Raw genomic sequence first — 426,936 nt, forward strand, 5'->3', positions numbered from 1 at the left:
CCACATTTTCGGCTCATCCCCGCGTGAGCGGGGATGAGCCGAAAATGTGGGATTCCCTGAACCGGGATAAGAAGTGCTCCCCGCGTGAGCGGGGATGAGCCTCAGCGACCCGATACCGTTAAAGACCGGCTTAAGTGCTCCCCGCGTGAGCGGGGATGAGCCCTAGACCATCTAGTCACAGTGACGAAAAAGGCCGTGCTCCCCGCGTGAGCGGGGATGAGCCGTCTAAGAATCTGTCCACCAAGAAGATGAAGTCGTGCTCCCCGCGTGAGCGGGGATGAGCCCGGATGGGGCGCGGGAACATCTTTCCCGCCTGAGTGCTCCCCGCGTGAGCGGGGATGAGCCCGTGCAAGTTGAGCTGAAGTCCATGGTGACGGGGTGCTCCCCGCGTGAGCGGGGATGAGCCTAGACACCCCAGAGCAAGGTCTTCAACGGCTCGGTGCTCCCCGCGTGAGCGGGGATGAGCCCCCGAACCAGGCGACACCACACCCTGGCGCGTCGTGCTCCCCGCGTGAGCGGGGATGAGCCCTGACGGAGCACGAGAAATATCCACCACCTCCGGTGCTCCCCGCGTGAGCGGGGATGAGCCCCCTCACCCTGGAGTGGTGAGGTGGGAGCGAACGTGCTCCCCGCGTGAGCGGGGATGAGCCCCGGTTTGTCTGTTACCGAGCTGTCGCAGTCTGGTGCTCCCCGCGTGAGCGGGGATGAGCCCTACATGGCTGTCACCACGCCGCCGCGGTTCACGTGCTCCCCGCGTGAGCGGGGATGAGCCCCCAAACCGGGGTACCGGCGTGTTCCAGGTCGAGTGCTCCCCGCGTGAGCGGGGATGAGCCCCTCCGGGTTGCCTTGCGGGGTGGCTTTGTCGCGTGCTCCCCGCGTGAGCGGGGATGAGCCCGCCCAAAGAAAGTGCATTCCGACCATGGTTCCGTGCTCCCCGCGTGAGCGGGGATGAGCCGTCCCCGTCGCGCTCATAGTCGACGTCAAGGTAGTGCTCCCCGCGTGAGCGGGGATGAGCCGCAAAACTCACGAAAGCAATCCGAACCGAAGCCGTGCTCCCCGCGTGAGCGGGGATGAGCCGCTGAAACGCGGTTGGCGGAGTTGAAGCGTGCGGTGCTCCCCGCGTGAGCGGGGATGAGCCCCACGCCGGGGCGTCAGCCAGATAGACGGGCAGGTGCTCCCCGCGTGAGCGGGGATGAGCCCAGTCATCGTCGGCGTGATTGGTGTCATCGGCAGTGCTCCCCGCGTGAGCGGGGATGAGCCGAAACACCTCGTGCTCAGTAACGGCACCGGCATGTGCTCCCCGCGTGAGCGGGGATGAGCCCTTGGTGGGGCCGTACTCTGTGCCGCCTGCTTTGTGCTCCCCGCGTGAGCGGGGATGAGCCCCTGCCACCGAAGTACCTCACCGTCCACCCCGAGTGCTCCCCGCGTGAGCGGGGATGAGCCCCCAGCAGGCTGACCCGTCAACTGGCCACCAACGTGCTCCCCGCGTGAGCGGGGATGAGCCCAGGGCGGCGGGCTGCTCCGTCAACTCGCCACCGTGCTCCCCGCGTGAGCGGGGATGAGCCCAACCTTACGACCCCCAATCCGACCCGAATACAGTGCTCCCCGCGTGAGCGGGGATGAGCCGGATGGGACGCGACGATTGAATAAAGGAGAAACGTGCTCCCCGCGTGAGCGGGGATGAGCCGACCACAATCAGCGCCCTAGACGAGGAAGACTTGTGCTCCCCGCGTGAGCGGGGATGAGCCCAAATGGCTTTGAAGCTTATACGTTCTGGCCCGGTGCTCCCCGCGTGAGCGGGGATGAGCCGGGCAAGGGCTGGCCGCAGCTCGGACAGAACGAGTGCTCCCCGCGTGAGCGGGGATGAGCCGTGGATTACCGTCGCCATCTCCGATGCCGTACCGTGCTCCCCGCGTGAGCGGGGATGAGCCCCAACCCTGCATGGTCTCCAGCACGCCCTTAAAGTGCTCCCCGCGTGAGCGGGGATGAGCCCTACCAACAGCCTTGTCGTACTCCAGCACCACCGTGCTCCCCGCGTGAGCGGGGATGAGCCCCACGTGGGCCTTCTGCTCACGCACCATCGAATGTGCTCCCCGCGTGAGCGGGGATGAGCCGGCTGTAATGCCGAAAACGCAGAAACCCCCAACGTGCTCCCCGCGTGAGCGGGGATGAGCCCGACAAGAGTTTCACACCGCCGACTAGGACAGGGTGCTCCCCGCGTGAGCGGGGATGAGCCGAACGCATTAACGGAGGGGCTAGCGGCCCTGCGGTGCTCCCCGCGTGAGCGGGGATGAGCCCCAGCGCTCTATCAGCATCGAGCACTCTAATAGGTGCTCCCCGCGTGAGCGGGGATGAGCCGGCACCCGCGCTCTTGCCGGAATGTGAGGAGTGGTGCTCCCCGCGTGAGCGGGGATGAGCCCTCTCCAAAGTCTCCCGAACATCGTTGATGAGGGTGCTCCCCGCGTGAGCGGGGATGAGCCGTTCCGCTGCTTCATCAACCCGTCATGCCGCACGTGCTCCCCGCGTGAGCGGGGATGAGCCCTGGATAACCCACCTGCTGTGGATGATTTGGGGGTGCTCCCCGCGTGAGCGGGGATGAGCCCTCGCCAATCGCGGGGATGGGCATGCCTGCCTCGTGCTCCCCGCGTGAGCGGGGATGAGCCGGCAGAGAGCCACAAAAGAAAAGGACACAGACCGTGCTCCCCGCGTGAGCGGGGATGAGCCCAAACAAGGAGGTTGCATGACTTTCCTTCATACGTGCTCCCCGCGTGAGCGGGGATGAGCCCACACCGGACGACCAGCGGCGAAGAGCTTTCTCGTGCTCCCCGCGTGAGCGGGGATGAGCCCCCGACCAGCTGGATGACCTGTACCACCATCGAGTGCTCCCCGCGTGAGCGGGGATGAGCCCGCGGGGCAGCAGGTATCGGGAGCACAGGACAGGTGCTCCCCGCGTGAGCGGGGATGAGCCGTCGTCGCATAAGAAAAGCCCCGTTGCAGCGGGGTGCTCCCCGCGTGAGCGGGGATGAGCCCAGAACCAGTGGGTGAAGACCCGCAGCATGTACGTGCTCCCCGCGTGAGCGGGGATGAGCCCTGGAACCACTCAAGCTCTATCCGAGACCCCGGGTGCTCCCCGCGTGAGCGGGGATGAGCCCTCACCAGACGCCTCAACCGTCTACACGCCGCCGTGCTCCCCGCGTGAGCGGGGATGAGCCGACGCAAGGACACCCTAGGCCCACTGGGGGGGATGTGCTCCCCGCGTGAGCGGGGATGAGCCCCCTCCACTACATGCTCGACATGGACACCGACGGTGCTCCCCGCGTGAGCGGGGATGAGCCGTGATGGTCTGCCAACCACTGGGGGTGGAACTAGTGCTCCCCGCGTGAGCGGGGATGAGCCGACACCCACATCCGGGACGGCAGTCACAAGTATGTGCTCCCCGCGTGAGCGGGGATGAGCCGGTACCCACGGCCCGAGGCCGGCTTTGCTGATGGTGCTCCCCGCGTGAGCGGGGATGAGCCCCGGCAGAACTAGACCCCGACCCCTGTGAAATCGTGCTCCCCGCGTGAGCGGGGATGAGCCCATGGTCGTCATGAGCATCCCCCTATGACTGTGGTGCTCCCCGCGTGAGCGGGGATGAGCCCAGTGGTTTTTCCATCACCCTCGCCTGTGCCGAGTGCTCCCCGCGTGAGCGGGGATGAGCCCCGGAGGGAGCATAGTGCAGATTGACGAAATACGTGCTCCCCGCGTGAGCGGGGATGAGCCCCGTCCGGGGTGCTGGTCAGCTCAAACACAACAGTGCTCCCCGCGTGAGCGGGGATGAGCCGACCTCCCCGTCTCTGACTGGCCCTAAGGGTGAGTGCTCCCCGCGTGAGCGGGGATGAGCCCTTACGCATGCGACGCCACAACGAATCATCCACGTGCTCCCCGCGTGAGCGGGGATGAGCCGTGGGATGTTTTCTCCTCCGCGATTCAGATAGCGTGCTCCCCGCGTGAGCGGGGATGAGCCCCCAGAAAACATTCAGCCGCTTGAGGATCTTCAGTGCTCCCCGCGTGAGCGGGGATGAGCCCGCACCAGTGGTGACCACCTGTTTGATGGCACGGTGCTCCCCGCGTGAGCGGGGATGAGCCCACCACCGGGCCCTGACGAATCTTCTTCAGCATGTGCTCCCCGCGTGAGCGGGGATGAGCCCCAGTCAAACGACAAACCACGGCCAGTCTTCTTGTGCTCCCCGCGTGAGCGGGGATGAGCCGGACATTCGCCAGCAGCTGACAGGCGGGCGTGAGTGCTCCCCGCGTGAGCGGGGATGAGCCCCTTAATATGTTCTGGATCACGGTCTTCATCCCGTGCTCCCCGCGTGAGCGGGGATGAGCCCACCTTGGACCGTAACGGTATGGGTGTGCCCGTGTGCTCCCCGCGTGAGCGGGGATGAGCCCCCGCGATGCGGAGTTTCCGAGGTCGCGGGTTGGTGCTCCCCGCGTGAGCGGGGATGAGCCCTGGGAATCACTCATGGGTGTTCTTAGGGCCGGGTGCTCCCCGCGTGAGCGGGGATGAGCCCTGCTCGTACAGAGCAATCTGCTTTTCGTTAGCGTGCTCCCCGCGTGAGCGGGGATGAGCCCACCACTTGGTAGCACTGGCGGGCACGCTCCCCGTGCTCCCCGCGTGAGCGGGGATGAGCCCCCCAATTAAGCGACAGGGAAATATCGTCAAGTGTGCTCCCCGCGTGAGCGGGGATGAGCCCTTCACCTCAGGCGGCGGCTGCAACCGTCGCAGGTGCTCCCCGCGTGAGCGGGGATGAGCCCCCTCCACTACATGCTCGACATGGACACCGACGGTGCTCCCCGCGTGAGCGGGGATGAGCCGTGATGGTCTGCCAACCACTGGGGGTGGAACTAGTGCTCCCCGCGTGAGCGGGGATGAGCCCCGGGGCTTCAGCGCATCAAACCTGGTCGTGGTGTGCTCCCCGCGTGAGCGGGGATGAGCCCTGACCGTCAACGCGGTGCACGTGCTCAACATGGTGCTCCCCGCGTGAGCGGGGATGAGCCCCCCAAGGCCGCCGCTTCCCGCAGTGGAGCATGGTGCTCCCCGCGTGAGCGGGGATGAGCCCGGTATTGAGGTGAAGCTAGATAAGTTTGGCGAGTGCTCCCCGCGTGAGCGGGGATGAGCCCAGGCGGGTTAGTCCTATTCCAACCACCCCACAGTGCTCCCCGCGTGAGCGGGGATGAGCCGCCGGGGTGGGTGGAGCGCACCAGCTTGCCCTGGTGCTCCCCGCGTGAGCGGGGATGAGCCGTTAGACACCCGTGGCGGGCGGTTCTCAGGACCGTGCTCCCCGCGTGAGCGGGGATGAGCCGTCATTTTCGTGGGGGCGAATTCAGCCGGGAATGTGCTCCCCGCGTGAGCGGGGATGAGCCGTTCGCAACAACCGTCGGGTCATTCTCATGCTCGTACTCCCCGCGTGAGCGGGGATGAGCCCCCCAGTGTGCTTGCAAGAATTCAGCCACCCGCGTGCTCCCCGCGTAAGCGGGGATGAGCCACGGCGCACGATGACCGGCACGCCACCACCGCCGTGCTCCCCGCATAAGTGGGGACTATTATTTTCGAAACGCAGTTCCTTGCACTCACACCCTTCAATTTCTGGAGATTCATTTCTCACGTTGCTTTTGTAGGTTTGCTTTCAGAGCAGCAATGTAGTCATCCAGTTCGCCCCAGTACGCTAGGGTCAGTATCTGTGATTCAGGAAGTCGACCCGCTTATCCATTCCCTGTACCAGGTCTTCGACCTCATTGGTGTGGTGCTCAACGGCATTATTGGTGGCACGATTGCGCGCCGCAGGGAATTCGACATTATTGGTTTCGTCTTTCTGGCGCTCTTTTCGGCGCTGGCGGGCGGAATGATCCGTGACATGCTTATTTCCAGTGGCCCGGCAGCGGCGATTTCTGATCCGTGGTACCTGTCGCTGGCGTGTGTGGGCGCGCTCATTGCATTTTTGATGGACCTCAAAGGCAAGGCCTGGGAGATTTTTCTTGAGCATGCGGATGCTGTCATCCTGGGCGTGTGGTGCACGACTGGCTGCGTGAAGGCGCTGGCCTACGATATGCCGTTTATTGCCTGCGTCTTCTTAGGTGTTCTGACCGCAGTGGGCGGCGGTATGGTACGCGATGTTGCTTCCGGGCAGATTCCCTCGGTCTTTGGAGGTAGTCCGCTTTACGCCGTGCCGGCTGTGCTCACCGGAATCGTGATGGCTTCCTTCGCGCAATTCGATAAGTTTGCCCTTGGCATGATCGTCTCGCCCTTTGTGGGCTTTGGCCTGGCAGTTATGGCGTATTGGCGCGGGTGGGTGCTTCCGCGAGCAGGTGTAGCGCCCCTGAATTACACCGCGGCGCAGGTGGCATCGATCGCGCGGAGAGCCGAAATCAGAGGCTTTCGGCGTGGCCGCAGAAAACGAAAATAGATTCTCGGCCGGACTTAAGCCTATTGACTGCTGTTTTCTTGGCTTTGGTTAGATCGGTCTATTTTTGTTGTCCTCGGGATTTACAGCAAGCTCATTAGCTGCAGGCTTTTGTTGGTCTCGATTGAGGAAAGTTCTCACGAGAGGAGTAAGGGACGCTAAGCCAAGGAACGCGGCGCCGACGAAGGACTCCGGTGAGTCAAGAAAGAGCAAACAGAAGAAAATGCCGACGATGGAGGCGAATGTAATGAACGCGGCGACACGAAAGCCAGCCTTGGCCTCCCAAATAGCGTGATCGAAGGCCTTCTGAGTGATCAGCCGATCCGCAATCGTGTCTTCGTGTGCATCGTCAAGAATCCGTTTGCCAAGTCCAGGCTGAATCCTCTCGTAACCATCGATGATGTGAGGCGGAGGAATGGGGCCGGCGTACGTATGGCCGATAATGTGGCCATATCCGATTAATTGCCCGTCGATCCCTGGGATTGCCGGTTGATTTGGCGGCTGATCCTGCCCCCAATTTGGTTGAATACGCGGGTCTGTCGGGTCTGAGTGCTGCGACGGGCGACCGATAGGGCCTTGTCCACCTGACTCGAGTGGCTGAAGGTGATCTTGTCCATCCCGCGCGCCGTGGAGTGGAACATCGTCATGACTCATACCGTACCTTCTCTATGGTTCGTCTGTCTGAGTTACACAATATATGAAAGGAATGGGCTGGATTGGAGCTGTAGTGGGCAGCCGGACTCAACTGCCGCTTTAGGCCCAATACTCTCCGTTGGATTATCTGGTATGTCTGGGCCTGCAGCGTTGGCTCCCTGTGCTGTTTTCTCCTTCGCCACCTTCGGTAACCCCCTGTGCGAGGAAGCACGCGGATAAATCGTAGGGGCCCAATTATTGCCGCCAAAGTAAAAACAAAACACCGCTCTCCTGAATCAAGACAGGTAGATTGGTGTTTTAACGTGCTTCCCCACCAGGACTCGAACCTAGAATGACGGTACCAAAAACCGTAGTGTTGCCGATTACACCATGGGGAAACTGCGCACACTGTAGTGAGCGCTGGGGGACATGTTACCTGACGGGTGCACACGAGACCTAAACAGGTGGCCGACCTTCACGTTGCTGCCGGCGCTCTTGGCTGGTGAGGGCGATGTCCGGTGGGGGAGATACAGTAGGAGTCATGGTTCGACAAAGGATGACCGGGCGTGAGCGCCGTGAGCAATTGATCTCCATTGGGCGCGCGGCCTTCGCAGAACGCGGCTTCGATGGTGCCAGCGTGGAAGACATCGCCGCGCGCGCCGGCGTGTCCAAGCCGGTGGTCTATGAGCACTTCGGCGGCAAGGAAGGCCTGTACGCCGTCGTCATCGACCGCGAGCTCGTCGCTTTGGAAAAGGTCGTCACGGAATCACTGCAGACGGGTTCGTGGCGCCAGCGCATCGAGCAGGGGGTCGTCGCTTTGCTGACCTACGTGGAGGAGGAGACCGATGGTTTCTTAATCCTCGTGCGCGACTCCAAGCCAGGGGAGGAGCGTAGCTTCTCCACGCTGTTGAACACAGCGGTAAATCAGATTGCGCATATCCTCGGTGAGGCCTTCGAACACCGCGGTCTCGACCCCGAGCTGTCGGTGCTCTACGGCCAAGCGCTCGTCGGCATGGTGGCCACCACGGCCCAGTGGTGGCTAGATGAACGCGAGCCTTCGCGTGAGACAGTCGCAGCGCACATCGTCAATTTGTGCTGGAATGGTCTTTCCGGCATGGAAGCAGCACCGAAGTTGAAGGGAGCCAAGTAGGTGGCAACGCCGATGCTGGGCGGGCTGCTCAAAGTAGCCGCCTCAGATCCGAAACTCAAAGGTCTCGCTACTCAAGTGGGCACACCGTCGCTGCACATCACGGGCATCGACCAGGCCCGCCCCTGGGCCATTGGAACGCTGGCGCACCACGCGCCGGTGCTGGTGGTGACTGCCTCCGGGCGTGAGGCGGAGGACCTCACCGCAGAGCTGGCAGCCATGCTGGGGGATAAGGTCGCCTACTTTCCCGCGTGGGAGACGTTGCCGCATGAGCGGCTGTCGCCGGCCCCGGATATCGTCGGCAAGCGCGCGCGTGTGCTCGACCTAGTGGGGGCGGGCAAAGCCCAAGTGGTGGTGACCTCTGCCCGCGGGTATTGCCAGCCTATCCTGAGCAAAGTGGAAGGCCGCGAGCCCATCTTCCTGAAGGAAGAAGCTGAGCACGAGCTCTCACATATCCTTTCGGAGTTGGAGTTTCGCGCCTACAAGCACGTGGATATGGTGGCCAAGCGCGGCGAGTACGCCACGCGCGGCGGCATCCTCGATGTTTTCCCCACCACCTCGGACTACCCGGTGCGTGTGGAGTTCTGGGGCGATGAGATTACCGATATCCGCCAGTTCTCCGTGGCGGATCAGCGCGCCATCCCGGAGATTGAGGTCGGCGAGGTCGCCATCTATCCCGCTCGCGAGCTGCCGATTACTAATGAGGTTGCCGCACGCGCCCGTGAGCTGGCTCAGAAGTTTGGCGGGAATGCGGCTCTGGCAGAACTGCTGACCAAGGTAGGCGAGCACATCCCTGCCGACGGTATGGAGGCGTTGCTTGCCGTGCTAGCCGACGACCCCTTTGTCACCCTCCCCGAACTCCTCACGGCGGGCACGCACGTGGTGCTCGTGGCACCGGAAAAGATCCGCACGCGCATTGCGGACCTGGAATCCACCGATGCGGAGTTCTTGGCTGCTGGCTGGGAGGCCGCCGCGATGGGCGCGGATGGTCCGCTGGCTGCCGAGGGCTTGGATACCTCGGCGTCGAGTTACCGCTCCTATGAGTCGCTTGAGGCGACGTGCCGGAATATCGAGGCCCCGCTGTGGACTTTTGCCCCGCCGGGGATGTTCGCCGCCGCTGAATCGGAGACTCTGCCGCTGGATTTTGAGCCCGGACCTACCCCACGCGGTGATATCTCAGAGATTGATGCGATGATGGCGCAGCTTCTAGCGCACACCACCGCTGGTGGGCGGGCTGCGTTTATTGCTCCTGCCCAGGGTGCGATCAAGCGCATGGTGGAGCGTTTCGCGGAGAAGGGGATTCCCACCAAGGTGGCCACGCCTGGGTGGGAGCCGAGCCCCGGCGAGGTCACCCTCTATCAGGCCTTGTCCCATGCGGGTCTGGTTTTCCCAAAGGTGCGCAAGCTGAAGGATGCTGAAGCGCTGCCGCTCGTGGTTATTACGGAAACTGATCTGACGGGTAACCGCGTCGGTGATATTGCGGGTGCGAAGCGTCGCCCAGCAAAGCGCCGCAACCGCGTGGATCCCCTCGCCCTGAAGCAGGGGGATTACGTGGTGCATGAGACCCATGGCATCGGCAAGTTCCTCAAGATGGCCGAGCGCACCGTACAGTCCGGTGATGAGACGTCGCGCCGCGAGTACATCGTGCTGGAGTATGCGGCGTCCAAGCGCGGTCAGCCGGCCGACCAGCTGTGGGTGCCCATGGATTCGTTGGATCTGTTGAGCAAATACACCGGCGGTGAGGCGCCGACGCTGTCCAAGATGGGCGGCTCGGATTGGAAGAACACCAAGAAGAAGGCGCGTGCCGCGGTGCGTGAGATCGCCGGTGAGCTGGTGGAGCTTTATGCCAAGCGCCAGGCAGCCCCTGGCCACCAGTTTGGGCCCGATACGCCGTGGCAGGCGGAGATGGAGGATAATTTCCCCTTCGTCGAGACTGAAGACCAAATGCTGGCCATCGATGCCGTCAAGCAGGATATGGAATCCACGGTGCCGATGGACCGCGTGGTCGTCGGCGATGTGGGCTATGGCAAGACCGAGGTTGCGGTGCGCGCGGCCTTCAAGGCCGTGCAGGACGGTAAGCAGGTGGCGGTCCTCGTGCCCACGACTCTGCTGGCGCAACAGCACGCCGATACCTTCCGCGAGCGCATGCAGGGCTTTCCGGTGGATATTGAGGTCCTCTCGCGCTTTACCTCGGCCAAGGAGTCCAAGGAGATTCTCGCCGGCTTGGCGGATGGTTCCGTGGACATCGTCATCGGCACCCACCGCCTGCTGCAAACGGGCGTGCAGTGGAAGAACTTGGGCCTCATCGTGGTGGATGAGGAGCAGCGCTTCGGCGTGGAGCACAAGGAGCACATCAAGGCGCTCAAAGCCAGCGTGGATGTGCTCACCATGTCCGCGACACCGATTCCACGCACCTTGGAGATGTCCATGGCGGGCATCCGTGAAATGTCTACGATTTTGACGCCTCCGGAGGACCGTCACCCGGTCCTGACCTATGTGGGCGCGTATGAGGATAAGCAGGTGGCAGCGGCCATCCGCCGCGAGCTGCTTCGCGACGGCCAAGTCTTCTTCATCCACAACAAAGTCGCCGACATCGAAAAGAAGGCCCGCGAACTGCGGGACCTGGTGCCGGAGGCGCGCATCGTCGTCGCACACGGCCAGATGAACGAGGACGTGCTTGAACGCACCGTCCAAGGTTTCTGGGACCGCGAGTTCGACGTGCTGGTATGTACCACCATCGTGGAGACCGGTCTGGATATCGCTAATGCGAATACCCTCATCGTGGAGAACGCCCACCACATGGGTCTATCCCAGCTCCACCAGCTGCGCGGGCGCGTGGGCCGCTCCCGCGAGCGCGGCTATGCCTACTTCCTCTACCCGAAGGGCGCCACGCTGACGGAGACCTCCTATGACCGTCTGGCCACCATCGCCCAGAACAACGATCTGGGCGCGGGCATGGCCGTGGCCATGAAGGACCTTGAGATGCGCGGTGCCGGCAACGTGCTGGGCGCGGAGCAGTCCGGCCACATCGCCGGCGTGGGCTTCGACCTCTACGTGCGCCTTGTCGGTGAGGCGGTGGAGACCTTCAAGGCGCTCGCGCGTGGGGAGACCCCCGTGGTCACGGACGAAGGGCCGAAGGAAATCCGCATCGACCTGCCGGTGGACGCCCACATCCCGGAGTCCTATATCAACTCCGAGCGCCTGCGCCTAGAGGTTTACCGCAAGCTCGCAGCCTCCAAAGACAACGCGGACCTGGCACACGTGGTGGAGGAAATGCAGGACCGCTACGGCCCCGTTCCGGAGCCGGTGGAACGCCTTCTCGCCGTGGCCCGCCTGCGCCACCAGGCCCGCCGGGCTGGGGTCAGCGACATCACGGTGCAGGGCACGCGCATCAAGGTCCACCCGGTGGAGCTGGCGGATTCGAAACAGGTACGCCTCAAGCGCCTCTACCCGGGCTCCAACTACCGTGCGGCGGCTAAAGCAATCCAGCTCAGCTTCCCCAAGGCAGGACGGAATGTCACAGACCCCAAGCTGCGTGACATTGAGCTGCTGCAATGGGTGGCGGATTTCCTAGCGTCGATGTTTGAACTCGAGCACGTTGACGTCAGTGGTGCTAAGACTAAGAAAAACGTCATTAGCGTAGGAGAGAAGTAATGGACGCCGCGAACAACCGCCTTGGCTATCCTCGGGCGAATCAACGGATCGTCATGGTGGCGGTGTGGATGTTCGCGGCGTTGATCAGCATCCCCGTCTCGCTGGTCATAAAGTTCAGCGGTGAGAACGGCGGCTGGCTCACCTTCATGTTGATGATGTTTGGGGTAATCCTGGTTGGTGTCTGGGTGTTGCTTGGGCTGCTGCCGCTCTTTATCCGCAGTGATTACGAGAGCAAGCTGGAGTGGGCGTGGGTGTCCATGGCCCTGGTGTTCATCGGCTTCATCCTGGGCAACGCCAACCTGCCGGATTTTGGAGACATCGGACCGGCCACCGTACCGACGTGGTGGTTTGGCAACGAGGAAGCGGCCACAATCACCGGCGGCATCCTCCTCGTTATCAGCGGCATCGGCCACGTGATGTGGCTCGCAAGCTGCATCACGTACGCGGTGCTCTCGCACCGCTCAGCACCTGAGGTGTTCTAGAGAACGAGGCGCCCGGTGCCCAAGCCCCACACTGCGGCGACAGCGCCGACAATCACCAGCGCCACAACGCACCATTCGAAGGTGTTAAACACGCGCTCCTTCTTGTACAAGCGCGTGGCCACATAAGGGATCATGCTCGGGACCACAGCCAGCGCGCCAAGCAGCACGTAGACCGGGTCGGCGGCGTAAATGAGCCAGACGGAATAAATGAAGGCGACGAGGCCGATGTAGAGGTGGCGGCGGTTCTCACGGCGGCTCACCTCCGGGCCAGACAAGTCGAAGCGCACCCCGGCATGCGGGTGGGTTAGCCCCTTGCCGCGCACCGCCAAGAGCACCAGGTACAGCGAGGAGAAGATGTAAGGCAGCAGGTACATGATGGTGGCCAGCTGCACCATCGCGTTATAGGACGTCTCGTTGAGGAAGAAGACGATGACGAAGAGCTGAATCGTCAGCGTGGAAATCAGCTGCGCAACCCAGGGCGCGCCGGCGATGTTCACGGTGCCGATCTTGCGGGGGAGAAGACCATCGACAGCCATCATGACGATCGGCTCCGCGCACAGCATCTGCCAGGACACATAGGCGCCGAGCACGGAAAGGCACAGGCCCAGGGAGATGAGCGCGCCGCCCCATTCGCCGACCGCGGCGGTGAGCACGGAGGCCATCGAGTTATCCGGAAGCGCTGCGAGCTCCTCCTGGGTAAGGACGCCGAAGCTCAGCGTGGACACGGACACCAGCAGCGCCAAGACGCTGATGAAGCCGATGACGGTGGCGCGGCCGACGTCGGCACGCGTGCGAGCCTGCTTGGAGTAGACCGAAGCGCCCTCCACGCCGATGAAGACCCACACGGTAAAGAGCATGATTCCCTGCACCTGCTCAAAGAGGGACTTATCAGAAGCCTTGCCCCAGATATCCAGGGTGAACTTGTCCCAGCTAAATCCCACGAAAGCGAGGATGACGATGAAGGCCAGGATGGGCACGATCTTGGCCACGGAGGTGACCATGTTCATGATGGCCGCCTGCTTAATACCGCGGGCCAGCACCGCAAAAATACCCCACGACAGCAAAGACACCGCAATGGCGGAAACCCAGCGGTGGTCGGCGTCAAAGAGGGGGACGTAGTGGCCGATGGTGTTGAAGAACAATGTGGCGTAGCCGACCTGGGCCATCACGGAGCCCAGCCAGTAGCCCCAACCGGAGGTGAAGCCGATGAAATCACCTAAGCCGGCGCGGACATAGGAGTACACACCGGAGTCGAGGTGCGGCTTGCGGTGCGCCAGGATTTGGAAGACGAAGGCGACGGAGAGCATGCCCACGCCGGCGATGAGCCAGCCGATGAGCATGGCGCCCGGGCCGGCGACGGAGGCGATGTTTTGCGGGAGAGAGAAGATACCCGCGCCCACCGTGGAACCGATGATGAGCGCGACAAGCGTCCACAGCGTCACGGAGTGCGTGCGCGGCGATTCGGTGAGATTGGAAGTGGTCATTGGTTAAAAATACCCCTTAAGGCGGGCTTTTGTGCAACTGCAGCGAAAGCTCATGGAACCCGGGACCTATACTCGTTGCTTATGACTGTCCTGTTGTTAGATCCGCGCTGGCCCACCCTAATCCCTCTGGAGGCCGTTGGAAAACTGCAGGGACCTGTTGTTTTTACCGATGAAGTACCGGTGAAGGTGCGGTGGAATTTCGACCAGCTCCTGTGCGGTGAGGATCCGGCAGGCCACGGTGTTGTGGTGAGCACAGATCCGTCCCACCCGCAGGTGCGCGCGCTTATCGACGCCCACGCGGAGCTCATCCTTGCCCCCTCCCTGGAGGAGCCGATGTGGCAGGCGCGCGAGGTGATGACGCGGGCCCGGCGCATCGGGGAGTGGGAGCGCGATCAAACCCATGAGAGCTTGCTGCCGTATCTGGAGGAAGAGTCCGCGGAGTTCGCCGAGGCGGTGCGGGAGCGCGCCTCTGAGGCCGAGCTGCTCAAGGAACTCGGTGATGTTTTCTTACAAGTCCTTTTCCATGCCGAGATAGCGGCGCGCCGCGGAGCTTTTAGCCTCGATGACGTCGCCATGTCCTTCGTCAACAAAATGCGCTCCCGCGCGCCCTACCTTTTTGACGGCACGGAGGACGTCGTGGAGGTAGAGGAGCAGGAGCGCCTGTGGGCCGAAGGTAAGGCCCGAGAAAAGGACTAGCCCTTCTGGATGATGGAGGACAGCAGAGGAGCGTAGTCGGTGAGCGTGGAGGACAGGCCAGTGCCGCCGGTGACGATGGTGTCTTCCTTAACGATCTTGCACTCGAGGGCACGGTCAGCGGTCTGGCCGGAGTACTTCACAGCGGCGAGGGCCAGCGGGCCGAGTTCCTCGGTGTTGCCCAGAGCCATGAGGTTCTTTGATAGCTGGTTGCGGGTGGTGTCCGGGCCGAGCAGCTCGCCCTCGGTCGTCTGATCGATCAGCGTCAGGGTGCTGCGGAGGGTGTTGCAGTCAGCATTCTGGATGCCCTGGGAAAGGAAGCCGCCCAACTCCTCGAGGGATGCGGCGGACGCGGTGGCGGGCACGACAGCACCCAGGGTGACAACAGCGGCAGCAGTGGCAGCGATACGACGGATGAACATGGAACTCCTTGAGATTGAAGAAAGGGCGTTGAAAGAACGTGCAGGACCGGCGTAGGCGCGGCGGACCGTTCATCGGTGCAGTGTAGCGCACAATGTTACGCATGGGAATACTTTGACATAATTACTCGAAATATTTTTGCTTAGCTAGGTTCCTTTCGTCGCCAAGCGGCGCCCTCTGTGTCGGTCTAACCCACACGTGAAACCGTCTGTAGTATTCACCTTTATGACACAGGGGCTACGGAGGATTGGGGGCTGTGGCCTCGGCATTGTCTTGGCCATCATTCTGATCATTTCCCTGGTGGCGTGGAGTCTTTCCTTCCTTGATAAGCCTTCCCCGTTCCGGCAGCTGTCCCCCGTTCCGGAGGATCTTCCACCCGTCGGTGGGGCAGAGGTGCCCAATATTGATGTCGAAGCGCCAGGGCGCACCGCGGACAAGTTGACGTGGTGGTCTGATCAGCTTGCCGACGCCACCAGCATCCCCGCCCAAGCTTTGCGGGCCTATGGCAACGCCGAATTGATCGCGCGGCAGTCGTGGCCGAACTGCAATCTGCGCTGGAATACCCTCGCCGGGATTGGCTGGGTGGAAACCCGTCACGGGACCTATAACGGCAATATATTCCACCGTTCTTCACTCGATGAGAACGGTCACCCCGAGCCGCCCATCGTGGGTATCCCTCTCGACGGTACGAACAACACCACCCACGTTCCGGACAGCGATGGCGGCGTGTTTGATGGCGATACTGAGTTTGATCGGGCGGTAGGCCCCATGCAATTCATCCCGTCTTCGTGGGAGCATTTTGGTCGCGACGCCAACGGTGATGGCGTAGCCGATCCAAATCAAATCGATGATGCCGCGCTGGGCGCTGCCGCCTTGTTGTGTTTCGGCGATAGAGACCTTTCGACGCCGGAAGGCTGGCGCTCAGCCATCCTCAATTACAACCAATCCGAGGATTACCTGCGTAAAGTGGCCGCTGCGGCGAATTCCTATGCCATCGAACAGCCTGCGACGTCCTAGCGCCTTTCTAGATCTTTATCACGTTGTCCGTTTCCGCCCGACACGTTCCGAAGTTTTCTGGAACAATTGGCTGCAGGTGGTTTGGGAGCCCCTCCCAGAACACGAACCCAAGATCAATTTGGCTCTATAGGAGTGAAAGCAGCATGGCTGACATCATCCACGTAATGGCACGCGAAATTCTTGATTCCCGCGGTAACCCCACCGTTGAGGCTGAAGTATTCCTCGACGATGGAGCACGCGGTGTGGCCGGCGTTCCGTCTGGCGCTTCCACCGGTGTTCACGAGGCTCACGAGTTGCGTGACGGTGGTGACCGCTACTTGGGCAAGGGTGTTCTCAAGGCAGTTGAGAACGTCAACGAAGAAATCGCTGATGAGCTTGCCGGCTTTGAGGCCGATGACCAGCGCCTGATCGACCAGGCCCTCATCAAGTTGGACGGCACTGATAACAAGTCCCGCCTCGGCGCCAACGCCATCCTGGGCGTCTCCATTGCCGCTGCCAAGGCTGCTGCCGAGTCTGCTGGCCTGCCGCTCTACCGCTACGTCGGTGGCCCGAACGCTCACGTCCTGCCCGTTCCGATGATGAACATTCTCAACGGTGGCTCCCACGCTGACTCCGGCGTGGATGTCCAGGAGTTCATGATTGCTCCGATCGGCGCGGAGTCCTTCTCCGAGGCGCTGCGCCAGGGTACTGAGGTCTACCACGCCCTCAAGAACGTCATCAAGGACAAGGGACTGTCCACCGGTCTGGGCGACGAGGGCGGCTTCGCTCCGTCCGTCGAGTCCACCAAGGCTGCACTCGACCTCATCGTTGACGCAATCAAGAAGGCCGGTCTGAAGCCGGGCGAGGACATTGCTCTGGCACTCGACGTTGCTTCCTCCGAGTTCTTTAAGGATGGCAAGTACCACTTCGAGGGCGGCGAGCACACCGCTGAGGAGATGGCCAAGGTCTACGAGGATCTCGTTGCCAACTACCCGATCGTCTCCATCGAGGACCCGCTGCAGGAAGATGACTGGGAGGGCTACACCAAGCTCACCGCAGCCATCGGTGACAAGGTCCAGATCGTGGGCGATGACTTCTTCGTCACCAACCCGGCCCGCCTCCAGGAGGGCATCGAGAAGAAGGCAGCCAACGCACTGCTGGTGAAGGTTAACCAGATCGGCACCCTGACCGAGACCTTCGACGCCGTCGAGCTGGCTCACCGCAACGGCTACCGCACCATGATGTCCCACCGTTCCGGCGAGACCGAGGACACCACCATTGCTGACCTCGCGGTTGCCCTCAACTGCGGCCAGATCAAGACCGGTGCCCCGGCACGTTCTGAGCGCGTGGCCAAGTACAACCAGCTGTTGCGCATCGAGCAGGAGCTCAGCGACGCAGCCGTCTACGCCGGCCGCTCCGCATTCCCGCGCTTCCAGGGCTAGTTTCTAGGAGTAGCCGGGAACCGGCCACTCGCTGAGATAGCGTCTAAGCGAAAGGTGTCACAGGAAACTGTGGCACCTTTTTTCGTCGGGGTGGCCTCCATAGCGCTGTGACGCATGTTATTTCTGAGACACGACGCGCGCCGCGCACCACCTGGGCTGTAGCGGGATACAATGACTTCCCGATGGCACGCACTACTTCTTCCCGCACGAAGCGCCGGAACACCGTTCCGGTCCACACGCGTGCCCGCGACGCGCAGCGCACCAAGCCGAAGAAGAGCCCGGCCCAGCCTAAGGGGCTCGACATTCTGGGTGTGGGCGTCATTATCGCCGTCGTGCTCGTAGTCCTCTTATCCATTGCCGTTCCGCTGCGCAATTACTACCACGGCCAGTCGGAGATAGCGCGCCTGGAAAGCTCCATCGCCGCCAAGCAGGAGCAGAAGGAAAACCTCCTCACCGAGATTGATAAATACCGTTCGGAGGAATACGTCAAACAAGAAGCGCGCCGCCGCTTCGGTGTGATGGATGAAGGAGAAACCGCGTTCCGCATCATGGATCCGCGGATGGACTCAGGCGATACGGTGACCTCGGAACGCCGCGAGGACGTCGACGAGCGCGCGTGGTACACGGTGCTGTGGGATTCGGTGTCACAGGATGCTGAGACCCCACCGGACACTGAAACCCCACCGGAAGCGGAGAACCCGCCGGAAGACTTAGTCGAAGCTCCTGCTGAATAGGACGCACCCGCGCCTCCGTGTCACAATGGTTCCTATGACCGTGACCGATGCTGATATTGAAGTCGTCCGCGAACAATTGGGCCGCACCCCGCGCGGCGTCGTGGACATTGCTTACCGCACCCCCGACGGAGCTCCTGCTGTGATTAAGACGGCGCCTAAGCTTCCCGACGGCACTCCGTTTCCTACCCTCTATTACCTCACCGATCCGCGCCTGACCGCTGAGGCATCGCGCCTTGAAGTTGCCCACGTCATGAAATGGATGGAGCAGCGTCTCGCGGCGGATGAGGACTTGCAGAAGGACTACCAGGCAGCGCACGAACACTACCTGGAAACCCGCAATGCCATGGAGGACTTGGGCACTGATTTTTCCGGTGGCGGCATGCCTGAGCGCGTTAAGTGCCTCCACGTGCTTATTGCTTATGCCTTGGCAGAAGGCCCGGGCCGGGTCCGCTTTGGCACCGAGGCCGTCGCGATGGCTGCAGAACACGGTAAACTCCGGGGAAGCGCCATCCCGGAGGATTGGCCCACCGTGGGGGACCTGGGCATTGATATGACCCAGTTTGATTTTTCTAACGCCGGTTAAGAGAAAGGCTAGCCTTATGACTCGCGTCGCTGCTGTCGACTGCGGAACCAACTCCATCCGCCTGCTCATCAGTGAGATCCAAGAGGATGGCAAGATTCGGGATATCTCCCGCACGATGGAGATCGTCCGCCTCGGACAAGGCGTCGACGCCACCGGTGAATTCGAGCCAGAGGCACTCGCGCGGACTCGTGCAGCCCTCGAAGAATACGTCAAGCAGATGAAATTTGAGAAGGTTGAGCGCGTGCGGATGGTGGCAACCTCGGCAACGCGTGATGCCAAAAACCACCGCGAGTTCTTCGATATGACCGAGGAGCTTCTTGGTCAGGTCCAGCCGGGTGCCCGCGCGGAGATCATTTCCGGGGAGGAGGAAGCACTGCTGTCCTTCACCGGTGCGGTGGGGGACCTGCGCTCTGAGAAGGGGCCCTACTGCGTCATCGACTTGGGCGGCGGTTCGACGGAGTTCGTCGTCGGGACAATCGACGGCGAGATTCTCGGCTCCCACTCTGCGCAGATGGGGTGCGTGCGACTCACTGAGCGCATGATGCGCAACGATCCGCCTACCGAAGCAGAGATTGAGATCGCTACTGATTACGTCGCTGAACGCATGGCTGAAGTGGAAAAGATCGTGCCCATCGACAAAGCCCAAACCTTTGTCGGCTGCGCCGGTACCTTCACGACGCTCTCGGCGCTGGCTCAGGGCATGGAACGCTACGATGCTGACTCCATCCACGGATCCGAGCTGCGCTTCGACGCTCTGCGGGTACTCACCCGGCAGATGATCGGTTTGTCCTCGGACGTGAGGGCCCTCAACCCCGTCATCCACCCGGGCCGCGCCGATGTCATCGGCGGCGGCTGCGTGGCCGTGGAGGGCATCATGACGATGATTGAGCGCAACAGTGATGCTCGTTCCTTCTTCATCAGTGAGAAGGACATCCTCGATGGCATCATTAGCGGCCTTGTCGCAAACTAAGCGAACTAGGCCGGTACCGTCCCGCGGACCGGCACAGTTCTACGGTTGCCGACCCTATTTTCGGCATGTGTCCACCCGTGCCCTAAGATAAGTGGGCACGGTTTGGCCCCCATAGCCCAATCGGCAGAGGCAGTCGACTTAAAATCGATTCAGTGTGGGTTCGAGTCCCACTGGGGGCACCATGACCAGCGGAAATGCTGGAAAAATTGGAGCAAAAAGCGAAAACCCTCTAAAAACCCTCTAAAAAATCGCTAGACAACACAGTTTTGCTGGAACTGTGTCTCTGACTCACAAGCCCCTAGCGGTACCGCCCCTGCATTCGGGCCGTGCTTTCAGCGTCGGGATCGGTTGTTGTGATGCGGGTTTTGTCTACTGATAGATGGAGCCGTCTGGGTCGGCAGCTCGGACTATATCTTCTACTGCGGAGCACAGGTCTGGGTCATCAATGTATCCGTCTTGGCAGCCGTGGTAAGTCTGGATTTCGCCCGAGGTTGGGTTACGGGCGCCATTATCTGCAGTGCCGTATCCACATGTTGCCGCCGGGCCGACGCATTCCTCAGTTTCTTCTAGTCCGGCCTGGCGCTCATTTTCGAGGTACTGCTCGCCGCCTCGGGTGTCGAAACACCATTGGGAGTAGGAGACTGTGCCATCTGACCAGCGGGCAGTGCCGGGGATCCCTTCGAGGCATTCCACGACAGTGGGTTCCGCGGGTACTTGTTCTACTGCCACAGGAGCGTCGGATGCGGGAAGTTCTGGGTCAGGTTGTGCCTCTTCCACGTGGGACTCTGGTTCCGTGGATTTGGAAGCGTCTGCGGGGGAGGTACTGGACGGGCTTGTGCTTGGTGGCGCCTCGTCGGCCCCAGTTTCGTTGCTGCTAGTACTCGTTGGACTTGGTTCAGGTGCAGGGGCGGTGCTGCAACTGCCGAGGGCAAAAGAAATAGCAGCAACCGCAAGGCTAAATTTCTTCATGCTGCTTGCCGCCTTCCATTGAAGTGATAGTGAATGAAAAGAACCCTAGCCTCTGCGCAGCGTACTTGGACGAGGAGCGGGGAGAAGACCTCACAATCCTTAGCCAAGGACACAGTGTGCTACCTCAGCGCAGCGGTGCTTCCCGACGTTTCGTTGACACGTGTGGACAATTTTGCGAATTTTGGGATTTTTGGGAACTTCCTAGCAATGGGGCACGTTGATCCCAGTGAAATGACAAACACGGCACCCCCTCCGGGGCTGCTTTTAGAGAAAGACTGTGAAAGGAATCGGGATTCGCGTGCGTTCTAGTAACCCCGTGATGAGTTCCCTCTCGTCCAGCCAAAGCCAGACCCAGGTTAACCCCTACGGTCAGAGCGACAATCCGTTTAACCAGGGAAACCGTAGCGCCGAGCGTCCGCTGACGGTTGATGATGTCGTGACCAAGACTGGCATCACCTTGGGCGTCATTATCGTTATGGCCGTGCTCAACTTCGCTATTGGTGAGTTGATCAACCCGGGCATCTCAATGATTCTTACCTTGGTTGGTGCGCTGGGCGGTTTCGTTACTGTTCTGGTCTCAACGTTTGGTAAGAAGTTCGGATCTGCTGCGGTGACGTTAATCTACGCAGTGTTTGAAGGCCTTTTCGTGGGCGGATTCTCGCTCATGTTTGCCGGCGTATCCTTCGGTAACTCCGATGGTATGGCGCTTATCGGCCAGGCCATCATGGGCACCGTTGGCGTATTTATCGGCATGCTGATGGTCTACAAGACCGGTGCAGTCAAGGTCACCCCGAAGTTCAACAAGATCATGTTCGGCCTCATCGCCGGCGTGGCTGTGATGGCGCTGGGCAACTTACTGGGAGCTATCTTCTTCGGCTTTAACCCGCTGCGTGATGGCGGCATGCTTGCCATCATCTTCTCCTTGGTCTGTATCGTTCTGGCCTCCCTGTCCTTCATGACGGACTTCGATCAGGCTGACCGTCTCATCCGCCAGGGCGCTCCGGCTCAGTATGCTTGGGGCATCGCTCTCGGCTTGGCCGTGACCCTGGTCTGGCTCTACACCGAGATTCTCCGTCTGCTGAGCTACTTCAGGGACTAGCCTCGGTACCGCCTTTAAGAACCGGCGGCCGGCACCACAATCACTTGTGGGTGCCGGCCGCCGGTTTTCTATGTCCAGTTCGCTTGCAACTACAACCCCCGTGGGGAAGCAAGGCGCTCAGTGCTGCGCGATAGGTGGCGATGTCCTAGGCATGAGAAGAGTGCCTTCCCCATTGTTAGTACACGTGTGCCAGGGGTCTTGCGATTATTTGTGTGCCTCAATTGGCAATTTCTCACCACATACGGCGAGGCGTGAAGAGGAAAGAAACGGGCCTTGCAAAAAGTGCAAATCGGCGAGAAGATACCGTTGTCTTGGGAGAAATGTTCGATCGCCCAAGTCAAAAAACGGATGAAGAATCCCGTCCACGGTGTTCCGGAGTGACCTTTGACAGCGGTATGGAGTGTGACCTGGAATCATTTTCTGCGACTGCTTGTCACCCTCCTCTGCGGAAGTTATGCAAGGTCATAGGTGGTTTTGTGAACTGCTGTGTGGATGAATCTGGTCCATACTTCCGAAACACGCGATGGGGTCGTGCCTGCAGGGTGAAAAACGACGAACGAATGTTAACAGTGTTGTAATTAGGGGGCACCTGCATGGTCATAATCGGCAGCGCAGGCGCAAGAGTCTCACGGCGCGCACCCACAATTCTTACAGGCGACGACCAGCACCTATTTATGAACCTTTTATCACTCGCATCTAATACATCATTATTTGCAACCCATTGAAAATGGACTATGTGGGGTTGGCGCGACATATTGCGCATTCTCGTGCATTCTGGTCGCAGAAGCCGCTCGCTGAGCTTGGCTCTGGCGAGGGGCTTCTGATAGTCAGAAAAGTTGGTTGAAGGGAAACCATGAAGCGAATCGGGGGCCTTGCGTTGGTGGCGGTTTGTATAGGGGTGCTTTCAAACTGCGCAGCTCCGCTGGGCCTCAGTGCTCGCGACAATGGTAATAGCTCGGGGGACTTTAGCAACTTTTCTGGCGACATGTCCGGCGGTGGCTCAGTGGACTCGGGGGTCGCTGAAGCCACCGCCACGAAGGTGCGAGAGTCTCAAGCTTCGGGCAGCGACTCTCGTACGGGCGGTGGGGTACTACCGCCACTTGGTGAATTTGATCGTACGGAGCCTGGCTTCCAGGTGTTTGATCCATGTACCGCGGAGGCTCAATCTGCTTTTAGAAATTTGGGACTACTTTTCACGGGTGAAATCAATCGGGAGACTGGTTTTCGATCTTGTCGTTTTGAGGCCCTGGAACGTGATGGAAGCAAAGCCAGTGTGAGCATAGAATCTAGGGATTACTCGGTTACTGAGATTCGATCCGCTTTTCCTAATGGAACCGAGGCTGAGCTAGGAGGCGGAGAAGTAATCTACTTGGTTGAAGAATCGCTTATCGCGAATGCAACGTGTACGGGGTATGTGGAGACAGTCGAAGGTTCAATCTCATTATCTTGGACTAATTTGTCTAGCGCTAATTCGATAAAGGGCAACTGTAAAAACGTTGAAAGGGTAATACGCGCCGTCATCTAATTAGATGGGGGCTCGGGGGTGAATGATGATTATTAATCAAGGAAATTTAAATCAACAAGTTGAAGCAATCCATAACTTTGATCGAAATCTGTCTCTTGCTAAGGAGCGGGCACATAGCCCCCTTGACGGAGGATTCTCTCCAGTTACTGGCTTAAGCGAAGTCGGCGCAATCCACCAACGCGTGCTGGCAACGGACCCGGGGTCGGCGCGTAATTCTTTGGAAGGGTTTAGAGGACAGGTTTCTTGGCTTGGGGAGGCGCTCCAGACCGAGCTCGCCGGCTTCGAATCACAGGATGAACTCAACAGCAGAGGGCTGGATGTCGCAGACGCCGGTGGCGGGGGCGCGGCGGAGGCGATGCCGATCGTGTCGCAACCAGATCCGGGATACAGCCCATTTGGGTTTACGGTTCCGATCGTTGACACCGGTGCATCAATCATGGGCCTGGCATCCAACTTGTTCAGCACCCGTTTCTGGGATGTCTCGGAAGCGAATGCGCGGTGGGGAGCCTTGAGCGGAGAAGTCGCCGATATCGTTGCGGGGCTGGAGAACTCGGCCGCGTCCTTGGAGGCGGAGAATGATAGCGAAGCCACCACGCGAGCGGCCCAGAAGATTCGTGAAGTTGCGAAGGCGGGCACACACTTCATTGCCAATGCGGACGTGATGCAACAAAAGCTGTTCGGCTTCCAAGCGCAGCTAATGAATGTGCAGCCAGAGGCAATCGCCTTGGCCTTCGAGGTAGCAGCAATTCCAGATCCCGTCGCACGCGAGGCCGCAGAACAGGCGGCGTTGGGATATATGCAGGGCGTGCTTCAACAGCAGGTTATTGCCGCCATGCCCTATCAGCACGCGCTCATGGATGCGGCACCACCCAGCGGTGGTGGGGATGTCAGTACCCAATTCGGCGCGGTCGCAGGTGATGGATCCCGCTACACCACGGAAGACGTTGCCTGGCCGCAGCAGATTGCTGAGGCGATGGAAAGCGGCGCCGTCGGCCCAGGTTCTTTTAGCGTTGCAGACGGGGAAATCCAGGGGCTTGAAAACGTTGGGATGGATGCTGGTGACATCGCGAAGTTTCATAGCGCATTGCATGATCGTGGACGCACGATCCTCAACGAGTTGGGTTTCGGAGATTCGCTGGCACCCGTTAGTGCGGCGGACGTGAACACGTCGGCCGCGAGCGCAGGCGTAGGAACACTGAACCCGTCTCATGCTGGTGTTCCGGGGACGTCGGCAACTCAGATTGGTGCGCCGAACATTGGCGCTGGTCTGAGTGGACTAGGAGGCCTAGGCAGCGGTGCCGGTGGGCAGGGACTTGGCGCCGTTGGCCTTGCGAATGCGCGCGGCAACGCGCTACCTGGGGGTGTTGCCGGACTCAGCGGCCGGGGGCTGGGCCGGTTACCGGAGATGTCGGCGAATCCGACGACTGCAGCGGCGGGGCTAGGCGGCTTCGGTACTGCGCCCAGCGGACCGCAGACGGGTACGCACCCGGTTATCGGTGGCCTTCCCGGGGCCGTAGCGGGGAGTGGACTGCAGAGGGACGGAAGGGCGTCGCTAAGCGCAGGCAGTATGGCCGGAGGAGGAGTGATCGGTGGCGCTGGTGGAGTTGGCGGCGTCGGTGGTATTGGTAACGCTGGCGGTACAAATAGTGTCGTAGGTGCCGCTGGGGGAGCAGGCGCCGCAAAGGCTGGCGGCGGACAAACCCGCGGCGCGGGTATGCGGATGATGCCCATGATGGGCGGAGCAGCCCGCGGCGGTGAAAGCGAAAAGAGGATCAAATCCGTCACCACGCAGGTTGAACGCGATCCGAACCGCCGAGATCTACTCGGTGAAGCGCCCGCGGTGCTGCCCGGAGTCATCGGCGAGTGGGCCCGGGAAGAAAACTAGGGGACGGTGGGTGAGGGATTCTCTCATAACCTCATAACGCGAAAAGCGGCGCCCGAATAACGGGACGCCGCTTTCGCTTTAAGCTGACGGTGAGCCTACTGCTGAACCGGAGCAGTGGTGTACTCGGCCGGAGCAACCTCAGTCTCAGCCGTGGCTTCAGTCTCAGCCGTTGCTGCGGTGGACTCGGATGCACCAGCACCCGGCGCCTCACCGGTGAAGGTGGCACCGGTGTCGACCTTCTCAGTGGAATCCTGCTCGCTCGGCGGGTGGCAAGCAGCCAGGGTGAGTCCAGCGGAGACAACCAGACCAGCGGCAGCGAAACGAGTGAACTTCTTCATGTGATAAAACTCTTTCTCAGAAAAACGATGACCTAAGAGCAGTATAAATTAGGACTTGCGCGGAGTTGCGGCCTTTGCGGAATCATAAGGTGCCGCGGAGACCACGGTCACCGACAAGGTCTTGCCGTTCGGCGCGGTGTACTCGCGGGTTTCGCCCTCAGCAGCACCCAGGAGGACAGCACCCAACGGGGACTGCTCGGAGTAGGTCTCCAGATCCTTGTTATCCGATGCCGCAGCGCGGGTACCGATAAGGAAGGTCTCGCGGTCTTCCTTGTCACCGTTGTAGTAGACATGGACGACAGAACCGATGTGGGCAACGCCTTCCTGGACGGCGGTGCGCTCGGTGGTGGAGTTAGCCAGAACCTCGGAGATCTGCTTGATGCGGGCCTCTTCCTGGTCCTGCATTTCGCGGGCGGCGTCGTAACCCGCGTTCTCCTTCAAGTCACCTTCCTCGCGGCGCTCATTAATCTCGGCGGCGACGACCGGGCGGTGGTCGATGAGGGCCTGCAGCTCGGCCTCGAGCTTGGCCTTGGTTTCCGGGGTGATGTACTGCTTCTGCTGCTCAGCCATAGTGCAACCTTCCGTTGACGGTTCCTGATGAACGGTTTTATTTCTTAAAAACTGGGCCTAAAAGCGCAGGTGGCGCGGCCCATTCAGAACGCTCAACATACTAGCATAGCTGGGCTTTTACTCGGCGTTTGCCTCACCCGCAGAATCCATGGTGCTGATATCGAGGTAGGAGGGGATATTTCCGGAGCAGCCGTAGACGCCACCGGCGACGGCAGGGTGATTGGTAGGGATGTCCACGGCGACGCGCTGGGCGGCTTCGCCGCCAGCCGGCACGGCAATTTCGCGGCGGCCCACCTCTGCCTTGGAATAGTCAAAAGCCTGCACGATGCAATAGGCAGGCTCCTCCACGCGGTTGCGGGTGATGTCTACCCACACGCGGGCGGTATCGTCGGAAAGAATCTCGTGGGTGACATAGGAGATGTCCGCGTTAATTTTCTGTTGGCTGCGCACGTACTGCACGCCAAAGACGACGGCCGCCACCAGCATGCCCAGGAAAATCAGGACTAGGGCCCGATTGGTCCAGGATTTCCCCGTGCGAGCAGAGGAGGACGAGGAACCGTAGCGAGACCGTGAGCGTGCGGAGCGAGAAGCAGGTTGGGCGTCAGACATGAGTCTGATTCTATCCAACGGTCGCTACGAAGTTACTATCCACTAGACTGGGCCTCTGTTTAAAGAAGCGATGTAGGGAGATGTATCACCCAGTGAGTACAAAGCGCCTTTTGGCTATTCACGCGCACCCCGACGATGAATCCTCGAAGGGTGCTGCAACGACCGCGAAGTATGCCGCGGAGGGAGCGGAAGTCCTCGTCGTGACCTGCACCGGCGGTGAGCGGGGCGACATCATCAACCCAGCCATGGACCGCCCCGGCGTCCTCGAGAACATGGGCAGTATTCGTCGTGAAGAAATGGCGAAGGCCGCCGCCGCCTTGGGAGTACAGCACCGGTGGCTCGGGCACGTGGACTCAGGCCTTCCGGGTGATCCGCTGGCCCCCAATATCAAGGACCTGCTGCCTGAGGGCTGCTTTGCTCTCAAAGAAGATGATGATGTGGCCCAAGAACTCGTGGAGATCATTCGGGAGTTCCGCCCCCAGGTCATCATTACTTATGACGAAAACGGCGGCTACCCGCACCCGGATCACCTCATGGTCTACCGTGCTTCTATGTTGGCGTGGGAGAAGGCGGGCGATGCCGCCTACCACCCAGAATTGGGAGAGCCGTGGGAGCCGCAGAAGCTCTACTACACGCACGGTTTCGTGTACCAGAGGATGAAGATCTTTCACGACCTCCTAGTAGAAGAGGGAAAGATTAGCCCCTATGAGCCGATGCTGGCGCGCTGGGACACCGCTTTTGGTGACATCATGGCGCGCGTGACCACGCAGGTAGAGTGCGCGGATTACTTCCAAAACCGGGAGGACGCCCTGCGCGCGCACGCCACCCAAATCGATCCGGCTGGTGCTTTCCTCGCTACGCCCGTCGCCGTGCAGCAGGAGCATTGGCCAACGGAGGAGTTCGAGTTGGCCAAGACCCGTGTCTCGTCCTCACTGCCAGAGGACGACCTATTTGCGGGAATCCCGGAAGTAGGGGAATCTTAAAGTATGAACGCTTTGTACTTCGCGGCGCATGACGTCGCCCTGCTCGCCCAAGGGAGCCAAAGCGGCCCGGTGGGACCGGAGTTCGGTAAGGCCTCGCCCATTGGTTTGCTGATCCTCGTTCTCATGGGAGTGGCCGTCCTTTTTGCAGGCTGGAACTTTCACCGCCGCTATTCGCGCTTCCGCCGCCGCACCATGTTCGCGCAGGATCATGGCATCGATCCTTTTGATGATGAGGCGGTCGATGCGGCAATGAAGGAAGCCGGCATCCTCGATAACAGCAAGAAGTCCATCTTTTAACGCAGAGGACGTTTCTCCACCGTGAAGTTCCTAAGCCAGCTCCTATACCCCCTGTATGAGGCGCGCCTAACGCGTGAGATTAAAAACAAACCGCAACCACGCCACGTGGCAATCATGGCGGATGGCAATCGCCGCTGGGCGCGCGAGGCGGGCTTTACGGATATCAGCCACGGCCACCGGCAAGGCGCGCGGAAGATCAGTGAGATGATTTCGTGGTGCCAAGGCACCGACATCGAAGTCGTCACTATCTACTTGCTGTCGACGGAAAACTTGAAGCGCAGCGAGCAAGAAGTGCAATTGCTCTTCGACATCATTTCGGATGTCGTCACGCACCTCTCCCAGGGTGACTTGGATTGTCAGATCCGCCTGGTCGGGCACTTAGATCTGCTCCCCGAACAGGTCACAGCCAAGATGCAGAGTGCGGCTGAGGCTACCGAGGATCACCAAGGTGTCATCGTCAATATTGCGGTGGGCTACGGCGGGCGCCAAGAAATTGTGGATGCCGTACAGAACTTGATCCGTAGTGAAGCACGCAAGGGGCTGAGCGCTGAGGAGATCGCGGAGAACGTGACTGCAGAGGCCATCACGGGCAACCTCTACACCAAAGGGTTGCCGGATCCCGACCTCGTCATCCGTACCTCCGGTGAGCAGCGGCTGTCCGGGTTCCTTCTGTGGCAGGCAGCCTATTCCGAGATTTGGTTCACGGATACCTACTGGCCAGCATTTCGCCGGGTGGATTTCCTGCGTGCCTTGCGCGACTATTCTCAGCGCTCGCGCCGCTTTGGGCGCTAACCGGGATACGCTGCCTAGAGCTTGCGCATCCTGACCTGTTCCACCAAATGGTGTGAGCCTTTGCGCAGGACCAGGGAAGCGCGCACCCGGGTGGGCAGAATATTCTCAATGAGGTTGGGCAGGTTGATGGACTGCCAGATTTCGCGTGCCTGTGCGTAGGCTTCCTCATCCGTCATGTCCGCGAAGGAAGCGAAGTGCGCGCCCGGCTCGCGGAAGGCAGTGTGCCGGAGCTTGAGGAAGCGGTCGATGTACCACTTCTCAATGTCGTCCACGCGGGCATCGACGTAGACAGAGAAGTCAAAGAGATCTGACACCATGAGGGTTGGCCCGGTCTGCAGGACGTTGAGGCCTTCCAGGATGAGGATGTCCGGTTGCCGGACCTCTTGGAATTCATCGGGGACGATGTCATAGGACACGTGTGAATACAGCGGTGCGGTAACCAGTGGTTTGCCGGATTTAACGTCGGTAACAAATCGCATGAGCGCGCGGCGGTCATAAGACTCCGGATAGCCCTTGCGCTGCATTAGCCCGTGCTCTTTGAGGTAGGCGGTGGGGTAGAGGAAACCATCGGTGGTGACGAGGTCGACCTTCGGGTGGGAATCCCAGCGTTCCAAGAGCACTTGGAGCAAGCGCGCCGTTGTCGATTTGCCCACGGCGACGGAGCCGGCGACGCCGATGACGAAAGGCACGTGCGTCGGTGGGTTACCCAAAAAGGCCTCGGTGGCGGCGGTGAGTTTCTGGCGGGCCTCCACCTGCATGTGAATAAGACGGGATAGCGGCAGATAGACTTCCGCCACCTCGGTGAGATCGATGCGGTCACCAATACCACGGAGTTTTTCCACCTCGGTGGCCGTCAACACCTGTGGCATGGATTTACGCAGGGCACGCCACGTATCGCGGTCAAAATCGAGGTACGGGCTCGCATCGGTCATTCGCGCCATGCCGACTATTGTCGCACTGCATCCGGCGCCTCGTGCAATTGCCCCGAATGAAAAGATTCTTAGAGGCCCCCGCGCGGGGGATAGGGGCGTTAGGATGTAGAACTAGCTTCGGCGATTTCTAAAGCCGGTGGTGTTGTGCTGCGAGCGGGCGCTGCTGGCTATCTTGACCATCTGTAGGAAGGGACACCACGCTTTCATGACGACTACGAACAATTCAGACGTGCGCTACCAGGAGATGCGCGATCTTGACCCCGAGGTCTTCGATGCTATTTCTGGTGAGATCGCTCGTCAGCGCGATACCCTCGAGATGATTGCTTCGGAGAACTTCGTCCCCCGCGCCGTTCTGCAGGCGCAGGGTTCTGTTCTCACCAACAAGTACGCAGAGGGCTACCCGGGGCGCCGCTACTACGGCGGCTGCGAGCACGTTGATGTCGTGGAGGACCTGGCTCGCGATCGTGCCAAGGCGCTTTTCGACGCCGAATTTGCCAACGTCCAGCCGCACTCCGGTGCTCAGGCCAACGCTGCGGTGCTGGCGTCGCTGATCCAGCCGGGTGACAAGATCATGGGCCTGTCCTTGGCTCATGGTGGTCACCTGACCCACGGTATGAAGCTGAACTTCTCCGGCAAGCTTTACGACGTTGCCGCGTATGAGGTTGACCCGGAGACCATGCGCCTCGACATGGACAAGGTCCGCGAGCAGGCTCTGGCTGAGAAGCCGCAGGTGATCATTGCTGGTTGGTCCGCCTACCCGCGCACCATCGACTTTGAGGCCTTCCGCTCCATCGCCGATGAGGTCGGCGCCTACCTGTGGACGGACATGGCTCACTTCGCGGGCCTCGTGGCCGCCGGTCTGCACCCCTCCCCGGTGCCGCACTCCGATGTTGTGTCCTCCACCGTGCACAAGACGCTTGGTGGCCCGCGCTCCGGAATTATCTTGGCCAAGCAGGACTTTGCCAAGAAGATCAATTCCAACGTCTTCCCGGGCCAGCAGGGTGGTCCGCTCATGCACGTCATCGCGGCGAAGGCTATTGCTCTCAAGATTGCGGCCACCGAGGAGTTCAAGGAGCGCCAGGAGCGCACCCTGGAGGGCGCTCGCATTCTGGCTGAGCGTCTGACCGCTGAGGATTGCACCAAGGCGGGCGTCGACGTCCTCACCGGCGGCACCGACGTGCACCTCGTCCTAGCGGACCTGCGCAACTCCGAGCTCGATGGCCAGCAGGCAGAGGACCTCCTCCACGAGGTGGGCATCACCGTGAACCGCAACGCGGTTCCGAACGATCCGCGCCCGCCGATGGTCACCTCCGGCCTGCGCATTGGCACCCCGGCCCTGGCCACCCGCGGTCTTGACACGGCGGCCTTCACCGAGGTGGCGGATGTCATCGGTACCGCGCTGGCAAATGGCAAGAACGCGGACGTCGCCAAGCTGCGCGCCCGCGTGGAGAAGGTCGCCGCGGACTTCCCGCTGTACGACGGCCTTGAGGACTGGAAGCTGGTCTAAGCTTCCGAACGCTCCTCGGCGTGAGCTTTCCGGGCGGCCTCGAGCCACTCGGGCATTGCGCTGAGGAGCTCTTTGATTTCTGCGGTGGTGAGAGGGCGATCCATGTCGTTCTTCTTCAGCGCGGTCACGGAAATGCCCAGCTTCTGTGCCACCACCGGGCGCGGGTGCGGGCCCTCGCGGCGCAGGGTGGCCAGCCACTCCGGCGGGTTCTCCTGCAAGTCGCGCAATTGCGCGTGCGTTACTGCAATGGCTTGAAACTCCTCCGGGGCGGCCGGCAGGTAGATGCCCAGCTTCTTAGCCGCGGTTTGCGCGCGCATGGCGGTACCGGAAGGCTGCTGGGTTTCGTTGGCTGGGGTTTCATTATTCGGGGTATCAGTCACGCTCACCACGCTAGCAGCACCGTAGTATGAGGTGCATGCTCCGCCTTGTCTTTTGCACTGGTACAGAACCCGGTAAATGGTTTCGCCGCTACCGTGACTCGCATTCTCTCGAGTCCCTGGTGACCGCCGACGCCGATGATGCGATGGCGGCTCTTCTTGCCCAGGAAGCTGACCTTGCTCTGACCCGCCTGCCAGATCTACGGGTCGATGACAGCTTCCATGTGGTTCGGCTGTACGAGGAAGCGCCTGGGATCGCAGTTCCGAAGGATTCCGTGTACGCCGAGGTAGGGGAGGACATTACACCGGAGGATGTCGCCGAAGAGATCGTGAATTACCGGATTGCGCAGGATGGCAGCGTCGACGTCCCTGCCCTGCGTACCGCTCTCCAAGTTGTGGCAGCCAACGTGGGCGTGGCCATCGCACCTCGACCGCTGCTGAAGGTGCTCAGCAAGAAGCAAGTCGTGGCACTGGGCTTGGAGGATCCCACTGTTGCGCGCACGGAGATCGCTTTGGTGTGGCGCCGAGCAGACGATGGTGACGAGATTCAGGATTTCGTCGGCGTGGCGAAGGGAAGGACGCGGAATTCTTCCCGCAATGTTGCTGAGAAGCGCAGTGCCCGTGACAAAGCAAAGGCTAAACAAGCACGCAGAAAGTCGCAAGGAAAGTCTCACAAGGGCTCGATTTCCAAACCGTTATCGAAAAGATATAGGGGGTCTCAGCAGCGGAAACGTAGATAAGGAAGGCTCTTTGTTGTCAAATCATAGGTGCATCGGTGGCGGGGCGGCCGCGGCCGAGCCTACGGTGGACTTTGTTCTCAACAAAAGTACTTAGAACAGTGCTCAACAAAAGAGAAAGGTTTAGATAATGAAGAAGATGACTCGTCGTTTCGCTGCTGGTATCGCCGCTGCGACCCTTTCCCTGGGTGTCGTTGCCTGCTCCGATGCTGAGGACGCCGCTAAGGATGCTGGCGACGCTGCACAGTCCGCCGCGTCCGATGCTACCGATGCTGCCGGTTCCGCTGCTAATGAGGCTAAGGACTCCATGAAGGACTCCGAGTCCGCTGAGGCTTCCGATTCCGAGGGCGCTGACTCCTCTGAGGCGGAGTCTTCCGATTCGGGTTCCGCTGATTCTGAGGGTGCCGAGGGTGATAAGGAGAGCGTCTCCACCGCTAACGGTGATGTAGAGGTCCCTGCCGACTTTGCGCAGGCCATCAAGGACAAGGCCGCCGAGTGGGGCGATCCGGAGTCCATCGAGTCCACCGATGCCGGTAGCGTTGCTACCTTCGCCAAGGACAAGCTGCTGGCATTCAGCGAGGGAGATGGCTCCCAGCCGATCATCGGCAAGATCGCTGAGACTTGGACCGAGGAAGGCGGCTTGGACAGCAAGGTTGGTCTGCCGACCGCCCCGGAGAAGGCTGAGGGCAACGGCTGGGTACAGGAATTCGCCAACGGCACCATTTCCTGGATGCAGGGTGAGTCCGGCGAGTACGAGGCCACCATTAACTAAGAGGGCTCACAATAGAGCCAGCTTTCTAAGAAATGCTCCGCACTGTAAAACCAGTGCGGAGCATTTCTTTGTGGTTTGTGAGGGAGCGAGCCGACTGGTGGGGATGGTGTGGCTCTGGGGATTGTCGTTTTAATACTGTTCATCTTGCACCCATGTAATTTCAACCTTTGCTCTCTAGCGTGGACGGTGTCCGGAGGTTCACAGGGACGTCCGGACAGTTCGAAAAACCACCAGCTTCACCATGCCCACCCAGGTCGTTGAGTTGGGGCGGGCATAACAAGGGAGAACCCTGCCGCTATGACCAATCCTTCCGTCCTGACCGAGCAGCCGCACGAGGCCGCTGTGGTTACCAAGACCTATGTCATCGATACCTCCGTCCTTCTCTCCGACCCTTGGGCGTTGCGTAAATTCGCAGAGCACGATGTGGTGCTGCCCATCGTCGTTATCTCTGAGTTGGAAGGAAAACGTCATCACCCGGAGCTTGGCTGGTTCGCCCGCCAAGCTCTTCGCTTTTTGGAGGACCTCCGCGCTACCTATGAGGCGCTGGATCAGCCTCTTCCCGTCAACGCCGCGGGCGGAACGCTGCGCGTGGAGCTGAATCACCAGGATCAGTCCTTGCTGCCAGCGGCCTTCCGTGGGCCGGAGGGAGACCACCGAATCCTGGCCTGCGCGCTCAACCTGCAGCACGAGGGCAAGGACACCGTCCTGGTGACCAAGGATGTTCCGCTGCGCGTTAAGGCGGGCGCCGTGGGCCTGCAGGCAGATGAGTACCACGCGCAGGACGTTGTGCTCACGGGATACACCGGTATGGCTACGGTGCAGACCACCGCGGAGGTCATCGATGAGCTCTATGGGGAAGGCGAGGTGCTTATCGACGGATCAGTGACCACCGCCGGCACCCGCGTCGAGGACCTTCCGGTGCACTGTGGCGTGACGCTGCAGGCAGGCGGGCAATCAGCGCTGGGCCGCATGACAGCCGAGGGCGCAGTGCGCTTGGTACGCGGTGATGCGAATGTCTTTGGTCTCCAGGGGCGCTCGGCTGAGCAGCGGGTAGCTTTGGATCTGCTGCTGGATCCTTCCGTGGGCATCATGTCCATTGGAGGCCGTGCAGGTACCGGTAAGTCTGCGTTGGCCTTGTGCGCCGGTCTAGAAGCTGTGCTGGAGCGTGGGGAACACCGCCGCATCGTGGTTTTCCGCCCGATGTATGCGGTGGGTGGGCAGTCCCTGGGATACCTGCCTGGCTCCGAGAGTGAGAAGATGAACCCGTGGGCGCAGGCGGTCTACGACACGTTGGAGGGTCTCGTATCGGAAAACGTCATGGATGAAGTCCAAGACCGAGGCCTCTTGGAAGTTCTCCCGCTGACCCATATTCGCGGCCGCAGCCTGCACGATTCCTTCGTCATCGTCGATGAGGCCCAGTCGTTGGAGCGCAACGTGTTGCTGACTGTCTTGTCCCGTTTGGGCCGCGGATCGCGCGTGGTGCTGACCCATGACGTGGCGCAGCGAGATAACCTGCGCGTGGGCCGGCATGACGGTGTGCAGGCAGTCATTGAAAAGCTCAAAGGGCATGAGCTCTTCGCTCACATCACGTTGCAGCGCTCTGAGCGCTCTGCCATTGCGGAACTTGTCACCGATTTGCTGGAAGGTGAGAACTAACTCGTTCGCGAATGGCGATCTTGTAGGGGTCTGCTTGGCATTGGTCGTGCGTGCTCAGTAATAATTGTCCTATGAGCGACAACGCGAAAGACAAGAAGAAGGATTTCCGCATCCGTCCATTCACTGCGGCGGACTACCCGCAAATGCGCGAAATCTACGAGCAGGGCCTCAACACCGGCCACGCTACCTACGAGACCCGGTCGCTGACCTTCGAGGAGTTTAAGAACGTCAAGATCATGTCGTCAGTCTTCGTTGCGGTGGAGGCGGACGATGACTCGAAGGTTCTCGGCTGGGTCTGCGCTGCGCAAGCGTCTACCCGCACCGTGTTCCACGGCGTGGTGGAGGATTCCATTTACCTGAGCAAAGAGGCCCAGGGCCGCGGTATTGGCGGCGCCTTGTTGGATCAGCTCATCGAGGTATGCCGTGACCTGCACAAGTGGGCCATCCACTCATGGATCTTCCCGGAGAACGAAGGTTCTGCCGGGCTGCACAAGTCCCGCGGCTTCGTCAAGGTGGGCACCTACTCCCACATGGCAAAGATGACCTACGGCGAGCTCGCCGGCCAGTGGCGCGATACCGATGTATACGAGTTGCTTCTGCCTAAGCCGGAGGAAAAGAAGGCAGCAGCCAACGAGAAGAGGAAGTAATTATCTCACTTTTCTAATATCAGGGCAGGAGTGGGGATAGAATAGAACCTGTTCTCATCCACTCTCTATCGAAGGCGAATCATGTCTTTCCGCACCTCTGTGCTTGCCCTTTCTACCGCCGTAGCCGTGTCGACCGGTGCTTTTGTAGCGCCCGTTGCCACGGCTGCTGAGTTTCCACCTGCTGGCTCCGTTCCTGTAGCAGAGCTCAACGTTAACTATCCCGATGGCGCTCTGGCATATGTCTTTGCCGAGCCGGTCATGCAATCCGACATTGACTTGGTTACCCGCCAAGTTCGTCAGCTGCGCGGCAAGGCTTGGGATGCGAATCTTCCCTTCGACGGTGCAACGCTGCAGCAGGCAGCTGCCGCTGCGGGCTTTCACACCCGTGAAGAGTATATGAATGCGATTTCTTGGGATCGTGGCCTTGAGCACGCGGTTTTGCAGCGCGCTGCGGAGGAGAATTTGGATTTCAACCACGAGCGGCTCCCTGGGGTAGGGGCCTTTGGGGTCATCGATAATCTGTTGGCCGGAGAAAATCTCACCACGGCAGACATGCCGGGCGCTATTGCATCGTGGTCGACGGATAGCAACCAAGGCTCCAGTGAGTGGGAACAGCTTGTTCGTGCAAACGGACAAAGGAATCCACAGAATGGCCACTTCTACTCGATCATTGATCCCGTTCACGTAACTTTTGCTCAGGCACAGGTAGGAAAGGTCACCGCAGGCTTCTTCTCCAATCGCGATATGCCGGGTGAACCCGCTCGCATCACCGGCCGCCACGCATTCCCCATCGCTGTGCCGGAAAGTGCAGTCAATGATGCCGAACTGATGACGACTGGAGGCACCTCGGTGGGAAGCCAAGGCAGCCTGGGCTTGAGCATCGATGGATTCTGGGGAGCGAAGCTAGGGGTGCCGGTGGCGTCGCCAAGCTCAAGCGATCCTGAGGTTCTTAAAGTCAACGAGGACGGTACCTACGAGGCTAAGTCGGAGGGAACCGTGACCGTCACCTTTAACACCTATGTGGTGCGCAATGGTCAGCCCCAGTTGTCGGACAACCAAGTCACCAAGATCGTGCAGGTGACCAAGAAGTCTCTTGCTGGAAACCTAAGCTCCGGTGGTGCGGATGCTGGAACCATCGTGGGCATCATTGCAGGCGTGCTTGCGCTCATTGGCGTAGCTGCCCAGGTGGCTCGCCAGTTGGGAATTCTGCGTTAAATACTCTGGTATGAAAAATCCTCGCTACGTCATTGTTCGTAGCGAGGATTTCTTGTTGTTGAGCGGGGACCGACGTCCTAGTCGATGGTCTCCTTGAGGTGCTCCTCCCGCACCGGCAGGATGAGCAGGAGAGCGATGATAGCCATCGGGACCATGAGCAGGATGACCGGGGTGAGGCCGTCGTTGTAGGCGTTGAGGATGACGTCGCGGATGGGGTCCGGAAGCTGTGCCACCATCGACGGGGTCAGGCTAGAGGAACCGCCGCCCTCAGCGCTGAACTTTTCTGCAAAGGGCGCGCCAGCCTTGCCCATGGAAGCAATGGCGGCAGGCATGTTGGCTGCCAACTCATCCTTCATGTTGTGGATGAACAGCGAACCCACCAAGGAGGCACCCATGGCGGAACCGATCTGGCGGAAGAAGTTGTTGGCCGCCGTTGCGGTGCCCACCAGTGCCACGGGGAAGGAGTTCTGAACGATGAGAACGAGCACCTGCATGACGAAGCCGAGGCCGATGCCGAAGACGAGGAACTCAGCGCCAAGTTGAGTCAGGGAGGTATCCACAGTCAGCTTCGACATCCAGAACAGCGCGCCTGCCGTAATGGCGAGACCGATGATGGGGTAGCGCTTGTAGTGGCCAGTTCGGGCGATGATGAATCCCACTGTGGTAGATGTGCCGATCATGCCGAGCATCATCGGGATCATCATGAGGCCCGCCTTGGTCGGCGTCAGTGTATGCACCATCTGCAGGTAGGTCGGCATGTAGCCCAGCACGCCGAACATAGCCAGCCCCAGCACCATGCCGGCGGCCGTCGTGAGCACCATGTTGCGGTTCTTAAACAGCAGAACTGGGATCAGAGGCTCCTTGGCCCGCTTCTCGACGAAGACCGTGATGACAGCACCGATCACAACGATGACGGCCAAGGTGAGAATGACGGGATCCGACCACTCATACTGGGTGCCGCCCCAGGTGGTCATGAGGATGAGCGAGGCGGTCGTGATGGCAATGAACGTGGCGCCCAAGGCATCAAACTTGCGCAAGTCAGTATCACCAACGCGCAGGTGCAGAACGAGCACACAAACGGTCATGGCGAGAAGACCGAGGGGGATATTCATCCACAGGCCCCAGCGCCAGCCGGGACCATCAGTGAACCAGCCACCGAGGACTGGGCCGAGGACGGAGGACAAGCCGAAAACGCCGCCCATGATGCCCATGAACTTGCCGCGCTCACGAGCCGTGGTGACCTCAGCAATGATGGACTGGGAGGAAATCATCATGAATCCAGCGCCGAAGCCCTGAATCGCGCGGCCGATGATGAGCAGGTTCATAGAGTTGGCGAAGCCGCCCACGGCGGAACCGATGACGAAGGTGGCAATGCCGCCGATGTAGAGCCACTTGCGGCCCATCATGTCACCGAGCTTGCCGGAGATGGGCATAGCGATGGTCATGGTGACCAGGAAGGCGGAGATAACCCAGCTCATGTGGTCGACGCCGCCGAGCTCGCCGACGATGGTGGGCAGGGCGGAAGCGAAGATCATCTGCCCCAGGGAGCTCATCAACATGGTGAGCACGAGGGCAGAGAAGACGAGGGCAAGGTTGTTTTCCGGCTTGCCGTTGTCAGCGTGGGACGCCGACGGTTTCGCGGTAGCTACCATGAAAGTCCTTTCGAATAGTTGTTGATGAGCATGAGTGCGGAATCAAAGCGCTGCTCAAAGGGGATGTCGCAGCTGAAGTCTGGGGAGGTGGTGGCCAACCAGAAAGCCTCACGGATGGTGACAGCAATGAGGAGTGCCTCCGTGTGCGGGGAGACATCCGGCATGGTCTTTAATGCTGGCTCCTTCTCCAGCCGCTGGGTGAGTAGCTCAAGGACTTCGTTGGACTTGGCACGCTTTCTGCTTAAGGACGCCGCCGCTGCGTCCGCATCGCGGGAGATACGGCGGCGTCGCTCAGCAATCTCCCTGTTGGCGTGCTGTCCAATGAGGTGTTCCTTGATGAGGTCTACGGCCAGCTTGAAGAGGTTCTCCGTGGGGGTTTCGAGCAAATAGCTCTTCTGCTCCTGGGAAAATTCTTGGCTGGGGTTGCCCAAGACAGCTGAGTCCTTGGAATCGAAATAATTAAAGAAAGTACGCCGGGAAATACCGGCCTTCTCACAAATCTCCTCCACCGTAACTGCAGCAAAGCCGTGCTCGTCTACCAAGAGGGTGGCAGCATCCTCTATACGTAGGCGAGTTTTTAGGCGTTTTTGCTCGCGTAATGACAATTCTTCTTGCACAGAGTGCAATCCTACACTCAGTGCAAGTTTGCACCAAGTGCAATGCTGGTGATTCTCATGATGGCGGGACGATTTTTATGGCGCAGCGCACAGGAAAGGAGATAAGAACAGCAACCCCATCCTTCGCGTCCACCGGCAGCGTGGGCTGTGGCTGGTTAAGGCTCGCCGTGAGCGCGAAGGGCGCGAAGTGATGGCTAGGAAAGAAACTCTCAAGCCTAAAACTGCCCTAGTTGACGAAGTTATTGCCAGATCTTGAGGCGGAGGCTATAACTTTGGCAGGACGGGCAGTTTGGCTACCCCGACCCTGCTGTTGGCCCAGCGGGGTGGATGGGAAAACGGCGAAGCCGCCCTCCCGAAGGAGAGCGGCGGCGTGGGCGAAAGCGAGCTTAGAAGTTGTCGCGGTCGCGGTTGGTCATGGTGAGAACGTTGAGGCGCTCATCGAGCTCTTCCTCGGTGAGGTTCTCGCCGTCAACGAAGCCGAGGTCGATGACTGCCTCGCGGACGGTGATCTTCTCGTTCAGCGCGTGCTTAGCTGCCTTGGCGGCGTTCTCGTAGCCGATCTTGGAGTTCAGCGGGGTGACGATGGAGGTGGAGGACTCCGCAAACTTCTTCATGCGCTCCTCGTTGGCCTCGATGCCGTCGATGCACTTCTCGGCGAAGACGCGGGAGACATTTGCCAGCAGGCGGGAGGACTCGAGGACGTTGCGGGCCATCATCGGGATGTAGACGTTGAGCTCGAAGTGGCCGTTGGAGCCGCCGAAAGCAACAGCGGCGTCGTTACCGATGACCTGGCTGACCACCATGGTGGCGGCCTCGCTCAGGACCGGGTTGACCTTGCCCGGCATGATGGAGGAACCCGGCTGCAGGTCCGGGAGGTGGATTTCTGCCAGACCGGTCAGCGGGCCGGAGCCCATCATACGAATGTCGTTGGCAATCTTGTTGAGGGAGATAGCCACGGTGCGCATGGCGCCGGAGAACTCGACGAGGGCATCGCGGGCAGCCTGGGCCTCGAAGTGGTTCTTGGCCTCGGAGAGCTGGTCAATGCCGGTGAGCTTCTTGAGCTCCTCGGTGACCTTGCCGCCAAACTCAGCGTCGGTGTTCAGGCCGGTACCGGTAGCGGTGCCGCCGATAGCCAGTTCACCCAAGCGTGGCAGGGTGGCCTCAACGCGCTCGATGCCGAGCTCGATCTGGCGAGCGTAGCCGCCGAACTCCTGGCCCAGGGTGATCGGGGTGGCGTCCATCAGGTGGGTACGGCCGGACTTGACCACGTCAGCGAATTCCTTGGCCTTGGCCAGAAGAGAGTCGTGGAGCACCTTGAGGCCCGGGATGAGGTCATTGACGGCAGCCTCAGTTGCCGCAACGTGGGTTGCGGTGGGGAAGGTGTCGTTGGAGGACTGGCCCATGTTCACGTGGTCATTCGGGTGGATCTCCACGCCATTGTTGTGGGCGATGGAGGCGATGACCTCGTTGGTGTTCATGTTGGAGGAGGTGCCGGAGCCGGTCTGGAAGACGTCAATCGGGAAAGCGTCATTGTGCTTACCCTCTGCGATCTCGGTGGCGGCGGCGATGATGGCGTCAGCCTTCTCCGCATCGAGCTTGCCGGAGTCCTTGTTTACCTGGGCGCAGGCAGCCTTGAGGAGGCCGAGTGCGCGGATCTGAGCATCTTCGAGGCCGCGGCCGGAGATCGGGAAGTTCTCCACGGCGCGCTGGGTCTGGGCACGCCACAGGGCGTCGACCGGAACCTTTACCTCGCCCATGGTGTCGTGTTCAATGCGGTATTCAGTCATGAATTCACCTTTTCTGTGAAATGAGTTTTGTTGGGTTCTTTATGTGTGCCGTGGCACGGCATTCATGGCCACCGTAGCACTCTTCCTGGGAAAGTGGACTAGCTTTCCTGATCGTGGGGGTTGGTGTAGTCCACCACGGAATATTCCTGCAGCTTAGCCAGCTTATGGATGGAGTCGACGTAGCGGATGGTGCCGGACTTGGAGCGCATGACCAGAGAGCGGGTGGTGGCGCCGTTCGGTCGGTAGGAGACACCACGGAGCATATCGCCGTTGGTCACGCCGGTAGCGGCGAAGTAGCAGTTCTCGGAAGAAACCAGATCGTTGGTGGTGAGGACGCGGTCGAGGTCGTGGCCAGCCTTGCGGGCCTTCTCTGCTTCCTCCTCATCCTTGGGCCACAGCTTGCCCTGGATTTCACCGCCCATGCACTTCATGGCGCAGGCGGTAATGATGCCCTCCGGGGTGCCGCCAATGCCCATCATGAGGTCGATGGAGTTGCTGTCCTGGCAGGTGGCGATGGCGCCGGCAACGTCACCGTCCATGATGAGGCGAACCTTGGCGCCGGCTTCACGGATCTCGCGGATGAGGTCATCGTGGCGGGGGCGGTCGAGCACGACGACGGTCAGGTCAGCCGGCTTGATGCCCTTGGCCTTGGCCACGGACTTCACGTTCCATGCCACCGACTCATTGAGGTCGATGGCGCCGACCGCCTCGGGGCCAACAGCAATCTTCTTCATGTAGAAAACAGCGGACGGATCGTACATGGTTCCGCGCTCGGCAGCAGCAATGACGGAAATAGCGTTCGGGCGGCCCTCAGCCATGAGGCGGGTGCCGTCAACCGGGTCGACGGCGATGTCCATCTCGGCGCCCTGGCCGGTGCCGACCTTCTCGCCGTTGAAGAGCATCGGGGCCTCATCCTTCTCGCCCTCGCCGATGACGACGACGCCGTTCATCTCGACGGAGTTGATGAGCTTGCGCATAGCATCCACCGCGGCGCCGTCACCTTCATTCTTCTGCCCACGGCCAACCCAGCGACCCGAGGCGAGCGCTGCTGCCTCGGTGACGCGCACCAGCTCCATGGCTAGGTTGCGGTCGGGGATATAAGACGTGTTATCAGACATGTGTGATTAGTCCCTTTCTTTTCAGGTGGCTCGGCCCGGGGTGGGGGACAACCCGGAATACAAATTCTATTCTTCCACTTTTCCTGCCCACTCAAGCCCGAATGCCTCCCCCAGAAGAGGGGCGGGGGTGCACCACCTACCGAAAAGGCAGGTGAGAGGGCGCTGTCGCGTGTGTCGGAGGCGTCGTGCCATACTGGGCGGGTGGCATCTGAAGATAAACCAAAGATTTTTGAGGACGCGCGTGATATCACCCTGACGGTGGGCATCATCCTCATCATGATGTTCCTGGCCGTCGGGGCAACGGGACTGTGCTCGATAAATCCGGAAAAGTCCGGGCCTGTGCAGAATGTGGATGCCGCTACCTTCCTGGAGATGGAAGCGCGCGGTAGCGGGGCGGTCATTCGCGAACCTGTCATGCCGGAGGGCTGGCAGCCGACGGCCGCGCGGCGCAAGCAAGTGGGCAGCGAGTCCGGTGCCGTTGTGAGCTGGCTGACCGCGAATGAAGGATACGTTGAGTCGGCACAGACCCAGCTAGCGCTTGAGGATGTCCCCACCGCTTACGATTCCAACTATCGAGCCAACTCCGAGCGGCGTGAGGTAGCGGGTCAGGACGTGGAAATCCTGAGCAGCGACGACAAGGACGTTCGCCCCCTGTGGATCACGGACTTGGGCGATGCCCGCCTTATCCTTACCGGCTCTGCCTCCGACGCGGATTATGAGGCGGCTCTGACCGCATTCGTCGAGGCCGAGCCGCTCCAGATCGCTGAGGACGGCAGCGTCGTCAGCGATTAACTAGTCAGCGAAACGTCACGCTCTGCAGCGCGCCGTCCCATTCCACCTCGACCGCGTCGCCAGCAGCACTGCGCAGGGTCTCGGGGTCGAGCCCGCTCAGGCGGGTCTTAGCAAGGTAGATATCCACCTTTTCGTGCTTGGACTTGCCTGGGAATAAAGAGACCTCGCTGAGTTTCCCTTCGGTGAAGCGCAAGACAATGGAGCCGGAAAAGTAGCTGATTTCTTCGCCGTTGTCGGTGTGCGGGGTGCCGAAGAATTCCTCGGCGAGCTGGCGCGGATCACCAAAGACCATGGCCCCTGCTCCGCCGGACTTGGAGACGAAGTCGACGCGATCTCCCGGGTAGCCGTAAATCTTCATTTAAACCTCTCCTGTTTCCGTTTGTGCTTCTGCGTTGTCCGGGCTGTCCGCATTCTTGCGGAGGGCCTCCTCTACGCGCTTGGAAGCGCCGTCGAGGTGTGCCTCGCAGGCCTTGGCCAGTGCCTCGCCGCGCTCCCAATATTTCAGAGACTCGTCCAAGCCCATCTGCCCGAGCTCGAGGATCTTCACGGTTTCGATAAGTTCATCGCGTGCCTGCTCATAGCTCAGCTCCTCGACGGGCGGGAAAGCGTCTTGGCCGGGCTGGCCGGCGCCAATCGTGTCAGTCATGAGGGATAATGCTTCTTTCTTACTGGTTCTGTATAAAGCGTTCTGTTTAATCCGCAGCCTGGGAGGCCATGGCGGCGGCGGTGATCGAGCCATCACCCACACGGATGCGCAGTTGCGAACCCGGGGGCGATTGCGTGTAGCTCGTAACGACCTCCGGCCCGCTGCCATCGCGCGGAAGGACCTGCACAATGGCATAACCGCGCTCGAGAGTGGCCGAGGGGCCTAGGGCGGAGACACGCGCACGCAACGAGGCTACCTGGTTACTTTCTCGGTCCAGCTGATGAGTAATGACTCGCCGGATCGACGCAACGTGGCGTTCGAGTTCCTCGCGGCGCGCGGTGATCGGCACCATAGGGTCCGCGAGGACTGGGCGGGAGCGAATGCTCTCGAGCCCGCGGCGCTCCCGTTCCACCCAGCCGCGCAGCGCAGCCGCCATGCGGGAACGCGCTTCGGAAATCACTGCGTATTCCTCAGCAGCAGAGGGCACAACGCGCTTGGCCGCGTCGGTGGGGGTGGCGGCGCGGAGATCGGCGACGTCGTCAAGCACCGGGTGGTCCGGCTCGTGGCCGATGGCGGAGACAACCGGGGTGCGGGCGGCGGCCACAGCGCGCTGGAGGGCCTCCTCGGAGAAGGGGAGCAGGTCTTCCACCGACCCGCCGCCGCGGGCGATGATGATGACATCGACCTCTGGGTTGGCATCGAGGGTCTGCAGCGCGTCAATGACCTGGGTAACTGCCGTGGCTCCCTGCACCGCTGTGTTGATGACCTCGAACTGGACTGCCGGCCAGCGGTCTTGTGCCACCGAGAGGACATCGCGCTCAGCGTGGGAGCCACGGCCGGTGATGAGTCCGATTTTCTTTGGCAGGTAGGGAAGCGGCAGTTTCCGAGATGGATCGCACAGGCCCTCCTGGCGTAGGTGCTGGCGCAGCATCTCTACTCGGGCGAGGAGATCGCCGATGCCAACGTGGCGAATCTCAGTAACCCAGAGGGAGAAGCTACCGCGCCCAGCGTAGAAGGCGGGCTTGCCGTAGACCACGACGCGGTCGCCGTCCTTGAGCGGCGAGGGAGCATTCCGGATGAGCGACGTGTTGCAGGTCAGCTGGACAGATTTCTCCTGTTCCACGTCACGCAGGGTGATGTAGGACAGTTTCCACGTCGGCTTCATGTTCAGCTGGGTGATCTGGCCCTCCACCCAGAGGAAGCCGAGGCGCTCGATCCAGCCTTTGACTTGGTCATTGACCTTGCCGACGGGCCACGGTGTCTCCGCGGAATTGGCCGGTTGGTTCACGCGCAGTCCTTTCTCTTGAGTGGTCTGTGCTTCGGGGCGTGCTCCGTCTAGTGTATGGGGCGCGCCGGACATCCGGGCTCACCGGTCACTTGCGGCGGGCGGGAATCGGCGGGAACTACAGTATGTGGGCAACTTTAGATACTCTGGTTGGCATGACTGAAACTGCAAAGAAGGTGCTCCTCGCGGCTCCCCGCGGCTACTGCGCCGGCGTGGACCGCGCTGTTGAGACAGTGGAAAAGGCGCTGGAAAAATACGGCGCTCCCATCTACGTGCGCAAGCAAATCGTGCACAACCGCTTCGTCGTTGAATCCCTGGCCAAGCGTGGCGTCATCTTTGTGGAGGAGGCCTCCGAGGCCCCCGAAGGTGCTCACCTGGTATTTTCTGCGCACGGCATCGCGCCGAGCGTGCGCAAAGAGGCCGAAGAGCGCAAGCAGCTAACGCTAGACGCCACGTGCCCGCTGGTGACCAAGGTGCACAAGGAGGCCCAGCGTTTTGAGCGCGACGGCTACCAGATTCTGCTGATCGGCCACGAAGGCCACGAAGAGGTCGAAGGTACTGCCGGCGAGGCCCCAGACGTCACCCACCTGGTGGATGGTTTGGAGGGCGTCGACAAGCTGCCGGACTTCCTACACGAGGAAAAGCTCATCTGGCTGTCCCAGACCACGTTGTCGGTGGATGAGACCATTCAGATCGTCAACAAGCTGCGCGAGCGCTTCCCGCACTTGGAAAACCCGCCGTCAGACGATATTTGCTACGCCACGCAGAACCGTCAGGAGTCGGTCAAGGCCATCGCCCCGAAGTGTGATCTCATGATCGTTGTCGGCTCCCAGAACTCCTCCAACTCCAAGCGCCTGGTCGAGGTTGCCCTGGAGGCAGGTTCGAAGACTTCTTATCTGGTGGATTTCGCCTCAGAGATCGATGAGGCCTGGCTTGAAGGCGTGAACACCGTTGGCGTCACGTGTGGTGCCTCCGTGCCTGAGCTGCTGGTGCGTGAAGTGCTCGAATACCTGGATGAGCGTGGCTACAGCGACGTTGAGCAGGTGACCACCTCCACGGAGACCATCACGTTCTCGCTGCCGCGCGATCTGCGCCCGGCACGTACTGCGAGCTAGTCCTCGTCGTAGAGGTTTTCCTCGAGCGGCTGGGGGGACCGCTGGGGGCGCCGCGCATTCTCCGCTGCTTCAGCGGCGGCGCGGCGGAAATCCTCCTGCACGTCGGTCTCGGGGGACGCGTGGCGGAGCTGGGCGCGCTCTTCGGCCTGCAGGCGGCGGCGTTCCTCACGGTTGCGCTCTCGGACCCGTCCAGAACTCGTGTTCTCCCGGGCAATGAGCTCTGCCACGGAGAGCCGCTCAGAGCGGTTGCGGCGGTCGGAGGCAGCGTCGGCGCGGCGCTTCTTTTGTGCTTCCGCTTCTCGGCTCTTCGCGTGGTTGTTGCTGCTCCATATACGCATGACCGCGAGCAGCGCACACGCCAAGACCGTGACGATGAGCACTGGGAAGTGCTGTATCAGTGGGAAGGCCGTGGTGAGAAGCGCGGTCTTGGAAAACGGAGAGGCGCCTTCCGGCAAGGCAGCCGTCGAGTTAATGAACCCGCCGCCTACGGTTCCTAGCGCGTAGAGCAGCGGCAGGGTGATCACCAACAAGTAGAGCCCGCGGATCTCCACCAACCAGGTGAGAGCGAGCGAGCCAAGTCCAAAGATCAGGGCGAACGGCAGGGCAACCTTGCCGAGCACACCTGAGACTGCCAAGGCCACAAGCGTCACGACGAGCGCGACGAGGAGCGCTCGGGTAAGCGGCATCCCACGGCGGGGAGGGCGGCGACGATTTTTGGCAACAGACACGACCAGAGAGCTTACCGGGATTGGTGACCAAAACGTTATTCATCGTGGGCGCGCCGCGGCCAAGAACCGACACTGCGCGGCTCCACCGGTAGGCGGTCAACGCGGGCGGGCACATCTAGTTCCTTGAGCCGCCGCGCGGTGACCCCGACGCGGGAGTCCAAGCTGGCCAAACTCGCGTTATAAGCCTCAACCGCGCGCTCGAGGCCGCGGCCGACCTTGTCATAGTGCTCGTTGAGGGTATTAAGGCGCGTGTAGAGCTCACGTCCCAAGCGCTGTACCTCGCGGGCTTTGTCGGAGATTTCTTCGTGCTGCCAGCTCACCGCCACGGTGCGCAGGAGGGCGAAGAGAGTGCTCGGCGTGGCGATGACGATGTTGCGCTCGAATGCGAACTCGAGCAGCTCGGCATCGATGGATAGCGCGGCGTCGACGAAGGTATCCGCGGGAACGAAGAGGATTACAAACTGCGGCGTGGGGGAGAAAGCCTCGATATAGTCCTTAGAAGCCAGTGCTTGGACATGTGAGCGCATCAGGTGCGCGTGGCGCCGGAGATACCCTGCCCTTTCTTCCGGATCCTCAGTCTCCATGGCGTCGAGGTAGGCGCTGAGTGGAACCTTGGCGTCGACCACAATGCTGCGCCCACCCGCCAAGTGGATGACGAGGTCAGGGCGGACCACCGAACCGTTGATGCGAGCGCTGACTTGGGAGTCGAAGTCCACGTGTTTGCGCATGCCGCCGAGCTCGACCACGCGTTCCAGCTGTACTTCGCCCCAGCGCCCGCGGACGTTCGGCGAGCGCAGCGCGCCGACCAACTTGTCAGTGCGATCGGAAAGCCGCGTCGAGGTGCGCGTTACCGCTTGAACTTGGCTGCTGAGTGCGGCGAGCGATGTCGCGCGATCCTCCTCAATTTCCTGCAGTTGCAGGCCCAAGCGGTCCATGGCCTTTTCCAGCGGGGCAAGCTCTGCTTGGCGGCGTTGGGATTCTTGCAGCGCGCGGTGTTCTTCGGAGGGCTGGGAAGACTGCGCGGAATAGGCGCGGGCCAGCCAACCGAGGGCGGCGCCAATGATGAGGCCGAGGAAGAGGAGCAACACGGGAAGGGTAGACGTCATGTCTGTCATCATGACATGCGCCCCGGACACGCCCCGCTAGTTCTTGTCCTTCGACTGCAACATCTGTTCGAGAGCGCCGATGGCGCGCTTGATTCCCGCGCGGGCGCCGCTATCGCGCTCGCTGAGTTCCGCGTCAACATCGACCTTGCGGTCCAGCGGGCTCGTGCCATCGCTGGCGACGTCTTCCGCCGCGCCTTCCGGGGCAGCGTGGTCTGGGACGGACAGCCATTGCTCGCGTTTGTGGTCACCTTGCTGTTGGGTATAGCGCCCGATGAGGAAGCCTGCCACGGTAGAAAACTCCAACTCCTCGGCGGTTCTCTCGCCGGATTGGAGCATCACCATGTCTTGGAAGTAGCGGTAGACCACCGCGATGGTGGCGGCAACCGGCACGGCGAGGAAACCGCCAATGAGGCCAAAGAGCGCGGAGCCGACGGTCACGGAAATCAGCACGATAACCGGGTGCAGGTTCATCGCCTTCGACTGCAGCCACGGGGAGAGCACGTTGCCCTCGAGCTGCTGGACCAGCAGGACCAAGCCAAGCACCAGAAGCGCCTTGGTGAAGCCCAAAGACACCAGCGCGATGGTCACGGACAGTGCGCCGGCCACAATTGCGCCGACAAAGGGGATGAAGCCGGCGATGAACGTGATGATGGCCAGGGCCATGGCCAAAGGCACACCGATGAGGGCGAGGCCGAGGCCGATAAAGACGGCGTCGACAAGCGAGACGACAGCCTGTGCCCGCACGAAACCACCCAGCGTGGTCCACACACGGGTTAGCAGCTCAGTCAAGTGCCAGCCGGTGCGGCGGCCCGTCGCTTGGCGCAGCCACGGCAGGAAGTTGTGTCCGTCCTTGAGGAAGAAGAAGGTCAGCACCACGATGATGAAGAGCGTGACCACGATGGAGGTGGCCGTGCCGATTCCGGTGAACACGGAGCCCGCAATGGAACCCGCCTGGCGCTGCAACCACAGGGCGATTTCATCGATGTAGCCGCCGATCTCATTCGCGTCGAGGTTGAGCGGCGGGCCCTGTGCCCATAGCTGCAAGCGTTGAATTCCCTCCACAGTCTGCAGATACAGTGTTTGGGACTGCCGTGCGAAGTCCGGCGCAATGAACATGAAGAGGGTGCCCACCGCAGTAAAAGACACCAGAATGGTCACTGCCGCAGCGAGGGCTGACGGCAATCCCTTTCGCCGCATGGCGCTCGCAATGGGGGCCAGCACGGTGCAAATAATCAGCGCGATGAGGACGGGCAGGATGCCGCGCCAGAAGTTGCCCAGCATGCGGAATGAGGCATAAAGAAAGACGCCAATGATGGTCAGTCGCAGTGCCCACAGTGATGCGGATTTGATGACCTCGCCGACCACCACGGAGCGATCCACTTGGTTGCCTGGCGGGTGTGCGGAGACAGCGTTCAGCGAGGCAGCATCGACGGAGTCATCGAAGCGCCCGCCAAGTGCTGCCTCTGCTGCGGCAAGCTCAGGCGAGGATGCATTGGGGGATGGCTGATCAGAACTCACCCCACCATCTTGCCTTAAAAGATCCGGGGTGCGTTAGGATTGGCCCCGTGAGTCTTACACTTGGAATCGTCGGCCTGCCCAACGTGGGCAAGTCCACTTTGTTTAATGCCCTGACCCGTTCCGACATCTTGGCGGCGAACTACCCGTTTGCCACCATTGAGCCGAATGTCGGCCTCGTTGAGCTCCCCGATTCCCGCCTGAACCGCCTAGCGGAAATCTTCAGCTCCGAGCGCATCCTCCCGGCCACCGTGTCCTTCGTGGACATCGCCGGCATTGTCGAAGGCGCTTCCAAGGGTGAAGGCATGGGCAACGCCTTCCTCGCCAACATCCGTGAAGCTGACGCCATCTGCCAGGTGGTGCGAGCCTTCGCCGATGAGAACGTGATCCACGTTGACGGTGAGGTCAACCCGGCGCACGACATCTCCGTTATTAATACCGAGCTCATCCTCGCGGACCTCCAAACCATTGAGAAGGCCCTGCCTCGTCTGGAAAAGGAAGCCCGCAAGAACAAGGACCTGGCAGAGACCGTGGAAGAGACCAAGAAGGCCCAGGCCATCTTGGAAGATGACCGCACCCTCTTCGCCGCTTCCAAGAGCAACGAGATCGACCTCTCCCTCCTGCGCGAGCTGCACCTCATGACCGCGAAGCCCTTCCTTTATGTCTTCAACTCGGACGAGGCCGTGCTTACCGATGACGCCAAGAAGGAGGAGCTGCGCCAGCTCGTCGCCCCTGCGGAATGCGTTTTCCTCGATGCCCAGACCGAAACCGACCTCCTTGAGCTCGATGAGGCGGAGGCACTCGAATTGCTCGAGTCGGTGGGCCAGGAAGAGCCCGGCTTGGCGACGTTGGCCAAGGCCGGCTTCGCCACCCTTGGCCTGCAGACCTACCTGACCGCAGGCCCGAAGGAAGCTCGCGCGTGGACCATCAAGCAGGGCTCCGCAGCACCGCAGGCTGCGGGTGTTATCCACACCGACTTTGAGAAGAAGTTCATCAAGGCCGAAATCGTCTCCTTCGATGACTTGGACGCCGCTGGCTCCATGGCGGAAGCCCGCAATGCTGGCAAGGTGCGCCAGGAGGGCAAGGAGTACATCATGCAGGATGGCGACGTCTGCGATTTCAAGATCGGCGGCTAACTCGTGCGCTCATAGCGCGTAGGCTGTGGGCATGAGTATCACCCACATCCTCGAACGCGCAGCAGAGGCCACGCAGTGGCAGGAGGCCCTTTACAAGGATCTGCACCAGCATCCTGAGCTCAGCATGGAGGAGGAGCGCACCCGCGGTGTTATCGCGGATAAGCTCCAGGAATTTCCAGGAGTTGAGGTGCTGGAATTCGGCGGGGGAGTCGTCGGCATCCTCCGCAACGGCGAAGGCTCGACCGTCTTGGAGCGCGCCGATTTCGACGGCCTGCCCATCACAGAGGACACCGGCCTGGACTACTCCGCTACGGGTGAGGCAATGCACGCCTGTGGGCACGATGCCCACGTGACCGCCTTGCTCGGCGCCACTGAGGCACTGGCCAAGGCAACCGATTCGTGGTCCGGTACCTTCATCGCCCTTTTCCAGCCGGGTGAGGAAACCGCCGAGGGCGCGCAGTCCATGGTGGACGCGGGACTCACCGAAAAAGTCCCCACGCCCGATGTGGCCTTTGGCCAGCACATCTTCATTGATAAGGACGCCCCAGCCGGCACCGTACTGATTGCGCCCGGCCCGGTCTTGTCGACAGCGACCTCACTCACCGTCACTGTCTATGGTCACGGTTCTCATGGCTCGATGCCGCACCTCAGCGTTGATCCGGTGGTGCTCGCCAGCTCCATCGTTCTGCGGCTGCAAACAGTTGTCTCCCGTGAGGTCGATCCGCACCAGTTCGCCGTATTGACCGTTGGCGCACTGCAGGCGGGTTCGAAGGCCAATATCATTCCGGATTCGGCGACCTTACGCATCAACATCCGTGCCTATGACGAAGACGTCCGGGCTCAGATCGTCGAGGCGATTCACCGCATTGTTAAGGCGGAGTGCCGGGCAGCGATGTCCCCGCGCGAGCCAGAGTTTGTGCAGAGTGATAATTACCCCCTCACCGTCAACGATGACGACGTGACCGACAAGGTGCGCGCGCAGCTTATCGACGTCCTCGGTAGCGACAACGTTCTCGACATGGAGCCGTGGACCGCCTCGGAGGATTTCTCTCGCATCCCCGATGCCTTCGGCGCTCCCTATTGTTTCTGGGGTTTCGGCGGGCGTGCCGATGGTGCGTCAATTCCCAACCACAACCCGCGCTTTGCTCCGGAGCTGCAGCCGACGCTGACCACTGCGACGCAGGCACTCATCGCCGCGGCCTACGCCTACGTGGGTAATTAATCCTCCATCGCCGATTGCACCACGGAGAGTACCGTGCGCCGCGCCGCGGAATTATCGAGGTGGGAATCCACCAGCGTGACGAGCGCCTCCAAAACCAGCAGGAAGGCCACTCGGGAGGCATCCTGCAGCTCCGCGCGAAACGTCCCATCAGGGGAGGGGATGACCAGCGTGTAGGAGGCGAGCTCCGCCAGGGGCGAGGAGGTAAACGAGGTCAGTGCGATGAGCTTTGCACCCGCTTCGAAGGCTGCAGTGGCGGCGTTGAGCGTGAGCGTGGTCGACCCGGATCCGGAGACCACGAGGCACACACTGTCTTTATCTAATTGCGTCGCGGCGATGTGCTGGCCCATGGCCTCCGCCACGAACTCGGCGGGGCGCCCGATACTTGTCAGTCGCAGCGCCATGGTTTGCGCTAGGGGAGCGGAGAGGCCGTTGCCCACGACGAGGACGCGCCTGGCCTGTGCCAATACCTCCACCGTTGCGGTCAGCTCATCCTCATTGAGCAGGGCAGTGAGCCCATGCACGTAGTTGCTAAAGGAGGCAATCTCGGCGGACATGCGGCCGACGTGGGTGGAGTCGGCGTCGGGAAGCGGCTTCGGGCGCTGCGCGATTTCCTGGGTGAGCGCTACGCGCAGTTGCTGGTATCCGTCATAGCCCAGCGCCTTCGCGGTGCGGATGACGGAGGTACGCGACGTTCCCACCTTAGCCGCCAGCTGGTCCGCAGTGGCGTGTAGGACAAAGTCCATGTCCTCGAGTATGGCCTGGGCCACGCGCTGTTCGATGGGCTGCAGGCTCGGCATGCGCGTGGTGATGTGTGCGGAAGGTGGGGCAGTATCAGTCATAGAGTCTGGGGATTTGTTTAGGTGTACTTAGCTGCCACGATCCGGCGGCGGATGGCGCCGGAGATGGCGTCGATGGACATGGTGATGACAATGACGACTATAAGCAGAACACCAACGACGTCCCACTGTCGGTACTGCGTATAACCGGTGAGCATGTCGCCGATGCCACCGACACCAATGAGGCCGAGGACCGCAGAGGTACGCACGTTGATCTCAAAGCGATAGAGCGCCAGGGATGCTAATTCAGGCTGGACGATGGGCCACGTTCCCCAACGCACCATTTCTGCGAGGGTGCCGCCAGAGGCTTTGACGGCCTCAGCCGGGCCGGTCGGCGCGGTTTCGATGGCCTCATAGGTCCACTTGGCGTGCGTGCCGATGCCGCCGATCGCCAAGGCGAGCGCACCTGTAAAAGGAGTGAGTCCAGTGACCGTCAGGATGATGATGGCGATGATGATCTCCGGGACCGCGCGGATGATGGCGAAGAGTGCGCGCAGCGGAAGGCATACCCAGCCCGGGGAGACAGTGTTCGCGGCGAGGACGCCGAGGATCGTAGAAAGCACTACGCCGAGAAGCGCGCCGATCCACGCCATGGCCACGGAGCGCCACGTCTGAAGGAGCGCTTCACCAAGCTTGGACCAGTCCGGGTTCGAAAACATGAGTACGAGGTAGTGCCAGATGTTGGCGGGGAGCTCTTTGAGCGCGGACAAGTTGACATCGATATAGCCGAAAGACAGCGCGAGGATGACCAGAATTCCGGCCCACGCAGCCCCGACACCCCAGCTGCGGGAACGTGAAGGTAGCGCGGATGGTGCAGTTGCTGGAAGTGTAATGCTCATCGCAACCTCTTTCGCAGGTTGACGGATACGACCTCGAGGGCGATGACGACGACGAGCAGCTCCAGCACGATGGCGGAAAGCGCATCGTAGCGGTAGAAGCCGCGGACCTCGTCGATGAGCAAGCCAATGCCACCCGCGCCAACGAGTCCCAATACCGCGGAGATGCGGACGTTGAGCTCGAGAGAGTAGATGACCTGGCTGGCAAAGGCGGGCCAGGTTTGTGGGAGAGCAGTCACGCGATTGATCTGATTCTGCGTGCCGCCGGCCGCGCGGCCAGCCTCCATGTAGGAATCATCGGCAGAGTCGATGGCCTCGGAGACGAGCTTGACCACGATGCCGACGTCGAAAAGCACCAGCGTGATGATGCCCGGGAGGGAACCCACACCGAGCATGGCGACGAGAATGGTGGCGTCCACGAGATCGGGCCCCGCGCGGATAACGTTGACGATACCGCGCACGAGCGTGCGCCACGGCGTCGACGGATTCGTCGGGCGCGCGGCCCACAACGACAGCGGAAGGGCAATCACCGCGGAGATGGCGGCACCCACCACGGCCATGGCTAGGGTCTCGAGTAGAGGCTCCCACGTGCGCGGAAGGATCGACCAATCCGGGGTGAACATCTGCGCGAGCCTGTCGGCACCGTTGCGCCAGTTGCGTGCGATGTGACCCAGGTTGATGTCAATTCCGCCCCAGGCGGGGATGCACGTGGCGATGGTCAACGCGATGAACGCGGCGATCCCACCGAGAATGCCGGGCCAGTTGCGCTGACGAGGAGGAAGCACGGCTGTCATACTGCGCTCCCTTGGCTCCCCAGCTGGTCCTCCTCGCGGATCCGACGGCCATAAATGGCCTCGAAATCCTCCACGGTGGACCCCTGGGCGGGGCCATCGAAGACGATCTTGCCGTGGCGAATGCCGATGATGCGGGTCGCGTAGTCCTGGGCCAAGTCCACAAGGTGCAGGTTCACCAGGGTGGTCAGATCCCGCTCGGTATTGATGCGGCGTAGATCCTTCATGACGGAGTGCGCGGTAGGCGGGTCGAGGGAGGCGACGGGTTCATCAGCCAGCATGATCGCTGGCTTCTGGGACAACGCGCGGGCAATGGCCACGCGCTGCTTTTGACCACCAGACAAGGCGCCGGCCTTGTTCCACGCCTTGTCGAGGATGCCCACGGATTCCAATGCCTCGGCGATAATCGCTTTGTCCTCCGACGTGGAGATGCCCAGCAACGTGCGCCAGCCAGGGTTGTGGGAGAAGCGGCCAACGAGCACGTTGGCGAACACACTCGCGCGATCTGCCAGGTTGAACTCCTGGAAAATCATGCCGATGCGGCCACGGAGCTTACGCAGCTGGGAGCCTTTCGCGGCGGAGATCTCGTGAGGACCAACGAAGGTCTTTCCCGACGTCGGCTTAACAAGCCCGTTAATGCTGCGGATGAACGTGGACTTACCGGAACCCGAGAGACCGACGATGGCGACGAATTCGCCGGGAGCTATGTCCACGGAGACGTCGTCAAGCGCCAGCGTTCCGTTGGGGTAGCGCACCGAGACATTCTCGAACCGAATGCCCCACGCCTTCTCCTCCGTCATAGGGAACCTTTCTGAGTGGGAAATGGGCAGTGGAGGAGCGCGAACCTACTGTGCGAAGCGCTCGTTGACCTTGCGCGCCATGTCAATGGATTCCTTCTTAGCCGGAACCCAGTCGGTGATATCGAAGATGGCGGACATCGTGTCTGGGTCGACCTCAGAGAAACCATCCATGAGTTCGGTGATTTCCTTGCGGCGCTCTTCTGGGACATCGTCCGAAATGACGACGCCGCCGTTGGGGTACATGTCGGTGTATCCGAAGACGACGAGCTTCTCAGCCAAGTCAGGAGCCTCGGACGGGTCGATGGTGGAGCGTGCGTCCCAGAAGCTAAAGCCCACCTCGGCATCGCCGTTATAAACCGCCATGATGGAAGCATCGTTGGAGGTCACCGGGACCTTCTTGAGGCTATCGACGTCGATACCCTGGGATTCCATGGCCATGACCGGCAGCTGGTAGCCGGCCGGGGAGGTGGCACCGAGCATAGCGACGGTGGTCTCACCATCGATCTTCTTCAGCGCCTCGAGGCCCTTCGGCCCCTGGCCCTTGTTCTCGTCTGCGGTGGCGGTGCCGTTGCAGTAGAGGTACTCGGCGCCGCTCGCAGCATAGGTGGACTTGACTGGCTCATCCTCGCAGTACTTGTCCGGGTTGTTGGTGACGAACTGGCCGGCGTAGGAATCCGCGCCGAAGCGCTCATCTTGCAGCACAGCGTGAGCACCGTACATGTCTTCAGCGGAGGCCAGCTGTGCAGCGGAGGCGATGGCGATGTCAGCCTGGCCGGAGCCGATGGCTTCGACGGCGGCCTGGTAATCCTTGGTCACGACACCCTCAACCTCCACGCCGAGCTCCTCAGAGAGGTAATCGGTCAGCGGCTTCGCGGTGGTCACCAGGTCATTGACCTTCTCGTTTGGGATGAGCGCGAGGGTGAGCTTCTCATCGGAGCCCTTGGCAGAATCGGAACCGTTATCGGAGTCGGAAGAGCAGGCGGTGAGGGAGAGGGACAGGGTAAGGGCGGTGGCGGCAAGAGCGGTGAAGCGGCGCATAATGAATGTCTTTCTGTGCGTGTGTTAAAAAGCGGAGGTCAGTTCGGGAAAGATGTCGGTGACGCGGGTGACGCGCCAAGTCGGGTCAGCCTCAGGGGAGGTTGCGAAGGGGGAGTCAACGAGCACGGTGCGTCCGCCTACGGCGGCCACGGGTGCGAGGTCGAACTCCCAAATATCGCCGAAGGAGATGAGGTGAGTCGGATCCGTGTCGGCGAGATCGGTGTCCAGGATGCGGGTCAGTCCTTCGGGTTTGCCCACCCTGGTGTAGACGGTGTCGAAGGACCTGTCGAGGCCCAGTGTGTGAAGGGCAGCGCTAAGACCAATCTCTGGAGAGTTCGTCGCCAGAATGGCGCTGCCGGGGTAGGAGGCAAGGAATTCGGCAAGCCCCTCAGGGGCGGTGATGCCGGTGTCGGCGAGGTTCTCCCGGGAAGCCATATATGCCTCCTGGCAGGTCTCTTCCGGCACGTCGAGTTCGGCGGCGAGAGTGCGGACGAGGTGGTAGCCGTCGCGTGCTGAGCCGACGTTATCGGAGTTCAGCAGCGCTTCGGCGTCTTGAGCAATGGATGGGTGCCCGGCTTTCTCTGCAATGAGGCGCGCATAGGCCAGAACGGGGCCGTGGCCAAGGCTGACGGTCCCGTCAAAATCGAAGAGAAGGACTGGGCGAGTTATGTCTGTGGACATAAAGTACAAACTAACGGCGGTTTATGTACTTCGCGACCGCACGCGGTAAACATTCAGTGAACAGTGCGTGCACATCCGGCTTTGGTAGTCTAAGGGGCTGTAGAAATCTCTTCTCGAAGGCCGACATTATGTCTCTTCCCACCGAGCAGTTGCTGCTCGAACGCTTTATGAAGCTCTCCATTGCTACTGCAGTGGCCACGATCGGGCTCAAGATTGTCGCTGCTGCGGTGACGGGATCGGTGGGCTTTCTTTCTGACGCCCTCGAATCTGGTGTGAACCTCGTCGCCGCCGTTGTAGGTTTTGCGGCTATTAAGATTGCGGCAAAGCCGGCAGACGCAAACCACCAGTTCGGCCACGGCAAGGCCGAATATGTTTCCGCGCTGGTGGAGGGTGCAATGATCTTCGTCGCTGCGGCGATGATTATCTACACGGCCATTCGCCGGCTTCTGGATCCGCAGCCACTGGAGCAGCCAGGGCTCGGACTCTTACTATCGCTCGTGGCCTCCCTGCTGAACCTGGGCGTCGGTCTTCTGCTTGTGCGCGCGGGTAAGCAATACCGTTCGGCCACCTTGCAGGCGGACGGGAGGCACTTGCTTACCGACGTCTGGACGTCCGTCGGCGTGATTGTCGGTATTGGAGCAGTGGCGTTGACAGGCTGGCTGTGGCTGGACCCCATCATCGCCTTTGCCGTGGGCCTCAACATTTTGTGGACTGGCTACAAGCTGCTCAAAGAATCGTTGAGCTCCCTGTTGTCGGAGTCCTTGCCCAAGAAAGAACACGCGCAGCTCGATGCCCTCCTCAACGAATTGGAGGAGTGTCATGACGTGGAGTTTACTTCACGCCGCACAGTGGCAGCAGGGCGCCAGCGCCTTGTGTACCTGACGATGGACGTGCCCGGCCAGTGGACGGTACTGCACTCGCACACCATCGCCGACCGCATCGAAGACGCCATTGACGAGCTTTTCCCTGGCGCCGAGGTATTCATCCACGTCGAGCCTGCAGGAACGGTTCATCGTCGGATTCTGCGCATGCCGTAATGCTTGCAGCTATCGCAGGCTGGCCACGCCGCGTCCGCCTTCCATTACCCACGGCCAACTCAGACCGTTCTTGGTGAGGACATTGACGCGGATCTCATCGGGGACAATCCAGTCCTTATTGGCGTAGCCCAGCAAGTATTCGTCGAACGCAGGCAGCTCGAGTCGTAGTTCTAGGGCAGTACGGATGTCCTCCGCAGAAACATCTTCCTGCCAAGTGGCCATCCAAAAGTCTTGGCCATCGTGGCGAGTGCGTCGAGCGTCTGCCGACTTCAAAGCTGTGGTGGCTTGAGTCTTGCTGAGCTTTGACCACGCTTGGAGGTCTTCTACCGAGACCGGACCATGACCTGAGATATACCGTTGACCAAGTTCGTGAAGGGGATGCGCGGGCTCGTGTTGGGCAACGGGAAGTGTATCAACGTGAAGAAAGGTTTCCTGGTTGCCGTCCTTGGGGCCTTGGACGAGGTCACCTGCACCACCGAAGGCACGCAGTAAGTGGGAGCCGCGACCTTCTGTGGGATCCACACCTGTCTCGGCGAAAAGTTCATAGACCTGCGCGCGGGTTAAAGGTGTGGTGGCTGCGCTGTGAAGCGCTTCCGAGGCGGCTGCCACCATGTCTTCGCTCAGCCCCAAACTCGGCCGCCGAGATTTCTGGCTGGAAGCCATTCGTGGATAGAGGAGGCGGGACATCCAGCGGACGTCGGCAGCCGGCATGAAGTGCAGCGTGCCGCGCTGCGGCCAACAGCGCACCACGCGAAAGCGTGCTACGTCTTCGAGTACCTTTTGCTCATCGCAGCCGGCGCGAAGAGCAAGTGCTCTGATACCGGCATCGTAGGTCTGGCCCTGGAGGGCGAGCAGATGCTCGGCAACATCGAGGGCCGACGCCAGAGTCGGCCGCGCCGCCGATGGTGCAAGGCCTTGAGCAATGAGCCGACGAGCGAGAAGCTCATCGCGGGTAAGTTCCTTCATTGCTGTTTAGGTTAGAGTCGGAAGGTCTTCATCAGCTGCATGCCGGTGGACACCAGCTGACGGAAGCGCTCCGGGGAGATGTACTCCGAGGGCGCAAGCGGGTGTAGGCGTTGCTCGGCCACGGTGCGCTCATTGGCCCACAGGCGCATGCCGGTAATGCCGTGGCGGTGATTGAGGCCAGACTCCTTGACGCCGCCACCGGGTGCGGCGATGGAACCATACGCGGCGGCGAAGCCTTCGTTGATGTTGACCATGCCGGCCTCCAACTGGGAGGCCACCTTCCATGCGCGGCGGGAATTCCCGGACCACACCGATGCGGATAGGCCGTAGGTGGTGTCGTTGGCGAGCTGAATGGCCTCGGCGTCGGAACTCACCGCATACACCGCGAGCACTGGGCCGAAGGTTTCGGTGGCATAGAGATCCATCTCTGGGGTCACACCAGTCAACACGGTGGGTTCATAGAAGTAGGGCCCAAGGTCCGGCCGGGCCTTTCCGCCGTAGACCACGGTGGCGCCCTTGGACACGGCATCCTCCACGTGGGCTTTAACGGCATCGAGCTGGCGTTGCGAGGTCAGCGAGCCGATGGTGGCGGCATCGGAGAAAGCCGCGCCCAAAACCTGCTGGTCTAGGGCGTTCGTGAGTTCTGCAAGGAACTCCGCAAAGACGCTCTCGTGCACATAGGCGCGCTCGGCGGACATGCACAGCTGGCCGGAGGAAGAAAATGCAGTGCGCACCGCACCTTGGGCGGTGGACTTAAGGGGGGCGTCGTCAAGCACCAGCATCGGGTTCTTTCCACCCAGCTCCAGCATGGTGGGGATGAGGCGTCCGGCTGCCTGGGTAGCGATGGACTTGCCGGCCTTGGTGGAACCGGTAAAGGAGAGGCCATCCACCAGCGGCACGAGGGCATCGCCCACCTCCGCACCGCGGCCGGGAACCAGCTGCCAGGCCGCCTCCGGCAGGCCCGCCTCGATGGCTAGGCGTCGCAGCAGAATCGCCGTCAGCGTGGTCTGAGAATCCGGTTTGTGGACCACGGCATTACCAGCCGAGAGGGCTGCCAGAACATCGCCAACACCGAGGGACAGGGGATAGTTCCACGGAGAGATAAGCCCCACCACGCCCAGCGGGTAATGCTGGGTGCGGGTCTTAGTCAGCACGGGAAGCGCGCCGGGGTGGCGGTCAGCGCCGAAAGCTTTGCGGATATTGACCGCGTAGAAGCGCGCGCAGTTATACAGATCCATCAGCTCGTCATAGGCATGGGAGCGGGACTTGCCGTTTTCTGCCTGGATGAGATCGAGGATGAGCTCCTCATTCTCGTGAACGAGGTCGTGCAGGCGCAGCAGGATGGCGGCGCGGTCACCTTGGCCAACGCCCGCGCGCGCATAGTTGACGGCTTTCTCGACGTCCCCGGCGGTGGCGACAGGGAAGCTAAAGAGATCCTCACCGCTAAAAGGCGCGTGAGCCTGGTGCTGCTCACCCGTGCCGCGAACATCGCGGGCGGGGTCCGTGTCTAAGAAATTGAGCACTCGCTGGGGCAGACGGGTCTGAGTGAAGGTCTTCATGCGGTCTATTGTCCCAAAAATATGCGAGGCCGCTATAGATTTTTCGAGATTTGTCTCACAAACTAAATTAATCGTGGTTAGGATGACGCTATGCCAATCCTCGCGACCACTCCACAGGCCCAGGTCCGCGCGGCCGTTGAGCCGCTCGTCAGATCTGGAGAAAGCCCAGCGCCCGTAGGCGTTATTGACCTCGCCGCGTTCGACTACAACGCTGCACAGATGCCGACTCGTGCCGGGGGACTACCCATCCGCGTGGCCTCGAAGTCGATCCGCAGCGTGGCAGCACTTCGTCGTGCCCTCGAGCACGGGGGCTACCGTGGCATCCTCGCCTATTCCGTTCCAGAAGCGCTCCATCTGGTGGGAGAGGGCTTCCGCGACATCGTGGTGGCCTACCCGAGCGTCAACCGTAAGGCCCTGCGTGAGCTCGCAGCGTCTGACACCGCGCGCGAGTCCATCACCGTCATGGTGGATAGTGTCGAACTCTTAGGCCTGCTTGAGGGCTCCCTGCGTGTGGCCATCGACATTGATTGCACCCTTCACTTGCCGGGCGCGGTTGTGGGCCCGCGGCGCTCACCCGTGCGTACGCCGGAACAGGTCTCGGTGCTTGCGCGCGAGATTCTTCGGCGCGGGCACCGGCTTGTCGGTCTCATGGCCTATGAGGGGCAAGTGGCATCCGTTGCGGATGGCCTGCCGGGTCCGGTGGGAGCGGTCAAGCGCTGGCTGCGCACCAAGTCCATGGCGGACTTGGCCCCGCGACGCCGAGCCTGCGTGGAGGCCGCGCGGGAGGTAGCGGACATCGAATTCGTCAACGGCGGGGGCACGGGCAGTCTCCAAGAATCCGCGGCCGAAGGAACCTTGACCGAGCTGGCCGCTGGCTCCGGTTTCTACACGCCCGCTATCTTCGATGACTTCACCGGCATCAACCATAAGGCAGCAGCGTTCTTCGTTTGCCAGGTCTCCCGCGTTCCCGCGCCGGGCTGGGCCACGGTCAACTCCGGAGGCTGGATTGCCTCCGGGCCACCCGCGAAGGATCGCGTCCCGGTTCCGGTGTGGCCGCAGGGACTTCACTACTCCAGCACCGAAGGCGCCGGGGAAGTGCAGACACCTCTCCGAGGCGTGGATATGAACGTCGAGGATCTGGTGTGGTTCCGCCATGCCAAGGCCGGCGAAATGACAGAAAACGTCGACCACCTTCTAGCTGTCGGACCTGACGGCGTTGATGTCTGGGACACCTATAGAGGACAAGGATGGACACTCCGATGACAACATTTAGTAATTGGGCAGGGTCGGTCACCACGAAACCACAGGAGTTTGTACAGCCCTCCCGCATAGACGAGATCCCTGGAATTATTAGCCGCTCCCGCAGCGTGCGTGCTGTGGGCGCTGGTCACTCTTTCACTCCCATTGCGGCGGGGGAGGAGACGATGCTCAATCTTGATCACATAAGTGGTCTGGTGAGCGTCGATAAGCAGCGCAAGCGCGTCCGTTTTCTGGCGGGTACTCGGTTACGTGATGTCCCAGCCCTTCTGCGCCCCTTCGGGCTTGCCCTGGCTAACCAGGGTGATGTGGACCCGCAATCGCTGGCGGGCGCGATTTCGACCTCGACCCACGGCACTGGTATTGATTACACGGGCTTTGCGGGCACGGTCACTGGGCTGACGCTTATCGACGCCGACGGCAACACCCGCAGCTATTCCATCGACGAAGACCCAGAACTCCTTCGTCTCGTGGTCGTCAGCGTCGGTGCGCTTGGTGTGGTTGTCGAAGTCGAAATGCAGTGCGTGGATGCCTTCGACCTGCTGGCGGAAGAATCTGGCATTGCCTTCGATGAGTTGATGGATAATTGGGAGGAGCTCTCTCGGGGCGTCGACCACTTCGAGTCCTACTGGTTCCCGCACACTGACCGCGCGATGGTCAAGGCCAACACGCGCCTCGAACCGAACGGGGAGCGCCGCTCACGCCTTAAGGCGCTTATCGACGATGAGCTCATCGGCAATGGCGCCTTCGCCGCAGCCCTGGCTCTAGGGCGTCTTATTCCGGGGACGATTCCGACGCTCAACAAGTTCGCCACCTCGGTTATCTCTCATAACCGCTACCGTTCAGCTGCTCACGACGTGTTCGTCAGCCCGCGGCGGGTTCGCTTCCACGAGATGGAGTACGCAGTGCCGCTTGCCGACGGCCCCGCCACCGTCCGCGAAATCCGCCGCTTCATCGACGAACAGGGTTGGCGCATCGGGTTTCCGATGGAACTGCGCACGACGGCCGCGGATGACGTTGCACTGTCAACGGCATCGGGCCGCGAATCGATGTACATTGCCTTCCACATTCCACGTGCGCTTAATCCGCGGGACTACATGCCCAAGCTGGAGCCCATTCTCCGCGCAGCAAGTGGGCGCCCGCACTGGGGCAAGATGAACTCCTTGTCCCGTAAGGATTTTGCTCAACTTTATACAAGATTTGATGAGTTCTGCGAGCTGCGCGAAAAGATGGACGCGAATTGGAAATTTGGTTCCCCATACCTGCGGAAACTGTTCGGATAGGGGCGTCGTTAAGCGTGTCGCAACTCTGATGGTGGATTCGAAAGTATCTCTGATCTTTGGTAGCGTGTGGAAGTCTTAATTCCATAACGCTATTGAAGAAGGTGTCTCAAACGTCCTCTGAATCCCGTTCCCTTATCACGCCGACATTCGTGTTCGCGTGGTTGGTAAATTTCGCCCAGTTTACGGTCTTCTATCTGCTCGTGACCATCATGGCGCTCTATGCCGTCGAGCAGTTTCAAGCTTCGGATACGGCGGGCGGGTTTGCCTCAAGCGCCTTCGTGGTGGGGGCGACGATTGCCCGCCTCTTTTCGGGCTACATCGTGGATGCTGCTGGGCGGAAGCGTTCGCTGGTCATCTCCCTCATCGTGGTGGCTGTGGCGATGGCGCTGTATTTCCCGGCTCAGTCTCTGCCACTGCTGTTTGCCGTCCGTATCGTGCACGGCTTCGGTTATGCGGTGGCGTCGACGGCTGTGATGGCCGTGGCGCAATCGGTTATCCCGGACCATCGCCGCGCAGAAGGGACCGGCTACTTTGCCCTGGGGACGACGCTGGCTACAGCTTTTGGTCCTGCGGCTGGCCTAGCGATTGTCCACAATGCTGGCTATAACTCCGTGTTTCTAGTGGCGCTGACGCTCACAGTGGTGGCCTTGGGGCTGGGGCTCGTCGTCAAGGCGCCCGTGCAGGAACAACGTAGCGTGACCTTCTCGCTGGGGAATATCGTGCACCCAGCGGTGGCACCCTTCGGTGTCTTTATCCTGTTTGTAGGTGTTGCCTACACCGGAATCATTACCTTCCTGAATGGTTACTCCTCCTCCGCTGGCCTAGAGAAGGGCGCGAGCTACTTCTTCTTGGCTTATGCGGTGGTGAGCCTCATCCTGCGATTTATTCTGGGCAAGCTGCAGGATCGTCGCGGTGACAACATCATCATCTACTCCTCGCTCGTCTTCTTTATTGCCGGCTTGGCTGTTCTGGCTTCGGCTGGTGCTGATTGGCAGATTGTTGCTGCGGGGGCCTTGGTAGGTATCGGATATGGCTCTATCCTGCCGGCGGGTCAGGCTATCGCTGTGCGCCTGGTGCCGATGCACGAGATGGGCGCGGGGATCTCAACCTTCTTCTTGTTGTTGGACATAGGCATCGGTTTCGGTCCGATTCTGCTGGGGCAGGTTATCTCCGCGACCGGGTACTCCGCCATGTACTGGGCGCTGGCGGCTTTGATGGTGGTGGCCGCGGTGGTGTACTTCTTCGTTCATGGGCGCAAGGATATTGCGCGCGGTGACGTGCGCTACGAATAGATTCCTCGTCGGTGACTTCTCCACTGGGTGAGGTCGAACGTGCAGTCTAAACCTGGGGTTGATACCCCCGTTTATAGTAACGACTTGACATGAATTTAGCGCTAACTATGGCTATGCGGGGTGTGTGGTACTAGAATCATGGTTAGAACATTTCTTCTAACTCATGTTGATCTCGGGGGAGATACCCATGACCACTGTCACACGTCCACCAACCTTCTTCTTTTCCACCACCAACCCTAATAATCCACATGCGATGGCCCGTGCTCAAGCACGAAGAGCCACCTATAAAACCTGGGTCGGGGCCATGCCCAGCCTGCACGCCGATATCAACACCACCGCACTATCCCTAGTGGCGGCCTGGTCGCTGCCGGAAGGCCATATTAAATCCGGCCTGCGTGCTATCCACCGGCTAGAGAGTCTGCCGAAAGTCAAAGCCATACAAGACACCCACTGCCTGCTGGATATTGAATCCTTGATCGCTATTGATCAGCCCATGTCAGCACTGACAGCCTTGACTGATGAAACCCTAGACTTCATCGACACCCTCCTGGCTGACTTCTTTACCCCGACCAAGCCGAACCAGGCTTTTCCTACACGTAGTCAAATCAGGCGCAAAGTCCGCGATATTTGTAAAACCCTGGATGATTCCATCGCCTACCAAGATACCCGGCCTAAAGATACGTACCGGTTTTCTTCTAACGGCACCTCAGCGTGGTTGGAACTGCAGGTTGGGGAAGACACCGGCATTAAACTCGATGCCTTCATCCACACAACCGCTGCTAAAGAAAACATCACTGTCCCTGAGGCAGTCATCAAACTGCTTTCCGGTGAGATTAAGCCACCAGCTGAGGTGGTGCTCCACACCTACCAGGCCTGCGATATTGAGGATGCACCCACCTTTATTGAAGGCTTCGGCTGGCGGGCTAAGCCCATGCCACATGATAAGACTCGGGATTTAACCGGTGAGGTCGCCGAAGCCGACGGCTACCAACCAGGAATCATCATGCGCAAGCATGTCGAAGGCCGCGACGGTACCTGCCGGGTCGGCGGCTGCGACGAGCCTGCTTTTCTCAGCCAGTTGGATCACCGACACAACTGGGCTGAAGGCGGGCCAACCCACCCGAAGAACCTGGCGTGTTTATGCCAAGGTCATCACAACATGAAAACCGATGGCACCCTTAAATACCTGCTGGACCCCTACAGCGGGGATGTCATCTGGCTATATGAAGACGGTACCTGGACAATTACCGAAGCCGAAGGGCCACTTGCACCCAAGCAGAAACGGTGGGCACAAACAGTCGCCCAACACATCACCGCCACCAGGAAACGCGTGCGCGAGGAAGCCCAACTATTGAAACAAGAACTCGACGACTACGCACAACAACAAGCCAAAACCAAAGCCGAAGCCGAGGACGCGGACAACACCGACACAGATGACGGCACCGACGACATCCCCTTCTAAACCCCGCCGTCGTCTCAAACGACGAAGAACTCGGACACACCCCTCAAAGCTGAACCCAGACTCGTCGTTTCAAACGACGAGACCACACCAAGGTAACTGAAAGGAAAAGAGAAAGAGCAAGACTACGAACAAACGTCGTCGAATTAAACGACGATCCTGCCTGGTGCTGAATGGGGCCTAGCCCTGCGCGTCGTCTGAAACGACGAATGCGGATTGCTAGCGGTCGGGAGACTTAAGCTGCCTCTGGAGCTCAAGTGTGGGTTGTTGGTGGTAGTTATTACCAGGTGTCGGTGAGGGGAATGGACTAGACCTCTTTTAGGCGATTCCGCTTGGAGGCGAAGAGAACGCCTCCCCCGGTGATGATTGCGGCGGCAACAAGGTAATACGCCGGGGCGAGTTGGTTGTCTGTTTTGTCAATAAGCCAGGTGGCGATCATTGGCGCGGTGCCGCCGAAGACAGCGTTAGCTGTGTTGAAGGTGAGTGCAAAGCCGGAAAGGCGAACATGGGTGGGGAACTGTTCGGAGAGGAAGGAGGGGAGGACGCCGTCGTTAAGCGCAAGCACGCCGCCGAGGCACACCTGGATGATGATGACCAGGAGAATCCCAGCGCCGTCCAGGAGCATGAAGGCAGGGACAATGAAGACTCCCATGAAAAGTGCAGCACACAGCATGGTCGTGCGGCGGCCCAGACGGTCTGATAGCAGGCCGGTGAGAAGCGCGAAGCCGACATAGAACGCGGAAGCGACGGAAGACGCTATGAAGGCAGGTGTTTCCGCCATGCCCAGCTCCTGGGAGAGGTAGGTCGGCAGGTAAGTCAGGATGACATAGAAACCAATGGCGTTGAGAACTGCGCCCGAGAAAGCAATTGCCAGGGCCTTGGGATATTTGATGACCTCGCGAAGAGGGGACTCCTCCGTGTTATCTTGATTCTCAAAGCGAGAAGACTCGTCGGCGTTGCGGCGAATCCACAGGCCGTAAAGGCCCAGAGGTAGTGCGATGAGGAAGGGGACGCGCCAACCCCAGGAGATGAGGGCATCGTCGTCAAGCACGCCCGTGAGTAGTGCTGCGATGAGGGAGCCCAGTAGCAGGCCGGATGCCGTGGCGGAAGGCACGATTGCGGCGTAGATTCCCCGCTTATGCGTCGGGGCGATTTCTGCGAGGTGCGTGGCTGCGCCGGCATACTCGCCAGCCGCGGAGAAACCTTGGACCATGCGCGAAAGTAGAAGCAGCAGGGTGGCGACGAATCCGATGGTTTCATAGCTGGGGAGGAAGCCGATCACGGCTGTCGCCAGCGACATCATCGTGATCGATACCGTCAGGGTTTGAATTCGTCCGTGTTTGTCACCAAAGTGTCCCCACACAATTCCGCCGAGCGGGCGGACGAGGAAGGAAAGCGCAAAGAGTGCGAATGTCATGATGAGCGCGCGGCGCCCCTCCATCTCCGGGAAGAAGACCCGGGAGATAATGGCCGACATATAAATGTAGGCCGCATAGTCGAACCATTCGATGAAGGTTCCTATGAAGGACGCCTTGATAGCGCTGCGGTGTTGTGTGGAATTGGGGTCTGGTGGTGCTTGGGTTGACGTGGACATAGCTTCCACCGTACAGAAACTATGTGTGTTTCACGTCACTTAATTCCTGAACGTTCACGCTTTCCCGCTCGTTCTCATCAGCGTTCATGATGTCATTGACGCCGCCCTCGGCAGCATCCCAGGTTGCTTGGTCTTGGATGCCGGCGCGCTTGGCGACGATCGTGGCACACAGTGCCTGACCGGTGACATTGACGGCGGTGCGGCCCATATCGATGATGGGCTCGATGGCGAGCAAGAGGCCGACGCCTGCCAGCGGGAGGCCCAGCGTGGAGAGTGTCAGTGTCAACATGACGGTGGCGCCTGTCGTGCCGGCAGTAGCTGCGGAACCAATGACGGAAACGAAGATGATGAGAAGGTATTGGGTCGGGGAAAGATCAATTCCGTAGAACTGAGCGATGAAGATGGCGGCGATAGCCGGGTAGACGGAAGCACAGCCGTCCATCTTCGTGGTAGCGCCGAGCGGGATGGCGAAGGAGGCGTATTCGCGAGGCACACCCATGGCCCTCTCCGTAAAGCGCTGGGTAACCGGCATGACTCCCATAGAAGAACGGGTGACGAAACCGAGGGAGAATACTGGCCATACGCGCTTGTAGAAGCCAATGATTGGAATGCGGTTGAACGCGAGGACGGCAGGGTAGACCACAACAATGACAAGGGCGAGTCCGACATACATCGCGAGGACGAACTTGCCCAAGGAGCTCAGCGCATCCCAGCCATAGGTGGACACGGCTTTACCGATGAGGGCGGCGGTGCCAATCGGGGCGAGACGGATGATCCACCAGAGGACCACCTGGATGACCTTCAGGAAGGATTCGGTAAAGCGCAGGAAGGGATCGGCGGCTTTACCAGCCTTGACGGCGGCGATGCCCAAGGCCAAGGAAATAACTAGAAGCTGAAGTGCTCCAAAGCTGAGGGAGATTTCACCGTCGCTCAGCGAAGCTTTGAGTCCAAAGAAGTTGGCGGGGACGAGTTGCTGGAGGAATGCGGTCCAGGAGCCAACGTTGGAAGGATCGGCGGCGGTGGAGGCGTCGACAGTCGTGCCTACGCCTGGCTTCATCACGAGGGCGACGAGAATGCCAGCCAAGACGGAGAAGAAGGCCGTGATAGCGAACCATACGAGGGTGGAGATTGCCAGCGAGGCGGCGTTAGCCACCTTGCGCAGGTTAGCAACCGAGGTGACGACGGCCGCGAAGATGAGCGGCGGGACCATCACCTTGAGCAATTGGACGTACGCGCCGCCGACGCCGGACAGGGTATCGGAGAGCCACGTGGACTCCATGCCGGAAGCGATGAATCCGAGAATCAGGCCAATAATAAGGCCGGCGATGACTTGGGCGCCAAAGCCGGTGGCCCAAGAGGGCAGCGTGCGCGAGGATGCGCGGGAGGAAGTGTCGGACACGAGATTTTCCTTCTAGACAGTGTTGTATAGAAATGGACCATTTAGTTCGGTACTCTCATACCGATCGGTTCACTAGAGCTTATAACACCGTACGCTGCCCAGAAATTCCCCTGCAAATTATGGGATGCGCTTGGTCCACTCGTCGTTGAGGAACTTGGTGTCGACGAGGTGGCGGGCGGTGGCGAGTGTGTCGTCGGAAAGCTCAGCGTCGACGGCGCTGTAGCGGGTAGCGAACTCGCGTGCCATGGTTTCGATGATTTCCTCGCGCGGCACGCCGGTTTGGCGGCGCAGCGGGTCCACGCGCTTCTTAGCGCTGGCTAGGCCCTTCGACGAGACTTTGACCTTGCCGATGCGCAAGACCTCCATCATCTTGTCCGCATCGATGTCATAGCTCATCGTGGTGTGGTGGAGAACCGCGCCCTTGCGGCGCTTTTGGGCGGCACCGCCAATCTTTCCGCCGTCCGAGGTGATGTCATTAATCGGCACGTACCAGGCATTGACGCCAAGCTGTCCGAGCGCCGAGAGAACCCATTGATCTAGATACTCGTAGCTAGCCTCGTAGGAATAACCGGCCACGAGCGACTCCGGGGCGTACAGGGAATAAGTCACACAGTTGCCGCCCTCCATGAACATTGCGCCACCACCGGAGATTCGGCGTACTGGAACGATGCTGTGCTTGTCGACGCCCTCCTGGTCCAACTCGTTGGAATAAGACTGGTAGGAACCGAAGACTACGGCGCGGTCTTCCCATTCCCAGAAGCGGAGCGTAGGACCGCGTTTTCCTTCCGCGACTTCGTTGAGGAGGACCTCATCGAGGGCGACGTTGACTGGGGTCGGGAGAACTCCTGGGCGCAGGATCTCCCAGTTGTGGTCGGTGAAATCGGTACCGCCCGACAGGGCACGCTTGGCTGTGACTGCCAGGTTGTGTGTGTTAAAGCCGTGAAGGGCCACGGGTGAATCGATTCGCGCAAGGGCAGCATCGAGGCGGGATTGGATTTCTTCTGTCGAGGTGGCTGTAGTGATGCCGACCAGCGCTGGGGCTAGCGCCTCGTAGGCTTCTTCGGGTTCGAGGAAGAAATCGCCGGAGACCTTGGCTGCGGTTACGGCATTGTCGCCGTCAATGTCGATATCGACGACGAGTAGTTTGCCGCCGGGGACTTTGAGTTCGAAGTGTTTCGTTTGGTTCATGATGTTCAGGCTACTCAATGATGGCTATGTGGCGATTGATGAAGTAGACCATTTAGCAAATGTGGAAATTGAGACGGGGGTAGCTAACGTTTATTGGTTGTGCCTGTGAATGGCGTAGTGGGTTGCGTAGAGGATGGTTGTTGGGTGCTGTTCTGTGGGTGCAAGTTAGTTTCTCTATGCCTTGGCCTGGATGTGGGGCAAGGGGCGGGTTGGCGCGCTTTTGAGATGTGTAAACGGGCTCGTAATCTAATCGTTATAGCTAATGTGACCTGCGGTTAAGTGCAATTTTAGCGGCGGAAAGGACTGCCGCGGTGGCGCATTGTTGTTTCATCCGTATGGTGGGTGACAGCGCAAACGAAATAGCAAATCGCTCCACATTTCCCTTGACTTGTGGGGGTGGTGGTGCTAGCTGTGGTTTGCCATCGCGATATAGACCAAATATAGAAAGGTTTAGAGAAACAATGGGTAAGAACATCAAGGATCTGTTTAACGCAACCGCATACGACAAGGCCGGCGAGAAGCTGGGCTCTGTCAAGGAGGTCTTCGTCGACGAGCAGTCCGGTCAGCCGACCTTCGTTGAGGTCAACCACGGTCTGTTCGGTATGAGCTCCAGCTTGGTTCCGCTCCGTGGTCACGATTTCACCGGTGATGAGCTCAAGCTGGCCTTCTCCAAGGACCGCATCGAGAACGCACCGGACTTTGACTCCGATAAGCCGCTGACTCCTGAGGCGCAGGCGGACATCTTCAAGCACTACGACCTCGAGAACGCACAGGACGTAACCACCTACCGTGACGAGCGTGATGAGCGCGCTGGCGTTGCCGGTGCTGGCGTAGCTGGCGCTGGTGTTGCCGGTGCTGGTGCAGGTGCACACGCTAAGGATGAGACCGAGCGCGCCGCTGTCTCCGACAATAGCGTCACCAACAACGAGGGCGAGGTTATCCGCTCCGAGGAGCGCTTGGACGTCAACAAGGAGCGCGTGGCCACCGGCGAGGCGCGCCTGCGCAAGTACGTCGTGACCGATACCGAGACCGTCGAGGTTCCGGTTGAGCGCGAAGAGGTTCGCGTCGAGCGCACCCCGATTTCCGAGGCTGACGCTGCCAACTACACCGGCACCATCGGTGATAACGGCGCGGAGGAAGCCTCCGTTACCCTGCACGAAGAGCGCGTGAATGTAGAGAAGAAGACCGTCCCGGTGGAGAAGGTTAACCTTTCCAAGGAGACCATCAAGGACACCGAGACCCACACCGAGGATCTGCGCAAGGAGCAAATCGATACCGACGGCATCACCGAGACCCGCAAGTAATCTCGGTTAAGGGCTAAGAGGCTGGAGCTGCAAAGCTCCAGCTTTTCGCGTTTTGGGTTTGTTCAGTATTTTCTGGTCTTGAACAGGGTGGAAAACGCAAGGCCAAGCCAGTAGGTTTGAATCATGTCACGTTTTAGCCCACTGAATTGGCCCGTTGTGCGCCAAATCCGGAACAAGGATGCCTTCGGCCGCGACGTGTCCACGCAGTCGGCTAAGAGTGAAGACCTGCGCGGACGCACCGTTGACGCGGACCGCGTCGTCCAGTCGGTCTGCCCCTACTGCGCAGTGGGTTGTTCTCAGCGCGTTTATGTCAAGGATGACCGCGTCATCCAAATCGAGGGCGACCCAGATTCCCCGATTTCCCGCGGCCGCCTGTGTCCCAAGGGCTCTGCTTCTGAGCAGCTTATTAATTCCTCGACACGCATCACCACGATCAAGTACCGAGCTCCCTATGCCACCGAGTGGCAGGAGCTCGACGAAGAAACCGCGATGGATATGATCGCGGACCGTTTCGTGGAGGCGCGCGCGAGGCACTGGGAGGACGTCGATAAGCATGGGCGTCGTCTCAACCGCACCATGGGCATTGCGGGCCTGGGTGGTGCGACGCTGGATAATGAGGAGAACTACCTTATCAAGAAGCTGTTTACCGCCACCGGCGCCATTCAGGTGGAAAACCAGGCGCGTATATGACACTCCGCCACTGTTCCTAGTCTAGGAACGTCGTTTGGCCGCGGCGGCGCAACCCAACCGCTGCAGGATATGGCGAATGCGGACTGCATCGTCATCGAGGGTTCTAATATGGCGGAATGCCACCCCGTGGGATTCCAATGGGTCGTGGAAGCCAAGAAGCGTGGTGCGCGCATTATCCACGTGGATCCGCGCTACACACGTACGTCTGCCTTTGCGAACCGTCACATCGGCATTCGCGGAGGCACGGACGTGGTGTTGCTCGGCGCGATTATCAAGTACGTGCTGGATAATGACCTGTATTTCCACGATTACGTGGTGAATTACACGAACGCGGCGTCGATCATCTCGCCGGATTTCCAGGACACCGAGGATTTGGAGGGCTTGTTCTCCGGGTACGACGCAGAGAAGGGCAAGTACGTCACGGACTCGTGGCAGTACGTGCGAAAGCCTGAGGGCTCCTCGTGGAACGTGGAGAAGGACATGACGCTGGAGGATCCGAATACGGTCTTCCAGATTCTCAAGCGCCACTACTCGCGCTACACCCCGGAGATGGTGGAAGAGACCTGTGGCATTTCGCCGGAGGACTTCTACTACTTGGCGGACTCGATTGCGCAGAACTCCACCCCGGAGCGCACTACGTGCTTCGCCTACGCGCTGGGCTTTACCCAGCACACCCTGGGTGCACAGTTCATCCGTACCGCGGCGATCCTGCAGCTGCTCATGGGCAACGTGGGCCGACCTGGCTCGGGCATCATGGCCCTGCGCGGGCATGCGTCGATTCAGGGATCGACCGATATTCCGACCCTGTTTAACTCGCTGCCGGGCTACCTGCCCATGCCGCACGCGGATCAGGAGACCTGGGAAGATTACCTGGATTCCTTCCGGCAGGAAGACCAGAAGGGTTTCTGGCAGCTGGGTGAGAACTACGCGGTCTCGCTCATGAAGTCCTACTGGGGCGACGCCGCAACCAAGGAAAATAACTGGGGTTTTGACCTTATGCCGCGCCTGTCTGGAGCGCACTCGACCTATGAGACCTTGCTGGCTATGCTGCGCAAGGAAGTGGAAGGCTACTTTGTCTTTGGCCAGAACCCGGCGGTGGCGCAGTCCAACGGCGGCATGCAGCGCCGCGGACTGGCTTCGCTGAAGTGGCTGGTCGTGCGCGATTTCCAAGAGATTGAAACGGCAAGTTTCTGGAAGGACTCGCCGGAAATCAAGAACGGCGAGCTCAAGACAGAGGACATTGCTACTGAGGTCTTCCTCATGCCGGCAGCTACCCACGTGGAGAAGTCCGGAACCTTTACCCAGACTCAGCGCATGGTGCAGTGGCGCTTCCAGGCGACTCCGCCGCCGGGCCAGGCCCGCAGTGAGGCGTGGTTCTTCTACCACCTAGGCAAGAAGATTAGGGAGCGCTTGGCGGATTCGACTGATCCGCGCGATCTGCCGATCAAGTCTGTCACCTGGGACTACACCGAGGATGAGCACGGCGATCCAAGCTCGGATGAGATTCTGCGTGAGATCAACGGCTACTACCTTGATGGGCCTAAGAAGGGCCAGCTTTTGCCGGCCTTTACGGAGATGCGGGCCGACGGTTCCACCTCCGGCGGCTGCTGGATCTACACCGGCGTGTATAAGGACGGCATCAACCACGCCGCGAAGAAGGTCCCGGGTTCGGAGCAGAACGAAGTAGCACTCGAGTGGGGCTGGGTCTGGCCGGCCAACCGTCGCATCCTGTACAACCGCGCCTCCGCCAAGCCGGATGGCACTCCGTGGTCGGAGCGCAAGAAGTACATCTGGTGGGATGAAGAGCAGGGCAAGTGGGTCGGTGACGACGTCCCGGACTTCCCAGTGACGAAACGCCCAGACTACGTCGCGCCTGTCGACGCCGTTGGCCCCGATGCCCTCGATGGCGACGATCCGTTTATCATGCAGGCCGACGGCCTGGGTTGGCTGTTCGCGCCGAAGGGGTTGTCCGACGGCCCGCTGCCGACGCATTACGAGCCGCAAGAATCACCGGTGCACAACGCGCTGTACAAGCAGCAGCAGTCACCGACGCGCCTGACCATCAAGCGTGCGGATAACCTTTCCCGCCCGGAGCCGGGGGAGCGCGGTGCTGATGTTTTCCCGTTTGTCTTCTCCACCTACCGCCTGACGGAGATGTACACCTCGGGTGCGATGTCGCGCCGCCTGCCTTACTTGGCGGAGTTGCAGCCGGGGCTCTTCTGCGAAGTGGATAAAGAGCTGGCCGCCAAGCGTGGATTGGTCAACGGCGAGTGGGCCACCATCGTGTCCCCGCGCGGCGTCATCGAGGCTCAGGTTTTGGTGACGGACCGCATGGAGATGCTCACCATCAATGGTGAGGACTTCCACCAGATCGGGCTGCCGTATCACTACGGCGAATCGGAGACCACCGAGGTGGCCGGCGATGGCGCCAACGACCTGTTGGGTCTGACCTTGGAGCCGAACGTGTTCATCCAGAACTCCAAGGTGGGTGCGTGCGATATCCAGCCGGGTCGCCGTCCGCGTGGAGAGGCCCGCGTCAAGCTCTTGCGTGAGTACCAGGAGCGGGCGCACCTGAACGTGGAATCCGGAAACAGGATCCTGGATGTCTCAGACGCCTTCACCACTGAGAGCACCGCCTCCGCAGAGAACACTGGTGACGACTCCACGGCGGGCAACGAGGCAGACTATGAAGGAAAAGAAAGCTAAGGAGGACGCGTGGCTAATATTTTGACCGAAAAGGCTGACCGGCACGGCTATGAGTCCTATCAGCGCATGGCGTTCTTTACCGATACCTCGGTGTGCATTGGCTGCAAAGCCTGCGAGGTGGCGTGCAAGGAATGGAACCGCAACCCAGTGGAAGGCTACGCGGTTACCGGAAACTCCTATGACAACACTGGCGGGCTGGGCGCGAATACGTGGCGCCACGTGGCCTTCATCGAGCAAAACAACGAGCGCATTGAGCAGGCGCGCGAGGAGGGGCGCAACCTTGTCTCGCTGGGCCTGCCCACGGTGTCCGCACCGAGCGTTACTCCGGACACCGATGATTTTCGCTGGCTCATGTCCTCCGACGTCTGCAAGCACTGCACCAACGCAGGCTGCTTGGACGTATGCCCGACGGGCGCGCTCTTTCGCTCCGAGTTCGGCACCGTCGTGGTGCAGGATGATGTGTGCAATGGCTGCGGGACCTGCGTTGCCGGTTGCCCGTTTGGCGTCATTGAGCGCCGCGATGACGGCGGCGTGACGCTGAAGGCGGACAAGACCGCCACCGTGGATTATGAGGTCCCTGACCACGCGGGTGTGAACGTGCTGGCAAAGCTGAAGCAGCTCAAACCCCAAGGCCCAGACCACGTGCCGGGCCAGACGATGCCGATCAAGAATTTAGGCGTGGCCCAGAAGTGCACCATGTGCTACGACCGCCTCAAGATCGGTGAGCAGCCCGCGTGCGCCAAGACGTGCCCGACGGATTCCATCCAATTTGGCCCCTACGAGGAGATGCTCGCTGCCGCGAAGGAGCGCGTCCGCGTCCTCCACGAGCAGGGCCTGACGGAGGCTCGTCTCTATGGCGCCAATTCCCAGGATGGGGTCGGTGGAACGGGTTCTATTTTCCTGTTGCTCGATTCCCCAGAGGTCTACGGGCTGCCGCCGGATCCGCGCGTTCCCACGGCGGATTTGCCGCAGATGTACAAGACCGCAGCGAAAGCTATCGGAGGAATGGCGCTGGCCGTGGCCGGGGCATTCATGTTGGGAGGCCGCAAGTGAGCGAGTTCGATGAGTACCGCCCGCCGCAGGAGCCTAGGCGCAGGCGAGGCGGCGGCAAGAAGCGCCGGCGTGGACGAGTCGGAGCCGGCGCACAGGATGGTTCCAAAGAAGAGCGCATGGCGGAGGACTTCGAGTTCTCCTCGTATTACGGCAAGCCCGTAGTCAAGGCCCCGCCGTGGGAGTGGCCCATCGGCGGCTATCTCTTCCTCGGCGGCGTGGCCGGCGGTTCTGCGATGTTGGCCGCCGGTGCCCAGGCCACGGGGAACGCACCGCTGAAACGCTCGACGCGGATGACGGCTTTCTCCGCGGCATCGGTAGGGTCGGTCTTTTTGGTGCTCGACCTCGGCCGCCCGGAGCGCCTGCTCAACATGTTCCGCGTCTTCAAGGTGACCTCGCCGATGTCCATCGGCTCGTGGATCCTGGGCAGCTTCGCTTCCGCCGCGGCCCTGCCGGCGGTCGTGGAAGCGGACGCATTGGTCGGCGGTGTGCTACCGAAGTCGCTTCGCCGCCTCCTCGATAAGGCGGCGGGTCCAGCAGGCGCTGTCGCCGGCGTGCTTGGTGGCCCGCTGGCGGGCTACACGGCGGTGCTGTTGGCCAACACGTCAAACCCGACGTGGAATGACGCGAAGAAGCATCTGCCTTATGTGTTCGTGTCCTCGGCTTCGGCTGCGGCGTCGGGTGCCGCCATGGTCTTTACCCCGGTGGAGAATGCTGGCGCGGCACGAGTACTCGGTATCACTGCCGCGGCGACCGATCTGGCCGCGACCCGTGTCATGGAAGCGAACATGGAGCCCGAGCCTCTGCGTCCGCTGCACGAAGGCACGCCCGGGAAACTCATGAAGGCCTCCGAGGCGCTCATTGCCGCGGGCGGGGTGGGAACCGCAATCGCGTCGGTCACAAAGTCGCGCGCGTGTCGTGTCGCCTGGCACCGGCGGTTCTGTCGCGCGTTTCGGCGTGACAATGCGGGCTGGAGGCGTGAGACCCGCGACAGCCGGCCCGCAAGCGCCGTGCTGAGGCCCGCCAGACAGATACGCACTCGACGGACTAGCGGATAGTAAGCGCGCCTCCGTCACGGCGCCAATGACGGATAGCAGACCTCGCCGATGACCAGCAGGCCACCCGAGGTTTGGGCATCGGCGAGGAAGACCAAGTCCTCTTCAGTCAGTCGAGTCGAGGGCGGACAACCAGGGCGAGCCGCCGGATAACTCCGCCAGGCGCCGTCCAGCCGCAGCGAAAGCGAACAGCCGCACATGCGAGGCGCGGCAATTTGGAGGTGGCTCAGAGCCGAAGCCGGTGACGTCCGTGCGCCAGCCGCGGCTACGCGCGGCATCGCGGTTGAGCGTGTCATGGATTCACCGCGGCACTCACCGGTGATTCGCTGCTTATTGAGATGCCCACAATGGTCGCGTGAGCGGGCCCGTCGGCGGCGTCGTTATAATCTTGTCGGGTGAATGCCGTGGACACCATACGTGGGCTCCGGGGCAGTGATGGAGTGTCCACCAGTAATGGAGATCCCTGCCTCGCTGGCCACATCCATGCCACCGCGCAGGACTTCGCGCAAAATGTCGAGGCCGAGCTTCTCGCGCGGCCAGCCCACGAGGTTGATGGCGGTGATGGGCGTGCCGCCCATGGCGTAGACGTCGGACAGCGCATTGGCGGCCGCCACTCGGCCCCAGTCATAGGGGTCGTTGAGCATCGGGGTGAAGAAATCCGCGGTGGAGATGACCGCGAGGCCGTCGTGGATGCGTACGGCGGCGGCATCGTCGCCGTCGTCAAGCCCTACCAGCACGTTGGGGTCCGCGGTACCCACGAGGCCCGCGACGGCGGACTCGAGTTCTCCTGGGGGAATCTTGCAGGCGCAGCCGCCACCGGCGGCAAAGGACGTAAGTGTGATGTCAGACATGGGGGCCATTCTAGCCGCGTGTATGGTGAGCAGACGGAGGCGTACGTGTCCTGGTGGGCGCCCCGGTCTTCAAAACCGGTGAGGCCGAGCATCTCGGTCTGGCAGGTTCGATTCCTGTCCGTCTCCGCCATCCGTGCTGCTAGGAGGACCCATGACGACAGACCCCCGCCGCTTTATCCCGAAGATGGATGAGATCCTCCAGTACCCGGCAGTGCGCACTGCGCGGGAGCGCAGTGCAGCTCACAAGGTCCGGGCAATCATCGACGCCGTGCTTGCCGACGCCCGCTCCGGCTCCCTCGCCCCCTCCGACATTCAGCAGGAGCTGGCCGACAGACTCGAAAGCGCACAGCCCTATTCCTTGCGCCGCGTCATCAATGCCACGGGTGTGATCATTCATACGAATCTGGGCCGTGCCCCTTTGCCACCAGCCGCGGTGGACGCGCTTGCGGCGGCGGCCGGCTATACGAACGTCGAGATGGACTTAGACAGCGGTCAGCGCTCACGGGATAGGGGACGCGGCGCGGTCGAGACTGTCCTGGCCGCCTGCCCCGGCGCGGAAGATGCGCTGGTGGTCAACAATGGCGCGTCTGCGCTGTTGCTGGCGACCGCCGCCTTGGCCCCCGGTAAAGAGGTCATCATTTCCCGGGGCGAACTCATTGAAATTGGCGCGGGCTTTCGCTTGCCCGAGCTTATCGAGTCCACGGCCACCCGCTTGCGTGAGGTTGGCGCGACGAACCGCACCCACGTGGCGGACTATGAGCGGGCTTTGGGGGAGAACACCGGGGCGATTCTCAAGGTGCATCCCTCCAACTTTGTGATCAGTGGCTTCACGTCTTCTGTGCCGGTTACTGAGTTGCGTGCGCTTACGGATGCGCCACTCATCGTGGATATCGGATCAGGGTTGCTCACTCCCGATGCGATGCTGCCTGAGGAACCCTCGGCCAGCGAGGCTCTTCGAGATGGCGCAGACGTGGTGCTTTTCTCGGGGGATAAGCTCCTTGGCGGACCACAAGCCGGGGTGCTTGTGGGGACGAAGGAAGCGATCGCCGCGTGTAAGAAACACCCGTTGGCGCGGGCGGTGCGCATCGATAAGCTGCGGCTCAACGCGCTTGAAGCCTCGCTTTCAACCCCCTCCAATGCCGTGCAGGACGCGCTGCACATTGATCCGCAACGCCACCTTGAGCGTACGGAGAAGGTCGCCGCGGCGGTAGGCGGCGAGGTTGTCGAGCATGCCGGGCGCGTAGGCGGCGGCGGGGCGCCCGAGGTACCGCTGCCGGGCTGGGCTGTGGCGTTGCCAGAAGAGCTGGCCCGTCCGCTGCGGTTGGGCGAGCCTCCTGTGGTGGCGCGCGTGAACCAGGGCCGCTGCCTGGTGGATCTGCGCTGCGTGCCGGAGTCGCAGGATGCGGAGCTTATTGCTGCAATTCAGGCGGTGATGTAGGTGTACGTTGTGGCTACGGCCGGGCATGTGGACCACGGCAAGTCGAGCCTGGTTAAGGCGCTGACGGGGATGGAGCCGGACCGCTGGGAGGAAGAGAAGCGGCGCGGCCTGACCATTGACTTGGGCTTCGTGTGGACGAAGCTCGACTCCGGCGCCGACGTGGCTTTTGTCGATGTGCCGGGGCATGAGAAGTTCCTAGGCAACATGCTGGCCGGGGTGGGGCCTGCACCGGTGGTGCTCTTTGTGGTGGCGGCCGATGAAGGCTGGCAAGCGCAGTCTACTGACCACCGGGATGCCCTACGCGCCGTGGGAATCGAACACGGAGTGGTCGCGCTGACCCGCGCGGATAGGGCTGACTCGGCCCGCCGCGCTGAGGTAGCCGCACAGGTCAAGGCAGAGCTGGCTGGAACAGCGCTTGCCGACGCTCCCGTGGTCGAAGTCTCCGCTAAGACCGGCGAGGGCGTGGACAAGCTGCGTTCTGAACTGGATAAGGTCCTTGCCGCTATGCCCGCGCCAGATCCCCAAGCACGTGTGCGGTTGTGGGTCGATCGTGCCTTCAGTGTGAAGGGTGCGGGCACCGTGGTGACGGGAACGCTGGCGGCGGGGACTGTCTCGGTGGGGGATGAGCTGGAGCTTGGCAGGCAACTCGTGACAGTGCGCGGCGTACACAGTGAAAACAAGTCGGTGGATAGCGCTGGTCCGGTTACGCGCGTGGCGCTCAACCTCCGCGGGGTGGCCGCCGACCAGGTTCATCGCGGATGCACTGTTGAGCCCCGAGCGGTGGCGGGTGCTTGATACCGTGGACATTCGCCGCACTTTTGGGACCGCGATGACCGAGCTTCCCCAGAACCTCGTGGTGCACATTGGCACGGCGGGGGTCGGTGCCCGTCTGCGGCCCTTAGGCGGTGAATCGCGGGTTGACACTGAAAGCCCGCTACCTCTCACGCTGCTCGATAGATTCGTGGTGCGCAGCCCCGGCGGGCGGCACGTGGCGGCGGGCTTCGAAGTCGTGGACATGCACCCGGCTGAGCTGCGCAGACGTGGTGATGCGAAGAAGCGCGCAGCTGAGCTAGAAGTTTTAGAACCGGCGAACCCGTCCGAGTGGCTCAAGCGCTGCGGCTACGCTGCACATGAAGACCTCGTGCGCGATGGCTTTTCGGTAGAGGAAAAGCCGGCAGGAGTCATCGAATTCACTCAGTGGTGGATTGCCGCCCGCCAGGTAACCGCGTGGAAGAATGCCCTCGTTGAGGCTGTGGAAGCACATGCTGCGGCGAACCCGCTGTCCCCGGGACTGACGAAGGCAGCGGCCATGGATACCCTGAACCTGTCGGAGCCGTCCCTGCTGGGACTGGCGGTAGCAGCCGCCAAGCTCGAATCGGTCGATGGCGTGCTGCGCGTGCCCGGACAGACCGTCGACCTTGGACCTGCGGAGAGGGCCGTGGCTGAGCTTGAGCAACGCCTGCGCGCTGAGCCTTTCGCCGCCCCGGAGGCTGCGGACCTCAAGGAATTGGGACTGGGCCCCAGGGAGCTCGCTGCGGCCGAGCGCGCCGGGCGCGTGCTCCGGCTGGACAAAGGCGTTGTGCTTTTGCCTTCCGCTCGGCGCGAGGCACTCAGCGTGGTTGCGCAGTTGGAACAGCCCTTCACCCTCTCGGAGGCGCGACAGGCTCTGGGAACGACGCGCCGGGTTGCTATTCCGCTCTTAGAGCACCTCGATGCCACCGGCGCGACCCGTTTGGTGGACGGAAAGCGCTTTGCATTCAGTGAAGAGGCAAAGGAACCACAATAAAGGCACCATTTGGGCGCGGTATTCGAAGAAATCCCAGGTCGTAACATTAGTTACGGCGCATAAGGTTCCAGTTAAAAGGTGCCTTTGGGGGCCATTGAGAAAACTGGAAGGGTGCAAGTGTCTTCAATGGCTTAACGGTGACCGTCATTGACGGTCACCGTTATGTTTTGTAGGGTGAACCCATGATTCAGTCTTTCGGTAACCGTGATACCGAGCTTGTCTGATTACGCGAAGCGTCGCCGCGGATTGATCCGAGAATCCACAAAACTGCTAATAGAAAACTCCATCAGCTCGATGCTGCTGTTTCACTGAACTCCTTACGAGTTCCACCGGGTAACCGCCTCGAAGCGTTGAAAGGTGACCGGAAAGGAACATTCAGTATCCGGGTCAATCAGCAGTGGAGGATTACCTTCCGCTGGACCGAGGCCGGCCCAGCGGACGTTGTTATCGAGGACTATCACTAAGGACAGTTATGAGTACCAAGCTTTATCCGCCGATTCACCCCGGCGAAGTGCTTAATGAAGATTTCATTGAAGCTTTTGGGATTTCCCAGCACAAACTGGCTGTAGAAATTGGCGTTCCGCCGCGGAGGATTAATGAGGTTGTCCACGGCAAGCGTGGAATCACTGCAGATACCGCTCTTCGGCTAGGAAAGTACTTCGGAATCGAACCGCAGTATTGGCTTAACCTGCAAAGCCGTTATGAATTGGAGGTGGCTGAGGATGCCGTCGCTGATGAAATCGATGGCATCCGGCCCCTCGGTGCGGCTTAAAACCAGGGGGGCAAAGGAACCACAGTAAAGGCACCGTTTGCGGGCGGTTTTCAGAGAAAGCCCAGGTCAATGAATTAGCGCAAGTGCATAAGGTGCCAGTTAAAAGGTGTCTTTAGGGGACGTGAAGGTACGTGAGCCGGTGGGTAGCGGTGAGGCAAGGGGATCCGCAGGCGTGGTGAACTCCCAGTCGGCGTCGGGGTCGAGTGCTGGCGGGATGGCGGGCTTCTCCGAGTCGAGCGGCAACGGCGGGGCCGCGGGTGCGAAGAGCTCGGCAGACTGAGCCGGGGCAGCAGGGGCTTCGGGGGCGAGGGGAAGGTCCACTGCGATGCGGCCCGCAGCAGCATAAGCGCGGGCAGCGAGGGGAGCCCCGGACTGGGGAGCAGCTGCGAACGCGGCGGCCAGCGCCGGGGCATCGGAGAGCTCCGCGCACGGTCCGAGGACGAGGTTGTCGTGGGTGGCGAGGACGGTGTCGTCGAGAAGCGCGAGCGTCACGAAGAACTGCTTGGTGCCCATCTCGCGCAGCTGATGCGCGGTGAGCTCTCCCTCCGCGACGCGAACGAGGGCGCCGTGGCCCCCGCTGAGCAGGGCGGTGCCCGCTGGCTGATTGTTTGCGGGAATCATCCACGGGTCGAGGCCCAGAGCAACGGCAACTTCTATCTCGCCGTCAACGATCTCGACGGTGGCATGTGTTGCTGGAGTCATCGCCGCCGTGCGCAGACGGTTGAGAGCGGGATACTCGGCGGACTCCTCGCCATCGAGCGCACCTAGAAAACCAAAATCCGAGCGCACACGCCAGCCTCCCGTTGTGGGCTCGGGGAGCAAGGACACGTCAATGAGCGCAGGCTGTTGCTCCAACCCCGGGATGCTCAGCGCAGTGCCGAGACTAAGATGCTCGAGAATCGCGACGTGCTCGACACCAAAGTAGGAGGGGGCCAGCGGATACAGCGCCATGGTTATGACAGTCACCTCGTGAGTCAGATGGGAAGCGATGGACTCCTTCCAAGCTTACGCAGGGGCCGGGTTAGACACGCTATAGTTTCCCACTATGGACTTAGCCACCATTGCCTTCGCTTTCAGTCTTGTGCTGCTGTCGGGCTTGTCGACGTCCATCGGTGGCGCCTTGGCCGTCGGCAAGCGCGAGCCTGGCCCGAAGTTCATGGCGTCTGCCCTGGGGTTGTCCGCAGGCGTGATGCTTTATGTCTCCTTCATGGAAATCCTGCCGGAGGCCGTGAAGAAGCTAGAGAGCACTCTCGGGGACGAAGCGCGCGCGACCTGGACGATGATGGCGGCATTCTTCGCGGGCATTGCGCTTATCGCCATCATTGACCGCCTCGTGCCGGAGGAGATTAACCCGCACGAGCCGGCCACCACCGAGGAGGACGCGCGGCGCAAACGGCTGATGAAAACCGGTATGTTCACCGCCTTCGCGCTGGCTATCCACAACTTCCCGGAAGGCTTCGCCACGTTCCTCTCGGGCCTGGAATCCCCAGAGATCGCCATCCCGGTGGCTGTGGCTATTGCCATTCACAACATCCCCGAGGGCATTGCGGTAGCGGTACCTTTGCGCAGCGCAACGGGCTCACGCAAGAAAGCCTTCTGGTGGGCCACGCTATCTGGCTTGGCCGAGCCCCTCGGCGCTCTCATTGGCTTCGCGCTGCTGATGCCTTTTATCGGCCCGATGACGTTTGGCATCAGCTTCGCCGTCATTGCCGGCATCATGGTGTTCATCTCTCTGGATGAACTTCTGCCCACGGCAGAGGAGACCGGCGAACACCACTGCGCCATCTACGGGCTGATAGCCGGTATGGCGGTGATGGCTGTTTCGCTCGCGCTGTTTATCTAAGGTTTATTTCACTCGCTCCGCGGTGGCCTTGACCGCCATGACAATGGAGACGATGACTGCGCCCAGAATAAAACCACACAGCATGGACAAGGCAGTATCTGCCGTCCAGGCGAGTGCGCCGTTGCTGATGCTTTCGGTGACGTGGTGGATGAAGCCATAGGGTTGCTCGGCGCCGAACTCGCTCAGACCCTTGACCACGATATGGCCGCCGACCCACAGCATGGCGGCGGTGCCGATAATGCCGATGATCTTGAGCACGATAGGCATTCCCTTGACCAATGCGGTACCCAGGGCAGAGTCACCATCGTGACGTTTGAGCAGGGCGACGCCGATGTCATCCATCTTGACTAGAAGCCCGACGGCGCCGTAGACGCCCAAAGTGAGAAGCACGCCGACGGTGACCAGGGCACCGAGGCGCAGCCAGAAGGGCTGATCAATGACCTCGTTGAGGGAGATCACCATGATTTCGGCCGACAGGATGAGGTCGGTGGTGATAGCGGCCTTGACCAGGGAGTCTTCGGCGTCGGGCCCCCTTTCTTCGGCTGGCATTTCCTCTTTTTCCCCGCGGTGGAAAACAGAGTGGAAGATCTTCTCAGCGCCCTCGAAACACAGGTAGGTGCCGCCGCACATGAGGATGGGCGTCAGGGCCCAAGGCGCGATCCAGGACAGGATGAGCGCGATGGGAAGGATGATGACGAGCTTGTTGATGAGCGAGCCCTTGGTGATGCGCCAAATCATGGGCAGCTCGCGCTGCGGCTTGACGCCCTGGACATATTGAGGCGTGACAGCGGCGTCATCGACGACGACTCCCGCTGCTTTCGCCGAGGTCTTTCCAGCCAATGCTGCTACGTCGTCGATGCTGGAGGCAGCGGAGCGGGCGATCAGGGCGACGTCATCAAGCAGGGCAAAGAGGCCACCGGCCATGACTCACATCCTTTAAGGTAGGGGAGAAGTACTCACCCTAGGTTACTCGGCAGGAACGAGCTCCACATTTTCTGCCCAAGTAAGGTCCATTCCCAGCGTGCGCAACCAATTCATGGCGTCATCGCCGTAGCGCGTGATGCCCTCGACGGCGGCCAGCGTGCGCTCCATGGCGCGCTCGGCTTCCTCCGCGCTGATAAGGCCGTTGGAGGTGGCGGCGGCTAGCTCGTCGATGTCGAGCACGTCAACCGGCTCGCCGGAGGTGGAGACCAAGTCGACGTAGAGATCGCGGGTGGTCCACACGTCCCCGTCAATGTCGATATCGGCAACGTCGATGTAGAAGTCTTGGTGCACGTCCACACCTTCACGGAAATGGAAGATATTGGCGCGCAGGCCGAGCTCTGGCAGCAGCCAAGACTCGAGGTAGCCGAAGCGCGGGTGGTTGGCGCCGCGGGCCATGTAGAGGCCAAAGTCGGTGACCCGGTAGGTGTCTACCTCGCGCTGGAAACCTTTCGGGTCGACATTGATGTTGTCGGCCGTATTGAAGGTCTCTTGCTTGACTGGGTGCAGGTCTGTGCTCATTAGTTCACCTCGAGGAAAGCCGCGGTAGGTGGGAAGGAACACGAGGATTCAGCAGTGTTGACCGCACCGGAGAGGACCGCCACGACGGTACCCTTGCCGGTCGTTGCGCGGCCCGAGACCGTGGTTGGCCCATCGGTGTTGATGCCGTTGTTGAAGAGGGGAGTGGTGCCGAACTGGAAGGTGTCCAGGTTGAACCACTGGACGCGCATGGCGCCCTGTTCTTCAGCGGCGGTCGGGGTACCCAGGGCGGTGAAGAGGAAGACGGCTTCGCCTTCACCGGCGCCTGGGGCCGGCATATCGGTTGGGCCCGGTACGGCGATGGCGGAACCCACCGAATCGCCCTGCCCGCCGATGCACTGCGCGGAGACCGTGGGCCAGTAGAACTGGCGGAAGCCGGGGTTATTTCCCTCCGGCATCGCGACGCCGCCCTCACCGCCGTCACCAGCGGTGAAGTTGAGTGCGGTGAGGATGGCGCTACGGGCCTCCTGCGGGATCCATGGCTGTGCCGCGAAAGCACGAACGCGCTCCTGCGTCTCCGGGGTGGGACGACCGAGGCTGTCCAGCGGGTTGCTGCTCTGGGGGACGTTCACCAGCGAGGAGAGGTCGGGGGCGCCGGCATGCGCGGGCGTGATGCTGAGCAGGCCCATCATCAGGGCAGCAGTGAGTCCGGCTACGCCGCGACGGGCGGAGCCGGTGGAGTGCTGTTCAGAAAAGGCCATGGAGAATCCTTGCGTGTGGGTGGGGAAGTGACGTCACAGAAACTGCACAGTGATCACATCAGTCACAATAGTATCTGCTGTCACAATATTCACTTTTTCGGCGTAGTCAACTCTTTTACGAGCTCTACTGTGGGGTATGTCGGCGCTTGATACCAATCTGTTACATCCCGCAGCGCTCTGCGGGATGATGCGCGCGATGCTGCACATCAAAGGGCTAGAGAGTATATTTAAGGGCCGTTCACATCGCTAACGCACCATGCTTTGAAGGAGCACCCCACACGTGAGTAATACTGAATTCCGTAACGTAGCCATCGTCGCGCACGTTGACCACGGTAAAACCACCCTTGTCAACGGCATGCTGGAGCAGTCCGGCGCTTTCGGCGACCATGGCGAACACTCGGATCGCGTCATGGACTCCAACGATCAGGAGCGCGAGCGCGGCATCACCATTCTGGCGAAGAACACCGCCATCCACCGCAAGGGCCTGGGCAAGGACGGCGGGGATCTCATCATCAACGTCATCGATACCCCAGGTCACGCTGACTTCGGCGGCGAGGTCGAGCGCGGTATCTCCATGGTGGACGGCGTTGTGCTGCTTGTCGACGCCTCCGAAGGTCCCCTCCCGCAAACCCGCTTCGTGCTCACCAAGGCGCTGGAGGCGAAGCTGCCGGTCATCATTTGCGTGAATAAGACCGACCGCCCGGACGCCCGCATCGACGAGGTCGTCACCGAGGCCCAGGACCTGCTGCTGGAAATCGCCGCTGGCCTCGAGGACGAGGAAGCAGCCGCTGCCGCCGAGGAGCTGCTGGGCCTGCCGGTCCTCTACACCTCCGGCCGCGAGGGCAAGGCTTCCACTGAGAACCCAGGCAATGGCAACGTTCCGAACGCCGATGATCTGCAGGCGCTTTTCGACGTTATTTATGACGTCCTCCCCGAGCCCTCCGCCAAGGTTGACGCCCCTCTGCAGGCACACGTGACCAACCTGGACTCCGATGACTTCCTTGGTCGTATCGCCCTGCTGCGTATCTACTCGGGCACCCTCAAGAAGGGCCAGCAGGTGGCCTGGATGCACTACGACGAGGAAGGGGAGATGCACACCAAGACCGTCAAGGTGGCGGAGCTCCTGCGCACCGTCGGCTTCCAGCGCCAGCCGGATACCGAGGCTATCGCCGGTGACATCGTGGCTATCTCCGGTATCTCCGACATCATGATCGGTGACACCATCGCGGACGTGGAGAACCCGCAGCCGCTGCCGCGCATCAAGGTCGACGAGCCGGCCATCTCCATGACCATTGGCGTGAACACCTCCCCGATGGCAGGCCAGGGCGGCGGCGATAAGCTCACCGCCCGCTTGGTCAAGGCCCGCCTGGACCAGGAGCTCATCGGTAACGTCTCCATCAAGGTGCTGCCGACCGAGCGTCCCGACGCTTGGGAAGTCCAGGGCCGCGGCGAGATGGCGCTTTCCGTGCTCATCGAGAACATGCGCCGCGAGGGCTTCGAGTTGACCGTCGGTAAGCCGCAGGTAGTCACCCAGGTCATCGACGGAAAGACGATGGAGCCCTATGAGATGCTCACCATCGATTCCCCCTCCGAGCACCAGGGCGCTATTACCCAGCTGCTGGCCACCCGCAAGGGGCAGATGCAGTCCATGGACGTGCGCGAGGGCGACTGGGTCCGCATGGTCTTCCGCGTCCCCGCCCGCGGTCTCATCGGTTTCCGCACCCAGTTCATGACGGAGACCCGCGGCGCTGGCATCGCCAACTCCATCTCCGATGGCCTTGACGTCTGGGCCGGCGACATCAAGGCCCGGCCGACCGGCTCGCTGGTGGCCGACCGTTCCGGACAGATCACCGCCTACGCCCTCCAGCAGTTGGCGGACCGCGGTGACTTCTTCGTGGAGCCGGGCATGGAGGCCTACGAGGGCATGGTTGTCGGCGCCAATAACCGTGATGAGGATATGGATATCAACATCACCAAGGAAAAGAAGCTGACCAACATGCGCTCCGCCACCGCGGATGCCACCGTCACCCTCGCCAAGGCCCGGACCCTGTCCCTGGAAGAGGCGCTGGAGTTCTGTGGCACCGACGAGTGCGTCGAGGTCGGCCCGAACGTTCTGCGCGTGCGCAAGGTCGAGCTGTCCGCCACCGACCGCAAGCGCGCGGCCGCCCGCGCCAAGCAGCTCAACAAGTAGTTCGCTCAGCGCCGCCCCGGGCAACTACAGTGGTAGGGAAAGTTTTCGGAATGTAAAGGTTGTGTGGAGTGGACCGTTTCCTGCCTCGGCTTGGCGTTATCCTCGCAGCCGCCCTGCTTACCGCCTGCCAGGCCAACCCCGGTCCGCCGCCGGTGGTAGATGAGAACGATCGCAGTACCACTCCAACGAATTCCAGCACCACGGCCCCGCCACCTGAGGCAGCACCCGAAGAGGACCTTCTGCCGGAGCGCAGCACCGTGGCGATTGGGGTGGACCCGCTGCGCGGCGGGCTCAACCCACACCTAGTGGCGAACAACTCCGAGCTGGTCAACCAGATTGCGGAGCTGGTCCTTCCTTCAGCTTTCCACGGCTCTGAGATGGATACGGATGTCCTGGAATCCGCAGAGGAGATCGAAGCCCCCGGCAGCATTGCCATGCGGGTACGCTATACCATCGCCGGGCCGGCGCAATGGTCGGATGGCACGCCGATCAGCGGCTCCGATTTTAACTACCTGTGGTCACAGATAACGCGCACGCCGGGCGCGAAGGACGTGGCTGGCTACCGGGCAATTACAGCCGTGCGGACCTCCGGGAATGGGCGCGTGGTCACCGTTGACTTTGCCCATCGCGTGGAGGATTGGCAGAAGCTCTTTGCCAACCTCGTGCCCTCCCACCTCCTGGAAGACCGCGATTTCGCCTCGGCCCTGGCTGACGGGATCCCCGCCTCGGCCGGGCGCTACCTCGTCGCCGGAATGGATCGCGGCCGGGGAATCATTACCCTCAACCGCAACGACCGGTTCTGGGGAGAAGATCCCGCGAATATCGACGTCATTCAGCTGCGCGCTGTGCGCGATACCGCGCAGGCGGTGAACATGTTGCGCTCGCACCAGATCGGTTTTGCTGATATCACCCCGCAGCAGACCACCCTGGAGAATTTGAGCCTGCTCAGCAACGTCAATACCGGTGTGGTGACCCGGCAACGCCAGCTGCGGCTGAACATGTCGGCCGTCGAGGGAGCGTTCGATGAACAGGCGCAACGCCGTGCGTTGGCCTCGCTTCTCGACACCGACCAACTAGCCCGCCTCGCCACCGGCCGCGCCTCGGAGCTCAAGCCTGGGAACAATCCCTTCGATAGCCACGCGGAGCTCGCCCCATTGCGCGAGCGTGCGGGCCGCAAGCCGGTGCGGATTGCCGTGGATCCCCAGTACCCCACCGCCTTGGCGGCGGCCACCACCATCGTGGACGTGCTCCAAGCCAAGGCCATCGACGCGGAGGTCGTCACCGAACGCCTGACCACGATTACCTCCGACCTGCTCCCGGCGGGCAAGGTGGATGCTGTGGTGGCGTGGGATGAGAACGGCGAGGACGCACTCAGCCTGGCCAACTATTTCGTGTGCGCGACACCCACGCGCCCGGCGGCAACGTTGTCTGGGTACTGCCCGGAAAACTCCGCCGACACTGCCCTGGGTATTCTCTCTGGCGACGTGGATTCCGCGACCGCCCAGGAGCGCGTAGAGCATCTCAACAGGGAGGAAGCGCTCTTCGTGCCGCTGCTCAACGAGGTGCGTATCCATGCTTTGGGCAAGGGTATTGTTGGCCCCGGACAAAGCATTGAGGACTGGAACTCCGGCCTCATCAGCGCACCGCAGTGGAGGAAAGATGATGACTAAGGATCTCACCGGCTACCGTGTCGTGGCCGTTCATGCCCACCCAGATGACGAGGTGCTTTTTACCGGCGGAACGTTGGCGGACCTGTCCGCGCGCGGCGCGCAGGTCACCGTGATTACCGCGACGCTGGGTGAGGAAGGCGAGATCATCGGCGAGCCCTACCAGGGCCTCGCGGAGACCGACCAGCTGGGAGGGTTCCGCGCTTGGGAGCTTAAGCACGCGCTCGACGCTTTAGGTGTCGACGGCATCCAACTGGGTGGTTTCGGGCACTTCCGCGATTCCGGCATGGAAGGCTCGCCCGCTCACGAGAATCCGCGGGCCCTGGTCAACCGCGTGGAAGAGGCCGCCGACCTGTTGCGGGGCCACCTTGTCGCGCTGCGTCCACATGCAGTGCTGACCTACGGCCCGGACGGCGGTTACGGGCACCCCGACCATATCGCTGTGCACAAGGCCGTGCATGCGGCTGCCTCGCCTGAGCAGCGCATCTGGTGGGCCGTCTTTGAGCGCGCCGCGCACTACCGCGGCCTCGATGCTGTTACCCCTCCGGAGGGCTGGAGCCTGCCCGATAAGGAGTACCTGGATAACTTCACCAATGCTGGCTGCGATGTGGCCTACGAGCTCACTGACGCGGCTCTCAGCGCCAAGCGCGCAGCGATGCTGGCCCACGCCACGCAGATCTGGCTTGCCGACGGCTCCCTCACTACCGTCAACCCTCACGCCGCCCAGGCGGGCTTGAAGGATCCCGCGGAGGTTCCCGCTGCCTATGCCTTGTCCAACCTGCTCACCATGCCGCTGCTGCGCCACGAGTTCTACCAGCTGGGCCAAGGTGAGCTGCAGGATTCATTGCTGGGGGAGAAATGAGCGAGCGCGCAATCCGCACCGACTTCTCCCGCGGCGAGCAAGTAGGGGGCCTAGTGTGGCTCGTCTTAGGCGCACTCTGCTCGCTGACCTTAGAGGTGGTCTATCTCACCGCCCGCGTGCCATGGTTCGACGGGGCCAGCGTGGCCTTTCCGATCACCATCCTCATCGCCTTTTGGTTCAACGGGGTGCTGACCCGCACAGCGCGGCTGTGGAGTGAGAATCCCTACATCGCGGGCTTGCCCGGTTTAGCTTGGGTGGCGGGTTTCCTCGCGTTCATGCTGGGTGCCGCTATCGGGGACGGTAGCTTGCTGGCCAATAATATTCTCAGCCTGCTGCTGTTCGCCGCGGGAATCGCGGGTAGCGTTTGGCCATTTTTCGCCTCGGAGTAGCATACTGTTAGTCGTAGAAAACCCGTGACACACAGGAGTTTAAACACCTTATGACTTACACCATCGCGCAGCCTTGCGTCGACGTGATGGACCGCGGCTGCGTTGAAGAGTGCCCGGTCGACTGCATCTACGAGGGCAAGCGCATGCTCTACATCCACCCGGACGAGTGCGTGGACTGCGGCGCCTGTGAGCCGGCTTGCCCGGTGGAGGCCATCTTCTACGAGGATGATGTCCCGGATGAGTGGCTGGACTACAACGATGCTAACGCCGCCTTCTTTGATGATCTCGGCTCCCCGGGCGGCGCAGCTGCGCTCGGCCCGCAGGACTTTGATGTCCCGATGATCGCTGCACTCCCGCCTCAGAACCAGGAGTAATAGATGAGCCGCACGCCGCTGGGAGACACGCTCCCGGATTTTCCGTGGAACTCGCTTGCTGACGCCAAGAAGAAAGCACAGGCGCACCCGGACGGGATCGTTGACCTATCGGTGGGCAATCCCGTCGATCCGGTGGCCCCAGGCGTGCAGTTAGCGCTGTCCGCAGCGGCCGAGGCCCCCGGCTACCCGCAGACACAGGGCACCCCGGAGCTGCGCGAGGCCATTGCGAAGGCGCTGCAGCGCCGCTACAACATGAACGTGGACGCGGTGCTGCCGGTCATCGGCACTAAGGAAGCTATCGCCTGGCTGCCTACCTTGCTGGGCATGCGCGGCGAGACCGTGGCTTTCCCGACGGTGGCTTATCCCACCTATGAAGTCGGTGCACTTCTGGCCGGTGCCAAGCCTCTGCGCGCCGATGAGGATTTCCAGGATGCGTCGCTCGTGTTCATCAACTCGCCGTCGAATCCGACGGGCCGGGTGTTGGGCGTCGAGAAGCTGCGTGAGATCGTTGCCTGGGCGCGCGCGAACAACGCCATCGTGGCCTCGGACGAGTGCTACATGGGCCTGGGCTGGGATGATGAGAACCCGCCGGTGTCCATCCTGGATCCGCGCGTGACCGATGGCGACAACACCGGGCTCATTGCGATGCATTCGCTGTCCAAGAGCGCGAACATGGCTTCTTACCGTGCCGGTTTCTTCGCGGGCGATGCCCAGCTCATCGCGGAGCTGCTGGAGCTGCGCAAGCACGCAGGGCTCATCGTTCCAGGCCCCATCCAGGCGGCCATGGTCGCCGCGCTTGACGACGACCCCTCCGAAGCCCTCCAGCGCCAACGCTACGCCGCGCGCCGTGTGGATCTCATGCGGGCACTGACCGGCGCGGGCTTTCGGATCGAGCACTCCGAGGCTGGGCTCTACCTGTGGGCAACGCGCGGTGAGAACTGCCGGGCGACCGTCGACTGGCTGGCCGAGCGCGGCATCCTCGTTGCACCGGGTGACTTCTATGGCCCAGCGGGCGAGCAATTCGTGCGCATTGGCCTCAACGGCACTGATGAGCGCATCGCCGCAGCCGTGGCCCGCTTGGCTGCGTAAATGGCCTTTCGCCCACCAGCGCGGGAGGGGATTAGCCCGCGTAAGGTGATGCTCACGGGCATCGTGCCCGCCACTCCTACCTATTGGGCAGGTGAGGCGGGCGATTCCGCGTTTTCGCCCGGTACTCGATTGGAGCCCGGCACTGTGCTTCCCGGCCCGACGCTGGCCTGGTATCACCCTTCGGTGTCTTCCGAAGAGCCTATTCCATTTGATTACCGCGTGGTGTTTGAGGACGGGGACCTGATAGTCGCGGACAAGCCGCACTTTCTGCCCACGACGTCGAACGGGCGCATCGTGCGCGAGACCCTCCAAACCCGCCTGCGCGTGGACTACGGGGAGGGCTCTATTGTGCCGCTGCACCGGCTGGACCGGTTGACGTCGGGGTTGGTGCTGTGCTCGCGTAATCCGCGCACGCGCGCTGCGTACCAGCAGCTTTTTCAGGAGCGTGCGGTGGTGAAGCGCTACCGTGCTCGGGTGGCCGCGCCCTTCTCCTTCGACGGCACGGTGCGGCTGGGCATGCGGCGAGTGCGGGGTGAGCGCCAGGTCCGCGTGGATCCTATCGGCACGCCTACGGTGACTCGGGTGCGCGCTCGGGGAGCGGTGGCCGATGTCTGGCCCCTGACCGGCCATACCCACCAGATTCGCGTGGTGCTTAACCACCTGGGGCATCCGATTGTGGGGGACGATACTTATCCGGTGGATCGCGGGTTGTCCCTCTACGATTTTTCCACGCCCCTGCGGCTTACTCACGTAGCTTTGAGCTTTAAGGATCCGCTTTCTGGTGAGAAGCGTGAGTTTCAGCTGTGAGATTCGGCGCTCTTGCGGCGCGCGTTTTAGTTTGCGCTTCGCGAGGGACTAAACTCGTACGAAGTTTTATTCATCATAATTGAGCATTTTGTACGAAGGGCGTGTCCATGGCGGATCTGAGCTTTGCTCGCTTTGCCTCGAATCTTGGCCAGTTCATTAAGTTCGGTCTGGTCGGTGGTTCGGGCACGTTGGTCAACATTGCGACCTCAATTGTGGCTGCAAAGTGCGGTTTGGCGTGGTTTGGTGCCACGCCGCATGACGCGCTGTTCAATCTGTTCGGCACACAGTTCCACGTGCGTTGGTTCATGCTCTTTTCCACCATTGCCTTCCTTGTGGCTAACACCTGGAACTACCAGCTCAACCGCATGTGGACGTTCAAGTCCGTCAACAAGGTGTCCTGGCTACGCGGCTTTTTCCCTTTCCTCATTACGGGTATCGGCGCCTACCTGGTGACCCTCGCGGTGCAGTACCTGCTGATGAATCCGACTTCGCCGCTGCAACTGCCTCCCCATATTTTCGATGATTCAACCGGATTCCGCACCATGTACTACTGGGCCAACGCGATTTCCATCGTGGTAGCCATGCCCATTAATTTCATCTTCAATAAGCTGTGGACCTTTCGCTCGACGCCCAAGGCGCCGGTTGTGGTCCACGAGACCGAGCCGGCTTAGCCCCCTTCGCTCTGCCTGCCCCGCGCATGCCCCGCGCCTGCCCTTCGCGCTCACCAGCGTTGGCCGGCGGGGCTTTTTACATGCTGCGGTGAGCGGGAAGGGGGCGTCGGCAAGCAATGCTCCCTTCGCGCGCACCGGGAACCTGGCGTGGAGGCGTGCCATCGCGCTGGTGAGCGCTTAGGGATGGAAGCTGGAGGCCCGCCCTTGGCGCTCACCATCTCAGATTCGTTGTCCGCTCACGGTGATCGCGAAGGGAGATGGCAGCGGGTTAGCGGCGGCCGTACGGGCTATCTAACCTGGCGCTCACCGGCGCCTGTAAAAAGCAAGACCCGCCATCCGCGGTGAGCGCGAAAGCGACGAAAAGAAGCTAGTCGTCGACGGCTCGAGCGGTCGGTGTGCGGCGGCGATGGTGGATGATGGCGGCGGTCACGCCGGCCCCAGCGCCAATCAAGTAGGAGGTGGAGTCCGGTGCGTAAGCGTTATGGGCAATTCCGACGAACATCACAATGAGCGGGATGAGGGAGACGGTCATCGCAGACCAATTACGGCCAACAGATGGGGTGGCGACTCGCTTGCGCAGCCACGCCGTGCCGAAGAGATTACCGATGATAGACGGCGCGATGGCAAGGAAGCACAGCATGCTCATCTTCCCAGGTAGAATCCAAGCGAGGATGGCTGCGGCGACGATCTCGAGGAACTGTGCAGGCGTCGCAGAGATGGCATACGCCTTGTAGAAAGTCTCGCGCTCGAATTCGTCGCGAGAGGCTCGGTCGATCTCGCGGAGCGTGTAGTTGGCCAGGGCGTTAATCATGTTGTTCATCTCCAAAGACTTCTTCGATGGTTTTTCCTAGTTCGCGACAGATGTCTAGCGCTAGGTAGACGGAGGGGGAGTAGTTGCCGCGTTCGATATTGGCGATTGTCTGGCGGGAAACGCCGGCCCGTTCAGCAAGGTCGGCTTGAGACATCTCGAGCCAGCGCCGCCATTTGCGAACCATGTTCTGATGCTCGGCCATCTGGCCTCCTTTACGGTGTGTAACTCTTACATGCCTAAGTGTAAAGAAAACTTGTCACGATGGCAATGTTTGCATGCATAAGTGCCAAGTCCAATAAGGCTGGGTCGCCGCAGAAGGGAGCTTGGGATTTCGTCCTTTGAGCAGCTCAAGAGTCGCTTTGATAAGCAAGAAGGCGTCGTTGAGGTGGTAGCGGATATCGTCGGCAGTAAAGCGCAAAACCGTATACCCATGGGCTACGGCCGCGTTCTGCTTCGAGCGGTCCGCTTGAAACGCCCGATCATTTTTGTGGTACTCCCAGCCGTCGACCTCGATGATGAGCTTGCCAATCTTCAGGTCAAAGCGGTACCCCGCAATGAGCGCGTTGTGCTCAGGAAAGATCCCGTCCGCGCTAAGCCTTCGGCTGAGCTGGCGCTCCGGTACGCTATCGGCCCCAATCGGCGTGCGTCGGATAGTCTCTTTCAAGCGCCGGGGAACCCGACGCATCCTTCGCCGGTCATCTTCGAGGCGGGCTGGTCCTGTTTTGCCGCGGTAGTGCGCTTCCAGCAGCTGCCCGCACGCCGCGGCTATACGACGGGCTGCCCACAGCACCTGAACAACAGGCAGGCCATTTACCTTGGCAGTAGCCGACAGGCGTGAATGAGTCACGCGAAAATTTTTGCCCTTAAGCGTGCGCGGGCCCTCGGCTTCCAGCGGAAACGTCAGCTTCCTCCCCAGGTGAATCTCCTGTGCGGTCTTGCCCGTGAAATGTATTCGACTGAGCCCGTGTGCCAGAGCCCGCGCCACGGCAAGCGGCGACCACTCGTCGCTATAAATCCCGCGGTGCACGCGAAAGAGCGTCCCCGCGCGAAGCTTCCGCCTGATTGCCTCCTTGCTCAAGCCCTGCTCGCGAAGCTCCGCGGTCGTCCATGCCTTCATGAAGCTCAAGGTATGCAGTGCTTCACGACGCGTCGAGGGTCAATTCCCCGCCTGTGGATAACTTGGCCCTGCGGCGTCGATTTTGCGCTAAAAAGCTGTCGCGTCCGCAATTTTTGCACCTCTTGCCCGCCCCGAAACTCCCTTCGCGCCCACGGGCAGCCTTGAAAAAGCGACACCCCGGTCGCCGGTGAGCGCGAAGGGTGGTCAGTGATAGGCGTGGCGGGAAAGCGGCCCCGTTTGGTTCCGCCTTCCCCTTTGCGCTCACGGGCCTGGCGCTCTTCAGCTCATCGATGGTGAGCGCGAAGGGAGTGATTGAGTGGGTAAGCTCCTGCGCCTGACCCTTGGCGGCCACCAAGAGCGGACAAACTGTACAACGCTGGTCGGCCGGTGAGCGCGAAAGGTGGGGCGGCGATGGAAACGAGGGGTTGGGCGGCGATGGAAACGAGGAGTGGGGCGGCGAGATGGCGAGGGCGCTAGCGGGCCTCGAGCTCCTCGGCCGTCGGTAGGGGCAGGCGCGAGGTCGGGGCAATGCCGCGGGCCTTCGCGTTGATGACGCCGGCGATGGCGAGTACCGCGAACATGGCGGCGGCGGAGAAGAGTTGGATGCGGGCGGAGGCGTCGGTAAGCATGAGCACCGCAATGGCCGCAAAGAGCGCCAGGGCGAACCACGTGAGGTAGGGGTAGGCCCACATGCGCACCGGCAGCGGGTGGATGGCCTCGAGCTGCGGGCGTAGGCGCAACTGGCTCACTGCGATGAAGACCCACACGATGAGCAGCGAGGCGCCAGCGGCGTTGAGCATGAAGGACAGCAGCCACCCGTTATCTGCATAGTTGAGAACAACCATCACCGCGGAAAGAATGACAGATAGAGCGATGGCCGCCGTCGGGACGCCGCGACGGTCGGTGGCGGCGAAGAGCTTGGGGGCTTCACTGCGGCTAGCCAGCGAGTGCATCATGCGGGAGGAAGCGTAGATCTGCGCGTTAAAAGCAGAGAGCAGTGCGAGAACGATGACCACTTCCATGATGGCAGCAGCACCTGGAATTCCCGCGCGGTCCAAGACCATGGTGAAGGGCGACTCGGCAGCAGACTTCGCGGAACCGAGCGAGGAATAGGGCAGGAGGAAGGTGATGACGAGGACAGAACCCAGGTAGAACACCGAAATGCGCGTAATGGTGGTGCGCACTGCGTTGACGAGGGACTTCTCGGGGTCCTCGGATTCCGCCGCGGCGATGGCGACGACCTCGATGCCGCCGAAGGCGAAAGCCACGGCGAGCAGACCGGCGGCTACACCGCCGAGGCCGTTGGGCATGAAGCCGTCTTCGAGGAAGACAGACGTGCCGATGAAGGTGTGGCCGGGGAGAAGGCCGAAGATGAGCAGCGCGCCGATAACGAGGAAAGCAATAATGACGGCAACCTTGATGAAGGCGAACCAGTACTCAAACTCACCAAACAAGCGCACCCGCAGCAGGTTGATGGTTCCGAAGAGAGCCACGCAGATGGCTGCGGGGATCCAGGGCGGGCAGTTAAACCACGCGCCGATGAATCCGGCCGCGCCGGTGATTTCCGCGCCCAGAACCGCGACGGTGGCGAGCCAATAAATCCAGCCCTGTGTAAATCCAGCCCAGCGGCCAATGCCGTGTTCCGCGTATTCGGAGAAGGAGCCGGATGCGGGGATGACCGTGCCCATTTCACCGAGCATCTGCATGACCAAGATGGCAAGGAAACCAGCGATGAGATAAGCCAAAAGGACCGCGGGGCCGGCAGCAGAAATGCCAACACCGGTGCCTAAGAAAAGGCCGGCACCAATGGTGGAACCCAGCCCCATCATGGTCAGGTGGCGGACCTTCAATCCGCTGCCGAGTGAGCGAGGAGAGGAATCGTTTTGAGCAGTCACCTTTAGCATTCTAGGCAGCCGCTCGCGGTAAGTGGGCATAAAGGGCCCGGGATCAAGAAAAGCCCCCGCAAGAACGGGGGCCTCAAGCAACAGCGTTTAGTTCTTGTGCAGGTCCTCGTTGAGGGCCACGGCCTCAGACTTCCACTCCACGGCCTCGACGGCGCCGGTCACGGAGTTGCGGCGCAGCAGCACGCCGGAAACACCAGAGAGCTTGGAACCCTTGATCGTCTCGCCCTCAGACAGGCCCAGAGCCTCGGCGATCTTGCCGAAGACCGCAATCTTGGTACCGGCGGTGACGTAGAGGCCGGCTTCGACGACGGCGTCGTCGCCAAGCGAAATGCCCACGCCGGAGTTCGCGCCGAGCAGGCAGCGCTCACCGATGGAGATGACCTCCTTGCCGCCGCCGGACAGGGTGCCCATGATGGAGGCGCCGCCGCCGATATCGGAGCCATCGCCCACGACAACACCCGCGGAGATGCGGCCCTCGACCATGGAGGCGCCCAGGGTGCCGGCGTTGAAGTTAACGAAGCCCTCGTGCATCACGGTCGTGCCCTCAGCGAGGTGGGCGCCCAGGCGAACGCGGTCGGCGTCACCAATGCGCACGCCGGACGGGACAACGTAGTCCACCATGCGCGGGAACTTATCGACGGAGTAGACCACGACCGGGCCGCGGGAGGCGAGGCGGCCGCGGACCATCTGGAAATCGGCAACCGCGCAGGGGCCGTAGTTGGTCCACACCACGTTGGCCAGCTTGCCGAAGATACCGTCTACGTTCAGGCCGTGAGGCTTGACTGCGCGGTGGGAGAGCAGGTGCAGGCGCAGGTAAGCGTCGTAGGTGTCGGCGGGAGCCTCGTCCAGATCCTTGATGGACGTCTCCACCGCGATGCGGGCGACGCCGCGCTCCTCGTCGGGGCCAACGAGGTCAGCGAACTGCTGCGGAACCTCCTCCAAGCGCTCGGTGCCGCTGGCTTCTACAGAGATATCGGTGTGAACTGCGGGGAACCAGACGTCCAGGACGGTGCCGTCGTGGGTAATGGTTGCCAGGCCGCGTGCGGATGCTGAAGTCATAGGGTCACACCCTAGCAGCTACGCGTTCGACGCGCGCCTTTTGTTACCCGGGAGTAGGTGGAAGATCACAACCAGGGAAACGGTCAGGATGAGGACGGCGAGGACTTGGTTGCGGGCGGAGGCGTCGAAAAGCATGAGAATCGTAAGACCCACCAGTGCTAGGGCAGTCAGCCACGGCAGCCAGGGGAAGCCCGGCACGCGCAGCGTCGTGAGCTCGCCGTTGGCCTTCATCTGAGGGTGCAGCTTGATGTAGGAGGCCACGATGAAACACCAGATGACCAGCAGGCAGCCGCCCACCGCGTTGAAGAGGAAGGCCAGAAGCCCCGGCGGGTTCCAGTACTGCAGCACCACCGACGCGAAGGCAAAGATGATGGAGAGCACGACCGCATAAATGGGGGAGCCGGAGACGTTGGTCTTCAAGAAGACGTGGTGCGCGCTGTGGTCCTTGGCCATGTCGTAGACCAAGCGGGAGGTGGCGTAAATCTGCGCATTGAAGGCAGACAGCAGCGCCAAGGCGATGATGGCTTCCATGAATCCCGCGGCGAAGGGGATTTTCGCGGCGGCGAGGACCAGGGTGAAGGGCGAGTCCGCGGCCACATCGGCGTCCTGGATGGAGCTGAAAGGCAAGGCCATGGTGATGACCAGGATGGAGCCGATGTAGAAGACCATGATGCGCACGATGATGGCGCGCACGGCAGTAGCGACGTTGTGGGCCGGGTCCTCAGATTCCGCCGCGGCAATGGTGACCAGTTCGATGCCACCGAAAGCGAAAGCCACGGCGAGCAAACCGGCGGCAAAACCGGGGCCGCCGTTGGGCAGGAAGTTCTCCGTGAAGTTATGTCCCGCCATGGACAGGTCCATACCCGGCAGGATACCCAGTGCCATGAGCACACCGACGCCCAGGAAGGCCACGATCGTGGCCACCTTGATGATGGCGAACCAGAACTCGAATTCGCCGAAGCCACCCACAGCGGCAAAGTTAACGATGGCGAAGAAGATCACGGCCACCAATGCCGGAATCCAGGGGTCCACCCCGAACCAGTTGGAGACAATCGCCGCGGCACCGGTAATCTCCGCGCCCATCACCATGACCAGCATGAACCAGTAAATCCAGCCCAACGTAAACCTGGCCCATGGCCCGAAGGCCTGGCCCGCATAGGTAGAGAAAGCGCCCAACGAAGGACGCGCGGCGGCCATCTCGCCGAGCATCCACATCACCAAAGCGATGAGCGCACCAGCCACCGCATAGGAAATAAGGACGGAGGTGCCGGATACCTGGATGCCTAGGCCGACGCCCAGGAAGAGGCCTGCGCCCACCGCGGAGCCGAGGCCCATCATGGTGAGGTGGCGGGTTTTGAGTTGAGTGGCCGCAGCCATAGGGAAATCACCTTCAACGCTGTTGATTGTTTGCAACGGGAAGTACTTTACGCAATGCACTAAGCAACCGGGGGCGCTAGCATGGCGGGTTGTGACTTTAAATCTCTTCTCCGATCCCATCGAGCTGACCAAGGCGCTGGTGGATATCCCTAGCCCTTCGCACCACGAGCAAGCGATCGCTGATGCCGTCGAGGAAGCCCTGCGCGGTCTGGACCAGAACACAGTAGAGGTGGAACGCTACGGCAACACCGTCTGCGCCCGGACGAATCGGGGCTTCGAAAGCCGCGTGGTCCTCGCCGGCCACATCGATACCGTGCCCTTGGCCGATAACGTCCCCCACACCATGTCGGAGGACGGCGCCACCATGTATGGCTGCGGCACCGTGGACATGAAGTCCGGCATGGCGGTCTACCTCAACGCCTTTGCACAGCTGTACGACTCCGATGAGCTCAAGCACGATCTCACGGTCATCGCCTATGAGGGCGAGGAGGTCGCCACCGAATTCAACGGCCTGGGCCACCTGCAAAAGGACCACCCGGAGTGGCTGCAGGGAGACCTGGCGCTGCTGGGCGAGCCTTCCGGCGCCATGATCGAGGCCGGCTGCCAGGGCACCATTCGAGTGCGCGTCACCGCCCACGGCACCCGCGCGCACTCGGCCCGCGCCTGGCTGGGCTCCAACGCGGCGCACACCTTGGCGCCGGTGATGCTCAACGTGGCCAACTACCAGCCGCGCGACGTGGAGATTGACGGCTGCACGTACAAGGAGGGCCTCAACATCGTCCACCTCGAATCCGGCGTGGCCACCAATACCATCCCGGATGAGGCCTGGATGTTCGTCAACTTCCGCTTTGCCCCTGACCGCAGCTCCGAGGAGGCGCTGGCGCACCTGATGGAGGTCCTCGGCGAGCACGAGAACATCACCGTGGACGTCGATGACATCGCGGGTGCGGCCTTGCCCGGTTTGGGCCAGCCAGCGGCACGCGCGCTTGTCGACGCCGTCGGCGGCAACGTCCGCGCCAAGTACGGGTGGACCGACGTGGCCCGTTTCTCCGAGATGGGAACCCCAGCCGTTAATTTCGGCCCCGGCGATCCGGGCTTTGCTCACAAGAAGGACGAGCAGGTGCCCATCGCCCAGATCGCCGAAGTCTCAACAGCACTCTTGAATTACCTGAAGGGATAAAACCACCATGACTCCTGAGCAACTGCGCACCTTGCGCGGACCTCTTCTCGTGCGCACCGCCGGGGAGCAGTCTTCTACCTTTGACCAGCGCCTGCTGCAGTCCGGCGCGGATCACGAGTGGCAGCACGCCGATCCCTGGCGCGTCCTGCGCATCCAGGGCGAGTTCGTGGACGGGTTCGACGCCCTGGCCAAGCTACCCAAGGCCGTGACCGTCTTTGGTTCCGCCCGCACCCCAGAGGATGATCCGAATTACCAGCTGGGCGTTGCCTTGGGCCGCCGCCTAGTAGAGGCAAAGTATGCCGTTATCACCGGCGGCGGCCCCGGCATCATGGAGGCGGCCAACCGCGGCGCGCATGAGGCCGGCGGGCTGTCTGTGGGCTTGGGCATCGAGCTGCCGCATGAGCAGGGCCTGAACCCATACGTCGATCTGGGCCTGAACTTCCGCTACTTCTTCGCGCGCAAGACCATGTTCCTCAAGTACTCCCAGGCCTTCATCTGCCTGCCGGGTGGCATGGGCACCATGGATGAGTTCTTCGAGGTCATGTGCATGGTCCAAACCGGCAAGGTGACTAACTATCCCATCGTGCTCATGGGCACCGACTACTGGGCCGGCTTGGTGGAGTGGATGAAGACGACCCTGGCTGAGGGCGGGTTCATTAACCCCGAAGACCTTGATCTCTTCCTCATCACGGATGATATCGATGAAGCCGTCGCCCACATCCTGGCCTCGCACAAGGTCATGTCGGACAAGCGCCTGCGGGAGCAGGAGAGCAAGTGACCTTTGCCCCCAACCTCGCGCGGGTCATGGCGATCGTGAACCGCACGCCCGACTCCTTCTACGACAAAGGCGCTACCTTCGAGCTCGACCCCGCCATCCAGCGCGCTGAGCAGGCGCTTGACGACGGCGCCTCCATCATCGACATCGGCGGAGTCAAGGCTGGCCCGGGTGAGCACGTGGATGCGGCCGAGGAAATCGAGCGCGTCGTGCCGACTATCGCGGAGCTGCATCGGCGCCGCCCGGACGCGCTGATTTCCGTGGACACGTGGCGCGCCGAGGTAGCAGAAGCAGCTATCGCCGCTGGTGCCAGCTTGGTCAACGACACGTGGGCCGGCTGGGATCCAGAGCTCATCGAGGTGGCCGGCGATAAGAAGGTGGGCTACGTGTGCTCGCACACCGGCGGCGTGACCCCGCGCACCCGCCCGCATCGTGTGCATTTCGACGACGTGGTCGCTGACGTCATCGCCGAGACTACGCGACTGGCGGAGCGCGCCGCCGACCTCGGCTGCCCGGAGGAGCTGACGTTCATCGACCCCACGCACGACTTTGGCAAAAACACCTTCCACGGTCTGGAACTGTTGCGGCGCATCGATGAGATCGTGGCAACGGGCTGGCCGGTGCTCATGGCGTTATCGAATAAGGACTTTGTGGGCGAGACCCTCGACCGAGCCGTCGACCAGCGCGTCGCGGGCACCCTGGCAGCGACGGCGTGGTCGGCAGCGCGCGGCGTGGCGGCGTTTCGGGTGCATGAGGTGGGCCCGACGCTCGATGTCATCCGCATGACCGCTGCCATTCAGGGACAAATGGCGCCGCTTGCGACGACGCGGGGGCTGGCCTAAGGCATGTTTCCGAGCATTTCTGTGGTCATCCCTGCGCTGAATGAGGAGCGCACCGTCGCGCATGTGGTGCGTGCGTGTTTGGCGGATGAGCCTTTAGAGGTCATCGTCATCGATGCCGATTCCACCGATGAGACCGCCGCCCGGGCCGCCGCGGCCGGGGCGCGGGTGTGCAACTGGCGCGAGGTGCTGGACGAGGAACCGCGTCCAGGAAAGGGCGAGTCCCTGTGGCGCGGGGTGGTCGCGGCCCGTGGTGAGGTGGTCGTGTTCATCGACGCGGATTTGGAATCTGCTGCGCCCGGCATGGTTACCGCGCTGACTGAGCCTTTCGTGGATCCCCACGTGCAGCTGGTCAAGGCGCGCTACGCGCGCAGCCTGAACGGCCAGCCCACCGGTGGCGGGCGAGTTACGGAGCTGAGCGCCAAGCCGCTGCTGCGCATGTTCTTCCCTGAGCTCGCGCACATCGATCAACCTCTGGGCGGGGAGTACGCGATTCGCCGCGACGCAGCCCTGGGTCTGCCTTTTGTGGCGGGCTATGGGGTGGAGGCGGGGTTGCTGATAGACGTCGCCAAGCGCTATGGCCCCCACGCTATCGCCGAGGTGGACCTGGGCACCCGCGCCCACCGCAACCGGCCGCTTGAGGAGCTGGCCCCGATGGCCGATGTTGTCGCGCGCACCATTCTTTCTCGCGCGGGGGTGGTTGGCCCCGTTGCCCAACGTCCGCCGCTGCTGGGTAAGATTTAGCGCATGATGTCCTGGATTCTTCTTATCGTCGTCCTTATCGCCCTCGTCATCATTGGCACATGGGCGTGGGGAACCATCGTGGGTCGGGGGACCGTGATGGAGGCTCCTGATACGGCCGTGGATACCAACGAGGAGAATCTGCGCGCCCTTGAGGAGGGGCGCTTCGACGACCTGCGTTTCGACGTCGTGACACGCGGCTACCGCCAGGACCAAGTGGATGCGCTGCTGGCCGCCGTGGAGCGTCGCCTGGGCGCTGAGCCGGTGGCTCCTGACGGTTCTGCAGATGATTCTGCGGAAGCTTCCGCCGTGGGTGAGGCAACGAGCCTGCCGCTGTCGGCCGAAAAGAGCTAGACTAGAAGGACGTTCTAAAAATAGTCGAAGGAGACTCAATATGGCAGCGATGAAGCCCCGTACCACTGGTGGAGAGATGGAAGCGGTAGAGGAGTCCCGCAAGATCGTGATGCGCATTCCTTCTGACGGGGGTGGGCGTATTGTCATTGAGCTCAGTAAAGAAGAAGCAGCGGAGCTGGGTTCACTCCTCGTAGCAGTTTCTAGCTAGTCTAGGAGCATGCTTTCACATATCGTCGATATTCTGGCCGATCCCGCCGATGGCAGCGCCCTGCAGGGCGCGGATGATTTTTCTCGCCTCGTGTCGGAGACCGGCCATTCTTATGACGTGGCCAAGCAGGGCTACGTCACGCTGGCGGCCGGCGCGGGCCTGAAACATCAGGGCGACGATGCCGCGATGGTTACCGCCCGCGAGACCTACCTGGCCATGGGGCACTTCGCGCCCTTCGTGGAGGCAGTGACCGGCGCGGTCCAGGACTCTTTGGAAACCCAGGATGCGGCTGAGCACGCGGCAGGCCTCGATGAGGACACCGCCCCCACGCTCCTTGAGGTGGGCGCGGGCACGGGTTACTACCTTGCCCACACGCTCGATTCGATTGAGGGCGCTCGTGGCGTGGGCCTGGATATCTCTACGCATGCGGCCAAGCACCTGGCCAAGTCGCACGAGCGCGTCGGTGCCGTGGTCGCGGATGTGTGGGAGCGTCTGCCCCTCAAGGATGATTCGATTCACGCCATCTCGGTCGTTTTTGCCCCGCGCAACCCGGCGGAATTCCAGCGCGTTCTCGCTCCCGGTGGGGAGGTCGTTGTGCTGACTCCGCAGGCTGGCCACCTCGATGAGCTGCGGGAGCCTTTGGGCATCCTCGGCGTCGAGGAAGGAAAGGTGGAGCGTCTCTACGCGCAGGCGGAAGGTTTCCTTGAACAGGCGGCCGATCCGGTCGATATTTCCTTCCCCATTGTCCTCGACAAGGCCTCCATCGCCGCGCAGGTGGGAATGAGCCCCTCGGCGCGCCACATCAGCCCGGAAGAGCTGGCTGAGCGTATGGCCTCTCTGCCGCAAACCCTGACCGTGACGGCGCATGCCCGTCTGGACCGCCTGCGCTCTGCTTAATAGGCGGCTTTAATCTCGGGCCGCGTGCTGATTGCATTTCTGGCCTAAACGCTTCATAGCTGCAGCTGTGGCCCATCCTCAGCATTTCATGGCTACATCCCCGGTCCAGCCTTGACGCCGCGCGGCTACCAAAACTTCCCTTCGCGCTCACCGGCAGTGCACGCGACGGTTGTCTGAAGCCCACGGTGAGCGCGAAGGGCGGAGTGAGGCCCGGCCTGGCTCTTTGTGGCTCTGAGGTTGCGTGGTCTTGTCGGCGTTCGAAGGCATCTGCATCGACCTCCGCCTCAAACTCCCTTCGCGCTCACCGGCCGCGCCCGCGGTGGTTGTTTGATGTCTATGGTGAGCGCGAAGGGCGGGGTGAGGCTCGGCCTGGCTCATTGTGGCTCTGAGGTTGCGTGGTCTTGTCGGCGTTCGAAGGCATCTGCATCGACCTCCGCCTCAATCTCCCTTCGCGCTCACTGGCAGCGCCCGCGATGGTTGTCTGAAGTCCACGGTGAGCGCGAAGGGCGGGGATGAGATTTGACTTGGCTGAGTGACGCGCGTCAGCTGCGTGGCTCCGCTGGAGCTCGAAGGCATCTGCATCGACCTCCGCCTCAATCTCCCTTCGCGCTCACCGGCAGCGCCCACGGCGGTTGTTTGGGATCCCCAGTGAGCGCGAAGGGTAGGGGAGCGCATTAAAAAGAGGACCGAGAAAACTCGGTCCTCCTCCTCTACGCCGTGTCGCAGTCGATGCGATTAAGAGCGCTTGGTGCCCTTTCGGCTCCACGACTGCTCAATGACAGCCTCGCCCTCCGTGCTGACCTCGATGGCAGAGCACCCGCCCTCGAAGTAGACGCGAGAGCTCATGGCCACCAAGCCGCCATCCACAAACACCTCAACGCTAGCGCCGTCCTGGATGACGGTGAGCGTGTCCGAATCGCCCTCAGCCAGCTGGGTCACCGCAGGAGCAGAGTCCTTGAAGTAGTGATCAAAGGCCTTCGACATGGAGCGATCCAGGCTGATCTCGGAGCCGGTGTGGCGGATGACCGCGGCGGCATCACCGTTACCGTCCTTCAGCGTGACGGTCACGGCGGAGCCTTCCGGAACCTCCAAAACACCAGTCCAGGATTGGGCATAATCGGAGAGCTTCACCGCATCCGGCAGACCCTCCGCCGGGGTCTGGTACAGCACACCGCCCTGCAGCGTGACCGCACGGGGCAGCGACAGGCTATTGGCCCAGCCCTCCGCCTCCCAGGATGGGTGCTTGGTGGCGTCGTCACCGCGACCGTTGCCGTTGAGCAGACCGAGGATGACCGCACGGTCGTAGCGGCGCTCTTGCGGAATCGTTCCGGTCGTGGTGTTGGTGTTGCGCGGGCGGGAGAAATCGTGGCCAAAGTCCACGCGCTGGAAACCCTTCGCCACGGTGAACACCGTGCCATCAAGGCGGCCCACGATATAGCCGGAAACATCGCGGCCCTCGCGCTCTAAGGTCACGAAGAGCACATCGTAGATTTCCCTATCGACCTCGTCGCGCAGGCGCACCAAGCGCGGCGAGACCACCGGCGGGATGGGGGAGGTAGCCGGAACCTCGCCCTCCTCAAAACCGGGGTCGCCGTCGAAGCTCAACGGCCCGAGGAGCGTCCAGGATTCGCCATCGGGGCTATCCAGGATCACCGGCACCGGCGCGTCCGAGTGCCCGGTCAGCGCAAGCATGAGCCAGCCATCGTGGCCTTCCTCGCGGTCCTCCTTAGCCCAATCTGGGACCACAGAGGGAGAGCGGAAGCGGTCGTGATTGGTGCTGGCACCGACAGCTTCGCCGAAGCGGACGACATCCGGGTCGAGCGCCGTAGGGTCATCGGAGACGACGCACTCATCGGCGTAGTCGGTGTAGCGCGCTAGGCGCACGCTCGTACCCACCGAGGTCACCGAGGTGAAATATAGGTTGAGGGCCTCCTTGCCCTCCGCGACGGAGCCAGCACGCAGCGACAGCTCTCCGCCCACGGGGGCGAGGACATCGTCGCAGTCGAGCCACTCAAAAGCTGTTTCTTCCGACGTGGAATGGCCCCAGCGTGCGGGCTGGTCAGCCGCGGGCCGGTACTGGTGGAACAGGTGCCACGTGTTACCGTCGCGGACGATTCCCGCGGGGGCTTCGAGGATCCCGGTGTCGGGAACGAAATGTAGTTCTGGGCGATGAGGCGGTTCGTTAAGAGTCACGGCAGTCCTTCCTACATCAACGAACGGTAAATGTCCACGGTCTGCTGCGCGATGGTAGCCCACGAGAAAGCATCAATGGCGCGCTGGCGACCGGCGCTGCCAAAGCGCTGCGTCAGTTCCTTGTCCGCTGCCACTCGATTCACGGCGGCGGCGAGATCAGCCTCAAAGGTGGCTTCATCAGCGGCATCGTAATTGACCAAAACGCCGGTCTCACCATCCACGACGACCTCTGGGATGCCACCCACATTGGAGGCTACGACCGCGGTGCCGCAAGCCATGGCTTCGAGGTTAACAATGCCCAGCGGCTCATAGATCGACGGGCAGACGAACACATCGGCACCGGAATAGACTTGCTTAATCTCCTCGCGGGACAGCATGTCCTTAACCCAGAACACACCATCGCGCTTGGAGCGCAGCTCCTCCACAAGGGCTTCGGTCTCCGCCGCAATTTCCGGCGTATCCGGCGCGCCCGCACACAGCACGAGCTGGATATCCTCGTCAAAGCTCTGGACCGCCTTGAGCAGGTGCTTCACGCCCTTCTGTCGGGTAATCCGGCCCACGAAGGCAACGATCGGACGCTGCTTGTCGGCGCCCAACTTATCCAGCACCGCCGACTCACCCGGCTGCCAGACCTGCGTATCGATGCCGTTGAGGACCACGTGGACCTTATCGGCGTCGATACGGGGGTAGGCATCCAAGATGGAATCTTTCATGCCGGCAGATACGGCGATGACGGCGTCGGCGTATTCCATCGCGTTCTTCTCCGACCAAGAGGAGACCTCATAACCACCGCCCAGCTGCTCGCGCTTCCACGGGCGGTGCGGCTCGAGGGAGTGCGCGGTAACCACGTGGGGGATGCCGTACAACTGGCTGGCGAGGTGCCCACCAAGGCCCGTGTACCAGGTGTGAGAGTGAGCCACATCGATATCGGAGGCGGCGTTGGCCATGCGCAGACCCGTAGACAATGTCTGCAGCGCGGCGTTCGCATCCTTTAATGCGGGGTCAACGCCATGGACAAAAACGTCTTTCTCGTCGCGCTCAGACCCCATGCAGTGGACGGAGACATCGATGATCTCGCGCATGAAACGGGTGAGCTCTGCAACATGGACGCCAGCTCCGCCGTAAATCTCCGGCGGATACTCCTTAGAAAAAATTCCGGCTCTCATACTCGCCAGAATACGGACATTCCGCAGCGCGCGCTAAACCTTCCTATCGCGCGCCACGAGCGCGGCGCGCAGCGGCGTTGGGACGCAAACACGAAGGAAGCATGCAAGCGGGGTGTGGGAGGTTAAAGGGGGTAAAATCACGCAAACTTCTACTGCACGATGCGGAAAATGTCTATAAGTTGGGTGGTGTGAGAAGCCTTCCTAATGTCCTTGCCATTGTCCTTGCCGGCGGCGAGGGAAAGCGCCTCTTTCCGCTGACGGAAGACCGCGCTAAGCCCGCCGTTCCTTTCGGTGGTTCCTACCGCCTGATCGACTTCGTGCTGTCCAACCTCGTTAACGCCGGATACCTCAAGATTGCGGTGCTGACCCAGTACAAGTCCCACTCCTTGGACCGCCACATTTCCCAGGCATGGAACCTGTCTGGGCCGACCCCGCAGTACATCGCTTCCGTGCCAGCCCAGCAGCGCCGCGGTAAGCGTTGGTACAACGGTTCGGCCGATGCCATCTTGCAGTCGCTGAACCTGATTTATGACGAGAAGCCGGATTACGTGATCGTCTTCGGCGCCGACCACGTCTACCGCATGGACCCGGCCCAGATGGTGGAGGAGCACATCGCGACTGGTCTGGACTGTTCAGTGGCAGGCATCCGCGTCCCGCGCTCGGAGGCTTCTGCCTTTGGCTGCATCCAGGCGGATGGGATGGGCACGATTACGGAGTTCGTCGAGAAGCCTGCGAATCCCCCGGCCACCCCGGATGATCCGAACATGACCTACGCCTCCATGGGCAACTACGTCTTCACCACGCAGGCGCTTATCGACGCTTTGCTGGAAGACGAAAAGAATGAGGACTCCGCGCATGACATGGGCGGCAACATCATTCCTTATTTCGTGAAGCGTGAGCAGGCACACGTCTACGACTTCATGGCCAATGAGGTGCCCGGTTCTACGGAGCGTGACCATGGCTATTGGCGCGATGTCGGTACCATCGACTCCTTCTATGAGGCACACATGGACATGATTTCGGTGCACCCCATTTTCAACCTGTACAACCGCTCGTGGCCTATTCACTCCACAGATGACTCGAACTTCCCGCCGGCGAAGTTCGTGCAGAACGGTATCGCCCAGTCCTCGATGGTGGCTCCGGGCTGCATTGTCTCCGGCGGTACGGTGCGTAACTCTGTGCTCTCTTCGGACGTGCACGTGGCCGATGGCGCGACGGTGGAAGGCTCCGTCATCCTGCCGGGCGTGCGCATTGGACGCGGCGCGGTGGTCCGCCACGCCATCCTGGACAAGAACGTGGTGGTCAGCGATGGTGCGATCATCGGCGTGGACCGCGAGCGCGATGAGGAGCGCTTCAAGGTTTCCGAAGGTGGCGTGGTCGTCGTGGGGAAGAACGTAAAGGTCTAAGCCGCGAGACAGCACAGTAGTTTAAGCGGGCGTGCGGGTGGATTGAAGACCACTCCACGCCCGCTTTTCGTGGCTTTGATGGCGCCGACGAGTTCCGGGCTGCTTCAGGAGCCTGCGTAACAACACTCCCAGCAACAGCACACTCTGCAACAACACGCGCGGCACAACCACACCCTGCAACATCACGCGCGGCACAACCACACCCTGCACCAACACACCCGTGCAACACCACAATCCTGCACCAACACACCCTTCGCGCTCACCGAAAGTGCGCGGCCCGCCTCGTGAAGCCCCATGGTGAGCGCGAAGGGCGGGGGTGGGAACGGAGAAGGAGTAAAAGTGGGCGCAAAGAAGGACACCGGCGCCACAGGGCGGGGTTTAGCTCGGAGACGTATCAGTGGCTAAACCAACGGTGTCCTAAATGACGAAAGTCTCCGAGCCGATCGAAAAACAGGCGATGGTTTTGGCAGATCGGGCAGTTTCAGAAGGCGGCTACAGCTTGGTAATGAGCGTCAGGCCCGCGCCGTAGGGCAGGCGCGTCACGGCCGCGCCCTCGAGGGAGCGGGCAACCTCGTCGGCCTCGCGGGCAGCGGCGGTGTCGCGGTCGGTGCGGGAGGGGTCGGCCACGGTGCCGTCGAGAAGCGCATTGGCCAGCACCAAAGTGCCGTGCTGGTGCAGCAGCGGCCAGGCGGCCTTGAGCAGTGCAGGCATATCGAGCGCTGGGACCTCGGCGTAGATCACCTGGTAGGTGTCATTAGCCAGACGGCCCATGATGTCGAGGGGGCGCGAGGGTAAGAAACGGCCGCGGCTGGGGGAGTAGCCGGCCTCGCGGAAGGTTCGCTTGGCGCTGGCCTGGTGCTCTGCCTCCGGATCGATGCAGGTGAGGATTCCGTTCTCCGGCATGCCGGCAAGCAGATAGAGGCCCACGACGGATGCTGCGGGAGTAATCGCCACCGCCTGTGGGCGCGAGGTGGTGCCGGATGAAACCGCCGCGAGCGTGGTGAGCAACTGGCCGGTTGCCTCATCCGGTGCTGGCAGGCCATACTCCTCCGCGTGGGCGCGGGCGCCGGCGAGAACCTCGGAGACCTCGCTGGTGGATTCGATGTAGGTTCGCATTGCGTCATAAGCCGTAGTAGTCACAAAAGAAAACCATAGTGAAATCACCGAGGTTGCGTGTTGAGAATCGCCCGTAACTCGCTGGCCCGTGTGACGCAAGAAGCGCATGTAAGCGTTGTGACGGATTCACAGGCTGCTCACAGGGCCGTGGCTGGAGTTTCGACGCGCACTATAGAAAGATATTCGGCATGACCACACAGCAGCGCGAGTTTGAGCACGCTCACCGTTCCACCGATTCCTCCGCCACTGGCAGCCATGATGCCAGCGCTGAAACTGAGAAGTTGACCGGAACCGCTGCGTTCGACGCCGGCCAAGCCGATATGCCTTCCTGGGGCGAACTCGTGGCTGAGCACGCCGATGATGTCTACCGCTTGGCTTACCGCCTTTCCGGCAACCAGCACGATGCCGAAGACCTCACCCAAGAGACCTTCATGCGCGTCTTCCGCTCCTTGGATAAGTACCAAGCGGGGACCTTTGGGGGCTGGCTGCACCGCATCACCACCAACCTCTTCTTGGATATGGTCCGCCACCGCTCCAAGATCCGCATGGAGGCCCTGCCGGAGGATTATGAACGCGTCCCCGGCACTGACATGACCCCGGAGCAGGCCTATTCGGTAGCTAACCTGGATCCGGCGCTGCAGTCCGCACTGGATAACCTCGCACCGGATTTCCGCGTGGCCGTGGTTCTCTGTGATGTCGTGGGCATGAGCTACGACGAAATCGCTGAAACCCTCGGCGTCAAGATGGGCACCGTGCGCTCCCGCATCCACCGCGGCCGCTCCCAGCTGCGTGCCGCTCTGGAGAAGGAAGCCGAGAGCAACGCAGACACCCGCAGCCTGCTGCGTACGCGCTAGACTAGGCAGCGTTTAAGTCTGAGACCGCGAGAATTCTGCCGCCTAGGCGGAAGAGAACGCACTGAGGTGAGGTGACGTTGAGGTGAAAGCAGAAGGACATAGCAGCGACGGCCAGTCCCTGAGTCTGTCCGGGTTCTTCACCGAGGCCCAAGCCAAAGTCCGCGATAAGGCGAAGGCCCGCGCCCAGCGGGCAGATACTATCGGCCATTTGGGGCCCGAGGCGGTCGTCGCTTTCGTCGACGGCGAGATGCCAGCCAAATATGCCCACCGCGTACGCATCCACCTTGTGCACTGCCCGGAATGCCGGGCAGAAATCCACCACCAGCGCAACGCCGCCGAGTGGGTTCGCGAATGCAGCGTGGAATCCCACGTTAAGGCGCCGGACTCGCTCATGGCAAAGCTCGCTGGCATCGCCCATCAGGGCGTAGGGCCCGGGCCGGATGCGGAAGCGCCTGCGCACCAGCCACGTCAGGATTTCCTGGACAAGGTGGAGATGGTTGTGCGCGCCATCCGGCACAACCAGCGGGGCTAACAAGAGACCGAAGCCTTCCGCGCGCCCGTCGCCCTGTCATCACTAGCGAAGTAGTTAAGATAGTTTCGTGTTTTCCTCAATTGGTTGGGTAGAGATCATTGTCATCGTGCTGCTGGGGCTGGTGATCATCGGCCCTGAGCGCTTGCCCGGCGTGATCATGGACGTCCGCGCGGCTATCTACGCGGCGCGCAAGGCCATTGCGAACGCCAAGGCGGAGCTCAACGGTGAGATGAGCGGTCTCGGCGCGGAGTTCGACGACCTCCGCGTGCCCCTGAGCCAGGCGGCGGAGTGGACGCGCATGGGGCCGCGCGGGGTTATCACCAAGGCGCTTTTCGACGGCGACGATTCCGCCTGGGACGACTTCAACCCGAAGAAGATGGCAGAGGACATCAAGAAGAGCACCAGCCCGTATGAGCATGACGCGGAAATAAACAACCAACCCGCGCATAACCAGCAGGGGCCGGCGCAGCCAGCGCCGGAGCAGAACACTGGCCGACCGACCTTCGATTATTCGCAGGTCTATCCGGACCTTGGCGCCCAGCAGCCAGCGGGGGAGAAGGCGGCTAAAACGACACAGCCCCCGCGCGGCGGAAATGCATCCACCGGCGAGGGCAGCTCCTCCTGGGAGGACGTCACCTAAGGGTTATTTAGCCCTTGCGGGTGACACCCAAGCCGAGCTTCTTGCCCACGAGGGAATCGGAGCGCACCGCGATCGAATCCGCCACCTTGTTGATGGCCTGGGTAGCGGGGGAGTCGGGCGCGGAGATGACGATGGGGGTTCCGGCATCGCCAGCCGCGCGCAGGCTCGGATCCAGCGGGATGCTGGCCATCAGGGGAACCTCGTGGCCCAGCAGCACGCTGAGGCGCTCGGCTACTACGCTGCCGCCGCCGGAGCCGAAGATATCCATGGTGGAGCCATCCGGCATGACCATCGCACCCATATTCTCAATCACGCCGGCCACGCGCTGGCGCGTTTGCTGGGAGATGGAACCGGCACGCTCAGCCACCTCGGCCGCGGCTGCCTGCGGGGTGGTCACAATCAGCAGCTCGGCATTTGGGATGAGCTGGGCTACCGACAGGGCCACGTCACCGGTACCCGGCGGCAGGTCCAGCAGGAGCACATCCAAGTCGCCCCAGAAGACGTCCGCGAGGAATTGCTGGAGGGCGCGGTGGAGCATTGGTCCGCGCCAGACCACCGGCGCGTTGCCCTCCACGAATTGGCCGATGGAAATGTGCTTGATGCCGTGGGAGATGGGGGGAAGCAGCATTTCGTCGTCAAGCACTGTGGGGCCCGCCGTGGAACCCAGCAGGCTGGGGACGGAGTGGCCGTAAATATCGGCGTCCACGATGCCCACCTTGAGTCCCTTGTTGACCAAGGCTGCGGCCAGGTTCACCGTGACGGAGGACTTGCCCACGCCGCCCTTGCCGGAGGCCACCGCGAACACGCGGGTGGTGGACTCGGGCTTGGCAAAGGGGATCTCCGGCTCGGCCTGCCCGCCGCGCAGCTTCTGCTTGAGCTCCTTACGTTGCTCGTCGCTCATCGGCGTCATCGAGATGTTGATGTTGCCGACACCGTCGAGTTCCGCCACGGCCGCGCGGGTATTGGACTCGATGGTGCCCTTCATCGGGCAGCCGGCGATGGTGAGATAAAGCTCGATGTCCACGTCCGAACCGTTAACAGTCACGGACTTCACCATGCCGAGTTCGGTAATGGGGCGACCGATTTCTGGGTCATCGACGCGGCTAAGCGCGTCGCGAACGGAAGATTCAGTAATAGCGCTAGTCATAACGCGCATTAGTCTAGTCACGTGCTACCGCGGAGAGCCACACCGCCGTCTGGCCAGCGAGGTGTGTAAGATTCAGCCAGATGCTGCGGCCCAGCGCTGCGGACTGAGGACCCTGAAGAACAGCGACATGTGTGCTGCATGTCCGGTTGAATAGAAAGAATGCGCCTGATTCTGATGCCCCGCCTTATTGCACATTCCCGCACCTTCGCCCGCGTTGTTGGGGTGGCCTTGGTGGGGGTTGCGGGGGCGTCGTTAAGCGCCTGCTCTGGGTATGAACCCAAGCCGGATCCGAACCCAGTGAACTCGGCGCCTATCACCATCATGATTGACCCGACATCCCATGAGCAGCGCGTGCTGGCGGAAATCTACCGCCAGACCCTGCGCGATGAAGGACGTGCAGCCACCGTGTCTCAGAAGCCAATGCTGGTGCGCCAAGGAGGGGAGCACATCAGCGGGGTCAGCACTAATGGCAACTTCTTCGTCGGCTGCACAGGTGAATTCCTAAGCGTCTACAACCCGGAGGAAGCCCGCGCGATTTCCAAGGACTACGTGGCTGCCAAGGAAGAAGGCGCCAAGGACGTGGACTTTTTGGAGCGCACCCATGTCGCGCTCATGGCCTCGCTGCCCCCGGAGGTCTCCGTGGTGGAGCCTGCCGGTGCCGAAGGCTGCCCTAATTCAAAGCCTGAGCTTCCACAGAATTACGTCGTGGTCTACCAAGACGGGCTATTCAACCGCGATGAGAAGCTCGAAGTTGCCTCCTTTACCAAGTTCCTCACCGCGCAGGACCTTGATGAAGTGGTGAAGGAAGTAGACGACTCCGAGGACTTTGAGGAGACCGTGCGCGCCTGGATGGAGGCCAACCTCATGCAGAACCTCAACGAGGAAGGCGACTCCAACTCTTCCGGCGGTTCCGATTTGGTTCACGAGGAATCCTAGGAGATACAAGCTAGGGGGCGCAGTCCTCGGCGCCTGGGGGTGGCGATACGGGACTGTATAAAACGGCGCTGGGCACGCTCTGCTTGGCGACGTCTCGCCGAACCGCCCCACTCCCTACGTACGGAAACCAATCAGTGTCTCGCAGAGTGGGCGGTTTCAGGAAATCTATAGCTCACACATAGTTGTGTACTTATTCTTAAAGATTCCAGGTAAAACCCTATTTTTCTTGCGGTTTTCTGTGTAGCCGGGTACTATCTTTAGCGTTCGCCTGCCTATTTCCTGTCAATTCCTAAATGATTTTGTGAGGAAATGTCTTGAGAAGCCGCCGCGGCTTTCGGGTTTCCGCACTGTGGGGTGGGGCAGGGTACTGCATTTGAAAGGACTTAAGGAATGAATGCACCACGAAGTGGCTCCGCCCGTAGGCGCTCTTCCCGTAAAGGGGTGGCAGCTCTTTCTGCTATCACACTCGCACTGAGCGGCCTCAGCATCACCTCTTACAACACGGTCGTTCCGGAGGCCACCGCCGCCACCCTCAGCGGCGGTATCCGCGACAAGTCCGGCGCGGTGGAGAAGGACGCTCAGAAGGCCTCCGACCTCCCGGCCGGTTCGTGTGTTGTCGAGGGAAGCACTGAGAGTGGCAGCCAGGCTGGTTTCAGCTGGAACACCTCTGAGCCGTCTGCGAGCAGCCCCAACAAGAAAGCCTGGGGCTTGAGTGTCTCCTTTGATAACTCGAAGGACCGCACGTTCGCCGATTGGAGTTTTACCAATTCAGGCCTTATGGGTGCGTACCTCGACACGGCTCAACTTCCCGCTACGGACGCGGGCCAGACCTTTGTTGATAAGGCCGTCACTCACAAGGCCGACGAATTCCTCAAGATTGATGGCTTTAGGCAACAGCGAAACCTGAACCTCAACGCGGAACTGACCGATGCGAAAGTCAAGCAGTTCGCTGAGGCCACTGCTGCTAACCCGGTGCGTTATGCTTGGCAGGGAAAATATAAGGCTGACCGTACCACCTCCCCGTTTGCCACCCAGGGAGACAGTGCAGCCTTTAGGGCCGTCGTGAACCCGTGGCCGAGCGAGAATATCGAATGTAACCCGATCACGGTTTCGTGGGAGAACTTCGAAAAGCACGTCATCGTCCCCGGTGAGGAAACCAAGGTCGGTAAGATCAACGTTCCTGCAGTTGCGAACGGCGGAGCGGACGATTCGATGTCCCGCATGGTCGTGGAAGCCTACGACGGCAACGGTGCGTTCATCGGCACCACGGACCCAGCAGAATCCGGCGGTACGCAAAACCTGCGTATCGACGAAACGACCGGCGAGATCTTCTTCACCTGGCCCGAGTACCGCGGTACCGACCTGGCAACTGACAAGAACGTAAACTTCTCCGTTCTGGCGAAGCCGCGTAGCGTGGACGAGCTCAAGGCTGCAGCTAAGGGCAACAATGAGTTTATCGAGCATGATGGAGCTTTCGACAGCTCCAACTCGCTGACGCGCTACAACAAGGCGAACGTCATCGACTCCAAGGCGTTCTCCTTGGACGACACCGAGTACCACTCCCCGAAGTACGACAAGACTGACGCTTCGATCATCTCCGGCGTCGATAGTGCTACCGGTCCGATTGCTACCGAGCCGCAGAAGGTCACCTTCACCCAGACCCCGGACCTGATCAAAGACCTAGCGAAGAAGAAGGGTGATAGCGGCTTCGAGGCCAAGGTTGAGCTGGATGAGAAGTACGTCTACGACGGCTGGACCGTCGAGATGGACGAGGACTACAACGTCACCGTCACCGCTCCGGAAAACCCGAAGCCGGGTAGCTTTGCGCGTCCGAAGATCACCGTCGAGTACTCCAACGGCTCCACCGATGAGCTTGAACTGCTCGTGGTTGTTGACCCGAACAACACCCAGGTCACTGACTTGGTGCGCCCTGGTCTGTCTAAGGGCAAGCTGAATGAGGACATCACCGCTCAGGTGGGTACCAAGTCCATCATGAAGGGCCATAAGCCGGTCCACCCGGCCAAGTTCGAGATCGACGAGTCTACTGTGCCGGATGGCTGGACCGTCACCGTCGATGACACCGGCAAGGTCACCGCGAAAGCAGACGACTCTGTTGCACCGGGAACCGTCATCACCCCGAAGGTGAAGGCAACCTACCCGGACCAGACCACGGATGAGATCGAGGTCCAGTTCCAGGCGATCGTGGACATCAAGATCCCGACCTACGACACAGTGACTGGTCAGCCGAACGCGAGCGTCAGCCTCACTCCCGAAATCCCGGAGCGCGGTCTGAGCGGCAACACGACCGATGAACCCCCGACGCGCTACACCTTCGAGGATGGCACCAACCAGACCACCCTTACTAGCAAGGATGGCAAGACGTGGACCGTCTACGTTGACGAGAAGACTGGTGAGATTACGACCACGATCCCGAAGGGTGCGCAGGAAGGCGACATCCTGAACGTTCCGGTCAAGGCTCACTACAGCGATGAAGGCAAGCAGAAGCCGCAGACGGTTGTCGGCACTGTCGTCGTTATCAAGGGCGACATCAAGGCGAACTACAACGTCCAGGTCACCGCTCCGGGGCAGGAAGTCAAGCACCAGGTAGAGGACACTCCTGACGGATCCACGTTCTCCTTCGGAAATAAGAATGGCAAGCCGGTTCTTTCTCAGGAAGTCAACGGCTGGAAGTACACCATTGACCCGAAGACCGGTGAAGTTTCTTCCACCCCGCCGGCAGATGCCAAGCCGGGTGACAAGAACACCGTCACGGTAACCGTTAACGCCCCAGGTGGTCTGACGACTCAGGCACCGGTTACCACCGTGGTCAAGCTGACCAACGCCTGGGAGTCTGAGCCGGTTGTTCCGTCCCAGACGGTCTACCCGGGTGGCACGGCGACCTCGCCGATTGGCGTCGAGAAGCCTGCAGAGATCAACCTTGATGCGGACAAGCCGTTCATGATCAACCCGAAGGGCCTCGAAGCCACCGGTGAGAACAACGAATTCGGCAACCCCACCTACAAGGTGAAGACGGCTAACGGCGACTGGATCGTCGGCCTGGATGACAAGGGCAACGTAATCTCCACCGCGCCGGAGACCGCGAAGCCGGGCGACAAGATCGACGTTCCGGTCATCGTGACCTACGAGGACGGCTCTAAGGACAACACCACCGCAACGGTCAACGTCATCGACGTTCCGAAGCGGGAGGTTCCGTTCAAGGTCGAGTACAAGTACGACGACACCATCCCTGCCGGTACCTACAAGGTTGAGACTACGGGTGTGCCTGGCGAAGAGAAGATGAACCAGGACGGCACCTGGGATCAAACCAAGGCACCGGTCAACGAGGTCGTCGTCGTCGGCACCAAGCCTGCCGAGAGCGCCAAGGAAGTCACGTGGACGGTTCCGATTCCTTACCCGACCGAGGTTCGCGAGAACCCGGACCTGAAGCCTGGTGAAACCCGGGTTGTTCAGGAAGGTGAGAACGGTGAGAAGACCTTCACCGCTAAGTTCACCGCTTCGGGCGATCAGGCTGAGGTCGTCGAGGAAGAGACCACCAAGGAGCCTGTCAAGCGGATCGTCGAGTACGGCCCTGGCATTGCTCCGAGCGAGCTGGTGACCAAGACTGAGAAGCCGATTCCGTTCGACACCAAGGTGATCTTCGACGACTCCCTCGAAGCCGGCAAGCAGGTTGTTGACCAAAAGGGTGAGGTTGGTACCGAAGTTGAGACCTCGACTCAGAAGCTCGTGGACGGAAAGCCTTCGGGCGACCCGGTCGTGACATCTGAGCGCACGAAGGAGCCGACCGAGCAGATCATCCGCGTTGGCACCAAGACCACCGGCACCAACACTGAGACCGTTAAGTCTGAGGTTCCGTTCGGTGTGAAGATCGAATTCGATCCGAACCTGCCTGCCGGTAAGTCTGAGGTTGTGACCGAGGGTGTTCCTGGTGAGAAGACGGTGACGATCACGCGCGAGATCGTCAACTCGAAGCCTGGCGACCCTCAGATCACCGAGGAGATTACCAAGCAGCCTGTTGATCAGGTCATCAAGGTTGGTACCAAGCCGTCTGAGGCTTCCTCGAAGGTCACCTGGACTGCTCAGGTTCCGTTCGAGGTTATTACCCGTCCGAACCCGGAGCTGAAGCCGGGTGAGATCAAGGTCGTCCAGAAGGGCGTGCCTGGCGAGAAGACCTACACCGCTGACTTCACTGCCAAGGGTGACCAGGCAACGGTCACCCCGGAGGAGAAGCAGACCAAGGCTCCTGTTAACGAGATCATCGAGTATGGTCCGGCACCCGAGGACACCTCTGTGGTGACCAAGGTAGAGAAGCCGGTTCCGTTCGAGACTGAGATCGTCTTCGACAACTCTCTCAAGGAGGGCGAACAGAAGGTTGACCAGCAGGGTGAACTTGGCACCGAGGTTGTGACCTCGACTCAGAAGATCGTCAACGGCAAGCCGGACGGCGATCCTACTGTGACGACTGAGCGCACCAAGGAGCCGGTCAAGCAGATCATCCGCGTGGGCACTAAGTCGGAAGGCACTCACACCAGTGAGTATGTCAAGGATGTGCCATTCGAAACCTCGGTCATCTTCGATGACACGATGGAAGCGGGTAAGCAGGAGACTGTCCAAGAAGGCAAGCTCGGTAAGGACAAGGTCACCACGACGCTGACCATCGAGAACTCGAAGGTCGTAGATTCCAAGACCGAAACCGAGCGTGTGACCGAGCCGGTCAATAAGATCATCAAGGTCGGTACTAAGGGCAAGCCTGCCTCCACGCAGATCGAGTGGAATGAGAAGACTCCATTCGAGACCGAGATCCGTGTCAACCCTGACCTGCAACCTGGAGAGACTAAGGTTGTCCAGGAGGGCAAGCAGGGCGAGATCAAGCACACCGTCAAGGTCAACGCCGAGAACGGTGAGATCACCAAGGAACACTCCTCCGATAAGATCAGCGACCCAGTCAAACAGATCATCGAGGTTGGTCCGGCCAAGAACCAGACCGAACTTACCGATAAGCACACCGAAAAGACCCCGTTCGACACCATCATCGAGTACGACCCGAACCTCGAGGTAGGCAAGGTTGTTGAGGACCAGGCTGGTGCCTTCGGTGAGAAGGAGATCACCAAGACCTGGAAGCTCGAAAACGGCAAGCCAGTCGGTGACCCGGAAACCTCTGAAGAGGTCATCAAGGACCCGCAGCCGCGCAAGCTACGCGTAGGCACCAAGTGCAAGTGCGAGAGCCCGAGCGAGGAACCGAGCGAAGAGCCGAGCGTGCCGAGTGAGGAACCGAGCGAAGAGCCGAGCGTGCCGAGTGAGGAACCGAGCGAAGAGCCGAGCGTGCCGAGTGAGGAACCGAGCGAAGAGCCGAGCGTGCCGAGTGAGGAACCGAGCGAAGAGCCGAGCGTGCCGAGTGAGGAACCGAGCGAAGAGCCGAGCGTGCCGAGTGAGGAACCGAGCGAAGAGCCGAGCGTGCCGAGTGAGGAACCGAGCGAAGAGCCGAGCGTGCCGAGTGAGGAACCGAGCGAAGAGCCGAGCGAAGAGCCGAGCGTGCCGAGCGAAGAGCCGAGCGAAGAGCCGACCACGCCGACCAGTCCAACGGAACCGGACGAGCCGGGTGAGCCGGGCAAGCCAGGTGAGCCGAACGAGCCTCGTATTCCTGAGCTCGGTGGCCTGTGGCCGCTGCTCATTCCGCTGGTACTCGTACCGCCGGTCTTGAGCCATTTCTTCAAGCCGCCGCATGATCCTGCACTGCCGCAGAAGCCTTTCGAGCCGCTGAAGCCGCTGGATCCGAAGGCCCCAGGCGAGGCTCCGCAGCAACCGCAGCCGGAACAGCCGCAGCCGCAGGCACCAGGTGAGGCAGCACAGCCGAGTGCTGTGGAGTCCAACAACAATGCTCAGCCGAGCCAGAGCGACAACACCACTCGCTCTACTGGCACGACCTCGAGCACCAAGGACTCCAAGAAGAGTTCCTCTTCTAGAGCCCTGGCGAATACCGGTGCAAATATCCTGTGGCTTCTTGCCGCAGCATGGGCACTGATTGCTGGAGCAGTACTGCTTCTGCGTCCTGGTCGCCGCAAAGAGTCCTAGTCCGCTAGGAAGCTTCAGGGCCGGGCTGGCCCTGAAGACACGGTTTACTAAGCCGTGAATGAAACGCCCGAGCATAAGCTCGGGCGTTTCTCTTTTGCCTAGTTCATTGCGGAGGTTCGATTTCGTTGTTGAGAGCCAATGCGGTGTATTAGGGCAGAGCCCAGACTGTGCGGCAGGGAAACGGCGGATACCGTCTTGATTGACCCGGTGACGTCGTTCGTTCACCTCGGCACTGGGGCTTAACTAGCGGCGCGCGTCGTTATGTGTGACTGCAATCGCGGTCTTCGTTGCTTCACCTGTGGCATCCCGTCCCGGTGTTCGTCGTCAAAGAAGCCACCAGTGGTGCCGGCATCTCATGCAAGCCTCCCTTCGCGCTCACTGGGGTGCGTCGGGAGGCTGATTGAGGTTCCACCGTGAGTGCGAAGGGGAGGGGCGCGGTCATGGTCGCGGGGGACTGGTTGGTCGATATGACACTGGAAACTGTGGCATTGCACTTACGCGCGAGATCGTTGCGGTGCCCGCCCGCGGCGGTTCGGCTGGCTTGTAGACCTCATCCCTGGTCGTCTTTCTAGCGAAATAAAAGGCCCCGGCCACCACGCTCGTAGTGAGTTCGTGGTGGCCGGGGCCTTGCTAGCGTCGCTGTGCTGTGTGCCAGCGCCTGGGGCTTAAGCGCCTTTAGACGTCGAAGGCTTCCTCCAGCAGGTTCTTCTGCTCAATCTGGTGAACCTTCGCGTTACCGGTAGCAGTCGAGGACTGCGAGCGGCGGGAGACGCGGACCATCTCCGGCATATCCGGGATGAGGTCGCGCAGGTGCTCGTTGTAGAACGGCCACGGGCCCTGGTTGGCCGGCTCGTCCTGTACGAAGCGAATCTGCGTTGCGTTCGGGTAGGCCTCGAAAGCCTCACGCAGGCGGTTGAACGGAATCGGGTGGAGCATCTCCACGCGCACGATGGCGATGTCGTCGCGGCCATCGGCTTCCTTCTTCTTGGCCAGCTCCCAGTAGAGCTTGCCGGAGACCAGCATGATGGTCTTGACTTTGTCGGTATCGCCGACCTTCTTGCCGTTGATGTCAACGTAGTTCGGGTCGTTGATGACGGACTGGAACTTCTTGACCTCAGTGAAGTCCTCCACAGAAGAGGTCGCGGCCTTGTTACGCAGCATGGACTTCGGCGTGAAGACGACCAGCGGGCGCTTCATCTCACCGAGTGCCTGGCGGCGCAGCAGGTGGAAGTGGTTAGCCGGGGTAGACGGCTGGGCCACGGTCATGGAGCCCTCAGCACACAGCTGCAGGAAGCGCTCAATGCGGGCGGAGGAGTGGTCCGGGCCCTGACCCTCGTAGCCGTGCGGCAGCAGAAGGATCAGGCTGGAGAGCTGGCCCCACTTGGCCTCACCGGAGGAGACGTACTCATCGATGATGGTCTGCGCACCGTTGGCGAAGTCACCGAACTGTGCCTCCCAAGCCACGACAGCATCCGGGTTACCCACGGTGTAGCCGTACTCGTAGCCCATGCCAGCGAACTCGGTCAGCGCGGAGTTGTAGACCATGAACTTGCCGCCATTGCCCTTGGACTCAGCCAGGCGGGCAACCGGGTTGTACTCGTTGCCCGTGCGCGGGTCGAAGGCCACAGCGTGGCGCTGGGTGAAGGTACCGCGGCGGGAATCCTCACCGGCCAGACGCACGACCTTGCCGGCGTTAGCCAGGGAGCCGAAGGCGATGAGCTCGCCCCAGCCCCAGTCGATGCCGCCCTCACGAGCAGACTTCTCGCGGTCCTTAGCCACCTTGGCCACGCGCTTGTGGTACTCGAAGCCCTCCGGAGGGGTGCCGTAGGCGTCACCAATCTCGGCGATTTCCTCGGCAGTGATGGAGGTGTCCAGACCACGGGTCAGCTCCTGGGAGGAGGTGATACCGGTCTGTTCCTTCGGACCAGCCTCTTCGGCCTTCTTGTGGTCGGCGAAGACGGACTCCATCTGGTCGTGGAAGTCGCGTGCAGCTGCCTCAGCCTCTTCATCGGAGAGGTCACCACGGCCGATGAGCTCCTCGGTGTAGCGCTCACGAACGGACTTGTGGTCATCGATGATGTCGTACAGCAGCGGCTGGGTCATGGACGGGTCATCGGCTTCGTTGTGGCCGCGCAGGCGGTAGCACACGAGGTCAATGAAGACGTCCTTGCCAAAGCGACGGCGGTACTCGGTAGCGAGCTTGCCCACCCAGACAACAGCCTCCGGGTTGTCGCCGTTGACGTGGAAGACCGGGCAGTCGAAGCCCTTAGCCAGGTCGGTGGCGTAGTGCGTGGAGCGGCCGGAGTCCGGGGTGGTGGTGAAGCCCACCTGGTTGTTGACCACAACGTGGACGGTGCCGCCGGTGGTGTAGCCGCGCAGCTGGGACAGGTTGATGGTCTCCTGGACCACGCCCAGGCCGGTGAAGGAAGCATCGCCGTGGAGCATGATCGGCACCACGGTGTGTGCGCCGGCGCCCTTGTCCAGGATGTCCTGCTTGGCGCGTGCGATACCTTCCATGACCGGGTCAACAGCCTCGAGGTGAGACGGGTTAGCGGCCAAGGTGACCTTGATTTCGCCGTCACCGAACATCTGCAGGTGCTCGCCCTCAGCGCCCAGGTGGTACTTCACGTCACCGGAGCCGCCCATCTGGCCGCCCTTGTAGTTGCCATCGAACTCGCCGAAGATATCCGCCAACGGCTTGCCCACGATGTTGAAGAGCACGTTGAGGCGGCCGCGGTGCGGCATGCCGATGACGACCTCGTCGAGGTCCTGGCCGGCAGCGGTGTCCACGATGGAATCCAGCAGGGCGATGAGGGACTCAGCACCCTCCAGGGAGAAGCGCTTCTGGCCCACGTACTTGGTCTGCAGGAAGTTCTCGAATGCCTCAGCGGCGTTGACCTTCTGCAGGATGTACTTCTGCTCGGAGTTGGTCGGCTTCGGCATTCCGGCCTCAATCTGCTCCTGCAGCCAGCCGCGCTCATCGCGGTCCAGGATGTGGGCGTACTCGGAGCCAACCTTGAGGGTGTAGGCGGCGCGCAGGCGGCTGACCACCTCACGCAGCGTCATGGTCTCCTTGCCGCCGAAACCGCCGACGTTGAAAGTGCGGTCCAGGTCCCAGATGGTCAGGCCGTGGGTAGCCAGGTCCAAGTCGCGGTGGTCCGGCCAGGGCAGACCCGGCTGCTTCCAACCCAGCGGGTTGATGTCCGCGAGCAGGTGGCCACGGGAGCGGTAGGCCTCGATGTACTGCATGACGCGCGTGTTCTTGTCGACGCCCGTGTTGGGGACGTCGGCAGCCCAGCGGAAGGGCTGGTAGGGAACGCCCATCGATTCGAAGAGCTCGTCCCAGAAGGCATCGTCCAGAATCAGCTGGCCCACGGTGCGCAGGAACTCACCAGACTCCGCGCCCTGAATGACGCGGTGGTCGTAGGTGGAGGTCAGGGTAACCAGGCGGCCGACGCCGAGGTCCGCCAAGCGGTCGGCAGAGGTACCGGCGAATTCTGCCGGGTAGTCCATGGAGCCCACACCGATGATGGAGCCGGAGCCCTTGGTCAGACGGGCGATGGAGTGGCGGGTGCCGATGCCGCCCGGGTTGGTCAGGTTGATGGTGACTCCGGAGAAGTCATCCATCGTCAGTTTGTTCTTGCGGGAGCGGTCAACGATGTCCTGGTAGGCGTCGATGAACTCGGAGAAGGTCTTGTTCTCTGCTTCCTTGATGGCGGCCACGACGAGGGCGCGGGAGCCATCCTTCTGCGGAAGGTCGATGGCCAGGCCCAGGTTGACGTGCTCAGGCTGAACCACGGTGGGCTTGCCGTCCTGGATCTCGTAGCGCACGTTCATATCCGGGTGGATCTGCACGGCCTTCACCAGCGCGTAGCCCAAGATGTGGGTGAAGGAAATCTTGCCGCCGCGGGTGCGCTTGAGGTGATCGTTGATCATCGCGCGGTTTTCCCACATGAGCTTGACCGGGATGTCACGCACGGTGGTAGCGGTGGGGATCTCTAGGGACTCGTCCATGTTCTTGGCAATGGCCTTAAACATGCCCTTGAGTACGCGGGAGCCCGGCTCCGGAGCGTCCTTGATGCGGTCCAGCGGGGATTCCTGCTTCTTCTCCGTCTTCTTCGCGTCCTTCTTGGATGCGGCGGAAGCCTTGGAATCGCTCGGTGCCTTAGCACCTGGAACAGTGGAAGACTTCTCCTCAGCCTGGGTCTTCTTCTGGGTGGGGGTGCTGGACTGAGCGTCCGCAGCCTTGGATTGTGCGGCCGACTTTGGTGCCCCGTTGGCTTCAAAGTACTCGCGCCACTCCTTGTCTACGGAGTTCGGGTCCTTTGAGTACTGCTGAAACTGTTCGTCAATCAGCCACGCATTCGGGCCATAGATGCTCGAGTTGCTCACGGCAGATGCTCGCCTCTTTCTGTGCTTCTAAGTTTGTCTTTGTTCGACTCTAGTAGGCCAATCCACGGGTGCGAAAGGCACCCCGAAAAGTGTCTCCCCTTATGATACGGCCCTTGTAAGTTTGCTCACTACCCTGGGCGGGTTTCGCCCCTTTTATTCCCCCTGCAGGGGGGAGAGCTGGGTGCCCGCATGGTTGATGACTTGGCGTCCCAATTTACGGTTGGCGGTCGTTCCCAGCACCGCGCCTACGCCCATCGGCAATAGTTTGGATACCCATGCCCACTTGAGCTTCTTGGTGGCCTGCTTCATAAACAGCTTGGTCAGACGGCCGTTGAGGCCGCTGAGGGTGGGGCCGGAGAATCGCGAAAGAGTAGCAGTGGAGGTGACTCCGGAGAGCGAGGTTGCATCACCCACAAAGGTATCGACCAATGCGCTGCCTTGAGAACCAGTGAGCACCACTAGGACCAGGGCGCGGCGGCGTTCCTTGTCCCGGATGTTGTCACCGCGCAGGTGCGCGGAAGCCAGGATGTACCAAGCAGCCGCCTCGAGGAAGACCAAGGATTCCGCGCCAATAGTGGCTGCACCAGTGACCAAGCCGATGCCGGGGATAGCCGCGGAGGCGCCCGCGGCAGCACCCGTACCGGTGATGATGTTCATGAAGTGCTTGTCGATGAGCTCTTGCAGCTCCGCCGGACTGGCGTCGGGGTTGCGCTTCTTCACGCCCTCGACGTAGTTGATGATGACAGACGACTGAACAGAAACGATCTTGTCGATGGCCCCCAGGAATCCTTTGGTAATGCGGTTGGCTTCATCGACCTCTAAGGTGCCCACGGCCTCTGCGGAGCCGGCTTGATCGACCGATGCTTCCCGGCGACTAACTGCCTTATCTTTGCTGTCCTTGCCAAAGACCTTGTCCAACATTGTCTCACCTAACTTTTAACTAAATCTGATTGTGAATCTGAACTGTATGTTTACCACCGTATCGAAAACGTTTTATTCAGCGCGCCTGCAGGTTAGGGCATTAGTGTATGAGTCATGAGCGAGTTTGAGCCTTCCCCTTCGCGCGAGGTCAGCGCGGCAGCGGCGCGCTTGCTTGCCGAATCCCTGCATGCCCGTGCCTGCGCCGCGCAGGAGGCGGCACGCACCGCGCTTGCCGACGACCTCACGGTGCTCACCACCAGCGGCTGGGTACGCGGCTGCATCGAAGAAGAGTTGCGCACGGACCGTCCGCTGAGCGCTCCGGTCCGCTCTTGGCGCGGCATTCCTTTCGGCGCGGATACGTCTGGCACCAACCGCTTCAGGGAGCCGCGCCCCGCCCCGTCCTGGGAAGGGATCCGGGATTGCCGTGAGTTCGGGCACGTGGCCCCGCAGCCGGTGTATTCCTGGACGGATCGCATCGAGGGCGCGGAGGATTGCTTGACCCTCGATATCGTCCGCCCACACCGCACCGGCCCCTCGGACACCCCGGCGAGCTCCCACGCTGCGGCGTCTTCCGCGGCAGGGGAGAAGCTGCCCGTCGTGGTGTATCTGCATGGCGGCAGTTTTATCGTCGGATCCTCCCACATGCTGATGCTGCGCGGCTTCGAGTTCGCAGCCCAGATGGGCGTGGTCTATGTTTCGGTGAATTTCCGCTTAGGCGCCTTGGGCTACCTTGATGTCCGCAGCTTGGGCGGAGAGGCCTGCGCCAACCCGGCTGTGGCAGATCAGGTCTTAGCGTTGGAGTGGGTGCGCGAGAATATCGCTGCCTTCGGTGGGGACCCGGACAACGTCACGCTCATGGGTGAATCCGCCGGCGGCGCGGCCGTCCTGACACTCATGGCGGTGCCGCGCGCCGAGGGGCTGTTCCACCGCGCGATTGCGCAGTCACCGCCCATAGGCATGATTCATTCGCGGGCGCAGTCGGTGTTTTGGGCCCGCGAGCTGGTTCACAAGATGGCTTTGCCGCGCGATACCACCGCGGATGATCTGCGCCAGGAGGATTTCGCGGACCTGGTGCGCTCCGGACAGTCCATGATGTGGCGCGCGGGCGAGTTGCTGTACCTGAACTCCTGCTACGCGCCGACTGTCGACGGTGACCTCATCCCGCAACATCCTATCGAAGCCTTTGAGGACGGCAACCAACACCCGGTGCCGCTGCTGGTGGGAACTAACTCCGGTGAGGCCAGCTTTGGTAAGTTCCTCTTCCAACGCCAGCGCGCCCGCGAGCGCGCGGCCCTGCGCCTGCTAGCCTCTTTTGATCCGGAGAGCGCACCGGATGTCATCGCGGCATACGGCGGTGCGGTCTCACGCCGCGACTTTGGGGACCTTCTGACCGACGCCCTCTTCTGGGCCCCCACCGTCCGCGTGGCCTCCGAACACGCACGGCGCTATCCGACATGGATGTACCGTTTCGACTTCGCGCCGGCAGCACTGCGCTGGTTGGGGTTGGGGGCGATGCACTCGATGGAGCTCTCCAATATCTTTGGTGACCCAGGAGCGTCGCGCGTCTCCTTCCTGAACACCATCGCCAAGCCTTCCGAAATGGAGAACGTAACCGGGGCCATGCAGACGCAATGGGGCGAATTCATTCGGGGCGGGGCCCCGCGAGAGGACTGGCCGCAATACCGTGCTCCACAGCGCTCGACCATGGTTTTCGATGTGGAGCCGCGCGTGGAGGAGGCGCCGATGGAGGGGCGTCGCCAAGCATGGGAGGCCTACGACATGTTGGAGTGGGGCACTGGGCGCCCGGAGATTCTGAAGGAACTGGGATTCCTGCTCAATGAGGAGAGCTATTGATGGGGATCGCAGGTAAGATGTGTGGGGCCTTGGCAGCAGCCCGGGTGAGACTCCCACATGGACGGATGTTAATCACATGAGCTTTTTTGAAGATATCGCCTCTGCGCTGGACGGGGAGGGCATTGAGTCCCGCGTCAACGACGATGTGATGTTCGTGCCCATCACCTCCGATTTGGAAATCCAGTTTGTGGAAATTGACCCCATCCTGCCGGCGGCCAACGTTTATATTGCCGCAGCCGATGTGGATGAAGACGATGAAGACTTCGAGGCCGTTTTAGTTTCCGTGGCGTTCTCCGTGGAGGATGCCGTCGAGGCTGTGTCGCGTCACATCGCCACCGACCAGGTGGTAACCGTGCTGCGTGACCTGCTGGAGGGCACCGATGAGCGCATTGCCGAGCTGGAGTTTCTTCAGGATGAGTTCAACCCGAACCTCGTCGTAGCGGAGGTGGCCAACGACTCGGAGCTGCGCGTGCTGGTGGAGACCATCGACGGCGTCCCGAGCGCGGTCGTGCGTTTCCTCTCCTTCGACTTTGATGAGGAAGAGCTCGACGAGCTGGAAGACGAAGCGATCAGCAAGCTTTGGGAAGCCGAGGCCTCCGAGGACATGAGCGAGGAAGAGCGCGTCGCCCTGTTCGGCTCCGCGGAAGACGAAGACGGCGGGCTAGCCCCCATCATTGAGGTCCCCGCCGAAGCCCTCGAGCTGGGAACCTACACCGACTTCGACCGCCTCTTTGACGTGTTGAGCCTCGTCTCCGATCAAGCCCTGGATTGGGAAGCTCAGCTGGTGAGCATCGATGACTCCGACTTCGACGAACCGGAGGTCTACGACATCTTCGGCGCCGACGATGAAGACGAGGACGACGTTCTCTTCGACGACGATGATGACGAGGACTACGACGAAGACTCCGAAGACGCCGAAGAAGACAACGAGTCTGACTAATCAGACGATACCGAGCTTCTACGGTAGGGTAAGCGGGTATTATTTCTCGACTCTCGAAGAGGAGCAGCCCCAGCCAATGCCGGATAACAAGGCATCGCACAGCCAGCGTCTGTGTGTTGGATCCGCTCTAGCATGCTTGTGCCTGGCTTGGGCTCTGACGCTGGCCCCGAGCTACGGCCACACAGGCTTTGTCTTCGATTCCGCCTTATCAACCGGTGCATGGTGCCTGAGTTTGCTGGGAGCACTGCTGTTCATCGCTGCGCAATGGCGATCCTTGGGAAACCACGCGCTTGTCAACCCGCTGCTGGCGGTGGCGGCGAACCTACTGTTGTCGTCGCTGATTTTCAACGTCAACATCCCCTTGTACCTCGACATGATGGGCACGGCGTTTATCGCAATCGTCTACGGCCCCGTCTTAGGAATCGGCACGTCAGTTTTAAGTGCGTGCCTGGCCAGCATCAACAACCCGCTGCTCTTGGTCTATCTGCCGACCGCGGTGGTGGTGGCTTACCTGTTTGGTTGGCTAGCGCGCCGCGGAGTGTTCAAGCGGATGGTGGCCATGATGCTCGCCGGAACCGGGGTAGGCGTGGTTGCCGGGCTACTATCCGCTATGTCGACCTTGCTCCTTCCAGCTGAGTACGAGCAGCAAGGGCCCCTCCAACTTCTGGCATTGCTGGAGCTGATCCTGCGCGACGAGCGCCTAGCAGTCCTAGTGCAAACCTTGAGCTCCGACATCATTGATAAGACTTTTACGGTGCTCGTGGTCTGCTTTTCCATTCGCTTGGCGCCGCGGGCGATCCGCCGCCTCTATGATTTCCCGGAGACACGCCCGGCTCTCGGCCGCGTGCTAACGGAGGATCGGTTCTCGCTTTCGCTTGAAGAAGAGCCACCCCGCAACTTTTTCGACCGCCTGCAGCGTTACTTCTAGCAGGCGTACAACGCTCGATACTGAGCCTCACATACTGCGGAAGATGCCGCATTACGCAGCCTGGCTGAAACCCTCGAAGAGGGAGAGCGGTGAATGCACCGGGGTATAAGCGCTATCCACCAGCCACACAAACGTGGCCGCGCTGCTGCTGGAAATCTCATGCACTGCGGAGACGAGCTCCTCTGGGACTAAGGCCCGCACCCATGCTTCCGCCAACGAAGGGGAAACCGGGCGGCCGGTGGGGTCGGTGATGCGCACCGTAATGAGATAGGACGGCACGCGCGTTTCGCCGTAGCCCAGTACGCGAGCCTTGGCGCGCTCACCCACGCGGTGGCGCGAGACAGTAAAGGTCAGTGGTAGTGATTCACCACCCTGTATATCTACTGGTGGCAACATCTTGGATGGTGGCCGCCACTGCGGTGTGGGTCGCGCGAGCGAGCGCGGGTGACGGATGACGCTCTCGATGGAGCGAAGAGTGTCATGGTGGTGGTAGAGGATCTCAGTGGTGAGTTCGCTCGTGCTCACGTCGGCCGGGAAAGGGGACTGAACGGACTGGTGAATGCTGCTGTAGTTCTTCATGGCCCACACATTAGGAGTCGGCACGGACATCACCACACACATATTCGAACGGATGTTCGGTCAAACGTTCAGCCATTTGACGTGATGGGCTACAGTGAGTGGCGATATGAAAAATACTGCAGCACCGCAGGTTAAAATCCCGCGGGAAATCTGGGTCATGGTCGCCGCCGGGTTCATCATTGCCTTAGGCTACGGTCTCATTGCGCCGCTGCTGCCGCAGTTCATCGTCAGCTTCGATGTCTCGATGGCCGCGGCTGGTCTGGTTGTCTCAGTCTTTTCTGCCAGCCGTCTCATCTTTGCCCCCGCTGCGGGCTTTCTCATCGACCGCGTAGGTACGCGCAGGGTGTACGTGACGGGATTGCTGACCGTGGCGGTCACCACCGGCCTCGTGGGCGTGGCGCAGGAGTACTGGCAGATCGTCGCGCTGCGCACAATCGCCGGTATTGGTTCGACGATGTTCACCGTCGCGGCGATGGGGCTCATCGTGCGCCTCGCCCCACCCAGCATCCGCGGGCGCTGTTCGGCCACCTATGCCACGTCCTTCCTCCTCGGTAACGTCATCGGCCCTCTCGTTGGCGCGAGCCTTTCCTTCCTGGGCTTCCGCTGGCCCTTCTTTATCTACGGTGCCGGCGTGGCGATTGCGGCGCTCGTCGTGTGGAGCCTCATGCCGCCTGTGTCCAAGGCTGATGAGAGTCGACGCAGTCTCCCGCCGATGCGCTTGGAGGAAGCCTGGGCGGATACTGCCTTCCGCGCTGTGCTGACGTCGAACTTCGCCCAAGGCTGGATCAACATGGGCGTGCGCGTAGCCGTTCTACCGCTGTTTGCTGCTGCGATTTTTGCCAACGGCGCATCCGCATCGGGTATAGCATTGGCGGTCTTTGCTGCGGGCAACGCCATCGTCTTGCAGTTCTCCGGCTCCTGGTCGGACCGCGTGGGGCGCCGTCCACTCATCGTGGCGGGTCTGGTGGGGTCTGCCTTGTTCGTTGGAACACTGGGCTTGGCGACGAACATCGTTTCCCTGCTCATCCTCTCCGCCCTGTCCGGCGCCGCCTCAGGCCTTATCGCCCCCTCGCAGCAGGCGGCCGTGGCAGACATAGTTGGTTCGCAGCGCTCGGGTGGCCAGGTGCTGTCGACTTTTCAGATGGCAGGCGATTTCGGGCAAATCCTAGGCCCCATCGTCATTGGACTGCTGGCGGATAGGTACGGATTTGAGACAGCTTTTGGCTTCTGCGCGGTTGTCGCCGTGGCTGGCGTTGTGGCGTGGATATTTGGTCGCGACACCCTGGGGGAGAGGAAAGGTATCCTGCGGGGTCTGCGCCGCCGCTACCGTCCGCGGCGTTAATAGGCGTGGCCCTATCTAGCGAGTAGGGCGCACTTTCTTGCTGCACGCGGCCCAGCGAGGGGTCGTGCCGGTTTTGAAGCTGCGCTCCCGAAAACGCGTAAAGCCATAGATGGAAGTTCCAGAACCGTTTTCTGGGCGGCTCCACCTCTTCCGGCTACGCTCGCTCGCGGCTCCCATGACTGTCCTCCACACTTCTGCACAAAGGCATCAGAGACTAATCTTTTCTTAATCTGCTAAGCAAATATTAATTTATGGTGATAACGACGTCAACTTCATAGCTTGACTTTAAGTGAGGCTTAAGCCACAGTGCGTCCGGCTGCGTACAACTGCTTGGGCATGTCGCGACGAAGACTCCATTCAAACTGGATGGGTTTCTCGCCTCTGTGTGTGACGTAATCGACATTGCCCAAGAAGGTATACGCCGACGTAGTGTCTACCTTGTTCCGCTTAGTAAAACGCGTAGCGATGATGATATTGCCGTTGAGCTCATGGTGACGGATGTAGCGGTCAGCCATCGCAGACTTAAGCGATGTGGTGGATTGGGACTCCCAGTGCAAACGATCGGGCGCCAATGGGTAATCGCGGTAGTTTGTGGATGCGCTGACGTTGTCGTCTTTTTGGAATGTGACGAGGAAGAGGTCAGTGTTGGAGGCGTCGAAGCGGCGTACGCCCTCACGTGGCAGGTTCGCGAGCTTGCGCAACGGGCCATCATCCAGCGCGCCGACCAGTTCGGCAAGGCTGTAATCCGCGTGAGTCTCCAAGACGCTATTCGTTGATTTCTCCGGGATGACGCGGGACCGGTCGAGTGTGAGCTGCATGACCTGAGTAACCTCAGCGACGAAGGAAGGACAGGCCCGGATGATACGCAGGGCCCCATCAAGGGATTCCGGAATCGCCGTATTTGAATTTGCCCACAGAGCCAATACGAGCATGGTGGCGTACCGAGTTTGCTCGGGAGTCATGTCTTTCTCGTTGGGCCCGTCCGGAGAAATGAGAAGACTGTAGGCCGCTACGCGGTTCGGGTCATTGATGTGCAGTAGCACGCGGATTCGGCTGAGAAGAAACTCTTCGTGCTCGTTCGTGGGACTGGAGGGCAGCAGCTTTTCATCGCGCAGCAACGTGGTCCACGTAATACCCTTGCGGCGGTAGATGTCTTCCACGGGGACGCCAGAGCTATTTATGAAGCTTGCGAGGTCGGTCGTGCCGTAATCAGAAATGAGTGCCCGTATCTTCTTAACGGAGTTACGGGTCAAGCGCTTGATGTTCTTGAGAACGCGCTCGGTCGTTACTCGGTCCAAGGTGATGTTAGAGCCAGGCGGGGCAGTGGGGAAACCTTGCTCTACCTCCTTGGCGAGGTTCTTTCCGCGAGCGGCGGTAAGCACCTTGAAGCGCTCTTCGAAATCGAATTCCTCGTGCTGGAGGCCCAAGAAATCAAAGACGGTGCAGGCATTCTTTCCTTCGTTGAGGCGCAGACCTCGGCCAAGCTGTTGGACGAAGAGCACCGGGCTTTGCGTCGGGCGCAGAAGCAACAGCGTGTTGACCGCTGGGATGTCGACGCCTTCGTTGAAAATATCGACCGCGAAGATAATCTTGATAGTGCCTTCGCGAAGCTGCTCGATGGCGCGGCGACGCTCATCAACGCTGAGCTTACTGCTGACCGCCAGGGAAGGGATGCCGAAAAGGTTGAATTGCTCCGCCATGTATTCGGCGTGGGCGATGGTCACGCAGAAGCCAAGGGCCTTCATCTCGGAGAGATCGAAAATGCGACGGTTGAGCTCATTGATGATGAACCTGGTGCGCTTTTCACCGGCCTTGATATAGAACTCGCTGAGCTCCGAAGCCTGGTAGTCCTTCTTCCCGCGGTTCCAAGTCAGACTCGTCAGGTCCGTGTCATCGTCCACCCCGTAGTAGTGCAAGGGTGCAAGGAGCTGTAGGCGCAACGCATCCCAGAGGCGGAGTTCATGGGCCACGCGGTAGTCGAAATACTTCTGCACGTTCTCGCCGTCACCGCGCTCCGGTGTGGCCGTTAGCCCCAAGAGCTCGCGCGGTTGCAGGTAGTCGAGCACTGCCCGGTAGGTCGAAGCCTCGGCGTGGTGGAACTCATCGATGACGACGACTTCAAAGTGATCCGGCGCAATCTGGGCCATGCGCTTCCCTTGCAGGGACTGGATGCTGGCGAAGACATGGTCCCACTCGGCTGGCTGCTCACCGCTGACGAGGAGCTCACCAAAACCAGAAGTGCGAAGAACCTCGCGGTAGGTTCGCTGGGCCTGGGTAAGAATCTCGCGCCGATGCGCAATGAATAGTAGCCGTGGCCTACGCCCCAGCTTCTCGCATAAGCGGCGGTAGTCCAGTGCTGCCACAACAGTCTTGCCTGTACCGGTGGCAGCAATGAGGAGGTTGCGGTGGCGATCGTGAACTTCCCGCTCGGACTCTAAGGCTTCGAGCATCTCCTCTTGGTAGGGGTAGGGCTCAACGCGAAGGCCTGACAGCTCGAGCTTCTCGCCGTGCTTTGATTCGAGAAATTTGGCGCTGCCGAGCGCGTTTACGAGGCGGTCGTAGTCTTCCTCGGGGTCGAAGGCTTTGAAGTGAGTGTCGTACCAGTAGCTATCGAAGGTCTTGATGAATTTTTCGATGATCTCCGGAGTGGAGGAGCGGGAGCCGCGGACGTTCCATTCCCAGCCGTCGACAAGCGCCGAGCGCGAAAGATTTGAGCTACCGATGAACGCGGTATCGAAGCCAGACTGGCGGCGGAAGAGCCAGGCCTTGGCATGCAGGCGAGTGGTCTTGTGCTCATAGCAAATCCGGACCTCAGCGCCATAGTCCTCCACGAGACGACGCACGGCGGCGGCTTCGGTCGCTCCGCAATACGTCGAAGTGATGACGCGCAGCGGGATCTGATGATCCCTGAGGTACTCTAGTTGATCGCTGATGACCGCAATACCCGAACTCTTGATGAAAGCGCACAGCAAATCGACGGAGTCCGCAGTGCGGATCTCGCGGGCGATCTCGACCGACATATTGGTGTCGTCCACGCTGTTGGTGAACAAAGCACTGGCGTTGAGTGAGACCTCGGGAAGCTCTGGAGCCTCTGCGAGCTCTGAGCTGTAGATGGCATAGAGCAGCTGTTCCGCAGAAATATACTCATCTTCTCCGAGGTGTTGTGCGAGTCCATTAATGAGGGCCACGCGCTCCTCGGGCTTATTTAGCTCTGTGAGCTTTTGCTCGAGGACCTTGGCAAAATGCTGGGACACTGCCGCGGCGAACCGAGGGTTCACGTCTTTCATGGTTTCATGGGCGATGCCCGTTGCGGCCGTGGGACGAGCCCGCTTAGTTTCCTCGATCCGCTCCTGGATACGAGCGGTGACCGGGGTTTCATAGATGCCGAAAGGCAGGAGAGAATCGGAACTCATAGGCGCGAAGAAAGCAGCTTGACGGCGGGGATGTCTGCAGGAGCCCAGTCGAGTTCCTGCGCCTCGGCAGGGGATACCCAGCGGATGGCATCGTGATCATTAAGAGTCAGGTCACCGGACTCGATGGTGCACAGAAACGTAGTGAGCTCGATGGTGGCGAAGTCATACTCGTACACGGTCGAGGTGACCTTGTCGCCAACGGTTGCGGTTACGGAAAGCTCTTCCTTAATTTCACGCGCGAGAGCCTGCTCGGGTGTTTCACCGAGTTCAATCTTGCCGCCCGGAAATTCCCACATGCCGGCTAGGGATTTTCCCGGGGCTTTGCGGCAGGCCAGGAATCTATTGCCCTTAGCGAAGACGGCTCCGACAACACGAATCGGTGAACTCATGGGGACCAGTATGCCGGCTGGCCCCGGTCTTATCTAGGAATTCGTGTCCGCGGCAGCAGAAAAATGCGCCGTCACAATGTCATCAATCAACCGCGCGGCCAGCTTGGCAGTGTGGGCGTCGGTGTCGAAGGTGGGGTTGAGCTCGACGACGTCGACAAGCGCCAGGCGTCCCGTGGCGGCGATGGTGAGTGCGAGTTCGCGGATGATGCTTAACGGCACGCCGAGGCCGGCGGGGGCGGAGACACCAGGTGCCTGGTCGGCAGGCAGCACGTCGAGGTCGATGGAGAGGTGGATGGGCTTGGTGCCGGCGCAGATGCGCTCGACGGTTTCGCGCAGCTGGGCGCGGTCCATGCTGAGCAGTTCCTCGTCGAGGACGACGGTGACGCCGAGGTCGGAGGCTTCGTCGAAAAGCACGGGCGTGTTGTTGGGGCGGGAGATTCCCAGGACGGAATAGTCGAAGTCCTCCCGGCCCACCAGTTCGGAAATCTGCTTGAACGGGGTGCCGGAGGTAGGCACGTCCGCGGTGCGGAGATCGAAGTGCGCGTCCAGGTTGATGATCTGCAGAGGGCCTAGAGCCCTAAAGGCGCCGCGGTGGGAACCGAAGGCGGTCTCGTGGCCGCCGCCGAGGATGATGGGCAGGTGCCCGGCGCGCGAGAGTGTCTCCACTGCGTCGGAGAGGCGCGCATGGGAGCCTTCCAAGTCGGTGCCTTGGGTGGTGATCGTGCCGGCGTCGTACAACGGATGCGTATGGTGCAGCGCTAGGGAACCCAGGACGCCGCGCAGTGCGGCCGGGCCCGCAGCCGCGCCGGGGCGGCCATGGTTGCGCTCCACGCCCTCGTCGGAGGCGAAGCCCAGGAGTGCGACGCCGGGTTCTGCCTGGGGCTTGGCGACGTCCAGCGGGCGAATCACGCTGTGCCACCGCGCATGCTCGGGGCCTGGGCCATCGGAGCGGCCGGACCACTCGGGGGCAGGGGAGTAGGCGGGGGCATCAACGGTGTTCATGGTTATCCTTTCGCGTCTGTTCCTTGCGGAGCTGTTCCCTGTGGGGAGCTCGCGGCGGCGCTGCGGCGGCCGGTGAGGTAGAAGATGGCGGTCATCAGGAGGATGAAGATAACGCCCGTGGCGAGTGCCGGGCGGTACTGCTCCTGCCACACCATGATGCCAAAAGTGAAGATGATGAAGGCGATGGAGAAGTACTGGCCCCATGGCCAGAAGGGGACGGTGTATTTCAGGCTGGCGCGTTCTTCAGGCGGCATTTGGCGGCGGGAGGCCACGTGGGCGAGCAGAATCATCAGCCACACGTAGATGGTGGCAAAGGTGGCGAGGGAGGCGATGACCTCGAAGACGTTGTCCGGGATGAGCGCGTTGAGTCCGGTGCCGATGATCATGACGATAATGAGGATAATCATGGTCATGACCGGCACACCGCGGGTCTTTTTGGCCATGACCTTCGGCGCGAGGTTCTGGCGGGCCAGGCCGGTGAGAACGTTGCCGGCGCCGAAGAGATCGGCGTTGATGGCAGAGACCGCCGCGGTGATAACCACGACGTTAAGGGCGGCCGCAGCCCAGGTGACGCCGAGGGTGGAGAAGATTTGGACGAAGGGGCTTTCCTCACCGGTGATGCTGCGCCAGGGGTTGATCATGAGGATGACCAGGATGGCCAAGACGTAGAACAGCAGGATACGCACCGGGATGGTGTTGACGGCCTTGGGCACGGACTTGGCGGGATCTTCTGCCTCCGCACTGGCGACGCCGACGATCTCCGTGCCGCCGAAGGCGAAGAGGACGAGGATGAAGGAGGCGACCATGCCGGAGACGCCGTTGGGGAAGAAGCCGCCATCGTTGACCAGGTTGGCCGGGCCGGTGGTCTCCGCGGTGGAGAGGCCGAAGACGAGCACGGCCACGCCGCCTAGGATCATGGCGATGACGGCGCCGACCTTGACGATGGTGAAGGCGAACTCCAGCTCGCCGAAGGCCTTGACGGTGGCGAGGTTGGCGCCGCCGACGAGGAGGAGCGTGGCGGCGACCCAGACCCACTTGGGAGAGCCGGGGAACCAGAATTGCATGTAGACGCCGATGGCGGTGAGATCCGCGAGGGCCACGATGACCATTTCGAAGGCGAACATCCAGCCGGTGATATAGCCGGCCCAGGGGCCTAAGAAGGTGCGGGCGTACTCGGCGAAGGAGCCGGTAACGGGGTGGTGCACGGACATCTCTCCGAGTGCGCGCAGGAGAAAGTAGACCACGGCGCCGCCGAGGAGGTAGACCAAGAGGACCGAGGGGCCGGCGGCTTGGATGGCGCCGGCGGAGCCGTAGAACAGGCCGGTGCCGATGGCCGAACCTAAGGCAATAAAGTGCAGGTGCCGGTGTTTCAAGCCGGGGCGCTTGGTGGTGGTTTCTGCCACGGGGATGCGTCCTCCTCTGTGCCCCTGTTGTGGCGCTAGCTAGTCCTAGCGCTGCGGATGAGGGGAGTGGTTGGTGCGAGTGATTCCGGGAGCTACTTTCCTCTAGTTCAGATGTGCGGTCAATTTTTTTGTGGTGGGGGTAGCTCACCTAGGCCTATCACGGCGAACTCATTCATTCTGTGGGGGTGAATTGGGTGACATTTACGTGTGGTTTCGCTAACATATGGAAGACCTGCGTGTGGCTGTCGCGTGGGCATGGCTTAAAAGCAACCGCCCCTTTCTTGGGTTTGTGCTTGCTTGGCGCGTTCGTGTAGTGGACGTGTTGTGGCCGTGCTAATGACGTGTCGTTTCCACCACCGTGAGGTAGAACATGAACTCTGAAGACGCAATCGTTGACGCCTTCTACGAGAGCGACGACGATGTCCCCTCCAAGAAGGGCATCTGGCGCCTCTTTGTCTACAGCGCTATTGGCGCTTTCGTATTTTTCTTTCCCATTAGCTACGACGGAAAGAAATCCATCCCGCTTGACCACATGGTCACCATCATCCGCACCTATGCGGAAGTCTTGGTGCCTTGGTTCATCCTGGCGCTGGCGCTCTATGGCACGGTGCGCAGCATCGTGAACAAGAACTGGCGGGAGGGGCCGCTGCAAGCGGTCTTTACAGTTCTCAACGTGGTGGGCCTGGTGGTTTCCTTCCTCATGGTCATCGGAAAGCTTCCCGGAGTGCTGGGCAACGAGGACATCGTGCCCTTCCTGTGGAACTCGATTGCCACGCCAGTCGGTCTCATCGTGCCCATCGGCGGCGCTTTCCTGGCCTTGCTCATCAGCTACGGCCTTCTGGAATTCGTCGGCGTATTCATGCAGCCCATCATGCGCCCGCTGTGGCGCACGCCGGGGCGCTCCGCCATTGACGCGGTGGCCTCCTTCGTGGGCTCCTACTCTTTGGGAATCCTCATTACTGACCGCGTGTACCAGCGCGGCGGCTACACCGCGCGTGAGGCTTCCATCATCGCGACGGGCTTCTCGACGGTCTCCGCTGCCTTCATGGTGATCGTCGCCAAGCAGCTCGACCTTATGGATATGTGGGGCATCTACTTCGCGGTATCCCTCGTGGTGACCTTCCTGGTTACGGCGATTACCGTGTGGATTCCGCCGCTGAGCAGGATTCCCGACGACTACGTAGACGGCGTGCAACCGGACCCGGAAAAGCCAGTGAAGGGCAATTTCTTTAAGGCCGCGTGGCGGGAAGCGCTGCTGGCGCTGGACCGCGCGCCGTCTTTGGGCGCTGCCATTTGGGAGAACCTGCGCGATGGCGTGCGCATGGCGTCGGCGATTGTGCCCTCCATCATGTCTGTGGGCCTGATTGGCCTGCTGCTGGCTAACTTCACGCCGCTCTTCGATTGGCTGGGCTACCTGTTCTACCCGTTCGCGTGGATTGTCCAGCTGCCGGAGCCGGAGCTGGCGGGCAAGGCCGCGGCCATGGGCATTGCGGAGATGTTCCTGCCGGCGACGGCCGTGGCGGGTTCTGAAAGCATGGTGCTCAAGTTCGTCATCGGCGTGGTGGCGATTTCCGCCATCATCTTCTTCTCCGCGCTGGTGCCCTGTATTCTGGCCACAAAGATTCCGATCAAGCTGTGGCAGATCGTGGTCATCTGGTTCGAGCGCGTGGTGCTCACCATCATCATTACGACGCCGATTGCTTTCCTGGTGACTTAGCTGGGACTTGTACGAGGGCTCACTAGAATGTGGGCCCATGAGTACCTCCCGAGTCCCGGCGGCGCGCAATGCGCTGGAGATCCTCCGGCTGCTGTCCACTATCGACGTGCCGATTTCCGCCGCGCGCATCCGCAGTGAGCTGGACCTGCCGCGCTCCACTACATATCACCTGCTCAAGGAGATGGTGGACGCGGGATTTGTGGTGCACCTGCCGGAGAACCAGACCTATGGGTTGGGGCTCGTTGCCTATTCGATGGCTGCTGCCTACGCCACGCAGCAGCCCCTGGTGCGGGTAACCCAGGGGCACCTCGAGCGGATTGCCAGCAGTGTCGGGGGATCGGGGCACCTGTCGCGTTTGGCGGGCTCGGAGATTCTCTACCTCAACGAGATTCGCGCGCCGGGGGCGCTGTCCTTGGTGACGGAGAGGGGAGTGCGGCTGCAGGCGCAGCGCACGGCCTCTGGGCGGGCGATGCTGGCCCTGCTCCCAGAGGCGGAGTGGCGTGCAGCATTCGTCCCCGGTTCTTTAGGTTTTGGGGAGTACAAGGAAATCTTGCGCCAGGTGCGCGAACGCGGATGGGCCGAAGAGGTTGAGGTGGTGGCGCGCGGGCAGGCGTCGGTAGGCGTGGCGGTGGTTGACCACGTGGGCAGGCCCGCGGCGGCGCTGGCGGTGACCTTCCCGGTGGGGACTGCCGACGCCGCCGACGTCGCCCAGCAACTGCACGCGGCAGCGCAGCAGGTGGCGGAGAGAATGTACGGGCGCCGCTAACTGGTCGTGCGCGGGGTATTGGCGCGCCGGGCAGCCTGTTGTACTATGAGCGCAACGCGTAAGGCTGTCGCGCGTATCACTATTTTTCTATTCTTGTGAAAGCAAGTACGTGTTTTCGCGTGTCTTCTTCCCTTCCACGCGGGTGGTGGGGCGGGGTACCGCAGCGACGTCAAAGGAGCCTTACATGTCTAATTCTTATCCCTCCACCGTGACCGTGGGTATCGGTGCGCTGAGCATCGAGGAGGTCGTGGCCGTTGCGCGCTATGGCGCGAAGGTGGAGATCTCTGAGGATGCCCTGGCGGAAATCGCCTCCACACGTGAGCGTGTCGAGGAGCTGGCCCAGGATCCGACTCCGGTCTATGGCATTTCCACCGGTTTCGGTGCCCTAGCGCGCCGCCAAATTCCAGAGGAGATGCGCGCGCAGCTGCAGCTTTCGCTCGTGCGCTCGCATGCGGCGGGCACGGGCCCGGAGGTTGAGCAAGAGGTCATTCGCGCGCTCATGCTGCTGCGCCTGTCCACCCTGTGCACTGGGCGTACTGGCGTGCGTCCGGTGGTGGCGGAAACCTATGCTGCGGTCCTCAACGCCAACATCCACCCGGTGGTCCGCGAATACGGTTCCTTGGGTTGCTCCGGTGACCTTGCACCGCTTGCGCACTGCGCACTGGCACTGCTCGGTGAAGGCGAGGTGCGCGTTGATGGCGGCGAGGTCACCCCGGCCGCGGAAGCCCTATCCGCTGCGGGTATCGAGCCGCTCAAGCTGCGGGAAAAGGAAGGCCTAGCACTGATTAACGGCACCGATGGCATGCTGGGCCAGCTCTGCCTGGCCATTACAGACTTGCGTGAGCTGGCCAAGACCGCCGATATCGCCACCGCGATGACGGTGGAGGGCCTGCTGGGTACCTTGGTGGTCTTCGCTGATGACCTGCAGCAGCTGCGACCGCACCCGGGCCAGGCAGATGCCGCCGCCAATATCCTTCAGGTTGCGGAGGGCTCGGAGATTCTCGCGGCCGCCCTCGAAGAATTCAAGAAGAAGCAAGTCCAGGACGCCTACTCGGTGCGCTGTGCCCCGCAGGTGGCCGGTGGTTTCCGCGACACGGTGACACACACAGCAACGGTTGCTGAGCGCGAGCTGGCCGCGGCCGTCGATAACCCGGTGGTGGCCAAGGATGGGCGCGTGGTCTCCAACGGCAACTTCCACGGCGCGCCGGTGGCCTATGCGCTGGACTTCTTGGCCATCGTGGTGGCTGACCTAGCCTCGATTTCCGAGCGCCGCACCGATCGCTTCCTCGATGTTGCTCGCAACCGCGGCCTCAACGCCTTCCTGGCGGATGACCCGGGCGTGGACTCCGGCCACATGATCGCGCAGTATGCGCAGGCGGGCATCGTCTCTGAGCTCAAGCGCTTGGCCAACCCGTCCTCGGCTGATTCCATTCCGTCTTCGGCCATGCAGGAGGATCACGTATCCATGGGCTGGTCGGGTGCCCGCAAGCTGCGCAAGGCCGTGGACGGTCTGCAGCGCGTCCTCGCCATTGAAATCCTCACTGCCGCCCGCGCCATCGATATGCGCGAGGGCCAGCCGGCCAAGGGCACCGGTGCGGTCATCGATGCTCTGCGCCAGACCGTCCAAGGTCCGGGCACCGACCGCTACCTCTCCCCGGAGATCGAGGAGACCGTGCGCCTGGTCAAGGAAGGTGCGCTGGTGGCTGCGGTAGAGGGGGTTGTCGGCACGTTGCGCTAAACACCTCCCGCCCCATGGCATGTGCCATGGGGCCTTCTCTTGCCGTCTTATTTCCAAAAATGCAGACCTGGAAGTGCAGACCTGCTGGTCGTCGCAAAGCACTGCCTTGCGCTGGACGACGCCCACCTGCATGAATGCACTTCCAGGTCTGCACTTTTAGGCTGGGCACCGGATTACAGGTAGTGCGGCGGAGGTGAAGAACGGAAGCCTATCTGTGGCGAGGCACACAAAGCTGGGTTATGAGTAGTGCATGAACAATGAACAACTCTTTAGCTTTTTAGACCAGCACCTTATCGACCTTCGGAAGCTGCCCAATGATGATCCCCGGTGGAAGAAGGTGCATGCTGGCAAGGTGGCCAAACTGGCGTGGTGCTTCGTACTGCCGATGATGCATTGGCACGAACTCAAGCCGTGGCAGAAGGAGACCACGAAGGCATATGTGCTCGGGTTGACCTTGCCCAAGGCAACATTAGTGGGAAAATCCGCCGCCCTTATTCACGGAATTCCGCTGGTTGTGCCGCCGACCGAATGGGAGGCAACGTTGCCTTCGAACTCGGTACCTCCACGATCTAAAGCCACTGTCCGTTATCGCCGCATGGACTTGCGCGGTAAAGAAACAGTTGTGCACGGGATTCGCGTGTCATCTCTGGACCGCACAGCAATAGATATTGCGCGCTTTTATGGATTTGAAGAGGGGCTCGTTGCCGTCGATGACGTGCGGGCGCGCAATGTTGGCCAGTTCTGGATCAGTGAGACGCTCGGCGCTATGGGGAGAGTTAAGGGTGTTGCCGCCGCGCGGCGGGCGGTTGCTGAAAGCGTCAATTGCGCGGAGTCACCGTGGGAATCCTATGCCCGTGCCTTGATTCTTGCGGCGGACTACCCGGAGCTGCGCTGGGTCAAGGCGCAGTATGTGATTGAGAACTATCGAGCGGATCTGGTCATTAATGGGTGGCTCGTGATTGAGATTGACGGAAACGTCAAGTACCGCTTCGAGGCCGAAGAGGTAATTCGCGCGGAGCATCGGCGCCAGCAAGCCATCCTCAACAAGGGCTACATCGTCTTGAGGTTTAGCCCAGAACAGTTGAGTTCGCGGCCTGACTATTTCCAGGAGACGGTGGGCAAACACCTGGCACGCGGCCCGCGCTTGTAAAAGTGCAGACCTGGAAGTGCAGACCTGCTGGTCGTCGCAAAGCACTGCCTTGGCGCTGGACGACGCCCACCTGCGTGAATGCACTTCCAGGTCTGCACTTTTGGGTTGGGCTCTGGGTTGCAGGCAGCGCGGCGCTGAAGTGCCTGTCAGGTGACAGTCTTGTATCTGAGACAGGCAGGCCAAAAGAGCCCTAGAAGATGGTGCTGCGTCACAGTAGCTTCTGATGTGTGACGCTGACCAAGCCCCACAAGGGACAGCCCCGGGAAACCGGCCTTGGGGGTTTGGAAGGGCGTCGAAAAGCACGAGCGAAAGGAAGTCATGTCTGAACCCCGCGAAGTACGCGCCCCGCGCGGAACCGAACTGAACGCCAAGTCTTGGCAGACCGAAGCCCCGCTGCGCATGCTCATGAATAACCTCGACCCCGAGGTTGCTGAGCGCCCTGAGGACCTCGTGGTCTACGGCGGCACCGGACGCGCTGCCCGCAGCTGGGAAGCCTTCGATGCCATCGTGGAGTCGCTGAAGGACCTCGAATCCGATGAGACCCTGCTGGTGCAGTCCGGCAAGCCGGTGGGTATTTGGAAGACCAACGAGTGGGCACCGCGCGTGCTCATCGCCAACTCCAACTTGGTCGGCGACTGGGCCAATTGGGAGCACTTCCGCAAGCTCGAGGACGAGGGCCTGATGATGTACGGCCAGATGACGGCCGGCTCCTGGATTTACATCGCCACCCAGGGCATCCTGCAGGGTACTTTTGAGACCTTCGCGGCCGTGGCCAAGAAGCGCTTCAACGGCACGCTCGCCGGCACCTTCACCCTGACCGGTGGCTGCGGCGGCATGGGTGGCGCGCAGCCGCTGTCCGTTACTTTGAATGGGGGCGCCTGCCTCATCGTTGATGTTGACGAAACCCGCCTGAAGCGCCGCCAGTCCAAGCGCTACCTCGATGAGGTCGTCACCGACCTGGACGAGGCCCTGAAGCTGGTGCTCGACGCCAAGGAGAACAAGAAGCCTCTATCGGTTGGCTTGGTAGCCAACGCCGCCGAGGTCTTCCCAGAGGTGCTGCGCCGCCAGCGTGCGGGCGAGTTCACCGTGGACATCGTTACGGACCAAACCTCCGCGCACGACCCGCTGAGCTACCTGCCCACCGAAATCACCGTCGAGGATTGGCACAACGAGGCCAAGGCGGACCCGACCACCTTCACCAAGAAGGCCCGCGAGGCCATGGCCGCCCAGGTCCAGGCCATGGTTGAATTCCAGGACGAGGGTGCCGAGGTCTTCGACTACGGCAACTCCATCCGCGACGAGGCCCGCAAGGCCGGCTACCAGCGCGCCTTCGAGTTCCCGGGCTTCGTCCCGGCCTACATCCGCCCGCTCTTCTGCGAGGGTCTCGGCCCCTTCCGCTGGGCAGCGCTCTCCGGCGACCCGGAGGACATCAAGGTCACCGACCAGGCGCTCAAGGAGCTCTTCCCGGACAACGAGCACCTGCACAACTGGCTCGATGCCGCCGAGGAGTACGTGGAGTTCGAGGGCCTGCCGGCACGTATTTGCTGGCTGGGCTACAACGAGCGCCACAAGGCTGGCCTGCTCTTCAATGACCTGGTCAAGGAAGGCAAGATCAAGGCCCCGATCGTTATCGGCCGCGACCACCTCGATTCCGGCTCCGTGGCCTCCCCGTACCGCGAGACCGAGGCCATGCTCGATGGCACCGACGCCGTGGCTGACTGGCCACTGCTCAACGCAATGACCGCTGTCTCCTCCGGTGCTACCTGGGTATCCATCCACCACGGCGGTGGCGTGGGCATGGGCCGCTCCATTCACGCGGGCCAGGTCACCGTCGCCGATGGCACCGAGTTGGCCGCCGCCAAGCTGCGCGCGGTGCTCACCAACGACCCGGGCATGGGCGTTATCCGCCACGTGGATTCCGGTTACACTCGCGCCAAGGAAGTCGCCGACGAGCGCGGCGTGCGTATCCCGATGGAATTCAAGGCCCGCGACTAGACACGAGAGGAAAAGAAGATCATGTCCACCCTGTTTACTGGAATCTCAGAGCTGCGCACGGTGTCGGAGGCAGGCACGCTTGCCGACGCCGCACTTATCGCCAACACCGACGGCACCATCGCCTGGATCGGCCCAGCCTCCGAGGCCCCGGCCGCGGACGAGAAGGTCGACCTTGGCGGGCGCGCGGTTCTGCCGGGCTGGGTGGATTCCCATACTCACATGATCTTCGATGGCGACCGCTCCGCCGAGTTTGAGGCCCGCATGGCGGGCGAATCCTACCAAGCTGGCGGCATCGCCGTGACGATGGACGCGACCCGCTCGGCGGGGGAGGAGCGCCTGGAAAAGCTTCTGGTGGAGCGCATCGCCGCTGCCCGCCGGGGTGGAACGACGACCTTGGAGACGAAGACCGGTTACGGTCTCAATACCGAATCCGAGGTGGAGGCCGCGCGTGTGGCCGCCCGCCACGTCGATGACGTGACCTTCCTAGGTGCGCACCTCGTGCCGCCGGGAGCAGAGGCCGAAACCTACCTCGATGAGGTTGTGGGCCCGATGCTCGATGGCGTGGCCGAGTATGTGCAGTGGATTGACGTCTTCTGTGAGCGTGGTGCCTTCGATGAGGAGCAGTCGCGCCGCGTGCTCGAGGCTGGCAAGGCCCGCGGATTGGGTGTGCGCGTGCACGGCAACCAGCTTGGCGAGGGGCCCGGCGTAGCACTCGCGGTGGAGTTGGGCGCGGCCTCCGTGGACCACGTCAACTACCTCAGCGATGCGGACGTCGAAGCGCTGGCCTCCTCCGATACGGTGGCCACCCTGCTGCCGGCGTGCGACCTGTCCACGCGGGAACCGCTGGCACCGGGCCGCAAGCTTATTGATGCCGGCGCGACCGTCGCCATCGCCTCCAACCTCAACCCGGGAACCTCGTACACCTCCGCAATGAACTTCTGCATCACGACGGCCGTGCTCCAGCAGCACCTCACCCTCGATGAGGCCATTGCTGCTGGCACTCTGGGCGGTGCCACCGCGCTGCGCCGCCAGGATGTCGGTGAGGGCAAAGACGCGAAGGGCCGCCCGGCTAAGGGCTCGCTGGTGGTCGGTGCAGCCGCGGACCTGCATGTCCTCGATGCTCCGAGCGCTATCCACCTTGCTTACCGCCCGGGCATGCCGATGACGTTCAAGACCTTCGTCGGCGGCCGCGAGGTCTAGAAAGCAAAGTCTCGCACTCTAGAGTGTAAAACTTTGCAGTCTGAGGTATTCTGCAGGCATGATGTGGACAGTAGAGCAGCTCGAGGACTACCTCGAGCACTGTCGCCTCTTGCAGTCGGATACGACGACCGTGGAGGTGAAATCGGGACGCGGCGGAATGCCGCAGTCCCTGGGGGCTACTCTGTGTGCCTTCGCCAACATGCCGCGTGGCGGCACCGTCATCATTGGAGTGGCGGAGCCCGGCTTTGCGGTGCACGGCGTGGACGATCCTGGCGCTATCGAAGGCGCCCTGGCGGATCAGGCACGCACCCTCGTGGAACCCGCGCCTTACATTGAGACCCAGACCCTCCAAATCGAAGGGCGTGCTGTGGTGCTCGGCCACATCGAAGGCGTGCTGCCGCACCAGCGGCCGGCGCTCTATCGGGGGCGGCCCTACCTGCGCATGGCGGACGGTGACTATGTCATGAGCTCCAATGACCTCCGCATGATCGAGGTGGATAAACTACACGCGCGCGAGGCCATTGCCTATGACTCAGAACCCGTTCCTGGGTCAAGCCTAGAAGTTTGTGATGATTCGGTGCTCAAGGAAGCAGTGGCGGAGCTGCGCAAAGCCACCGCTCGTTTGCGGGGTGCGAGTGATGCCGAGTTACTGGAGCTATTCCGCGTGGTCGATGCCCAAGGACAGCTGAGTGTGGCCGGTTTGTACGCTCTGGGGCGCTTTCCGCAGGGATTCTTTCCTGACCTGCATATTTCTGCGGCCGTGCAATACCCGGCGGGGGAGGAAGGACCACGCACCCGGAACCTGGAAGAGTTTTATGGGCCCGTCCCGGATCTGGTGGATGCGGCCGTGGCGTGGGTGCGCCGGAATGTCGATACCGACTTGGTCTATGGCACGGATGGACATCTGCGCGAGGTTCCCGAGCTTCCCCTCGAGGCGGTCCGAGAGGTCATAGCTAATGCCGTGGTCCACCGAGACCTCGGGCCGGAAAGCTTAGGTGCCGGGAAGTTCGTCACCATTCGGCTGAATCGCCAGGCACTGATCGTGACCAGCCCGGGTGGGCTACGCGGCATCTCCGTGGAAGAACTCAAGGGAAGGGTACTGTCACCCGTCGCTGTAAACCCGCGCCTGTATGCACTGAGCACGAAATTGCGTCTAGAGGATGGCGAGCGCGTCATCGAGGGCCAGGGCGGAGGCATGAAGGTCGTCTTTTCGTCCCTTCGCAAAGCCGGCTTGCGCCCGCCGACCCTCATCGACACTGGTGTTCGCTTTACCGTGATCCTCTGGAGAGCGGGGCGAGGCGATGACGAGCACGCCCCCGCGACTCGCAGCGACTCTGCTTCCTTTCAACCCGCGCTTGCCCCAGCGCAGACAGCGAAGGAGGGCAGTGTGGTGGAAGACGGGCTCGTCGCCAAGCTCGGCGGAAACCCAGCCCTTGTGCTTAGCGCGCTGCGCCGGAACGGCGAGCTCTCGCTCGTGGACATCGTGAACAGCACGCAGCTCACCCGCGGCCAGGTGCGTTACGCGTTGGGCAAGCTCATCGAGTCAGGGCACGTCACGATGCGCGGCAAACACGGTGACCGCGCCACGCGTTACGCTGCGAAGGAGTAGCCCGAGGCGGAAAAGGTCGGGTAATTCAGCGGTGAAATAGCTAATTGGGTGCCGGTGCCGTACTCTGGTCTGAGCAATGAGCATTACCGATAACGCCACCGGCGGCGTAAACGAGCCGGAAGAATTCAATAAGTCGGAATCTCAGGAAAACTCGCAAGGTGGCGAAGCTCTGGACGCTTCGCAGGTATCCAACCAGGACACCGGGGCTGCGAATAACCCTGAGGACACCGGCGCTGAGGAAACTTCAGCCAACGACAACTCCCAGGGTTTTGCGCACCTCGGCCTTCCCGATGACGTTCAGGAAGCCGTGTCCAAGGTGGGCTTTACCAAGCCATCCCCAATTCAGGAAGAAACCATCCCGATCCTCATGGAGGGCCGCGACGTCGTCGGTCTGGCCCAGACGGGTACGGGTAAGACCGCGGCCTTCGCGCTGCCGGTTCTCTCCCAGATTGATACCGAGGCCCGCTACCCGCAGGCTCTGGTCCTCGCGCCCACGCGCGAGCTGGCCCTCCAGGTAGCGGACTCCTTCCAGTCCTTCGCCGACCACTTGGGTCGCATCGAAGTTCTGCCTATCTACGGTGGCCAGGCTTATGGCATCCAGCTCTCCGGGCTGCGCCGTGGCGCCCAGATCATCGTGGGCACCCCGGGCCGCGTCATCGACCACCTGGAGAAGGGCTCCCTGGATATCTCGCAGTTGCGCTTCCTCGTCCTCGATGAGGCGGACGAGATGCTTAACATGGGCTTCCAGGAAGACGTCGAGCGCATTCTTGAGGACACCCCAGAGGACAAGCAGGTCGCACTCTTCTCGGCCACCATGCCGAACTCGATTCGCCGCCTGTCTAAGCAGTACCTCAACGATCCCGCTGAGGTCACTGTGAAGTCGGAGCGCCGTACGAATGACAACATCACGCAGCGCTTCCTGCTGACCCCGCACCGCCACAAGATGGATGCCTTTACCCGCATCCTCGAGGTCATTGACTACGACGCCATCATCGTTTTCTGCCGCACCAAGCACGCGACTGAGGACGTGGCCGATAGCCTCAAGGAGGCCGGCTACAACGCTGCCGCCATCAATGGCGATATTGCCCAGCAGCAGCGTGAGCGCACCGTCGATCAGCTTAAGGATGGCCGCCTCGACATCTTGGTGGCTACCGACGTTGCCGCCCGCGGTCTCGACGTGGACCGCATTACCCACGTGGTCAACTACGACATCCCGAATGACACCGAGTCCTACGTGCACCGTATTGGCCGTACCGGCCGTGCTGGCCGCACTGGTGAGGCCATCCTGTTTGTCACCCCGCGTGAGCGCCGCATGCTGCGCTCCATCGAGCGCGTGACCAACGCCCGCTTGGAGGAGATGGATCTTCCGACCGCGGATGAGGTCAATGCGAAGCGCAAGGAGAAGTTCTTCGCTTCCATCGGCGCTTCGCAGGAGGACAAGCAGTTCGAGTTCTTCCGCGACATGGTGCGTGAGTACTCTGCAGCGGAGAATGTGGCGATGGATGATATCGCCGCGGCCCTGGCCGTGCAGCTGCAGGGCGGGACGGACTTCCTGCTCAAGGAGCGCCCGGTGACTAAGAAGGACCGTCGCGAGCGCGATCGTTTCGAGCGCGACGGCCGCGGGCGTGACCGCGGTGACCGTGGTCGTGACCGCGGCGGCCGCGACCGCGACCGTGGCCCGCGCCGCCCGGATGGGGACTTTGAGACGTACCGTCTGGACGTCGGCAAGCGTCAGAACGTGCGCCCGGGTGCGATCGTGGGCGCGCTGGCTAATGAAGGTGGTCTGACCTCCAAGGACTTCGGTCGTATCACCATCGCGGTGGGCCACACCTTGGTGGACCTGCCGAAGAACCTGGACCCGGCAGTGCTGGACCGTCTGAAGGACACCCGCATTTCCGGACAGCTCATCAAGATTCAGAAGGACACCGGCCGCCCGCCGCGCCGGAACTTTGATGATGACCGTGGCCGCGGCGGCTACGGCGGACGCGGACGCGGTGAACGCGGCGGATACCGCGACCGTGACCGCGGTGGACGTGGCCGCGACCGTGGCGGGCGCCGCGGCGGTTGGCGTGACTAGCCCTCGCTCGGCGCCGCGATGGCGCTAGATCTGCACAAGAAAACCTCCCAAACTCATGAGAGAGCTTGGGAGGTTTTCGCTATTTCTGCTGACTAGAACTGGAACTTGTCTACGTACATGAGGAGTGCGCAGACAACCCACAGCAGGTTGAAGATACCGGAGAACATAGCCAGCTGCTTCTTCAACTTGGCCACGTCGGCGCTGCCCGGGGTAGCAATCGCGGCCATGGCCTTGTTCTGCTTCGGGATGACCACGACGAGCAGAATCACCCAGGCGATGACGGAGAGAAGGAGGGCGATGTGGTACTGAACAGCGGACTTGTAAGCGTCGAGATCGGTAAGGAAGACTGCCAGACCGATAACCGGAACAATGGCGGAAATGTAGCCATAGGTCGAGGTGATCTTGTTGAGGATGCCGGCGGCACCAGCGGCCGAAGCATCACCAGCGCCAGCCTTTGCCAGCTGTGCCGGGAAGGCGGAGGTGGAGATACACACGGTACCGACCAACAAGATAGCGGCGAAGGCATGGAGGAAAATAAGCAAGCTTGTCATGGGGAGTGCGCTTTACCTTTCTGTACGGGGCTTTTCCCAGCGAAAGTCTAACGGTGCTGGGAGATGAAATCGAATCGGCACTGGTGGCGCATAACCGCATAATCGCGGTCAGGCAACGGTAGTTGGTACTTGCGCGCCACCGCGGCAAGGCGCAGCGAGTAGTCGCAGCGGTCGGCGGGCGGGAGCCAGTCGGCCGGCAGGGAATCGGACTTGGTTTGGTTAAGGCTGCGGGCGGTGGCGACGAGGTTGAGCGGATCGTTGGCGAAGGCCATCTTCTTTTCCCGCGGCCACGTTGATGCGCCAAGGTCCCAGGCCGCTGAGAGCGGAAAGACGTGGTCGACTTCTACGCGCTCCGGCGCGGGTGCGTGCGCATAAGGATCGTAAAGGGCGCCGTCGATGGTCTGCGCTTCTTTGACGGTGTCACGCGTCCCGGGCGCCCAGCCGCCGAAGTCATCGCGGTCGTAGCCAGGGACCTCCACGCGCGCAGGCACGGTAGTCACACCCAGGTCCGGACCAGGAAGGAGATGGTAGCCGCCGTAGGCCACCGTGGCTATGGAGAGGAAACCGATATAGGCCGCGCGCAGGTTCATGCACTTTTAGACTGCACGTGGCGTGGAGGGGTTCCTGAAGGGCTCGGAGGGGCGTCGCCAAGCACGCAATTAGGTGGGTTGTGATGTCAACAAAACTTGACAAAATAAGAATAGTTTTAATAATTAGCTTGGTAATAGATTAAGAATGTCAAAATTACTGATCCCGCTATCACTGCTAAAAGAAAGGAAACGCAGTGAAATCTCCGCTCCCCATTCTTGCTGCGACATGTCTCGTTGTTGCAGCAAGCCCTCTTGCCTTTGCGCAGGACGTCGCGCCGGAACTGCCGGAATCTGCACTCGCCGAGGAAGCCCTCAAAGACCCCATAGCAACGGAGAGCCCCAACGAATCCGGTGACATTAAGGATGCCGCCGAAGAGTTAAAGAATTACTCCACAGCACCAGCACCTGGTGGTAACAGTCCGGTCGGTGATGAATACTCGGCCTTCTACCACGATGCTGTAGATCTGGAGTCATCCACCCCCGGCCAGCTTTTCCGTTCCGCGCCTGTTCGCAACCCGGCGAATACCCTCGGAATTACAAATATCGGCCCCTACAAGGCCCAGCGCATCCTGTATTCCTCCATCAACCGCACGGGAGAGAAAACGGCAGTCAGCGGCATTGTTATTGAGCCCAAAGCAGCATGGACGAAGCCTGGACCACGCCCGGTTGTAGCATTCGCCCCTGGTACCCAGGGTGTGGCAGACCGCTGTGCGCCGTCGCGCAAGATTGCTGAAGGCGTGGGAGACTATGAGCAGTTCTTCTTCGAGCAATACTTGAAGAAGGGATATGCGGTGGTGGTGACAGACTATGAAGGTCTTGGTACCCCAGGAATGCACACTTACATGGACAGAGTCTCCCAGGGGCACGCAGTCTTGGATAGTGCGCGTGCAGCACAGCAGCTGAGCGGTTGGGATATTAGTGGTGACAACCCCGTGTTCATTAACGGCTATTCGCAGGGAGGTGGGGCAGCGGCATCAGCAGCGGAGCTCTATGATGACTACGCGCCTGAGCTTAACGTCAAGCTAGCAACGATTGGTGCTGCACCCGCGGATCTGACGTTGCTGCCGCCGGCTCTCGACGGCACGCTGTACTTCCTTTTTGAGTCCTATGCGTTGTTGGGCTTGAGTAACTCCTATGGCGAAGACCTGTACGCTCATCTCAATGAGAAGGGGGCTGCAATTCTCAAGCGCGCCACCAACACCTGTACCCTGGGGCTGGCTGGCTTTTCAGGAACCACCATTGAACAGATCAGCAATGAGGGAAAGAGCGTTGACCAATTCGTTGCTACTGCGCCCTTTGACCGAATTCTGGCGGACCAGCACATTGGTTACGATGCGCCGTCGATTCCGGTGGTGGTTACGCACGGCCGCGGCGATGATGTGATTCCTTTCTCCACCGCTGAGCAGCTGGTTGAGCAGTGGACTTCGCGTGGCGCAAACGTGACCTTCATTCCGAATGATGCCCGCTCCCACGTGGCTGGTACCGTTCCGCATATTACGGAATCCGTCAAGGCTATTGAGGCAGCGCTGTCTTAAGAGGAAGGTGTCTCGGTCGCCTCAGTTCACAAGACAAACCCCTCGCCGGAGCTTAGTGATGAACTAGCTCGACGAGGGGTTTAAAAGAGGGAGGGGGAGGAGGGATCGAAGGCTACTTCTGAACCTTCTCCGCGGCCTCCTCGAAGTCCAAGTCATCGTTTTCTTCGACGAGCTTGGCCAAGCGGGTAGCCTCCTCGAATTCCTGGATGACCTTCTCATCCGGAGCCTTGGTGGCAAGGGACACGCCGACGGATACGAGCAGAGCGGAGATGAAGCCCGGAACCAGCTCGTAGAGGGTATCGCCCAGCGGGCTCATGCCCCAGCCAATGGCCACGACGGCACCGGTGATCATGCCGGCGATGGCGCCGGTGGAGTTGAGGCGCTTCCAATACAGCGACAGCAGGACGATTGGGCCGAAGGCGGAGCCGAAGCCAGCCCAGGCGAAGCCGACCAGACCCAGGATCGAATCCGACGGGTTGATAGCCAGCACGGCAGCGATGATGGCGATGGCCACGACGGCGGTACGGGAGAGGTTGATCAGAACCTCCTGGCGCGGCTTCTTCTTAGCGAAGATGAGGTAGAGGTCCTCGATGAGGGAGGTGGAGACAACCAGCATCTGGGAGGACATCGTGGACATGATGGCCGCGAGAACAGCGGTCAGAACCAGACCAGCAAAGAGCGGGTGGAACATGACCTGAGCCATGTCCAGGAAGATGGTCTCGTAGTTCTCCTGGTCAGTAATGGAGTGGTTGGTCTCAGTGAAGAAGACCGTGCCGGAGAGCGCCACAAAGATGGCTCCGATCAGGGAGATGCCCATCCAGCTGACACCGTAGAAGCGGCCCGCGCGGGCGTCGGAAGGCTTGCGCAGCGCCATGAAGCGCACGATGATGTGCGGCTGGCCAAAGTAACCCAGGCCCCAGGCCAGGTTGCCGATGATGACGGCAGCGGATACGCCGGAGAACAGGGAGAAGTAATTGGGGTTCTCAATCACGCCACCGGTGGCGTAGAGGTTCTCAGCGGCGAAGCTGAAGATCTCACCCGGGTTGTCCAAGGAGAAGAGCACCATGATCGGCACGATGATGAGCGAGGCGAACATCAGCAGGCCCTGGACGGTATCGGTGTAGGACACCGCCAGGAAGCCACCGACGAAGGTGTAGAAGACCGTCACGGCTGCCACGACGAGCATGCCGACCATGTAGTCGCCGCCGAAGCTGGACTCGAAGTAACGGCCGCCGGCCACCATGCCGGAGGAGACGTAGAAGGTGAAGAAGAAGATAATGATGGCCGCCGCGATGATGCGCAGCAGGCGCGACTTATCGTGCAGGCGGTTTTCAAAGAAGGAGGGCACGGTAATGGAGTTGCCGGCAATTTCGGAGTAGGAGCGCAGACGCGGCGCGACCCACTTCCAGTTGGCCCAAGCACCGATGAGGAGGCCGATCGCCATCCACAGCTCGGACATACCGGTCAGGAACAAAGCGCCAGGCAGGCCCATGAGCAGCCAACCCGACATATCGGAAGCGCCGGCGGATAGGGCGGCTACGAACGGGTGGAGGCCGCGGCCGGCGAGAACGTAGTCGTCGTACTCATCCGTCTGCTTGTAGCTCCAGAAGCCGATAGCGGCCATGGCAAGCAGGTAGATGATCATCGCAACGACATACCAAGTGGAGTCTTGCACTGATCTCTCCTTGAGATTGAGATTAAAAAATAGGACCTAACCACGCTAACGAGGCACAAGCTCCTACCCAACTGAAAATTGGCTGGTTGACCAGTATTTGGTTACCTTGGTCACAGCTTATTGTACGGTCTTACTGGTGTTACGTCGTTATGTAACGAGACTATAACGATTGTCTATTTAGGCAGGATTCGGGAACTTTCTGCGACCCCGTCCCCCAGAAGGCGTGCTGCTAGACTGGCCCCTATGGCTTCTTACCTGCTGCATGGCCTCTGGCTGCCCGTCTCCGGCCTGAGTCTATGGATCGAACAGGTCGAAGGGCACAAAATCATCATGCCCTCAGCAGTCCCAGAGGGAACCTTCCCGGATGTGGTCGATAGCATCCTGAGTAAGAAGACCTTCCGCAACCGAGCACGAGTGTCCCTGCGCACTCCAAAGGGCAAAGATGTCTCCCTCATGGTGCCCATGGCCATGTTCGCCCCGGATGAAGCGGTGGAGACCTTGGCCAAGCTGGAATACCTCGACACCGATAGCCAAGCGGCCACCCCGGAGCAGCGCGCGACCATCGCGCCAGATCTTTTGTGGCTCATCCGCGCCTACCGCGGCCTCTACCGTTTCGTCCGGGCCGGCCGCGTGACCATCCGCCTGTCCTACCAAGCCGGCGAGTGGTACCCGATGTGGCAACTGGCTTCGGGCTTGGGGGAGCGCAGCTGGCTGGCAGAGATGCTGGCCTCCGCGCCCGGCATCCTCTCCATTAATAACCGGGCTCTCTCTGATGATTTGGCGGATGAGCTCACACACTGGATTGCCTATACTCAGCTGCGCCCGCAGATCGATGCCCCACGCGCTGCACCCTGGCATGACTTCGCCCAGGCGCTGTTGAGAACTTCGCCCGTGAAGAAGGGGCGCGCGCAGTTGCTGCGCGGTCTCAACGAGTGGAAGGATTCCATTACCTCCGTCGATCTCCAGCTGGTGTTCCTCGTGGAGGAGCCACCAAATGAGAATGTCTCCGTCGAGGATGCAGCGTGGCCCATCCGCCTGCTGGTTCGTTCTGGGACTGATTCACCGATGCCGGTGCGGCAGGAGCAGTTGGATCGGGGGAGCGTCGAGAAGCTGCGCGAAGTCCGCCGCCATGCCTTCGACGTGGCACCGCGGCTGAAGTACAACTCCGCCCCGGCGAGCCGGAATGCGGGTGACTGGGATGTGTACCTGACCACGGAGCAGCTCGTGGATTTTGTCACCCACGACGCCGCCGCCCTGCGCAAAGCCGGCTTTACCGTGCTGCTGCCCAAGTCCTGGTCCCACATGGAGACCAAGGCCAAGCTGGAAACCACGGAGGTGCGCGATCCAGCCGATGCCGCCACCAAGGCGCACATCGGCATGGAAAAGCTGTTCAGCTATGACTGGAAGCTCTCGGTTGGGGATACGCAGCTTACCGACGCCGAAATGCACGAGCTCATCTCCTCCAAGTCTGGTCTCATTCGCCTGCGCGGCGAGTGGGTCATGGCGGATACCCAGGCTTTGAACAAGATCTCGCAGTACATGCGCGAGTTGGCGGACACAGCCCGCAAGCGCGCCCTGAAGGAGCTGGAGCAACTCGCCGCGACCGCGGAGATGGCCCGTCAGCTGGAACAACCCGGCTGGGAAGAACTTGTGGCCGAGGTGGAACGCCGCCGCAAGGAATTCAACGAGGGTGAACAAGAAGAAGCGGTCACGCTGGCGGACCTGCGCGAGATGGCCTTGAAGTCGATGGCGGAGGACCCCGTTGCCTTCACTGGCTCCGAGTGGCACACCTCGCTGCTTGGCGGGCTGGATAGTACTGCGCCCGACCGCGTGGAGATCCCCGATACGGTCCATGCCGAGCTGCGCGAGTACCAGCGCCGGGGCGTCGACTGGCTGTATTGGATGTCCCGCAACAACATCGGCGCGGTGCTGGCGGATGACATGGGTTTGGGCAAGACGCTGCAGCTGTTGTCCCTGCTGGCGGTAGAGAAGGCTGCCCATGAGACTGAGGGGGAAGCGGAGGCGTGGAAGCCCACCCTAGTGGTTGCCCCGACCTCCGTGGTGGGCAACTGGGCTAGGGAAGCCAAGCGCTTCGTGCCGGACTTTAAGGTCATGGTGCAACATGGCACCGGGCGCCTAAAGGGCGAGGAGCTGGTCACGGCGGCGCAGAACGCCGATATCGTCATCACCTCCTATGGCACGGTCAGCCGTGACTTCCTGACCTTGAGCAAGGTGGAGTGGGACCGCGTGGTCCTCGATGAGGCCCAAGCGATCAAGAACGCCTCCACGCGCTCCTCCAAGGCCGTGCGCGCCATCCCCTCGCGGCACCGCGTGGCGCTGACCGGCACGCCGATTGAGAACCGGCTGTCGGAAATGCGCTCCATCCTGGACTACTGCAACCCCGGGATCCTGGGCTCAGCTTCCTTCTTCCGCAACCACTTTGCCAAGGCCATCGAGCGCGAAGGAAGCGATGTCATGGCGGAGCGCCTGCGCCTGCTCACCGGCCCGTTCATCTTGCGCCGCCTCAAAACGGATCCGAATATCATCGATGACCTGCCGGAGAAGTCCGAGCAGATTATCACCGTGCGCATGACCGATGAGCAGGCAGCCCTCTATAAGGCTCTGGTCAATGACGTGGAGCAGGCCTTGGCAAAGAAGAAGGAGGGGATCTCGCGCCGCGGCCTCATCTTGGCATCGCTGACCCGCATCAAGCAGATTTGCAACCACCCAGCGCACTTCTTGGCCGATGGCAGCGCTGTCACCATCAAGGGCAAGCACCGCTCCGGCAAGGTGGAAGAACTCATGCGGATCATCGACCAAGCCATCGAATCCTCGGAGCGCGTGCTGGTCTTTACCCAGTACAAGGCTTTCGGTGACGTCCTCCAGCCCTACCTGTCTGAGCAGCTGGGCTGCGAGATTCCCTTCCTCCACGGCGGGGTGAGCAAGAACCGGCGCGACCAGATGGTGGAGGAATTCCAGGCCGATGATGGCGCACCCGTCATGCTGCTCTCGCTCAAGGCGGGTGGTACCGGGTTGAACCTCACGGCGGCGTCGATTGTCGTGCACATGGACCGCTGGTGGAATCCGGCGGTGGAAAACCAGGCCACGGACCGCGCCTTCCGCATCGGCCAGCAGCGCAACGTACAGGTCTACAAGATGATTACCGCCGGTACTTTGGAGGAATCCATCCAGGACATCCTCGACGGTAAGACGCAGCTGGCCGGTGCCGTCGTGGGCGAAGGCGAGGGCTGGCTCACCGAACTGAGCCCCGAGCAGCTGGCGGACCTCATGAGCTACAGGGAACAGGAGAAGTAAATGGCACCAAAGAGTCCTGAGGACAACAACGTCATCTACGCCAACTTCGGCACCCGCAAGCGCGTGAGCACTCCGGAGGAGGTCAACCGCGTCGACCGCGTGCGCACCATGCAGCCGGCGGCCACGCGCCTGCTCAACTTTGTCAACCAGCAAACGGATTCCGGCCGAATTCGCCGCGGGCGCCAGTACGCCACGGAGGGCCACGTCGTGGGCCTCGATGTGCGCAATGGTGCGGTGCACGGAAAGGTCGCGGGCTCTCAGAACGAACCTTTCGCGGTGCTTATCCAGGTGCCCTACCGCAATAACGAGGACATCGGGCGGCTGTCGGAGATGTTCGCGCGCACGCCCAACTCCGTGGCGAAGGCCAGGGAGGGCATGCTTGCCGACGCCTCCCTCGACATCCTCATCGCCGAGTACCCCGACGACCTCCGCTTTTCCTGTACCTGCCCCGACCCGGAGTACGTGTGCAAGCACGTCGTGGCGGTGGCAGACCGCCTCGCGGCCCGGATGGATGCCGATCCTTCCGTGATTTTTGCCCTGCGCGGACTCGACTTCGCGCGGCTCGAGCAAGCGGTCATGGAGCAGGCCAAGGCGGCCTCGGAGGACTCGTTTTCCGCTTCTGCGGCCGCTGAAATCTCGGCCGAGGAACGCAATGCTTTGTTCTGGGAGGGGCGCGAGCTGCCGCCGTTGCCGGAGCCCAAGACCGCTCCTGCGGTGGATGATTCCGACCCGGAACTGTTGCGCAAGGCCATGCGCTCCGTCAGCCATACGAACATAGATTTGCTTCGGGCGGTCTCCGATGTCGAGGACCTTTACTATCATCTGACGCACTAGACATTGCCACCTTAAGGGGAGGGGCTCACACGCCCAGCCCTGGACCACGTTGTAGGGAGTTTGCATGGCCGCGGTCACGTTCATCCACACCTCCGATTTTCAGCTGGGCATGACCCGCTGGTTTTTAAGTCCCGCGGCGCAATCGCGTTTTGATGATGACCGCGAGGCGGCGGTGTTGCGCCTGGGGGAGCTGGCCACCGAGACGGGTGCCGAGTTCATCGTCGTGGCCGGTGACGTGTTTGAACACAACTCCTTGAGCAAGTCCACGCTGCTGCGGGCGAAGGATATGTTCAAGCGCCTGCCGGTTCCGGTCTACCTGTTGCCCGGCAACCATGACCCTCTCGTGGCGGATTCCATCTTCTTCAACTCCTTTGCGGATAACGTGCACGTGATTGCTGATTCGGAGCCGATTGCGGTGCGCCCGGGCGTGGAGATCGTCGGTGCTCCTTACCTGTCCAAGCGGGCTAATTATGACCTCGTGCGCCGTGCGCTGGAGCCGCTGCCGCCTGCCGAGGAGGGCGCGGTTCGCATCGCGGTGGGCCACGGCCAGGTGGAATCCCGCGCGGGCGAGGGCGAGGATTCGGATGCCGATACGATCGACCTCGCCTTCGTGGAAGAGTGCCTGGATAAGGGTGTTATCGATTACCTGGCGCTGGGGGATACGCACTCCACCGAATCTTTGGGCCGCTCCGGCAAGGTATGGTTCTCCGGCAGCCCGGAGACCACGGCCTTCGACGATCGGGAGCGCGATTCGGGCAACGCCTTGGTGGTGACCGTTGAGGGGGAGCGGGTGGACGTCGTCAAGCACCGCGTTGGCCGCTGGGACTTCCGGGCGATTGATGCGGACGTTAACTCACTGGAGGAGGTCGAGGCTTTTCTTGCGGAGCTCGATGCCGTTCCGGAGAAGATTCGCACCGCGGTGAAGTACAGCCTGCGTGGCACCGTGGGCTTGAGCGCGCAGGCCCGTCTGGAGCAGGGCCTGGCGGAGATGGAGGAGGTCTTTGCCTCCCTCAAGCCGCGCAAGAGGACCATGGACCTGCATCTGGCGCCCTCAGAAGAAGAACTCGGCGAGCTGAGTTTGAGCGGGTACGCCGCCGATGCGCTAGCGGAGCTGCTCGAGGACCTAGATAATCCCACTGCCCGCGACGCCGCCAACCTGCTGTTCCGCCTCAGCGCGAAGGGAGCCTAAACCATGATGCAGCTGCATTCTGTTGAACTAAACAACGTCCGGGGCGTGGAGCACCTGGAGGTCAAGGACCTCCCGGAGACCGGGGTGGTGGTCATCGGTGGGCCGAACGAAGCTGGAAAGTCCACGCTGGTGGAGGCCATCGATTTCGTGCTCACGGAAAAGCACACGGCAAATTCCAAGCCGGTGAGGGCGCTGCAGCCTGCCGGCCGCGATGTGGGACCTGAGGTCACGCTGGAGGCAACCGTGGGGCCCTACCGTTTCCGCATTCGCAAGCGGTGGGTGAAAAAGCGCACCTCGGAGCTGCATGTTTTCTCCCCGCGCCCGGGCCAGTGGACCGGTGCTGAGGCCGATGGGGAGTTGGAGCGCATCCTCAGTGAGCACGTGGACCGCGCGCTTCTCGACGTCCTCTTCGTCCGCCAGGACGACCCCCACCAAGGCATCGCCGCGGTGGGCATTCCTTCCCTGACCGCAGCGCTGGAGGAGGAAACCGGGGCGAGTGCCGCGGCGGAAGACTCCGAGCTGCTCACACGCATCGAGGCGGAGTACAAGGAGTACTTCACCGCGAAGACAGACAAGCCGGCAGGAGACTATAAGTCCGCCATCGCCGCGCTAGCGGATGCTGAGGAGAAGCACGCTGCCACCGAGGCCTCGCTGCGGGAGCTCGACGGCGTGGTGGAGCGCTATGAAGCCGCCGAGCTGAAGAAGAAGGATGCTGAATCCGCTCTGCCGGTGGCCGCGGAAGAATGCGAGCGCCGTGACGGTGAGCTGCTCGCTGCTCGGGCCGCCCAGGAGAAGGTCACCGCGCAGGAGGCGGCGGTGGCTCGGGCAGCGGAGGCCGTGACGCGCGCGGAGGAGGAAGCGCAGCGCCGTAAAGCTGTGGTTGCTGAGCATGCCGCAGCTGTCGAGGCTGCTGAGCGTGCCGCCGCCGCGGTTATTCAAGCCCGCGAGCGCGCCGAGGAAGAAGCCGCCGTCCGCACGAAACTAGAGGAAGAGCGTGCCGAGGTCCACAAGCGCTATGAGGCCGTGCGCGAGGAACGCCAGCGCGCCCGCCGCGAGCAGCAGCGCGCTGAACGTGAGGCTCTGGGCACCCGACTCGAAACACTGAACAAGCTGGAAGAGACTTTGGCAGCCCGCCGCCGTGAGCTGGCGGCGACTCCCGACGTACCGAACCTTCAGGCCTTGGAGGACGCGGCTCGCGAGGTCACCGTCCAGGAGCGCCTGCGGGCGGCCGCGGCGTCCAAGCTCTACTTTTCCGGCAAGGGCTCCTTTGTCGTCGATGGCGAGGAACGTGCGCTGGAGAACGGTCAAGAACTGGCAGTCGAACTGCGCGAGGGCACCACGCTGAAGGTCGGTGATATCACCGCCCGCTATGCAGCCGGCGCAGGTGATAGCGGTGAGGAAGGCGTGGAGAAGGCCCGCGTGGAGCTCGCACGCCTGCTGGAGGATGCCGGGTGCGAAGACCTTGAGTCCGCCCGCGCCACCCACGAAAAGCACGCGGAGCTGGCCTCCGCCACGGATACTGCTGCCCGCGAGCTTCATGCTGCGCTGGGCGGGGAGGACCTCGGTGAGCTGCGTGCGCGCTTTGAGGCGGGCGCGGCCGATGCTGAGGACGCCGAGGAGGCCGGCGGGACTACTGAGGACGACGCGAAGCCGCGGGAGCTGACTGTGGTGGAGCGTGAGGAAGAGGAGTTGCGCAGGAAGCTGGATGAGCTTGATCGCGCCCTGGCGCCCTACCGCGAGAACAAGGCGGGCGCGGCACTGGAGGTGGCTATGGTCCGTGCGGAGGAGGCCACCGTGCAGCGCGATGCCAAGGCCGCGGCAGTGGAGTCGGCGCGTGCCCAGCTAACGGATGAAGGCGTGACCGCCGCTATCGAAGCAGCACGGACCGCGCACACTGCTGAGAAGAAAGCGCTGGAGGAGATGTCCGCCGTCGATGTCGACACCGCGGAGCAGTTGGCGCGGGGAGCGCACACGCACGTTGAATCCTTGAAGGCAGCGGTTAATGCAGCGGTGGGGGATATGCGTGAGTTCCGCGGGCTTATCGATATGCACTCGGGCGCGGCCGAAAACGAGGAGAAGGCCGCTGCCGAACTCGACGTTGCTCGTGAGCGCCACGCTGCCATCCAGCGCCGCGCGGAGGCCGCGCGCTACCTGCGTTCGCTCATTCTGCGCCATCGCGACGCCGCCCGTCAGCGGTATGCCGCGCCTTTCGTCACTGCGCTCAACGGACTAGCCCGCACCGTGTTCGGCGGTGACGTGGACTTCGAGCTTTCCGAAGAGCTCAAGGTGCAGGCGCGCAGCCGCAACGGCGAAACCGTGGCCTTCGATGCGCTCTCCGGCGGCGCCAAGGAGCAGTTGAGCATCCTGACGCGCTTTGCCATCGCCCAGCTGGTGTCCAGTGAACCGGTACCCGTCGTTATCGATGACGCGCTGGGCTCCACCGACTCGCAGCGTCTCCAGCTCATGGCTGCGCTGTTTACTAAGGCAGGGAAGACAACACAGGTCATCGTGCTCACCTGTATGCCGCAGCGCTATTCCTGGGTACCCGGTCGCATAGACCTTGACATGGTGAGGCTTAGGAATGCTTAAGAGCCGGAGTGTAGGGTAAGTGCCATGACAGCGGATATTCGATGGCTCACCGGCAGCGAGCAAGAGCTGTGGCGCCAACTCCTGGCCAGCATTCGCAAGATTAATCGCGGCATGGAGGAAACCCTCTTGGCCTGTAGTGATATCTCGGCGGCTGAATTCTCGGTGCTTGTTTCGCTTTCGGAGGCACCCGAGCACACCCTGCGCCTGCGCGAGCTGTGCACAGAATTGGAGTGGGACCGCTCGCGCGCTTCCCACCAGATCACCCGCATGGAAAAGCGCGGGCTCGTGCGCAAAGAAAAGTGCGCAGGCGATGCCCGCGGCGTGGAGGTCGTCATGACGCGGGCCGGCCGAGAGCGCCTTGAGGCGGCGGTGCCAGAGCATGTTGAGTCCGTGCGCCGCATGGTTTTTGACCATCTGGATCCCGCCGATGTTCCGGCGCTTCTGCGCTTTTGTGAAGGCGTGCTCTCGGAGAAAAACCTTCCGGGCTATGACGGCTTCGTGCCGGACGAGCGTCTGGGCACTCGTGACCACTAGCTGCGCCCACCGGGGTAGAGTAGGCCCCGTCCGTTTACGCACCAGGAGGTGACCTGTCCACATCATGATGGGACAAGAATTGTTCGAGCACCCAGAGCGCCAATACACCACGTACGGCATCACGGCGCTGAAGGACCTCAGCGCTCAGGTAGGCCCCGCCGAGGACCTGGAAGAGCTCAGCGAGGAGCAAACCGCCGCACTTGAGCACGCCCTCGAACAGCACTCGGACGAGGCCCTGACCTACGATGATGCCTCCCAGTTGTGGATTATCGGCGCGGAGTATGACATCGAGCGCATGTTTCAGGATCGTGAGGACTTCGTCGAAGCGCTCAACAACAATGAGGACCCTGGGGTCTAGCCCACAGTCGGTGTCATACTAAAGGCGGATAGCGGCCGAAATATCTGCGTTTAACTACGGTCAGCTCTGCATAAACTGCTAAGATACTCTGTGTTAATGGGCGAGCATCCCACACGCCACCACGAGACGGTTTCCGCGAAAACTTCTCAGGCACAGGGAGCTAAGTGAAAGGACTAAACATGATCGTCGAGCGCGATTTGGCTCAGGAGCAGCGCGAAGCAGCTGCCCGTGACAAGGCTGATGGCTGGGTTTCCGTCTTCGTTGAGTGGATTCCCTCCATGCTTCTTTCCGTGGTGATGCTGGGCGCTTTGATGCTCGGCATGTACTACGTCGAGCACGGCACCCTGGACATCACCCAGCCGATCGTCAACCAGTACATCACCCAGTAACTGGTTCGCTCCTCACGCTGCCGCCCAGCGGGGAGTAGCTTGACTTAAAGCCCCAGCAGTATTTCCTGCTGGGGCTTCACTCTTTCCCCCTTAACCCTCCTTACCCGCGTCTCGACGCTTCAGCCCTTGTCCTTCGCGCTCACGCATTCCTTGCCCTCGCCCTTCGTGCTCACCGTCGATCTCAATCAGCCGCCGTCCGCGGCTTCGGTGAGCGCGAAGGGAGTATTTATCCGATAGCCTGAACTCCATGGACTCTCGCATCTACGTTCGCTATCTCAACGGACCGCTCTTGTGGTCCGGAATCGTCGTTGGCCTTGCCGTCGTGGCCGCAGTGGTACCCACAATGATCGATTCCACGTGGGCAGCCATCCTTTTTGGCGCCTTGGTCATCGCTACAACCGTGGCCTGCATCATGATGCGGGTGAAGATCGTCGTGAATGACGATGACGTTGTGGTTTCCATCCTGGGTATCTTCACGAAGAGAATTGCACTCAGCGATATCACCGGTGCCAGCGTCGGGCCTGAGACTGGGCTCAAGGAAGGCGCGGGCCCGCGTGTTGTCGACGGCGCTCCGGCCTACATCGTCTCTGGGCCGACCGTGCGCATCGAGCAGGGCAGTAGCTCTCTTATCGCCTCTGCGAAGAATCCTGAGGAAGTGGTCGCGGATATTGAGGCGCGCTTGCGCTAGTTCCATATCCCCAGACCTCGATCCCGAAACCTCCAAGTGAGTGGCTTGGTGCCGCTGAGCGCTGGGCGACGCCCACCTGCAGGTTGTGGGTTTCAGGTCTGGGGGAATGCAGAATGGCAGAGTGCGAAAGGCTTTCCCGCACTCGTGGCATTATTGAAAATACGGGCCGGGGCGCAGCCTGAGTGGAGAGAGATTTAGGCATGAAAAAGTGCCCCTGACAGGGATCGAACCTGCGACCTTCGGTACCGGAAACCGATGCTCTAATCCGCTGAGCTACAAGGGCATTGCTGGCGAAATGCCAACGATGCGATTCTAGCCTATAAAGACTGAAGCGCAGTAATTGGCCTCACGCCGATGGGGGTGTGGTGGGAGGAGCGAGCGGTTAGGATCGCCGCTCGCTCGTCTCCCGCAGCCTGTGCGACTAAGCGGGCTGCTCCTGTGCCTGGGGCTGGTCAAAGAAGCCCGGCGCATCCGCGGTGTGGACCTCACCGGTGCGTAGGTAATCAACCACGATCTGGTCGACGGCCTTGTTGCCCATCGCGAAGTGGCCGTGACCCGGGCCGTGGACAGTCACCACGCGGGACTGCATCGGGTCCGAGAGACCGCGGTAGAAAGCGTACGGGGTCTGCGGATCACCGGTTGCCTGCAGCTGCAGCGGCTTGGTCTGCAGGTTCTGGCCGGAGACGGCAATTGGAGTGTTGACCGGTGCGCGGCCACCGCACCCTGCGCCGGAGGCGTACATCGAGTTGAACAGCGTGAAGGGGTCAATCGTGACGTAGTTCGACCAGAGGAACGCCGGAATGAGGGTGGGATCCGTCGGCGCGGTGTTCTCATTGCACATGATGATGTTTTGCATGCTCACGGCATTGAGAACGTCCTGCTGAGCCTGCTGCGGATCCTGCTGGGCCTGCTGCTGTGCAGCCTGCTCCTCAAAGTTGATTGGCTCGATGCCGCCAATGTGCTTAGCCAGCGTGTCCCAGGACTCTGGGCGGGGGAGAAGCTCACGGGTCGCGGACAGCGTCGGCGAGGAAGCTTGGACAGCCTGCGGGTTGCGTACCTTGCCGGCGAGGTGCTCCGCCTGCACACGCAGCTCACCGGTAGCAGTCATAATGTTGGCACCTGGCTGGCCGGCGAACTCCAGTCCTGGGGGCAGGTCACCAATCTGGGCGTTAGGTGGAAGCACGGTGGGGCGCACGCCTGCCTCGGCGGCAACAATCTGGGACCAGCGCTCGTAGGCCTTCAGCGGGGTCTTTCCGGCGTGGTAGGTGGCGTCATTCTTGGCCACGTACGCAAAGAAGTCATGCAGCGCATTCTCGTAGCCTGCCTGCTGGGAAGCGAAGATCTGGTTCCACGCCATCTTCGGATTCATACCGGAATCCAGCACGACCTTGTCGGTGTGCTGTGGGTAGAGCGTGGCGTAGGTGGAGCCCAGGAAGGTGCCGTAGGAGAGACCGGCGATGTTGATTTTCTCCTCGCCGAGTGCCTGGCGGACAACCTCCCAGTCCTTTGCGGTGTTTTCCGTCGTCAGGGAGTCCGTGTAGCCGGGGGTGTTCTTCTCGCAGTCATTGCGGGTAATCGCGCCGATCTGCGTGATCTCCGCAAGGGGATTGGCGCCCAGCTCACTGGCCGTGCAGTTCACCTCTCCCGACTCGCGCAGGCCACGCGGCTGCACACCGATGATGTCGTAGCTCTGTTTGACTTCCTCCGGCCACGCGGCGAAGCTCACCCAGCTATACGCGTCACCGCCCGGGCCACCCGGGTTGGTAAACAGGGTGCCCTGTCGGTTTCCGGTGGCCTTGAGGCGGATGAGGCCGACGTCGATGGTGCCTTTCTCCGGGGCATCGTGATAGGTCGGAACGGTCACGTGCCCGCATTCAGCGCGCTCTTCGGTGACCCCTTCCGGGCACGGGCCCCAGTTGATGGTGGGTTGATCGGCGTGAGCAACAGCGGGCGCGGCAACCAGGCCGGCAGCAACAGCTACGGGCCCCAGCACCGAGCCTAAAACGCGAGAAAGACGCATAGAATAAGGCTCCTAAAATCGTTAATAAGTACGTGCCTTATCCTATGCGCCGGGGGTGATGTGAGCCGAGTGTTCGGAAGGGGCGGGTGCCCCCGAACGTCACACTACTTAACAATCACCACAATAAGATCGCGCGGGCCGTGGACACCCTCCACGCGGGAGAGCTCGATATCCGAGGTAGCGGAAGGGCCAGAGATCCACGTTGCCGGGCGCTCCGGGTTCATACGGGAAACCATCTCCGGGACACCGTAGACGATCTGGTCCTTGCGCACGATACACACGTGACGGTCCGGCACCAGGGTCAGCGCGCGACGGCCACAGGTCTCATTGGACTCAAGCACAATGGTGCCGGTCTGCGCGGAGGTGACGTGGGATTCGGTCACCACGGCATCGACAGCGTCGAGCTCGCGCGGGTCCTTGGCGTTGTCGTCTGGGGTGGTGGTGCCTTCGAAGCCGTCGAGAAGCCCAGCGTCCATGCCGGGTGCGTAGACGACGTTCGAGCAACCGCGCTCTTTAAGGATGTCCACGAGGGTGGAGTTCAACCCAGACTCATCGGTGACGTGCACATCAGCCTTGTAGTCTTCGAGGCGGTCCACCAGCATCTCACGCAGCTCATCCTCGTTGAGCGTGCCTTCCTTCTGGTACTCGCGCGGAATGTCTACGTGGTCCGGCAGGCCGGCCTGCTTCTGGGCGGCGGAAATGCGGTTGAGGATTTCCTCTTTGGCGGTGGTCACTTGATGCCCTCCTTCTTGGCTTGGGCGAGGAGTTCTTGAGCTTCGTCAGTGTCGAACCATTGGCGGAAGGACTTCTTCGGCGGAACGGCGGTGTCGCGTACGTCGGACCACCCAGACATGAACAGCGGCAGCTTGTCGATGACTCCGTTGAAACCGCCGAGGACACGGCCGAGCGCCACCATGTGGGTGATCTGGTTCCAGATCTTCGGGTTCTTCCACACCAGCTCAACTACCTGGAAGAGTTTCTCTTCGACCGGCGGGGTGGCGTGGGTGACCTTCTGGTAGCGGTTTTCCAGAATGACCTGGGAGAGCGGGATGCGCACCGGGCATACCTCGTCGCAACGGCCGCACAGGGAGCAGGCATAGGGCAAGCTTGCCGACGGATCGTTGTGGTCCTTCATGCCAGTCAGCTGCGGCGTCAGGGAGATACCAATCGGGCCCGGGTAAACGGAGCCATAAGCGTGGCCGCCGGCGCGCTCGTAGACCGGGCAGACGTTCAGGCAGGCAGAACAGCGGATGCACTTGAGTGCCTCGTGGCCCTTGGGGGAGGACAGAGCAGCGGTGCGGCCGTTATCCAGCAGCACGATGTGGAAGTTCTGCGGGCCGTCACCTTCGGTCACACCAGACCACATGGAGGTGTACGGGTTCATGCGCTCTGCAGTGGAGGAGCGCGGCAGAAGCTGGAGGAAGACCTCGAGATCCTGGAAAGTCGGGACCAGCTTCTCAATACCCATCACGGTAATGAGCGTCTCTGGCAGAGTCAGGCACATGCGGCCATTGCCCTCAGACTCCACGATGTTGATGGTGCCGGTTTCTGCCACACCGAAGTTAGCGCCGGAGATGGCGACCTTGGCCTTCATGAACTGCTCGCGCAGAAACTGACGGGATGCCTCAGCCAGTTCCGCCGGCTCGGCCTTGAGCGAGTCATCGGTATTTGGCATCTTGTTGACGAAGATATCGCGAATCTCCGCGCGGTTGCGGTGGATAGCGGGGACCAGAATGTGGGAAGGCTTGTCCTCACCCAGCTGGACGATGAGCTCCGCCAGGTCAGTCTCTTGGGCGTGGATGCCGGCTTCTTCCAGGTGCTCGTTGAGCGCGATTTCCTGGGTGGCCATGGACTTGATCTTCACCACGTCGGTCTCGCCGGTTTCGCGGATAAGGCCCTCGATGATCTCGTTGGCCTCCTTGGCATCGCGTGCCCAGTGGACGATGCCTCCGCGCTTGGTCACCTGCTCTTCGAACTGGACCAGCAGTTCGCCCATGCGTACGGCGACGTCATCCTTGAGCGCGGAGCCGGCGTCGCGAAGCTGCTCCCAGTCCGGGGTCTCATCCACGGCGTGCTGGCGCTTGTCACGAATGGTGGTGGTGGCGTGGTGCAGGTTGCGGCGCTGGGTGGCGTTGTTGAGGCCCACGTGAGCCAGCGGCACGAAGGCCTTCGAGCCGCGCAGGTTGCCGTAGCCTTCAGGAGCGCGCGGAGGAGTGGTGTCGAGGAAGGAAGTCATTAGAGCATCTTCTCCTTGGAGTAGGCCGCAGAGGTAGGAGTCCACGGGTGTTCCTTGGTGGAGGCGAGGATTTCCGCCAAGTGGATAGCGCGAACACCGGAGCGCTGGCGAGCCAGAGCACCGCCGATGTTCATCAGGCAGGAGGAGTCACCGCCGGTGACGTACTCGGCCTCAGTTTCGCGGATGTGGCGGGTCTTATCACCGACCATTGCCGCGGAAACCTCGGCGTTCTTGAGCGCGAAGGTGCCACCGAAACCACAGCATTCTTCTGCATTTGGCAGCGGGGCGAGGTCGATTCCCTCGACCTCCTTCAGCAGCTGGTAGGGGCGGTCACCCAACTTGAGGAAGCGCAGGCCGTGGCAGGAGGGGTGGTAGGTCACGCGGTGGGGGAAGAAGGCGCCGACGTTGGTGACCCCGGCGACGTCGACAAGAAACTCCGGAAGGTCCAGCGTCTTGCCGGCTGCCTTCTTGGCGCCGTCCACATCGGCGGCGGTACCGAAGCGATTGGCAATCATCTCGTGCTGCTCGCGTACGGCACCCACGCAGGAGCCGGAGGCGGAGACGACGTAGTCGATGGAGGGATCCGCGAAGGCGTCCGCATAGGTGCGGATCATGCCCAAGGTCTGCTCCTGGTAGCCGGTGTTGATGTGCATCTGGCCGCAGCAGGTCTGCTCCTCTGGGAAGACGACGTCATAGCCTAGGCGGGAGAGGATGAGGGCTGTGGCCTTGTGGGCATCGGGGAAGAGTGAATCACCGATGCAGGTGGAAAACAATGCTATTCGCATTCGTGAGCGCTCCTTAATCTGCCTCCATGTGGCTTGTCCCGTGCTGGGCACAGCGGAGTTGTACTCGGATGCGCGCTACCAGGACAGCCGCACTGGGCATTTTTCGAGTTTGTATCTTTGAGCCTACCGCCCAAAACTCACATTATCGAGGCGGAATTAGCCCTCCTACCTGGCGTTTTATCGCAACATTAATGTTGTGAAATTCCTTACGTGCAGAGATGAAGCGGACACAAAACGCGGGCAAGCGAAAACCCCCAGACCGAGCGGGCGAAGCGCCCTATTCTGGGGGTAGTTGGTGCTGAGGACTGAGAACTTAAGGAACCAGGAAGCCCAGCACGTTGGTCATGAGGAAGACGATGATGCACACGACGGCAAGGAAGGCCACGGAGTAGCCCACAACGGCCTTGAAGATGCGGGATTCCTCGCCCTCCATTTGAACCGCAGTGGCTGCAATGGCCAGCGACTGCGGGGAGATCATCTTGCCCACAACGCCACCCGAGGTATTGGCAGCCAGCATGAGGTCCGGGTTAACGCCGATGCGCTCAGCAGCGGTGACCTGGAGGTTGGCAAAAAGGGCGTTAGCGGAGGTATCCGAACCGGTAACAGCGGTGCCGATCCAACCCAGAACGGGGGAGAAAAGCGCGAAGATGCCGCCGACGGAGGCCACGAACTGGCCGATGGAGATGGTCTGGCCGGAGTAGTTCATGGTGTAGGCCAGCGCCAGGACCAAGATGATGGTCAGCGCAGAGAACTTCATGCGGGAGATAACCTCGCCAAACTTAGCTAGCGGTGCCGATGCCTCCAGCGTGTAGCGGCCGTTCTCGTTGAAGGACATGTAGATAACAGCCACGATGATGCCGGAAATCAACAGCAGGGTGCCCGGGTTGCCCAACACGTTGAACTTAAACGCGGTATCCATGGCTTGGCCTTCGGCGTCGAAGACGGTGCCGTCGAGAAGCGGCCAGGCAACGTTGACCTGCAGGAAGCCGAAGATGGCCGGCCACGCGGTGGCGATGGCGAAGACAGCGGTCACCACGGCATAGGGCAGCAGGGCCATCCAGATGCGGCTGCCGTTGAGGTCCGTGACCCCTTCCTGGGCGGGCAGCTCCATGCGCTCACGCAGGCTGTCGACACCCTTGGGCTTCCATACACGCAGGAAGATAAAGCCCGCGCCGAGGGAGACAATGCAGGCCACGACGTTAGTGAGTTGGTAGGCGAAGAACGTGGCGGCTGCCCACTGGGCAATAGCGAAGGAGATGCCGATGACAGCGGCGGCAGGGCCGGCTTCCTTGACGCCACGCATGCCGTCGAGGATGAAGAGGATAAAGAACGGAACAACCGCAGCGATGAGCAGCACCTGCAGGGAGATGAGGCTCGCAATATCGGCGGTCTGCTCGGCGGTGCGCCCGCCCACGGAGCCGGCGGTGGTCACCGGGATGCCCACCGCACCGAAGGCCACGGGCGCGGTGTTGGCGATGAGTACCGTGGTGGCTGCCTTGAGGGGCTTAACACCCAGTGCCAGGATCATGGTTGCCGTAATCGCCACGGGGGCGCCGAAACCGGCGAGGGCCTCCAACAGGCCGCCGAAGCAGAAAGCGATGAGGATGGCCTGGATGCGAATATCGCCATCGCCCAAGAGATCAAAGGTCTTGCGCAGGTCATTGAAGCGGCCAGAGGCCACGGTGACCTCGTAGAACCAGATGGCGGTGATGATCACCCAGACGATGGGGAAGAGGCCGAAGAGTCCACCGCGCACCGCGGAGGACAAAGCCATGCCGGTTGGCATGCCCATGCCAAAAATGGCGATGAGAACCGCCACTACGAGCGCGACCGCACCCGAGGTGTGAGCGCGGGCCTTGAGCCCCAGGAGCATGATAAAGAACGCGATGAGCGGCAGCGTCGACACCAGCGCGGTGAGCCCGACGTTGCCAGCAATGGCGTCGGTGGTGATATTGAAGGTTGACATAAAGCTCAATTCCAGTTGGCTCCCGTCGGCGTCCCCGTGGAGGTCCCCAAGATGCGGCACCGCATGTTTCGGCCGAGCGAGAGGGCGAAAGGTTGGATCGATTCAGATAACGCCTTTTAGGGTAGAACTTGGTGCTTCGCTGTGCCGCATTGTTCACCTGATGGGGGTGGGTGACCTTGCTAACCTCTGCGACCTGATAGCGCCTCCCAGCGGCGGAGACGATAGACTTTGGCCCTATGAATCCTGAAGATCTTTCCGTCCTGATCAAGAACACCGCCGCCGCCGTGCTCACCGAGCATGAACTGGACGCCTCCGTCCTACCGGAGACCGTCACCGTGGAGCGCCCGCGCAACCCGGAGCACGGCGATTACGCCACCAACCTGGCACTCCAGGTAGCCAAGAAGGCTGGTGCCCAGCCCCGCGAGCTGGCGCAGTGGTTGGCGGATGCCCTCGCCGGCAACGACGCCATTGATGAGGCCTCCATCGCAGGCCCGGGATTCCTTAACATTCGCCTCGCTGCCGCTGCCCAGGGCGCCATCGTGGCCCAGGTGCTCAATGCCGGCACAGACTTCGGCAGCAACACCACCTACCAGGGCAAGAAGATTAACCTGGAGTTCGTCTCCGCGAACCCGACTGGCCCGATCCACCTGGGCGGAACCCGCTGGGCTGCCGTGGGCGATTCGCTGGGCCGCGTGCTCGAAGCCTCCGGCGCGGAGGTGACCCGCGAGTACTACTTCAACGATCACGGCGGACAGATCGACCGCTTCGCTCGCTCCCTCGTGGCTGCCGCCAAGGGCGAGCCCACCCCGGAGGACGGCTACGGCGGCGATTACATCAAGGAGATCGCGCAGGCGGTAGTGGAGAAGAACCCCAGCGCTCTCGACGGCAGCGACGCCGACGTGCAGGAAGCCTTCCGCTCTGCCGGCGTGGAGATGATGTTCGCCCAGATCAAGGAGTCCCTCCACGAGTTCGGCGTGGACTTTGACGTCTACTTCCACGAGAACTCCCTCTTCGAGTCGGGCGCGGTGGAGAAGTCCATCCAGAAGCTCAAGGACAACGGCAAGCTCTACGAAGCCGAGGGCGCATGGTGGCTGAAATCCACCGAATACGGTGACGATAAGGACCGCGTGGTCATCAAGTCCGATGGCAACGCCGCCTACATCGCCGGCGATATCGCCTACGTGGCCGATAAGTTCGACCGCGGCCACGACCTGGCCATCTACATGCTGGGCGCAGACCATCACGGCTACATCGCTCGCTTGCGCGCTTCCGCCCAGGCTTTGGGCTATGACCCGGAGGCCGTCGAGGTCCTCATCGGCCAGATGGTCAACCTGGTCCGCGATGGCCAGGCGGTCAAGATGTCCAAGCGTGCCGGCACCGTCATCACTCTTGATGACCTTGTCGAGGCCATCGGCGTCGACGGCGCGCGCTACTCCCTGGTGCGCTCTTCCGTGGATTCCAGCCTGGACATTGACTTGGGCCTGTGGGCTTCGCAGTCGGCGGATAACCCGGTCTACTACGTGCAGTACGGCCACGCCCGCATCTGCTCCATCCTGCGCAAGGCAGAAGAGCTGGGCTTCGATACTGCCGCGCTTGCCGACGCCCCCCTCGACCTCCTCACCCACGATAAGGAAGGCGACCTCATTCGCACCCTGGGCGAGTTCCCGGAGGTTGTGGCCACCGCCGCCACGCTGCGCGAACCGCACCGCATCGCGCGCTATGCCGAGGAGCTTGCCGCCGTGTTCCACCGCTTCTATGACCAGTGCCAGGTGTTGCCGAAGGCTGGTGAAGAGACCGAGTCGATTCACTCCGCACGCCTCGCCCTGGCTGCAGCTACCCGCCAGGTCATGGCCAATGCCTTGACCATGGTCGGAGTCAGCGCACCGGAGAAGATGTAACAAAAGGTATCGATGACTGATTTCAATTCTCTCCCGGCCCACGTGTGGCCGCGCAACGCTGCTCGCGGCTCCGACGGAGTGGTATCGATCGGCGGCGTTTCCCTGACCGAGCTGGCCGAAGAATACGGCACCCCGCTCTATGTCTTCGACGAGCAGGACTTCCGCTCGCGCTGCCGGGACATGGCCCAGGCCTTCGGCGGCCCCGACCACGTGCACTATGCCTCCAAGGCCTTCATTACCAAGCGCATCGTACGCTGGGTAGATGAGGAAGGGCTGTGCCTTGACGTGGCCTCCCTCAACGAAGCCAAGCTGGCGCTTGCCGCGGACTTCCCGTCGGAGCGCATGACCGCGCACGGCAACAACAAGGAAGACGAGTACCTCGAACTGTGCGTAAACGAGGGCATTGGCCATGTGGTGCTGGATAACGCGGAGGAGCTCTCGCGCCTCAACAGCATCGCTGCGGCCGCCGGCCATGTGCAGCCGGTGATGATCCGCGTGAAGCCTGGCGTGGATGCTCACACGCACGAATTCATCGCCACGGCCCACGAGGATCAGAAGTTCGGCATTTCCCTGTCCACCGGCGCCGCCTTCGAGGTCGCGCGCACGGTGCTGGAATCCGCGAACCTTAAGCTCGTGGGCTTGCACTGCCACGTGGGCTCCTCGGTGTTTAATGCCGATGGCTTCAAGTTGGCCGCCGAGCGCGTGCTGAGCCTGTACAAGCGCATTCACTCCGAGCTCGGCGTTGCCCTTGAGGAGCTGGACCTGGGTGGCGGCTTCGGCATTCCCTACATGGAATACGAGGAAGCCCTCGACGTCGCCACGCTGGCCAAGGATTTGCTTGACGCAGTGGAGAGCACCGCTACCGAGCTCGGTATCAAGCCGCCCTTCGTGCTGGTGGAGCCCGGCCGCTCTCTGGTGGGTGCCTCCGCGGTCACCGTCTACCGCGTGGGCACGGTCAAGGACGTGGAGACCGGCAAGGCGGATCTGCCGATGCGCCGCTACCTTTCCGTGGACGGCGGCATGTCCGATAACATCCGGCCGGCGCTCTATGGCTCGGAGTATGACGTGCGCGTGGTCAACCGCCGCACCCAGGGCGAGCCGGTGGATTCGCGCATCGTGGGCTTCCACTGCGAGTCCGGTGACATTCTGGTCAACGAGCGCCGTTTCCCCTCGGATATCACTACCAGGGATCTCCTCGCTTTCGCCACCACTGGTGCCTATCAGTACATGATGGCCTCGCGCTATAACGGTGCTTTGCGCCCGGCGGTCGTCTCTGTGTGTGACGGCAAAGCCTCGCTCATGCTGCGCCGGGAAACGGTGGAGGACTTGCTGGCGTTGGACGTCGACTAGCGCGGCGTTGCCACAGCTCACCGCATTTTATTCACAAAGACATGGCCGGTCGCACGTTGTGCCGGCCATTTTGTATAGAAATAGACAGCTCGTTCTGTATAGTGATGGGCTAGCACGTAAGAATTTTTCGCAATTTCAACAAGGGGACACCATGACGACGACGAACCGTAGCAAGAAGCCCGAAGGCGAACCCGTAGGAATCGCGCTGCTTGGATTTGGCACCGTGGGCGCTGAGGTTTTCCGCCTCGTGCAGGAGAACGCTGACGCTTTTGCGCACCGCATCGGCGGCCCCGTGGAGATCCGCGGCGTCGCCGTGCACAACAAGAACAAGCTGCGCCCAGGCGTGCCAGAGGAGCTGCTGACCGACGACGCCAAGGCGCTTGTCCTGCGCGATGATATCGACCTCGTCGTCGAGGTCATCGGCGGCATTGATTTCCCACGCGAGCTCGTTCTCGCAGCCCTCAATGCCGGCAAGTCCGTGGTCACCGCCAACAAGGCACTTGTTGCCGCACACGCGGATGAGCTCGCTGAGGCCGCCGACCGCGCCGACGTTGACCTGTACTTCGAGGCCGCCGTGGCTGCCGCCATCCCGGTCGTCGGCATGCTGCGCCGTTCCCTGGCCGGTGACAAGATCCAGCGCATCTCCGGAATCGTCAACGGCACCACGAACTTCATCCTGGACGCCATGGAATCCACCGGTGCCTCCTATGAGGACGCACTGGCTGAGGCCACGCGCCTGGGCTACGCCGAGGCCGATCCCACCGCTGACGTGGAGGGTCACGACGCCGCCTCCAAGGCCGCCATCCTGGCATCCCTGGGTTTCTACACCCGCCTGACCTTCGACGATGTTTACTGCGAGGGTATTTCCAAGATCACCGCGGATGACATCAAGGCTGCGAATCAGGCTGGCTACTCCATCAAGCTGCTGGCCATCTGTGAGCGCCTCGTCGATGAGGAGACCGGTGCTGAATCCGTCAACGCCCGCGTGCACCCGACCTTGGTTCCGAAGGAGCACCCGCTGGCTTCGGTCAGCCAGTCCTACAACGCCATCTTCGTTGAGGCAGAGGCCGCTGGCTCTCTGATGTTCTACGGCAACGGCGCCGGCGGTAACCCGACGGCATCTGCTGTGTTGGGTGATGTCATCGGTGCGGCACGCAACATTGTCCACGGCGGCCGTGCGCCAGGGGAGAACACCTACGCCAACCTACCTATTGCGGAGTTCGGAGAAGTGGAAACTCGTTATCACGTCGACATGGAAGTTGAAGACCGCACCGGCGTGCTTTCCGCCATCTCCGGTGTCTTTGCCCGCCACGGGGTCTCCCTGCGCACGGTGCGCCAGGAAGACGGCGATGCCACTGCTCGCCTCATCGTGGTCACCCACGCTGCGAAGGAAGCGGTGCTCGAGGATATCGTCGCGGCCCTCGGCGAGCTCGATGAGGTCAAGGCCGTCCACTCCGTCATCCGCCTGGGCGTCTAAGGGGCTTAAGTACAACAATGAGTATCGATATCGAAGTAGGCACCAAGGTCACCGTCCAGGTTCCGGCCTCCTCGGCCAACCTGGGCCCGGGCTATGACACCCTCGGCATCGCGCTGAGCCTCTACGACACCGTGGAGGTAGAGGTCACCCGCTCCGGCTTGGAGGTAGAGATCTTCGGCGAGGGCGCCGATGAGCTGCCTCGCGACGGCTCCCACTTGGTGGTCAAGGCCATCCGTTCCGCGCTCAAGGCTGCTGACGTCGAAGTCTCCGGCCTGCGCGTGGTGTGCACGAATAACATTCCGCAGTCCCGCGGCTTGGGTTCCTCGGCCTCTGCCGCGGTGGCAGGTGTTGCCGCGGGCAACGGCTTGGCTGGTTTCCCGCTCTCCGAAGAGCAGGTTGTGCAGCTGTCTTCGGCCTTCGAAGGCCACCCGGATAATGCTGCGGCCTCCGTGCTGGGCAACGCGGTGGTCTCTTGGACCACCGTGCCCGTCGACGGCCGCTCGCTTCCGGAGTACCGCGCTGCCACTTTGGAGGTGCACCCGTCCATCAAGGCCACGGCCTTGGTCCCGGACTTCCATGCATCAACGCAGGCAGTGCGCCGCGTGCTGCCTTCGCACGTCACGCATGCTGACGCCGCTTTCAACGTCTCCCGCACCGCCGTGAACGTGGCAGCACTAACCGCTTACCCGGACCTGCTGTGGGAGGGCACCCGCGACCGCCTGCACCAGCCTTATCGCGCTGATGTCCTGCCGGTGACCGCGGAGTGGGTCAACCGCCTGCGCAATCGCGGCTATGCCGCCTACCTGTCGGGCGCTGGCCCCACCGTCATGGTCCTGCACACCGAGCCCATAGAGGAAGCGATCCTCGACGATGCCCGCGAGCAGAACCTGCGCGTACTGGAGCTGGAGGTCGCCGGGCCGGTCTCCGTCGAGCGTGGTTAGGCTAGCTAGCTGGGCTTTTCCACGCTGATCCGGCACACACCGTTGCCGGACTTGGGGATAAGTTTCAGGCTCAGCCGCCCGCCGGAATCGGCCGCCGCCTGCTCCAAGTAGCCATCGTGGATGGCGCAGACGAAGGGGGAGGGCTCTACTCCGGCGGTCACAAACGGGCAGGCGTGCAGCTCCACATCGGTGCGGCCCTCCTGGTCGAATTGCTCGGCTGAGGTTACTGGGTCAAAGCCCATTTCGCGCATCATCCGATGAAGCGAACCGAGCGCCTCAGCACCATGGCTGCTGGCAGCGGTCTTCGCCCACTCGCGGCCAAGCTCCCGCGCCTGCTCTGAGGCATAATCATTGAGCTGCTCCTTAGCCGCCAGGGCTTTAATCAACACACTGATCAGCGTGACGTACTCCTCCGCGACCGAACGGTTGTCCGGCACCCGCACTTGGAAGATCAGGGAGGGGCGCCCGCGCCCCTGCGCTGGGGCGGTGACTACTCGCACCGCGCCAGCGTTGACGAGTTCATCCAGATGCCCGCGCGCGGTGTTAACGTGCATGCCCATTTTCTTAGCAACTTCTGCGGCCCGTGCTCCTTGCGGGAACTTCTGCAAAACCGAGAGGACTTCGCGCTGCTTGGGGGAGAGCTTCATCGTGTCGGGAAAGAGCTCGGTCGATGAGCGAGGACTTTGTGTAGAAAATGTGGACATGGACTGTAGCTCCTTGATTAACGCTACGAGGATCCTACATCCAGACCGCTGTTTTTCTACTATTGCGGTCAGTACATATACCGAGATCTCCCTCACGACATGGGTAAATACACTGGATTAAGTACGGGTGTAGACCGTGAGGGCGCTGGCGTCGAGGGCCACGGGCACCACCTGGCCGGGAGCGTTTCTACGCGCTGGCTGGCCCACCGTGACCCGTTGGCCGTCAATATCAACGAGGGTAGTGCTTCCCAAATCAGCCACAATGGTGGCACTCAAACTGGTGGCGCCCTGCGCGCCAATGGGGTCGAAGCACAGCGCGGTTTGGGGGAAGGCCGCCCAGTGTTCGCCGTTGCGGTCTGGAGCAAACGTGTCTCCTCTGAAGGAACCGCGCAGTACATTAACGCCCGCTAGTTCTGCCATGAAGCGGGTGGTAGGTTGCTCCAGTAGTCGGTCTGCAGGGCCCTGGGAGACAATGTCGCCAGCTTCCATTACAGCGATATCGTCTGCCAGAGTTTCGAGGTCCACACGGCTGTGGGTGACAATGACCGTGGTGCGATCAGCGGCTGAGATACGCAGAAGGTGGCGCCACCGGGCGGCGGATTCGACGTCCATAGCGGCAAAGGGCTCGTCCACAATCAATACCTCTGGACGAGCGGCAAGCGCGCGCAGGAGGGCGACCTGCGCGGCTTGCCCGCCGGAAAGCTCGGAGACATGCCCGAGCTTCTGCAATCCGGCTGCGCTCAGAAGCTCCTGGGTGCGTCGTGCGTCCTTGGTCACCATGGTCAACGCTTGAGCCACGGTGGCAGTGGGTGGTAGCCCGGGGTCTTGGGAGAGCATGACCACGCGCTCGGCGTTAGTCTGGGCTCCTTGCAAGCGCCCGCTAATAAAGCGCATCAGCGTGGTCTTGCCGGCGCCGTTGGGGCCAACCACCGCGGTTACGCGCCCGCCACGGAAAGTTGTGGTGGTGTTGTCGACCGTTACGGAAAGCTCGTGGGGTGGCGCCAGCGGGGCAGTCGCCGCGCGGAGTGCATCTGGGTCCATCGGTTTCAAAGCGCGTACAGCCTGCTCGCGGCGGCGCCGCAGTAGCAGAGGCATTCCGGCTGCGGTGAGGGTGAGGATGGCTATCCCGATTAACACGGCCGACAGAGCATAGGCATTGTCCGCGCTGACCTCACGCTCAAGATAGATACCGCTCGGCATGGTTCGGGTAGAACCGGGCAGGGAACCGGCGAAGGTGATCGTCGTTCCGAATTCGCCCAGTGAGCGTGCGAAAGCGAGCGCTCCGCCCGTGAACACGGCAGGAAGGATAGTCGGGAGGATGATGCGCCAAAGGATGGTCCCTGCGCTCAGGCCGATGCCCCGCGCGCTAGCCACGACCTCAGGATCGAGCTGCCGCAGTGCGGAGTCCACCGCCACAACTACGAAGGGGAGGGTGACAAATAGATGAGCGGCCACGACGCCGGGGAAGGCAAAAGATATGTGCAGCCCTGCTTGCTCCAATGCTGGGCCAAGCAGACCGCGGCGCCCGAGCAGCGCGGTAAGGGCCAAGCCGCCAACCACGGGAGGCATGGCCAAAGGGAGGTAGACCACCAGCCGCACAAGGTGAGACACGCGGCGTAGCTGCTGGAGCCACAGAGCCAGACAGGTGCCCAGCAACGTGGACAACAAGGTAGACAACGCCGCCGCGGAAAGGCTGACGCGGAGAAGGTCATGGGTCGCCGGAGCGCTCAGCGTGTCGGCGAGCTTCGGCCAGGGCACTCGTACCCCGAGGGCGAGCACCGGGGCAAGGATGTAGACCGCAGCGAGCACGCCGGCGGCGATGACCGGCCGCGTTGTCCGCGGGCGCTGTTCGCGCAATATCACTCGTGACACTTAGTCCACCGGGGTAAATCCGAATTTTTCCCAGGTGCTGTCAAAATCCGAATCGAGGAGGTTGAGGACATCCTGGGTTTCATCGTGTCGGGGCGAATCAGACACGACCGCGCCCATGATCTCGTTACGGAAGTCTTCCGCGCGGTCAAGCGGAATGGCCTCGACATCCTCGCTAGCGGCAGCATCGGTGGAATAGACCCACCCGGCGTCCGCCTCGCCGGAGGCGACCTTACCTAGGACGTCAGCTACCTGGCCTTCAAGGGAGGAGGCCTGCAGATCCCAGTTGTTGGCCTCCATGATGCGCGTGGAAATCGCACCGCAGGGCACGCTCGGATCGCAGAGGACCAAGCGCGCGGAGGAATCCAAGTCCGCCGCGGAGCGCAGTCCTAAGGGATTGCCTTTCGGCACGACCATGACCATAACGTTGCTAGCGAGGGCTACAGGAGTGTCCACGCTGCCTTGCGCAGTCGCATTCTCCATGGTCTCGCGAGAGGCAGTAAGGAGCAGATCTGCGGGCGCTCCTTCATTGATCTGCTGAACGAGCGCGGAAGAGCCGCCATTGTTGAAGGCCAGCGGAGTTTCAGAAGCACTGGAGAGGTCGTCGTTGAGCACGCGCGTGGAGGACGCTGCAAAGACCTGCAACGGCTCGTCGGAGCTCGAGGTGCAGCCGGCCACTGTCAGCGCGGCGGCGAGAACAGAGACAGCAATTTTCAAGCGGCGCATGGTCAGTTACGTTACGGCATCTTTACGCGGTCCGCGTGAATTTAATATGGACTTCCTTTGGTTCCTTCTTGAGGTATTCACGGTCGAAGGATTCTTCGCGCTGGTCCACTTCGTTGAGCAGCGGAAGCGGGTCGTGGGGAGCAATGAGAATCATGGATTCGCCCACGTTGAGGGTGCCCAGCGCTCCGTGGATGGCGCCGTGGCGCACCGCGTGGGGAATTTCGGAGGCGTTGAGGGTGGGGATGGAGGGGCCTTGGGAGGCGTCAATAAGCGGCAAGTTCATGGGATTTTCCCTTTCGAGTTCTAGGGCGGCGGGCGTTGCTGCCCGTGCAACTAATTTACTACGATTATATCCGTGCAAATAATAACGTCGGACATGCCTCTGCGTGATGTCTCCCTGGCTTCGCGCCGGCACTGGCACACCATTGCTTTCAGCCTCGTCGCGTTCTGGATCGCGGTGGGCGTGGGAATCGCAGTGGCGAATTTTTGGGGAGCACCCGTGGTGTGGTGGGACCTCATCCACCCATTCACCCTCGGCGCGCTGACCACCGCCATTCTGGTTTTCAGCACCCACTTCACGGAGGTGCTGACCCGCACTCCGGCCGTCGGTTTCCGCGGCGTGGCCGCGCGGGTGGGGCTGGTCCAGGTGGGACTGGTACTTCTCCTTGTTGATCGCGCGGGCTATGACTGGGGCGTGCTTGCGGATATCGGCTCCGCTCTCGTCATCGCTGCCGTTGCGTGGCACCTGTGGGCGCTGTGGGGCAAGCTCCGGGGGTCATTGTCTGGTTCCTTCGCCGTCACCGTGCCTTTTTATCTGGCGGCGGCCTGCTTCATGATCTTCTCAGTAGTCCTGGTGATTCTGGCTGCGCACGGGGTGGGAAACTACTCGTTATTGGTAGCAGCGCACTCACGCGGGATGGTGTGGGGGTTTGCCTTGCTGACCATCCTGGGCACGGTCATTACACTGCTGCCCACGTTGACCCGAACCCCCATTTCAGCGGTTGCCCGGGCGCGGTGCAGCCGGGCTTTGACCGTGCATTGCGTGGGCCTGGCGGTGGCCATGCTTGCCGACGCCTCCGGGCTCACCCGCGCCGCCGGCATGGCACAGCTGCTCACCGTGCTTGCTGCCGTGCTCATTATCCAGCCGCTGCTGGCCGGCGCGCTTGGCGGCGAGAAGACCACGGCAAGCGTGTCCGCGATGGCGGGCCTGGTATGGATGGTGGCTCTCTGCGCCGGTGACGCCGCGGCCACCATCACAGGGGCCTACCCACGTGCAGTCACGTTGCTACTCATGCCAGCGTTCGTCGGTGCCGGCCTGCTGCAGCTGGTGACCGGGGTGCTTCACCACATGCTGCCCATCCTGGCCGGGGCAGTCCGTCCCGCGCGTGGACACCTTCCGGGGTTGTTGCGCGTGGCGCTTATCAACCTCGGCGGTGCGCTCAGCCTCCTCGGCATTGTCAGTGCGTCCGTGGCCGGGCTTATCATGATGGGGCTTGGCCTCATCGCCAATATTGTGGCCCTAGTGTGGGCCCTCGCATCATCCCAAGGAGAAGTTCATGTCAAGCGCGCCCGTTAAACAGGAGCATTCTGAGAAGCAATGGGCATCCTGGCTCATTATCATCGTGGCGCTTCTCGCCGTCATTGGGCTGGCGGTGTTCAACTCGGCCACGGGCAGGCAAGACCCAGCTACGGTGGCATCCGCCGACGCCGTGACTGTTGACGTCTCCGTGGACGGCATGGCCTTTGTCCCGTCCTCCATTGACGTGGCCGCGGGCAGTCACCTCGCAGTGAACTTCACCAACACCGGCGACCAGGTACATGACCTGAAGATCGGACGCGAGGAGACCGGACGGGTAGAACCGGGCGAGACCGTGCAGCTGGATGCCGGGGTCATCGAGGAGTCCATCGAAGGATATTGCACGATCGCCGGCCACAAGATGCAGGGCATGACGTTCATGGTCAACGCCGATGACTCCGCTTCGAGTGGGCATGATCATGCGGGGGCGTCGGAAAGCACGGGCTCTGCTGGTGCCCCGGCGAAGGTGCCCTCGGCTGCCGAGCGCATGGCAGCTCGCGAAGGATTTGAGGCTTTTGATGCTTCCCTTGCCCCTGCCAAAGGTGACCTTCATGAGGAAACGTGGGTGATGACGGAGGAGGAGATGGAAGTTGCCCCGGGAGTGCGCCAAACCCGGTGGCTTTTCAACGGGCAGGCGCCCGGTCCAACCCTGCGCGGCAAGGTGGGGGATACGTTCCGCATCACCATCAAGAATGAGGGCTCGATGGGGCACTCGGTGGACTTTCACGCTGGGGAGGTCAACCCGGATGAGAACATGAAGACCATCCAGCCGGGCGAATCGCTGACCTATGAATTCGTGGCTCACAGGGCGGGTATCTGGATGTATCACTGCTCGACCATGCCGATGAGTCTGCACATTGCCAACGGCATGGCAGGAGCGGTGATCATCGATCCGCGCGGCGAGGATGCCCTCGCAGACGTCGATGCGGAGTACGTCATGACGGCATACGAGATTTTTCTGGCCTCCGCGGGCAAAGAAGCAGAGGGTGCGGATGCGCAGCGAGTCAGCGACGGCGATTATGACCTCACCGCCTTCAACTACTATCCCAACCAATATGACGAGGGCTTAGCCCCGCTGCGCGCCAAGGTGGGCGATACCGTGCGCATTTGGCTGGTCAACCTCGGCCCGGATCTGCCATTGAGCTTCCATGTCGTGGGCGAGCAATTCGACACCGTGTATAAGGAAGGCGCCTACCTAATTAAGGGCGCGAAGGACTCCGGCTCCCAGGCGCTGGACCTTTTACCGGCCCAGGGCGGATTCGTGGAGATGACCTTCAACGAGCCGGGCACTTATTCCTTTGTTAATCACCTGATGACGAATGCGGAGAAGGGCCAGCACGGCCAATTCATCGTTGAGTAGCAAGTCGCTCGCGCCGCGCTCGTAGCTCGTCCAAGGTGTCGATATCGCGCACTGCGGGCGTTGCCTCGACCTCGGCGATGGTGCCCGCGAGCCTCAGTAAGTGCATGGCCGGCTTGTTGCGTGGATCTCTGAGCTCCTCCAGCGCGCGGGTGAGGGCCTCGGTGCGCCACAGCGCGCACAGCGGCTGCGGGAGCCCATCGAGTGTGGCCACTGCGACATCAGCACCGGAGCTTTCTAATGCCTGTTCGAGGGCAGGCAGCATCTGTGGGGAATCTGGGGCATCGACGGCCAAGATGGCGGTCGTGGACTTTGCGGCACCAGCCAGCGCGGCGTGGCCCGCGGCGATTCCCGCGGCTGGCCCGCCGAAAAGGGGCTTTTCACATACTTGGGGCATGCCCAAGTGGTAGGGCGAGACAACCGCCACCGGCGCATCATAAGGCAATTGGCGCAGGAGGCGGTCGATGAGGCGCTCACCGGCGAGGATGATACTTGCCTTGTCCACACCACCCATGCGTGTGCCGCGCCCACCCGCCAAAATAATGACACCTGACATTGTTCACTATCCTTCCTCACCCGGCAGGTCGCGGGACCAATCACCCGAGCGGCCGCCGGACTTCGCTGTGATGCCGCAGCGCCGGATATAAGCGGAGCGGTCCACGCCTTTCACCATGTCGATGAGAGCTAGCGCCGCAACGTTCACCGCGGTCAGCGCCTCCATTTCCACGCCGGTGCGGTCGGCGGTGTGAACGGTGGCTTCGATGAAGACGTGGTCTTCGCGCAGCTCGATGTCGACCGCGCACCCGTGCACGCCGATGGTGTGGGCAAGCGGTAGGAGATCCGGGACCTTCTTGGCGGCCGCAATACCGGCCACTCGAGCAACCGCAAGCACGTCGCCCTTCGGCACGGTTCCTTCCTGCAGCGCGGTGAGGACCTCCGGCGAGCAGGCCACCTCGCCTTGGGCGGTGGCGGAACGCACGGTGGGCTTCTTATCGGTGACGTCCACCATGTAGGCGGAGCCGGCCTCATTAAGGTGAGTGAACTTCATGGCTACAGCGGGTCCTTTCCTTGGGTGGACCTAGCCTATCTGACGAAGAGTGGGCCGATCCGGCGTTTAGAGGCGCGATCTTTGGCAACAACGGAGGGGTGGGGGATGTGGTGAAGCACCGTGAAGCTAGTAGGGGTAGACGGTAAGTTGCTCCCCTGTGGTGACGGGGCTCGTCAGCAGCGCGAAACCTTGCGTGCCGGGCAGTGCTGCAACGTGGTGGCTGCGCATGCGTGGTCCAGGCGGCGGGAAGGCGGTGATGCTTCCGTCCAGAGCAATCGAGCACGGCTGAATAAGCGGGCGGTGCGGATGCGGGAAGTCAGCCCCAGCGACGGCCGTCAGGTGCGGCCGGTCTAAAACTCCGGTGGGGCGGGGCAGCCCACGCAAGGAACGCATCAGCGGGGTGAGGTAGAGATGCGCGGAGACGAACGCCGCCACCGGGTTGCCCGGCAAACACACCACGGGAACACCGTCCCACAGCGCGTGGCCTTGCGGCGCGCCGGGGCGCTGGTTGACGTGTCCGAACCAATATGAGCCGCGCTCCACGGCATCCTCAACGACCGCGCGAACCACGTCAAAGGCTCCTGCGGAAACCCCGCCGGTGGTGACGATGAGATCGGAGTCAGCGGCAGCCGCGTCGAAGCGGCGGCGCAGCTCAACGGGTGAATCGCCACATACCGTGCGGGCGATGTCAACGGGGCCGGTAGTGCTAAGGAGTGCGTCGAGCATCGGACCATTGGAATCCGGGAGCTGGCCGTTGAGCAGCTCCTCACCCGTGGCAATGACGGTCACCCGCGGGGTGCGGTGGAGCACGGCGGTGTCGACGCCGGCGGAGAGGGCGGCGGCGATAAGGGAGGCGTCCACCAGCGTGGCGGCACCGGCTAGTTGGTGCCCGGCCTCGATGTGGGAGCCGCGCCGCCGGATGTGGTTGCGCTCGGGAAGGCGGTGCACCGTGACGGTCTCAGGCAGTGGCCCGGGGCCTGGTGGAATATCGGTGTCTTCCACGGGGATGACCAGACCATCAAAGCCCGCGGGTACTGGACCACCGGTCATGATGCGCAGCGCAGTGCCGGGCGGCAGGGTTTGGGCCGGCGCGCCGGCAGGCACATCACCCACGACAGGCAAAGTGAAGGGAACGGTGAGACTGTCTGGTGAGGAAGGCTGAGGAATGAGGAAGCCATCCATGGCCGAATTATCCTGCGGCGGGAGGGGAAGGCGGGCGACGAGGGGCTCAGCCAGCACGCGACCCTGCGATAAGGCAGCGCGTTCCGAAGGCAAGGCGCGGACCAGCGCGTGGAGGCACTCGAAGTATTCCTCGATACTTAAGTCAGTCCCGGTACTCGTCATTGCACCCAATCTAGCCACCGATGGCGGACATCGGGCGATCCGGCTGGAGGAAACCTTCATCATCCACCCCGTGGCCCGGTAATTTCCTCCACATTTCACCCGCCCACGCGGTGGCGAGCTCTTCATCGCTGGCGCCAGCGCGCATGAGGTCGCGCAGGGAGGTTTCCGAGTTGCCGAAGAGGCAATTGCGCACCGCGCCGTCTGCGGTCAGGCGCGTGCGGTCGCAGTCCCCGCAGAAGGGCCGAGTTACGGAGGCGATCACCCCGATGTGTCCTATGGGGAGGGAGCCATCGCGCGAGACCGCAGACCACAGTGCCGCCGGCGCGGAGCCGCGGGGTTTCTTAGCCGGGGCGAGCTCGAAGTCTTCGGCCAAGCGCCCCAAGATATCCTCCGCGGTGACCATCTGGGAACGCGTCCACTCCTCCCGTGGGCCCAGCGGCATCTGCTCAATGAATCGCAGTTGCGCGCCGCGTTCGAGGCAAAAGCGAGCCAGGGGAAGGATCGCAGACTCGTTGACACCCGGCATGATGACGGCGTTGATCTTGACTGGGTCCATGTCGGCGGCCAGCGCGGCATCGATGGATGTGAGCACATCTGCCAGGCGGTCGCGCCGGGTGAGCCGGGCATAGAGCTCCGGATCGAGGGTGTCTAAGGAGATGTTGACGCGGTCGAGCCCGGCGCGCTGCAGCCCCGGCAGGCGCTTATCTAGGCCCAGCCCGTTGGTGGTGAGAGCAGTAGTGGGTGCCGTACCTTCGTCGGTCCGCAGAGCTTTGGTCGCGGCGATGATTTTCTCTAAGGAGCCGCGCAGGAGCGGCTCCCCGCCGGTGAAGCGCACCTGCTGGATGCCGAGCTTGTCTACCGCGAGGCGGATAAGACGGATGGTTTCTTCATCGCTGAGCGTGTGTTCGGTGGGCAGCCACTCATAACCTTCGGCGGGCAGGCGGTAGGGGCGGCGTGGGTTGCAGCGATCCGCCAGGGGGACGCGCAGGTCGCGGGCTTGGCGGCCGTAGCGATCCACGAGCGCGCGGCGGCCGTCGGGCCCTTGCGCCGGCAGGTCCGTGGGCGGAGTCCCCGCGCCCCGTACGCGCGGCAATGGCAGCGTCAGCGGGGCGGAGGTGTGTGGCGAAGGTTGGGATCGTTGGGCGGACATTGCTGGCAAGTCTAGATCGAAGCCTGCCGAATGAGTAGGCGGGGTGGGGCTAGTCCTCCCCGTCATCCTCTCCGGCATCGAGGCGCTGCGCCTCGCCCGGGCCCTTCAGCCGGATGATGTTGTACTCGCCTTCCGCCAAGTGGGCGCGCAGGTCCTTCTTGTCGAACTTGCCCACCGAAGTCTTATCGATGGATTTTACGAACGTCCAATACTCCGGCAGCATCCAGGAGGGAAGCTCAGAGCGCATCCCGTTGCGCAGGCGCTCGGCGGTCTCAATCGTGGGGCTGATGTCCGCGGCGAGCACGGTGACAGCCAGCGGGCGCTCGACCCATTGCTTGTCGGGGTAGCCAATGACGGCGCATTCCAGCACCACCGGGTTGGCCATGATGAGGTTCTCCAATTGCACGGAGTAGATCCACTCACCACCGGAACGGATGACATCGCGGGCGCGATCCTCCACGGTGAGGAAGCCATCCTCGGTGACGAAGCCGACGTCGCCGGTGCGCAGCCATCCGTCGGCCGTGAACTTGGAGTCCGCGTCCTCGACATCTTTGCCACGGAACTCGTGGGCAGCACCGCCGTCCTCCGAGGCAGGCGAGTGGTAGTAAGAACCGGTGACCAAGTTGCCGCGGACCTGAATCTCGCCAGCGTTGCGGTCGGTGGTGTTGACCACGTGGCCGTCATTGACCACGCGGTATTCCAAGGAGGCAGGGAAGCGCCCTTGGGAAATGCGGTAGGCCCAGCGCGCCTCACCCGAGGCGCCTGAGGGCGGGCGCGCCACGGTACCCACCGTGGTGGTTTCCGCCATACCCCACACGTGGACCACGTCCACACCGTAGCGCTCCTCCCAACTCTTGATGAGCTGCGGCGGCACAGGGGAGCCGCCAGCGAAGATCTCCGTCAGGGTCATGCGCTCCGGCGGGTTCTTGAGGTAGTGCACGAAGAGCTGAATCCAAATGGTGGGCACACCGTGCGCCACGCGCGGGGAGGTGGCGGCGATGATTTTGGCCAGGGTGGCGGGGGAGACGTCGGCGTCGGGAAGCACCAGCGGCGTGCCCGTCATCCACGCAGCAAAGGGAACACCCCAGCTCAGCACGTGATAGATGGGGATGCAGCACAGGAATGTCTCGCCGTGGGTCACACACAGGGAATCGGAGGAGCGCAGCTGCATTCCTTCCAAGTACAGAGCGCGGTGGGAGTAGAGCACGCCCTTTGGTGCACCAGTGGTGCCGGTGGAGTAACACAGTGCGGCGGCGGTGTGCTCTTCCAAAACCGGCCAGTCATAGACGGTGGAGCGCCCATCCAGCAGTTGCTCGTAGCTGTAGATTTCAACGTTGCCCGGCAGAGCGGTGCTGGGCTTGCCGACGCCCGTAAACACCACCGCACGCACGCAGTCCACGCCTTCCAGAACCTGGGCCAGTTGCTCGGCGAGGCGACAGTCCGCGACGATGACGCGGACCTCAGCGTGGTTGATGATGTGCCGGATCTGGTCATTCATCAGCTGCTTGTTGAGCGGCGTGAACACCGCGCCCTTGCAGGCGGTGCCAAAAAGCACTTCGAGGTGCTCGGCGCAATTCCACATCAGTGAGCCCACGCGCTCGTCACCGGTGATGCCGAGCGTGTCATGCAGGGCGTGGGCGAAGGCCGCGGCGCGGGCGCCGACATCGGCGAAAGTGGTTTCCTCGCGTTCATTGCCGGGATTGGCGCTGTGCCAGGTGATGACCTGGGTTTGGCCGTGGACGGAGGAACCGTACTCCAGGATGCGGGTGAGGGACAGCGGGATATCCTGCATTGTGGAGAGCATGCGCACTACTTTAGCCGTGTCAGTGTGAGCGCGGGGGAAGGATGCGGTATAGTTATCCGCGACTGGCGGGGAAGGCTTTCCCCGCATCTCCGAGCTCCCTCCACGACGCACACACCTGCGGTGAAAACTCATAGCAGTCCAACGGTGCGCGCGACGGTGAGAGGGGAGAGATACGCTCGCAGTCGCCTTCTTAAAATATCTCCTCGCGCTTGACCCGCGGCCGATTCCTTGAGTGCTTTCAGGAGTTCAACAAGGAGTCCTTCACGTTCCGTACCGCAGGGCCGGAGAGGGGGGAGAGCCAAGACAACCACCGCCCACGGGGATCGCGGTTGCGTGAACTCGTTGGTGGCGGAGGACCATCCCAATTACACACTGGCTTCCAACGCCCGACTGGAACAGCACCACGCACAGTGCAGGTGCGGCAGACAAGACGGCGCGCGTTGGTGAAGCGACGAAAGGATATCCGTGAGCGATACGGACAAGACCGCAGCACAGGATCTCGCCTCCCTGAAGCTGCCGGAATTGCGCAAGCTAGCTGCGGAGCGCGGACTTCGCGGCGTCTCCGGACTGCGCAAGGGGGATCTCATTACTGCCCTGACCACCGGCCAGGTGCCGGCGCGCGGCGCGAAGGCCGCTGCCCAGGGCGAGGCTAAGGACGCACCCGCCGCAGAGGACTCCGCACAGAAGGAGTCGAAGAAGGACGCGCAGCCGCGCCGCGCGACCCGCAAGGCTTCCCGCCCTGCCGGCGCTGCTGACCAGGCCTCCGAGAAGCAGGAGCCTGAGAACACTCACAAGAGCGAGGACGGCGCTCAGGAGTCCGAGCAGAAGGACGGTCACGACGAGCAACGCTACGAGTCCCGCTCCCAGGCCCGCCGCGCCCGCCGTAACCGCGCGCGCCGCCAGGAGCGCGAGGCCCGCGAAGAAGCCAAGGGCAATAACAACGGCAACGGAAATGGCAACGGCGCCGAGGACAAGCAGTCCAAGTCGGAGGGCAACCAGTCCCGTGGCGGCAACAACTCCGACAACTCCGATAACGGGGACCACGGCAACGGTGGCAACAACGGCGGTGGCAATAACGGGGGCGGCAACAACAACCGCCGCGATAACCACCGCAACGATGATGACAACAACGGCGGCGGTGGCCGCCGCAATCGCCGCAACCGTCGCAACCGCCGCGGGCGTGACCGCGATGGCGGCGGCAACGGTGGCAATGACCTGCAGATCCGCGAGGGCGATGAAGTGCAGGTAGTCGGCGGCATCCTCGAGGTCGTCGACAACAACGTGGCCTTCCTGCGCACTACCGGCTACCGCGCGGCCAGCTCCGATGTTTTTGTCAACAACAACCTCGTGCGCCGCCTGGGCCTGCGCTCTGGCGACGCCCTGACCGGCAAGGTCAAGGTCTCGGGCCCGACCCACACCCACGGCAACGGCCGCAACCGCCGCAAGTACAACCAGCTCGTGGAGGTCGACACCGTCAACGGCCTGGATCCGTCCACAGCGAAGGAGCGCCCGGACTTCGCCAAGCTCACCCCGCTGTACCCGAACCAGCGCCTGCGCTTGGAGACGGACCCGAAGATCCTCACCACCCGCGTCATCGACCTCATCATGCCGATTGGTAAGGGCCAGCGCGCGCTCATCGTCTCCCCACCGAAGGCCGGTAAGACGACGATCCTGCAGAACATCGCCAACGCCATCGCCACGAACAACCCGGAGTGCTACCTCATGGTCGTCCTCGTGGACGAGCGCCCCGAAGAGGTCACCGACATGCAGCGCAGCGTCAATGGTGAGGTCATCGCCTCCACCTTTGACCGCCCGCCGTCAGAGCACACCTCGGTGGCGGAGCTGGCGATCGAGCGCGCCAAGCGCCTGGTGGAGCAGGGCAAGGACGTCGTCGTCCTGCTCGACTCCATCACCCGCCTCGGCCGCGCTTACAACAACTCCTCCCCGGCATCCGGCCGCATCCTGTCCGGTGGTGTGGACTCCAACGCCCTGTACCCGCCGAAGCGCTTCCTGGGTGCTGCCCGCAACATCGAGAACGGCGGCTCGCTGACCATCATCGCCACCGCCATGGTGGAGACCGGCTCCACCGGTGACACCGTCATCTTCGAGGAGTTCAAGGGCACCGGCAACGCCGAGCTCAAGCTGGACCGCGCCATCTCCGAGCGCCGCATTTTCCCGGCCGTGGATGTCAACCCGTCCGGCACCCGCAAGGACGAGCTCCTGCTGGTTCCGGAGGAAGCACGCATCATGACCAAGCTGCGCCGCATCCTCTCCGGCCTGGACTCCTTCGCCGCTATTGACCTGCTGATTAAGCAGCTCAAGAAGACCCGCTCCAACGGCGAGTTCCTCATGCAGGTGGCCTCGTCCGCGCCCATGGCGGCTGACACGGATGAGGAGGACTACAAGTAATGTCTAACCAGGTTTCCCTCGTCGATGACATTGTCTCCGAGTTCCAAGGCATCGAAATGCAGATGGCTGACCCGGAGGTAGCCGGTGATCAGTCCCAGTTCCGCAAGCTGTCCAAGCGGTACGCCGAACTGCGGCCCATCGTCGCCGTGAACGACGAGCTGGTCCAGGCTCGCCAAGACCTGGCCGATGCCAAAGAAATGGCCTACGAGGACCACGAGTTCCAGCCTGAGGTCGACCGCCTCGAGCCGCTCGTCGTTCAGCTGGAGGAAAAGCTCGCGGACCTGCTGGCCCCGCGCGATGAGCATGACTCCGAGGACATCATCATGGAGATTAAGGCCGGTGCCGGCGGCGAAGAGGCAGCACTCTTTGCCGGCGACCTGGCCCGCATGTACGAGCGCTACGCCGATAAGATCGGCTTCCAGTGGGAGGTCCTGGGCCTCAACGAGTCCGACCTCGGTGGCGTGAAGGATATGTCCATCTCCTTCAAGTCCAAGACCCCGTCCCGTGATGGCGCGTGGAGCGTGTTCAAGTTTGAGGGCGGTGTCCACCGCGTGCAGCGCGTGCCGGTGACCGAGTCCCAGGGCCGCATCCAGACCTCCGCAGCCGGTGTGCTGGTCTACCCGGAACCGGAAGAAGTCGAAGCAGTCAACATCGATGACAAGGATATCCGCGTCGACGTCTACCGTTCCTCCGGTAAGGGTGGTCAGGGCGTGAACACCACTGACTCCGCGGTGCGTATTACCCACCTGCCGACCGGCCTGGTGGTGACCTGTCAGAAGGAGCGCTCCCAGATTCAGAACAAGGCGCGTGCCCTGCAGGTGCTGCAAGCCCGCCTGGACCAGATGGAGCGCGAGGCCCGCGAGGCCGAGGCCGGCGAGCAGCGCGCCTCCCAGGTGCGCACCATGGACCGCTCCGAGCGCATCCGCACCTATAACTGGCCGGAGAACCGCATCACCGACCACCGCATCGGCTACAAGGCCAATAACCTGGACTCCGTGCTCAACGGTGACATGCAGGACCTCATCGACGCTCTACAAGCCCAGGAGCGCGCGGAGCGCCTTGAAGCTGAGGACTAGAAGACTAAGGCACGGTTTAATTCGGTGACTTTTCACACCTATAAGGAGGCGCTTCGTGATGCCACGGAGCGCCTTCGCGCTGCCGGGGTTCCTTCCCCCGAGTGGGACGCGCGTTTGCTGGCTGCCCACCTCATCCTCTGCGGCCACCTGGATATCCCGCTTAACGAGGCTCCGATGCCCGGCTTTGACGTGGCCTATGGGGCGTTGGTGGGGCGTCGTGAAGCACGCGAGCCCCTGCAGCACATCCTGGGCGTGGCGTGGTTCGGCCCCCTCGAACTCGAGGTGGGCCCCGGCGTGTTCATCCCGCGCCCGGAGACGGAGGTGCTCGCCGACTGGGGAGTTAAGTTTCTGAGGAAACTTAACTCGTGGGAGATGAGGAAACTTAACTCGTTGGAGAAGTCGAAGAAATTTAACGCGGAGGTGACGAAGAAACTTAACTCGCACTCTCCCCGCGTCGTGGATTTGTGTACCGGGTCCGGGGCACTCGCGCTGTACGTCGCCCACTATGTGCCGCAGACCCAGGTGTGGGCAGTGGAGCTAGCCGACGCCGCCCTGGCCTACACCCGGCGCAATGCCGCAACCGCTGCGCGCGGCGGGGCGGGTTCTGTGAACGTGGTGCAGGGCGACGTCACCGACGCCCAGCTTTTGTCGAAGCTGCATGGCACCGTTGACCTCGTGCTCACCAACCCGCCCTACGTTCCGGAGACCCCAGACTTGGACCCGGAGGTCTACCAGGATCCGCACGATGCGGTGTTTGGCGGAGTAGACGGCATGGAGACCATCAACGCGATGATTCCGACCATCGCCGCGCTGCTGCGCCCCGGCGGGCATGTGGGCATTGAGCACGACGACGAGACCTCCCAACAGGTGCAGGAAGCCCTGCGCGCGCACGGCGGCTTCAGCGATATCGAGGTGCTCAAGGACCTCACTGGCACCGCACGATTTGTCACAGCGAAGCGAGGAGTACAGTAGATTGGTCGAAGATTGGTCGACAAGCCGATAGGAACGGGATTGAAGGAGAGACCAATGCAGGGACAGATTTATAACTGTGCGGACGCTAGTGAGCGCGAAGAAGGTATGGCACTTGCCGTCAAAGCGGCCAAGTCAGGTCGACTCGTCGTGATGCCCACCGACACGCTCTACGGGTTGGGCTGCGCTGCCTTCGATAATGACGCCGCTGCGAGCCTGTTGGCCACCAACACCGCGGCCGGACATGCGCCGGTGCTCGGGATCCTGGGACACCGTAAAAGGCCTTGTCGCCTCTTTGGATGACACCGCACAAACGCTTATCGAGGCCTTCTCGGTGGGTTTGTCCATCGACCGCAAGCGCCTCGCTTCCGAACTGGCGATACCCGGCACGGGATGCGCGCCCCGCACTCGTATTACGGCTTTCGCGAGGGCCATCTGTCTCCGCGAATATCTCCGGCCAAACCCCGCCGACCACCGCGATTGCCGCCAAGCAGCAGCTGGGCAAGGCCGTCACGGTCTATCTGGATGGGGGAGAGGCCGAGGTGGGCAAGCCCTCCACCATTATCGATCTGTCCGGTCCGCGCCCCTACCTCTTGCGCGAAGGCGCGCTGAGCGCCGAGCAGATCGGCGAGGTCATCGGAGTGTCTGCAGAGTCCTTGCGCACCCGACCGGGTAGCCAATCCTCTTAAGGAGACATCAGTGGCTGGAACCGGAGTGCCGCTGCGCGAACTGGCGTTGATCATCTTCGTCGCAGCGGCGTTTACCTACCTCACCACCGGACTGGTGCGCAGCGTCTTGGTGCGCAGCGGCCAGGTGGCGGAGATTCGTCTGCGTGATAGTCACTCGCAACCGACCCCGCAGTTGGGTGGCGTTGCCATGTTCACGGGGTTTGGGGCCGCTGTGTACCTAGCGGGCCAGCTTCCAGCCTTGACTCGCGGGTTTATGCCGGTCACGCCGGAGATGAATGCTGTGCTGTGGTCAGCCGCGGCCATTGTCATCGTCGGCGTGGTGGATGATCTGGTGGAGCTGAGTGCTCTGGTCAAGCTCATCGGGCAATTGGTGGCCGCGGCCATCATGAGCGGTCTAGGTCTGACGTGGACTCTTCTCTTCTTGCCCTTTGGTGATGGGACCACGGTTATCCTCGACCAGGTCCAGGGAACACTCTTGACTACCTTCTTTACGGTTCTGCTCATCAACGCAATCAACTTCGTGGACGGGCTCGATGGGCTGGCCGCCGGGCTGGGCATGATTGCTGGTGGCGCCATCTTGGTCTTCTCGCTGACCGTGCTGCATGACCAGGGTGGAGCGGTGTCGGCCTATCCGCCGGCGATCATCGCGGCGGCACTCGTGGGCGTGTGCGCCGGGTTCCTCCCGCATAACTTCGAGCCCTCCCGCATTTTCATGGGGGATAGCGGGGCGATGTTGATCGGTTTGTTGCTTGCCGCGGCGTCGACCTCAGCGTCGGGCAAGATCAACATGTCGCTGTATGGAACCGTGGACATCGTGGCGCTGATGTCACCTGTCATCGTCGTTGTTGCTGCGGTCTTTATTCCAGTCCTCGACCTTGTCTGGGCCGTGATCCGGCGCGTATCCCAGGGGCGCTCGCCCTTTGCCGCGGACAAGGCCCACATCCACCACCGGCTGCTCTCACTGGGGCATACTCACCGCCGCACCGTGTTGGTGCTGTACCTGTGGGTCTCTGCGGTGGCCTTTGGGGCCGTCTCCTTTTCCATCGTTCCCGCGCCCGTGGCCGTCGTACTAGCGGCTGTCGCGCTCGTTGTGGCCTTCGGCGTGACTCTGATTCCGCTGCGTCAGGGGAAGCTTGGGCGCCAGCCGCGTCCCACCAGCGTGGTGGTGGAAACGGATCCCTCCTGAGGTAGGGTATGGGGCTGTGACTGATTCAACGACCTCCGAAGAGCTTTCGCCGTACGACGATCATCGGCGTCCCCTCAAGCGTGCGCTCCGCCTCGGGGCCATCGGCCTTGTCGTCGTGACCATCGCGTCCCTGGCTATCTGGGGTGGTGTCCGCGGGTTGCCTGGCATCTGGGGAGTGCTCGTCGGCGCCGCTATCGGAGGCGGCTTCGTGCTCTTTACCGCAGCCTCGGTGCTCCTTACCGCGCGGACTACTCCCTCGACCACGATGGCTGTGGTGCTCGGCGGCTGGTTGCTCAAGGTGGTCATCCTGATTATGGTGCTGTTGCTGATTAAGGACTTGGAGTTCTATGACACGATGGCGCTGTTTGTGACTGTGCTGCTAGCCCTGGCGGTGACGCTGGGAACCGAGGTCTGGGGCGTGATTACATCCAACGTGACCTACGTGTCCTAGCCAGCCTCGACCTTTTAGACTGAGCCACTGCTTCCGGTGACCCCGGGAGGGTGGCTTTTTGTGTAGTAAAGCGGTGGCAGCAACAGTGCCCGTTACCCCCGTCAAGGTGGGAAAACGCGGGTATGTGACCAAATACACTTGGCAGGGTTTCGGCAGAATGTGGGCGTTTTATAGGGCCCGTTGGCACTAGGCTGTGCCTTTAGGGCCGCAACGGGGCCCCCACGTGCGAAAACTTGAGGGCGAACTGATAGCATTCTCTTCGGGTTACCGCGGGTTAGCGTCATGCTATCCCGAAAAAGTACGGTTTATCCTTGCCCTGTTTACGCTGATGTGCGACGGAGTCCGTGGACAGGGCAAAGAGCTTGAGACGTCCATCGCACCACATAGCCTTCGACAAGCTGTGTGGCCCGAACACGGGAGAGAACGCTGAGCGTTACGACATTGGCCATGAAGGGTGAGTTTCACGCACCCGAACTGGATCCAGAATTTTTCCCGGGGCACGTAACCGATGATGGTGAAGTCGTCGATCTTCTTTTCGCCGATTTCGCCAACGGTTGGTTCGCTTTGGATCGCATCATGCTGGTTCGCCTGTTCATGGCGGCCATCCTGGTGCTCCTTTTTGTTGTCGCCTTCAGGAACCCGAAGCTGGTTCCTAAAGGATTGCAAAACGTAGCGGAGCATGCGATTGACTTCGTACGAATTCACATCGCAGAAGACATCTTGGGCCGCAAGGAAGGGCGTCGATTCCTTCCGATCTTGGCCACGATCTTCTTCGGTGTTTTGTTCTGGAACGTAGCAACTATTGTTCCAGCTCTAAACATCTCTCCGAACGCTCGTATTGGTATGCCAATCGTGCTGGCTGTCGTCGCGTACATCGCCATGATTTACGCCGGCGCTAAGCGCTTTGGCTTCGGCAAGTTCATCAAGTCCTCGGTGGTTATTCCTAACCTGCCGCCGTTGCTGCACGTACTTGTCGTGCCGATTGAGGCATTCTCTACGTTTGTCATGCGCCCAGTCACGCTGGCTCTTCGTCTGATGGCGAACTTCCTGGCTGGCCACCTCATTTTGGTCCTGTTGTACTCGGCAACGAACTTCTTCTTCTTCCAGTTCAACGGTTGGACTGCACTGAGTGGCCTAACGCTGGTCGCGGCGGTTCTGTTCACGATTTACGAAATCATCGTCATCTTCCTGCAGGCATACATCTTCGCCCTGCTGACGGCGGTATACATCGAACTATCGCTGCATGCAGATTCGCACTAACAACAACGCGAACCTCGCGGTTAACTAAATACCCCAAAACCACCACATCCCCCGCGGAAGAGTCCGTGGGAAAACATTGAAAGGGAACGACTTTCATCATGAACGAAATCATTCTTGCTCAGGCCGCTGACGAGTCCACCCTCAAGGGTCTCGGTGCCATCGGCTACGGCATCGCAACCATCGGCCCGGGTCTGGGCATCGGTATCCTCGTCGGCAAGACCGTCGAGGGCATGGCACGTCAGCCGGAGATGGCTGGCCAGCTGCGTACCACCATGTTCCTGGGTATCGCCTTCGTTGAGGCCCTCGCCCTGATCGGCCTCGTTGCAGGCTTCCTGTTCTAAAGAGCGCTTTACACAAAGTAAATCGAACTTTAAGAACGGAGCCCCATGAACAACGTCATTTACTACCTTGCAGCGGAAGGAAGTGAGCTCCTGCCGCTGGAGAGCGGCAACTCCATCCTTCTGCCCAAGATGTACGACTTGGTCTGGTCTCTCATTCCGTTCGCCATCATCCTGATTGTGTTCTGGAAGTTCGTTCTTCCGGCATACAACAAGATGTTGCAGGAGCGTGAAGACCGGATCGAAGGTGGCCTTAAGCGTGCGGAGGCTCAGCAGGCCGAAGCAAAGGCCGCTCTGGAAAAGTACAATGCTCAGCTCGCTGACGCGCGAGCAGAGGCTGCGGAGATTCGTGAGCAAGCGCGTGAGCGCGGCAAGCTGATCGAGGCAGAGGCTAAGGAAGCTGCAGAAGAAGAATCTCGTCGCATTCTGACCGCTGGCGAGAAGCAGCTTCAGGCTTCCCGCGCACAGGTCGTGTCTGAGCTGCGTTCCGACATCGGGCAGAACTCCATCAACCTGGCAGAGAAGCTGCTCGGCGGCGAACTTTCGGACGCCACCAAGCAGTCCTCCACCATTGATAACTTCCTGTCCGAGCTCGACACTGTGGCACCGGCCGGAAAGTAGGCAACGATGAAGGCAGCTAGCCGCGAAGCACTCGCTACCGTTGAGTCCAAGCTGGATGAGTTCCTCTCCGGTGACCGCTCGGTAGCGACTGCTACCCAGGCAGGCCAGGACCTCTTCGAGGTGGTCCGCGTCCTCGACGGCGACCGCGAGCTGCGCGTCGCACTGACCGACGACGCCGCCACCTCCGAGGAGCGCAAGTCCCTGGTCCAGACCCTTTTCGGCGGCAAGGTTTCCCCGGTAGCACTGCAGGTGCTCCAGGAGGCAGCCGCCGCACAGTGGTCGACGCCGCGTGATATCGCCCGTGGCCTTATCATCCTTGGCCGCCGCGCACTGCTGCGTGGCGCTGAGTTTGAGGGCAAGCTGGGCCAGGTGGAAGACGAACTCTTCTCCCTGTCGCGCGTGCTTGACCGCGAAGGCGAACTGACCCAGCTGCTTTCAGACCGTACTGCGACGTCCGACCGCAAGGTTGGACTGCTGGCAAGCGTGCTCTACGGCAAGGTCACGATGGTTACTGAAGCCCTCGCGCTGCAGGCCATTGGCCGCCCGGAGCAGAACCCGATTGATGATCTCGCCGGTTTGGCGGACACTGCAGCTAAGCTGCAGGGCCGTACCATCGCGCGCGTGACCTCGGCGGGTGAGCTGAACGATAGCCAGCGGGCAGCACTCGCTGAAAAGCTGGGCAAAATTTATGGTCGTGCGATGTCCATCCACTCTGAGGTTGACACCAGCCTCCTCGGTGGTATGACCATCCGCGTCGGCGACGAAGTCATCGATGGCTCGACGGCAGGCAAGATTGCCCGCCTTCGCGCGCAGATGGCATAAGCCGAAACGACAGAAACGATTAAGTAATTGCTGGAAGATACTACCGAGAGCAGGAAGAACATGGCGGAGCTGACGATCTCCTCCGACGAGATCCGTAGCGCGATTGCGAACTACACCTCGAGCTACTCCGCGGAGGCCTCCCGTGAGGAGGTCGGCGTGGTCATTTCGGCAGCTGACGGTATTGCGCAGGTTTCGGGCCTGCCGTCCGTCATGGCGAATGAGCTGCTCGAGTTCCCCGGCGGCGTGATTGGCGTCGCACAGAACCTTGACACCAATTCCATCGGTGTCGTGGTCTTGGGCAACTTCGAGTCGCTTAAAGAAGGCGACGAGGTCAAGAGGACCGGCGAGGTTCTCTCCATCCCTGTGGGCGAGGAATTCCTCGGCCGCGTTATCAACCCCCTGGGCCAGCCGATTGACGGCATGGGCCCGATCACCGCTGAAGAGGACCGCGTCCTCGAGCTGCAGGCACCGTCCGTGCTGCAGCGTCAACCGGTGGAAGAGCCGATGCAGACCGGCATCAAGGCTATTGACGCAATGACCCCGATTGGTCGTGGTCAGCGTCAGCTGATCATTGGTGACCGCAAGACGGGTAAGACCGCCGTCTGTATCGACACCATCCTGAACCAGAAGGCTAACTGGGAATCTGGCGACAAGAACAAGCAGGTCCGCTGCATCTACGTCGCCATCGGCCAGAAGGGCTCCACCATCGCTGGTGTGCGCCACACCCTGGAGCAGCACGGCGCTCTGGAGTACACCACCATCGTGGCTGCTCCGGCATCCGACGCCGCCGGCTTCAAGTGGCTGGCACCGTTCTCCGGTGCAGCTCTGGGTCAGCACTGGATGTACCAGGGCAACCACGTCCTGATCATTTACGATGATCTGACCAAGCAGGCTGAGGCCTACCGTGCGATTTCCCTTCTGCTGCGCCGTCCGCCGGGCCGCGAGGCTTACCCGGGCGACGTCTTCTACCTCCACTCCCGTCTGCTGGAGCGTGCTGCAAAGCTCTCCGACGACATGGGTGCAGGTTCCATGACCGCACTGCCGATCATCGAGACCAAGGCGAACGACGTCTCCGCCTTCATTCCGACCAACGTTATTTCTATTACCGACGGCCAGGTCTTCCTGGAGTCCGACCTGTTCAACCAGGGCGTCCGTCCGGCAATTAACGTCGGTGTGTCCGTCTCCCGTGTTGGTGGTGCCGCACAGACCAAGGGCATGAAGAAGGTTGCCGGTAACCTCCGTCTCGAGCTGGCCGCCTACCGTGACCTGCAGGCCTTCGCGGCCTTCGCATCCGACCTGGATCCGGCTTCCAAGGCTCAGCTGGAGCGCGGTGAGCGCCTCGTCGAGCTGCTCAAGCAGTCCGAGTCCTCCCCGCAGCCTGTCGAGTACCAGATGGTGTCCATCTTCCTCGCAGACCAGGGCATCTTCGACGTCGTTCCCGTCGAGGACGTACGCCGCTTCGAGAAGGAGCTGCACGATCACCTCAACTCTGCAACCCCGCAGGTGTTCGAGCAGATCCAGGGCGGTACCGCTCTGACCGACGAGTCCAAGGATGCACTTGTTGCAGCAGCAAAGGACTTCACTCCGTCCTTCCGCACCACCGAGGGCAACAACCTCGGCACCGAGGCGCCGGTTGACCCGCTGGCCGCGGATGACGTGAACAAGACCGAGCTCAACGTCTCCCGCAAGACGGCCAAATAGAGTTTCGCACGCTCTAAGAATTAACCGTCTAGAAAGAGAAGGGAGGAGCGAACACCATGGCTAATCTTCGTGAACTGCGTGACCGTATCCGGTCCGTCAATTCCACCAAGAAGATCACCAAGGCACAGGAGCTCATTGCTACCTCGCGCATTACCAAGGCTCAGGCCAGGGTAGAAGCGGCGCAGCCTTATGCACGTGAATTGTCCAACGTGCTCAATAAGCTGGCGGCGCACACGTCCCTGGATCACCCGATGCTCCGGGAGCGTGAAGATGCCAAGGTTGCCGCCATTCTCGTGGTCTCTTCTGACCGCGGTATGTGCGGTGGCTACAACAACAACATCTTCAAGAAGGCGGCCGAGCTGGAGGCTCTGCTCAAGAGCGAGGGTTTCGAGACCGTCCGCTACGTCACCGGTAACAAGGGCGTTGGCTTCTACAAGTTCCGTGAGGCCGAGGTCGCAGGCAGCTGGACTGGATTCTCGCAGGATCCGACCTGGGAGAAGACGCACGATGTGCGCCGCCACATTATCGACGGCTTCGTTGCCGGTTCGAATGGCCAGGCTAAGACCCGCGAGGGTATCCACCTGGAGGGCGATACCGTTCGCGGTTTCGACCAGGTGCACGTTGTGTACACCGAGTTCGAGTCGATGCTGACCCAGACCGCGCGTGTGCAGCAGCTGCTGCCGGTGGTACCGGTTATTGAGGAAGAGGACTACAACATGGGTGAGTCCGCGCTTTCCGACGCCGAGCCGAACAATCAGATCACTCCTGATTACGACTTCGAGCCGGACGCGGACACCCTGATGGAAGCGCTGCTTCCGCAGTATGTGTCCCGCCTCCTGTTTGCGATGTTCTTGGAGTCCTCGGCCTCCGAGTCCGCCGCACGCCGTACCGCAATGAAGTCTGCAACTGATAACGCTACCGAGCTGGTCAAGGACCTCTCGCGCGTGGCCAACCAGGCTCGTCAGGCGCAGATTACCCAAGAAATCACAGAGATCGTCGGTGGCGCTGGGGCGCTCGCCGAAAGCGCAGAAAGTGACTAGATTATGACTACAGCTCTGCAAGAGCAGAACACACAGTCGTCGGCTACCGCCGGCCGTGTGGTGCGTGTCATCGGTCCGGTCGTCGACGTGGAGTTTCCGCGTGGCGGGCTGCCGGCACTGTACAACGCACTGACCGTCGAGGTGACCCTCGAGGCTGTTGCAAAGACCGTCACCCTTGAGGTCGCTCAGCACCTCGGTGACAACCTCGTTCGTGCCGTGTCCATGGCTCCGACCGACGGCCTCGTCCGCGGTGCCGCCGTGACCGACACCGGCAAGCCGATTTCCGTGCCGGTGGGCGATGTGGTCAAGGGCCACGTCTTCAACGCCCTCGGTGACTGCCTTGACCAGCCGGGTCTGGGCCGCGATGGCGAGCAGTGGGGCATTCACCGCGAGCCGCCGGCTTTCGACCAGCTCGAGGGTAAGACCGAGATTCTGGAGACCGGTATTAAGGTCATCGACCTGCTGACCCCGTACGTCAAGGGCGGCAAGATCGGCCTCTTCGGTGGTGCAGGTGTGGGTAAGACCGTTCTTATCCAGGAGATGATTACTCGTATCGCACGCGAGTTCTCCGGTACCTCTGTCTTCGCCGGCGTCGGCGAGCGTACCCGTGAGGGCACCGACCTCTTCCTCGAGATGGAAGAGATGGGCGTTCTCCAGGACACCGCACTTGTCTTCGGCCAGATGGATGAGCCGCCAGGAGTCCGTATGCGCGTGGCTCTGTCCGGCCTGACCATGGCGGAGTACTTCCGCGATGTGCAGAACCAGGACGTGCTGCTGTTCATCGACAACATCTTCCGTTTCACCCAGGCCGGTTCTGAGGTGTCGACCCTGCTGGGCCGTATGCCTTCCGCCGTGGGCTACCAGCCGACTCTGGCTGATGAGATGGGTGTGCTGCAGGAGCGTATTACCTCCACCAAGGGTAAGTCCATTACCTCCCTGCAGGCCGTCTACGTTCCGGCCGATGACTACACCGACCCGGCTCCGGCGACCACCTTCGCCCACCTCGACGCCACCACCGAGTTGGACCGTGGTATTGCTTCGAAGGGTATTTACCCGGCAGTGAACCCGCTGACCTCTACCTCTCGTATTCTGGAGCCGTCCATCGTGGGCGAGCGCCACTACGAGGTTGCACAGCGCGTCATCGGTATTCTGCAGAAGAACAAGGAGCTTCAGGACATCATCGCCATCCTTGGTATGGACGAGCTGTCTGAGGAAGACAAGATCACCGTTCAGCGTGCTCGCCGTATCGAGCGCTTCCTGGGCCAGAACTTCTTCGTCGCAGAGAAGTTCACCGGCCTGCCGGGCTCCTACGTGCCGCTGGCCGATACCATCGATGCTTTCGAGCGCATCTGCAACGGCGAATTCGACCACTACCCGGAGCAGGCCTTCAACGGCCTGGGTGGCTTGGACGACGTCGAGGCTGCGTACAAGAAGCTGACTGAGAAGAAGTAGGGAGAGGCACATGGCTGACATCACCGCCGAATTGGTTTCCGTCGAGCGCCTGCTGTGGACCGGAAAGGCCACCATGGTGACGGCTGAGACCACCGAGGGTGAGATCGGCGTGCTTCCTGGCCATGAGCCCATGGTCGGTCAGTTGATCGACAATGGTGTTGTGACCATCCACCCAGTCGACGGCGAGCGCCGCGTCGCTGCCGTCCAGGGTGGCTTCCTCTCCGTATCCGAGAATAAGATCACCGTCCTCGCCGATTGGGCTATCTGGGCTCGCGAGGTCGATGAGGCTCAGGCGCAGGAAGACCTGAAGTCTGAGCGCGAGCTCACGAGGTCCCGCGGCGAAGCTGCATTGCGCGCCGTCCGCCGCTTCAACAGCTAACGGATGAGCGGAGAGGGAAACGACGGGCAGCAATGACCGCCCTTCCCACTCTCACCTAGGAACCCCACAACCTCGATAAGAGGGGGTGGGGTTCCTTCGTCTTCTTCGCCCCAAGACGAGTAACTCTGAGCAATGAGTAGCATTGCTTAGTCCAACGGCGGTACAATCAACCCATGAATTCACAGGTGCTTCAGGGGCTAACGATTCTTTTAGGTCTGTGTGCACTGGTCCTTCTGGTTTTCCTCATCCTAGCGGCGGTGCGCTTTTTCACCGTGCGCTCCCGCGGCACGAGCATTCTTTTGCGCCACCTACCGTCGAAGGACTCTCATTCTTGGCGTCATGGTCTCGTGCGCTATGACGGCGAGTATATGGACTACTTCAAGCTTCGCTCCGTCATGCCGCGCGCCAACAAGCGCTTCAATCGCCTCGACATCGAACTGGGCAGCACCCGCCCAATGGACGATGACGAGGCTTCTTTTATGCCCTCCGGCCACGAGATCATCCAGATCAGCGTCGATGGGCAGGACTATGAGATCGCCTCCGATGCGCAGGGAATTATGGCCCTGAACGCGTGGGTGGAGTCGGCCCCATCGAAGCGCCAAGAAAAGCTGGACTATCACCAAATGCGTCAACGGGTTACCCGTTTGCCTAAGAAGTAGCGCTCAACGATAGGGTAGAGGGCATGCGTCTTGTCATCGCCCAATGCTCCGTAGACTACGTCGGCCGCCTCGACGCTCACCTTCCGATGGCGGATCGGCTCATCCTCATTAAGGCCGATGGTTCGGTATCTATTCATGCGGATGATCGCGCCTACAAGCCTCTGAACTGGATGACACCACCATGCACCTTTGAAGAGTCGGCGATTGAGGATATCGACGGCGAAGACACAGGAGAAAAGCTGTGGCTGGTGGAGAACCCGAAGGGTGAGCAGCTACGCATCACCATTGCTGAAATCCACCAGGACATCACTATGGAGCTGGGGGAAGATCCCGGCCTAGTCAAGGATGGCGTGGAAGCGCACCTGCAGGAGCTGCTGGCCGAGCACATCGAAACGTTGGGGGAGAAGTACTCGCTAGTGCGTCGCGAGTACCCCACGGCTATCGGGCCGGTGGACATCATGGCCAAGAATGCCAAGAACGAGTTCGTCGCCGTGGAGGTAAAACGCCGCGGGGGCATCGATGGCGTCGAGCAGCTCACGCGTTACCTCGAACTGCTGAACCGCGACGATTTGCTTGCGCCGGTCCACGGTGTCTTCGCAGCGCAGGAAATCAAGCCCCAAGCACGGACCTTGGCGGAAGACCGTGGCATCCGTTGCGTCGTCCTGGATTACCAGGAGCTGCGCGGCATCGAATCCAACGAGTTGCGGTTGTTCTAGTGCCACGCCGCAATCGCAGAATCCGCGAAGAGCCACGCTCGCTGCCGCGCGATGGAAGCGCTTTCCTCGGTTCCCAGACTGTAGCTGGGCCGCGCTGGACTAATGGGGAGCCCTTCGTCATGAGGCACGTTGGCAGTGCCGCCGCGCAGAAGTACTACGTATGCCCGGGATGCAATCAGAACATCCCACCCGGGGTGGCGCACATCGTGGCGTGGCCACGGGATACCGGTGGGCGCGCCGATGATCGCCGCCACTGGCACCGGCACTGCTGGGAGCGGCGGTAGGATAGCGGGCATGATTGTTGCCTTTTCCGTAGCACCCACCATCGTGGGTGATGAAAGCGCTGAAATGTCCGAGGCCGTGGCCGAAGCCGTGCGCGTTGTCCGGGCCTCCGGCCTCCCTAATGAGATCAACTCCATGTTCACCATCATCGAAGGTGAGTGGGACGAGGTCTTCGCGGTCATTAAGGAGGCCACCGATGCCGTGCGCGCCGTGTCGCCGCGCACGAGCTTGGTGATTAAGGCCGATATCCGCGAAGGCGTGACCGGGCAGATAACCCAAAAAGTAGATTCCGTTAACCGTTACCTGGAGGAGAATAAGTGACCGGACCGTACGTAGGAGGAGCCCTCGACCTGGGTGCTATCAAGCAGCAGGCGGAGGCGCGGGCACAAGCACAATCCCAGACCGCACACGCCGGAGCGGCCGGAGCTGCTAGATCCGGCGGAGGGATTGCGCCCTTCTTCGAGGTCACCGAGCAGAACTTTGAAAATGATCTGGTGCGCCGTTCTGCGGAGGTACCCGTTATCGCCTTGATCGGCTCGCCGCGCTCACCTGCCTCCGAGCAGCTCAAGAAAGATTTCGAGGAGATGGCCGCCGCCGGTGGGCTGAAGTTCATCGTCGGCTACATCAACGCCGATGTCGTGCCCCAGGTGGCGCAGGTCTTCGGCGTGCAGAATCTGCCGACCACTGTTGCGATTGCCGCCGGCCAGCCCGTCACCAACTTCGAGGGCGGACAGCCGCGAGAGAACCTGGAGCAGTGGGTAGCGGCGATCGTTGACAAGCTCGGCCCCCAGCTCAAGGGCCTACCCGAACAGGGCGAGGCGGGGGAGAGTCCCGCAGAGGAAGTAGCGGACCCACGCCTGAGCCTGGCGGAGGAAGCTCTCAACCGCGGTGATTTCGATTCTGCTATTGCTACCTACGAGGAGATCCTGGCCGCCGAGCCGGACAACGTGGAGATTAAGCAGGCTCGCGATACCACGCTGCTGCTCAAGCGTTTGGACCCGGCGAATCGCAGCGAGGATCCTATCGCTGCGGCGGATGCCGCTCCGGAGGACGTGTCCAAGCAGCTCGATGCCGCCGACGCCGAGGTTGTCGCCGGTGCTCCCGATCGCGCCTTTGAGCGCCTCATTGAGGCTATGAAGCGCACCGCCGGGGATGAGAAGGAACAGCTCAAGACCCGTCTGTTGGAGCTTTTCGGGCTCTTTGATTCGGGTGACCCGCGCGTGCTGGCCGCGCGTACGAAGCTGGCTAGTGCCTTGTATTAATTTCCCTTCCTTGTGGAGTTCCACGAGCAGCTGCAGCCTTCACGGGCGCTTGTTGCACCTCACACTCAACCCTCAGGATTGGCTGATTAAGTCCTCTCCTGAGGGTCTTTTTGTGTCGACGCTGGTATGTGAGGTGTCGCATGCTAAGTTCATTTTGGTGTCATAACGCACACTTTGTTTTTAGCTCTTTCAGGAGGACTCTCATGCGCAATCTCCTCGGCGTCATCGGCGCCACCTCTCTTGCTTTTACCCTCGCCGCCTGCGGAAGCGATAGCGCCGGTGGCTCCAACTATGTTCGCGTTCTCGGCACTGAGCCGCAGCAGGGGCTTATCCCCGCGATGACGAATGAGAACGGCGGCGGACGCATCGTCGACATGCTGTATTCCGGGTTGGTGTACTACGACGCCGAGGGCAACGTGCACAACGAGATGGCGGAGTCCATCGACAAGGAAGGGGAGAAGACCTACAAGGTCACGCTCAAGCCCGACCTGAAATTCTCCGACGGTTCCGCTGTGACCGCGGATACCTTTGTCGATACGTGGAATTACGCGGTGGCCAACGAACAGCTCAACGAGAGCTTCTTCTCCTCCATCAAGGGATACGGGGAAGGCGTCAAGGAAATGGAGGGCCTCAAGGTCATCGATGAGCGTACCTTCACCATCGAGCTCACCCAGCCGGAGAGTGATTTCCCGAGCCGCTTGGGCTACAACGCTTACTTCCCGGTTCCAGCGGCCGCGCTGGAGGACCCGCAGGCTTTCGGCGAGACTCCGGTGTCCAATGGCCCCTACAAGATTAAGGAATGGAACCACAACCAGAACCTGATCATCGAGCCCAACCCGGAATACAAGGGCGACCGTGCTGCACAAAACGACGGCATCGAGTTCGCCTTCTACGCTGATTCCAGTGCGGCCTACATGGACCTGTTGGCGAATAACCTCGATGTCCTGGAAGCTATCCCGTCCTCTGCTTTCGGCAGCTATGAGCATGACCTGGCCGGCCGCCAGGAAACCAAGCCGGCCGCCACCTACCTGGAAATGTCCATCCACATGGAGACCCCGCACTTTAGTGGGGAAGAGGGCACGCTGCGCCGCAAAGCAATCTCGATGGCCATCAACCGTGAGGAAATCGCGGAGACCATCTTCCATGGCACCCGCACACCGGCCCGCGAGTTCACCTCACCGGTCCTCAATGGCTACAACGACAGCTTGCCCGGATCGGAGAACCTGGATTACAACCCGGAGGAGGCAAAGAAGCTGTGGGCGGAGGCCGATAAGAAGTACGGTGCTTTTGAAGGCTCGTTCCCCATCAACTACAACACCGATGGTGACAACAAAGATTGGGCCGATGCCGTAGCCAACAACATCAGCAACACCTTGGGCATCCAGGCCGTGGGGAACCCCTACCCGGACTTCAAGTCCTTCCGCGATGCCTACCGCACCGAGCGAATGGACGGTGCCTACCGCACGGCGTGGTTCGCCGACTATCCTTCCATGGGCAACTTCCTCGGGCCAAACTTCACCACGGGTGTCGCCTCCAATGACTCGAAGTACTCCAACCCGGAGTTTGATGAGCTCATCGTCAAGGCCAACGGCGCCGCAAATGAGGAGGAAGCCGCGAAGCTCTACAACCAGGCACAGGAGCTGTTGCTGCGTGACCTTCCTTCGATCCCGCTGTTCTACCCGAACGTGGTCGGCGGCTGGTCCGAGAACGTCCAGGACGTGACCTTCAACTGGAAGTCCCTGCCGGTGTACTACGCGGTGAAGAAGAACTAGCGCTCTGGTCCTACTGGCACACCGCAACACGATTACAGTAGGGTGGCATGACCTCCGTACTTTTTCTTTGTAATACCAACCGCGGTAAGTCCCAGATGGCGGCTGCCTTAGCCAGGAAGCATGCGCCCGACTGGGAGATTCACTCCGCAGGAGTAAAGACCACTGAACAGCATCGTGAGCAGGGCGTTAATGCTGAGGCGCAGGCCTCCCTTGCAAAGGTCGGCGCCGACATGGCAGGTACGCCGACCTTGATTGATTCCGACCTCGCATCTTCGGTGGACCACGTCATCATCGTCGGTGATGCCGACTATGACGGAGTGGCTGAGCGTTGGGAGATTGAGGACCCGTCCGTACGCGGCCTAGAGGGAGATGAGCGAATGGATGCGCTGCGCGATGACATTGATGCTCGCGTACGAGCTTTCCTTGGTGCACACGCGCAGGACTGAAAACTAAAACTGCCCCAGTTGCCAAAGAACCCCGCCGAGATTCAAGATCTGGCCAGAACTTTGGCAACTGGGGCAGTTGTGTCTCTCAGGCCTTGCTTGCGACGAGCGTGAGCACGCGCCGAGCCAGGCTCGGCGCTAGGCCGCGCAGCTTAGCCGCGGAAGGCATACCACTGCACCGAGTTGGCCGGCAGGTGTAGCTGGACGTGGTTGCCTTCGGAGCGCACGCGGTGGGCAAGGTCGTTGCCAGCACCTTGGTAGACGGCGTCGTCGGTGTTGATGACCAGTTCCCACTCACCGTCGCGCGGCACCCAGAGGTCATAGTTGGGCACGGAACTTCCGGAGAAGTTGCACACTGCCAGCAGCGCGGAGCCATCCTTGCCGTAGCGCACGTAGCCGAGCATGTTGTTGTTAGCATCATCGGCCTTGACCCACTGGAAGCCGTCCTGGGTGAAGTCCTGCGTCCAGAGTGCCGGGTGCTGCTTGTACACCGCGTTGAGGTCGCGCACCAGGCGTTTAATGCCGTGGTGCCACTCGTTGCCCCAGCCCTCCAAGTTGGACCAGTCCACGGAGTGGCCTTCGGCCCATTCGGTGGTCTGGCCAAACTCTTGGCCCATGAACATCAGCTGCTTGCCCGGGTGGGAGAACATGTAGCCATACAGCGCGCGCAGGCCCGCGGCCTTGTTCCAGTCATCGCCCGGCATACGTTCCCACAGGGAGCCCTTGCCATGGACCACTTCGTCGTGGCTAAACGGCAGCACATAGCGCTCCGAGTAGGCGTAGACCATGGAGAAGGTGAGCTCACCGTGGTGGTACCGGCGGTGAATCGGCTCGTGCTTGAAGTACTCCAGGGTGTCGTTCATCCAGCCCATGTTCCACTTCAGGCTAAAGCCCAGGCCGCCCTCATGCGTCGGGGCGGTCACGCCTGGCCAGGAGGTGGATTCTTCGGCGATGGTCAGCACGCCCGGGTGGGTGCGGTTCAGGGTGGCGTTGGTCTCCTGAAGGAACTGGACGGCCTCGAGGTTCTCGCGGCCGCCGTAGATATTGGGCAGCCACTCTTCGCGGGAGTAGTCGAGGTAGAGCATGGATGCCACGGCGTCGACACGCAGGCCGTCGATGTGGAACTCCTCGGCCCAGTAGAGAGCATTGGCCACGAGGAAGTTGCGCACCTCGTTGCGACCGAAGTCGAAGACATAAGTTCCCCAGTCGGCCTGCTCGCCGCGGCGCGGATCCGGGTGCTCGTAGAGTGCCTGGCCATCGAAGCGGCCCAGCGCCCACTCATCCTTGGGGAAGTGTGCGGGAACCCAGTCGACGAAGACGCCGATGCCTGCCTTGTGCAGGTCGTTGATAAGCGCGCGCAGCTCATCCGGAGAGCCCCAGCGCGCCGAGGGAGCGTAGTAGCCGAGACCTGGTAGCCCCAAGAGCCGCCGAAGGTGCTCGGCCACGGCCAGCTCACGTGGTAATACCGTGGTCTAGAAGGGAGGGGATGAGCTCTTCGCGCAAGGTGTTGTAGTTGGCGCCCACCTTCCAGGAGCCGACGTGGAGCTCATAGACACTCATCGGGACGTCGAGGTCCCCGGTGCGCTTGCTCATCCACTCCTCATCGCTCCACTCGAAGTTGGAGCGGGCCACCACGGAGGCGGTCTCCGGCGGGGCAATGGTGCGCTTGGCCAGGGGATCAGCCTTATCGATGCGCGGAGAGTTCTTGCCGTGGACCGCAAACTTATAGCGCTCGCCTTCGCCCACACCGGGGATGAAGACCTCCCAAATGCCCGTGGAGCCAAGGCAACGCATGGGGTACTGGGTAGGGTTCCAGCCGCAGAAGTCACCGACGACGGCCACGCCCTCCGCGTTGGGCGCCCACACGGCAAACGCGGTGCCTTCGACTACGCCCATGTCGGTGGTGTAGCTCTTGAGGTTGGCACCGAGCACTTCCCACAAGCGCTCGTGGCGGCCCTCGCCGATGAGGTGCTGATCCAAGGTGCCCAGGGTAGGCAGGAAGTGGTAGCCATCCGCTACCTCGATGGCGGGCTGGCCCGGATAGGTGATGCGCAGGCGGTAGTCTGCTTCTTCGGCGAGCGGGGCCTCCCAGATATCATCCCCAACCGCGCGCATGGCGAGGGTTTCGGTGGCGGTGACGAGCTCGACGGCTTCGGCACCGGGGCGGCGAGTGCGGACGGTTCCATCGTGCCAACCATAGAAATCATGGGGCGCGTGGTGGCGGCAGTGGTTGAGGCGTTCGAGGTCTGAGGCCGGGATGTTCATACAGACCAAATTACCCAAGAACACGTGCTCGCGGGGCAGAAAAGAAACCCCGCGCTACCCATGAAGGGGGTATGGATTCAGCGCGGGGTTTCAGTCGCTTTAAAACTTAAGCGCGGTAGTCCTTCACACGACGCCACGCAATGCGTTCCTGCAGGTCATGGTGGGCTGGCGGGAGGATGAAGACGTGGGCGACGTCGCGAAGCGGCTCTAGGCGCACGAAGTTGCGGTCGGACCATTCGTAGGCGGCACCACTGATGGTGTCCTGCACCGTGAAGTGTTCACCCGGGTGGCGGCCCACGGCGGCCAAGTCCAAGAAGACCGTGGCCTCCTGTGCATTGCGCGGATCGAGGTTGACCACCACGAGCACCACATTGCCGGTAGCGGGATCGGCCTTGGAGTAGGCAATGATGGCCTCGTTATCCGTGTTGTGGAAGCGTAGCGTGCGCAGCTGCTGGAGGGCCGGGTTTTCGCGGCGGATGACGTTGAGTAGGCGAATATAGGATTCCAGGGAATCCCCGGACTTCAGCGCTGCCTGGAAGTCACGCGGGCGCAGCTCGTACTTCTCTGAGTCGAGATATTCCTCGCTGCCCGGCTTGACGGCCTGGTGCTCGTAGAGCTCGAAGCCCGAGTACACGCCCCACAGCGGGGAAAGCGTGGCCGCCAGGGTGGCGCGGATGGCGAACATGGCGCGCCCACCGGTCTGCAGGGACTCGTGGAGGATATCCGGGGTATTGACAAAGAGGTTGGGCCGGCAGATATCGGCCTGCTCTACGTGCATCTGCGCGAACTCGGTGAGCTCGTGCTTGGAGGTCTGCCACGTGAAGTAGGTATAAGACTGCGTAAATCCTGCCTTGGCCAGACCGAACAGACGCGGGGCGCGGGTGAAGGCCTCGGAGAGGAAGATGACCTCCGGGTGGGTGATGTGCACCTTGGAGATCAGCCAGTTCCAAAAGTTGGTCGGCTTGGTGTGCGGGTTATCCACGCGGAAGGTGGTGACACCAGCCTCCACCCAAATCATGACGATGCGGTAGATCTCCGCGTAAATGGCGTCTGGGTCGTTATCGAAATTGAGCGGATAGATGTCCTGGTACTTCTTCGGCGGGTTCTCCGCGTAGGCGATAGTGCCATCGGCCAACACCGTGAAAAATTCCGGGTTGGTCTTGGCCCACGGGTGGTCCGGGGAGGCCTGCAGCGCTAGGTCCAGTGCTACCTCCAGGCCCAAGTCGGCGGCCTTCTTGACCAGTTCCTTGAAGTCCTCCATGGTGCCCAGCTCCGGGTGCGTGGTGGAGTGGTCCTGAATGGCCCAGGGCGAGCCCACATCACCAGGCTCAGCCACCACCGAGTTGTTGCGGCCCTTGCGGTGCACTTCGCCAATGGGGTGGATGGGAGGGAAGTAGACGGTGTCGAACCCCATGGCAGCCACGCGCTCCAGAGCCCGCGCTGTGGTCTTAAACGTGCCGTGCACGGGGTTGCCCTCGTCATCCCACCCGCCGGTCGAGCGCGGGAAGAGCTCGTACCAGGAGTTGTAGAGGGCCTCGCGGCGCTCTACCAGGACCTCGTGGATGTCACCTTCGACCAGCAGGTGGCGCAGCGGGTGGTGGTGGAGGATCTCGGCGACCTCCTCGGAGAGCGCGGTGCGCACGCGCTTGTCGACGTCCACCGTGTCATCCTTGAGCTCCTTCGACGCTTTAAAGAGCAGCTCCGCCTTATCGCTCGGGCACTGGATGGCCGCCTCCTCGAAGAGCTCGGCGCCGTGCAACAGATCGTTGCTGAGCTCCCGCGCCGATTGCCCCGCCTCCATCTTCTTGACCACCGCGTTGCGCCACGTGGACATCGGATCCGACCAGGCATCGATGCGGAAGAACCAACGCCCGGGAGTCGCCGGAGTAAACACCCCGTGGACTCGGTCCTGGTCTTCCGGGTCCACCGTCATGGTCACGGCAGAGGTGGACGGGGATTCGGTGTTCCACACCGACAGCGTCGCGGCGACGGCATCGTGGCCCTCACGCCACACCAGCGCGGTGACAGGGACGACCTCTCCTACTACGGCCTTCGAGGCGGCATTACCGGAGAGGGAGGGGCGGACATCGTCGATACCAAGGCGTTGAGTCATGCCCATAGAATAATGCAGCTGTGTCAGTTTCACCGGGGAAGGAGGATATCAGCCACAATGGTGCGTGTGAACACTCCAGAGCAATTGAGCCAGCAAGACCCTGAATTGATGGAAACCGACGAGGATTGGTTGATTGACTTCCGCGGCGTCGAGCTACGACGCGGCGGGCGCACGCTGGTCGGGCCCGTCGACTGGCAGGTGGAGCTCGATGAGCGTTGGGTCATCATCGGCCCCAATGGCGCGGGCAAGACCTCCCTGGTGCGCATGGCCGCCGCCGAAGAATTCCCGTCCGCAGGCGTGGCTTTCCTCATGGGCGAGCGCCTGGGCAAAACGGATATGCGCGATCTGCGCGCCGCCATTGGCATCTCTTCCGCTGCCGTCCAGCACCGCATCCCGGACAACGAGCGCGTGGATGATCTCGTTGTGTCTGCTGGCTATGCGGTCCTCGGCCGCTGGCGTGAGGACTACCAAGACATGGACTTCTCCCGTGCCGACGAGATCTTGGAACAAGTCGGCGCCGCGCACCTCGCAGAGCGGACCTGGGGCACGCTCTCCGAAGGTGAGAAGAAGCGCGTCATCCTCGCCCGTGCCCTCATGGCCAACCCGGAGCTGCTCATCCTGGATGAGCCCTCCGCGGGCATGGACTTGGGCGGCCGTGAGGACCTCGTGGGCTACTTGGGGGACCTAGCACTCGATGCGGATGCCCCGGCGATTGTCATGATTACCCACCACGTGGAGGAAATCCCTTACGGATTTACCCATGCGATGCTCCTGGATGAGGGTAAGGTCGTGGCCAAAGGACTCATTAACTCTGTCCTGACGTCGGAAAACCTTTCCAAGGCCTTCCACCAACCTATCCAGGTGGATCGCATCGGGGAGAGGTACTTCGCCCGACGAGTCCGCTAACCCCTAGTACATATCTCTCAGTACAAAACCTCAGTACACACCCTCGACGTATACCTCTCGAATTCTGCCCCCCAGCCTGCAGACACGGAAAGTTGCATGAGTCAGTCCATCCACGACAGCCTTGACGCCATCGACCCCGGCGAAACAACGGGCTTTAACGGGGCACGTCTGGCCGCTACTGTCCTCTTGTTGCGCGATACGGCCGAGGGGCTGCGCGTGTGGATCCAAGAACGCGTGCGCACCATGCGCAACTACCCCGGCCACGTCGTCTTTCCCGGCGGCGGGGTAGACCCGCGTGACTTCCCGCCCCGAACCTGGGACTCTGGCGAACTGTGGGCAGGCCGCTCAGTGGTGTCCATGGCACGCCGCATGGGCGTAACCAAGTACAAGGCACACGCCCTTGTCTTCGCCGCCGCCCGGGAGCTTTTCGAGGAGGCCGGCACGCTGTTAGCCATCCGCGAGGACGGCTTGGTCTCCGACGCCTCTCGTTACCACCGCGAGCGCGAGCTGCTAGAAACCCACGAGATTTCCTTCACCGAGTTCCTTGAGCACAACGGCATGCGTGTCGACGCCGACATGCTATTGCCCTGGTCCCGCTGGGCCGGTGAAGATAACAACCACTGGTTCGATACCTTCTTCTTCATCGGTGTACTGCCCGAGGGCCAAGAACCCGATGGGGATACGGGCGAAGCCGATGACGCCGGCTGGTTCGACCCGCAATTGGTCCTCGACGGCTGGCGCGCCGGGCTGGTCCGCCTAGCCATCCCGACGTGGGCCCAGCTCAAGCGCCTCACGTCCTATTCCAGCGTTAAAGAGGTTTTAGATGATGCCTCTTTCTCCGACTTACGCCCAATTATCGGCGACCCGCGCGATGACGAGCGCTACCGCGAATACTTCACCACTTTTCCCGTCGACCGAATTTAATCCACCCCTGAAGAAACCTGCATGAGCTACACCCTGGACGAAGTCTCCTTCCTGCGTGAGAACGCTGCCGCCATCGATACCGCCGCAGCAGACCTGGAGGGGACCAAGAAGGCGCACCTGCGGGACGTCGCCAAGCTGCAGGCCCACTTTGGTGACTACGGGCGTGCCGTGGCCGAACTCATCCAAGCCCGCAGCTCCGGCAAGCTGCCGGGGCAGTGGCTCATGGACCATGACTCCGCCCAACAAGCCACTCCACCCGCAGTGGCGGCTTATCGCGCGCAGTTCCTTCAGGAACGCAACGTGGACATGGTCCACGACCTCACGTGTTCTATCGGCACCGAGGGGCAGGCTTATCGTCCCGGTGCTTATGTGGGCAGCGACCTGGACGCCTCACGCGTAGCCATGGCGCAGCACAACATTGAGCATCCCGTCTTTCGCGCAAATGCGCTGACAACAACGACGACCGCCGAAGTCTGCATCGCCGACCCTGCCCGGCGCCAAGGCGGCAACCGCATTACTCGCCTGGACCAACTTCTGCCCCCGCCAGCAGATCTGCTGGCCACCCACGGCGAGATGGCCATCAAATGCGCACCCGGCATCGACCACTCCGAATGGGAAGGCCTAGCCTGCGTGGTCAGCCTCGACGGAGGGGTGAAGGAAACCTGCCTGTACACCCCAGGCCTGGGAACAGGGAAGAGGGCAGTGGTCCTCAGTACCACGCCAGATGGAATCCACAAGGACGTCATCGACGACGGCGTCACAGAGCACGAGCTACCTGAGGCCGGCCCCATCGGCCGGTTCCTCATCGACCCCGACGGCGCCATCGTGCGCGCCGGGCTGGTGCGCCACTACGCCGCGCGGGAAGGCCTGCACCAACTGGACCCGCGCATTGCTTACCTCACCGGTGACCGCCTGCCGCAAGGCACGTCCGGATTTGAATTCATCGAGATGGTCCCCATGAAGAAGCTCAAGGCGGCCATGGTGGCCCACGATGTTGGTTCGCTGGAAATCCTGGTACGCGGGCAAGACGTGAACCCGGACCAACTGCGCAAGAAGCTCAAACTGAAAGGCTCCACGGCCAAGACTCTCGTGGTCACGCGCATTGGAACGAAGGGAGTCGCGGTGTTGTGCGGACCGCGAGTAGTATCGACCGAAGGTAATTACGCACCCTAATAGTTTCAAAATTTACGGAAGGGGAAGTGCCCACATGCCAGTCATTGTGGCTCTGGTCAAGCACGTACCGGATACGTGGTCAACCAAGACCCTCGAGGCGGACCACACGTTGGACCGCACCTCGGTGGATAACGTCATCGATGAGGTCAACGAGTACTCCGTCGAGCAGGCACTGCGCTTGCGCGACGATAACGCCGACGCCGGCTATTTGGTCGTGGCGCTTACCATGGGCCCGGCCGCTGCCGATGAGGCCCTGCGCAAGGCCCTGGCCATGGGCGCGGACCACGCCGTGCACGTGACGGACGACGCCCTCGCTGGCGCCGACGCCCTGGCCACCGCCTGGGTTCTTAACGCCGCCATCAACAAGGTGGCCGAGAAGTTCGGCGAGGTCCAGGTCATCACCCTGGGCAATAACTCCTCGGATGCCTCCACCGGGCTTATCGCCGGCCTGCTGGCCGAGTACCGCCAGCTGCCCGCGCTCACGGAACTCAAGGCAGCCTCCCTGGCCGGTGCCACTGCCACCGGTACCCGTGAGGATGTCCACGGCCACTGGGAACTCAGCGCCAACCTGCCGGCCATCCTGTCCTTTACGGACAAGGCCGACAAGCCGCGCTTCCCCAACTTCAAGGGCCTGATGGCCGCCAAGAAGGCTGAGGTCACCACGCTCGCCGTGGCCGATCTGGGCATCGACGGCGTGCCGTCCACCACCACGGTTACCGCCTCCGCACAGCGCCCGGCCCGTACCGCCGGTGAGGTCATCACGGATACTGATCCGGCCGTGGCCGCCGCCAAGGTCGCGGACTTCCTGGCCGCCAAGAATCTCATCGAGGGTTAAAGGAGAAAAATTATGTCTCACGTTTATGTCCTAGTTGAGCACGAAGCAGAGCAGCTCAGCCCCGTTACCGGCGAGCTCATCACCGCTGCCCGCGCACTTGGTACCGTCTCCGCCGTCGTCGTGGCCAAGGATGCCGCTACTGCCGCTTCTTTCGACGCCGAATTGGGCAACTTGGGCGCCGCCCAGGTGGTCCAGGCCACCGCCGCGGACTATGAGCAGCGCATCGTCACCCCGGAAGTCGACGCCCTCCACGCCCTGGCCGCCAATAACCCGGCGCCCATCGTGCTGGCCTCCACCCCAACCAACAACGAAATTGCCGGCCGCCTTGCTGCGCGCCTGGGCTCGGGTGCTTTGGTCAACGTCGACGGCATCAATGCCGACGGCAGCGCACACCACACCATCTTCGGTGGTTCCTACGAGACCTCCTCCACGGCCACCGGCTCCGTGGTCTACACCCTGCGCCCGGGAACCGCCACCGCGGAACCGCAGCCGGTCACCGCGGCGCCGGCTCCTTTTGAGCTGCCCGCCGCCACCGCGAAGGACGTCACCGTCACCTCCTTCACCCCGGCTGAGAAGACCGCCCGTCCGGAGCTGACCTCCGCGAAGGTCGTCGTCGCCGGCGGCCGCGGCGTGGGTGACAAGTTCGCCGACGTGGTGGAGCCGCTTGCCGACGCCCTCGGGGCCGCCGTCGGCGCTACCCGCGACGCTGTGGATGAGGGCTTCTACGACCCTGCCTTCCAGATTGGTCAGACCGGCGCGACCGTCTCCCCGAACCTCTACATTGGCCTGGGCATTTCTGGTGCTATCCAGCACACCTCCGGCATGCAGACCTCGGAGACCATCGTCGTGGTCAACCAGGATCAGGACGAGCCCTTCTTCCAGATCGCCGACCTCGGCGTGGTGGGTGACCTCCACGAGATCGCCCCGGCCCTGGCTAAGGAGCTCGAGTCCCGCAAGGGGGCCGGCAACTAATGCCACGCTACCTCGATTACGCAGCCACCCAGCCCATGCGCCAAAGCGCTATTGACGCTTGGGTCAATGCCTCCGGGGCCCTGAACCCGGGCTCGGCCTATGGCTCCGGCCGCAAGGCGCGCTCCGTGCTGGACGACGCCCGCGAGACCGTCGCCGAGCTCCTGGGCTGCGAACCCATCGAGGTAGTCTTCACCTCCTCCGGCACGGAGGCGGATAACATTGCCATCCAGGGTCTTTTCCGTGCTGCGCACAGCGCAGCGCGCAGCGGGAGCGCTGCACAAGAATCGTCGAAACGAATCATCTCGACCCCCATCGAGCACCCCGCCGTCCTGGAGACCGTAGAGAAGCTGCGCGCTGAGCACGGCGCCACCGTGGATCTGCTGCCGGTCGATTCCACCGGCCACATCAGCGACTTAAGCGCCCTGGATACCCCGGCCGCGGTTGCCACCTGCATGTGGGCTAACAACGAGACCGGCGCTATACAGCCGGTCGCCGACATCACCGAACGCGCCGCCGCACACAACACCCCGGTGCACATTGATGCCGTGCAGGTAACCGGTAAGCTGCCCGTCAACTTCCACGAGCTGGGCGCCTCCACACTCGCAGCCAGCGCCCACAAGTTCGGCGGTCCCCGCGGCATTGGCTTGCTGCTCGCACGCCGTACCCCGGCGCCTCAACCCATCGCCTTCGGCGGCGGCCAAGAGCGCGGCATCCGCCCCGGCACCGTAGACGTGGCCAGTGCGAGCGCGCTCGCCGCGGCGTTGCGTGAATCCGTCGCGGAAATGGAGCAGGAGGACACCCGCCTGACGGCACTCCGCGACAAGCTCAAAGCAGGCATCGAGTCCAGCATCGACAACGTCATCATCAACTCCGCCGAGCCCATCTTGGCTTCCCACCTGCACGTGTCCTTCCCGGGCACGGATGGTGACAGCCTCATCATGCTTCTCGACGCCGCCGGTATCGAAGCCTCCGCCGGCTCCGCCTGCCACGCCGGTGTCAACCGCATGTCCCACGTGCTGGAAGCCATGGGCATTGACGAGGAACACGGGCGCGGCAGCCTGCGCTTCACACTGGGCCGCCTCACCACCGAAGAGGACATCAACGTGGTCCTGGCAGAGCTTCCGGAGATCATCCGCCGCGCCCGGTCGGTCTAGCGCGCGCATCCGATCAAGATCACAGTCATTCGGACATATTCACAGATAGTCCACAGCGCTTTCGACTCGGCGTGGGTCTATGTTTAATCCGTGAATAACTTCATCCAGTCCGTACTGGGCTTGCCGCTGACTGACCCCGTGAACGGCGGGATCTACATTGCTATCTTGGTCATCAGCGCGCTGCTCATTGCGTGGCGCCTGCGCAAGCGCGACTTCGTGTCCTTCCTTCTCGCCGCAGTCATTGCTACCGTGGCCTACTTCGCGCTTAAGCATTGGGACGTCCCGTTCTACCTTTTCGTGGCTGGGCTCGTACCCATCGCGGCGCTCATCTCCCTCATTCACCACGCGGGCCGTCGTGTCCTTATGGCCGTGATAGCAGCATTCTCGGCACTTGCGGTGGCCGGCCTGGCCAATATGGAGTACCAGTCCTATCCGGACATCGCCTCGCTCGATCCCACGCCGGTAGCCCAAGAGATGGACTACGGCCAATTCAAGGCCATGAAGTCCGCGGATTCCGCTGCGATTGTGCACGTGGATCTTCCGGGTACCACCTCAGGGTTCAGCGCGCGCCAGGCCACGGCCTATATCCCGCCGGCCTATTGGAGCAAGAAGGATATGAATCTTCCCGTCCTAGTCCTGCTCCACGGCAACCCGGGTGGGCCCGAGCAGTGGTTCGGCTCCGGCGAGGCGGCCGAAACCGCCGATGCCTTCCAACGCGCCAATGGGGGACTAAGCCCCATCGTCGTGGCGGTCGACGCCACCGGCAGTGAGACCGCCAATCCCATCTGCGCGGACACCTCCGTGGCCAAGGTCATGACCTACCTAACAACCGACGTGCCGACAGGAATCAAAACCGCTTTCCGTGTCGACGAGAATCAACAACATTGGACCGTCGCTGGTTTGTCATACGGCGGAACCTGCTCTCTGCAGATCCTCACCAATCATCCCGAAGCCTATGGCCAGGCAGTGGACATCTCCGGCGAGGCCGAACCCACTATTGGAAACCACGCCGCCACCGTGTCCAAGTTCTATGGTGGCGATGAAGCCGCCTACCAAGCCGCTAATCCCGCACACTTGCTGGCAACGAAGAAGTACCCCGACCACCAGGCCATCTTAATCGCCGGCAACCGCGACACTAACGCGGTGAAAGCACTCAGCCAGTTGAGTGATGCCGCCCGCGCCGCCGGCATGCGGACTTTCTACACCACCCGCCCGGGTGGGCATTCCTTCGAGGTGTGGCGCCCGGCTCTGCGCGAAACTTTCGCCTGGATCGCCCGCCAAGGTGGTTTGAAAGATGTGAACGATCCTTTTGATGGAGTCCAAGATGCAGATCTTCAGCGCTAACAACTTCCGACACCTCGCGCGGCGCATTCCGGTGACGTGGGTGTTGATCCTTCTGATGTGGGTATTGGTCATCGTGACCTACGCGGTTCCAGGGCTGGCGGGCATTACGCAAACGATCGGCCTGACCGGTCGTACCTTCGGCGCAGTTGTGGCACTCACCCTCATGGCCCTAGCTTTCGTTCTTCCTTCGGAATACCGGCTAGGTTCCCTGCGCACTCTCGCCGTTGGTATCGTCACGCAGCTTATCTCCGTTCCCTTGGCCTACGTAGCCGCCCACGGCATCGAAGTGCTCGGGCTAAACCGCTGGGGCGATGATCTTCTGAGCTCCACTGACTTATCACCCATCGGTTTCATCGTGGGTACTGCCGGCTTCGCTTCTGCGTGGATGCCGCGCCTCTGGCAGCGCCGCGTACGCCTCAGCATCCTTGCCTTGACTCTCACCATGGCCCTGTATGGCGGTACGTTGAGCGATGTTCTCGGCGTCACCGCCTCGGTGCTCTCCATCGCCGCCGGTATCGCGTGGAGTGTCTTTGCGCCTCGCACAAATGCCCAGCGCCCCACTGCCTTCCACCGCGCCTCGGTGCCTGAACGCCGCGTGCTCACCGCGCTCATCTTGGGCGTGGTAGCCATTGGCCCAGCCTTCGTGGCCCTTGACTCGCTGGCCGAAGGGCCCTTCAGCCCAGTCACCCGACTGATGTGGTCCTTCAACTCTGCTGCTTATCACGCCACTGAGCTCTGCCAAACTGACCCTATAAGCCAGGCCTGCCAAGCCGCCCTCGACGTTGCCCGCGTCCACGGCGTGGGTCCGGCCATCGCCAGCGTCATGCCGCTCATCATCCAACTCGTACTGTGCTTCGGCCTCATCCGCGGACGCCGTCTTGCTTGGTTGCTATCCGTCCTTACCCAGGTACTCGTCATCGCTGTGCTTCTAGCTCAGCTGTGGGACTTTAGCCAAGAAGGCCTTGTGCTCTACGGCGTCAACCTAGCGGCCGTGGTCCTGCCCTGGGCCACCTGCCTCCTCGTACTAATCTGGAATCACCGCGTGTTCCACATTCACGAAAGCGCAGGTGCGCTGGGCCAGGCCGCTGGCAAAATCGCTGCTGCCTTCGCCCTCACAGCCGCTCTCTGGGGAGTCGGCGCACTACTTCTCAAGGACGGATTCGTCTTGTCAGCCACTGTCGGCACTATCCTCGCCGAACTCCCGCTGCGCTACGTCCGACCAGTCGTGGCCACTCTGCTCCCGCTCGAACTTGCACCGACCACGTGGCTGACCTGGGCCCTCTACGAGTGGGCCGGCACTCTATTCTGGATGTACGCAGCGTGGGTTGCTTACCGCATGTTTGCCACGCCGGCTAACCCTGAGGCCGCTGAGGCCCGCGAGCGTGCCCGCGCCATCCTGGAACAGGGCAGTGGTGACCACCTCTCCGCCATGACCCTGTGGAAGGGGAACCGCTACTTCTTTAACGACAGCAACTACGTGGCCTACCGCGTCCACAACGGGATTGCGCTCAGCCTCGGCGAGCCAGTAGGCAATGACCCGCAAGCCACCGCATCCGCCTTCGAGGACTTCGCGCGCGAACAAGGCGGGCGCCCGGCCTGGTACTCGGTTAGGGAAAGCTTTACCCGCCCCGGCTTTCGCCGCCTCGAAGTAGCTGAGGAAGCCGTCTTGGACACCTCTAACACCGAGTTCAAGGGAAAGAAATACCAGAACATTCGCACCGCTCGCAACAAGGCCGGCAAAGAGGGGGTGACCACGCTGTGGACGGAGTGGAAGGACCTCGATCTTGCCACCCGCAACAAAATTGCGGAGCTCTCCGAGGAATGGGTCTCCGACAAGGCTCTCCCGGAGATGGGCTTTACTTTGGGCGGTGTCACCGAGCTGCGGGAGGAAGGCACCAAGCTGTTGCTCGCACTGGGGGAGGACGGCACGTTGCACGGCGTGACCTCTTGGCTGCCTGTCCGTGAGAACGGAAGCGTGGTGGGCTACACCCTCGACGTCATGCGCCGCGCCGACCACGGCTTCAAAGGCGCTATCGAGCTGCTCATTTCTGAGGCCATGATCATCGCCGCCGGCGAAGGCTGCGCCTGGATTTCGCTCTCCGGTGCGCCCCTGTCAGGAACACCGGAGGAGCCCGGGCTTCTCGACGCCCTCCTCACCCGCCTCGGCGAAGAAATGGAGCCCCTCTACGGCTTCCGCAGCCTGGCCGCCTCCAAGCACAAATTCCAGCCGGAAGAACACAAGTGGTACCTGGCCTACAACGATGAGCTGGCACTGCCCGCCATTGGACTAGCCGTTGTACACGCCTACGTGCCCGACATGCGCGCAGCCGACGCCGCCCGAGCTGTGAAGACGTGGTTGGCTGAGCGCAAGCAAGCCAAAGCGGAGCAAAGCGCAACGGAACCCAGCAAAGCAGATCCACGCTAAGACCAGTGTGTTGACAGAACCTCGTGCACACCTTCGGGCACAATGTTCTCATGTCGAAGTTCTCTGAGGTCCTAGACCAGCTGCGTGAAAACCAACCAAAGGCAAAGTACGGCATTGCCTTTGAGAAGCTGATGGTCAACTATTTCAAGACCGACCCGACCTTAAAGAACCAATTCGATGAGGTCTGCCGCTGGACGGATTGGCGCTACAACGGCGGCAAGGCTGACACCGGCATCGACTTGGTGGCCCGCCGCGTGGATGACGGCACGTGGACCGCCATCCAGTGCAAGTTCTATGACTCCAAGGCACGCATCCAGAAGTCCCACCTGGATTCCTTCTTCGAAGCCTCCGGTCACTCCTTCGAAACGGAAGAGGGCCGCCAGCACTTTGGTAGCCGCCTCATCATCTCCACCACGGACCACTGGTCCTCCCATGCGGAGGACGCCCTGGCCAACCAAATCATTCCCACCAGCCGCATTGGCATTTCCGCCATCGCGGAATCACCCATCAACTGGGACGTGGCCTTCCCAGGTTCAGAGGTGCGCGATAAGACCATCCAGATTAACCTCTCCCAGCGTGAGACCTTCGAGCCCCGCCCACACCAGCAGGCGGCCATCGACAAAGCCATCGAAGGCTTCAAGACCCATGACCGCGGCAAGCTCATCATGGCTTGCGGCACTGGTAAAACCTTCACCGCCCTGCGCCTAGCAGAGCGCGTTGCTGAGGACAACGGCGGCAAGGCCCGCATCCTCTTCCTCGTGCCGTCCATCTCCTTGCTCTCCCAAACTCTGAAGGAGTGGACCGCCCAGGGCCGCCTCGACATGCGCGCCTTCGCGGTGTGCTCCGATAGCAAGGTTTCCAAGAAGGCTGAAGACATCGCCGTCTATGACCTTGAGGTGCCAGTCTCCACCGAAGGCAAGGACATCACCACGCGTTTTGAATCCGGCAAGCGCGCCAAGGGGCTCAACATCGTCTTTTCCACCTACCAGTCCATCCAGGCGGTGCACGATGCCCAGCAGGTGGGCCTCGATTATTTTGACCTCGTCATCTGCGATGAAGCCCACCGCACCACCGGCATCACCTTGGCTAATGAGGACGCCAGCAACTTCGTCCGCGTCCACGACGCCGACTACATCAAGGCCGCCAAGCGCCTCTACATGACGGCCACCCCGCGCCTCTACGACGAAGCCGTCAAGGGCAAGGCCGAAGAGCACTCCGCGGAGCTGGCCTCTATGGATGATGAAGCCATCTACGGCCCGGAGTTCTATCGCCTCGGTTTCGGCGAGGCCGTGGACAAGGGTCTGCTCACGGACTACAAGGTGCTTGTTATGACCGTGGATGAATCCGTGGCCGCCCAAGCCATGGCCCACAGTGAGAACAACCAGGTCAACCTTTCACTAGCCTCCGCCATGATCGGCGCCTGGAACGGCCTGGCCAAGCGCTCCGGTGAATTGCAGGGCAAGAAGGGCGGCTTTGAGGAAGACGCCCAGCCCATGCAGCGCGCCGTGGCATTTGCCAAGGACATCAAGACCTCCCAACTCATTGCGGAGACATACCCGTCACTCATCGGCACTCACCAGGAACTGCTCAAAGAAAAGGCAGTGCTTAACGACGTCTCCCTCACCAACGTCGATCTCCACGTCGCCGCCCAGCACGTCGACGGCGGCATGAATGCCATGGAGCGCGGCACCAAGCTTTCGTGGCTGGAGGCTCCTTCAGGGGGGGGGGCAACAGTCGCGCATGCTCACCAATGCGCGCTGTCTTTCTGAGGGTGTAGACGTCCCGGCGCTGGACGCCGTCATCTTCTTCAACCCCCGCAACTCCATGGTGGACGTGGTCCAGTCCGTCGGCCGCGTCATGCGCAAGTCCGAAGGCAAAGACTACGGCTACATTATCCTGCCCGTGGCCGTGGCCAGCAACGTCTCCCCGGCCGAAGCACTCAACGACAACCAGCGCTTCAAGGTGGTCTGGCAGATCCTCAACGCGCTGCGCGCCCACGATGACCGCTTCAACGCGAAGATTAATTCGATTGCTCTTAACGGCACTGCGGGACAAGAAGACCTGCCAATCGACGTCGTCCACGTGCCAGGGGATGACGAGAAGAGCGACACTGAGAAGCTCAAGGAAGCGGATGAAACCAAATCCCCTGAGCCGTTGGCTGATAACTCAACCGTGACCCAGCAGATTGCCTTGTTCTCTCTGGAACAGTGGCAGGAAGCCATCTACACCAAGCTGGTGGACAAGGTCGGCACCCGCACCTATTGGGAGGACTGGGCCGACGATGTCGCCACCATCGCGGAGAACCAAATCACCCGCATCAAGGCCCTTCTCGACGGCGCCGATGGCTCCCTCCGCACCGAATTCGACAGCTTCGTGGAAGGCCTGCGCAACAACCTCAACGATGGCATCAGCGAAGAAGACGCCATCTCGATGCTCTCGCAGCACCTCATCACGGCACCGGTCTTTAACGCGCTCTTTGAGAACCATGACTTCATCACCCACAACCCCGTGGCTCAGGTCATGGAGAAGATGGTCAAGGCTTTGTCCAAGGCAAACCTCGATACCGAAACCGAGTCCCTGGAGAAGTTCTACGAGTCCGTCCGCGTCCGTGCTTCTGAGGTGAACTCTGCCTCCGGTAAGCAGCAAGTCATCAAGGAGCTTTACGAGCGCTTCTTCCGCAAGGCCTTCAAGAAGCAATCTGAGGCCCTTGGCATCGTTTACACCCCAGTCGAGATTGTCGATTTCATCCTGCGTGCTGCCGACGATGTATCCAAGAAGCACTTCGGCAAGGGATTGACAGATGAGGGCGTGTGCATTCTTGACCCCTTCGCCGGCACCTCCACCTTCACGGTCCGCCTGCTCCAGTCTGGCCTCATCAAGCCAGAAGACCTCGGCCGCAAGTACGCCAACGAGCTCTTCGCCACTGAGATCATGCTGCTGGCCTACTACGTTTCAGCGGTGAATATTGAGACCACCTACAACGCCCTGCGCGAAGAGGCAGCCCTGCGCAACGGCGAACCCGCACCCGAGTACGTGCCTTTCACCAACATCGCGCTGGCCGATACCTTCCAAATCCACGAGGAAGGCGACATCCCGGACCTCAACATCTTCCGCGAGAACAACGAGACCATCGAGCGTCAGAAGAAGGCGCCCATCAACGTCGTGATTGGTAATCCGCCGTACTCCGCAGGGCAGAAGTCCGCGAATGACCTCAACGCGAACCTGAAGTACCCGAGCCTGGATAAGCGGATTGCAGAGACATACGCCGCGAAGTCCACTGCGACCAATAAGAACTCGCTCTACGATTCCTACCTTCGAGCTTTCCGCTGGGCTACCGACCGCATTGGCGACCAGGGCGTCGTCGCGTTCGTCTCTAACGGTGGATGGATTGACGGCAACACCGGCGATGGGGTGCGTTTGTCGATGGCAGAGGATTTCACTGACCTCTATGTGTTTAATCTTCGTGGTAACCAGCGAACCGCGGGTGAACAATCACGCAAAGAAGGCGGCAAAGTTTTCGGCTCGGGGTCTCGTAATACCGTGGCCATCACGATTGGTGTGAAGGACCCTTTGAAGTCTCGCTTTGACTTGCATTATCGGGACATCGGCGACTACCTCTCAGCGACAGAGAAACTTGAGATCGTTGAAAACTCGACCGTGGAACACATGGAATGGCAACAGATTGCGCCGAACAAGGAAGGCGACTGGCTAAACCAGCGGTCGGAGGAGTTCGAGACTTGGCCGGTTATAAGCGAAAAGAAGGGGGATTCAACAAAGATCTTTAAAAGTCATTCGCGCGGCTTGTCTACAGCTCGCGATGCTTGGGCCTATGCCCAAACCGGAAACCTTTTGCTCTCACAGTTAACTCAACTGACCGATTCCTACGCCAAAGCCCTCCCTGTTCTGCAGACATGGTTTGGAGAGAACACCGTCACTGATCCGAATGCTTCAGATACCACTAGATTTTTGAAAATCCATCCGCAGTATGCGGATTCTAAACAGATTTCATGGACCGAAAATCTCAAGCGATTGGCGGCAAATAATGAGCCGGTTCAAGTGAAGAGCGAGAGGATGTATACATCCCTTTATCGTCCATTCACAAGGATGAAATCTTATTTCGAGCCAGCTCTAAATGATAGGCAGTATCAGCTCCCGTCGATGTTCCCTACACCAGTTCATCAAAACATTGGGTTTTCGATTGCGGGTCCTTACCCAAATGTTGCGGGCAGTCTTTTGGCAACAAACCTGCTCCCTGACCTGAATGTTTTCACCGCGAGCCAATTCTTCCCCCGCTTCACCTGGGCCGCCGTCAAAGCCGACGACGGTGGGCTGTTCGGTGAGGGAGGCGTCGTCAAGCAAGGCGAAGCGAGTGTCTACGGTTCGATTGGTGAGGTCGTCGACGGTTACGTGCGCGTGGACAACATCACTGATGAAATTAGGGCCCTTTACCGCGATGCACTGGGCTCAGACATCACGGGCGATGACATCTTCCACTTTGTCTACGGCAAGCTGCATGACCCCGTCTACCGCACGAAGTACGCGGCGGATTTGAAGAAGATGCTGCCGCATATTGAGACGCCGAGTTCGCGTGCGGAGTTCGACAAGTTCGCGGCTGCCGGGCAGGAGCTGATGTCCCTTCACGTCAACTACGAGACCGTGGATCCGTGGCCGTTAGACATTCAGGTCACGGGTGATGAGGCTGACCGTGAGACGTGGCGCGTGCTCAAGATGAAGTGGGCCAAGCGCAAGGACCCGGAGACAGGCAAGAACGTCAATGACGTGACGAAGCTGATCTACAACAAGCGCGTGACCATCGCCGGTATCCCGGAAGAAGCCGACGAGTACATGCTGGGCTCACGCTCGGCAGTCGCGTGGCTGATTGACCGCTACCAGGTCAAGAAGGATAAGGCTTCTGGCATCGTCAACGACCCTAACGATTGGGCCGATGAGGTTGGAAACCCGCGCTACATCGTGGACCTGATTGGGAAAGTCGTGCGCGTGGCGATGGAGACAGTGCGAATCGTGGATGGGCTGGGTTCCGAATAGCGATGCAATAAGCTGCGCCCGGTTACTCGTGGCTGCGGCTCATCCCGCTCAGGACTCCTGGATGATCAGGGTCCGCAAGCTTGGGTGGGGGCGTCGCCAAGCACTGCATAACTATCAAGGTTTTGGACTTGGCACCTGGAGCCCAGCACCTAGGGTCGAGACCTAGAACAAATAGTTCGGCGCGAAGTGCGCGACGATGGGAATCACCGACGCGATCGAAAGCACGAGTGCGATGATGGCGTTGCGCTTGCGTTCGGGCACGTCAGAGTCAAGTGATGCGATGGCGAGGAAGGCAAAGAGGGGCGCGAGAAAAGGCGTTGCAAACCACAGCCCGATGAACGCGAAAAGGCCGAAGAATCCGAACATGTAGGACGCGGCCCCATCAGGGCCTGATGCAGCGCTGTCTGCTAAGAGCAAGGAAAGGAATCCCAGCGCCCAGCTCCCCAGAAGGATAGCGGAGCCCCACAGGGCGAGTCTCTCGTTGAAGACTCCTGCTAAGCCGCGGCGTGGAGGCAGCTTCGATTCCTTGGGCTCAGCGGGCTGCTGAGGCTCATTGGGACAGTGAGGATCGATGGTGGGCTGGTCCATGGGGCTGTCCTTCGTCGGCATCAGTCTTTGCTGCTGTCTTTTGCTGAGGTTGTTAAGGCCTAGACATCACAGAGACAGCACCTAAAACATGTATTTTGGCCCGAAGTAGACAACGATGGGCACTATGCTCAGTATCGCCAGCACGAGTGCGATTCTGGCGTTGCGTTTGCGTTCTGGCACGTCAGAGTCGAGTGATGCGATGGCGATGAAGGCAAAGAGCGTCGCGAGAAAAGGCGTTGCGATACACAGCCCGATGAACGCGAAAATGCCGAGGAAGCCGAACATGTAGGACCCGGCATCATTAGTGCCTGATGCAGCGCTGTCTGCGATGAGCAAGGAGAGCAACCCCAGCGCCCAGCCAGCAAGAAGGATAGCGGAGCCCCACAGGGCGAGTTTCTCGTTGAAGACTCCTTCCCAGCCGCGGCGTGGAGGTAGTTCCGATGCTTTGGACTCCTGGGGCGCGTTGAGCGCTTGGGGTGCGTTGGGCGTCTGTGGTTGTTGTGGCTCGTTGGGAAGGTGTGGGTCGATGGTGGGTTGGTCCATGGCGCTGTCCTTCGTCGGCGTCGTGATCACCTGATGGGGTGGTGGCGATGTGAAGCGAAGTTTAGCAGCGGTTGCTGCTGTTGGGAGCGGTTGTTGGGGAGTTGAGTTGTTGGTGTGGCAAAAGAGTTCAATGTTTCGCGTGTTGTTTCAGTGATTGGTGTTAAAGCGGAGGTAGTGTGGCGCGCATGAGCCATGCACGTCGCCTTGTTACCGCTGCCGTTACTGCAGTAACGGCCCTTGCGCTGTCCGTATCCACTGCCGTTGCCATCCCGTCCTACGCACCTTCTGGTGTGGATGTCTCCGGAAATAACCACGCGTCCCTTCGCGGAATCGATTGGGATGCCGTGAAGTCCGATGGCCAGTCCTATGCCTTTGTCAAGGCCACCGAGGGCGTCGGCTTTGTCAACAACCACTTCGTGCGCGATGCCAACGCCGCAGCAGCCGCTGGACTGAAGGTCGGCGCCTACCACTACGCGCGCCCGGCACGTGATGCCAAGCAGCAGGCGGCCAGCTTCGCCTCTCAGATCGCGCTGGTGCCGACGCAGACCCTGCCACCGGTGCTCGACATCGAGGTTGATGAGGGGCTGAGTGCCGACCAGCTTGCTGACTGGATTGATACCTTCATGACGGAGGTCAAGTCCCTGACCGGCCGCACGCCGATGCTGTACACCTACAAGTACTTCTGGATGGGCCAGATGGGGAACACCACGCGCTTCTCCGAGTACCCGCTGTGGTTGGCGGCTTACCAGGACACCGCACCGGACCCGGTCGGCGGCTGGGACAAGCTGGCCTTCTGGCAGCGCTCCGGTAGCGGACGCGTAGCCGGCATCGAGACCGACGTTGACCTGAACCTCTTCAACGGTACTGAGGCGCAGCTGCACTCTTTCTCTGCTGGCAATTACATCGACTTCGGTGGAATCTTGGATGACCTGGTCATTCCGGGCGTGGACCTGGGTGATGATGCCGGCGTGCTGATTGCTGGAATCCTGGCGCTGGCAGCAGGTGCGGCGGCCGTTCCTGCCGTGGCCGATGCCGCGAAGGATGCGGGTCTAGACGTGGATCCGACCGGGCTTGTGAAGCAGGCAGAGAAGCTGCTCAACACCGGCGCTATTAGCGTTGATGACCTCAAGAGCCTGGCAAATAACGACGCCACCGTCGGCGACCTAGCCATCTTCCTGGATAACGCGCAGCACCTGCAGGACTTTGATGCCAACAACGTCAGCGAGCAGGACGTGGAGAATGCCAGCCGTGCTGCACGCAGTGCTGGTCACGCCGCGGGTGTGGAGATCCCGGCATTTGATTCCAAGCAGGTGGCGGACCTGCTCAAGAGCCTGCGCTAATCGTCGGCGGTTGCCGGGGCGTCGTGGCGGGGGCTCGCGCCGGTAAAGAAGCGGCGGGTCCAGGATTCGTCGCGGAAGTGTGCGGGCACCGCACCGGAGAGGAGCGGCTTGGCCAGGGCGGCGGCTTCGGGGGAGCCGTCGACAGGCAGCTCGGTGTCTGAGCCGATGAGGATAATGTTGCCGTAGCGCCGACCCTTAAGCATGGGAGGATCGGCGATGACGGCGACGTGCGCAAAGACCTCCGCCATTCCGGCTAGCTCCGCCTTCGCGCCCTGGAGATCGGAATGGTCACCGCAGTTGGCAACGAAGACTCGCCGGGGATAGGGCGTGCTGGAAAACCTTCGAGTGAGATGGCGTGACGGCGCGAAACGCGCGATGATGACGTCAGCGGTTGCAAACCTCGTCGGCGCGTGCCTCGCCGGCGCGGATTTTCACGCGAGGAGCGGAAGGAATATCGGCCAGTTCCCGGATGAGCTCGGCCATTTGGCGTCGAGCCGCGGTGTTGAATCCGGCAGAGGTCAGCGAAAGCGGGCGAGGGAGAACAGCCACCGCCGCCCAGGTGGAGCAGACGTTTGCCAGGGGCGAGGTTCTCTACCGCAGCGGCAATCCAGCGCATGTACTCAAACTCGAGGGTGCGAGGTTCCTCAGGGATGAGGTGTGAGGATGGCACACCATTGACGTTGAGGATGAAGGCACCGTCGCGGAAAGGATCCGGCTCGACGACGAGCTCGCCGGTGGAAATCTCGTAGGTGCCCGCGATGGAATTGGTGGTGTTGCGCTTTCTGCCCATAGTGCCTCTTAGCTTAGGGAATAGGCTGCGTGGTTCGTGTGTTGGGGTATGAGGTGCACCGCGACTAGCCTTGGTGGGCGATAACGAAACGAGAAGGGGAGAGCATGCGAGTATTGGTAGCCATGTCCGGCGGCGTCGATTCCTCGGTCGCAGCCGCGCGTGCGGTGGAGGCGGGCCACGACGTCATTGGTGTGCACCTGGCCCTGCACAAGGATGCGCAGCAGACACGTGAGAAGGCACGCGGCTGCTGCTCCTTGGAGGATTCCGCCGATGCCCGTCGCATCTGCGACAAGCTCGGCATTCCTTTCTACGTGTGGGACTTCTCTGAGGAGTTCAAGGAAGCCGTCATCGGCGATTTCGTGGACTCCTATGCCCGCGGTGAGACCCCGAATCCCTGCCTGCGCTGCAATGAGAAGATCAAGTTCGCGGCGCTACTGCGCAAGGGGATGGCGCTGGGCTTCGATGCGGTGGCCACGGGCCATTACGCCACAATCGACGATGATGGCTACATGCGCCGCTCCTTGGACGAGAACAAGGACCAGTCCTATGTGCTGGGTGTTATCACCAAGGAAGAGCTGGATCACTGCTTCTTCCCGATTGGCGATACCCCGAAGCCGCAGATCCGCGAGGAAGCCAAACGCCATGGCTTCTCCACGGCGGCCAAGCCGGATTCCTATGACATCTGCTTCATTCCGGACGGCAATACCCAGGCCTTCCTGGGCCGTTCCATCGGCCTGCGCCCCGGCATGATCGTGGACACTGAGGGCAATGAGCTCAAGGAACACGACGGCGCGTGGAACTACACCATCGGCCAGCGCAAGGGCCTCGACATCAAGACGCCGACTGCCGACGGCTCCCCGCGCTACGTCACCGACATCGACGCTGCCACCGGCACCGTCACCGTCGGATCGCGCGCCGACTTGGCCGTAACCCGCATTGAGGCCGATCGCCTGAAGTACCTGCACCCGGCTATGGAAGGTGACTTCGACTGCGAAGTGCAGGTGCGCGCCCACGGTTCTGTGGTTCCCTGCCGCGCTCACGTGGACCGCGAGGCCGACCGCATGACGCTGGAGCTGAACGAGCCGCTCTCCGGCGTGGCTCGTGGCCAGGCTGCTGTGCTCTATCTGCCGAGCCCGGATGAGCTGGGCGATATTGTCCTGGGCTCCGGCACCATCTGCGGGACCGAGTAGCTTTAGCGAAGCACGCAGTCGGCGATGAGTCGGTCGAGGGCTCGAATATCGACTTTGGGCCCGATGTTGATTTTGAAGTGGCCAGCCCGTGTCCAGAGCTCCAGTTCAGCATTTACGTCCAGGAGCTTTCCGGCATTCTCCGTCGACCACATGTTAATGGAGGAGTAAGGGAGAGAATAGATTTCGACTTTCTTTCCAGTGAGACCTTGAGAATCTCGGATAATCAATCGGTGGCTAGTGAAGACCGCTGCGTCTCGGACAGTTTTAAATGCGCAGATTGGCTTTTCGTTGGCTGCGAGAATTGACGGAATGTCGCTCGGAATCTCGCAAGGAGAATAGAAGGTCCAGCCAGAAAACTGTTCAAGTGCCACGGGAGTATCCTTTACTATCTGCGACTTAGTGGTTTGTGAATTGCATTATAGATGTCGCAGTAGTCTTTGATTCGGTATTAAAAGAAAAACATTCGGGAAGGAGAACAGATGACGGGATTCGCCCTTGGCCCCATGCCCGGTACCTCCATCGCAGAGGCCGCGGACATCATCATGGGGGAGACCGAGCTCCCTGCCATCCCGCAACTTCCCGAGCGCGGGTTGGGGTCGGATGCGGTGGGCCGCACGGCCAGCATGCTGGAGGCTATCTCCATCGACCGCGGCCCGCGCTCGTGGCGCATGACAGCGCGCCCGCAGCTGCTGACCCGGCGTACGTGGGACCGCTTGGAGCGCGATATCGACGAGGTCCAGGAAGTCTGGGGCGAAACCGTGCCCCGTATTAAGGTGCAAGCGCTCGGTCCCTGGTCGCTTGCGGCGAGCATTGAGCTTTCCGACGGCCACCGTGTCCTCACCGACCGCGGCGCCTTTAGCGAACTCGCGGAGTCACTTCTCTATGGCCTCCGCGCTCACGCCGCGGATGTTGCGCGCCGTTTCCACGGGGAGGTCGTCGTCCAACTCGACGAACCACTCCTCGCAGACGTTATCGCCGGCCGAATCCCCGGCACCACCGACTTCGATACCATTCCGGCGGTCCCAGATGAGGTAGCTCTTGAGCAGCTCCTTGTCTTCGAGGCCGACTACCTGCACGCCCCGCCGCTGTGGTCAGTCGCGCCCGCAGCCACGACCTTCCTCACGGATTTCCGTGGTCTGGAGACCCCGCGCCACCTGGACGGCTTGGGCGAGCACCTCAACGCGGGCCACCGCATTGGTCTGGGCCTTGAAGGTTCCGATGCCCGCGCGGAGGCCATTGCGCTGGCCCGGCATCTCGACCGCATCGGCATGCCGCGCGAGCTCCTCGTCGACCGTTTCGACGTCTATCCCGTCAAGGCTTCCGCTCGTTCCCTGCGCTCGGTTAACGAGACCGCCGGCATTCTCACCCGCGATGCTGGGGATCTCTAATTGAGCTTTCACCTGACCTAGGCCTCGAATATGAACCAGAACAGGCTAGATATCTATTGCAGCATGCTTTCTTTTGAAGGATAATCCCTGATTAAATCCCTCGTTGTCCTAGAGAAAGAACCACCTGCCATGCCAGAGTTCACAGCACAGGTTAAAGCGTTACGTTCGATGATCGAGTCCGGAGAGCTCGTCTCCGAAGATGCCGATGACCTAATCCAACTTGCCAAGCCAGGCGTCGTCCTTCCCTACTCCAACGGCACTCCCACCGAACATGGCTCGTACTTCGGAGGTAGACCGTATCTTCCGGAAGGTTCGACATGGCCCATTTCAAAGAACGGTCAGCCATTACTCCATATCATTCAGCTAAATTTTGCCGATATTGTCTGTCATGTGCGTGCGGAGGGGGCGTCGGAAAGCGAAGCAACTCTCGACGGATTGATTCCGGAGTCAGGAATTTTTCAACTCTTCGTCGGTGCTGATCCGTTCTTCGGCGGTTTCGATTCGGATTCGCCTGGCGATGGCATGGAAATTCGCTATATCCCTGAGCCTGCGGAAGGCTTTGGCAACCACAGCTTTCCTGGACCTCATACCGCGGAGCCTGCTGCCTTCGATGAAAAGCACGAGGATTTTTGTTCCCCGTTTAGCAAGGATCTTGGGGAGGTTATGAACTCTCCGATCTCCTTGTCTAGTGCAGTGGCAATGGTCCCTCCCACCGACTATGCAGTGTACGAGGCTTTGAAGTCTAGAAAAGGCGATGACTTTCTTGAAGAGTTTGATTACTTTGACGAGCTGGTTGAGTTGCGAGCCGCAGCCAGAAACCAAAGCGACATTATGCTTGGCGGTTTCCCAGCCTTCGCACAAGACCCTACGCAGCCTGAAGGGTACGTTCACTTCCTAGAAATCGATTCCACATATCTGGAAGAAGAAGAGCTTCCTTTCGAGGCCATGTGGGGTGACCTCGGTGTGGCCCACGTATTTCTGCACCCGGACGCATTGAAGAAAATGCAGGCTGGCGAGGCTGTCGTGTACCGCTCCGAAAACACTGGCAGGGCCGATGGTGCTGTCTTTTACTGGGATTGCGGCTAGTTTTGCTTCCCCAATTTCCCTTTTAATCAATCCTCCCCAGGCTGTCCGTCGCGGTGAAGTAGGCCTCCATATAAGGGATGACGAACTGGAGTTGGCCGTGTGCGGTGGGCTCGATCAGGTCGGCGTCGATAAGCCTTTGGCGCGTGGCCGACAGTGAGCGCACCGTCCGGTCTTGGTGAGCGGCGATGTTCTTGATTTCCGCCGTGCCGTTCTCCATAACCGCGCTCATCGCTTCGAGGAAGAGGCGCTGCGCTGGCGGAAGCGCCAGGGTAGCGGGCTGGTGGACCTGGGCGCCGAGAACCGAGATCGCCTCGGCTGACACTGCCGCGACGTCACCCTCCTCGATGCGGCTTCCACCCTCGCGCTGCGCCTTTCCCCAGGCCAATGAGCCCACCAGCTGCACCATGTAGGGGTAGCCTCGGGACAGCCGCACCGCAGCCGCAACCGCATCCTCGGTGAATTCGAGTCCGGACTGCGCCGCGGTTTCTGTGAAGGCCACCTTGGCGTTCGCGGGGGAGAGCGGCCCCAGAACGAACTTCTGCGCGCGGCGCAGGAAGGTCACACCCGGCAGGTCCAGCAGGCGGTTGACTCCCTGCGGAAGGCCCGCGGCGACAATAGCGACATCGAGCTCATCGCGCACCAAGTCTTGGTAGGTCACGGCCAGGGAGGTGAGGTCCTCGGCGTCTGCGTCCTGCACTTCATCGATGGTGAGCAGTACGCCAGTGCCTTTGAGCAGGCCTAAAAGCTCGCGCAGGCGGGTGTTCAACGTCGGTTTATAGGCTTCCTCGGTGTTGTGCTGGATGCCGATGGTTGCCAGGCCGCCAATACCGACGCGGTTGACCTTGCTCTTATCCGCCGGGGCAAGCTTGTCTATGATGCGCGGGATGGTGGTGTCCACGAGTTCCTCCACCAAGGAGCTGCGTCCCGAGGCCCGCAGGGTAATCCACCCGCGGCTAGAAGCGATATCTTCGAGCTCATTGAGCAAAACCGTCTTACCGATACCGCGGGCACCGCTGATGATGAGCGAGCGGCCCGGGCTGCCCGGCTGGGAGTCGAGTGCAGCCCGGAAGGTGTCGAGCACTGCCGTGCGCCCAACCCAAAAGAGTGGTGGAACGCCGAAGGTGGGGCGGAATGGGTTCTCATGTGGGGACATAGTCTCAATCCTAGGGCATTGGGAGATTTGGGAGACTTTTCTAAAAGCGGAGATTTGGGAGACTTTCGTCCCCCAGGTGGAATTAGGCGTCCCGCCCCGCCCGAATGGCGCCGACGATGTCAAAATCGCCGTTTATAGCTATAGGGTCACGCTGGGTGAGCTCCGCGAGCTTTTCCTGGACGCTGGGACGCGGCGAAAATTCAGGGCGTGAAGCTGTGGTCGTCAGGAGATCGCGCAGGTAGTTTTCCAAGGAAACTTCAGCGGCGTCAGCGCGCTTCTGAAGGGTGGCAATTACGGAGGGATTGACGTCGTGGATATGGACCGTGCGGTAAGCGGGAGCAGTCATAACGTCAGTCTACGGGAGGACTTAGATTGTGCTTGCGGGCTTCGAATCCATAGCCCGCCAGGCCACCGCACCGGCGTACACAGCACATGCGGCGACGAGGCCATACCACCAGAAGAAGTGGAGGTCCGCATTCCAGGGCAAGGTATATCCGATGAGCACGATAACGAAGGCAGTGATTGCTACGGAAACAACGCGCGAGACTGTCTTCCCTGGGGTGGTGAATGCCTTCCATGCGGACCATAGAAGGGAGGCGATGATAACGATCATGCTGATGGTGAGTAACACGGTGTCTCCTTAGGATCCGAGCTCGTCGAATAGAGCTTGGGCGAGGTCTTCGGTACCGGCGAGGGAATCGTTGTTGGCGAAGGCAGCGCGTTTGGTCTCTGGTTCGATGATGAGCATCGTCGAGTAACCGTATGTACCGCCGTTGTGCCAGTACCCAGCATTGTTTTCGCTGGGAGGCTGCCAGCCGTAGTCGGTATCGCCGTTGTCCATGAACCACTCGGCGAACTTGGCCATGTCACTTGCCGTGGAGCGGATGGCTCCCGCGGGTGCGGAGCCTTCCATCTCCCACGGCTCAGCGTGGCGGCCGGTGGGGGTTAGGCCGCGTGGAGCGTCGTCAGGTACTGAGCCCGGCGTCATGAGATAGGTCTCTGTCATGCCAACTGGCTCGAAGATGCGTTCTTTGAGCATCTGTTCATAAGGTTGCCCGTCAACGGTCTCGAGCATGTGGCCCAGGAGCCCATAGCCAAGGTTTGAATAGGATTCTTTACCGCGGTCTTTTAGTTCGGCCTCCTTGGCGGCAGCCACGATGTCCTCTACGGTCTCGCCTTCATAGGGGTTCGAGCCGGTGACACCCGAGGCGAGATTGCTGAGGAGGCTCGCGCTCGCCAGTCGCGGTAGGCCAGAGGTGTGGTCGAGCAATTCTTGGAGGGTGACGTCAGCGACGGGCGCATCGCCAACATTGAGGACCTCGCCCACAGTGGTGTCAGTTCTCAGTTTTTCCTCTTCGACGAGCTGGTGGGCCAGTTCGCCAGTGAACATCTTGGTCACGGAGCCGATTTCGACCTCCGTGTGCTCGTCGCTGCCCAGTCCCGCAAAGGTGACCTTGCCGTCTTGGAGGGTAAAGGCAGTGAGGTTGTGGAAGCCGGACTCTGAGTGCTCTTCCAACTGGGCAGCTAAGGCTTCGTCGCCAGTTTTGTCTTGTGCCAGAGCAAGTCTTTGCGGCCCCGTGATGAGCAGGATGGCTGCAACGGCAATGGCAGCGATGACGGCTAGGGATATTCTACGCATTAGTGGTCCTCGCTCGCGGTGATGATGGTGAGAAGGGGGATAACTCGGGCGGGGCGGATGGAATACTCGCCGCCAGACTTCGTGGTCCAGCCTGCATGGGTCAGCGCGCTCAAGTGGTGGTAGGCGGTGCCGGTAGAGGAGACGATGTCTTCTTCGACAAGCTCTGCGGCTGTCGCGGGTGCGGCGAGCAGGCGGCGCAGGATTTCGCCGCGGACTGGATGGGCAAGGGCGGATAGGCGCTCGAGGTTTTCTGCCCAATCCTCGTCGGTGACGAAGTTCGTGGGGCGCTGCCATTGATAGGCATAAGTGCGCTTGCCGACGTTTATGTTGCCGCCAAAGATGATGGAGCCGTCGGGAAGCTGCTCGTTGGGTGCGAGGGCGTCGACCAGCCAGTAGGCCGAGGCTTCTTCCGCGGTGGATGCGGGGCCGGCGTCGGTGGGCGTGGTGCGCCCCTCCAGCGCGGCGACGCGCGCTTCGAGTTCGGCGAGGCGTGCTTCGACTGTCGTTTCCATGTTTTCTAGAATTCCAGAACTCTAGAAAACTGGCAAGCGCTATTTGGGTGAGGGGGAGTTAAGAAATCATCGGCCACGCGGTGGAGACGTCCGAGGCGTCGCGCCCGCGGCCTTCCAGGTACTTCTTGAAGGATTCCCGGTCCTTGTACCACTCGACGGCCTGGTACTCCATGAGCTCGTTGGTATCCATCTGGGCTAGCTCAGGGAAGTACTGGCGCACCTGCTTCCAGGCCACGCGGGCGGCCGCGAGGGCGTCGGCAGTCGCCTCATGCGCGTTACTTAACTCCACGCCGTAATGGGCGGAGACCTCTTCCAAGGTGCGCTTGCCCTTGCGCCACTTGTCCTTAACGCGGTCGATGACGAAAGGATCGAACACCGGACCGTTGACCGTGAAGTCCCCGGTCAGCGCGCGCAGTACGGAGAGATCGTAGGCGGCGTTGTAGACGATGAGCGTGAGTCCCTCGTCCCAGGCCTGATAGATGGAATCGACCGTCTCCTTGAGCACCTCCTCGTGCGGGCGGCCCTCCGCGCGGGCCTTCTCAGTAGTGATGCCGTGAATCTTGGCGGCTTCCTCGGGGATCTCCACGCCGGGGTCAGCGAGCATTTCCCGCTTGTCTACTTCACGCCCGTCGATACGCACCAGGGCAGAGGTGACGATCCGGGCTTCTTTGGGCTTTACGGAGGTGGTTTCGAGGTCGAAGGAGAGCATGCGGGTGGCGTCGAAGTTCATGGACAACACTCTAGCGCCCGGCTCGGACACGCACTGTGGAAGTGCTGCAGAATGACGGACGAACCTTTGCAGAATGACCATCCGCAGGTCATCGGCATGTCCGGTAGCCCCGCTACACTAGTGACTCGTGAGTGATGCAGTAGATATCCAACGCGAATGGTCCGAGCTTGCCCAGGAAGTGCGCAAGCACCGTGAGTTGTACTACAACGGTGAGCCGTCAATCCCGGATGCGGACTTTGACGCGCTCTTCCAGCGCTTGCTGGCGCTTGAGGCGGAGCACCCGGAGCTGCAGACCCCGGATTCGCCAACCCAGCAGGTCGGTGCTGCGCCGGAAGGTGCTGTCGACATCGAGCACCTGGAGCGCCTGTACAGCTTGGACAACGTCTTCAGTGCGGATGAGCTGCAGGACTGGCTGGACCGCACGCCGGCCGAGGCTTATCTGACCGAGCTCAAGATTGATGGCCTGTCCATTGATTTGGTCTACCGCGATGGCAAGCTCGCCACGGCCGCCACACGCGGTGATGGTCGTGTGGGCGAGGACATCACCGCCAATGCACGCGTTATCCCCGATATCCCGCACGAGCTGACGGGTACCAAAGAGTATCCGGTGCCGTCCCTGGTGGAGGTCCGCGGCGAGGTGTACATGCGCCCGGATGAGTTTGAGGAGATCAACTCCGCGCGCCGCGAAGACGGCAAGCCCACCTTTGCCAATCCCCGTAATGCGGCGGCGGGCGGGCTGCGCATGAAGGACCCAGAGGACGTCAAGAAGCGTCGGCTCCACATGGTCTGTCACGGCATTGGCGCGCGCGAGGGATTCCAGCCCACCTCGCAGCACGATGCTTACAAGGCCCTAGAGGCTTGGGGATTTCCGGTGTCTCCCTATACCCAGCGGGTCACCACAGCCAAGGAGGTACAAGAGCGGGTCACGTACTGGGAGGAGCACCGCCACGATGCCTACTTTGAAATGGACGGGCTTGTCATCAAGGTCGATGACCTGGCCAGCCAGCGCGCCTTGGGCGCGACTTCGCGCGCGCCGCGCTGGGCTATTGCCTATAAATACCCGCCGGAGGAGGTCACCACCAAGCTGCTCAACATCGAGGTCGGTGTGGGACGTACCGGGCGCGTGACGCCTTTCGCCATCATGGAGCCGGTCTTCGTCTCCGGCTCGACCGTTTCCATGGCCACCCTGCACAACCAATTCGAGGTCAAGAACAAGAATGTCCTCATCGGGGATACCATCATCATCCGCAAGGCCGGAGAGATCATCCCTGAGGTCCTCGGCCCCGTTCTGGACAAGCGCGATGGCAGCGAGACTGAATGGGTCTTTCCGGAGAATTGCCCTGCCTGTGGTACGAAGCTGGCTCCGCAGAAGGAAGGCGACCAGGACTGGCGCTGCCCGAACACTCGTAGCTGCCCGGCCCAGCTGGCGGCACGCCTGGAATACCTGGCCTCCCGCAAGGCGCTCGACATTGGCGAGCTGGGGGAGAAGGCTGCCGCGGATCTGATTTCCTCCGGAGTGCTCAAGGATGAGGCGGACCTCTTCGATCTCGATGAACAAGCACTCCTCAAATCCTCGGTCTACACCACGCAGAAGGGCGCGCTCAATGCTTCGGGTAAGAAGCTGCTGGAGAACCTCAAGACGGCCCGCCAGGCTGAATTCTGGAGGGTGCTCGTCGCGCTGTCGATCCGCCACGTCGGCCCCATTGCGGCACGTGCACTAGCCACCCGCTTTGGCTCCATGGAAGTGCTGCGCGCAGCATCGGTCGAGGAGCTGGCGGATACCGATGGTGTGGGCACCATCATCGCGGAATCCTTCAAGCAGTGGTTCGAGGTGGATTGGCACGACAACATCGTGCAGAAGTGGACCGCCGCCGGGGTCACCATGGAGGAGGAAGCCAGCGATAAGCCGGCGCAGACCCTTGAAGGCATCACCGTGGTGGTGACCGGTACCTTGGAGAACTTCACTCGTGATTCGGCCAAGGAGGCCATTATCACCCGCGGCGGAAAGGCATCCGGTTCGGTGTCTAAGAAGACGAACTACGTCGTGGTCGGAGAGAATGCCGGATCCAAGGAACAGAAGGCCCGCGATCTGGGGCTGACCATCCTGGATGAAGAGGGCTTCACCCGTCTGCTGGAAACGGGCGAGGCATGAAGCTAGCCGCCTTCGACCTCGACGGCACCATCTACTTCGATGGGTATATGCCTGAGGAAGTCCCAGAGGCCATTGCGCAGTGGCGCGCTGCAGGCAACCTCGCCGTCGTGGCCACGGGTAAGTCGCCGCACTCGGCGCGGCGTGCGCTTGAGCCTTTCGGCGTCGAGTTCGATTACTTCCTGCTGTGCAACGGCACCGTCATTATGGATGGCGACTATGAGTTGCTCTATGAAAGCCACGTGCCGCCCGAAGTAGTCCGCGCTGTGTATGAGCGGGTTCGTGATATCCCGAAGCTCGACCTGTACTGCACGCGCCTGGAAGGCCTCGATGGCCACCTCGTGCGCAACGTAGCGGGCGTTCACAATCCCATCATCAGCGAGCCTGAGGCGGTCGCGCCTGAGCGCATCGAGAAGGAGGTCTTTCCCCTCGTAGCCGCCTGGACGCCGGGTAACCCAGAGCTACAGAAAGAGATCGCGCAGTGGGTGACGGACCGCTTTCCCGTCGGCACCGCGATGAACCGAAACTTCTTCGATATCACGCCGCCCGGCCACGACAAGGGCTTTGCCTTGACCTGGCTGCTTCAACGTCTCGGTCACGAGCGTTCCGCGACTGAGCTCATCACCTTAGGCGATGGTCACAATGACCTGCCTATGCACGCGCTTGCCGACGTCTCCCTGACCTTCCCCTGGGCGCAACCCGACATCCAGGAGGCGTGCACCGCGGTGGTGGACTCGGCCGTGAAAGGTCTAATACACTACGGGGCATGAAGATTGCGGCTTTGGACATGGATGGAACCGTTTACGTCAACGAAGACATAACTGAGGCCGTAAAGGAAGCCATCGCTGCGTGGCGGGCCGCTGGCAACCTCGCCATCTCCGCGACGGGCAAGTCCATCGCCAATGCACGCAACACCCTTGAGCCATTCGGCGTGGAGCTGGATTACCACGTGCTCTACAACGGCACCGTCATCACGGACGGCGATTACTCGATCCTCCACGAGGAGCACTTGCCCAGCGATATCGTCCAAGCCGTCATCGACCGTTTCACTGGGCTGCCGTTGAATATCTACCTCACAGGCTTGTCTGGAGCAGACCAGGTGGTGTGGGATGGGCTGGCTGGCCGGGAATCCTCGATGGTGGCGAATACGGAAGTGATGGATCCGGGGGACGTCGCCAAGCGCAGCACCGTTCTCATGTCCCTGTGGATTCCAGGCAACGCTGAGCTGCGCCGCGAGGTCGACGAGTGGGTCCGCGCGAATTGTGCAGTCGAGTCCTCGTTCAACTGCGACTTTTACGACATCATGCCGCCCGGGCACAACAAGGGCGAGGGCTTGACGCGGTTGCTTGGCCACCTCGGTCACGAAGGAGCTGAACTCTACACCTTCGGCGATAGCTTTAACGATCTCTCGATGCACTCCATCGCCACCGAGTCCTTCACGTTCCCGGGAACGCAGATTACCGACGAGGTGGACCACGTGGTTCCTGACGTCGCCGCGGGACTCAACGCATTGCTAACTAGGTGAGGAAGGCGCCCAAGATAGCGCCCAAGTCACCCAAGTGCTCGACCTCGGAGGCAAGGTAGTCCGGTCCGCCGACGCGGCCCATGACGACGACATACTTCGTGCCCACGAGGGGAGCGGCAGCCAGCGCGGATTCGATCAGCGTCCACGACTCAGGAATCCACGTGTCCTTCTCCGGATTGAGCACGCGCGCCGAGGTGATGTTGAGGTCGGTGGGGATCGAGCCGTCGTCGGCAGGCGCGGCGTCGGAGGCAGCAATGCGGCTGATCTTGTCGTCATTAGCAATGACGATGGCCCAATTGGAGGTCAGCGCCTTCGGGATTGCTGCACACACCTCCTTCATCGCGGCGGTGACGTTGCGTTGCGAAGCCACCTTAGCCAGCACGTGGATCTGCCCACGGCGGTCAACGCGTCCACTGAAGGGGCGGATGGAGTCAACTTCTACGCCCTCCACGGTCTGTGCAGCGGTGATGATCTCATCAGCCATGGTGGACTGGGGGAGATCGAGGACGATGTCATCCATGACCGTGCCGTCCGGGAAATTCTCCACGATATCCACGGAACGAATATCGGCCTCGATGCTGCCCATCGCGTTGGCGAGGAGGCCAAGGCTGCCGGGAGTGTCAGGGAGTAGGACACGGACGAGATACGACATATCGTTCTTTCTGGGGGAAGATGACTAGGTAGGGAAATCGCTGATGCGAATAGTTTGTACAACTTGATCGATGGTACCCAACGTATCGAATACTATTCAATAGCTTCAGTGGTGTGTAGGGGGAGGAGTGGTGGTGGCGTGGCACCAGCCGTGCAGTACCATGGGTGCTTAGCTATCAACCGTCTCAATGAATAAAAGGATGGAGTTCGCGTGTCTGATATTTCGCGTGACGAGGTCGCGCACCTGGCAAAGCTGTCGCGATTGGCCCTGAGCGAGGAAGAACTAAAACAGTTCGCCGCGCAGATCGACGAGATCGTGGACTCGGTGTCCGCGGTTGGCAAGGTCGAGGCTGAAGGTGTGGAGCCGATGTCGCACCCGCACTCCGTTAACGCCCCGATGCGTGAGGATGTCATCGTGCGCACCCTCACCGCTGAGCAGGCTCTGGATCAGGCGCCCGCGACCGAGGATGACCGCTTCATGGTTCCGCAGATTCTGGGTGGAGGAGACGAATAAGAATGGCACAATTCATTGCGCCCACCGAGGGCATTACCGCACTGACCGCCGCCGAGCTGGCTGAGAAGATTCACTCCCGCGAGCTCACCTCCCGCGAAGTAACTCAGGCCTTCCTGGACCGAATCGCGGAGACCGATGGTGAACTCAACGCCTTCCTGCACGTTGGTGCTGAGGAAGCGCTGGCGGCTGCCGACGCCGTCGATAAGTCCCTCGACGCCGGCGAAGAACCAGCCTCTGCCCTGGCTGGCGTGCCGCTGGCGCTCAAGGACCTGCTGGTGACTACCGACGCCCCCACAACCGCCGCCTCCAAGATGCTGGAAGGTTGGGTCTCACCCTATGACGCCACGCTGGTGACCAAGCTGCGCGAGGCCGGTATTCCGATCCTGGGTAAGACGAACCTCGATGAGTTCGCGATGGGCTCCTCCAACGAGAACTCCGCTTATGGTCCGGCCCACAATCCGTATGACACCGAGCGCACTCCGGGCGGCTCCGGTGGTGGTACCGCGGCAGCCCTTGCTTCTGGTCAGGCTCCGCTGGGTATCGGTACCGACACCGGTGGCTCTATTCGCCAGCCGGCCGCTCTGACGAACACCGTGGGCGTAAAGCCGACCTATGGCACGGTGTCTCGCTACGGCCTCATCGCCGCTGCAAGCTCCCTGGACCAGGCTGGTCCGACCGCCCGCACGGTCCTGGATACCGCACTGCTGCACGAAATCATTGCCGGCCACGACTCCTTCGACGCCACCTCCGTGGACAAGCCGGTCGCGCCGGTAGTCGCCGCTGCCAAGGAGGGCGCTAACGGCGATTTGTCCGGTGTGAAGGTTGGCCTGATCAAGCAATTCGAGCGCGATGGCTGGCAGCCGGGCGTGATGGAGGCGTACCATGCAGCCGTTGAGCAGCTGAAGTCTCAGGGCGCAGAGATCGTTGAGGTCGACTGCCCGCACTTCGATGACGCTCTCGCTGCCTACTACCTCATCATGCCGTGTGAGGTCTCCTCCAACCTGGCCCGCTTCGACGGCATGCGCTACGGCCTGCGCGTCGGTGATGATGGAACCCACTCTGCGGAAGAGGTCATGTCCCTGTCCCGCGCGGCTGGCTTCGGCCCCGAGGTCAAGCGCCGCATCATGCTGGGTACCTACGCCCTGTCCGTCGGCTACTATGACGCCTACTACCTCCAAGCGCAGCGTGTTCGCACCCTCATTGCACAGGACTTTGAGCGTGCCTTCGAGCAGGTCGATGTCCTCGTTTCTCCGACCACCCCGACCACAGCCTTCAAGCTGGGCGAGAAGGTCGAGGACCCGATGGAGATGTACAACTTCGACCTGTGCACCCTGCCGTTGAACCTCGCCGGCGTGTGCGGCATGTCCGTTCCTTCCGGAATGGCATCCGACACCAACTTGCCCACCGGCCTGCAGATCATGGCACCGGCATTTAAGGATGACCGCCTGTACAAGGTCGGCGCCGCCTACGAAGCAGGGCGCAAGTAGTAGACACACTTCGGGCCAGCCCGTAGTGCGCATGAGCCGGGGTCTTTCACTGACGTGGGAGGCCGCCGGCCTTCGTCGTTTTATTCGACGGTGTGGGTTCGTTGGTTCGTAGTCTTTCTCTTTTCCTTTCGGTTTCCTTGGTCGGGTTTCGTCGTTTGAAACGACGAGTCTGGGTTCAGCCTCCGCGGAGTGTGTCTGAGTTCTTCGTCGTCTGGAACGACGGGGTTTAGAAGGGGATGTCGTCGGTGCCGGCATCAGCGTTGGTCTTGCTCTCATCCTTGGCTTCGGCTTCGGCTTTGGCTTTGGCTTGTTGTTGTGCGTAGTCGTCGAGTTCTTGTTTTAAGTGTTGGGCTTCCTCGCGTACGCGTTTTCTGGTGGCGGTGATGTGTTGGGCTACTGTTTGTGCCCACCGTTTCTGTTTTGGTGCTAGCGGCCCGTCGGCTTCGGTGATAGTCCAAGTACCGTCTTCAAACAGGCAGATGACATCCCCGCTGTAGGGGTCCAGCAGGTATTTGAGGCTGCCATCAGTTTTCATATTGTGATGACCCTGGCATAAACACGCCAGGTTCTTCGGATGGGTCGGCCCGCCTTCAGCCCAGTTATGCCGGTGATCCAACTGGCTAAGGAAAGCTGGTTTGCCGCACCCGCCGACCCGGCAGGTCCCGTCACGGCCTTCGACATGTTTGCGCATGATGATTCCTGGTTGGTAGCCATCTGCTTCGGCGACGTCACCGGTTAAATCCCGGGTCTTATCATGCGGCATCGGCTTAGCCCGCCAGCCGAAGCCTTCAATAAAGGTTGGTGCATCCTCAATGTCGCAAGCCTGGTAGGTGTGTAACACCACGGTAGCTGGTGGCTTAATCTCACCGGAGAGCAGTTTGATGACTGCCTCCGGGACGGTGATGTCTTCCTTAGCGGCGGTGTGGTGGATGAAGGCATCGAGTTTAATGCCGGTGTCTTCAGCAACTTGCAGTTCCAGCCAGGCTGAGGTGCCGTTAGAAGAAAACCGGTACGTATTTTTAGGGCGGGTGTCCTGATAGGCAATGGAATCATCCAGGGTTTTACAAATATCGCGGACTTTGCGCCTGATTTGACTACGTGTAGGAAAAGCCTGATTCGGCTTAGAGGGGGTAAAGAAGTCAGCCAGGAGGGTGTCGATGAACTCTAGGGTTTCATCAGTCAAGGCTGTCAGTGCTGACATGGGTTGATCGATAGCAATGAGGGATTCAATGTCGAGCAGGCAGTGGGTGTCTTGTATGGCTTTGACTTTCGGCAGACTCTCTAGCCGGTGGATAGCACGCAGGCCGGATTTGATGTGGCCTTCCGGCAGCGACCAGGCGGCGACTAGGGATAAGGCGGTGGTGTTGATATCGGCGTGCAGGCTGGGCATGGCCCCGACCCAGGTTTTATAGGTGGCCCGGCGGGCTTTGGAGCGGGCTATGGCGTGTGGGTTATTAGGGTTGGTGGTGGAAAAGAAAAAGGTAGGCGGGCGTGTAGCGGTGGTGGTCATGGGTATCTCCCCCGAGATAAACCTGTGTTAGAAGAAATGTTCTAACCATAATCCTAGCGGCTACCACCACGCATGGCTATAGCCAGTGGTAAATTCCCGTCAAGTCGTTACTATAAACGGGGGTAGCCACCCCACGTTAGCCAGCACGTTCGACGCAAAAATGTTGGAGCCTTTGCCCGCGCGAGGACGTAAAACGCCCCTCCAGCCGTCAAGGACAGCGTGAAGGGGCGTGGGAGGGGGATCTACTTGGCGTCGGAAAGCGCGTAGGCAGCGCCGGCGCTCGCGGCAGTGACGGTCAGGACTGCCGGCCAGGAGCCCATCTTCTTAGCTAGCGGGTGAGAGAGGCCAAAAGCGCCGGTGTACAGAGCCGCCAGGCCAACGGTAGTGGCCGGGTTCGTCTTAGCCCACCAGCTGCGGCCCGCCCACACGCCAGCGGCGGCAAGCACCACGCCGCCAAGCGGGCGAATGCCAGTCTCCCGGGCGGTGAGCCAGCCGCCGATAAGTCCCAGCGTGACGGTCGCTGCCGTCGATACGTCCTGCGGTTTCTTGATATCAATCATTCCCATGCGCCTCAGTTTAGGCCGCGTGAGCGTGCGGTGGCTAGACTTCGCTGCATGAAACTCGGAGGAACGCCGCCGTCGGAGAAGCAAGCGTGGCTCGCCATGGCCGCGCTATCACTGGGCTTTTTCATGTCCTTGCTCGACCAATCGATGATTGCCGTCGCGCTTCCCGACGTCCGCCGTGAGTTCCACGCCGATGTCAACCAGGTGCTGTGGGTTTCCGCCATCTATTTGCTCGCCGTGGTCGTGCCGCTGTTGTTTACCGGCCGCCTCGGCGATATCTACGGCCAGAAGAAAATGTTCCAGCTGGGCGTCGGGCTCTTTGGCATCGGCGCGCTGTTGTGCGCGTTAGCGCCCTCGGTGGAGTTTCTTATTGCAGCAAGAGCCTTGCAAGGTTTCGGCGCGTCGATTCAAATGCCGCAGACTATGGCCGTCATCAACCGTATTTTCGCGCGGGAGCGGCGCGGCCGTGCGCTCGGCGTCTGGGGAGTGGTTGGGTCTTTGGCCACACTTGCCGGACCGCTCTTGGGAGGCTTCGTCGTCGCTGCATTTGGGTGGCAGGCTGTTTTCTGGATCCATATTCCTTTTGTTGTCGCCGCGATTGTCTTATCCGGCCTGTGGGTGCCTTCCTTGCCAACGGCGATGGGGAAGATTGACTTCGTGTCGGTGGGGGCGTCGTTTATCGCGTTAACGTGCTTCGTCTTCGCAGTGCAACAGGGCCCAGAGACTGGTTGGCCGTGGTGGATTTGGGTCCTGCTCCTTGCTGGTGTGGTGGGCATCTACCTCTTCGTGCGCTTGCAATCATCGCGGGGGAAGGCGGCGCTCGTCCCGCTCGTGCTGTTTAAGGACCGCAACTACTCCGCAGGTTCAGTGGCCATCGTGTCCATGGGCTTTATGGCGGCGTCGATGATGATTCCAATCATGATGTGGCTGCAGGTCGAGCAGGACATGTCGGCGCGCGATGCCGGAATCATCGTCACACCCATGGCGCTGGTCTCTCTGTGCGTGTCGCCCTTGGCGGGCATTCTGGCGGATAAGCTGCACCCACGACGTCTGGCGGTCGCGGGCTTCGGCATCCTGATTGCGACCTTCCTCGCACTGTGGTTCCTCATGCAGGCCGAAGTGTCGGCCTGGTGGTTGTGCTTGCCCTGCGCGGCGCTGGGAGCGGGACAGTCCTTCATCTGGGGCTCCAACGCCGCGACGACGATGCGCGATATTGACGCAGATCTCATGGGCGCGGCATCCGGCGTCTACAACACGTCCAGGCAGGTGGGGTCGGTCATCGGTGTGGCCGCTGTGTCCGCAGTCATGCAGGTAGCGGGGGCCGCGAATTCCCTCGTGGTCATCGTTGCGATGCTGGCGGTGGGGTGTGTGGCTTCGCTCTTCTTCCGCGACACCCTGCATGCGGTAGCGGAAACTGCGAGGCTATAGGGAAGCGAGTAGATTGGATGTCATGCGTCTTGCTGTACTGACATCCGGTGGTGATTGCCCCGGTCTGAATGCTGTTATCCGCGCGGTCGTTCGCACCGCATCCAACGAGTTCGGCGATACGGTCGTCGGCTACGAGGACGGCTGGGTTGGTCTGATGGAAGACCACCGCCGTGACCTTTATGACGACGCAGAGATCGACCGCATCCTCCTGCGCGGCGGAACCATCCTTGGCACCGGCCGCCTCCACCCAGATAAATTCAAGGCTGGGTTGGACACCATCAAGGCCAACATGGCTGATGCTGAGGTCGATGCGCTCATCGCCATCGGCGGTGAGGGAACGCTCAAGGGTGCCAAGTGGCTCTCCGATAACGGTATCCCGGTCGTGGGCGTGCCAAAGACCATCGATAATGACGTCAACGCTACCGACTACACCTTCGGTTTCGACACCGCAGTATCCGTGGCAACTGACGCGATCGACCGCCTCCACACCACCGCTGAATCCCACGACCGCATCCTCATCGTCGAGGTTATGGGCCGTCACGTTGGCTGGATCGCGCTGCACGCTGGCATGGCCGGCGGTGCGCACTACACGGTGATCCCTGAGGTCCCGTTCGATATCGCCGATATCACCAAGGCCATGGAGCGCCGCTTCCAGATGGGTGAGAAGTACGGCATCGTCTGCGTCGCTGAGGGCGCGCTGCCGAAGGAAGGCACCATGGACTTCGAAGAAGGCGGTGTGGACCAGTTCGGCCACCAGACCTTCAACGGAATTGGCCAGGTCATCGGTGATGAGATCAAGAAGCGCACCGGCTACGACGTGCGCACCACCGTACTCGGCCACATCCAGCGCGGCGGTACGCCGACGGCCTATGACCGTGTGCTGGCCACTCGCTACGGCACCCATGCCGCCCGTGCTGCGCACAACGGCCAGTCCGGCATGTGTGTGGCTCTCCATGGCGAGAATATTGACCTCGTGCCTCTCGAGGACGCAGTGGGCAAGCTGAAGGTGGTTCCGGCCAAGCGTTATGCCAACGCACAGGCCCTGTTTGGCTAAACACCACCGTTAGCTCATCCATAGTTTCTAAAGGTAGCGATGACAAGCGTATTAGCTTATCTGGCTGAGCAGCCGGTCCTCTTGGTGTTTCTGCTCATAGGTGTCGGCATGGCACTCGGCGGCATCAAGACGCGGGGCATCAGCTTGGGCGCGGCGGCCGTGCTTTTTCTCGGCATCGCCTTCTCGGCAGCCGCATCAGCTGCCGGGGTAGAGGCCTCCGTTCCTCCCATCTTGGGCATGTTCGGCCTGGTGCTTTTTGCCTTCGGCATTGGCAATAACTCCGGTGTGTCCTTCTTCAAGTCGCTGAAGACGGCCACGGGGCCGGTGCTCTCCATGATCGGGGTTTTCGTCGTTGCCGCCCTTGCTGCCTGGGGTCTGGGCACGTATGTTTTTGGGCTGTCGAATGCCACCATCGCTGGTACTTTCGCCGGTGCGGTGACGAATACCCCGGCGTTGGCGGCGGCGTCGGAAGCCACGGGCGATCCGGGCTCGGCTACGGTGGGCTACGCGGTGGCTTACCTGTTCGGTGTCATCGGCATGCTCGGTGCGACGGTGCTCGTGCTTCGCGACGCCGGCAATGACGACGACACCCTGTCACCCGTCACGCGCCAGCACATGCAGATTCAACGCGAGATCTCAGTCGCGGAGATCGCTGATATTGGCAATGGGGAAGTGCAGGTAACACGCCTGCGCCGCGTGGGCAGCAACCTTATCGTTTTGCCGAAATTCTTCGACGTGCTGCACCCCGGTGACGTGGTCACGCTCGTTGGTGCCCCGGAGGACCTGGACAACATCATCGAGCGAGCCGGGCGCGAGTCCCCGCAGATCCTCAATGATGACCGCCACGAGTTGGACTTTCGCCGCATCACTATTTCCGAGCACAGCTTGGCGGGCCTGACCATCGCGGAGCTCAATAACCAGCTGGCGGATCGCTGGGGCGCGCGTATCTCGCGAGTACGTCGCGCCGATAATGATCAGGTCGCTATCCCAGAACACATCGTGGAGCTCGGCGACCGCGTGCGCGTCGTCGGTTCCAAGAAGTCCCTGCGGGAGATTTCCACTTTTCTTGGTGATTCCTCGCAAGGCCTGACAGATATCAACCCGGTGTCTTTGGGCCTCGGCATGGCCCTCGGCGTTTTCGTGGGCCACCTCGAAATCCCGCTTCCAGGCGGCTCTTCCTTTAGCCTCGGCGCTGCCGCTGGCGTCCTCATCGTGGCGTTGATCATGGCGCGTATCGGGCGCATCGGCAATACCGTCACCGCACTGCCGCACTCGGCCAACACAATCCTCTCCGAACTCGGACTGCTGCTCTTCTTGGCCCAGGCCGGAACGAATGCGGGCGGGGAAATCGCCGGTGCCTTTACGGGTGGAGCCTGGTGGAAGATTCTCCTGCTCGGCATGATCATCACGACGCTGGTGGCGACCGGATTCGCACTCGTCATGCGCCGCTTCCTGCGCGTCGGTGCCACGAAGACCGCGGGTGCTATGGCGGGCGCGCAAACCCAGCCGGCCGTGCTCGCTTTCGTGAACAATCGGACGAACACTGACCAGCGCGTCGCCTTGGGCTATGCCATGGTCTATCCGGCGGCGATGATAGCCAAGATTCTCATTACGCACGGCATCACCTTGTTGGGTTAGGCGGTTGCGCACGGTGTCGCGCTGACATACTAAGATGGCACGCATGACTGCTGCGATGTATGACCTGATGGACTATGACGAGGTCCTTGAAAAGTTCGAACCCGTTATGGGCATGGAAGTTCACGTGGAGCTCAATACGGAGACCAAGATGTTCTCCACCTCGCCCACGAACTTCAACGCAGCCCCCAACTCCAACGTTGACCCGGTGTCCCTCGGCCTGCCAGGCGCTTTGCCGGTGGTCAACTCCAAGGGTGTGGAAGGCGCCATCAAGATCGGCCTGGCGCTGAACTGCAAGATTGCGGAATCTTCGCGTTTCGCCCGCAAGAACTACTTCTACCCAGACCAGCCGAAGAACTACCAGATCTCCCAGTACGATGAGCCGATTGCCTACGACGGCTACCTCGACGTCGTCCTCGACGACGGCACTGAGTGGCGCGTTGAGATTGAGCGCGCTCACATGGAGGAGGACACCGGCAAGCTGACCCACCTGGGTGGTGCCGATGGCCGCATTCACGGCGCAACGACCTCGTTGGTGGACTGCAACCGTGCCGGCATCCCGCTAATCGAGATTGTGACCAAGCCGATCATTGGTGCTGGCGAGCGCGCCCCCGAGGTTGCCCGCGCCTATGTTTCTGCTCTGCGTGAGCTCGTCGCGGCACTGGGTGTGTCCGATGCCCGCATGGATCAGGGCTCGATGCGCGTGGATTCCAACGTTTCGCTGCGCCCGGTGGGCCAGGAGGAGTTCGGCACCCGTACCGAAACCAAGAACATCAACTCCCTGCGCTCGGTGGAGCAGGCGGTGCGCTTTGAGATGCAGCGCCAGGCGCAGGTGCTTGTCGACGGTGGCGAGATCGTCCAGGAAACCCGCCATTACCAGGAAACGGATGGTTCGACTTCCAAGGGCCGTCCGAAGGAAACCGCCGAGGACTACCGTTACTTCAACGACCCGGACCTGCCGCCGGTGATTGTCTCCCGCGAGTGGGTCGAGGAAATCCGTCAGACCCTGCCGGAGATGCCGTGGATTCGCCGCGCCCGCATCCAGGAGGAGTGGGGCCTCAAGGACGAGGAGATGCGTGACCTGGTCAACGCCGGCGCTCTCGATCTCATTATCGAAACAGTGGAAGCCGGCACCACTCCTGACGAGGCCCGCTCCTGGTGGGTGTCCTACCTGACCGGTAAGGCCAATGAGGCTGGCGTTGAACTGAGCACTCTCGGCATTACCCCGGCGCAGGTCGCTCGCGTTGTTGAGCTGGTCAAGGAAGGCAAGCTGACCACCAAGCTGGCTCGCCAGGCGGTCGACGGCGTGCTGGCCGGTGAGGGTGACGTCGACGAGGTCGTCGCCAAGCGCGGGCTCGAGGTCGTGCGCGATGATGGCGCGATCGAGAAGGCCGTCGATGATGCCCTGGCCGCTAACCCGGACATCGTGGAGAAGTACAAGGCCGGCAACAAGAAGGTCACCGGTGCCATCGTGGGTGCGGTCATGAAGGCCACCCAGGGTAAGGCTGACCCAGGACAGGTCAACAAGCTGATTGCGAAGAAGCTCTCCTAGTCGGTAGAGATTTCCATTAGGCGAGGTCAGGCGGCTGCGGGGTACCGTGGTCGCCATGACTATTTCTACTAAAGCACTGCAGAAGACCGGTCCGAACGAGCCCTTCGAAGTCGTGACCATCCAGTGCCGCGAGCCGCGCGCCGATGACGTTGTCATCGACATCAAAGCAGCAGGCATCTGCCACTCGGATATCCACACCATCCGCAACGAGTGGGGCGAGGCGCACTTTCCGCTGACCGTTGGCCACGAGATCGCCGGCGTGGTCTCCGCCGTGGGGGAGGAGGTCACTAAGTTCAAGGTGGGGGACCGCGTCGGCGTGGGCTGCCTGGTGAATTCCTGCGGTGAGTGCGAGCAGTGCGAGGCAGGGATGGAGCAGAACTGCCTCAAGGGCGGTGTGGGAACCTATAACTCCACGGATGTCGATGGCACGATTACTCAGGGCGGCTATGCGGAAAAGATCGTGGTGAAACAGGACTTCGTCCTACGCATCCCGGAGGCCCTTGATTTTGACGTGGCAGCACCCCTTCTCTGCGCCGGTATCACTACGTACTCTCCGCTGGCCCGCTGGGACGTCAAGGAAGGCCAGAAGGTAGCCGTCGTGGGCTTGGGCGGCCTGGGGCACATGGGCGTGCAGATTGCTGCCGCCAAGGGCGCGGATGTCACGGTCATCTCGCGCACCTCGCGCAAGGCAGAGGAGGCCAAGAAGCTGGGGGCGAGCCGTACCCTGGCCACCACCGAAGAGGAAGACTTCTTCAGGAACCACCGCGGCGAATTTGACCTCATCCTGTCCACCATCTCCGCCGAGTATGACCTCGAAGATTACCTGCGCCTCCTCAAGCCGCGCGGCATTATGTCGGTGGTCGGCCTACCGCCGGAAGCACTGCCGCTGCGCCTCAGCCGTCTGGTCGGCGGCGGCAAGGTGCTGACCGGCAACAATATTGGTGGCATCGCGGAAACCCAGGAGATGCTGGACTTCTGCGCCGAGCATGGCCTGGGCGCGGTGATCGAAAAGGTGGGCGTCGACGAGGTAGACGCGGCCTATGAGCGCGTCGTCGCGGGTGATGTGAAATTCCGTTTCGTCATCGATACCGCGACGTTTGCCGAGCACTAAGAGGTGAGCCGGCTCATGCCTGAGCGGTTGTAGGAGCAATCTCTCCACAGCCGCACACATGTTTTCCTATCAGGTTGGCGTAAGGTAGAACCTATGTAACGCCATGCTTGTGCCAAAGTATGGCGCGTTTTTATGCACTAGCCACTAAGCATAAAAAGAAGAAACTAGAAAACAGATAGGAAAACGTGTCTTATAAAAACGTCGTGGGCATCGCTTTGTCCTTCATTGGCTTGCTCGTGGGTGCGGGCTTTGCCACGGGACAGGAAGTTGTCCAGTACTTTACGTCCTTTGGTATTCCGGGCATGTGGGGAATCCTGGTAGCCGGCTTGGTCATGACCCTCGCTGGCACGGTGTTCCTTCAGCTGGGAAGCTACTTCCACGCCAGCGAACACAACCAAGTGTTCCGGAACATTACCCACCCGATCATTTCGCGCATTCTGGATGTCGCGGTGATCCTCACGCTCTTTGCGGTGGGCTTTGTCATGCTGGCTGGCGCCGGATCTAACATGCAGCAGCAGTTCGGCTGGCCGGCCTGGGTGGGTTCCCTGCTCATGCTCGTCCTGGTTCTTATCACGGGCATGTTCGACGTCGATAAGGTCTCCCAGGTCATCGGTCTCCTGACGCCGACCATCATCATTGCGGTACTCTTCGCCGGCACCTACACGCTGCTGCACATGCCGGACAACGTCGATGCGGCGATTGCCGCCTCCGAGGCGATTGAATCCCCAATCCCGCACTGGCTCATCTCCGCGCTGAACTACAACGGCCTGGCCCTCATCCTGGCGGTATCGATGTCCCTGGTGATCGGCGGCGATAACATCAGCCCGCGCGAGGCAGGCGTCGGCGGCATCGTGGGTGGCGCGGTCTACGCGGTGCTCATGGCCATCGCCGGTTTCTCGCTGCTGATGAACGCGGAGAACGTCGGCGATTCCGATATCCCGATGCTGACCCTGGTGGACAATATCCACCCGACACTTGGCGTCATCATGGCCATCATCATTTACCTGATGATCTTCAATACCGCCATCGGCATGTTCTATGCGCTCGGCAAGCGCCTGTCTTCCGGTAACGAGTCCAAGTACCGCATCATCTTTATCGCCGGCTGCCTCGCTGGCTTCGCCGTCTCCTTCGCCGGCTTCAAGGCTCTGATGCAGTACGTCTACCCGGTCCTGGGCTATATGGGCATTGTGCTCGTGGCAATCTTGGTGATTGGGTGGCTGCGCTCCCTGGGCAAGATTAAGGACGAGGGCCTGCGCCGTGAGCGCATCCGCGCCCTGCTGCACCTCAAGCTGCACCCCGACACAGAGTACGACGCGGCGCGTTACGACGATGAAATCGGCCAGCAGATCGCCGACTCCAACATGGACGATGAAGCCCTCTTCGAGGACCTCGTCTCCGATGTGGTGGAGGAGCTGGACTCGGATGAAGAGCTCGACTTCGACAAGGAAAAGTGGGAGGAAAACCGCAACGACCACTCCTACTACACCGAGCGCGAGGGCGTCGAGCAGGACCGCAGCGACGAAGAAATCAAGGCCTGGGTCGAGGAAACCGGCGCAGTGGGAGACCCCGCCGAAGACGACGAGCTCCCTGAAGAATCAAAGAAGAACTAGAGAAGCAGGAGCTTCGCCGTCAGCGCAAGCATGACGCAGCCGATGACGATGTTGACTACGCGCCACGTCGTCGGCTTGGCCAGCACGTGGGAGAGCTTGTAGGCGCCAAAGCCTAGGGAGGGGAACCACACTGCGCTGGCCATGATGGCGCCTGCTGCGAACACCCAGCGCTGGTCGCCATATTGGTTTGCAATGGAGCCCAGCATGACTAGCGCGTCGACGTAGGCCAGGGGATTAAGCCACGTCAGCGCCAACGCACCGAGGACGGGTTTGACCCAGGATTTCGAGCGCACGCGGGGGCGGATCTTCGTAAGCACTGAGTTCCCCGGTGTCCCAGAGGAACCCGAATTCTCATCAACCACTTGGGCCACCGGTGCGGTTTCCTCAATGACCAGTGCTTCCTGTTCCTTCTTGAAGGCATCGCGGAAGCACGTGAAGCCGAAGTAGATGAGGTAAGCCGCGCCCAAGTACTTGACCACGATGAGCGCGGTGGGGAAGCGTTCGACGAGGACGCCGACGCCGGCGGTGCCGCCGGTGATCAGGATGACGTCGGAAAGCAAGCATGCCAACAGGATCGGCCCGACATGATCGCGTTTAATGCCCATCTTGATGATGTAGGCATTCTGCGGTCCGATGGCGATGATGAGGGACAAACCCAGCGCAAATCCTGCGAGCAAAACTGACATGGCTTCTAGTGTGCGTATAACGGCATATGAAGTCCAGTTAAATCTTCTACAGCTGGTTTAAAATAGCTTCATGAACCCGCTCCATACTGAAACTCTGCTGGCCATCATCGATGAAGGCTCCTTCGAGGGCGCTGCGGCTGTGTTGGGAATCACTCCCTCGGCCGTTAGTCAGCGCATCAAGGCGCTGGAAGTATCGACTGGTCGAATCCTTCTGCGCCGCGGAACTCCCGTCACCGTGACCGAGGCAGGGGAGATTGTCGCCCAAGCCGCGCGGCGCATGGCTCTGGTCCAAGCCGAGGCAGATGCGCGGCTCACCGAGCGCCTCTCCCGCGTGCCGTTGACTGTCGCGATCAACTCGGATTCCCTGGCCACGTGGTTCAGACCTGTAATCCAGCGCACCGCCGAGCGCGGTGAGGCGGCGCTGCGCATTCGCATCGAGGATGAGGCCCGAACGCTCGCGATGCTGCGCCGGGGTGATGTGCTGGGCGCGGTCACGCGCGAGCAAACCCCGGTCTCCGGCTGTGAATCTACATACCTCGGGACCATGCGCTACTTTGCCGTCGCCGCGCCCGCTCTGGCGGAGGGCTTCGAGGATTGGGAGACCCTGCCCATCGTGGGCTTCGGGCCGAACGACGCCACCTTGGATGACGCCATGCGCGAGCGCTTCATCGACTCCCACGTGTTACGCGCACGAGTTTCCCAGATCCCCTCCTCGGAGAGTTATGTCGAAGCAGTGCGCTACGGCCTGGGATGGGGCTTAGTGCCGCGCCTGCAGGCACAGCCTTTGCTGGAGACCGGAGAGCTGGTGCTTCTCGACGACTTCCCGCTCGACATCGACCTCTACTGGCAACGCTGGCGGTTGGAGTCGGAGTTGCTCGCGGACCTCACGGCGGATGTCTTAGACGCAGGCCGTGCGGTTTTAGCTTCGCGCCGCGCCGATAAAGATGCGCCATAAAGGCACAGTGCTGCCTTAAGTTGGAGGCATGAGCGATAAAACTCCTGATAAAGCCACCAACTTTGATGACGATATCCCCACCTACACGGGGCCGGACTCCGCGAAAGCCAGCGCGCCGGAGGAAGTAGAGACTGAGAAGCCCAAAAAGAGCAGCCTCTTCCAGCGCCCCGGCCGCGCCGAGCCGCAGGTGATTAAGCCGAAGAAGGTAGAAGAGCCAGCGGCTGAGACTGCAGCTGAGCCTGCCGCGGAGGCTAAGACCGAAACCTTTGAAAGCCCTTCCCGCGGTTCCCTGTCCTTCGACAGCGCTGCAGCAGAAACCGAGACCACCGCATTCCCGCGTGCGGAGGCAATGGCTGAGCCTGATGAGCAGACAACGGCTATGCCGGTATCGGCAACCGCAGCCTCGGAAACCCAAACCGAACCAGCAGCAACAGAGAACTACGAGGAAGTTCCCAGCACGGTTGCTGTCGCTGACCCCGCCGTCGACTCTGAAACTGCAGCAGTGGAGGAGAAGCCGGAACCAGCGCGCCGCGGAACCATCGATTTTGGCCTGCTTTTCGTGCGCCTAGCGCTGAGTGTCTACTTGCTCGTGGCGGGTGCTTCGACCTTCTTTAAGCTCGGTGGCAACGAGGGCCTGGCTGGTCTGGAGAACGAGTTCGGTGAATACACCATGGCAGCTGCACTCGCCATCGGCGTGCCGACTGTTCAGCTTATCGCCGGTGCTTTCCTCCTGCTTGGACTAGTCACCCCGCTCGCGGCTATGTTCGGACTTATCGTCACGGGCTTCTCCGCCATCCATGGCCTCAACGCCTCCGAGGCAGGCTTAGACGTCTTCGCGTGGAACGAGAACGTCTGGTTGGGTCTCGTCCTCTTCGTGATCGCGGTGGCCCTGCAGTTCACTGGCCCTGGATTCATCTCCCTGGACTTCAACCGCTCCTGGGCCCGCCGCCCGCTGGCGACGTCCTGGATTTTCGTCGTCATCGGCGTGGCCGCACTGGTCGCCATCTGGTGGTTCGGCGCTGGGGTTAACCCGCTGAACTAGGCCTACCAGCCCGGCTTTCAAGCTCCCTGCCTGCAGTTATGGGGTAGCCGTTGTTGTTTTCCATTATGTAAAGTAAGTTGTTTTCTGTAGTGGAAAACAATGACTTTGGTGCCGCAGGAGGGGAGCTTTAGTTTTGCCGAATCAGAATGTTCTGGACGCACTCGCATTTGAGGAGCAACAACGGTTGGCCGCGGCCAAACGGCCACCCGTCTGGCTGAGCCTGCTCGCAGCGGCGGCGTACGGTGCGTGGTTTGCTTACATGTGGATCAAAGTTGACGTCCATCCGCTCGTCCTCGTCGGCGGACTTCTTCTTGTGCTCGGGTTATTGGTGAGCCTTGCCTTCTTTTACCGCACGGGGGTGAGGGATTCGATGCGCCAGAAGGTTGATCCGCACGCCTCCCGGAGCGTGACCTGGCGCTTCTACGCAGGATTGGGATTTATGATTCTGCCGTCGCTCTTCAATCCCTTCGTCGAAGGACACGTTATTCCCTCATGCATTGCAAGTGTGCTGTGCGCCTTGGCGGTCTTGTGGACACTACATACTGGTGCGCTGGATCGGAGGCCGCGATGAGTGAACTTGACCCGGTAATCCACCCGCTCAATCGCTTTAAGATTTGCGCCACACTTAATGCCTTCGGAGCCACGCAGGGCGGGGAGGTAAACCGAGAGATGAAGTTCGCCATGTTGCGCGCTCGCACGGAGCTTTCCGATGCCTCCCTGTCCAAGCAGCTCGGAGCTCTGGAAAAAGCCGGCTACGTGACTCGCTTCCGCGAGTACGGCACCAGCCGTGCGAAGGACTCGGTGTGGGTCGCATTGACTGAGCAAGGCAAGATTGCCTTCGACGGCCACTTGGCAGCACTCAAGGAATTAGCTGAGGGTTGAGTTGGGTGCATAGTACGGCCTCGCTGAGGTGCCCTTGTTGCCAAAGTTTTCCCGCCCGCCGCAGGCGGTTTCAAGTGGTGGATGCATCACTTGAATAGTTCTTGGATTCTCTCTTCTGGTGTGTACCAGTTGAGGACTTCTCTGGGGCGCCCGTTGAGTAGGTCTTGAATGTGTTGAACGCCTTTTGAAGCGTCAGGGTACTAAAGTCGCTTCCTTTGGGTAGGAAGTCTCGGACTAGCCCGTTGGTGTTTTCGTTGGTAGGACGCTGCCAGGGTGAGTGTGGATCGCAGAAGTAGACTGCGAGCCCACGTTCGATGCTCAGCCTGTCTACTTGGGCTAGTTCCACACCTTGGTCCCAGGTCAGTGTTTTGGTGTTGTTGCGTATTTTTCCGGTAAACATCTCGATTAACTTATCGACAGTCGTGGCGGAATCATGCACATCAAGCAGCGAGCCCATACGACTACTTGTTCAAGCCGGTTAGAGTCCAAGCACTACCCGGATTATCCAGAGAAAAACTGAGAGCAACTGTCGTTGACTCCATGATTAAAGAAGGCGGACTTGATGGAGAACACAGATCGAGAGCCTGTCGAGAGAACCTCACCCATTGTTCGCTGTCGCCCTTTCCTCTAAGAAAGAGGAAGTTTGCCTCTTCGGTGAAGCCGTGTTCTGGAACAGGGGGATCATCAACCACAAGTGTTTCTTTGACTGTTTGATACGGAGTGTATGGGCACACGAGCGAAAACTCAGTCCACTCTGGTCCGTAGAGTTCCTCCAGTGTGATGGACTCAGTAACGGGGATTGCATGTCCCGATCGTTCTAGGGACGCGAGATGAGAAGCCAATGGGTCATTAAAACTACAAGAGGAGAGTGATAGGGAGACAATACTAGTGAACCCTATCCGTGCCATCATGCGTCTCATTAACATAACCTCCTTCTCGTGCCTATCCTAGGAAAGTGTAGATAGCAGTCCAATCCTTGCCCAGAGGGCGCACTGGTTCAGAGCAGCAGCTTCGTCGCCACTACTTGCGAAAGCAGATCCAAGAAATCGACCTTGGGCATTGTTATACAGGTCCATGCGGGTCTGATCCGCTGGCCCTTGAGCGACAGTTTCGTGGTTAGTAGCAATGCGTTCAGCTGCATCTGCACCGATTCTCATCGTCATCAGGGCATTCCACGAGCAGTGCCGAAAAGCATCGCCCTTTCCATTGCGGAGTGATGTGGCGCCAGGAAACCGGTTCTGCGCTTCCGTACTCGCGGTTGTGGCTGCCTGATTGGCGATGCCGCATGATACTACATCGACCAGCGCGATGCAGGACAGCATTTCAAGGCCCTGGATATATATCCGGTAGGGGTCCGACTGGGTGGTCGCAAAAGGCGCTACCTGAGGATTGATGTCAGTGACCCTGGCACGTTCAACTGCAGCAATGATTGCGCGTTGTTCATTAGCTGACAGGGATGCGAAGTAACCGTACGGGTCGGCGGACTCGTTCATCACCTTGATCTCGTCTTGAACATTCATGATGTCCTCATCTGTGACATCACTGGTGTCTACGCGAATTTCAGCGTCTAAGTCAATTGTTGATGCGGGCAAGGGGGTAAGATTCCCCAGGTTTTGGGCAGCAGCACTTGGTGGAATGATTAAACCAAATGCGAGAACTGCTGCTGTAGATAAAGCCATGATGAATCTTGTGGCGCGATTGCGCATAAGAACTCCTGTAAATTTCGTGAAAACGATTATCCGTGACGAGGGAAACACGCATATTAGGTTCTCCTTACCCAGAGTAACAGATAATTCCTATTAGGAAACTAACAGTTGTAAAATCACCCCTAATTAGGTGTATATCCCCTGCCAATTTATCGATCACAGCTCCACACAGAAGTAACGAAGTACTACTAGTAACGCTCGTAGATTGAAGTGCCCCGAGTTTTGTTCCTAGGGGGGCAGGGCTCAGCAGCCAAGGGGAAGGTGACCACTTCGTGTTCAACTCCTCGATGACAAAGGCCCGCAACTGCGGGTTGGTATCGAGTTTACGGGGTTTAGGCCTGGCTAAACGGTCTACAGCCCGCTTTTGCGCCACGAGGGCATCGTAGCCATGCTCAGTCATCCCACGGGCGATTTCCCTGCTAATCGTCGACTGATTCCGGCCAAGGTGGGCTGCAATCTCACGGTGAGTAAGACCCTGATCAAGCAGATAGGCTATCGCTATTCGGTCATGGCGGATAAGACGCTTTCCGCGTCCTACCTTCGATTCGGATTCAGTGGGATGATCATTGAGTACCCAACGCCCATACATGCGATTATGGTGCCACGTTTTCACCGTGGCAGTGCAGCGATCAACAACCTGGCCGGCCTGTTTATAGCTTTTGCCAGCATCCACAAGTTTCAAAGCTTGGGCAATGCGATCCCGCTCGTGTTGTATGGCTCCACCGCGACTGGTATTGGCGAGTTCGATACCGTCTTGCGCAAGGTATCGGTAAGCGGTCTGTGGGAAACCTGTCTCTTTCAGTGCACTATGCGCAGACCGACCGCTTTCTACAATAGCAATGATCTTTTGGTATTGATCTTTGTACTTATCCTCATTCAGGCTCCGACGGCGCTTGCCACGGCTAAGGCCCTCAGCCTGGCGCCACACCTTCGCCGTAGCCTTCGAGCCCCCCAACTCCTTGAGGATCACCGACATCGGACGCGCATCATGCAGATACGCCTGCACATACCGCTCACGTAGCTTTCTATCGCCTAACATCTACACAACCTCCTAGCTGTATAGATGCATTCACCACCTGAGCCCGCCGCAGGCGCGGCGAACAACTTTGGCAGAACAGGCAGTTTTGCGTTTCGGGGGTCAGTTGGTTTGGGCCGCAGCGAGTTCAGCATGTGGCTTGTCTGCCTTATTGTCCTGAATCTTGAGACAGATGGCGTAGAGAATCCAGCTGAGGAGTGCCAGCCACACGAAGTCATCGACCAAGAACTTCTGGTACAGCGGCATCGCGTGAACATCGATGCTATCGCCGAACCACCACTTCGGCGGAACGGTGAGCAGCATGCCAGTCCAAGCGGCGAGAACAGCCAGCGAGCTGCCGGCGACCCAGGTGGAATTGCGCCAGGACCAGGCGCGGTAGACCAGAAGCGGCACGATGAGGGACAGCCACACCCAGTGGTGGGACCACGAAACGGGGGAGATGAGCAGCATGGTGGTGGCGGTGGTGAGGTGGGCGTCGACAAGCAGGCCGCGCCGCATCTGAGCCATGATGAGTGCTGAGCTAAGGCCGATGATCGTGAGTGCCGCCACGAGCCACAGCACGTTGATGAGCATGCCGTTGTTGTTCATCGCCTCTTGGGAGGTAAAGAGGCGCTGGATGACACCCTTGAGCGAGGAATTGGACTGATAGTCAGTAGCCACGCCGAAGTCTGCGCCCTTGCCCATATCGAGAAGCTTTGAACTGAAGAACTCGACAAAGGCCTGCCATCGGTAGGCCGCGGCCAACAGCGTCGCCACGACGGCGGAGGCTAAGGCCGTGAGGATGGGCCGCCACTCGCGGCGCAGCAGGAAGTAGAGCAGCATGGCCAACGGGGTGATCTTGATGGCCGCCGCGAGACCTATCAGCCAGCCCTGCGGAAGCTTGCGCTCGCGGGGAACAAGATCAAAGATGACCAGCGCCATGATGACGATATTGATCTGCGCAAAACCATTGTTGAGGCGGATGGGTTCAAAGAACATGGCCGCGGCCCACGCGATCGCCACGGTGGGCCACAGGTGCGGCACCTTGAGCGCGCGGAAGATCGCGTAGAGGCAGGCAAAGACCAGGGCGTCCGAGAGGACGATCATGATGTCGCCGGCGAGCGAATCGCTCATCCAGTCAAAAGCAGTCAGTGGCACCATGACCAGCGCCCCGAAGGGCGGGTAGATAAAGGGGAGCGCCAAATCCCCGGCGTACATGGGCTCCGAGTAGACCGAGCGGCCCTCCATGAAGGCGCGCACGCCCTCTCGGTAAATGATCATGTCCACCGGGAAGTCCGTGTGGAGGACGTGGCGGATGACGCCCACCAGGCCAATGATGAGCCCGGCGGCGGTCAGGAGTGTGCGCCTTGCGGCGTTAGTGGCGAAATTCATCGCCCCATACTCTAATTGACGTAACCATCCACCACGCGCACCGCACCACGGTCAGCGGACGTGGCCATGTTGGCATAGGCGCGCAGGGCCTTGGTGACCGGGCGGTTGCGGTCCTTCGGCGTCCAGGGCTTCTCACGCTGCTCCTCGATGGCGCGGCGGCGTTCGAGAACGTCCTCGTCGACGTCGAGGGTGAGCTGGCGCTCGCGGATGTTGATGGTGATGGGGTCACCGTTTTCCACCAGGCCGATGAGACCGCCGTGGGCAGCCTCGGGGGAAATGTGGCCGATGGAAAGGCCGGAGGTGCCGCCGGAGAAGCGGCCATCCGTAATCAAGGCGCAGGCCTTGCCCAAGCCGGAACCCTTGAGGAAGGAGGTCGGGTGCAGCATCTCCTGCATGCCGGGGCCGCCCGCGGGGCCCTCGTAGCGGATGACGATGACATCGCCGGGCTGGACTTCCTTCTTGAGGATGATGGACACGGCCTCCTCCTGGGACTCCACCACGCGGGCCGGACCGGTGAAGGTCCACAGCTCTTCCTCCACGCCGGCGGCCTTGACGATGGCCCCGTTGGGGGCGAGGTTGCCGCGCAGGACAACCAGTCCGCCGTCAGAGGAGAAGGCATGCTCGGCGTCGTGGATACAACCATTGGCCGCGTCGGTGTCGAGCTCATCCCAGCGATTGGATTGGCTGAAAGGCTCGGTGGTGCGCACGCCGCCGGGGGCGGCGAAGAAGAGTTCGCGGGCAGCGTCGGTAGCCTTGCCACCGCGGATATCCCACTCGTCGAGCCATTCCTCGGCGTTGTCGTAGAGCGCGGTATGGACCTTGAGGTTCAAGTGGCCGGCGCGACGCAGCTCGCCCAGAATGGCGGGGATGCCGCCGGCGCGGTGCACGTCCTCGATGTGGTAGGTGCCGTTGGGCGCCACCTTGGACAGGCAAGGCACGCGGTAGGAAATCTCGTTGATATCCTCCAGCGTGAAGTCCACCTCGCCCTCCTGCGCGGCGGCCAGCGTGTGGAGGATGGTGTTGGTCGAACCGCCCATAGCCATATCCAGCGCCATGGCATTGGCGAAAGCTTCCTTGGTGGCAATCGAGCGCGGGAGGACAGCGTCATCTTCCTCGCCATAGTAGCGCTGGCACATCTCGACGATGGTGCGGCCGGCTTGTTCAAAGAGATCGCGGCGTGCGCTGTGGGTGGCCAGCGTGGTGCCATTGCCTGGAAGGGCCAAACCGAGCGCCTCGGTGAGACAGTTCATGGAGTTGGCGGTGAACATGCCGGAGCAGGAACCACAGGTGGGGCAGGCGGATTCCTCCACCTGAGCCAGGCCCTCATCGGAGACGGCATCGCTGGCCGACGCCGTGATGGCCGTAATCAGATCCGTCGGTGCGTGTGCTACACCGTCGACGACGACGGCCTTGCCGGCTTCCATCGGGCCGCCAGACACGAAGATGGTAGGGATGTTGAGACGCAGCGCGGCATTCAACATGCCCGGGGTGATCTTGTCGCAGTTGGAGATGCACACCAGGGCGTCGGCAGTGTGCGCGTTGACCATGTACTCGATGGAATCGGAGATGATCTCCCGCGAGGGCAGGGAGTAGAGCATGCCGCTATGGCCCATGGCGATGCCATCGTCAACAGCGATGGTGTTGAATTCCTTGGGCACGCCGCCGGCTTCGCGCACGGCGTCGGCCACGATGTCGCCGACGTTCTTGAGATGGACGTGGCCGAACGAACTGGGTAAAGGAGTTGGCGATGGCAACGATCGGCTTGCCAAAGTCACTCTCCTTGGAGCCGGTAGCGCGCCACAGCGCACGCGCACCGGATGCCTGGCGGCCAACGGTGGTGACTTTAGAGCGGAGAGGGTACATGGTTAATCCTTCAGTTCGGGGTGTTTCTTGAGGTACTCGGCGTATTCCTCCTTGGTAAGGAGGATTTGTTGGCCATCGCGGTGGACGATGACGACCTTGTCATCGGCGGCTTCGCGGCCAGCGGTCAGGGCGTCGGGGATGCGGCCGTTGGAAGCGGCGGCAAGGCGGGGGAGAGAGTTAAAAGTCACGCCCGGCAGGTTGAGGTTGTCGCCGCTGGTGGTGCGAGCGTAGGCCTTCGAGCGCTGGAATCCGATGCCTTTAAAGTCCTTCCACGCGATGTCCTTGGGGCCGCGGAAGCCATAAGTGATGTGGATGCCTTTCGCGTCCACGGTGGTGCGGGCCCGCAGGACCCACCAGATGGCCAACACCGGGAAGATGAGGATCCAGAAGAGGTATTTCGGGGCCCAGCCAATGCTGAGAAAAGCGATTGCGGCGAGGATGCCGATGCCGAGGAGGTGTTCGCGGGTGGGCTTGAACGTTTCGGCCGTGGGGTGTTCGGCGCGAGAAGATGCGTTCTGCGGGTGTGAGGACGTCATAGTGGGTCATCGTAATTGACAGCGTGGCGCGGTGGCGAACCGCCCCACCTGTGCAATCTCGCAAAATGAGAAAAAGATCCCAAAAATGGGGGTAAATGCCTGCGGTGGCGTTTCTATCAGTGTACAGTTTAGCCCATGATCATTATTCGACTTCACCTCGTAGTAGTACCCGGGCGGCGCGAGCCGTAGCGAGTCCACTAGTGACGTCGACCAGCAAGCGCCCCCGTTACCTTCACACCCAGGAAGGACAGCGGGGGCGTTATTAGTTGGATGATCTCTCCGATATCCATCCCCACTGAAGGAGCACAACAACCGTGACAGCTTCCACTCCGCCACAGCGGGCGCCCGAGCGCATCACGGGCGCACACGCCATTGTCCGTACCCTCGAAGATTTGGGCACCGAGCTTGTCTTCGGCATTCCGGGCGGCGCCGTGCTTCCGCTGTACGACGCCCTCTTTGAATCCACGAAGCTGCGCCACGTGCTCACCCGCCACGAGCAGGGGGCCGGCCACGCCGCCGAAGGTTATGCCCAGGCATCCGGAAAGGTAGGCGTCATGATTGCCACCTCCGGTCCGGGTGCTACCAACCTGGTGACCCCGCTGGCGGACGCCAACCTGGACTCCGTGCCGGTCGTGGCCATCACCGGTCAGGTGGGCAGCTCCTTGCTGGGCACCGACGCCTTCCAGGAGGCCGATATCCGCGGTGTGACCATGCCGATTACGAAGCACAACTTCATCGTCACCAAGGCAGAGGACATCCCGGGGGCTATTGCTGCCGCGTTCCACCTGGCGTCCACCGGACGGCCGGGCCCGGTCCTCGTGGATATCCCGAAGGATGTCCAGAACGCCCTGATGGAGTACTCCGGCCCAGTCATGCCGGACCTGCCGGGGTATAAGCCCACCACGACCCCGCACCCGCGCCAGATCACGCAGGCTGTTCAGCGTATTGCCCGCGCGGAGCGCCCGGTGCTCTACGTTGGCGGCGGCGTCATTAAGGCGGAGGCTTCCCGCGAGCTGCGCGAGTTTGCTGAGCTGACCGGCATCCCGGTGGTGACCACCCTCATGGCGCTCGGCGCTTTCCCGGATAATCACCCGCAGCACATGGGCATGCCCGGCATGCACGGCACGGTACCGGCGGTGGCGGCGCTGCAGCGCGCGGACCTTATCATCGCCGTGGGCGCGCGCTTCGATGACCGCGTGACCGGTGATACCGATACCTTTGCTCCGCACGCCGAGGTCATCCACGCCGACATCGACCCGGCCGAGATCGGCAAGATCCGTGAGGTAGCTGTTCCCATCGTGGGTGATGCCCGCGAGGTGCTTCTGCGCCTGACCAAGGCTTATGCCAATGACGCGGAGTTGGACGCCCCGAACCTCGGTGACTGGATGGAGTACCTGGGAGATTTGCAGCGCCGCTACCCGCGCGGTTTCGAGCCGACGTCGGACGGGCTGCTCAATCCGCAGGAGGTTATCCAGCAGCTCAGCTCCATCGTGGGGCCGGAGGCTATCTACTGCGCGGGCGTCGGCCAGCACCAGATGTGGTCGGCACAGTTCCTCGACTTCGAGCACCCGCGCAGCTGGATCAACTCGGGCGGTGCCGGCACGATGGGCTACGCCGTACCCGCAGCGCTGGGCGCTAAGGCCGCATGCCCGGAGCGTGAGGTTTGGGCGATTGACGGCGATGGCTGCTTCCAGATGACCAACCAAGAGCTCACCACCGCCGCGGTGGAGGGATTCCCCATCAAGGTGGCTGTCATTAATAACGGAAACCTGGGCATGGTGCGCCAGTGGCAGACGCTCTTCTATGAGAACAAGTACTCCCATACCAAGCTGCGTGAGCACGATGAGTACGTTCCGGACTTCGTCAAGCTCAGCGAGGCCCTGGGGTGCGTGTCCATTCGCGTCACCACGGCAGAAGAGATTGGCCCCGCGATTGAGCGCGCGCGCTCAATCAACGACAGGCCAGTGGTCATTGATTTCATCGTGGGCCAGGATGCCCAGGTGTGGCCGATGATTGGTGGCGGCGCCTCCAATGAGGAAATTCAGTACGCCCTGGGCCTGCGCCCGCTGTTTGATGAAAACGAGTCCGCGGCCGAGGATCCGGCCGACATCCACGAATCCCTCGAGGAGGCCTAAGAACAATGGCTAAAGACGACATCACCCGACACATCCTGTCCGTGCGGGTCCAGGACATTGAGGGCATCATCTCCCGCGTGACCGGTATGTTTACCCGTCGCGGTTACAACCTCATCTCGCTGGTCTCCGCGCGGACCGAAACCGAGGGGATTAACCGCCTGACCATCGTTGTGGACGCCTCCGAGGTTGTCATCGAGCAGGTGGCGAAGCAGCTCAACAAGATTGTTCCGGTGCTCAAGGTGGTGGAGCTGGAGGAAGAAAACACCATTGCCCGCGCCATCATGCTGGTCAAGGTGGCCGCGGATAACTCGAACCGCCCCCAGGTGGTCGACGCGGTGAACATCTTCCGCGCCCGCATCGTGGACGTATCGCCGGAGTCCGTGGTGGTGGAGGCCACCGGTACGCCGGGCAAGCTGCAGGCACTTCTCGACGTCCTCGAGCCCTTCGGTATCCGTGAGCTGGTGCAATCCGGAAACGTCGCGCTGGGGCGTGGCCCGAAGGCGATGGCACCGAGCAAATAAATAATCTCACATTGTGGGCATCTTGTCCCAAAATGTGATACAAATTCAGTAGACCACGTCACTATTCACTGAGTAGTGACAACGAACCGCAGAGAGAAGGAACAACAACATGGCTATTGAGACTCTGTACGATTCCGATGCCGACCTGTCCATCATCCAGGGCCGCAAGGTCGCCATCATTGGCTATGGCTCCCAGGGCCACGCCCACGCAATGAACCTGCGTGACTCTGGCGTTGAGGTGGCGATCGGCCTGCGCGAGGGTTCCAAGTCCCGCGAGAAGGCGGAAGAGGCTGGCTTTAAGGTCCTGAGCAACGCTGAGGCGTCCAAGTGGGCTGACGTCATCATGCTGCTAGCCCCGGATACGTCCCAGGCGACCATCTTCGCCGAGGGCATTGAGCCAAACCTGGAGGACGGCAATGCTCTGTTCTTCGGCCACGGCCTCAACATTCACTTCGAACTGATCAAGCCGGCGGAGAACATCACCATCGGTATGGTTGCGCCGAAGGGCCCGGGCCACCTGGTCCGCCGCCAGTTCGTCGACGGCAAGGGCGTGCCCTGCCTGATCGCGACCCAGCAGGATCCGAAGGGCGAGGGCCGCGAGCTGACCCTGTCTTATGCCGCGGCCATCGGCGGTGCCCGCGCCGGCGTTATCCCGACCACCTTCGAAGCCGAGACCGTCACCGACCTCTTCGGTGAGCAGGCCGTTCTGTGCGGTGGTACCGAGGAGCTCGTGAAGGTCGGTTTCGAGGTGCTGGTGGAAGCCGGTTACGAGCCGGAGATGGCCTACTTCGAGTGCCTGCACGAGCTGAAGCTCATCGTTGACCTCATGTTCGAGGGCGGCATCAAGAACATGAACTACTCGGTCTCCGATACCGCAGAGTTCGGCGGCTACATTTCCGGTCCGCGCGTCATCGACGCTGACACCAAGCAGCGCATGAAGGACATCCTGTCCGACATTCAGGACGGAACCTTCACCAAGCGCCTGATCGCCAACGTTGAGGGCGGCAACAAGGAGCTCGAGGAGCTGCGCGCCAGCTACAACGATCACGAGATCGAGAAGACTGGTGAGAAGCTGCGCGATCTTATGAGCTGGGTCAAGAACCCGCTGGATGCAACTGCATAAATCGCACTGGATCTGAGTAATCCCGCTGGCCACCGGCTGGCGGGATTTTTCATTACCCGGGGCTTGGTGCCCGCAATGTGATGTTCGCGCACAAACGGGCACGTTCCCACATTTGGCGGTAGGCTCGAGGCCATGGGTTTCTCTACGCCAAGTTATGACCTTAATGACCTTTTCGCTCGCATCGATCGCGGTGATATTCAGCTGCCTGACTTCCAGCGCTCTTATTCCTGGGATGAGGACCGCATTAGATCGCTGATCGTCACCGTCTTGCGCGGCTACCCGCTCGGCGCATTTATGGCCTTGGATACCCGCAACGAAACCATGCGCTTTCGCCCCCGCCCATTGGCTGGGGCTCCGGATACCGGGGTGAACCCGGGCCTGCTCTTGCTTGATGGGCAGCAGCGCCTTACCACCTTGTATCACTGCTTCCGCGGCGAGGGCTTCGTCGATACCACTGATTTTCGTTCCAAGAAGGTCTCCCGCAAGTACTACGTGGACCTGCGCATAGCGACCTCGGAGGACATCATGCCGGACGAGGCCGTCTTCGCCGTCAACCAGCATGGCGAGCTGCGCTCCCACTTCGCGCCGGATATCGAAGGCTCCTTGAACAACCGCGAAGCCGCAATCGAAGAGTGCTGCATCCCGGTCTCAGCCCTGTTGATCGAGGAAGGCACCAGCATGCTCTTCGAGCTCGCAGCCGCCAACGATGGTGCCACCCGTGATGTGGTTGCAGCCTTCAACAACCGCGTCCTGCGCCCGCTGTCCGGCTACACCGTGCCGATGATCCGCCTCTCCCGGGAGACGGCAAGCGCCGGTATCGGCTCGATCTTTGCGCAGGTAAATTCGGCTGGTCTGCAGATGGATGTCTTCGATCTGCTCACGGCTGTCTTTGCCTCCGAAGACCCGGACTTCCACCTGGCGGAGGATTGGGCGGCCGTCGAGAAGCAGCTGCGTTCCTTCCCGGCGCTCGACGGCATTGGCCGCAACGAGTTCCTCTCGGCCGTGTCTTTGCTGGTGTCGGGGGAGAAGGGCAACGCTGGTGGTCAGCGCGAAGACATCCTGCAACTGACGCTCGCTGAATACCGCAAGGCCGCGGAGACCCTCGTGATTACCTTCCGTGAGGTCGCCGAGTTCTTGGCTGAGCGTTGCATCCTGTCCTTGGAGCAGGTTCCCTATTCCGAGCAGATTATCCCGCTGGCGGTCATCCTGGCACGTCTGGCTGAGAAGAAGGGCGTGCTATCTACCCAAGACGCCTGGGACCGCCTCAACCAGTGGTTCTGGAGCGGTGTCTTCGGTGAGCTTTACGGCTCCTCGGCCGTCAAGCTGCGCGCTGCCCGTGATGTCGACGAGGTGACCAGCTGGGTTGCCGGCGATACCGAGAGCGTTCCGAAGACGGTGCGCGATGCTTCCTTCCGCGAGTCCCGCTTGCTGTCCGTGGGGGAGAACGACGGCGTATGGCACGGCCTCTACGCTCTGCTCATGGCCCGCGGCGCCAAGGATTGGCGGACGGGGCGCCCCTTCAACCGCCATAGCTTCGAGGAGCTGCAGCCGGGATTCTTCCCGGTCTTCCCGCTTCGCTGGTGCGAGCGCCACGGTATCAGCGGCGTACTGGCGAACTCCGTGCTCAACCGCACACCGATGGGCAAGCGCACCGAGGTGGTCCTGGACGGGCATTCGCCCGAGCGCTACCTGCCGCGCGTGCAGTCAAAGTCGATCATGGAGGATGCCGAGTTCGATAGTGTGTTGGCCTCCCACGACTTAGATCCGGAGCTGCTGACTGCGAAGACCGCGCACCAGTTCTTCGCCGATCGCCGCGAGCGCTTTGTCGGCATCGTCGAATATGCACTCAACAAGCAGGTGGTGCGCGACGTGGATGAGACGAACCTTTCCGGCGGCGAGGAGGGCCCGCAGGCCTTTGCGCGTTAAGGTTCCTTCTCCACGTGCGCTACAGGTCGTGCCTGTAGCGCTGCTGCTAGTCGTGACGGGCTTAGGCGCTGCGGGCTGTTCCTCGCTGGGGCGGGGCGAGCCGATCCTCACGCAGGACATCACCGCCCTCCCCGAAGCGGACATCGACCTGGCCCGCGCGAGCGAGGAGAACCGCTTGCGGCTTATCGACCCCCAATTCGCCAACGAGGTCACCGTGGTGGGGGACCGCTGGGGCATCGACTCCGCGCGCTTGTTCTTCAAGGAGAGCAATACGCTGATCCTCGCCGAAGAGACGGATGCCGCGGCCCTGCGCGCGGCGACGTTGAGCGTGTCCCAGCGCGTGCCCATGGTGACGTACGATGCGTCGATTCGCCCGCAGATTTCACAGCTGCTCGCTGATCTCGACGTAGACCAGCTCCTCGTTATCGGTAACGTTCCGTGGGCTAGCCAGAACGGGCAACTTGAAGTTATCCACGACCCAGGAAACACCAAGGCGCTGGGGGAATACACCGCTTTTCGCTTCACGTCGAAGGTGGTCATGAAACGCGAGCGCATGGTTGACAACATTGCGCGCTTGGATTCCTCTACGAAGACGGAGCTCAAGGCCGCCTGGGAGCCCCTGCCGCAGCACATAACGAAGGAAAAGATGCCGGCTATTCCGGCCCAGGCGCGCCGCGACGCACAAATGGCGCCGGTGATTGTGGCGACCGCGGAAAGCCCCCTAGCCAACGTGGTCAATGCCACCGCCTACGGTGGCACGGTCTTCGTCATGACCGAGCCAGATCCGTCGGCGACGAAGGCCGGCGCGGCGATAACGGCAGGGCTGTCGGAGGGGCCTATCGTGGCCCTCGGACCGGAATTCGGTTCAGTGACAGAATTCACGCATAAAATCACTCAGGGCTGGAAAGAATAAACTACACTTCTCGGCATCTCCAATTCTGACTAGTAAAGGAAGTTATGTCGAAGCCGGTCGTACTTATCGCCGATAAGCTTGCCGAATCCACTGTTGATGCCCTCGGTGACACCGTTGAGGTTCGCTGGGTTGATGGCCCAAACCGCGAGGAGCTCCTCGCCGCAGTGCCTGAGGCCGATGCGCTCCTCGTCCGCTCCGCCACGACCGTGGACGCGGAGGTTTTGGCCGCCGCAGAGAACCTGAAGATCGTCGGCCGTGCTGGCGTTGGCTTGGACAACGTTGACATCCCAGCCGCCACCGAGCGTGGAGTCATGGTCGTCAACGCGCCGACCTCCAACATCCACTCCGCCTGCGAGCAGGCCATCGCCTTGCTCCTGGCCACCGCGCGCCAGGTGCCGGCGGCGGATCAGTCTCTTCGCCAAGGCGAGTGGAAGCGCTCGTCCTTCAAGGGTGTCGAGATCTATGGCAAGACCATCGGCATCGTGGGCTTCGGCCACATCGGCCAGCTCTTTGCCCAGCGCCTGGCGGCCTTTGAGACCACCATCATCGCGCACGATCCTTATGCCAACCCGGCCCGTGCGGCGGCGCTGGGTGTGGAGCTGGTGAGCCTTGAGGAGCTCATGTCCCGCTCTGACTTTGTGACGATCCACCTGCCCAAGACCCCGGAGACCGCCGGCATGTTCGATGCCGAGCTTTTGGCGCAGGCCAAGAAGGGCCAGATCATCATTAACGCCGCCCGCGGCGGCCTCGTCGATGAAGCGGCGCTAGCTGCCTCCATCAAGTCTGGCCACCACCGCGGCGCAGGCTTCGACGTCTATGCTTCCGAGCCCTGCACCGATTCCCCGCTGTTTGAGCTTCCGCAAGTTACCGTGTCCCCGCACTTGGGCGCATCCACGGTCGAAGCGCAGGACCGCGCCGGTACCGATGTCGCCGCCTCCGTGTTGAAGGCACTGGCCGGCGAGTTCGTCGCGGATGCCGTCAACGTTGAAGGCGGCCGGGTCGGCGAGGAAGTCGCCGGCTGGTTGGACCTGACCCGCAAGCTGGGCCTGGTAGCCGGCAACCTGCTGGATGCTGCACCGGTTGCCGTGGAGGTCGAGGCCTGCGGTGAGCTGGCCAACGAGGATGTCTCGGCTCTTGGTCTGTCTGCTGTTCGCGGACTGTTTTCCGGCGTGGTCTCGGAGGCTGTCACCTTCGTTAACGCAATGAAGATCGCCGAAAGCCGCGGCGTGACCGTGGACGTGAAGACCAACGTGGAGTCGAAGGGCCACCGCTCTTCGGTGCGCGTCAGGGTGATTGGCCCCAACGGCAAGGTATCGCAGCTGACCGGTGCCCTGACCGGAATTGACGGGGTGGAGAAGATTATCCGCATCAACGGCCGCGGCGTCGATATGCGCGCTACCGGCCGCAACCTCTTCTTCTCCTACAAGGATGCCCCGGGCGCGCTGGGTACCGTAGGTACCAAGCTGGGCTCTGCCGGCATCAACATTGTCGCCGCCGCCTTGACCCAGGGTAAGGACGCCTCCGACGCTGTGCTCATTCTGCGCGTCGAGCGCGAGGTACCAGAGGAGCTCGTCGAGGAGATCAACTCGGCGCTGGGGGCTACCTGCCACCAGCTCGATTTGGATGCCTAATCCACACCGTACCTGAGTGGCGTCCACCGCCCCCTGCAGAGCCAGTCATGGTTCTTCAGGGGGTTTCGGCTTCATGGAGGGCACGAGGGTGGTACTCTCTCAAGTATCCAATATGTGAGAAAGGAATCCCACAAAATGAAACTTGCAGTGATTGGCGGCGACGGCATTGGCCCCGAGGTAACCGCGGAAGCGCTCAAGGTTCTGCGCGCGGTGCGCGAGGACATCGAGGTGACCGACTATGACCTGGGTGCTCGACGCTACCTGCGCAACGGAGAGCTGCTTACCGACGCCGACCTGGCCTCCCTGCGCGAGCACGACGCCATCCTGCTCGGTGCGATTGGCGCCCCGGGTGAGGTTCCGCCCGGCGTCTTGGAGCGCGGCCTGCTGCTGAAGATGCGTTTTGCGCTCGACCACCACGTTAACCTGCGCCCCTCCAAGTTGTACCCGACGTCTACCTCGCCGTTGGCGAACCCGGGCGATATCGACTTCGTCGTCGTGCGCGAGGGCACCGAAGGCCTGTACTGCGGTAACGGAGGAACTCTGCGCGAGGGCACCGAGCACGAGGTGGCCTCGGAGGTTTCCCAGAACACCCGCTACGGCGTTGAGCGCGTGGTGCGCGATGCCTTCCAGCGTGCGATGTCCCGCCGCAAGCACGTCACGCTGGTGCACAAGACCAACGTTTTGGTCAATGCCGGCGGGCTGTGGCAGCGCACCGTGAACGAGGTGGCACAGGAGTTTCCGGAGGTCACCGTGGATTACAACCACATCGATGCCGCAACCATCTACATGGTCACCGATCCCGCGCGCTACGACGTCATCGTGACCGACAACCTCTTTGGTGACATCCTGACTGACCTGGCCGGTGCTGTTACCGGTGGCATCGGCTTAGCCGCCTCCGGAAACATTGACGCCTCCGGTGCGAATCCCTCCATGTTCGAGCCTGTCCACGGTTCTGCCCCGGACATTGCGGGCAAAGGGATTGCGGACCCGACCGCGGCGATCCTCTCGGCCGCGATGCTACTGCGCCACCTCGGTGACGAGGACAACGCTGTGCGCATCGAGGAGGCCGTTGCTGCCGACGTCTCCTCCCGCGGGGATGCGCAGCCGAAGACTACCGAAATTGGTGACCGAATCGCCTCCGCGCTGAGCGCCTAGCACTGTATGGTTGGCGCATGAGCGTCGAAATAGACGAGGTCACTAGTTTCCTCGCACAGCACGAGCCTTTCTCCCGCCTGCCGGAGGAAGAGCTCACCGCGCTGTCCTCACAATTGAGCATGATCTACCTGCGCCGCGGGGACATCCCCGTCAGGCTCGGAGAAGAGAACACCTTTCTCCACATCATCCGCACCGGAGCAATAGATGTCCTAGGGGAGGATGGCGTCCTGCTCGATCGTCGCGAACCCGGGCTGACCTTCGGCTATTCCACGCTGCAGGGCGAGCCGGTCTCCGCCTACGAGATGATCGCGGTCGAAGACAGTCTGGTATTCGCCCTGCCACAGCAAGCTTTTAGCGAGTGCGCCCACCGCAACCCAGACATCGCACGGTTCTTTTCGGCCAAGTCGCGCCAGATCCGAGCAGCAGCCCGGGAGCTGTCCGATTCCGCGCCAACAGATGTTCTCCGCACGCCGCTGCAGGACCTTATCCGCACCGACGTGCTCACCGCGCCGGCCACCACAACGATCGCGCAAGCCGCTGAGATGATGACAGACCGTAGCGTGTCCTCGCTCCTCGTCGTGGAGCCCGGGAACCAGAACGGCACCCGCCTTAAAGGCATCGTGACGGACCGCGATTTGCGCTCGCGCGTGCTCGCCGTTCACCGCGATCCCGGCCAGGCGGTGGGGGAGATCATGACGCCCAACCCGCTGACGGTATCGGCCGATGCCCCCGCCATGGAGGCGCTGCTGCACATGGCCGAGCGAGGTATCCACCACCTGCCGGTGGTCACCGAGGGCGCCTTGCAGGGCATTGTCACGCAGTCGGACGTTACGCGCCTGCTCCATAACGACCCGCTCTACCTCACCGCGGACCTCTCACGGCGCAGCAGTGCCGCTGAGCTTCGTGGCGCTTTTCAGGAAGCCACGCGCTTGGCCGGGCGTTACGTGGAGCGTGGCTCCACCCCGGCGGAAGCCTCCAGCCTGGTCACGCTCGCCGCCGATGCAGTGGCCCGCCGACTGTGCACGCTGGCCGAGGAGGAACTTGGACCCCCGCCAGTCGAGTATGCCTTCGTGGCCGTTGGTTCGCAGGGCCGACGGGAGATGGCGCTCGCCTCGGATCAGGACAATGCTCTGGTCCTTGCTGATGACTACGATGCCGCGGTACACGGCGACTACTTCGCACAGCTCAGCTCTTTCGTCTGCGAGGGGCTTGCCGACGCCGGCCAAGTTCTCTGCCCCGGCAACATGATGGCGATGAACGAAGAATGGCGGATGACGCGCTCCCAATGGATCGACACCTTCCGCAGGTGGATCCGTGAGCCCCAACCGGAGGCGCTGCTCAACGCACAGATCTTCTTCGATTTCCGTGTGCTCTATGGCAGCGAGGAGCTGGGCCGGGAAGTCCACACTGCTGCCGTAGAAATGGGTAAAGGGGCAACGCGCCTGCACGCGCACCTGGCCAGCTTGGCAGCGCGCCGCGAGCCGCCGCTAACCTTCTTCCGGGGGCTGGTGGTGGAGCGCGATGGCGATTACGCCAACACCCTCGACATCAGAAGGGCGGTACTGCGGAATCGTGCAGATGGCCCGGCTCTTCCCCTTGGGTCCCGGTCCGACGGGGGTGGTTACCCGCCAGCGTCTCAGGGAAGCCGCCGGTAACGCGGTGAGCCAACAGGGAGCGCAGGAGCTTCTCGACGCCTTTGACTACCTACGTTCCCTCTCCTTCCAACACCAAGCCCACCAGCTGCGCGAGGGGCAGCAGCCCAATTACAACATCGACCCCAAGGGCCTGGGGCGTATGGAACGCGAGCACCTGCGCGATGCCTTCCGGGCGATCAAGTCGATGCAGAATGCCCTCGCGACCAAGTACCCAGTGAGGAATATCTAGATGTGGAATCGCTGGAGCCGTCGGGCGGATTGGGGCGCGCCCCCGCGCACCACACCCCTTGATGACGTGGGCTTGCTGGCCGTGGACATGGAGACGACCAGCCTTAACCCCCGCACGGGCAAGATCGTCTCTATCGGTTGGGTTCCGGTTAATGGGAGCACCATCGATTTATCTGGCGCTGGCTATATCGTGGTGCGCGGCGCGCAGGTGGCCGACGACGCGCATGTCCACCTGCTGACTCAAAACGTCATCGATGCCGGCGAGAAGTTGGAGAGCGCTATGGAGCAGTTGCGCCAGGCGGTGCAGGGACGCGCGTTGCTCGCACATTTCGCAGCGCTGGAAGTGGGATTCATTGAGGCGGCATCCCGCGCGGTGTTCGGAGAGCGCCCGCGGCTGAGCGTGGTGGATACCTTTGCGTTGGAGCGGCGCCACATGGAGCGCATGGGCACCTACCCGCGCGGCGAGGACCTACGCCTTCCCCGAGTCCGTGAGCGCTATGGTCTGCCGCGCTATGGCAGCCACAATGCGCTCAGCGACGCCCTGGCTTGCGCAGAGCTATACCTAGCGCAGCGGGGGAGCACGCGAGCGGTGACCCTGGGGGACGTCGTCCAGCGCTGAGATAGACAACGCTTCCTTTGCAACCTTTACTGCAGACCCCTGATCGTGTGTTAAAAATCCTTGCGAGTAGTATGGCCGTTATGCGTTTAGGACGAATTGCTCACACCGAAGGTATCTGTTTCGCCATCATTGATGGCCCCGCCGACGCCCCGCTTGACCAGCTGGTGGCGAAGGAAATTTCCGGCACACCGTTTACCCCACCGGAGCCGACTGGCCGTGAGTGGCCGCTGAGTGAAGTACGCCTGCTGGCGCCGACCCTGCCCACCAAGGTCGTAGCTCTGGGCCGCAACTACGCCGACCACGTGGCGGAAGTCTTCAAGGAATCCGCGGAGCACCTGCCGCCGACGATCTTTATCAAGCCCTCCACCTCGGTCATCGGCCCCGGTGCACCCATCAAGATTCCGGAGTTCGCTACCAACGTTGAGTTCGAGGGCGAGCTCGCCGTGGTGATTTCCAAGGTGTCAAAGAATATTGATCCAGAGAAGTGGCGCGATCACGTCGTCGGCTACACGATCTGTAACGATGTTTCTTCGCGTGACCTGCAGTTCCAGGATGGCCAGTGGGCACGTGCGAAGGGCATCGATACCTTCTGCCCGCTGGGCCCGTGGATTGAGACGGACTTGGACTGCATCAATCTCGATAATCAGAAGATTAACGCCTACCTCACTCACGAGGGCAAGCGAGAGCAGAAGCAGGATTCCAATACGGATCAGATGATTGTGAAGATGGGTGACATCATCGCTGAGATCTCGCAGTCCTACACGCTGCTGCCGGGTGATGTCATCACGACGGGTTCCCCGGCTGGCACGGCGCCGATGGTGCCGGGCGATACCATCGAAGTTGAGATCCCCGGCGTGGGCAGCCTGGCCAACCCGATTGAGCGCGCTTAGATGCTGCTCTAAAGGTTGAGCGCGCGCAAGATGGTGCGCAGCTTAGCCGTGGTTTCCTGAAGTTCGGCCGTCGGGTCGGAGTCCACGACGATTCCTCCGCCTGCCCACGCGCGGGCGGAGAGGCCATCGCCGGCCACCTCGGCGCACCGGATGGCTACCATGTATTCGCCGTCGCCGGAATCATCGCACCAGCCCACCGCGCCGGCGTAGAAGCCGCGATCGGTTTCAGCGGTTTCGATCAGCGCTTGTGCGGCCTCCGTGGGGGTGCCACAAATAGCAGGGGTGGGGTAGACCAACTCGGCCAACTCGAGCGCAGTGATGTCAGAATCCTTGAGGGTTCCCGCAATCGGGGTGCCCAGATGCCACATCTCATTGGTGGAGGTGAGCTGCGGGGACGTGGGAGCATCGAGGGTCTCGCACAAAGGCTGCAGAATACGGCGGATGTGATCTACCACGAAAGCGTGCTCGCGCAAATCCTTCTCGGAATTGTGCAGGTCCTGACCTGCCATGATGTCGCGTGCTTTATCCGACTGCCGGGGCGCGGATCCGGCCAAGGGGAAGGCCGTGACTGTTGAACCCTGCTTCTTGATGAGCACCTCCGGGGAAGAGCCCACGAGCATCGCTCCGGGTCGCCCCGCCGGGGTGAGGTCGGCGATGAAACCATCGCGATGGGAGGATAGGTCGATCAGCCGCGCGGCGACGAGGAGCGGATCGACAGGGGCGTTGAACTCAATGTCAACGGCGCGGGCGAGGACTACCTTGTCCAACTTCGACGCCTCGATCGTGGCGATGGCTGCTTCAATGCGGCGAAGGTGTTCCTCCGGTTCCGGATCGAAACCGGTAACCCGCGCGTTGAGCGTGCCGCTGCGGTAGTAGGCATGTGGCTCGAGCGGGCCGTCCTCGCGGATGATGCTGCGCGGGACTGTCAAGGCGGCTGGATCTCCCTTGTGGAAGGGAAGCGCGCCGACGATCATCGGGACCGTGCCGGCACGCAGCTCGGCTACGGCGGCATCGACATCGCTGAAGGTCGCAGCCGAACCTTGGGTACGCACAGACCCCGTCGCGCGGGACAGGAGGAAGTCGGGGGCGGTGGAGGGTCTGTTTTCACACATAAGGAATAACTCTAGTTCCTTCTTTCCTTCTTACCGAAACCAGATCCACTCCTTATGCGGGGTGACCGCCCCTAGGGGACTAGTCGCGGTTGCGCGGGCGGAAGAACTGCACAGCGATGAACAGCCCGATACCGAGGAGAAGCGCAAGGGAACCCATGCCCGCAAGGAAGCCCGCCCAGAAGCCGGCCATCGGTGCGCCATAGCTCATAGCCTGGATGTTTGCGGTTCCAGCCTGCTGTTCCTCCGTGCTTGGGGCGGGGCGCTGCGCCGGGGCGGTATGCTTGGTGCTTCGTTCCTTCTTGGGCGCCGCGGTACTCCCGGACTCTTTCGCGCGAGTAGCAGAGCGCCCGTTCGAGGTGTTCCGATGTGTGGAATCTCTCTGTTGTTCCACAGTGTGGGATGATCCGTTCTGTGGGGCGCGCTGGCCCTGCGTCTCAGGACGTTGGCTTCTTTCAGAAGCATCTGCGGCCGGCTTTTTTTCGGTGCTTCGCGCGGAGCGCTCAGACTGCTTCGAGTCTTTGGCGTCTCTGGACGTGGAGGGCTGCGCGCCGTTGAGGACGGCCTCGGCCTCCTTGAAGGTTTTATCCATCGTCTTGTCTAACTGAGCGATGGACTTAGAGGTGTCGTTGATCTCCTTGGCCAACTGCTGCGGGCGGTTCTTCGCGCTGCCAGAACCAGAGCCCTGCCCAGCGCCGGCACTGGCACCCCAATCCAGTTGACACACCTCGTCGGGCTCCGCTTCACCTACGAGGAATGGAACGTCGATGGAATGCTCCGAGCCGTCGTTGAGCGTAAACGTGAAGGTTGCGGCATAGGCGCCTGGCTCGGTGAAAATGATCCCGGTGTGGCTGTGGAAGTGATCGGGGTAGTTCCAGGTGATGTCTGGGTCTTCCGAATCAAAGAGGACGGTGGGCGCTGCACCCAGGGAGTTTTGGAATCCCACCATACGTCCGCCTTCCGGTGCGCTGTGCAACGTTAGCGACAGGGTAGCGCCCTCGGCCGTTGCCGGCTCGAGGTAGCTGGTGTTGAAACCAAGCCAGGGGATTGCCGGGTCTTGGGTTTGGGGGATCTGCCAACCACTCGACGGGATATCGCCTCCGGCTGACTCATCGAAGGCGGCATTGCTGCCGACCTCCACGTAGAACTCGCCGGAATCGTAGTCCTTGCCGGACTCATCGTCGCGGGCGATGAAGGAGATATCGCCAGAATTTCCCACCAGCGCGAGGTCTTGGTGTCCGCGGCTAAAGGCATGCAGGGAGCTGGCATCGCAGGAGGACTCGCCTGCGCGCTCCGCGGCAACAGCGGGCGCTGCAGAAGCAATCATCGTCGGCGAGCTCAGGGCGATAGCGGCGGCAGCGGTCAAGGTTAGGGGACGGATATTCATGCGGACAGGGACTCCTTTGATTCAGATGGGTGCGGGGAGGACGCCGTGGCACGACGAGAATGCAGAAGAGGGGACAGCGCCCACGCCGCGAGGAAGCAAGCAGTAAGCAGCAGCACAATGGTCGCCCCAGCGGGAAGATCGATGGCCCACGCCAGATAGATGCCGAAGAAGCTGCCGAGCGAACCGATGGCCGCGGAAGCGATCATCATCGACCCCAGCGAGTCACAGAGCAGCCGCGCCGTGGCCGCCGGGGTAATGAGTAGGGCGAGCACGAGGACGTTGCCGATGGTGCCCACAGAGATGACCACCGCGCCGGTCACGCAGAGGTAGAGCACGATGTCCAGAGCAAAGACGGGCAGTCCCATCGCGCGGGCGGTCTCTTTGTCCAGGCATGTAGCGGTGAGCTGGGGGCCGAGCAAGACCACGGCCCCAACGATGAGCACCGTGACGGTGAACGCCGTGTAGAGATCTGCACGGGAGACACCCGTCAGCGATCCGAAGAGGAAGCTCGTGAGCGAGGCCGTATAGCCCTCCACCCGGGAGATAATGACCATGCCAAGCGCAAAGGATGCGGCGAAGAAGATACCGATGACGGAGTCCTCGCGGACCGTGCGCCGCTGGGAGAAACACGCGATGAGCACGGCGACGGTGCAGCCCGCCACGGCGCCGCCGAGCAGCACCGAGCCCTGGAGCACGAAAGCGATAGCCAGACCCGGGAACACCGCGTGGGAGACAGCATCGCCGATAAAGGCCATGCCGCGCAGCACGACGTAGCACCCCACCACCCCGCACACGATTGCAGCGAGGATGGAGATGCCGACCGCGCGGGCCAAAAAGTCCAGGTGCGGGTTGGCGAGGTCCTGGAAGAACTCAACAAGCGAAATGTCGATCATGCCGCCACCCCAATCGCAGAGAGCAGCGGTGAGGAGGCCGATACCCCGAAGGTCTCGCTCCACGGCTGCGGAGTCAGGCGGAGGTCCTCAGCGGGCCCGTCCGCGACGATTCCCCGGTTAAAGAGCACCAGGCGCGAACACGAGTGCGCGGCCTCGGAGAGATTGTGCGTGGACATGACCACGCTGCTTCCCTGGTCGGTAAGTTTCTGGAAAAGAGTCAGTAGCTCCTCGGTGTTGGGAGCGTCGAGTCCGGTGAAGGGTTCGTCGAGAAGCAGCACCTCGGGCTCGCAGGCCAGAGCGCGGGCGATGAGGACGCGCTGGCGTTGGCCGCCGGACAGCTGCGCGATGGGTCGCTGGGCGAACTCTTCCAAATTGGTCAACTCGATGGCGCGGCGGGCAGCCTCCTTGTCAGCCCGGCCCGGCCGCCGGAACCAGCCCACCATTCCCGTGCGCCCGCTGAGCACCGCCTTGGCCACGCTGATGGGGAAGTCCCACTCCACGTCGTGGCGCTGCGGGACGTATCCCAACGAGGTGGTGACGTCGATGGTGCCGGTGAAGGGGACCAGCCCCAGGACGGCGCGCATCAGCGTGGTCTTACCGGCTCCGTTCGGTCCGAGAAGCCCAATAAACTCGCCGGGGTTGACGTCGAAGCATGCGCCGTCGATGACCTGGCGGCCAGAAAGCGATACTGCCAGGTCGTTGATTGAGATGAAGGGATTAGCCACGGCGCCCGCCTTTCGCGCGTAGCACCGCAAACACAGCCCCGACGAGGACGAGTAGGCCCGCACCGGCGAGTGCCCAGACCCACACCGGCACCGCGGCGCCCGCCGAGGCATCAGAGGACTCGGCGCTCGGATCCCACTGCGCGGCGTGTGCCTGCGCGACGTCGGTGCCTGCACCGACAGCAAAGGTCAACGTGGCCTCGGCAGCGACATCGCTCCCAGCGCTCTCGCCCGCGCCTTGCCCGCTCATACGCACCCGAACCTGGTGGATGCCGGGCTCGCTAAATACCCAGTTAGCGTGCGTGTGCGTGCCCAGGTCCACCCAGAAACCGTCCGTGGCCCCGGTCGCGGTGGACCACAGCAGCTGCGGTTCTTCGAAGCCGCCGTTTTGCAGGAACAGCGAGAACTCGCCCGGCCCCTGGTGGCCTAAGAACTCCATGGTGAGGCCGCGGTCAACGTTGTCCGTTAGCGAGGGCGCCTGGGTATTCCAGCCCAGCCACGGCACGTCGGCTTGCTCTGTTTGGGGAACGACCCACACCTGCGATCCGGGCTCGGCGCCGACAAAGGAAAAGGCTTTGTCCTCCGGAAGGGTGAGTTGGGCATTGTCGCCGACGTCGAAGACTACGTCAGCAGGATCACGCCACACCGGCGTGGCTGCTGAATCGTCGCGGGCGAGGAACTGGGCCTGCCCGTCGACAAGCAGCAGCCCGAGGTCCACGTGACCGTGGTCGATGGTGGCCTCTGTCCCAGGTGCGGCGACCTCTTCATCGGCGCTCACGACCTGGGCCAGATCACCGGCCCACGCGGTCACCGGCGCGAAAGCCAGCGCCGCGGCGGTCAACGTAGCCGCCAGGGACGTGCCTAGTGTGTGGATGGTGCGATTAGACATGAGTTTCCTTCGTGGTGCTGCCTAAGCAGCGGTTGAGTGAGTGTGCGTTGAATCGCAGGAGGTCGAGATACGTGGGGACGGTGTCATCGAGAGTGTCGCCGTAGATGGGGCAGACCGCGATCCCAAGGGATTCGGCAGCCTCACGGATGACATCGGCGCTGGCCTGTTGAGTAGGTTCGACGAAGACCGCGGGCAGGTGGAGATTCTCCAACGTGCGGCGCAGGGCAATGACGTCCCGCGGCGAAGGCTCGATGGCGGGTTGGGAGTGACGAATCCCGCAATATCAAGGCCATAACCCTGTTCCAGGTAGGCATAGCCGTGATGAGGTGTGACCAAGTGCCGGTTGCGCTCCGGATGTCTTCGATGAGCCGCCGCACCTCCGCGTCCGCGTCGTGCAACTGCTCGATGTAGTCCTGAGCGCGCTCCCGATACTCCGCGCCGTGCGAAGGATCCGCCAAGGCCAGCTGCTCGGCGATGACCTCGGCATAGCTGATGCCGTTGGCCGCGTTGTGCCACAGGTGCGGGTCAACCTCACCGTGGATGTGCTTGCCCAGGACAGCCTGAGGCAGCAGGTAGGTCTCGTCACCCGGGCGCCCCAGGAAGCGGTAAGCGGGATCCGGCGGAATCTGCTGCAGGGTGGAGTTGGAAATGCTCAACGCCGTGGTGTGTGGGTCGAAACCTTCGCCTTGATCCTCTAAATCGAGCTCGCCCGTGGACAGGTCCGCGGTGATATCTACGTGTCCCGCATCCAGGGAGGTCATTCCATCAGGTGGCTGTACGCCCACGGCCACCGTGAATTCCTGCGGGGAGCTATCCGTTGCGCCAAAAGTGAGACGGTATATGCCCGGCTTGGTGAAGGCCCACGAGACGTGCGTATGGGCGTTGGCCGGCAGCGTCGTGGAATCGTCGCGTTCGTCCAGACCATCAGCCGTGTTAAAGAGTGCTTCGGGCGTACCAAACGTGGATACGACGTAAGCCGCAACATCGCCTGGCCCCTCGGCATCGAGCAGGCTCATGGTTACGCTCGTGGTACCCGGCGGGGCATTGCGCACACGCAACCCCAGCCAGACGGCATCGAGGGCAACGTTTTCCACCAGCGGCACGAGACGGGCCCCGCGCGTGGACGCTTGGTCCGCTACCTCGGTGACCGGAACATCCGATGATTCCCGCAGCGTCTTCAACAGGTTCTGCGGCTCGAGGAGAAACCCATTGGCCAGCAGCACATCCGCGTTTGCGACATCCCGCACCGAGCGCAAGCTCGGCTCAAAGGTGTGTGGGTCCTTGCCCGCAGGAATCAACGTGGTCACCGCAGCGTCGTCCCCGGCCACGTGCTTGGCGACGTCCCCCAGAATCGGCGTCGTCGCCACCACCTTGAGCTTCGCATCGTCCCCACTGGCGGTGCTCGCGCAACCACTGAGCGTGGACGCGCCAATAAGCACCGCCGAGAGCAGCGCGATGTGGGGCGTCCGGGTGCGTACTCCGTGCGGCATTAGTCGCGGCCCTTCATGAGTGCGAGACGTGCTAGGGCCAGGCCAAGCACGAGCATGCCGAGGCCCAAGATTCCGATACCCCACGGCAGCAGGTTTTGCCCGCTGTCGTAATAGCCTGCTGCAGCGACCGTGTCCACGTTCTCCGCGGCTGGCGTGGTTTTGTCGACTGCGCGGGCAGGCTTGCGCTCCTTCCTTTCCTTGCGCTCTGAGCGGTCGTTTCGCTCCTTGTCCTGTGCCTTTCGTTCCGCGTTCTTAGTTCCCGCAGCCGACGTCGCACCGCGGGTAGCGCCTCCGGAGCTTCCGCCCCCAGAGCGGGAGCCTGAGTTAGAAGAAGCAGGTTCGTCGGAAGAGGCCCCGCCCAGGGCGGCGTCGTCGAGCTCAGCAGGGCTCTCAGCACCGTGGTCCGTAACCGTTTCTTCCTCCCGAGGCGTGGCTTCTGCGTCACCGACGTCCCAGGTATAGGTGACCTGGTTACTCGTGTCCCCGTTGGATTCTGCCTGCACCGTCATGGTGTAGATACCGGGCTCGCTAAAAGCCCAGTTGACGTGTCGGTGTGCCGGGTAGGCCTGGTTGATGACATCCCCGGACACCAGGTCCAGCGCGCCGGCGTCGGTGACAGGCTGGATATCTCCGAAGCCTGCCGTTTCGAAGACGAAGATATCACCGGGGCCGGTGACCTCAACGAACTCGAAGTTGATGTCGGTGTAGCCAGCCGATTGTGCAGACTGGGTATCCCATCCCGGCCAGAGCAGCGAACTGTCCTGGGTCTGGGGGAGGTAATACGTCGGTACGCCAATTCCATCGATGCCCTCGGTGGCCTCGCTCCAGGCCTCCTCGGCCACTTTGAGGGTGACATCGTTGCCTGGGCGGACGACACCGCTGCCGGTGATGTCTTCCTTCATCGACAAGGTGAGCTCACCGCCGGGGGCGGAGACATAAAAGGCGTCAACGTGCCCGGTGTCGAAAACCTCGCCATCGGCGCGGGCCGGGGCCGGATGGCCCGTGAAGACAACTGCCAGCGCCACGGCGATGGCGCAGAGGGCAGCAGTGACTCTGTGCAGTTCTGTGGTGCGGTGCACGCGGTGTCCTTTCTAGCGATGAAGCAAGCCGTTGAGGCGAGACTCAATCTGGCCGCGGTGGTTGTTGTAGAAGTTGAGGAAACCTTGGAACACGATGGCCAAGACAACGGGAAGCACGAGGCCCCACAAACCCTCGAGTTTGGGCATAGAAGATTTCATGTTCTTCTCGCCGCTGGATTTGTTGTCGTTCGGCTTGGTGCTGCCGGGCTTGTCGTTGCCCTCGCCCTTGTTTCCGCCCTTGTTTCCGCCCTCGTTACCGTCCTTCGCGCTCACGCAGTCCTTGATCGCGGCGTCGCCGGCGGCCACGGTGAGCGTCTGCGGTTCAGAGGTGATCTCCTTGCCGTCTGTAGTGGTGGCCGAGTAGCTGACCTCGAGCTTGTACATGCCCGGCTTCGTAAACGCCCAGTTGGTGTGGGTGTGGGAGGCGAAGGTGGTCTCAATGGAGTAGTCACCTTCGGCGGAGTTGATCAAGGGAGTAAAGCCCTTGCCCAACCCTTCGGTGGTGAACAGGCCCACCTGTGCGCCGTCGGGCATCTCAACGGGCTTGATGTTGAGGGTGACCGTGCCGTCTTTGTAGTCCTGGTAGTCAAGCGCCTGGGTGTTATAACCCGGCCAGATGATGCTCTGCTCTTGGGTTTGGGGGAGCAGGAAGAACTTATCCTCGCCCAGGTAGTCGAAGTCTTTGCCCTTGAGCGCCTCCGGGCGGGGGCGCAGGGCGTTGTTGTGGATGGCGAGGACAACGTCATCAAGCGGGCGCTCGACGGTCTTCTTGTCTACGATGGCCGTCTCATCCTTGAGCCGGGTGCGGAACTTATCGCCGTCACGAGTGACAGCGATATCGACGTGGCCATGGTCGAGCACCGCCTTGTCAACGCACGTACCGGTGTACTTTCCTGCCTCTGGCTTGGTGTTGTTGTCCGGGCTGGTGGAAGGGGCCTTGGAGGTTGTGCCGAGTGCGCCGCGGCCCTCGTATTTCTGCCCAAAGGAGAAGTTCTCGGTGAGCGTGATGCTTCCGGAATCTTGCTTGATGCTCGGGTGCGGGAGGATATCCAGGCGCACGGTATTGCCGTTGAAGCTTGCGTCTGCGCCGACCACAAACTCCGCGCGGCCGTTGCTGATGACCCCGTCGAATTCCACGTCGGGAAGCTCGCTGCCCTTGCTGAAGAAGCCACCATGGACGTAGCCTTCGAGCTTCTTATCGGCGGCCTCAACGATGATGCGTGTTGCGTCCTCGCCCTCCGGAATGGCCCGCGCGGACAGCTCCGGGTTAGGTACCGAAACCTCTTGATCGGAGGAGAGCTGGCGGGGGTTGGTGGTCTCTGCCCAGGACTCCGCAGACTTCTTCGAGGTGGTGGAAAGCTCGGCGTTCTCTGAGTAGGCGAACTCCTCGGAGATCCAGCGCGGGCTGCCGTCCTCCGGGGTGTAGACAGCCTGGATCGTGGAGGACTCTGGGCCTAGGAACTCATCGAAGTGTGCTTGACCGTCTTTCACGGGCAGATCGGTGAGGAAGTAGCCGTCAATCAGCAGCGTGAGCGTGCCGTTGCTGCCGCCGGTGAAGTCGATGGAGGAGAGGCGCTCATCCCCATCCTTGTCTCCGGACTTTTTCGGAGCGATGGTCAACCGGTAGTCCTGTGCGCTGGCATCTCCCGCGGTGGCCTTGTCGAACCGCTCCTTGAGTGACGGTGTTGGATCGGCGGCCGGACGCTGACCGCCCACCTGGATGGAGGTGGTGGTCGGTGCGGAAGCGATGAGCTTGCCGTCCTTGTCGCGCGCGGTGGTGCGGTAGGTCAGCTGGTAGCGCCCAGGCTTGGTGAAGACGGTGTAGTTGTGGGTGTGCGTGCCGCTCGTCAGCCAGGCAGAATGCGGGGCACCCTCGGTGGTTCCGAAGAAGCGCTGCAGGCCGCCGGGGCCGGGGTAGTAGCCAAACATCTCTACCTCGCCGGGGCCATCAACGCTGAGGAGGTCGAGAGAAGCGATGTTGTCGCGGAAGTCATCGACAGGCAGCTCGGTGTCCGCACCGAAGCCCATCCATACTGGGTCCAGGCTGCCCTGTACGCGGGCGGGTGCCATGTAGTAGGTCGTGCCGGCCTTTCCGAGGAAGGAAAGTGCCGGGTCCTCGGGGACTGTGAACTGGTATTGGTTGCTTCCGTTCTGGTCCCAGCCTTTGCCCACCCAGGTGACCGTGTCGGCAAGGTCGTGGTTGCTTTCTGCGGAATGGCTCTTGAGGGTGAGAGAATTACCCTCCCAAAACGCCTTGGGGGAGTCGATGTGCGTTTGGGTGGCCACGTGCTTGCCGTCGTCGGGGCCGGCAACGGCGGTAGCGGGAGAGGCGAGGAGTGCGGCGCACGTAAGCAGAGCCGCGTAGCGGGTACGAACCACGATGGGAGACCTTTCTTCAGTTCTTGAACGAGAATTCACTATAGGGAATGGAAACCAGTACCGTTAAGTATGAGGAAAAGGTGCTGCTCAGCCTTAGTGGAAACGGAGTTCAACTACCCCCAAGTGGGGCGGGCGGTGCGGCGAAGCGGCGCTGAACTACGATGGTGGGCATGACTGAAAAAACATCCGACGTCCGCGTCCGTTTTTGCCCTTCACCTACCGGCACGCCCCACGTGGGCATGGTCCGCACGGCACTATTCAACTGGGCTTATGCCCGCCACACTGGCGGTACGCTGATCTTCCGCATTGAAGACACCGATGCTGCCCGTGACTCCGAGGAGTCCTACCAGGCCATCATCGACTCCCTGAACTGGCTTGGCCTCGGCTGGGATGAGGGTGTCAACGTCGGTGGCCCGGACGAGCCTTACCGCCAGTCGCAGCGCATGGACATCTACGCCGACGTCCTGCAGAAGCTGAAGGATGGCGGCTACGTCTATCCGGCCTACTCCACCAACGAAGAGGTGCAGGAGCGCCACAAGGCAGCCGGCCGCGACCCGCAGCTGGGCTACGACAACTTCGACCGCGACCTCACCCAGGAGCAGATCGACGCTTTCGAGGCGGAGGGCCGCAAGCCGGTCTGGCGCCTGCGCATGCCGGACAAGGATTGGTCCTGGACCGACCTGGTGCGCGGCGAGATGACCTTCAAGTCGGAGACCCAGCCCGACTACGTCGTGGCGCGCTCGAACGGTGCGCCGCTCTATACCCTGGTTAATCCGGTCGACGATGCGCTCATGGGAGTTACCCACGTCCTGCGCGGAGAGGACCTCCTGTCTTCCACGCCGCGCCAGCTCGCCCTCTATGAGGCGCTCGTGGAGCTCGGCATTGCCAAGAAGACGCCTGAGTTTGGCCACCTGCCCTTCGTGATGGGTGAGGGGAACAAGAAGCTGTCCAAGCGTGACCCGCAGTCCAACCTGTTCAATCACCGCGACAACGGCATCATCCCGGAGGGAATGCTCAACTACCTGTCGCTGTTGGGCTGGTCCCTGTCCGCGGACCAGGACATCTTCTCCGTTGACGAGCTTATTGCCAACTTCGACGTCCACGACGTGTTGGGGAACCCGGCTCGCTTCGATCAGAAGAAGCTCGAGGCCATCAACGCGGATCACATTCGCTTGCTGGAGCCGGCAGACTTTGCGCAGCGCCTGCGCGACTATCTCACCGAGTACACCGACTTCCCGGCCGACTATCCGGAGGAGAAGTTCGCTTTCGCCGCAGATCTGGTGCAAACCCGCATCAAGACGCTGTCCGACGCCTATGGCCTCATGTCCTTCCTCACCACGCCGGATGCCGAACTGGAACTGGATGAGAAGGCAGCACGCAAGAACCTCAAGGAAGAAGCAGTGCAGCCGCTGGAGGTTTCCATCGCCAAGCTGGAGGAGCTCGGGGAGTGGAAGACGGAGGAGATTGAGAAGGTTCTCTCCGCCGCGCTTATCGACGACCTCGGCCTCAAGCCACGCAAGGCCTACGGCGCCCTGCGTGTAGCAATCTCTGGCCAGCAGGTCTCCCCGCCGCTGTTTGAGTCCATGGAGTTGCTGGGCAAGGAGTCTACTCTGGCTCGCCTTAAGGCTGCGCGTGCTCTCACGCCGTGGAGCACTGAGTAGATCCATTTAGTAGTCTCACATGGCTGTCATTTCGGGGCGTTAGGTTTCATTCCTAACGCCCCGAAAATGCTTTCTGAACTGGCGATTTGTGTGTATCGTTAGTGCTGGATATAGTTATAAACCGTTGCAGCGAGCGGCGAGGGGTTAAAGCCTCGGCCAGTTCAAAGCAATAATGGCCTATGGTGTAATTGGCAACACAACGGTTTCTGGTACCGTCATTCTAGGTTCGAGTCCTGGTAGGCCAGCAGTGATAGCGATGTAACGTGGCACTGCACGTTACAGTACGTCGTCACAGTTCTAAGCCCCGTTCGTCTAGCGGCCTAGGACGCCGGCCTCTCACGCCGGTAACACGGGTTCAAATCCCGTACGGGGTACCATTGTGTTCTTACACATACGAGTTAGTGACTTAATAGAGGTAGCCAGGTCTTCGGGCCTGGCTTTTCTGTTTCTGGGGGTAAGTCCACTCCTGTGACCAGGTTGGCTTAAGGGGTTAAGGGTCAAAATGTGTGTCTGGCTCGGCGTGTCGCGGGGGTTAGATTTGGCCTTTTTGAATGCCGATTGAGTGGGTGTAGTCGGTGTCGATGGCTTAAGGGACATTTCGTGTGGATTTGCGGCGTGTCGCACTAAGGGACATTTCGTGTGGATTTAGGAGCGTCCGGCCCAGCCTTTTCTTATGCCTAAGCTGGGGTTCCATTCGTTGTCGATGCCGGTGTCGAATGTGGCTGGTCGCCCGTCTGGGTGGCCACGTCGTGTGAGTTCTTCTTTTGCCCAGGCTGCGCGTGCTGCTTTTTCTCCTTGGCGTCCGAAGTCTTGTTGCTTGGCTAACTCCAGTGGCGGTATGGGGTCTTCGGTGTGGGTGTAGAGCCACCAGTCCATGGTGATGCGCTGATGCTCATCGAACATGCCCCGATGGTTTCCTGCTAGGTCTTTGAGCTGTTTGTTGATGCCACCTTCCAGCAGGTTCGTGGTGGCTTTTAAATCCTGTGTGACACCTTCAGGCGGGTCAAGGAAGGTAAATAATTGTCCGGCGTGGATGAGCTTTTCTAGCCGCTTTAGAGCCCTGCGGGCGTTGCGGTGGGTGTACCACCATTTCTGGTTGGGGCTGACCCATTTCGGTACTTGGCCTGCTGGTATAGCACTGCGGTAGGTTCGCTCTTTAAGCCAATCCGCAAAGGTAATGCGGGTGTGGTGGACTGCAGCAGTAAACCGCGCAGCATCTTCACGGTTGTGTACCTGGACGAGCATGTAGCCCAGTTTCCGGATTGCTTTATGCGCTGGGTGAATCGGGTTGCGGCTGATATCAGCAAAAGTGTTGCGTTGGACGTGAACAAGGCAGCGCTGGATGGCAACGTCGGGCCATTTAATACGCAGTGCCTTGAGTGCTCCGCCTGCCCCGTCGGTGGTGACGATGAGTGGTTGCGCGATTTTGTCGAGCAGTTTCAGGTACTCGTATGAGCTTTCACGCAGGCACCAGTGCCAGGCGATGACGTGTGTTTCGGTGCAGGCTACCAGCAGGCATTTCTTGTGGAAGTAGGTGCCGTCGATAAAGACCTGGTCGTAAACACGATAGGGGTCAGTAGACGTGGGCACGGTGATAAACCACAGCAGCTTGAACCACCGGGTTAAAGTTCGTCTGGTTACCCCTAGGCGTTTGGCTAAATGGTCTGCAGATTCCCCGGAGAGGATCCAGTCAATAAAGATTTTGAAGTGCCGAATCTCGCTGGTGTGTGCGCGGGTATTAATCGATGAAACGTTGCATTTAGGACACAACCAGCGCTGGGTTCCTGCCGCGGTTTTGCCGTTCTTAACCAGTCCGTGGCCGCACATGTCACACGACGGCCGATTCCTATTAGCCATAGGAATTGGCCTTACCGCACCAGCAGCAGTCCTCCTATCACAGACCTAGGACTATCCAGTGTTGATTTCACAGATCGGGTCGTTGGAACCGATTCAAAATCAAGATCACTGCATTATCCCAGGCTGCCCCGGGAATCCGTATCGGTTCATCCACACGAAATGTCCCTTAAGCCGTGTCGATAGCGTTGTCGTAGAGGGCTGGGCGTCCTGTTTCGTGGTCGGCTTGGTTCTCGGTTTTTAAGTAGAGCCACCAATCCAGCATGCGGCGTTGTCGTTCGCCTGATCTGCCGCGGTGGGTTCTGGCGAGCAGTTTGAGCTGGGCGTTGATGCCGCCTTCTAAGCTGTTGGTGGTGGATTTGATCCGCTCGGGCGCAAGGACTCCTGCTGGCGGGTTGAGGTAGACAAACAGCATCTCGGACCGCCAAAGATGGTTGAGGCTGTTGTAGGCCTTGCGCACGTTGTGGTGGGTCCACACGCGGGTCCATGCACCTGTTTTGGGGTCTTTGATCATGGTTTGGGCCTGACCCCCGGAAAGTAGACACGTCGGGGGTTAGCTATGCTGCTTGAGTCAGTGTAGCTGATGTGAGTGCTTCGAAGGCATCGGGGGCTAGAAGATTGCACCAGGAGTGCCGTCTGCGCGTGTTGTAGCGCATGCACCATCGGAAGACTTCTTGGCGGCAGATGATGGGATTGTCAAACACTTTCCGATCACGCAGAACTTCACGCTTGAGACTGGCGTTAAACGATTCTGCCAGGGCATTATCGGCACTTGTACCCACTGCTCCCATGGATTGGCGAACACCAAGTACAGCGCAGTGCTCTCTAAATGCTTGTGAGGTGTACACACTGCCATGATCGGAATGGAAAATTGCCCCTTTAAGGCTTCCGCGGACTTTTCTGGCATGAGATAAAGCTTCGATAACCAGCGATACCCGCATGTGATCGGCTAGTGCATGGCCGACGAGTTTGCGCGAGTAGACGTCGATGACCGTGGCCAGGTACATGTTCTTGCCGCCCTTACACGGCAGGTACGTAATGTCGCCTACATAGACGTGGTTCGGCCTGTCAGCTGTGAATTTGCGGCCTACTAAATCTGGCATGACTCGATGGCCAGGCTTGCGCCTGGTGGTGATGCACCGACGCCGTTTACTAAAGCCTTTCAGCCCCATGGATTTCATGATGCGTGCGACCTTCTTGTGATTGATCGGAGGAAAGTCCGTATCGTCGTTGAGGCTTGCAGCGATGCGTTTAGCACCATAAAGCCCGTGCTCATCATCGAAGATGGTCTTGATTCTCGCACCAAGAAGGGCATCGGAACACGTCTTTAACCTGCGTTTTTCGCGGGTGTTGACCCATTTGTAGAACGAGGAGCGATTGAGCTTTAACACGTGGCACATCCGCTTGACCGAGTATTCGGTTCGGTGGTCATAGACAAACTGGAAGCGGATTACCAGCGTGTCTCTTCGGCAAAATACTTCGCGGCCTTACGCAGGATGTCGCGTTCTTCGCGCAGCTTTGCGTTTTCTTTTTCTAGCTGGCGGATCCGTTCAGAATCAGTCGTCGCCTGGGCGTTGTCACGCAGGGTCTTCGTGCGGGCGCGTTTGCCGGTGCCGTACTGCTTAAGCCAGGAATAAAGTGAGGATCGATTGACACCAAGCTCTGCTGAAGCCGCGTGAAGTGAGAGGTCCTCATTGTTTTCGTAGAGGGCCACAGCATCACGTTTGAACTGTTCGGAGTACCTAGGCATGGTGGTAGATTACCTTTCTTCCCAACCCAACCGGGCTGGATATCAGGTGTCTACCAAACAGGGGTCAGGTCCTTTTCTCGTTCATCCATTCCCGGTAGATCGTTGAAAACTCGTGCAGTTGCACACCCCACGCGGCGGCTTCATCCAGTGTAGTGATCCGGGTCAGTTTCAGCGCAAGTCGGTAGATGGTGCGCCCGGCATCGGTGCGTGGGTTGGTGGTAGTGTAGCGGCGGACCACGCGTTGGGCGTGGACGAGGCAGCGTTGAATTTTCGTAGTCGGCCAGCACTTTTTGATTGCGCTGTATGCGCCTTGGCCGCCGTCGATGACGGCGATGAGTGGGGCTTCGATGCGTTCAAGCAGCAGTTGGTAGTCGCGGGTGGTTTCGTGTTTGCACCAGTGCCAGGCGATCACGTGGTCGATGGTCGCCGCGACGATCAGGCAGCCACCGGCGGTGTAGGTGCCATCGAGAAATACCTGGTCGTAGATCCGCTTGTGGTGGCCGGCGGTGGGGTCAGGCACATCAACGAGCCAGCACCACTTGAAGCGCCGCTTCATGGTGGCGCGGCTAACACCGTTTCGTTTGGCTAGGTCGTCGAGTGATATTGCGGTGGTGCAATGCTCGATGAACTGGGTGAACACTGCCGCGTTGGTGATGTCGTTTCGACGTTTGACGCTGGAGGCGCCGCATTGTTTGCAGCGCCATCTGGTGGTGCCTTTGCTGGTGGTGCCGTTGCGTTTCATTTCACCGCCGCAGTGGCAGCGTGGTTGGTTCTTCGACATTGCGACACCACACCACGCCGCGCATAGCACATCACGGCTGCCACACCGAGGATTTCCCGTCGGGGGCTAGATATATGCTTCCGGAGCATATACTTTCCGGAAACCTACAGGTCAATCCGTGAAAATCCGCGATTCCGGACACACTTTTTGACCCTTAACCCTGCACTTCTACATTATTCATGGATACCAAGCCAGCCCTGACAGTCACTGGTTCCCGTGGCTAGAGCGCCTGTTGACCGCCGATGGCCACACCGTTCACACCATCGCGCTGCCGGAACCGAACGCTCCGAAGCTCGATGAGTGGGTAGAGTCGATACGCAACGATATTGAGCGTCCAAACGCTAATACCTGCATCATCACGCATAGCCTGGGCGGCACCGCGTTGCTGCACTATCTCACTGCATTGGAGGGTGAGTGGGAGCTTCCTGGGCTCTTCATTGTCTCTGGGTTTGTGGAGAAGCTTCGTGTGATCCCAGAGCTTGACGAGTTTATTGGCCAGGCTCGCGTCGACGTGCCGGCTGTCAAGCACCACATCGCGCACACAGAGGTCTTCGTGTCTACTGACGATGTCCTGGTGGACCCTTCCCTCACGCAGCAGCTTGCCGACGCCCTCTCGGCCACGCCCATCACCATCCACGACGCGGGACACTTTCTTGAAGACGACGGCTATACCGAGCTTCCACAGCTGGGGGATCGCATCACGCAGTGGCTGCGCAGCCTATAGGCCCTCAGTCATCGCTTTGAGCGCCTCCACGTGCTGCGCGTAAGCCTGTGCACCCGCCTCGGTGAGCGTGACCCACACGGCGTCCTTGGCGCGCGTAGAGCCGTACTCCCGCGTGCGGCTTACGTAGCCGTGGTCTCCGAGGTGCTTTAGTTGCTTGGAGAGCGTATCGGCGGGGAGTTCCGTAAGCTCGGCGAGTTGACCGTACTTCATCTGCCGTCCTTCGGTGGCGCCGGCGGAGAAGAGCGTGGCGCAGATCTTGAGCCGATTGATGGGGTGGATGACTGGGTCTAGCTCAGGGGGCTGGTGAGATGCTTTCCTAGACATTGGTGCCCTTTATGGCGGCGTTGCTGTTCTCGTAAAGCATCCAGGCTGTCGCGCCAGTAACTATGACTCCGCAAGCGATCATCCACGGCCACGTGTCGGGGGTCGGTGTAGTTGACATGATCATGGCGACGGGGAGGACTACTCGTGACCATGTCGCGCGATCGTTCCTCGGCCCCTTGTTGGGGTTGGGGCGAACAAAAGGGTTCGCGATTTTGTCCTTGAGGAGGAAACCGAGAATGAACGTCGGTATCAGGATTGCGAGTGTGTACCACCAGGACACCTTGGATAGCGCAAGACTGCTACCGATACCGAGCGCTACAAGTGCCACCGCCCACCAGCTTTGTGTCCAGGCGGTCCGCTGTTGGGCGTCTTGAATGATCTTGAGTTCATCGTTCATGGCCTGACTCCTTTGTTTGCATCTGATGCAAGTGTATCACTTGCATTAAGTGCAAGTAAGGGGGTGAGGGCTGTTGTAATCAAGGAGTGGTGTGGTTGTGCCCCTTACCGGAGGGTTAAAAGTCCAAGTGCAAGCGGACTTGGGAAAGTTACCAGGGGGTATACCAGTGGCCAATTGGTCTAATCTCTTCCGCTATGCCTTTGGCGGTCATACACTGCAGGTATAAGGCATTCCCGACAGAAAGGAGAGCGGATGGCGGAAGCTGATAATCATCACTATCGCCGACGCGACTCTAGCAGATAATACGAGGCGGCATCGCCATAATCCACAACTTCTTAAAGCCAACATTCGAGCGAAGTAGGAGCCTTGCACCACATGCTGTTAGCGCACGTGTCCTCCCGAACCTCTAGCGATGACTAACGAGTGCTCCGGCCCCAGCTGCCAACGGCACGCCAGCGGAATAACCACTGATTCGATCCGCGCCCGGGCCCTGAGAGTCAATGATTTCATCGCAGTCGAAAGTGGCAACGAGGTTCGGGGTTTTCTTTGTGTAAAAGGCCATGCTAGCTGCCGATTTGTGCATTCTTTCGCCGATCCTATAGTGTTTAGCAAGTCCGCAACGGACAGCTAAACGAGCCCCGTTCGTCTAGCGGCCTAGGACGCCGGCCTCTCACGCCGGTAACACGGGTTCAAATCCCGTACGGGGTACAAAAATAAAAGGCGGCGAGCATCATGCTCGCCGCCTTTTGGGTTTGGGGCTTAAGACTAGACAATGAGGACCTCAGCGTTATTGCCGCCGGTGCAGCGAATGACCTCGTGCTCATCGGTTTGGCATGCCAGTGAATAGTTCTGTTGGGTAATGGGGCTGTTGACGGTGACCTGTCCGGGGATGAAGGACCGGAGGTCGTCTTTAGAGCCTGGCGCCAAGGTCATCAAGCGGCCTGCTGTGGAACGGGCGAAATCGCAACTGGTGTTCGCACCGGCCATGACGAAAGCGATGTTATAGCCGTCGCCCATCTGGCACACAGTGGCGGGCGTGCCGTAAACGCTGACTGATGCGCCGTTGGCGTCGCCCTCGGGGAGTTGTTCAGAAAGGCTGTTATACGTGGCCGTTTGTGCCGTTTGAGAGGTTTGGCGTTGGCCTGCGGCTGGTTGGGCGGCTTGGGCTCCTTGTGCACTCTGGGCCTGTGTGTCAGGTTGTTGAGCCTGGTCCGCAGGCTGATCGCTAGCGTTGTCCGGCAAGGTTGGTTCAGGGCCGTCGGGGGCTGCCTCGTCGGCAGCGTTCGGAACGTGAAGCTCAGCGTCATCGTTAAGCGGCTGAAATGCCGGGTAAGTGTTTTCAAACGTTGGCTCACCCGATGCCGTTTCCGTCCTCGACGGCGCTGCCATTTCGGATGACGTGGAGCATCCGACTGTTAGAACACCGGCGGTGATTATGGCTGCAAAAGCTGCGATGGGACGGTGGGCGCGCGTGGAAGTCATAAAGCCCACCCTAACGAGATGTGTGGGGATGCGCTGGGGAAAACGGGGAAAGCTGCCCAATCACAGTGACGTGCACTCAGATTGGGCAGCTCAATAAACAGAATCGGGGTAGCTCTTAGTGGCAATCCCAGTGGCCGTCATGTGCCGCGTGGCGGTGACCATCATGCAGGTAGTCCACGTGGTCGCCATGGGGAATAGCGACGTGCCCGCAGCCCTCGCCGTGCTCGTGTTCGTGGGCCTCGTGAACGGTGTGCTCGGATGCTTCGCACTCGTCCCAGTGGCCTTCATGCTCGCGATGAATGTGGCCGTCGTGTACGTAGTCGGTGTGATCGCCGTGCGGGAAGGCGACGTGGCCGCAGCCTTCGCCGGGACGTGGGTGTGCTCGTCGTGGATGGTGTGGGTCATGGCTCCTCCTGGAGGTCGGGGATTTTCACTACATTTTCAGTAGCTATCAATGTTAGTAAAGCGTGTTTCAATCCACTTTCAATAGTGGTGGGTGGGTATCGCCGGAGCTGAACGCGGGGCGTGAAGGGAGAATTGGCGTAGCCCAGGCTAGAGTGAGGTGATGATGAAAAGGTCTCCGCAACTTCGCTTTTCCCGTGTCTTACCAGGCTTTGCATTCATGGCTGGCGCATGCTCGCTGGCCTTTGCTCTCGCCGCCCCCGCGACCGCTGCTGAGGGGGTGCCGGTTCGGCAAGGGCAAAAGATCGCGGCTTCTGATGGCGCGTTGTGCACTGTCGGTTACGTCGAGGCTAATCGGGCGTGGACCTCGGCGCACTGTGGCTTAAATGGCGAACAAGTGTATAACGAAGCAGGCCAGCACCTAGGAACGTTGCGTTGGTTCACGCCCTCGGGGGCTGCGGGGCATGACTTGGCCTATATTCAATTCGCCGGCGGAACCTATTCGGCAGGCAACCCGCTCACCGGGGATGGCATGGCACCGGTGCCTGGTGAAGGCTCAACGGTGTGCTTCTACGGACAGGCCGCGTCGCGTCAGTGTGGCACCGCGGTGAAGGGGCCGGGTGTCTTTCCGGGCATGAACTATGCGGCCGATGTGTCGCTGGCGCCTGGGGACAGCGGTGGAGCAGTGTCCGTCCCAGGGCAGCCGGGCGTTGTGGGCATTTACCAGGGGATCACCCAGGCTAATCGGGGTGGCCGGACAGTTACTTTCTCAAACTATGCGCGCATGCCTCATGCGGATGAACTAGCGCGCCTGCCGCACCAGGGTTGGGTACCGCGCCGCCCCAACCGGGAGCCAGGTAATCCAGTTCGGGTGGCCCAAGAAAAAGGTGAGGCATTGTCCTCGACGAGTAGCGCGGGACCTGAAGGGCTGCGCGGCCTTGCGATGTATTTCGGTCTCAGTATTTAGGAACGCAGCCCCGAGGCTTTAGGCTCCAATGCATTGCAGTGCGCTAAGTGCCCAGTTCTTAGCGGTGGCCGTCGCGTGGCGTGCCATTGGAGAGAGCGGCACTTAGGCGGTTGGATGCGCTAACCAGGACATCTGCAAACTTGTCCGCCGGGGAAGGACGGAAGCGTTCGGCGGAACCGGAGACGGAAAGGACGGCGATGAAGTTTCCGGCGCCGTCGAAGACTGGGGCGGAAACGGAGGCGAGGTCTGACTCGCGCTCTTCGATGGATTCGGAGTAGCCGTTGATGCGCGCGAGCTCGACGTCGTGCTCGCTAAAGATGGCATCAGGAACATGGACATCAGCAAAGGCGGCGAAGACGCGGGCGGCGGAACCGGAGGTGAGCGGAAGCTGGCGGCCTACGGGCACCACGTTGTGGAGCCCGATTTCCGGCTCACGCGTGGCGATGCACGTGCGCGTGGTGCCGGAGAGTTCGTAAAGCTGGACGGACTCACCGGTGGCGTCGAGAAGCTCCTCCATAATGGGGCCTGCGGTTTCGATTATGCGATCACGGTTGCCGGGTAGGGCCGGCCCAGCGCCCCACTTTCCATCGGGGGTGCGGGTGAGGATTCGGTGCGCCTCGAGCGCTGTGGCGAGGCGGTGTGCCGTTGCCCGAGGCAGTCCGGTGGTCTCACAAAGCTCATTGAGCGTAGAAGGTTGGTTGGTCGCGGCCATCATGATGGCTACTGCGCGATCCAATACCTTAATTCCTGATACTGCGCTATACTCTCCCATATAATGAAATCTACGTCCCATTAATTGAGATTTCAAGTGGAGAGGCACATGACTGAGAAACTGACACTCGCAGAGAAGGTATGGCGCGACCATGTCGTGCGTAAAGGTGAGAACGGTGAGCCCGATCTCCTTTATATTGACTTCCAGCTCTTGCATGAAGTTACCAGCCCGCAGGCTTTCGATGGTCTTCGCCTGGCCGGTCGTAGGATGCGCCACCCAGAGCTGCACCTGGCCACTGAGGACCATAACGTTCCGACCGTGGGTATTAAGTCCGGCAACCTTTTAGAAATCAAGGATGAGGTCTCCCGCACGCAGGTGTCCACGCTGCGCAAGAACTGTGAAGAGTTCGGCGTGCGCCTGCATTCGATGGGTGATGCGCAACAGGGCATCGTTCACACAGTGGGTCCTCAGCTGGGCATTACCCAGCCCGGCATGACCATCGTGTGCGGTGACTCGCACACGTCGACGCACGGCGCCTTCGGTTCTATTGCCATGGGCATCGGTACCTCTGAGGTGGAGCACGTCATGGCCACCCAGACACTTTCACTTAAGCCCTTTAAAACAATGGCCATCGAGGTCAGCGGTGAGCTGGCGGAGGACGTTTCCGCCAAGGATTTGATTTTGGCGATCATTGCCAAGATTGGCACCGGCGGCGGCCAAGGCCACATCATCGAGTACCGCGGTGAGGCCATTCGCAAGATGTCGATGGAAGCCCGCATGACCATCTGCAATATGTCCATCGAGGCCGGTGCCCGCGCCGGCATGGTGGCTCCGGATGAGACCACTTTTGAGTACGTCAAGGGCCGTGAGTTCGCACCCCAAGGAGAAGATTGGGACGCGGCCGTCGAGTACTGGAAGACGCTGCCGACTGACGACGGCGCCGAATTCGACACCGTCGTGGAGATCGACGGCTCCGCGCTGACGCCTTTCGTGACTTGGGGTACTAACCCGGGACAGGGCTTGCCATTGAGCGCTGCGGTGCCCGACCCGGAGGAGTGCGGCGACGACGGCGAAAAAGCCGCCGTCGAGAAGGCCTTGGCCTACATGGACCTGAACCCCGGCACGCCGCTGCGCGATATCCAGATCGACACGGTCTTCCTTGGATCGTGCACGAACGCGCGCATCGAGGATCTGCGCGCGGCCGCCGAAGTGGTCAAGGGGCGCAGCATCGCGGCTGATACCCGCATGATGGTGGTTCCGTCTTCGGCCGTGGTCAAGGCCCAAGCTGAGGAGGAAGGGCTGGACAAGATCTTCACCGATTTCGGCGCTGAATGGCGCACCGCTGGCTGCTCAATGTGCCTGGGCATGAACCCGGACCAGTTGAAGCCGGGGGAGAGGTCGGCGTCGACAAGCAACCGCAACTTTGAGGGCCGTCAGGGTCCTGGCGGCCGCACCCACCTGGTGTCCCCGGCCGTCGCCGCGGCAACTGCCGTTCTGGGCCGCCTGGCCGCACCAGCAGACATCGACGATTCCGCCGTCGCCGGCGTTTAAGGAAAGGAAGAAGATAATGGAGAAGTTTATTACTCACACGGGCGTCGGCGTTCCGCTGCGTGTCTCCAATGTGGACACCGACCAGATTATTCCCGCGCGTTACCTGAAGTCCGTCAAGCGCACTGGCTTTGCCGAAGGCCTGTTTTCTAACTGGCGCAGCGACGAGAACTTCATTCTCAACCAGGAACCGTTCAAGGAAGGCTCTGTGCTTTTCGCGGGTCCGGACTTTGGTACCGGTTCTTCTCGTGAGCACGCGGTGTGGGCGCTTGCTGAGTATGGATTCAAGGCGGTGTTTTCCTCCCGCTTCGCCGATATTTTCCGCGGCAACTCTGGTAAGGCCGGGCTGCTGACGGGGCTCATGGAGCAAGAAGACATCGAGCTCATCTGGAAGCAGTTGGAGTCCGGTGAAACCGAAACCACCGTGGATTTGGAAGCGCGCACGGTTACCGTCGGCGGCAACAGCTATACCTTTGAGATCGATGACTACACCCGTTGGCGCCTCATGGAGGGACTCGACGACATTGGGCTGACCCTGCGCAATGAGGACGATATCGAGGCTTTCGAATCCGCACGCCCGGCATTCAAGCCCCGCGTCGTGGCGTCTTAGCGTGAGCAATGGGGGTGTGGGAGTGTTCCCCGCCTCCTGTGGCGCCGGACACATATCGGCGTTAACATCCTCGGCATGAGCAATCCTTATCAAAGCTTTAGCGGGGACAGTGGCAATCAGTTCGGCGGTGCAGGTGGGTATGGCGATTATGACTATCACCAGTCTGGGAGTTACGGCTACCAGCAACCCAACGGCTACGGCTACCAGCAGCCGGGAAGCTTTGGGTACCACCAGCCCGGCGCCGCGCCTGGCAATCCACCAGGCGGGGCCCCGCGCAGCCCATCGACGCCATGGATATTGTGGGCCAAACCTTCAAGGGCTACCTGAAGCAGCCTGTGCCAGGGATGCTGGCCATGCTGGTGCATCTCATTATCTCTTTTGCTCTTCTTCTTGTGCCGGGAACCGTTTTAGGCGGAATCTCCGCAGCGATGGAAGAAAGCGGCAGGGACATTGAACCCCTGGTTCCTACCGTGGGGATACCTCTTATGGTGGTCATGGCGCTAGCCGCCTACGCTTATCTGGCCCTTCCGGTTTTAGAGTGCGTTGATTTTGTCCTGTAGTTGTCCGGAGTGGATCAGGCTCCGCAAGATGTAGTGGTTGAGGTTTTTGAATCCTAGGGCGATGCCGCGTAGGTGTTCGAGTCTGCCGTTGATTGCCTCGACGGGGCCGTTGGAGGCACCGATATCGAAGTAGGCGAGCACATCTTTGCGTCGACGCCACAGGGTGCGTCCTAGTTGGGCGAGCTCTTCTAGGCCTTGTGGTAATCCTTTACGTAGGGTGTGGATGATGCGTTTCATGAGCTTTTTGCCTTCCGTTTTCTTCGGATGCGCGTACGCTGCGATCATGTCTTGGTAGAGCAGCCACGTTACTTCTAGGGCTACGTAGTCGTCATCGGTGGCCCACAGCATTTCTAAGCGTTGCTTTTGCCGCTCGGTGAGATAGTTCGTCCTGGTCAACAGGGTGCGCCGGTGCTTGTACAGTGGGTCATCTTTGCGTCCGCGGCGCCCGGTGGTCTCACGTTGGAGTCGCTGTCGGCAACTGGTGAGCTTGTCGGCTGCTAGATGCACTACATGGAAAGGGTCCATGACTTTGTCTGCTTGTGGTAGTTGCTCTTCGACTGCGGTGGCATATCCGGTGAACCCATCCATGGTCACCACCTGTATCTGCTCCCGGAAGCTGGGGTCGCGCTCTTTAAGCCACCCGCTGAGCACGTCGGCGGACCGGCCTGGTCGCATGTCTAACAAGCGTGCAGGCCCGTGCCCGTCCACCAGCGGGTTGAGGTCAACAAGTATGGTCACCAGGTTTGATGCCTGGCCTGGTTTTCTGGTGTGTTTCCAGACATGTTCATCGACTCCAAGGACGCGAACTCCGTCTAGGTGGTGAGGGTCGCCGTAGACAAGCTGGCGGCAGGCATCCAGTGCGACCTGGTTGACCAGGTCCCAGCCCACGCCGAGTGCTTTGGCGGTAGCTGACACACTCATCCGATCAATAGCAAGGCGCTGCAAGATCCAGCGGGTGACCCGGTGGGTGAGCTTGGCGCCGTCATCAGCGCAAGCCAGAGATTCTTGGAAGATCTTCCTTTTACATGAGGCGGCTGTGCACTGGAATCTAGGGACTTTTATGTGCAGCCTGGTGGGGAATCCGACGACAGGAAGATCAACGAGTCGACGGGTGGTGTGGTCGCGCAGCTTGCCTGGCTGTCCGCAGTCCGGGCACACGCCGATAACGGCTACGGGCGTGGCCTCAATGATGGTCAGCGGTCCGGCATCGGCAGCACCGGTGATGGCAAGTCCGATTTCCGCGGTACGGCAAATGGTGTCGGCAACGAGGTTTCCAGTAGGCTTCACAGTACGGGTCCCTGGTGGGTTTAGATGGTTGTGTAGGAACTTTCATCTTCACACCAGGGACCCCTATATGTTGTGGTGACCCGCTGAACCCATCGTGTTCTACTTCACCCCGCTACGCACTCCAAAACCGGAAGAGCCGCTTATCTCTGCTGGATGATGGCGAACCTCTTCAATGGTTCCCGCAAGATCGCTGATGGGGAGAAGGTCACCTTCCGCGACTACTTTAGGTTTGCGCAGCTGAGTGGTTGCGCCGGTGTCTATGCTTGCTTCTTTATTTTGGTAACGCTCGGATCTATTGCGGGTGGCTTCCCCGGACTGATTCTCTATGCGCTCCTGTGGCCAGCGCCCGTGATCAAGGCGGATGACCCCGATAAGCCTCTCATGGACTGCTTCCGAGAGGCCCTCGACCTAATCATGGAGAATCTAGGGCAGTCGCTGCTCTTTATTCTGGTCTGTTCCCTCATCACGAGCTTTGTCGTATTTATCCCCATCGTCGGCTTCCTTGCCGCCTATCCGATCTGGGCGCTCGGGATGGTCCTTTTCACCCGCGCTATACAGCGCCGCCCTGCAGCACGGTTTGAATAAGGCAGCAGGGCGGCGTAGAAACTCCTGAGGGACGTGGGCGATGCCCTGCTCAGCGCACGGGAAGCGGGCTAGCTAGATAATCTGCGCCCGTAAGCTCACCGTCGTTGAAGGAAAGAACCCACACCGAAGCTTTCTTGAACTTGAGTTCTTCGATCGGCTCTTGAATGAACTTCGGTGCATAGGACTCGATGATGCCGGGGATTGTCAGCCCTTGGCTGACGATAACCGGAACGCCGCCGCCGTCGACAACGCGTTGGAAGGCGGCGCGGGCGGTCTCAGGTGATTCAGCAAAGACATCATCGCCGAATGCTTTATTCACGGCGATATCCATGCCGAGTTCATCGGCCAGCGGGGCAGCGGTGTGCTGGCAGCGCTGCGGCGGGGCGCTATAAATGGCGGTCGGATGGAAAGGAGTGAGCATCGGCACGAGCATCTCCGCCTGGCGGCGCCCCTTCTTATCCAGCGGGCGCAGGTCATCATCACCCTCCCAGGTGCGGCGCTGGTGCGCGCGGGCATGGCGCACGTAGAGAACGCGGGTCGTTGGTGCGAGGCGCAGGCGCTTCTTTGCCTTGGCCAAGACCTGTGCATCAACGTCATAAGAGAGCAATGCGCAGGCATCATCGATCTTCATCCAGCGCAGCTCGTCGGTTTCCTGATTCGGGGTGTATTCGCCATCGAGCACCCGCGCCAGCCAGTAGTAGACCACCTTGGTGCGGCCTTGTACTGGGTAAGCTACCTTGCCGATGAGTTTGCCCAAGCGCACGGTATAACCGGTTTCCTCGAGGATCTCGCGCGCGGCGGTAACAGGAAGGGATTCGCCCGGATCCACCTTGCCCTTGGGCAGTGACCAATCGTCATAGTGCGGGCGATGAATGAGGGCGACTTCCGGATCGTGCGGGTCACCGCGCCAGAGAACCGCACCGGCGGCCAGGGTCGTGCGCTTAAACTCATCGGCCGGATCGACGGCCACTTCTTGGTGTCGGCCAGAAATAAAGACCTCGGATTTGATGTCTTTGTCCGTCTCGTGCATGTTCTTTGCCTTGGGCATGCTGCTCCTTTTGCGCCAGTAGCTTCTAACCTTTTTCCATTTTCCTCCACTCACTGCCGCGATGCAGCCTTACGCGCCGAGCGTGCTTTAATGCCGAGCGTGCTTTAATGGGGAAAGCCGATATACCGGGAATCTACAGTGAGGTGGCACATAGTGAACGTAGCAGTATTGGGTGCGGGCTCGTGGGGAACTACGCTGGCAAAGGTTTTTGCCGATGCCGGCAATGACGTCCGCTTGTGGGCGCGCCGTGAAGAGCTAGCCCAGGCCATCAATGCACGCCACGAGAACCCGGATTATCTCCCAGATCTTCCGTTGCCCGCCTCCATCCGCGCTACCACCGATCCAGCTAATGCGCTGGAGGGTGCGGACATCGTCATTTTCGGCGTCCCCTCGCAGACCTTGCGGTCCAACCTGGAAAAATGGGCGCCGTTGCTGCCGGAGGATGCAACTTTAGTATCGATTTCCAAGGGCGTGGAGAAGTCGACGCTCAGCCTGATGAGCGAGGTGATTGCCGATGCCGCCGGTGTTTCCCCCGACCGCATTGCGGTGCTCTCCGGGCCCAACTTGGCCAAGGAGGTGGCCCAGGAGCAGCCGGCAGCTACGGTTATCGCGTGCCGCGACGCCGACCGTGCCAAGGCTGTCCAGCATGCCGCCGCAGCACCCTATTTCCGGCCCTATACCAACACCGATGTTATCGGCGCGGAAATTGGCGGTGCCTGCAAGAACGTGATTGCACTTGCCTGCGGCATGGCTGCGGGTAAGGGGCTGGGAAACAACACCATGGCCAGCATCATTACTCGAGGTCTCGCGGAGATTACTCGTCTCGGCGTGAAGCTGGGAGCGGACCCGTTCACCTTCTCTGGTCTGGCTGGTATGGGTGACCTCGTGGCAACCTGTAGCTCGACGTTGTCCCGCAACCGCACCTTTGGCTACCGCCTCGGCCAGGGCGGCACCCTGGAGGAAGCCACAGCCGCCACCAATGGCCAGGTAGCGGAAGGCGTTATTTCTTCCGATTCCATCTTTAGGCTGGCGCAGCGCGCGGGCGTAGAGATGCCTATTACCCAAGCGGTCTTCGGTGTGTGCCACCGCGGCGTGACTGTCGACGACATGATCGTGGCTCTGATGGGTCGCACCAAGAAAGCTGAGTAAAGCCGAGTAAAGTTGCTCGGTATGACTGAAGCGAATCCTGTGCGCGTGGCCGTAGTGTACGGCGGGCGCAGCTCCGAGCATTCAGTGTCGTGCATCTCCGCCGGCGCAATCATGGAGCACCTTGACCCGGACAAGTATGAGGTTGTGCCGATCGGCATCACGCGAGAGGGCACCTGGACTCAGGGCAGTCGGGAGGGCCTCGGCATTGTCGATGGGCGCCTGCCCGAGGTAGAGCTGCACGATGAGCTGGCGCTTTCCCTCAACCCCGCCACGCGCGGACGCATCCACAACGTCACTCGCCATGAGCACTACACCGAAGTGGATGTCATTGTGCCGGTTCTCCATGGCCCCTACGGTGAAGATGGGACGGTCCAGGGGCTTTTCGAGCTCTCCGGCATCCCTTACGTGGGCGCGGGCGTGCTGGCCTCGGCCGTGGGCATGGACAAGGAGTTCACCAAGAAGCTGCTGGTTGCGGAAGGTCTGCCTGTGGCGCCCCAAGAGGTGCTCACTGGGGAAGCCACGCTGAGCGACGCCCAAAAGGAGCGCCTCGGCCTTCCTGTCTTTGTGAAACCGGCGCGCGGTGGTTCCTCCATCGGTGTGTCCAAGGTTTCGGCGTGGGAGAATTTCGCGGACGCGCTGGCCCTAGCCTACGAGTCCGACGAGAAGGTCCTTGTCGAGCCGGAAATTCGCGGTGCAGAGGTGGAAGTGGGCGTCCTCGAGCACCCAGACGGTAGCCTCCAGGCTTCCGTTCCCGCCAAACTTTTGGGCACTACGGAGTCCGAAGAAGGCTTTTATGACTTCGATGCCAAGTACATCGACGAGGGCGTTTCGGCGGAAATCCCTGCGCCGTTGAGCGATGAACTAACCGCTGAGCTCCGCCAGCGCGCTATTGAGGCTTTCCGCGCTCTGGGCGCTGCCGGCCTGTCCCGCGTGGATTTCTTCGTCAGCGAGGATTCCTACTGCATCAACGAGGTGAACACCTTCCCCGGCTTCACACCCATCTCGATGTACCCCCAGGTATTCGCCGCCGTGGGGGTGGGCTATGCCGAGCTGCTGGATACCCTCATCCAAACCGCGCTCGCGCGTTCCTAGTCCTTAGCTCGCCTAGCCCCTCAGCTGAGCGCGAAGGGCAGGCGGAAGAGGAGCAGGCCGCGGTTCCTACTGGGAAGGGGTGGCGGCCACGAGGGCGTCGCTCAGCCGCACCAGCGCGGAATTGGCTGCCTCCTGCGGAGCAGACAGCGCGAGATCCTCCGCCCGGCCGAGCGCGAACCACGTGCCGGCCGTGGTGCCCTCCGCCAGGGTGGTGTCCTCGAACCAGGGCACGTCATTGACCTGCTGAAGCTGGACACCTGCACGGTAGTTCTCCGGTGCAGCCACACCACAGCGCACGACGATCTCTTCCTGGCCCGGCGCGCTGTAGACCCAGGTGTTCTTGTCACCGGCATCCTCGCGGCGCGAGTAGCCCTCCGCGAGGGTCTCCGGCAGGGCCTTTTCCAGCCGGCTGCACATGGAATCCGGGCCCGCCTTCAGCTGCGATAGCGGAGCGGCATTGGGCTGTTGCTGTTTCTGTTCCAAGTGGCCGAGAGCATCACCGAGACCCTCCGGGGCGTCGTCGCGCGCGTTGTCGGAGGTGGTGGTGACCGCGACGGCGGGAACACGCTTGGTGCTGTACCACGTCGTGAGATTCGAGCCGGGAGTGGCGTCGACGACCTGCAGCCAGGATTCGCCGTCGGCCTCGACGGTCTGGGAATACTCAGTAAATTGCTGCGGCAAGTCAACACCGCAGCGCAGCGTTATCTTGTCCTCCGAGCTCTTCGCCCACGCCGCAGCACCCGCGGGAGCTGGCTCGACAAGATCGACGCGTGGGTACCCCAGTAGTTTGTCCGGCAGTGCGTCGACCAAGGCGGCGCACTCGGGGGAATCCGCCGCCTCAGATGGGGTGGGAGGCAGCGCCACCGGTTGCTGGGCAGCGGTGGTGAAGACGTATTTTGCCCCAAAAATCACCGCGAAGACCATCGCGATGGCGATCCCGAGTGAGACGTAGATTGCGGTGCGGTTAAATTGGGTATCCATAGGGGCTTATCCTATCGCTGATAGTCCAGGAAGAACGAACGTGGACGGTGCGCACGCGTACAGTGCGTGGCCCGCGCAACACAAAGGAGTCCGTGACGGTGGGTTTATCGCATACCCTCGACCAAGCCGGTGAGCGGCAAGTCATCCATGAGATTGTCACCGCCGCCCCGAGCGCGCTCAACGGTGACGATGCCGCAGTGCTGTACCCGGCAGCGCCCAATTCCCGCACGGTGGCAGCGACAGACATGATGGTGGAAGGCAGGCATTTCCGCCGGGATTGGTCGACTGCCGCAGAAATTGGGCAGAAGGCCATCGTGCGCAATTTCGCCGATATCGAGGCGATGGGTGCCCGGCCCACTGCAGCACTGCTGGCTATTGCCGCGCCAGGGGAAACCCCGGTGGATTTTGTGCGGGGGATTGCGCAGGGCATCGCTGAGCGCTGCGCGGTCTATAACGCAGAGCTGGTCGGCGGTGACCTTACCCGCAGCGACAGCTTGGTCATCAATGTCACGGCGATGGGTTCCTTGGGAGGAAGTGGGGCGCCGCTGGCCCTGGATGGAGCACGCGCGGGCCAAAAGCTGGTGGCGCACGGCAAGATTGGGTACTCCGGAGCGGGCCTTGCTCTGCTTCAGCGCTTTGGCCGCGCGCTGCCCCCGGAACTAGAGGAGCTGTGGCCGCTGATCGACGCCCACTGTGCACCCACCCTGAGCCCAGGGCGTGGGGTTATCGCTCGGGCAACGGGGTCGACCGCGATGACAGATAATTCGGATGGCTTAGTGCGTGATGTGGGGCATCTGGCACAACGCTCCGGGGTGCGCATCGACCTCGACCGCGCAGCCATTGCCCCGGATCCGCTCCTAGCTGCTGCCGGCGCGGTGCTTGATATCGATCCGTGGGAATGGGTCCTAACGGGAGGGGAGGATCACACGCTGTTGGCCACCACGTACAAGGCCGCTCCCTCTGGGTTCCGGGAAGTAGGCCGGGTGATGCGCGGTACCGGTGTCACCATCAGCGGAGAGGAGCCTCGCTATCGCGAGGGCTGGGAGGGATTTGCGTGAGCCACATCGATACCTCTCGTATTCACTATTCGTGGATGCCCCACATCCGGCAGGCGCTGGGGGAGAATCTGCCGCGCCTTGAGCAGCAGATCGGCCAAGACTTTCTGCCCCCGGCCGAGGACGTCTTCGCTGCCTTGTCGATGCCCCTCGACGACGTACGTGTCCTCATCGTGGGCCAAGATCCCTATCCCACCCCGGGCCATGCCATGGGCTTGTCCTTTTCTACGCGCCCCGGGGTGCCGGCTCCCCGCTCGTTGCAGAATATCTACGTCGAGCTTCACGATGACCTCGGGATCGACGGTCGCGCGGATGGGGACCTGCGGGCGTGGTTCGACCAGGGCGTGCTGCTGCTGAACAGGGTGCTTACCGTGGCCCCGGGCCAGGCCGGCTCGCACCGGCGGATGGGCTGGGAAGCGATTACGGAGGCCGCCATCAGAGCGTTGGCGGGGCGCGATATCGTGGCCATTTTGTGGGGGCGCGATGCCCAAACCTGCCAGGCCTTCCTGCCGGGTACGGAGTGCATCACCTCCCCGCATCCTTCACCCCTGTCAGCACGACGCGGCTTCTTCGGATCGCGTCCATTTTCCCGGGCGAATGCGGCCTTAGAGGCCCGTGGCGTCTCGACAGTGGACTGGCGCTTGTAGACTAACCAACATGTCTTATCCCGCCGAGTTGGATGCCCGTGGCCTGCACGAGTGGGCCGCGCGAACCGTTAAGGAGCTACAGCGCCGCCGCGCCGAGATTAACGCCCTCAACGTGTTCCCGGTGCCCGATTCTGACACGGGATCCAACATGGCGCACACCATGGAATCTGCCCTGGCGGAGGCCGATAAAGGCGAGATGGACGTGGCTGAAGCCCTGGCCATCGGTTCGGTACGCGGAGCGCGCGGCAACTCCGGGATGGTGCTGTCCCAGGTATTGCGCGGGGTGGCTGACGCCACGACGGATTCGCGGGTGGATGGTTCGGTCTTGGCGGATGCCCTCTCGCTGGCCGTCACGCTGGTCGACCGTGCTCTGGCCTCCCCAGTGGAAGGCACCATCATCACCGTGCTGCGTGCCTCGGCCGCCGCTGCTAGTAAGGCCGCCGAGGAGTCCGGCGCGCAACTGCACGGTATTGTGGTCGCGGCGGTCGACGCCGCCCGGCAAGCCTTAGCGGAGACTCCTTCCCAGCTGCCGGCGCTGCGCGAGGCCGGTGTCGTAGACGCCGGCGGAGCAGGCTTCGTCATCTTGTTGGAATGCTTGCTGGCCCAGCTCACCGGTGAAGACACCGTCCCCGAACCTGTGGCTATAGAGACTGTAGGGGCAGAGCCCACGCAGAGCGAATCGCTGCCGTCTCACGGAGAGAACTGTGCCGCGCCACAGCCTGGGGCCGGCCCGGAGATTGAAGTCATCTTCTTCTTCGAGGGAGACCTCGCCCAGATCGAGGAGGCCCTCAACCCGTTGGGCAATAGCCTCGTCATCGCGCGAGCCACGGAGGATTCTGCGAGCGTGCACATCCATAGCTCCCAAGCCGGTGCGGTCATCGAACAAGCCTATGGCCTCGGAAAAGTCAGTAACCTGCGCCTCGAGGTGCTTCCCTCCGCCGGAGATACAGCGGCCGGCGAAATGCAGGCCATCGATCGTGCCGGGCGGCGAATCTTCGCCGCAGTGCCCGCAGGAGCCGCCCGCGAGCTTTTTGAAAAGGCCGGGGCGGATACCGTCAAGCCCGGCGACGGCCCTCGCGCCGCGAAGGCGGGTGATCTCTTCTTGCCCAACGGCTACGGCGGTGCGCCCGGCACAGCCACGCTTATCCCGACTGATTCCCTCGTCTCCGGGCTCGCCGCGCTGTCGGTCTACTCACCGGGTTCCACCCACACCGCCGAGGCAGTGGCCACCATGGCGGATGCCGCACGCTCGATGCGGGTGGTGCATCCGGATACAGAATCCATCGACGGGATTGTGGCGTCGTGCTGCAGCCAATTGGCCTACGGCGGGGAGCAGATCACCGTGCTCACCGGACTAGAGATCGATGAGGACGAGCTGGCGCAGCTCTTGGGCGTCGACGTGGTGGTGCTGCGGGTTCCCGGGCTGCGTACCGAGATCGGGGTGGAGTAAGCCATGCTGGGGTGGCAGGATGACCGTGCGCTGACGGAGATTCTGGCAAAGAAGGATGCCTCAGCAATCAAGCGCGCCTTCGGGTACACCACGTGCGGGGAGCTGCTCAGCCACTATCCACGCGACTACATCCGCCACAACAAGGACGTCGGCCTCGGCGGTGCCGAGGACGGTGACCACGTCACCATCACCGGTGTCATTGAGGATGTCCGCGTCAAGCACACCTCCAAAGCCATGGTCTTTATCCTCTACATGGATAGTGGAGTCCAAGCCTCATTCTTTAACGCGCATTACGTGCAGCGCGTGCTGGGGCGCGGCATGCGCGTCATGCTGTCTGGCAAGCTGAAGTACTTTCGGGGATACCCCAGCCTGCAGCACCCTGACTTCCTCATCCTCGACCCCGGCCGTTATCAGGAATCCTTGCTGGATAGCACGACTGGGCAGGGGACAGGCTCGCTGAAGAAGCTCTCCCAATTCGGGTCGCTGGAGACCTTCCTGCAGCGCGAGTGGATTCCCGTGTACCCAGCCAGCGGGAAGGTGACGTCGTGGTACATCATGGGTGCTATCCACAAGGTGCTGGAAAATACGCCTTCGATTCCGGAGCCACTGGACTACCGCATGATGGTGACGCTGGACCAAGCCGTCCGCGAGATCCACGAACCGGGTGAGCACGGGCCCGAACGCGCCATCCAACGTTTGAAATACAATGAGGCGCTGTCGATTGGGCTGGTTATGGCCCTGCGCCAGCGCGATGTCAAGGCGCGTACGGCAACCCCGATGCCAGCGATTTTGGAGGGCTACCGCGACGAACTGCTCAGCGAGCTGCCCTTTGAACTGACTGCGGGCCAGCGCCGCGTCATCGCGGAGATCGACGCGGACCTGTGTGGCACCGCGCCCATGATGCGTCTTCTGCAGGGCGAGGTGGGCTCGGGCAAGACCCTGGTGGCCACGTGCGCCATGCTGCAGGCGGTCGACGCTGGCAAGCAAGCCGCGCTGCTCGCGCCGACGGAGGTGCTGGCGGCGCAGCATGGGGCGTCGATTAGCGCCAGCGTTCCCGAAGGAGTCACCGTCACCGTGTTGACCGGCTCGATGAAGACAGCGGAGAAGCGGCAGGCGTTGCTGGAGATTGTCTCCGGCGAGGCCGATATCGTCATCGGAACGCATGCCATCATCCAAGACACGGTGGAGTTCTTTGACTTGGGCCTCGTCATCGTGGATGAGCAGCACCGTTTCGGCGTGGAGCAGCGCGATAGCCTGCGCACCAAAACCCGGGAGGGCACGAGCCCCCACCTTCTGGTCATGACGGCGACACCGATCCCGCGCACGATTGCCATGACCGTCTTCGGTGACTTGGCCGTGTCCACTCTCAAGGAGCTGCCTGGCGGGCGAAAGCCTATCTTGTCCGCGGTGGTGCCCGAATGGAAACCGGAATGGGTACGCCGCGCCATCGAGAGAATCCGCGAAGAGGTAGAAAAGGGCCACCAGGCCTATATCGTCTGCCCGCGGATTGAAGGCGAGGGCGGCGTGGAAACGATGTCCGTACAGCTGCGCAACCTGCCGCTGCGGGGTCTGCGGGTGGAGATGCTGCATGGCAAAATGCCCGATAAGGACGAGGTCATGGAGCGCTTCGCCCGCGGGGAAATCGACGTCCTCGTGGCTACCACCGTCATCGAAGTCGGCGTCGACGTACCCAACGCCACCGTGATGCTCATCCGCGAATCGGAGAATTTTGGCGTCTCGCAGTTGCACCAGTTGCGTGGGCGCGTGGGGCGCGGTGGTAACGACTCCGTGTGCTTGCTGCATACCACCGCCGAGCCCGACAGTAAGTCCTACCGGCGCATCCAGGCCATAGCTGATACGCCGTCCGGTTTTGATTTGGCGGACCTGGATCTTCGGCAGCGCCACGAAGGGGACATCCTAGGAACGCTGCAATCTGGCACCAAGCGCACTCTGAAACTGCTCGATCTCAGCCATGATCGGGACATTGTTGAGCGCACGCATGCTGATGCTGCCGCTATGGGAGGCAATTGAGCTAGCGAGAGTTGACACGGAATTTGAGTGCGGATGACAGGGTTTTGGAGAAGAACTAGGCCAGTCACCGCGCGCAGCTGAGGGGAGATAGGGTAGAGGCCATGACCAGAATCATCGCTGGGGAGGCCCGGGGGCGCACCATCAAGGTGCCGGAAGCCGGGACTAGACCTACCTCTGACCGTGCCCGCGAGGGCCTTTTCTCATCGTTGAACGTGCGTTGGGGTTTCATCGACTCCCGGGTGCTGGACCTTTTTGCTGGGTCCGGTGCCTTAGGTCTGGAGGCAGCCAGCCGCGGCGCTGAGGAAGTGGTCTTGGTGGAAAACAATCCTGCGGCGGTGAAGATCATCCGCCACAACATTGGGGTGGTGAAGCACCCGCGCGTCGAGGTACGCGAGATGAAGGCCTCGTCCTATCTAGCGACCGCCCCGCGCGGGTATTTCGATATGGTGCTCGCGGATCCTCCCTATGAGTTCGATGATGTGGATGGGCTGTTGGCCGCGATCGAACCGGTGTTGGATGATGCCGCAATCGTCGTCATCGAACGCCATGTGGATTCCCCGCAGACGCAGTGGCCGGAAGGCTTTGAGCCCACCGGCCAGAAGCTCAAGAAGCGGACCTTTGGCATTGCGCGTTTTGATATGGCGATTTATCACCGCGCTGAGGACAGTGACTACAGCGACAACGCGGGTAGCGAAGATACCGCCATGACCGAAATCAAGGAGGATTAGCCATGCCCACCCACGCCGTCTGCCCGGGATCTTTCGACCCCATCACGCTGGGCCATGTTGACGTGTTCAACCGCGCCAGCGAATTGTTTGACAAGGTCACCGTGCTGGTGACGGGAAACCCCGATAAGCCGTCCGGACTGTTTAGCGTGGAGGAGCGCGTGGATCTCATCCGCCGTACCGTCGCGCCAGAGATCCAGGTGGACTGGTGGGGCGGCTTGCTCGTGGATTACACCAGTGCCCATGGCATAGACACCATTGTCAAAGGCCTGCGCTCCTCCTTGGACTACGAGTATGAGCTGCCGATGGCACAGATGAACCGGCGCCTTTCCGGGATCGATACTGTCTTCTTGCTCACTGATGAAAAGTACGGCTATATCTCCTCCTCCCTGTGCAAGCAGGTGGCACAGTACGGCGGCGATGTCACGGGTATGTTCCCAGAGCACGTTGCGGCCGCCGTAATGGAACGCTACCGAGGCTAAGGAGACATGTCTGTACTGGCAATACCTTTCGTCGTCCTCGTTACCGTCATAGTCGGCTCCTGCCTGCAGCGAGTCTCCGGCATGGGGTTGGGCCTCATTGGCGGGCCCATCTTGACGCTCTTCCTCGGCCCCGTGGAAGGCATCATGGTCATCAACGTTTTGGCCTGCATTAACGCCATCCTCACGACCTATTCGATGCGCGAGAATGTGGCGTGGGATAAGTGGCTGCGCATCGGCCCCTTCATGGTCCTCGGCTCAATCCCGGCGGCGCTGCTGATCGCGCGCATCGATACCTCGGCGTTGTTGGTGCTCGTGGGCGCCGCCTTGTTGATCGCGCTGGGCGTAGTGGTCTTTGGCCGCAAGTTCGTCCCCGAGATGCGGGGGACGGGGCCCGCTATCTCCGCGGGTATCTTGGGCGGTTTTACCAATACCCTGGCCGGCGTCGCCGGACCCGTCATCACCGTGTACGCCCAGGCTGCGCGGTGGCCTAAGTCAATCCTCGCCGCGACCCTGCAACCTTGCTTTGTCATCGGCGGATTGTCCTCTGTTCTGACGAAGTACTTCCTGGGCTCCGGCGGTTTCGAGGGCCTGCATTGGCTGGTGTGGCCTTGCGGAATAATCGGCATGTGCGTCGGCATCCTTGTGGGCAAGAAGATCGCCGGGCACGTCTCGCGGGAGAAGGCCCACACGCTGTCGCTGGCGCTGGCTAGCCTGGGAGCGCTAAGTGCTCTGCTGCGCGGTCTTTCCACGCTGGGCGCTTAAAACACTGTCTGGGTAAGGTGGGCCCATGGCGAAGTTCAAGATAGAAGACGCGCTCTCCCTGCGCGCAGGCAAGAATTTTCAGATCGACTCGGTCGATGCCTCCGCAACCCCCGGCTTCGACGGTGACAAGGACGAGCTCGATGCCCGTTTCACCAAGTACGATGACGAGCTCTATGAACTGCAGGAGCGGCTCTTTGCCAACGGCCGCAGCTATGGTGAGGATGCCCCGGCGGTGCTCATTGTGTTGCAGGGAATGGATACCTCGGGCAAGGGCGGTGCTATTCGCCACGTGCTCAGCACCTTCGACCCGCAGGGAACTACCACGGTTGGTTTCGGAAAGCCCACCGAGGAAGAGCTGGAACATGACTTCTTGTGGCGCATCCGCAAGCACGACCCGCAGCCGGGACAGATTGTGGCCTTTGACCGCTCCCACTACGAAGACGTCCTCATTCAGCGCGTGCACGAGTGGGTCGACGAAGAAGAAGTGGACCGCCGCATCGAGGCTATCCGGGATTATGAGCTCGACCTGACAGCGAAGGGTGTCAAGGTCATCAAGATCTTCCTACACCTGTCCAAGGAAGCCCAGAAGGAGAATCTGCTGGAGCGCACGGAGCGGGAAGACAAGTTCTGGAAATCCGATCCCGCCGATGTGGAGGAGCGCGCCTATTGGGATAAGTACATGGCGGCCTACCAGGACGCCATCCAGCGCACGGATGAAAACTATGCGCCCTGGTATGTCATTCCTACCGATAACAAGAAATACGCCCGCATGGCGCTGAAGTTCCTCATCGTGGATCTCCTGCGCCATCTTGACCTCGAGTGGCCGGCGCCCGACTTCGACCCGGAGGTGGAGCGCCAGCGCATCGAGGACGCCGACTAAGAACTAGTCGTTCTGCGCCTCATCGACGTCGCTGGCGAGCTCACGGGCGGCGGCGTTGAAACTATCGAGGACGGACAACAGCGCTTCCTGGGCATTGATAATTCCCAGGTTGAGGGCGTGGAAGAGCTGGTCCTCGTTCAGACCCGCCGTGGTGACGAAGCAGGCATCACCACGCAGCTCCACCTCATCCTCAACGAGGCCAACGAGCGCGCGCCCATCGAAGGCACTGGAATTGAACTCGTTGCACAAGACGTGGAAGACCGGGAGCATGTCCGCGTCGAGCTGCGTCGGCAGCACGCATTCCATGCGCACGAGGCCATCGTCGACGGTGATAACCCAATCAAGGTCATTGAGGCGGGCAACCGCCGCAGTGGGGTCCTCTGGGTGCGCGGTGGCCGCCATATCCAGTTCCGTACCGTTGAGCACGCTCAGCACGCTATCCCGGCTGACGGCGGGCAGCGGAGACCCGGACAGGATGTCGAAAGGATCGGTGCCTTCGCTAGCGTTGTGGCTCATTCCTACTCCTCCTCGTTCCAGGTGACCGCCTGCGGAAAACGCTGCGCCACGACGTCGAAAATCTCCGCGAAGCTGGCGAGTGAGCTCAGCAGGAAATGCCCCAGCTGGGCCAAGGACAAACCTTCGCCCACGGCCATGGCGCGGTTGGCGCCTAGGTGGATCTCCGCGTTGCCCTTCGCGTCCTCTTCGACGAGGAAGTTCAAGGTGGGCGCCACGCTGGCCCAGTTCAGCTCCGCCACGGCAGCAGCAACATCTTGTTCGAGGTGCGCGGGAAGCGTGCCTTCCCAGGAGGCGAAGGCGCTCAATACGTCGCCTTCCGCGTCGAGGTCACAGTGCACCGCGATATGCGGCACACCGGTCTGCAGGACGCGGCGCGCGGGGGCGTTGTCGTCGCCGGCACCAGGAGCGTCGCCTTCCTCGGGGGCAGCTTCGATGAGCGCGTAGTCGGCGTCGATAAGCTCGCACAACTGCGCCAGCCGGTCAATGGTGACCGGCTCAACCACGTGGAGATCGGTCACTGCTGCTCACCCTGGGCGCCCTCAGCTCCCTCGCCCGCCTGTGCAGCAGATTCGGAACCGAGCTTGGCCATTTCCTCGGCGGCGGCGACCATGGCGTTCTGGGCGTTGATGACACCATCCACGGAGGCGCGCAGCGCGGCCGCGAGTTGTTCGTCGGTCATGCCGGCCGCGCACGGAATATCGGCCTCGGTGCGCACGAGCAACATGCCGTCGAAGTCAGCAATGACGGCGCGGGCCCCCATAGCCACGGAATTGATCTGGTTAGCCGCGAGGAAAAGGCCGGCGTCGGCCTTGGCGTAGTTGACGTCGGTCGGCACATCGCAGCGCACGATGGCAACGCTTTCCAGTACGGCAAACATGCAGGGCAGGCCGTTGAGGTTGGCGGTGGCGGCGTCGTCGCGGCCGGGGACCGGCTCGAGTTCGATGTCGAAGGTCTTCATTGCCTCGATGATGCGGTCGAGGGTGACCTCCGGGAGTGCGTGTGGATCCTCGGCGGGGGTAGTCGCAGGATTAGTCATGGTTGTGCTCCTTCCAGGTGACGAGCTGCGGGTACTGCTGTTCAATCCACTCGAAGGACTGCAACACGGCATCCAGGGTGGACATGACGAACGCGCCTAACTGGTTGCGGGAAGCGCCGTGGGTCAGGTCGAGATCGCGCGCACCGGAGACTGCCAAGGCGTTGTCCGGAGCCTCAAAGAAGCGGAACGTCGGCGTGAAGTGATCCTGGTTCCAGGCGTTGATGTGCATGAGGAGCGCCGGGCCCTCGGAGGCGGGCACGGAACCGCGCCACACGGAATCAACGATGAGGGAGGAGCCAACCAGCTGGAAGGCGATGGCGGCGTTCGAGAAGCCGGTGCGCAAAAGGTTGACCGTCTGGCCGTCCTGCGTCTTTTGCTCTTCGATGCGGTATTCCAAGCCTTCTGACTTAAAGATCTCCGCAATGCGCTCGAGTGTGACCTCCTCAATCGGAGTATCGGGCTGCAGCTGGCGCTGCTGCGCTTCGTCGTGATTAGTGGTGTCAGTCAATTCTTCTACTCACTTCGCTACATTCTTCTTAATCTTTTCCGGCCCCGACACTACCGGAGCCGTCTTCCTGGGGTGCGCAGGTGGGGTCCTCGAAGAGTTTTTCCCCGCCCAGCTCGTGGGCAAGCGCTGGAGCGATCTCGGGATAGCGGAAAGTATGGCCGAGCGCTTCCGCGCGCGTGGGCAGAACCTTTTGGTTAGCCAGCGCAAGCTCACGCGCACCTTCCTTGCCCAGCAGCAGCGCCGGACCGACGCTGGGAATCGGAATGATGGTGGGGCGGTGGAGCAAGGAACCAAGGGCATCAACATAATCGCGGTTGAGCACCGGAGTGGGGGAGACCGCGTTGATGACGCCGTGCCAGGCCGGGTCGAGCGCGGCGCGGATGAACATGTCAGAAAGATCATCTTGCGCAATCCAGCTATTCCACATGGTGCCTTTGCCGAAGGCGCCGCCAAGACCAGTGGAAAACAGCCCGCGTAGCAACGGCAGGATCCCCGCATTGGCTGATTGCACAATGCCGGTGCGCAGGTTAACCACGCGCTTTCCAGCCTCCCGCGCCGGCTCACACGCCGCCTCCCAGTCGGCGACGACGTCGGCGAGAAAACCCTCGCCGCGCTCCGATTCCTCGGTCAGTTCCGTTTCACCCCTGTCCGCGCCGTAAATACCAATGGCGGAGGCACACACCAGGGCGGTCAGGGACGGGGTCTCAGCAGCCACCTGGGCCAGTAGGCGGGTAGGTTCAACGCGGGAATCCCGAATGGCCTCTTTGTGTGCGGAATTAAAACGCCCAAAGATAGGTTCGCCGGCCAAGTGGATGAGAACGTCAACGCCCTCCAGCAGGTCCTTCGCCGGCAGCTGGGGGCGCCAGAGGCGCTCGCCAGGCCCGGGGTTGGAGCGCACCAAAGGGATGACGGTGTGGCCCAGGGTGCCCAATTGCGCAGCCACAGCCGCGCCCACCGTCCCGTGCGTTCCGGTTATCGCTACCGTGCGGGGCTCGGCGTTGAGCGCGCCGAGCCTGTGGGCAAAGCGAAAGTCTTCGATGAGCTGCTGCTGGCGGTAGGCGAAAATCGATTCCAGGGCTCCGGCGGGGATGCGGGTCTCCACCTTGTCCGTGATGAGCGTGCCCTCCGGGTGATCCTCAAAGAAGTGCTCGTGGCGCCAATTCGCTAGGGAACGGAAGGGGGCGTTGATACAGACATCCGCGAAAGAGCGCCGCGGTTGGTAGCGGCTGAGGTCGTGGCGGGCAACCCATTTCAGGCCGCCGGGAAAGCCCAATATTGAGGTTCCATCGGCCAAGGACTCGGCTTGCTGAAGCGGGGTCATAAAACCGAAAGGTGGGGTGAGGCGAGCAAACGCCCCCTGGCGGGTATGCCACTGCCATACGTCTTCGCGCGGGGCGGGGACAACGTGCTGGGTAGTGAAACTCACTGTCTATAGACCTGCCTCAGGAGATTCGGGGGTGCGAGGGCGTACCAAGCACGCGTGAAGAGTGCTATGGTTAGTGCTGGCTTTCAAGCATAGACAAGTCCACTGAACCATTGTCCGACATCCTTTAAAGACCGCACCGTGAGGCGGGGAAGGAGGTCACGATGAGTGAATCCGGCACCCACGCGGAGTCCAACGAGCTGCTGAGCTCCTCAGACGTCGCGCGTACTGTCGCACGCATCGCGCACCAGATCATTGAAAAGACGGCGCTAGATTCGAGTGATTCTTCTCGAGTCCTGCTCTTAGGCATTCCCTCTGGTGGCGTGCCTTTGGCGCAGCGCCTTGCCGAAAAGATTGAGGAATTCTCCGGGGTGGAGATTCCCTGGGGCTCCCTCGACATCACTTTGTACCGAGACGATTTATATGCCCGCCCGCACCGTGCCTTGCAGCCCACGACGGTGCCTGACGGCGGGATCGATGGCGCCACCGTCATTCTTGTCGACGACGTCCTTTACTCCGGCCGCACCATCCGTGCCGCCCTCGATGCCCTCGCGGACATCGGCCGCCCCGACATCATCCAGCTCGCCGTCCTCGTGGACCGCGGACACCGCCAGGTACCCATCCGCGCCGACTACGTGGGCAAAAACATCCCCACCGCGCGGGATGAGGATGTCACCGTGTACAACGCCGACATTGATGGGCGCGATGCCGTCGTTCTCACCCGCTTCACTGCACAGCCCGGCAAGGAGGCATAAATGAAGCACCTCATTAACATCGCCGACCACAGCGCCGAGGAGATTCTCGGTCTGATGGATGAGGCCGACCGCTTCCGGGAGGCCCTGGAAGGCCGCGAGGTCAAGAAGTTGCCCACGCTGCGCGGGCGCACCGTTTTCACCTTGTTCTACGAGAATTCCACGCGCACTCGTTCCTCTTTCGAGACGGCGGGCAAGTGGATGTCGGCGGATGTCATTAACCTCTCCGCTTCGACGTCCTCGGTCAAGAAGGGCGAGTCCCTCAAGGACACCGGGTTGACCTTGGCGTCCATCGGGGCGGACGCCATCATCATGCGCCATCCTTCCTCCGGTGCGGCACAGCAGCTAGCTAGCTGGGTAGCGCCCGGCGGCCAGGGCCCGAGCGTGATTAACGCCGGCGATGGCTCCCACCAGCACCCCACGCAGGCTCTTCTCGACGCCGTCACGATGCGCCAGCGCCTGCACCTGGGCGCGGATCGCTCGGCAGCCGGCTCCGGTTTTGAAGGTCTAAACGTGGCTATCGTCGGTGACTGCCTGCATTCTCGCGTGGTGCGCTCCAACGTGGACCTGCTCTCCACGCTGGGTGCTGAAGTCACGCTCGTCGCCCCGCCGACGCTGCTGCCTTTCGGCGTCGACACCTGGCCGGTGCGCGTCTCCCACGATTTCGATGCAGAGGTTGCCAAGGCAGACGTCGTCATGATGCTGCGCGTGCAAGCAGAGCGCATGAACGGCGGTTTCTTCCCCTCGCACCGCGAGTACGCCACTCTCTACGGGCTGTCCAAGGACCGCGCAGCGGCCATGAAGAAGGACGCCATCATCATGCACCCAGGCCCCATGGTCCGCGGCATGGAGATCAACTACGCCGTGGCTGACTATGACAACACCGCGGTACTCCAGCAGGTTAACAACGGTGTCCACGTGCGCATGGCGGCTTTGTTTACGCTGCTCACTAACGGCGAGAACGCCGGTATCTAAATCGATATGTCCCACTTAGCAACGAGGAGAGCTGAAGAATCCATGACTACTTATCCAGACACCGGCGTGCTCTCTGCTCCCGCGGCCGGTACTCTGCTCATCACGAACGTTCGCCCCTATGGTGAGGGCGAACCTACCAGCATCCTGATCAAGGATGGCGTCATCGAAGCCATCGGTGCTGCCGCCGACGCCGGGGGCGTGACCCCGGCGGTCAAGGCGGACCGCACTATTGATGGTGGCGGCAACGTGCTGCTGCCAGGGCTGGTGGACATGCACGTTCACCTGCGTGAGCCGGGCCGCGAGGACACCGAGACCATCGAAACCGGCTCGCGCGCTGCCGCCAAGGGCGGCTTTACCGCTGTGTTCACCATGGCTAACACGTCACCGGTGACGGACCAGCCGATCATCGCCGAGTCCGTCTGGGCCAAGGGGCAGGCACGCGGCCTGTGCGATGTCCACCCGGTTGGCTCCATCACGAAGGGCCTTGAGGGCAAGACCCTGACCGAGTTTGGCATGATGGCCCGCTCGGATGCCAAGGTGCGCATGTTCTCTGACGACGGCAAGTGCGTCCAGGACCCGCAGCTCATGCGCCGTGCCTTGGAGTACGCGAAGGGCCTTGACGTTCTGCTGGCTCAGCACGCAGAAGATCACCGCATGACCGAAGGCGCTAGCGCCCACGAGGGTGAGGTCGCCGCCCGCCTCGGCCTGCGCGGCTGGCCGCGCGTCGCCGAGGAATCCATCGTCGCCCGCGATGCACTGCTCGCGCGTGACTACGGCAACCGCATGCACATCTGCCACGCTTCGACGAAGGGCACCGTGGAGCTTCTTAAGTGGGCCAAGGAACAAGGCATCCCGCTGACCGCCGAGGTGACCCCGCACCACCTGCTGTTGACCGATGACAAGCTGGTGACCTACGACGGCGTCTACCGCGTCAACCCGCCGTTGCGCGAGGAATCTGACACCCTGGCCCTGCGCCAGGCATTGCTCGACGGGCTTATCGACGTCGTGGCGACCGACCACGCCCCGCACGGCAGCGAAGACAAGTGCGTCGAGTTCGAGCACGCCAAGCCGGGCATGCTGGGGCTGGAGTCCTCCCTGGCGGTCATCGCCAAGCTTTTCGTCGCCACCGGTCTGGCCGACTGGCGCTTCGTTGCCCGCGTCATGTCGGAACGCCCGGCAGAGATCACCCGCCTGCCTGGCCATGGCCGCCCGATTGCCGTGGGAGAGCCAGCGAACCTCACCATCGTTGATCCGGAGCACCAGTGGGTATCCGATTCCACGCGCCTGGCATCGAAGTCGGAGAACAACCCATACGAGGGGGAGGAATTCGGCGCACGCGTGGCCTACACCATCCTGCGCGGTGCGGTGACCTACGACCTAGCGGCTGAAAGCGGCAGCGAGGCGGCCGAGTAATCGGGATAATCGACAATCAGAGTTGCTCACCACTTAAGTAGTCAACGCACACCAACGCACGTCCCCAACACAATCACCCTTCACCGAGAAAATTCACTGAAAGGTTCAACACACAGTGACTTCCACTACCACCACCCCCGCCATCCTGGTCCTCGCTGATGGCCGCACCTTCCGTGGCTTTGGCTTTGGCGCCACGGGTACGACCCTGGGCGAGGCCGTCTTTACCACCGCCATGACGGGCTACCAGGAGACCATGACGGATCCGTCGTACCACCGCCAGATCGTCGTGGCCTCCGCGCCGCAGATTGGTAATACAGGCTGGAATGATGAGGACAATGAGTCCCACGGCGACAAGATCTGGGTTGCCGGTCTGGTCATCCGCGACCTTGCCCGCCGCGTCTCCAACTGGCGCGCCGAGCGCTCACTGCCGGAGGAGATGGAAAAGCAGGGCATCATCGGTGTCAGCGGCATCGATACCCGCACCCTGGTGCGCCACCTGCGCAACCACGGCTCCATCAAGGCCGGTATCTTCTCCGGTGCCGATGCTGAGCGGGACGTCGATGAGCTCATCGCTGAGGTGAAGAACCAGCCCTCCATGGCCGGACTCGACCTGTCGGCAGAGGTCTCGACTGATGAGGTTTATACCTTCCCGGCCGTAGGGGAGAAGCGCTTCACCGTCGTGGCCTACGACATGGGAGTCAAGACCGCCACACCGAAGAACTTCGCCGAGCGCGGCATCGAGACCATCGTGGTTCCCGCCAACACCCCGTTCGAGGAGATTAAGCAGTACAAGCCGGATGGTGTGTTTGTCTCCAACGGCCCGGGCGACCCGGCTACTGCGGACACCATGGTTGGCATTGTCCGAGACATCCTCGCCGCCAAGTACCCGTTCTTCGGTATCTGCTTCGGCAATCAAATCCTCGGCCGTGCGCTGGGCATGGATACCTACAAGCTGAAGTTCGGCCACCGCGGCATCAACGTGCCGGTGCGCAACCAACTGACCGGAAAGATCGACATCACCTCTCAGAACCACGGCTTCGCCCTGGCCAGCCCCTCGGGCAAGGAAGACCCGGCCGGTGAGGAATTCGAGACCGACTTCGGCCCGGCAGTGGTGTCTCACACCTGCCTCAACGACAACACCATTGAAGGTGTTGCGCTCAAGGATGGCATGGCGTACTCCGTGCAGTACCACCCTGAGTCCGCGGCTGGCCCGCACGATGCTAACCCGCTCTTTGATCAGTTCATCGAGCTCATGACTGAAAAGTCCCCGAACAAGTAGAACGCAACCAGGAAAAGGAAGAAGAAACACATGCCAAAGCGCAACGACATCAATCACGTCCTGGTTATCGGCTCCGGTCCGATTGTTATTGGCCAGGCCTGCGAGTTCGACTACTCCGGTACCCAGGCCTGCCGCGTGCTCAAGGAGGAAGGCCTGCGCGTTACGCTGGTCAACTCCAACCCGGCAACGATCATGACGGACCCGGAGTTCGCCGACCACACCTATGTGGAGCCCATCGAGCCCGAGTTCATTGAGAAGATCTTCCAGAAGGAAAAGGAAGAGGGCAACCCCATCGACGCCGTGCTGGCAACCCTGGGCGGCCAGACCGCTCTGAACGCCGCGGTGCAGCTGGACCGCCTGGGTATCCTGAAGAAGTACGATATCGAGCTCATCGGTGCCGATATCGATGCGATTGAGCGCGGCGAGGACCGCCAGAAGTTCAAGGATATTGTCGCCTCCATCGGCGGCGAATCCGCGCGCTCCCGCGTCTGCCACACGATGGAGGAGGTCCACGAGACTGTCGCCGAGCTCGGCCTGCCGGTTGTCGTTCGCCCGTCGTTTACCATGGGCGGCCTCGGTTCGGGCCTGGCCTTCAACGAGGAGGACCTTGAGCGCATTGCCGGCGGCGGCTTGGCTGCATCCCCAGAGGCGAACGTCCTCATCGAGGAGTCCATCCTGGGCTGGAAGGAGTTCGAGCTCGAGCTCATGCGTGACGGCGACGATAACGTGGTGGTCATCGCGTCCATCGAGAACGTCGATGCCCTCGGCGTCCACACCGGTGACTCCGTCACCGTGGCGCCGGCCCTGACTCTGACGGATCGCGAGTACCAGAAGATGCGCGACCAGGGTATCGCCATCATCCGCGAGGTGGGCGTCGACACCGGCGGCTGCAACATCCAGTTCGCAGTGAACCCGGATGATGGCCGCATCATCATCATTGAGATGAACCCGCGCGTATCCCGCTCCTCGGCGCTGGCCTCCAAGGCCACCGGTTTCCCGATTGCCAAGCTGGCCGCCAAGCTGGCCATTGGCTACACCCTGGATGAGGTGCGCAATGACATCACCGGTGTGACCCCGGCTGCATTCGAGCCGACTCTGGACTATGTCATCGTCAAGGCTCCACGCTTTGCTTTTGAGAAGTTCCCGGGCGCCGATGACACCCTGACCACCACCATGAAGTCTGTGGGCGAGGCCATGGGTATCGGCCGCAACTACATTTCCGGCCTGAATAAGGTCATGCGTTCCCTGGAATCCAAGCCCGCAGGTTTCTGGACCCAGCCAGATGAGTACTTTGCCGGGGAGCGCGCTACGGATCTCGAGGCCGTTCTCAAGGACCTGGAGCGCCCGACAGAGGGCCGCATGTACGACGTCGAGCTGGCCCTGCGCCTCGGTGCGACCATCGAGCAGCTGCACGAGCACTCCCACTTGGACCCGTGGTTCCTCGCTGAGTTGGAGGCGCTGGTCCAGTTCCGCGAGGAGCTCGTGAGTGCGCCGGTTCTGGACGCTGATTTGCTGCGCCGCGCCAAGGTCTTCGGCCTGTCCGATGCCCAGATCGCGGCTCTTCGCCCAGAGTTCGCTGGCGAGGATGGCGTGCGCTCCCTGCGCTGGTCCTTGGGTATTCGCCCGGTGTACAAGACCGTCGATACTTGCGCTGGTGAGTTCGAGGCGCAGACCCCGTACCACTACAGCACTTATGAGCTGGATCCGAACGCTGAGTCCGAGGTCCGCGCAAGCGAGGAGAAGACTAAGGGCAAGGTCATCATCCTGGGCTCTGGCCCGAACCGCATCGGTCAGGGTATCGAGTTTGACTACTCCTGCGTGCATGCCGCCCTGGAGCTTTCCCGCGAGGGCTACGAGACGGTCATGGTCAACTGCAACCCGGAGACGGTGTCGACTGACTATGACACGGCAGACCGCCTCTACTTCGAGCCGCTGACTTTCGAGGACGTCATGGAGGTCTACCACGCGGAGGCCGCGTGCGGTGAGGTTGCCGGCGTCATCGTCCAGCTGGGTGGCCAAACCCCGCTGGGCCTGGCTGAGCGCCTGACCGCTGCCGGAGTTCCGGTCGTGGGAACCTCGGCCGCTGCCATCGACTTGGCCGAGGACCGCGGTGAATTCGGCAAGGTGCTCGCCGAAGCCGAGCTGCCCGCACCGGCCTTCGGCACCGCTACCTCCTTCGAGGAGGCCCGCCAGGTCGCCTCGAATATCGGCTACCCGGTATTGGTCCGCCCGTCCTACGTGCTGGGTGGCCGCGGCATGGAGATCGTCTACGACGAAGATTCGCTGCGCAACTACATCGAGCGCGCTACCGAGATCACCTCGGACCACCCGGTCCTCGTCGACCGCTTCCTGGATAACGCCATCGAGATTGACGTCGACGCGCTGTGCGACGGCGAGGAGGTCTACCTCGGCGGCGTGATGGAGCACATCGAGGAGGCCGGTATTCACTCCGGTGACTCTTCCTGCGCCCTGCCGCCGATGACGCTGGGCCCGGAGGATATTGAGAAGGTGCGGGAGTCGACGCGTCGCCTAGCGCATGGCATCGGCGTCAAGGGCTTGATGAACGTTCAGTACGCCTTGAAGGATGACACCCTCTACGTCATCGAAGCCAACCCGCGTGCCTCCCGCACCGTGCCTTTCGTCTCCAAGGCCACCGGCGTCCCGCTGGCCAAGGCCGCCGCGCGTGTCATGCTGGGGGCATCCATCGCCGAGCTGCGCGAGGAGGGCATCATCCCGTCTACCTACGACGGTGGTTCCCTGCCGCTGGAGCACCCGATTGCGGTCAAAGAAGCCGTGCTGCCGTTTAACCGCTTCCGTCGCCCCGATGGCCAGCTGCTGGATACTTTGCTGTCCCCAGAGATGAAGTCCACCGGTGAGGTGATGGGCTTGGCCGATAACTTCGGCGCCGCCTACGCCAAGGGTGAGATGGCCGCCTTCGGCGAGCTGCCCACTGAGGGAACCGTGTTTGTCTCCGTAGCCAACCGCGATAAGCGCACGCTCATCTTCCCGATTCAGCGCCTGGCCTACATGGGTTACACCATCGTGGCTACCGCTGGGACCGCGCAAATGCTGCGCCGCAACGGTGTCGAGTGCGAGGTCGCCCGGAAGGTATCGGAGGCCACGGAGGGCGAGGAGTCCATCGTGGACCAGATTCTTGCTGGAAAGGTTGATCTCATCCTTAACACCCCGGCAGGCTCCGCCGGTGCCCGCCACGACGGCTATGACATCCGCGCTGCTGCGGTATCCGTGGGCATTCCGTTGGTGACGACCGTCCAGGGCGTGACCGCCGCCGTGCAGGGTATTGAGGCTCTGCGTCGCGGGGATCTCAAGGTGCGCGCGCTGCAGGAGCTTGAGCATGACCCAGCCAACTAGGAAGTTGCCGTCTTTTGGTGAGCGCCTCGTAGCAGCTGGTGCGGAGCGCGGGCGCCTGTGCGTAGGCATCGACCCGCACCCGCATCTGCTCGAAGCCTGGGGCCTGTCGGTTGATGTGGATGGTCTGCGCACGTTTACGCTGCGCTGTGTAGAGGCCTTCGGCGAGACCGCCGCGGTGGTGAAGCCACAGGTGGCTTTCTTTGAGCGTTTCGGTTCGCGCGGCTTCGCAGTTCTTGAGGAGGCCCTCGCGGGGCTCCGCGAGCAGGGCTGTCTGAGCCTAGCGGACGCGAAGCGCGGAGACATCGGTTCCACCATGGCGGGCTACGCACAAGCCTGGTTGGGGGAGGACTCGCCGCTGCGTTCCGATGCTGTGACGGTCTCGCCCTACCTCGGTGTGGGTGCTTTGAGTCCAGTCTTCGACCTAGCGGAGGAAACTGGACGAGGTGTCTTTGTTCTTGCGGCGACCTCCAATCCGGAGGCCGTGGCGTTGCAGTCGTTGAGTGTCGACGGCCGCAGCGTTGCGCAGCGCGTCGTCGATGAGCTTGCACAGCGCAACGCCTCTGCGGCTGGGCCAGACACCACCGTGGGTGCCCTTGGTGTTGTCGTGGGCGCGACGTTGGAGGCTCCGCCTGCACTAGACCAATTAAACGGTCCGGTGCTGCTGCCGGGTGTGGGCGCCCAGGGCGCTACGCCCGCCGATGTAAGGGAACTCACCGCAGCGGCGCCCGAGCTCGGCTTTGCCAACGTTTCCCGGGCCATTCTTTCGCAGGGGCCGAGTGTCTCTGACCTGCGGAAAGCCGTAGTGGATACCGCGGCGGAGTTCCGGGATTAATACTCAGACCAGGTGGCGGCGTGCTGGATTAACGGGCGCGCCGTTTACCTGGTATTTTGTTTAAGGCATGTGCGTTGACGTGCGGGAACCTTTAAAAGAAGGGGGCCGCGTTGCGTCATCGCGTACAGACCAGTGCTAGGATTGCCAGAAGTCGGTTCGTGGAGGTAGCAAAAGCTATCCCGCGCTGGGGAAACCTTCCCACCGTGAGCCGAGATTCTGGTGCTAGCCATCAGAAGACAATGTTCGAACTAATGAAATCGGAGGAAACCCGTGGCCCTTCCCAAGTTGACAGATGAGCAGCGCAAAGAAGCTCTCGCAAAGGCCGCCGAGGCCCGCAAGGCTCGCGCTGAGCTCAAGGCTGCGCTGAAGCGTGGCGAGACCAACCTGCAGGAAGTTCTGGAGAAGGCCGAGACCGATGAGATCATCGGCAAGACCAAGGTCTCCGCTCTCCTCGAGGCCCTGCCGAAGGTTGGCAAGGTCAAGGCTAAGGAAATCATGGAGGACCTGGAGATTGCTCAGACCCGCCGTCTGCGTGGCCTGGGTGACCGTCAGCGCCGCGCCCTGCTCGAGCGTTTCGGCTACGGCGAGTAATTAGCGCAATGGCTGACGAAACTGCACGCGGGCGCCTGGTCGTTCTGGCCGGGCCGTCCGCTGTGGGCAAATCCACGGTGGTTTCGCGCCTGCGCGACGATGTCGACAACCTCTACTTCAGCGTCTCCATGACGACGCGCCAGCCCCGTCCCGGAGAGACTGATGGGGTGGACTACTTCTTCGTCTCACCAGAGACCTTTCAAGAGCATATCGACGCCGGTGACATGCTCGAATGGGCAGAGATCCACGGCGGTTTGCAGCGTTCCGGGACGCCCGCTCAGCCGGTCCAAGAAGCGATGACGGCTGGACGCCCGGTGTTGGTAGAGGTTGATCTTGCAGGCGCCCGCAACGTGAAGGCGGCGATGCCGGAGGCGGAAACCGTGTTTCTCGCCCCACCCTCCTGGGAAGTTTTGGTCGAGCGCCTGACAGGGCGTGGGACCGAGCCGCAGGATGTCATTGACCGCCGGTTGCAGACCGCTGAGTCGGAGCTTGCCGCGCAAAAGGAGTTCGACCACATCGTTGTCAATGAAGATCTCGATGAGGCCGTTGCCGCTATTAGTGCTATCCTGCGTGGATAGACCACGATTTTGACCATCTACCAACAGTAAAGGTGCATGTGACCAACGTGACCACACCTGCTAATTCTGAGGCCGTTAAGCCGGAACCAGTATTCGATCCGCCGACGGGCATTACCGATCCGCCGATCGATGAACTGCTTGGCAAGGTCTCGTCCAAGTACGCTCTGGTGATCTTTGCCGCTAAGCGCGCACGCCAGATCAACAGCTACTACCAAGAACAGGATGAAGGCGTCTTCGAGTTTGTCGGACCGCTGGTGACCCCGGAACCGGGGGAGAAGCCGCTGTCCATCGCTTTGCGCGAAATCGAAGCCGGCCTGCTGGACCACGAGGAAGGCAACTAAGCTTTTCCGTGCCGGTCGCTGCCTACAGCACATTCTGAACTGAACCCACCCACGTGTCTGCCAAGATACTGGGTGGGTTCAGTGCGTCTTGGGTAACATCGTCCGAGTGAAGGACGTACAGCATTTCCAAGAAGCTCAAGAAAGTAGCGCCGTGAATCATCCAGAGTCCGCAGGGGCGGGGTCGGCTCAACGGCGGCGCATCCTCATCGGAGTGGCGGGAGGAATTGCCGCCTACAAGGCGTGCCATCTTATCCGCGATTTCACTGAGCATGGCGATGATGTTCGCGTGATTCCTACCGAGGCTGCGCTGAACTTCGTTGGGGCAGCGACCTTTGAGGCCTTGTCGGGGCATCCGGTGTCGACCACGGTCTTTGATGCGGTGGATGAAGTCCAGCACGTCTCCCTAGGCCAGCAAGCGGATGCCATCGTTATTGCCCCGGCAACCGCGGACCTGATCGCGCGTTTGGCTGGTGGTCGCGCAGACGATCTTCTCAGCGCGTCTGTCCTCGTTGCGACGTGTCCGGTGATTATCGCCCCAGCGATGCACACGGAGATGTGGCTTAACCCGGCAACCCAAGACAACGTGGCTACGCTGCGCCGTCGCGGAGTTACTGTCATGGAGCCCGCCCACGGCCGCTTGACCGGTACCGATACGGGCGCAGGCCGGTTGCCGGATCCGGAGCAGATTGCGGAATTTGCTCGCACCATCATTGCCGGCCACCGCGTGGACCATGATTGGCAGGGCCGGAAGGTCGTGATCTCCGCTGGCGGCACGCAAGAGAACCTTGACCCAGTGCGCTACCTTGGCAACCGCTCGTCCGGACGACAAGGCTTTGCGTTGGCTGAGATTGCCGCACAGCGGGGTGCCGATGTCACCATCGTTGCCGGTAATACGGAGGCGCTTCCGGTTCCCTCCGGTGCCACGGTCGTGCGGGTGACCTCAACCCGCGATATGCAGGAGGCAATGAATACAGAGTCCGCCGACGCGGACATCGTCATCATGGCCGCGGCCGTTGCGGACTATCGCCCAGCCTCCGTGGCTGATTCAAAGATGAAGAAGGGTACCGCGGACGCTGATTTGGCGCATCTGGAACTGGTGGAAAATCCGGATATCCTCAAGGGCCTCGTCGAGCGTCGCGACAGTGGCTCCCTCAACCCCGATGCCATCATCGTCGGCTTCGCCGCAGAAACCGGTGATGAGACGACGACTGTCCTGGAGTACGCCCAGCGGAAGTTCGCAAAGAAGGGCTGCGATGTACTCATGGCCAATGAGGTCGGGGAGGGAAAGGTCTTTGGCCAGCCCACGAGCGCTGGGTGGATCCTGCGGCGTGATGCCGAGCCAGTGGTGGTTGAGCCTGGCTCGAAACAGGTCGTGGCCGCGCAGATACTTGAAGCTGTGAATGAAATCCTGAAAAAGTAGTGGTCGTTCTTGCAGCTGTAGACCGCTTGGTCTACGATGGGGCGGTGTTATCAGCCGAGGCGTGGGCAAGGCGCTGTCCCACCCACGACGCGCAGAACTAGCTTAAGGAAAACTTGTGACTGACAAAGCTGCACAGGCGGTACGCCTCTTTACCAGCGAATCCGTAACTGAAGGCCACCCGGATAAAATTTGTGACGCGATCTCGGACGCCATTCTTGACGCCCTCCTCGAAGAAGACCCCAACGCCCACGTCGCCGTAGAAACCCTCGTGACGACGGGGCAGGTGCACGTCGTCGGCGAGGTGCGCACCACTGGTTATGTAGAGATCCCCCAGATCGTTCGCAAGACCCTCGTGGAGATTGGCTTTACCTCCTCCGATGTTGGTTTCGACGGCCATACCTGTGGCGTCAACGTCGCCATCGGTGAGCAGTCCCAGGAGATCGGGGCTGGCGTGGATGCCTCCACCGAGGTTCGTTCCGGCACCTTCGAAGACGATGACCAGTACGGTGCGGGTGACCAGGGCCTCATGTTTGGCTATGCCACCAATGAGACCCCGGAGTTTATGCCTTTGCCGATTTCCACGGCGCACCATCTATCGCGCCGTCTCACCCAGGTGCGCAAGGAGGGCATCGTGCCTTCCCTACGCCCCGATGGCAAGACCCAGGTCACCTACGCCTACGACGAGAATGATGTACCCACGCGGCTGGAGACGATCGTCATCTCTACCCAGCACGATCCGGACGTCACCCAGGAGTGGTTGGCCGAGCAGCTGCGCACGCACGTCGTCGAATGGGTCGTCAACGACGCCGACTTGGGCAAGTACTACACCGAGGACACCGAGCTGCTCATCAATCCTTCTGGCTCCTTCATCCTCGGCGGACCCATGGGTGATGCCGGGTTGACCGGCCGCAAGATCATCGTGGATACCTATGGTGGCATGGCCCGCCACGGCGGCGGTGCCTTCTCCGGTAAGGATCCGAGCAAGGTGGACCGCTCCGCTGCCTACGCCATGCGCTGGGTGGCCAAGAACATTGTGGCCGCCGAGCTTGCCGACCGCGCCGAGGTACAGGTGGCGTATGCCATCGGCCGCGCCAAGCCAGTTGGCCTCTACGTCGAGACCTTCGGTACTGCGCACGGCGGGCTGAGCGACGCCGACATCCAGGCCGCAGTGGACAAGGTCTTCGATCTGCGCCCGGCCGCCATCATTCGCGAGCTCGACCTCCAGCGCCCGATCTATCGCCAAACCGCGGCCTACGGTCACTTCGGTCGCACCGATGTTGACCTTCCGTGGGAGGACACCTCGCGGGCCGTCGACCTGCGCCGTGCCGCCGGCCTGTAGAATCGGGCGCTATGCCCAAGAAGACACCCGCCGCCCAGCAACCGGTCGCGCGGGTGTTGCCCTTGCTAGGGGTAGCGCACCTCGACCGCGGCTTCGATTACCTCATTGAGGAGGCGGATTCCGACGCCGCGCAACCGGGCGTCCGGGTGCGTATTCGCTTCAACGGCAGGTTGGTTGACGCCATCTTGCTCTCGCGCAGCAGCGACTCTGATTTTTCCGGTTCGCTCCGCTATATCGAACGCGTCATTTCCCCCTATGCGGTGTACACACCGACCATGGCGGCGCTCATCGAATCCCTTGCAGCCCGCTACGGCGGCGTGCGCTCCGATATCATCCGCACCGCCATCCCGGCGCGCCATGCCAAGGCCGAAGAAGCGGATATCACCACTCCCTGGGAAGAGCTCGGCACGGCAGAGCACCCGGATCTCTCTGCGTGGTCGAGCTACCAGCATGGCGAGTCTTTCGTGGATTCGGTGCTGACGGGGAACATTGCGCGGGCAGCGTGGCAGATCGCACCGGGGTCAGATTGGGCTGGCGCGCTTGCGGCCTTGGGCGCTAGCGTGGCGCTGCAAGGCGGCGGGGTGCTCATGGTTGTGCCGGATCAGCGTGACCTTGACCTGTTGGAAGCGGCGTTTCGTCGCCACCTCTCCGCCAAGCAGATCACGGTGCTCGCGCACAGTACTGGCCCGCAGGCTCGCTACCGCCGCTATCTGTCCGCACTGACGGGGCAGGCACGCATCGTTATCGGCACGCGCTCCGCGGCCTTCGCCCCAGTAAAGAACCTGAAGCTGGCCGTTGTCCTCAATGACGGTGACGATAGCCTGGTGGATAACCTCAAGCCCTACGTCCACACGCGAGAGGTATTGAGCACGCGCTCCGCGCAGGAAGAATGCAGCCTTATCCTTGCTGGCCACGCGCGCACGGCCGAAGCGCAGCTGCTCGTTGAGTCGGGATGGGCACACGATCTTCTCCCAACTCCGGAAGCCCTGGAAGCGGCGCGCCCCGATATTGTTGCGGTGGGTGCGTTCGGTATCAATCTGGCGCGGCACATGCAGGGCGGGACGACGTCGGTCAGCGGCCCAGCTTTTCAAGCCACTCGGGCGGCGCTCGACCGCGGTGAACCCGTCCTTGTCCAAGTCCCGCGCAAGGGCTACGCCCCAATTCTGGCTTGTGGGCAGTGTTCATCCCCGGCACGGTGTCGACACTGCAACGGGCCACTAGGTTTGCCCTCTGTCCGTGGCGCGGCGGATGGGGCGCAGGATTCCGCCGCGCTTCCCACGTGTCGCTGGTGCGGGCGTGTCGACGCCCATTACCGCTGTTCCGAGTGTGGTTCCCCACGGCTGCGGGCCATTGTGCTGGGCTCCGAGCGCACCGCCGAGGAGATGGGGCGCGCCTTTCCCAACACGCGCGTTATCCAATCAGGTGGCTCCACAGTCGTCGACGAGGTCCCTGCCGGCCCCGCGCTGGTGATTGCCACGCCTGGCGCGGAGCCACGCGTTGCCGAGGGAGGGCACTATGGTGCTGCGCTCCTGGTGGAAACCGGGGCGTTGCTGGGCCGTCAGGATCTCCGAGCTACGGAGGATACCTTGACCACATGGGCTGCCGCAGCCACCCTCGTGGCCCCGGCTGCGCAGGGCGGAGCGGTGATCGTGGCAGCAGATGAGCAGCTCCCGCTCGTGGGCTTCTTTAGCCGGTGGGACATGGTGGGAGCCGCGGCGGCCGAGTTGCAGGCACGCCGCGAGGTACGCTTCCCGCCCGCGGTGCACATGGCGGCCGTCGACGGTGCCGATGCCTCGCTCGACGCTTTCCTGGAGCTGGCAGAACTACCGGAGCACGCGGAGCTTCTTGGCCCGGTCCCGCTGCCGCCCGGGGTGAGCTTGCCGGGCGAGTATGACCACGAACGCGGCGGCGAGCCCCAGCGCCTGCTGATCCGCACGCCATTGGGGCCGCGCTCGGAGCTTGGGCAGGCGCTGCGAACGGCCAATTCGCTGCGCAGCGCGCGCAAGGACGTGTTGCCTCTGCGCATCGCCGTGGACCCGATCAACATCGGATAGACAGAGCAGCCGACCCCACCCCTGGAGGGCACGCACTGCTTACTGTGAACTATTCTCGGTGCAGGAGCACTACGGATGGCAATCCCTGCTTACCGTGAAAGACTGCAAACCACGAGGAGTTCATACTATGACCGTGCGCGAGGTTCGCCTCTATGGCGATCCCGTCCTGAGCACCCGGGCCGAGGAGATCACCGAATTCGGGCCATCGCTCGAGCGTCTAGCTCAGGACATGTTGGAGACCATGGAAGACGCCGGGGGAGTAGGCCTAGCGGCTAACCAGATCGGCGTGACCAAGCGCATCTTCGTTTTTGACTGCTCTCACTATCAGCACGGCCTGCGCGGTGCCATCATCAACCCCGAGTGGGAAGCAGTGGGAGAAGAGACTCAGCTGGGACCAGAGGGCTGCCTGTCCATCCCCGGTATTTCCCAGCCCACCGAAAGGTTCAATACCGTACGCCTTACAGGCTTCGATCCCCTAGGCCGCCCAGTGTCTATGCTCGCGTCCGGACTGATGGCACGCTGCATCCAACACGAAACGGATCACCTCGACGGAATTTTGTTCCTCAAGCGCCTGAGCGATGAGTTGCGAAAGGAATCCATGAAGATCATCCGCCAGTCGGAGTGGTTCAACGCATAGGCGTCAGACTTTAATCAACAATCAACCTCACGAGAGAAAGGCATGCACCCACTGTGCGCATCGTTTTCGCCGGAACCCCCGAGCCCGCCGTCGTGGCTTTGGAGAAACTCATTGCCTCACACCACGACATAGCCGCCGTCATCACCCGTCCTGATGCCCGCCGCGGCCGCGGGCGCACCCTGCACCCCAGTCCCGTGAAGGCGCTGGCCCAGGAACACGGAATCGAGGTTCTTACGCCAACCACACTCAAGCCAGGCACCGAGGACGGCGACGCCCTGCGCGCGCGGTTGGCGGAGATTGCTCCGGAGGCTATTCCGGTGGTGGCCTACGGAAATCTGATCACTGAGGATCTGCTGGGCCTCCCAACGCACGGCTGGGTCAACCTGCACTTCTCCCTGCTTCCAGCGTGGCGCGGCGCAGCACCGGTCCAGGCAGCCATTGCGGCCGGCGACGAGCGCACTGGCGCCACGACCTTCCGCATCGATCAGGGCCTGGATACCGGGGACATCCTGGCAACCATCGAGGAAGCAGTACTGCCCACCGACACCGCTGATGACCTGCTCACGCGACTGGCGTATGCGGGTGGTGACCTCCTTGTTCAGACCATGGATGGACTGGAGGACGGCAGCATTACGCCGCAGCCGCAGGAAGGAGAGGCCACTTATGCGCACAAGATCGCGACCGACGACGCCCGCATTGACTGGACCCTGCCTGCTGACGTCGTTGATCGCCACATCCGCGCCCATACCCCGGGGCCGGGAGCCTGGACCTTAATGGGGGAATCCCGCCTGAAGGTAGGGCCTGTAAGCAGCGTGGCACCCGCCGAACTCGAGGCGCTGCCAGAGCCTGCCGCAGTGCGCGCACTCCAGCCAGGAGAAGTGCACGTGGCCAAGAATGCCGTCATGGTCGGCACCGGTAGCTCCCCAGTACGTTTGGGCAAGATTCAACCGCCCGGCAAGAAGATGATGAACGCCGCCGATTGGGGCCGAGGTCTTGCTAGCCAAGGCTCTCGTGGCACGGATTCCACAGACACAGACGAGGTGAAGTTCTCATGACCGGAGGGTTTAGGTCCCGCAGTAAGTCCGGGGACTCGGCGCAGCGCGCGGGGGCAGGCGCAGAGAAGGGAAAGCAGCAACGGGGCAGCCAACAGCGTGGAAGCTCCCGCGGTGGAAACGACCACAAGGGACGCGGAGGTTATAAGAACACCGGTGCGCAGCGTGACCGCCGAGGCGGACAGCGCCAGACTGCTCACCACGATCGCCAGAACCCGTCGCTGATTTCCGCGGCACGGCGCAGCGGGGTCGACGTGCCGCGCGCGGTCGCCTTCGAGGTACTGCAGCGGGTAGCGGCGGATGACGCTTTTGCCAACCTCACGCTGCCGAAGGCCGTGAGCTCGAACAAGCTCAGCGGCCGCGACGCCGCCTTTGCCACGGAACTGACCTATGGCACGCTGCGCACCGAGGGCGTTCTCGATGCGGTCATCGCTGAATGCTCGTCGCGCGGGCTCGACGCCATTGCGCCCGAGGTGCTCACGGCCCTGCGACTGGGAACCTACCAGGTGCTCTACACCCGGGTGGAGGCGCACGCGGCGGTCGATACCACCGTTCGCCTCGTGGAGGCGGCCGGCCACGAGAAAGCCAAGGGCTTTGCCAACGGCATCATGCGGACTATCACCCGCACACCTGCGCAAGAGTGGCTGGACAAGCTAGCTCCGAGCGGAGAGGTCGCGGCTTTGGCCTTCCGCCACGCTCACCCCGAGTGGATCGCCCGCTCCTTCGGCCGCGCGTTGGGGCTCCTCGACACCGCTGACGATAACGCGCTCAGCGCCGAGCAAACAGCGGAGCTGGAGCGCGCACTCGAGGCGGACTCTGAGCGGCCCCTCGTGCACCTGGTAGCGCGACCGGGCGAGATATCCGCCGAAGAACTCGCGCTCATTACCGGCTGCGAGGAAGGACGCTATTCCCCTTATGCGGTCTACCTTGAGCAGGGTGACCCGGGCTCCCTCGAGCCTGTCCGCCAGAAACTCGCGGCGGTGCAAGACGAAGGCTCCCAGCTCATCGCACGCGCGGTGACGGAAGCTGAACTTATTGGCGAGGACACCGGGCGTTGGTTAGACCTGTGCGCCGGCCCCGGTGGCAAGGCCGCCCTGATGGGTGCCATCGCTCGCGTCGAGGGGGCGGAGGTCGATGCCGTAGAAGTCTCCCCGCACCGCGCTACCTTGGTGGAAAAAACAGTGGGTGACCTACCCGTGCGCGTGCACCGTGCGGACGGTCGTGCGCCGGGGCTCGACGCAGGCTTTGACCGGGTGCTTGTCGACGCCCCCTGTTCCGGCCTCGGTGCACTCCGTCGCCGCCCCGAAGCCCGCTGGCGCAAAGCCGAGTCCGATATTGCGGAACTCAACACACTGCAGACCGAGCTCCTCGAGTCCGCGTTGGACCTCGTGCGCCCAGGTGGCGTCGTGGTGTACTCCACCTGTTCGCCCGACCTGCGCGAGACCCGGGGCATCGTGGACGCTGCCGTGGAGCGCCATGGCGTTGGGGCAGAGATCCGCGTCGAGGAGCTGGATGCGCGCGACGTGCTTCCGGACATGGGGGATCTCGGCAGCGAGCTCTCTGCCCAGATGTGGCCGCACCGTCACGGCACAGATGCAATGTTTTTCGCCGTCCTCCGCCGAGTAGCGGACTAGCGGGGCGTGAGGGACTAGGCTGAGTGTCATGTCTGCACACTCGTCTGCTCCCATTATCTCCCCATCCATTCTGGCCGCCGACTTCACCCGCTTGGGCGAAGAGGTCAAAGCAGTGGCCAACGCGGATTGGATCCACGTTGACATCATGGATGGACACTTCGTGCCGAACTTGTCCTTCGGCCCGGATATTACCGCGACGGTGGACGGGATTACCTCGCAGACCCTCGACGTTCACCTCATGATCGAGGAGCCGGAGAAATGGGTGGAAACCTACGCCAAGGCGGGCGCTGATTGCATCATCTTCCACGTCGAGGCCGTGGCCGACAAGGACGCGGCCATCGCCTTGGCCCGCAGGATTCGGGACCTAGGGGTGCGCGCGGGCTTCTCGATCAAGCCGGGCACCCCGATTGAGCCCTGGCTGGATGCGCTGGAGCACTTCGACGAGGTTCTCGTCATGTCTGTCGAACCCGGCTTTGGTGGTCAGAGCTTCATGCCGGATCAGCTGGATAAGGTGCGCACCTTGCGCGCGGCCATTGACGAGCGTGGCCTCGATGTCCTCATCGAAATCGATGGCGGTATTTCTGCCGAGACGATCCGCTCCGCCGCCGAGGCGGGCTGTGATGCCTTTGTCGCGGGTTCGGCCATTTACAAGCAAGCAGATAAGGCGGCGGCCGTCGAGGAGCTGCGCCGACTGGCCACGCTGTGATTCCACGCCACGATTCTGCTGTCCTATCGCAAGCATTGCGCGTCGCCATGGAGGCCGGCGAGCGGGTTCGCGGTACGACGAGTCCGAACCCGCCGGTCGGCGCAGTGATTCTCGATACTGCCGGCCGCGTCGCTGGTGTCGGCGCCACCCAGCCCCCGGGTGGGCCCCACGCCGAAGTCATGGCGCTGCGCGATGCGGGGGACAAGGCCCGCGGTGGAACCGCGGTGGTGACCTTGGAGCCCTGCAATCACACGGGTCGTACCGGCCCGTGCGCGCAGGCGCTCATCGATGCCTCCGTGGCCGCTGTGTACTACCTTCACCCGGACCCCACCCCGCAAGCCGAGGGCGGCTCGGCAACGCTGCGCCGCGCCGGAGTCACGGTGGGACAGCTCGCGCCGCCGGAGGGCGTGGATGATGCGCTCGAACCGTGGTTGAGCGCGGTGAGTCTCGGCCGCCCGCAGGTCACGCTCAAGTTTGCACAGAGCCTGGATGGTTTCACCGCTGCCGCGGATGGCAGTAGCCAGTGGATTACCGGAGAGCGGGCCCGCGAGCACGTGCATCGTGATAGGGCGCAGCGCGATGCCATCCTTATTGGAACCGGCACGGCGTTAGCGGATAATCCATCGTTGACCGCGCGCTACCCCGATGGTTCATTGCGTGAGCGGCAACCGCGGCGCGTTGTCATCGGTTCCCGCGATGTTAGCCGGGGCGGGGCTAGTAACCTGGTCGAGCTAGGCTTCGAGCACTATTCCACGCCGCAGGAGGCACTAGATCAGCTGTACGCCAGCGGCGCGCGAGACATCCTTGTCGAAGGCGGCGCAGGGCTAGCCACCAGCTTCATGGAGTTGGGCTACATCGAGCGTATTCAGGCCTACCTGGGCAACGTCATTCTCGGCGAGGGCAGAGGAGTTCTCACCCGTGCACTGTCCCAGAATCTGGCCCAGGCTGAGAGGTGGCAGCGCGTGGCGGTTACCGAGCTAGGCGAGGACCTGCTCGTGGAATATAGAAAGCTCAAAGGTTAAAAGATAGGGAAGGGGAGTGCTGGCTATGTTTACTGGACTCGTTGAAGAAATTGGCCACGTCGATAGCGTGGAGCCGCAGGGTGATGCCGTGCGCCTCGGCATCGCCGCAACCACCGTGCTGGGGGACGCCCAACTGGGAGATTCCATCGCGGTCAACGGCGTGTGCCTGACCGTTGCTGAGTTGGGAGAAGGAACCTTCATCGCAGATGTCATGAAGGAGTCTTTGAACCGCAGTTCCCTCGGCGAACTCGAAGTGGGCGCGCCGGTCAACCTCGAGCGTGCGGTGCTCCCGACGACGCGCTTGGGTGGCCACATTGTGCAAGGGCACGTCGATGGCACCGGGACCTTGCTGAGCCGCACGCCGTCGGAGCACTGGGAGGTGCTGCGCTTTAGCCTGCCGGCCGAGCTGGAGCGCTACGTGGTGGAGAAGGGTTCCATCGCGGTGCAGGGAACCTCCCTGACGGTATCGGCCTTGTCAGACGGGCAGGGAGAGCCCGACGCGGAGAGCTATTTCGAAGTCTCTCTCATTCCCACCACGCTGCGCGATACCGTGTTTGGTTCGATGGCGCCAGGCGCTCGCGTCAACCTCGAGGTAGACGTGGTTGCAAAGTATGTGGAGAAAATGGTTCACCCCAACGCCTCCGCCAGTGGCACGGAGGGATAGAGTAAGTCCTTATGAGCGCTGCAGATTCAGCTTTTAGTTTAGATAGCGTCGACCAAGCCATCGCGGACATCGCGGCCGGCAAGGCGGTCGTCGTCGTGGACAATGAGGACCGCGAGAACGAAGGTGACCTCATTTTCGCCGCTGAGCTCGCCACCCCGGAGCTCGTGGCTTTTATGGTGCGCTACAGCTCCGGCTACATTTGCGCACCGCTGCTCCCAGAAGACTGCGAGCGTTTGAACTTACCCCCGATGTTCGCGGTGAACCAGGACGTACGGCAGACCGCCTACACCGTCACGGTGGACTTGGCTAATGGTTCCACTGGTATCTCTGCCACCTCGCGTTGCGCAACTATCCGCAGGTTGGCCGATTCCTCCTCTAAGCCCTCGGAATTTACCCGACCCGGACACGTGGTCCCGCTCGCCGCGCGCCCGAATGGCGTGCTCGAACGTGACGGGCACACGGAAGCCGCCATCGATCTGGCTCGCTTGGCAGGCCTTCGCCCAGCTGGCGTGCTCTGTGAGATCGTCTCTGAAGAGGATCCCACGGACATGGCGCGCTCCCCGGAGCTGCGCCGCTTTGCCGACGCCCACGGGCTGACGATGATCTCCATTGAGCAGCTCATCGAGTGGCGTCGCCACAACGAACAGCAGGTTCACCGCCAAGTCGAAACTCGCCTGCCCACCGAGTACGGCGAGTTCCGCGCGGTAGGTTATTCGAATGACGTCGACAAGCGCGAGCACATCGCCCTCTTCGTCGGTGACGTGGAGAGCTATAGCGGTGCGGAGGATGTACCCGTTCGCGTTCACTCTGAGTGCCTTACAGGTGACGTCTTTTCCTCCCAGCGCTGTGATTGCGGTCCGCAGCTGCAGGAATCCCTCCGTGCGGTGCAAGAAGCGGGACGCGGTATCGTCATCTACCTGCGTGGACAGGAGGGGCGCGGAATTGGCCTGGTCAACAAGCTCAAGGCCTACCGCCTGCAGGACGAAGGCCTCGATACCGTTGATGCCAACGTGGAGCAGGGCCTGCCGGAGGATGCACGCGAATACTCCGTGGCCGGACAAATCCTGCGCGACGTCGGCGTGAAGTCCGTCAACCTCTTGACCAATAACCCGCACAAGGGCGAGGGGCTGCAAGGCTTCGGCATTGATGCCACCGCGCGCACAGCGCTGGCTACCCCCGCCACAGCGGAGAACATCAGCTATCTGCGCACCAAGCGTGACCGGATGGGGCATGATCTGCCCCAGGTAGCCGAATGGGATCAGAAACACTCCTAGAGTTGGGGATAAAGCGCTTCAGCGCCCCTAACCATCACGCATTGAGTATCAAGCTTTGAGCACAAGGAGCACACTATGAGCAAGGAAGGCCTGCCCACCCCGAACAATGTCTCCGGGGAAGGTATCCGCGTCGCCGTCGTTACCGCAACGTGGAACGCAGAGATCTGTGATCAGCTGCATCGTCGAGCGCTCGAGACTGCCGAAGCCGCCGGCGCCGCGGTCACGCCCCTGCGCGTGGTCGGGGCCCTCGAACTGCCCGTCGTGGCCCAAGCCGCCGCGCGCACCCATGATGCCGTGGTTGCGTTGGGCTGCGTTGTTCGTGGTGGTACCCCGCACTTTGATTACGTCTGCGATTCCGTGACGCAGGGCCTGACGCGCATCGCGCTCGATGAATCGACCCCAGTGGCTAATGGAGTTCTGACGGTCAACGACTATGAGCAAGCCGTCGATCGCGCCGGCTTTGCGGACTCTGAAGAGGATAAAGGCGCCGAGGCCATGCACGCAGCTTTAGAAACCGTGCACACGTTGCGTACACTGAACGAGTCAAACCAAAAGTAGGCTGCCAAGTGCAACCACGCCGCCTGGCGTATCCGGCAGGGGGAGTGGCCTGCCTCAGCGGAGTGATGAGGAGATGGAAAACTCGATGACGGACTCACAGGTGCCTTCCGGGCACGAAGAGCGGGCACAGTCGGCCCATGCCAACCAGTCCTCCGCAGCTTCGCAGCCGGCTGCGTCGATGGCGGCCGGGGGACCAGGACGCGGCATGAGCGATGAGCAAATGCTGGCCTATACCAGCGCGGATCCTTTCGCCCAGACGTCGTCCAAACCCTGGGAGTATGAAGTTACCTCTCCCTACCTGCGCAAGGTGGCCATCATCTGGATCATTCTCGTTATGGCCGCGCACCTTTTCATGGGCTTTACGGTGGGTCTGTCCTTTACCGGCGCGACGGTGACGACGATTGATAAGTTCGCTTTCCCCGGCGTCGGCGTGGTGATTTCCATTTTGTCTTGGCTAGCGCTGACCCGCCCGCGGCTGCGCGCGAACTCCGACGGGGTGGAGGTCCGCAATATCGTGGGAACCCGTTTCTATCCGTGGCAGGTCATCTACGGACTGTCCTTCCCCGAAGGCTCCCGCATGGCGCGCATCGAGCTTCCGGACTTTGAATACGTGCCGGTCTGGGCCCTACAGTCGGGCGACAAGGACGACGTGATCACCAATGTCCGCTCTTTCCGCGACCTAGAAGCCCGTTACATGCCGCAGGATGACTAGTGGCTGATCCCGCTCAGTACCGTCCCGCGCCCGGAAGCATCCCTACAGATCCGGGCGTTTATAAGTTCCGCGATGAGAACCGCCGGGTCATCTATGTGGGCAAGGCAAAGAACCTGCGGGCACGGTTATCCAACTACTTCCAGGACATCACTCAACTACACCCGCGCACTCGCCAGATGGTGCTGACGGCGGCCTCGGTGGAATGGACCGTGGTGGCCAGCGAGGTGGAAGCGCTGCAGCTGGAGTACACGTGGATTAAGCGCTTCGATCCGCGCTTTAACGTGATGTACCGCGATGATAAGACTTATCCCATGCTCGCGGTATCCGTTGGGGAGACCATTCCACGTGCGTTTTTCTACCGGGGCCCACGCCGCAAAGGCGTGCGCTATTTCGGTCCCTATTCCCATGCCTGGGCGGTGCGTGAATCCCTGGATCTTCTCACTCGCATCTTTCCAATGCGTACCTGCGCCAAGGGTGTGTTCAATCGCCACGAGCGCTTGGGGCGGCCCTGTTTGCTGGGGTATATCGGCAAGTGCGATGCCCCCTGCATCGGCCGCGTTAGCCCGGAAGAACATCGCGATACGGTTAACCAACTCATCAGCTTCATGAACGGTAACACCGCACCCGTTCGCAAGCGGGTCACGCAGCGCATGGAGGAGGCCGCGGAGAACCTGGAGTTTGAATTGGCGGCCCGCCTGCGCGATGACTTGGGTGCCATCGACAAGTTGATGGAGCAGCAGGCAGTGGTGTTGCCTGATGGCACGGATGCGGACCTCATTGCGTTTAGCTCGGATGAACTGGAAGCCGCAGTCCAGATCTTCCACGTGCGTTCGGGACGCATCCGCGGGCAGCGCGGCTGGGTTGTGGAGCGTTCCGGAGATCAGGCAACGACTGACGCGGTGCGCGAAGGCGAGCCAGATCCTGGTCTTCCGGCTTTGATCCAAAACTTCCTCATTCAGTTCTATTCCGACGCAGCGGAACGCCAGCGCCTAGAGGCTGAAGAAGACGCGAAGTTGGAGCGTAGGGGAGTGGACCAGGAATCCCATGCCGAGGAGCATCGTGGAAACGCTATTCCGCGGGAGATCTTGGTCCAGGAACTGCCCGATGAAGCCGATGAGGTCAAGATCGTTTTGGAGGAGCTGCGTGGCGCCCAGATCGATCTGCGCGTTCCGCAGCGAGGGGATAAGCGCGCGCTGATGGAGACCGTCGAGCGCAATGCCAAGGAGCAACTGAAACAGCACAAACTCAAGCGTGTTGGCGACCTCACTGCGCGCTCCGCCGCACTCCAGGAGCTGCAGGAAGCACTGGGCATGGATTCCGCGCCGTTGCGCATCGAGTGCACGGATATCTCCCACATTCAGGGCACCGATGTTGTGGCCTCCCTGGTGGTTTTCGAGGATGGGCTGCCCCGTAAGTCCGACTACCGGCGTTATCGCATCAAGGAAGCGGCGGGCGATGGCCGCTCGGACGATGTCGGTTCCATCGCCGAAGTCACCCGCCGCCGGTTTAAGCATCACCATGACGATAAGCGGGCAGTGCCTTACGAAGAGCTAGAGAACACCACCTTCGCTGAGGAGCTGGTGCGCGAAGAGGCGGCGAGCCAGACCAAACGCAGCTCTTATCCGCCTCAGCTCTTCATCGTTGATGGCGGCGCACCGCAGGTGGCAGCCGCGCAAGCTGTGTTTGATGAGCTCGGCATCGTCGATGTAACACTCATCGGTCTGGCCAAGCGTTTGGAGGAGGTGTGGGTGCCTGGTGATGACGAACCGGTGATTCTACCGCGCAATTCGCAGGCGCTATTTCTACTCCAGCACCTGCGCGACGAGGCCCATCGCGTAGCTATTTCTTATCACCGCCAGCAGCGTTCAAAGCGGATGCGCTCCTCCGTCCTCGACGCGGTCCCGGGCTTGGGGCCGCAGCGTCGCACGGACCTAGTGAAGCACTTCGGCTCGGTAAAGAAGCTCAAGGACGCAAGCGTGGAGGACATTGCTGAGGTGAAGGGATTCGGTCCCAAACTAGCTCAGACCGTCTTTGATCACCTTCACGACTCTTAGGAGGGATTCCCACCGTATTCCTAGACCGGATTCCTACCGTGGCAACCACTTAAGTGGTAAGAATGGAGGCCATGACGTTGTTTGATTCTCCGCCCATTTTGATTACCGGCATGTCGGGCGGCGGCCTGACGTCGGCGGCAAAAGTGTTGGAGGATAAGGGCTACTACGTCGCCCACAACATCCCGCCGAAGGCCATCGTTGACCTCTTGAAGCTGTGTGCACGTCCGGATTCTCCAGTTACGAAGATCGCCGCGGTCACCGACGTACGCTCCCGCATGTTCCCTGGTTCTTTGGCAGAAACCTTGGATGAACTAGAGCAGCTGGATATGAAGCCGACCCTGCTTTTCCTCGATGCGCGCGATGACGTACTGATTCGCCGCTTCGATTCGGTGCGTCGCACGCACCCGCTGCAGGACGGTGAAACGCTGAAAGCGGGCATCCAACGCGAGCGCGCCGCCGTGCAATCCATTCGTGAGCGTGCGGACATTATCATCGACACGACGAACCTGTCTGTTCATGACCTACGCCGTGCCATCGAGGCTGCCTTCGGTGACATGCGCGGGGAACGCCAGCACGTCACGCTCCAGTCCTTCGGCTTCAAGCATGGTTCTCCGCGGGACGCTGACCTTGTCGTCGACGTCCGTTTTCTTCCCAATCCTTACTGGGTACCGGAACTGCGGGGCTACCGAGGCACCGATGAGCCGGTGTCGGATTACGTTCTGTCCCAAGACGCCGCTGAGCCTTTTATCGAGCGCTTCATCGACATGTTGGACTCGATGCTCACGGGGTATCGCCACGAGGGGAAGAATTTCATCACCGTAGGCATTGGTTGCACGGGTGGGCACCACCGTTCCGTGGCCGTCACGGAAGAGATCGCCCGCCGCCTTAGCGAGCGCGGAGACTTGGACGTGAGCACCCTGCACCGAGACATCGCCCGCGACTAGGCGCGATACGTATCGAGAAGATTCGTATTCATTCCTTTTATTACATGACTGAAAGCTAGTACTTACGTGACGACTCTCCCACTCCACATGGCTAGCCTGGGCGGCGGCCATGGTCTTTATCAAACCTTGCTCGCTGCTCGCCGCACGGGCGCGGAGGCAATCTCTGCCATCGTCACCGTGGCCGATGACGGCGGTTCTTCCGGCCGGTTGCGCCGCGAGATGGACATTATTCCGCCAGGTGATTTGCGCATGGCGCTCGCCGCTTTATCCAGTGATACGGAGGATGGCCAGCTGTGGGCTGAGACGCTTCAGCATCGCTTCCAGAGCACCGGAGCGATGGCCGGCCACGCCGTGGGCAACCTCCTCATCGCTGGACTCACTGAGGTGTTGGGGGATTTCCAGGCGGCTCTCGATGCCGTTGCCCGCTTAACGGAGTCGGCCGGCCGGGTACTGCCAGCCGTGAACTTACCTCTGGAGATTGAGGCGGATGTTTCTGGGCTTGACGACGACCCCCGTATCATTCGCTCGGTTCGCGGCCAGGTGGCTGTTGCATCGACCGTGGGGCAGGTGCGCCGGGTGCGCATCATTCCGGAGAAGCCTGGGGCCAACCCGGAAACTATTAGCGCGCTGCACGACGCGGACCTGATCACCCTAGGTCCTGGTTCCTGGTTTAGTTCCGTTCTTCCACACGTCCTGGTGCCGGATATCGTCGACGCGATTACCTCGTCGGATGCTCTCCGCGTGGTGGTGCTCAATCTTTCTGCTGAGCCGGGTGAGACCCAAGGTTTTTCTGCCGAGCGCCACCTGCATGTCCTAGCGCAGCACGCCCCGAGCCTGCGGGTAGACCGCGTTATCGTTGATGCATCCGGGCTTCCGAACGAGTCGGAGCGCGTCTTTGTTCAGCGCGCCGCCAGTGTTCTGGGCGCTACGGCAGTCTTCCGAGACGTGTGCCAATACGATGAGGACGGAAGGTCGATTAATAAGCACTGCCCAGACAAGCTGGCGCAGGTGCTCACCGAGCTTTACGCCGAGTATGCCGCCAATCGCGATGGCACAGCGGGAGCCCCAGACGCTCATCGCGGTTAAGCGCGCGATAGACTATGGGGCATTCATCGTTCACCGCCGCGTCTCGCCCACGCCAATCTGCGCGGTGCGCTACGTCCACGAGTTGAAAGGGGAGGCACGAGGTGTCTGCGTCATTGACCGATCAGGTCAAGGAGGAACTTACGGCGGTGTCCGTGCCGCGCCAGTCCGCCCGCGCGGCGGAGGTTGCCGCGATCCTCAGGTTCGCTGGCGAACTCCACATCACCGGGGACCGCGTGATGTACGAGGTGGAACTGGAGTCGCAGAGCGTAGCGAACCGCCTCGTCACCGCACTCGATGAGCTCTATTCGATTTCCGCCAGCACCCACGTCGCTGGACCCGCGGCTTCGTCCAAGAAGAGTCGCGTGCAAGTGCGCATCACCACCGGTGCCAAGGAACTGACCAGACGCCTTGGTTTGGTAACACGCTCCGGCCACCCCGTGGTGGGTTTGCCTCCACAAGTCATCTCTGGTTCTGTAGCCGATAATGAAGCAGCCTGGCGCGGCGCCTTCTTGGCGCAAGGTTCCTTGACCGAACCGGGCCGCTCCTCAGCGCTTGAGGTGACCTGCCCATGCCAGGAGGCTGCACTCGCTCTTGTCGGCTGCGCGCGCCGTTTGGGCGTGGCGGCGAAGACAAAGGAAACGCGCGGCGCGGACCGCGTCGTCGTGCGCGACGGCGATGCCATTGGCGCGCTGCTGACCCGTATGGGCGCCCAAGAGACGCGCCTGACATGGGAAAAGAAGCGGATCCAGAGAGAAGCCCACGATACGTCTCGCCGTCTCGATAATTTCGATGATGCCAACTTGCGCCGCTCTGCCCGCGCGGCCGTGACGGCTGCAGCACGCGTCGAACGCGCGATGGTCATCTTGGGCGATGACGTTCCGGAGCATCTCGCGGATGCCGGCCGCTTGCGCGTGCAGCATCGTGAGGCCTCTTTGGAAGAGCTCGGCCGCTTGGCTGATCCGCCTATGACTAAGGATGCGGTGGCCGGGCGTATTCGGCGCCTTTTGTCTATGGCGGACAAGCGTGCCAAGGAGCTTGGGGTCCCAGATACTACGAAGGCCGTCACCGAGGATCTTTTCGAAGAGTCCTAGTTACTCGTGCCCGTTCGGGCATTAGACGGGGTATCACGCCCGATTTCCGTGCGGCTGTTGCCGCATTTCTTTTTGGATTAATCCGCTCTTTTTTGCTTTAGTGAGATATCCCACCCCGCAGTGAAAGTCCCCAACATAATCCCACACAAACGGGCATAACTGCAGGTGTATAGCTCGAGGGTTGTCTCAAATTCTCTGCGACGGCCCAACCACTATACGCCTCTTTTTGGCCTCGTGCGACCACTCGCGTTGGGGACCGGCAGGAGCACTGCGGGATGCAGAAACCGTGGGTACTATCGGCCGTGTTGGGAAAACCACCGAGCACGTCACGGAAGTGGCAGGGGCAACGGTTCCGCAAGAACGGTCCACCGCACTGCCTATAAAGACAAAGTCTCGGAAGCCCCCACGATAGAACTTCACTCGATTATTTGAGGAGACATTACAGTGACCATTCGCGTAGGTATCAACGGATTTGGCCGCATCGGCCGCAACTTCTTCCGTGCAGTCGCACAGGGCAACAATGACCTCGAGGTCGTCGCAGTCAACGACCTGACCGACAACGCAACCCTGGCCAACCTGCTCAAGTACGACTCGGTTCTGGGCCGCTTCGACGGTGAGATCCAGCACGACGACGAGTCCATCACCGTCAACGGTCACAAGATTGCAGTCTCCGCAGAGCGCGATCCGAAGAACCTGAACTGGGGCGAGCACAACGTCGACATCGTCATCGAGTCCACCGGTTTCTTCACCGATGGTGAGGCCGCCAAGGCTCACATTGAGGCCGGCGCCAAGAAGGTCATCATCTCTGCTCCGGGCAAGAACGTCGACGCAACCTTCGTCTACGGCGTTAACTCCGATGAGTACGACGCTGAGAAGCACAACGTCATCTCCGCCGCATCCTGCACCACCAACTGCCTGGCCCCGATGGCCAAGGTCCTCCACGAGAAGTTCGGTATCGAGAAGGGCCTGATGACCACCATCCACGCCTACACCGGTGACCAGCGCATCCAGGATGCTCCGCACCGCGACCTGCGCCGCGCCCGCGCCGCAGCCGTCAACATGGTTCCGACCTCCACTGGTGCAGCAAAGGCCGTCTCCCTGGTTCTCCCAGAGCTGGAGGGCAAGCTCGACGGCTACGCAATGCGCGTTCCGACCATCACCGGTTCCGCCACGGACCTGACCTTCCAGGCATCCCGCGACGTCACCGCTGAGGAAATCAACGCTGCTATCAAGGAAGCCGCCACCGGCGAGTTCGGCGAGACCCTGGGTTACACCGAGGATCCGATTGTCTCCACCGACATCATCACCGACTCCCACGGCTGCATCTTCGATGCGGGCATGACCAAGGTTTCCAACGGCAACTTCGTCAAGGTCCTTGGCTGGTACGACAACGAGTGGGGTTACACCAGCCAGCTCGTGCGCACCACCTCCCTGGTTGCCTCCAAGCTCTAAAGCTGACTCTTTAGAATGACCACAGTGAACCAAGCTGTGATCGCCTGTGACAGCTCCACAGGCTAGACACCGGCCCATGCGCCACGCCTCACCCTCCATAATTTCGTGGCGTGCGCTGGGCCGATAGTCGTTTATAAGGAACCAGCACGCTTTCCCATTGAATAGCATTAACCTTTAGCTTGAGTACCTACTTTTAAGGAGAACATCATGGCTTTCAAGACTCTGGACGACCTGCTCGCAGAAGGCGTCTCCGGCCGCCACGTCCTCGTCCGTTCTGACTTCAACGTCCCACTTGATGATGAAGGAAACATCACCGACTCCGGCCGCATCACCGCTTCCTTGCCGACAATCAAGGCCTTGATTGAAGGCGGTGCGAAGGTCATCCTGTCGGCGCACTTGGGCCGCCCGAAGGGCGAGGTCAACCCGAAGTACTCGCTGGCCCCAGTAGCAGAAGCTCTGTCTGAGGCACTGGATCAGTATGTCGCCCTCGCCGGGGATGTCAGCGGCGAGGACGCCCACGAGCGCGCTAACGGTCTCAACGAGGGCGATGTCCTGTTGCTGGAGAATGTCCGCTTCGATCCACGCGAGACCTCGAAGGACGAGGCAGAGCGCGGCGCCTTCGCTGACGAACTCGTCGCTCTGGCTGCAGACAACGGTGCTTTCGTCTCCGATGGTTTCGGTGTCGTTCACCGCGCACAGGCGTCCGTGTACGACGTGGCTAAGCGCCTGCCTGCTTACGCCGGCAAGCTCGTGCAGAAGGAAGTGGAAACCCTGGCGGCGGTAGCAGAGAAGCCAGAGCACCCGTACGTTGTCGTTCTTGGCGGCGCCAAGGTATCCGACAAGCTTGGTGTGATTGAGGCGCTTGCCGGTAAGGCCGACAACGTCATCATCGGCGGCGGAATGTGCTACACCCTCCTGGCAGCACAGGGCTACAACGTCCAGAACTCCCTGCTGCAGGAAGACCAGATCGACAACTGCAAGGAGCTGCTGGAGCGCTTCGGCGACAAGATCGTCCTGCCGGTCGACCTCGTCGCTGCCACCGAGTTCAATGCCGATGCAGAAAATAAGGTTGTGGGCCTCGACGGTATCCCGGAGGGATGGATGTCCCTCGATATCGGACCGGAATCGGTGAAGAAGTTCGATGAGGTCATCGCTTCCTCCAAGACCGTCTTCTGGAACGGCCCGATGGGTGTCTTCGAGATGGAAGCCTTCTCCAAGGGCACCGCAGGTGTGGCGCAGTCCATCATCGATGCCACGGCCAAGAATGGTTCCTTCACCGTCGTGGGTGGCGGTGACTCCGCAGCTTCCGTCCGACTGCTCGGCCTCGACGAGGACGGCTTCTCCCACATCTCCACCGGTGGTGGTGCTTCCCTGGAGTTCCTGGAAGGCAAGGAGCTGCCGGGCGTCAAGGTCCTGGAATCCTAATCAACCATCCTCTCAACACAGTCTGACTTCGAGAAAGGCTAATCATGGCACGTACCCCGCTTATCGCTGGTAACTGGAAGATGAACCTCGACCACAAGGAAGCTATCGGCTCCCTGCAGAAGTTCGCTTTCTCCTTGCCGAAGGAATACTACGAAAAGGTCGACGTGGCTTTTATGGTCCCGTTCACCGACATTCGCACGGTCCAGACGCTTGTCGACGGCGACGACCTGCAGTTCACCTACGGCGCGCAGGACATCTCCAAGCACGAGTCCGGCGCCTACACCGGTGAGGTATCCGGCAAGATGCTCTCCGCCCTGGGCTGCTCCTGGGCAGTGGTGGGCCACTCCGAGCGCCGCGAGTACCACGGCGAAACGGATAAGCTCGTCGCAGAAAAGGCCGCAGCGGCGTTGGCCAACGGTATCAGCCCCATCGTGTGTGTCGGCGAGCCCTTGGATGTCCGCGAGAAGGGCACTCACGTCGATTACGTGGTGACCCAGACCCGCAACTCCCTGGAGGGCCTGTCCGCTGAGGATCTGGCAAAGACCGTCATCGCTTATGAACCTGTCTGGGCTATCGGCACCGGCAAGGTTGCTTCCGCTGAGGATGCACAGGAAGTGTGCGCAGCTATTCGTCAGCTCGTCCGCGAGCTCGGCGGCGACGAGGTTGCCGAAGGCATCCGCATCCTCTACGGCGGCTCCGTCAAGGTGGACTCTATCGCGGAGATCGTGGGCAAGCCCGACGTTGACGGTGGTCTCGTCGGCGGCGCCTCCCTCAAGGGCGAGGAGTTCGCAAAGCTGGCGGCTAACGCCGCCCAGGGCGCCTAATCTCCCCGCATCCTGCCGTGGCGGGTCGGAATAGTTTCTGGCCCGTCACGTGGTGTATCATCGAGGATTATTGCGCGCGCTGTCTTCGCGCCCTTTTTTCCACGCGTGACGGTGGCTCACCACGGTGATTCACTAACGCGCGTCATACTCACTGTACATACGCGTAAACAAGGAACTACTTCATGATCTTGGCACTGGAAATCCTCCTCGTGATTGCCGCAATCTTGATGACTATCTTCGTGCTGCTGCACAAAGGTAAAGGTGGTGGCCTGTCGAGCCTCTTCGGCGGCGGCGTGCAGTCCAACCTCTCTGGTTCCACCGTGGTAGAGAAGAACCTTGACCGCTACACCGTGGTCATGGTGGTTATCTGGCTTGCCTGCATCGTGGCTCTGAACCTTCTGCAGGCTTATAGCTAAAAGGTCTTTCGGCCCCGCCGCACATACGCCAAACGCCGCGTCCCTCCTCCAATAAAGGTGAAGGACGCGGCGTTGTAGTTTTCATTGGCGGCCCTAGAGAAGCCGCCGGGGAGCTGTTGTTAGAGACGCTGCGCGGCATCGTCGCTTAAGAACAGCAGCGTTTCCTCAGTGCCCTGAGCACCTGCGGCCGGCCAGTCCTCAGCCGCAGCGCCAGCCACGAGGTGGGAGACAGCCTCGGCCTTCTCCTCACCGGAAACCAGGAACCAAATGCGCTGGGAGCGGTTGATGGCCGGGTAAGTCAACGTAACGCGCTCAGAAGGCGGCTTGGGGGAGTCGTGGACCGCGAAGGCATAGTCGGTGTCTTCATAGACCGCTTCTGAATGCGGGAACAGGGAGTTAATGTGGCCTTCGTGACCCATGCCCAGCAGGTGAATATCGAAGCCTTCCGGCGCAAAGTCACGGATCTCGCCCTCATAGGCTTGTGCTGCGTGCTCCATGGATACGGCTCCCAAGTCATAGCCGTGAATGTGGCGCTCCGGGATATCCACGTGTGCCAAGAGAGCCTCACGGGCTTGGCCCTCGTTAGAGTCCGGATCGCTTACCGGCACGTTGCGCTCATCGCCGAAGAAAGCATGGATGCGCGTCCAGTCCACAGCCAATGCTGGGTAGTCGCTGCCTTGCTGTTGAGCGGCGTCGTGAAGCCGTGCCAGCTCGCGCAGCATGCCGATTCCTGCTCCGCCACCGGTGAGCACGACGCGGGCGACACCATCCTTGTGGAGGCCGCCGCCTGGGGCTTGAATCGCCGCAACCGTCTCAATAAAGGCGAGTGCGGCGGAGGATATGAGCTCGTCGATGTCGCTAACGCGGCGAAGCGTGACCATGGTGCAGAAAGATCCTTCTGAATGATGAGACTAGGAAACGATGAAATGATTATGCCTACACACTGTAGTCCACGCGGGCTAAGGCGCGGAGAGCGTGAGCGTATGTCTTATCCGCATCGAGATGGCGGAGTTCTTCCGAAAGCACTTCTGCTTCGGAACGCACCGCGAGGCTAACGAGTGATTCCGGGGAGCCCGGAACACTGACCTTCACTGTCGCAGGGTCAACGACAGTGACGCTAACATCGGCAGTGGGACGTTGGAAAACCACCGAGGTAATCGGGAAGGTACCCGCCGCGCAGTCCGACACAGTACGGGTAACGGGGACGGAGAGGGCGTCGAGAAGCCAGCCGGCAGCAAAGTCGACGGCGGCGTGGTGCTCGGCACCGGAGATCTTCACAGAGGTGATCGGTTCGTGCGGGAACCTGTCGAGGGCCGAAGCGACGATACCGCGCCAGAGGGTGATGGCACCCCACGACATGTCGGAATCTCCGGGCTTATAGCCAGAGGAGAGCACGTGGAGGTCGTACTGATCGACTCCACTGCCGAAGGCAACGTTGGTAATACGGCGCTGGGCCAGCGCACCGATCGGAACAGAGGACGGGGACGGCGGGCATGCCGTAGGCCACCACGCCACGATTGGTGTATCGGGAAGAAGCAGTGGAGTCACTACCGCTTCTGCCTGATCCGCGAGGGCGCCATGCAGGTGCATGACGACGATCTCCGAGGCACCCGCTTCGCCACCGACGCGCAACTCGGCGTCGAGCCGAGTGTCCTCGTCGAGATTTCCAGTAGCGATGACGATGACACGGGAAGGGTGCTCGTGGGAGGCATCGCGCACCGATGCGAGCAGGTTGTCCAGGTCATCGCCCTCTTCGGTCATGACGATGAGCGTGAGGACCCGGCCGGTCGTGAGCGTGTAGTGCTCCTGCATCTCTACAAGCTTCTTAGAGATCTTGCGCGTCGTCGTATCGGGCAAGGGGATAATCATAAGGCCATTCCTCCTAAGGACCTACGGACGGCGCCAGGAATGACCCCGGCGGCGCAGCATTCTATTAGCGGACTCCGGCCCCCACGTGCCAGCGCGGTATTGCTCCGGCTGTCCGATACTGGACCAGTACTCAATGATGGGGTCGAGGATGGACCACGACAGCTCCACTTCCTCGTTGGTGGGGAAGAGGGAGGACTCGTCCAAGAGGGCGTCGAGAATCAGGCGCTCATAGGCTTCCGGCGATTCTTCCGTAAAGGCCTCGGCATAGGCGAAGTCCATGTTGACGTCACGCACCTCCATGGTGGAGCCCGGAACCTTGGAACCAAAGCGCATGGTGACGCCTTCATCAGGTTGGACGCGGATCACCACGGCATTTTGGCCCAGCGCATCGGCTTGGCCCTGATCAAAAGGCTGGTGCGGGGCGGTCTTAAACACCAGTGCAATCTCGGTTACGCGGCGGCCCAGCCGCTTGCCGGTACGCAGGTAGAAAGGAACGCCCGCCCAGCGACGGGAATTGACCTCGAGGGTACAAGCGGCATAGGTCTCCGTCGTGGATTCCGGATCGAATCCTTCCTCCTCCCGCAGGCCCTTGACATACTCTGATCCCTGCCAGCCGGCGGAGTACTGGCCGCGGGCGGTGGTCTTGTTAAGCGGGTGCACCGCATTGGTGGCGCGCAGCACCTTGATCTTTTCCGCCTGGAGCGCCTCTGGGTCAAAGGAGGAGGGTTCCTCCATGGCGACGAGGGCTAGTAGCTGCAGGAGGTGATTCTGGATGACGTCGCGCGCAGCGCCGATGCCGTCGTAATAGCCGGCACGTCCGCCCAATCCGATGTCTTCGGCCATCGTGATCTGCACGTGATCGATGTAGTGCGCGTTCCACATCGGCTCGAAGATCTGGTTGGCGAAGCGCAGCGCCATGATGTTCTGCACTGTTTCCTTGCCCAGGTAATGATCGATGCGGAACACCGAAGACTCCGGGAAGACGGCATTGACGATCTCATTGAGCTGGCGCGCGGAAGCCTGATCGTGGCCGAAAGGTTTTTCAATGATGACGCGGCGCCAGGAGCTTTCCGTGCTGTCCGCCATGCCGACGCGCTCTAGCTGGTGGCAAATATCGGAGAAGAACTCTGGCGGAACCGAAAGATAATAGGCCCAGTTTCCACCGGTGCCGCGGGAAGCGTTGAGCTCAGACAACCGGGCGGAGAGCCTATCAAAGCCAGCGTCGTCGAAGTTGCCTTGGACAAACTCGATTCCTTTGGCGAGGTGCTCCCACACATGCTCACTGAAGGTCGTTCGGGCACCCGCCTCGGCGGCCTCGCGGACGTAGTCGCAAAAGGCTTGCTTGTCCCAGTCGCGGCGGCCGTAGCCCACCAGCGTGAAGCCGGCGGGCAGCAGCCCTCGGTTGGCTAGGTCGTAGATGGCAGGGAGGAGCTTCTTGCGCGCCAAGTCACCCGTGACGCCGAAAATCACCATGCCGGATGGCCCGGCGATACGTGGCAGGCGTTTGTCCTTCGCGTCGCGCAACGGGTTGACCCACGCGCTGGTAGTGCTCACTAAGTGTCCTTTCGGTCTGTGTGAGATAAGTCCAACAGCTCAGCATAGCGACACGCGCCCCGCCGGCCACAGTTGCATGGCCGTTGGTGGCGCGCGCCGATGGTGAGCACTTAAAACCTCATGCTCTTTTAGGAGAGGCGGTCTGTCATCGAGGCAAGCAGTTCCTCCCATGCATCGACGAACTTGTCGACGCCCTCCTGCTCGAGCACGGTGAAAACATCGGCGAAGTCGATGCCGACAGCCTCCAGCTGTGCCCATACCTTCTCTGCGTCGTCAGAAGCTTCAGTCAGCGTATCGCCGTGCAGGTTCCCCTGCGCAAGAACCGCATCAATGGTCTTCTCGGGCATCGTGTTGACGGTCTCCGGCCCAGCGAGCTCGGAAACGTACAAGGTGGCAGGGTAGTCAGGGTTTTTGACTCCCGTCGACGCCCACAGTGGCCGCTGCGGGTGGGCACCGGAAGGCAAGTCGCTACCGTTGTCCTTGAACTCCTTCAGGAAAAGCGCATAGGCGCGTTGGGCGTTAGCCACTCCGGCCTTTCCACGCAGCGCGAGGGCTTCATCAGAGCCGTTCAACTCGAGGCGCTTGTCGACTTCGGTGTCCAAGCGGGAGACAAAGAAGGAGGCCACGGAGTGAATAGTGGAGACATCCTTACCTGCTTCGGCGGCGCGCTGAATTCCCTCCTTGTAGGCGGCAATCACCTGCGCGTAGCGCTCCACAGAGAAGATCAGAGTGACGTTGACGGAAATACCTTCTGCCAGAGCATCGGAGATGGCGGGCAGGGAACCGTCGGTTGCCGGGATCTTGATCATGAGGTTGGGGCGGTTAACCTTGGCCCACAACTCGCGGGCCTGTGCCAAGGTTGCCTCCGCATCCGCAGAGATTCGTGGATCAACCTCGATGGACACTCGGCCGTCCCGGCCATCAGTTGATTCATAGATCTCGGTGAAGAGATCGCAGGCATTGCGGACATCGTCGATGGCGAGCGAGTACACCGCGTCGTCCGCGGTAGCGGACTTTTCCTTTAGCGCTTCGATGTCGGCATCGTAGGAGGTGCCGGAGGACATTGCGGCAGCAAAGATTGCCGGGTTCGTGGTGACACCCACGATGGACTTGGTGTCGAGGAGTTCGCGGAGGTTGCCAGAATCCAAGCGCTCGCGGGAGAGATCATCGAGCCACGTCGAGGTACCGAGACGGGCCAGCTCATCAATATGTGTCATGGTGTGTGCAGGGTCCTTTCGTATTGGACAGCAGTAGGGGGGTTAGCCTGCCTGAGCAGCGGTGAGGGACTCGCGGGCGGCGTCAGCAACGGCCTCGGCAGTGAAGCCGAACTTCTCAAAGAGCTCCGCGGCAGGTGCGGAAGCGCCGAAGTGCTCCAAGGACACGGTGCGGCCGAAGGAACCGGTGTACTTGTGCCACGGCATGGAGACACCGGCCTCGACGGAGACGCGCGCGCGGACGGAGGAGGGGAGGACGGACTCGCGGTAAGACGCATCCTGCTCGTCGAACCACTCCAAGCACGGCGCGGACACCACGCGGGTAGCGGTACCGTCCGCCTCGAGTTGCTTGGCGGCCTCCACGGCGAGCTGTACCTCGGAGCCGGTGGCGATAAGAATCACGTCCGGGGTTTCCTTCGATGCCTCAACGAGGACGTAGGCGCCGCGGCGCACACCTTCGGCAGCCTTCTCCTTGGTTCCTTCGAGTACAGGCAGGTTCTGGCGGGACAGAGCGAGGCCCTTCGGAGCGGCCTTGTACTCAAGGGCCGCCGCCCACGCCTGGGCGGTCTCGTTGGCATCTGCCGGGCGGATGACGGAGAGGTTGGGGATGGCGCGCAGGGCAGCGAGCGTTTCCACTGGCTGGTGGGTCGGGCCGTCTTCGCCCAGCCCGATGGAATCGTGCGTCCAGACGTAGTAGGTATCGGTGGACATGAGCGCGCCGAGGCGGACAGCCGGGTACTGGTACTCAGAGAAGATGAGGAAGGTACCACCGTAGACGCGGGTATTGCCGTGCAGTGCAATGCCGTTCATGACTGCGGACATGGCGTGTTCGCGGATGCCGAAGTGCAGGTTGCGGCCGTAGGGGGTGGCAGTCCAAGTATCGGTGGTGATGGACTCTGGGCCGAAGGAATCTGCGCCCTTGATCACCGTGTTGTTGGAGCCTGCCAGATCGGCGGAGCCGCCCCACATCTCCGGCAGGGAGGCTGCCAGTGCCTGGATGGCGGCCTCGGAGGCCTTGCGCGTTGCCAAGGATTCGCCCGCTTCCCAGGACGGAAGTTCTGCGGCGAAGTCAGCCGGCAGCTCGCGAGCCTGGAGGCGGTCGAAGAGCTTCTTCTCCTCCGGGTTGGCAGCTGCCCACGCGTCAAACTTTTCCTGCCACTCTGCGTGCTTCGCGGCACCGCGAGTGGTCAGCTCGCGGGTGTGTGCGAGGACTTCCTCGTCGATGTGGAAGGACTGCGCCGGATCGAAGCCGAGGACCTCCTTGGTGGCGGCTACCTCATCCTCGCCAAGAGCTGCACCGTGGACGCCACCGGTGTTCATCTTGTTCGGTGCCGGGTAACCAATCACGGTCTTAACTCGGATGAAGGAGGGGCGGGAGGTTTCGGCGCGTGCCGCGGCGGCAGCTGCTTCGATGGCTTCGACATCTTCGCCGGACTCCACGGTCTGCACGTGCCAGCCATAGGCCTCGTAACGCTTAGCCACGTCCTCGTTGAAGGCAATGTTGGTGTCGTCCTCAATGGAGATGCGGTTGTCATCCCAGAAGACGATGAGATTGCCCAGCTTCTGGGTGCCCGCCAAGGACGAAGCCTCAGCGGTGACGCCCTCTTGCAAGTCACCGTCGGAGGCGATGACGTAAACGAAGTGATCGAAGGGGGATTCGCCGGCCGGGGCCGAGGCATCGAACAGGCCGCGCTCTTTGCGTGCGGCCATTGCCATGCCGACCGCGGACGCCAAGCCTTGGCCCAGGGGACCGGTGGTGATCTCGACGCCATCGGTGTGGTGAACCTCGGGATGGCCGGGAGTCTTCGAGCCCCAGGTGCGCAGCGACTTGAGATCCTCCATCTCGAGACCGAAGCCGCCGAGGAAGAGCTGGATGTACTGCGTCAGGGAAGAGTGTCCAACGGAGAGTACGAAGCGGTCGCGCCCTGCCCAGTGAACATCGGCTGGATCGTGGTTAAGCACGCGCTGGTAGAGCGTGTAGGCCAGCGGTGCCAGGGACATGGCGGTACCGGGGTGGCCGGAGCCGCAGTTCTGGACGGCGTCGGCAGCTAGGACGCGCACGGTATCCACGGCGCGAGTGTCGAGGTCACTCCAGTCCGAAGGATAACGGCGCTCAACCATAGCCTGCAGTTCCGGGGACAACTTTTCGTTCGACACGGCGAAAACCTCACTTCGCTTCTGGAAACAGATATACCGTTAATCAGTGTAAAGGTTTTTCGATCTTCGGCGGGGGATTATATAAACCAGGTTTCGGGCGGTAGTCTGGCATGGTTGACGCTGTTGCCCCGCTGCCAACCAGTGGGCGGCGACTATCCCCAAAGAACGCTTCGGGGATTCGCCACAAAGTTCTCGGGAACTTTTTAGCGCGGGCAGCCGACCAGTACGTCAGACCCATAAGCCATACACCCACGTGCCGGATATACGGAGGATTGTTCCTTGGAGACCATCAAGGCCTATTTTGCGCTAACGAAACCGAGGATCATTGAGCTCCTCCTCGTGGCGGCAATCCCGGCTATGCTCCAGGCACAGCGTGGATTCGAAGCAGTGTCCTCCAACTTCTGGCTCATCGTCTCCACCATCTTCGGTGGATGGATGGGTGCCGCGGCTGCCCACACATTTAACAACGTTGTCGATTATGAGATCGACCAGAAGATGCAGCGCACCCGTGCCCGGCCGCTAGTGCGCAAGACCATCTCGCGGCGCAACGCCGCGATCTTCGCGTGGATCATGTTAGCGCTATCCGTCTTTTGGCTGGGTGTGTTAGCTAACTCGTGGTTGGCCGCGTTCTTCGTGCTCTTGACCAACTTCTTTTATGTCATCGTCTACACGAAGTTCCTCAAGATGCGGAACTCCCAGAACATCGTCTGGGGTGGCCTCGCTGGCTGTATGCCCGCCATGGTGGGTTGGGCCGTCATTCGTGATAATGCACCGGCAGGGGAGCCGGACCGTTGGTGGCAGGCCGTGGTGCTGTTCCTCATTATCTTCTTCTGGACCCCGCCCCACACGTGGGCGCTGGCGATGAAGTACAAGGAGGACTACCGCAAGGCTGGGGTGCCGATGCTGCCCGTCGTTGCCGGGGAAGTAGAGGTGACCCGCCAAATCGTGTGGTACACGATCGGCACGGTTATCGTGACCTTCCTTATCATCCCTGCGGCCTCGTGGATCTACTTGGTGGCCGCGGTGTCTTCCGGCACGGTCTTCCTTTGGATGGCGATTCGTCTGCACCAAGGGGTAAAGAAGGGCGCAAAGGTCAAGCCCATGCGCCTGTTTATTTACTCCAACAACTACCTGTCGGTGCTCTTTATCGGCCTGTCCATCGACGCCGTCGTGGGCTGGGAGCCCATCGGGCGCATGCTGGGATGGTCGGCCGCGCTGTTCTAGCGAGCTAGTCTTCGCGTACCCGGAGGACAATCGAGCCTGTGGTCTTGCGCTCTTGGAGGTCGCGGTGGGCCTGAGCAGCTTCGGCGAGCGGATACTCCGCGGAGATGCGGAAGTCGAGGTCGCCATCGATGACCGCCTGCACCACTGCCTGGGCGCGCATCTGGAACTCGCCTTCCTGGGAGGTCCAGGCGCCGAGTGAGGGGCGGGTGAGGAAGATGGAGCCGTGCTTGTTCAGCAGCTGCGGGTCCATCGGCGGGACGGGGCCCGACGCGGCACCGAAGAGCGCTACCGTGCCGCGCGGTCGCACAACCTCAAGGGATTCACCGAAGGTAGCCTTGCCGACGCCGTCGTAAACCACGTCCACGCCGCGCCCACCGTTGTGACGGCGCACCTGCTCGGCCATGCCGCTGCTGTAGCGGAACACGTGGTCTGCGCCCGCGCCGTAGGCCAGCTCTTCCTTCTCATCGGTGGAGACCACGGAATAGACGGTGGCGCCCAGGGACTTCGCCATCTGGGTGAGGATCAAGCCCACGCCGCCTGCACCGGCGGTAATGAGACAGGATGCTCCTTCCCCTAGCTGATACACACCGTGGGTGAGGTAGTGCGCCGTCATGCCCTGCAGGAGCATCGAACCGGCGACGGCGGAGGGAATCTCGTCGGGGACGGCCACCACGCGGTCGCGCGGCACGCAGACTTGCTCCGCATAGGAGCCGAAAGCGTGATCCCAGGCCACCATCGTGCCCGGGGCGATTTCTCCCTGGGGGTCGTGCACAACGCGTCCGGTTCCTTCGAGACCGATGATGAAAGGCACGGAGGCGTTGTAGATGCCTTCGCGGTAGTAGGTGTCGATGTAGTTGACACCGGCCACGGAGACGTCGACAAGCAACTGCTCCTTCGTCGGCGTGGGGGATTCTACCTCGGCGTAGGTGAGGACCTCGGGCCCTCCGGTCGTGGTCACCTGAATAGCATGCATGGTGTCTAGGCTAAACGAAGCACAGGCACCCGCGCAGCAAAAAGCGCCGCCATCCTCACTTCCTGGTGAGAACGGCGGCGCTACGAGTACCTGTTGTAGTGGCTTTACTGGCTCTTTTGGCTCTGTCTAGCTGTGAGCTGCGGGGAGGTTCTCGTCACCGCGCTGGGCAGTGCTGGCAGTAGTGCCATCCTCGTTTCCGACGCGGCGCAAGCCATGCGCCCACAGCAAGGCGGTGAAGGCCGTGACCACTGAGGACATGCCCACGTGGAAGGGGACGGTCCAGCGGGGGATGTGGAGATAGAACTGGGTGACACCGATAGCCCATTGGATGACGATGCACGCAATGAGCACCCAGCCGGCCTTCTTAGCCACCTTGGGAGCGCCGGTGCGGTGCAGGAGGAAGACCACGATGAGCGTTAGCGCTAAGTAGACGTACATGCAGACCGCGTGAATAATGGCCATGCCATAGGTGTCCACGCCCAGGCGGCCCTCCATGCCTACACCAGCATCACCGGAGTGTGTACCCGAGCCAGTCACAAAGGTGCCGGTCAGCAGAACGATGGACAGGGCTACTGTAGCCACCACCGCGAGGGTGCGCACGGCGGCGGGGAAGAGGCGAGTGGGAGTGCCGTCATCGGGCTCGTTAATGCGGGAGAACAGCATGGCCGCGATCCACACCAGGACCATAGATGGGAGGAAGTGAATTGCCACACTCCACCAGGAAAGCTTCAGCACCACCGACAGGGCGCCGATGAGTGCCTGCACGAAAACACCTGCGAGCCCTGCCCAGGCATAGACCTTGAGCTCCTTGCGGCGCTGCGCCTTGTGAACGACCACGATGCTGGCGATGGCCGCCGCCGCCACAACAAAGGTCAGCAGGCGGTTGCCGAACTCAATGGCCTGGTGGAGCATGGGAGCCGCGCCCTGGATGGGAACCAAGGAACCAGGGTGGCAGTTGGGCCAGGTAACGCAACCAAGGCCGGAGCCGGTTACGCGCACGATGGAGCCCGATACGGTAATTCCGCCCTGGCAGAGCAGGAGGATGAGCGCGACGATGCGCTGCGTCTTCACCGAGGGACCGGTGGTCGGCGCAGCGGGCGCGGTGGAATGTTGAGGAGAGGAAATATTGGCGGTACTCACGGCTATTCAGCCTACCGCCCGGCCCCATCCGGGAACCAATATCGACGGGTGGGTCACACCGCGCAAGGGAGAAGAATCACTTTTAGCCCTCGAAGCGGAACCAACGCACCGCGGCAAACGACGCCACCGCTGACCACCCGACGAGTACAAGGAGCTCAAAGCCCGGGAAGGACCCGTTCAGGGCGGTATCGAGTCCGGCGGCCATTGCCACGGTGGGTACGAGGGTCAACACCCCGTTATCACCGAGCCCCTGGGAAAACATGACCCATCCGACGGTGCCGAGAAGAATAAACCAAATGAGGTTGGCCACCGCCAAGACCACCTCCGAACTCAGCGTTCCGCCGAGCAGTAGGCCTAAGGCCGTAAACGTGGCCACACCCAAGGCGAGGGTGAGCACGCCGATGGCTACACCCCCAGCGGTGATGCGCAGCCCCAGGAAGGCGGCAATCGTCCCCAGCACAAGGACCTGGAGCACCACCATCGACAGCACGGCGAGAATCTTTCCCACCACAATGGCCCAGGCAGGAACGCCTGAAGCGCCTGTGCGTTTCAGCGCACCATAGCGACGGTCGAAAGCCAAGGAGATGGCCTGACCCGTGAAACCGGAGGAGGTCGCCGCAACGGCCAGCACCATGGGGAAGATTTCCTCCACGCCGTGGCCGGTGCTGTCTTGCAGTGTCGCGGCGCCGATCAGGATGGCCACTGGGATGATGATGCTCAGCAGCTGCTGCTCACCGTGGCGCAGCATGAGCTTGGATTCGATAGCCCCTTGGGCACGTGCCATGGCCGCTACACCCACGCGCTGCGGGTGCGGGCTAAAAGTGCCGGGTGCGAAGGTGCTCATGGAGCTTCTCCTTGTTCAAACAACTTGATGAAAGAATCGTGCTAAATGGCCGAGGGCGGTTCTAGCTGCGCATGTCGCGGCCCGTGAGATCGAGGAAGACTTCCTCGAGATTCCGGTGCGAGGTGTGCAGGTTGCGGAGGATGACGTTTTGCGCGGCCAAGGACGATGCCAGCGCCGCGATGCCGGCGGGGCTGGCCTCCGAGGTGAGACGGTAATGCAGGGGGCGGAGAGCTTCCGCCGCGATGCCGGCGTCCCGCAGCGCCTCGAGGTCCACTGGTGTGGCGGTATCGAAATTCCCCTGTGGAACATCGGCCGAGTCCGTCAGCGATGCTGCGGTGCCGCTCGCCACGAGTTGGCCGTGGTCAATAATGACGACGCGGTCGCTGAGCGCTTCCGCTTCATCCATGAGGTGCGTGGTGAGGATGACGGTTACGCCATCGGCTCGGAGGGCGCGGATGAGGTCCCACACGGCAAGGCGCGACTGGGCATCCATTCCTGCGGTGGGTTCATCGAGAAAGACCAACTCTGGGCGCCCGATGATCGCAAGGGCTAGGGAAAGACGTTGTTGTTGCCCGCCGGACAGGCGGCGGTAGCTGCTCTTCGCCACCCCGCGCAGTCCGAGCGTGTCCAGCAGCCACTCCGGGTCCAAGGGATTCTCGTTATAGGAGGCGCTAAGCTCAAGCATCTCCTTGACTTTGATTCCGGAATAGGAGCCGCCGCCCTGCAGCATGATGCCGATGCGGGAGCGCACAGCATCGGGATTGCGCGCGGGGTTAAGCCCCAGCACCTCGATGTGGCCCGACGTAGGCTTCTTGAAACCCTCACACATCTCGATGGTGGTGGTCTTGCCTGCACCGTTAGGGCCAGCAAGCACAGGATCTCACCGTAGTTGGCACGGAAACTCAGCCCATTCACTGCGTTGACGTCGCCATAGGTCTTCATGACGTTATCTAAGACAAGAGCTGATGTAGTCACGAATCGCTAGTTTAGGACACGCACGCCCGCCCTGCGCAAAGCAACCCACCCCACGCCGGCGAGGACGAGGAAAGTCACCAAGGCGGCAAGATAAATGACGAAGACTGTCCCCGGGGGAAGGCCGAGGCCGCGGGGAAGCACGATGAAACTCATGAACCCGGAGTAGATGATCACCGCCATGCGGAAGAAGCGCCGGTTGGCCCAGGCCGCCAGCGGCAGCACCGCCCACAGGATGTACCAGGGTTGGACGACAGGAAAGAACACCACGAGCACGAAGGTCGATACCCCCAGGCCGCCCACGGGGTGGATGGCGCCGCGGTAGGTGGCAAAGAGCATGCGGATCATAAAGCCCGCGGCAATGATGACGCCCACGGTGCGGGTCACGGTGAGGATGGCCTCGGTGTGATCGCCCAATCCCAACAGCATCCCAAGGAAGCCGGCGCCGACGCCTACGGAGGTCGTCGCAGACAGCCACGACCGGATGGTGGCCGCGCCGCCCTGGCCAAAGACCCAACCAATGTCGATGCCCGTGAGTACCGTAACTGCAGCGATGGAGGCGGCAAGCAGGAGAAGCTGCGCGGCCCCTGCGCCCAGCACTGCCCGCACTCCGGACACGCCGTGCTTGTCGACGAGCCTGCGCGCCGCCGCCATGCCGACGAAGCCGAGGCCGATAAAGCCAGTCACCTTGACCATTCCGGCACACGAGATCAGGACGCCAGATGCGATAAACAACGACCATGCTCGCCAGCGGGCCTCGTGGGAATCGTTAACCGCCCGCAACCCCAGCTCCACACCGACGAGAGCTAGCCCCAGCATGAAGGATTCATTGTGGATGCCTCCGACGAGGTGGAGGATTGTCAAAGGGTTAAGGATGCCCAGCCACAGCGCTGCTTCCGGGGATACTCGGCAGCGCGTAGCAAGCCGCGCGATGGCCCAACCTGCGGCGATGATGCCGATGAGGGACAGCACCCGGTGCAGGACAACACCCCAGATAATGGAGTCGTTCGTCATCCAACTCACCACCGCCGCTACACCTAGCGCCACCGGGCCATAAGGGGAAGGTGAGTTCGCCCAGATGAACGGGACGGAGCGGGCCAGGTCGTTATCGGCACCCAGTAGCTCCACCGGCCCCGCCGAATAGGGATCGAGGCCTTGGAGCACGATGGAGCCGTTAGCGAGGTAGGAGTAAATGTCCTGCGTGAACAGGGGAGCGGTCACCAAAAGCGGGAGAACCCACCCTAGCCAGGTGCGCCACATCTGGCTCTGCGTGACCACCCGGGGCGAGTGGCTAAAGCGCCGAACCTTGGCCGGCTTCTGCAGACGCAGGGGCGCACCCACCAGCGGTGCCATGCAAATCCACGCCGTGACCATGAAACCGACCCCGATGAACACGATGGCGGAGGCTGACTGCAGCATCCGCGTCATGAGCGAGCCAAAAGGCAGAGACTCATAGGGGTTGCCCACCACCGGAAGCGCACCGGCGCCCAATCCGCCGAGCGCAATGAGTAGCGCACCAATGGTGCCGAGCCACCGGAGGCTAAAGAGCGTGCGCAGCTGGGCGATGGTGTGGCGGTGGACGTCGCCAAGCGCGGCGCCCTCTGCGCCGTCGGAAGAATCTGGAAAATCTTGGTGCAAGAGCGCGGACCGGGATCCGGGCAGGCCCATGCGGGGGAGTTCATCGCGCACGCCCCAAAAGACGCGGTGCAATCGCCCCGATCGGGTGTAATCGCGCTCCATATTCATGAGTGTCTACCTTAGTCGCTCGGTGCTGAGAGAGGACGAGCTGCCCGCGACACGAATGAAAGAGTGGAAATCGGGAATGAATTAAGGAACACTAGTGTTGTCTAAAGAGAGAGTGTTTCATTCAAGGAGGTGTACACCGTGACGAAGGAGCTACCTAGGGAGACTCGCTCGACTGAGGGCGACACCCGCCGACACGTCATGTTGTTGCTCCTCAAGGATGGCCCGGTAACGGCGTCGTATTTGGGTGAACGTCTCGGTCTCTCTGCAGCCGGCATCCGCCGGCACTTAGACATTTTGGTGGAGGAAGGACTCACCGAGGTGGTGCATCGCCGCCCATCAGCCCGCCCTGGGCAGTCGGTGGGCCGTGGTCGCCCCGCCAAGCATTTCCGCCTCACGGATCAGGGCCGCGCCCAATTTGGGCACGCCTACGATCAGCTGGCGGCGGAAGCGCTCACCGCACTGCGTGAAGCGGGCGGGCCGGAGGCGGTTCGTCGCTTCGCCAAGGCTCGCTTCGAGCGCCTCGTGGAGGACGTGAAGCCCCTGGTAGAAGACCAGGAATCCGTTCCGGAGGTGGCGCGTCAGCTGGCCGAAGTGCTCGACGCGCATGGCTATGCTGCCACGGTGACGTCGGTGGGCAACGGAGTACAGATTTGCCAGCACCATTGCCCGGTCGCCCACGTGGCGGCCGAGCATCCGGAGTTGTGTGAAGCTGAACAGGAAGTCTTCTCCGCGCTATTAGGCAAACATGTGCAGCCCTTGGCCTCCATTGCGGATGGTCATGGAATCTGCACCACGAATATCCCCTTAACCCCAGTCCCGCCTTCCGCGGCGGAACCGGGGAAGAACTAATCGAACTAGAAAGGAGCGGGCTTTGACACAGGCACAACCGGCACCAGGCCTTGAAACCAAAATGAGCGATGACGAGATCATCTCCTCTATCGGCGGCTATGAGTACGGCTGGCACGATTCCGACGAAGCCGGCCAGGCAGCACACCGCGGTTTGAGTGAGGACGTCGTCCGCGATATTTCTCGGAAGAAGAACGAGCCGGAGTGGATGCTCGAGTCCCGTCTGAAGGCGCTGCGCGTCTTCAACAAGAAGCCAGTTCCGACCTGGGGCCCAGATCTGTCCGGAATCGACTTCGACAACATTAAGTACTTTGTCCGCTCCACCGAGAAGCAGGCCCAAACCTGGGATGACCTGCCGGACGACATTAAGGAGACCTACGACAAGCTGGGTATCCCGGATGCTGAGAAGAAGCGTCTGGTCTCCGGTGTTGCCGCGCAGTACGAGTCCGAGGTGGTTTACCACAAGATCCGCGAGGACCTGGAGGCCCAGGGCGTTATCTTCGTTGATACCGACACCGCGGTGCGCGAGTACCCGGAGATCCTCCAGGAATACTTCGGCACCGTGATTCCGGCCGGCGACAACAAGTTCTCCGCGCTGAATAACGCCTGCTGGTCCGGTGGTTCCTTCGTGTACGTTCCGAAGGGCGTTCACGTGGATATTCCGCTGCAGGCCTACTTCCGCATTAACACCGAGAACATGGGCCAGTTCGAGCGCACCCTCATCATCGTGGAGGAGGGAGCCTACGTTCACTACATCGAGGGGTGCACCGCGCCGATCTACAACTCGGATTCGCTGCACACCGGTGTCATCGAGATCATCGTGAAGAAGGGCGGCCGCTGCCGCTACACCACCATTCAGAACTGGTCCACCAACGTCTACAACCTGGTGACCCAGCGCGCCAAGGTCGAAGAGGGCGGCACCATGGAATGGGTCGATGGCAACATCGGCTCCAAGGTCACTATGAAGTACCCGTCCTGCTGGCTTACCGGCGAGCACGCCAAGGGTGAGGTCCTCTCCCTGGCCTTTGCTGGCGATAACCAGGTCCAGGACACCGGCTCCAAGATGATCCACATGGCGCCGAACACCTCCTCCAACATCGTCTCGAAGTCCGTGGCCCGCAACGGCGGCCGCGCGGCCTACCGCGGCTTGGTGCAGGTCAACGCTAACGCTACGAACTCCGCAGCCAACGTCGAGTGTGATGCCTTGCTTGTGGACAATGACTCGAGGTCGGACACGTATCCGTACAACGACATCCGCAATGATCACGTCACCCTCGGCCACGAGGCAACGGTCTCCCAGGTCTCTGAGGAGCAGCTGTTCTACCTCATGTCCCGCGGTATCGCTGAGGAAGAGGCCATGGCTATGATTGTGCGCGGCTTCGTCGAGCCGATTGCTAAGGAGCTCCCGATGGAATACGCGCTGGAGCTGAACCGTCTTATCGAGCTGCAGATGGAAGGATCGGTGGGCTAAGTGGTAGCTTCCAACGAATTTAATCCGGCTGACGTCACTAAGGGAGACCAGTTCACCTCCTTCGACGTCGAGGACTTCCCGGTCCCGCACGGCCGCGACGAGGTCTGGCGTTTCATCTCCTTGCGTAACCTTCGCGGGCTGCACAATGGTGAGTTCGCGCCGGCAACCGCCCAGAAGATTGACGTGGTGGCCCCGGAAGGCGTGACGACCGAAACCGTGGCGCCTGACGACGACCGCCTCGGCACCGCCGGTGCACCTGCTGACCGCGTTGCAGCTCAGGCCTGGTGCTCCATGCCGGAGGCACAGATCGTCAGCGTTGACGCCGATGCACGACTGGATAAGCCGGTGGAGATCACCATCACCGGCGCTGGTGAGGGCGTGACCTCCTTTGGTGCGACCTCCATCCACGTGGGCAATCACGCGGAGGTCACCATCGTTCTTAAGTACGTCGGTTCCGGTACCCACGCAGACAACGTGGAGTTCGTGCTGGGCGACGGCTCCCAGGTCACCGTCGTCGTCGACGCCGACTGGGAAGACGATGCAGTGCACCTGTCCCACCAGATCGCGAAGGTAGGCCGCGACGCCGTACTGCGCCATAACACCGCCATCTTTGGCGGCGAGATTGTGCGCCTTGTTCCGCGCGTAGTTTTCGATGGCCCCGGTGGCGATGCCGAGCTGCTCGGTGTCTACTTTGCTGATGCCGGCCAGTACTTCGAGAACCGACTTCTGGTGGACCACGACGTGCCGAACTGCCGTTCTCGCGTCTTCTACAAGGGCGCTCTGCAGGGTGCTACTGCTGCGCAGAAGGCCGAGGCCGGCTCCGCCTCCCGCACCCCGGAGGCCCGCACCTGCTGGGTCGGTGACGTGCTCATCCGCAAGAATGCGAACAACACGGACACCTATGAGACGAACAACAACTTGATCCTCACCGAGGGTGCGCGCGCTGACGCCATCCCGAACCTGGAGATCCAGACCGGTGAGATCGTCGGTGCTGGCCACGCCGCGACGGTGGGCCGCTTCGATGACCTTGAGCTGTTCTACCTCATGTCCCGCGGTATTCCTGCCGCCGAGGCACGCCGCCTCATCATCCGCGGCTTCTTCTCCGAAGTCATCTCCCGCATCCCGGTCGAGTCCCTGCGCGAGGATCTGGAATCCCGCGTCGTCGACGAGCTCGCCAAGATCAACGCTTAAATCTTCCCGAAAGCAGGTACCAACTCAATGTCTACTCTGGAAATCAAGAATCTCCACGCGCAGGTGCTCCCACATGAGGAGGACGGTGAGCCCACGCCGATCCTCAAGGGTGTCAACCTCACCATCAACTCCGGTGAGACCCACGCGGTCATGGGCCCCAACGGCTCCGGCAAGTCCACCCTGTCCTACGTTATTGCCGGCCACCCCAAGTACGAGGTGACCGAGGGCGAGGTGCTTCTCGACGGCGAGAACATCCTCGAGATGGAAGTCGACGAGCGCGCCCGCGCTGGTCTTTTCCTGGCCATGCAGTACCCGACTGAGGTGCCGGGCGTGAAGATGTCGCAGTTCATGCGCTCCGCCGTGACTGCTATCCGTGGCGAGGCTCCGAAGCTGCGCGAGTGGAACAAGGAGCTCACCGAGGCCCGCGAGAAGCTGGCCATCGATAAGTCCTTTGCTCACCGCTCCGTGAACGAGGGCTTCTCCGGTGGTGAGAAGAAGCGCCACGAGGTCATGCAGCTCGACATCCTTAAGCCGAAGTTCGCCGTCATGGACGAGACCGATTCCGGCCTGGACGTCGACGCGCTACGCGTGGTCTCCGACGGCATCAACAGCTATCAGGAAGAGACCAACGGCGGCATCCTCCTCATCACGCACTACAAGCGCATCCTCAACTACGTTGTCCCGGATTTCGTTCACGTCTTCGCCGATGGACAGATCATCAAGACCGGCGGCGCCGAGCTGGCTGACCAGCTTGAGGCAGACGGCTACGAGCAGTTCCTCAAGTAGGCTGTACCGCCGACCCCGGTAACACCACGACAGACCACACCACGACACGCTAGAGAAAAAGAACCGAGCACAAGGACCTATGCCTGAACTAGACGTTAATGCGATTCGGGAACAATTCCCTATCCTCTCGCGCACGGTGCGCGACGGTAAACCTTTGGTGTACCTGGATTCGGGAGCGACCTCGCAACGTCCCCTGCCGGTATGGAAGGCCGAGGAGGCGTTCGTGCTCGGCACCAACGCTCCGGTGCACCGCGGTTCCTACCAGCTGGCGGAGGAGGCCGATGACGCGTACGAGTCCGCTCGCCAGGCCATCGCCGCCTTCGTTGGTGCCGACCGCGATGAGATCGCCTTCACCAAGAACGCCACTGAGGCGCTGAATGAAGTTGCCTACGTGCTCAGCGATGAGCGCGCCGGCGAGCTGTACGTCGGTGAGGGCGATACCGTCGTGGTCACCGAGTTGGAGCACCACGCGAACTTAGTACCGTGGCAAGAGCTGTGCCAGCGCACCGGTGCGACGCTGAAGTGGTACTCCATGACTGAGGACGGCCGCATTGATCTCGATTCGCTCGAGCTCGATGACTCTGTCAAGGTCGTGGCTTTTACCCACCAATCCAACGTGACCGGGGCCGTAGCGCCCGTCGCAGAGTTGGTCCGCCGTGCTCGTGCCGTGGGCGCCATGGTGGTCCTCGACGCCTGCCAGTCGGTGCCGCACATGCCGGTGGATTTCCACGAACTTGATGTGGATTTTGCCGCGTTCTCTGGGCACAAGATGTGCGGGCCGACCGGCGTGGGCGTGCTCTACGGTAAGCAAGAGCTGCTGGCGCAGCTGCCGCCTTTCCTCACCGGCGGTTCCATGATCGAAGTAGTCAAGATGGAAGGCTCGACGTTTGCCGCGCCACCCACCCGCTTCGAGGCCGGAACCCAAATGACCAGCCAGGTTGTGGGCCTTGGTGCAGCAGTGAAGTTCTTGAGCGAGGTGGGCATGGAGGCCATCCACGCCCATGAGCAGAAACTCACTGCACTGGCCTTGGAGAAGCTGTCTGACATCCCCGGCGTGCGTATTATCGGGCCTGAAAACACCGAGGATCGCGGGGGAGCGGTCTCCTTCATCGTGGATGGGATCCATCCGCATGACCTGGGCCAGGTTCTTGATTCTCATGGCGTGTCCATCCGCACCGGCCACCACTGTGCGTGGCCGCTGCACCGCGCGTGCAAGGCTAATTCGACCGCGCGCGCTAGCTTTTACCTGTACAACACTGAGGACGAGGTCGACGCCCTCATAGAGGCGGTGCGGGCTGCCCGCACCTTCTTTGGAGTGAGCGAATGAACCTAGATTCCATGTACCAGGACGTCATCCTGGACCACTACAAGAACCCGAAATTCTCTGGCCTGCGCGAAGGCCAGGCAGAAGTTCACCACGTCAACCCTTCCTGCGGTGATGAACTCACCTTGCGCGTGAAGCTTTCCCCCGACGGCACAACCGTCGAGGACGTGTCCTACGACGCCGAGGGATGCTCCATTTCGCAGGCCTCGACCTCTGTTATGGCGGAGGAAATCGTCGGCATCCCCCTCGAGGAGGCAAACGCCAAGCTGGCCGAATTCGAGAGGATGGTGACCTCCCGCGGCGAAGTGGAAGGTGACGACGAGATCATCGGGGACGGCATCGCCTTCGCCGGCGTCGCCAAGTTCCCCGCCCGTGTTAAATGCGCTCTCCTCGGATGGAAGGCTTTCCAAGCCGCCACCGTGGAAGCGTTGAATGAATTGGAGAAGTAGATGGCTGATAACACTGAAACCACCGGTGGCAGCACGGATCCTTACCAGGACCAGAATGCCTCCTTCGATGGCGCTGCTGTCAAGCCTGAACAGACCGAAGAGCAGATTGCGAAGACCTTCGATATCACCGAGTACCTTCGTGATGTCATCGACCCAGAGCTTGGAATCAACATCGTTGATCTGGGCTTGGTCTATGACGTCTGGCTCGACGATATTGACGGCAAGAACACCTGCGTCATTAACATGACGCTGACCTCCCCGGCCTGTCCTCTCACCGATGTCATCGGCGAACAGATCGAGGATGTCATCGTAGGCAACAAGCTCGCCGAGGCAGTCCAGCTCAACTGGGTCTGGATGCCGCCGTGGGGCCCGAACATGATTACCGAGGAGGGGCGCGAGATGCTCCAGGCCCTCGGCTTCGCCGTCTAGCGTCCGCGAGGCGTTACGGCTAATCCCACCGCCGGTTCGCCAATGTGCATCATCATTGCGCGTAATCGAGCCGGCGGTGTGGTGCATTTCTGGGAACAGCCCCGGTTTGTGGCACCGCAGTCGCTTCAACCAATTGCAAAGCCCCAGACCTGGAACCCGAAACTCGCAGGTCGGCGTCGCCCAGCGCTTGCCGACGCCCCACCGACCACTTTGAGATTTCGGGATCCAGGTCTGGGGATATACGTGTTGACGGTGGCTTGAGCGCGGTCTTCGGTCTACGCACTGTCGGTTCGGGTTTAATTACCCTGGTTGCTAGACTGTTTCGACGTGATTGTGACCAATGATTTCGAGGTGCGCGTGGGCGCACGCACGCTTCTCGACGCCCCCGGCCAGCACCTTCGCGTGCAGCCGGGGGATCGCATCGGCCTGGTCGGGCGCAACGGCGCGGGCAAGACGACGACGATGCGCATCCTGGCGGGGGAGACCGAGCCCTATGGCGGCTCGGTAACGCGCTCAGGTCCGATTGGTTACCTGCCGCAGGATTCTCGAGAAGGCAATATTGAGCAGACTGCGCGTGAGCGCGTGCTCTCTGCGCGCGGTTTGGATGAGATCAAGCGCCGCATGGCCAAGCAACAAGAGTTGATGGAAACCGCCACGGACGATAAATTCCGCGACAAGGCCATTCGTAAGTTCTCCCGCCTGGAGGAGGAGTACCACACCTTAGGTGGCTATGAGGCGGACTCCGAATGCGCGCAGATCTGCGACAACTTGGGCCTGCCGCAGCGTGTGCTCGACCAGCAGCTCAAGACGCTGTCCGGCGGTCAGCGCCGCCGCGTGGAGCTGGCGCAGACTCTTTGTGCAGCTTCGGCTGGCTCCGGCAAGTCCCAGACCACGCTGCTTCTCGACGAGCCCACCAACCACCTCGACGCGGACTCGATTGCCTGGCTGCGCGGCTTCCTGTCCAAGCACGAGGGTGGCCTTGTGATGATTTCGCACGACGTCGACCTGCTGGAGGCCGTGTGCAACAAGGTTTGGTTCCTCGATGCCGTGCGGGCGGAGGCAGACGTCTACAACATGGGCTTTAAGAAGTACCTTGATGCCCGCGCCACCGATGAAGCTCGTCGCCGCCGCGAGCGCGCCAACGCGGAAAGCCCAGCCTGCACAGCAAGCCGCCAAGTTGGGAGCGAAGGCCACGAAGGCCGCCGCCGCCAAGCAGATGCTGCACCGTGCAGAGCGCATGATGAACGAACTTGATGATGTCCGCGTGGCCGATAAGGTCGCCCACATTAAGTTCCCCGAACCTGCTCCCTGCGGCAAGACCCCGATGAACGCCAAGGGCCTGACCAAGATGTACGGTTCGCTTGAGGTCTTCGCTGGCGTTGATTTGGCCATTGACAAGGGCTCCCGCGTGGTTGTGCTGGGCTATAACGGCGCCGGAAAGACGACTCTGCTGAAGCTTCTGGCCGGCGTGGAGCGCACCGACGGCGAAGGCGGCATCGTCTCCGGCCACGGCCTGCGCATCGGTTACTTTGCCCAGGAGCACGACAACATCGACCCCGACAAGACCGTGTGGGAAAACACGATCGAGGCCTGCCCTGACGCTGGCCAGCAGGATTTGCGCGGACTGCTGGGCGCCTTCATGTTCTCCGGTGACAAGTTGGAACAGCCTGCCGGAACGCTCTCCGGTGGTGAGAAAACCCGACTGTCGCTGGCAACGCTGGTGTCCTCACGCGCCAACGTGCTGCTTCTCGACGAGCCCACGAACAACCTCGACCCACAGTCCCGCGAGCAGGTGCTCGATGCCCTAGGCACCTACACCGGTGCCGTGGTCTTGGTTACTCACGACCCAGGTGCGGTTAAGGCACTCAAGCCGGAGCGCGTCATCATCATGCCTGATGGCGATGAGGATTTGTGGAACGACGAGTACATGGAAATCGTGGAATTGGCCTAATAGACTTTCGGGCATGACTGCCCAGCCTGTTCTCCTTGATTGCGACCCCGGTATCGACGATGCCCTAGCGTTGATCTACCTCGCCGCGCTTCACCGCGCCGGAGAGATCGAACTGGCCGGTGTTACTACCACCGCTGGAAACGTTGGGATTGATCAGACCACCCGCAATGCTGCCTACATCCTGCAATTGTGTGGCCTGGATGAGGTGCCCGTCGCGGCGGGGCTTCCGGAGCCCAGCCAGGTGGAGCTGGTAACCACTCCGGAAACTCACGGCCCAAGCGGTCTTGGGTACCTGAGCGTGCCGGAGGAGCATACTCCTGCTGAGCCTGACGAGTGGACCAGCATCTGGACCGAAGCCGCAGGCCGCAACGCGCGCCTCATCGTAACCGGACCATTGACCAATGCCGCGCACTTTGCTGCGGAGCACGCTGCCGACTACGCCTGCTTCTCCGGTGTCACCATCATGGGTGGTGCTGTGAACTATCCCGGCAACACCACGCCAACGGCGGAGTGGAACTTCTGGGTTGACCCGCATGCTGCGCGCGACTTCTTTGAATCCGCTACGAGGCCCATCACGCTGTGCCCACTCAACGTCACTGAGACGATGCTCCTCGGCCCGACGCAGCTGGAACGGCTGCGTGAAGCGCTCGCGCAGCACCCAGTGGCGGACGTTCTACCAGAGATTATGCGCTTCTACTTCGAGTTCCACGAGGCGCATGGCGCGGGTTATCAGGCTCAGATACATGATCTGCTCACCTGCATGGTGGCGTTGCAGAAGGTCCCGTTCTTTTCCACCTCGACCACCGTACGGATAGTCAGTGAACCGGAGTGGTTGCGCGGAACGAGCGTGGCGGACCTGCGCGGTCACTGGGGTCGGCCCGCTAATGCTGCGTTGGTCACCGCCGTCGATGTTGACAGCGCCCATCGAGAGTTTCTGCGCGTAGCAACTCTTCTTGATCTTCCAGAAAACCTATAGTGCGCTAGAATCGGGGCCACAACCACACACCGCTCAAGACTCTTCTCTTGGGTCCTTCCGCTTCCCACGCACAGGGTCTAGAAGTGGTCGGACCCCGGCGTGCTGCCGCAGGAGAGGAAGAAGTCATGAACACCGCCAATAACCTCGATTCCGTTATTGAACCGTTGCTCACCGGATTAGTGAGCAAACGACCTGAGGTCCGCGTGGACTGGGCCTATACCGAATTGAAAGAGGGCATTGAGTCTGGTCAGTGGGATGACCATCTTGATCAGATTCGTGAACGCCTCAGCGGCTACTTGCGTACAGACAAGGTGTGGACGAAGGCTTTGTCCGCTCGGTTGCTCAACGTGCTGGCGGAGGCAGGCCACTTCCACTACGAGGACTACCTCACCTTCCGCGCGTGGTATGTCACGGAGGATGACACACGCGGCATTGTTAAAGACATCGGCCCTATCATGGCCGTTGGTTACGGCGCTGACTATGTAGAAACCTGTGTTCGCAAGGGGATGATCCCAGCCGTCGAAGGCGCAGCGATCATCTCGTGCCGCCTTCGCGCCCCCGGAGGAGTGTGGCATGACGATGAGGGCTTGCGGCTTGCGCGTGCTGCCTGCACCACAATTGGCAAAAGCACCTCGACTCACATCCTCGAAATCTGGATCGAAAGGCTAAGCAATACCGTGCTTACCGAAGGCGTGCGCAACAACAACCGCGCCGTCGTGGAAAACTTCGCCCGCTTTCTCAAGGCCACAGCCCACATGGTCCGCAGTGCACCGGAGAAGTGGGGAATTGATGCCGAACGCGCGGAGCTGGCCTTGCCAATGATTTCGGAGCTTGAGCAGCAACTACGCAACGCTAGCGACTACCGAGAAGCAGCACCATAAAACGGACCTTCGTTACCTTCGTCGAGAGAGCGTGCTGCCATGGGGAGCCGTCTGGTGATGCTTGGGCCGGCTTACTGAGGAACAGGAGAGTATTGGGTGCCTCAATGAGGGGGCCCGGGGCAACAGCGCCGACATTCGAAAAACTAGTAGGCCAACTCCTCATCCACCGGATAGGTTGTTCTCAGTTATCGGTGTCAGCCTTGTGAACTACGCTCCAGTCATACTGTGCGGTGGCTTCTACGATGAGGGCCGAAAGCGCTGGAGTATCCCCAAGGAAAAGTGCCAATGAACAAGCGGCTTCAAAGGCATGTCGCAACCTTGAACGTACAAACCTATAGCGGGTTCTGCTCTCCGCAATGCTTTGGCTGACGCTATAAATAGTCCGCATAGCCGCGATGATGCGCTGGAAGGCTTCTCTAAGTTCATTGTGAGACGCACCGTGATAGCGATCGTGCCATTGAACGATATACTCGGCTGCCGTCACATCGATCGATGCCGTAGACAATTTGTGCCCGTGCTCCTGACGAATGGCGCGGGCCTGCGAGAGCTTTCGCATCGCGATCCGGTGATGTTGTGCGGCCTCATCAACATCGCTAGTGGCATGTGCAAGGCGTTGGTGTACGAAAGCCTGCTGTTGCAAGACATCAGAGAAGAAACAAACGTCATGTTGGTCGTACGCTAGGGCTGCACACTCTTCGAGTGTATGTAAAGCTTCATCGTGGCGGCCTTCGAGATGTAATCGATGTGCCTGTATAAGCATTATTTGTTTGCTAACTTGCGGTTCAACCGTGACTATGGTTGTTCCAATTTGTGCGATAGCAAGAGAAACACTGCTAACCCACTCTGGATGTGCGCTCAAGAGACGCAAATAAGCGCGTGTAAGTTGCAGGGTTGGCGCGTGGTTCGGATCTTCGCCTATCAAAGGCTCTGCACGGTTGAGGTTTAGCTCAGCAGCGGCATAATCACCAAGCATCATTTCGGTTTGTGCCACTCCTAAAAGAACGATTCCAAGATAAGAAGTGCCGAGACTTCGAGCTAAGGCTTGTATGTTTCGATAGGCTATAGCGGCCTGATTGTGTTGTCCTTGGCACATAAACAACGCAGCACGTTCAATTTTTGTTAGGAAAGTGCGTTGTACAGGTTCAAGTGTTCGCGGAGCTAGTTCTTCGAGTGCAGCGACTCTCTTTTCGGCTTCCTCTAGCTTATTGGCGAAACGAAGCGATTGAGCGACGCTGAATGTGATTGCCCATTGTTGGTCTTCGAGGCGCATCAACTGAGACGGGTCGTCGACCTTTAGCTTTTTCCTCTCAATAGTGGAAAGGGCTCCGTGGAGAACGTCGATGGACAAAGCAAGGTTGGCTTCACGAGTGACTTGAGGAAATTCTAAGAGTAGGTCGCTGAGCTCAGAGACACCATTAGAACACTGTTCCGAATTAGTTAATTTCGTGGAATTCCAATGGGCAGGGGTTTCTCGCCACGAATCGTCGCCAGCCCGCATTTTCGAGCTTGCTTCCTCACATCGAGCTCTGAAAGCTCGTGCCGAAGTACGCACTTTTATGGAATCGAACACACTATAATCTCAGCACAGATTGGAATTTGTTGTCGTTGATTTGGACACTTATGTTGAGAGGTAACGAAGCCCATGGCTACCTTGAGACCACGCACTGCAGTAATTGCGGATGCGTGGACCGCCGCAGAGATTGACGCACCTGCGCTAGTAAATAAGAAGGGTCTGCCTCTGGCACGAACACAGAAATGTCTACTTGATCCACTAGTTTTTAGGCCGCGGGAACGAAAGCATCTCGCCAAGGCACTGTTGAACCCCGCGGACGCTGCCGAGATGTACCAGCTTCTGGTTGATTCCCGAGAGGCGTTGTCATGGACGTCCTTGTGGTATCTCGAGTTCAAGGAAATGAGACAAGCACTGGGAATCTCGGAAGGGAATCCCCAGGAGCTTTATTATCCCCGAGCTTATGAGCTCGCCATTACTAGGGGAGCCCCCGAGGGCGATGTAAGCGAGCTCGTTAGTGCACTACTAGATTCCATACACACGATTGGCCCCAGCACGAGAGAAGTGATGGAGGTGCTGAGGTCAAAGGAAACGCATGACTATGCGGAGAAGACATGGACTTCCTCTTGGTACAACAGAAGAGTACCCCCTCAAACTCATGGACTTAGTGAACGACTAGCGCTTGCTCTTCTTGATCAGTCAGGGGGCGTCTTGAAGCCTTTGTGGCTGCAGAAGACGTTCGGGCTATCGCTTTTGAAATGCGAGATCAAGAAGGAATTATTGAGAAGTTTCTGGAAGCTATTGTCCCTAAAACGCAAACAGTTTCTCTTTCTGAGAAGGATCCCCTTGTTCCACCGGAGTTGTTAGGTTCGGCATTTCTTCCGCTTGACCGCACCATTGAGCAGCGCGTGCGGGCAGCGTTAATTCGGCATCGGGACGCAGACTCTGAGGTCGGAGCTGAGGAAATCGTGATCGAAGAGATTGAAAGGGCAGTGGATGCATTTGGCCTCCACGATGCCCGAAGCCAAGCGCTATTCCTTGTTGGCACGGTGATAGCACCTCAGCTAACTCCGCTGCTTCACGTTGATTCTGACGACGTCGGAGCGGCAGAGGGGTTTGTAGGCGAGCTCCAGCAAAGAATACGGAGGGAGGCATATGTAATGCACTTGCGACGCCAATTATGTGCTGGGGGAGCCATCCATGCTGACCAAACCAAGATCGTTGCTGATTTGCAAGATTTCTGGAAGCCTTGGTTGAACCGCTTATGGTCTCGACTACACGGTCGCGAAATTAGGCCACGTCCCCCGGCTGAAAGCCCTAAAGAATTGCTGACCGGCATTACCCGTTCTGTCATTCTTGACCACCGCGCAAGAATCCGTAAGTCTCTTGAGAGGAGCTCCTGATGAAGTGGACATTGAAAGATGGAGCCTGGTCATCGGGCGTTATTAGTTTCTCAGAGTTTCCACTTATCCAAGCTGTTGAAGCTAGGGGAGCGCTATTGGAGTGGAATATCGACGAGCCCGAAAGGAGCCGGCCACGCATCACGATCACTGACGAAGACGAATGCGAGTGGCTGTGGGAACTCATCGGAGAGCCTGCCCATGTTGAATTTGTACAGTCGGCGCAGAACCCCAACATGCGAAAAGCATTCAATGTCGCTGCTCAATGGAATCTGGAGACGTTACTGGCGCTTCGAAAGCTCGCTCATGGCCAGTGGCTACGAGATTGGTGGCCGACCAGTGCCGTTGATGGGGTACCCAAGCTGAGTGATGAGGGGCTGGTTCGTGAGATGAACGACGTGGCTATGCAGGTAGAAACAATCGTCGACGGGTATCAGTTTTCTCGTACTGAGGACACCTCAGTGTCCTTAAACAGAACAAGGGACAACCAGGCACAATCTGACTATGCTTTGGTCGCGGGCACAGTTCAAGAGTGTGCGATCACGGGCCCCATTTTTAGTGGTACATCCTCCCCGGCGTGGCAAGGGCTGCCAGCACATGTAGTTGATGCGACAGAGAATCCCGTTCAATGGCATGTCGAAGCGGCTCCGAATCCGGTGCTAGACATCCAAGTATTACTCGCAGATAAGCAGTCAAACGGTGAAGGCCTTGAGGTGCGGGTGCTTCGCGGACCTGAGGAATTAGCCCACGGATATCTCGACAAGCGGGGGTTCGCGTCTGTGCCGTTAGGTCTCACGGTAGCTGAGGTATGGCTTCAAGATTGGACTGACGTGGTCGTACAAGTTGGGGTTGATGTCAACGAGAGCCAGGAAGTGCGCAACCGTATTAGGGCCTTTGCTCAGGAGCGACTGCGAGCTCGCGACAGGTTGAGCTTTGCCGAAGAGTGCGTTGCTCTTTACTGATTGAAGGCATCGAATCCCCCCTTTGGGGGACCAGTTTTGTGAGTGGTAGAGCTAGCATTCTCCAATACTGAGGCTAGCTGGCACTCGAATGCACAGCTAAATGCAAAGAAAGGAACTCCAGTGAAGATCACTAAGTCTCTCGTATCTCTTCTTGCCGCCGTCTCGTTGACAACGCTCGCTGCCTGTTCTCAATCTGAAGGCGACAACGGCGAAAAGTCTGCGGACGCTACCACCAAAGTTGCTGCCAACGAGGCTGAAAAGACTGAAGACTCTAGTACAGATTCTGATGCGAATGCAGAATCAAACGACAGCGAAGATGAGTCTGCAAATGCAGATGCGAAGACCGCTTCAATCGGTGGAAGCTATGAAGCCACAGTTGATGGCCAGGCCATCGTGGTAGAAGACGAAACCATCGTATGCCAGGAGGCAGCTGGCACGATGAATCTCGCAGTAGGTTCCGGTACAGCTGGTATCTCCGCAATGCTTTCCACCGATGATAACCCCACGGTGAAGGGTGTCGGAATGATGGATGCAGATGGAAATACCCTGGCCTACGCTGAGGGTAGCCCGATGGGCTCCGCTACGGCGACGAAGGAAGGCGACAGCTACACCGTGTCGGGTGAAGGCATTGTGACCGATCCACAAAACCCGACCAGCATGGAAACGAAGCCGTTCGAATTGAAGATTACCTGCGGTTAATCAAGGTAAGACGTGGTGAGTGGGCAACAAGTCCTGACCTTGTGGTTTGCTGAGGCAAGCACTTGCTGGATCACGTGGCGCTGGGAAGGAGAGGAAGACGCGCACGCGTCTCGTCTTGACCCAGCGCTACGCCAGACTCTTCTCAACTTTTATGAGGAGGCATTGCCCAATGCTCGCCCTGCTGAATCTGCGGAGGAAGCGCTCGACCGCGCCTTGAGTGGTCCATTGGCCTCTCCACAAGAATCGGCGGATTTTGGGGCAAGACTAGCTGATGGTCTTCTTCCCACTGAACTGACCCAAGCGTTAATTCGACGTTCTGGGCATGGCGCCGAGCGCGTTTGCATGAAGATCCATGTATCTCCAACTGCAGCTCGGATTCCATGGGCACTTCTGCGTATTCAAACAGAAACTGCAGGAAATCATCGTACGCTACTTTTGGACTTTGCGGACGTCGCTATAGCTATTCCCCGCAATGCTTCCCGCCTTGCGAAACGCCGCGATAAAGGAGCTTCGCGTTTGCGTGTTAACGGAACACGGCGCGGGGTTGTAGCTGTCATCGATCCTAAAGTTCCTGGATACCAACCGACTTCGGCGTTGGGCTCGGTCCTGGGACCACCCCAAGACAACGATGAACTAGCAGCACTTTTAGGGCGGCGAACTGGAAACCTTATTCCCACAGCGACCGTTTTCTCTGAACTAGCTAGACGTAGTGATCTAGATCGCCGGTGGCTCAAGTCCGTACTGCCTAAAGCTTCCGCTTTTCTGTACGTGGGACACGTTAGCGTGGGACAGGACCTCACCTCCTCAGGGGCATCATCAGCACTCCACTTGTGTTGTGTTGATGACACGGGGCAGCACGATCCGTTGACCGCCGGTGAGATTCTAAGCGATGAAGAGTTCGTGTTCCCTGAACACGTGGCATTCATTGGGTGTGGTTCTGGTACCGACCATACTTTTCTCGAACCCATGGGTTTGTCTTTGGCCGCGCATTTGCGGGGCGCTCAGTACGTCATCGCTGCTTCGTGGACGATACCCACGGATTCATACCTTCCCTCTACACCGTTGCGGCGACTGATTCTTGCAGCCGATGAAGCATTAGATTCATCTAATCCGGCGCGTGCAATGAGCTTGTGGCAACGTGACCGTGCGGAAGCGTGGTTTCGCGACGGCCACGTTAAGGACACCCCATTGCTTTGGGCGGCGATGCAGACTTTCGTGCGTTGACTAGTTGCGGAAACCGTGCACCGGCGCCGGAATGAAGCCACCGCGGTTGATGAAGGTGGAGTTGCCTACCTGGTTAACCGGGATGACCGGAGCGTAGCCTAGAAGGCCGCCGAAGTTGACCTCGTCGCCAGCCTTGGTGCCAGGAGCAGGGATAACGCGCACGGCGGTCGTCTTATGGTTCATCACGCCAATGGCGGCTTCGTCCGCGATCATGCCGGCGATAGTCTCAGCAGAGGTATCGCCCGGGATGGCGATCATGTCTAGGCCCACAGAGCAGATCGAGGTCATGGCCTCCAGCTTGTCGATGGAGATGGCACCGGTGCGCACCGCATCGATCATGCCCTTGTCCTCGGAAACCGGGATGAAGGAACCGGACAGCCCACCCACGCGGGAGCAGGCCATCATGCCGCCCTTCTTGACGGCGTCGTTAAGCAGCGCCAGCGCCGCCGTGGTGCCGTGCGTGCCCACTTGGTCGAGGCCCATGTGCTCAAGGATGTGCGCGACGGAGTCACCTAGCTCTGCGGTGGGGGCGAGGGAGAGGTCAATGATGCCGAACGGGACACCGAGGCGCTTCGAAGCCATCTCACCCACGAGCTGGCCGGCGCGGGGGACCTTGAAGGCTGCCTTCTTGACCTCTTCGGCGACCTCGTTGAGGGTGGCGCCCTCAAGGGAGCCGAGCGCGCGATCGACCACGCCCGGGCCCGATACACCGACGGAAACGACGCAGTCCGGTTCCTCAATGCCGTGGAAGGCACCGGCCATGAAGGGGTTATCGCCCACGGAGTTGGAGAAGATCACGAGCTTGGCGCAGCCGATGGCGCTGCGATCCTTGGTGAGCTCGGCAGCTTCCTTGATGATGCGTCCCATCTGTGCCGCGGCATTCATGTTGATGCCGGCGCGGGAGGAAGCGATATTCACCGAGGAGCAGACCAGGTTTGTCTCTGCCAGGGCTTCCGGGATGGAACGGATAAGCGCCTTTTCGGCGGTCGTTGCGCCCTTTTCGACGAGCGCGGAGTAGCCACCGACGAAGTCAACACCGGTCGCTGCGGCAGCGCGATCCAGCGCGCGGGCAACGTCCACGGGGTTTCCTTCGATACCGGCCACGATGAGCGCGATGGGGGTGACAGAGATGCGCTTGTTGACAATCGGGATGCCGAGCTCGGCCTCGATTCCCTCGCACACCTCAACCAGGTGTGCGGCGCGGGATGTCACGAGGTCGTACACGGCCTCGGCGGTGGCTTCCATGGTGGGGCGTGTGCAGCCGAGCAGCGAAATGCCCATAGTGACGGTGCGGATATCGAGACGGTACTTCTCGATCATCTCGATGGTGTCGAGAATGCTGGCGGTATTGAATCGGTTAAGCATGACTGGTTATCGTCCCTAGATCTCGTTCATTGCGGTGAACAGCGCTTCCGACTGCACGCGAATGGATTGCTTGATGGACTCACCGACGGTGTTCATCCGCTCCTGGAGCTGCTGGATGCTGACCTCGTTCTCATCGAATTCGACGCGCAAGATCATGGTGAAGTACTCAGACATGAGAGTCTGGGAGACGTCAACGATATTGACGTTAAGTTCTGCGAGGGCGGTGGACACGGCGGAGATAATGCCGGTGTTATCGACACCGGTAACAGTCATGATGGCGATCATGACTAGATTGTAGCCTGTACGTTTTTCCAGCTGCTCTGGGGTCCTGCAGAGAGATCAGATAGCGCGTACGGTGGCGCACATGACTGATACGACAACAACTGCACGCAAGAAGGTTCTGTACATCGGCGGGCATGGAAAGGTTGGGCTTTTGGCGGCGCCCAAGCTTGTCGACGCCAACCTCACCGTCCATTCCCTTATCCGTAACCCCGACCAGGTCGCCGATATTGAGGCCCTGGGCGCCACCGCAGTGGTGCGCGATCTCACCGAGCTTTCTGTTGAGGACTGGGCAGAGCTTTTGGCTGACTATGACGTCGTCGTCTGGGGCGCCGGCAACGGCGGCCGCGCGGGCGCGGAAGTGACGTGGGCAGTCGACCGCGATGCCGCACTTGCCTCCATCGCTGGCTTGGAGAAGCTAGCGGAGGAGGGCAAGCACACCCCGGCCTACGTGATGATTTCCTATATCGGCGCTACGGAGAACACGACCGATCCTTCCGATGAGTCGTGGTACGCCTACGTGGAGTCCAAGAAGGCCGTAGACAATAAGCTCAATTCGACGGATCTCAACTACCTCATTCTGGGTCCTGCAGCGCTCACGGAAGAGCCTTCCCAGGGCATCACTGTGCTCGATAGCGATGCCGAGCGCACCAGCGATATGACGACTTCCCGGGAGCTTGTCGCCGAGGTTGTCGCTGAGGTTGCTCGCCGCGATAGCTTCCCGGCCTCGCCTCTGGAGTTCATCGATGGTGAAGGCAGCGTTAAGGACATCTAGGATGCAGGAGACGCCGCGGCGTTAAGGCCGGCACTTACTTGCTCGCGGGTCAGACCGTTGTGCAAGCTTGCCTGGCGAAAAGGTTTAGTAGTGAGGTGGGCGGCGATGTACCACCCCGTGGTGCGCTCGAAGGTAGCTTGGCTTTGGAAGCGCACCACGGCAATACCTTGCTCGCGGAAGGCCCGGGGAGACGTGTGGGATTCAAACTCGTCGCTGATGATTTCTTGAACTGTGCCGTCGGGGAGGAAGAGGCGCACCTTGGCTTTGTAGTAGTACTCGGTGGGATCGGCATGCGGCACGTGCCGACCGGTCTGCCAGATCTCGCTGAGCAGAGCGGGATAGTACTCAATCCAGCCTTTTTCTGAGGCGGTGCCCAGTCGGCGTGCGCCCCACGTTGAACTGCGAATGGACCGAATCTGTCTCCCTGCCGCGACCACGAGCACGAGGACAAAGACTGCGACGGCCAATCCCTTCCACCCCGAGCTGATGGACGTATCTTCGCCGATAATGGCTGATATCGCGATAGCGAGTAGCACTACCGCCACGATGAGGTTGGTTCGCAGGTTCTTCCATCCAGATGTGGATCCACCCGGCAGTGGCCCAGCTGCGGCAATGGCGCGACCGACGGCAGCTGTTGTAGGAGAAGGGTTTGGCGAAGATACTTCCCTTAAGCTACGAGGAATGAGCCTTTCGGAGTATTCATGATCCGGAAAGTCGAAGGGGGCTATCGCTTGCTGAGACATTGTGGTGGGCTCCTGAAGAAGGTGGGCGTCACGATGGCACGCTGTTGAGCGTTAACCTTTTACCCAGTTCTGCTCAGCAAAAGACAGCGCCGCCTCGATGTTCTTCTTGCGCAGACCATGCTGGAGTTCTAGTTGCGGTTTGTCCGAGTCGGCGCGGTATCCCACCACACTCCAGCCGTTATTGTGGTTGAAGTCAACGGTGGCGACAAGGGGGCCATCGGCGAGCAGCCGGCCGCGAAGCTTCAGCCAATTCGGGTTCGGAGCGATGAACTCCGCTGTCATGCCCTTTGTCAACGAGCCGTCTGGCTGCAAGATGAGTATCGGGGCGGTGTAATAGTAGTCGGTGTTGTCGTTGTAGTCGACGCGGCGCTTGTAGACGAGCTCCCCGATTAACGCAGGACGGTACTCAACCCACCCATTCGCCCAGGCGGTCCGCAACCTAGTTCTCCTTCCCCAGCGACCCCGCACGAGCATGACTCCGACAAAGATGAATACCAGTGCGGCAAGCCCGTTGATAATGCTGGCTATTGGTATCCCGCCGTTCGTTCCGTCTGCGCCCGGAAATAGGACAAAGAGGAATAGCACATGGAACACTGTGAAGAATAGGGACATGACACCCATGGAGATGAAGATGAATCCAAAGATGATCGCGCCGAGATTCGTATGGCCGATCGGTCGCCCGACACTATTGATAGCTTCGCGTATACCGCTGCGGTCCACGTTAGGGTTCGGCTGCTGATCGTGCTCCTTTAATTCCTTAGGCGCGAGGGAGCCGGCGCTGGCTGCATCAAATTTCAGCGGTGACCGAGGCAATTGAATAGAAGATTGCGTCATGGATCACAGTGTAAAGGGGTTAGAGCTGCCTTTCTCGTCGGTTCAACACCCAATGGGGAGTAGGACCCGTGTTGGGCGGCGGACCAACCAATCGAACAGCGGCTTAGCGCACCCAATGCTGTTCGGCGAATTGGAGAACGGCATCAACTTGGCGGCCGGTGAGTCCATTGGAGAGTTCCGCCTCTGAGCTCGTTCCGTCGGTGCGGTAAGCAGCGACGGTCCAGCCATTATTGTTCGCAGTATCCACGGTAGCGATCCGGGAGCCCTCTGCCAGTGCAGCGCCACGTGATCTCAACCAGTTCGGGTTGTTTGCGCGGAACTCACCGGACATGGCCTTCGCCAGTGCGCCGTCTGATTGAAGGATCATGAGCGGCGCGGAGTAATAGAAATAGGTCCGTTCACGATCATCGGGACCTTCGGTTTTGCTGCGCAGGTAAACCAACTCACCGATGAGAGCGGGACGGTATTCTACCCAGCCATTGCGCCACGCGGTGCGCAAACGCCGAGCTTTACCGATTTCCTTGAGGATGTTCCACAGGCTCACAGCGACAAAGGTCGCGCTGAGGAAACACAAAATGATAGGGATTAGCGAAAATATGCCGATGTCAGAGAAGCTGAATCGCGGAGGACCAAAATCACCAGCGAAGAAAGAGAACGTCATGTTGCACATAAATAGTCCAACTAGACCTATGATGACCCAGACTGCCAGGTCGCTGAGCTTAAGGCGCCCAGGCTGGGGCCCAGCCTCCTCGATGACCTCGCGGATCCCTGAATTGTCCATTCGCGGGCTCGGCTGAGCATCGTGGGCACGCTGTTCTTTCGGGGCAAGCAGGGGTGTGGCGTTCAGACTAATTCCACACTGCGTCCGCGGAAGCTGTAGGGGAGTATGGTCCATGCGCCACAGTGTAGCGTCAACCACACTCCGGCACTGAGTGTTAAGCGCTTAGTGACCGGCGTGTGGGCCACGAATCGATTGCTCTACTAAGGACAACACCTGTTCTAGATTCTTTGTGTCCCCGAGGGCCAGGCGGTTGATAAAGCCGTCCATGAAGGTCTCCAGATAAGTCACGAGGGTATCAATAGAGACGTCGTCGCGCAGCCGGCCTTTCTCGGCGTTTGATTCCAAGCGCGCACGAACCGCCTTATCCAAAACCTGCTGCTCTTCATGCCACCGAGCAGCGAAGGAGGGATCGGTGCGCAACATCGAGGTCACCGCGAGTCTGGTGGCGAGCCAATCGTGGCGCTCTGGGTGACGCAACATCTCGCTCATTACCTCAACGAGACCGTTGTTCGCAACAACTTCGGCCTCACGGGCGGCATCTTCCCGGGCCAAGGCAAGAAAGAGAGATTCCTTATCACCGAAGTGGTGAAAGATAGCCCCGCGCGATTTACCCGTGGCTTCTTCGAGGCGTCGAACCGTGGCACCTTCATAGCCGTGCTCAGCGAAGCATCTGCGTGCACCGACCAGAATGTCATGGCGGCGGCGGTTCAGTTCAGAGTCGCTCATAATCGGCATGGTGGGGAAAGCTCCTTAAAGCGCGGCTGGGGGATAGACAGGTAACAGAAGTATGAGGGGATGAGGGGGAGAGAAGCAGAAAGGCCAGCCAGCACTCGATGTTGCTAGCTGGCCTATCCGCCTAACTATGCAGGCCGCACCGTATCCGGAGAACCTGCATGGTGGGCAAGGTTGGTTTAGGCCTTGACCATCTGGCGCAGAACGAACTGCAGGATGCCGCCGTGGCGGTAGTAGTCGGCCTCACCAGGCGTGTCGATGCGAACCTTCGCATCAAACTCAACGGTCTCGCCGGATTCCTTGGTGGCGGTGACGTGAACCGACTTCGGAATGCCGCCTTCGTTGAGAGCCTCGATACCTTCAATGTCGAAGGTTTCGGTGCCGTCCAGGCCGAGGGACTCGTGGGACTCGCCCTCCGGGAACTGCAGCGGAATAACGCCCATACCAATGAGGTTCGAGCGGTGGATGCGCTCGAAGGACTCAGTGATGACAGCCTTCACGCCGAGCAAGTTGGTGCCCTTAGCAGCCCAGTCACGGGAGGAACCGGTGCCGTACTCCTTGCCAGCAAGGACAACCAGCGGGATGTCGGCTGCCTTGTAGTTCTCGCAGGCATCGAAGATGAAGGCCTGCGGTGCGCCTTCCTGGGTGAAGTCGCGGGTGTAGCCACCGGCGACGTCGACCAGCTGGTTCTGGAGGCGGATGTTGGCGAAGGTACCGCGCATCATGACCTCGTGGTTGCCACGACGGGAACCCAGGGAGTTGTAGTCCTGGCGCTCCACACCGTTGGCATCCAGGTACTGAGCGGCCGGGGTACCCGGCTTAATGGAGGAGGCCGGGGAGATGTGGTCGGTGGTCACGGAGTCACCGAGCTTGGCCAGAACGCGTGCGCCCTTGATGTCCTGAACCGGCTCCGGCTCAACCGGCATGCCGTCGAAGTACGGAGCCTTGCGGATGTAGGTGGAGTCCTCGTTCCACTTGAAGGTCTCGCCCTCCGGGACTTCGAGGTTGCGCCATGCCTCATCGCCCTTGAACACGTCGGCGTAGTCAGCCTCGTACAGCTCGCGGGAGATGGCCTGCTGGATGGTGTCCTCGATCTCCTGCGGGGAAGGCCAGATGTCCTTGAGGAAGACATCGTTGCCATCCTGATCCTGGCCCAGCGGCTGGGTCTCGAAATCGAAGTCCATGGTGCCCGCAATAGCGTAGGCAATGACCATGATGGGGGAAGCCAAGTAGTTCATCTTGACGTCCGGGGAAATACGGCCCTCGAAGTTGCGGTTACCGGACAGCACGGCGGTAGCAGCGAGGTCGTGCTCGTTGATGGCGTTGGAGATCTCCTCCGGCAGCGGGCCGGAGTTACCGATACAGGTGGTGCAGCCGAAGCCGGAGAGGTAGAAGCCCAGGGCCTCCAGGTCCTTCCAGAGGTCTGCGCGCTGGAAGTAACCATCCACAACCTGGGAACCCGGAGCACAAATGGTCTTAACCCACGGCTTGGACTTCAGGCCCTTTTCAGCAGCCTTACGTGCGATAAGACCAGCGCCGACCATAACGGACGGGTTGGAGGTGTTGGTGCAGGAGGTGATGGAAGCGATGGCAACCATACCGTGGTCCAGCGTGTACTCGCCGCCGTTCGGGGAGGTGACGGTCACCGGGTTGGACTGGCGGCCGGAGCTGCCCTTGGCAGCGGACTCACCCTCGCCTGCGCGGGATTTGTTCAGGCCACCGGTCACGTCAACGAGGGAGTTCTCGTCGCCACCCTCGGCGGTCATGCGCTTGGCCTCCACGGTGGACTCGTCGGCAACAACCTCGCCAGAAGCGTAGGTCGGCAGGTCCTTACGGAACTGCTCCTTGGCCTCAGAGAGGAGGATGCGGTCCTGCGGGCGCTTCGGGCCGGCGATGGACGGCTTCACGGTGGACAGGTCCAGCTCGAGGTACTCGGAGTACTCTGCCTCCGGAGCATCCTGCTCTAGCCACATACCCTGTGCCTTGGCGTATGCCTCGACGCGGTCGATCTGCTCCTGTGGGCGGCCGGTGAGCTCGAGGTACTTGATGGTCTCCTCGTCGATCGGGAAGATCGCAGCGGTGGAGCCGAACTCGGGGGACATGTTACCGATGGTGGCGCGGTTGGCCAGCGGCACAGCCTTCACGCCGTTGCCGTAGAACTCAACGAACTTCTGAACCACGCCGTGCTGACGCAGCATCTCGGTGATGGTCAGAACCACGTCGGTAGCGGTCACGCCGGTCGGAATCTCGCCGGTGAGCTTGAAGCCCACAACGCGCGGGATCAGCATGGACACCGGCTGGCCCAGCATCGCTGCCTCTGCCTCGATGCCGCCAACGCCCCAGCCCAGGATGCCCAGGCCGTTCTCCATGGTGGTGTGGGAGTCGGTACCAATACAGGTATCCGGGTATGCGAGACCGTCGTTGTCGAAGACCACGCGGGAGAGGTACTCAATGTTGACCTGGTGGACAATACCGGTTCCCGGGGGGACAACGCGGAAGTTGGAGAAGTTCTCAGCACCCCAGCGCAGGAACTGGTAGCGCTCCTGGTTGCGCTCGTACTCGATCTCCACGTTCTTCTCGAGGGCTTCAGTAGAGCCGAAGGCTTCGACGATGACGGAGTGGTCAATAACCATCTCGGCCGGGTTGAGCGGGTTCACCTGGTCCGGCTTGCCACCGAGTGCGGTGATAGCCTCACGCATGGTTGCGAGGTCCACCACGCAAGGGACGCCGGTGAAGTCCTGCATGAGAACGCGGGCCGGGGTGAACTGAATCTCAGTATCCGGCTCAGCGGACGGATCCCAATTGGCCAAAGCGTTGATGTGATCCTTGGTTACGTTCTTACCGTCCTCGTAGCGCAGCTGGTTCTCAGCCAGAACCTTGAGGGAGTACGGAAGCTTCTCCAGGCCCTCGACTGCGTTGATGTCAAAGTAGTCATAAGACTTACCGTTGACCTCAAGAGTCTTCTTGGCGCCGAAGGAGTTCAGGCTTTCAGTCATAAGGAGCTCCATTCCTTGCTTTTCGCTTGTGGGTTATCGAACACTTGTCGAGGGTTCGTCGAACTATCCGACTAGCACTGACCTTTCAGGGGGCCAAGCGTGTCGACGATCTTTGAACGCGCATGTTCTCTAATACATTGTAGATGTAAGAACCCTCGGTCGACACCACTATAACAGTACGCGCGTTCTGTTTCATCCATTTCGGGGGTAGCGGCGCGTCGCGAAGCTTGCCCGGGTCCGGCGGTTTAGGCTCGACCACGAATCTGGGGAACCGAAGCGCTACAAGATAACGAGGAGTGGCAGATGATCCCGGCGGACGTAAATGTAGACGATATTGCCGCACAGCTGTCAGCCGACGGCGTTGCCTTCTCTAATCCGGAGCTGGCGCTTGACGACGACCTCCAGGTCCACATCTCAGCCTCATTACAACCCGGACACGGTATCGCAGTGGTTGACGTCTTCCCGGAGAAGATTCCGGATCTCCGCGACTTAGCGACAACCCTCCAGCAACAGACAGGGCTAGACACTGTCATCTTGCAGGCGCCCATGAAGGTCTCCGCGGTGAGCAAATCTTATGACCGCGCGACCTTGGAGGCGGCCGAAGATGCGTTGCCAACCGGTCTCGATCAGGTCACGCTGCTCAATGATTTCTATGCCACCGCTGACCATTTTTCGGCACCATGGGGAATCATTCTGGGGCTCCTTTTCTGCCTCGCTTCGGCCGTCGGATGGATAGCCTTCCGCGCGTCTGCTCGGCACAATTTGATCGCCGAAAAATAGGCGGAATAACTACGGCGCGCACTTCGCTACTCGTTGGGGCTTGACGGCAGGGGGAGTGGGGAAGTGGCAAAAGTCAACCACTATCCCTTTACTTTCGAAGCGGGGGAGTGGTTGGCGTCGCGCGCCGAACGGCAAGGTATCCGTTATTGCGAGGCTTGCCAGGCCGTGAAATTTCACCAAGGGTCAAGTGGCCCGCGAGAACATCGTGCCCCAGTCCGCCATGAAGGACGGATGTAGCAATCTGGGGCAATCACGAGAGCGGTCGGTGAGACAAGCCTCAAGGCGTGACGCCACACATGCGCTGACAGGCCGACTTGGAAACGGACCTTGGGAGCGGGTGTTACCTAAAAGTGACAAACATCACAATCACACCTTGGTAACAAAGTCATTGCAGGTTAGGTGCTCCTGTCATGCCCTGTGGCTGCACGTGGCTGATGTGAAAGTTGAGGAAAGTGTGCGAGATGGCGTGTCGGTGACGTATGGTTCACGTATCGACTCACGGGTTGACTATTGCTCCATACGTTCATGGACCAAGCCTTGACTCTCAATTGATTTGTCGCACGGGTATGTGGGGAAGCACGCCACGAGCGAAGGGAACAGTTGGGGTTCACCGCCTGGTGGATGAACGTCGTGTCGCTGCTGACGCGAGTAGCAGAACAGTTTGCTCGAGGCAGTCGGTACCAGTGTTCAACTTTTAAAAATCGAAACACCTACCTTCCGAGTGGAAGAGGCTTCACACACTTCATTGTGCGCTTCTTTGGAGCGGGCAAGAAGCGGCCGTATGCTCTTCCGGTTTCCGGTTGGGTGCCAGCCATGGAGGCGGGCACTTGTGCCATGTGGGCGCGAGTTGCTGCTTTCACGAGCGCGGCGTCCAGCGAGGAGGAACCGTGAGAGACGTGGCCCTCAGCCAGATGTGTGCCCCTTCGTCGTCGGATCGCGGCTAGTCCTAGGCGTACTCGCTATCGAGCGAGGGACGCTCTGCAACTGGAAGATTGGGGCGGCGGTCTGATGAGACGTTGGTGCATACACAGCGCCCGCGCAGTACCTTTAGTGTCTCCGTTGTTGGCAGGACACAGTGCCCTTTAGGGGCACGAACGCAGGAATACTCCTGCCTGCGCCAGGACGTACATGCCTCGTTCGACCACTCTTGTTCGCGTATCCATCACCGCTTCATCAGCCTCGAAGGCGTAACTCTAGGAAGCGCACGGCTTTCCTTAGGCACGCATGCAACCTTTCAGCTTCGAAGTGGTGGGGGAGGCGACGCACCCCGCAGTACCTACTCGCTATTGGCGAAGAAGCAACCTCAAGTCCCAGCGACGTTTTCTGCTGCCGCATCCGGCTTCGCCCAGCCATGAGGAAATACTGTAGGGATGCACAACTACATGGGTAGGTGTCTAGGAGATAACTCTCGTGGCCACCACATCATCCTTCGGCTTCCGGCGCTTCAAAGCAGCCTTCGCTGCTATTGCGACCACTGCAGCCTTATCTACTGCCTCCTCGCTCACTCCTGCAGTGGCGGCGGAACCTGAGCAGCTCAACATCGACTCCCTGCTATCCTCCGATAATCCGTCCATCGCTGACCTCGCCGGCGCTATCGCGCAGATCGAGGAACGTATCGCTCAAGCTGAAGCGGCCATCGGTATCCAACGCGAATCTGTGAACCGGGCGCTCGTCGATCTCAACGACGCTCGGACCAAGGCGGCCCAGGCACGCCAGGGGACCACGACGGCGCGCGAGCAACTCGACGCCGCGCAGGCGGATGTCGCGGATGCGCAAGCAAAGTTGGACGAGGTCTCACGTTCGGCCTACCGCCGCGCCAATACCTCCGACACCGTTGCGCATGCAGCAGGTAAGGATGCCCGCTCGGATATGCTTGAGCGTCAGTCCTATCTACGTTCACAATCCGATAAGCAACAGGCCGTGTTGCGTGACTTGGAAAAGCAGCGGACGGAAAAGGCCAATAAGGAATCTCAGCTGCGTAAGACCCAGCAGCTTGCTGAGGAGCGCGCAGACCGGGCCGCCGATGCCGAGACCGCGGCACGCGATCAGCTCACCGCCTCCGAAGCCTCCATCAAGGATTCGGCATCCGAACGCGATGATCTTCTCTCACAACTCTCCGCTCTCCATAAGGCCCTCAATCAAGCTAAGGGGGTTGACGAAAATGAAGTGTCAACCCCTGAGACTGGAACCGACGTCAACGATGGAGCCTTGACCTCGGAGGTGCAGAGCGATACGCAGAACGCCACCGAGGCCACCGACGACGCCGATGAGCCCACGGTAGTCCCGTCCGAGCCCGCCAACACAACGACTGCCGCCGAGTCCACGACCAACGCACCGGCTGGCCCTTCGGCCTCTGAAGCCAAGACTCCTACGCTCCAAGCACAGCGCTCGACCCCTGCGGCCTCTGCGGAGGAGATGAAGGAACTTTCAAGCGCTGCAAACGCGGTTGCTTCGGATCCAAACGTGCAGGAGCTGTCTTCTACTCGCGCAACGGGCTCTGAGAAGAAGGAGACAGGGCAGCCCCGAGGCGGCAGCTCTTTTGATCCGGGTGACATCGATCCTGAGACTGTTGCCCTCGGCATCGGCGTAGTTGGAACCGTCGCCTCGATGGTGGCGGCGTCCCAGCCTAACCACAACAACAGCTTGACCCAGGACGAGATCGACGCGCTTGTGCAGGGCTCTTCGAAGCTGTTTGCCCTTCAGGGCGAAGGCGAGAGCACGGGGTCCACGGCAGCGGGATCCACCGAGACGTCGACGAGCGAATCGGCATCCACAACCACGGCCACTGAGGACGAGGATTCTCTTGCCTCCGATGTGTCCGGCGTCCTAGAAGAGCTTGATACCACCGACAGCGTGACCAAGGAGGCATCGGCAACGCTGGGCGACGCCTCCCGCGAAGCAAAGATCGAGACCGTGATTGAGCGCGCCACCTCCCAGGTCGGTGTTCCGTATGCGTGGGGCGGCGGTGACGCACATGGCCCTACCAAGGGCATCCGTGACGGAGGCGTTGCAGACTCCCACGGTGACTACAACAAGGTTGGTTTCGACTGCTCGGGTCTGGTTCTGTATGCCTTCGCCGGCGTGGGTATTTCCTTGCCGCACTACACCGGTTACCAGTACCAGAAGGGAACGAAGATTTCCCCGAGCGAAATGGAGCGCGGCGACCTTATCTTCTATGGCCCGAACGGCAACCAGCACGTGGCGATCTACCTTGGTGATGGCACCATGGTTGAAGCTCCCCAGTCTGGCCAAAACGTCAGTATCACCCCAGTACGCCAAGGCGGCATGGCCCCCTATGCCGTGCGCCTGATCTAACAAGGCGCGTTGCTAGACTGGGCTGTATGACTGACACACTGCGTACTGCCCAGGGCAACGCCCACAGCACCGATTCGGTGCCCTCCTCATTTGACGCCCTCCTCGTTCTTTCTTTCGGTGGCCCGGAAGGAAACGAGGAGGTTGTTCCATTTTTGGAGAATGTAACCCGCGGCCGTGGCATTCCCCGTGAGCGCCTCGAAGAGGTAGGGGAGCACTACTTTCATTTCGGCGGCGTAAGCCCGCTCAATGCACTGAATCGAGAGATCATCGACAATATCTCGGCAGAGCTTTCGGATCGCGGACATAATCTGCCGGTCTATTTTGGCAACCGTAACTGGCATCCCTTTGGGACAGAGGCCGTTGACCAGATGGCAGCGGACGGAGTGCGCAGCGTCGCCGTGTTTGCCACCTCGGCCTGGGGCGGCTACAGCGCCTGCCGGCAATACAACGAAGACATCGTTGCCCTGCGTCAGCACGTTGAGGATAAGAACCTTCCAGACATAACCTTCACCAAGCTGCGCCAGTTCTTCGATCACCCGAAGTTTGTAGAGGAAATGGCTGCCGCTGTCCGGGAGGCCTACGCGCAGGTTCCGGACGACAAGCTGGCTAGCACTCGCATGCTCTTCACCGCGCACTCAGTGCCCACGGCACACGATGCGGTTGGAGGTGACGAAGGGGATAAACATATTTACTCCCGCCAGGTGGCGGAGGCCTCTCGCCTCGTCGCCGAGGCCGCCGGCGTTAAGGACTATGACCTCGTGTGGCAATCGCGCTCTGGTAACCCGGCCACACCGTGGCTGGAACCAGACATCGTAGACCACACCACACGGATCCACGAAGAGGAAGGCGTCGACGGCGTCGTCGTCTGTCCCATCGGATTCATCTCTGATCACATGGAGGTGATCTGGGATCTCGATTCCGAGCTCAAGCAGGCCGCCGATGCGATGGGCGTCAGTGTCTACCGCACCCGCACCGCCGGGCCGTCTGAGCGCTTTGCATCGCTGATCGTGGATCTGATCGAGGAACTAGAGCAGGGCAGTGAGCCCGCGTCTCTCGGCGACGTCACAGTGCAGGGGTGCACGGTCAACGGCGAGCCCTGCGCCGATGGTTGCTGCGATATTTGGTCGCTGCGCAAGCCTCACTAGCGTGCGAATTCGCTTAGCGCGTAGGCCACTCCCGCCATGCGCGCTTGGCGGATGTGGCGCCACAGGCGCAGAAGCTGCGGATCGAGGCTGTGGTCTTGGACTCGATCAGTCACCGTCTCGATAATGGCAGCAACCCGGTCAGCCCGAGCAAAGAGCTTTGCCGCCCGTCCCGGCACCGCTGAGGGCAAGCCCGGGGTGTCGTAGAAGTCGCTCAGCATACCTACGGTCAGCCGCGGGTTAGGGAGAGCATCGCTGCGGTATCCCGTTGCTTCGATGAGAGTGGCCGATTCATTCGTTGCAGTGCTCAGCAGCGCATCCGCCTCTCCTGGGCTCAGCCACGCGGGCGAGGGCAACGGGGCTGTTTCCTCAATCACCGTCCACCGCGTCACACCTGCGGTGAAGGTGGGGATAAGCACTAAATTCCTATCAGGATCGTTGGTGCGCACAACGATGGCGCCGGCCGGGTTTTCGGCCGCAGCTTTAGCAGATTCGGATCCCGCTGGAAGAGCCGGCGCTTCGCCGGGCCCAGAAAGGACCAGCCGCAGCAATGGCTCGCGTTCACCGCGCTCGATGATGGCGGCCGTCTCGCTTCTAAGAAGTGACATAACATTAACGAAAGGCTGACCGTCAGCGGCTGCTTGCTCGCCGCCAAGCTCAGTGAGAGCGTCGAGGAAGTCATCGGTAGATTCCTGGCCCCACAACCACGCTCCAAGCCACACGGCAACGTTTTGTAGAGGGGACCAAACTTCGGCGCGCATATCCATGGCTGGACAGTGTAGACGATAGGGTAGACCGCTATGAGCTTGAATTCCCGGGACCCCTATGGCGGCGATATTTTTGCCGGACATGCACGCAACAAAAAGACGGAGTACCCCGAGGTACCCGCAGAACCAGGCATGGTGGTCGAGGTTCGCGGTGATGATTTTGTGGGAGCGGTCTTAGGCGTTGACAAGACCGTGTGGGGCCCAGTAGTGCGGCTCGAGGATCGGCACGGAAACGCACGTGTCTTCAAACTCGTCAAAGGTGGATTTTTATTGGAGGGACAGCCGGTTACGCTGACCCGCTACGTCGAAAAGCAAGCACCCCGCAAGTCCAATTCAGGATCACGCCGCGTGGAAAATGTGGAAGCGAAGGTAGCCGCGCCATCACGCATTTGGGTCGAGGGCATCCACGATGCCGCCATCGTGGAAAAGGTGTGGGGCCACGACCTGCGCGTGGAAGGTGTGGTCGTCGAATACCTCGAAGGTCTGGACAACCTCGAGGAACGTCTCGCCGAATTTCAGCCCGGCCCTGGACGCCGCGTAGGGGTTTTGGCGGATCACCTTGTCGAAGGATCGAAGGAGACGCGGTTGACGCAGACGGTCGGCGAGCACGTGCTCGTTACCGGGCATCCCTTCATTGATATCTGGGCAGCAGTCAAACCCGAGCGCCTTGGGCTGCGAGCCTGGCCGGACGTGCCCTTTGGAGAGGACTGGAAGTCTGGCATCTGCCGCCGTGTTGGGTGGTCCGACCCTAAGGAAGGCTGGAGCCGTGTCTACAACGCCGTGACGTCATTCCGGGATCTGGATTCCACGCTGATCGGCGCGGTAGAGCGGCTCGTGGATTTCGTCACCACACCGGAGCTGAGCAAGGAGGATTTACTCTAACCCGCATTTGCTCGGTCGATGAGGTTGACCGCCAGCTGGCAGCCGGCGGTCTCTGCCGCCCAGCCCGCAGCTTGGAGGCGTTGGGACATCGCCTGTTTGGAGATGCCCAGTTCTTCAGCGGCCTCATTTTGGTTCAGCCCGCCGCGTACCAGCGAGGTGGCCTCGCGGCCCTCCATCGTGCGCTTGTTCAAGACAAAGCCTAAAAGGGCGAAGGCCGCCGCAATATCCTGTGCTTGCTGTGCCCTTCCGCGACGATCCACCTTGGCGTAGACGTGCCCCGCTCGCGCGGAGCCTTTGACCGCGGCGGTAGCCACCGCCCGAGTTTCGGCGTCACCGGCCCCTTGGCCGGGGATAACTCCGATGCCGATGGCCCAATCACCGTCCGCAAGCAGCGCCATCACAACATCGCAGACTGCGGAAGAGGAATAGGCCACGGCGCAGATATCCTCGACACCGAGAACCTCGAATTCACCAATGCCTTCCAGGGTGGACAAGGCAGCGGCGGAGCGTTGAACCAAATCAGCTCGGCGTACCGAGCGGCCGCGGTAACGGGCGTGGACTGCTAGCACAGTGCGGGACTCCTTCCAGAGAGAAACAAGGCCCAGTCTACCCCTTGCGCTTGACCGAACCGCGCGTTCCGGGGGCGAGCGGCAAACGCGTGTCAAGGATGAGCCCAACGGCCCCGAGCGCGGCCGCCAACAGGAAGGCGACGATGGTGTAGGGGCTCGTGGAGCCTGTGAGCGCATCCCCAAAGAAGACGCCGATGGCGGTCGTGGGGATAGAGCCGATGAGCGTGGCTACGGAGAAGTGCGTGACGGAAATGGGAGTCAGCGCGGCGACATAGTTGAGTAAGGAAAAAGGAACTCCCGCCACCATCCGCAGTGACGCTACAGCCAGCCAGCCGCGCCGGTCGAGTCGAGCGTTGATTGCGTACACCGCTGGGTGCGTGAGGTGCGGACGAATCCACTCACCGAGCAAGCTGCGCACAATGAGCAAGGAAACGGTAGCGGAGATGGTCAGCGCCACGAGGGAGATGGCCAACCCCAGCCACGGACCGAAAAGCAGGCCAGCGGCGAGCGTCCATACGGTTCGGGGGATAGGAAACTGCGTGAAGAAAACATAGGCCCCTGTAAAGGCCACAACGAACCAAGGCCCAAGGTGCTCCGACCACGAGCGCAGCACGGCGAGCGAGGGGACGTCGACAAGCACGGCACCTACAATCAACGCCGCGCCGGCAACGATTACTGCTGCCCACTGCTTCCAGCTCCAGCGACGAAAGCTCTGCCATGCCGATCGTCCCAGTGACACGAAGAAGTCACCGACGCTGCGCACCCAACCAGTTTTCATAGGGCTTCAAGCCTAGCGCTACAAGGCTGCTGATCCCTCATTCAGGCTGCATGAAGAAAACTCGCACCATCCCCAGCGGGGAGGAAAGAAAAGCAGATATCGACGCCGTCTAGGCAGGTGCTGGCAGTTTCGCCCCAACTTGCTGGCAAGCCCCGATCCAGTGCATACGATATGGACTTCGCGGAGGATACTGAAGAGCGGTGCGCATCCGCACTGCTTTCTTTTCGTGTCTGTCCTGACACCGATGTTCTTTGTGGAGTGGATCTTGGACTTTCTTCATAACCTCACGTCCTATATGGACGCGGCCACCTTACTCGAAGCGTTCGGGCCGTGGGTGATTGGTGGAATTGCGCTCGTTGTATTCATCGAATCAGGCGTGCTCTTTCCGTTTCTTCCGGGAGACTCCCTTTTGGTGACCGCCGCGATTCTGCGCCACGATCTCCATGTCTCACTGTGGCTGCTTATCACCGTGGGTATCGTGGCTGCTATTGCAGGTGATCAAGTGGGCTATTGGATTGGCCACCGCTTCGGGCGCGGCTTGTTTCAGCAGGACGCACGGCTCCTCAAGTTGGAGTACCTCATCACTGCGGAGAATTTTTTCCGCAAGCACGGCCCTCTTGCTTTGGTGCTGGGACGGTTCGTTCCGATCGTGCGCACCTTCATCCCGGTGGCTGCCGGGACGGCCGGGATGCGCTATAAGAAGTTCATTGGCTGGAATGTCAGCGGGGCAGTGGCTTGGGTGCTTTCTATGAACCTCGTCGGCGTCTTTCTGGGCAATATTCCGGGCATCGCCAACTCGATTGAGAAGATCATGCTGCTCATTATTGCGCTGTCAGTAGCTCCCATTGCGATCAAGGCAGTACACAGCTACGTCACGTCGAAGAAGAAAGCCACGGTGGTCGAAGAGCGGGAACCCACTATTACTACAGCGGGATAGGGGCTTTAGGGAGCCGCCAAGTCGGGGCGGCCGCCCGCCGATGGGTTACCCCCGGGCCGGACATACGAAAGCAGGAACCCCGTGTCTCACATCATCTTGTCCGATGGTGCGAAACACGGGGTTTCGGTTGTGCCCGAGGGGGGACTTGAACCCCCACGTCCGTTAATAGGACACTAGCACCTCAAGCTAGCGCGTCTGCCATTCCGCCACCCGGGCTAGGGTGTTTGTTCAGCCTCTCGGCTGGGCACTCGAATACTGTATCCCGAACCGGTGTCACTTCACAAATCAGCACTACACGCCATGTTTTCACGCTACTTTTAAGGGTTGAAAACACACCGGTGGAAGTACGTTGTTCGTTAGCGCTTGCGCGTGCCGGACGGTGCACCCACAAACCCCGTATGTGGCGCCTGCACCCTAAATCGGCGCGCTGAATATAGCTTTCCGGTACAAAGGGATCTATGACTAGCAACACTTCAGATACCACCGTGAACTACGCCACTGACTCTCGTTTCCCGGGCCCGGACCCTTACGCACCGTTGGGGGAAGTCCCCAGCTTCACCGTGACGTCCTCTGACATCGAGGAAGGCTCAGAGATCGCGGAGCGTTTCCGCGCGCCTGAGAATGTATCGCCGCAGCTGTCGTGGTCCGACGTACCGGAGGGAACTAAGTCCTTCGCCGTCACCTGCTTTGATCCTGACGCCCCAACGGGCTCTGGTTTCTGGCACTGGGCGGCCTTCAACATTCCTGCCGATGTACGCGAGCTCCCCACTGGAGCCGGCTCTGCTGAGGACCTCGGCCACGAGGGTGTCATCAGCCTGCGAGGCGATAGCGGCCAACGCGTCTACTACGGACCCCAGCCGCCAGCCGGGCATGCCCCGCACCGCTACTTGTTCGCCGTACACGCCGTTGACGTAGAGACGTTGGACATTGATCCGGACGCCACCCCGACGGTCCTCGGTTTCAACCTCTTCTTCCACACGCTTGGCCGTGCGGTTACCTGGGGTTGGTACGAAGCCCGCTAAAGGGGCCAATTACACTCATCACAATGAGTAAGAATCCGGAGACCAACCCCACCACTGACGGAGTAGATATCCCCGCCGCCCTGCGCGTGGGCGGCGCCTTCATGCTGCTGGCCGCTGTGCTCGCGCTATTCGGGCTCGTATCCATATTTACCGACGGCTGGGGAGCCACCTTCGAATGGACATGGCGCCGCCTAGCCATCGTGGGTGCGGCGCTTCTCGTCGGCGCATTCAGCACCCAACGCCGCGATCAGCGGGGCAGCCGCGAGCAAATCATCGCCCTGGTCCTGGCGCTCGTCCTCATCATCGCCAGCCGGGCGCTTCCCAACACGGTTCTCACGACGATGGGCCAGTACGTGGTCTTCCTGTACGCCGTCGCAGCAGGGTTGTGTGCGGTCATTATCCGTCGCACCTTGCGCTAGAACCGCGGTGGCGGGCTAGTCCGCCCATCCCAGGCCGGAACCTACAGCCTCCGAGATGTTGCTCAAGCCGTGAGCGTGAATCTGCTGGGCAATGCCACGGTGGATGTCGCGGATCCAATCCGGGCCGCCGTAGATCAGGCCGGTGTAGCCCTGCAGCAGCGAGGCTCCTGCAGTGATACGCTCCCACGCCTGCTCCGGGGTGGAGATACCACCAGCCGAGATCAGAACCAGCTTATCGCCCACGCGGGAGTGGAGGCGCTGCAGGACCTCCAGCGAGCGCGCAGCTACCGGAGGGCCGGACACGCCGCCGGCTCCCATCGCCGCGACCTCCTCAGCCGGGGTTACCAACCCCTCGCGTGAGATGGTGGTATTTGTGGCCACAATGCCTGCTAGTCCAACCTCTACGGCCATATCAGCTACGGCATCAATATCTTCATCGCTGAGGTCCGGTGCAATCTTCACCAAGACCGGCGAGTACGTCGATTCCACCACGGCCTCCATGATGGGGCGCAGGGATTCCACCGCCTGCAGGTCGCGCAGGCCCGGGGTATTAGGGGAGGAGACGTTGACCACGACATAATCGGCCAGATCCCCTAACACTGATGCGCATTGGCGGTAGTCATCCACCGCATGCTCAGCTTCAGTGACTTTGTTCTTGCCGATGTTGATGCCCACGACATCGTTATAGCGGCGCTTGCGTAGATTTCGGGCAGCTGCCAGCGCGCCCTCGTTGTTAAAGCCCATGCGGTTCAAGATGGCCTTGTCAGCCTTGAGCCGGAAAAGTCGGGGAGCTGGATTGCCCGGCTGCGCCTTTGGGGTGATGGTGCCGAGCTCGGCGTATCCGAAGCCGATGGGGGACCAGACGTCGGCAGCCGCCGCATTCTTATCAAAACCTGCGGCCAGCCCCAGCGGGCGCGGGAAGCGCACGCCAAAGACCTCTTGTGCCAGGACCGGATCAGTGACCGGTACGACCTTGCCCAGCGCACGGTTAAGCGGCGAGGCGACCTGGAGCGCGGCGAGACCGCTATTGATGATGCCATGGATGCGTTCCGGGCTGAGTTTGAACATTCCCTTTAACGCGGCCTGGTAGGCCGCGTGGCGGGCACGGTCGAGAGCTGAGTACTGCATGCGGTGTCCTTAAAAAGAAGTGAAAATGAAAAGGGGCGGGATGGTGAAATTTAGCGGGGTGTCTCGTCGAGTTGCGGATCGCTGATGAACTGGAGGCCGTCACCGCTAGCTGAGGCGGTGACGAGGGTGCCGTCGCCAAGCACGGCAACGTTCTGAGCGTCCGCCACCGTGGCCATGCTGCCGACGGACTCCGGAACACCCGCAGCGACGGTGAAGGCGTGCAACAGGTTGTTGTCAGTGGTAGTCACCCAAGCCAAGGAACGCTCTGCGTCCCAGGCCACGCCCCACGGCGTGCCGTCGGTGTTTCCGTACTGATGCAGGCGGATGACGTCGCTGGCGGTGTAAATGGCCACGCGTTTGCCCACGGTGTCTGAAGCTACGACCACGGCGCCCTCACCGCCCGCGATCTGTCCCACGCCCTGGCCAGAGCGAAGGCGTCCACCCGCGCGATCCTTCTCCCAGTCCAACGACTGAATTGTGGAGTCCTCCCTGAAGATGCGGACGATGCCGTCGGCGCCATCCGGATTAGGCACGGAGATGAGCTGATCCGAGCCTGCTTCCACCGTGATATCGCTGCTCCGTTCACCGTCCACGTAGACCCCGATAGTCGTGGACTCCCGAGAGCCCACAAAAACCTCGCCGCTGGAGGCCTCTGCGGCCACCGTCACCGGCGTCTCCTCATTCACTGCCAACTCCTGGGGGGAATCAGGCTTCTGGGGATCAAAAAGCAGTACCTTATCCCCACAGGCGAGAAGGAAGTGCTGGTCGGAGGCAGTCAGGTCGCCACATTTCGCATCGACGGATACCGTGGTGGCCTTCTCCTCGGTGAAGTCATCGGCAGTACCTACGGCGAGTGACCCCTCGGTGCGAACTGCAAGGACGTCACCGACTGCGGCGAGATCCGACACGGCAGCGAAGGGGACGACGTTGCCCACCGGCTCGGTGGCCGCTGGGGAGGAGGCGGGTTCGGCCTTGCCATAGACCGCGGAATTGGGATCTGCGCCAACACCAACCGTGGGATTGCAGGCGGCAAGAGCGCAGGCACTGGTGAGAAGGGCAGAAGAAAGCAGAACACGACGCATTTTCACGATCCCTCATCCTAGCAGTCAGCGTGGTGGAAACCGGAAGCCATGGACCGCGCTAGTAGGCTGTCGCGGGTGACTACAACAGCGACAACTGAAGCCATGACATGGATGCAGGTCATCATCCTCTCCCTCGTCCAAGGCCTCACCGAATTCCTGCCCGTGAGCTCTTCCGGACACCTGCGCATCGTGTCCACCCTGTTTTGGGGCCAAGACGCAGGCGCCTCCTTCACTGCGGTTATCCAGCTCGGTACTGAACTGGCGGTGATCGTGTACTTCGCAGGAATGATTTGGCAGATCCTGAAAGGCTGGTTCGTGGGCCTGGTGCACAAGGAGCAGCGCGGCCAGGATTATCAAATGGGGTGGATGGTCATCGTTGGCTCTATTCCCATCGGCATCCTGGGCGTGCTGGGCAAGGACCTGATTAGGGATAACCTGCGCAACCTGTGGATTACCGCCTCCATGCTCGTGCTCTTCTCTTTCGTTTTCATCATCGCCGAGAGGGTAGGGAAGAAGGAACGCAGCTTCGAGGAACTGACGATGCGCGATGCCATCGTCATGGGCCTGTGCCAGTGCTTGGCGCTTATCCCAGGTGTCTCGCGCTCGGGAGGAACGATTTCGGGCGGCCTCTTTTTGGGCTTGGATCGCGAGGTGGCGACGCGCTTTAGCTTCCTCTTGGCCATTCCTGCAGTCATGGCTTCGGGGCTGTTTTCGCTTGGCGACGCCTTCGGCCCCACCGTGGGGCAGTCTGCCACCGGCGCCCAGCTGCTCGTCGGCACGCTCATCGCGTTCGTCGTCGGCTATGCGTCTATTGCGTGGCTGCTGAAGTTCGTGGGCAGCCACTCCTTCGAATGGTTTGCGGCCTACCGCATTCCTGTCGGGCTTCTCGTCATGCTGTTGCTGGGCCTCGGGGTTCTTGCCCCCTAACCGGCCATGCGCCCGCGGCGGTGGGGTCACACGTTAGGATGGTGCCCATGCAATCTTGGCCTGTCCCGCACATCGATTCCGTCCCTGGCGCCCCGTCGCCGCTTCACCTCTATGATTCCGCTGATGAAGAGGTAAAGAAGCTCAACATCAAGGGGGAGACCGCCACGATGTATGTCTGTGGCATTACCCCTTATGATTCCACTCACCTGGGCCATGCAGCGACCTATCTGACGTTTGATCTGATTTACCGCCAATTGCTGGATAACGGCTACACCGTGAATTACGCCCAGAACATCACCGACGTGGATGATCCGCTCTTCGAGCGCGCTGAGCGCGACGGTGTGGATTGGCGCGAACTGGGCACCTCGCAGATCAATCTTTTCCGCTCGGACATGGAGCTGCTCTCCGTGTTTCCGCCTCAGCACTTCGTCGGAGCGATGGAGGCCATCGACGAGATTACGGTCATGGTGCAGGCGCTTCTCGACGCCGATGCAGCCTACGTTGTCGACGATCCTGAGTTCCCGGATATCTACGCTTCCATCGAGGCCACGAAGAACTTCGGCTACGAGTCGAATTATTCTCGCGAGCAGATGGAGACCTTCTTTGCCGAGCGCGGCGGTGACCCGGACCGTCCCGGCAAGCGGGATCCTTTGGATGCGCTCATTTGGCGCGCCCACCGCGAGGGCGAGCCCGCCTGGGAATCTCCGTTTGGCCCGGGGCGTCCGGGCTGGCACATCGAGTGTTCCGCCATCGCGACCAACCGGCTCGGGTCCAGCTTTGATATCCAGGGCGGCGGATCGGATCTGAAGTTCCCGCACCACGAATTCTCCGCGGCCCATGCGGAAGCGGCGTTGGGTGTAGAGCGCATGGCCCAGTCCTATGTGCATACCGGCATGATCGGCTTGGACGGCACCAAGATGTCGAAGTCATTGGGCAACCTGGTGTTCGTCCACAAGCTCGTCGAGGCGGGCGTCGACCCTTCGGCCATCCGTCTCGGTGTCTTCGCCGGCCACTATCGAGCCGACCGTGACTGGTCCGATGCGGTCTTGAACACCGCGCAGGAGCGGCTGGAGCGCTGGCGCGCGGCTTCCCGCACGGCAGGCAACGTGGAGGAAGTCAAGGAGGTCGTGCACCACGTACGTCGTGCCTTGGCCGACGACCTCGATACGCCACGTGCCCTTGAGGTCATCGATCAATGGGCAGATAAGGCACTGCAGGCTGGTGCTTCGGATGAGGAGGCGTCCGGCTTGCTGCGCACTGCACTTAATTCTCTGCTGGGCGTGCGCCTCTAGACAACTTCAGGCATGATTTAGCTCATGACGATTCGCGCCGAATTCCAGCCCACCGTAGATGAGTTCATGTCCAACCTCGAGTCCTTTGCCACCGGGGATTACCTCAAGGAAGAGGAAAAGGAGTTCTGGGAGGCACCGTTCGATGCAACGGTGCTCCCGGATCTTCGCAACATCCTCGAGTCCTTCCTCGATGATCTGGATAAGCTGCCTGATGATCCGGAAGGTGGGCTGTTGAGTGCAGCGGTGCGCCCCTCCGTGGAGAAACTCGCCGCCTTCAACCGAAAGAATGCTGACGCAGTGCTGGAGCCGGAGGAAAAGGAGGAGCTCACGGAGCTTATCCACTCTGCCTCGGCGGCCACTGGCGCGGATGACGATGCCTTGGCACAGCTACCGGAACTGGATTTTTAATTGACTGATAGTGAGCAGGCTGCAGGTGCTACCCGTCCCGCAGCGATCTTCTGGGATATGGATGGCACCCTTACTAATTCCGAGCCCCTTTGGGAGCAAGCCACCTTCCACCTCTCCGAAACGCTGGGACGCCGGCTAACGCCGACGGAGCGGTTAGCCACGGTAGGCGCCACGTTCGAGGACACCTTGGCCATCTGCGCCGATAAGGCGGGCGTCGTGCTTCAGCCGGGAGATACCGAAAAGTACCGCCGGCTCATGTTCGACTATGTCAAGTCCCTTTTCGCCGAACACCTCGAGATTTTCCCGGGTATTCCGGAGCTGCTTGGTGAGCTCAAGGAGTTGGGTGTGCCCATGATGGTGACCACGAATACCGAACGTTACGTGGCGGACTCCGCGATTGCGGCTTTAGGCCGACACTACTTCGTGGACACGATTTGCGGTGACGAAGTCCCGCGGGGCAAACCCGCTCCGGACATGTATGCCGAAGCTGCCCGCCGGGTAGGCGCCTTACCGCAGGATTGCCTGGTCTTTGAAGATTCTGCAGCCGGCATGCGCGCGGCTGTCGACGCCGGCTGCACCGTTATCGCTTTGCCCGAGGGCGACCACGTTGCGGTACCGGAGGAGGCGACCGTCATCACCGAGTTGCGCGGAACCCAGCACCGCCATCTCGACGGCGCTTCAGCTTCCGACGTGCACGACTGGTACAACCACCTACGCGCACTCTAGCCGCCGCGGATTCGCTGCGGGGCGGTGGAGCGGTTGACTCCTTCCGTCGGGATTTCGGCTAGGGAGGAAGCATTTTATGCAGCAGTGTGGAAGAATAAGCCATTGTGAAGAATTTTGAGAGCCTGTTTGAGGAATTGTCCCAGAAAATCGCCGAGCGCCCTGAAGGCTCCGGCACCGTGGAAGCTTTTGACAAAGGGATCCACCACCTGGGCAAGAAAATCATCGAAGAGGCTGGCGAAGTGTGGATTGCCGCAGAATATCAGTCCGATGACGAGCTCGCCGAGGAGATGTCGCAGCTGCTGTACTGGCTCCAAGTCATGGCCCACAAGCGTGGCCTGAAGCTCGAGGATATTTACACCTACCTCTAATCGGCCGCCCAGTACGAGGGCTTCCAGCAGTTTCAATAACCAGCGCAATCACCGTAGAAAGCACCGCACACTCATGATCAAAATCGCCGTCCCTAACAAAGGCTCTCTGTCTGAGGCCGCTCTGGAGATCTTCAAGGAAGCAGGATATAAGGGCCGTGGTCACAATAAATCGTTGAACGTAGTGGATGAGGACAACGGCGTTGAATTCTTTTTCCTGCGTCCGAAAGATATCGCCATTTATGTCGCGCAGGGTGTCCTAGATCTCGGGATTACTGGCCGCGACTTGGCTCTCGATTCGCGCGCGAAATTCAACGAAGTCTTGGATCTCGGTTTTGGCGCCTCGACGTTCCGCTATGCAGCACCAGCGGGGGAGCAGTGGGATGTTCCGAAGCTGCAGGGCAAGCGCATCGCCACTTCGTACCCTAACGTTGTGCGCAATCACCTCAGCGCGAATGGAATTGAGGCTGACGTCATTCGCCTCGACGGAGCGGTAGAGATTTCGATTCACCTCGGTGTCGCAGACGTGATCGCAGATGTTGTCTCAACGGGAACTACCCTGCGTCAGCAAGGGCTTAAGCCCTTTGGCGAGCCTATCGTTTCTTCCGAGGCCGTCGTGATCAAGCGCGAGGGCGAAGACGTCACGGCCGAAGAGAACGTTGTGCTCAGCCGCATTCGCGGAATCCTCAACGCCCGCCACTATGTCATGCTCGATTACAACGTGGCGGAAGAGAAGCTCCCGGACGTCGAAGCTGTGACCCCCGGCTTGACTGGTCCCACCATCTCACCACTGGCACGCGAAGGGTGGGTGGCTGTGCGCGTCATGGTGCCCCGCAAGCAGGCTAATCAGGTGATGGACGCGCTGGAAGGGCTCGGCGCCGAGGCAATCTTGGCCTCGGATCTGCGAATTGCCCGCTTTTAGGGGGAGAATCCAAGCATTTTATTCGCGCTCCTAGCTACGATGGGGGCTGACCATCATCGTTCTTCGATTTTTATGCAAGGAGTCAGCCCCGATGGCAAAGACAACTAAGAAGGATGCTCAGCCGGAGGCCAAGGAGACCAAGGACGTGAAGTCCCAGGTCGAGGAAAAAGCCACCAACAAGGCTCCGAAGTCCCCGTCCAGCAAAAAGACGCGTACTGAGACTGATCTTCTCGGCTCCATGGAGGTTCCGAGCGATGCGTACTACGGCGTTCATACGCTGCGCGCTATCGAGAACTTCCAGATTTCCTACGTGACCATCAACACCATCCCGGATTTCATCCGCGGTATGGTGCAGGTCAAGAAGGCAACCGCGATGGCTAACCGCCGTCTGCACGTCCTTCCTAAGAAGAAGGCAGAGGCAATCATCTGGGCTTGTGACCAGATCCTCGAAGAGGGCCGCTGCATGGACCAGTTCCCGCTGGATGTCTTCCAGGGTGGCGCTGGCACCTCGCTCAACATGAACACCAACGAGGTTGTGGCCAACTTGGCGCTCGAGCACCTCGGTGAGGAAAAGGGTGCCTACGACATCATCAACCCGAACGATGATGTCAACATGTCCCAGTCGACCAACGACGCATACCCCACCGGCTTCCGCTTGGGCATCTACTACGCCATGGAAGACCTCATCGAGCGCATCGATACCCTGCAGGCAGCATTCCACGCCAAGGGCAATGAGTTCGTTGACATCCTAAAGATGGGCCGCACCCAGCTGCAGGATGCCGTTCCGATGACCCTTGGCGATGAATTCAAGGCCTTCGCGCACAACCTTGCGGAAGAGCAGGCCATCCTGCGTGACGCCCAGAAGCGTCTGCTGGAGATCAACCTCGGCGCAACCGCTATCGGTACCGGCGTGAATACCCCGGCCGGCTACCGCCACCAGGTCACCGCCGCGCTGTCCGAGGTCACTGGTCTGGAGATTAAGACCGCCCGCGATCTCATTGAGGCAACCTCTGACTGTGGCGCTTACGTACTGCTGCACTCCACCATCAAGCGTGCAGCAATGAAGCTGGCCAAGATCTGTAACGACCTGCGCCTGCTGTCCTCTGGTCCGCGTGCTGGCCTGGCAGAAATTAATCTGCCGCCGCGTCAGGCTGGTTCCTCCATCATGCCGGGTAAGGTCAACCCGGTTATCCCGGAGGTTGTTAACCAGGTCTGCTTCAAGATCTTTGGTAATGACCACGTCGTTACCATGGCCGCTGAGGCAGGCCAGCTGCAGCTCAACGTTATGGAGCCGGTCATCGGTGAGGCACTGTTCCAGTCCATCCGCATCATGGGCAACGCCGTCGACACCCTGCGTGAGAAGTGCGTCGTGGGCATCACTGCCAACGCTGACGTCTGCCGTGCTTATGTGGAGAACTCCATCGGTATCGTCACCTACCTGAACCCGTTCATCGGCCACCACAACGGTGACCTCATTGCCAAGGAGTCCCTGAAGACCGGCAAGGGAGTCAAGGAACTGGTTCTGGAGAAGGGCCTGCTCGACGAGGAAACTCTCAACAAGGTTCTGTCCGTGGAAAACCTCATGCACCCGGAGTTCCGCGGCCAGCTGTACATCGACGAATAAATCGTCGCCCAGCACTAGCGAGAGCGAATCGCTCATGCTGTACAACACACGCCCGCGCTGCCTCAATGATGGCGGCGCGGGCGTGTGCCCGTTTTCAACCACACCAGGTATCACGCCCTCTCTCGAGACCGAGCCGTCGGTGCGCACTTTTGTGGAAACGGACACAATCGGGCCTGAATACTCGCTAAAGCCACACCAATAGGGAAGAATAAAACTGTCAGTTCTCGCGCCATGGTCGTGTTCTGACCGCCGCGCGAATTACCACCCATACTGCAGTTCAACTGCACATATTGGAGTTACACAATGGTTGTAGTGCACATCCTCATCGTCCTTGCGGCGATTTATCTCGGTGCCCGAATCGGTTCAATCGGCATTGGTATGGCCGGCGGCTTGGGCGTTCTACTTTTGGGCCTCACCGGCGTCCCCGTCACCCGCGAAGATATCCCCTTCGATGTCATCGGCATCATCATGACCGTTATCGCGGCCATCGCTGCCATGCAGCGCGCCGGTGGCATGGACTATCTCGTCTACCTGGCAGAGAAGTTCCTTCGTAAAAACCCGAAGAAGATCACGTTCTACGCCCCGGTGGTCACGTGGCTGATGACCGTTCTGGCAGGCACTGGACACACCGCTTTTTCCACGCTCCCGGTTATCGTCGAGGTAGCCAAGGAAGGCAAGGTCCGCCCCTCACGCCCGTTGTCCATCGCGGTTGTTGCCTCGCAGATGGCCATCTGCGCCTCACCCATCTCTGCGGCCGTAGTCTTGCTGGCCTCCCTGTTGGAGCCCATGGGCGTGGGCTATTTGCAGATCCTCGCCGTGCTCATTCCTGCGACGTTCCTCTCCATTTTCCCTGCCGCCTGGATTGCCAACCGAGCAGGCGCTGAGCTCGAAGATGATCCCGTTTACCAAGAACGTAAGGCCCAAGGCTTGGTGAAGATGCCACAGGGTTCCCACAGCTACAGCCCGATGCAGGGCGCCAAGACCTCCGTGATCATCTTCCTGGTTGCCATCGTCATCGTTATGCTGTGGGCCACCCTGACCTCCTCCCAGGTAGGACTCATCGAAGAGCCGACTCTGCCCCGTAACGAAGCCATCATGACGGTGATGCTTACCGCTGCAACCCTCATCGTCATGATCACCAAGATCTCCGCTGGCGATGTTCTCAACACCCCAGTGTTCAAGTCTGGCATGTCTGCCTGTATCTGTGTGCTTGGTGTGGCCTGGTTGGGCACCACGCTGATTAACCACTACATGGAGGACATCCAGGCTATCTCCGGGTCCATCATCGAGTCCGCCCCATGGTTGCTGGCCATCGTGCTCTTCTTTGCTGCGGCGCTGTTGTACTCCCAGGCAGCCACCACCAAGGCTCTCATGCCTGCGGCCCTGGCCCTTGGCGTCAACCCGCTGACCGCTGTCGCTGCCTTCCCCGCGGTATCCGCTCTGTTCATTCTGCCGACGTACCCGACCCTGTTGGCGGCCGTTGAAATGGATGACACTGGCTCGACCCGCATCGGAAAGGCTGTCTTCAACCACCCGTTCATCATTCCTGGCACTGTGAGCATCGCCTTGTCGGTCCTCCTGTGCTACGCCATCGGCGCAGTCGTTCTCTAGCATTATCAAAAAATTATTTGATTTTGCTCAAGACACTTCTTTAGCGCGCTAAGCTGGTGGGCATGACTACGCAACCTTCTGATGTTGAGATCGCTCAAGCCCACCAGCTCGAACCCATCACTGATATTGCTGCCCGCGCCGGTATCCCGGCGCCCGCTCTTATCCCTTATGGGCAGAATAAAGCCAAGGTAGATATCACCCAAGTTGGGGATACCCCCGCCAACGGCAAGCTCGTCCTCGTTACTGGTGTCTCACCGACTCCAGCAGGTGAGGGCAAATCCACTGTCCTTATCGGTTTGACCGATGCCCTCACCCAGCTGGGGAAGAAGGCTATCGTGGCACTGCGCGAGCCCTCCCAGGGCCCCGTCATGGGCATTAAGGGAGGTGCCGCGGGAGGCGGCTACTCCCAGGTTGTTCCCATGGAGGACATCAACCTCCACTTCACGGGTGACTTCCACGCCATCTCTGCGGCGACCAATACCTTGGCCGCCATCATCGATAACCACATCCACCAAGGCAACGCTCTCAACATCGATCCGCGTCGCATCACCTGGCAGCGCTGTATCGACGTCAACGACCGCGCGCTGCGCAATGTCGTCACCGGTCTTGGCGGCCCGGCCCACGGTGTACCGGGGGAGACCGGTTTCACCATTACCGCGGCATCCGAAATCATGGCCATCCTGGGACTCGCCACTGACTTGGCAGACCTGAAGAGGCGCCTTGGCGACATTACCGTGGGCTACACCTATGACCAGAAGCCGGTCACTGCCCGCGAGTTGGGGGCAGAAGGCGCGCTGACGGCACTGATGCGCGATGCACTCAACCCCAACTTGGTGCAAACTCTCGGCGGAACCCCGGCCTTCGTCCACGGCGGACCATTTGCCAACATCGCTCACGGCTGCAACACGCTCCTCGCTACCCAGACCGCGATGCGCTTCGGCGATATAGTTCTTACGGAGGCAGGGTTCGGCGCGGATCTCGGCGGTGAAAAGTTCCTCGACGTCAAGTCCCGCTTCGGTGACCTCGATGTCGCCGGCGCCGTCGTCGTGGCGACAATCCGTTCCCAGAAGTACAACGGTGGCCAGCCACGTGAGGAACTGACTACGGAAAACCTGGAAGCGTTGAAGAAGGGTGTGGTCAACCTGGAGCGCCACGTGGAGAACCTCCGCAAGTTTGGTCTGACCCCAGTGGTGGCCCTCAACCTCTTTGGCAGCGATACCGATGCCGAGCGCGAGTTCATGCGCCAGTGGGCGGCAGACTTTAACGTCGCGCTCGAGGAAGCAGAGGTGTGGGCCAAGGGAGGCTCCGGCGCCACCGCGCTAGCTGAGCGCCTTTTGGACAGCCTCTCCGAAGGCTCCTCTCACCAGCTTTACGATCCCGCCGATGGTATCGAGGCATCCATCGAGACCATCGCCACGGAAATTTACCGCGCAGAACGCGTCGAGTATTCTTCCAAGGCCCTCAAGGATCTCAAGTACATCAAGGACAACGGCTGGGAGAAGTTCCCCGTCGTTATCTCTAAGACCCAGTACTCCTTCTCCGATGATCCCAGCCAGCTCGGCGCTCCGGAAGGCCACGTCCTCCACGTCCGCGAACTTCAGCCGCGCACCGGCGCTGGTTTCATCGTTGCCCTAACCGGTGACGTCATGACCATGCCGGGCCTGCCAAAGAAGCCCGCGGCGAACAACATCGACGTTGCCGCTGACGGATCGATCTCCGGCTTGTTCTAAGCCGCCGTGCGGTCTACGCGGTCTGGTCGGGCCACCCGGGATACTCGGGTGGCGTTCCACCAAAAGCCGGGCAGAGGTCTTGGAACGAGCACCAACCGCACAGCTTTGAAGTCTTCGGCCTAAAGTCTCCGGCCTTGCCATCGCCTTCGATTCTGGCCCAGAGCTCGCCTAGGTCGCGCTCGAAATACTCCAGTTCCTCCGGTCCCGGCGTGAGGAACATAGAGTCCAGAACCTTGAGGTACATCAGCCGCAGCTGCGTAGGGATGGTGCCGAGTAGCCGCCAGTACACCAGCGCGTAGAAATTCATTTGGAACTGCGCGTCCTGGGAATAACGGGGGAGCGGCTTCTTTCCGGTCTTATAGTCGACCACACGCACCTCGCCGGTGGGGGCGACGTCGACGCGGTCGATAAACCCGCGCACCGGCACGCCGTTGGGCAGCACGGTGTCGACGTACATTTCGCACTCGTGGGCGTCGAAACCTTGCGGGTTTTCCATCTGGAAGTAGCCCTTGATGAGCTCACGTGCTTCGACGAAGAAGTCGAGTTCTTCCTGTTCTGGGACTAATTCGCGTAGCTCGGGATCGGATTCAATCATCACTGCCCATTCGGGCTTAATCATCTTCACCGCCACCGGGTACTCCCGCTCCTCGCGGGGTAGCTGGTGCATCTTTTCCAGGACGGCGTGGACCAGCGTTCCCTTGACCTGTGCCTTCGTCTTGGGCTCGGGGAGCTTGTCGATGGCCCGGAAGCGATAGAGCAGCGGGCACTGCTTGTAATCGGAGGCGCGGGAAGGGGAGAGGGCTAGTCGTTTCGGCATAATGTTTCTCAGCCTAGCGCATAGGCACACACAGTCCTTCCGGCATCACCCGGCAGTCCGTGGCAAGCTGGAAGCATGAGCACTACGCAAGATTTTCTCGATTTCATCGCCGCCAGCCCGTCCTCCTACCACGCGGCTGAGGAGGTAGCGCGCAGACTCGTTGAGGCGGGTTTTAGCCGTCAGGATGAGTCCGCCGAGTGGTCAGCCGAACCGGGCGGCCACGTCATGGTCCGGGGTGGTGCGGTCATGGCATGGTTTGTCCCCGAAGGTGCCAGTCCGGATTCGGGTTTCCGGATTATCGGCTCCCATACTGATTCGCCCGGTCTTGCTCTCAAACCCACCCCAGATTTCGACTCCGCCGGTTGGCAGCAGGTGGCCGTGGAAGTCTATGGCGGTGTGCTTCTCCACAGCTGGTTCGACCGTGAGCTCACCGTGGGCGGCCAGGTCATAACGAAGGATGGTAGCCGCCACTTGGTCAACACCGGGCCTTTGCTGCGCTTGCCTTCGCTGGCTATCCACCTCTACCGCAAGGATAAGTTCAAGCCGGATCGCCAGCGCCACATGCAGCCGGTGCTCTCCGTGGGCACTCCGGAAACGTCGGTGATGGGGGTCGTCGGCAAGCAGCTAGGCGTCGCCCCGGAAGATATCGCTTCCTTCAACCTCATTACCGCCGATGCCCAGCACGGTGAGGTCTTTGGCGCCGGCGAAAAGCTCATCGCTGCTGGACGCATGGACAATCTCTCTTCCGTTCACGCCTCCCTGCGTGCCCTCCTCGCCGCCGCCCGCAATGCCGACTCAATTGAGCACAAGGACATCCTCGTCATGGCGGCCTTCGACCACGAAGAGGTCGGTTCTTCCTCGCGCTATGGCGCGGGCGGCCCGATTCTGGGGGATATCCTTACCCGTACGGCACGGGCGCTCGGGGCCGATGAGGAGCAGCGCTTCCAGATGTTCGCGCGCTCCAGCTGTGTGTCTGCGGATGCCGCTCACTCCGTGCACCCCAACTACGCGGAGAAGCACGATCCCACGCACCACCCGATCATCGGCCAAGGCCCAGTCACCAAGATCAACGGCAACCAGCGCTACGCTTCCGACGCCAACACTGTGGCCCTGTGGGAATCTGCCTGCCGCCGCGCTGAGGTGCCCTACCAGCGCTTCGTAGGCAATAACGACGTGCCCTGTGGCTCCACCATCGGCCCGATTTCCGCCACCCGCTTGGGCATTCCCACCGTCGACGTGGGAGTGCCGATGCTCTCGATGCACTCGGCCCGCGAGCTGGTGGGCGAGCGCGACCAACTATGGCTTGGTAACGCCCTTGAGGCATACTTGGTGGGTTAATCCTTGCCACCCCGAACTATGTGAAAGGTTCCCACGCCATGGCTTATTCTGGCCCCTTCCGCTACGGCGACCGCGTGCAGCTCACCGATGCCAAGCGGCGTCACTACACCATCGTCCTCGAGGAGGGAGGCCAGTTCCATTCGCACAAGGGCATCATCAACCACGATGATGTCGTCGGCATGGATGAAGGCTCCGTCATCGATTCGACTCTGGGCAGCTCCTTCCTCTTGTTCCGCCACCTCATGGTGGACCATGTCCTGTCGATGCCACGGGGTGCCGCGGTGATCTATCCCAAAGACTCCGCGCAGATTCTGGTCGAAGGCGATATTTTCATGGGCGCACGAGTGCTCGAGGCTGGCGCCGGTTCCGGTGCTCTCTCGATGACGTTGTTGCGCGCCGTGGGGCCGGAGGGCCACGTTTTCTCCTATGAGGTCCGCGATGATCATTTGGAATACGCCGTGGACAACGTCACCGAATACTTCGGTAAGCAGCCCGAATGGTGGAGCCCGCGTCTGGGGGACTTGGCCGATGTCACCGTCGAGGATCTGGGTGGCCCGGTGGACCGCGTCATCCTGGACATGCTCGAGCCCTGGGAGCACCTCGAGAAGGTGCGCGATATCCTCATTCCAGGCGGCGTTTTCATGACCTACGTGGCTACCGTTCCGCAGCTGATGAAGGTGATGGAGGGCATCCGCGAGCTCAAGTGCTTTACGGAGCCGCGTGCCTGGGAGTCCCTGGTGCGCGAATGGAAGGTGGACGGCTTGGCCACCCGCCCTGAGCATCGCATGAACGCGCACACGGCGTTTCTGATCTGGACGCGCCGGCTTGCCGACGGTGTCACTCCACCCCGCCCGCAGCGCCGCGCCCGAAAATAAGCCCCGAGATTAAACGTGGCGCACTGCGCGCTAGGGTGGACTCTATGAACGATGCCACTCATTCCCAGGAACTTGGCCAGCAGCGTCGCCAGATAGAGCAGCTCGCTGAACGCAATGCCAAGCTTGCTGCCCTGTTGAAGGATGCGCGCACGAAGCTTCAGCAGATGCTCGCGGAGGTTGACGCCCTTGCGGAGCCTGCCTCCACATACGGTGTCTTTCTGGGCTATTCCGGGCGCGCGCATGATTCACGCCGTGACGCCGAGGTTTATACCAATGGCCGAGCCATGCGGGTCAAGATTTCGCCAAACCTGGAGCCCGGCTCCCTGAAAGTAGGGCAGCAGGTGCGCTTGGGCGAGGGCTTCGTCGTCGTGGAGGCCTGCGCCCCGGTAAATACGGGCGCGCTGGCGACGCTCCAAGAACGTCTCGGCACCGACCGCGCCGTGGTCATCAATTCCTCTGGTGAAGAGCAGGTTGTTCTCCTTGCTGCAGCGTTGCGGGATACCGTGCGCGCCGGCGATACCCTCTTGGTCGAGCCCAAATCTGGTGTTGCCACCGAGCGCGTGCACAAGACTGAGGTAGCGCAGCTCACGCTGGAGGAGGTTCCTGACGTCTCCTACGAAGACATCGGCGGTTTGGACGAGCAGATCTCCCTCATCCGTGACTCCGTCGAGCTGCCTTTCCTGCACCCGGAACTCTACCGCCAGTACGATCTCCAGCCGCCCAAGGGCGTGCTGCTCTACGGCCCGCCAGGCTGCGGAAAGACGCTCATCGCCAAGGCGGTAGCGCATTCGCTGTCCGCGTCGCTGGGAGCTAGTGCCCCCAGCTACTTCCTCAATGTGAAGGGCCCAGAACTGCTCAATAAATTCGTAGGCGAGACTGAGCGCCGCATCCGCCTCATCTTCGAACGCGCCCGCGAGCTTGCTTCCGAGCCCACCGAGGATGGCAGCCAGCGCCCGGTCATCATCTTTTTCGATGAGATGGAATCCATCTTCCGCACGCGTGGCTCCGGTGTGTCCTCCGATATGGAGACCACCGTCGTCCCGCAGCTGCTGACGGAGCTGGACGGTGTGGAGAAGCTCAGCAACGTCATCGTCATCGGCGCCACCAACCGCGAGGAACTCATCGACCCCGCCATCATGCGCCCGGGGCGCCTCGATATCAAGATTCGCGTCAACCGCCCGACCAAGCAGGGCGCGCGGGAAATCTTTGCGCGCCACTTTCCGGAATCAGTCCCGCACGAGGGTGACCTTTCCCAGCTCATCGATACCGCGGTCGACGATCTCTACGCCGAGCGGCCGTTCGTCAAACTCCACTTCGCTAACGCGGATCCGCGCGTGCTGCATTACCGGGACTTCGTGTCCGGCGCGATGATTGCCAACATCGTTTCCCGTGCCAAGAAGCTAGCGATTAAGGAAGCGTTGGACCCAACCACAAACCGCGAAGGGGCACAGCCCGCAGGTATCACCGCCGCGCACCTGCACCAGGCCATCGCCGCTGAGCAGGCTGAATCGGAATACGTCCCCACCTCCGCCAACCCGGAAGAGTGGGCGAAGATCGTCGCCGGTACCTCTGCTGGCGCATATGTCACACAGGTCGAATTGATGGGAGTGTAGCCATGAGCCGTGTTCTAGGAACCGAAACTGAATATGGAATCTCCACGCCGTCCAACCCGGCGTTATCACCGATTGTGACCTCCACCCATGCTGTTGTGGCTTATGCCGCCCTGCATACCGGTGCGCGCTCCCGCTGGGATTTTCGGGAGGAGCACCCACTGCGCGATAGCCGCGGCTTCGATCTCAAGCGCTATCACACCGTGCCCGTGGTGGACCCGAATGCCTTGGGTGTGGCCAACGTGGTGACCGCCAATGGCGCGCGTTTCTACGTCGATCACGCCCACCCCGAGTACTCCTCACCGGAGTGCACGAATGCCTGGGATGCGATGCTTTACGACGCCGCCGGCGACCTCATCCTGCGCCGTGCAGGGGAGTCCGTAGCACCGTTGACCGCGCAGGGCACGTCGGTGTTGGCCACACACGATCCCTGCCCGCCGCTGAAGTTCTACAAGAACAACGTGGACGGCAAAGGTGCTTCCTATGGAAGCCACGAGAACTACCAGTACTCCAGGGATACTGACTTCGATGACATTGCCCAGGGGCTGATTCCCTTTTTCGTCGCTCGCCAGGTGGTCACTGGTGCCGGACGCGTGGGATTGGGTGCTGACGGTGAGGAGCCAGGCTTCCAGATCTCGCAACGCGCGGACTATATCGAGCAGGAGATCTCCCTGGAAACCACCCTCAACCGCGGCATCATCAACACCCGTGATGAACCACATGCGGTCGCCGAGGACTTCGGTCGCCTGCACGTCATCATCGGTGATGCCACGATGTCCCATACCTCGACGCTGCTCAAGCTGGGCATGACCTCGCTGGTACTCGATGCCATCGAGAGCGGCGTGGACTTTAGTGATCTGCGCCTAGCAGAGCCGGTGGAGGAGGTGCAGCGGGTGAGCCGGGATCTCACCTTGACGCACCAGCTGGCGCTTCGCGACGGTCGCCGCCTCACCGCCCTCGACATTCTCGCCGCATACCGGGAAAGGGTCACCGCCACCACTGTGGCGGATGAAAAGGTGCTCGCCGCCTGGGACGAGGTTGTCGAGCTCCTGGCGGACAATCCGCTCAAGGCCGCCCACCTGCTGGATTGGGTAGCCAAGTATCGCTTGTTTAAGGGCTACCTCGACCGCGGCGTGGCTGCCGATGACCCGAAACTGGCGCTCATCGATCTGCAGTACACCGATATCGATCCGGCCAAGTCCCTTTACCATGCGCTCGTGCGCAAGGGGCAGATGCGCACCCTGGTCAGTGAGGAAGAGATCGCAGCAGCAGCAGAGACGCCGCCCGCAGATACCCGCGCCTACCTGCGCGGACATGCCACCCGGAAGTTCGGGGAGGATGTCGTGGCGGCCTCCTGGCAGTCGCTAACCTTCCGCATCGGTGAGGCCGAGGGAGCCAACTCTGGTACTGCCTGCGTGGCGCTCGACGACACCACAAGACTCGGGCAAGACGAGGTGGGCGCTCTACTGGAATCTGCGGGCAGTGCCGCCGACTTCGTTGATAGTTTGCGCCAGCTCGGGGTGCGAATCGAGTACCCTACACTGTATTAGCGCAGCATTTTCCACTCGCGAAAGGAGCTCTTAAGAATGAGCGGACAGCAATCTCAGATCAACGCCGGTGGCGGCAACGGTCAAGGAGGCGACACTCCGGAGTTCGACGCCGGACAAGTCAGCATCAACAGCGCGGGTACCGATGACCTCCTCGATGAGATTGACGGCCTTTTGGAGTCCAATGCCGAGGAGTTCGTGCGCTCCTACGTCCAAAAGGGCGGCGAATAAAGGTGGAGCAGCCCTCCGATAACGCCCCCGTTTATGCACGGCGGATTATGGGCATCGAAACCGAGTACGGCATTACTGCGAGCACAAGCGATGGACAGCGGGTGATGTCCCCGGATGAGATCGCCCGCGTGCTTTTCCGGCCCATCGTGTCGAAGTACTCCTCCTCAAATATCTTTAGCCCTAACGCCTCCCGCCTCTACCTCGACGTCGGCTCCCACCCGGAGATCGCTACCGCTGAATGCGATAGCCTGAGCCAGCTCATCGCGTACGAGCGCGCCGGCGATGCCATGATCAACCGCATGGCCGTACAGGCGGAGGAAGCCTTGGTGGCGGAGGGGGCGAAACGCGCCGTCTACTTGTTCAAGAACAACGTAGATTCCGCGGGCAATTCCTACGGCTGCCACGAGAACTACCTCATCGGCCGCCACGTGGTACTCAAGGACCTCGGCAAAGCCCTGTTGCCGTTTATGATTACCCGCCAGCTCATTTGCGGTGCGGGGATGATTAAACCTGCCAAGGGGGAGGAACCTGCTCGGTTTGTTCTCTCGCAGCGCGCCGACCAGGTCTGAGGTGTGTCTCGACACTCGCCTCCCACTCTTATCGCGAACGCCGGTGATTCCAAGCGTTTCCGCCGCATGCACGTTATCGTTGGCGACTCCAACATGGCCGAACCCACGATGGCCCTCAAAGTTGGCTCCACGCTGCTCATGCTGGAGATGCTGGAAGCCGGTTTTGAGGTGCCGGCATTCTCGGTACTCGAGCCAATTAAACACATTAGGGCCATCGCGCTCGACCCCACCGGCCGCACCGAGCTTCCGCTTGAGGGAGGCGGCAGCACCACCGCGCTCGCCGTACAGCAGGAGCTCTGTACCGCTGCCGAGCGCTGGCTGGATCACCGCGAGGACGCAGGCACTCCGACGGTTGAGTTAGCCCGTGTCGTGGACTTGTGGAAGCGCACCCTCCAGGCCATCGATACTCAGGATTTCTCCGGCGTTGACCGCGAGATCGATTGGGTCATCAAGCGCAGCCTGCTGAACCGCTACCGCGAGCGCCTGGGCGGGGATTGGTCGCACCCCAAGCTGGCACAGATTGACCTGACCTTCCATGACATCCGTCCAGGTCGCGGCCTCTACAGCGTATTGGAGCAGCGCGGCATGGTGAAACGCTGGATCGACGACGCTGCAATCGATGCTGCCGTCGACACCGCCCCGCAGACCACCCGTGCCAAGCTGCGCGGGGAGTTTCTCGCTGTTGCCCGCGAGCTCGATGCCGCGGTAACGGTGGATTGGACGCGGATGAAGGTCAACCGGCCTGAACCGATGACCGAGGAGTTCTCCGACCCGTTTGTGTCCGAGGACCCGCGCCTAGATGGGTTGTTAGACTACATGCGTTCGCACCCAGGCTCATAGAGCCGTAGAGCTGATCAAGGAACCTGCCACTATGCCTTCAGCAGATCGCACTGCAGCCCGGACGCCGGTCAGAGACCGCGCTATCGAAAGGCTCACCAACCTCACCTTTGCGCTGCATGGCGCCGCGCACCAAGGCGGGGTTCCTGACCGCAGCGCAGCGTGGATCCGCAGCCACGTCGAGGGCTACCAGTCTCGCAGCGACGAGGCTTTTCAGAAACAACTTTCCCGCGACATTGTGACCCTGCAGCGCGCTGGTGTTCCGGTAGTGCACAGCAGTGGGGCAGAAGGTTCGCTGTACCGGCTCGATCCCGAAAACTACCAGCTACCTCCCGTCGATTTCACGCCGGAGGAGGCCATGGTTCTCGGCGTAGCCGGCGGCATCGGCACTCCGGGAGGCTTAAGCGATTTCAGTCTCTCCGCGTGGACCAAGATCGCAGCCTCAGGCGCCTCCCGCGACTTGAGCGGAGCGCCGGTGTACACCGCAGTCAACGACATGACCAGGTTGAGCCCAGAGCTCGTCACTGGAGTCATCACCGCAGTGCGTGCTGGGCTGCGCATTTCCTTCGATTACTACGCCACGCCCTCTGCCGAGGCGGTTCGCCGCCATATGGATCCCTGGGGGCTGGTCAACCACCGGGATCGTGTTTATCTCGTCGGTTGGGATGTGGACCGCGAGGCTCCCCGAACTTTTCGCGCTACCCGCGTGGACAACGTCAGGCGCTCGCGTGCCACAGCAACGCATCTCGAGCCCACTGCACCACTGCAGGATCTCGTTGTAGAGGCGCTGGAGCGGGGCGAAACGGTAAATACTGTCCTCGAGGTTCCCGAGGGTCAGGCCGCCGAGCTTGTCGACGCCGGACGCAGGCGCGAAGATGGGCTCCTAGAGCTCACCAACGTACACCGCGATTGGTTGGTGCGTACCGCTGCTGGTTATGCACCAGATGTCGTGGTGATTGAACCAGCAGAGGTTCGTGCCGACATCATCACACTCTTAAGTGTCGGTGATGCCCCATCATCAGCGTCTGGCGAGGAGGCCCGCCATGGTTGATCAACCCCGCAAGCTGCAGTCCCTTGTTCGCTCCCTCAACCTCATCCCTTACCTGCGTAACCACCCGGGGCTGACCCCGATGGAGGCTGCCGAGGATTTAGGGATGACCCCTGCTGAGCTTAAGGATGCTATCGACCGTCTCTTCTGCTCCGGTGTGGGCCGCAATACCGAGGACCTTATCGACTTAAGCTTTAGCTACCGCGATGGCATCGAGATCTACAACGACCAGGGCCTGACCCAGGCATTGCGACTGACCCCAACTGAGGCCGGCGCGTTGCTGCTAACGCTCGAGTCTCTTGAGGCAATGCCGGGGCTTGTCGACGTCTCCGCGGTCCACTCTGCCGCCGCGAAGCTGCGCGAGATCATGGATGAAAAGACAGCCGCCATCTATGATTCCCTGGCCACGACCGATCCCGAGGAGTCCGAGGTGCAAGCGGCGTTGGCGGGGGCCGTCGACAAGCGCCGGCAAGTGCGTTTAACCTACTGGAGTATGTCCTCCAACCGCACCAGCGAGCGCACCGTGCACCCGGCCCGCATCTTTATCGTGGACGGCGAACCCTATTTGGTGGCCTGGGACGAGTCGGTGGGGGAGCACCGAACGTTCCGCCTCGACCGCATGAGTGATGTTGAGGTGCTTGACGCAACCGCCACCCCACATGTGCGCGAACTGGATTTCAACCCAGATTCACCCTTTGGTCTAGATCACACTCTTGTTGCGGAGCTGGAGATTCACCAAGAATTCACCTGGCTAGCGGAACACTACGACATCACCCTTGGCGAGACCCTAGAAAATGGCCTCATAGCTGCAACGATGCCGGTCGGCTCGGAGGCGTGGTTTAGCCGTTTCGCGCTCGGCCAAGCTGATCGCATGCGGGTTGTGGGGCCGCAGAAGCTCGTTGACGCCATTTCGGAGCATAGAAAACGAGCACTGGAGCGTTATACTCAACTGCCAGACTAAGAGCTCTCCCGCGTGCACGTCGCTCAGCGTCGCGCTGTGTGAACAAGCACGCTTCATCGACCAAGAAAGAAGGGGCACCCTCAATGACCGTGGGACCTTTGGAAATCGGCCTTGTTGTTCTCGTGATCGTGCTGCTATTCGGCGCTAAGAAGCTGCCGGAGCTGGCTCGCTCCATGGGCCGGTCTATGCGCATCTTCAAGTCCGAAGTCAAGGAGATGAAAGAGGAGAACAACACCTCTGAGCAGCAGGGCCAGATCGCGGGCTCCAAGCAGTCCGACGAGGACTTTTGGAACAGCCCGGAGATGCAGCCGCGCACTTCCAAGCCGGCTGACGGAAACCAGAACTAATAATCTTTCCCGGCAGGCAGACCACACTCCGCGTCCCTCGGCGTGCTGAGGCCTCGCCTGCCGTCGTGGGCTTTTCTGTGGAGGTCTTGCTTTGAGTACCGCGAGTACACCGTCGAATCCTGCTTCTAACGCGCCGAAGCAAAAATGGAGCTCAAAGCTACGCCGCAAGCCCAAGAACCCAACGGGGGAGATGACCTTAGTTCAGCACCTCCAGGAGCTGCGCCGACGCATCGTCATTTCCCTTCTCGCCCTCGTTGTGGGTGCCATCATCGGATTCATCTGGTACCAACACGCCCCGTTTGGCATGTCACCGCTAGGTGAGATTTTGCGCGGTCCCTATTGCTCACTCCCTGAAGAGAGCCGTGTTTCCTTCTCCGCGGACGGCGAATGCCGTCTGCTCGCAACCAGCCCCTTCGAAATGCTGATGCTCCGACTCAAGGTTGGCGCGTTAGCCGGCACCGTATTGTCCTCACCGGTCTGGCTCTACCAGATATGGGCCTTCATCGTGCCCGGCCTGCACAAGAACGAACGCCGCTTTACCTTTTTGTTTGTCTCGACTGCGGTCCTGCTCTTCGTGCTCGGCGCGGTTCTCGCCTACGTCATCCTTTCTGTGGGTTTGGAGTTCCTCATGGGAATGGGCTCGGAGTACCAGACCGCAGCACTGACAGGTGAACGTTACTTCTACTTCCTGCTGGCGTTGCTCCTCATCTTTGGCGTCAGCTTTGAGATCCCACTACTCGTGGTTTGCCTCAACCTGATCGGTGTCTTGGAATATGACCACGTCAAAGATAAGCGCCGCATCATCATTGTCGTCATCATGATTTTCGCCGCGGTTGTTACACCGGGCCAAGAACCCTTCTCAATGTTGGTTTTGGCCGGTGCTCTCGTGATTCTTGTGGAGATAGCTTTCCAGTTCTGCCGCATCAACGACAAGCGCCAAAAGCGCCAACGTCCAGACTGGATGGACGTGGACGATGAAACTGCCTCGTCGCTGGATGAAGGTCCGGGTGCCATTGGCGCACCAACTCCGGTGTCTGCATCCACGAGCGTTTCTGCGTCTTCACGGCCAGTATCTTCCAGGCCGGTGGCCTCGGCTTCGTCTGCTGACGCTCGGGTACCGCAGCCTCAGCAGACGAATACTCAGCCCCCGCAGAGCGGCTTTTTCGACGACGTTCTGTAAGCTGGTCAGCCTTCTTAGGGGACTTGTTCAAACTATCCCGCTTGGCGCCGGGGACCGGCGCGCTAGCAGGCCGCCCTTGACAGGTACCCTGGAGACTTATGACACTGACGCATCTGGACGAGTTCACCCAAGCGCTTCCGTACTCACTGGATGAATTCCAGATCCAAGGATGCCAAGCCGTCGAAGCTGGCCACGGTGTTCTGGTCTGTGCGCCCACCGGCGCGGGTAAAACCGTGGTGGGTGAGTTCGCCGTGTCCTTGGCGCTGCGCCAAGGGACCCGCTGTTTCTACACCACACCCATCAAGGCGCTGAGTAACCAGAAGTACCACGACCTAGTTGACGCGCATGGTGAGGATGCGGTCGGGCTGCTGACCGGTGATGTCTCCATTAACTCCTCCGCGGACATCCTCGTGATGACCACTGAGGTTTTGCGCAACATGATTTACGCGGGCTCAGGTGCATTGGATCGCTTGACCCATGTGGTCATGGATGAGATCCACTTTCTTGCGGATGCTTCGCGCGGCGCAGTGTGGGAAGAGGTCATCCTCAACCTGGAGGAGCACGTCTCCATCATTGGTTTGTCCGCAACGGTATCCAACTCCGAGGAGTTCGGCCGGTGGCTGACCACCGTGCGTGGTGACACCAAGGTCATTGTCACCGACAAGCGCCCAGTACCGCTGGACCAGTGGATGATGGTCGGCCGCAAAATCTATCCGCTTTTTGAACCCGACTCAGGCGGCCAGGTAAACACTGAGCTCGCACGGCGTATCCAACGTCTGGAGGCCGGCGATACCGATAATGGCCGCGCAGACTATGCCCAGAACCGTGCGAGCTTCCGCGCCCGCGCCCGTCACAAAGGCGGCGGGCGCGGCGACCGGCACAGTGATCGGCGCAGCGGCGCGCCTCGTGCGCAGGACCGTTACCGTCCGCTTGGCCGCCCGGAGGTTCTCAAAGAGCTGCAATCAATGGAGATGCTGCCGGCAATTACCTTCATCTTCTCCCGCGCGGGCTGCGACGGTGCTCTGTATCAGTGCTTGCGTTCCCGCATGGTGCTGACCTCCCAGGAGGAGGCTGTTGCGATCAAGGCCATCGTCGATAAGGGCGTGGAAGGCATTCCGGAAGAAGACCTCAAGGTCCTTGATTTCAAACGTTGGCGCGAAGCACTCTCGCGTGGCTTCGCCGCTCACCACGCAGGAATGCTGCCGGCCTTTAGGCACATCGTAGAGGAACTGTTCGTCAAGGGCCTCGTGCGGGCAGTCTTCGCCACCGAAACGTTGGCCCTAGGAATCAACATGCCGGCGCGCACCGTGGTGCTGGAAAAGCTGGTGAAATTTAACGGCGAGGCACACGTGGACCTGACACCGGGCCAGTACACACAGCTCACCGGCCGCGCCGGTAGGCGAGGCATCGATACCTTGGGCAATGCCGTCGTTCAGTGGGCACCCGCTATGGATCCCACCGCGGTGGCGGGGCTTGCGTCAACTCGTACCTATCCGCTCATTTCCACTTTCGAGCCCGGCTACAACATGGCTATCAACCTGCTAGGCATGCTTGGCTTTGATGACTCGCTCCGATTGCTGGAGAAGTCTTTCGCCCAGTTCCAGGCGGATGGATCCGTTGTGGAGGAAACCCGAGAGATTGAGCGCGCTGAGCACCGCGTCCGCGAACTACGCGCACAGTTGGAGCAGGCCGTAGATAACTTGGCTCCGCCTGCCGCCGATGGCGCAGACCCCGCTGAGATTCTCATGGACTATATGCGGCTGCGCCGAGCGCTGACCGACGAGGAGAAGTCAGCGCGGGCATCCAAGAAGGAGGAGAGGAACAAGGAAGTTGCCGCAGTACTGGCTCGCTTGCAGGTGGGTGAGGTCATCGCCATCGCAACAAAGAAGCGGCCAACGTTGGCTGTCGTTATTACTCCGGCCAACCAGACTGCTGATCCACGCCCCTGGGTAACCACTGAAACGGGATGGTCTGGACGCATCGATTCCGCCGGTATCGATAATCCGCCGATCGTCGTTGGGCACATGAAGCTCCCGCGCGCAGCGCAGAAGAACCCGCGCCGCCATACCCGATTTGTCCAGGAGTCCTTCAAGCGCGACTACTACAAGCGTCCGAAGAAGATGCGCACTGAGCCGCGGAATCGCCCCAACAAGAAGATCGCGCAGTTGCGCGATGCCCTCCGCGAACATCCGGTGCACCATTGGCCCGCGACCGACCGCGAGCAGCTGGCCGGGGTGGCGCAGAAGCTGGCGCGCCGCGAACGCGAGCTAGCCAGGCTTGAGGATAAGGTCGAGCGCGCCACGGATACTCTTGGCCGCACCTTCGAGCGCATCGTGGATCTTCTGGCGGAGATGGACTACGTGGAGTTTGATGGTTACGGCGAAAACCGCGAGCCGGTCATCACGGATGAGGGCGAGCGTCTGGCTAAAATCCACTCCGAATCGGACCTACTGGTGGCGCAATGCCTCAAGCGCGGTATCTGGAACGACCTCGACCCGGCGGAGCTGGCCGGTGTGGCCTCCCTCTGTGTCTTTGAAAACCGCAAGACCACTCGCGGGGAACCCGGTGCGGCTACCGACGCAATGGCTAACGCCATGGACGCTACATGGCGCATTTATAGCGAGCTCGTCGCCGATGAGAAACGCCATAACCTGCCGCAAACGAGGGAGCCGGAGCCGTCGTTCGCGCTAGCTATCCACCAGTGGACGGCGGGCGCGCCGCTGGCCTATTGCATGGGCGCGGCTAACGAGTCTGGTGCAGAGCTAACCCCCGGTGACTTTGTCCGCTGGTGCCGCCAGGTCATTGACCTGCTTCAGCAGGTGGCAAAGACGGGCTACGAGGACGAAATTCGTCGCAATGCCCGGCGCGCCATCGACGCGATCCAGCGCGGCGTCGTCGCCATCGGCGCCTAGGCTTAGCGCCTAGTCTTCGGAGCCACCGCGAAGCAGCGCCGTGGCTGCCGCCGCGAGTACTTGGCGGTGGGGCGAAACGAGCGCCACGGTGGCGAGCTTGAGGTTGCGCCCCAACGGGTTAAGGATGAGGGCTTGCGTACCGATAACAGCGTCATCGACTAAAGCTGGACCGCCCGAGTCACCTTTGACTGCCGGAATCGTGTTGAAGACAAAACCGGCGGGGGAGACGGTGGTGAGGAAGTCAATGGACCAGGTGCGGAAGAAGGGAAGGAGAAAAAGCCCACTGCGCTGTTGGGCACGGCGAGCTTTCCCGCCATATCCCCAGGTGGTTACTGGAGCGCGGAATGGCGGGGTGCTTTCTGCCAGCCCAGGAAGGTCCCCGGGCGGGGGGCGGCGGGGGGCGAAACACCG

364 protein-coding genes, 7 tRNA genes, 15 pseudogenes and 1 CRISPR repeat array are annotated in these 426,936 nt (G+C 61.3%); of the genes and pseudogenes, 242 read left to right on the plus strand and 144 right to left on the minus strand.

Features of this window, described 5'->3' with window-relative positions; genetic code table 11:
- The first annotated feature begins 12 nt into the window (after nt 1-12).
- Nucleotides 13-5,532: a CRISPR direct-repeat array (repeat unit 29 nt; unit sequence GTGCTCCCCGCGTGAGCGGGGATGAGCCC).
- 197 nt (nt 5,533-5,729) lie between these two features.
- Complete coding sequence (locus HWX44_RS00005) at nt 5,730-6,449, plus strand: trimeric intracellular cation channel family protein (RefSeq protein WP_254868079.1); 720 nt, start codon at nt 5,730-5,732, stop codon at nt 6,447-6,449.
- Nucleotides 6,450-6,497: 48 nt separating this feature from the next.
- On the opposite strand, the gene HWX44_RS00010 is transcribed toward HWX44_RS00005, so the two are convergent.
- On the minus strand, nt 6,498-7,100 hold the full coding sequence (locus HWX44_RS00010) for a hypothetical protein (RefSeq protein WP_046646913.1): 603 nt from the start codon (nt 7,098-7,100) through the stop codon (nt 6,498-6,500).
- 520 nt (nt 7,101-7,620) lie between these two features.
- Here HWX44_RS00010 and HWX44_RS00015 point away from each other — a divergent pair.
- From HWX44_RS00015 to HWX44_RS00025, 3 genes are read left to right on the plus strand one after another with little or no spacing between them, the layout of a single operon-like run.
- Nucleotides 7,621-8,229, plus strand: coding sequence for a TetR/AcrR family transcriptional regulator (locus tag HWX44_RS00015; protein ID WP_046648318.1), 609 nt, complete (start codon nt 7,621-7,623; stop codon nt 8,227-8,229).
- A gap of 12 nt (nt 8,230-8,241) precedes the next feature.
- Nucleotides 8,242-11,880 (plus strand): transcription-repair coupling factor, encoded by a 3,639-nt coding sequence (mfd, locus tag HWX44_RS00020; protein WP_070510324.1) that lies wholly within the window; start codon nt 8,242-8,244, stop codon nt 11,878-11,880.
- Nucleotides 11,880-12,362, plus strand: a complete 483-nt coding sequence (locus HWX44_RS00025; protein WP_046648319.1) for a hypothetical protein — start codon at nt 11,880-11,882, stop codon at nt 12,360-12,362. Before mfd ends, HWX44_RS00025 begins: the two co-directional genes overlap by 1 nt.
- On the opposite strand, the gene HWX44_RS00030 is transcribed toward HWX44_RS00025, so the two are convergent.
- Nucleotides 12,359-13,846, minus strand: a complete 1,488-nt coding sequence (locus HWX44_RS00030; protein WP_046648320.1) for an amino acid permease — start codon at nt 13,844-13,846, stop codon at nt 12,359-12,361. The two genes, HWX44_RS00025 and HWX44_RS00030, sit on opposite strands and share 4 nt — an antisense overlap.
- 81 nt (nt 13,847-13,927) lie before the next feature.
- Here HWX44_RS00030 and HWX44_RS00035 point away from each other — a divergent pair, with 81 nt between their 5' ends.
- Nucleotides 13,928-14,542: a MazG nucleotide pyrophosphohydrolase domain-containing protein gene (locus HWX44_RS00035; protein ID WP_046648321.1), complete on the plus strand. Its 615-nt coding sequence runs from the start codon at nt 13,928-13,930 to the stop codon at nt 14,540-14,542.
- Here the strand turns inward: HWX44_RS00035 and HWX44_RS00040 are convergent.
- A complete protein-coding gene (locus HWX44_RS00040; RefSeq protein ID WP_046648322.1) occupies nt 14,539-14,961 on the minus strand; it encodes a hypothetical protein in 423 nt (140 codons plus the stop codon). The genes HWX44_RS00035 and HWX44_RS00040 overlap by 4 nt on opposite strands.
- A 223-nt stretch (nt 14,962-15,184) precedes the next feature.
- On the opposite strand from HWX44_RS00040, the gene HWX44_RS00045 reads away from it, so the two are divergent.
- The 6 genes from HWX44_RS00045 to HWX44_RS00070 all read left to right on the plus strand — a co-directional run bounded on the left by HWX44_RS00045 (nt 15,185) and on the right by HWX44_RS00070 (nt 19,866).
- Nucleotides 15,185-15,976, plus strand: coding sequence for a lytic transglycosylase domain-containing protein (locus HWX44_RS00045; protein ID WP_049155526.1), 792 nt, complete (start codon nt 15,185-15,187; stop codon nt 15,974-15,976).
- Between the two features lie 143 nt (nt 15,977-16,119).
- Nucleotides 16,120-17,397: a phosphopyruvate hydratase gene (gene eno / locus HWX44_RS00050; protein WP_049155525.1), complete on the plus strand. Its 1,278-nt coding sequence runs from the start codon at nt 16,120-16,122 to the stop codon at nt 17,395-17,397.
- 182 nt (nt 17,398-17,579) lie between these two features.
- Nucleotides 17,580-18,131, plus strand: coding sequence for a septum formation initiator family protein (locus HWX44_RS00055; RefSeq protein ID WP_254868066.1), 552 nt, complete (start codon nt 17,580-17,582; stop codon nt 18,129-18,131).
- 34 nt (nt 18,132-18,165) lie between these two features.
- Nucleotides 18,166-18,714, plus strand: a complete 549-nt coding sequence (locus HWX44_RS00060; protein ID WP_070546154.1) for a DUF501 domain-containing protein — start codon at nt 18,166-18,168, stop codon at nt 18,712-18,714.
- 16 nt (nt 18,715-18,730) lie between these two features.
- Nucleotides 18,731-19,684, plus strand: coding sequence for a Ppx/GppA phosphatase family protein (locus HWX44_RS00065; protein ID WP_070510312.1), 954 nt, complete (start codon nt 18,731-18,733; stop codon nt 19,682-19,684).
- 105 nt (nt 19,685-19,789) lie between these two features.
- Nucleotides 19,790-19,866 (plus strand) — tRNA-Leu (locus HWX44_RS00070).
- A 187-nt stretch (nt 19,867-20,053) separates the two neighbouring features.
- On the opposite strand, the gene HWX44_RS00075 is transcribed toward HWX44_RS00070, so the two are convergent.
- Nucleotides 20,054-20,461: a hypothetical protein gene (locus tag HWX44_RS00075; protein WP_144014025.1), complete on the minus strand. Its 408-nt coding sequence runs from the start codon at nt 20,459-20,461 to the stop codon at nt 20,054-20,056.
- Nucleotides 20,462-20,951: 490 nt separating this feature from the next.
- On the opposite strand from HWX44_RS00075, the gene HWX44_RS00080 reads away from it, so the two are divergent.
- The 3 genes from HWX44_RS00080 (at nt 20,952) to HWX44_RS00090 (ending at nt 25,162) form a co-directional block, all read left to right on the plus strand.
- Nucleotides 20,952-21,752: a Bax inhibitor-1/YccA family protein gene (locus HWX44_RS00080; protein WP_070679983.1), complete on the plus strand. Its 801-nt coding sequence runs from the start codon at nt 20,952-20,954 to the stop codon at nt 21,750-21,752.
- Between the two features lie 985 nt (nt 21,753-22,737).
- Nucleotides 22,738-23,277 (plus strand): DUF3558 family protein, encoded by a 540-nt coding sequence (locus tag HWX44_RS13540; protein ID WP_444843278.1) that lies wholly within the window; start codon nt 22,738-22,740, stop codon nt 23,275-23,277.
- A 181-nt stretch (nt 23,278-23,458) separates the two neighbouring features.
- Nucleotides 23,459-25,162, plus strand: a complete 1,704-nt coding sequence (locus tag HWX44_RS00090; RefSeq protein WP_368302269.1) for a hypothetical protein — start codon at nt 23,459-23,461, stop codon at nt 25,160-25,162.
- 95 nt (nt 25,163-25,257) lie between these two features.
- Here the strand turns inward: HWX44_RS00090 and HWX44_RS00095 are convergent, their stop codons facing one another.
- The 3 genes from HWX44_RS00095 to HWX44_RS00105 form a co-directional block, all read right to left on the minus strand.
- Nucleotides 25,258-25,500 carry a hypothetical protein gene (locus HWX44_RS00095; RefSeq protein WP_046648328.1) on the minus strand — a complete coding sequence of 81 codons (243 nt, stop codon included), beginning with the start codon at nt 25,498-25,500 and terminating at the stop codon, nt 25,258-25,260.
- 48 nt (nt 25,501-25,548) lie between these two features.
- Nucleotides 25,549-26,070, minus strand: a complete 522-nt coding sequence (gene greA / locus HWX44_RS00100; RefSeq protein WP_158382070.1) for a transcription elongation factor GreA — start codon at nt 26,068-26,070, stop codon at nt 25,549-25,551.
- Nucleotides 26,071-26,187: 117 nt separating this feature from the next.
- Nucleotides 26,188-26,679: a DUF4307 domain-containing protein gene (locus HWX44_RS00105; protein ID WP_175972769.1), complete on the minus strand. Its 492-nt coding sequence runs from the start codon at nt 26,677-26,679 to the stop codon at nt 26,188-26,190.
- Between the two features lie 92 nt (nt 26,680-26,771).
- Between HWX44_RS00105 and mca the strand changes: the two genes are divergently transcribed.
- From mca to HWX44_RS00120, 3 genes are read left to right on the plus strand one after another with little or no spacing between them, the layout of a single operon-like run.
- Complete coding sequence (mca, locus tag HWX44_RS00110; protein ID WP_070821832.1) at nt 26,772-27,662, plus strand: mycothiol conjugate amidase Mca; 891 nt, start codon at nt 26,772-26,774, stop codon at nt 27,660-27,662.
- 3 nt (nt 27,663-27,665) lie between these two features.
- Complete coding sequence (locus tag HWX44_RS00115) at nt 27,666-27,959, plus strand: hypothetical protein (protein ID WP_046648331.1); 294 nt, start codon at nt 27,666-27,668, stop codon at nt 27,957-27,959.
- 21 nt (nt 27,960-27,980) lie between these two features.
- Nucleotides 27,981-28,751 (plus strand): isoprenyl transferase, encoded by a 771-nt coding sequence (locus tag HWX44_RS00120; RefSeq protein WP_046648332.1) that lies wholly within the window; start codon nt 27,981-27,983, stop codon nt 28,749-28,751.
- Nucleotides 28,752-28,765: 14 nt separating this feature from the next.
- Here the strand turns inward: HWX44_RS00120 and coaA are convergent, their stop codons facing one another.
- Nucleotides 28,766-29,692, minus strand: a complete 927-nt coding sequence (gene coaA / locus HWX44_RS00125) for a type I pantothenate kinase (protein ID WP_046648333.1) — start codon at nt 29,690-29,692, stop codon at nt 28,766-28,768.
- Between the two features lie 196 nt (nt 29,693-29,888).
- On the opposite strand from coaA, the gene glyA reads away from it, so the two are divergent.
- Nucleotides 29,889-31,190, plus strand: coding sequence for a serine hydroxymethyltransferase (gene glyA, locus HWX44_RS00130; protein ID WP_049155515.1), 1,302 nt, complete (start codon nt 29,889-29,891; stop codon nt 31,188-31,190).
- On the opposite strand, the gene HWX44_RS00135 is transcribed toward glyA, so the two are convergent.
- The gene (locus HWX44_RS00135; RefSeq protein ID WP_118779527.1) at nt 31,187-31,507 is read right to left on the minus strand and encodes a DUF5997 family protein; all 321 of its coding nucleotides are present in this window, start codon (nt 31,505-31,507) and stop codon (nt 31,187-31,189) included. The genes glyA and HWX44_RS00135 overlap by 4 nt on opposite strands.
- Before the next feature lie 98 nt (nt 31,508-31,605).
- Here HWX44_RS00135 and HWX44_RS00140 point away from each other — a divergent pair, with 98 nt between their 5' ends.
- The 5 genes from HWX44_RS00140 (at nt 31,606) to HWX44_RS00160 (ending at nt 36,594) form a co-directional block, all read left to right on the plus strand.
- A complete protein-coding gene (locus HWX44_RS00140) occupies nt 31,606-32,307 on the plus strand; it encodes a LysR family transcriptional regulator substrate-binding protein (protein WP_049155514.1) in 702 nt (233 codons plus the stop codon).
- A 127-nt stretch (nt 32,308-32,434) separates the two neighbouring features.
- A complete protein-coding gene (locus HWX44_RS00145) occupies nt 32,435-33,076 on the plus strand; it encodes an LGFP repeat-containing protein (RefSeq protein WP_046648335.1) in 642 nt (213 codons plus the stop codon).
- A gap of 297 nt (nt 33,077-33,373) precedes the next feature.
- The gene (locus HWX44_RS00150) at nt 33,374-34,732 is read left to right on the plus strand and encodes a PhoH family protein (protein WP_046648336.1); all 1,359 of its coding nucleotides are present in this window, start codon (nt 33,374-33,376) and stop codon (nt 34,730-34,732) included.
- 71 nt (nt 34,733-34,803) lie between these two features.
- Nucleotides 34,804-35,379, plus strand: a complete 576-nt coding sequence (locus HWX44_RS00155; protein ID WP_046648337.1) for a GNAT family N-acetyltransferase — start codon at nt 34,804-34,806, stop codon at nt 35,377-35,379.
- Between the two features lie 81 nt (nt 35,380-35,460).
- Complete coding sequence (locus HWX44_RS00160; protein WP_175972770.1) at nt 35,461-36,594, plus strand: hypothetical protein; 1,134 nt, start codon at nt 35,461-35,463, stop codon at nt 36,592-36,594.
- 77 nt (nt 36,595-36,671) lie between these two features.
- Here HWX44_RS00160 and HWX44_RS00165 read toward each other — a convergent pair whose 3' ends face one another.
- The 4 genes from HWX44_RS00165 to glpX all read right to left on the minus strand — a co-directional run bounded on the left by HWX44_RS00165 (nt 36,672) and on the right by glpX (nt 41,768).
- Nucleotides 36,672-38,246 (minus strand): MDR family MFS transporter, encoded by a 1,575-nt coding sequence (locus HWX44_RS00165; RefSeq protein ID WP_046648338.1) that lies wholly within the window; start codon nt 38,244-38,246, stop codon nt 36,672-36,674.
- On the minus strand, nt 38,240-38,863 hold the full coding sequence (locus HWX44_RS00170) for a TetR/AcrR family transcriptional regulator (protein ID WP_070701636.1): 624 nt from the start codon (nt 38,861-38,863) through the stop codon (nt 38,240-38,242). Before HWX44_RS00170 ends, HWX44_RS00165 begins: the two co-directional genes overlap by 7 nt.
- A 386-nt stretch (nt 38,864-39,249) precedes the next feature.
- The gene (locus tag HWX44_RS00175; RefSeq protein ID WP_046648340.1) at nt 39,250-40,650 is read right to left on the minus strand and encodes a class II fumarate hydratase; all 1,401 of its coding nucleotides are present in this window, start codon (nt 40,648-40,650) and stop codon (nt 39,250-39,252) included.
- A 98-nt stretch (nt 40,651-40,748) separates the two neighbouring features.
- Nucleotides 40,749-41,768, minus strand: a complete 1,020-nt coding sequence (gene glpX, locus HWX44_RS00180) for a class II fructose-bisphosphatase (protein WP_046648341.1) — start codon at nt 41,766-41,768, stop codon at nt 40,749-40,751.
- A 201-nt stretch (nt 41,769-41,969) separates the two neighbouring features.
- On the opposite strand from glpX, the gene HWX44_RS00185 reads away from it, so the two are divergent.
- Nucleotides 41,970-42,560 carry a DUF4245 domain-containing protein gene (locus tag HWX44_RS00185; RefSeq protein WP_175972771.1) on the plus strand — a complete coding sequence of 197 codons (591 nt, stop codon included), beginning with the start codon at nt 41,970-41,972 and terminating at the stop codon, nt 42,558-42,560.
- Nucleotides 42,561-42,564: 4 nt separating this feature from the next.
- Here the strand turns inward: HWX44_RS00185 and HWX44_RS00190 are convergent, their stop codons facing one another.
- From HWX44_RS00190 to xseA, 3 genes are read right to left on the minus strand one after another with little or no spacing between them, the layout of a single operon-like run.
- Nucleotides 42,565-42,918, minus strand: a complete 354-nt coding sequence (locus tag HWX44_RS00190; RefSeq protein WP_046648342.1) for a hypothetical protein — start codon at nt 42,916-42,918, stop codon at nt 42,565-42,567.
- Nucleotides 42,919-43,206: an exodeoxyribonuclease VII small subunit gene (locus HWX44_RS00195; protein WP_070510275.1), complete on the minus strand. Its 288-nt coding sequence runs from the start codon at nt 43,204-43,206 to the stop codon at nt 42,919-42,921.
- Between the two features lie 46 nt (nt 43,207-43,252).
- Entirely contained in the window at nt 43,253-44,494 is a 1,242-nt protein-coding gene (xseA, locus tag HWX44_RS00200; protein ID WP_175972772.1) for an exodeoxyribonuclease VII large subunit, read from the minus strand.
- A 152-nt stretch (nt 44,495-44,646) separates the two neighbouring features.
- Between xseA and HWX44_RS00205 the strand changes: the two genes are divergently transcribed.
- The gene (locus HWX44_RS00205; RefSeq protein WP_175972773.1) at nt 44,647-45,606 is read left to right on the plus strand and encodes a 4-hydroxy-3-methylbut-2-enyl diphosphate reductase; all 960 of its coding nucleotides are present in this window, start codon (nt 44,647-44,649) and stop codon (nt 45,604-45,606) included.
- Here HWX44_RS00205 and HWX44_RS00210 read toward each other — a convergent pair.
- Genes HWX44_RS00210 through HWX44_RS00220 form a run of 3 tightly spaced genes read right to left on the minus strand, consistent with a single transcriptional unit; the run spans nt 45,603 to nt 48,958 of the window.
- Nucleotides 45,603-46,334: a DUF6542 domain-containing protein gene (locus tag HWX44_RS00210; RefSeq protein WP_232745399.1), complete on the minus strand. Its 732-nt coding sequence runs from the start codon at nt 46,332-46,334 to the stop codon at nt 45,603-45,605. The genes HWX44_RS00205 and HWX44_RS00210 overlap by 4 nt on opposite strands.
- A 35-nt stretch (nt 46,335-46,369) precedes the next feature.
- Nucleotides 46,370-47,440, minus strand: a complete 1,071-nt coding sequence (locus tag HWX44_RS00215; RefSeq protein ID WP_070701687.1) for a DNA recombination protein RmuC — start codon at nt 47,438-47,440, stop codon at nt 46,370-46,372.
- 36 nt (nt 47,441-47,476) lie between these two features.
- Nucleotides 47,477-48,958 (minus strand): AI-2E family transporter, encoded by a 1,482-nt coding sequence (locus tag HWX44_RS00220; RefSeq protein ID WP_102233802.1) that lies wholly within the window; start codon nt 48,956-48,958, stop codon nt 47,477-47,479.
- Nucleotides 48,959-49,005: 47 nt separating this feature from the next.
- Here HWX44_RS00220 and ychF point away from each other — a divergent pair, with 47 nt between their 5' ends.
- On the plus strand, nt 49,006-50,091 hold the full coding sequence (gene ychF, locus HWX44_RS00225; RefSeq protein WP_070546558.1) for a redox-regulated ATPase YchF: 1,086 nt from the start codon (nt 49,006-49,008) through the stop codon (nt 50,089-50,091).
- A 31-nt stretch (nt 50,092-50,122) separates the two neighbouring features.
- On the plus strand, nt 50,123-51,313 hold the full coding sequence (locus HWX44_RS00230; protein ID WP_175972774.1) for an amidohydrolase: 1,191 nt from the start codon (nt 50,123-50,125) through the stop codon (nt 51,311-51,313).
- Here the strand turns inward: HWX44_RS00230 and HWX44_RS00235 are convergent.
- From HWX44_RS00235 to HWX44_RS00260, 6 genes are read right to left on the minus strand one after another with little or no spacing between them, the layout of a single operon-like run.
- On the minus strand, nt 51,310-52,152 hold the full coding sequence (locus tag HWX44_RS00235) for a MurR/RpiR family transcriptional regulator (RefSeq protein WP_175972775.1): 843 nt from the start codon (nt 52,150-52,152) through the stop codon (nt 51,310-51,312). The genes HWX44_RS00230 and HWX44_RS00235 overlap by 4 nt on opposite strands.
- Nucleotides 52,153-52,169: 17 nt before the next feature.
- Nucleotides 52,170-52,988, minus strand: coding sequence for a phosphonate ABC transporter, permease protein PhnE (gene phnE / locus HWX44_RS00240; RefSeq protein ID WP_175972776.1), 819 nt, complete (start codon nt 52,986-52,988; stop codon nt 52,170-52,172).
- Nucleotides 52,985-53,779 (minus strand): phosphonate ABC transporter, permease protein PhnE, encoded by a 795-nt coding sequence (phnE, locus tag HWX44_RS00245; protein WP_175972777.1) that lies wholly within the window; start codon nt 53,777-53,779, stop codon nt 52,985-52,987. The genes phnE (HWX44_RS00240) and phnE (HWX44_RS00245) overlap by 4 nt, the downstream gene beginning before the upstream one ends.
- Entirely contained in the window at nt 53,776-54,576 is an 801-nt protein-coding gene (gene phnC / locus HWX44_RS00250) for a phosphonate ABC transporter ATP-binding protein (protein ID WP_175972778.1), read from the minus strand. The genes phnE (HWX44_RS00245) and phnC overlap by 4 nt, the downstream gene beginning before the upstream one ends.
- A gap of 45 nt (nt 54,577-54,621) precedes the next feature.
- Nucleotides 54,622-55,614: a phosphate/phosphite/phosphonate ABC transporter substrate-binding protein gene (locus tag HWX44_RS00255; RefSeq protein WP_175972779.1), complete on the minus strand. Its 993-nt coding sequence runs from the start codon at nt 55,612-55,614 to the stop codon at nt 54,622-54,624.
- Between the two features lie 24 nt (nt 55,615-55,638).
- The gene (locus tag HWX44_RS00260; RefSeq protein WP_175972780.1) at nt 55,639-56,295 is read right to left on the minus strand and encodes an HAD family hydrolase; all 657 of its coding nucleotides are present in this window, start codon (nt 56,293-56,295) and stop codon (nt 55,639-55,641) included.
- A 128-nt stretch (nt 56,296-56,423) separates the two neighbouring features.
- Between HWX44_RS00260 and HWX44_RS00265 the strand changes: the two genes are divergently transcribed.
- Nucleotides 56,424-57,332: a cation diffusion facilitator family transporter gene (locus HWX44_RS00265; protein WP_254868067.1), complete on the plus strand. Its 909-nt coding sequence runs from the start codon at nt 56,424-56,426 to the stop codon at nt 57,330-57,332.
- 9 nt (nt 57,333-57,341) lie between these two features.
- Here HWX44_RS00265 and HWX44_RS00270 read toward each other — a convergent pair whose 3' ends face one another.
- Nucleotides 57,342-58,298, minus strand: coding sequence for a DNA glycosylase AlkZ-like family protein (locus HWX44_RS00270; protein WP_175972781.1), 957 nt, complete (start codon nt 58,296-58,298; stop codon nt 57,342-57,344).
- 11 nt (nt 58,299-58,309) lie between these two features.
- A complete protein-coding gene (locus HWX44_RS00275) occupies nt 58,310-59,857 on the minus strand; it encodes a succinic semialdehyde dehydrogenase (RefSeq protein ID WP_175972782.1) in 1,548 nt (515 codons plus the stop codon).
- A 90-nt stretch (nt 59,858-59,947) separates the two neighbouring features.
- On the opposite strand from HWX44_RS00275, the gene HWX44_RS00280 reads away from it, so the two are divergent.
- The 4 genes from HWX44_RS00280 (at nt 59,948) to HWX44_RS00295 (ending at nt 65,151) form a co-directional block, all read left to right on the plus strand.
- A complete protein-coding gene (locus HWX44_RS00280; protein WP_175972783.1) occupies nt 59,948-61,120 on the plus strand; it encodes an alanine racemase in 1,173 nt (390 codons plus the stop codon).
- Nucleotides 61,105-62,397, plus strand: a complete 1,293-nt coding sequence (locus HWX44_RS00285; RefSeq protein WP_444843276.1) for a D-arabinono-1,4-lactone oxidase — start codon at nt 61,105-61,107, stop codon at nt 62,395-62,397. Before HWX44_RS00280 ends, HWX44_RS00285 begins: the two co-directional genes overlap by 16 nt.
- Nucleotides 62,398-62,498: 101 nt before the next feature.
- A complete protein-coding gene (locus HWX44_RS00290) occupies nt 62,499-63,689 on the plus strand; it encodes an MFS transporter (protein WP_175972972.1) in 1,191 nt (396 codons plus the stop codon).
- A gap of 187 nt (nt 63,690-63,876) precedes the next feature.
- Complete coding sequence (locus HWX44_RS00295; RefSeq protein WP_175972785.1) at nt 63,877-65,151, plus strand: HNH endonuclease signature motif containing protein; 1,275 nt, start codon at nt 63,877-63,879, stop codon at nt 65,149-65,151.
- A gap of 304 nt (nt 65,152-65,455) precedes the next feature.
- On the opposite strand, the gene HWX44_RS00300 is transcribed toward HWX44_RS00295, so the two are convergent.
- The 3 genes from HWX44_RS00300 to HWX44_RS00310 form a co-directional block, all read right to left on the minus strand.
- Nucleotides 65,456-66,742, minus strand: a complete 1,287-nt coding sequence (locus HWX44_RS00300) for an MFS transporter (protein ID WP_175972786.1) — start codon at nt 66,740-66,742, stop codon at nt 65,456-65,458.
- A gap of 19 nt (nt 66,743-66,761) precedes the next feature.
- Complete coding sequence (locus tag HWX44_RS00305; RefSeq protein WP_175972787.1) at nt 66,762-68,141, minus strand: dicarboxylate/amino acid:cation symporter; 1,380 nt, start codon at nt 68,139-68,141, stop codon at nt 66,762-66,764.
- A 117-nt stretch (nt 68,142-68,258) separates the two neighbouring features.
- Complete coding sequence (locus tag HWX44_RS00310; protein WP_175972788.1) at nt 68,259-69,329, minus strand: lipoate--protein ligase family protein; 1,071 nt, start codon at nt 69,327-69,329, stop codon at nt 68,259-68,261.
- 461 nt (nt 69,330-69,790) lie between these two features.
- On the opposite strand from HWX44_RS00310, the gene HWX44_RS00315 reads away from it, so the two are divergent.
- The 4 genes from HWX44_RS00315 (at nt 69,791) to nrfD (ending at nt 76,137) form a co-directional block, all read left to right on the plus strand.
- The gene (locus tag HWX44_RS00315; protein ID WP_070516786.1) at nt 69,791-70,633 is read left to right on the plus strand and encodes a PRC and DUF2382 domain-containing protein; all 843 of its coding nucleotides are present in this window, start codon (nt 69,791-69,793) and stop codon (nt 70,631-70,633) included.
- Between the two features lie 123 nt (nt 70,634-70,756).
- On the plus strand, nt 70,757-74,029 hold the full coding sequence (fdnG, locus tag HWX44_RS00325) for a formate dehydrogenase-N subunit alpha (RefSeq protein WP_254868068.1): 3,273 nt from the start codon (nt 70,757-70,759) through the stop codon (nt 74,027-74,029).
- A 9-nt stretch (nt 74,030-74,038) separates the two neighbouring features.
- Nucleotides 74,039-75,082, plus strand: coding sequence for a 4Fe-4S dicluster domain-containing protein (locus HWX44_RS00330; RefSeq protein WP_175972790.1), 1,044 nt, complete (start codon nt 74,039-74,041; stop codon nt 75,080-75,082).
- On the plus strand, nt 75,079-76,137 hold the full coding sequence (gene nrfD, locus HWX44_RS00335) for an NrfD/PsrC family molybdoenzyme membrane anchor subunit (protein ID WP_254868069.1): 1,059 nt from the start codon (nt 75,079-75,081) through the stop codon (nt 76,135-76,137). Before HWX44_RS00330 ends, nrfD begins: the two co-directional genes overlap by 4 nt.
- A gap of 14 nt (nt 76,138-76,151) precedes the next feature.
- On the opposite strand, the pseudogene selD reads toward nrfD, so the two are convergent.
- A pseudogene (selD, locus tag HWX44_RS00340) lies at nt 76,152-76,985 on the minus strand (selenide, water dikinase SelD).
- 35 nt (nt 76,986-77,020) lie between these two features.
- On the opposite strand from selD, the gene HWX44_RS00345 reads away from it, so the two are divergent.
- From HWX44_RS00345 to HWX44_RS00365, 5 genes and pseudogenes are all read left to right on the plus strand, one after another.
- Nucleotides 77,021-77,115: transfer RNA gene (locus HWX44_RS00345), tRNA-Sec, on the plus strand.
- Between the two features lie 21 nt (nt 77,116-77,136).
- Nucleotides 77,137-78,423 (plus strand): L-seryl-tRNA(Sec) selenium transferase, encoded by a 1,287-nt coding sequence (selA, locus tag HWX44_RS00350; RefSeq protein WP_175972791.1) that lies wholly within the window; start codon nt 77,137-77,139, stop codon nt 78,421-78,423.
- Nucleotides 78,424-80,209, plus strand: a pseudogene (gene selB / locus HWX44_RS00355) (selenocysteine-specific translation elongation factor).
- 245 nt (nt 80,210-80,454) lie between these two features.
- The gene (locus HWX44_RS00360; RefSeq protein ID WP_246819861.1) at nt 80,455-80,673 is read left to right on the plus strand and encodes a type II toxin-antitoxin system RelE/ParE family toxin; all 219 of its coding nucleotides are present in this window, start codon (nt 80,455-80,457) and stop codon (nt 80,671-80,673) included.
- An 8-nt stretch (nt 80,674-80,681) separates the two neighbouring features.
- Nucleotides 80,682-80,981 carry a HigA family addiction module antitoxin gene (locus tag HWX44_RS00365; protein ID WP_175972792.1) on the plus strand — a complete coding sequence of 100 codons (300 nt, stop codon included), beginning with the start codon at nt 80,682-80,684 and terminating at the stop codon, nt 80,979-80,981.
- 99 nt (nt 80,982-81,080) lie between these two features.
- Here the strand turns inward: HWX44_RS00365 and HWX44_RS00370 are convergent, their stop codons facing one another.
- Nucleotides 81,081-81,947, minus strand: coding sequence for a hypothetical protein (locus HWX44_RS00370; protein ID WP_254868070.1), 867 nt, complete (start codon nt 81,945-81,947; stop codon nt 81,081-81,083).
- Between the two features lie 79 nt (nt 81,948-82,026).
- Between HWX44_RS00370 and zupT the strand changes: the two genes are divergently transcribed.
- Nucleotides 82,027-82,824: a zinc transporter ZupT gene (gene zupT / locus HWX44_RS00375; protein WP_175972793.1), complete on the plus strand. Its 798-nt coding sequence runs from the start codon at nt 82,027-82,029 to the stop codon at nt 82,822-82,824.
- 3 nt (nt 82,825-82,827) lie between these two features.
- Here the strand turns inward: zupT and HWX44_RS00380 are convergent, their stop codons facing one another.
- The 3 genes from HWX44_RS00380 to HWX44_RS00390 are packed head-to-tail and all read right to left on the minus strand — an operon-like array spanning nt 82,828 to nt 85,046.
- Nucleotides 82,828-83,748 (minus strand): DUF808 domain-containing protein, encoded by a 921-nt coding sequence (locus HWX44_RS00380; RefSeq protein ID WP_175972794.1) that lies wholly within the window; start codon nt 83,746-83,748, stop codon nt 82,828-82,830.
- 42 nt (nt 83,749-83,790) lie between these two features.
- On the minus strand, nt 83,791-84,327 hold the full coding sequence (locus HWX44_RS00385) for a DUF402 domain-containing protein (protein ID WP_070516799.1): 537 nt from the start codon (nt 84,325-84,327) through the stop codon (nt 83,791-83,793).
- A complete protein-coding gene (locus HWX44_RS00390; protein WP_158397595.1) occupies nt 84,327-85,046 on the minus strand; it encodes an Rv1157c family protein in 720 nt (239 codons plus the stop codon). The genes HWX44_RS00385 and HWX44_RS00390 overlap by 1 nt, the downstream gene beginning before the upstream one ends.
- 280 nt (nt 85,047-85,326) lie before the next feature.
- Here HWX44_RS00390 and typA point away from each other — a divergent pair, with 280 nt between their 5' ends.
- The 8 genes from typA to HWX44_RS00430 all read left to right on the plus strand — a co-directional run bounded on the left by typA (nt 85,327) and on the right by HWX44_RS00430 (nt 93,096).
- A complete protein-coding gene (gene typA, locus HWX44_RS00395; protein ID WP_046648270.1) occupies nt 85,327-87,237 on the plus strand; it encodes a translational GTPase TypA in 1,911 nt (636 codons plus the stop codon).
- 68 nt (nt 87,238-87,305) lie between these two features.
- Entirely contained in the window at nt 87,306-88,907 is a 1,602-nt protein-coding gene (locus tag HWX44_RS00400) for an ABC transporter family substrate-binding protein (RefSeq protein WP_175972795.1), read from the plus strand.
- Nucleotides 88,897-89,766, plus strand: coding sequence for a PIG-L family deacetylase (locus HWX44_RS00405; RefSeq protein ID WP_175972796.1), 870 nt, complete (start codon nt 88,897-88,899; stop codon nt 89,764-89,766). The genes HWX44_RS00400 and HWX44_RS00405 overlap by 11 nt, the downstream gene beginning before the upstream one ends.
- The gene (locus tag HWX44_RS00410; protein ID WP_049154368.1) at nt 89,763-90,155 is read left to right on the plus strand and encodes a hypothetical protein; all 393 of its coding nucleotides are present in this window, start codon (nt 89,763-89,765) and stop codon (nt 90,153-90,155) included. Before HWX44_RS00405 ends, HWX44_RS00410 begins: the two co-directional genes overlap by 4 nt.
- Before the next feature lie 50 nt (nt 90,156-90,205).
- Nucleotides 90,206-90,529 (plus strand): ferredoxin, encoded by a 324-nt coding sequence (gene fdxA, locus HWX44_RS00415; RefSeq protein WP_005327491.1) that lies wholly within the window; start codon nt 90,206-90,208, stop codon nt 90,527-90,529.
- A 3-nt stretch (nt 90,530-90,532) separates the two neighbouring features.
- Complete coding sequence (dapC, locus tag HWX44_RS00420) at nt 90,533-91,618, plus strand: succinyldiaminopimelate transaminase (protein ID WP_049154371.1); 1,086 nt, start codon at nt 90,533-90,535, stop codon at nt 91,616-91,618.
- Nucleotides 91,619-92,425: a pseudouridine synthase gene (locus HWX44_RS00425; RefSeq protein ID WP_175972797.1), complete on the plus strand. Its 807-nt coding sequence runs from the start codon at nt 91,619-91,621 to the stop codon at nt 92,423-92,425.
- 107 nt (nt 92,426-92,532) lie between these two features.
- Nucleotides 92,533-93,096, plus strand: coding sequence for a GtrA family protein (locus HWX44_RS00430; RefSeq protein WP_175972798.1), 564 nt, complete (start codon nt 92,533-92,535; stop codon nt 93,094-93,096).
- Between the two features lie 367 nt (nt 93,097-93,463).
- Here HWX44_RS00430 and HWX44_RS00435 read toward each other — a convergent pair whose 3' ends face one another.
- The 6 genes from HWX44_RS00435 to HWX44_RS00460 all read right to left on the minus strand — a co-directional run bounded on the left by HWX44_RS00435 (nt 93,464) and on the right by HWX44_RS00460 (nt 99,364).
- Nucleotides 93,464-93,916, minus strand: coding sequence for a transcriptional regulator (locus HWX44_RS00435; protein WP_175972799.1), 453 nt, complete (start codon nt 93,914-93,916; stop codon nt 93,464-93,466).
- Nucleotides 93,900-94,109: a helix-turn-helix transcriptional regulator gene (locus HWX44_RS00440; protein ID WP_046648286.1), complete on the minus strand. Its 210-nt coding sequence runs from the start codon at nt 94,107-94,109 to the stop codon at nt 93,900-93,902. Before HWX44_RS00440 ends, HWX44_RS00435 begins: the two co-directional genes overlap by 17 nt.
- 54 nt (nt 94,110-94,163) lie before the next feature.
- The gene (locus tag HWX44_RS00445; protein ID WP_049154375.1) at nt 94,164-95,024 is read right to left on the minus strand and encodes a DUF559 domain-containing protein; all 861 of its coding nucleotides are present in this window, start codon (nt 95,022-95,024) and stop codon (nt 94,164-94,166) included.
- A gap of 473 nt (nt 95,025-95,497) precedes the next feature.
- Nucleotides 95,498-96,928, minus strand: a complete 1,431-nt coding sequence (locus HWX44_RS00450; protein ID WP_175972800.1) for an amino acid permease — start codon at nt 96,926-96,928, stop codon at nt 95,498-95,500.
- An 87-nt stretch (nt 96,929-97,015) separates the two neighbouring features.
- Complete coding sequence (gene dapD / locus HWX44_RS00455; RefSeq protein ID WP_158382036.1) at nt 97,016-97,987, minus strand: 2,3,4,5-tetrahydropyridine-2,6-dicarboxylate N-succinyltransferase; 972 nt, start codon at nt 97,985-97,987, stop codon at nt 97,016-97,018.
- 18 nt (nt 97,988-98,005) lie between these two features.
- Nucleotides 98,006-99,364, minus strand: a complete 1,359-nt coding sequence (locus HWX44_RS00460) for an amino acid permease (RefSeq protein WP_175972801.1) — start codon at nt 99,362-99,364, stop codon at nt 98,006-98,008.
- A gap of 91 nt (nt 99,365-99,455) precedes the next feature.
- Between HWX44_RS00460 and dapE the strand changes: the two genes are divergently transcribed.
- From dapE to HWX44_RS00495, 7 genes are read left to right on the plus strand one after another with little or no spacing between them, the layout of a single operon-like run.
- Complete coding sequence (gene dapE / locus HWX44_RS00465; protein WP_175972802.1) at nt 99,456-100,544, plus strand: succinyl-diaminopimelate desuccinylase; 1,089 nt, start codon at nt 99,456-99,458, stop codon at nt 100,542-100,544.
- 7 nt (nt 100,545-100,551) lie between these two features.
- Nucleotides 100,552-101,322: an LOG family protein gene (locus tag HWX44_RS00470; protein WP_144013745.1), complete on the plus strand. Its 771-nt coding sequence runs from the start codon at nt 100,552-100,554 to the stop codon at nt 101,320-101,322.
- Between the two features lie 26 nt (nt 101,323-101,348).
- Nucleotides 101,349-102,161 (plus strand): dihydropteroate synthase, encoded by an 813-nt coding sequence (gene folP, locus HWX44_RS00475; protein ID WP_175972976.1) that lies wholly within the window; start codon nt 101,349-101,351, stop codon nt 102,159-102,161.
- A gap of 3 nt (nt 102,162-102,164) precedes the next feature.
- On the plus strand, nt 102,165-102,902 hold the full coding sequence (locus tag HWX44_RS00480) for a glucosyl-3-phosphoglycerate synthase (protein WP_175972803.1): 738 nt from the start codon (nt 102,165-102,167) through the stop codon (nt 102,900-102,902).
- Between the two features lie 3 nt (nt 102,903-102,905).
- A complete protein-coding gene (locus HWX44_RS00485) occupies nt 102,906-103,253 on the plus strand; it encodes a DivIVA domain-containing protein (protein WP_175972804.1) in 348 nt (115 codons plus the stop codon).
- A 40-nt stretch (nt 103,254-103,293) separates the two neighbouring features.
- Nucleotides 103,294-103,461, plus strand: a complete 168-nt coding sequence (locus tag HWX44_RS00490; RefSeq protein WP_010187237.1) for a DUF3117 domain-containing protein — start codon at nt 103,294-103,296, stop codon at nt 103,459-103,461.
- Between the two features lie 9 nt (nt 103,462-103,470).
- A complete protein-coding gene (locus HWX44_RS00495; RefSeq protein WP_175972805.1) occupies nt 103,471-104,358 on the plus strand; it encodes a methyltransferase domain-containing protein in 888 nt (295 codons plus the stop codon).
- Nucleotides 104,359-105,093: 735 nt separating this feature from the next.
- Here HWX44_RS00495 and HWX44_RS00500 read toward each other — a convergent pair.
- Together HWX44_RS00500 and glgA are read right to left on the minus strand one after the other, a co-directional pair.
- Nucleotides 105,094-106,551 (minus strand): GH32 C-terminal domain-containing protein, encoded by a 1,458-nt coding sequence (locus HWX44_RS00500; RefSeq protein WP_046648298.1) that lies wholly within the window; start codon nt 106,549-106,551, stop codon nt 105,094-105,096.
- 11 nt (nt 106,552-106,562) lie between these two features.
- On the minus strand, nt 106,563-107,717 hold the full coding sequence (glgA, locus tag HWX44_RS00505) for a glycogen synthase (protein WP_175972806.1): 1,155 nt from the start codon (nt 107,715-107,717) through the stop codon (nt 106,563-106,565).
- A 188-nt stretch (nt 107,718-107,905) separates the two neighbouring features.
- On the opposite strand from glgA, the gene glgC reads away from it, so the two are divergent.
- The gene (glgC, locus tag HWX44_RS00510; RefSeq protein ID WP_046648300.1) at nt 107,906-109,123 is read left to right on the plus strand and encodes a glucose-1-phosphate adenylyltransferase; all 1,218 of its coding nucleotides are present in this window, start codon (nt 107,906-107,908) and stop codon (nt 109,121-109,123) included.
- A 492-nt stretch (nt 109,124-109,615) separates the two neighbouring features.
- Here the strand turns inward: glgC and HWX44_RS00515 are convergent, their stop codons facing one another.
- Complete coding sequence (locus tag HWX44_RS00515) at nt 109,616-110,263, minus strand: O-methyltransferase (RefSeq protein WP_046648301.1); 648 nt, start codon at nt 110,261-110,263, stop codon at nt 109,616-109,618.
- Between the two features lie 164 nt (nt 110,264-110,427).
- Here HWX44_RS00515 and sigE point away from each other — a divergent pair, with 164 nt between their 5' ends.
- From sigE to HWX44_RS00530, 3 genes are all read left to right on the plus strand, one after another.
- Entirely contained in the window at nt 110,428-111,093 is a 666-nt protein-coding gene (gene sigE / locus HWX44_RS00520; RefSeq protein ID WP_070516829.1) for an RNA polymerase sigma factor SigE, read from the plus strand.
- Nucleotides 111,094-111,175: 82 nt separating this feature from the next.
- Nucleotides 111,176-111,625: an anti-sigma factor family protein gene (locus tag HWX44_RS00525; RefSeq protein WP_046648303.1), complete on the plus strand. Its 450-nt coding sequence runs from the start codon at nt 111,176-111,178 to the stop codon at nt 111,623-111,625.
- 67 nt (nt 111,626-111,692) lie between these two features.
- The gene (locus tag HWX44_RS00530; RefSeq protein WP_070700806.1) at nt 111,693-112,265 is read left to right on the plus strand and encodes a Sec-independent protein translocase TatB; all 573 of its coding nucleotides are present in this window, start codon (nt 111,693-111,695) and stop codon (nt 112,263-112,265) included.
- 7 nt (nt 112,266-112,272) lie between these two features.
- Here HWX44_RS00530 and HWX44_RS00535 read toward each other — a convergent pair whose 3' ends face one another.
- A complete protein-coding gene (locus HWX44_RS00535) occupies nt 112,273-113,412 on the minus strand; it encodes an Mrp/NBP35 family ATP-binding protein (protein ID WP_175972807.1) in 1,140 nt (379 codons plus the stop codon).
- A gap of 159 nt (nt 113,413-113,571) precedes the next feature.
- On the opposite strand from HWX44_RS00535, the gene HWX44_RS00540 reads away from it, so the two are divergent.
- Together HWX44_RS00540 and HWX44_RS00545 are read left to right on the plus strand one after the other, a co-directional pair.
- Nucleotides 113,572-114,348, plus strand: coding sequence for a hypothetical protein (locus HWX44_RS00540; RefSeq protein WP_175972808.1), 777 nt, complete (start codon nt 113,572-113,574; stop codon nt 114,346-114,348).
- Nucleotides 114,349-114,789: 441 nt separating this feature from the next.
- Nucleotides 114,790-120,438, plus strand: coding sequence for a G5 domain-containing protein (locus HWX44_RS00545; protein WP_254868071.1), 5,649 nt, complete (start codon nt 114,790-114,792; stop codon nt 120,436-120,438).
- Between the two features lie 675 nt (nt 120,439-121,113).
- Here the strand turns inward: HWX44_RS00545 and HWX44_RS00550 are convergent.
- Nucleotides 121,114-124,830, minus strand: a complete 3,717-nt coding sequence (locus HWX44_RS00550; protein ID WP_175972809.1) for a multifunctional oxoglutarate decarboxylase/oxoglutarate dehydrogenase thiamine pyrophosphate-binding subunit/dihydrolipoyllysine-residue succinyltransferase subunit — start codon at nt 124,828-124,830, stop codon at nt 121,114-121,116.
- 153 nt (nt 124,831-124,983) lie between these two features.
- Nucleotides 124,984-125,751, minus strand: coding sequence for a hypothetical protein (locus HWX44_RS00555; RefSeq protein ID WP_175972810.1), 768 nt, complete (start codon nt 125,749-125,751; stop codon nt 124,984-124,986).
- Between the two features lie 114 nt (nt 125,752-125,865).
- Between HWX44_RS00555 and HWX44_RS00560 the strand changes: the two genes are divergently transcribed.
- The 3 genes from HWX44_RS00560 (at nt 125,866) to HWX44_RS00570 (ending at nt 129,473) form a co-directional block, all read left to right on the plus strand.
- Nucleotides 125,866-127,605 carry a carboxylesterase/lipase family protein gene (locus HWX44_RS00560; RefSeq protein ID WP_175972811.1) on the plus strand — a complete coding sequence of 580 codons (1,740 nt, stop codon included), beginning with the start codon at nt 125,866-125,868 and terminating at the stop codon, nt 127,603-127,605.
- A gap of 76 nt (nt 127,606-127,681) precedes the next feature.
- A complete protein-coding gene (locus HWX44_RS00565; RefSeq protein ID WP_175972812.1) occupies nt 127,682-128,545 on the plus strand; it encodes a DNA primase in 864 nt (287 codons plus the stop codon).
- Between the two features lie 76 nt (nt 128,546-128,621).
- On the plus strand, nt 128,622-129,473 hold the full coding sequence (locus tag HWX44_RS00570; RefSeq protein ID WP_175972813.1) for an ECF transporter S component: 852 nt from the start codon (nt 128,622-128,624) through the stop codon (nt 129,471-129,473).
- A gap of 51 nt (nt 129,474-129,524) precedes the next feature.
- On the opposite strand, the gene HWX44_RS00575 is transcribed toward HWX44_RS00570, so the two are convergent.
- Nucleotides 129,525-130,052, minus strand: a complete 528-nt coding sequence (locus HWX44_RS00575; protein ID WP_254868072.1) for a hypothetical protein — start codon at nt 130,050-130,052, stop codon at nt 129,525-129,527.
- Between the two features lie 106 nt (nt 130,053-130,158).
- Between HWX44_RS00575 and HWX44_RS00580 the strand changes: the two genes are divergently transcribed.
- Nucleotides 130,159-131,394 (plus strand): MFS transporter, encoded by a 1,236-nt coding sequence (locus HWX44_RS00580; RefSeq protein ID WP_175972814.1) that lies wholly within the window; start codon nt 130,159-130,161, stop codon nt 131,392-131,394.
- Between the two features lie 296 nt (nt 131,395-131,690).
- Here the strand turns inward: HWX44_RS00580 and HWX44_RS00585 are convergent, their stop codons facing one another.
- The 4 genes from HWX44_RS00585 to HWX44_RS00600 are packed head-to-tail and all read right to left on the minus strand — an operon-like array spanning nt 131,691 to nt 137,601.
- Nucleotides 131,691-134,807, minus strand: coding sequence for a DUF3427 domain-containing protein (locus HWX44_RS00585; protein WP_175972815.1), 3,117 nt, complete (start codon nt 134,805-134,807; stop codon nt 131,691-131,693).
- Nucleotides 134,804-135,196, minus strand: coding sequence for a (deoxy)nucleoside triphosphate pyrophosphohydrolase (locus tag HWX44_RS00590; protein ID WP_175972816.1), 393 nt, complete (start codon nt 135,194-135,196; stop codon nt 134,804-134,806). The genes HWX44_RS00585 and HWX44_RS00590 overlap by 4 nt, the downstream gene beginning before the upstream one ends.
- Before the next feature lie 33 nt (nt 135,197-135,229).
- Entirely contained in the window at nt 135,230-136,198 is a 969-nt protein-coding gene (gene hutG, locus HWX44_RS00595) for a formimidoylglutamase (protein ID WP_070547267.1), read from the minus strand.
- 2 nt (nt 136,199-136,200) lie between these two features.
- Nucleotides 136,201-137,601: an amino acid permease gene (locus HWX44_RS00600; protein WP_070547266.1), complete on the minus strand. Its 1,401-nt coding sequence runs from the start codon at nt 137,599-137,601 to the stop codon at nt 136,201-136,203.
- A 370-nt stretch (nt 137,602-137,971) separates the two neighbouring features.
- Between HWX44_RS00600 and HWX44_RS00605 the strand changes: the two genes are divergently transcribed.
- The 8 genes from HWX44_RS00605 (at nt 137,972) to HWX44_RS00640 (ending at nt 149,853) form a co-directional block, all read left to right on the plus strand.
- A complete protein-coding gene (locus HWX44_RS00605; protein WP_175972817.1) occupies nt 137,972-139,318 on the plus strand; it encodes a YjiH family protein in 1,347 nt (448 codons plus the stop codon).
- A gap of 37 nt (nt 139,319-139,355) precedes the next feature.
- Nucleotides 139,356-140,084, plus strand: coding sequence for an IclR family transcriptional regulator (locus tag HWX44_RS00610; protein WP_046648892.1), 729 nt, complete (start codon nt 139,356-139,358; stop codon nt 140,082-140,084).
- A gap of 184 nt (nt 140,085-140,268) precedes the next feature.
- Nucleotides 140,269-141,822 carry a histidine ammonia-lyase gene (gene hutH / locus HWX44_RS00615; protein ID WP_175972818.1) on the plus strand — a complete coding sequence of 518 codons (1,554 nt, stop codon included), beginning with the start codon at nt 140,269-140,271 and terminating at the stop codon, nt 141,820-141,822.
- A gap of 250 nt (nt 141,823-142,072) precedes the next feature.
- The gene (locus tag HWX44_RS00620) at nt 142,073-142,972 is read left to right on the plus strand and encodes an endonuclease domain-containing protein (protein ID WP_175972819.1); all 900 of its coding nucleotides are present in this window, start codon (nt 142,073-142,075) and stop codon (nt 142,970-142,972) included.
- Between the two features lie 318 nt (nt 142,973-143,290).
- On the plus strand, nt 143,291-144,967 hold the full coding sequence (locus tag HWX44_RS00625) for a urocanate hydratase (protein ID WP_175972820.1): 1,677 nt from the start codon (nt 143,291-143,293) through the stop codon (nt 144,965-144,967).
- Between the two features lie 21 nt (nt 144,968-144,988).
- Nucleotides 144,989-146,167, plus strand: coding sequence for an imidazolonepropionase (gene hutI / locus HWX44_RS00630; RefSeq protein WP_175972821.1), 1,179 nt, complete (start codon nt 144,989-144,991; stop codon nt 146,165-146,167).
- Nucleotides 146,168-146,225: 58 nt separating this feature from the next.
- Nucleotides 146,226-147,776, plus strand: coding sequence for an ATP-binding protein (locus HWX44_RS00635; RefSeq protein ID WP_175972822.1), 1,551 nt, complete (start codon nt 146,226-146,228; stop codon nt 147,774-147,776).
- 76 nt (nt 147,777-147,852) lie between these two features.
- On the plus strand, nt 147,853-149,853 hold the full coding sequence (locus tag HWX44_RS00640) for a DEAD/DEAH box helicase (RefSeq protein WP_175972823.1): 2,001 nt from the start codon (nt 147,853-147,855) through the stop codon (nt 149,851-149,853).
- 92 nt (nt 149,854-149,945) lie between these two features.
- Here HWX44_RS00640 and HWX44_RS00645 read toward each other — a convergent pair whose 3' ends face one another.
- Nucleotides 149,946-150,404 carry a DUF2269 domain-containing protein gene (locus HWX44_RS00645; protein ID WP_175972824.1) on the minus strand — a complete coding sequence of 153 codons (459 nt, stop codon included), beginning with the start codon at nt 150,402-150,404 and terminating at the stop codon, nt 149,946-149,948.
- A 47-nt stretch (nt 150,405-150,451) separates the two neighbouring features.
- Complete coding sequence (locus HWX44_RS00650; RefSeq protein ID WP_175972825.1) at nt 150,452-150,994, minus strand: HNH endonuclease family protein; 543 nt, start codon at nt 150,992-150,994, stop codon at nt 150,452-150,454.
- 194 nt (nt 150,995-151,188) lie between these two features.
- On the opposite strand from HWX44_RS00650, the gene HWX44_RS00655 reads away from it, so the two are divergent.
- A complete protein-coding gene (locus HWX44_RS00655; RefSeq protein WP_175972826.1) occupies nt 151,189-152,529 on the plus strand; it encodes a lipase family protein in 1,341 nt (446 codons plus the stop codon).
- A 112-nt stretch (nt 152,530-152,641) separates the two neighbouring features.
- Here HWX44_RS00655 and putP read toward each other — a convergent pair whose 3' ends face one another.
- Nucleotides 152,642-154,204 carry a sodium/proline symporter PutP gene (gene putP / locus HWX44_RS00660; RefSeq protein WP_175972827.1) on the minus strand — a complete coding sequence of 521 codons (1,563 nt, stop codon included), beginning with the start codon at nt 154,202-154,204 and terminating at the stop codon, nt 152,642-152,644.
- 243 nt (nt 154,205-154,447) lie between these two features.
- Between putP and HWX44_RS00665 the strand changes: the two genes are divergently transcribed.
- The 8 genes from HWX44_RS00665 (at nt 154,448) to HWX44_RS00700 (ending at nt 164,100) form a co-directional block, all read left to right on the plus strand.
- The gene (locus HWX44_RS00665) at nt 154,448-157,519 is read left to right on the plus strand and encodes a DEAD/DEAH box helicase (RefSeq protein WP_175972828.1); all 3,072 of its coding nucleotides are present in this window, start codon (nt 154,448-154,450) and stop codon (nt 157,517-157,519) included.
- Nucleotides 157,520-158,353, plus strand: a complete 834-nt coding sequence (locus tag HWX44_RS00670) for an SWIM zinc finger family protein (protein ID WP_049155122.1) — start codon at nt 157,520-157,522, stop codon at nt 158,351-158,353.
- A 64-nt stretch (nt 158,354-158,417) separates the two neighbouring features.
- Nucleotides 158,418-159,542, plus strand: coding sequence for a metallophosphoesterase (locus tag HWX44_RS00675; RefSeq protein WP_175972829.1), 1,125 nt, complete (start codon nt 158,418-158,420; stop codon nt 159,540-159,542).
- 3 nt (nt 159,543-159,545) lie between these two features.
- Nucleotides 159,546-162,131, plus strand: a complete 2,586-nt coding sequence (locus HWX44_RS00680; RefSeq protein WP_175972830.1) for an AAA family ATPase — start codon at nt 159,546-159,548, stop codon at nt 162,129-162,131.
- Between the two features lie 24 nt (nt 162,132-162,155).
- Complete coding sequence (locus HWX44_RS00685) at nt 162,156-162,665, plus strand: MarR family winged helix-turn-helix transcriptional regulator (RefSeq protein ID WP_175972831.1); 510 nt, start codon at nt 162,156-162,158, stop codon at nt 162,663-162,665.
- A gap of 64 nt (nt 162,666-162,729) precedes the next feature.
- The gene (locus tag HWX44_RS00690) at nt 162,730-163,023 is read left to right on the plus strand and encodes a molecular chaperone GrpE (RefSeq protein WP_175972832.1); all 294 of its coding nucleotides are present in this window, start codon (nt 162,730-162,732) and stop codon (nt 163,021-163,023) included.
- Between the two features lie 179 nt (nt 163,024-163,202).
- On the plus strand, nt 163,203-163,412 hold the full coding sequence (locus HWX44_RS00695; RefSeq protein WP_046648910.1) for a hypothetical protein: 210 nt from the start codon (nt 163,203-163,205) through the stop codon (nt 163,410-163,412).
- 247 nt (nt 163,413-163,659) lie between these two features.
- Nucleotides 163,660-164,100, plus strand: a complete 441-nt coding sequence (locus HWX44_RS00700) for a hypothetical protein (RefSeq protein ID WP_049155110.1) — start codon at nt 163,660-163,662, stop codon at nt 164,098-164,100.
- A 209-nt stretch (nt 164,101-164,309) separates the two neighbouring features.
- Here HWX44_RS00700 and HWX44_RS00705 read toward each other — a convergent pair.
- The 6 genes from HWX44_RS00705 to HWX44_RS00730 form a co-directional block, all read right to left on the minus strand.
- Nucleotides 164,310-164,383, minus strand: a tRNA-Arg gene (locus tag HWX44_RS00705).
- A gap of 138 nt (nt 164,384-164,521) precedes the next feature.
- The gene (locus tag HWX44_RS00710; RefSeq protein WP_175972833.1) at nt 164,522-166,120 is read right to left on the minus strand and encodes an alpha/beta fold hydrolase; all 1,599 of its coding nucleotides are present in this window, start codon (nt 166,118-166,120) and stop codon (nt 164,522-164,524) included.
- A 104-nt stretch (nt 166,121-166,224) separates the two neighbouring features.
- Nucleotides 166,225-166,854, minus strand: coding sequence for a LutC/YkgG family protein (locus HWX44_RS00715; protein WP_070443739.1), 630 nt, complete (start codon nt 166,852-166,854; stop codon nt 166,225-166,227).
- Nucleotides 166,851-168,356, minus strand: a complete 1,506-nt coding sequence (locus HWX44_RS00720) for a LutB/LldF family L-lactate oxidation iron-sulfur protein (RefSeq protein WP_175972834.1) — start codon at nt 168,354-168,356, stop codon at nt 166,851-166,853. Before HWX44_RS00720 ends, HWX44_RS00715 begins: the two co-directional genes overlap by 4 nt.
- Nucleotides 168,356-169,141 carry a (Fe-S)-binding protein gene (locus HWX44_RS00725; RefSeq protein ID WP_070754403.1) on the minus strand — a complete coding sequence of 262 codons (786 nt, stop codon included), beginning with the start codon at nt 169,139-169,141 and terminating at the stop codon, nt 168,356-168,358. The genes HWX44_RS00720 and HWX44_RS00725 overlap by 1 nt, the downstream gene beginning before the upstream one ends.
- Nucleotides 169,142-169,454: 313 nt before the next feature.
- Nucleotides 169,455-171,107: an L-lactate permease gene (locus tag HWX44_RS00730; RefSeq protein WP_175972835.1), complete on the minus strand. Its 1,653-nt coding sequence runs from the start codon at nt 171,105-171,107 to the stop codon at nt 169,455-169,457.
- A 236-nt stretch (nt 171,108-171,343) separates the two neighbouring features.
- Here HWX44_RS00730 and argS point away from each other — a divergent pair, with 236 nt between their 5' ends.
- From argS to thrB, 4 genes are all read left to right on the plus strand, one after another.
- Nucleotides 171,344-173,005: an arginine--tRNA ligase gene (argS, locus tag HWX44_RS00735; RefSeq protein WP_175972836.1), complete on the plus strand. Its 1,662-nt coding sequence runs from the start codon at nt 171,344-171,346 to the stop codon at nt 173,003-173,005.
- A 12-nt stretch (nt 173,006-173,017) separates the two neighbouring features.
- A complete protein-coding gene (gene lysA, locus HWX44_RS00740) occupies nt 173,018-174,355 on the plus strand; it encodes a diaminopimelate decarboxylase (RefSeq protein WP_175972837.1) in 1,338 nt (445 codons plus the stop codon).
- 151 nt (nt 174,356-174,506) lie between these two features.
- Nucleotides 174,507-175,832, plus strand: coding sequence for a homoserine dehydrogenase (locus HWX44_RS00745; protein WP_175972838.1), 1,326 nt, complete (start codon nt 174,507-174,509; stop codon nt 175,830-175,832).
- Between the two features lie 17 nt (nt 175,833-175,849).
- A complete protein-coding gene (gene thrB / locus HWX44_RS00750) occupies nt 175,850-176,773 on the plus strand; it encodes a homoserine kinase (protein WP_175972839.1) in 924 nt (307 codons plus the stop codon).
- A gap of 5 nt (nt 176,774-176,778) precedes the next feature.
- On the opposite strand, the gene HWX44_RS00755 is transcribed toward thrB, so the two are convergent.
- The 4 genes from HWX44_RS00755 to HWX44_RS00770 all read right to left on the minus strand — a co-directional run bounded on the left by HWX44_RS00755 (nt 176,779) and on the right by HWX44_RS00770 (nt 180,355).
- Nucleotides 176,779-177,477, minus strand: a complete 699-nt coding sequence (locus tag HWX44_RS00755) for a helix-turn-helix transcriptional regulator (protein WP_049155094.1) — start codon at nt 177,475-177,477, stop codon at nt 176,779-176,781.
- A gap of 117 nt (nt 177,478-177,594) precedes the next feature.
- Nucleotides 177,595-179,340 carry an ATP-binding cassette domain-containing protein gene (locus HWX44_RS00760; RefSeq protein ID WP_232751643.1) on the minus strand — a complete coding sequence of 582 codons (1,746 nt, stop codon included), beginning with the start codon at nt 179,338-179,340 and terminating at the stop codon, nt 177,595-177,597.
- 9 nt (nt 179,341-179,349) lie between these two features.
- The gene (locus tag HWX44_RS00765) at nt 179,350-180,072 is read right to left on the minus strand and encodes a molybdate ABC transporter substrate-binding protein (protein ID WP_070754407.1); all 723 of its coding nucleotides are present in this window, start codon (nt 180,070-180,072) and stop codon (nt 179,350-179,352) included.
- A 22-nt stretch (nt 180,073-180,094) separates the two neighbouring features.
- Nucleotides 180,095-180,355 (minus strand): DUF2249 domain-containing protein, encoded by a 261-nt coding sequence (locus HWX44_RS00770; RefSeq protein ID WP_049155089.1) that lies wholly within the window; start codon nt 180,353-180,355, stop codon nt 180,095-180,097.
- Between the two features lie 93 nt (nt 180,356-180,448).
- On the opposite strand from HWX44_RS00770, the gene HWX44_RS00775 reads away from it, so the two are divergent.
- A complete protein-coding gene (locus tag HWX44_RS00775; RefSeq protein WP_175972840.1) occupies nt 180,449-181,648 on the plus strand; it encodes a beta-carotene 15,15'-monooxygenase in 1,200 nt (399 codons plus the stop codon).
- Nucleotides 181,629-183,008, plus strand: a complete 1,380-nt coding sequence (locus tag HWX44_RS00780) for a multicopper oxidase domain-containing protein (protein WP_175972841.1) — start codon at nt 181,629-181,631, stop codon at nt 183,006-183,008. Before HWX44_RS00775 ends, HWX44_RS00780 begins: the two co-directional genes overlap by 20 nt.
- On the opposite strand, the gene mobA is transcribed toward HWX44_RS00780, so the two are convergent.
- From mobA to HWX44_RS00805, 5 genes are all read right to left on the minus strand, one after another.
- Nucleotides 182,995-183,561 (minus strand): molybdenum cofactor guanylyltransferase, encoded by a 567-nt coding sequence (mobA, locus tag HWX44_RS00785; protein WP_049155084.1) that lies wholly within the window; start codon nt 183,559-183,561, stop codon nt 182,995-182,997. The genes HWX44_RS00780 and mobA overlap by 14 nt on opposite strands.
- Nucleotides 183,562-183,567: 6 nt before the next feature.
- On the minus strand, nt 183,568-184,053 hold the full coding sequence (gene moaC, locus HWX44_RS00790; RefSeq protein WP_049155083.1) for a cyclic pyranopterin monophosphate synthase MoaC: 486 nt from the start codon (nt 184,051-184,053) through the stop codon (nt 183,568-183,570).
- A gap of 126 nt (nt 184,054-184,179) precedes the next feature.
- Nucleotides 184,180-185,397, minus strand: coding sequence for a molybdopterin molybdotransferase MoeA (locus tag HWX44_RS00795; protein ID WP_049155082.1), 1,218 nt, complete (start codon nt 185,395-185,397; stop codon nt 184,180-184,182).
- Nucleotides 185,398-185,407: 10 nt separating this feature from the next.
- The gene (gene moaA, locus HWX44_RS00800) at nt 185,408-186,547 is read right to left on the minus strand and encodes a GTP 3',8-cyclase MoaA (protein WP_175972842.1); all 1,140 of its coding nucleotides are present in this window, start codon (nt 186,545-186,547) and stop codon (nt 185,408-185,410) included.
- Between the two features lie 49 nt (nt 186,548-186,596).
- Nucleotides 186,597-188,351, minus strand: coding sequence for a long-chain fatty-acid--CoA ligase (locus HWX44_RS00805; protein WP_175972843.1), 1,755 nt, complete (start codon nt 188,349-188,351; stop codon nt 186,597-186,599).
- A gap of 465 nt (nt 188,352-188,816) precedes the next feature.
- Between HWX44_RS00805 and rho the strand changes: the two genes are divergently transcribed.
- From rho to HWX44_RS00910, 21 genes and pseudogenes are all read left to right on the plus strand, one after another.
- The gene (gene rho / locus HWX44_RS00810; protein ID WP_175972844.1) at nt 188,817-190,760 is read left to right on the plus strand and encodes a transcription termination factor Rho; all 1,944 of its coding nucleotides are present in this window, start codon (nt 188,817-188,819) and stop codon (nt 190,758-190,760) included.
- Nucleotides 190,760-191,836 carry a peptide chain release factor 1 gene (prfA, locus tag HWX44_RS00815; protein ID WP_175972845.1) on the plus strand — a complete coding sequence of 359 codons (1,077 nt, stop codon included), beginning with the start codon at nt 190,760-190,762 and terminating at the stop codon, nt 191,834-191,836. Before rho ends, prfA begins: the two co-directional genes overlap by 1 nt.
- A 24-nt stretch (nt 191,837-191,860) precedes the next feature.
- Entirely contained in the window at nt 191,861-192,808 is a 948-nt protein-coding gene (prmC, locus tag HWX44_RS00820; RefSeq protein WP_175972846.1) for a peptide chain release factor N(5)-glutamine methyltransferase, read from the plus strand.
- 54 nt (nt 192,809-192,862) lie between these two features.
- Nucleotides 192,863-193,494, plus strand: a pseudogene (locus HWX44_RS00825) (L-threonylcarbamoyladenylate synthase).
- 10 nt (nt 193,495-193,504) lie between these two features.
- On the plus strand, nt 193,505-194,680 hold the full coding sequence (locus HWX44_RS00830; protein ID WP_175972847.1) for an MraY family glycosyltransferase: 1,176 nt from the start codon (nt 193,505-193,507) through the stop codon (nt 194,678-194,680).
- 16 nt (nt 194,681-194,696) lie between these two features.
- Nucleotides 194,697-195,131 carry a hypothetical protein gene (locus tag HWX44_RS00835; protein WP_049155069.1) on the plus strand — a complete coding sequence of 145 codons (435 nt, stop codon included), beginning with the start codon at nt 194,697-194,699 and terminating at the stop codon, nt 195,129-195,131.
- A gap of 447 nt (nt 195,132-195,578) precedes the next feature.
- A complete protein-coding gene (gene atpB, locus HWX44_RS00840; protein WP_102234376.1) occupies nt 195,579-196,391 on the plus strand; it encodes a F0F1 ATP synthase subunit A in 813 nt (270 codons plus the stop codon).
- Nucleotides 196,392-196,489: 98 nt separating this feature from the next.
- Nucleotides 196,490-196,732, plus strand: a complete 243-nt coding sequence (locus HWX44_RS00845; protein ID WP_010187073.1) for an ATP synthase F0 subunit C — start codon at nt 196,490-196,492, stop codon at nt 196,730-196,732.
- Between the two features lie 45 nt (nt 196,733-196,777).
- A complete protein-coding gene (locus HWX44_RS00850; RefSeq protein WP_175972848.1) occupies nt 196,778-197,350 on the plus strand; it encodes a F0F1 ATP synthase subunit B in 573 nt (190 codons plus the stop codon).
- Between the two features lie 6 nt (nt 197,351-197,356).
- Nucleotides 197,357-198,172, plus strand: a complete 816-nt coding sequence (locus HWX44_RS00855) for a F0F1 ATP synthase subunit delta (RefSeq protein ID WP_175972849.1) — start codon at nt 197,357-197,359, stop codon at nt 198,170-198,172.
- Between the two features lie 60 nt (nt 198,173-198,232).
- Complete coding sequence (gene atpA, locus HWX44_RS00860; RefSeq protein ID WP_010187069.1) at nt 198,233-199,873, plus strand: F0F1 ATP synthase subunit alpha; 1,641 nt, start codon at nt 198,233-198,235, stop codon at nt 199,871-199,873.
- A 56-nt stretch (nt 199,874-199,929) separates the two neighbouring features.
- Nucleotides 199,930-200,913, plus strand: coding sequence for a F0F1 ATP synthase subunit gamma (locus tag HWX44_RS00865; RefSeq protein WP_049155067.1), 984 nt, complete (start codon nt 199,930-199,932; stop codon nt 200,911-200,913).
- A 3-nt stretch (nt 200,914-200,916) separates the two neighbouring features.
- Complete coding sequence (gene atpD / locus HWX44_RS00870; RefSeq protein ID WP_010187062.1) at nt 200,917-202,365, plus strand: F0F1 ATP synthase subunit beta; 1,449 nt, start codon at nt 200,917-200,919, stop codon at nt 202,363-202,365.
- Nucleotides 202,366-202,375: 10 nt separating this feature from the next.
- Complete coding sequence (locus HWX44_RS00875; RefSeq protein WP_175972850.1) at nt 202,376-202,744, plus strand: F0F1 ATP synthase subunit epsilon; 369 nt, start codon at nt 202,376-202,378, stop codon at nt 202,742-202,744.
- Between the two features lie 173 nt (nt 202,745-202,917).
- Nucleotides 202,918-203,403: a DUF2550 domain-containing protein gene (locus HWX44_RS00880; RefSeq protein ID WP_175972851.1), complete on the plus strand. Its 486-nt coding sequence runs from the start codon at nt 202,918-202,920 to the stop codon at nt 203,401-203,403.
- 23 nt (nt 203,404-203,426) lie between these two features.
- Nucleotides 203,427-204,119: an endonuclease NucS gene (nucS, locus tag HWX44_RS00885; protein WP_175972852.1), complete on the plus strand. Its 693-nt coding sequence runs from the start codon at nt 203,427-203,429 to the stop codon at nt 204,117-204,119.
- Nucleotides 204,119-204,403 (plus strand): hypothetical protein, encoded by a 285-nt coding sequence (locus tag HWX44_RS13215; RefSeq protein ID WP_254868073.1) that lies wholly within the window; start codon nt 204,119-204,121, stop codon nt 204,401-204,403. Before nucS ends, HWX44_RS13215 begins: the two co-directional genes overlap by 1 nt.
- A 10-nt stretch (nt 204,404-204,413) precedes the next feature.
- Nucleotides 204,414-204,722: an MTH1187 family thiamine-binding protein gene (locus tag HWX44_RS00895; RefSeq protein ID WP_175972854.1), complete on the plus strand. Its 309-nt coding sequence runs from the start codon at nt 204,414-204,416 to the stop codon at nt 204,720-204,722.
- Nucleotides 204,719-205,663 (plus strand): tetratricopeptide repeat protein, encoded by a 945-nt coding sequence (locus HWX44_RS00900; RefSeq protein WP_175972855.1) that lies wholly within the window; start codon nt 204,719-204,721, stop codon nt 205,661-205,663. The genes HWX44_RS00895 and HWX44_RS00900 overlap by 4 nt, the downstream gene beginning before the upstream one ends.
- 203 nt (nt 205,664-205,866) lie before the next feature.
- Nucleotides 205,867-207,435: a peptide ABC transporter substrate-binding protein gene (locus HWX44_RS00905; RefSeq protein WP_175972856.1), complete on the plus strand. Its 1,569-nt coding sequence runs from the start codon at nt 205,867-205,869 to the stop codon at nt 207,433-207,435.
- A gap of 47 nt (nt 207,436-207,482) precedes the next feature.
- Complete coding sequence (locus HWX44_RS00910) at nt 207,483-207,881, plus strand: arsenate reductase/protein-tyrosine-phosphatase family protein (RefSeq protein WP_175972857.1); 399 nt, start codon at nt 207,483-207,485, stop codon at nt 207,879-207,881.
- Nucleotides 207,882-208,030: 149 nt separating this feature from the next.
- Here the strand turns inward: HWX44_RS00910 and glgB are convergent.
- Both glgB and HWX44_RS00920 read right to left on the minus strand, forming a co-directional pair.
- Nucleotides 208,031-210,143: pseudogene (gene glgB / locus HWX44_RS00915) on the minus strand (1,4-alpha-glucan branching protein GlgB).
- A 106-nt stretch (nt 210,144-210,249) separates the two neighbouring features.
- Nucleotides 210,250-212,256 carry a maltotransferase domain-containing protein gene (locus HWX44_RS00920; RefSeq protein WP_175972858.1) on the minus strand — a complete coding sequence of 669 codons (2,007 nt, stop codon included), beginning with the start codon at nt 212,254-212,256 and terminating at the stop codon, nt 210,250-210,252.
- A gap of 57 nt (nt 212,257-212,313) precedes the next feature.
- Between HWX44_RS00920 and HWX44_RS00925 the strand changes: the two genes are divergently transcribed.
- The 9 genes and pseudogenes from HWX44_RS00925 (at nt 212,314) to HWX44_RS00965 (ending at nt 227,035) form a co-directional block, all read left to right on the plus strand.
- Nucleotides 212,314-213,162, plus strand: coding sequence for an ABC transporter ATP-binding protein (locus HWX44_RS00925; RefSeq protein WP_046648947.1), 849 nt, complete (start codon nt 212,314-212,316; stop codon nt 213,160-213,162).
- 96 nt (nt 213,163-213,258) lie between these two features.
- Nucleotides 213,259-214,086 carry an NUDIX hydrolase gene (locus tag HWX44_RS00930; protein WP_049154926.1) on the plus strand — a complete coding sequence of 276 codons (828 nt, stop codon included), beginning with the start codon at nt 213,259-213,261 and terminating at the stop codon, nt 214,084-214,086.
- Nucleotides 214,087-214,107: 21 nt separating this feature from the next.
- Nucleotides 214,108-215,259 carry a THUMP-like domain-containing protein gene (locus HWX44_RS00935; protein ID WP_175972859.1) on the plus strand — a complete coding sequence of 384 codons (1,152 nt, stop codon included), beginning with the start codon at nt 214,108-214,110 and terminating at the stop codon, nt 215,257-215,259.
- A 34-nt stretch (nt 215,260-215,293) separates the two neighbouring features.
- On the plus strand, nt 215,294-216,094 hold the full coding sequence (locus tag HWX44_RS00940) for an electron transfer flavoprotein subunit beta/FixA family protein (RefSeq protein ID WP_175972860.1): 801 nt from the start codon (nt 215,294-215,296) through the stop codon (nt 216,092-216,094).
- A gap of 12 nt (nt 216,095-216,106) precedes the next feature.
- Entirely contained in the window at nt 216,107-217,066 is a 960-nt protein-coding gene (locus HWX44_RS00945; RefSeq protein ID WP_175972861.1) for an electron transfer flavoprotein subunit alpha/FixB family protein, read from the plus strand.
- Nucleotides 217,066-218,220, plus strand: coding sequence for a cysteine desulfurase family protein (locus HWX44_RS00950; protein ID WP_175972862.1), 1,155 nt, complete (start codon nt 217,066-217,068; stop codon nt 218,218-218,220). Before HWX44_RS00945 ends, HWX44_RS00950 begins: the two co-directional genes overlap by 1 nt.
- Before the next feature lie 90 nt (nt 218,221-218,310).
- Complete coding sequence (locus HWX44_RS00955) at nt 218,311-219,564, plus strand: alpha/beta hydrolase (protein WP_175972863.1); 1,254 nt, start codon at nt 218,311-218,313, stop codon at nt 219,562-219,564.
- The gene (locus HWX44_RS00960; RefSeq protein ID WP_175972864.1) at nt 219,545-221,989 is read left to right on the plus strand and encodes a DUF2156 domain-containing protein; all 2,445 of its coding nucleotides are present in this window, start codon (nt 219,545-219,547) and stop codon (nt 221,987-221,989) included. Before HWX44_RS00955 ends, HWX44_RS00960 begins: the two co-directional genes overlap by 20 nt.
- Before the next feature lie 50 nt (nt 221,990-222,039).
- A pseudogene (locus HWX44_RS00965) lies at nt 222,040-227,035 on the plus strand (DEAD/DEAH box helicase).
- 162 nt (nt 227,036-227,197) lie between these two features.
- Here the strand turns inward: HWX44_RS00965 and HWX44_RS00970 are convergent.
- Nucleotides 227,198-227,623, minus strand: a complete 426-nt coding sequence (locus tag HWX44_RS00970; protein WP_175972865.1) for a hypothetical protein — start codon at nt 227,621-227,623, stop codon at nt 227,198-227,200.
- An 81-nt stretch (nt 227,624-227,704) separates the two neighbouring features.
- Nucleotides 227,705-228,166 carry a hypothetical protein gene (locus HWX44_RS00975; protein ID WP_102233848.1) on the minus strand — a complete coding sequence of 154 codons (462 nt, stop codon included), beginning with the start codon at nt 228,164-228,166 and terminating at the stop codon, nt 227,705-227,707.
- Between the two features lie 185 nt (nt 228,167-228,351).
- Here HWX44_RS00975 and HWX44_RS00980 point away from each other — a divergent pair, with 185 nt between their 5' ends.
- Nucleotides 228,352-229,506, plus strand: coding sequence for a glycoside hydrolase family 25 protein (locus HWX44_RS00980; RefSeq protein ID WP_175972866.1), 1,155 nt, complete (start codon nt 228,352-228,354; stop codon nt 229,504-229,506).
- On the opposite strand, the pseudogene HWX44_RS00985 reads toward HWX44_RS00980, so the two are convergent.
- Nucleotides 229,503-230,296: pseudogene (locus tag HWX44_RS00985) on the minus strand (spermidine synthase). The gene HWX44_RS00980 and the pseudogene HWX44_RS00985 overlap by 4 nt on opposite strands.
- Before the next feature lie 104 nt (nt 230,297-230,400).
- Between HWX44_RS00985 and mnmA the strand changes: the two are divergent.
- Nucleotides 230,401-231,486 (plus strand): tRNA 2-thiouridine(34) synthase MnmA, encoded by a 1,086-nt coding sequence (gene mnmA / locus HWX44_RS00990; RefSeq protein ID WP_175972867.1) that lies wholly within the window; start codon nt 230,401-230,403, stop codon nt 231,484-231,486.
- A 2-nt stretch (nt 231,487-231,488) separates the two neighbouring features.
- Here mnmA and HWX44_RS00995 read toward each other — a convergent pair whose 3' ends face one another.
- Nucleotides 231,489-231,857 (minus strand): PH domain-containing protein, encoded by a 369-nt coding sequence (locus HWX44_RS00995; RefSeq protein ID WP_046649328.1) that lies wholly within the window; start codon nt 231,855-231,857, stop codon nt 231,489-231,491.
- Between the two features lie 108 nt (nt 231,858-231,965).
- Here HWX44_RS00995 and HWX44_RS01000 point away from each other — a divergent pair, with 108 nt between their 5' ends.
- Together HWX44_RS01000 and HWX44_RS01005 are read left to right on the plus strand one after the other, a co-directional pair.
- The gene (locus tag HWX44_RS01000) at nt 231,966-232,874 is read left to right on the plus strand and encodes a methionine synthase (RefSeq protein WP_046649329.1); all 909 of its coding nucleotides are present in this window, start codon (nt 231,966-231,968) and stop codon (nt 232,872-232,874) included.
- Nucleotides 232,875-233,003: 129 nt separating this feature from the next.
- Nucleotides 233,004-233,960: a DUF1963 domain-containing protein gene (locus HWX44_RS01005; protein WP_046649330.1), complete on the plus strand. Its 957-nt coding sequence runs from the start codon at nt 233,004-233,006 to the stop codon at nt 233,958-233,960.
- A gap of 22 nt (nt 233,961-233,982) precedes the next feature.
- Here HWX44_RS01005 and HWX44_RS01010 read toward each other — a convergent pair whose 3' ends face one another.
- The 6 genes from HWX44_RS01010 to HWX44_RS01035 form a co-directional block, all read right to left on the minus strand.
- Nucleotides 233,983-235,113 (minus strand): ATP-binding protein, encoded by a 1,131-nt coding sequence (locus tag HWX44_RS01010; RefSeq protein ID WP_046649331.1) that lies wholly within the window; start codon nt 235,111-235,113, stop codon nt 233,983-233,985.
- Nucleotides 235,114-235,195: 82 nt separating this feature from the next.
- A complete protein-coding gene (locus tag HWX44_RS01015; protein WP_049157232.1) occupies nt 235,196-235,459 on the minus strand; it encodes a hypothetical protein in 264 nt (87 codons plus the stop codon).
- Nucleotides 235,460-235,480: 21 nt separating this feature from the next.
- Nucleotides 235,481-235,744 carry a hypothetical protein gene (locus HWX44_RS01020; protein ID WP_070681093.1) on the minus strand — a complete coding sequence of 88 codons (264 nt, stop codon included), beginning with the start codon at nt 235,742-235,744 and terminating at the stop codon, nt 235,481-235,483.
- Between the two features lie 9 nt (nt 235,745-235,753).
- Nucleotides 235,754-236,752, minus strand: coding sequence for a serine hydrolase domain-containing protein (locus HWX44_RS01025; protein WP_175972868.1), 999 nt, complete (start codon nt 236,750-236,752; stop codon nt 235,754-235,756).
- A complete protein-coding gene (locus HWX44_RS01030) occupies nt 236,752-237,264 on the minus strand; it encodes an ArsR/SmtB family transcription factor (RefSeq protein WP_175972869.1) in 513 nt (170 codons plus the stop codon). The genes HWX44_RS01025 and HWX44_RS01030 overlap by 1 nt, the downstream gene beginning before the upstream one ends.
- Nucleotides 237,265-237,322: 58 nt before the next feature.
- Nucleotides 237,323-237,994: a 3'-5' exonuclease gene (locus HWX44_RS01035; RefSeq protein ID WP_175972870.1), complete on the minus strand. Its 672-nt coding sequence runs from the start codon at nt 237,992-237,994 to the stop codon at nt 237,323-237,325.
- A 127-nt stretch (nt 237,995-238,121) separates the two neighbouring features.
- Here HWX44_RS01035 and ligA point away from each other — a divergent pair, with 127 nt between their 5' ends.
- From ligA to HWX44_RS01050, 3 genes are read left to right on the plus strand one after another with little or no spacing between them, the layout of a single operon-like run.
- Complete coding sequence (gene ligA / locus HWX44_RS01040) at nt 238,122-240,146, plus strand: NAD-dependent DNA ligase LigA (RefSeq protein WP_070515613.1); 2,025 nt, start codon at nt 238,122-238,124, stop codon at nt 240,144-240,146.
- Entirely contained in the window at nt 240,143-240,913 is a 771-nt protein-coding gene (locus tag HWX44_RS01045; protein WP_175972871.1) for an HAD family hydrolase, read from the plus strand. The genes ligA and HWX44_RS01045 overlap by 4 nt, the downstream gene beginning before the upstream one ends.
- Entirely contained in the window at nt 240,910-241,668 is a 759-nt protein-coding gene (locus HWX44_RS01050; protein ID WP_070511618.1) for an HAD family hydrolase, read from the plus strand. The genes HWX44_RS01045 and HWX44_RS01050 overlap by 4 nt, the downstream gene beginning before the upstream one ends.
- Here the strand turns inward: HWX44_RS01050 and HWX44_RS01055 are convergent.
- Complete coding sequence (locus HWX44_RS01055; protein WP_046649342.1) at nt 241,661-242,320, minus strand: amino acid-binding ACT domain protein; 660 nt, start codon at nt 242,318-242,320, stop codon at nt 241,661-241,663. The two genes, HWX44_RS01050 and HWX44_RS01055, sit on opposite strands and share 8 nt — an antisense overlap.
- 210 nt (nt 242,321-242,530) lie before the next feature.
- On the opposite strand from HWX44_RS01055, the gene gatC reads away from it, so the two are divergent.
- Together gatC and gatA are read left to right on the plus strand one after the other, a co-directional pair.
- Nucleotides 242,531-242,833: an Asp-tRNA(Asn)/Glu-tRNA(Gln) amidotransferase subunit GatC gene (gatC, locus tag HWX44_RS01060; RefSeq protein ID WP_046649343.1), complete on the plus strand. Its 303-nt coding sequence runs from the start codon at nt 242,531-242,533 to the stop codon at nt 242,831-242,833.
- Between the two features lie 2 nt (nt 242,834-242,835).
- Complete coding sequence (gatA, locus tag HWX44_RS01065; protein WP_070511620.1) at nt 242,836-244,320, plus strand: Asp-tRNA(Asn)/Glu-tRNA(Gln) amidotransferase subunit GatA; 1,485 nt, start codon at nt 242,836-242,838, stop codon at nt 244,318-244,320.
- A 226-nt stretch (nt 244,321-244,546) separates the two neighbouring features.
- Here the strand turns inward: gatA and HWX44_RS01070 are convergent, their stop codons facing one another.
- Together HWX44_RS01070 and HWX44_RS01075 are read right to left on the minus strand one after the other, a co-directional pair.
- On the minus strand, nt 244,547-245,830 hold the full coding sequence (locus HWX44_RS01070; protein WP_175972872.1) for an HNH endonuclease signature motif containing protein: 1,284 nt from the start codon (nt 245,828-245,830) through the stop codon (nt 244,547-244,549).
- Nucleotides 245,831-246,072: 242 nt separating this feature from the next.
- Entirely contained in the window at nt 246,073-246,396 is a 324-nt protein-coding gene (locus HWX44_RS01075) for a hypothetical protein (RefSeq protein WP_070511621.1), read from the minus strand.
- A 48-nt stretch (nt 246,397-246,444) separates the two neighbouring features.
- Here HWX44_RS01075 and HWX44_RS01080 point away from each other — a divergent pair, with 48 nt between their 5' ends.
- The 6 genes from HWX44_RS01080 (at nt 246,445) to HWX44_RS01105 (ending at nt 254,783) form a co-directional block, all read left to right on the plus strand.
- On the plus strand, nt 246,445-247,821 hold the full coding sequence (locus HWX44_RS01080; protein ID WP_175972873.1) for an MFS transporter: 1,377 nt from the start codon (nt 246,445-246,447) through the stop codon (nt 247,819-247,821).
- A gap of 22 nt (nt 247,822-247,843) precedes the next feature.
- Entirely contained in the window at nt 247,844-248,875 is a 1,032-nt protein-coding gene (locus HWX44_RS01085; RefSeq protein WP_175972874.1) for an ATP-dependent 6-phosphofructokinase, read from the plus strand.
- A 39-nt stretch (nt 248,876-248,914) separates the two neighbouring features.
- Nucleotides 248,915-250,513, plus strand: a complete 1,599-nt coding sequence (locus HWX44_RS01090; protein WP_046648095.1) for an aspartate:alanine exchanger family transporter — start codon at nt 248,915-248,917, stop codon at nt 250,511-250,513.
- A gap of 43 nt (nt 250,514-250,556) precedes the next feature.
- Nucleotides 250,557-252,062, plus strand: a complete 1,506-nt coding sequence (gene gatB / locus HWX44_RS01095; RefSeq protein ID WP_010186967.1) for an Asp-tRNA(Asn)/Glu-tRNA(Gln) amidotransferase subunit GatB — start codon at nt 250,557-250,559, stop codon at nt 252,060-252,062.
- Nucleotides 252,063-252,117: 55 nt separating this feature from the next.
- A complete protein-coding gene (locus HWX44_RS01100; protein ID WP_175972875.1) occupies nt 252,118-253,173 on the plus strand; it encodes an NAD(P)-dependent alcohol dehydrogenase in 1,056 nt (351 codons plus the stop codon).
- Nucleotides 253,174-253,358: 185 nt separating this feature from the next.
- Nucleotides 253,359-254,783, plus strand: coding sequence for a YkvI family membrane protein (locus HWX44_RS01105; protein ID WP_175972876.1), 1,425 nt, complete (start codon nt 253,359-253,361; stop codon nt 254,781-254,783).
- On the opposite strand, the gene HWX44_RS01110 is transcribed toward HWX44_RS01105, so the two are convergent.
- The gene (locus HWX44_RS01110; RefSeq protein WP_070511632.1) at nt 254,780-255,469 is read right to left on the minus strand and encodes a LysE/ArgO family amino acid transporter; all 690 of its coding nucleotides are present in this window, start codon (nt 255,467-255,469) and stop codon (nt 254,780-254,782) included. The two genes, HWX44_RS01105 and HWX44_RS01110, sit on opposite strands and share 4 nt — an antisense overlap.
- A gap of 70 nt (nt 255,470-255,539) precedes the next feature.
- Between HWX44_RS01110 and HWX44_RS01115 the strand changes: the two genes are divergently transcribed.
- The 4 genes from HWX44_RS01115 (at nt 255,540) to HWX44_RS01130 (ending at nt 258,348) form a co-directional block, all read left to right on the plus strand.
- Complete coding sequence (locus HWX44_RS01115) at nt 255,540-256,424, plus strand: LysR family transcriptional regulator ArgP (RefSeq protein WP_102233859.1); 885 nt, start codon at nt 255,540-255,542, stop codon at nt 256,422-256,424.
- Nucleotides 256,425-256,452: 28 nt separating this feature from the next.
- Nucleotides 256,453-257,466 (plus strand): DoxX family protein, encoded by a 1,014-nt coding sequence (locus tag HWX44_RS01120; RefSeq protein ID WP_175972877.1) that lies wholly within the window; start codon nt 256,453-256,455, stop codon nt 257,464-257,466.
- Nucleotides 257,467-257,599: 133 nt separating this feature from the next.
- Nucleotides 257,600-258,037 (plus strand): hypothetical protein, encoded by a 438-nt coding sequence (locus HWX44_RS01125; RefSeq protein ID WP_049157207.1) that lies wholly within the window; start codon nt 257,600-257,602, stop codon nt 258,035-258,037.
- Nucleotides 258,034-258,348 (plus strand): transcriptional regulator, encoded by a 315-nt coding sequence (locus tag HWX44_RS01130; protein ID WP_049157204.1) that lies wholly within the window; start codon nt 258,034-258,036, stop codon nt 258,346-258,348. Before HWX44_RS01125 ends, HWX44_RS01130 begins: the two co-directional genes overlap by 4 nt.
- Before the next feature lie 70 nt (nt 258,349-258,418).
- Here HWX44_RS01130 and HWX44_RS01135 read toward each other — a convergent pair whose 3' ends face one another.
- The 3 genes from HWX44_RS01135 to HWX44_RS13485 form a co-directional block, all read right to left on the minus strand.
- Nucleotides 258,419-258,805, minus strand: coding sequence for an IS30 family transposase (locus HWX44_RS01135; RefSeq protein ID WP_070511640.1), 387 nt, complete (start codon nt 258,803-258,805; stop codon nt 258,419-258,421).
- A 490-nt stretch (nt 258,806-259,295) separates the two neighbouring features.
- A complete protein-coding gene (locus HWX44_RS13220) occupies nt 259,296-260,054 on the minus strand; it encodes a DUF6973 domain-containing protein (protein WP_232745259.1) in 759 nt (252 codons plus the stop codon).
- Between the two features lie 67 nt (nt 260,055-260,121).
- The gene (locus HWX44_RS13485) at nt 260,122-260,556 is read right to left on the minus strand and encodes a helix-turn-helix domain-containing protein (protein WP_366095180.1); all 435 of its coding nucleotides are present in this window, start codon (nt 260,554-260,556) and stop codon (nt 260,122-260,124) included.
- Between HWX44_RS13485 and HWX44_RS13225 the strand changes: the two genes are divergently transcribed.
- A complete protein-coding gene (locus HWX44_RS13225) occupies nt 260,443-261,075 on the plus strand; it encodes a hypothetical protein (protein WP_246822414.1) in 633 nt (210 codons plus the stop codon). The genes HWX44_RS13485 and HWX44_RS13225 overlap by 114 nt on opposite strands.
- Before the next feature lie 117 nt (nt 261,076-261,192).
- On the opposite strand, the gene HWX44_RS01150 is transcribed toward HWX44_RS13225, so the two are convergent.
- From HWX44_RS01150 to HWX44_RS01160, 3 genes and pseudogenes are all read right to left on the minus strand, one after another.
- Nucleotides 261,193-262,461, minus strand: coding sequence for a glycosyltransferase family 87 protein (locus HWX44_RS01150; RefSeq protein WP_175972878.1), 1,269 nt, complete (start codon nt 262,459-262,461; stop codon nt 261,193-261,195).
- A gap of 11 nt (nt 262,462-262,472) precedes the next feature.
- A pseudogene (ilvD, locus tag HWX44_RS01155) lies at nt 262,473-264,324 on the minus strand (dihydroxy-acid dehydratase).
- 2 nt (nt 264,325-264,326) lie between these two features.
- On the minus strand, nt 264,327-264,860 hold the full coding sequence (locus HWX44_RS01160; protein WP_070516400.1) for a PH domain-containing protein: 534 nt from the start codon (nt 264,858-264,860) through the stop codon (nt 264,327-264,329).
- 314 nt (nt 264,861-265,174) lie between these two features.
- On the opposite strand from HWX44_RS01160, the gene HWX44_RS01165 reads away from it, so the two are divergent.
- The 10 genes and pseudogenes from HWX44_RS01165 (at nt 265,175) to HWX44_RS01210 (ending at nt 277,656) form a co-directional block, all read left to right on the plus strand.
- Nucleotides 265,175-266,995 carry an acetolactate synthase large subunit gene (locus HWX44_RS01165; protein ID WP_175972879.1) on the plus strand — a complete coding sequence of 607 codons (1,821 nt, stop codon included), beginning with the start codon at nt 265,175-265,177 and terminating at the stop codon, nt 266,993-266,995.
- Between the two features lie 5 nt (nt 266,996-267,000).
- The gene (ilvN, locus tag HWX44_RS01170; RefSeq protein WP_175972880.1) at nt 267,001-267,516 is read left to right on the plus strand and encodes an acetolactate synthase small subunit; all 516 of its coding nucleotides are present in this window, start codon (nt 267,001-267,003) and stop codon (nt 267,514-267,516) included.
- Between the two features lie 109 nt (nt 267,517-267,625).
- On the plus strand, nt 267,626-268,639 hold the full coding sequence (gene ilvC / locus HWX44_RS01175; protein WP_175972881.1) for a ketol-acid reductoisomerase: 1,014 nt from the start codon (nt 267,626-267,628) through the stop codon (nt 268,637-268,639).
- A gap of 132 nt (nt 268,640-268,771) precedes the next feature.
- Nucleotides 268,772-270,565: a GmrSD restriction endonuclease domain-containing protein gene (locus HWX44_RS01180; protein WP_175972882.1), complete on the plus strand. Its 1,794-nt coding sequence runs from the start codon at nt 268,772-268,774 to the stop codon at nt 270,563-270,565.
- A gap of 28 nt (nt 270,566-270,593) precedes the next feature.
- The gene (locus HWX44_RS01185) at nt 270,594-271,478 is read left to right on the plus strand and encodes a hypothetical protein (RefSeq protein ID WP_175972883.1); all 885 of its coding nucleotides are present in this window, start codon (nt 270,594-270,596) and stop codon (nt 271,476-271,478) included.
- A 44-nt stretch (nt 271,479-271,522) separates the two neighbouring features.
- Entirely contained in the window at nt 271,523-273,109 is a 1,587-nt protein-coding gene (serA, locus tag HWX44_RS01190; protein WP_049156496.1) for a phosphoglycerate dehydrogenase, read from the plus strand.
- Nucleotides 273,110-273,244: 135 nt separating this feature from the next.
- Nucleotides 273,245-274,264: a 3-isopropylmalate dehydrogenase gene (locus tag HWX44_RS01195; protein WP_070517515.1), complete on the plus strand. Its 1,020-nt coding sequence runs from the start codon at nt 273,245-273,247 to the stop codon at nt 274,262-274,264.
- A 17-nt stretch (nt 274,265-274,281) separates the two neighbouring features.
- Nucleotides 274,282-276,148: pseudogene (locus HWX44_RS01200) on the plus strand (DUF294 nucleotidyltransferase-like domain-containing protein).
- Nucleotides 276,149-276,766 (plus strand): exonuclease domain-containing protein, encoded by a 618-nt coding sequence (locus HWX44_RS01205; RefSeq protein WP_102233870.1) that lies wholly within the window; start codon nt 276,149-276,151, stop codon nt 276,764-276,766.
- 80 nt (nt 276,767-276,846) lie between these two features.
- Nucleotides 276,847-277,656 (plus strand): fumarylacetoacetate hydrolase family protein, encoded by an 810-nt coding sequence (locus HWX44_RS01210; protein ID WP_175972884.1) that lies wholly within the window; start codon nt 276,847-276,849, stop codon nt 277,654-277,656.
- 8 nt (nt 277,657-277,664) lie between these two features.
- On the opposite strand, the gene HWX44_RS01215 is transcribed toward HWX44_RS01210, so the two are convergent.
- The 8 genes and pseudogenes from HWX44_RS01215 to HWX44_RS01250 form a co-directional block, all read right to left on the minus strand.
- Nucleotides 277,665-278,768: an isochorismate synthase gene (locus HWX44_RS01215; protein WP_175972885.1), complete on the minus strand. Its 1,104-nt coding sequence runs from the start codon at nt 278,766-278,768 to the stop codon at nt 277,665-277,667.
- 79 nt (nt 278,769-278,847) lie between these two features.
- Entirely contained in the window at nt 278,848-280,152 is a 1,305-nt protein-coding gene (locus HWX44_RS01220) for a choice-of-anchor M domain-containing protein (protein WP_175972886.1), read from the minus strand.
- Complete coding sequence (locus tag HWX44_RS01225; RefSeq protein ID WP_049156511.1) at nt 280,149-281,045, minus strand: anchored repeat-type ABC transporter permease subunit; 897 nt, start codon at nt 281,043-281,045, stop codon at nt 280,149-280,151. Before HWX44_RS01225 ends, HWX44_RS01220 begins: the two co-directional genes overlap by 4 nt.
- Complete coding sequence (locus HWX44_RS01230) at nt 281,042-281,770, minus strand: anchored repeat-type ABC transporter ATP-binding subunit (protein WP_046648114.1); 729 nt, start codon at nt 281,768-281,770, stop codon at nt 281,042-281,044. Before HWX44_RS01230 ends, HWX44_RS01225 begins: the two co-directional genes overlap by 4 nt.
- Nucleotides 281,763-282,656, minus strand: coding sequence for a choice-of-anchor M domain-containing protein (locus HWX44_RS01235; RefSeq protein ID WP_102233874.1), 894 nt, complete (start codon nt 282,654-282,656; stop codon nt 281,763-281,765). Before HWX44_RS01235 ends, HWX44_RS01230 begins: the two co-directional genes overlap by 8 nt.
- Nucleotides 282,649-284,146, minus strand: a pseudogene (locus HWX44_RS01240) (anchored repeat ABC transporter, substrate-binding protein). The gene HWX44_RS01235 and the pseudogene HWX44_RS01240 overlap by 8 nt, the downstream one beginning before the upstream one ends.
- The gene (locus HWX44_RS01245) at nt 284,146-285,225 is read right to left on the minus strand and encodes a choice-of-anchor M domain-containing protein (RefSeq protein WP_175972888.1); all 1,080 of its coding nucleotides are present in this window, start codon (nt 285,223-285,225) and stop codon (nt 284,146-284,148) included. The pseudogene HWX44_RS01240 and the gene HWX44_RS01245 overlap by 1 nt, the downstream one beginning before the upstream one ends.
- Before the next feature lie 12 nt (nt 285,226-285,237).
- Complete coding sequence (locus HWX44_RS01250) at nt 285,238-287,604, minus strand: choice-of-anchor M domain-containing protein (protein WP_175972889.1); 2,367 nt, start codon at nt 287,602-287,604, stop codon at nt 285,238-285,240.
- A gap of 161 nt (nt 287,605-287,765) precedes the next feature.
- On the opposite strand from HWX44_RS01250, the gene gltX reads away from it, so the two are divergent.
- From gltX to HWX44_RS01265, 3 genes are all read left to right on the plus strand, one after another.
- Entirely contained in the window at nt 287,766-289,265 is a 1,500-nt protein-coding gene (gene gltX / locus HWX44_RS01255) for a glutamate--tRNA ligase (RefSeq protein WP_175972890.1), read from the plus strand.
- Between the two features lie 173 nt (nt 289,266-289,438).
- A tRNA-Gln gene (locus tag HWX44_RS01260) sits at nt 289,439-289,510 on the plus strand.
- Between the two features lie 56 nt (nt 289,511-289,566).
- Nucleotides 289,567-289,642 (plus strand) — tRNA-Glu (locus tag HWX44_RS01265).
- Nucleotides 289,643-289,910: 268 nt separating this feature from the next.
- Here HWX44_RS01265 and HWX44_RS01270 read toward each other — a convergent pair.
- The 4 genes and pseudogenes from HWX44_RS01270 to HWX44_RS01285 form a co-directional block, all read right to left on the minus strand.
- Entirely contained in the window at nt 289,911-291,122 is a 1,212-nt protein-coding gene (locus HWX44_RS01270) for an IS256-like element ISCau1 family transposase (protein ID WP_175972891.1), read from the minus strand.
- Nucleotides 291,123-291,288: 166 nt separating this feature from the next.
- Nucleotides 291,289-291,639: pseudogene (locus HWX44_RS01275) on the minus strand (IS1249 family transposase); the annotation flags it as partial.
- Nucleotides 291,640-291,676: 37 nt separating this feature from the next.
- Nucleotides 291,677-292,869 (minus strand): IS3 family transposase gene (locus HWX44_RS01280; protein WP_175972892.1). Its coding sequence is split into 2 segments (ribosomal slippage): nt 291,677-292,587 and nt 292,587-292,869, totalling 1,194 coding nucleotides; the frame shifts between segments, so codons are not numbered across the junction.
- Between the two features lie 73 nt (nt 292,870-292,942).
- Nucleotides 292,943-293,650, minus strand: a pseudogene (locus HWX44_RS01285) (IS256-like element IS1249 family transposase); the annotation flags it as partial.
- A 175-nt stretch (nt 293,651-293,825) separates the two neighbouring features.
- Here HWX44_RS01285 and HWX44_RS01290 point away from each other — a divergent pair.
- Nucleotides 293,826-294,374 carry an RBBP9/YdeN family alpha/beta hydrolase gene (locus HWX44_RS01290; protein WP_303049241.1) on the plus strand — a complete coding sequence of 183 codons (549 nt, stop codon included), beginning with the start codon at nt 293,826-293,828 and terminating at the stop codon, nt 294,372-294,374.
- On the opposite strand, the gene HWX44_RS01295 is transcribed toward HWX44_RS01290, so the two are convergent.
- From HWX44_RS01295 to HWX44_RS01305, 3 genes are all read right to left on the minus strand, one after another.
- On the minus strand, nt 294,369-294,698 hold the full coding sequence (locus HWX44_RS01295; RefSeq protein ID WP_101736407.1) for a transcriptional regulator: 330 nt from the start codon (nt 294,696-294,698) through the stop codon (nt 294,369-294,371). The genes HWX44_RS01290 and HWX44_RS01295 overlap by 6 nt on opposite strands.
- Nucleotides 294,691-295,095: a hypothetical protein gene (locus tag HWX44_RS01300; RefSeq protein ID WP_101736406.1), complete on the minus strand. Its 405-nt coding sequence runs from the start codon at nt 295,093-295,095 to the stop codon at nt 294,691-294,693. Before HWX44_RS01300 ends, HWX44_RS01295 begins: the two co-directional genes overlap by 8 nt.
- Before the next feature lie 406 nt (nt 295,096-295,501).
- Nucleotides 295,502-295,657: a hypothetical protein gene (locus HWX44_RS01305; protein ID WP_175972893.1), complete on the minus strand. Its 156-nt coding sequence runs from the start codon at nt 295,655-295,657 to the stop codon at nt 295,502-295,504.
- 73 nt (nt 295,658-295,730) lie between these two features.
- On the opposite strand from HWX44_RS01305, the gene HWX44_RS01310 reads away from it, so the two are divergent.
- Nucleotides 295,731-295,803, plus strand: a tRNA-Glu gene (locus tag HWX44_RS01310).
- Nucleotides 295,804-295,860: 57 nt separating this feature from the next.
- On the opposite strand, the gene HWX44_RS01315 is transcribed toward HWX44_RS01310, so the two are convergent.
- Complete coding sequence (locus HWX44_RS01315) at nt 295,861-296,577, minus strand: hypothetical protein (protein ID WP_246819462.1); 717 nt, start codon at nt 296,575-296,577, stop codon at nt 295,861-295,863.
- Nucleotides 296,578-296,692: 115 nt separating this feature from the next.
- Nucleotides 296,693-296,982, minus strand: a pseudogene (locus HWX44_RS13230) (hypothetical protein).
- A 217-nt stretch (nt 296,983-297,199) separates the two neighbouring features.
- Between HWX44_RS13230 and HWX44_RS01325 the strand changes: the two are divergent.
- The gene (locus HWX44_RS01325; RefSeq protein ID WP_254868075.1) at nt 297,200-297,946 is read left to right on the plus strand and encodes a S1 family peptidase; all 747 of its coding nucleotides are present in this window, start codon (nt 297,200-297,202) and stop codon (nt 297,944-297,946) included.
- A gap of 58 nt (nt 297,947-298,004) precedes the next feature.
- On the opposite strand, the gene HWX44_RS01330 is transcribed toward HWX44_RS01325, so the two are convergent.
- A complete protein-coding gene (locus HWX44_RS01330) occupies nt 298,005-298,718 on the minus strand; it encodes an IclR family transcriptional regulator (protein ID WP_175972896.1) in 714 nt (237 codons plus the stop codon).
- A 48-nt stretch (nt 298,719-298,766) separates the two neighbouring features.
- Here HWX44_RS01330 and leuC point away from each other — a divergent pair, with 48 nt between their 5' ends.
- From leuC to HWX44_RS13235, 3 genes are all read left to right on the plus strand, one after another.
- Nucleotides 298,767-300,209 (plus strand): 3-isopropylmalate dehydratase large subunit, encoded by a 1,443-nt coding sequence (gene leuC / locus HWX44_RS01335; RefSeq protein ID WP_175972897.1) that lies wholly within the window; start codon nt 298,767-298,769, stop codon nt 300,207-300,209.
- A 16-nt stretch (nt 300,210-300,225) separates the two neighbouring features.
- Entirely contained in the window at nt 300,226-300,816 is a 591-nt protein-coding gene (gene leuD / locus HWX44_RS01340; RefSeq protein ID WP_175972898.1) for a 3-isopropylmalate dehydratase small subunit, read from the plus strand.
- Between the two features lie 290 nt (nt 300,817-301,106).
- Nucleotides 301,107-301,376: a hypothetical protein gene (locus HWX44_RS13235; protein WP_254868076.1), complete on the plus strand. Its 270-nt coding sequence runs from the start codon at nt 301,107-301,109 to the stop codon at nt 301,374-301,376.
- On the opposite strand, the gene HWX44_RS01350 is transcribed toward HWX44_RS13235, so the two are convergent.
- On the minus strand, nt 301,350-302,663 hold the full coding sequence (locus tag HWX44_RS01350; RefSeq protein ID WP_175972899.1) for an ISL3 family transposase: 1,314 nt from the start codon (nt 302,661-302,663) through the stop codon (nt 301,350-301,352). The genes HWX44_RS13235 and HWX44_RS01350 overlap by 27 nt on opposite strands.
- A gap of 153 nt (nt 302,664-302,816) precedes the next feature.
- On the opposite strand from HWX44_RS01350, the gene HWX44_RS01355 reads away from it, so the two are divergent.
- Nucleotides 302,817-303,248 carry a hypothetical protein gene (locus tag HWX44_RS01355; RefSeq protein ID WP_254868077.1) on the plus strand — a complete coding sequence of 144 codons (432 nt, stop codon included), beginning with the start codon at nt 302,817-302,819 and terminating at the stop codon, nt 303,246-303,248.
- A gap of 49 nt (nt 303,249-303,297) precedes the next feature.
- Here HWX44_RS01355 and HWX44_RS01360 read toward each other — a convergent pair whose 3' ends face one another.
- Complete coding sequence (locus HWX44_RS01360; protein ID WP_175972900.1) at nt 303,298-304,296, minus strand: NUDIX hydrolase; 999 nt, start codon at nt 304,294-304,296, stop codon at nt 303,298-303,300.
- A 150-nt stretch (nt 304,297-304,446) separates the two neighbouring features.
- On the opposite strand from HWX44_RS01360, the gene HWX44_RS01365 reads away from it, so the two are divergent.
- Nucleotides 304,447-305,445, plus strand: coding sequence for an NAD(P)H-dependent glycerol-3-phosphate dehydrogenase (locus tag HWX44_RS01365; protein WP_070511939.1), 999 nt, complete (start codon nt 304,447-304,449; stop codon nt 305,443-305,445).
- Between the two features lie 21 nt (nt 305,446-305,466).
- Complete coding sequence (locus tag HWX44_RS01370) at nt 305,467-306,537, plus strand: D-alanine--D-alanine ligase family protein (RefSeq protein WP_175972901.1); 1,071 nt, start codon at nt 305,467-305,469, stop codon at nt 306,535-306,537.
- Nucleotides 306,538-306,603: 66 nt separating this feature from the next.
- Here HWX44_RS01370 and HWX44_RS01375 read toward each other — a convergent pair whose 3' ends face one another.
- Complete coding sequence (locus tag HWX44_RS01375) at nt 306,604-307,518, minus strand: DUF3515 domain-containing protein (RefSeq protein ID WP_175972902.1); 915 nt, start codon at nt 307,516-307,518, stop codon at nt 306,604-306,606.
- 47 nt (nt 307,519-307,565) lie between these two features.
- On the opposite strand from HWX44_RS01375, the gene HWX44_RS01380 reads away from it, so the two are divergent.
- The 8 genes from HWX44_RS01380 (at nt 307,566) to HWX44_RS01415 (ending at nt 315,550) form a co-directional block, all read left to right on the plus strand.
- On the plus strand, nt 307,566-308,576 hold the full coding sequence (locus HWX44_RS01380; protein ID WP_444843277.1) for a thiamine-phosphate kinase: 1,011 nt from the start codon (nt 307,566-307,568) through the stop codon (nt 308,574-308,576).
- Nucleotides 308,577-308,611: 35 nt separating this feature from the next.
- On the plus strand, nt 308,612-309,220 hold the full coding sequence (locus tag HWX44_RS01385; RefSeq protein ID WP_254868082.1) for a uracil-DNA glycosylase: 609 nt from the start codon (nt 308,612-308,614) through the stop codon (nt 309,218-309,220).
- 10 nt (nt 309,221-309,230) lie between these two features.
- Nucleotides 309,231-310,670, plus strand: coding sequence for a DAK2 domain-containing protein (locus HWX44_RS01390; RefSeq protein ID WP_175972905.1), 1,440 nt, complete (start codon nt 309,231-309,233; stop codon nt 310,668-310,670).
- Nucleotides 310,671-310,673: 3 nt separating this feature from the next.
- Entirely contained in the window at nt 310,674-312,701 is a 2,028-nt protein-coding gene (locus tag HWX44_RS01395) for an ATP-dependent DNA helicase RecG (RefSeq protein WP_175972906.1), read from the plus strand.
- A 101-nt stretch (nt 312,702-312,802) separates the two neighbouring features.
- Nucleotides 312,803-313,429 (plus strand): 16S rRNA (guanine(966)-N(2))-methyltransferase RsmD, encoded by a 627-nt coding sequence (gene rsmD / locus HWX44_RS01400; RefSeq protein WP_046649076.1) that lies wholly within the window; start codon nt 312,803-312,805, stop codon nt 313,427-313,429.
- A gap of 2 nt (nt 313,430-313,431) precedes the next feature.
- The gene (coaD, locus tag HWX44_RS01405; RefSeq protein ID WP_046649077.1) at nt 313,432-313,908 is read left to right on the plus strand and encodes a pantetheine-phosphate adenylyltransferase; all 477 of its coding nucleotides are present in this window, start codon (nt 313,432-313,434) and stop codon (nt 313,906-313,908) included.
- A gap of 6 nt (nt 313,909-313,914) precedes the next feature.
- Nucleotides 313,915-314,670, plus strand: a complete 756-nt coding sequence (locus HWX44_RS01410; RefSeq protein WP_049156553.1) for a sulfite exporter TauE/SafE family protein — start codon at nt 313,915-313,917, stop codon at nt 314,668-314,670.
- A gap of 25 nt (nt 314,671-314,695) precedes the next feature.
- Nucleotides 314,696-315,550 carry a PPK2 family polyphosphate kinase gene (locus HWX44_RS01415; RefSeq protein WP_175972907.1) on the plus strand — a complete coding sequence of 285 codons (855 nt, stop codon included), beginning with the start codon at nt 314,696-314,698 and terminating at the stop codon, nt 315,548-315,550.
- Between the two features lie 3 nt (nt 315,551-315,553).
- On the opposite strand, the gene HWX44_RS01420 is transcribed toward HWX44_RS01415, so the two are convergent.
- From HWX44_RS01420 to HWX44_RS01440, 5 genes are read right to left on the minus strand one after another with little or no spacing between them, the layout of a single operon-like run.
- Nucleotides 315,554-316,066, minus strand: coding sequence for a hypothetical protein (locus tag HWX44_RS01420; RefSeq protein WP_070701934.1), 513 nt, complete (start codon nt 316,064-316,066; stop codon nt 315,554-315,556).
- Nucleotides 316,067-316,068: 2 nt separating this feature from the next.
- Nucleotides 316,069-316,584 (minus strand): hypothetical protein, encoded by a 516-nt coding sequence (locus HWX44_RS01425; RefSeq protein WP_175972908.1) that lies wholly within the window; start codon nt 316,582-316,584, stop codon nt 316,069-316,071.
- Nucleotides 316,581-317,102, minus strand: a complete 522-nt coding sequence (locus HWX44_RS01430; protein ID WP_144013574.1) for a YbjN domain-containing protein — start codon at nt 317,100-317,102, stop codon at nt 316,581-316,583. Before HWX44_RS01430 ends, HWX44_RS01425 begins: the two co-directional genes overlap by 4 nt.
- On the minus strand, nt 317,095-317,610 hold the full coding sequence (locus HWX44_RS01435; RefSeq protein ID WP_046649083.1) for a YbjN domain-containing protein: 516 nt from the start codon (nt 317,608-317,610) through the stop codon (nt 317,095-317,097). Before HWX44_RS01435 ends, HWX44_RS01430 begins: the two co-directional genes overlap by 8 nt.
- A 28-nt stretch (nt 317,611-317,638) precedes the next feature.
- Nucleotides 317,639-319,036 carry a TIGR01777 family oxidoreductase gene (locus tag HWX44_RS01440; RefSeq protein WP_175972909.1) on the minus strand — a complete coding sequence of 466 codons (1,398 nt, stop codon included), beginning with the start codon at nt 319,034-319,036 and terminating at the stop codon, nt 317,639-317,641.
- Nucleotides 319,037-319,197: 161 nt separating this feature from the next.
- Here HWX44_RS01440 and pyrR point away from each other — a divergent pair, with 161 nt between their 5' ends.
- From pyrR to secG, 29 genes are all read left to right on the plus strand, one after another.
- Nucleotides 319,198-319,788 carry a bifunctional pyr operon transcriptional regulator/uracil phosphoribosyltransferase PyrR gene (gene pyrR / locus HWX44_RS01445; RefSeq protein WP_046649084.1) on the plus strand — a complete coding sequence of 197 codons (591 nt, stop codon included), beginning with the start codon at nt 319,198-319,200 and terminating at the stop codon, nt 319,786-319,788.
- Nucleotides 319,789-320,760 (plus strand): aspartate carbamoyltransferase catalytic subunit, encoded by a 972-nt coding sequence (locus HWX44_RS01450; RefSeq protein ID WP_175972910.1) that lies wholly within the window; start codon nt 319,789-319,791, stop codon nt 320,758-320,760.
- 42 nt (nt 320,761-320,802) lie between these two features.
- Nucleotides 320,803-322,173, plus strand: a complete 1,371-nt coding sequence (locus tag HWX44_RS01455; protein WP_175972911.1) for a dihydroorotase — start codon at nt 320,803-320,805, stop codon at nt 322,171-322,173.
- Nucleotides 322,174-322,288: 115 nt separating this feature from the next.
- On the plus strand, nt 322,289-323,452 hold the full coding sequence (gene carA, locus HWX44_RS01460; RefSeq protein WP_046649087.1) for a glutamine-hydrolyzing carbamoyl-phosphate synthase small subunit: 1,164 nt from the start codon (nt 322,289-322,291) through the stop codon (nt 323,450-323,452).
- Nucleotides 323,453-323,482: 30 nt separating this feature from the next.
- Nucleotides 323,483-326,824 (plus strand): carbamoyl-phosphate synthase large subunit, encoded by a 3,342-nt coding sequence (gene carB, locus HWX44_RS01465; protein ID WP_175972912.1) that lies wholly within the window; start codon nt 323,483-323,485, stop codon nt 326,822-326,824.
- Nucleotides 326,808-327,656 carry an orotidine-5'-phosphate decarboxylase gene (gene pyrF / locus HWX44_RS01470; RefSeq protein WP_046649088.1) on the plus strand — a complete coding sequence of 283 codons (849 nt, stop codon included), beginning with the start codon at nt 326,808-326,810 and terminating at the stop codon, nt 327,654-327,656. The genes carB and pyrF overlap by 17 nt, the downstream gene beginning before the upstream one ends.
- 270 nt (nt 327,657-327,926) lie before the next feature.
- On the plus strand, nt 327,927-328,247 hold the full coding sequence (mihF, locus tag HWX44_RS01475; RefSeq protein ID WP_010186801.1) for an integration host factor, actinobacterial type: 321 nt from the start codon (nt 327,927-327,929) through the stop codon (nt 328,245-328,247).
- Nucleotides 328,248-328,255: 8 nt separating this feature from the next.
- Nucleotides 328,256-328,825 (plus strand): guanylate kinase, encoded by a 570-nt coding sequence (gene gmk, locus HWX44_RS01480; RefSeq protein WP_046649089.1) that lies wholly within the window; start codon nt 328,256-328,258, stop codon nt 328,823-328,825.
- Between the two features lie 38 nt (nt 328,826-328,863).
- Nucleotides 328,864-329,166, plus strand: coding sequence for a DNA-directed RNA polymerase subunit omega (rpoZ, locus tag HWX44_RS01485; protein WP_046649090.1), 303 nt, complete (start codon nt 328,864-328,866; stop codon nt 329,164-329,166).
- 151 nt (nt 329,167-329,317) lie between these two features.
- On the plus strand, nt 329,318-330,586 hold the full coding sequence (gene coaBC, locus HWX44_RS01490) for a bifunctional phosphopantothenoylcysteine decarboxylase/phosphopantothenate--cysteine ligase CoaBC (protein ID WP_070516583.1): 1,269 nt from the start codon (nt 329,318-329,320) through the stop codon (nt 330,584-330,586).
- 115 nt (nt 330,587-330,701) lie between these two features.
- Nucleotides 330,702-331,925, plus strand: a complete 1,224-nt coding sequence (gene metK, locus HWX44_RS01495; RefSeq protein WP_070516585.1) for a methionine adenosyltransferase — start codon at nt 330,702-330,704, stop codon at nt 331,923-331,925.
- 11 nt (nt 331,926-331,936) lie between these two features.
- Nucleotides 331,937-333,979, plus strand: a complete 2,043-nt coding sequence (locus HWX44_RS01500) for a primosomal protein N' (protein WP_049157475.1) — start codon at nt 331,937-331,939, stop codon at nt 333,977-333,979.
- Between the two features lie 127 nt (nt 333,980-334,106).
- A complete protein-coding gene (def, locus tag HWX44_RS01505) occupies nt 334,107-334,616 on the plus strand; it encodes a peptide deformylase (protein WP_049157473.1) in 510 nt (169 codons plus the stop codon).
- A 53-nt stretch (nt 334,617-334,669) separates the two neighbouring features.
- The gene (gene fmt / locus HWX44_RS01510; RefSeq protein WP_070547351.1) at nt 334,670-335,671 is read left to right on the plus strand and encodes a methionyl-tRNA formyltransferase; all 1,002 of its coding nucleotides are present in this window, start codon (nt 334,670-334,672) and stop codon (nt 335,669-335,671) included.
- A complete protein-coding gene (locus HWX44_RS01515; protein WP_175972913.1) occupies nt 335,668-337,302 on the plus strand; it encodes an RsmB/NOP family class I SAM-dependent RNA methyltransferase in 1,635 nt (544 codons plus the stop codon). The genes fmt and HWX44_RS01515 overlap by 4 nt, the downstream gene beginning before the upstream one ends.
- 28 nt (nt 337,303-337,330) lie before the next feature.
- Nucleotides 337,331-338,008 carry a ribulose-phosphate 3-epimerase gene (rpe, locus tag HWX44_RS01520; protein WP_070701919.1) on the plus strand — a complete coding sequence of 226 codons (678 nt, stop codon included), beginning with the start codon at nt 337,331-337,333 and terminating at the stop codon, nt 338,006-338,008.
- Entirely contained in the window at nt 338,005-339,030 is a 1,026-nt protein-coding gene (ribD, locus tag HWX44_RS01525) for a bifunctional diaminohydroxyphosphoribosylaminopyrimidine deaminase/5-amino-6-(5-phosphoribosylamino)uracil reductase RibD (protein ID WP_175972914.1), read from the plus strand. Before rpe ends, ribD begins: the two co-directional genes overlap by 4 nt.
- Nucleotides 339,031-339,055: 25 nt before the next feature.
- Nucleotides 339,056-339,694, plus strand: coding sequence for a riboflavin synthase (locus HWX44_RS01530; protein ID WP_175972915.1), 639 nt, complete (start codon nt 339,056-339,058; stop codon nt 339,692-339,694).
- 11 nt (nt 339,695-339,705) lie between these two features.
- Entirely contained in the window at nt 339,706-340,968 is a 1,263-nt protein-coding gene (locus HWX44_RS01535) for a bifunctional 3,4-dihydroxy-2-butanone-4-phosphate synthase/GTP cyclohydrolase II (RefSeq protein WP_175972916.1), read from the plus strand.
- A gap of 75 nt (nt 340,969-341,043) precedes the next feature.
- Nucleotides 341,044-341,526: a 6,7-dimethyl-8-ribityllumazine synthase gene (gene ribH / locus HWX44_RS01540; protein WP_046649097.1), complete on the plus strand. Its 483-nt coding sequence runs from the start codon at nt 341,044-341,046 to the stop codon at nt 341,524-341,526.
- An 85-nt stretch (nt 341,527-341,611) separates the two neighbouring features.
- Complete coding sequence (locus HWX44_RS01545; protein WP_175972917.1) at nt 341,612-342,238, plus strand: PH domain-containing protein; 627 nt, start codon at nt 341,612-341,614, stop codon at nt 342,236-342,238.
- Entirely contained in the window at nt 342,238-344,292 is a 2,055-nt protein-coding gene (uvrC, locus tag HWX44_RS01550) for an excinuclease ABC subunit UvrC (protein ID WP_175972918.1), read from the plus strand. Before HWX44_RS01545 ends, uvrC begins: the two co-directional genes overlap by 1 nt.
- A 62-nt stretch (nt 344,293-344,354) precedes the next feature.
- Complete coding sequence (gene rapZ / locus HWX44_RS01555; RefSeq protein ID WP_070511748.1) at nt 344,355-345,236, plus strand: RNase adapter RapZ; 882 nt, start codon at nt 344,355-344,357, stop codon at nt 345,234-345,236.
- 87 nt (nt 345,237-345,323) lie between these two features.
- Nucleotides 345,324-346,322, plus strand: coding sequence for a gluconeogenesis factor YvcK family protein (locus HWX44_RS01560; RefSeq protein ID WP_175972981.1), 999 nt, complete (start codon nt 345,324-345,326; stop codon nt 346,320-346,322).
- 101 nt (nt 346,323-346,423) lie between these two features.
- Nucleotides 346,424-347,413 carry a DNA-binding protein WhiA gene (whiA, locus tag HWX44_RS01565; RefSeq protein ID WP_046649102.1) on the plus strand — a complete coding sequence of 330 codons (990 nt, stop codon included), beginning with the start codon at nt 346,424-346,426 and terminating at the stop codon, nt 347,411-347,413.
- A 444-nt stretch (nt 347,414-347,857) separates the two neighbouring features.
- A complete protein-coding gene (gap, locus tag HWX44_RS01570) occupies nt 347,858-348,865 on the plus strand; it encodes a type I glyceraldehyde-3-phosphate dehydrogenase (protein ID WP_046649103.1) in 1,008 nt (335 codons plus the stop codon).
- Nucleotides 348,866-349,072: 207 nt separating this feature from the next.
- Nucleotides 349,073-350,290, plus strand: a complete 1,218-nt coding sequence (locus tag HWX44_RS01575; RefSeq protein WP_046649104.1) for a phosphoglycerate kinase — start codon at nt 349,073-349,075, stop codon at nt 350,288-350,290.
- Nucleotides 350,291-350,334: 44 nt separating this feature from the next.
- Nucleotides 350,335-351,114, plus strand: a complete 780-nt coding sequence (gene tpiA, locus HWX44_RS01580) for a triose-phosphate isomerase (protein WP_046649105.1) — start codon at nt 350,335-350,337, stop codon at nt 351,112-351,114.
- A 182-nt stretch (nt 351,115-351,296) separates the two neighbouring features.
- Nucleotides 351,297-351,530: a preprotein translocase subunit SecG gene (secG, locus tag HWX44_RS01585; RefSeq protein ID WP_046649106.1), complete on the plus strand. Its 234-nt coding sequence runs from the start codon at nt 351,297-351,299 to the stop codon at nt 351,528-351,530.
- A gap of 119 nt (nt 351,531-351,649) precedes the next feature.
- Here the strand turns inward: secG and pgl are convergent, their stop codons facing one another.
- The 5 genes from pgl to tkt form a co-directional block, all read right to left on the minus strand.
- Complete coding sequence (pgl, locus tag HWX44_RS01590; protein WP_175972919.1) at nt 351,650-352,411, minus strand: 6-phosphogluconolactonase; 762 nt, start codon at nt 352,409-352,411, stop codon at nt 351,650-351,652.
- A gap of 55 nt (nt 352,412-352,466) precedes the next feature.
- On the minus strand, nt 352,467-353,399 hold the full coding sequence (locus tag HWX44_RS01595) for a glucose-6-phosphate dehydrogenase assembly protein OpcA (protein WP_046649108.1): 933 nt from the start codon (nt 353,397-353,399) through the stop codon (nt 352,467-352,469).
- 21 nt (nt 353,400-353,420) lie between these two features.
- Entirely contained in the window at nt 353,421-354,872 is a 1,452-nt protein-coding gene (gene zwf / locus HWX44_RS01600) for a glucose-6-phosphate dehydrogenase (protein WP_369816149.1), read from the minus strand.
- A 209-nt stretch (nt 354,873-355,081) separates the two neighbouring features.
- Nucleotides 355,082-356,170, minus strand: coding sequence for a transaldolase (tal, locus tag HWX44_RS01605; RefSeq protein WP_175972920.1), 1,089 nt, complete (start codon nt 356,168-356,170; stop codon nt 355,082-355,084).
- 42 nt (nt 356,171-356,212) lie between these two features.
- Nucleotides 356,213-358,288: a transketolase gene (gene tkt / locus HWX44_RS01610; protein ID WP_175972983.1), complete on the minus strand. Its 2,076-nt coding sequence runs from the start codon at nt 358,286-358,288 to the stop codon at nt 356,213-356,215.
- Nucleotides 358,289-358,603: 315 nt separating this feature from the next.
- Between tkt and HWX44_RS01615 the strand changes: the two genes are divergently transcribed.
- On the plus strand, nt 358,604-359,548 hold the full coding sequence (locus HWX44_RS01615) for a heme o synthase (RefSeq protein WP_175972921.1): 945 nt from the start codon (nt 358,604-358,606) through the stop codon (nt 359,546-359,548).
- A gap of 4 nt (nt 359,549-359,552) precedes the next feature.
- Here HWX44_RS01615 and HWX44_RS01620 read toward each other — a convergent pair whose 3' ends face one another.
- From HWX44_RS01620 to mptB, 5 genes and pseudogenes are all read right to left on the minus strand, one after another.
- Nucleotides 359,553-360,521 (minus strand): quinone oxidoreductase family protein, encoded by a 969-nt coding sequence (locus HWX44_RS01620; protein WP_175972922.1) that lies wholly within the window; start codon nt 360,519-360,521, stop codon nt 359,553-359,555.
- A 126-nt stretch (nt 360,522-360,647) separates the two neighbouring features.
- Nucleotides 360,648-361,661, minus strand: coding sequence for a COX15/CtaA family protein (locus HWX44_RS01625; RefSeq protein ID WP_175972923.1), 1,014 nt, complete (start codon nt 361,659-361,661; stop codon nt 360,648-360,650).
- Nucleotides 361,662-361,743: 82 nt separating this feature from the next.
- Nucleotides 361,744-362,505: an ABC transporter permease gene (locus tag HWX44_RS01630; RefSeq protein ID WP_175972924.1), complete on the minus strand. Its 762-nt coding sequence runs from the start codon at nt 362,503-362,505 to the stop codon at nt 361,744-361,746.
- A 61-nt stretch (nt 362,506-362,566) separates the two neighbouring features.
- Nucleotides 362,567-363,447: pseudogene (locus tag HWX44_RS01635) on the minus strand (ABC transporter ATP-binding protein).
- A gap of 39 nt (nt 363,448-363,486) precedes the next feature.
- On the minus strand, nt 363,487-365,223 hold the full coding sequence (gene mptB, locus HWX44_RS01640) for a polyprenol phosphomannose-dependent alpha 1,6 mannosyltransferase MptB (protein ID WP_175972925.1): 1,737 nt from the start codon (nt 365,221-365,223) through the stop codon (nt 363,487-363,489).
- A 198-nt stretch (nt 365,224-365,421) separates the two neighbouring features.
- Between mptB and HWX44_RS01645 the strand changes: the two genes are divergently transcribed.
- The 10 genes and pseudogenes from HWX44_RS01645 to HWX44_RS01690 all read left to right on the plus strand — a co-directional run bounded on the left by HWX44_RS01645 (nt 365,422) and on the right by HWX44_RS01690 (nt 375,527).
- Nucleotides 365,422-366,072 carry a helix-turn-helix transcriptional regulator gene (locus HWX44_RS01645; RefSeq protein WP_158395618.1) on the plus strand — a complete coding sequence of 217 codons (651 nt, stop codon included), beginning with the start codon at nt 365,422-365,424 and terminating at the stop codon, nt 366,070-366,072.
- A 61-nt stretch (nt 366,073-366,133) separates the two neighbouring features.
- Complete coding sequence (gene sufB, locus HWX44_RS01650) at nt 366,134-367,540, plus strand: Fe-S cluster assembly protein SufB (protein WP_175972985.1); 1,407 nt, start codon at nt 366,134-366,136, stop codon at nt 367,538-367,540.
- Entirely contained in the window at nt 367,541-368,731 is a 1,191-nt protein-coding gene (gene sufD / locus HWX44_RS01655) for a Fe-S cluster assembly protein SufD (protein WP_175972926.1), read from the plus strand.
- 27 nt (nt 368,732-368,758) lie between these two features.
- The gene (sufC, locus tag HWX44_RS01660; RefSeq protein WP_046649116.1) at nt 368,759-369,517 is read left to right on the plus strand and encodes a Fe-S cluster assembly ATPase SufC; all 759 of its coding nucleotides are present in this window, start codon (nt 368,759-368,761) and stop codon (nt 369,515-369,517) included.
- 79 nt (nt 369,518-369,596) lie between these two features.
- The gene (locus HWX44_RS01665) at nt 369,597-370,844 is read left to right on the plus strand and encodes a cysteine desulfurase (RefSeq protein ID WP_175972927.1); all 1,248 of its coding nucleotides are present in this window, start codon (nt 369,597-369,599) and stop codon (nt 370,842-370,844) included.
- A complete protein-coding gene (gene sufU / locus HWX44_RS01670) occupies nt 370,841-371,290 on the plus strand; it encodes a Fe-S cluster assembly sulfur transfer protein SufU (protein ID WP_046649118.1) in 450 nt (149 codons plus the stop codon). Before HWX44_RS01665 ends, sufU begins: the two co-directional genes overlap by 4 nt.
- On the plus strand, nt 371,291-371,719 hold the full coding sequence (locus HWX44_RS01675) for a metal-sulfur cluster assembly factor (protein ID WP_010186729.1): 429 nt from the start codon (nt 371,291-371,293) through the stop codon (nt 371,717-371,719). It begins immediately after the preceding gene.
- 327 nt (nt 371,720-372,046) lie between these two features.
- Nucleotides 372,047-373,670, plus strand: a pseudogene (locus HWX44_RS01680) (ABC-F family ATP-binding cassette domain-containing protein).
- A gap of 13 nt (nt 373,671-373,683) precedes the next feature.
- The gene (locus HWX44_RS01685; protein ID WP_175972928.1) at nt 373,684-374,646 is read left to right on the plus strand and encodes a nucleoside hydrolase; all 963 of its coding nucleotides are present in this window, start codon (nt 373,684-373,686) and stop codon (nt 374,644-374,646) included.
- A gap of 125 nt (nt 374,647-374,771) precedes the next feature.
- Nucleotides 374,772-375,527, plus strand: a complete 756-nt coding sequence (locus HWX44_RS01690) for a hypothetical protein (RefSeq protein WP_175972929.1) — start codon at nt 374,772-374,774, stop codon at nt 375,525-375,527.
- 181 nt (nt 375,528-375,708) lie between these two features.
- Here HWX44_RS01690 and HWX44_RS01695 read toward each other — a convergent pair whose 3' ends face one another.
- Entirely contained in the window at nt 375,709-377,025 is a 1,317-nt protein-coding gene (locus HWX44_RS01695) for a hypothetical protein (RefSeq protein WP_175972930.1), read from the minus strand.
- A 734-nt stretch (nt 377,026-377,759) separates the two neighbouring features.
- Here HWX44_RS01695 and HWX44_RS01700 point away from each other — a divergent pair.
- From HWX44_RS01700 to HWX44_RS01715, 4 genes are all read left to right on the plus strand, one after another.
- On the plus strand, nt 377,760-378,440 hold the full coding sequence (locus tag HWX44_RS01700; protein WP_144013177.1) for a hypothetical protein: 681 nt from the start codon (nt 377,760-377,762) through the stop codon (nt 378,438-378,440).
- Entirely contained in the window at nt 378,440-379,399 is a 960-nt protein-coding gene (locus HWX44_RS01705; RefSeq protein WP_175972931.1) for a hypothetical protein, read from the plus strand. Before HWX44_RS01700 ends, HWX44_RS01705 begins: the two co-directional genes overlap by 1 nt.
- A 120-nt stretch (nt 379,400-379,519) precedes the next feature.
- Nucleotides 379,520-380,098 carry a lipoprotein LpqH gene (locus HWX44_RS01710; protein WP_175972932.1) on the plus strand — a complete coding sequence of 193 codons (579 nt, stop codon included), beginning with the start codon at nt 379,520-379,522 and terminating at the stop codon, nt 380,096-380,098.
- A gap of 15 nt (nt 380,099-380,113) precedes the next feature.
- Nucleotides 380,114-381,322: a CHAT domain-containing protein gene (locus HWX44_RS01715; protein WP_175972933.1), complete on the plus strand. Its 1,209-nt coding sequence runs from the start codon at nt 380,114-380,116 to the stop codon at nt 381,320-381,322.
- Here the strand turns inward: HWX44_RS01715 and HWX44_RS01720 are convergent, their stop codons facing one another.
- Both HWX44_RS01720 and HWX44_RS01725 read right to left on the minus strand, forming a co-directional pair.
- Nucleotides 381,323-382,687 (minus strand): PFL family protein, encoded by a 1,365-nt coding sequence (locus tag HWX44_RS01720; protein WP_175972934.1) that lies wholly within the window; start codon nt 382,685-382,687, stop codon nt 381,323-381,325. It abuts the gene before it with no gap.
- Between the two features lie 15 nt (nt 382,688-382,702).
- Nucleotides 382,703-382,972: an ACT domain-containing protein gene (locus HWX44_RS01725; protein WP_010186707.1), complete on the minus strand. Its 270-nt coding sequence runs from the start codon at nt 382,970-382,972 to the stop codon at nt 382,703-382,705.
- A 79-nt stretch (nt 382,973-383,051) separates the two neighbouring features.
- On the opposite strand from HWX44_RS01725, the gene HWX44_RS01730 reads away from it, so the two are divergent.
- Complete coding sequence (locus HWX44_RS01730) at nt 383,052-383,741, plus strand: NAD(P)-binding oxidoreductase (RefSeq protein WP_175972935.1); 690 nt, start codon at nt 383,052-383,054, stop codon at nt 383,739-383,741.
- Here HWX44_RS01730 and HWX44_RS01735 read toward each other — a convergent pair.
- The 5 genes from HWX44_RS01735 to acnA all read right to left on the minus strand — a co-directional run bounded on the left by HWX44_RS01735 (nt 383,738) and on the right by acnA (nt 389,827).
- On the minus strand, nt 383,738-384,484 hold the full coding sequence (locus HWX44_RS01735; RefSeq protein WP_175972936.1) for a hypothetical protein: 747 nt from the start codon (nt 384,482-384,484) through the stop codon (nt 383,738-383,740). The genes HWX44_RS01730 and HWX44_RS01735 overlap by 4 nt on opposite strands.
- A gap of 51 nt (nt 384,485-384,535) precedes the next feature.
- The gene (locus HWX44_RS01740; protein ID WP_070547415.1) at nt 384,536-385,318 is read right to left on the minus strand and encodes a hypothetical protein; all 783 of its coding nucleotides are present in this window, start codon (nt 385,316-385,318) and stop codon (nt 384,536-384,538) included.
- Nucleotides 385,319-385,421: 103 nt separating this feature from the next.
- Nucleotides 385,422-386,213 carry a hypothetical protein gene (locus HWX44_RS01745; protein WP_246819896.1) on the minus strand — a complete coding sequence of 264 codons (792 nt, stop codon included), beginning with the start codon at nt 386,211-386,213 and terminating at the stop codon, nt 385,422-385,424.
- A 48-nt stretch (nt 386,214-386,261) separates the two neighbouring features.
- Entirely contained in the window at nt 386,262-386,834 is a 573-nt protein-coding gene (locus HWX44_RS01750; RefSeq protein WP_070547417.1) for a TetR/AcrR family transcriptional regulator, read from the minus strand.
- A 176-nt stretch (nt 386,835-387,010) separates the two neighbouring features.
- On the minus strand, nt 387,011-389,827 hold the full coding sequence (acnA, locus tag HWX44_RS01755; RefSeq protein WP_217703009.1) for an aconitate hydratase AcnA: 2,817 nt from the start codon (nt 389,825-389,827) through the stop codon (nt 387,011-387,013).
- A 303-nt stretch (nt 389,828-390,130) separates the two neighbouring features.
- On the opposite strand from acnA, the gene HWX44_RS01760 reads away from it, so the two are divergent.
- The 3 genes from HWX44_RS01760 to HWX44_RS01770 all read left to right on the plus strand — a co-directional run bounded on the left by HWX44_RS01760 (nt 390,131) and on the right by HWX44_RS01770 (nt 395,067).
- On the plus strand, nt 390,131-390,607 hold the full coding sequence (locus tag HWX44_RS01760; protein WP_175972938.1) for an Rv1476 family membrane protein: 477 nt from the start codon (nt 390,131-390,133) through the stop codon (nt 390,605-390,607).
- A gap of 1,410 nt (nt 390,608-392,017) precedes the next feature.
- Entirely contained in the window at nt 392,018-393,922 is a 1,905-nt protein-coding gene (locus HWX44_RS01765; protein ID WP_175972939.1) for a DIP1281 family NlpC/P60 protein, read from the plus strand.
- 26 nt (nt 393,923-393,948) lie between these two features.
- On the plus strand, nt 393,949-395,067 hold the full coding sequence (locus HWX44_RS01770; protein WP_175972940.1) for a ferrochelatase: 1,119 nt from the start codon (nt 393,949-393,951) through the stop codon (nt 395,065-395,067).
- On the opposite strand, the gene HWX44_RS01775 is transcribed toward HWX44_RS01770, so the two are convergent.
- Entirely contained in the window at nt 395,064-395,831 is a 768-nt protein-coding gene (locus HWX44_RS01775) for a hypothetical protein (RefSeq protein ID WP_175972941.1), read from the minus strand. The genes HWX44_RS01770 and HWX44_RS01775 overlap by 4 nt on opposite strands.
- A gap of 33 nt (nt 395,832-395,864) precedes the next feature.
- On the opposite strand from HWX44_RS01775, the gene HWX44_RS01780 reads away from it, so the two are divergent.
- Nucleotides 395,865-396,713 carry a DUF3097 domain-containing protein gene (locus tag HWX44_RS01780; RefSeq protein ID WP_175972942.1) on the plus strand — a complete coding sequence of 283 codons (849 nt, stop codon included), beginning with the start codon at nt 395,865-395,867 and terminating at the stop codon, nt 396,711-396,713.
- On the opposite strand, the gene HWX44_RS01785 is transcribed toward HWX44_RS01780, so the two are convergent.
- Both HWX44_RS01785 and HWX44_RS01790 read right to left on the minus strand, forming a co-directional pair.
- The gene (locus tag HWX44_RS01785) at nt 396,710-397,282 is read right to left on the minus strand and encodes a MarR family transcriptional regulator (RefSeq protein ID WP_144013186.1); all 573 of its coding nucleotides are present in this window, start codon (nt 397,280-397,282) and stop codon (nt 396,710-396,712) included. The two genes, HWX44_RS01780 and HWX44_RS01785, sit on opposite strands and share 4 nt — an antisense overlap.
- A 37-nt stretch (nt 397,283-397,319) precedes the next feature.
- Entirely contained in the window at nt 397,320-398,060 is a 741-nt protein-coding gene (locus tag HWX44_RS01790; RefSeq protein WP_175972943.1) for a TVP38/TMEM64 family protein, read from the minus strand.
- 265 nt (nt 398,061-398,325) lie between these two features.
- Here HWX44_RS01790 and HWX44_RS01795 point away from each other — a divergent pair, with 265 nt between their 5' ends.
- The gene (locus tag HWX44_RS01795) at nt 398,326-398,997 is read left to right on the plus strand and encodes a DedA family protein (protein ID WP_444843279.1); all 672 of its coding nucleotides are present in this window, start codon (nt 398,326-398,328) and stop codon (nt 398,995-398,997) included.
- A 130-nt stretch (nt 398,998-399,127) separates the two neighbouring features.
- On the opposite strand, the gene HWX44_RS01800 is transcribed toward HWX44_RS01795, so the two are convergent.
- A tRNA-Leu gene (locus tag HWX44_RS01800) sits at nt 399,128-399,213 on the minus strand.
- Nucleotides 399,214-399,455: 242 nt separating this feature from the next.
- Here HWX44_RS01800 and HWX44_RS01805 point away from each other — a divergent pair.
- Both HWX44_RS01805 and HWX44_RS01810 read left to right on the plus strand, forming a co-directional pair.
- On the plus strand, nt 399,456-400,019 hold the full coding sequence (locus HWX44_RS01805) for a YbhB/YbcL family Raf kinase inhibitor-like protein (protein ID WP_175972944.1): 564 nt from the start codon (nt 399,456-399,458) through the stop codon (nt 400,017-400,019).
- Between the two features lie 23 nt (nt 400,020-400,042).
- On the plus strand, nt 400,043-400,438 hold the full coding sequence (locus tag HWX44_RS01810) for a hypothetical protein (protein WP_046649137.1): 396 nt from the start codon (nt 400,043-400,045) through the stop codon (nt 400,436-400,438).
- 15 nt (nt 400,439-400,453) lie between these two features.
- Here HWX44_RS01810 and HWX44_RS01815 read toward each other — a convergent pair whose 3' ends face one another.
- Nucleotides 400,454-401,566, minus strand: coding sequence for a quinone-dependent dihydroorotate dehydrogenase (locus HWX44_RS01815; protein ID WP_175972945.1), 1,113 nt, complete (start codon nt 401,564-401,566; stop codon nt 400,454-400,456).
- Nucleotides 401,567-401,616: 50 nt separating this feature from the next.
- Nucleotides 401,617-402,648 (minus strand): hypothetical protein, encoded by a 1,032-nt coding sequence (locus tag HWX44_RS01820; protein ID WP_175972946.1) that lies wholly within the window; start codon nt 402,646-402,648, stop codon nt 401,617-401,619.
- Nucleotides 402,649-402,750: 102 nt separating this feature from the next.
- Between HWX44_RS01820 and HWX44_RS01825 the strand changes: the two genes are divergently transcribed.
- The 9 genes from HWX44_RS01825 to HWX44_RS01865 all read left to right on the plus strand — a co-directional run bounded on the left by HWX44_RS01825 (nt 402,751) and on the right by HWX44_RS01865 (nt 412,253).
- Nucleotides 402,751-403,575, plus strand: a complete 825-nt coding sequence (locus HWX44_RS01825) for an undecaprenyl-diphosphate phosphatase (protein WP_254868084.1) — start codon at nt 402,751-402,753, stop codon at nt 403,573-403,575.
- A 47-nt stretch (nt 403,576-403,622) separates the two neighbouring features.
- Entirely contained in the window at nt 403,623-404,867 is a 1,245-nt protein-coding gene (mshC, locus tag HWX44_RS01830; RefSeq protein ID WP_175972948.1) for a cysteine--1-D-myo-inosityl 2-amino-2-deoxy-alpha-D-glucopyranoside ligase, read from the plus strand.
- Between the two features lie 24 nt (nt 404,868-404,891).
- Nucleotides 404,892-405,275 (plus strand): hypothetical protein, encoded by a 384-nt coding sequence (locus HWX44_RS01835; protein WP_175972949.1) that lies wholly within the window; start codon nt 404,892-404,894, stop codon nt 405,273-405,275.
- Nucleotides 405,276-406,001: an HAD family hydrolase gene (locus tag HWX44_RS01840; RefSeq protein ID WP_254868078.1), complete on the plus strand. Its 726-nt coding sequence runs from the start codon at nt 405,276-405,278 to the stop codon at nt 405,999-406,001.
- 104 nt (nt 406,002-406,105) lie between these two features.
- Entirely contained in the window at nt 406,106-406,369 is a 264-nt protein-coding gene (locus HWX44_RS01845; protein WP_175972951.1) for a phosphoribosyl-ATP diphosphatase, read from the plus strand.
- Between the two features lie 73 nt (nt 406,370-406,442).
- Complete coding sequence (gene hisG / locus HWX44_RS01850; RefSeq protein WP_070511844.1) at nt 406,443-407,288, plus strand: ATP phosphoribosyltransferase; 846 nt, start codon at nt 406,443-406,445, stop codon at nt 407,286-407,288.
- 91 nt (nt 407,289-407,379) lie between these two features.
- Nucleotides 407,380-408,912 carry an aspartate ammonia-lyase gene (gene aspA / locus HWX44_RS01855; RefSeq protein ID WP_070511847.1) on the plus strand — a complete coding sequence of 511 codons (1,533 nt, stop codon included), beginning with the start codon at nt 407,380-407,382 and terminating at the stop codon, nt 408,910-408,912.
- A gap of 303 nt (nt 408,913-409,215) precedes the next feature.
- Nucleotides 409,216-410,523 (plus strand): anaerobic C4-dicarboxylate transporter, encoded by a 1,308-nt coding sequence (locus tag HWX44_RS01860; protein WP_175972953.1) that lies wholly within the window; start codon nt 409,216-409,218, stop codon nt 410,521-410,523.
- Between the two features lie 62 nt (nt 410,524-410,585).
- Nucleotides 410,586-412,253 (plus strand): formate--tetrahydrofolate ligase, encoded by a 1,668-nt coding sequence (locus HWX44_RS01865; protein WP_175972954.1) that lies wholly within the window; start codon nt 410,586-410,588, stop codon nt 412,251-412,253.
- A gap of 13 nt (nt 412,254-412,266) precedes the next feature.
- Here HWX44_RS01865 and HWX44_RS01870 read toward each other — a convergent pair whose 3' ends face one another.
- Nucleotides 412,267-413,070: a RecB family exonuclease gene (locus HWX44_RS01870; RefSeq protein ID WP_046649148.1), complete on the minus strand. Its 804-nt coding sequence runs from the start codon at nt 413,068-413,070 to the stop codon at nt 412,267-412,269.
- 75 nt (nt 413,071-413,145) lie between these two features.
- Here HWX44_RS01870 and HWX44_RS01875 point away from each other — a divergent pair, with 75 nt between their 5' ends.
- The 11 genes and pseudogenes from HWX44_RS01875 to HWX44_RS01925 all read left to right on the plus strand — a co-directional run bounded on the left by HWX44_RS01875 (nt 413,146) and on the right by HWX44_RS01925 (nt 426,525).
- The gene (locus HWX44_RS01875) at nt 413,146-414,408 is read left to right on the plus strand and encodes a M18 family aminopeptidase (RefSeq protein WP_175972955.1); all 1,263 of its coding nucleotides are present in this window, start codon (nt 413,146-413,148) and stop codon (nt 414,406-414,408) included.
- A gap of 38 nt (nt 414,409-414,446) precedes the next feature.
- Nucleotides 414,447-415,283 (plus strand): tRNA (adenine-N1)-methyltransferase, encoded by an 837-nt coding sequence (locus HWX44_RS01880; RefSeq protein WP_175972956.1) that lies wholly within the window; start codon nt 414,447-414,449, stop codon nt 415,281-415,283.
- A gap of 44 nt (nt 415,284-415,327) precedes the next feature.
- Complete coding sequence (gene arc / locus HWX44_RS01885; RefSeq protein ID WP_175972957.1) at nt 415,328-416,896, plus strand: proteasome ATPase; 1,569 nt, start codon at nt 415,328-415,330, stop codon at nt 416,894-416,896.
- Nucleotides 416,897-416,898: 2 nt separating this feature from the next.
- The gene (gene dop / locus HWX44_RS01890) at nt 416,899-418,443 is read left to right on the plus strand and encodes a depupylase/deamidase Dop (protein ID WP_175972958.1); all 1,545 of its coding nucleotides are present in this window, start codon (nt 416,899-416,901) and stop codon (nt 418,441-418,443) included.
- 36 nt (nt 418,444-418,479) lie between these two features.
- Complete coding sequence (locus HWX44_RS01895) at nt 418,480-418,671, plus strand: ubiquitin-like protein Pup (protein WP_010186632.1); 192 nt, start codon at nt 418,480-418,482, stop codon at nt 418,669-418,671.
- A gap of 47 nt (nt 418,672-418,718) precedes the next feature.
- Nucleotides 418,719-420,080: pseudogene (pafA, locus tag HWX44_RS01900) on the plus strand (Pup--protein ligase).
- A gap of 31 nt (nt 420,081-420,111) precedes the next feature.
- A complete protein-coding gene (locus HWX44_RS01905; protein WP_175972959.1) occupies nt 420,112-421,128 on the plus strand; it encodes a helix-turn-helix transcriptional regulator in 1,017 nt (338 codons plus the stop codon).
- Nucleotides 421,121-422,086 carry a helix-turn-helix transcriptional regulator gene (locus tag HWX44_RS01910; RefSeq protein WP_175972960.1) on the plus strand — a complete coding sequence of 322 codons (966 nt, stop codon included), beginning with the start codon at nt 421,121-421,123 and terminating at the stop codon, nt 422,084-422,086. Before HWX44_RS01905 ends, HWX44_RS01910 begins: the two co-directional genes overlap by 8 nt.
- 83 nt (nt 422,087-422,169) lie before the next feature.
- Complete coding sequence (gene tatA, locus HWX44_RS01915; protein ID WP_046649155.1) at nt 422,170-422,433, plus strand: Sec-independent protein translocase subunit TatA; 264 nt, start codon at nt 422,170-422,172, stop codon at nt 422,431-422,433.
- A 190-nt stretch (nt 422,434-422,623) separates the two neighbouring features.
- Nucleotides 422,624-423,613, plus strand: a complete 990-nt coding sequence (gene tatC / locus HWX44_RS01920) for a twin-arginine translocase subunit TatC (RefSeq protein WP_175972962.1) — start codon at nt 422,624-422,626, stop codon at nt 423,611-423,613.
- Nucleotides 423,614-423,711: 98 nt separating this feature from the next.
- On the plus strand, nt 423,712-426,525 hold the full coding sequence (locus tag HWX44_RS01925; protein ID WP_175972964.1) for a DEAD/DEAH box helicase: 2,814 nt from the start codon (nt 423,712-423,714) through the stop codon (nt 426,523-426,525).
- Between the two features lie 9 nt (nt 426,526-426,534).
- On the opposite strand, the gene HWX44_RS01930 is transcribed toward HWX44_RS01925, so the two are convergent.
- On the minus strand, nt 426,535-426,936 hold a 402-nt coding region (locus HWX44_RS01930; RefSeq protein WP_175972966.1), incomplete at its 5' end, for a hypothetical protein.

This window comes from Corynebacterium sp. Marseille-Q2823 (genome assembly GCF_903645345.1).
Classification (GTDB): domain Bacteria; phylum Actinomycetota; class Actinomycetes; order Mycobacteriales; family Mycobacteriaceae; genus Corynebacterium; species Corynebacterium hiratae.

Bases quoted from the DNA above. Each gene is read 5' to 3' on its own strand.
- HWX44_RS00010 (WP_046646913.1), bottom strand. From the start codon at position 7,100: ATGAGTCATGACGATGTTCCACTCCACGGCGCGCGGGATGGACAAGAT.
- HWX44_RS00015 (WP_046648318.1), top strand. From the start codon at position 7,621: ATGGTTCGACAAAGGATGACCGGGCGTGAGCGCCGTGAGCAATTGATC.
- mfd (WP_070510324.1), top strand. From the start codon at position 8,242: ATGCTGGGCGGGCTGCTCAAAGTAGCCGCCTCAGATCCGAAACTCAAA.
- HWX44_RS00025 (WP_046648319.1), top strand. From the start codon at position 11,880: ATGGACGCCGCGAACAACCGCCTTGGCTATCCTCGGGCGAATCAACGG.
- HWX44_RS00030 (WP_046648320.1), bottom strand. From the start codon at position 13,846: ATGACCACTTCCAATCTCACCGAATCGCCGCGCACGCACTCCGTGACG.
- HWX44_RS00035 (WP_046648321.1), top strand. From the start codon at position 13,928: ATGACTGTCCTGTTGTTAGATCCGCGCTGGCCCACCCTAATCCCTCTG.
- HWX44_RS00040 (WP_046648322.1), bottom strand. From the start codon at position 14,961: ATGTTCATCCGTCGTATCGCTGCCACTGCTGCCGCTGTTGTCACCCTG.
- HWX44_RS00045 (WP_049155526.1), top strand. From the start codon at position 15,185: ATGACACAGGGGCTACGGAGGATTGGGGGCTGTGGCCTCGGCATTGTC.
- eno (WP_049155525.1), top strand. From the start codon at position 16,120: ATGGCTGACATCATCCACGTAATGGCACGCGAAATTCTTGATTCCCGC.
- HWX44_RS00055 (WP_254868066.1), top strand. From the start codon at position 17,580: ATGGCACGCACTACTTCTTCCCGCACGAAGCGCCGGAACACCGTTCCG.
- HWX44_RS00060 (WP_070546154.1), top strand. From the start codon at position 18,166: ATGACCGTGACCGATGCTGATATTGAAGTCGTCCGCGAACAATTGGGC.
- HWX44_RS00065 (WP_070510312.1), top strand. From the start codon at position 18,731: ATGACTCGCGTCGCTGCTGTCGACTGCGGAACCAACTCCATCCGCCTG.
- HWX44_RS13540 (WP_444843278.1), top strand. From the start codon at position 22,738: ATGTCCGGCGGTGGCTCAGTGGACTCGGGGGTCGCTGAAGCCACCGCC.
- HWX44_RS00095 (WP_046648328.1), bottom strand. From the start codon at position 25,500: ATGAAGAAGTTCACTCGTTTCGCTGCCGCTGGTCTGGTTGTCTCCGCT.
- greA (WP_158382070.1), bottom strand. From the start codon at position 26,070: ATGGCTGAGCAGCAGAAGCAGTACATCACCCCGGAAACCAAGGCCAAG.
- HWX44_RS00105 (WP_175972769.1), bottom strand. From the start codon at position 26,679: ATGTCTGACGCCCAACCTGCTTCTCGCTCCGCACGCTCACGGTCTCGC.
- HWX44_RS00115 (WP_046648331.1), top strand. From the start codon at position 27,666: ATGAACGCTTTGTACTTCGCGGCGCATGACGTCGCCCTGCTCGCCCAA.
- coaA (WP_046648333.1), bottom strand. From the start codon at position 29,692: ATGGCGCGAATGACCGATGCGAGCCCGTACCTCGATTTTGACCGCGAT.
- glyA (WP_049155515.1), top strand. From the start codon at position 29,889: ATGACGACTACGAACAATTCAGACGTGCGCTACCAGGAGATGCGCGAT.
- HWX44_RS00135 (WP_118779527.1), bottom strand. From the start codon at position 31,507: ATGCGCGCGCAAACCGCGGCTAAGAAGCTGGGCATCTACCTGCCGGCC.
- HWX44_RS00140 (WP_049155514.1), top strand. From the start codon at position 31,606: ATGCTCCGCCTTGTCTTTTGCACTGGTACAGAACCCGGTAAATGGTTT.
- HWX44_RS00145 (WP_046648335.1), top strand. From the start codon at position 32,435: ATGAAGAAGATGACTCGTCGTTTCGCTGCTGGTATCGCCGCTGCGACC.
- HWX44_RS00150 (WP_046648336.1), top strand. From the start codon at position 33,374: ATGACCAATCCTTCCGTCCTGACCGAGCAGCCGCACGAGGCCGCTGTG.
- HWX44_RS00155 (WP_046648337.1), top strand. From the start codon at position 34,804: ATGAGCGACAACGCGAAAGACAAGAAGAAGGATTTCCGCATCCGTCCA.
- HWX44_RS00160 (WP_175972770.1), top strand. From the start codon at position 35,461: ATGTCTTTCCGCACCTCTGTGCTTGCCCTTTCTACCGCCGTAGCCGTG.
- HWX44_RS00165 (WP_046648338.1), bottom strand. From the start codon at position 38,246: ATGGTAGCTACCGCGAAACCGTCGGCGTCCCACGCTGACAACGGCAAG.
- HWX44_RS00175 (WP_046648340.1), bottom strand. From the start codon at position 40,650: ATGACTGAATACCGCATTGAACACGACACCATGGGCGAGGTAAAGGTT.
- glpX (WP_046648341.1), bottom strand. From the start codon at position 41,768: ATGTCTGATAACACGTCTTATATCCCCGACCGCAACCTAGCCATGGAG.
- HWX44_RS00190 (WP_046648342.1), bottom strand. From the start codon at position 42,918: ATGAAGATTTACGGCTACCCGGGAGATCGCGTCGACTTCGTCTCCAAG.
- HWX44_RS00195 (WP_070510275.1), bottom strand. From the start codon at position 43,206: ATGACTGACACGATTGGCGCCGGCCAGCCCGGCCAAGACGCTTTCCCG.
- HWX44_RS00205 (WP_175972773.1), top strand. From the start codon at position 44,647: ATGACTGAAACTGCAAAGAAGGTGCTCCTCGCGGCTCCCCGCGGCTAC.
- HWX44_RS00215 (WP_070701687.1), bottom strand. From the start codon at position 47,440: ATGACGTCTACCCTTCCCGTGTTGCTCCTCTTCCTCGGCCTCATCATT.
- HWX44_RS00230 (WP_175972774.1), top strand. From the start codon at position 50,123: ATGAGTATCACCCACATCCTCGAACGCGCAGCAGAGGCCACGCAGTGG.
- HWX44_RS00235 (WP_175972775.1), bottom strand. From the start codon at position 52,152: ATGACTGATACTGCCCCACCTTCCGCACACATCACCACGCGCATGCCG.
- phnE (WP_175972776.1), bottom strand. From the start codon at position 52,988: ATGAGCATTACACTTCCAGCAACTGCACCATCCGCGCTACCTTCACGT.
- phnE (WP_175972777.1), bottom strand. From the start codon at position 53,779: ATGACAGCCGTGCTTCCTCCTCGTCAGCGCAACTGGCCCGGCATTCTC.
- phnC (WP_175972778.1), bottom strand. From the start codon at position 54,576: ATGACGGAGGAGAAGGCGTGGGGCATTCGGTTCGAGAATGTCTCGGTG.
- HWX44_RS00255 (WP_175972779.1), bottom strand. From the start codon at position 55,614: ATGCGCCGCTTCACCGCTCTTGCCGCCACCGCCCTTACCCTGTCCCTC.
- HWX44_RS00260 (WP_175972780.1), bottom strand. From the start codon at position 56,295: ATGTCCACAGACATAACTCGCCCAGTCCTTCTCTTCGATTTTGACGGG.
- HWX44_RS00265 (WP_254868067.1), top strand. From the start codon at position 56,424: ATGTCTCTTCCCACCGAGCAGTTGCTGCTCGAACGCTTTATGAAGCTC.
- HWX44_RS00270 (WP_175972781.1), bottom strand. From the start codon at position 58,298: ATGAAGGAACTTACCCGCGATGAGCTTCTCGCTCGTCGGCTCATTGCT.
- HWX44_RS00275 (WP_175972782.1), bottom strand. From the start codon at position 59,857: ATGAAGACCTTCACTCAGACCCGTCTGCCCCAGCGAGTGCTCAATTTC.
- HWX44_RS00280 (WP_175972783.1), top strand. From the start codon at position 59,948: ATGCCAATCCTCGCGACCACTCCACAGGCCCAGGTCCGCGCGGCCGTT.
- HWX44_RS00285 (WP_444843276.1), top strand. From the start codon at position 61,105: ATGGACACTCCGATGACAACATTTAGTAATTGGGCAGGGTCGGTCACC.
- HWX44_RS00295 (WP_175972785.1), top strand. From the start codon at position 63,877: ATGACCACTGTCACACGTCCACCAACCTTCTTCTTTTCCACCACCAAC.
- HWX44_RS00300 (WP_175972786.1), bottom strand. From the start codon at position 66,742: ATGTCCACGTCAACCCAAGCACCACCAGACCCCAATTCCACACAACAC.
- HWX44_RS00310 (WP_175972788.1), bottom strand. From the start codon at position 69,329: ATGAACCAAACGAAACACTTCGAACTCAAAGTCCCCGGCGGCAAACTA.
- HWX44_RS00315 (WP_070516786.1), top strand. From the start codon at position 69,791: ATGGGTAAGAACATCAAGGATCTGTTTAACGCAACCGCATACGACAAG.
- selA (WP_175972791.1), top strand. From the start codon at position 77,137: ATGACGACAGACCCCCGCCGCTTTATCCCGAAGATGGATGAGATCCTC.
- HWX44_RS00365 (WP_175972792.1), top strand. From the start codon at position 80,682: ATGAGTACCAAGCTTTATCCGCCGATTCACCCCGGCGAAGTGCTTAAT.
- zupT (WP_175972793.1), top strand. From the start codon at position 82,027: ATGGACTTAGCCACCATTGCCTTCGCTTTCAGTCTTGTGCTGCTGTCG.
- HWX44_RS00380 (WP_175972794.1), bottom strand. From the start codon at position 83,748: ATGGCCGGTGGCCTCTTTGCCCTGCTTGATGACGTCGCCCTGATCGCC.
- HWX44_RS00385 (WP_070516799.1), bottom strand. From the start codon at position 84,327: ATGAGCACAGACCTGCACCCAGTCAAGCAAGAGACCTTCAATACGGCC.
- HWX44_RS00390 (WP_158397595.1), bottom strand. From the start codon at position 85,046: ATGGCCTTTTCTGAACAGCACTCCACCGGCTCCGCCCGTCGCGGCGTA.
- HWX44_RS00405 (WP_175972796.1), top strand. From the start codon at position 88,897: ATGATGACTAAGGATCTCACCGGCTACCGTGTCGTGGCCGTTCATGCC.
- HWX44_RS00410 (WP_049154368.1), top strand. From the start codon at position 89,763: ATGAGCGAGCGCGCAATCCGCACCGACTTCTCCCGCGGCGAGCAAGTA.
- fdxA (WP_005327491.1), top strand. From the start codon at position 90,206: ATGACTTACACCATCGCGCAGCCTTGCGTCGACGTGATGGACCGCGGC.
- dapC (WP_049154371.1), top strand. From the start codon at position 90,533: ATGAGCCGCACGCCGCTGGGAGACACGCTCCCGGATTTTCCGTGGAAC.
- HWX44_RS00425 (WP_175972797.1), top strand. From the start codon at position 91,619: ATGGCCTTTCGCCCACCAGCGCGGGAGGGGATTAGCCCGCGTAAGGTG.
- HWX44_RS00430 (WP_175972798.1), top strand. From the start codon at position 92,533: ATGGCGGATCTGAGCTTTGCTCGCTTTGCCTCGAATCTTGGCCAGTTC.
- HWX44_RS00435 (WP_175972799.1), bottom strand. From the start codon at position 93,916: ATGAACAACATGATTAACGCCCTGGCCAACTACACGCTCCGCGAGATC.
- HWX44_RS00440 (WP_046648286.1), bottom strand. From the start codon at position 94,109: ATGGCCGAGCATCAGAACATGGTTCGCAAATGGCGGCGCTGGCTCGAG.
- HWX44_RS00445 (WP_049154375.1), bottom strand. From the start codon at position 95,024: ATGAAGGCATGGACGACCGCGGAGCTTCGCGAGCAGGGCTTGAGCAAG.
- HWX44_RS00450 (WP_175972800.1), bottom strand. From the start codon at position 96,928: ATGCTAAAGGTGACTGCTCAAAACGATTCCTCTCCTCGCTCACTCGGC.
- dapD (WP_158382036.1), bottom strand. From the start codon at position 97,987: ATGACTTCAGCATCCGCACGCGGCCTGGCAACCATTACCCACGACGGC.
- HWX44_RS00460 (WP_175972801.1), bottom strand. From the start codon at position 99,364: ATGGCTGCGGCCACTCAACTCAAAACCCGCCACCTCACCATGATGGGC.
- HWX44_RS00470 (WP_144013745.1), top strand. From the start codon at position 100,552: ATGACTCCTGAGCAACTGCGCACCTTGCGCGGACCTCTTCTCGTGCGC.
- folP (WP_175972976.1), top strand. From the start codon at position 101,349: ATGGCGATCGTGAACCGCACGCCCGACTCCTTCTACGACAAAGGCGCT.
- HWX44_RS00480 (WP_175972803.1), top strand. From the start codon at position 102,165: ATGTTTCCGAGCATTTCTGTGGTCATCCCTGCGCTGAATGAGGAGCGC.
- HWX44_RS00485 (WP_175972804.1), top strand. From the start codon at position 102,906: ATGATGTCCTGGATTCTTCTTATCGTCGTCCTTATCGCCCTCGTCATC.
- HWX44_RS00490 (WP_010187237.1), top strand. From the start codon at position 103,294: ATGGCAGCGATGAAGCCCCGTACCACTGGTGGAGAGATGGAAGCGGTA.
- HWX44_RS00495 (WP_175972805.1), top strand. From the start codon at position 103,471: ATGCTTTCACATATCGTCGATATTCTGGCCGATCCCGCCGATGGCAGC.
- glgA (WP_175972806.1), bottom strand. From the start codon at position 107,717: ATGAGAGCCGGAATTTTTTCTAAGGAGTATCCGCCGGAGATTTACGGC.
- sigE (WP_070516829.1), top strand. From the start codon at position 110,428: ATGACCACACAGCAGCGCGAGTTTGAGCACGCTCACCGTTCCACCGAT.
- HWX44_RS00535 (WP_175972807.1), bottom strand. From the start codon at position 113,412: ATGACTAGCGCTATTACTGAATCTTCCGTTCGCGACGCGCTTAGCCGC.
- HWX44_RS00540 (WP_175972808.1), top strand. From the start codon at position 113,572: ATGCGCCTGATTCTGATGCCCCGCCTTATTGCACATTCCCGCACCTTC.
- HWX44_RS00555 (WP_175972810.1), bottom strand. From the start codon at position 125,751: ATGTTGGACAAGGTCTTTGGCAAGGACAGCAAAGATAAGGCAGTTAGT.
- HWX44_RS00560 (WP_175972811.1), top strand. From the start codon at position 125,866: ATGAGCGAGTTTGAGCCTTCCCCTTCGCGCGAGGTCAGCGCGGCAGCG.
- HWX44_RS00565 (WP_175972812.1), top strand. From the start codon at position 127,682: ATGAGCTTTTTTGAAGATATCGCCTCTGCGCTGGACGGGGAGGGCATT.
- HWX44_RS00570 (WP_175972813.1), top strand. From the start codon at position 128,622: ATGCCGGATAACAAGGCATCGCACAGCCAGCGTCTGTGTGTTGGATCC.
- HWX44_RS00575 (WP_254868072.1), bottom strand. From the start codon at position 130,052: ATGAAGAACTACAGCAGCATTCACCAGTCCGTTCAGTCCCCTTTCCCG.
- HWX44_RS00580 (WP_175972814.1), top strand. From the start codon at position 130,159: ATGAAAAATACTGCAGCACCGCAGGTTAAAATCCCGCGGGAAATCTGG.
- HWX44_RS00585 (WP_175972815.1), bottom strand. From the start codon at position 134,807: ATGAGTTCCGATTCTCTCCTGCCTTTCGGCATCTATGAAACCCCGGTC.
- HWX44_RS00590 (WP_175972816.1), bottom strand. From the start codon at position 135,196: ATGAGTTCACCGATTCGTGTTGTCGGAGCCGTCTTCGCTAAGGGCAAT.
- hutG (WP_070547267.1), bottom strand. From the start codon at position 136,198: ATGAACACCGTTGATGCCCCCGCCTACTCCCCTGCCCCCGAGTGGTCC.
- HWX44_RS00605 (WP_175972817.1), top strand. From the start codon at position 137,972: ATGAACTCTGAAGACGCAATCGTTGACGCCTTCTACGAGAGCGACGAC.
- HWX44_RS00610 (WP_046648892.1), top strand. From the start codon at position 139,356: ATGAGTACCTCCCGAGTCCCGGCGGCGCGCAATGCGCTGGAGATCCTC.
- hutH (WP_175972818.1), top strand. From the start codon at position 140,269: ATGTCTAATTCTTATCCCTCCACCGTGACCGTGGGTATCGGTGCGCTG.
- HWX44_RS00620 (WP_175972819.1), top strand. From the start codon at position 142,073: ATGAACAATGAACAACTCTTTAGCTTTTTAGACCAGCACCTTATCGAC.
- HWX44_RS00625 (WP_175972820.1), top strand. From the start codon at position 143,291: ATGTCTGAACCCCGCGAAGTACGCGCCCCGCGCGGAACCGAACTGAAC.
- hutI (WP_175972821.1), top strand. From the start codon at position 144,989: ATGTCCACCCTGTTTACTGGAATCTCAGAGCTGCGCACGGTGTCGGAG.
- HWX44_RS00635 (WP_175972822.1), top strand. From the start codon at position 146,226: ATGATGTGGACAGTAGAGCAGCTCGAGGACTACCTCGAGCACTGTCGC.
- HWX44_RS00640 (WP_175972823.1), top strand. From the start codon at position 147,853: ATGAGCATTACCGATAACGCCACCGGCGGCGTAAACGAGCCGGAAGAA.
- HWX44_RS00645 (WP_175972824.1), bottom strand. From the start codon at position 150,404: ATGACAAGCTTGCTTATTTTCCTCCATGCCTTCGCCGCTATCTTGTTG.
- HWX44_RS00650 (WP_175972825.1), bottom strand. From the start codon at position 150,994: ATGAACCTGCGCGCGGCCTATATCGGTTTCCTCTCCATAGCCACGGTG.
- HWX44_RS00665 (WP_175972828.1), top strand. From the start codon at position 154,448: ATGGCTTCTTACCTGCTGCATGGCCTCTGGCTGCCCGTCTCCGGCCTG.
- HWX44_RS00670 (WP_049155122.1), top strand. From the start codon at position 157,520: ATGGCACCAAAGAGTCCTGAGGACAACAACGTCATCTACGCCAACTTC.
- HWX44_RS00675 (WP_175972829.1), top strand. From the start codon at position 158,418: ATGGCCGCGGTCACGTTCATCCACACCTCCGATTTTCAGCTGGGCATG.
- HWX44_RS00680 (WP_175972830.1), top strand. From the start codon at position 159,546: ATGATGCAGCTGCATTCTGTTGAACTAAACAACGTCCGGGGCGTGGAG.
- HWX44_RS00685 (WP_175972831.1), top strand. From the start codon at position 162,156: ATGACAGCGGATATTCGATGGCTCACCGGCAGCGAGCAAGAGCTGTGG.
- HWX44_RS00690 (WP_175972832.1), top strand. From the start codon at position 162,730: ATGATGGGACAAGAATTGTTCGAGCACCCAGAGCGCCAATACACCACG.
- HWX44_RS00695 (WP_046648910.1), top strand. From the start codon at position 163,203: ATGATCGTCGAGCGCGATTTGGCTCAGGAGCAGCGCGAAGCAGCTGCC.
- HWX44_RS00700 (WP_049155110.1), top strand. From the start codon at position 163,660: ATGGACTCTCGCATCTACGTTCGCTATCTCAACGGACCGCTCTTGTGG.
- HWX44_RS00710 (WP_175972833.1), bottom strand. From the start codon at position 166,120: ATGCGTCTTTCTCGCGTTTTAGGCTCGGTGCTGGGGCCCGTAGCTGTT.
- HWX44_RS00720 (WP_175972834.1), bottom strand. From the start codon at position 168,356: ATGACTTCCTTCCTCGACACCACTCCTCCGCGCGCTCCTGAAGGCTAC.
- HWX44_RS00725 (WP_070754403.1), bottom strand. From the start codon at position 169,141: ATGCGAATAGCATTGTTTTCCACCTGCATCGGTGATTCACTCTTCCCC.
- HWX44_RS00730 (WP_175972835.1), bottom strand. From the start codon at position 171,107: ATGTCAACCTTCAATATCACCACCGACGCCATTGCTGGCAACGTCGGG.
- argS (WP_175972836.1), top strand. From the start codon at position 171,344: ATGAATCCTGAAGATCTTTCCGTCCTGATCAAGAACACCGCCGCCGCC.
- lysA (WP_175972837.1), top strand. From the start codon at position 173,018: ATGACTGATTTCAATTCTCTCCCGGCCCACGTGTGGCCGCGCAACGCT.
- HWX44_RS00745 (WP_175972838.1), top strand. From the start codon at position 174,507: ATGACGACGACGAACCGTAGCAAGAAGCCCGAAGGCGAACCCGTAGGA.
- thrB (WP_175972839.1), top strand. From the start codon at position 175,850: ATGAGTATCGATATCGAAGTAGGCACCAAGGTCACCGTCCAGGTTCCG.
- HWX44_RS00755 (WP_049155094.1), bottom strand. From the start codon at position 177,477: ATGTCCACATTTTCTACACAAAGTCCTCGCTCATCGACCGAGCTCTTT.
- HWX44_RS00765 (WP_070754407.1), bottom strand. From the start codon at position 180,072: ATGCGCCGCTTGAAAATTGCTGTCTCTGTTCTCGCCGCCGCGCTGACA.
- HWX44_RS00770 (WP_049155089.1), bottom strand. From the start codon at position 180,355: ATGAACTTGCCGCTTATTGACGCCTCCCAAGGCCCCTCCATCCCCACC.
- HWX44_RS00775 (WP_175972840.1), top strand. From the start codon at position 180,449: ATGCCTCTGCGTGATGTCTCCCTGGCTTCGCGCCGGCACTGGCACACC.
- HWX44_RS00780 (WP_175972841.1), top strand. From the start codon at position 181,629: ATGTCAAGCGCGCCCGTTAAACAGGAGCATTCTGAGAAGCAATGGGCA.
- mobA (WP_049155084.1), bottom strand. From the start codon at position 183,561: ATGTCAGGTGTCATTATTTTGGCGGGTGGGCGCGGCACACGCATGGGT.
- moaC (WP_049155083.1), bottom strand. From the start codon at position 184,053: ATGAAGTTCACTCACCTTAATGAGGCCGGCTCCGCCTACATGGTGGAC.
- HWX44_RS00795 (WP_049155082.1), bottom strand. From the start codon at position 185,397: ATGACGAGTACCGGGACTGACTTAAGTATCGAGGAATACTTCGAGTGC.
- moaA (WP_175972842.1), bottom strand. From the start codon at position 186,547: ATGTCCGCCCAACGATCCCAACCTTCGCCACACACCTCCGCCCCGCTG.
- HWX44_RS00805 (WP_175972843.1), bottom strand. From the start codon at position 188,351: ATGCTCTCCACAATGCAGGATATCCCGCTGTCCCTCACCCGCATCCTG.
- prfA (WP_175972845.1), top strand. From the start codon at position 190,760: ATGTCTAACCAGGTTTCCCTCGTCGATGACATTGTCTCCGAGTTCCAA.
- atpB (WP_102234376.1), top strand. From the start codon at position 195,579: ATGAAGGGTGAGTTTCACGCACCCGAACTGGATCCAGAATTTTTCCCG.
- HWX44_RS00845 (WP_010187073.1), top strand. From the start codon at position 196,490: ATGAACGAAATCATTCTTGCTCAGGCCGCTGACGAGTCCACCCTCAAG.
- HWX44_RS00850 (WP_175972848.1), top strand. From the start codon at position 196,778: ATGAACAACGTCATTTACTACCTTGCAGCGGAAGGAAGTGAGCTCCTG.
- HWX44_RS00855 (WP_175972849.1), top strand. From the start codon at position 197,357: ATGAAGGCAGCTAGCCGCGAAGCACTCGCTACCGTTGAGTCCAAGCTG.
- atpA (WP_010187069.1), top strand. From the start codon at position 198,233: ATGGCGGAGCTGACGATCTCCTCCGACGAGATCCGTAGCGCGATTGCG.
- HWX44_RS00865 (WP_049155067.1), top strand. From the start codon at position 199,930: ATGGCTAATCTTCGTGAACTGCGTGACCGTATCCGGTCCGTCAATTCC.
- atpD (WP_010187062.1), top strand. From the start codon at position 200,917: ATGACTACAGCTCTGCAAGAGCAGAACACACAGTCGTCGGCTACCGCC.
- HWX44_RS00875 (WP_175972850.1), top strand. From the start codon at position 202,376: ATGGCTGACATCACCGCCGAATTGGTTTCCGTCGAGCGCCTGCTGTGG.
- HWX44_RS00880 (WP_175972851.1), top strand. From the start codon at position 202,918: ATGAATTCACAGGTGCTTCAGGGGCTAACGATTCTTTTAGGTCTGTGT.
- nucS (WP_175972852.1), top strand. From the start codon at position 203,427: ATGCGTCTTGTCATCGCCCAATGCTCCGTAGACTACGTCGGCCGCCTC.
- HWX44_RS00895 (WP_175972854.1), top strand. From the start codon at position 204,414: ATGATTGTTGCCTTTTCCGTAGCACCCACCATCGTGGGTGATGAAAGC.
- HWX44_RS00905 (WP_175972856.1), top strand. From the start codon at position 205,867: ATGCGCAATCTCCTCGGCGTCATCGGCGCCACCTCTCTTGCTTTTACC.
- HWX44_RS00910 (WP_175972857.1), top strand. From the start codon at position 207,483: ATGACCTCCGTACTTTTTCTTTGTAATACCAACCGCGGTAAGTCCCAG.
- HWX44_RS00920 (WP_175972858.1), bottom strand. From the start codon at position 212,256: ATGACTCAACGCCTTGGTATCGACGATGTCCGCCCCTCCCTCTCCGGT.
- HWX44_RS00925 (WP_046648947.1), top strand. From the start codon at position 212,314: ATGGTGCGTGTGAACACTCCAGAGCAATTGAGCCAGCAAGACCCTGAA.
- HWX44_RS00930 (WP_049154926.1), top strand. From the start codon at position 213,259: ATGAGTCAGTCCATCCACGACAGCCTTGACGCCATCGACCCCGGCGAA.
- HWX44_RS00935 (WP_175972859.1), top strand. From the start codon at position 214,108: ATGAGCTACACCCTGGACGAAGTCTCCTTCCTGCGTGAGAACGCTGCC.
- HWX44_RS00940 (WP_175972860.1), top strand. From the start codon at position 215,294: ATGCCAGTCATTGTGGCTCTGGTCAAGCACGTACCGGATACGTGGTCA.
- HWX44_RS00945 (WP_175972861.1), top strand. From the start codon at position 216,107: ATGTCTCACGTTTATGTCCTAGTTGAGCACGAAGCAGAGCAGCTCAGC.
- HWX44_RS00950 (WP_175972862.1), top strand. From the start codon at position 217,066: ATGCCACGCTACCTCGATTACGCAGCCACCCAGCCCATGCGCCAAAGC.
- HWX44_RS00960 (WP_175972864.1), top strand. From the start codon at position 219,545: ATGCAGATCTTCAGCGCTAACAACTTCCGACACCTCGCGCGGCGCATT.
- HWX44_RS00970 (WP_175972865.1), bottom strand. From the start codon at position 227,623: ATGGACCAGCCCACCATCGATCCTCACTGTCCCAATGAGCCTCAGCAG.
- HWX44_RS00975 (WP_102233848.1), bottom strand. From the start codon at position 228,166: ATGGACCAACCCACCATCGACCCACACCTTCCCAACGAGCCACAACAA.
- HWX44_RS00980 (WP_175972866.1), top strand. From the start codon at position 228,352: ATGAGCCATGCACGTCGCCTTGTTACCGCTGCCGTTACTGCAGTAACG.
- mnmA (WP_175972867.1), top strand. From the start codon at position 230,401: ATGCGAGTATTGGTAGCCATGTCCGGCGGCGTCGATTCCTCGGTCGCA.
- HWX44_RS01000 (WP_046649329.1), top strand. From the start codon at position 231,966: ATGACGGGATTCGCCCTTGGCCCCATGCCCGGTACCTCCATCGCAGAG.
- HWX44_RS01005 (WP_046649330.1), top strand. From the start codon at position 233,004: ATGCCAGAGTTCACAGCACAGGTTAAAGCGTTACGTTCGATGATCGAG.
- HWX44_RS01010 (WP_046649331.1), bottom strand. From the start codon at position 235,113: ATGTCCCCACATGAGAACCCATTCCGCCCCACCTTCGGCGTTCCACCA.
- HWX44_RS01015 (WP_049157232.1), bottom strand. From the start codon at position 235,459: ATGACTGCTCCCGCTTACCGCACGGTCCATATCCACGACGTCAATCCC.
- HWX44_RS01025 (WP_175972868.1), bottom strand. From the start codon at position 236,752: ATGCGTAGAATATCCCTAGCCGTCATCGCTGCCATTGCCGTTGCAGCC.
- HWX44_RS01030 (WP_175972869.1), bottom strand. From the start codon at position 237,264: ATGGAAACGACAGTCGAAGCACGCCTCGCCGAACTCGAAGCGCGCGTC.
- HWX44_RS01035 (WP_175972870.1), bottom strand. From the start codon at position 237,994: ATGAACTTCGACGCCACCCGCATGCTCTCCTTCGACCTCGAAACCACC.
- HWX44_RS01045 (WP_175972871.1), top strand. From the start codon at position 240,143: ATGAAGCTAGCCGCCTTCGACCTCGACGGCACCATCTACTTCGATGGG.
- HWX44_RS01050 (WP_070511618.1), top strand. From the start codon at position 240,910: ATGAAGATTGCGGCTTTGGACATGGATGGAACCGTTTACGTCAACGAA.
- HWX44_RS01055 (WP_046649342.1), bottom strand. From the start codon at position 242,320: ATGTCGTATCTCGTCCGTGTCCTACTCCCTGACACTCCCGGCAGCCTT.
- gatA (WP_070511620.1), top strand. From the start codon at position 242,836: ATGGCACAATTCATTGCGCCCACCGAGGGCATTACCGCACTGACCGCC.
- HWX44_RS01070 (WP_175972872.1), bottom strand. From the start codon at position 245,830: ATGACCACCACCGCTACACGCCCGCCTACCTTTTTCTTTTCCACCACC.
- HWX44_RS01075 (WP_070511621.1), bottom strand. From the start codon at position 246,396: ATGGGAATGATTGATATCAAGAAACCGCAGGACGTATCGACGGCAGCG.
- HWX44_RS01080 (WP_175972873.1), top strand. From the start codon at position 246,445: ATGAAACTCGGAGGAACGCCGCCGTCGGAGAAGCAAGCGTGGCTCGCC.
- HWX44_RS01085 (WP_175972874.1), top strand. From the start codon at position 247,844: ATGCGTCTTGCTGTACTGACATCCGGTGGTGATTGCCCCGGTCTGAAT.
- HWX44_RS01090 (WP_046648095.1), top strand. From the start codon at position 248,915: ATGACAAGCGTATTAGCTTATCTGGCTGAGCAGCCGGTCCTCTTGGTG.
- gatB (WP_010186967.1), top strand. From the start codon at position 250,557: ATGACTGCTGCGATGTATGACCTGATGGACTATGACGAGGTCCTTGAA.
- HWX44_RS01100 (WP_175972875.1), top strand. From the start codon at position 252,118: ATGACTATTTCTACTAAAGCACTGCAGAAGACCGGTCCGAACGAGCCC.
- HWX44_RS01110 (WP_070511632.1), bottom strand. From the start codon at position 255,469: ATGTCAGTTTTGCTCGCAGGATTTGCGCTGGGTTTGTCCCTCATCATC.
- HWX44_RS01115 (WP_102233859.1), top strand. From the start codon at position 255,540: ATGAACCCGCTCCATACTGAAACTCTGCTGGCCATCATCGATGAAGGC.
- HWX44_RS01120 (WP_175972877.1), top strand. From the start codon at position 256,453: ATGAGCGATAAAACTCCTGATAAAGCCACCAACTTTGATGACGATATC.
- HWX44_RS01130 (WP_049157204.1), top strand. From the start codon at position 258,034: ATGAGTGAACTTGACCCGGTAATCCACCCGCTCAATCGCTTTAAGATT.
- HWX44_RS01135 (WP_070511640.1), bottom strand. From the start codon at position 258,805: ATGGGCTCGCTGCTTGATGTGCATGATTCCGCCACGACTGTCGATAAG.
- HWX44_RS13220 (WP_232745259.1), bottom strand. From the start codon at position 260,054: ATGCGCAATCGCGCCACAAGATTCATCATGGCTTTATCTACAGCAGCA.
- HWX44_RS13225 (WP_246822414.1), top strand. From the start codon at position 260,443: ATGCTCAGTCATCCCACGGGCGATTTCCCTGCTAATCGTCGACTGATT.
- HWX44_RS01150 (WP_175972878.1), bottom strand. From the start codon at position 262,461: ATGAATTTCGCCACTAACGCCGCAAGGCGCACACTCCTGACCGCCGCC.
- HWX44_RS01160 (WP_070516400.1), bottom strand. From the start codon at position 264,860: ATGACGTCCTCACACCCGCAGAACGCATCTTCTCGCGCCGAACACCCC.
- ilvN (WP_175972880.1), top strand. From the start codon at position 267,001: ATGGCTAAAGACGACATCACCCGACACATCCTGTCCGTGCGGGTCCAG.
- ilvC (WP_175972881.1), top strand. From the start codon at position 267,626: ATGGCTATTGAGACTCTGTACGATTCCGATGCCGACCTGTCCATCATC.
- HWX44_RS01180 (WP_175972882.1), top strand. From the start codon at position 268,772: ATGGGTTTCTCTACGCCAAGTTATGACCTTAATGACCTTTTCGCTCGC.
- serA (WP_049156496.1), top strand. From the start codon at position 271,523: ATGTCGAAGCCGGTCGTACTTATCGCCGATAAGCTTGCCGAATCCACT.
- HWX44_RS01195 (WP_070517515.1), top strand. From the start codon at position 273,245: ATGAAACTTGCAGTGATTGGCGGCGACGGCATTGGCCCCGAGGTAACC.
- HWX44_RS01205 (WP_102233870.1), top strand. From the start codon at position 276,149: ATGTGGAATCGCTGGAGCCGTCGGGCGGATTGGGGCGCGCCCCCGCGC.
- HWX44_RS01210 (WP_175972884.1), top strand. From the start codon at position 276,847: ATGCGTTTAGGACGAATTGCTCACACCGAAGGTATCTGTTTCGCCATC.
- HWX44_RS01215 (WP_175972885.1), bottom strand. From the start codon at position 278,768: ATGTGTGAAAACAGACCCTCCACCGCCCCCGACTTCCTCCTGTCCCGC.
- HWX44_RS01220 (WP_175972886.1), bottom strand. From the start codon at position 280,152: ATGAATATCCGTCCCCTAACCTTGACCGCTGCCGCCGCTATCGCCCTG.
- HWX44_RS01225 (WP_049156511.1), bottom strand. From the start codon at position 281,045: ATGATCGACATTTCGCTTGTTGAGTTCTTCCAGGACCTCGCCAACCCG.
- HWX44_RS01235 (WP_102233874.1), bottom strand. From the start codon at position 282,656: ATGTCTAATCGCACCATCCACACACTAGGCACGTCCCTGGCGGCTACG.
- gltX (WP_175972890.1), top strand. From the start codon at position 287,766: ATGGTGGGCATGACTGAAAAAACATCCGACGTCCGCGTCCGTTTTTGC.
- HWX44_RS01270 (WP_175972891.1), bottom strand. From the start codon at position 291,122: ATGGCTAATAGGAATCGGCCGTCGTGTGACATGTGCGGCCACGGACTG.
- HWX44_RS01295 (WP_101736407.1), bottom strand. From the start codon at position 294,698: ATGTCTAGGAAAGCATCTCACCAGCCCCCTGAGCTAGACCCAGTCATC.
- HWX44_RS01300 (WP_101736406.1), bottom strand. From the start codon at position 295,095: ATGAACGATGAACTCAAGATCATTCAAGACGCCCAACAGCGGACCGCC.
- HWX44_RS01305 (WP_175972893.1), bottom strand. From the start codon at position 295,657: ATGGCCTTTTACACAAAGAAAACCCCGAACCTCGTTGCCACTTTCGAC.
- HWX44_RS01315 (WP_246819462.1), bottom strand. From the start codon at position 296,577: ATGACTTCCACGCGCGCCCACCGTCCCATCGCAGCTTTTGCAGCCATA.
- HWX44_RS01325 (WP_254868075.1), top strand. From the start codon at position 297,200: ATGGCTGGCGCATGCTCGCTGGCCTTTGCTCTCGCCGCCCCCGCGACC.
- HWX44_RS01330 (WP_175972896.1), bottom strand. From the start codon at position 298,718: ATGGGAGAGTATAGCGCAGTATCAGGAATTAAGGTATTGGATCGCGCA.
- leuC (WP_175972897.1), top strand. From the start codon at position 298,767: ATGACTGAGAAACTGACACTCGCAGAGAAGGTATGGCGCGACCATGTC.
- leuD (WP_175972898.1), top strand. From the start codon at position 300,226: ATGGAGAAGTTTATTACTCACACGGGCGTCGGCGTTCCGCTGCGTGTC.
- HWX44_RS13235 (WP_254868076.1), top strand. From the start codon at position 301,107: ATGGATATTGTGGGCCAAACCTTCAAGGGCTACCTGAAGCAGCCTGTG.
- HWX44_RS01355 (WP_254868077.1), top strand. From the start codon at position 302,817: ATGATGGCGAACCTCTTCAATGGTTCCCGCAAGATCGCTGATGGGGAG.
- HWX44_RS01360 (WP_175972900.1), bottom strand. From the start codon at position 304,296: ATGCCCAAGGCAAAGAACATGCACGAGACGGACAAAGACATCAAATCC.
- HWX44_RS01370 (WP_175972901.1), top strand. From the start codon at position 305,467: ATGACTGAAGCGAATCCTGTGCGCGTGGCCGTAGTGTACGGCGGGCGC.
- HWX44_RS01375 (WP_175972902.1), bottom strand. From the start codon at position 307,518: ATGGATACCCAATTTAACCGCACCGCAATCTACGTCTCACTCGGGATC.
- HWX44_RS01385 (WP_254868082.1), top strand. From the start codon at position 308,612: ATGCCCCACATCCGGCAGGCGCTGGGGGAGAATCTGCCGCGCCTTGAG.
- HWX44_RS01390 (WP_175972905.1), top strand. From the start codon at position 309,231: ATGTCTTATCCCGCCGAGTTGGATGCCCGTGGCCTGCACGAGTGGGCC.
- HWX44_RS01395 (WP_175972906.1), top strand. From the start codon at position 310,674: ATGCTGGGGTGGCAGGATGACCGTGCGCTGACGGAGATTCTGGCAAAG.
- rsmD (WP_046649076.1), top strand. From the start codon at position 312,803: ATGACCAGAATCATCGCTGGGGAGGCCCGGGGGCGCACCATCAAGGTG.
- coaD (WP_046649077.1), top strand. From the start codon at position 313,432: ATGCCCACCCACGCCGTCTGCCCGGGATCTTTCGACCCCATCACGCTG.
- HWX44_RS01410 (WP_049156553.1), top strand. From the start codon at position 313,915: ATGTCTGTACTGGCAATACCTTTCGTCGTCCTCGTTACCGTCATAGTC.
- HWX44_RS01415 (WP_175972907.1), top strand. From the start codon at position 314,696: ATGGCGAAGTTCAAGATAGAAGACGCGCTCTCCCTGCGCGCAGGCAAG.
- HWX44_RS01420 (WP_070701934.1), bottom strand. From the start codon at position 316,066: ATGAGCCACAACGCTAGCGAAGGCACCGATCCTTTCGACATCCTGTCC.
- HWX44_RS01430 (WP_144013574.1), bottom strand. From the start codon at position 317,102: ATGACTAATCCTGCGACTACCCCCGCCGAGGATCCACACGCACTCCCG.
- pyrR (WP_046649084.1), top strand. From the start codon at position 319,198: ATGAGTGAATCCGGCACCCACGCGGAGTCCAACGAGCTGCTGAGCTCC.
- HWX44_RS01450 (WP_175972910.1), top strand. From the start codon at position 319,789: ATGAAGCACCTCATTAACATCGCCGACCACAGCGCCGAGGAGATTCTC.
- HWX44_RS01455 (WP_175972911.1), top strand. From the start codon at position 320,803: ATGACTACTTATCCAGACACCGGCGTGCTCTCTGCTCCCGCGGCCGGT.
- carB (WP_175972912.1), top strand. From the start codon at position 323,483: ATGCCAAAGCGCAACGACATCAATCACGTCCTGGTTATCGGCTCCGGT.
- pyrF (WP_046649088.1), top strand. From the start codon at position 326,808: ATGACCCAGCCAACTAGGAAGTTGCCGTCTTTTGGTGAGCGCCTCGTA.
- gmk (WP_046649089.1), top strand. From the start codon at position 328,256: ATGGCTGACGAAACTGCACGCGGGCGCCTGGTCGTTCTGGCCGGGCCG.
- HWX44_RS01500 (WP_049157475.1), top strand. From the start codon at position 331,937: ATGCCCAAGAAGACACCCGCCGCCCAGCAACCGGTCGCGCGGGTGTTG.
- def (WP_049157473.1), top strand. From the start codon at position 334,107: ATGACCGTGCGCGAGGTTCGCCTCTATGGCGATCCCGTCCTGAGCACC.
- HWX44_RS01515 (WP_175972913.1), top strand. From the start codon at position 335,668: ATGACCGGAGGGTTTAGGTCCCGCAGTAAGTCCGGGGACTCGGCGCAG.
- rpe (WP_070701919.1), top strand. From the start codon at position 337,331: ATGTCTGCACACTCGTCTGCTCCCATTATCTCCCCATCCATTCTGGCC.
- HWX44_RS01530 (WP_175972915.1), top strand. From the start codon at position 339,056: ATGTTTACTGGACTCGTTGAAGAAATTGGCCACGTCGATAGCGTGGAG.
- HWX44_RS01535 (WP_175972916.1), top strand. From the start codon at position 339,706: ATGAGCGCTGCAGATTCAGCTTTTAGTTTAGATAGCGTCGACCAAGCC.
- ribH (WP_046649097.1), top strand. From the start codon at position 341,044: ATGAGCAAGGAAGGCCTGCCCACCCCGAACAATGTCTCCGGGGAAGGT.
- HWX44_RS01545 (WP_175972917.1), top strand. From the start codon at position 341,612: ATGACGGACTCACAGGTGCCTTCCGGGCACGAAGAGCGGGCACAGTCG.
- rapZ (WP_070511748.1), top strand. From the start codon at position 344,355: ATGGAGGCCATGACGTTGTTTGATTCTCCGCCCATTTTGATTACCGGC.
- HWX44_RS01560 (WP_175972981.1), top strand. From the start codon at position 345,324: ATGGCTAGCCTGGGCGGCGGCCATGGTCTTTATCAAACCTTGCTCGCT.
- HWX44_RS01575 (WP_046649104.1), top strand. From the start codon at position 349,073: ATGGCTTTCAAGACTCTGGACGACCTGCTCGCAGAAGGCGTCTCCGGC.
- tpiA (WP_046649105.1), top strand. From the start codon at position 350,335: ATGGCACGTACCCCGCTTATCGCTGGTAACTGGAAGATGAACCTCGAC.
- secG (WP_046649106.1), top strand. From the start codon at position 351,297: ATGATCTTGGCACTGGAAATCCTCCTCGTGATTGCCGCAATCTTGATG.
- pgl (WP_175972919.1), bottom strand. From the start codon at position 352,411: ATGGTCACGCTTCGCCGCGTTAGCGACATCGACGAGCTCATATCCTCC.
- HWX44_RS01595 (WP_046649108.1), bottom strand. From the start codon at position 353,399: ATGATTATCCCCTTGCCCGATACGACGACGCGCAAGATCTCTAAGAAG.
- zwf (WP_369816149.1), bottom strand. From the start codon at position 354,872: ATGGTGATTTTCGGCGTCACGGGTGACTTGGCGCGCAAGAAGCTCCTC.
- tal (WP_175972920.1), bottom strand. From the start codon at position 356,170: ATGACACATATTGATGAGCTGGCCCGTCTCGGTACCTCGACGTGGCTC.
- tkt (WP_175972983.1), bottom strand. From the start codon at position 358,288: ATGGTTGAGCGCCGTTATCCTTCGGACTGGAGTGACCTCGACACTCGC.
- HWX44_RS01620 (WP_175972922.1), bottom strand. From the start codon at position 360,521: ATGCATGCTATTCAGGTGACCACGACCGGAGGGCCCGAGGTCCTCACC.
- HWX44_RS01630 (WP_175972924.1), bottom strand. From the start codon at position 362,505: ATGAGCACCTTCGCACCCGGCACTTTTAGCCCGCACCCGCAGCGCGTG.
- mptB (WP_175972925.1), bottom strand. From the start codon at position 365,223: ATGAATATGGAGCGCGATTACACCCGATCGGGGCGATTGCACCGCGTC.
- HWX44_RS01645 (WP_158395618.1), top strand. From the start codon at position 365,422: ATGTTGTTGCTCCTCAAGGATGGCCCGGTAACGGCGTCGTATTTGGGT.
- sufB (WP_175972985.1), top strand. From the start codon at position 366,134: ATGAGCGATGACGAGATCATCTCCTCTATCGGCGGCTATGAGTACGGC.
- sufC (WP_046649116.1), top strand. From the start codon at position 368,759: ATGTCTACTCTGGAAATCAAGAATCTCCACGCGCAGGTGCTCCCACAT.
- HWX44_RS01665 (WP_175972927.1), top strand. From the start codon at position 369,597: ATGCCTGAACTAGACGTTAATGCGATTCGGGAACAATTCCCTATCCTC.
- sufU (WP_046649118.1), top strand. From the start codon at position 370,841: ATGAACCTAGATTCCATGTACCAGGACGTCATCCTGGACCACTACAAG.
- HWX44_RS01675 (WP_010186729.1), top strand. From the start codon at position 371,291: ATGGCTGATAACACTGAAACCACCGGTGGCAGCACGGATCCTTACCAG.
- HWX44_RS01685 (WP_175972928.1), top strand. From the start codon at position 373,684: ATGACTGCCCAGCCTGTTCTCCTTGATTGCGACCCCGGTATCGACGAT.
- HWX44_RS01690 (WP_175972929.1), top strand. From the start codon at position 374,772: ATGAACACCGCCAATAACCTCGATTCCGTTATTGAACCGTTGCTCACC.
- HWX44_RS01695 (WP_175972930.1), bottom strand. From the start codon at position 377,025: ATGCGGGCTGGCGACGATTCGTGGCGAGAAACCCCTGCCCATTGGAAT.
- HWX44_RS01705 (WP_175972931.1), top strand. From the start codon at position 378,440: ATGAAGTGGACATTGAAAGATGGAGCCTGGTCATCGGGCGTTATTAGT.
- HWX44_RS01720 (WP_175972934.1), bottom strand. From the start codon at position 382,687: ATGCTTAACCGATTCAATACCGCCAGCATTCTCGACACCATCGAGATG.
- HWX44_RS01725 (WP_010186707.1), bottom strand. From the start codon at position 382,972: ATGATCGCCATCATGACTGTTACCGGTGTCGATAACACCGGCATTATC.
- HWX44_RS01730 (WP_175972935.1), top strand. From the start codon at position 383,052: ATGACTGATACGACAACAACTGCACGCAAGAAGGTTCTGTACATCGGC.
- HWX44_RS01735 (WP_175972936.1), bottom strand. From the start codon at position 384,484: ATGTCTCAGCAAGCGATAGCCCCCTTCGACTTTCCGGATCATGAATAC.
- HWX44_RS01740 (WP_070547415.1), bottom strand. From the start codon at position 385,318: ATGACGCAATCTTCTATTCAATTGCCTCGGTCACCGCTGAAATTTGAT.
- HWX44_RS01745 (WP_246819896.1), bottom strand. From the start codon at position 386,213: ATGGACCATACTCCCCTACAGCTTCCGCGGACGCAGTGTGGAATTAGT.
- HWX44_RS01750 (WP_070547417.1), bottom strand. From the start codon at position 386,834: ATGCCGATTATGAGCGACTCTGAACTGAACCGCCGCCGCCATGACATT.
- acnA (WP_217703009.1), bottom strand. From the start codon at position 389,827: ATGACTGAAAGCCTGAACTCCTTCGGCGCCAAGAAGACTCTTGAGGTC.
- HWX44_RS01760 (WP_175972938.1), top strand. From the start codon at position 390,131: ATGATCCCGGCGGACGTAAATGTAGACGATATTGCCGCACAGCTGTCA.
- HWX44_RS01770 (WP_175972940.1), top strand. From the start codon at position 393,949: ATGACTGACACACTGCGTACTGCCCAGGGCAACGCCCACAGCACCGAT.
- HWX44_RS01775 (WP_175972941.1), bottom strand. From the start codon at position 395,831: ATGGATATGCGCGCCGAAGTTTGGTCCCCTCTACAAAACGTTGCCGTG.
- HWX44_RS01780 (WP_175972942.1), top strand. From the start codon at position 395,865: ATGAGCTTGAATTCCCGGGACCCCTATGGCGGCGATATTTTTGCCGGA.
- HWX44_RS01790 (WP_175972943.1), bottom strand. From the start codon at position 398,060: ATGAAAACTGGTTGGGTGCGCAGCGTCGGTGACTTCTTCGTGTCACTG.
- HWX44_RS01805 (WP_175972944.1), top strand. From the start codon at position 399,456: ATGACTAGCAACACTTCAGATACCACCGTGAACTACGCCACTGACTCT.
- HWX44_RS01810 (WP_046649137.1), top strand. From the start codon at position 400,043: ATGAGTAAGAATCCGGAGACCAACCCCACCACTGACGGAGTAGATATC.
- HWX44_RS01815 (WP_175972945.1), bottom strand. From the start codon at position 401,566: ATGCAGTACTCAGCTCTCGACCGTGCCCGCCACGCGGCCTACCAGGCC.
- HWX44_RS01820 (WP_175972946.1), bottom strand. From the start codon at position 402,648: ATGCGTCGTGTTCTGCTTTCTTCTGCCCTTCTCACCAGTGCCTGCGCT.
- HWX44_RS01825 (WP_254868084.1), top strand. From the start codon at position 402,751: ATGACATGGATGCAGGTCATCATCCTCTCCCTCGTCCAAGGCCTCACC.
- mshC (WP_175972948.1), top strand. From the start codon at position 403,623: ATGCAATCTTGGCCTGTCCCGCACATCGATTCCGTCCCTGGCGCCCCG.
- HWX44_RS01835 (WP_175972949.1), top strand. From the start codon at position 404,892: ATGACGATTCGCGCCGAATTCCAGCCCACCGTAGATGAGTTCATGTCC.
- hisG (WP_070511844.1), top strand. From the start codon at position 406,443: ATGATCAAAATCGCCGTCCCTAACAAAGGCTCTCTGTCTGAGGCCGCT.
- aspA (WP_070511847.1), top strand. From the start codon at position 407,380: ATGGCAAAGACAACTAAGAAGGATGCTCAGCCGGAGGCCAAGGAGACC.
- HWX44_RS01860 (WP_175972953.1), top strand. From the start codon at position 409,216: ATGGTTGTAGTGCACATCCTCATCGTCCTTGCGGCGATTTATCTCGGT.
- HWX44_RS01865 (WP_175972954.1), top strand. From the start codon at position 410,586: ATGACTACGCAACCTTCTGATGTTGAGATCGCTCAAGCCCACCAGCTC.
- HWX44_RS01870 (WP_046649148.1), bottom strand. From the start codon at position 413,070: ATGCCGAAACGACTAGCCCTCTCCCCTTCCCGCGCCTCCGATTACAAG.
- HWX44_RS01875 (WP_175972955.1), top strand. From the start codon at position 413,146: ATGAGCACTACGCAAGATTTTCTCGATTTCATCGCCGCCAGCCCGTCC.
- HWX44_RS01880 (WP_175972956.1), top strand. From the start codon at position 414,447: ATGGCTTATTCTGGCCCCTTCCGCTACGGCGACCGCGTGCAGCTCACC.
- arc (WP_175972957.1), top strand. From the start codon at position 415,328: ATGAACGATGCCACTCATTCCCAGGAACTTGGCCAGCAGCGTCGCCAG.
- dop (WP_175972958.1), top strand. From the start codon at position 416,899: ATGAGCCGTGTTCTAGGAACCGAAACTGAATATGGAATCTCCACGCCG.
- HWX44_RS01895 (WP_010186632.1), top strand. From the start codon at position 418,480: ATGAGCGGACAGCAATCTCAGATCAACGCCGGTGGCGGCAACGGTCAA.
- HWX44_RS01905 (WP_175972959.1), top strand. From the start codon at position 420,112: ATGCCTTCAGCAGATCGCACTGCAGCCCGGACGCCGGTCAGAGACCGC.
- HWX44_RS01910 (WP_175972960.1), top strand. From the start codon at position 421,121: ATGGTTGATCAACCCCGCAAGCTGCAGTCCCTTGTTCGCTCCCTCAAC.
- tatA (WP_046649155.1), top strand. From the start codon at position 422,170: ATGACCGTGGGACCTTTGGAAATCGGCCTTGTTGTTCTCGTGATCGTG.
- tatC (WP_175972962.1), top strand. From the start codon at position 422,624: ATGACCTTAGTTCAGCACCTCCAGGAGCTGCGCCGACGCATCGTCATT.
- HWX44_RS01925 (WP_175972964.1), top strand. From the start codon at position 423,712: ATGACACTGACGCATCTGGACGAGTTCACCCAAGCGCTTCCGTACTCA.